412 protein-coding genes, 13 tRNA genes, 3 rRNA genes, 2 other RNA genes, 7 pseudogenes and 1 other annotated feature (1 of these 438 only partly in view) are annotated in these 457,734 nt (G+C 53.9%); of the genes and pseudogenes, 277 read left to right on the plus strand and 160 right to left on the minus strand.

Translation table 11 applies throughout. The features are described 5' to 3' along the window. Nucleotides 1–87: 87 nt before the first annotated feature. Genes Q3V30_RS04575 through Q3V30_RS04585 form a run of 3 tightly spaced genes read left to right on the plus strand, consistent with a single transcriptional unit; the run spans nt 88 to nt 1,664 of the window. Nucleotides 88–414, plus strand: coding sequence for a YqcC family protein (locus Q3V30_RS04575; protein ID WP_306210903.1), 327 nt, complete (start codon nt 88–90; stop codon nt 412–414). After that, on the plus strand, nt 414–1,193 hold the full coding sequence (gene truC / locus Q3V30_RS04580) for a tRNA pseudouridine(65) synthase TruC (protein ID WP_306210905.1): 780 nt from the start codon (nt 414–416) through the stop codon (nt 1,191–1,193). Before Q3V30_RS04575 ends, truC begins: the two co-directional genes overlap by 1 nt. A gap of 21 nt (nt 1,194–1,214) precedes the next feature. Next, nucleotides 1,215–1,664, plus strand: a complete 450-nt coding sequence (locus Q3V30_RS04585; RefSeq protein ID WP_306210907.1) for a flavodoxin — start codon at nt 1,215–1,217, stop codon at nt 1,662–1,664. Nucleotides 1,665–1,708: 44 nt separating this feature from the next. Here the strand turns inward: Q3V30_RS04585 and garD are convergent, their stop codons facing one another. After that, nucleotides 1,709–3,268, minus strand: a complete 1,560-nt coding sequence (gene garD, locus Q3V30_RS04590; protein ID WP_306210909.1) for a galactarate dehydratase — start codon at nt 3,266–3,268, stop codon at nt 1,709–1,711. Between the two features lie 523 nt (nt 3,269–3,791). On the opposite strand from garD, the gene Q3V30_RS04595 reads away from it, so the two are divergent. The 6 genes from Q3V30_RS04595 to Q3V30_RS04620 all read left to right on the plus strand — a co-directional run bounded on the left by Q3V30_RS04595 (nt 3,792) and on the right by Q3V30_RS04620 (nt 10,769). Then, complete coding sequence (locus Q3V30_RS04595) at nt 3,792–5,135, plus strand: MFS transporter (protein ID WP_306210911.1); 1,344 nt, start codon at nt 3,792–3,794, stop codon at nt 5,133–5,135. A gap of 9 nt (nt 5,136–5,144) precedes the next feature. Further along, entirely contained in the window at nt 5,145–6,482 is a 1,338-nt protein-coding gene (locus Q3V30_RS04600; protein WP_306210913.1) for an enolase C-terminal domain-like protein, read from the plus strand. 25 nt (nt 6,483–6,507) lie between these two features. Beyond that, nucleotides 6,508–7,848 carry a glucarate dehydratase gene (gudD, locus tag Q3V30_RS04605; RefSeq protein ID WP_306210916.1) on the plus strand — a complete coding sequence of 447 codons (1,341 nt, stop codon included), beginning with the start codon at nt 6,508–6,510 and terminating at the stop codon, nt 7,846–7,848. 21 nt (nt 7,849–7,869) lie between these two features. Next, entirely contained in the window at nt 7,870–8,640 is a 771-nt protein-coding gene (garL, locus tag Q3V30_RS04610) for a 2-dehydro-3-deoxyglucarate aldolase (protein ID WP_306210918.1), read from the plus strand. 22 nt (nt 8,641–8,662) lie between these two features. Then, the gene (garR, locus tag Q3V30_RS04615) at nt 8,663–9,547 is read left to right on the plus strand and encodes a 2-hydroxy-3-oxopropionate reductase (RefSeq protein WP_306210920.1); all 885 of its coding nucleotides are present in this window, start codon (nt 8,663–8,665) and stop codon (nt 9,545–9,547) included. Between the two features lie 76 nt (nt 9,548–9,623). Next, a complete protein-coding gene (locus Q3V30_RS04620) occupies nt 9,624–10,769 on the plus strand; it encodes a glycerate kinase (RefSeq protein WP_306210922.1) in 1,146 nt (381 codons plus the stop codon). Nucleotides 10,770–10,906: 137 nt separating this feature from the next. Here the strand turns inward: Q3V30_RS04620 and barA are convergent, their stop codons facing one another. Then, nucleotides 10,907–13,633 (minus strand): two-component sensor histidine kinase BarA, encoded by a 2,727-nt coding sequence (gene barA, locus Q3V30_RS04625; protein ID WP_306210924.1) that lies wholly within the window; start codon nt 13,631–13,633, stop codon nt 10,907–10,909. Between the two features lie 125 nt (nt 13,634–13,758). Between barA and rlmD the strand changes: the two genes are divergently transcribed. The 6 genes from rlmD (at nt 13,759) to Q3V30_RS04655 (ending at nt 23,607) form a co-directional block, all read left to right on the plus strand. Then, on the plus strand, nt 13,759–15,093 hold the full coding sequence (gene rlmD, locus Q3V30_RS04630) for a 23S rRNA (uracil(1939)-C(5))-methyltransferase RlmD (protein ID WP_306210926.1): 1,335 nt from the start codon (nt 13,759–13,761) through the stop codon (nt 15,091–15,093). 13 nt (nt 15,094–15,106) lie between these two features. Further along, nucleotides 15,107–17,332, plus strand: coding sequence for a GTP diphosphokinase (gene relA / locus Q3V30_RS04635; RefSeq protein WP_306210928.1), 2,226 nt, complete (start codon nt 15,107–15,109; stop codon nt 17,330–17,332). 33 nt (nt 17,333–17,365) lie between these two features. Continuing rightward, nucleotides 17,366–18,148, plus strand: coding sequence for a nucleoside triphosphate pyrophosphohydrolase (mazG, locus tag Q3V30_RS04640; protein WP_306210930.1), 783 nt, complete (start codon nt 17,366–17,368; stop codon nt 18,146–18,148). A 191-nt stretch (nt 18,149–18,339) separates the two neighbouring features. Beyond that, the gene (gene pyrG / locus Q3V30_RS04645; RefSeq protein WP_306210932.1) at nt 18,340–19,977 is read left to right on the plus strand and encodes a glutamine hydrolyzing CTP synthase; all 1,638 of its coding nucleotides are present in this window, start codon (nt 18,340–18,342) and stop codon (nt 19,975–19,977) included. A gap of 78 nt (nt 19,978–20,055) precedes the next feature. Further along, nucleotides 20,056–21,351 carry a phosphopyruvate hydratase gene (eno, locus tag Q3V30_RS04650; protein WP_306210934.1) on the plus strand — a complete coding sequence of 432 codons (1,296 nt, stop codon included), beginning with the start codon at nt 20,056–20,058 and terminating at the stop codon, nt 21,349–21,351. A 369-nt stretch (nt 21,352–21,720) separates the two neighbouring features. Continuing rightward, complete coding sequence (locus Q3V30_RS04655; RefSeq protein ID WP_306210936.1) at nt 21,721–23,607, plus strand: acyltransferase family protein; 1,887 nt, start codon at nt 21,721–21,723, stop codon at nt 23,605–23,607. 104 nt (nt 23,608–23,711) lie between these two features. Here Q3V30_RS04655 and Q3V30_RS04660 read toward each other — a convergent pair whose 3' ends face one another. After that, nucleotides 23,712–24,800 carry a glycoside hydrolase 64/thaumatin family protein gene (locus Q3V30_RS04660; RefSeq protein WP_306210938.1) on the minus strand — a complete coding sequence of 363 codons (1,089 nt, stop codon included), beginning with the start codon at nt 24,798–24,800 and terminating at the stop codon, nt 23,712–23,714. A gap of 136 nt (nt 24,801–24,936) precedes the next feature. On the opposite strand from Q3V30_RS04660, the gene queE reads away from it, so the two are divergent. Then, nucleotides 24,937–25,608 carry a 7-carboxy-7-deazaguanine synthase QueE gene (gene queE, locus Q3V30_RS04665; protein WP_306213072.1) on the plus strand — a complete coding sequence of 224 codons (672 nt, stop codon included), beginning with the start codon at nt 24,937–24,939 and terminating at the stop codon, nt 25,606–25,608. Between the two features lie 165 nt (nt 25,609–25,773). On the opposite strand, the gene Q3V30_RS04670 is transcribed toward queE, so the two are convergent. Together Q3V30_RS04670 and queD are read right to left on the minus strand one after the other, a co-directional pair. Further along, on the minus strand, nt 25,774–26,385 hold the full coding sequence (locus Q3V30_RS04670; RefSeq protein ID WP_306210941.1) for an inorganic diphosphatase: 612 nt from the start codon (nt 26,383–26,385) through the stop codon (nt 25,774–25,776). Nucleotides 26,386–26,494: 109 nt separating this feature from the next. After that, complete coding sequence (gene queD, locus Q3V30_RS04675) at nt 26,495–26,854, minus strand: 6-carboxytetrahydropterin synthase QueD (protein WP_306210944.1); 360 nt, start codon at nt 26,852–26,854, stop codon at nt 26,495–26,497. Nucleotides 26,855–27,156: 302 nt separating this feature from the next. On the opposite strand from queD, the gene cysJ reads away from it, so the two are divergent. The 3 genes from cysJ to Q3V30_RS04690 are packed head-to-tail and all read left to right on the plus strand — an operon-like array spanning nt 27,157 to nt 31,421. Further along, entirely contained in the window at nt 27,157–28,962 is a 1,806-nt protein-coding gene (cysJ, locus tag Q3V30_RS04680) for an NADPH-dependent assimilatory sulfite reductase flavoprotein subunit (protein WP_306210946.1), read from the plus strand. Continuing rightward, entirely contained in the window at nt 28,962–30,677 is a 1,716-nt protein-coding gene (gene cysI / locus Q3V30_RS04685; RefSeq protein WP_306210948.1) for an assimilatory sulfite reductase (NADPH) hemoprotein subunit, read from the plus strand. Before cysJ ends, cysI begins: the two co-directional genes overlap by 1 nt. Before the next feature lie 12 nt (nt 30,678–30,689). Continuing rightward, the gene (locus Q3V30_RS04690) at nt 30,690–31,421 is read left to right on the plus strand and encodes a phosphoadenylyl-sulfate reductase (RefSeq protein ID WP_306210949.1); all 732 of its coding nucleotides are present in this window, start codon (nt 30,690–30,692) and stop codon (nt 31,419–31,421) included. 371 nt (nt 31,422–31,792) lie between these two features. Here Q3V30_RS04690 and Q3V30_RS04695 read toward each other — a convergent pair whose 3' ends face one another. Together Q3V30_RS04695 and Q3V30_RS04700 are read right to left on the minus strand one after the other, a co-directional pair. Further along, nucleotides 31,793–32,077, minus strand: a complete 285-nt coding sequence (locus Q3V30_RS04695) for a YciI family protein (protein ID WP_306210951.1) — start codon at nt 32,075–32,077, stop codon at nt 31,793–31,795. 13 nt (nt 32,078–32,090) lie between these two features. Then, nucleotides 32,091–33,107 (minus strand): aminopeptidase, encoded by a 1,017-nt coding sequence (locus tag Q3V30_RS04700; protein ID WP_306210954.1) that lies wholly within the window; start codon nt 33,105–33,107, stop codon nt 32,091–32,093. 255 nt (nt 33,108–33,362) lie between these two features. On the opposite strand from Q3V30_RS04700, the gene cysG reads away from it, so the two are divergent. From cysG to rpoS, 13 genes are all read left to right on the plus strand, one after another. Then, the gene (gene cysG, locus Q3V30_RS04705) at nt 33,363–34,778 is read left to right on the plus strand and encodes a siroheme synthase CysG (RefSeq protein ID WP_306213074.1); all 1,416 of its coding nucleotides are present in this window, start codon (nt 33,363–33,365) and stop codon (nt 34,776–34,778) included. Between the two features lie 9 nt (nt 34,779–34,787). Continuing rightward, a complete protein-coding gene (gene cysD, locus Q3V30_RS04710) occupies nt 34,788–35,696 on the plus strand; it encodes a sulfate adenylyltransferase subunit CysD (protein WP_306210956.1) in 909 nt (302 codons plus the stop codon). Nucleotides 35,697–35,705: 9 nt separating this feature from the next. Beyond that, nucleotides 35,706–37,133 carry a sulfate adenylyltransferase subunit CysN gene (gene cysN / locus Q3V30_RS04715; RefSeq protein WP_306210958.1) on the plus strand — a complete coding sequence of 476 codons (1,428 nt, stop codon included), beginning with the start codon at nt 35,706–35,708 and terminating at the stop codon, nt 37,131–37,133. Then, nucleotides 37,133–37,741, plus strand: a complete 609-nt coding sequence (gene cysC / locus Q3V30_RS04720; protein WP_306210960.1) for an adenylyl-sulfate kinase — start codon at nt 37,133–37,135, stop codon at nt 37,739–37,741. Before cysN ends, cysC begins: the two co-directional genes overlap by 1 nt. Nucleotides 37,742–37,966: 225 nt before the next feature. After that, the gene (locus Q3V30_RS04725) at nt 37,967–38,287 is read left to right on the plus strand and encodes a DUF3561 family protein (protein WP_306210962.1); all 321 of its coding nucleotides are present in this window, start codon (nt 37,967–37,969) and stop codon (nt 38,285–38,287) included. Nucleotides 38,288–38,486: 199 nt separating this feature from the next. Continuing rightward, entirely contained in the window at nt 38,487–38,807 is a 321-nt protein-coding gene (gene ftsB, locus Q3V30_RS04730) for a cell division protein FtsB (protein ID WP_306210964.1), read from the plus strand. Nucleotides 38,808–38,810: 3 nt separating this feature from the next. Then, on the plus strand, nt 38,811–39,527 hold the full coding sequence (ispD, locus tag Q3V30_RS04735; protein ID WP_306210966.1) for a 2-C-methyl-D-erythritol 4-phosphate cytidylyltransferase: 717 nt from the start codon (nt 38,811–38,813) through the stop codon (nt 39,525–39,527). Further along, nucleotides 39,527–40,006, plus strand: coding sequence for a 2-C-methyl-D-erythritol 2,4-cyclodiphosphate synthase (gene ispF / locus Q3V30_RS04740; RefSeq protein ID WP_306213076.1), 480 nt, complete (start codon nt 39,527–39,529; stop codon nt 40,004–40,006). The genes ispD and ispF overlap by 1 nt, the downstream gene beginning before the upstream one ends. Then, nucleotides 40,006–41,052: a tRNA pseudouridine(13) synthase TruD gene (gene truD / locus Q3V30_RS04745; RefSeq protein ID WP_306210968.1), complete on the plus strand. Its 1,047-nt coding sequence runs from the start codon at nt 40,006–40,008 to the stop codon at nt 41,050–41,052. Before ispF ends, truD begins: the two co-directional genes overlap by 1 nt. Next, complete coding sequence (surE, locus tag Q3V30_RS04750; RefSeq protein WP_306210970.1) at nt 41,033–41,794, plus strand: 5'/3'-nucleotidase SurE; 762 nt, start codon at nt 41,033–41,035, stop codon at nt 41,792–41,794. The genes truD and surE overlap by 20 nt, the downstream gene beginning before the upstream one ends. Beyond that, the gene (locus tag Q3V30_RS04755) at nt 41,788–42,414 is read left to right on the plus strand and encodes a protein-L-isoaspartate(D-aspartate) O-methyltransferase (protein ID WP_306210972.1); all 627 of its coding nucleotides are present in this window, start codon (nt 41,788–41,790) and stop codon (nt 42,412–42,414) included. The genes surE and Q3V30_RS04755 overlap by 7 nt, the downstream gene beginning before the upstream one ends. Nucleotides 42,415–42,556: 142 nt before the next feature. Further along, entirely contained in the window at nt 42,557–43,699 is a 1,143-nt protein-coding gene (gene nlpD / locus Q3V30_RS04760; protein ID WP_306210974.1) for a murein hydrolase activator NlpD, read from the plus strand. A gap of 50 nt (nt 43,700–43,749) precedes the next feature. Continuing rightward, nucleotides 43,750–44,742: an RNA polymerase sigma factor RpoS gene (rpoS, locus tag Q3V30_RS04765; RefSeq protein WP_306210976.1), complete on the plus strand. Its 993-nt coding sequence runs from the start codon at nt 43,750–43,752 to the stop codon at nt 44,740–44,742. A 75-nt stretch (nt 44,743–44,817) separates the two neighbouring features. Here rpoS and Q3V30_RS04770 read toward each other — a convergent pair whose 3' ends face one another. The 5 genes from Q3V30_RS04770 to mutS form a co-directional block, all read right to left on the minus strand. After that, nucleotides 44,818–46,131 carry a hypothetical protein gene (locus Q3V30_RS04770; protein WP_306210978.1) on the minus strand — a complete coding sequence of 438 codons (1,314 nt, stop codon included), beginning with the start codon at nt 46,129–46,131 and terminating at the stop codon, nt 44,818–44,820. Nucleotides 46,132–46,299: 168 nt separating this feature from the next. Then, nucleotides 46,300–46,998, minus strand: a complete 699-nt coding sequence (gene biuH / locus Q3V30_RS04775) for a biuret amidohydrolase (protein WP_428979236.1) — start codon at nt 46,996–46,998, stop codon at nt 46,300–46,302. Beyond that, nucleotides 46,995–48,296 carry a purine-cytosine permease family protein gene (locus tag Q3V30_RS04780; RefSeq protein ID WP_306210980.1) on the minus strand — a complete coding sequence of 434 codons (1,302 nt, stop codon included), beginning with the start codon at nt 48,294–48,296 and terminating at the stop codon, nt 46,995–46,997. The genes biuH and Q3V30_RS04780 overlap by 4 nt, the downstream gene beginning before the upstream one ends. Nucleotides 48,297–48,326: 30 nt before the next feature. After that, nucleotides 48,327–49,769: an amidase gene (locus Q3V30_RS04785; RefSeq protein WP_306210982.1), complete on the minus strand. Its 1,443-nt coding sequence runs from the start codon at nt 49,767–49,769 to the stop codon at nt 48,327–48,329. A 318-nt stretch (nt 49,770–50,087) separates the two neighbouring features. Further along, nucleotides 50,088–52,649: a DNA mismatch repair protein MutS gene (gene mutS, locus Q3V30_RS04790; RefSeq protein ID WP_306210984.1), complete on the minus strand. Its 2,562-nt coding sequence runs from the start codon at nt 52,647–52,649 to the stop codon at nt 50,088–50,090. 156 nt (nt 52,650–52,805) lie between these two features. Here mutS and Q3V30_RS04795 point away from each other — a divergent pair. Then, nucleotides 52,806–54,289 (plus strand): annotated as a pseudogene (locus Q3V30_RS04795) (integrase). Between the two features lie 34 nt (nt 54,290–54,323). Here the strand turns inward: Q3V30_RS04795 and Q3V30_RS04800 are convergent. Further along, nucleotides 54,324–55,229 (minus strand): hypothetical protein, encoded by a 906-nt coding sequence (locus Q3V30_RS04800; protein ID WP_306210986.1) that lies wholly within the window; start codon nt 55,227–55,229, stop codon nt 54,324–54,326. 315 nt (nt 55,230–55,544) lie between these two features. On the opposite strand from Q3V30_RS04800, the gene hxsD reads away from it, so the two are divergent. The 5 genes from hxsD (at nt 55,545) to Q3V30_RS04825 (ending at nt 61,202) form a co-directional block, all read left to right on the plus strand. Continuing rightward, a complete protein-coding gene (hxsD, locus tag Q3V30_RS04805; RefSeq protein ID WP_306210988.1) occupies nt 55,545–55,817 on the plus strand; it encodes a His-Xaa-Ser system protein HxsD in 273 nt (90 codons plus the stop codon). Beyond that, nucleotides 55,814–57,208 carry a His-Xaa-Ser system radical SAM maturase HxsB gene (gene hxsB, locus Q3V30_RS04810; protein ID WP_306210990.1) on the plus strand — a complete coding sequence of 465 codons (1,395 nt, stop codon included), beginning with the start codon at nt 55,814–55,816 and terminating at the stop codon, nt 57,206–57,208. Before hxsD ends, hxsB begins: the two co-directional genes overlap by 4 nt. After that, a complete protein-coding gene (hxsC, locus tag Q3V30_RS04815; RefSeq protein WP_306210992.1) occupies nt 57,201–58,313 on the plus strand; it encodes a His-Xaa-Ser system radical SAM maturase HxsC in 1,113 nt (370 codons plus the stop codon). The genes hxsB and hxsC overlap by 8 nt, the downstream gene beginning before the upstream one ends. Beyond that, the gene (hxsA, locus tag Q3V30_RS04820; protein ID WP_306210994.1) at nt 58,310–58,942 is read left to right on the plus strand and encodes a His-Xaa-Ser repeat protein HxsA; all 633 of its coding nucleotides are present in this window, start codon (nt 58,310–58,312) and stop codon (nt 58,940–58,942) included. The genes hxsC and hxsA overlap by 4 nt, the downstream gene beginning before the upstream one ends. Before the next feature lie 64 nt (nt 58,943–59,006). Next, nucleotides 59,007–61,202 (plus strand): AAA family ATPase, encoded by a 2,196-nt coding sequence (locus Q3V30_RS04825; protein ID WP_306210996.1) that lies wholly within the window; start codon nt 59,007–59,009, stop codon nt 61,200–61,202. Nucleotides 61,203–61,516: 314 nt separating this feature from the next. On the opposite strand, the gene Q3V30_RS04830 is transcribed toward Q3V30_RS04825, so the two are convergent. From Q3V30_RS04830 to Q3V30_RS04840, 3 genes are read right to left on the minus strand one after another with little or no spacing between them, the layout of a single operon-like run. Then, nucleotides 61,517–62,389, minus strand: coding sequence for a plasmid partitioning protein RepB C-terminal domain-containing protein (locus Q3V30_RS04830; RefSeq protein ID WP_306210998.1), 873 nt, complete (start codon nt 62,387–62,389; stop codon nt 61,517–61,519). 8 nt (nt 62,390–62,397) lie between these two features. Beyond that, nucleotides 62,398–63,270 (minus strand): ParB/RepB/Spo0J family partition protein, encoded by an 873-nt coding sequence (locus Q3V30_RS04835; protein ID WP_306211000.1) that lies wholly within the window; start codon nt 63,268–63,270, stop codon nt 62,398–62,400. Continuing rightward, entirely contained in the window at nt 63,271–64,803 is a 1,533-nt protein-coding gene (locus tag Q3V30_RS04840; protein ID WP_306211002.1) for a recombinase family protein, read from the minus strand. It lies immediately after the preceding gene. A 656-nt stretch (nt 64,804–65,459) separates the two neighbouring features. Between Q3V30_RS04840 and Q3V30_RS04845 the strand changes: the two genes are divergently transcribed. Continuing rightward, nucleotides 65,460–65,726 carry a hypothetical protein gene (locus tag Q3V30_RS04845; protein ID WP_306211004.1) on the plus strand — a complete coding sequence of 89 codons (267 nt, stop codon included), beginning with the start codon at nt 65,460–65,462 and terminating at the stop codon, nt 65,724–65,726. A 71-nt stretch (nt 65,727–65,797) separates the two neighbouring features. On the opposite strand, the pseudogene Q3V30_RS04850 reads toward Q3V30_RS04845, so the two are convergent. Then, nucleotides 65,798–67,225: pseudogene (locus Q3V30_RS04850) on the minus strand (sugar porter family MFS transporter). 1,156 nt (nt 67,226–68,381) lie between these two features. On the opposite strand from Q3V30_RS04850, the gene Q3V30_RS04855 reads away from it, so the two are divergent. The 6 genes from Q3V30_RS04855 to Q3V30_RS04880 all read left to right on the plus strand — a co-directional run bounded on the left by Q3V30_RS04855 (nt 68,382) and on the right by Q3V30_RS04880 (nt 73,528). Further along, nucleotides 68,382–69,329, plus strand: a complete 948-nt coding sequence (locus Q3V30_RS04855; RefSeq protein ID WP_306211006.1) for a cysteine synthase family protein — start codon at nt 68,382–68,384, stop codon at nt 69,327–69,329. Then, complete coding sequence (locus Q3V30_RS04860; protein ID WP_306213080.1) at nt 69,329–69,895, plus strand: phosphoribosyltransferase family protein; 567 nt, start codon at nt 69,329–69,331, stop codon at nt 69,893–69,895. The genes Q3V30_RS04855 and Q3V30_RS04860 overlap by 1 nt, the downstream gene beginning before the upstream one ends. Next, entirely contained in the window at nt 69,892–70,554 is a 663-nt protein-coding gene (locus Q3V30_RS04865) for a YggS family pyridoxal phosphate-dependent enzyme (RefSeq protein ID WP_306211008.1), read from the plus strand. The genes Q3V30_RS04860 and Q3V30_RS04865 overlap by 4 nt, the downstream gene beginning before the upstream one ends. Beyond that, complete coding sequence (locus Q3V30_RS04870) at nt 70,554–71,486, plus strand: EamA family transporter (RefSeq protein WP_306211010.1); 933 nt, start codon at nt 70,554–70,556, stop codon at nt 71,484–71,486. Before Q3V30_RS04865 ends, Q3V30_RS04870 begins: the two co-directional genes overlap by 1 nt. A gap of 1 nt (nt 71,487) precedes the next feature. Further along, entirely contained in the window at nt 71,488–72,726 is a 1,239-nt protein-coding gene (locus Q3V30_RS04875; protein WP_306211012.1) for an ATP-grasp domain-containing protein, read from the plus strand. Between the two features lie 451 nt (nt 72,727–73,177). Then, entirely contained in the window at nt 73,178–73,528 is a 351-nt protein-coding gene (locus tag Q3V30_RS04880; RefSeq protein ID WP_306211014.1) for a hypothetical protein, read from the plus strand. 398 nt (nt 73,529–73,926) lie between these two features. On the opposite strand, the gene Q3V30_RS04885 is transcribed toward Q3V30_RS04880, so the two are convergent. Genes Q3V30_RS04885 through upp (Q3V30_RS04900) form a run of 4 tightly spaced genes read right to left on the minus strand, consistent with a single transcriptional unit; the run spans nt 73,927 to nt 76,512 of the window. Continuing rightward, a complete protein-coding gene (locus Q3V30_RS04885; RefSeq protein ID WP_306211016.1) occupies nt 73,927–74,268 on the minus strand; it encodes a hypothetical protein in 342 nt (113 codons plus the stop codon). Beyond that, complete coding sequence (locus Q3V30_RS04890; protein WP_306211017.1) at nt 74,265–74,915, minus strand: HAD family hydrolase; 651 nt, start codon at nt 74,913–74,915, stop codon at nt 74,265–74,267. The genes Q3V30_RS04885 and Q3V30_RS04890 overlap by 4 nt, the downstream gene beginning before the upstream one ends. Before the next feature lie 48 nt (nt 74,916–74,963). After that, nucleotides 74,964–75,869, minus strand: coding sequence for an EamA family transporter (locus Q3V30_RS04895; RefSeq protein ID WP_306211019.1), 906 nt, complete (start codon nt 75,867–75,869; stop codon nt 74,964–74,966). Further along, a complete protein-coding gene (upp, locus tag Q3V30_RS04900; RefSeq protein WP_306211021.1) occupies nt 75,862–76,512 on the minus strand; it encodes a uracil phosphoribosyltransferase in 651 nt (216 codons plus the stop codon). The genes Q3V30_RS04895 and upp (Q3V30_RS04900) overlap by 8 nt, the downstream gene beginning before the upstream one ends. A 222-nt stretch (nt 76,513–76,734) precedes the next feature. Here upp (Q3V30_RS04900) and Q3V30_RS04905 point away from each other — a divergent pair, with 222 nt between their 5' ends. Beyond that, nucleotides 76,735–77,148: a MarR family winged helix-turn-helix transcriptional regulator gene (locus Q3V30_RS04905; RefSeq protein ID WP_306211023.1), complete on the plus strand. Its 414-nt coding sequence runs from the start codon at nt 76,735–76,737 to the stop codon at nt 77,146–77,148. A 247-nt stretch (nt 77,149–77,395) separates the two neighbouring features. Continuing rightward, nucleotides 77,396–78,673, plus strand: a pseudogene (locus Q3V30_RS04910) (amino acid adenylation domain-containing protein); the annotation flags it as partial. Nucleotides 78,674–79,105: 432 nt separating this feature from the next. Here Q3V30_RS04910 and Q3V30_RS04915 read toward each other — a convergent pair. The 4 genes from Q3V30_RS04915 to narL form a co-directional block, all read right to left on the minus strand. Further along, nucleotides 79,106–80,524: a sugar porter family MFS transporter gene (locus Q3V30_RS04915; RefSeq protein ID WP_306213082.1), complete on the minus strand. Its 1,419-nt coding sequence runs from the start codon at nt 80,522–80,524 to the stop codon at nt 79,106–79,108. A 170-nt stretch (nt 80,525–80,694) separates the two neighbouring features. After that, a complete protein-coding gene (locus tag Q3V30_RS04920; RefSeq protein ID WP_306211025.1) occupies nt 80,695–81,381 on the minus strand; it encodes a hypothetical protein in 687 nt (228 codons plus the stop codon). A 380-nt stretch (nt 81,382–81,761) separates the two neighbouring features. Then, nucleotides 81,762–84,482, minus strand: coding sequence for a cation-transporting P-type ATPase (locus Q3V30_RS04925; protein ID WP_306211027.1), 2,721 nt, complete (start codon nt 84,480–84,482; stop codon nt 81,762–81,764). Between the two features lie 409 nt (nt 84,483–84,891). Further along, complete coding sequence (gene narL, locus Q3V30_RS04930) at nt 84,892–85,539, minus strand: two-component system response regulator NarL (RefSeq protein WP_306211030.1); 648 nt, start codon at nt 85,537–85,539, stop codon at nt 84,892–84,894. Nucleotides 85,540–85,866: 327 nt separating this feature from the next. Here narL and Q3V30_RS04935 point away from each other — a divergent pair, with 327 nt between their 5' ends. The 5 genes from Q3V30_RS04935 to narI are packed head-to-tail and all read left to right on the plus strand — an operon-like array spanning nt 85,867 to nt 94,015. After that, the gene (locus Q3V30_RS04935) at nt 85,867–87,258 is read left to right on the plus strand and encodes a NarK family nitrate/nitrite MFS transporter (protein ID WP_306211032.1); all 1,392 of its coding nucleotides are present in this window, start codon (nt 85,867–85,869) and stop codon (nt 87,256–87,258) included. A gap of 55 nt (nt 87,259–87,313) precedes the next feature. Beyond that, entirely contained in the window at nt 87,314–91,075 is a 3,762-nt protein-coding gene (locus Q3V30_RS04940) for a nitrate reductase subunit alpha (RefSeq protein ID WP_306211034.1), read from the plus strand. Next, entirely contained in the window at nt 91,072–92,616 is a 1,545-nt protein-coding gene (narH, locus tag Q3V30_RS04945; protein WP_306211036.1) for a nitrate reductase subunit beta, read from the plus strand. Before Q3V30_RS04940 ends, narH begins: the two co-directional genes overlap by 4 nt. Further along, the gene (gene narJ, locus Q3V30_RS04950) at nt 92,613–93,335 is read left to right on the plus strand and encodes a nitrate reductase molybdenum cofactor assembly chaperone (RefSeq protein ID WP_306211038.1); all 723 of its coding nucleotides are present in this window, start codon (nt 92,613–92,615) and stop codon (nt 93,333–93,335) included. Before narH ends, narJ begins: the two co-directional genes overlap by 4 nt. Before the next feature lie 2 nt (nt 93,336–93,337). After that, entirely contained in the window at nt 93,338–94,015 is a 678-nt protein-coding gene (gene narI / locus Q3V30_RS04955; protein ID WP_306211040.1) for a respiratory nitrate reductase subunit gamma, read from the plus strand. A 58-nt stretch (nt 94,016–94,073) separates the two neighbouring features. On the opposite strand, the gene Q3V30_RS04960 is transcribed toward narI, so the two are convergent. After that, the gene (locus Q3V30_RS04960) at nt 94,074–94,826 is read right to left on the minus strand and encodes a FadR/GntR family transcriptional regulator (protein ID WP_306211042.1); all 753 of its coding nucleotides are present in this window, start codon (nt 94,824–94,826) and stop codon (nt 94,074–94,076) included. Nucleotides 94,827–95,037: 211 nt separating this feature from the next. Here Q3V30_RS04960 and Q3V30_RS04965 point away from each other — a divergent pair, with 211 nt between their 5' ends. The 23 genes from Q3V30_RS04965 (at nt 95,038) to luxS (ending at nt 114,129) form a co-directional block, all read left to right on the plus strand. Further along, complete coding sequence (locus tag Q3V30_RS04965) at nt 95,038–95,778, plus strand: SDR family oxidoreductase (protein WP_306211044.1); 741 nt, start codon at nt 95,038–95,040, stop codon at nt 95,776–95,778. Between the two features lie 30 nt (nt 95,779–95,808). Continuing rightward, nucleotides 95,809–96,651, plus strand: coding sequence for a fumarylacetoacetate hydrolase family protein (locus tag Q3V30_RS04970; protein WP_306211046.1), 843 nt, complete (start codon nt 95,809–95,811; stop codon nt 96,649–96,651). A gap of 24 nt (nt 96,652–96,675) precedes the next feature. Further along, nucleotides 96,676–97,965, plus strand: coding sequence for an L-fuconate dehydratase (locus Q3V30_RS04975; RefSeq protein WP_306211048.1), 1,290 nt, complete (start codon nt 96,676–96,678; stop codon nt 97,963–97,965). Continuing rightward, nucleotides 97,965–98,810 (plus strand): amidohydrolase family protein, encoded by an 846-nt coding sequence (locus Q3V30_RS04980; RefSeq protein ID WP_306211050.1) that lies wholly within the window; start codon nt 97,965–97,967, stop codon nt 98,808–98,810. The genes Q3V30_RS04975 and Q3V30_RS04980 overlap by 1 nt, the downstream gene beginning before the upstream one ends. Continuing rightward, nucleotides 98,807–99,583, plus strand: coding sequence for an L-fucose dehydrogenase (locus tag Q3V30_RS04985; RefSeq protein ID WP_306211052.1), 777 nt, complete (start codon nt 98,807–98,809; stop codon nt 99,581–99,583). Before Q3V30_RS04980 ends, Q3V30_RS04985 begins: the two co-directional genes overlap by 4 nt. After that, a complete protein-coding gene (locus Q3V30_RS04990) occupies nt 99,580–99,930 on the plus strand; it encodes an L-rhamnose mutarotase (RefSeq protein WP_306211054.1) in 351 nt (116 codons plus the stop codon). The genes Q3V30_RS04985 and Q3V30_RS04990 overlap by 4 nt, the downstream gene beginning before the upstream one ends. A gap of 81 nt (nt 99,931–100,011) precedes the next feature. Continuing rightward, entirely contained in the window at nt 100,012–101,244 is a 1,233-nt protein-coding gene (gene fucP / locus Q3V30_RS04995; RefSeq protein ID WP_306211056.1) for an L-fucose:H+ symporter permease, read from the plus strand. A gap of 139 nt (nt 101,245–101,383) precedes the next feature. After that, nucleotides 101,384–102,451 carry a lytic murein transglycosylase B gene (gene mltB / locus Q3V30_RS05000; RefSeq protein WP_306211058.1) on the plus strand — a complete coding sequence of 356 codons (1,068 nt, stop codon included), beginning with the start codon at nt 101,384–101,386 and terminating at the stop codon, nt 102,449–102,451. Nucleotides 102,452–102,562: 111 nt separating this feature from the next. Further along, complete coding sequence (gene tam, locus Q3V30_RS05005) at nt 102,563–103,336, plus strand: trans-aconitate 2-methyltransferase (protein WP_306211060.1); 774 nt, start codon at nt 102,563–102,565, stop codon at nt 103,334–103,336. 101 nt (nt 103,337–103,437) lie between these two features. Next, nucleotides 103,438–103,932, plus strand: a complete 495-nt coding sequence (gene pncC, locus Q3V30_RS05010) for a nicotinamide-nucleotide amidase (protein ID WP_306211062.1) — start codon at nt 103,438–103,440, stop codon at nt 103,930–103,932. Nucleotides 103,933–104,029: 97 nt separating this feature from the next. Continuing rightward, nucleotides 104,030–105,097, plus strand: coding sequence for a recombinase RecA (recA, locus tag Q3V30_RS05015; RefSeq protein ID WP_306211064.1), 1,068 nt, complete (start codon nt 104,030–104,032; stop codon nt 105,095–105,097). 141 nt (nt 105,098–105,238) lie between these two features. After that, on the plus strand, nt 105,239–105,754 hold the full coding sequence (locus tag Q3V30_RS05020; RefSeq protein ID WP_306211066.1) for a regulatory protein RecX: 516 nt from the start codon (nt 105,239–105,241) through the stop codon (nt 105,752–105,754). A gap of 138 nt (nt 105,755–105,892) precedes the next feature. Continuing rightward, a complete protein-coding gene (gene alaS, locus Q3V30_RS05025; RefSeq protein WP_306211067.1) occupies nt 105,893–108,520 on the plus strand; it encodes an alanine--tRNA ligase in 2,628 nt (875 codons plus the stop codon). Nucleotides 108,521–108,766: 246 nt separating this feature from the next. After that, entirely contained in the window at nt 108,767–108,952 is a 186-nt protein-coding gene (gene csrA / locus Q3V30_RS05030; RefSeq protein WP_004155916.1) for a carbon storage regulator CsrA, read from the plus strand. A 316-nt stretch (nt 108,953–109,268) separates the two neighbouring features. Then, nucleotides 109,269–109,361: transfer RNA gene (locus tag Q3V30_RS05035), tRNA-Ser, on the plus strand. 3 nt (nt 109,362–109,364) lie between these two features. Then, nucleotides 109,365–109,441 (plus strand) — tRNA-Arg (locus Q3V30_RS05040). Nucleotides 109,442–109,857: 416 nt separating this feature from the next. Beyond that, a tRNA-Arg gene (locus Q3V30_RS05045) sits at nt 109,858–109,934 on the plus strand. Between the two features lie 228 nt (nt 109,935–110,162). After that, nucleotides 110,163–110,239, plus strand: a tRNA-Arg gene (locus tag Q3V30_RS05050). A 99-nt stretch (nt 110,240–110,338) separates the two neighbouring features. Then, a tRNA-Arg gene (locus Q3V30_RS05055) sits at nt 110,339–110,415 on the plus strand. A 421-nt stretch (nt 110,416–110,836) separates the two neighbouring features. Further along, nucleotides 110,837–111,403: a fructose-1-phosphate/6-phosphogluconate phosphatase gene (yqaB, locus tag Q3V30_RS05060; protein ID WP_306211113.1), complete on the plus strand. Its 567-nt coding sequence runs from the start codon at nt 110,837–110,839 to the stop codon at nt 111,401–111,403. Beyond that, nucleotides 111,400–111,828: a YqaA family protein gene (locus Q3V30_RS05065; RefSeq protein WP_306211115.1), complete on the plus strand. Its 429-nt coding sequence runs from the start codon at nt 111,400–111,402 to the stop codon at nt 111,826–111,828. The genes yqaB and Q3V30_RS05065 overlap by 4 nt, the downstream gene beginning before the upstream one ends. Before the next feature lie 31 nt (nt 111,829–111,859). After that, the gene (gshA, locus tag Q3V30_RS05070) at nt 111,860–113,461 is read left to right on the plus strand and encodes a glutamate--cysteine ligase (protein WP_306211117.1); all 1,602 of its coding nucleotides are present in this window, start codon (nt 111,860–111,862) and stop codon (nt 113,459–113,461) included. A gap of 152 nt (nt 113,462–113,613) precedes the next feature. Continuing rightward, entirely contained in the window at nt 113,614–114,129 is a 516-nt protein-coding gene (luxS, locus tag Q3V30_RS05075; protein WP_306211120.1) for an S-ribosylhomocysteine lyase, read from the plus strand. An 86-nt stretch (nt 114,130–114,215) separates the two neighbouring features. Here the strand turns inward: luxS and Q3V30_RS05080 are convergent, their stop codons facing one another. Both Q3V30_RS05080 and Q3V30_RS05085 read right to left on the minus strand, forming a co-directional pair. Further along, complete coding sequence (locus tag Q3V30_RS05080; RefSeq protein WP_306211122.1) at nt 114,216–115,502, minus strand: HlyC/CorC family transporter; 1,287 nt, start codon at nt 115,500–115,502, stop codon at nt 114,216–114,218. A gap of 25 nt (nt 115,503–115,527) precedes the next feature. Continuing rightward, the gene (locus Q3V30_RS05085; RefSeq protein WP_306211124.1) at nt 115,528–116,319 is read right to left on the minus strand and encodes a cytochrome C assembly family protein; all 792 of its coding nucleotides are present in this window, start codon (nt 116,317–116,319) and stop codon (nt 115,528–115,530) included. Between the two features lie 164 nt (nt 116,320–116,483). Between Q3V30_RS05085 and ffh the strand changes: the two genes are divergently transcribed. From ffh to rplS, 5 genes are all read left to right on the plus strand, one after another. Then, nucleotides 116,484–117,845 (plus strand): signal recognition particle protein, encoded by a 1,362-nt coding sequence (ffh, locus tag Q3V30_RS05090; protein ID WP_306211126.1) that lies wholly within the window; start codon nt 116,484–116,486, stop codon nt 117,843–117,845. Nucleotides 117,846–117,981: 136 nt separating this feature from the next. Beyond that, nucleotides 117,982–118,230, plus strand: a complete 249-nt coding sequence (gene rpsP / locus Q3V30_RS05095) for a 30S ribosomal protein S16 (protein WP_124234201.1) — start codon at nt 117,982–117,984, stop codon at nt 118,228–118,230. An 18-nt stretch (nt 118,231–118,248) separates the two neighbouring features. Next, the gene (rimM, locus tag Q3V30_RS05100) at nt 118,249–118,797 is read left to right on the plus strand and encodes a ribosome maturation factor RimM (RefSeq protein ID WP_306211130.1); all 549 of its coding nucleotides are present in this window, start codon (nt 118,249–118,251) and stop codon (nt 118,795–118,797) included. Between the two features lie 29 nt (nt 118,798–118,826). Next, nucleotides 118,827–119,597 (plus strand): tRNA (guanosine(37)-N1)-methyltransferase TrmD, encoded by a 771-nt coding sequence (trmD, locus tag Q3V30_RS05105; protein WP_428979249.1) that lies wholly within the window; start codon nt 118,827–118,829, stop codon nt 119,595–119,597. Nucleotides 119,598–119,641: 44 nt separating this feature from the next. Then, entirely contained in the window at nt 119,642–120,004 is a 363-nt protein-coding gene (gene rplS, locus Q3V30_RS05110) for a 50S ribosomal protein L19 (RefSeq protein ID WP_024965502.1), read from the plus strand. A gap of 78 nt (nt 120,005–120,082) precedes the next feature. Here the strand turns inward: rplS and Q3V30_RS05115 are convergent, their stop codons facing one another. Both Q3V30_RS05115 and Q3V30_RS05120 read right to left on the minus strand, forming a co-directional pair. Next, nucleotides 120,083–120,775: a CTP synthase C-terminal region-related (seleno)protein gene (locus Q3V30_RS05115; protein ID WP_306211134.1), complete on the minus strand. Its 693-nt coding sequence runs from the start codon at nt 120,773–120,775 to the stop codon at nt 120,083–120,085. Nucleotides 120,776–120,825: 50 nt separating this feature from the next. Continuing rightward, nucleotides 120,826–121,341, minus strand: a complete 516-nt coding sequence (locus Q3V30_RS05120) for a GNAT family N-acetyltransferase (RefSeq protein ID WP_306211136.1) — start codon at nt 121,339–121,341, stop codon at nt 120,826–120,828. A 386-nt stretch (nt 121,342–121,727) separates the two neighbouring features. Between Q3V30_RS05120 and Q3V30_RS05125 the strand changes: the two genes are divergently transcribed. Both Q3V30_RS05125 and tyrA read left to right on the plus strand, forming a co-directional pair. Then, nucleotides 121,728–122,798: a 3-deoxy-7-phosphoheptulonate synthase gene (locus Q3V30_RS05125; protein ID WP_306211138.1), complete on the plus strand. Its 1,071-nt coding sequence runs from the start codon at nt 121,728–121,730 to the stop codon at nt 122,796–122,798. A 10-nt stretch (nt 122,799–122,808) separates the two neighbouring features. Continuing rightward, nucleotides 122,809–123,930: a bifunctional chorismate mutase/prephenate dehydrogenase gene (gene tyrA / locus Q3V30_RS05130; protein ID WP_306211141.1), complete on the plus strand. Its 1,122-nt coding sequence runs from the start codon at nt 122,809–122,811 to the stop codon at nt 123,928–123,930. Nucleotides 123,931–123,955: 25 nt separating this feature from the next. On the opposite strand, the gene Q3V30_RS05135 is transcribed toward tyrA, so the two are convergent. The 6 genes from Q3V30_RS05135 to bamD all read right to left on the minus strand — a co-directional run bounded on the left by Q3V30_RS05135 (nt 123,956) and on the right by bamD (nt 128,605). Next, a complete protein-coding gene (locus Q3V30_RS05135) occupies nt 123,956–124,672 on the minus strand; it encodes a substrate-binding domain-containing protein (protein ID WP_306211143.1) in 717 nt (238 codons plus the stop codon). Then, nucleotides 124,672–125,724 carry an ABC transporter substrate-binding protein gene (locus Q3V30_RS05140; protein WP_306211145.1) on the minus strand — a complete coding sequence of 351 codons (1,053 nt, stop codon included), beginning with the start codon at nt 125,722–125,724 and terminating at the stop codon, nt 124,672–124,674. The genes Q3V30_RS05135 and Q3V30_RS05140 overlap by 1 nt, the downstream gene beginning before the upstream one ends. Before the next feature lie 127 nt (nt 125,725–125,851). Then, complete coding sequence (gene pheA, locus Q3V30_RS05145; RefSeq protein ID WP_306211147.1) at nt 125,852–127,012, minus strand: bifunctional chorismate mutase/prephenate dehydratase; 1,161 nt, start codon at nt 127,010–127,012, stop codon at nt 125,852–125,854. 23 nt (nt 127,013–127,035) lie between these two features. After that, nucleotides 127,036–127,160: a sequence feature (Phe leader region), on the minus strand. Further along, nucleotides 127,112–127,159: a hypothetical protein gene (locus Q3V30_RS22730; protein ID WP_428979250.1), complete on the minus strand. Its 48-nt coding sequence runs from the start codon at nt 127,157–127,159 to the stop codon at nt 127,112–127,114. It overlaps the preceding feature by 48 nt. 98 nt (nt 127,161–127,258) lie before the next feature. Then, entirely contained in the window at nt 127,259–127,603 is a 345-nt protein-coding gene (gene raiA / locus Q3V30_RS05150; protein ID WP_306211149.1) for a ribosome-associated translation inhibitor RaiA, read from the minus strand. Between the two features lie 270 nt (nt 127,604–127,873). After that, nucleotides 127,874–128,605 carry an outer membrane protein assembly factor BamD gene (gene bamD / locus Q3V30_RS05155; protein WP_306211151.1) on the minus strand — a complete coding sequence of 244 codons (732 nt, stop codon included), beginning with the start codon at nt 128,603–128,605 and terminating at the stop codon, nt 127,874–127,876. Nucleotides 128,606–128,735: 130 nt separating this feature from the next. Here bamD and rluD point away from each other — a divergent pair, with 130 nt between their 5' ends. The 8 genes from rluD to Q3V30_RS05195 all read left to right on the plus strand — a co-directional run bounded on the left by rluD (nt 128,736) and on the right by Q3V30_RS05195 (nt 140,283). Continuing rightward, a complete protein-coding gene (rluD, locus tag Q3V30_RS05160) occupies nt 128,736–129,713 on the plus strand; it encodes a 23S rRNA pseudouridine(1911/1915/1917) synthase RluD (RefSeq protein WP_306211153.1) in 978 nt (325 codons plus the stop codon). Continuing rightward, a complete protein-coding gene (yfiH, locus tag Q3V30_RS05165) occupies nt 129,713–130,441 on the plus strand; it encodes a purine nucleoside phosphorylase YfiH (RefSeq protein ID WP_306211155.1) in 729 nt (242 codons plus the stop codon). The genes rluD and yfiH overlap by 1 nt, the downstream gene beginning before the upstream one ends. A gap of 125 nt (nt 130,442–130,566) precedes the next feature. Beyond that, the gene (gene clpB / locus Q3V30_RS05170; RefSeq protein ID WP_306211158.1) at nt 130,567–133,140 is read left to right on the plus strand and encodes an ATP-dependent chaperone ClpB; all 2,574 of its coding nucleotides are present in this window, start codon (nt 130,567–130,569) and stop codon (nt 133,138–133,140) included. 474 nt (nt 133,141–133,614) lie between these two features. Next, nucleotides 133,615–135,157: ribosomal RNA gene (locus tag Q3V30_RS05175) — 16S ribosomal RNA — on the plus strand. 69 nt (nt 135,158–135,226) lie between these two features. Next, nucleotides 135,227–135,302: transfer RNA gene (locus Q3V30_RS05180), tRNA-Glu, on the plus strand. Nucleotides 135,303–135,528: 226 nt separating this feature from the next. Then, a 23S ribosomal RNA gene (locus Q3V30_RS05185) occupies nt 135,529–138,433 on the plus strand. Between the two features lie 108 nt (nt 138,434–138,541). Next, nucleotides 138,542–138,657, plus strand: a 5S ribosomal RNA gene (gene rrf / locus Q3V30_RS05190). The 16S, 23S and 5S rRNA genes sit together here with 1 tRNA gene alongside, the layout of an rRNA operon. Before the next feature lie 321 nt (nt 138,658–138,978). Then, the gene (locus Q3V30_RS05195; protein WP_306211160.1) at nt 138,979–140,283 is read left to right on the plus strand and encodes an MFS transporter; all 1,305 of its coding nucleotides are present in this window, start codon (nt 138,979–138,981) and stop codon (nt 140,281–140,283) included. Between the two features lie 35 nt (nt 140,284–140,318). Here the strand turns inward: Q3V30_RS05195 and Q3V30_RS05200 are convergent, their stop codons facing one another. The 5 genes from Q3V30_RS05200 to trxC all read right to left on the minus strand — a co-directional run bounded on the left by Q3V30_RS05200 (nt 140,319) and on the right by trxC (nt 146,111). Continuing rightward, a complete protein-coding gene (locus Q3V30_RS05200; RefSeq protein ID WP_306211162.1) occupies nt 140,319–140,639 on the minus strand; it encodes a YfiM family lipoprotein in 321 nt (106 codons plus the stop codon). A 52-nt stretch (nt 140,640–140,691) separates the two neighbouring features. Next, complete coding sequence (pssA, locus tag Q3V30_RS05205) at nt 140,692–142,050, minus strand: CDP-diacylglycerol--serine O-phosphatidyltransferase (RefSeq protein WP_306211163.1); 1,359 nt, start codon at nt 142,048–142,050, stop codon at nt 140,692–140,694. Between the two features lie 114 nt (nt 142,051–142,164). Beyond that, a complete protein-coding gene (locus Q3V30_RS05210) occupies nt 142,165–144,816 on the minus strand; it encodes a bifunctional acetate--CoA ligase family protein/GNAT family N-acetyltransferase (protein WP_306211165.1) in 2,652 nt (883 codons plus the stop codon). An 80-nt stretch (nt 144,817–144,896) separates the two neighbouring features. Continuing rightward, the gene (locus Q3V30_RS05215; RefSeq protein WP_306211167.1) at nt 144,897–145,604 is read right to left on the minus strand and encodes a tRNA-uridine aminocarboxypropyltransferase; all 708 of its coding nucleotides are present in this window, start codon (nt 145,602–145,604) and stop codon (nt 144,897–144,899) included. An 87-nt stretch (nt 145,605–145,691) separates the two neighbouring features. After that, on the minus strand, nt 145,692–146,111 hold the full coding sequence (gene trxC, locus Q3V30_RS05220) for a thioredoxin TrxC (RefSeq protein WP_306211169.1): 420 nt from the start codon (nt 146,109–146,111) through the stop codon (nt 145,692–145,694). 257 nt (nt 146,112–146,368) lie between these two features. Between trxC and Q3V30_RS05225 the strand changes: the two genes are divergently transcribed. Further along, a complete protein-coding gene (locus Q3V30_RS05225) occupies nt 146,369–147,400 on the plus strand; it encodes a tRNA/rRNA methyltransferase (protein ID WP_306211171.1) in 1,032 nt (343 codons plus the stop codon). A gap of 56 nt (nt 147,401–147,456) precedes the next feature. On the opposite strand, the gene emrB is transcribed toward Q3V30_RS05225, so the two are convergent. The 12 genes from emrB to Q3V30_RS05285 form a co-directional block, all read right to left on the minus strand. Further along, nucleotides 147,457–148,992: a multidrug efflux MFS transporter permease subunit EmrB gene (gene emrB, locus Q3V30_RS05230; RefSeq protein ID WP_428979237.1), complete on the minus strand. Its 1,536-nt coding sequence runs from the start codon at nt 148,990–148,992 to the stop codon at nt 147,457–147,459. 17 nt (nt 148,993–149,009) lie between these two features. Continuing rightward, on the minus strand, nt 149,010–150,182 hold the full coding sequence (gene emrA, locus Q3V30_RS05235) for a multidrug efflux MFS transporter periplasmic adaptor subunit EmrA (RefSeq protein ID WP_306211173.1): 1,173 nt from the start codon (nt 150,180–150,182) through the stop codon (nt 149,010–149,012). A 159-nt stretch (nt 150,183–150,341) separates the two neighbouring features. Beyond that, the gene (gene mprA / locus Q3V30_RS05240) at nt 150,342–150,872 is read right to left on the minus strand and encodes a transcriptional repressor MprA (protein ID WP_306211175.1); all 531 of its coding nucleotides are present in this window, start codon (nt 150,870–150,872) and stop codon (nt 150,342–150,344) included. A gap of 594 nt (nt 150,873–151,466) precedes the next feature. Then, entirely contained in the window at nt 151,467–152,651 is a 1,185-nt protein-coding gene (locus Q3V30_RS05245; protein ID WP_306211176.1) for an MFS transporter, read from the minus strand. 171 nt (nt 152,652–152,822) lie between these two features. Beyond that, nucleotides 152,823–153,815: a glycine betaine/L-proline ABC transporter substrate-binding protein ProX gene (proX, locus tag Q3V30_RS05250; RefSeq protein ID WP_306211177.1), complete on the minus strand. Its 993-nt coding sequence runs from the start codon at nt 153,813–153,815 to the stop codon at nt 152,823–152,825. 78 nt (nt 153,816–153,893) lie between these two features. After that, nucleotides 153,894–155,105: a glycine betaine/L-proline ABC transporter permease ProW gene (gene proW / locus Q3V30_RS05255; protein ID WP_306211179.1), complete on the minus strand. Its 1,212-nt coding sequence runs from the start codon at nt 155,103–155,105 to the stop codon at nt 153,894–153,896. Then, a complete protein-coding gene (proV, locus tag Q3V30_RS05260) occupies nt 155,102–156,298 on the minus strand; it encodes a glycine betaine/L-proline ABC transporter ATP-binding protein ProV (RefSeq protein ID WP_306211181.1) in 1,197 nt (398 codons plus the stop codon). Before proV ends, proW begins: the two co-directional genes overlap by 4 nt. Nucleotides 156,299–156,694: 396 nt before the next feature. Further along, nucleotides 156,695–157,654 (minus strand): class 1b ribonucleoside-diphosphate reductase subunit beta, encoded by a 960-nt coding sequence (gene nrdF, locus Q3V30_RS05265; RefSeq protein WP_306211183.1) that lies wholly within the window; start codon nt 157,652–157,654, stop codon nt 156,695–156,697. A 41-nt stretch (nt 157,655–157,695) separates the two neighbouring features. Next, a complete protein-coding gene (gene nrdE / locus Q3V30_RS05270; RefSeq protein WP_306213086.1) occupies nt 157,696–159,822 on the minus strand; it encodes a class 1b ribonucleoside-diphosphate reductase subunit alpha in 2,127 nt (708 codons plus the stop codon). After that, entirely contained in the window at nt 159,819–160,229 is a 411-nt protein-coding gene (nrdI, locus tag Q3V30_RS05275; protein ID WP_306211185.1) for a class Ib ribonucleoside-diphosphate reductase assembly flavoprotein NrdI, read from the minus strand. The genes nrdE and nrdI overlap by 4 nt, the downstream gene beginning before the upstream one ends. A gap of 4 nt (nt 160,230–160,233) precedes the next feature. Further along, on the minus strand, nt 160,234–160,476 hold the full coding sequence (gene nrdH, locus Q3V30_RS05280; protein WP_306211187.1) for a glutaredoxin-like protein NrdH: 243 nt from the start codon (nt 160,474–160,476) through the stop codon (nt 160,234–160,236). 277 nt (nt 160,477–160,753) lie between these two features. Further along, entirely contained in the window at nt 160,754–161,083 is a 330-nt protein-coding gene (locus tag Q3V30_RS05285; protein WP_306211189.1) for a DUF883 family protein, read from the minus strand. A 162-nt stretch (nt 161,084–161,245) separates the two neighbouring features. Between Q3V30_RS05285 and Q3V30_RS05290 the strand changes: the two genes are divergently transcribed. The 4 genes from Q3V30_RS05290 (at nt 161,246) to Q3V30_RS05305 (ending at nt 164,595) form a co-directional block, all read left to right on the plus strand. After that, a complete protein-coding gene (locus Q3V30_RS05290; RefSeq protein ID WP_306211190.1) occupies nt 161,246–161,581 on the plus strand; it encodes a DUF2002 family protein in 336 nt (111 codons plus the stop codon). A 145-nt stretch (nt 161,582–161,726) separates the two neighbouring features. After that, nucleotides 161,727–163,145, plus strand: coding sequence for an S-methylmethionine permease (mmuP, locus tag Q3V30_RS05295; RefSeq protein WP_306211192.1), 1,419 nt, complete (start codon nt 161,727–161,729; stop codon nt 163,143–163,145). Beyond that, nucleotides 163,132–164,067, plus strand: coding sequence for a homocysteine S-methyltransferase (gene mmuM, locus Q3V30_RS05300; protein ID WP_428979238.1), 936 nt, complete (start codon nt 163,132–163,134; stop codon nt 164,065–164,067). Before mmuP ends, mmuM begins: the two co-directional genes overlap by 14 nt. Before the next feature lie 108 nt (nt 164,068–164,175). Then, a complete protein-coding gene (locus Q3V30_RS05305; protein WP_306211194.1) occupies nt 164,176–164,595 on the plus strand; it encodes a hypothetical protein in 420 nt (139 codons plus the stop codon). A 13-nt stretch (nt 164,596–164,608) separates the two neighbouring features. Here the strand turns inward: Q3V30_RS05305 and speG are convergent, their stop codons facing one another. The 5 genes from speG to Q3V30_RS05330 form a co-directional block, all read right to left on the minus strand. Continuing rightward, nucleotides 164,609–165,166 carry a spermidine N1-acetyltransferase gene (gene speG / locus Q3V30_RS05310; RefSeq protein ID WP_306213090.1) on the minus strand — a complete coding sequence of 186 codons (558 nt, stop codon included), beginning with the start codon at nt 165,164–165,166 and terminating at the stop codon, nt 164,609–164,611. A 143-nt stretch (nt 165,167–165,309) separates the two neighbouring features. Beyond that, nucleotides 165,310–166,176 carry a nucleoside-specific channel-forming protein Tsx gene (locus tag Q3V30_RS05315; RefSeq protein WP_306211196.1) on the minus strand — a complete coding sequence of 289 codons (867 nt, stop codon included), beginning with the start codon at nt 166,174–166,176 and terminating at the stop codon, nt 165,310–165,312. 502 nt (nt 166,177–166,678) lie between these two features. Then, entirely contained in the window at nt 166,679–166,906 is a 228-nt protein-coding gene (locus Q3V30_RS05320) for a putative hemolysin (RefSeq protein ID WP_428979239.1), read from the minus strand. 127 nt (nt 166,907–167,033) lie between these two features. Continuing rightward, nucleotides 167,034–167,888 carry a PA4780 family RIO1-like protein kinase gene (locus tag Q3V30_RS05325; protein WP_306211197.1) on the minus strand — a complete coding sequence of 285 codons (855 nt, stop codon included), beginning with the start codon at nt 167,886–167,888 and terminating at the stop codon, nt 167,034–167,036. Nucleotides 167,889–168,064: 176 nt separating this feature from the next. Beyond that, entirely contained in the window at nt 168,065–168,811 is a 747-nt protein-coding gene (locus tag Q3V30_RS05330; RefSeq protein WP_306211198.1) for an SDR family oxidoreductase, read from the minus strand. 99 nt (nt 168,812–168,910) lie between these two features. Between Q3V30_RS05330 and Q3V30_RS05335 the strand changes: the two genes are divergently transcribed. Both Q3V30_RS05335 and Q3V30_RS05340 read left to right on the plus strand, forming a co-directional pair. Then, entirely contained in the window at nt 168,911–169,876 is a 966-nt protein-coding gene (locus Q3V30_RS05335; RefSeq protein WP_306211199.1) for an AraC family transcriptional regulator, read from the plus strand. Nucleotides 169,877–170,265: 389 nt separating this feature from the next. Next, a complete protein-coding gene (locus Q3V30_RS05340; RefSeq protein ID WP_306211200.1) occupies nt 170,266–171,525 on the plus strand; it encodes a sensor domain-containing diguanylate cyclase in 1,260 nt (419 codons plus the stop codon). 365 nt (nt 171,526–171,890) lie between these two features. Here Q3V30_RS05340 and Q3V30_RS05345 read toward each other — a convergent pair whose 3' ends face one another. The 3 genes from Q3V30_RS05345 to Q3V30_RS05355 all read right to left on the minus strand — a co-directional run bounded on the left by Q3V30_RS05345 (nt 171,891) and on the right by Q3V30_RS05355 (nt 176,323). Continuing rightward, nucleotides 171,891–172,436: a hypothetical protein gene (locus Q3V30_RS05345; RefSeq protein ID WP_306211201.1), complete on the minus strand. Its 546-nt coding sequence runs from the start codon at nt 172,434–172,436 to the stop codon at nt 171,891–171,893. Nucleotides 172,437–173,898: 1,462 nt separating this feature from the next. Further along, on the minus strand, nt 173,899–174,738 hold the full coding sequence (locus Q3V30_RS05350) for a hypothetical protein (RefSeq protein WP_306211202.1): 840 nt from the start codon (nt 174,736–174,738) through the stop codon (nt 173,899–173,901). After that, on the minus strand, nt 174,731–176,323 hold the full coding sequence (locus Q3V30_RS05355; protein WP_306211203.1) for an AAA family ATPase: 1,593 nt from the start codon (nt 176,321–176,323) through the stop codon (nt 174,731–174,733). Before Q3V30_RS05355 ends, Q3V30_RS05350 begins: the two co-directional genes overlap by 8 nt. A 205-nt stretch (nt 176,324–176,528) precedes the next feature. On the opposite strand from Q3V30_RS05355, the gene Q3V30_RS05360 reads away from it, so the two are divergent. Then, entirely contained in the window at nt 176,529–176,660 is a 132-nt protein-coding gene (locus tag Q3V30_RS05360; protein WP_306211204.1) for a hypothetical protein, read from the plus strand. A 283-nt stretch (nt 176,661–176,943) separates the two neighbouring features. On the opposite strand, the gene Q3V30_RS05365 is transcribed toward Q3V30_RS05360, so the two are convergent. The 4 genes and pseudogenes from Q3V30_RS05365 to smpB form a co-directional block, all read right to left on the minus strand. Next, nucleotides 176,944–177,333: a diaminohydroxyphosphoribosylaminopyrimidine deaminase gene (locus Q3V30_RS05365; RefSeq protein ID WP_306211205.1), complete on the minus strand. Its 390-nt coding sequence runs from the start codon at nt 177,331–177,333 to the stop codon at nt 176,944–176,946. A gap of 248 nt (nt 177,334–177,581) precedes the next feature. Then, a pseudogene (locus Q3V30_RS05370) lies at nt 177,582–178,182 on the minus strand (primase-like DNA-binding domain-containing protein); the annotation flags it as partial. A 296-nt stretch (nt 178,183–178,478) separates the two neighbouring features. Continuing rightward, nucleotides 178,479–178,842: a transfer-messenger RNA gene (gene ssrA / locus Q3V30_RS05375) on the minus strand. Between the two features lie 47 nt (nt 178,843–178,889). Continuing rightward, nucleotides 178,890–179,372 carry an SsrA-binding protein SmpB gene (gene smpB, locus Q3V30_RS05380; protein ID WP_306211206.1) on the minus strand — a complete coding sequence of 161 codons (483 nt, stop codon included), beginning with the start codon at nt 179,370–179,372 and terminating at the stop codon, nt 178,890–178,892. Nucleotides 179,373–179,530: 158 nt separating this feature from the next. Here smpB and Q3V30_RS05385 point away from each other — a divergent pair, with 158 nt between their 5' ends. Both Q3V30_RS05385 and Q3V30_RS05390 read left to right on the plus strand, forming a co-directional pair. Continuing rightward, nucleotides 179,531–179,965 carry a type II toxin-antitoxin system RatA family toxin gene (locus tag Q3V30_RS05385; protein WP_306211207.1) on the plus strand — a complete coding sequence of 145 codons (435 nt, stop codon included), beginning with the start codon at nt 179,531–179,533 and terminating at the stop codon, nt 179,963–179,965. Beyond that, complete coding sequence (locus Q3V30_RS05390) at nt 179,958–180,245, plus strand: RnfH family protein (protein ID WP_306211208.1); 288 nt, start codon at nt 179,958–179,960, stop codon at nt 180,243–180,245. Before Q3V30_RS05385 ends, Q3V30_RS05390 begins: the two co-directional genes overlap by 8 nt. A gap of 45 nt (nt 180,246–180,290) precedes the next feature. On the opposite strand, the gene bamE is transcribed toward Q3V30_RS05390, so the two are convergent. The 3 genes from bamE to nadK form a co-directional block, all read right to left on the minus strand. Continuing rightward, nucleotides 180,291–180,635, minus strand: coding sequence for an outer membrane protein assembly factor BamE (gene bamE / locus Q3V30_RS05395; protein WP_306211209.1), 345 nt, complete (start codon nt 180,633–180,635; stop codon nt 180,291–180,293). 153 nt (nt 180,636–180,788) lie between these two features. Beyond that, entirely contained in the window at nt 180,789–182,450 is a 1,662-nt protein-coding gene (gene recN / locus Q3V30_RS05400) for a DNA repair protein RecN (RefSeq protein WP_306211210.1), read from the minus strand. Nucleotides 182,451–182,538: 88 nt separating this feature from the next. After that, nucleotides 182,539–183,417: an NAD(+) kinase gene (gene nadK / locus Q3V30_RS05405; RefSeq protein WP_306211211.1), complete on the minus strand. Its 879-nt coding sequence runs from the start codon at nt 183,415–183,417 to the stop codon at nt 182,539–182,541. 124 nt (nt 183,418–183,541) lie between these two features. Here nadK and grpE point away from each other — a divergent pair, with 124 nt between their 5' ends. Further along, nucleotides 183,542–184,123: a nucleotide exchange factor GrpE gene (grpE, locus tag Q3V30_RS05410; RefSeq protein ID WP_306211212.1), complete on the plus strand. Its 582-nt coding sequence runs from the start codon at nt 183,542–183,544 to the stop codon at nt 184,121–184,123. A gap of 50 nt (nt 184,124–184,173) precedes the next feature. Here grpE and ung read toward each other — a convergent pair whose 3' ends face one another. Further along, nucleotides 184,174–184,854, minus strand: coding sequence for a uracil-DNA glycosylase (ung, locus tag Q3V30_RS05415; RefSeq protein WP_306211213.1), 681 nt, complete (start codon nt 184,852–184,854; stop codon nt 184,174–184,176). A gap of 279 nt (nt 184,855–185,133) precedes the next feature. Between ung and grcA the strand changes: the two genes are divergently transcribed. Then, nucleotides 185,134–185,517, plus strand: coding sequence for an autonomous glycyl radical cofactor GrcA (gene grcA / locus Q3V30_RS05420; RefSeq protein ID WP_306211214.1), 384 nt, complete (start codon nt 185,134–185,136; stop codon nt 185,515–185,517). A gap of 244 nt (nt 185,518–185,761) precedes the next feature. Here grcA and srmB read toward each other — a convergent pair whose 3' ends face one another. Next, on the minus strand, nt 185,762–187,090 hold the full coding sequence (srmB, locus tag Q3V30_RS05425; RefSeq protein ID WP_306211215.1) for an ATP-dependent RNA helicase SrmB: 1,329 nt from the start codon (nt 187,088–187,090) through the stop codon (nt 185,762–185,764). Nucleotides 187,091–187,222: 132 nt separating this feature from the next. Between srmB and trmN the strand changes: the two genes are divergently transcribed. Then, nucleotides 187,223–187,960, plus strand: a complete 738-nt coding sequence (gene trmN / locus Q3V30_RS05430) for a tRNA(1)(Val) (adenine(37)-N(6))-methyltransferase TrmN (RefSeq protein ID WP_306211217.1) — start codon at nt 187,223–187,225, stop codon at nt 187,958–187,960. Here trmN and nadB read toward each other — a convergent pair. Further along, nucleotides 187,957–189,561, minus strand: a complete 1,605-nt coding sequence (gene nadB, locus Q3V30_RS05435) for an L-aspartate oxidase (RefSeq protein ID WP_306211219.1) — start codon at nt 189,559–189,561, stop codon at nt 187,957–187,959. The two genes, trmN and nadB, sit on opposite strands and share 4 nt — an antisense overlap. Before the next feature lie 466 nt (nt 189,562–190,027). Between nadB and rpoE the strand changes: the two genes are divergently transcribed. From rpoE to acpS, 11 genes are all read left to right on the plus strand, one after another. Next, a complete protein-coding gene (gene rpoE, locus Q3V30_RS05440; protein ID WP_306211221.1) occupies nt 190,028–190,603 on the plus strand; it encodes an RNA polymerase sigma factor RpoE in 576 nt (191 codons plus the stop codon). Between the two features lie 30 nt (nt 190,604–190,633). Beyond that, on the plus strand, nt 190,634–191,287 hold the full coding sequence (rseA, locus tag Q3V30_RS05445; RefSeq protein ID WP_306211223.1) for an anti-sigma-E factor RseA: 654 nt from the start codon (nt 190,634–190,636) through the stop codon (nt 191,285–191,287). After that, complete coding sequence (rseB, locus tag Q3V30_RS05450; protein ID WP_306211225.1) at nt 191,287–192,243, plus strand: sigma-E factor regulatory protein RseB; 957 nt, start codon at nt 191,287–191,289, stop codon at nt 192,241–192,243. The genes rseA and rseB overlap by 1 nt, the downstream gene beginning before the upstream one ends. Further along, a complete protein-coding gene (gene rseC / locus Q3V30_RS05455) occupies nt 192,240–192,704 on the plus strand; it encodes a SoxR-reducing system protein RseC (protein ID WP_306211227.1) in 465 nt (154 codons plus the stop codon). Before rseB ends, rseC begins: the two co-directional genes overlap by 4 nt. A gap of 318 nt (nt 192,705–193,022) precedes the next feature. After that, on the plus strand, nt 193,023–194,822 hold the full coding sequence (lepA, locus tag Q3V30_RS05460) for a translation elongation factor 4 (protein WP_306211229.1): 1,800 nt from the start codon (nt 193,023–193,025) through the stop codon (nt 194,820–194,822). Nucleotides 194,823–194,848: 26 nt separating this feature from the next. Beyond that, nucleotides 194,849–195,811 (plus strand): signal peptidase I, encoded by a 963-nt coding sequence (lepB, locus tag Q3V30_RS05465; RefSeq protein WP_306211231.1) that lies wholly within the window; start codon nt 194,849–194,851, stop codon nt 195,809–195,811. Between the two features lie 136 nt (nt 195,812–195,947). Next, nucleotides 195,948–196,628, plus strand: a complete 681-nt coding sequence (gene rnc / locus Q3V30_RS05470; RefSeq protein ID WP_306211233.1) for a ribonuclease III — start codon at nt 195,948–195,950, stop codon at nt 196,626–196,628. After that, entirely contained in the window at nt 196,625–197,530 is a 906-nt protein-coding gene (gene era / locus Q3V30_RS05475; protein WP_306211235.1) for a GTPase Era, read from the plus strand. The genes rnc and era overlap by 4 nt, the downstream gene beginning before the upstream one ends. 5 nt (nt 197,531–197,535) lie before the next feature. After that, complete coding sequence (gene recO, locus Q3V30_RS05480) at nt 197,536–198,270, plus strand: DNA repair protein RecO (protein WP_306211237.1); 735 nt, start codon at nt 197,536–197,538, stop codon at nt 198,268–198,270. A gap of 85 nt (nt 198,271–198,355) precedes the next feature. Beyond that, complete coding sequence (gene pdxJ, locus Q3V30_RS05485; protein WP_306211239.1) at nt 198,356–199,087, plus strand: pyridoxine 5'-phosphate synthase; 732 nt, start codon at nt 198,356–198,358, stop codon at nt 199,085–199,087. Beyond that, the gene (gene acpS / locus Q3V30_RS05490; protein WP_306211241.1) at nt 199,087–199,467 is read left to right on the plus strand and encodes a holo-ACP synthase; all 381 of its coding nucleotides are present in this window, start codon (nt 199,087–199,089) and stop codon (nt 199,465–199,467) included. The genes pdxJ and acpS overlap by 1 nt, the downstream gene beginning before the upstream one ends. 125 nt (nt 199,468–199,592) lie before the next feature. Here the strand turns inward: acpS and Q3V30_RS05495 are convergent, their stop codons facing one another. Beyond that, on the minus strand, nt 199,593–199,847 hold the full coding sequence (locus Q3V30_RS05495) for a YfhL family 4Fe-4S dicluster ferredoxin (RefSeq protein WP_306211243.1): 255 nt from the start codon (nt 199,845–199,847) through the stop codon (nt 199,593–199,595). Between the two features lie 57 nt (nt 199,848–199,904). Further along, complete coding sequence (locus tag Q3V30_RS05500; protein WP_306211245.1) at nt 199,905–200,744, minus strand: MurR/RpiR family transcriptional regulator; 840 nt, start codon at nt 200,742–200,744, stop codon at nt 199,905–199,907. A gap of 306 nt (nt 200,745–201,050) precedes the next feature. Between Q3V30_RS05500 and yfhb the strand changes: the two genes are divergently transcribed. After that, nucleotides 201,051–201,689, plus strand: a complete 639-nt coding sequence (yfhb, locus tag Q3V30_RS05505) for a phosphatidylglycerophosphatase C (protein WP_306211247.1) — start codon at nt 201,051–201,053, stop codon at nt 201,687–201,689. Between the two features lie 39 nt (nt 201,690–201,728). Then, nucleotides 201,729–202,241, plus strand: a complete 513-nt coding sequence (gene tadA / locus Q3V30_RS05510) for a tRNA adenosine(34) deaminase TadA (RefSeq protein WP_306211249.1) — start codon at nt 201,729–201,731, stop codon at nt 202,239–202,241. A 73-nt stretch (nt 202,242–202,314) separates the two neighbouring features. On the opposite strand, the gene mltF is transcribed toward tadA, so the two are convergent. After that, on the minus strand, nt 202,315–203,772 hold the full coding sequence (gene mltF / locus Q3V30_RS05515) for a membrane-bound lytic murein transglycosylase MltF (RefSeq protein ID WP_306211251.1): 1,458 nt from the start codon (nt 203,770–203,772) through the stop codon (nt 202,315–202,317). Between the two features lie 265 nt (nt 203,773–204,037). Between mltF and purL the strand changes: the two genes are divergently transcribed. The 6 genes from purL (at nt 204,038) to glnB (ending at nt 213,230) form a co-directional block, all read left to right on the plus strand. Beyond that, nucleotides 204,038–207,928 (plus strand): phosphoribosylformylglycinamidine synthase, encoded by a 3,891-nt coding sequence (gene purL, locus Q3V30_RS05520; protein WP_306211253.1) that lies wholly within the window; start codon nt 204,038–204,040, stop codon nt 207,926–207,928. Nucleotides 207,929–208,583: 655 nt separating this feature from the next. Continuing rightward, nucleotides 208,584–209,249, plus strand: coding sequence for an epoxyqueuosine reductase QueH (locus Q3V30_RS05525; protein ID WP_306211255.1), 666 nt, complete (start codon nt 208,584–208,586; stop codon nt 209,247–209,249). 32 nt (nt 209,250–209,281) lie between these two features. Further along, entirely contained in the window at nt 209,282–210,712 is a 1,431-nt protein-coding gene (locus Q3V30_RS05530) for a sensor histidine kinase (protein ID WP_306211257.1), read from the plus strand. Next, nucleotides 210,712–211,419, plus strand: coding sequence for a two-component system QseEF-associated lipoprotein QseG (gene qseG, locus Q3V30_RS05535; protein WP_306211259.1), 708 nt, complete (start codon nt 210,712–210,714; stop codon nt 211,417–211,419). The genes Q3V30_RS05530 and qseG overlap by 1 nt, the downstream gene beginning before the upstream one ends. Next, on the plus strand, nt 211,416–212,750 hold the full coding sequence (gene glrR / locus Q3V30_RS05540; protein ID WP_306211261.1) for a two-component system response regulator GlrR: 1,335 nt from the start codon (nt 211,416–211,418) through the stop codon (nt 212,748–212,750). The genes qseG and glrR overlap by 4 nt, the downstream gene beginning before the upstream one ends. 141 nt (nt 212,751–212,891) lie before the next feature. Beyond that, the gene (glnB, locus tag Q3V30_RS05545; RefSeq protein WP_013203412.1) at nt 212,892–213,230 is read left to right on the plus strand and encodes a nitrogen regulatory protein P-II; all 339 of its coding nucleotides are present in this window, start codon (nt 212,892–212,894) and stop codon (nt 213,228–213,230) included. A gap of 68 nt (nt 213,231–213,298) precedes the next feature. On the opposite strand, the gene hmpA is transcribed toward glnB, so the two are convergent. Next, entirely contained in the window at nt 213,299–214,483 is a 1,185-nt protein-coding gene (hmpA, locus tag Q3V30_RS05550; protein WP_306211267.1) for an NO-inducible flavohemoprotein, read from the minus strand. Nucleotides 214,484–214,817: 334 nt separating this feature from the next. Here hmpA and glyA point away from each other — a divergent pair, with 334 nt between their 5' ends. Together glyA and Q3V30_RS05560 are read left to right on the plus strand one after the other, a co-directional pair. Next, nucleotides 214,818–216,071: a serine hydroxymethyltransferase gene (gene glyA / locus Q3V30_RS05555; RefSeq protein ID WP_306211269.1), complete on the plus strand. Its 1,254-nt coding sequence runs from the start codon at nt 214,818–214,820 to the stop codon at nt 216,069–216,071. Between the two features lie 111 nt (nt 216,072–216,182). Continuing rightward, entirely contained in the window at nt 216,183–217,319 is a 1,137-nt protein-coding gene (locus Q3V30_RS05560; protein ID WP_306211271.1) for a 3-phenylpropionate MFS transporter, read from the plus strand. A gap of 5 nt (nt 217,320–217,324) precedes the next feature. On the opposite strand, the gene csiE is transcribed toward Q3V30_RS05560, so the two are convergent. Beyond that, entirely contained in the window at nt 217,325–218,593 is a 1,269-nt protein-coding gene (csiE, locus tag Q3V30_RS05565) for a stationary phase inducible protein CsiE (RefSeq protein ID WP_428979251.1), read from the minus strand. Between the two features lie 136 nt (nt 218,594–218,729). Between csiE and Q3V30_RS05570 the strand changes: the two genes are divergently transcribed. Both Q3V30_RS05570 and Q3V30_RS05575 read left to right on the plus strand, forming a co-directional pair. Continuing rightward, nucleotides 218,730–219,377 (plus strand): DUF1007 family protein, encoded by a 648-nt coding sequence (locus Q3V30_RS05570; protein ID WP_428979240.1) that lies wholly within the window; start codon nt 218,730–218,732, stop codon nt 219,375–219,377. Further along, on the plus strand, nt 219,368–220,366 hold the full coding sequence (locus Q3V30_RS05575; RefSeq protein ID WP_306211275.1) for a nickel/cobalt transporter: 999 nt from the start codon (nt 219,368–219,370) through the stop codon (nt 220,364–220,366). Before Q3V30_RS05570 ends, Q3V30_RS05575 begins: the two co-directional genes overlap by 10 nt. 167 nt (nt 220,367–220,533) lie before the next feature. Here Q3V30_RS05575 and suhB read toward each other — a convergent pair whose 3' ends face one another. Then, the gene (suhB, locus tag Q3V30_RS05580) at nt 220,534–221,337 is read right to left on the minus strand and encodes an inositol-1-monophosphatase (RefSeq protein ID WP_306211277.1); all 804 of its coding nucleotides are present in this window, start codon (nt 221,335–221,337) and stop codon (nt 220,534–220,536) included. Between the two features lie 118 nt (nt 221,338–221,455). On the opposite strand from suhB, the gene trmJ reads away from it, so the two are divergent. The 5 genes from trmJ to sseB all read left to right on the plus strand — a co-directional run bounded on the left by trmJ (nt 221,456) and on the right by sseB (nt 226,547). Beyond that, complete coding sequence (trmJ, locus tag Q3V30_RS05585; protein ID WP_306211279.1) at nt 221,456–222,184, plus strand: tRNA (cytosine(32)/uridine(32)-2'-O)-methyltransferase TrmJ; 729 nt, start codon at nt 221,456–221,458, stop codon at nt 222,182–222,184. Nucleotides 222,185–222,351: 167 nt separating this feature from the next. After that, nucleotides 222,352–222,849, plus strand: coding sequence for a Fe-S cluster assembly transcriptional regulator IscR (gene iscR / locus Q3V30_RS05590; protein ID WP_306211281.1), 498 nt, complete (start codon nt 222,352–222,354; stop codon nt 222,847–222,849). A gap of 132 nt (nt 222,850–222,981) precedes the next feature. Further along, nucleotides 222,982–224,196: an IscS subfamily cysteine desulfurase gene (locus Q3V30_RS05595; RefSeq protein ID WP_306211282.1), complete on the plus strand. Its 1,215-nt coding sequence runs from the start codon at nt 222,982–222,984 to the stop codon at nt 224,194–224,196. A 163-nt stretch (nt 224,197–224,359) separates the two neighbouring features. Then, nucleotides 224,360–225,643, plus strand: a complete 1,284-nt coding sequence (gene pepB / locus Q3V30_RS05600) for an aminopeptidase PepB (protein WP_306211285.1) — start codon at nt 224,360–224,362, stop codon at nt 225,641–225,643. Nucleotides 225,644–225,767: 124 nt separating this feature from the next. Then, on the plus strand, nt 225,768–226,547 hold the full coding sequence (sseB, locus tag Q3V30_RS05605) for an enhanced serine sensitivity protein SseB (RefSeq protein WP_306211287.1): 780 nt from the start codon (nt 225,768–225,770) through the stop codon (nt 226,545–226,547). A gap of 49 nt (nt 226,548–226,596) precedes the next feature. Here the strand turns inward: sseB and sseA are convergent, their stop codons facing one another. Further along, nucleotides 226,597–227,442, minus strand: coding sequence for a 3-mercaptopyruvate sulfurtransferase (gene sseA / locus Q3V30_RS05610; RefSeq protein ID WP_306211289.1), 846 nt, complete (start codon nt 227,440–227,442; stop codon nt 226,597–226,599). A gap of 427 nt (nt 227,443–227,869) precedes the next feature. On the opposite strand from sseA, the gene ndk reads away from it, so the two are divergent. The 17 genes from ndk to Q3V30_RS05695 all read left to right on the plus strand — a co-directional run bounded on the left by ndk (nt 227,870) and on the right by Q3V30_RS05695 (nt 245,728). Further along, the gene (ndk, locus tag Q3V30_RS05615; RefSeq protein ID WP_013203396.1) at nt 227,870–228,301 is read left to right on the plus strand and encodes a nucleoside-diphosphate kinase; all 432 of its coding nucleotides are present in this window, start codon (nt 227,870–227,872) and stop codon (nt 228,299–228,301) included. Nucleotides 228,302–228,482: 181 nt separating this feature from the next. Continuing rightward, complete coding sequence (gene rlmN, locus Q3V30_RS05620; RefSeq protein ID WP_306211293.1) at nt 228,483–229,646, plus strand: dual-specificity RNA methyltransferase RlmN; 1,164 nt, start codon at nt 228,483–228,485, stop codon at nt 229,644–229,646. Nucleotides 229,647–229,729: 83 nt separating this feature from the next. Further along, complete coding sequence (pilW, locus tag Q3V30_RS05625; protein WP_306211295.1) at nt 229,730–230,461, plus strand: type IV pilus biogenesis/stability protein PilW; 732 nt, start codon at nt 229,730–229,732, stop codon at nt 230,459–230,461. Next, nucleotides 230,451–231,437 (plus strand): cytoskeleton protein RodZ, encoded by a 987-nt coding sequence (rodZ, locus tag Q3V30_RS05630; protein WP_306211297.1) that lies wholly within the window; start codon nt 230,451–230,453, stop codon nt 231,435–231,437. The genes pilW and rodZ overlap by 11 nt, the downstream gene beginning before the upstream one ends. Before the next feature lie 38 nt (nt 231,438–231,475). Continuing rightward, nucleotides 231,476–232,597, plus strand: a complete 1,122-nt coding sequence (gene ispG, locus Q3V30_RS05635) for a flavodoxin-dependent (E)-4-hydroxy-3-methylbut-2-enyl-diphosphate synthase (protein ID WP_306211299.1) — start codon at nt 231,476–231,478, stop codon at nt 232,595–232,597. Nucleotides 232,598–232,692: 95 nt separating this feature from the next. Continuing rightward, nucleotides 232,693–233,967: a histidine--tRNA ligase gene (gene hisS, locus Q3V30_RS05640; RefSeq protein WP_306211301.1), complete on the plus strand. Its 1,275-nt coding sequence runs from the start codon at nt 232,693–232,695 to the stop codon at nt 233,965–233,967. A 30-nt stretch (nt 233,968–233,997) separates the two neighbouring features. Continuing rightward, nucleotides 233,998–234,618: a YfgM family protein gene (locus Q3V30_RS05645; RefSeq protein ID WP_306211303.1), complete on the plus strand. Its 621-nt coding sequence runs from the start codon at nt 233,998–234,000 to the stop codon at nt 234,616–234,618. 47 nt (nt 234,619–234,665) lie between these two features. Further along, nucleotides 234,666–235,847, plus strand: coding sequence for an outer membrane protein assembly factor BamB (gene bamB, locus Q3V30_RS05650; RefSeq protein WP_306211305.1), 1,182 nt, complete (start codon nt 234,666–234,668; stop codon nt 235,845–235,847). 155 nt (nt 235,848–236,002) lie between these two features. After that, entirely contained in the window at nt 236,003–237,496 is a 1,494-nt protein-coding gene (gene der, locus Q3V30_RS05655; RefSeq protein ID WP_306211307.1) for a ribosome biogenesis GTPase Der, read from the plus strand. 57 nt (nt 237,497–237,553) lie between these two features. Next, the gene (locus Q3V30_RS05660; protein ID WP_306211309.1) at nt 237,554–237,781 is read left to right on the plus strand and encodes a zinc ribbon domain-containing protein; all 228 of its coding nucleotides are present in this window, start codon (nt 237,554–237,556) and stop codon (nt 237,779–237,781) included. 523 nt (nt 237,782–238,304) lie between these two features. Further along, nucleotides 238,305–240,737 carry a glucose/quinate/shikimate family membrane-bound PQQ-dependent dehydrogenase gene (locus Q3V30_RS05665; RefSeq protein WP_306211311.1) on the plus strand — a complete coding sequence of 811 codons (2,433 nt, stop codon included), beginning with the start codon at nt 238,305–238,307 and terminating at the stop codon, nt 240,735–240,737. Between the two features lie 354 nt (nt 240,738–241,091). Then, complete coding sequence (locus Q3V30_RS05670; protein WP_306211313.1) at nt 241,092–242,792, plus strand: ShlB/FhaC/HecB family hemolysin secretion/activation protein; 1,701 nt, start codon at nt 241,092–241,094, stop codon at nt 242,790–242,792. 2 nt (nt 242,793–242,794) lie between these two features. After that, a complete protein-coding gene (locus Q3V30_RS05675; RefSeq protein ID WP_306211315.1) occupies nt 242,795–243,322 on the plus strand; it encodes a toxin-activating lysine-acyltransferase in 528 nt (175 codons plus the stop codon). Then, the gene (locus Q3V30_RS05680; RefSeq protein WP_306211317.1) at nt 243,277–244,176 is read left to right on the plus strand and encodes a hypothetical protein; all 900 of its coding nucleotides are present in this window, start codon (nt 243,277–243,279) and stop codon (nt 244,174–244,176) included. The genes Q3V30_RS05675 and Q3V30_RS05680 overlap by 46 nt, the downstream gene beginning before the upstream one ends. Continuing rightward, entirely contained in the window at nt 244,173–244,679 is a 507-nt protein-coding gene (locus Q3V30_RS05685) for an immunity 42 family protein (RefSeq protein ID WP_306211318.1), read from the plus strand. The genes Q3V30_RS05680 and Q3V30_RS05685 overlap by 4 nt, the downstream gene beginning before the upstream one ends. A 139-nt stretch (nt 244,680–244,818) precedes the next feature. Continuing rightward, on the plus strand, nt 244,819–244,995 hold the full coding sequence (locus Q3V30_RS05690) for a hypothetical protein (protein ID WP_306211320.1): 177 nt from the start codon (nt 244,819–244,821) through the stop codon (nt 244,993–244,995). Nucleotides 244,996–245,146: 151 nt separating this feature from the next. Next, nucleotides 245,147–245,728 (plus strand): Ail/Lom family outer membrane beta-barrel protein, encoded by a 582-nt coding sequence (locus Q3V30_RS05695; RefSeq protein WP_306211322.1) that lies wholly within the window; start codon nt 245,147–245,149, stop codon nt 245,726–245,728. Between the two features lie 166 nt (nt 245,729–245,894). Here Q3V30_RS05695 and Q3V30_RS05700 read toward each other — a convergent pair whose 3' ends face one another. From Q3V30_RS05700 to xseA, 3 genes are all read right to left on the minus strand, one after another. Beyond that, nucleotides 245,895–246,227 (minus strand): protealysin inhibitor emfourin, encoded by a 333-nt coding sequence (locus Q3V30_RS05700; RefSeq protein WP_306211324.1) that lies wholly within the window; start codon nt 246,225–246,227, stop codon nt 245,895–245,897. Continuing rightward, nucleotides 246,224–247,240: a M4 family metallopeptidase gene (locus Q3V30_RS05705; protein WP_306211327.1), complete on the minus strand. Its 1,017-nt coding sequence runs from the start codon at nt 247,238–247,240 to the stop codon at nt 246,224–246,226. The genes Q3V30_RS05700 and Q3V30_RS05705 overlap by 4 nt, the downstream gene beginning before the upstream one ends. A gap of 210 nt (nt 247,241–247,450) precedes the next feature. Continuing rightward, nucleotides 247,451–248,830: an exodeoxyribonuclease VII large subunit gene (gene xseA / locus Q3V30_RS05710; RefSeq protein WP_306211328.1), complete on the minus strand. Its 1,380-nt coding sequence runs from the start codon at nt 248,828–248,830 to the stop codon at nt 247,451–247,453. Nucleotides 248,831–249,000: 170 nt separating this feature from the next. Between xseA and guaB the strand changes: the two genes are divergently transcribed. Next, complete coding sequence (gene guaB, locus Q3V30_RS05715) at nt 249,001–250,467, plus strand: IMP dehydrogenase (RefSeq protein WP_306211330.1); 1,467 nt, start codon at nt 249,001–249,003, stop codon at nt 250,465–250,467. An 80-nt stretch (nt 250,468–250,547) separates the two neighbouring features. Beyond that, nucleotides 250,548–252,128 carry a glutamine-hydrolyzing GMP synthase gene (gene guaA / locus Q3V30_RS05720; RefSeq protein WP_306211332.1) on the plus strand — a complete coding sequence of 527 codons (1,581 nt, stop codon included), beginning with the start codon at nt 250,548–250,550 and terminating at the stop codon, nt 252,126–252,128. A 130-nt stretch (nt 252,129–252,258) separates the two neighbouring features. On the opposite strand, the gene Q3V30_RS05725 is transcribed toward guaA, so the two are convergent. The 3 genes from Q3V30_RS05725 to Q3V30_RS05735 all read right to left on the minus strand — a co-directional run bounded on the left by Q3V30_RS05725 (nt 252,259) and on the right by Q3V30_RS05735 (nt 254,486). Beyond that, nucleotides 252,259–252,591 (minus strand): type II toxin-antitoxin system HicB family antitoxin, encoded by a 333-nt coding sequence (locus Q3V30_RS05725; protein ID WP_306211334.1) that lies wholly within the window; start codon nt 252,589–252,591, stop codon nt 252,259–252,261. Nucleotides 252,592–252,748: 157 nt separating this feature from the next. Beyond that, entirely contained in the window at nt 252,749–254,185 is a 1,437-nt protein-coding gene (gene mgtE, locus Q3V30_RS05730; RefSeq protein ID WP_306211336.1) for a magnesium transporter, read from the minus strand. Nucleotides 254,186–254,309: 124 nt separating this feature from the next. After that, a complete protein-coding gene (locus tag Q3V30_RS05735) occupies nt 254,310–254,486 on the minus strand; it encodes a YfgG family protein (RefSeq protein WP_306211339.1) in 177 nt (58 codons plus the stop codon). Between the two features lie 283 nt (nt 254,487–254,769). Here Q3V30_RS05735 and Q3V30_RS05740 point away from each other — a divergent pair, with 283 nt between their 5' ends. Further along, the gene (locus Q3V30_RS05740) at nt 254,770–256,986 is read left to right on the plus strand and encodes a sensor domain-containing phosphodiesterase (RefSeq protein WP_306211341.1); all 2,217 of its coding nucleotides are present in this window, start codon (nt 254,770–254,772) and stop codon (nt 256,984–256,986) included. Nucleotides 256,987–257,002: 16 nt separating this feature from the next. Here Q3V30_RS05740 and tehB read toward each other — a convergent pair whose 3' ends face one another. Genes tehB through ppk1 form a run of 3 tightly spaced genes read right to left on the minus strand, consistent with a single transcriptional unit; the run spans nt 257,003 to nt 261,204 of the window. Continuing rightward, on the minus strand, nt 257,003–257,608 hold the full coding sequence (tehB, locus tag Q3V30_RS05745; RefSeq protein WP_306211343.1) for a tellurite resistance methyltransferase TehB: 606 nt from the start codon (nt 257,606–257,608) through the stop codon (nt 257,003–257,005). Then, nucleotides 257,605–259,137: an exopolyphosphatase gene (gene ppx, locus Q3V30_RS05750; RefSeq protein WP_306211345.1), complete on the minus strand. Its 1,533-nt coding sequence runs from the start codon at nt 259,135–259,137 to the stop codon at nt 257,605–257,607. Before ppx ends, tehB begins: the two co-directional genes overlap by 4 nt. 6 nt (nt 259,138–259,143) lie before the next feature. Then, the gene (gene ppk1 / locus Q3V30_RS05755) at nt 259,144–261,204 is read right to left on the minus strand and encodes a polyphosphate kinase 1 (RefSeq protein WP_306211347.1); all 2,061 of its coding nucleotides are present in this window, start codon (nt 261,202–261,204) and stop codon (nt 259,144–259,146) included. A 156-nt stretch (nt 261,205–261,360) separates the two neighbouring features. Between ppk1 and Q3V30_RS05760 the strand changes: the two genes are divergently transcribed. From Q3V30_RS05760 to pstB, 3 genes are read left to right on the plus strand one after another with little or no spacing between them, the layout of a single operon-like run. After that, nucleotides 261,361–263,499, plus strand: coding sequence for an ABC transporter permease subunit (locus tag Q3V30_RS05760; RefSeq protein ID WP_306211349.1), 2,139 nt, complete (start codon nt 261,361–261,363; stop codon nt 263,497–263,499). Beyond that, entirely contained in the window at nt 263,496–265,142 is a 1,647-nt protein-coding gene (pstA, locus tag Q3V30_RS05765; protein ID WP_306211351.1) for a phosphate ABC transporter permease PstA, read from the plus strand. The genes Q3V30_RS05760 and pstA overlap by 4 nt, the downstream gene beginning before the upstream one ends. A gap of 9 nt (nt 265,143–265,151) precedes the next feature. Next, nucleotides 265,152–265,925, plus strand: a complete 774-nt coding sequence (gene pstB, locus Q3V30_RS05770) for a phosphate ABC transporter ATP-binding protein PstB (protein ID WP_306211353.1) — start codon at nt 265,152–265,154, stop codon at nt 265,923–265,925. A gap of 85 nt (nt 265,926–266,010) precedes the next feature. Here the strand turns inward: pstB and purN are convergent, their stop codons facing one another. Beyond that, the gene (gene purN / locus Q3V30_RS05775; RefSeq protein WP_306211355.1) at nt 266,011–266,649 is read right to left on the minus strand and encodes a phosphoribosylglycinamide formyltransferase; all 639 of its coding nucleotides are present in this window, start codon (nt 266,647–266,649) and stop codon (nt 266,011–266,013) included. Continuing rightward, nucleotides 266,646–267,686: a phosphoribosylformylglycinamidine cyclo-ligase gene (gene purM / locus Q3V30_RS05780; RefSeq protein WP_306211358.1), complete on the minus strand. Its 1,041-nt coding sequence runs from the start codon at nt 267,684–267,686 to the stop codon at nt 266,646–266,648. Before purM ends, purN begins: the two co-directional genes overlap by 4 nt. Before the next feature lie 244 nt (nt 267,687–267,930). Between purM and upp (Q3V30_RS05785) the strand changes: the two genes are divergently transcribed. The 3 genes from upp (Q3V30_RS05785) to hda all read left to right on the plus strand — a co-directional run bounded on the left by upp (Q3V30_RS05785) (nt 267,931) and on the right by hda (nt 270,692). After that, the gene (gene upp / locus Q3V30_RS05785; RefSeq protein ID WP_306211360.1) at nt 267,931–268,557 is read left to right on the plus strand and encodes a uracil phosphoribosyltransferase; all 627 of its coding nucleotides are present in this window, start codon (nt 267,931–267,933) and stop codon (nt 268,555–268,557) included. A gap of 63 nt (nt 268,558–268,620) precedes the next feature. Next, nucleotides 268,621–269,904, plus strand: coding sequence for a uracil permease (gene uraA / locus Q3V30_RS05790; protein WP_306211361.1), 1,284 nt, complete (start codon nt 268,621–268,623; stop codon nt 269,902–269,904). Nucleotides 269,905–269,990: 86 nt separating this feature from the next. Further along, nucleotides 269,991–270,692 carry a DnaA inactivator Hda gene (gene hda, locus Q3V30_RS05795; RefSeq protein ID WP_306213096.1) on the plus strand — a complete coding sequence of 234 codons (702 nt, stop codon included), beginning with the start codon at nt 269,991–269,993 and terminating at the stop codon, nt 270,690–270,692. 4 nt (nt 270,693–270,696) lie between these two features. Here the strand turns inward: hda and arsC are convergent, their stop codons facing one another. Both arsC and bepA read right to left on the minus strand, forming a co-directional pair. Continuing rightward, entirely contained in the window at nt 270,697–271,050 is a 354-nt protein-coding gene (arsC, locus tag Q3V30_RS05800) for an arsenate reductase (glutaredoxin) (protein WP_306211363.1), read from the minus strand. Between the two features lie 13 nt (nt 271,051–271,063). Further along, nucleotides 271,064–272,524, minus strand: coding sequence for a beta-barrel assembly-enhancing protease (gene bepA / locus Q3V30_RS05805; RefSeq protein WP_306213098.1), 1,461 nt, complete (start codon nt 272,522–272,524; stop codon nt 271,064–271,066). An 810-nt stretch (nt 272,525–273,334) separates the two neighbouring features. Between bepA and Q3V30_RS05810 the strand changes: the two genes are divergently transcribed. From Q3V30_RS05810 to Q3V30_RS05855, 10 genes are all read left to right on the plus strand, one after another. Further along, complete coding sequence (locus tag Q3V30_RS05810) at nt 273,335–273,940, plus strand: DsrE family protein (RefSeq protein WP_306211365.1); 606 nt, start codon at nt 273,335–273,337, stop codon at nt 273,938–273,940. 58 nt (nt 273,941–273,998) lie between these two features. Further along, nucleotides 273,999–274,604, plus strand: a complete 606-nt coding sequence (locus Q3V30_RS05815; protein ID WP_306211367.1) for a DsrE family protein — start codon at nt 273,999–274,001, stop codon at nt 274,602–274,604. A gap of 108 nt (nt 274,605–274,712) precedes the next feature. Then, nucleotides 274,713–275,726 (plus strand): LacI family DNA-binding transcriptional regulator, encoded by a 1,014-nt coding sequence (locus tag Q3V30_RS05820; protein WP_306211369.1) that lies wholly within the window; start codon nt 274,713–274,715, stop codon nt 275,724–275,726. Nucleotides 275,727–275,756: 30 nt separating this feature from the next. Then, nucleotides 275,757–276,776, plus strand: coding sequence for an ABC transporter substrate-binding protein (locus Q3V30_RS05825; RefSeq protein ID WP_306211371.1), 1,020 nt, complete (start codon nt 275,757–275,759; stop codon nt 276,774–276,776). Beyond that, nucleotides 276,776–277,648 carry an ABC transporter permease gene (locus tag Q3V30_RS05830; RefSeq protein ID WP_306211373.1) on the plus strand — a complete coding sequence of 291 codons (873 nt, stop codon included), beginning with the start codon at nt 276,776–276,778 and terminating at the stop codon, nt 277,646–277,648. Before Q3V30_RS05825 ends, Q3V30_RS05830 begins: the two co-directional genes overlap by 1 nt. 59 nt (nt 277,649–277,707) lie before the next feature. Further along, the gene (locus tag Q3V30_RS05835) at nt 277,708–278,469 is read left to right on the plus strand and encodes an ABC transporter permease (protein WP_306213100.1); all 762 of its coding nucleotides are present in this window, start codon (nt 277,708–277,710) and stop codon (nt 278,467–278,469) included. Beyond that, complete coding sequence (locus Q3V30_RS05840) at nt 278,469–279,452, plus strand: ABC transporter ATP-binding protein (RefSeq protein WP_306211374.1); 984 nt, start codon at nt 278,469–278,471, stop codon at nt 279,450–279,452. Before Q3V30_RS05835 ends, Q3V30_RS05840 begins: the two co-directional genes overlap by 1 nt. A 21-nt stretch (nt 279,453–279,473) precedes the next feature. Beyond that, nucleotides 279,474–280,307 (plus strand): phosphodiesterase, encoded by an 834-nt coding sequence (locus tag Q3V30_RS05845; RefSeq protein WP_306211375.1) that lies wholly within the window; start codon nt 279,474–279,476, stop codon nt 280,305–280,307. Nucleotides 280,308–280,470: 163 nt separating this feature from the next. After that, a complete protein-coding gene (locus tag Q3V30_RS05850) occupies nt 280,471–282,078 on the plus strand; it encodes a sensor domain-containing diguanylate cyclase (RefSeq protein WP_306211376.1) in 1,608 nt (535 codons plus the stop codon). Between the two features lie 201 nt (nt 282,079–282,279). Beyond that, on the plus strand, nt 282,280–283,353 hold the full coding sequence (locus Q3V30_RS05855; protein ID WP_306211377.1) for an AI-2E family transporter: 1,074 nt from the start codon (nt 282,280–282,282) through the stop codon (nt 283,351–283,353). A 54-nt stretch (nt 283,354–283,407) separates the two neighbouring features. On the opposite strand, the gene bcp is transcribed toward Q3V30_RS05855, so the two are convergent. Next, nucleotides 283,408–283,875, minus strand: a complete 468-nt coding sequence (gene bcp / locus Q3V30_RS05860) for a thioredoxin-dependent thiol peroxidase (RefSeq protein ID WP_306211378.1) — start codon at nt 283,873–283,875, stop codon at nt 283,408–283,410. Further along, on the minus strand, nt 283,853–284,446 hold the full coding sequence (locus Q3V30_RS05865) for a glycine cleavage system transcriptional repressor (RefSeq protein WP_306211379.1): 594 nt from the start codon (nt 284,444–284,446) through the stop codon (nt 283,853–283,855). The genes bcp and Q3V30_RS05865 overlap by 23 nt, the downstream gene beginning before the upstream one ends. Before the next feature lie 157 nt (nt 284,447–284,603). Between Q3V30_RS05865 and dapA the strand changes: the two genes are divergently transcribed. From dapA to Q3V30_RS05890, 5 genes are all read left to right on the plus strand, one after another. Next, nucleotides 284,604–285,482: a 4-hydroxy-tetrahydrodipicolinate synthase gene (gene dapA, locus Q3V30_RS05870; RefSeq protein WP_306211380.1), complete on the plus strand. Its 879-nt coding sequence runs from the start codon at nt 284,604–284,606 to the stop codon at nt 285,480–285,482. 15 nt (nt 285,483–285,497) lie between these two features. Then, nucleotides 285,498–286,532, plus strand: a complete 1,035-nt coding sequence (gene bamC, locus Q3V30_RS05875) for an outer membrane protein assembly factor BamC (RefSeq protein WP_306211381.1) — start codon at nt 285,498–285,500, stop codon at nt 286,530–286,532. A gap of 130 nt (nt 286,533–286,662) precedes the next feature. Beyond that, nucleotides 286,663–287,373, plus strand: a complete 711-nt coding sequence (gene purC / locus Q3V30_RS05880) for a phosphoribosylaminoimidazolesuccinocarboxamide synthase (RefSeq protein ID WP_306211382.1) — start codon at nt 286,663–286,665, stop codon at nt 287,371–287,373. 173 nt (nt 287,374–287,546) lie between these two features. Beyond that, nucleotides 287,547–288,407, plus strand: a complete 861-nt coding sequence (ypfJ, locus tag Q3V30_RS05885; protein WP_306211383.1) for a KPN_02809 family neutral zinc metallopeptidase — start codon at nt 287,547–287,549, stop codon at nt 288,405–288,407. A 2-nt stretch (nt 288,408–288,409) separates the two neighbouring features. Then, a complete protein-coding gene (locus tag Q3V30_RS05890) occupies nt 288,410–290,446 on the plus strand; it encodes a tRNA(Met) cytidine acetyltransferase TmcA (protein WP_306211384.1) in 2,037 nt (678 codons plus the stop codon). An 85-nt stretch (nt 290,447–290,531) separates the two neighbouring features. Here Q3V30_RS05890 and Q3V30_RS05895 read toward each other — a convergent pair whose 3' ends face one another. From Q3V30_RS05895 to Q3V30_RS05905, 3 genes are read right to left on the minus strand one after another with little or no spacing between them, the layout of a single operon-like run. Continuing rightward, nucleotides 290,532–290,720 carry a YpfN family protein gene (locus tag Q3V30_RS05895; protein ID WP_306213102.1) on the minus strand — a complete coding sequence of 63 codons (189 nt, stop codon included), beginning with the start codon at nt 290,718–290,720 and terminating at the stop codon, nt 290,532–290,534. 17 nt (nt 290,721–290,737) lie between these two features. After that, complete coding sequence (gene dapE, locus Q3V30_RS05900) at nt 290,738–291,865, minus strand: succinyl-diaminopimelate desuccinylase (protein ID WP_306211385.1); 1,128 nt, start codon at nt 291,863–291,865, stop codon at nt 290,738–290,740. A 2-nt stretch (nt 291,866–291,867) separates the two neighbouring features. Further along, nucleotides 291,868–292,227 carry an ArsC family reductase gene (locus Q3V30_RS05905; protein WP_306211386.1) on the minus strand — a complete coding sequence of 120 codons (360 nt, stop codon included), beginning with the start codon at nt 292,225–292,227 and terminating at the stop codon, nt 291,868–291,870. A gap of 144 nt (nt 292,228–292,371) precedes the next feature. Between Q3V30_RS05905 and Q3V30_RS05910 the strand changes: the two genes are divergently transcribed. After that, a complete protein-coding gene (locus tag Q3V30_RS05910; RefSeq protein WP_306211387.1) occupies nt 292,372–292,566 on the plus strand; it encodes a hypothetical protein in 195 nt (64 codons plus the stop codon). Between the two features lie 38 nt (nt 292,567–292,604). Here Q3V30_RS05910 and Q3V30_RS05915 read toward each other — a convergent pair whose 3' ends face one another. Then, nucleotides 292,605–293,039, minus strand: a complete 435-nt coding sequence (locus Q3V30_RS05915) for a GNAT family N-acetyltransferase (protein WP_428979252.1) — start codon at nt 293,037–293,039, stop codon at nt 292,605–292,607. A gap of 198 nt (nt 293,040–293,237) precedes the next feature. Here Q3V30_RS05915 and ypfM point away from each other — a divergent pair, with 198 nt between their 5' ends. Beyond that, nucleotides 293,238–293,300 carry a protein YpfM gene (ypfM, locus tag Q3V30_RS05920; protein WP_157032631.1) on the plus strand — a complete coding sequence of 21 codons (63 nt, stop codon included), beginning with the start codon at nt 293,238–293,240 and terminating at the stop codon, nt 293,298–293,300. An 82-nt stretch (nt 293,301–293,382) separates the two neighbouring features. On the opposite strand, the gene acrD is transcribed toward ypfM, so the two are convergent. Both acrD and narQ read right to left on the minus strand, forming a co-directional pair. Continuing rightward, nucleotides 293,383–296,499 carry a multidrug efflux RND transporter permease AcrD gene (gene acrD / locus Q3V30_RS05925; RefSeq protein ID WP_306211389.1) on the minus strand — a complete coding sequence of 1,039 codons (3,117 nt, stop codon included), beginning with the start codon at nt 296,497–296,499 and terminating at the stop codon, nt 293,383–293,385. 260 nt (nt 296,500–296,759) lie between these two features. Beyond that, a complete protein-coding gene (narQ, locus tag Q3V30_RS05930; protein WP_306211390.1) occupies nt 296,760–298,427 on the minus strand; it encodes a nitrate/nitrite two-component system sensor histidine kinase NarQ in 1,668 nt (555 codons plus the stop codon). Between the two features lie 363 nt (nt 298,428–298,790). Between narQ and Q3V30_RS05935 the strand changes: the two genes are divergently transcribed. From Q3V30_RS05935 to Q3V30_RS05950, 4 genes are all read left to right on the plus strand, one after another. Further along, complete coding sequence (locus Q3V30_RS05935) at nt 298,791–299,066, plus strand: YdgH/BhsA/McbA family protein (protein ID WP_306211391.1); 276 nt, start codon at nt 298,791–298,793, stop codon at nt 299,064–299,066. Nucleotides 299,067–299,384: 318 nt separating this feature from the next. Further along, the gene (gene ansP, locus Q3V30_RS05940) at nt 299,385–300,848 is read left to right on the plus strand and encodes an L-asparagine permease (RefSeq protein ID WP_306211392.1); all 1,464 of its coding nucleotides are present in this window, start codon (nt 299,385–299,387) and stop codon (nt 300,846–300,848) included. Between the two features lie 149 nt (nt 300,849–300,997). Further along, nucleotides 300,998–301,576 (plus strand): GDP-mannose pyrophosphatase NudK, encoded by a 579-nt coding sequence (gene nudK / locus Q3V30_RS05945; protein ID WP_306211393.1) that lies wholly within the window; start codon nt 300,998–301,000, stop codon nt 301,574–301,576. A gap of 631 nt (nt 301,577–302,207) precedes the next feature. Next, nucleotides 302,208–303,299 (plus strand): DUF1176 domain-containing protein, encoded by a 1,092-nt coding sequence (locus Q3V30_RS05950; RefSeq protein ID WP_306211394.1) that lies wholly within the window; start codon nt 302,208–302,210, stop codon nt 303,297–303,299. A 100-nt stretch (nt 303,300–303,399) separates the two neighbouring features. On the opposite strand, the gene tkt is transcribed toward Q3V30_RS05950, so the two are convergent. The 4 genes from tkt to amiA form a co-directional block, all read right to left on the minus strand. Continuing rightward, a complete protein-coding gene (gene tkt, locus Q3V30_RS05955) occupies nt 303,400–305,397 on the minus strand; it encodes a transketolase (RefSeq protein ID WP_306211395.1) in 1,998 nt (665 codons plus the stop codon). A gap of 116 nt (nt 305,398–305,513) precedes the next feature. After that, a complete protein-coding gene (gene tal / locus Q3V30_RS05960; RefSeq protein ID WP_306211396.1) occupies nt 305,514–306,464 on the minus strand; it encodes a transaldolase in 951 nt (316 codons plus the stop codon). Between the two features lie 457 nt (nt 306,465–306,921). After that, on the minus strand, nt 306,922–307,830 hold the full coding sequence (gene hemF / locus Q3V30_RS05965) for an oxygen-dependent coproporphyrinogen oxidase (RefSeq protein ID WP_306211397.1): 909 nt from the start codon (nt 307,828–307,830) through the stop codon (nt 306,922–306,924). Nucleotides 307,831–307,905: 75 nt separating this feature from the next. Then, nucleotides 307,906–308,778, minus strand: coding sequence for an N-acetylmuramoyl-L-alanine amidase AmiA (gene amiA / locus Q3V30_RS05970; RefSeq protein ID WP_306211398.1), 873 nt, complete (start codon nt 308,776–308,778; stop codon nt 307,906–307,908). A gap of 198 nt (nt 308,779–308,976) precedes the next feature. Here amiA and Q3V30_RS05975 point away from each other — a divergent pair, with 198 nt between their 5' ends. From Q3V30_RS05975 to Q3V30_RS06035, 13 genes and pseudogenes are all read left to right on the plus strand, one after another. Continuing rightward, nucleotides 308,977–309,402 carry a GNAT family acetyltransferase gene (locus Q3V30_RS05975; RefSeq protein ID WP_306213105.1) on the plus strand — a complete coding sequence of 142 codons (426 nt, stop codon included), beginning with the start codon at nt 308,977–308,979 and terminating at the stop codon, nt 309,400–309,402. Between the two features lie 39 nt (nt 309,403–309,441). Next, nucleotides 309,442–309,897, plus strand: a complete 456-nt coding sequence (locus Q3V30_RS05980) for a DUF2919 domain-containing protein (protein ID WP_306211399.1) — start codon at nt 309,442–309,444, stop codon at nt 309,895–309,897. Nucleotides 309,898–310,038: 141 nt separating this feature from the next. Continuing rightward, nucleotides 310,039–310,656, plus strand: a complete 618-nt coding sequence (locus Q3V30_RS05985; protein WP_306211400.1) for an RpoE-regulated lipoprotein — start codon at nt 310,039–310,041, stop codon at nt 310,654–310,656. A gap of 149 nt (nt 310,657–310,805) precedes the next feature. Then, nucleotides 310,806–311,702, plus strand: coding sequence for a Dyp-type peroxidase (locus tag Q3V30_RS05990; protein WP_306211401.1), 897 nt, complete (start codon nt 310,806–310,808; stop codon nt 311,700–311,702). A gap of 62 nt (nt 311,703–311,764) precedes the next feature. After that, nucleotides 311,765–311,896, plus strand: a pseudogene (locus Q3V30_RS05995) (AraC family transcriptional regulator); the annotation flags it as partial. Nucleotides 311,897–312,112: 216 nt separating this feature from the next. Next, a complete protein-coding gene (locus Q3V30_RS06000; protein ID WP_306211402.1) occupies nt 312,113–313,129 on the plus strand; it encodes a sulfate ABC transporter substrate-binding protein in 1,017 nt (338 codons plus the stop codon). Continuing rightward, complete coding sequence (gene cysT / locus Q3V30_RS06005) at nt 313,129–313,962, plus strand: sulfate/thiosulfate ABC transporter permease CysT (protein WP_306211403.1); 834 nt, start codon at nt 313,129–313,131, stop codon at nt 313,960–313,962. The genes Q3V30_RS06000 and cysT overlap by 1 nt, the downstream gene beginning before the upstream one ends. Continuing rightward, a complete protein-coding gene (gene cysW / locus Q3V30_RS06010; RefSeq protein WP_306211404.1) occupies nt 313,962–314,837 on the plus strand; it encodes a sulfate/thiosulfate ABC transporter permease CysW in 876 nt (291 codons plus the stop codon). Before cysT ends, cysW begins: the two co-directional genes overlap by 1 nt. Continuing rightward, complete coding sequence (gene cysA, locus Q3V30_RS06015; protein ID WP_306211405.1) at nt 314,827–315,915, plus strand: sulfate/thiosulfate ABC transporter ATP-binding protein CysA; 1,089 nt, start codon at nt 314,827–314,829, stop codon at nt 315,913–315,915. The genes cysW and cysA overlap by 11 nt, the downstream gene beginning before the upstream one ends. Before the next feature lie 79 nt (nt 315,916–315,994). Next, complete coding sequence (gene cysM / locus Q3V30_RS06020; RefSeq protein WP_306211406.1) at nt 315,995–316,873, plus strand: cysteine synthase CysM; 879 nt, start codon at nt 315,995–315,997, stop codon at nt 316,871–316,873. Nucleotides 316,874–317,057: 184 nt separating this feature from the next. Continuing rightward, nucleotides 317,058–317,738, plus strand: a complete 681-nt coding sequence (locus tag Q3V30_RS06025; protein ID WP_306211407.1) for a response regulator transcription factor — start codon at nt 317,058–317,060, stop codon at nt 317,736–317,738. After that, nucleotides 317,735–319,084, plus strand: coding sequence for an ATP-binding protein (locus tag Q3V30_RS06030; protein WP_306211408.1), 1,350 nt, complete (start codon nt 317,735–317,737; stop codon nt 319,082–319,084). Before Q3V30_RS06025 ends, Q3V30_RS06030 begins: the two co-directional genes overlap by 4 nt. Before the next feature lie 64 nt (nt 319,085–319,148). Next, on the plus strand, nt 319,149–319,844 hold the full coding sequence (locus tag Q3V30_RS06035) for a GntR family transcriptional regulator (protein WP_306211409.1): 696 nt from the start codon (nt 319,149–319,151) through the stop codon (nt 319,842–319,844). 94 nt (nt 319,845–319,938) lie between these two features. On the opposite strand, the gene crr is transcribed toward Q3V30_RS06035, so the two are convergent. From crr to cysZ, 5 genes are all read right to left on the minus strand, one after another. Further along, a complete protein-coding gene (gene crr / locus Q3V30_RS06040) occupies nt 319,939–320,442 on the minus strand; it encodes a PTS glucose transporter subunit IIA (protein ID WP_306211410.1) in 504 nt (167 codons plus the stop codon). 42 nt (nt 320,443–320,484) lie between these two features. Then, nucleotides 320,485–322,212 carry a phosphoenolpyruvate-protein phosphotransferase PtsI gene (gene ptsI, locus Q3V30_RS06045; RefSeq protein WP_306211411.1) on the minus strand — a complete coding sequence of 576 codons (1,728 nt, stop codon included), beginning with the start codon at nt 322,210–322,212 and terminating at the stop codon, nt 320,485–320,487. Nucleotides 322,213–322,430: 218 nt separating this feature from the next. Continuing rightward, nucleotides 322,431–322,688, minus strand: a complete 258-nt coding sequence (gene ptsH / locus Q3V30_RS06050; RefSeq protein ID WP_004158914.1) for a phosphocarrier protein Hpr — start codon at nt 322,686–322,688, stop codon at nt 322,431–322,433. A 392-nt stretch (nt 322,689–323,080) separates the two neighbouring features. Then, complete coding sequence (cysK, locus tag Q3V30_RS06055; protein WP_306211412.1) at nt 323,081–324,052, minus strand: cysteine synthase A; 972 nt, start codon at nt 324,050–324,052, stop codon at nt 323,081–323,083. A 129-nt stretch (nt 324,053–324,181) separates the two neighbouring features. Continuing rightward, nucleotides 324,182–324,943, minus strand: a complete 762-nt coding sequence (gene cysZ, locus Q3V30_RS06060) for a sulfate transporter CysZ (RefSeq protein ID WP_306211413.1) — start codon at nt 324,941–324,943, stop codon at nt 324,182–324,184. A gap of 209 nt (nt 324,944–325,152) precedes the next feature. On the opposite strand from cysZ, the gene zipA reads away from it, so the two are divergent. The 3 genes from zipA (at nt 325,153) to Q3V30_RS06075 (ending at nt 328,450) form a co-directional block, all read left to right on the plus strand. Then, the gene (gene zipA, locus Q3V30_RS06065; RefSeq protein ID WP_306211414.1) at nt 325,153–326,136 is read left to right on the plus strand and encodes a cell division protein ZipA; all 984 of its coding nucleotides are present in this window, start codon (nt 325,153–325,155) and stop codon (nt 326,134–326,136) included. Nucleotides 326,137–326,217: 81 nt separating this feature from the next. Continuing rightward, nucleotides 326,218–328,236, plus strand: a complete 2,019-nt coding sequence (gene ligA, locus Q3V30_RS06070) for an NAD-dependent DNA ligase LigA (RefSeq protein WP_306211415.1) — start codon at nt 326,218–326,220, stop codon at nt 328,234–328,236. Nucleotide 328,237: 1 nt separating this feature from the next. Then, nucleotides 328,238–328,450: a DUF3820 family protein gene (locus Q3V30_RS06075; RefSeq protein ID WP_306211416.1), complete on the plus strand. Its 213-nt coding sequence runs from the start codon at nt 328,238–328,240 to the stop codon at nt 328,448–328,450. A 101-nt stretch (nt 328,451–328,551) separates the two neighbouring features. On the opposite strand, the gene Q3V30_RS06080 is transcribed toward Q3V30_RS06075, so the two are convergent. Beyond that, a complete protein-coding gene (locus tag Q3V30_RS06080) occupies nt 328,552–329,568 on the minus strand; it encodes a bile acid:sodium symporter family protein (protein WP_306211417.1) in 1,017 nt (338 codons plus the stop codon). Nucleotides 329,569–329,663: 95 nt separating this feature from the next. On the opposite strand from Q3V30_RS06080, the gene Q3V30_RS06085 reads away from it, so the two are divergent. Next, nucleotides 329,664–330,584: a LysR family transcriptional regulator gene (locus Q3V30_RS06085; protein ID WP_306211418.1), complete on the plus strand. Its 921-nt coding sequence runs from the start codon at nt 329,664–329,666 to the stop codon at nt 330,582–330,584. On the opposite strand, the gene Q3V30_RS06090 is transcribed toward Q3V30_RS06085, so the two are convergent. From Q3V30_RS06090 to Q3V30_RS06115, 6 genes are all read right to left on the minus strand, one after another. Beyond that, nucleotides 330,581–330,940, minus strand: a complete 360-nt coding sequence (locus Q3V30_RS06090) for a FlxA-like family protein (RefSeq protein ID WP_306211419.1) — start codon at nt 330,938–330,940, stop codon at nt 330,581–330,583. The two genes, Q3V30_RS06085 and Q3V30_RS06090, sit on opposite strands and share 4 nt — an antisense overlap. A gap of 963 nt (nt 330,941–331,903) precedes the next feature. Beyond that, nucleotides 331,904–332,028, minus strand: a non-coding RNA gene (locus Q3V30_RS06095) — RtT sRNA. Nucleotides 332,029–332,059: 31 nt separating this feature from the next. After that, nucleotides 332,060–332,135 (minus strand) — tRNA-Lys (locus Q3V30_RS06100). A gap of 4 nt (nt 332,136–332,139) precedes the next feature. Beyond that, nucleotides 332,140–332,215: transfer RNA gene (locus tag Q3V30_RS06105), tRNA-Val, on the minus strand. 34 nt (nt 332,216–332,249) lie between these two features. Then, nucleotides 332,250–332,325 (minus strand) — tRNA-Val (locus tag Q3V30_RS06110). A 48-nt stretch (nt 332,326–332,373) separates the two neighbouring features. After that, nucleotides 332,374–332,449, minus strand: a tRNA-Val gene (locus tag Q3V30_RS06115). Nucleotides 332,450–332,721: 272 nt separating this feature from the next. On the opposite strand from Q3V30_RS06115, the gene gltX reads away from it, so the two are divergent. Next, entirely contained in the window at nt 332,722–334,137 is a 1,416-nt protein-coding gene (gene gltX, locus Q3V30_RS06120) for a glutamate--tRNA ligase (RefSeq protein ID WP_306211420.1), read from the plus strand. 45 nt (nt 334,138–334,182) lie between these two features. On the opposite strand, the gene Q3V30_RS06125 is transcribed toward gltX, so the two are convergent. Beyond that, nucleotides 334,183–334,542: a YfeC-like transcriptional regulator gene (locus Q3V30_RS06125; RefSeq protein WP_306211421.1), complete on the minus strand. Its 360-nt coding sequence runs from the start codon at nt 334,540–334,542 to the stop codon at nt 334,183–334,185. 157 nt (nt 334,543–334,699) lie between these two features. Next, nucleotides 334,700–335,488: a formate/nitrite transporter family protein gene (locus Q3V30_RS06130; protein ID WP_306211422.1), complete on the minus strand. Its 789-nt coding sequence runs from the start codon at nt 335,486–335,488 to the stop codon at nt 334,700–334,702. A gap of 429 nt (nt 335,489–335,917) precedes the next feature. On the opposite strand from Q3V30_RS06130, the gene Q3V30_RS06135 reads away from it, so the two are divergent. Both Q3V30_RS06135 and Q3V30_RS06140 read left to right on the plus strand, forming a co-directional pair. After that, nucleotides 335,918–335,993, plus strand: a tRNA-Ala gene (locus Q3V30_RS06135). Between the two features lie 46 nt (nt 335,994–336,039). After that, nucleotides 336,040–336,115, plus strand: a tRNA-Ala gene (locus tag Q3V30_RS06140). A 44-nt stretch (nt 336,116–336,159) separates the two neighbouring features. On the opposite strand, the gene Q3V30_RS06145 is transcribed toward Q3V30_RS06140, so the two are convergent. Genes Q3V30_RS06145 through Q3V30_RS06160 form a run of 4 tightly spaced genes read right to left on the minus strand, consistent with a single transcriptional unit; the run spans nt 336,160 to nt 340,399 of the window. Further along, nucleotides 336,160–337,764, minus strand: a complete 1,605-nt coding sequence (locus Q3V30_RS06145) for a rhodanese homology domain-containing protein (protein ID WP_306211423.1) — start codon at nt 337,762–337,764, stop codon at nt 336,160–336,162. Beyond that, nucleotides 337,757–338,347 carry a cysteine dioxygenase family protein gene (locus Q3V30_RS06150; RefSeq protein WP_306211424.1) on the minus strand — a complete coding sequence of 197 codons (591 nt, stop codon included), beginning with the start codon at nt 338,345–338,347 and terminating at the stop codon, nt 337,757–337,759. Before Q3V30_RS06150 ends, Q3V30_RS06145 begins: the two co-directional genes overlap by 8 nt. Next, the gene (locus tag Q3V30_RS06155; protein WP_306211425.1) at nt 338,340–339,317 is read right to left on the minus strand and encodes an ABC transporter substrate-binding protein; all 978 of its coding nucleotides are present in this window, start codon (nt 339,315–339,317) and stop codon (nt 338,340–338,342) included. Before Q3V30_RS06155 ends, Q3V30_RS06150 begins: the two co-directional genes overlap by 8 nt. Beyond that, nucleotides 339,317–340,399, minus strand: a complete 1,083-nt coding sequence (locus Q3V30_RS06160; protein ID WP_306211426.1) for an LLM class flavin-dependent oxidoreductase — start codon at nt 340,397–340,399, stop codon at nt 339,317–339,319. Before Q3V30_RS06160 ends, Q3V30_RS06155 begins: the two co-directional genes overlap by 1 nt. A gap of 226 nt (nt 340,400–340,625) precedes the next feature. On the opposite strand from Q3V30_RS06160, the gene Q3V30_RS06165 reads away from it, so the two are divergent. Next, nucleotides 340,626–341,555 carry an aliphatic sulfonate ABC transporter substrate-binding protein gene (locus Q3V30_RS06165; protein ID WP_306211427.1) on the plus strand — a complete coding sequence of 310 codons (930 nt, stop codon included), beginning with the start codon at nt 340,626–340,628 and terminating at the stop codon, nt 341,553–341,555. Nucleotides 341,556–341,738: 183 nt separating this feature from the next. Here the strand turns inward: Q3V30_RS06165 and Q3V30_RS06170 are convergent, their stop codons facing one another. Further along, complete coding sequence (locus tag Q3V30_RS06170) at nt 341,739–342,929, minus strand: NupC/NupG family nucleoside CNT transporter (protein ID WP_306211428.1); 1,191 nt, start codon at nt 342,927–342,929, stop codon at nt 341,739–341,741. A gap of 363 nt (nt 342,930–343,292) precedes the next feature. Between Q3V30_RS06170 and Q3V30_RS06175 the strand changes: the two genes are divergently transcribed. After that, a complete protein-coding gene (locus Q3V30_RS06175) occupies nt 343,293–344,531 on the plus strand; it encodes an Nramp family divalent metal transporter (RefSeq protein WP_306211429.1) in 1,239 nt (412 codons plus the stop codon). Between the two features lie 58 nt (nt 344,532–344,589). Here the strand turns inward: Q3V30_RS06175 and Q3V30_RS06180 are convergent, their stop codons facing one another. Together Q3V30_RS06180 and mgrA are read right to left on the minus strand one after the other, a co-directional pair. Further along, entirely contained in the window at nt 344,590–344,955 is a 366-nt protein-coding gene (locus tag Q3V30_RS06180; RefSeq protein WP_306211430.1) for a DUF2502 domain-containing protein, read from the minus strand. Nucleotides 344,956–345,109: 154 nt separating this feature from the next. Further along, entirely contained in the window at nt 345,110–346,099 is a 990-nt protein-coding gene (mgrA, locus tag Q3V30_RS06185; RefSeq protein WP_306211431.1) for an L-glyceraldehyde 3-phosphate reductase, read from the minus strand. Between the two features lie 202 nt (nt 346,100–346,301). On the opposite strand from mgrA, the gene Q3V30_RS06190 reads away from it, so the two are divergent. Together Q3V30_RS06190 and glk are read left to right on the plus strand one after the other, a co-directional pair. Further along, nucleotides 346,302–347,954 (plus strand): alpha-keto acid decarboxylase family protein, encoded by a 1,653-nt coding sequence (locus Q3V30_RS06190; RefSeq protein WP_306211432.1) that lies wholly within the window; start codon nt 346,302–346,304, stop codon nt 347,952–347,954. A gap of 157 nt (nt 347,955–348,111) precedes the next feature. Then, on the plus strand, nt 348,112–349,077 hold the full coding sequence (gene glk / locus Q3V30_RS06195; RefSeq protein WP_306211433.1) for a glucokinase: 966 nt from the start codon (nt 348,112–348,114) through the stop codon (nt 349,075–349,077). 43 nt (nt 349,078–349,120) lie between these two features. On the opposite strand, the gene Q3V30_RS06200 is transcribed toward glk, so the two are convergent. Continuing rightward, complete coding sequence (locus Q3V30_RS06200; RefSeq protein ID WP_306211434.1) at nt 349,121–349,852, minus strand: LytR/AlgR family response regulator transcription factor; 732 nt, start codon at nt 349,850–349,852, stop codon at nt 349,121–349,123. Between the two features lie 23 nt (nt 349,853–349,875). After that, on the minus strand, nt 349,876–351,558 hold the full coding sequence (locus Q3V30_RS06205) for a sensor histidine kinase (protein ID WP_306213107.1): 1,683 nt from the start codon (nt 351,556–351,558) through the stop codon (nt 349,876–349,878). 140 nt (nt 351,559–351,698) lie between these two features. Here Q3V30_RS06205 and Q3V30_RS06210 point away from each other — a divergent pair, with 140 nt between their 5' ends. Both Q3V30_RS06210 and alaC read left to right on the plus strand, forming a co-directional pair. Next, the gene (locus Q3V30_RS06210; protein ID WP_306211435.1) at nt 351,699–352,226 is read left to right on the plus strand and encodes a GNAT family N-acetyltransferase; all 528 of its coding nucleotides are present in this window, start codon (nt 351,699–351,701) and stop codon (nt 352,224–352,226) included. Between the two features lie 119 nt (nt 352,227–352,345). Next, complete coding sequence (gene alaC / locus Q3V30_RS06215; protein WP_306211436.1) at nt 352,346–353,581, plus strand: alanine transaminase; 1,236 nt, start codon at nt 352,346–352,348, stop codon at nt 353,579–353,581. 50 nt (nt 353,582–353,631) lie between these two features. Here alaC and ypdK read toward each other — a convergent pair whose 3' ends face one another. From ypdK to Q3V30_RS06225, 3 genes are all read right to left on the minus strand, one after another. Next, complete coding sequence (ypdK, locus tag Q3V30_RS22735) at nt 353,632–353,793, minus strand: membrane protein YpdK (protein WP_428979241.1); 162 nt, start codon at nt 353,791–353,793, stop codon at nt 353,632–353,634. Nucleotides 353,794–353,886: 93 nt separating this feature from the next. Continuing rightward, entirely contained in the window at nt 353,887–354,915 is a 1,029-nt protein-coding gene (locus tag Q3V30_RS06220; RefSeq protein ID WP_306211437.1) for an HlyD family secretion protein, read from the minus strand. A 16-nt stretch (nt 354,916–354,931) separates the two neighbouring features. Further along, entirely contained in the window at nt 354,932–356,521 is a 1,590-nt protein-coding gene (locus tag Q3V30_RS06225) for an MFS transporter (protein WP_306211438.1), read from the minus strand. Between the two features lie 167 nt (nt 356,522–356,688). On the opposite strand from Q3V30_RS06225, the gene Q3V30_RS06230 reads away from it, so the two are divergent. From Q3V30_RS06230 to Q3V30_RS06245, 4 genes are all read left to right on the plus strand, one after another. Further along, nucleotides 356,689–357,471: an IclR family transcriptional regulator gene (locus Q3V30_RS06230; RefSeq protein ID WP_306211439.1), complete on the plus strand. Its 783-nt coding sequence runs from the start codon at nt 356,689–356,691 to the stop codon at nt 357,469–357,471. Nucleotides 357,472–357,484: 13 nt separating this feature from the next. Continuing rightward, nucleotides 357,485–357,937, plus strand: a complete 453-nt coding sequence (locus tag Q3V30_RS06235) for a universal stress protein (protein WP_306211440.1) — start codon at nt 357,485–357,487, stop codon at nt 357,935–357,937. Nucleotides 357,938–357,989: 52 nt separating this feature from the next. Further along, the gene (locus Q3V30_RS06240) at nt 357,990–358,796 is read left to right on the plus strand and encodes a hypothetical protein (protein ID WP_306211441.1); all 807 of its coding nucleotides are present in this window, start codon (nt 357,990–357,992) and stop codon (nt 358,794–358,796) included. 250 nt (nt 358,797–359,046) lie between these two features. Further along, nucleotides 359,047–359,334, plus strand: a complete 288-nt coding sequence (locus tag Q3V30_RS06245) for a hypothetical protein (RefSeq protein ID WP_306211442.1) — start codon at nt 359,047–359,049, stop codon at nt 359,332–359,334. Nucleotides 359,335–359,452: 118 nt separating this feature from the next. Here the strand turns inward: Q3V30_RS06245 and Q3V30_RS06250 are convergent, their stop codons facing one another. Beyond that, a complete protein-coding gene (locus tag Q3V30_RS06250; RefSeq protein ID WP_306211443.1) occupies nt 359,453–359,605 on the minus strand; it encodes a hypothetical protein in 153 nt (50 codons plus the stop codon). 297 nt (nt 359,606–359,902) lie between these two features. On the opposite strand from Q3V30_RS06250, the gene Q3V30_RS06255 reads away from it, so the two are divergent. Then, a complete protein-coding gene (locus Q3V30_RS06255; RefSeq protein WP_306211444.1) occupies nt 359,903–360,784 on the plus strand; it encodes an SMP-30/gluconolactonase/LRE family protein in 882 nt (293 codons plus the stop codon). 52 nt (nt 360,785–360,836) lie between these two features. Here the strand turns inward: Q3V30_RS06255 and Q3V30_RS06260 are convergent, their stop codons facing one another. The 4 genes from Q3V30_RS06260 to Q3V30_RS06275 all read right to left on the minus strand — a co-directional run bounded on the left by Q3V30_RS06260 (nt 360,837) and on the right by Q3V30_RS06275 (nt 364,474). Next, complete coding sequence (locus Q3V30_RS06260; RefSeq protein ID WP_306211445.1) at nt 360,837–362,063, minus strand: L-lactate MFS transporter; 1,227 nt, start codon at nt 362,061–362,063, stop codon at nt 360,837–360,839. Nucleotides 362,064–362,254: 191 nt separating this feature from the next. Then, nucleotides 362,255–363,505, minus strand: coding sequence for a mechanosensitive ion channel family protein (locus Q3V30_RS06265; protein WP_306211446.1), 1,251 nt, complete (start codon nt 363,503–363,505; stop codon nt 362,255–362,257). 284 nt (nt 363,506–363,789) lie between these two features. Further along, nucleotides 363,790–364,002 carry a hypothetical protein gene (locus tag Q3V30_RS06270; RefSeq protein ID WP_306211447.1) on the minus strand — a complete coding sequence of 71 codons (213 nt, stop codon included), beginning with the start codon at nt 364,000–364,002 and terminating at the stop codon, nt 363,790–363,792. Between the two features lie 151 nt (nt 364,003–364,153). Next, nucleotides 364,154–364,474, minus strand: a complete 321-nt coding sequence (locus tag Q3V30_RS06275) for a hypothetical protein (RefSeq protein ID WP_306211448.1) — start codon at nt 364,472–364,474, stop codon at nt 364,154–364,156. Between the two features lie 407 nt (nt 364,475–364,881). Between Q3V30_RS06275 and Q3V30_RS06280 the strand changes: the two genes are divergently transcribed. The 8 genes from Q3V30_RS06280 (at nt 364,882) to Q3V30_RS06315 (ending at nt 369,767) form a co-directional block, all read left to right on the plus strand. Further along, nucleotides 364,882–365,223 (plus strand): hypothetical protein, encoded by a 342-nt coding sequence (locus Q3V30_RS06280; RefSeq protein WP_306211449.1) that lies wholly within the window; start codon nt 364,882–364,884, stop codon nt 365,221–365,223. Between the two features lie 17 nt (nt 365,224–365,240). Next, entirely contained in the window at nt 365,241–365,537 is a 297-nt protein-coding gene (locus Q3V30_RS06285; protein ID WP_306211450.1) for a hypothetical protein, read from the plus strand. 231 nt (nt 365,538–365,768) lie between these two features. After that, nucleotides 365,769–366,419, plus strand: a complete 651-nt coding sequence (gene zinT / locus Q3V30_RS06290) for a metal-binding protein ZinT (protein ID WP_306211451.1) — start codon at nt 365,769–365,771, stop codon at nt 366,417–366,419. 126 nt (nt 366,420–366,545) lie between these two features. After that, nucleotides 366,546–367,229 carry an SOS response-associated peptidase family protein gene (locus Q3V30_RS06295; RefSeq protein ID WP_306211452.1) on the plus strand — a complete coding sequence of 228 codons (684 nt, stop codon included), beginning with the start codon at nt 366,546–366,548 and terminating at the stop codon, nt 367,227–367,229. Between the two features lie 71 nt (nt 367,230–367,300). Then, a complete protein-coding gene (locus Q3V30_RS06300) occupies nt 367,301–367,468 on the plus strand; it encodes a hypothetical protein (protein ID WP_306211453.1) in 168 nt (55 codons plus the stop codon). A 44-nt stretch (nt 367,469–367,512) separates the two neighbouring features. Beyond that, nucleotides 367,513–367,656 carry a hypothetical protein gene (locus tag Q3V30_RS06305; RefSeq protein ID WP_306211454.1) on the plus strand — a complete coding sequence of 48 codons (144 nt, stop codon included), beginning with the start codon at nt 367,513–367,515 and terminating at the stop codon, nt 367,654–367,656. Between the two features lie 121 nt (nt 367,657–367,777). Further along, a complete protein-coding gene (locus tag Q3V30_RS06310) occupies nt 367,778–367,933 on the plus strand; it encodes a hypothetical protein (RefSeq protein ID WP_306211455.1) in 156 nt (51 codons plus the stop codon). Nucleotides 367,934–368,330: 397 nt separating this feature from the next. Further along, on the plus strand, nt 368,331–369,767 hold the full coding sequence (locus Q3V30_RS06315; RefSeq protein ID WP_306211456.1) for a VasL domain-containing protein: 1,437 nt from the start codon (nt 368,331–368,333) through the stop codon (nt 369,765–369,767). A gap of 158 nt (nt 369,768–369,925) precedes the next feature. Here the strand turns inward: Q3V30_RS06315 and Q3V30_RS06320 are convergent, their stop codons facing one another. Together Q3V30_RS06320 and Q3V30_RS06325 are read right to left on the minus strand one after the other, a co-directional pair. Beyond that, nucleotides 369,926–370,129, minus strand: a complete 204-nt coding sequence (locus Q3V30_RS06320) for a hypothetical protein (protein WP_306211457.1) — start codon at nt 370,127–370,129, stop codon at nt 369,926–369,928. A gap of 408 nt (nt 370,130–370,537) precedes the next feature. Beyond that, nucleotides 370,538–370,691: pseudogene (locus Q3V30_RS06325) on the minus strand (excisionase). A 587-nt stretch (nt 370,692–371,278) separates the two neighbouring features. On the opposite strand from Q3V30_RS06325, the gene Q3V30_RS06330 reads away from it, so the two are divergent. Continuing rightward, entirely contained in the window at nt 371,279–371,626 is a 348-nt protein-coding gene (locus Q3V30_RS06330; protein WP_306211458.1) for a hypothetical protein, read from the plus strand. Between the two features lie 144 nt (nt 371,627–371,770). Further along, entirely contained in the window at nt 371,771–372,067 is a 297-nt protein-coding gene (locus Q3V30_RS06335; RefSeq protein WP_306211459.1) for a hypothetical protein, read from the plus strand. Between the two features lie 325 nt (nt 372,068–372,392). Here the strand turns inward: Q3V30_RS06335 and Q3V30_RS06340 are convergent. The 3 genes and pseudogenes from Q3V30_RS06340 to Q3V30_RS06350 form a co-directional block, all read right to left on the minus strand. Next, nucleotides 372,393–372,837 (minus strand): annotated as a pseudogene (locus tag Q3V30_RS06340) (tyrosine-type recombinase/integrase); the annotation flags it as partial. Between the two features lie 159 nt (nt 372,838–372,996). Then, nucleotides 372,997–373,071, minus strand: a tRNA-Arg gene (locus Q3V30_RS06345). Between the two features lie 604 nt (nt 373,072–373,675). Then, the gene (locus tag Q3V30_RS06350; protein ID WP_306211460.1) at nt 373,676–374,599 is read right to left on the minus strand and encodes a formate/nitrite transporter family protein; all 924 of its coding nucleotides are present in this window, start codon (nt 374,597–374,599) and stop codon (nt 373,676–373,678) included. A 240-nt stretch (nt 374,600–374,839) separates the two neighbouring features. Here Q3V30_RS06350 and ccmA point away from each other — a divergent pair, with 240 nt between their 5' ends. The 10 genes from ccmA to mlaA are packed head-to-tail and all read left to right on the plus strand — an operon-like array spanning nt 374,840 to nt 382,591. Next, the gene (gene ccmA, locus Q3V30_RS06355; RefSeq protein WP_306211461.1) at nt 374,840–375,457 is read left to right on the plus strand and encodes a cytochrome c biogenesis heme-transporting ATPase CcmA; all 618 of its coding nucleotides are present in this window, start codon (nt 374,840–374,842) and stop codon (nt 375,455–375,457) included. Then, the gene (ccmB, locus tag Q3V30_RS06360) at nt 375,457–376,116 is read left to right on the plus strand and encodes a heme exporter protein CcmB (protein ID WP_306211462.1); all 660 of its coding nucleotides are present in this window, start codon (nt 375,457–375,459) and stop codon (nt 376,114–376,116) included. Before ccmA ends, ccmB begins: the two co-directional genes overlap by 1 nt. A 52-nt stretch (nt 376,117–376,168) precedes the next feature. Further along, nucleotides 376,169–376,912 (plus strand): heme ABC transporter permease, encoded by a 744-nt coding sequence (locus Q3V30_RS06365; protein ID WP_306211463.1) that lies wholly within the window; start codon nt 376,169–376,171, stop codon nt 376,910–376,912. Continuing rightward, nucleotides 376,909–377,142: a heme exporter protein CcmD gene (gene ccmD, locus Q3V30_RS06370; protein WP_306211464.1), complete on the plus strand. Its 234-nt coding sequence runs from the start codon at nt 376,909–376,911 to the stop codon at nt 377,140–377,142. Before Q3V30_RS06365 ends, ccmD begins: the two co-directional genes overlap by 4 nt. Continuing rightward, nucleotides 377,139–377,624 (plus strand): cytochrome c maturation protein CcmE, encoded by a 486-nt coding sequence (gene ccmE, locus Q3V30_RS06375; RefSeq protein WP_306211465.1) that lies wholly within the window; start codon nt 377,139–377,141, stop codon nt 377,622–377,624. The genes ccmD and ccmE overlap by 4 nt, the downstream gene beginning before the upstream one ends. Further along, nucleotides 377,621–379,576 carry a heme lyase CcmF/NrfE family subunit gene (locus tag Q3V30_RS06380; RefSeq protein ID WP_306211466.1) on the plus strand — a complete coding sequence of 652 codons (1,956 nt, stop codon included), beginning with the start codon at nt 377,621–377,623 and terminating at the stop codon, nt 379,574–379,576. Before ccmE ends, Q3V30_RS06380 begins: the two co-directional genes overlap by 4 nt. Further along, nucleotides 379,573–380,130, plus strand: a complete 558-nt coding sequence (locus Q3V30_RS06385) for a DsbE family thiol:disulfide interchange protein (protein ID WP_306211467.1) — start codon at nt 379,573–379,575, stop codon at nt 380,128–380,130. Before Q3V30_RS06380 ends, Q3V30_RS06385 begins: the two co-directional genes overlap by 4 nt. Further along, nucleotides 380,127–380,585, plus strand: coding sequence for a cytochrome c-type biogenesis protein (locus tag Q3V30_RS06390; RefSeq protein ID WP_306211468.1), 459 nt, complete (start codon nt 380,127–380,129; stop codon nt 380,583–380,585). Before Q3V30_RS06385 ends, Q3V30_RS06390 begins: the two co-directional genes overlap by 4 nt. After that, nucleotides 380,585–381,796, plus strand: coding sequence for a c-type cytochrome biogenesis protein CcmI (ccmI, locus tag Q3V30_RS06395; RefSeq protein WP_306211469.1), 1,212 nt, complete (start codon nt 380,585–380,587; stop codon nt 381,794–381,796). Before Q3V30_RS06390 ends, ccmI begins: the two co-directional genes overlap by 1 nt. 33 nt (nt 381,797–381,829) lie before the next feature. Next, nucleotides 381,830–382,591, plus strand: a complete 762-nt coding sequence (gene mlaA, locus Q3V30_RS06400; protein WP_306211470.1) for a phospholipid-binding lipoprotein MlaA — start codon at nt 381,830–381,832, stop codon at nt 382,589–382,591. Nucleotides 382,592–382,654: 63 nt separating this feature from the next. On the opposite strand, the gene fadL is transcribed toward mlaA, so the two are convergent. Next, complete coding sequence (gene fadL, locus Q3V30_RS06405; protein ID WP_306211472.1) at nt 382,655–383,938, minus strand: long-chain fatty acid transporter FadL; 1,284 nt, start codon at nt 383,936–383,938, stop codon at nt 382,655–382,657. 373 nt (nt 383,939–384,311) lie between these two features. On the opposite strand from fadL, the gene Q3V30_RS06410 reads away from it, so the two are divergent. The 4 genes from Q3V30_RS06410 (at nt 384,312) to sixA (ending at nt 388,888) form a co-directional block, all read left to right on the plus strand. Beyond that, nucleotides 384,312–384,608, plus strand: coding sequence for a YfcZ/YiiS family protein (locus tag Q3V30_RS06410; protein WP_306211473.1), 297 nt, complete (start codon nt 384,312–384,314; stop codon nt 384,606–384,608). 157 nt (nt 384,609–384,765) lie between these two features. Beyond that, nucleotides 384,766–386,076 (plus strand): acetyl-CoA C-acyltransferase FadI, encoded by a 1,311-nt coding sequence (gene fadI / locus Q3V30_RS06415; protein WP_306211475.1) that lies wholly within the window; start codon nt 384,766–384,768, stop codon nt 386,074–386,076. Next, entirely contained in the window at nt 386,076–388,235 is a 2,160-nt protein-coding gene (gene fadJ, locus Q3V30_RS06420) for a fatty acid oxidation complex subunit alpha FadJ (protein WP_306211477.1), read from the plus strand. The genes fadI and fadJ overlap by 1 nt, the downstream gene beginning before the upstream one ends. A gap of 170 nt (nt 388,236–388,405) precedes the next feature. Next, the gene (gene sixA, locus Q3V30_RS06425) at nt 388,406–388,888 is read left to right on the plus strand and encodes a phosphohistidine phosphatase SixA (protein WP_306211479.1); all 483 of its coding nucleotides are present in this window, start codon (nt 388,406–388,408) and stop codon (nt 388,886–388,888) included. 40 nt (nt 388,889–388,928) lie between these two features. On the opposite strand, the gene smrB is transcribed toward sixA, so the two are convergent. Further along, a complete protein-coding gene (gene smrB / locus Q3V30_RS06430; RefSeq protein WP_306211481.1) occupies nt 388,929–389,480 on the minus strand; it encodes an endonuclease SmrB in 552 nt (183 codons plus the stop codon). Nucleotides 389,481–389,665: 185 nt separating this feature from the next. Between smrB and prmB the strand changes: the two genes are divergently transcribed. The 6 genes from prmB to Q3V30_RS06460 all read left to right on the plus strand — a co-directional run bounded on the left by prmB (nt 389,666) and on the right by Q3V30_RS06460 (nt 394,275). Beyond that, the gene (prmB, locus tag Q3V30_RS06435) at nt 389,666–390,598 is read left to right on the plus strand and encodes a 50S ribosomal protein L3 N(5)-glutamine methyltransferase (RefSeq protein ID WP_306211484.1); all 933 of its coding nucleotides are present in this window, start codon (nt 389,666–389,668) and stop codon (nt 390,596–390,598) included. Between the two features lie 21 nt (nt 390,599–390,619). Further along, nucleotides 390,620–391,705 carry a chorismate synthase gene (gene aroC / locus Q3V30_RS06440; RefSeq protein WP_306211486.1) on the plus strand — a complete coding sequence of 362 codons (1,086 nt, stop codon included), beginning with the start codon at nt 390,620–390,622 and terminating at the stop codon, nt 391,703–391,705. Between the two features lie 4 nt (nt 391,706–391,709). Beyond that, nucleotides 391,710–392,534: a penicillin-insensitive murein endopeptidase gene (gene mepA, locus Q3V30_RS06445; RefSeq protein WP_306211488.1), complete on the plus strand. Its 825-nt coding sequence runs from the start codon at nt 391,710–391,712 to the stop codon at nt 392,532–392,534. Between the two features lie 9 nt (nt 392,535–392,543). After that, nucleotides 392,544–393,347 (plus strand): sulfite exporter TauE/SafE family protein, encoded by an 804-nt coding sequence (locus tag Q3V30_RS06450; protein WP_306211489.1) that lies wholly within the window; start codon nt 392,544–392,546, stop codon nt 393,345–393,347. A gap of 72 nt (nt 393,348–393,419) precedes the next feature. Continuing rightward, on the plus strand, nt 393,420–393,965 hold the full coding sequence (locus tag Q3V30_RS06455) for an elongation factor P hydroxylase (RefSeq protein WP_306211491.1): 546 nt from the start codon (nt 393,420–393,422) through the stop codon (nt 393,963–393,965). Between the two features lie 28 nt (nt 393,966–393,993). Continuing rightward, on the plus strand, nt 393,994–394,275 hold the full coding sequence (locus Q3V30_RS06460) for a YfcL family protein (protein WP_306211493.1): 282 nt from the start codon (nt 393,994–393,996) through the stop codon (nt 394,273–394,275). 46 nt (nt 394,276–394,321) lie between these two features. Here Q3V30_RS06460 and mnmC read toward each other — a convergent pair whose 3' ends face one another. Next, nucleotides 394,322–396,331, minus strand: coding sequence for a bifunctional tRNA (5-methylaminomethyl-2-thiouridine)(34)-methyltransferase MnmC2/FAD-dependent 5-carboxymethylaminomethyl-2-thiouridine(34) oxidoreductase MnmC1 (mnmC, locus tag Q3V30_RS06465; RefSeq protein WP_306211495.1), 2,010 nt, complete (start codon nt 396,329–396,331; stop codon nt 394,322–394,324). A 157-nt stretch (nt 396,332–396,488) separates the two neighbouring features. Between mnmC and fabB the strand changes: the two genes are divergently transcribed. Next, nucleotides 396,489–397,709: a beta-ketoacyl-ACP synthase I gene (fabB, locus tag Q3V30_RS06470; protein WP_306211496.1), complete on the plus strand. Its 1,221-nt coding sequence runs from the start codon at nt 396,489–396,491 to the stop codon at nt 397,707–397,709. Between the two features lie 95 nt (nt 397,710–397,804). On the opposite strand, the gene Q3V30_RS06475 is transcribed toward fabB, so the two are convergent. The 6 genes from Q3V30_RS06475 to Q3V30_RS06500 all read right to left on the minus strand — a co-directional run bounded on the left by Q3V30_RS06475 (nt 397,805) and on the right by Q3V30_RS06500 (nt 404,656). Continuing rightward, nucleotides 397,805–398,434 (minus strand): KpsF/GutQ family sugar-phosphate isomerase, encoded by a 630-nt coding sequence (locus tag Q3V30_RS06475; protein WP_306213109.1) that lies wholly within the window; start codon nt 398,432–398,434, stop codon nt 397,805–397,807. A 110-nt stretch (nt 398,435–398,544) separates the two neighbouring features. Beyond that, nucleotides 398,545–400,179 (minus strand): FGGY-family carbohydrate kinase, encoded by a 1,635-nt coding sequence (locus Q3V30_RS06480; RefSeq protein ID WP_306211498.1) that lies wholly within the window; start codon nt 400,177–400,179, stop codon nt 398,545–398,547. Between the two features lie 2 nt (nt 400,180–400,181). Further along, on the minus strand, nt 400,182–401,135 hold the full coding sequence (locus Q3V30_RS06485) for an ABC transporter permease (RefSeq protein WP_306211501.1): 954 nt from the start codon (nt 401,133–401,135) through the stop codon (nt 400,182–400,184). A 1-nt stretch (nt 401,136) separates the two neighbouring features. Beyond that, the gene (locus Q3V30_RS06490; RefSeq protein WP_306211503.1) at nt 401,137–402,123 is read right to left on the minus strand and encodes an ABC transporter permease; all 987 of its coding nucleotides are present in this window, start codon (nt 402,121–402,123) and stop codon (nt 401,137–401,139) included. Then, nucleotides 402,116–403,609 (minus strand): sugar ABC transporter ATP-binding protein, encoded by a 1,494-nt coding sequence (locus tag Q3V30_RS06495; protein WP_306211505.1) that lies wholly within the window; start codon nt 403,607–403,609, stop codon nt 402,116–402,118. Before Q3V30_RS06495 ends, Q3V30_RS06490 begins: the two co-directional genes overlap by 8 nt. 63 nt (nt 403,610–403,672) lie before the next feature. Then, nucleotides 403,673–404,656: an autoinducer 2 ABC transporter substrate-binding protein gene (locus tag Q3V30_RS06500; protein WP_306211507.1), complete on the minus strand. Its 984-nt coding sequence runs from the start codon at nt 404,654–404,656 to the stop codon at nt 403,673–403,675. 623 nt (nt 404,657–405,279) lie between these two features. Between Q3V30_RS06500 and Q3V30_RS06505 the strand changes: the two genes are divergently transcribed. Continuing rightward, nucleotides 405,280–406,455, plus strand: coding sequence for an MFS transporter (locus Q3V30_RS06505; RefSeq protein WP_306211509.1), 1,176 nt, complete (start codon nt 405,280–405,282; stop codon nt 406,453–406,455). Here the strand turns inward: Q3V30_RS06505 and pdxR are convergent. Beyond that, a complete protein-coding gene (gene pdxR, locus Q3V30_RS06510) occupies nt 406,449–407,879 on the minus strand; it encodes a MocR-like pyridoxine biosynthesis transcription factor PdxR (RefSeq protein WP_306211511.1) in 1,431 nt (476 codons plus the stop codon). The two genes, Q3V30_RS06505 and pdxR, sit on opposite strands and share 7 nt — an antisense overlap. Nucleotides 407,880–407,967: 88 nt before the next feature. On the opposite strand from pdxR, the gene Q3V30_RS06515 reads away from it, so the two are divergent. Further along, nucleotides 407,968–408,420 carry a rhodanese-like domain-containing protein gene (locus tag Q3V30_RS06515; protein WP_306211513.1) on the plus strand — a complete coding sequence of 151 codons (453 nt, stop codon included), beginning with the start codon at nt 407,968–407,970 and terminating at the stop codon, nt 408,418–408,420. A 4-nt stretch (nt 408,421–408,424) separates the two neighbouring features. Here Q3V30_RS06515 and flk read toward each other — a convergent pair whose 3' ends face one another. The 4 genes from flk to Q3V30_RS06535 form a co-directional block, all read right to left on the minus strand. After that, nucleotides 408,425–409,462, minus strand: coding sequence for a flagella biosynthesis regulator Flk (gene flk / locus Q3V30_RS06520; RefSeq protein ID WP_306211515.1), 1,038 nt, complete (start codon nt 409,460–409,462; stop codon nt 408,425–408,427). Between the two features lie 168 nt (nt 409,463–409,630). Continuing rightward, complete coding sequence (locus Q3V30_RS06525; protein ID WP_306211517.1) at nt 409,631–411,136, minus strand: tripartite tricarboxylate transporter permease; 1,506 nt, start codon at nt 411,134–411,136, stop codon at nt 409,631–409,633. An 11-nt stretch (nt 411,137–411,147) separates the two neighbouring features. Continuing rightward, complete coding sequence (locus Q3V30_RS06530) at nt 411,148–411,579, minus strand: tripartite tricarboxylate transporter TctB family protein (RefSeq protein ID WP_306211519.1); 432 nt, start codon at nt 411,577–411,579, stop codon at nt 411,148–411,150. A gap of 12 nt (nt 411,580–411,591) precedes the next feature. Next, a complete protein-coding gene (locus Q3V30_RS06535) occupies nt 411,592–412,572 on the minus strand; it encodes a Bug family tripartite tricarboxylate transporter substrate binding protein (RefSeq protein ID WP_306211521.1) in 981 nt (326 codons plus the stop codon). A 121-nt stretch (nt 412,573–412,693) separates the two neighbouring features. Here Q3V30_RS06535 and tctD point away from each other — a divergent pair, with 121 nt between their 5' ends. Both tctD and Q3V30_RS06545 read left to right on the plus strand, forming a co-directional pair. After that, the gene (tctD, locus tag Q3V30_RS06540) at nt 412,694–413,359 is read left to right on the plus strand and encodes a transcriptional regulator TctD (RefSeq protein ID WP_306211523.1); all 666 of its coding nucleotides are present in this window, start codon (nt 412,694–412,696) and stop codon (nt 413,357–413,359) included. Further along, complete coding sequence (locus tag Q3V30_RS06545) at nt 413,347–414,816, plus strand: sensor histidine kinase N-terminal domain-containing protein (RefSeq protein WP_306211525.1); 1,470 nt, start codon at nt 413,347–413,349, stop codon at nt 414,814–414,816. Before tctD ends, Q3V30_RS06545 begins: the two co-directional genes overlap by 13 nt. Here the strand turns inward: Q3V30_RS06545 and Q3V30_RS06550 are convergent. Further along, nucleotides 414,725–415,633: a DMT family transporter gene (locus tag Q3V30_RS06550; protein WP_306211527.1), complete on the minus strand. Its 909-nt coding sequence runs from the start codon at nt 415,631–415,633 to the stop codon at nt 414,725–414,727. The genes Q3V30_RS06545 and Q3V30_RS06550 overlap by 92 nt on opposite strands. A 143-nt stretch (nt 415,634–415,776) precedes the next feature. Between Q3V30_RS06550 and pdxB the strand changes: the two genes are divergently transcribed. The 14 genes from pdxB (at nt 415,777) to hisP (ending at nt 429,135) form a co-directional block, all read left to right on the plus strand. Next, on the plus strand, nt 415,777–416,916 hold the full coding sequence (pdxB, locus tag Q3V30_RS06555) for a 4-phosphoerythronate dehydrogenase PdxB (protein WP_306213111.1): 1,140 nt from the start codon (nt 415,777–415,779) through the stop codon (nt 416,914–416,916). A 78-nt stretch (nt 416,917–416,994) separates the two neighbouring features. Beyond that, a complete protein-coding gene (locus Q3V30_RS06560; protein WP_306211529.1) occupies nt 416,995–418,005 on the plus strand; it encodes an aspartate-semialdehyde dehydrogenase in 1,011 nt (336 codons plus the stop codon). Then, complete coding sequence (gene truA / locus Q3V30_RS06565; protein ID WP_306211531.1) at nt 418,005–418,820, plus strand: tRNA pseudouridine(38-40) synthase TruA; 816 nt, start codon at nt 418,005–418,007, stop codon at nt 418,818–418,820. Before Q3V30_RS06560 ends, truA begins: the two co-directional genes overlap by 1 nt. Nucleotides 418,821–418,849: 29 nt before the next feature. Beyond that, on the plus strand, nt 418,850–419,512 hold the full coding sequence (locus Q3V30_RS06570; protein ID WP_306211533.1) for a DedA family protein: 663 nt from the start codon (nt 418,850–418,852) through the stop codon (nt 419,510–419,512). Nucleotides 419,513–419,659: 147 nt separating this feature from the next. Next, on the plus strand, nt 419,660–420,571 hold the full coding sequence (gene accD, locus Q3V30_RS06575; protein WP_306211535.1) for an acetyl-CoA carboxylase, carboxyltransferase subunit beta: 912 nt from the start codon (nt 419,660–419,662) through the stop codon (nt 420,569–420,571). A 64-nt stretch (nt 420,572–420,635) separates the two neighbouring features. Continuing rightward, the gene (folC, locus tag Q3V30_RS06580) at nt 420,636–421,898 is read left to right on the plus strand and encodes a bifunctional tetrahydrofolate synthase/dihydrofolate synthase (RefSeq protein WP_306211537.1); all 1,263 of its coding nucleotides are present in this window, start codon (nt 420,636–420,638) and stop codon (nt 421,896–421,898) included. Then, a complete protein-coding gene (gene dedD, locus Q3V30_RS06585; protein WP_306211539.1) occupies nt 421,888–422,613 on the plus strand; it encodes a cell division protein DedD in 726 nt (241 codons plus the stop codon). The genes folC and dedD overlap by 11 nt, the downstream gene beginning before the upstream one ends. A 457-nt stretch (nt 422,614–423,070) precedes the next feature. Then, nucleotides 423,071–423,556, plus strand: coding sequence for a colicin V production protein (gene cvpA / locus Q3V30_RS06590; RefSeq protein WP_306211542.1), 486 nt, complete (start codon nt 423,071–423,073; stop codon nt 423,554–423,556). 36 nt (nt 423,557–423,592) lie between these two features. Next, on the plus strand, nt 423,593–425,110 hold the full coding sequence (purF, locus tag Q3V30_RS06595; protein ID WP_306211544.1) for an amidophosphoribosyltransferase: 1,518 nt from the start codon (nt 423,593–423,595) through the stop codon (nt 425,108–425,110). Between the two features lie 105 nt (nt 425,111–425,215). Next, nucleotides 425,216–425,785 (plus strand): UbiX family flavin prenyltransferase, encoded by a 570-nt coding sequence (locus Q3V30_RS06600; protein ID WP_306211546.1) that lies wholly within the window; start codon nt 425,216–425,218, stop codon nt 425,783–425,785. Nucleotides 425,786–426,068: 283 nt separating this feature from the next. Then, entirely contained in the window at nt 426,069–426,851 is a 783-nt protein-coding gene (argT, locus tag Q3V30_RS06605) for a lysine/arginine/ornithine ABC transporter substrate-binding protein ArgT (RefSeq protein ID WP_306211548.1), read from the plus strand. A 103-nt stretch (nt 426,852–426,954) separates the two neighbouring features. Continuing rightward, nucleotides 426,955–427,641, plus strand: a complete 687-nt coding sequence (locus Q3V30_RS06610; RefSeq protein ID WP_306211550.1) for a histidine ABC transporter permease HisQ — start codon at nt 426,955–426,957, stop codon at nt 427,639–427,641. Continuing rightward, complete coding sequence (locus Q3V30_RS06615; protein ID WP_306211552.1) at nt 427,638–428,354, plus strand: ABC transporter permease; 717 nt, start codon at nt 427,638–427,640, stop codon at nt 428,352–428,354. Before Q3V30_RS06610 ends, Q3V30_RS06615 begins: the two co-directional genes overlap by 4 nt. 7 nt (nt 428,355–428,361) lie before the next feature. Beyond that, nucleotides 428,362–429,135: a histidine ABC transporter ATP-binding protein HisP gene (gene hisP / locus Q3V30_RS06620; RefSeq protein ID WP_306211554.1), complete on the plus strand. Its 774-nt coding sequence runs from the start codon at nt 428,362–428,364 to the stop codon at nt 429,133–429,135. Between the two features lie 93 nt (nt 429,136–429,228). On the opposite strand, the gene Q3V30_RS06625 is transcribed toward hisP, so the two are convergent. Beyond that, complete coding sequence (locus Q3V30_RS06625) at nt 429,229–430,122, minus strand: TIGR01777 family oxidoreductase (RefSeq protein WP_306211556.1); 894 nt, start codon at nt 430,120–430,122, stop codon at nt 429,229–429,231. Nucleotides 430,123–430,253: 131 nt separating this feature from the next. On the opposite strand from Q3V30_RS06625, the gene yfcF reads away from it, so the two are divergent. After that, nucleotides 430,254–430,898, plus strand: coding sequence for a glutathione transferase (gene yfcF, locus Q3V30_RS06630; protein ID WP_306211558.1), 645 nt, complete (start codon nt 430,254–430,256; stop codon nt 430,896–430,898). Nucleotides 430,899–430,994: 96 nt separating this feature from the next. Further along, complete coding sequence (gene yfcD, locus Q3V30_RS06635) at nt 430,995–431,537, plus strand: NUDIX hydrolase YfcD (protein WP_306211559.1); 543 nt, start codon at nt 430,995–430,997, stop codon at nt 431,535–431,537. 119 nt (nt 431,538–431,656) lie between these two features. Here the strand turns inward: yfcD and Q3V30_RS06640 are convergent, their stop codons facing one another. The 3 genes from Q3V30_RS06640 to ackA form a co-directional block, all read right to left on the minus strand. Next, nucleotides 431,657–432,649, minus strand: a complete 993-nt coding sequence (locus tag Q3V30_RS06640; RefSeq protein WP_306211561.1) for a TIGR04086 family membrane protein — start codon at nt 432,647–432,649, stop codon at nt 431,657–431,659. A gap of 341 nt (nt 432,650–432,990) precedes the next feature. Beyond that, complete coding sequence (gene pta, locus Q3V30_RS06645; RefSeq protein WP_306211564.1) at nt 432,991–435,135, minus strand: phosphate acetyltransferase; 2,145 nt, start codon at nt 435,133–435,135, stop codon at nt 432,991–432,993. 102 nt (nt 435,136–435,237) lie between these two features. Further along, nucleotides 435,238–436,440: an acetate kinase gene (gene ackA, locus Q3V30_RS06650; protein ID WP_306211567.1), complete on the minus strand. Its 1,203-nt coding sequence runs from the start codon at nt 436,438–436,440 to the stop codon at nt 435,238–435,240. Nucleotides 436,441–436,772: 332 nt separating this feature from the next. Here ackA and yfbV point away from each other — a divergent pair, with 332 nt between their 5' ends. The 4 genes from yfbV to Q3V30_RS06670 all read left to right on the plus strand — a co-directional run bounded on the left by yfbV (nt 436,773) and on the right by Q3V30_RS06670 (nt 440,456). Further along, entirely contained in the window at nt 436,773–437,225 is a 453-nt protein-coding gene (yfbV, locus tag Q3V30_RS06655) for a terminus macrodomain insulation protein YfbV (RefSeq protein ID WP_306211570.1), read from the plus strand. Between the two features lie 152 nt (nt 437,226–437,377). Next, complete coding sequence (locus Q3V30_RS06660; protein WP_306213113.1) at nt 437,378–437,872, plus strand: YfbU family protein; 495 nt, start codon at nt 437,378–437,380, stop codon at nt 437,870–437,872. Nucleotides 437,873–437,886: 14 nt separating this feature from the next. Then, on the plus strand, nt 437,887–438,546 hold the full coding sequence (locus Q3V30_RS06665; protein WP_306211572.1) for a sugar phosphatase: 660 nt from the start codon (nt 437,887–437,889) through the stop codon (nt 438,544–438,546). A 77-nt stretch (nt 438,547–438,623) separates the two neighbouring features. After that, nucleotides 438,624–440,456: an SLC13 family permease gene (locus tag Q3V30_RS06670; RefSeq protein ID WP_306211574.1), complete on the plus strand. Its 1,833-nt coding sequence runs from the start codon at nt 438,624–438,626 to the stop codon at nt 440,454–440,456. 3 nt (nt 440,457–440,459) lie between these two features. Here the strand turns inward: Q3V30_RS06670 and yfbR are convergent, their stop codons facing one another. Both yfbR and Q3V30_RS06680 read right to left on the minus strand, forming a co-directional pair. Beyond that, entirely contained in the window at nt 440,460–441,056 is a 597-nt protein-coding gene (yfbR, locus tag Q3V30_RS06675; RefSeq protein WP_306211576.1) for a 5'-deoxynucleotidase, read from the minus strand. A gap of 116 nt (nt 441,057–441,172) precedes the next feature. Further along, on the minus strand, nt 441,173–442,387 hold the full coding sequence (locus Q3V30_RS06680) for a pyridoxal phosphate-dependent aminotransferase (protein ID WP_306211578.1): 1,215 nt from the start codon (nt 442,385–442,387) through the stop codon (nt 441,173–441,175). Between the two features lie 1,007 nt (nt 442,388–443,394). On the opposite strand from Q3V30_RS06680, the gene lrhA reads away from it, so the two are divergent. The 13 genes from lrhA to nuoM form a co-directional block, all read left to right on the plus strand. After that, nucleotides 443,395–444,321, plus strand: a complete 927-nt coding sequence (gene lrhA / locus Q3V30_RS06685; protein ID WP_306211580.1) for a transcriptional regulator LrhA — start codon at nt 443,395–443,397, stop codon at nt 444,319–444,321. A 667-nt stretch (nt 444,322–444,988) separates the two neighbouring features. After that, entirely contained in the window at nt 444,989–445,426 is a 438-nt protein-coding gene (locus tag Q3V30_RS06690; RefSeq protein WP_306211582.1) for an NADH-quinone oxidoreductase subunit A, read from the plus strand. A 15-nt stretch (nt 445,427–445,441) separates the two neighbouring features. Continuing rightward, on the plus strand, nt 445,442–446,116 hold the full coding sequence (locus tag Q3V30_RS06695; protein WP_306211584.1) for a NuoB/complex I 20 kDa subunit family protein: 675 nt from the start codon (nt 445,442–445,444) through the stop codon (nt 446,114–446,116). 179 nt (nt 446,117–446,295) lie between these two features. Beyond that, the gene (nuoC, locus tag Q3V30_RS06700) at nt 446,296–448,095 is read left to right on the plus strand and encodes an NADH-quinone oxidoreductase subunit C/D (RefSeq protein ID WP_306211586.1); all 1,800 of its coding nucleotides are present in this window, start codon (nt 446,296–446,298) and stop codon (nt 448,093–448,095) included. Between the two features lie 2 nt (nt 448,096–448,097). Further along, the gene (gene nuoE, locus Q3V30_RS06705) at nt 448,098–448,613 is read left to right on the plus strand and encodes an NADH-quinone oxidoreductase subunit NuoE (RefSeq protein WP_306211588.1); all 516 of its coding nucleotides are present in this window, start codon (nt 448,098–448,100) and stop codon (nt 448,611–448,613) included. Then, nucleotides 448,610–449,956: an NADH-quinone oxidoreductase subunit NuoF gene (gene nuoF / locus Q3V30_RS06710; RefSeq protein ID WP_306211589.1), complete on the plus strand. Its 1,347-nt coding sequence runs from the start codon at nt 448,610–448,612 to the stop codon at nt 449,954–449,956. The genes nuoE and nuoF overlap by 4 nt, the downstream gene beginning before the upstream one ends. Before the next feature lie 54 nt (nt 449,957–450,010). Continuing rightward, nucleotides 450,011–452,737 (plus strand): NADH-quinone oxidoreductase subunit NuoG, encoded by a 2,727-nt coding sequence (gene nuoG, locus Q3V30_RS06715; RefSeq protein ID WP_306211592.1) that lies wholly within the window; start codon nt 450,011–450,013, stop codon nt 452,735–452,737. Further along, nucleotides 452,734–453,711 (plus strand): NADH-quinone oxidoreductase subunit NuoH, encoded by a 978-nt coding sequence (gene nuoH / locus Q3V30_RS06720; protein ID WP_306211593.1) that lies wholly within the window; start codon nt 452,734–452,736, stop codon nt 453,709–453,711. Before nuoG ends, nuoH begins: the two co-directional genes overlap by 4 nt. Nucleotides 453,712–453,722: 11 nt before the next feature. Further along, nucleotides 453,723–454,265 carry an NADH-quinone oxidoreductase subunit NuoI gene (gene nuoI / locus Q3V30_RS06725; protein WP_306211595.1) on the plus strand — a complete coding sequence of 181 codons (543 nt, stop codon included), beginning with the start codon at nt 453,723–453,725 and terminating at the stop codon, nt 454,263–454,265. A gap of 10 nt (nt 454,266–454,275) precedes the next feature. Further along, entirely contained in the window at nt 454,276–454,830 is a 555-nt protein-coding gene (nuoJ, locus tag Q3V30_RS06730; RefSeq protein WP_306211597.1) for an NADH-quinone oxidoreductase subunit J, read from the plus strand. Next, complete coding sequence (nuoK, locus tag Q3V30_RS06735) at nt 454,827–455,129, plus strand: NADH-quinone oxidoreductase subunit NuoK (protein WP_306211598.1); 303 nt, start codon at nt 454,827–454,829, stop codon at nt 455,127–455,129. Before nuoJ ends, nuoK begins: the two co-directional genes overlap by 4 nt. Next, on the plus strand, nt 455,126–456,964 hold the full coding sequence (gene nuoL / locus Q3V30_RS06740) for an NADH-quinone oxidoreductase subunit L (protein ID WP_306211600.1): 1,839 nt from the start codon (nt 455,126–455,128) through the stop codon (nt 456,962–456,964). The genes nuoK and nuoL overlap by 4 nt, the downstream gene beginning before the upstream one ends. Before the next feature lie 205 nt (nt 456,965–457,169). After that, nucleotides 457,170–457,734, plus strand: the 5' end (the start) of a protein-coding gene (gene nuoM / locus Q3V30_RS06745; RefSeq protein ID WP_306211602.1) for an NADH-quinone oxidoreductase subunit M. The gene runs 956 nt beyond the window's last position; 565 of the gene's 1,521 nt are visible here — the first part of the coding sequence; its start codon is at nt 457,170–457,172; its stop codon lies off the right edge, out of view.

The raw sequence follows: 457,734 nt of genomic DNA on the forward strand, positions 1-457,734 counted from the left end.
TCCCTTTTTTTGTCCATACTTCTCCAGAGCCGACCGCTGAATGGTATGCTTGCTGCCTTTCGATCAACTGACCAAGGAGAACTGCCAATGAGCCGTGAAACCCAGGTTTTGCAACGCCTTGAGGCGATAGAGCACCTATTACAGGAAGCGGGTCTGTGGCAAGTCTGCGCACCCACCAGTGAAGCGTTTAACAGCGTGGAGCCCTTCTGCGTGGACACCATGATGCCGCTGCAGTGGCTGCAGTGGATCTTTCTGCCGCGCATGCGCGCGCTGCTGGATGCAGGTGCGCCGCTGCCGGAGAAACTGGCTATCGCTCCCTATTACGAAGTGGCGCTTGAGGGCGAAATTCCCGCACGCGCCACGCTTCTTCACGCCCTGAATCAGCTGGATCAGATGTTCGGGCAGGATGATTAATGCTGGAGATTCTCTATCAGGATCGCTGGCTGGTAGCGGTAAACAAACCCTCCGGCTGGCTGGTCCACCGCAGCTGGCTGGATCGCCACGAAACGGTTTTTGTGATGCAGACCCTGCGTGACCAGATTGGTCAGCACGTTTTTACCGTCCACAGGCTCGATCGTCCCACTTCCGGCGTGCTGCTGCTGGCTCTGTCGAGCGAGGTAGCGCGGCTCCTGTCGCAACAATTTGAACAGCACGCCTTACAAAAAACCTATCATGCGGTGGTCAGAGGCTGGCTGGAAGGGGAAGAGACCCTGGATTATGCGCTGACCGAAGAGCTGGACAAAATTGCCGACAAATTCAGCGTGGCGGATAAGGCGCCCCAGCCTGCCGTTACACACTGGAAAGCGTTAGCAAAAGCGGAGCTGCCGGTAGCGGTCAGCCGCTATGAGACCTCACGCTTCAGCCTGGTGGAGCTTAAGCCTGAAACCGGGCGTAAGCATCAGCTACGCCGTCATTTGCGTCATCTTCGCCACCCCATTATTGGGGACAGTGCCCATGGTGACCTCAAACAGAACCGCAGCGCCGTGCACCATTTCGGCATGAAGCGGCTGATGCTGCATGCCAGCGAACTGAGCCTGACCCATCCCGTAACGGGCGAACCGCTGCTGTTGCGGGCCGGGCTGGATCCCGTCTGGCAGGGCTGCATGGCTACTTTTGGCTGGGAAGCGTGCCTTCCCGAGCTTCCGAGGGTTGAGTTTGTAACGACTAACCTGCAGGATAGTCCCACTGAATAAGCGCCAGAAACGGAGAATCGCATGGCTCAGATAGGTATTTTTGTTGGCACCGTATATGGTAACGCGCTGATGGTGGCGGAAGAGGCTGAGCCTTTGCTGGCCGATCTGGGGCACCAGGTGAAAATTTTCGAGGATCCCTCGCTGGATGACTGGAAGCGCTACGCTGACCAGGTCGTGCTGGTGATCACCTCGACCACTGGTCAGGGCAATTTACCAGACAGTATTGCGCCGCTGTTCCATGCCATAAAGGATAAGATGGGCCACCAGCCCGCTCTGCGTTACGGTATGATCGCCTTGGGCGACAGCAGCTATGACGATTTCTGCGGCGGTGGAAAGTCGTTTGATGCACTGCTGCAGGAGCACAGCGCAACGCGACTGGGAGAGTTGCTGTTAGTGGATGCGACGGAATATCCGGAGCCGGAAGAGATTACCTCTCCCTGGGTGGAAGCCTGGGCAAAGCTGATTAGCTGAAGTCAGCCCTCACCGCGCCTGGCCTCAGGCGCGGTGAGGGAACCTCACGTTACCGGTGCCGGATTGAACACGGCCAGCGCATTATGAATTCCCCAGCGATCGGACCAGGTTTGTTTGCTGCCGCTGGCAATCTCCAGAATCAGTTCAAACAATCTCCAGCCTACCTGCTCAATGCTCTCTTCACCGGTGGCAATGGTGCCCGCGTTGATATCCATCAGATCATGCCAGCGGTCGGCCAGCGCCGTGCGGGTCGCCATTTTGATAACCGGAATGGCTGCCAGGCCATACGGCGTGCCGCGTCCGGTAGTAAAGACCTGCAGCGTGATGCCTGAAGCCATCTGCTGCGTGCCGCAGACAAAATCACTGGCTGGCGTGGCGGCATAGATCAGCCCGCGCTGAGTCGGACGCTGGCCGGGTGAAAGCACTTCCACAATAGCGCTCCGGCCCGACTTGGCGATAGATCCCAGCGCCTTTTCCACTACGTTAGCCAGCCCGCCTTTTTTATTGCCCGGAGAAGGGTTAGCGCTGCGATCGGTTTTACCCATATCAAGATAATTATCGTACCAGGCCATCTCCTCAAGCAGCCGTTTACCTACTTCAACGCTGGCAACGCGCGGCGTAAGCAGATGCACGGCATCACGGACTTCGGTGACCTCAGAAAACATTACCGTTGCACCGCAGCGAACCAGCAGATCGGAAGCAAAGCCCACGGCAGGATTAGCGGTTACGCCCGAGAAAGCGTCGCTGCCGCCACATTGCATGCCGACAACCAGTTCAGATGCCGGGACGGTTTCACGCTGGCGCTGGTTCAACCGCCGTAAATGGCGATCTGCCACCTGCAAAATGTCGGCGACCATCGATTCAAAGCCAATATGCTTTTCATCCTGCAACCGGACCACATCCTCTTCGCCCAGCGAAATTGTCTGCACATCGGGCGTGCCTTCCAGCAGGCGTTCTGGCTGCAGCTTTTCGCAGCCCAGCCCCACTACCATGACCTCTCCGCCAAAGTTGGCGTTCAGCGCCAGATTGTGGATGGTGCGAATAGGCACCACGGCCGCAGGCGCGTTGATCGCCACGCCGCAGCCATAGAGGTGATTCAGCGCGACCACGCCGTCGACGTTGGGATATTTCGGCAGCAGATCGCGTTCAATGATCTTCACCACATGGTCCACCACGCCAGCAACACAGTGCACGCTGGTGGTGATCGCCAGCAAATTGCGGGTGCCTACGCTGCCATCAGCATTGCGATAGCCCTGGAAGGTGTAGCCCTCAAGCTTTGGCAGGGCAGGAGGGATATTGGTGGCCAGCGGCAGAGCGGCCAGCTCCGGCGCTTCAGGAAGCACGACCAGCGATTCATCAATCCAGCCTCCACGCGAAATATTACGCACCGCGTAGCCGATAACTTCGCCATAGCGAATAATATCGCTGCCTTCAGAAATATCGCTCAGGGCAACTTTATGCCCCTGAGGAATATGCTCTTTTAATATCAGCCCACAGGGAAATTCAGTGCCTGCGGTCAGGCCATTATTATTAACCACAATGGCAACGTTATCGTTTTCATGCACTTTGATATAGAGCGGTGGATCGTTTCTGAGAATATTCATTGCTCGACAAGTCCTGAAATAAGTGAGGTAAGCGTTGTTTTTCTCTTCCTGAGGAACGATCTCATCTGTTACGGGTAATCATGACTCTGCTGGCGACCAGTATAAAAGCGCGTCAGGGCAAATACATTATGCATATGTCCGACTTCATGCCTCTCTGTCGCGCTCTTTTTATGGCAGACGTACAGATATCAGTGAGAACGCTCACAAAGGCAAGGGGGAAGCAGCGGGAGTGTGACCCCCGCCGCAGAACGGATCCGAACCGTGAGCCATCACGCAGCGCATTGGGCATTTGCCATAAGAATTAAGTTTTTTAAGCCTGTTTATAGGGCTTAATGCCGATGTGTTAGCTGTGCGCACTTCATATACTTTTTAGCCACTGGAACGAAAAGATATTTTTTCTGCTGGGCGTTAACGATTCTGCAAAATAATCGCTGTGTTCAACCCAACATCATTCTGATACCCAACGCGATGTGTATGCCGTCCAGAGTGAGTTTGCCTGACCGCACTATTTCAGGAGTGTCTCATGAATTCAATCAGCAGTGCTGCGAGCGCCGTGCAAAAAAAAACTAATGCTCGCTACTGGATAGTGGTGATGTTATTTATCGTTACCTCTTTCAACTACGGCGACCGCGCGACCATTGCCATTGCCGGTTCCGCCATGTCCAAAGATATCGGGCTGGATCCGGTTGGTCTGGGCTATATCTTCTCCGCGTTTTCCTGGGCTTACGTTATCGGCCAAATCCCTGGCGGCTGGCTGCTTGACCGCTTCGGCTCGAAAAAAGTCTATTTCTGGAGCATCTTCCTCTGGTCACTCTTCACCCTGCTACAGGGATTTGTTGACCTGTTCAACGGCTTCACGGTCATTGCCGCGCTGTTTATGCTGCGCTTCATGGTTGGGCTGGCAGAAGCGCCCTCCTTCCCGGGTAACAGCCGCATAGTAGCAGCCTGGTTCCCGGCACAAGAGCGCGGCACTGCCGTAGCGATTTTCAACTCAGCACAGTACTTCGCGACGGTTATCTTTGCGCCAATTATGGGCTGGCTGGTCTCGTCAGTAGGCTGGGCACACGTCTTCTGGTTCATGGGCGGGCTCGGCATCATAATCAGCTTTATCTGGCTGAAAGTGATCCACGATCCTAACGATCACCCTGGCGTGAATAAAGCTGAGCTGGAGTACATGGAGCAGGGCGGTGCGCTGATCAACATGGATCAGAAAAAGGTGGAGCGGAAGGTAAGCTGGGCTGAGAAGAAATATCAGATCAAGCAGCTGGTCACCTCACGCATGATGATCGGGGTCTATCTTGGGCAGTATTGCATTAACGCGCTGACCTACTTCTTTATCACCTGGTTCCCGGTCTATCTGGTTCAGGCCCGCGGCATGTCGATTCTGAAAGCGGGGATGATCGCCTCTATACCCGCTATCTGCGGCTTCCTTGGCGGCGTGCTGGGCGGGATCATCTCCGACTGGCTGATGCGTAAAACCGGCTCGCTGAACATTGCCCGTAAAACCCCTATCGTGCTCGGTATGCTGCTCTCTATTTCGATGGTGGTGTGTAACTACGTCGATACCGAATGGGTAGTGGTGTTCTTTATGGCGCTGGCGTTCTTCGGTAAAGGGATTGGCGCGCTGGGCTGGGCGGTGATGGCAGATACCGCGCCTAAAGAGATCAGCGGGCTGAGCGGTGGGCTGTTCAATATGTTCGGCAACATCTCCGGCATCATCACCCCGATTGCTATCGGTTACATCATTGCCACTACCGGCTCCTACAACGGCGCGCTGATCTACGTCGGCATTCACGCTTTTGTCGCCGTACTGAGCTACCTGGTGCTGGTGCAGGACATCAAGCGCATTGAACTGAAACATCTGTAAGGACAAGTTATGAGCACGCAAAGCACTCCTGTCATTACCGAGATGAAAGTTATCCCCGTTGCGGGACATGACAGCATGCTGCTGAATATTGGCGGCGCGCATGGCGCTTACTTCACCCGCAATATTGTGGTGCTGACGGACAGTGCGGGGCATACCGGCGTGGGCGAGGCGCCGGGTGGCGAAACCATCTACCAGACGCTGATCGAAGCGATACCGCAGGTAAAAGGGAAAGAAGTTGCCCGCATGAATCGTGTGGTGCAGGAGGTGCATAAGGGCAACCAGTCCGCTGACTTTGATACCTTTGGTCAGGGTGCCTGGACCTTTGAGCTGCGGGTCAATGCGGTGGCGGCACTGGAAGCCGCGCTGCTGGATTTATTAGGCCAGTGCCTGAACGTACCGGTGGCGGAGCTGCTTGGCCCCGGCAAGCAGCGTGATGAAGTCACCGTACTGGGTTATCTGTTTTATATCGGCGACCGTGAGAAAACCGACCTGCCTTACCTCGCCGGTGAGCAGTCGGGACATGAGTGGTATCACCTTCGCCATCAACAGGCGATGGACAGCGCCGCGATAGTGCGTCTTGCCGAAGCGGCGCAGGACAAATATGGCTTCAAAGACTTTAAGCTGAAGGGCGGCGTGCTGCCCGGCGAGCAGGAGATTGATGCGGCTAAAGAGCTGAAAAAGCGTTTCCCCGATGCCCGGATAACCGTCGATCCCAACGGTGCCTGGCTGCTGGATGAAGCTGTTGCCCTGTGCAAAGGCATGCAGGACGTTCTGACCTACGCCGAAGACCCTTGTGGCGCCGAGCAGGGCTACTCTGGCCGTGAGGTGATGGCTGAATTCCGGCGCGCTACCGGTCTGCCCGTGGCGACCAATATGATTGCCACCAACTGGCGCGAGATGAACCACGCAGTGATGCTTAATGCCGTGGATATCCCGCTGGCTGACCCCCATTTCTGGACGCTGAGCGGCGCGGTACGCGTGGCCCAGCTCTGTGATGAGTGGGGGCTGACATGGGGCTGCCACTCCAATAACCACTTCGATATTTCGCTGGCGATGTTTACTCACGTGGCTGCAGCAGCGCCCGGCAAACCCACCGCCATCGACACTCACTGGATTTGGCAGGAGGGCGATCAGCGCCTGACCAAAAATCCACTGCAAATTACCCGCGGAAAAATTGCCGTGCCGGAGGCGCCAGGTTTGGGTATTGAACTCGACTGGGCGCAGATTGAAAAAGCGCATGCGCTCTATAAAACGCTGCCTGGCGGCTCCCGCAATGACGCGGCCTCAATGCAGTATCTGGTTCCTGGCTGGACGTTCGATCGTAAACGTCCCGTCTTTGGACGCTGAATCTAACTTGTAGAAGGAAGAGGGTATGATCCCGATTACAGGCACCCCGTTAATCACGGAAATGCAGGTTATTCCTGTGGCTGGTCACGACAGCATGCTGCTGAACCTGAGCGGGGCACACGCACCGTTTTTCACGCGAAATATTGTCATCATTAAAGATAACTCCGGCCACACGGGCGTGGGCGAGATCCCCGGCGGAGAGAAAATCCGCAAAACGCTGGAAGAGGCTGCCGCGCTGATCACCGGACACGGGCTGGGTGAATATAAAAACCTGTTAAGCCAGGTCCGCCAGACTTTTGCTGACCGCGATGCGGCAGGCAGGGGAAACCAGACTTTCGATCTGCGTACCACTATTCACGTGGTGACCGGGATTGAAGCGGCACTGCTGGATCTGCTTGGACAGCATCTTGGCGTGAACGTGGCCTCCCTGCTGGGTGACGGGCAACAGCGTGATGAAGTAGAAATGTTGGGCTATCTGTTTTACATAGGCGACAGAAGCAAAACCAGCCTTCCTTACCAAAGCCAGCCTGACGACAGCTGTGACTGGTATCGCCTTCGTCATGAAGAGGCGCTGACCCCGGAAACGGTGGTCCGGCTGGCGGAAGCGGCTTATGAACAATATGGCTTCAACGACTTTAAACTCAAAGGCGGCGTGCTGGCCGGCAGCGAAGAGGCTGAAGCCGTCACTGCCCTGTCAAAACGCTTCCCGGATGCCCGCATTACCCTGGATCCAAACGGGGCCTGGTCGCTGAACGAAGCGATCAGCCTGGGCAAACAGCTCAAAGGCGTGCTCGCCTATGCTGAAGATCCCTGTGGTGCGGAACAGGGCTATTCAGGCCGTGAAGTGATGGCGGAATTCCGCCGTGCGACCGGCCTGCCTACCGCCACTAACATGATTGCCACAGACTGGCGTCAGATGGGCCATACTCTCTCTTTGCAGTCAGTCGATATTCCGCTGGCTGACCCACACTTCTGGACCATGCAGGGTTCGGTACGCGTGGCGCAGATGTGCCACGATTTTGGCCTCACCTGGGGTTCCCACTCTAATAATCATTTCGACATTTCGCTGGCGATGTTCACCCATGTGGCCGCCGCTGCGCCTGGCAAAATTACCGCCATTGATACCCACTGGATCTGGCAGGAAGGCAATCAGGGTCTGAGCCGTGAACCGCTGCAAATTAAAGGCGGCAAGGTGCAGGTGCCATCGGTTCCCGGGCTGGGCGTGGAGCTGGATATGGATAAAGTCATGCAGGCCCATCAGCTCTATCTTCAGCATGGGCTGGGCGCACGCGATGATGCGCAGGCCATGCAGTTCCTGGTGCCGAACTGGACCTTCGATAACAAACGCCCTTGTCTGGTGCGCTAATTCTTTTCACAGGAGTTACTGATGAGCTATGTAAGCAATCCCAACAGTTTCCGTCAGCGCCTGCTGGCTGGCGAAACGCTGATTGGCAGCTGGTGCGCGCTGGCCAACCCGCTGACCACGGAAGTGCTGGGCCTGGCCGGTTTTGACTGGCTGGTGCTCGACGGTGAGCACGCGCCGAATGACATTACTACCTTTGTGCCGCAGCTAATGGCCCTGAAGGGCAGCGTAAGTGCCCCGGTGGTGCGTCCGCCAACCAATGAGCCGGTGATCATCAAGCGTCTGCTCGATATCGGCTTCTCAAATTTCCTGATCCCGTTTGTTGAAACCGAAGAGGAAGCCGTGCGTGCCGTGGCGTCAACCCGCTATCCGCCAGCTGGCATCCGCGGCGTGTCGGTTTCGCACCGCAGCAACATGTACGGCACGGTGCCGGACTACAACAGCACGGTCAATGACAACGTGACGGTGCTGGTACAGATCGAAACGCAGCAGGGCGTCGACAATATTGATGCCATTGCCGCCGTAGAGGGCGTGGACGGTATTTTTGTGGGGCCCGGCGACCTGTCGGCCGCCCTGGGTTACCTCGGTCAGCCAGCGCACCCGGAAGTGCTGAAGGTGATCAAATATCTGTTTGAGCGGGCTAAAGCCGCAGGCAAACCCAGCGGCATCCTGGCTCCGGTAGAGGTTGATGCCCGCCGTTATCTGGAGTGGGGCGCCGGATTCGTTGCCGTAGGCAGTGATTTAGGCGTCTTCCGCGGTGCCACCCAGGCGCTCTGCGATCGCTTTAAAAAATAACCCCGTTTCTGGAGAAAATAAGATGAAAATTGGCTTTATTGGTCTCGGCATCATGGGCAAGCCCATGAGCAAAAACCTGGTAAAAGCAGGCTATTCACTGGTTGTTCGTGACCATAACCCGGAAAACGAAGCGGAGCTGGTGAGCGCTGGCGCAACCACTGCAGGCAGCGCCAGAGAGGTTGCTGAGCAGAGCGACATCATCATCACCATGCTGCCAAATTCTCCGCAGGTGAAAGAAGTATTACTCGGTGAAGAGAGCGTTATTCTGGGCGCGAAACCGGGAACCATCGTGATCGATATGAGTTCGATTGCGCCGCTGGCGAGCCGTGAAATTCATGATGAGCTGGCTAAGAAAAATATCGCCCTGCTGGATGCGCCGGTGAGCGGCGGCGAGCCTAAAGCGATTGAAGGCACCCTGTCGGTAATGGTAGGTGGTGACAAAGAGCTGTTTGATAAGTGTTACGACATCATGAAAGCGATGGCGGGATCGGTGGTGCATACCGGTGATATTGGCGCAGGCAACGTCACCAAGCTCGCTAACCAGGTGATTGTCGCGCTGAACATTGCGGCGATGTCTGAGGCGCTGACGCTGGCAACCAAAGCAGGCGTTAATCCTGAGCTGGTCTATCAGGCGATCCGCGGTGGTCTGGCGGGCAGCACGGTGCTGGATGCCAAAGCGCCGATGGTGATGGAGCGTAATTTTAAACCCGGCTTCCGTATTGATTTGCATATCAAGGATTTAGCCAACGCGCTGGATACGTCACACGGCGTAGGCGCTCAGCTGCCTCTCACGGCGGCAGTGATGGAGATGATGCAGGCGCTGCGAGCCGACGGGCTGGGCACTGCCGACCATAGCGCGCTGGCTTGCTATTATGAGAAGTTGGCGAAGGTAGAAATCAGCAAATAGTCCCGTGTTCCGGCCTTAACAGAGGCCGGTAACGGCACTGCCTGGTGAATGCCAGGTCAACGCGCCCGGATACCGTATGAAAATAGTAATCGCACCGGATTCATATAAAGAGAGCCTGTCGGCTCAGCAGGTCGCTACACAGATCGAGCTGGGGTTTCGCGAAATTTTCCCCGACGCGCACTACGTCAAACTGCCGGTGGCAGATGGCGGAGAGGGAACTGTCGAGGCGATGGTAGCGGCAACCGGCGGCAAAATTATCCGGCTTGATGTCACTGGCCCACTGGGCGAGCCCGTAAACGCCTTTTATGGCCTCTCCGGTGACGAAAGCTGTGCCTACATTGAAATGGCGGCTGCCAGCGGGCTTGAGCTGGTTCCTGCCGCAAAGCGTGACCCGCTGGTCACCACCTCCTGGGGCACGGGAGAACTGATCCGCAGCGCGCTTGATAAAGGCGTTAAGCATTTTATTATCGGCATCGGCGGCAGCGCCACCAATGATGGCGGGTCCGGTATGGTGCAGGCATTGGGCGCGCAGCTGCTGGATAAGCAGGGCAGGCAGATTGGCTACGGTGGTGGTCAGCTGCCCGAATTAGCCAGCATCGATATGAGCCAGTTTGATCCCCGCATTGCGCAGTGTCGGTTTGAAGTGGCCTGCGATGTGACCAACCCGCTGCTGGGCAAAGAGGGCGCGTCAGCCATATTTGGGCCGCAGAAAGGGGCAACCGCAGAGCGGGTCGAGCAGCTGGATCGGGCGCTGGCCCACTACGCGGAAGTGATCCACCGGGAACTGGATATTGATGTGTTGACCATTGCTGGCGGCGGCGCGGCCGGGGGCATGGGCGTGGCGCTGCATGCGTTCTGTCAGGCCGAGCTGCGACGGGGCATCGAAATTGTCACCGAAGCGTTAGGGCTGGATGAGCTGGTGCGTGACGCCTCGCTGGTGATCACTGGCGAAGGCAGGATCGACAGCCAGACCATTCACGGCAAGGTGCCGATAGGGGTGGCAAAGGTAGCGAAGCGTTATAACAAGCCGGTGATAGGCATTGCAGGCAGCCTGACCCGGGACGTCGGCGTGGTGCACCAGCATGGACTGGATGCGGTATTCAGCGTGATCTATACCATCTGTACGCTGGAAGAGGCGCTGGATAACGCTGCGGAAAATGTGCGCCTCAGCGCCAGAAACATCGCCGCGACGTTAGCGATTGGGCAGCAGCTGGCGCAGTAGCTAGCTTCACCGTGAAGCACGGGGCGAGGTTAATCGTCCCGCTTCGTTTGCGCTCCCAGGCAATGTTTCATTACTGGCTGTCAGAGCAGATTACCCGCTGCTTCCCTACTCTGGAGGCCGGACTCTTTCACTGATGGCTACAAATTCAGCCTCTTTTTCGCCAGCTTCGCCACATTCTCCATCTCATCCAGCAGTTCAAACAGCTCCGGCTCGACTTCATTAATACTGTTATGCGCACGCAGCCCCTGCTCAAGCTGCAGGCAAAGCTGCTTGAGTCTCGGCACGCCGCTGTAGCTGGCGCTGCCGTGCAGCTTATGAATTATATCCCTTAACGCAAGCGTGTCGCCCGCCGCCATGTGGCTTTCCACCAGCGTATGAACCTCCGGCAGAAAATCGACCAGCATCCGCAACAGATCGCGGGCCAGGTCAGGCTTGTTTGCCGCCTGGCGCAGCGCCAGCTGCCAGTCCAGCGAGGCGGGAACATCCTGAAGTTTCGCTGCCACCGCCTGTAAACCTGGCGTATAGCGGGCCAGCAGATTACTGAGTTTTGCCTCATCAATAGGCTTGGCGAGGTAATCCGTCATGCCAGCCTGAATCAGATGTTCGCGTTCACCATCCAGCGCATGGGCAGTCACTGCCACAATGGGCGTGGTGGCGTGTTGCGGATAGCTGCGGATCATCTCACCGGCGCGAATGCCGTCGATATTTGGCATCTGAATATCCATTAAAATAATATCCAGTGAGTGTTGGCTTGCCTGCTGAATGGCCGCTTCACCGCTGTCGCACAGCACGATGTTTTCCACCTGCTCCTCCAGCAGCGCACCGATCAGCTTGAGGTTGGCGGGGTTATCGTCCACCGCCATTACCGTCAGAGGCAGACGGTGACGGGCAGGGCGGTAGTCCGCTTCCCGCGTATGGTTCTCAATCAGTACCGGCAGCAATCGGGTCAGGCTCACCGGTTTGATCAGGCAGGCGCTGACGCCGCGGGCTTTAAGCTCCTCAGCGTAAATCTGCATCTGGCAGGGCAGCGCCATGATCAGGCTGTCGGCGCGTTTCAGCGCGGGCAGCAGCAGCTCTGGCGAGAGTTCGCGGTCGGCCTCTTTGGTGACCGGCAGCCCCATCAGCAGCGCATCAAAGTGGCTGTCCGGCAGGCCATCCAGCGTGGTGCTGTAGCTGACTTCCATTTGCGTGGCGCTCAGCATCTCCAGCGTCGCTTTCGCCGCCGCGCTGTTGGCTTCAACATAGGCCAGACGCTTGCCGGTCAGACAGGCGGTAGCGCGGGGATCGCTGGCCGCGTTGGGATTCAGCACCAGATTGACGTTAAACCAGAAGGTGGAACCGTGGTTAAGACGGCTGTGCAGCGAGATTTCGCCGCCCATTTCATTCACCAGCTTCTGCGTGATCACCAGCCCCAGGCCGGTGCCGCCATGCCGCCGGGAAATACTGGCATCCGCCTGGCGGAAAGCCTGGAAAAGCTGCGACTGCTGTTTCTCGCTGATCCCGATGCCGGTGTCGTGGATCTGCACTTCCAGATTGACGCGGTTAGTGCTCAGCGAGCGCATCTCAATGCGAATATCAATATTGCCGCGCTCGGTAAACTTAATGGCGTTGCCCAGCAGATTGATGATGATCTGCTGCAGGCGCAGCGGGTCACCGATGGTGTTGTCCGGCACATCTGGCTGAATATTCAGCGTCAGCTCAAGCCCCTTCTCGTGGGCTGACTGCGCCAGTAATACCACCACCTCATCCAGCGTGGCGCGCAGCGGGAAGGGAATGGTTTCCAGTACCAGCTTGCCCGCTTCCAGCTTGGAAAAATCGAGCACGTCATTGATGATGCTCAGCAGATTGTTGGCCGACCGCTCAATGGTATGCAGGTAGTCGCGCTGGGTGATGTTCAGCGGCGTTTTCAGCGTCTGGCGGGTAAAACCGATCACGCCGTTCAGCGGGGTACGCAGTTCATGGGACATATTCGCCAGAAACTCCGACTTGATCCTGGCCGCCTCCTGCGCGCGCTTTTTAGCCAGGTCCAGCTCGACGTTCTGGATCTCCATCTGCTCCAGCGTTTCGCGCAGGTCGGAGGTCGCCTGGTCGATGTTCTGCTGCATCTCTTCGTGATAGGCGGTGAGCGACATCGCCATTGAGTTGATGCCATTCTTCAGCATATCGAGTTCGCCAAGCATATAGCCGCTGACGCGGCTGTCGAGCTGGCCACGACGGATACGGTCAACGGTGCTGACCATATCCCGGATGGGGCCGGTCACATCGCGCATCAGTCGGTAAGCAAACAGCATCGCCAGGCAGAGGCAGAACAGCAGCAGCAGAGTAGAGACAAACACCTCTTTGTACTGCTGCAGGCGGACAGATTGCAGATCCAGCTCTATAGCGACGTAGCCCAGGGGATTGCCGTTGGGTTTGGCATCTTCTCCGGGCGACTCGTCGGGATAATAGCTTTCAGAGACGATGGGCGTTCGCAGAATGACCGAATTGCCCTGTCGCTCGTAGCTGAAGGAGTGAGGGGATTTCCCCTGCGCAGGCATCCTCAGCTTTTCCGTATTGAGATGATAATTCGAGGTGACGAAAAGCTGATTTTGCGCATCAAAAATAGAGATGGCCCGCACGATATCAGAGTGACGGCGATGCAGCAGGCTCACCAGCTGACGCACCGACTCTTTACTGTGAAACGTCATGCCATATTCGCTGGAGACCGCCAGCGGTTCAATGATGTTAGCGCCCGCATCAACCAGCTGCCGCTGCAGCTCGTTATAGCGATGCACAATGAAAAAGGTACTCAACAGCAGGCCAATCATCAGGGTGGGTGCCAGGATTAAAATCATCATCCGTGCCCGCAGGCTGTATTTGGTCATAATCTTCCTGTTACGAAAAGGCGCCCGTCGGGCTGCTCTGCGGGTCGAATAAATCCGGAGGCTGGTGTAGGCTACGCACGCTTTTGATGGCTGACACCGCTTACGACTTTCGGGATAAACGAATAATGGCGCAATTCTACTCTGCAAAACGGCGCGTGACGACCCGCCAAATCATCACCGTGACCGTCAGCGACCTCGACGGGGCAGGCCAGGGCGTTGCCAGGCATAACGGTAAAGCGCTGTTTATCAGCGGAGCTCTGCCTGGCGAGCAGGCAGAAGTGGAAATCGCTGAGGATAAACGCTCGTGGGCGCGCGGCAAGGCACGCAAAATCCTCAACGTCAGCCCGGATCGCGTGACTCCCCAATGTCCCCATTTCAGCCAGTGCGGCGGCTGCCAGCAGCAGCATGTGGCGCCAGCCCTGCAGCAGAGCAGTAAAGCGAAGGCACTCTCCCGTCTGATGAGCCAGGCAACCGGCGGGCAGGTTGAGGTTGGCAATATCCTTGCCGGTGAGCCTTATGGCTACCGCCGCCGCGCCCGTCTGGGGCTGAGCTACCATCCGCGCAGCAAAACGCTGCAGATGGGATTCCGTCAGGCGGGATCGAACGATCTGGTTTCTCTGACGCAATGCCCTATTTTGAAGCCCGAACTTAATGCGCTGATCCAGCCGCTGCATCAGCTATTGAGTACTCTGCAGGCAGTCAGCAAGCTGGGGCATGTTGAACTGGTGCTGGCGGATAACGGCCCGCTGCTGGTTCTGCGTCATCTTGAGCCATTAATTGCTGAGGATCGGCAAAAACTGGAACAGTTTTCGCATAAGCATCAGGTGGCGTTATACCTTGCCCCGGAGAGCGACGCGCTTGAGCAGGTTAATGGCGAGATGCCGTTCTACCGTATCCACGATTTGACGCTGACCTTCAGCCCACGCGACTTTATTCAGATTAACCCGGAGCTGAATGAAAAGATGGTCAGCGAGGCGTTAAGCTGGCTGGATTTGCAGCCGGACGATCGGGTGCTGGACCTCTTCTGCGGGATGGGAAACTTCACGCTTCCTTTAGGAAAGTGCGTAGAAAATGTCACGGGTGTGGAGGGCGTTGCAGCATTAACGGCAAAGGGTGCGTATAATGCGCTTCTGAATAATCTTAATAATGTGACCTTTTTTCAGCACAATCTTGAGGAAGAGGTTACCCGGCAGCCGTGGGCCGCACAGGGATTTAACAAGGTTTTACTCGATCCAGCCCGCGCCGGCGCGGCAGGTGTGATCCCTCACATCATTAAACTTGCGCCGGAACGCGTGGTCTATGTTTCCTGTAATCCGACTACACTTGCCCGGGATAGCCAGACGCTTCTGGCATCCGGCTACCAGTTGGAAAGGATTACCCTGCTTGATATGTTTCCGCATACCGGGCACGTGGAATCGATGGTGTTATTTAGCCGTAAACAGGCTCCCGGAGGGGGCTAAGTCAGGAGAGGTTATGGTTGCGGTAAGAAGTGCGCATATGAACACGGCTGGCGAGTTTGCGCTCGACCAATGGATCGCCAGTCTTGGGATCGCTAATGAGCTGTCATGTGAACGCCTGGCCGAGACCTGGCGTTACTGTGATGAGGCCACCCGTAGCCATCCTGACGCCGCCCTGCTGCTCTGGCGGGGCGTGGAGATGGTGGAAATTCTCTCTATGCTCAGCATGGACAGCGAGAGCCTGCGCGCGGCGCTGCTCTTCCCGCTGGCCAACAGCAATGTGGTCTCTGAAGAGGTGCTGGAAGAGCATTTTGGTAAAGCTATCGTCTCGCTGGTTCACGGCGTGCGTGATATGGATGCCATTCGTCAGCTGAAAGCGACCCACAATGACTCCATGGCCTCTGAACAGGTGGATAACGTCCGCCGCATGCTGCTGGCGATGGTCGAAGATTTCCGCTGCGTGGTGATCAAGCTGGCCGAACGAATTGCCCACCTGCGGGAAGTGAAAGACGCGCCGGAAGATGAGCGCGTGCTGGCGGCCAAAGAGTGTACAAATATCTACGCCCCGCTGGCGAACCGGCTGGGGATCGGGCAGCTGAAGTGGGAGCTGGAAGATTTCTGCTTCCGCTATCTGCACCCGGATGAATACAAGCGCATCGCTAAACTGCTGCACGAGCGGCGTATCGATCGCGAACAGTATATCGATACCTTTGTGCAGTCTCTGCGCACCGAAATCGTTAAAGAGGGCGTAAAGGCTGAAGTGTATGGCCGTCCCAAGCACATCTACAGCATCTGGCGTAAGATGCAGAAGAAGTCGCTGACCTTTGACGAGCTGTTTGACGTTCGCGCCGTGCGTATCGTCGCCGAACGTTTGCAGGACTGCTACGGCGCGCTGGGGATTGTGCATACCCTCTATCGCCACCTGCCCAGCGAGTTCGATGACTACGTGGCCAATCCTAAACCCAATGGCTATCAGTCCATCCACACCGTGGTGCTGGGACCAAAAGGCAAAACGGTTGAAATCCAGATCCGTACCCGTCAGATGCATGAAGATGCCGAGCTGGGCGTGGCCGCGCACTGGAAATATAAAGAGGGCGGCGGCGGCAGCGCACGCGGCGCTTCCGGCCATGAAGAGCGCATTGCCTGGCTGCGTAAGCTTATCGCCTGGCAGGAAGAGATGGCGGACTCTGGCGAAATGCTGGATGAGGTGCGCAGCCAGGTCTTTGATGACCGGGTCTACGTCTTTACCCCGAAAGGGGATGTGGTGGATCTTCCGGCAGGCTCCACGCCGCTCGACTTTGCCTACCATATTCACAGCGATATTGGTCACCGCTGCATCGGCGCCAAAATTGGCGGCCGCATCGTGCCCTTTACCTATCAGCTGCAGATGGGGGATCAGATCGATATCATCACCCAGAAGCAGCCGAACCCAAGCCGTGACTGGCTCAACCCCAATCTGGGTTATGTCACCACCAGCCGTGGCCGGTCAAAAATTCACGCCTGGTTCCGCAAGCAGGACCGCGACAAAAACATTGTCGCCGGCCGGCAGATCCTCGACAGCGAGCTGGACCACCTCGATATCAGCCTGAAAGAGGCGGAAAAGCTGCTGCTGCCGCGCTACAACGTTAACTCGCTGGAAGAGCTGCTGGCGGCGATTGGCGGCGGAGATATTCGCCTCAATCAGATGAGCAACTACCTGCAGTCGAAGCTGCACAAGCCCAGCGCCGAGGAAGAAGATCGCGAGGCGCTGCGTCAGCTGACGCAGAAATCCGCCGCGCCGCGCAGCAAAGAGAGCGGCCGGGTAGTGGTGGAGGGCGTGGGTAATCTGATGCACCATATTGCCCGCTGCTGCCAGCCGATCCCGGGCGATGATATCGTTGGCTTTATCACCCAGGGGCGGGGGATTTCGATTCACCGCGCTGATTGCGATCAGCTCACCGATCTGATGTCGCATGCGCCGGAGCGGATCGTGGATGCGGTATGGGGTGAAAGCTACTCCAGCGGTTATTCGCTGGTGGTCAGGGTTACCGCTAACGATCGCAGCGGCCTGCTGCGCGATATCACCACCATTCTGGCTAATGAAAAGGTTAACGTGCTTGGCGTCTCCAGCAGGAGCGACACCAAAAAGCAGCTGGCTACCATCGATATGGATATCGAAATCTATAATCAGCAGGTGCTGGGAAGAGTCATCGCGCGGTTAAACCAGGTGCCGGATATCATCGACGCCCGCAGACTGCATTAGTTTGTGAGGTGACTACTTGCCATGGAAAATGTTATGAACGCACTCGATCGCCTGCTGGGCATCATGAAAACCCTTCGCGATCCCGTCAACGGCTGCCCGTGGGATCGCGAGCAGAGTTACGCCACTATTGCGCCCTATACCCTTGAAGAAACTTATGAAGTGCTGGATGCCATCAGCCGGGAAGATTTTACCGATCTCCGGGGTGAGCTGGGCGATCTGCTGTTTCAGGTGGTGTTCTATGCGCAGATCGCTGATGAAGAAGGGCGGTTTAACTTTGAGGATATCTGCCAGACCATCTGCGACAAGCTGGAGCGGCGCCACCCCCATATCTTCGGCGAGGCAACGGTAAGCGGCAGCAGGGAAGTGCTGACGAACTGGGAGCAGATTAAAACCAGCGAACGGGCAGCCAGAGAGCAGCACTCCGCGCTGGATGACATTCCGCGCGCCCTGCCTGCCCTGATGCGTTCGCACAAAATCCAGAAGCGCTGCAGCAACGTCGGCTTTGACTGGAAGACGCTGGGGCCGGTGCTGGACAAGGTGTATGAAGAGATTGACGAAGTGATGCATGAAGCTAAGCAGGCGGTTATCGACCAGCAGAAGCTGGAAGAGGAGATTGGCGACCTGCTGTTTGCCACCGTTAACCTCTCCCGCCATCTTGGCAGCAAGGCGGAAACGGCCCTGCAGAAAGCCAACGATAAGTTTGAACGCCGCTTCCGTCAGGTAGAGCAGATTATCGCTTCTCAGGGGCTGAAAATGCAGGAAGCTACCCTGGAGCAGATGGAAGCTGCGTGGCAGCAGATCAAGGCAACGGAATAGCTGACTCGATTCAACAAAAGTGTGATACAAGTCAACCTCCCTCACCGCCAGATCGGATAAGATTTTGGCGGTCAATGCGATGGATGCCCGCGATCCAGAAACGATTAATTGTGGCACTGCAGGGATTCGGGTAGACTGTTTTCCCGTCCTGGTTATTCCATCGTCTTTAAACCTACTTTCTCAGGTTCAGCATGACAACGAACTATATTTTTGTGACCGGCGGGGTCGTATCCTCTCTGGGTAAAGGCATTGCCGCAGCCTCCCTGGCCGCCATTCTCGAAGCACGTGGTCTTAACGTGACCATCATGAAGCTGGACCCGTACATCAACGTGGATCCGGGTACCATGAGCCCCACTCAGCACGGCGAAGTGTTTGTCACCGACGACGGTGCTGAAACCGATCTGGATTTGGGTCACTACGAGCGCTTCATCCGCACTAAGATGAGCCGTCGTAACAACTTCACTACCGGCCGTATCTATTCAGAAGTCCTGCGCAAAGAGCGCCGTGGCGACTATCTGGGCGCGACCATTCAGGTTATCCCGCACATCACCAACGCCATCAAAGAGCGCATCATCGAAGGCGGTGAAGGCCACGATGTGGTGCTGGTGGAGATCGGCGGAACCGTAGGCGATATCGAATCCCTGCCGTTCCTGGAAGCGATTCGCCAGATGGCGGTCGACGTTGGCCGTGAACACACCATGTATATGCACCTGACGCTGGTGCCTTACATGGCGGCTGCGGGTGAAGTGAAAACCAAGCCTACTCAGCACTCCGTAAAAGAACTGCTCTCCATCGGCATCCAGCCAGATGTGCTGATCTGCCGTTCCGACCGTGCCGTACCGGCCAACGAACGCGCAAAAATCGCCCTGTTCTGTAACGTACCGGAAAAAGCGGTTATCTCCCTGAAAGATGTTGATTCCATTTATAAGATTCCTGGTATGTTAAAATCCCAGGGTCTGGATGATTATATCTGCAAGCGCTTCAGTCTGAACGCGCCGGAAGCGAACCTGGCCGAATGGGAACAGGTGATCTACGAAGAAGCGAATCCGGGTGGCGAAGTTACTATCGGTATGGTCGGCAAATATGTTGAGCTGCCGGATGCCTATAAGTCAGTGATTGAAGCCCTGAAGCACGGCGGCCTGAAAAACCGCGTGACGGTCAATATCAAGCTGATCGATTCGCAGGATGTGGAGTCACGCGGCGTCGAATTACTGAAAGATTTGGATGCTATCCTGATTCCAGGCGGCTTCGGCTACCGTGGTGTGGAAGGCAAGGTAATGACAGCCCGCTACGCGCGTGAGAACAACGTTCCTTATCTGGGCATCTGCCTGGGTATGCAGGTTGCGCTGATGGAGTTCGCCCGTAACGTGGCTGGCATGCAGGACGCAAACTCTACGGAATTTGTGCCAGACTGTAAGTATCCGGTAGTGGCGCTGATCACCGAATGGCGTGATGAAGAAGGCAACGTCGAGCAGCGTACCGAGCAGAGCGATCTGGGCGGCACCATGCGTCTGGGCAGCCAGCAGTGCCAGCTGACCCCAGACAGCCGCGTGCATCAGCTCTATGGCTCCGACACTATCGTTGAACGTCATCGCCACCGCTATGAAGTCAACAATATGCTGTTGAAGCAGATTGAAGCGGCTGGTTTACGTGTGGCAGGACGCTCCGGGGATGACCAGCTGGTAGAGATCATTGAGATCCCGAACCACCCGTGGTTTGTTGCGTGTCAGTTCCACCCGGAATTCACCTCAACACCGCGCGATGGTCACCCTCTGTTCGCAGGCTTTGTTAAAGCGGCCAGCGACTACCAGAAGCGTTTGGCAAAATAAGTATTTTCATAACAACGCCCGAACTTTTCGGGCGTTGTTTGTCTGAGTTTCTAGATAACTTGTACTGAGGAAAAACTAATGTCCAAAATCGTTAAAGTCATTGGTCGCGAAATCATCGACTCTCGCGGAAATCCGACCGTTGAAGCTGAAGTGCACCTTGAAGGCGGTTTCGTTGGTATGGCGGCTGCACCATCAGGCGCTTCTACCGGTTCCCGCGAAGCGCTGGAACTGCGTGACGGTGACAAATCTCGTTTCCTGGGTAAAGGCGTGACTAAAGCAGTTGCTGCGGTCAATGGTCCAATCGCGGATGCGGTGACCGGTAAAGACGCAAAAGATCAGGCAAACATCGATAAAGTGATGATCGATCTGGACGGCACCGAGAACAAATCCAAGTTTGGCGCTAACGCCATCCTGGCCGTTTCTCTGGCTGCGGCTAAAGCTGCCGCTGCAGCAAAAGGCATGCCGCTCTATGAGCACATCGCTGAGCTGAACGGTACCCCGGGCAAATTCTCTATGCCACTGCCAATGATGAACATCATCAACGGCGGCGAGCATGCCGACAACAACGTCGACATCCAGGAATTCATGATCCAGCCTGTGGGCGCAAAAACGCTGAAAGAAGCCATCCGTATGGGTTCTGAAGTGTTCCACACCCTGGCGAAAGTGCTGAAGTCTAAAGGCATGGGCACCGCAGTTGGTGACGAAGGCGGCTACGCGCCTAACCTGGGTTCCAACGCCGAAGCGCTGGCTGTTATCGCTGAAGCGGTAAAAGCAGCAGGCTACGAGCTGGGCAAAGATATCACTCTGGCGATGGACTGTGCAGCTTCTGAATTCTACAAAGACGGCAAATATGTGCTGGCGGGTGAAGGCAACAAAGCGTTCACTTCAGAAGAGTTCACGCACTTCCTGGAAGATCTGACCAAAGAGTACCCAATCGTCTCTATTGAAGATGGTCTGGACGAATCTGACTGGGCTGGCTTCGCATACCAGACCAAAGTGCTGGGCGACAAAATCCAGCTGGTGGGCGACGACCTGTTCGTCACCAACACCAAGATCCTGAAAGAAGGTATCGACAAAGGCATCGCTAACTCCATCCTGATCAAATTCAACCAGATCGGTTCTCTGACCGAAACTCTGGCTGCGATCAAAATGGCGAAAGATGCAGGTTATACCGCAGTGATCTCTCACCGTTCAGGTGAAACTGAAGATGCTACTATCGCTGACCTGGCGGTAGGTACTGCAGCGGGCCAGATCAAAACCGGTTCTATGAGCCGTTCTGACCGTGTTGCCAAGTACAACCAGCTGATCCGTATTGAAGAAGCGCTGGGAAGCCGTGCGCCTTTCAACGGTCTGAAAGAAGTTAAAGGTCAGTAATGATCTGACTTCCCGGCCCGCTAAGGGCTGAGGAATTTCAGCTGAAAGCGAGTCAGGCCCGGTTCTCCGGGCCTGACTTTTTTTATGCCTTTTCACTTTACCAGCCACCAGCCGACCCTGAGGTCAGACAGGGCGCTAAACGCATTCAGACTCCTTTCACTGGCATCATTTCAGTATGAGTTTTAGCCAGGGTTTATCTGAAAAAATAGGCAGCTCGTCAGGCGTAATGCAATTATTACCCTTTATAATCATCTGTTTGTGTAAAGCCTGGCAGGATACAGATTGGTCTGATTTGCGTTAAGAAGGGCGAAATGTCGGGTAAATATATGTAAATTTGCCGTAACTAATTGTCATCAGGGCCAGATTAAAATGAAATACAGGGCAGATGTGGATGGATTGCGTGCGCTGGCGGTGCTGCCGGTAATCGCCTATCACATGGGGATGGGCGGTATTCCGGGTGGGTTCACCGGCGTAGATATCTTCTTCGTGATCTCGGGCTACCTTATTTGCGGCATTATTTACAATGGTGCTATCAGTAACTCCTTCTCCTATCTGGAATTTTACAAACGCCGCTGTCTGCGCATTTTGCCACCGCTGTTTGTGGTACTGCTGAGCACGCTGGCCTTTGGCTACTATCACCTTCTTCCGGCGCAGTTCAGCGACCTGAGCGACAGTACGCTGGCTACCTTGCTCTTCTCATCCAATATCTTCTTCTGGAAAACCACCGGTTATTTTGCCGGACCGGCGGAGCTGAAGCCGCTGCTGCATACCTGGTCGCTGGCGGTTGAGGAGCAGTTCTATATTATCTTCCCGGTGATACTGCTTTTCGTGGTGCGCTTTTTCCGCCAGCGTGCCACTCAGGTGATGCTGCTGATTATCGCCGTTTCCCTGCTGTTAAGCATTTACGCCGTCACGCGTAAACCCACCTTCACTTTCTATATGCTGCCAACCCGGGCCTGGGAGCTGGCATTAGGCGGGGTTATCGCCGTCGCGGGGCTGGAAGCGAAGATGAGTAAAGTCCCGCAGGGGATCAAACACCTGATGAGCCTGGCGGGTCTGGCGCTGATCCTCTTTGGCTTTCTCTGGCTGGACACCAGTAAACCCTTCCCGGCCTGGAATGCGCTCTGGCCCTGCCTTGGCAGCTTTCTGATTATCCTGGCGGGCCAGCAGGCGGCGGTTTCGCGCGTGCTGGCATTAAAGCCGATCGTTTATATCGGCATGATCTCCTACTGCCTTTATCTGTGGCACTGGCCGATTATCGTTTACAGCCGGATGTTCTTTAATTTCGCTCCCGGTATCCGCGAAGCGGTGATTATCGGCCTGACCTTTGGCCTGGCGATCGCTTCCCGCTACCTGATTGAGATCCCGTTCCGCTATAAGCTGGCTGTTATCAACTCAGGCAGGATTGTCACCGCCTCAGTGGTGGGACTGGTAGTGCTGGCATCCGGTGCGCTCTACAAGGGACATGTTGCTAACAACGCCGGGCAGTTCTCTGCTGAAGCGCTGGCTCTGGCCAGCTATTCTCAGTACAAAGAGATGCCGGAATTTACCTATCAGTACCGGCTGGGGCGCTGCTTTGTCGACGGCAAGAGCCAGGAAGATAAGCCTTACGATCGCGATTACTGCCTGAAGACCTCCGCTTCCGCAAAAAATTATCTGCTGATAGGGGACAGCCATGCTGCCCATCTCTGGCGCGCGCTGAGCCTGGCGGCAGGGCAGGGGGTAAACGTGATTCAGGCAACCTCTGCCGGCTGTAAGCCTCTCTACCAGCAGGCGCTGCGTAATCCCTGCAGCGATCTGGTGGATTACCTCTACAGCTCATGGATCCCGCAGCATAAAATCGACGGCATCATTATCTCTGCCCGCTGGGCGCCGGAAGATATCGCTCCGCTTAAGGCGACGCTGAAGCATCTGAAAGGCGTGTCGGATAATGTGATTGTGATGGGGCCGACCATTGAGTATTCAGAAGCGCTGCCGGACCTGCTGGCTTATCAGACCGATGGCCGCAAAGATCTGGTCGCCGCCTCCATCGACCACAGCATCAAAGCCACGGACCGCGCGATGAAACAGGCGATGCAGGATGTCACAACCCGCTATATCTCGGTCTATTCGATTATCTGTCCGGGCGATGTCTGCCGCGGGCTGGCGTCCGACGGGCATCCCATCTCAAATGACTACGGGCACTTCACCTTAAGCGGCGCAAAGGATGTGGCGAACCAGGCCATAGTTGAAATGCATCAGGACAAGTTTATGTAAGGCGGGTACCGCTGCCTGCTGGACGCGCCCGGCAGCGGTATTCTTATCCAGTTCAGAGCGGTTACGCCGCCGATACCGGCAGCGGATTTTTACTGAACGGGCGCTCAGCCTTTAAGCTCAACCTTGAGGTTTTTCGAACTGCTGCCTAAGGTGCTGGCATCGTCAGAGGGGATCACATATCCCTTATCTGCCGCTACATGCTGGCGATAGTAATCAACCACGGCGGGATCCTGCTGATTGGCTGTGGTGCTTTTCTTCAGGCCGTAGACGTTGCCGTCTGCGTCTCTTGCCTTAATGCTCTCCGGCGCGTTGCTCACCAGGTCCTCCAGCGTGCCGGAAACGCGGCCATCCCCCTTCGCGGGTCCGATGGTCATCGCGGCATTATTTCCCTCAATGTAGCTGACATCGTAGAACGTCTGGCCGCTGCCGCCGTCAAACTTCACCTCGCCCAGCGTCACATTGGCGCCATCGCCCTGGCTGCTGCGGAAGTTACCAGACCAGTTAGGATCAAATTTCTGCGTTTTTGTTTCGCCCGGCTGCAGGGTGAGATCGTCCGGTTTGGCGCTGCCATCGGCATTTGGCGTGAAGGAAATCGTCATCGGCTTATCGCCTTTGTTCTCAAACGTCAGGCTGTTCTGGCTGGGGTCAATATCGGTATCACTACTGACCGCACTGGCGCTGCTGCTGGCGGCGGCCGACGCCACAGCAGGGGAGGAATGGGTTGTGCCGCTCTCCGGCATTGCCATTGGCGTCGCAGGTGATGAGGTGGCTGCCGCCGTTATCGCTGGCGCTGCTGAGGCCGAAGGGGGCTGTTCTGCCGCTAAATTGTTCCCGGCAGAAGGAGCCGCGCCCTGACCTGGTGCAGGGGAGGAGGCGTTACCGCTCTCGCCGCCGTGCGCTTTGTTGATTTGCTGGGCCAGCGTATCAATGGCAGAGAGCGCATTTTGCAACAGCTTGCCCAGCGTCTGCAAAAACTGCCTGAAAGAGGAGCTATCCGTGCTGCTGGCGGCCTGTTTTGAGCCGGAAAGCTCCGGCAGATCACTGGTAGCAGGGGAGCCAAAACTGATGCTGTGGCCGCCGCCGGTTTGCTGGCTGGAGAGGCTCTCTGGCTGAGTTTTCAGTAAGGAATTCAAGCCGCTGTCGCTTAAATCCTGGATAAGGCGATTCACTCCACTGCCGACCTGCATATTCATGGGCGTTCCCCGGGAAAAGGCGATGAACGTTGAGTGGCCTGAAAAGCTGCCTGGTTCCCGGCACAAAGCGATTTGGCTAACCCGCGCCGATCTGCCATACTCTGCGCCCTTAAATTCACTACCAGTCGAGATGGCAATGCAGTACCCGATTAATGAAATGTTCCAGACGTTGCAGGGCGAAGGGTTTTATACCGGCGTTCCGGCAATTTTTATCCGCCTGCAGGGATGCCCGGTGGGCTGCAGCTGGTGTGATACCAAACACACCTGGGATAAGCTGGCCGATCGGGAAACCTCGCTGGGCGATATCCTGCTGAAAACGGTGGAAACCGACGCCTGGGGTGCGGCAGATGCGGCTGCGCTGTTGGCGGTGATTGCTGACCATGGCTGGACGGCTCGTCACGTGGTGATCACCGGGGGAGAGCCTTGCATTCATGATTTGACGCCGCTCACCAGCACTCTGCAGAAGCACGGCTTCAGTTGCCAGATCGAAACCAGCGGCACCCATGAGGTGCAGTGCAGTGCGGAGACCTGGGTGACCGTCTCGCCAAAAGTGAATATGCGCGGCGGCTATGATGTACTGAATCAGGCGTTGGTGCGTGCCGATGAGGTCAAGCATCCGGTGGCGCGCCAGCGTGATGTGGAAGCGCTGCAGGCGCTGCTGGCTACGCTGAACGATGACAAACAGCGGATTATCGCCCTGCAGCCGATCAGCCAGAAAGAGGATGCCACTAAACTGTGCATCGAAACCTGTATCCGGCACAACTGGCGTCTCTCGATGCAGACCCATAAATATCTGAATATTGCCTGACGTTCAGCGGCTCTGGCGCAAAGGCCTTTGCGCTGCGGCCCGCTCGCTGCCGCGCTGAATATTGAACCCTGGCGAAGAGAGTTTCGCCCGGGCTGCTTCCCTGCTGGCTTTTACGCGCCTGACCACAATTGCTTGCGTTATTGATTCCCCGTACAGACTTTGCCGTTACTCTGGTTTTGGCGCTTTAGCCTTCCAGGCTTCATAAGCCGATTTGATCTCGGTTTTGGCGGCGGCTGCATCTTCAAAGCCGCTCAGCTCGACTTTTTTGCGGCCAGCAGGAAGCTGTTTATAGACGCGGAAGAAAGCCTCAAGCCGCTCTTTTTCCAGCTTCGGCAGATCGTTAATCGACTGGATTTCATCATAAGTCGGGTCGATTTTGCTGGCAGGAACCGCAACAATCTTGTCGTCGGACTCACCGCCATCAATCATCTTCAGCACGCCAATTGGGCGCAGCTTGATCAATGTACCCGGTGCCATGGGCGCGCGGGTGTAAAAAATAACGTCTAACGGATCGTTATCCCCACCCAGTGATTGCGTCAGCGAGCCATAGTTGGCCGGATAGGCAACAGGCATTGACTGAAAGCGGTCAGCGACAATAAAGCCAGTCTTAGCATCAGTTTCATATTTGATGATGCCGCCAGCGGGGATTTCGGTCAGGGCATAAAATTCATCAGGGTTATTATCAGGCTGAGGGAAATCCAGAATATTCATGGCGGTAGCCTGAGCAGAGGCGACGACAAGTACGGCAACGGCAGAAAATTTAGTCAACGAGTTCATTGTTGATTCTCTTGATCTTTAATGAAGGAGCCAACAACGTAGTGAAGGGGGATGACAGTAGGATGACAGTGGGGAAGGGCGAACCGGCCTGAGCCGATCCGCAGAGGTATTAACCTTTATAGACGCAGCCAGCGGTGCAGGTCTCTTTGATCATTACGGCGCTGAGATCGGCGAGCTTTGGCTTCATCTGATCCCAGATCCATTTCGCCAGCACTTCGCTGGTGGGATTTTCAAGGCCGGGGATATCGTTCAGATAGTAGTGATCCAGCCGATCGTAAACCGGCATAAAAGCCGCCTTCAGTTCGGCAAAATCGATGATCCAGCCGGTATGCGCATCCACTTCGCCAGTAATTTCGAGCCGCACCAGAAAGGAGTGCCCATGCAGGCGGCCACATTTGTGCCCTTCCGGCACGTTAGGCAGATGGTGAGCCGCCTCGAATTGGAAATCTTTAAACAGCGTGGTAGCCATAAACGTTCTCTGTTGCTGGGAAAAACCGGCGGATTTTACCTGAAAACGCCTTTTTTCGCACCCGTTTCCTGGCCGGTTGTTGATTTTAAGCAGTGCTTCAAATCCGCCAAAGATTAATAGTTTGTTTATCAACCGGTTAGCTAACCTGTTTTGCCACTATCTCTTACCCCTAAAACCGTTTAGTCGTTTTGGTTATTTATTATTACCAACCCTTATTTAAGGGTTATTATGCTTGTCGTTACCCTACTCCTATCTTGCTGTCTTTACGGCCCGGACCACCCGATACTGGAACCTTCAACGCAATGACGACTCAGGCACCTCCAAGCTCTCTGCTTCCGCTGAATCCGGAACAACTCGCCCGTTTGCAGGCGGCCACCGGGGATTTCTCGACCACGCAGCTGGCGTGGCTCTCTGGCTATTTCTGGGGCATGGTCAACCAGACGCCTGGTGCGGCAGCCCTCTCTGCGCCAGCCCCGGTGGAGGCTACTACTATTACCCTGCTTTCCGCCTCTCAGACCGGTAACGCCCGTCGCGTGGCAGAGCAGCTGCGTGACGATCTGCTGGCAGCGAAGCTGAGCGTTAACCTGGTTAACGCAGGTGATTACAAGTTCAAGCAGATAGCGCAGGAAAAACTGCTGGTGGTTGTCGCCTCTACCCAGGGTGAAGGCGATCCGCCGGAAGAGGCCGTCGCGCTGCACAAATTCCTGATGTCGAAGAAGGCGCCGAAGCTGGACGGTACCGCGTTTGCCGTGTTCGGCCTGGGCGATACCTCTTATGAATTCTTCAGCAAGGCGGGGAAAGATTTCGACGGCAAGCTGGCGGAGTTGGGCGGTGAGCGGCTGTTGGATCGTGTGGATGCTGACGTTGAGTATGCCGCTGACGCAGAGAAATGGCGTAAGCAGATTGTTGAAATCCTCAAGGCGCGAGCGCCAGGCCAGTCACCTGCGGCGGCTGCGGTTAGCGCCACCGGTACGGTGAACGAAGTCTTCAGCAGCCCCTACACTAAAGAGGAGCCGCTGACCGCCACTCTGGCCGTGAATCAGAAAATTACCGGACGTAACTCCGATAAAGACGTTCGCCATATTGAGATTGATCTCGGCGATTCAGGCCTGCGCTACCAGCCGGGTGATGCGCTGGGCGTCTGGTTTGAGAACGACCCCGCTCTGGTGCAGGAGCTGGTTGAGCTGTTGTGGCTGAAAGGCGATGAGAGCGTTACGGTTAACGGGCAGACGCTGCCACTGGCCGAGGCGCTGCAAAAGCATTTTGAGCTGACGGTGAATACGCCGCAGATCGTTGAGCAGTACGGCAAGCTGTGCCGGGATGAAACGCTGCTGGGGCTGATTAATGAAAAACCACGGCTTCAGCACTACGCGCAGAACACGCCAATTGTGGATATGGTCCGTCAGGCACCCGTCGAGCTGACGGCCGATCAGCTGACTGGCCTGCTGCGTCCGCTGACGCCACGCCTTTACTCTATCGCCTCGTCGCAGGCTGAGAGCGAGAGCGAAGTGCATATCACCGTGGGTGCTGTGCGTTATGAAATTGACGGGCGTGTTCGTGCAGGCGGCGCTTCCAGCTTCCTGGCCGATCGTCTGGAAGAGGATGGCGATCTGCGCATCTTTATCGAACATAACGACAACTTCCGTCTGCCGGCTGACCCGGAAGCGCCGGTCATTATGATCGGGCCAGGCACCGGTATTGCACCGTTCCGCGCCTTTATGCAGCAGCGTGATAATGAGGGCGCCGCAGGCAAAAACTGGCTCTTCTTTGGCAACCCGCACTTTACGGAAGATTTCCTCTATCAGGTAGAGTGGCAGCGCTACGTGAAGGATGGGCTGCTGACGAATATCGATCTCGCCTGGTCCCGCGACCAGCAGCAGAAAGTCTATGTACAGGATAAAATCCGCGCTAAGGGTGCCGAAGTGTGGCGCTGGATCGAGCAGGGCGCGCATATCTACGTCTGCGGTGACGCAAACCGGATGGCGAAGGATGTGGAGCAGGCGTTGCTGGAAGTGATAGCCGGGCACGGCGGCATGGATCTTGAGACCGCCGATGAATTTTTAAGTGAGCTGCGCATTGAGCGCCGTTATCAGCGAGACGTTTACTAATGACTAATGAAAAACATCCTGGCCCGCTGGTGGTTGAAGGCAAACTCACCGACGCAGAGCGCCTGAAGAAAGAGAGTAATTATCTGCGCGGTACCATCGCCGAAGATCTGCAAAACGGTCTGACCGGCGGCTTTACCGGCGACAACTTTTTGCTGATCCGCTTTCACGGCATGTATCAGCAGGATGACCGCGATATTCGTGCCGAGCGCGCCGAGCAGAAGCTGGAGCCGCGTCATGCCATGATGCTGCGCTGCCGTCTGCCGGGCGGTATCATCACGCCGAAACAGTGGCTGGGTATCGATAAGTTTGCTGAGAACAATACGATTTACGGCAGCATTCGTCTGACCAACCGCCAGACTTTCCAGTTTCACGGCATTCTGAAAGGCAACGTGAAGCCTGCGCACCAGATGCTGAGCGAAGTAGGGCTGGATGCGCTGGCAACCGCCAACGACGTAAACCGCAACGTGCTGTGCAGCTCGAATCCGGTTGAGTCTGAGCTGCATCAGGAAGCCTACGAGTGGGCGAAAAAGCTCTCTGAGCACCTGCTGCCGCAGACGCGTGCTTACGCCGAGATCTGGCTGGATCAGGAGAAAGTCGCCACCACGGATAAAGAGCCGATTCTGGGCGAAACCTATCTGCCGCGTAAATTTAAAACCACCGTGGTGGTGCCGCCGCATAACGACGTGGATCTGCACGCGAACGATCTTAACTTCGTCGCCATTGCTGAAAACGGCAAGCTGATTGGCTTTAACCTGCTGGTGGGCGGTGGCTTGTCTATCGACCACGGTAACAAAGCGACCTATGCGCGTACCGCCAGCGAGTTTGGCTTCCTGCCGCTGGAGAAAACGCTGGCGGTAGCGGAAGCGGTGGTGACCACCCAGCGCGACTGGGGCAACCGTACCGACCGTAAAAATGCCAAAACCAAATATACGCTTGAGCGTGTAGGCGTTGAGACGTTTAAGGCGGAAGTTGAGCGTCGTGCAGAGATCAAGTTTGAGCCGATCCGCCCTTATGAGTTTACCACCCGTGGCGATCGTATCGGCTGGGTGAAGGGGATTGATGATAAGTGGCACCTGACGCTGTTTATTGAAAATGGCCGCCTGCTGGACTATCCGGGTCGTCCGCTGAAAACCGGCATCGCAGAGATTGCGAAAATTCACCAGGGCGATTTCCGCCTCACCGCCAACCAGAATCTGATTGTGGCGGGCGTGCCGGAAGCGGAGAAGCCGAAAATTGAGGCGCTGGCCCGCAGCCACGGCTTGATGGAAAGCGTCACTGCCCAGCGTGAAAATTCTATGGCCTGCGTGTCGTTCCCAACCTGCCCGCTGGCAATGGCGGAAGCCGAACGTTTCCTGCCAGATTTTGTCACCCGCGTGGAGGAGCTGATGAGTTCGCACGGCGTGGGCAATGAGCACATTGTGCTGCGCGTGACCGGCTGTCCGAATGGCTGTGGTCGGGCGCTGCTGGCGGAGATAGGGCTGGTGGGCAAGGCGCCGGGGCGCTATAACCTGCATCTGGGCGGGAACCGCATCGGGACGCGCATCCCGCGTATGTACCGTGAAAACATCACCGAAGATGAAATTTTGTCTACCCTTGATGCATTACTGGGTCGCTGGTCAAAAGAGCGCGAAGCTGATGAAGGCTTTGGCGATTTCACTATTCGCGCAGGCGTGGTGAAACCGGTTGTCGATCCGGCCCGCGATTTTTGGGCATAACGGAGGCGTGATATGTCTGTACTCGATCTCTCGGCACTGAACGAATTACCTAAAGTTGAGCGCGTGATGGCGCTGGCGGAAGTGAACAGCAAACTGGATAAGCTCTCTGCTCAGGAGCGCGTGCTCTGGGCGCTGGAGAATCTGCCCGGCGAAGCGGTGCTCTCTTCCAGCTTCGGCATTCAGGCTGCGGTCAGTCTGCATCTGGTGAATCAGGTGAAGCCGGGCATTCCGGTGATCCTGACCGATACCGGTTATCTGTTCCCGGAAACCTATCAGTTTATCGATCGGTTGACGGAGAAGCTGGACCTCAACCTGAAGGTGTTCCGTGCAGAGCAAAGCGCGGCATGGCAGGAGGCGAGGTACGGCAAGCTGTGGGAGCAGGGCGTTGAAGGGATTGAACGCTACAACGAGATCAATAAAGTTGCGCCAATGAACCGGGCGCTGGCAGAGTTAAACGGGCAGACCTGGTTTGCCGGTCTGCGTCGCGATCAGTCCAGCAGTCGTGCACATCTGCCGGTGCTGGCTATCCAGCGTGGCGTCTTTAAGGTGCTGCCGATCATCGACTGGGATAACCGTCAGGTGCATCAGTATCTGCAAGAGAACGATTTGGGATATCACCCGCTGTGGGATCAGGGCTATCTTTCGGTGGGCGATACGCACACCACCCGTAAATGGGAGCCAGGAATGGCGGAAGAGGAAACCCGTTTCTTCGGCCTGAAGCGCGAGTGCGGGCTGCACGAGTAGCATGTAGCCGGACTGAAAGCGATAAAGCTCATGGGGTGACCCGTGGGCTTTTTTTTTGCTGGTAACGCCGGAGTCATATTCAGGCTTGAGAGGAGTTGTCTGTAAGGCTGGGGGCTGCGAAGGAAATGCGGTGGGGTGTATTCAGGCTCGCGGGGAATTGTCTGTGAGGCTGGGGGCTGCGAAGGAAATGCGGTGAGGTGTATTCGGGCTTGCGGGGAGTTGTCTGTGAGGCTGGTGTCTGCGAAGGGAACGCTGGCCGTTCATAAAGACGCAAAAAACGTCATCCCTGACAGCTCGGCTCGCGCCGTCCATGGCGCGAGACGCTTTATTCACGGCCAGCGTTCCCCTCGCTTTAACCTTTAGCGTTGTCTTTAACTGCCAATAAGCGCGTTAAACTCATTGGCGGCGCGGGTGATATTAACCTGTGTCACCTCATACTCCGCCACCGCCTGGAAGGCATCTTCCTGCAGGATGGTGTTCAGCCGTTCACGATCGATATCCCTGGCGATAATTACGCCGCCTGTTCGAGGCTCCTTCCTGCCGGCGGTGATGAAAACGCCGGCGGCGAAATACTTATCCAGCCACGCCATATGCGCATCCAGCACGGCATCCACTTCGTCCATCGGACGGGTATAACTCAGGCTAACGATATACATTGCAACTCCTGGATCAGGTTTTAGGATTTGCCAGCTCGGTAATCAGCGGCAGGAGAATTTTAACGGTAGCGCGTGTGCGCTGCGAAATCCGCCCAGGCAACCAGCGATCGAGATAGGCCAGGTTATCGAGCGATGCCTGATGCAGCGTGGTGCCCTGCGGGAAATGGCGGCTGGCGGTTCGCTGCTGCTTCCCGTCACGTTTGCCCAGATCCCAGTTGGTGGCGCGGATGCTAAGCAGAGGGAACCCCGCTTGATCAAACCGATCTTCTGCGGGACGTTTTTTCACCGCTTTGCCGTTTGTTGCTGCCGCCAGCCCATGCAGGCGGGCGATGGCCAGCGCACGGTCTCGCGTTTGGCGGGCAACCGCTTCCGGCGTGTTGCTGCCGCTGTCGAAATAGAGTTTATCGCCAACAATCAGGCTGTCCAGGCTTATCACCAGCAGCGTGTTCTTCTTCTCTTCCGGCTTCATACGGGCGAGGTAATCCTCTTCACCGCGCTGGCCCAGCTCTTCGGCACTGAGGGCGACGAAGCGCAGGCTGTAATGCAGCGGCACTTTTCTGAGCTTCTGCGCCAGTTCCAGCATCACGCCCAGCCCGGAGGCATTATCGTCCGCGCCCTGAAGGGTTAACCCACCCAGATTATGTTGCCGGTCGCTGTCGCTGGCTGGCAGGTAAGTATCCGCGTGAGTAACAATGATAATCTGCTGGGGAACGTCGCCCGCTTTGGCGGCAATCACCGAGGTAGCGGTCACGTTATGCGACGTGATATGTCCATCCTGCGAAGGATATTGATAGCGAGCGGTGAAGGTACGCTTGTTACTTTTATAGCCCATTTCAGTGAACTGGCGCTGCAGGTAGTCTGCTGTCAGCATCTCTGCCGGGCTGCCCGCCATACGGCCGGGGAAGTAGGTGGCGATATGGCGCAACTGTTGCTCAGCGAACTGGCCATCCTGCTGGGCAGCCGATAAGGGGAAAACAGCACCGCAACTGAGCAGCGCGGCCAGCGCACTCAGGCAGAGTCGGGAAAACATGTCAGATCCTTAGTCGTCATCCGGTGACGATCCTGCGAGTTTTTTTACCCGGATAGTATGAAAGTGTGACGCGCTTTGCACAATTTCATTCTCTCTTAAATGCCCTAAATATCATCCGTTAAGCACATTTTGTGCGTAGCTTTGCCACAACGTTATTCCATTCAGTAACTACTCATTCCAATTAGTAATTTCATAAGCCTGAAGCCTGGGCCGTATAGTCGCATGAACTTTATGTCATTAATGAAAAAGGCTGACGTGGACTATCTTCCGATTTTTGCAGACATCCGTAATAAACCGGTGCTGATTGTAGGCGGCGGTGACGTGGCTGCGCGCAAAATTGAGCTTCTGCGTCGCGCGGGCGCTCACGTCAACATTGCGGCACGCGAGCTGTGTGAAGAGCTGACTGCGCTGGAAAAGAGCGGTGCAGTCAGCTGGATCGCCAAAGCTTATCAGCCTTCTCAACTCGATAGCGCCTGGCTGGTGATTGCGGCCACCGATGACGGCGAGCTGAATGCCCGCGTCTTCACCGATGCCAGCGAGCGTCGCCTGCTGGCTAACGTGGTTGACGATCAGCCCAAGTGCGCCTTTATTTTCCCCTCAATTGTGGACCGCTCTCCGCTGGTGGTCGCCATCTCTTCCAGCGGCACCGCGCCAGTGCTGGCCCGACTGCTGCGTGAAAAGCTGGAAGCTTTGCTGCCTGCCAATCTGGGACAGATGGCGGAAATCGCCGGACAGTGGCGCAACAAAGTCAAAGAGCGCTTCAGCAAGATGTCGGATCGCCGCCGTTTCTGGGAGAGAGCCTTTAACGGGCTGTTTGCCAGCCAGGTCGCTTCCGGCAACATCGACGGCGCGAAGCGCACGCTGGATCAGCAGCTTGACGACCCGGAAGCCAGCGAAGGTGAAATCATCCTTGTGGGTGCCGGGCCGGGCGATGCGGGCCTGTTGACGCTGCGGGGTCTTCAGGTCATGCAGCAGGCTGACGTGGTGCTCTATGACCATCTGGTCAGCGATGAAATTCTGGACCTGGTGCGCCGCGATGCCGACCGCATCTGCGTAGGCAAGCGGGCAAATGCGCACAGCGTGCCGCAGGAAGAGACTAACCGTCTGCTGGTTGAGCTGGCGAAGAAAGGCAAACGCGTGGTGCGGCTGAAGGGGGGCGATCCCTTTATCTTTGGCCGGGGCGGTGAAGAGTTACAGGCTGCTGTGGAAGCGGGCATCCCCTTCCAGGTGGTACCGGGCGTAACGGCTGCCGCAGGCGCAACCGCCTACGCAGGGATCCCGCTGACCCACCGTGACCATGCGCAGAGCGCAACGTTTATTACCGGTCATTGCCGTGCCGACGGCGAGGGCATGGACTGGGCTTCACTGGCCCGCGCCCGGCAGACGCTGGCTATCTATATGGGCACCATGAAAGCGGCAGAGATCTCCGCACAGCTGATTGCTCACGGGCGCGACGCTCAGACGCCGGTGGCGGTGATTGGTCGCGGCACGCGACAGGATCAGCAGGTGCTGATCGGCACGCTACAAGAATTAGACGCATTAGCGCATCGCGCACCGACGCCGGCGCTGTTGGTAATAGGGGAAGTGGTTAACCTGCACCAACAGCTGGCATGGTTTCAACATTCAGCGCAGCAGGACGGACGCGAGTCCGCCGTTGTGAATTTGGCTTGAGGAAAAGTTATGGATCAAAAACGACTCACCCACCTGCGTCAACTGGAAGCGGAAAGTATCCATATCATCCGTGAAGTGGCGGCAGAGTTTGGCAACCCGGTGATGATGTACTCCATCGGCAAGGACTCCTCGGTGATGCTGCATCTGGCGCGCAAGGCGTTCTATCCTGGCACGCTGCCGTTCCCATTGCTGCACGTGGATACCGGTTGGAAATTCCGCGAAATGTACGAGTTCCGCGACCGCACGGTGAAAAACATCGGCGCTGAGCTGCTGGTGCATAAAAACCCGGAAGGCGTGGCGATGGGCATTAACCCGTTCGTCCACGGCAGCGCCAAGCATACCGACATCATGAAAACCGAAGGCCTGAAGCAGGCGCTGAACAAATATGGTTTTGATGCTGCCTTTGGCGGCGCCCGCCGTGACGAAGAGAAGTCGCGTGCGAAAGAGCGTATCTACTCCTTCCGCGACCGTTTCCATCGCTGGGACCCGAAAAATCAGCGTCCTGAGCTGTGGCATAACTACAACGGCCAGATCAACAAAGGCGAAAGCATTCGCGTCTTCCCGCTCTCCAACTGGACCGAGCTGGATATCTGGCAGTACATCTTCCTGGAAAATATTGAGATCGTCCCATTGTACCTGGCGGCTCCCCGTCCGGTTCTGGAGCGCGACGGCATGCTGATGATGATTGATGACGATCGCATCGACCTGCAACCTGGCGAAGTGATTGAGCAGCGTATGGTGCGTTTCCGTACCCTCGGCTGCTGGCCGCTGACCGGCGCAGTGGAGTCTGAAGCGCAGACGCTGCCGGGGATCATTGAAGAGATGCTGGTCTCCACCACCAGCGAACGTCAGGGCCGCGTTATTGACCGCGACCAGTCCGGCTCAATGGAGCTGAAGAAACGCCAGGGTTATTTCTGAGGAGCCGAGATGAACAACGTCATTGCACAACAAATTGCTGACCAGGGCGGCGTTGAAGCCTGGCTGCACGCGCAGCAACATAAAAGCCTGCTGCGCTTTCTGACCTGCGGCAGCGTCGACGACGGCAAGAGTACGCTGATTGGTCGCCTGCTTCACGACACGCGCCAGATTTATGAAGATCAGCTCTCTTCGCTGCATAACGACAGCAAACGTCACGGTACCCAGGGCGAAAAGCTCGACCTGGCGCTGCTGGTGGATGGCCTGCAGGCGGAGCGTGAGCAGGGCATTACCATTGATGTGGCTTACCGCTATTTCTCCACCGAGAAGCGTAAGTTCATTATTGCCGATACGCCGGGACACGAGCAGTACACCCGTAATATGGCGACCGGCGCCTCGACCTGCGACCTGGCGATCCTGCTGATTGATGCGCGCAAGGGGGTACTGGATCAGACTCGTCGTCACAGCTTTATCTCCACGCTGCTGGGCATCAAGCACCTGATCGTGGCGATCAACAAAATGGATCTGGTGGAGTACAGCGAAGCCACTTTTGAGCAGATCAAACAGGACTACCTGGACTTTGCCGGTCAGCTTCCTGCCGACCTGGATATCCGCTTTGTGCCGATGTCGGCGCTGGAAGGGGAAAACGTTGCCTCGCCAAGCGAAGCGATGAGCTGGTATACCGGCCCGACGCTGCTGGACGTGCTGGAAACCGTAGAGGTGAAGCGCGTGGTCGAGCAGCAGCCGATGCGCTTCCCGGTGCAGTACGTTAACCGTCCTAACCTGGATTTCCGTGGCTATGCCGGTACGCTGGCATCTGGCAGCGTGAAAGTGGGCCAGCGCGTTAAGGCGCTTCCTTCTGGCGTGGAATCTTCTATCGCCCGTATCGTGACCTTTGATGGCGATCTGCAGGAAGCGCAGGCGGGCGAGGCGATCACCCTGGTGCTGAAGGATGAGATTGATATCAGCCGTGGCGATCTGCTGGTAGCCGCAGAAGAGACGCTGAAACCGGTGCAGGCCGCTGCGGTAGACGTGGTCTGGATGGCCGAGCAGCCGCTGGTGCCGGGACAGAGCTTTGATATCAAAATTGCCGGTAAGAAAACCCGCGCCCGTATTGAAAAGATTAAGTATCAGGTTGAGATCAACAGCCTGGCGCAGCACGACGTCGAAAGCCTGCCGCTGAACGGCATCGGCCTGGTGGAGATGACCTTTGATGAACCGATGGTGCTCGACAATTATCAGGCTAACCCGGTAACTGGCGGCATGATCTTTATCGATCGCCTGAGCAACGTCACGGTGGGTGCCGGGATGATTCGCGAACCGTTACAGGATGTGGTGCAGGATCGGGGCAACTTCAGCGCGTTTGAGCTGGAGCTGAATGCGCTGGTTCGTCGTCACTTCCCGCACTGGAACGCACGCGATCTGCTGGGCGGCCAGTAATGGCCGCTGAACACGACGAAAACGTTATCTGGCATTCGCACGCGGTGACGCGTGCTGAGCGAGAGCAGCAGCATGGCCATCAGGGCGCGGTGCTCTGGTTCACCGGTCTTTCGGGATCGGGGAAATCGACCGTGGCTGGCGCGCTGGAACAGGCGCTGCATCAGCTTGGGGTCAGCACCTATCTGCTCGACGGCGACAATGTCCGTCACGGGCTGTGCCGCGATCTCGGTTTCAGCGATGATGACCGCAAAGAGAATATCCGTCGGGTGGGCGAAGTCGCCAGACTGATGGTTGATGCCGGGCTGGTGGTGCTCACCGCGTTTATCTCTCCGCATCGTGCTGAACGCCAGATGGTGCGGGATATGCTGGGTGAAGGGCGATTTATCGAAGTGTTTGTGGATACGCCGCTGGCGATCTGTGAAGCGCGTGACCCGAAAGGGTTATACAAGAAGGCGCGGGCCGGTGAGTTGCGTAATTTCACCGGTATCGATGCAGTCTACGAAGCGCCTGAGCAGGCGGAGATGCATCTTGATGGCGCACAGTCGGTGCCGGTGCTGGTTTCTCAGATTGTGGCGCTGCTTCGCCAGCAGCAGCACCTGCCAGCGTAATCGCCAGGTGAGTCACGAAAGTTGAAAAGGAGCCTGGCTTATTGTTAAGTCAGGCTCCCTGCTGGCCCCCCTTAAAGCTCTCAGCTGCGCCGTTGTACCAACAATTGGTAACAATATTGCGGGTTCAAGTGTAGATCTGCAGCGATGTCACGATATGATCCCTTCCTGAGATAGCCTCGGCAAAACGCCTCAGAGCGCGCCGATTTTCGCGTCCACAGGATACTTATGCATAACGTTACGCCCTTACTGGCCCGTAAAGAAGATCGCGATCGGGAAGAGCCCTCCTGGTCTTTTCCTGGTGGAGTAGTGGGCTTTGCCGCTTACTGGCTCGCTCTGGCGATCCCTTTCATGCTCTACGGCTCGTCCACGCTGTTTTTCTTTCTCTATACGTGGCCCTTCTTTCTGGCGCTGCTGCCCGTTTCCGTGCTGGTCGGCATCGCCGCCAGCGTGATCCTGCGCGGCCAGCTGATCTGGACCATATTACTCACCACGCTGATAGTTATTTTTCTTTTCTGGCTGCTGTTTACGCTACTGAGCGGATGGTAACCTGACCGCTCCACCGTATTGACTGCTGGCCCGGCCAGATTTACTGTCTGCATCCCCATTCGGGGAGAAAATATTGCCTGCAAGCCCGCGATTCGGGCGAAGAACGCTCACCGATTCACCAATACAGGGTTAAATCACCGGTAAAGTGGAGTCGGATGAAAAGTTATGGGATGATTGAGCCGTTTTTCAGGGGGCGGGGATGGGAAAACTTACGCTGCTGTTACTTGTGTTACTGGGCTGGCTGCAATATTCGCTCTGGCTGGGCAAGAACGGCATACATGACTATACGCGCGTTAAAGACGATGTTGCGGTGCAACAGGGCGGCAACGCGAAGCTAAAAGCGCGAAACGATCAGCTGTTTGCAGAAATCGACGACCTTAACGGCGGTTCTGAAGCAATTGAGGAGCGCGCACGTAACGAGCTGGGGATGATCAAACCCGGTGAGACTTTCTATCGCCTTGTGCCGGATCAAAATAAACGAAACGCGCAGCAGGGTGCTTCTACCAGTCAGCAACGATAACCCATGAATATCGCAGACTCCTTTCCGGCGCTTGTCGCTGTGGTCCCGGCTGCCGGTATCGGCAGCCGGATGCAGTCAGAATGTCCCAAACAATACCTGAAGCTCGGCGGTAAAACGCTGCTTGAGCATGCGCTGGAGAGTCTGCTGATTCATCCGGCGGTCAGCCGCATTATTGTCGCCATCAGCCCGGACGATCCCTATTTCTCCTCCCTGCCGATTGCCAGCGACGCCCGTATCTCGGTGGTGCAGGGCGGGAAAGAGCGTGCGGACTCCGTGCTAGCCGGTTTGAACGTTGCCTCTTCCGCGCACTGGGTGCTGGTGCATGACGCTGCGCGGCCTTGTCTGCATCCTGACGATCTCAACCGCCTGCTCGCCATCACGTCGACCAGTAAAGTCGGAGGGATCCTGGCGGCGCCGGTTCGCGATACCATGAAGCGGGCAGAGCCAGGCAAAGAGGCGATTGCCCACACCGTCGATCGCGAAGCGTTATGGCACGCTCTGACGCCGCAGCTTTTTCCGCTGACGCTGTTGCGGGAGTGTCTGACCCGTGCCTTGCAGGAAGGGGCGACGATCACTGACGAAGCGTCGGCGCTGGAGTATTGTGGTTATCATCCTGAACTGGTTATCGGACGCAGCGACAATATCAAAGTCACCAGGCCGGAAGATTTAGCGCTGGCCGCGTTTTACCTGACCCAATTAATTAATAAGGAGAGCGCATGATGCGTATCGGCCACGGTTTTGATGTTCACGCGTTTGGCGGCGAAGGCCCGCTGATTATTGGCGGCGTACGTATTCCTTATGAAAAGGGGCTGCTTGCCCACTCCGATGGCGACGTGGCGCTGCATGCGCTGACGGATGCGCTGCTGGGTGCGGCCGCGCTCGGAGATATCGGCAAACTCTTCCCGGATACCGATGCTGCCTATAAGGGCGCGGACAGCCGTGAACTGCTGCGCGAAGCCTGGCGTCAGGTGCAGAAAAAGGGCTATCGGCTGGGAAACGTTGATGTCACCCTGATCGCGCAGGCGCCAAAAATGCTGCCGCACATCCCGCAGATGCGTATCAATATTGCTGAGGATCTCGGCATCCATATGGATGATGTCAACGTGAAGGCGACCACTACCGAAAAGCTGGGATTTACCGGCCGGGGTGAAGGTATCGCCTGTGAAGCCGTGGCGCTGATCGTCAGGGCGGAAGCGTAATGGCCGTTGACGAGCTGAGCTGGCTGCACGGAAAACCCAGCGCTACAGGGGTGCTGAAAGCCAACCCGGAAGATTTCGTGGTCATTGAAGATCTGGGCTACCGCCCGGATGGAGAGGGCGAGCAGGTACTGGTACGCATTCGTAAAAACGGCTGCAATACCCGCTTTGTGGCGGAAGCGCTGGCGAAATTTGCCGGTATCCCTCCCCGGGACGTCAGCTTTGCCGGGATGAAAGACCGGCACGCGGTAACTGAACAGTGGTTTTGCCTGCGAATTCCCGGCAAAGAGACGCCAGATTTATCTGCATTTCAGCTGGAAGGGTGCGAGGTGCTGGAAAGTGCCCGCCATCGTCGTAAACTGCGTACGGGCGCGCTGCAGGGAAATGCCTTTACCCTGGTGTTACGGCAAATCTCAGACCGTGATGCGGTTGAGCAACGTCTGGGTCTGATTGCTAAGGCTGGCGTACCCAATTACTTCGGTGAACAACGGTTTGGCCACAACGGCAACAATTTGCTGATGGCTCGCCGCTGGGCTGCCAACGAGATCCGCGTTAAAGAGCGCAATAAACGCAGCTTCCTGCTTTCGGCGGCCCGCAGCGCAATGTTCAATCAGGTGGCGAGCGAGAGGCTGGCGCAGGGAACCTTCTCCAGCGTGATGGCGGGCGATGCGTTACAGCTCACCGGGCGTGGCAGCTGGTTTGTCGCGGAAGAAGCTGAGCTGGCAACGTTGCAGGCGCGGGCAGAGAACGACGAACTGCGTATCACCGCGCCGCTGCCCGGTAGCGGTGCCTGGGGAACGCTGCACAGCGCGCTCGCTTTTGAGCAACAAAGCCTGGCAGCCGAGACAGAATTGATTACACTGCTTGAGCGTGAACGCGTTGAGGCGGCTCGTCGCGCCCTGTTGGTGAAACCACGTGACCTGCGCTGGAGCTGGTGGGATGAGGCCACCGTCGAACTCAATTTCTGGCTACCGGCAGGCAGTTTTGCCACGGCGCTGGCGCGTGAAATTATCGAACAAGAAGGTGAAGATGCGAATATTGCTGAGTAACGATGACGGGATCCATGCGCCAGGCATTCAGACGCTGGCTGCCGCGCTGCGTGAATTTGCCGAGGTGCAGGTCGTCGCGCCCGATCGCAACCGCAGCGGTGCCTCTAATTCCCTGTCGCTGGAAACGCCGTTACGCACCTTTACCCATGCTAACGGCGACATTGCCGTGCAGATGGGCACGCCGACGGACTGCGTCTATCTCGGCGTCAATTCGCTGATGCAGCCCAAACCGGACATTGTGGTTTCTGGCATTAATGCGGGGCCGAATCTGGGCGATGACGTCATCTATTCAGGCACTGTAGCGGCCGCGATGGAAGGGCGTCACCTGGGATTACCCGCGCTGGCGGTCTCACTGGACGGCTATAAGCATTACGATACGGCAGCGGCGGTGACTTGTTCAATCTTGCGTGCGCTGCTGCGCGAGCCGCTGCGAACCGGCCGGATCCTGAACATTAACGTGCCGGATTTACCGCTTTCAGAGATAAAGGGAATCCGCGTGACCCGCTGTGGCAGTCGTCATCCCAGCGATCAGGTGATCCCGCAGCAGGATCCTCGTGGCAACATGATGTACTGGATCGGTCCGCCGGGGCAGAAGCTTGATGCCGGTCCCGATACGGACTTTGCGGCCGTGGATCAGGGGTATGTTTCCGTTACTGCGCTACACGTCGATCTCACTGCCCATGCCGCGCAGGAGAAAGTGGCGTCCTGGCTTGAAAGTGTCGAGGTCAGCAACGAATGGTGATCCGCCGGATTGATACGCTACTGGCACAGCTGCGCCAGCAGGGCATTGACGATGAACGGTTGCTGAAAGCGATAGAGGATGTCCCGCGCGAACGTTTTGTCGATGAGGCGTTCGAACACAAGGCCTGGGAAAATATGGCGCTGCCTATTGGTTCCGGGCAGACCATCTCTCAGCCCTATATGGTAGCGAAAATGACCTCGCTGCTGGAGCTGAGTCCCGGTTCACGCGTGCTGGAAATTGGCACTGGGTCCGGTTATCAGACCGCTATTCTGGCGCATCTGGTGGAACATGTTTACTCCGTTGAACGGATCAAAGGGTTACAGTGGCAGGCTAAGCGTCGTTTAAAACAGCTTGATCTGCATAACGTTTCCACGCGCCACGGCGACGGCTGGCAGGGCTGGCCCTCGCGTGGACCTTTTGATGCGATCATCGTTACCGCGGCACCGCCTGAAATCCCGGTTGAGCTGATGTCTCAGCTTGATGAAGGGGGGATTTTAGTGCTGCCCGTGGGAGAAGAGCATCAGGAATTAAAACGTATCCGACGCAAGGGCGGTGAGTTTATTGTTGATACCGTAGAGCCGGTGCGTTTTGTTCCGCTGGTAAGGGGCGATCTCGCCTGAGACGTTAGCAATTACACACATCTGTAAATGGCACCTGCTCAGCGATATTGTTAGTATCTTATTCATTTCACGATTTATTACTGCGGATGCGCGCCTACAGGCCGCCGCAGTGGTCACAGTTTTGCCGTCATGGGGGAGTTAAATGAGCACAGGAAGCCCAGTATTCAAGTTATGCCGAATTGCGGCTGTTTCACTTGTTGGTTTTTGGTTGGCTGGCTGTTCCAGCGATAACACACAGGCTCCTATCAGCTCCGTTGGCGGAGGCAACAGCGGCGGTATGCTAAGCGGCGCTTCTGCCAGTGCCAGCAACAGCGAAGCCGGCGGCAACGGCGGCTATACCGCCCCTCCTGCTTCTATCTCGGCAAACTCCAGCGGTGTGATCAGTGCGCCGCAGAACATTTCTGCCTCCTCAAACGCGGCTTCTGCGCCAGCAAATGAGAACGTGGTGACCCAGGATGGCCATATTGTCTATAACCGCTCGTATGGGAATATTCCTAAAGGTAGCTACAGCGGAGAGACATATACCGTTAAACGAGGCGATACGTTGTTCTATATTGCCTGGATTACCGGCAATGATTTCCGTGATTTAGCCCAGCGAAATAATGTCTCCGCGCCTTACAGTCTCAACGTGGGCCAGCAGTTGCAGGTTAGTAACAGCTCCGGTGGCACCCTGACCGGTGGCAATGCCATCACCGCTGCCGATGCCAATGCTGGCGGTGTAGCGGTTCAACCCTCTACGCCACAAATCAAAGGCGGAGCGGTTGCACAGCAGCCTGTTATTACGTATTCTGAGGATTCAGGTAAACCAAGTGAAGGCAAAATGTTACCTTCATCCGGTACAAATACTGTTGCAACGACAACAGCACCGGTTACTGCCCCGACCGTCAGCAGCACAACTAACAGCACTACCCCCGTGGGTAACTGGCGTTGGCCGACAGACGGTAAGATTATCGATAACTTCTCTGCTTCCGAAGGCGGCAATAAAGGGATCGATATCGCGGGATCGCGAGGACAGCCTGTTATCTCAACCGCCTCAGGGCGAGTGGTATATGCAGGGAATGCGCTTCGCGGTTACGGTAATTTGATTATCATCAAACATAATGATGACTACCTGAGTGCATACGCCCATAACGATACGATGCTGGTCCGCGAGCAGCAAGAAGTGAAAGCGGGTCAGAAGATTGCAACCATGGGTAGTACCGGCACAAGTTCGGTTAGATTGCATTTTGAAATTCGTTACAAGGGGAAATCCGTAAACCCGCTGCGTTATTTACCGCAGCGATAATCCGGCAGAACCTTGGTGTTCTGCCCTTGGATCACGGGTAGGAGCCGCTTATGAGCCAGAATACGCTGAAAGTTAATGAGTTACATGAAGATGCGGAATTCGACGAAAACGGAGCTGAAGTTTTTGATGAGAAGGCTCTTGTCGGAAATGAACCTGCTGATAACGAAATAGCTGAAGATGAGCTGTTGTCACAAGGCGCTACGCAACGAGTATTGGACGCGACGCAGCTCTACCTGGGAGAGATCGGTTATTCTCCTCTGTTGACGGCTGAAGAAGAAGTTTTCTTTGCTCGCCGGGCTCTGCGTGGTGATGTTCCCTCTCGTCGCCGCATGATTGAAAGTAACTTACGACTGGTAGTGAAGATTGCCCGCCGTTACAGCAATCGTGGTCTTGCTTTGCTGGACCTGATTGAAGAAGGTAACCTGGGGTTAATCCGCGCGGTAGAGAAGTTTGATCCTGAAAGAGGATTCCGCTTCTCTACTTACGCTACCTGGTGGATTCGTCAGACGATTGAACGGGCTATCATGAATCAAACCCGTACTATTCGCCTGCCAATCCATATCGTTAAAGAGCTGAACGTCTATCTGCGTACCGCTCGTGAACTGACCCACAAGTTAGATCACGAACCAAGCGCAGAAGAAATTGCCGAGCAGCTTGATAAACCTGTTGATGATGTCAGCCGCATGCTGCGCCTCAACGAACGCATTACATCAGTCGACACGCCACTAGGCGGTGATTCTGAAAAAGCGCTGCTGGACATCCTGGCCGATGAGAAAGAGAACGGTCCGGAAGATACCACCCAGGACGATGACATGAAGCAGAGCATCGTTAAATGGTTGTTCGAACTGAACGCCAAACAGCGCGAAGTGCTGGCACGTCGTTTCGGCCTGTTAGGCTATGAAGCGGCCACGTTGGAAGATGTGGGTCGCGAAATTGGTCTGACCCGTGAACGTGTTCGCCAGATTCAGGTTGAAGGTCTGCGTCGTCTGCGTGAAATTCTGCAGGCGCAGGGATTGAATATTGAAGCCTTGTTCCGCGAATAAGCACAGGCACTTTAAGATGTAAATGCGAAAAGCGGTGGTGAAAACCACCGCTTTTTTATTGCCTGACTCTTCTGCTCAGACGGTCTCTTTTACCTTATCCTTCACATCTGACTTTGCATCCTGCATCACGTAGGTGTTGCTTACCGCACCTTTGTAAGCGCTTAACAGCATCTGAATCGGGTTAAGCCGGCCTTTACCCAATCCTTCCACCACGCCTTTCAGCGCATCAAAGGCCGTTTTCGCCGCACCGACAACACCGCCTTTGAGCACTTCCCACGGATTAGTACTTTCCGATCTGCCCATGCCGGTCAGGAAATTACTCAGGCCCGGAATAAAGGCGAGCGCACGTCCCACCTTCAGACAAAGGCCCTGAAAACCGCTCTTGTTGGTGCCGTTCAGGTTTACCATCTCATCCTTGGTCTGCGTCAGTCTTCCGTCTTTAGGGAACATTTTGTCCAGACCCTGTTCCGCCACATCCTTGACGATAGCCGCTTCGGTACCGTGACGGGCGTCGCCGCTTTTGGTCAGCCCCTCTATTTTCCCGTTAGTACTGATATCACCGCGATCGCCGCCTTCACGGTTATCCAGCGCTTTGACGTTATTCAGGAAATAGGACATGTTCTTGGCCGCCAGCGCCCGGCTTTTCTCATCCGGGTTGTTGGCGGTCCAGTCACCAAACTGCTTCTTGAGATCTTCCTGCTTGATATCTTTCTGATTGCCCAGGTTCTTCAACACCGGGTTGTCATTGATGATTTCATCGGCTGAACGGTTGTCGCCATCCATGTTTTTAAACAGGGTGTCGGTGGAGGGCGGGACGCTGGTATCTTTTTCATCCGTGGGCATCGCCGGGCCGGTACTTTCACTGCCGGTCGTAGCCGCCCCGGTGGCAGAGGTTTCGCCAATAGTGGAGAGGAGATCTTTGAGCTGCGTCATCATCGCGGTCAGCTGGGCATCTGAAGAGGTGCTGTTAGCCGCAGGCTGCTGTCCCTGTTGACTCTGCTGGCTCTCTTTGAGGAACTTCATCAGGCTGTCGAGCAGCATCTGTAGCTGCGACATCTGATTGCTGCTCTCTGTGGTAGCGGGCGAGTTTTCTGCACCAGACTGAGACTGCTGTTGCGCCAGTTCATCCTTGAGCTTTTTAAGCTCGTCCTGACCTTGTTTGATCAGCGAATCGAGCAGGGTTTTATAATCGGAGAGCAGCGATGAGGCAGAAGATTTCTCACTGGTGGTACCGGAGGTGCCGCCATACTGCAAAGGGGTCGATTTTCCGGAAGCCGGACCAAAACCTGTTTCACCGTTTTTGCCCTCCTGTTTCAGGGTGAAGCGTGATGCCAGCATACCGTCTGGCGCTTGATTCATCATCCCACCGGGGTTTACTCTCATATTCATGACAATCTCCACTGGACCAGGTTAAAGAACATCAACGAAACATCTGGTTGCGAAGTGCTACCAAACGTTTCATCTCAGTCGTTACGTGGTTAAGGGGAGAGGATAGTTCCATCGGCCAGGACAAGGGAGAAAAGATCCCGGCGTATGCGTCGCACCCGCCAGGAGAAATTAAGCCGTTATAACGGCCAGCAGATCGGCAGAACTGGCCACTGCGCCAAACACGCCGCCCTGCATTTTCACCATCTCCAGCGCAGCGGCGTGGTTAGCGGGATCGGTGGCGGCGCAGCAGTCGGCGACCAGTAAACATTCAAACCCACGGTCGTTTGCTTCCCGCATTGTGGTGTGCACACAGACATCGGTGGTGATGCCGGTAAGCAGCAGATTCTGGATCCCCTGCGTGCGCAGGATCAGTTCAAGATCGGTGGCGTAAAACGATCCTTTGCCCGGCTTATCGATCACAATTTCTCCTTCTGTTGGCTGTAGCTCTGGAACGATCTCCCAGCCCGGCTCGCCACGGATCAGGATCTTCCCGCACGGCCCGGGGTCGCCAATGCCCGCCCCTTTTTGTCGCGAACGCCAGCGCTTATTGGCTGGCAGGTCGGCTAAGTCGGGCCGGTGGCCTTCCCTGGTGTGAATGATGGTATAGCCCTTTGAGCGCATGGCGTGCAGGAGTTCACGGAGCGGGGCGATGGGGGCACGCGTTAAGCTGATGTCATAGCCCATCGTCTCCACATATCCCCCTTTACCGCAAAAATCCGTCTGCATATCAATCACAATAAGCGCGGTATTCTCCGTGGAGAGTTGGCCATTCCAGGGCCAGCGATAGGGCGCGGCCGGGACAAAGCGTTCTTCCAGCAAGTTATTCATGCTGCCACCCATTTTTTAGCCGTCTGTGACTGAATAACGCCATAGGCGATGCCGCCCGCCAGCATGCCAATCAGCGCTTCTCCGGCATCCGGGAACCAGATATGCGCGATGCTGGCACACAGGGTGCCGAAGGCCCAGCTAATAAAAGCGCTGGTGCGATAAGCGCGTTCAGGCCGCGAGCTGACGATATGGCCCATTATCAGCAGGTCAACAATCATCACAGCCCCAATCGGCGGGACGGCGACGCCCAGCAGGCTGAGCCAGTTCAGGAAATAGCTCCAGACGCCAGCCACCGCTAACAGCCCGCCCGTCAGCCCCAGGATCACCGTCCATAAACGCATTTTGCTCTTAAACAGATGGCTGTAGCCAACCGCGCCGTTATAGAGACAGTGCGTACAAACGGATCCCAGATTGATAAAGACAAACAGCAGCGCCAGCAGATTAAGCAGCGCATTGTGTCCGGTCAGCAGATGCAGGAAATCGCCGCCGTTTTGCGCCGGATTGATGCCAGCACCGGCAGAGACGATCGCCACGCCGGAGAGCAGTGAAACGACGTTCGCGACCGGGAAGGCTGAGAAGGTGGCTACCACCGCAGATTTCCCCTGTCGGGACCAGCGCGTGAAATCCGCCGTCATGGTGCCAGAGTCAGCAAAACCAGCGATCACCATGGTCATGGCGATGCCGATGCTGATACCGCCGTGCGTGCCCTGATAAGCTGAAATCTGGCTGAGATCGCTCTGCTGCGCCACAAAATAGAGCGCCACCAGGCCGAGGATCACGAACATCGGGGCGGCAATCATGCCAATGATGGAGAGCGCACGCACACCGAGGAAGGTGATGCCGGTATAAAGCACCGTCGCCAGCACAATGACCCACGTGGTATTCCAGCCGAATGTGGCGTTAACAATGGTGCCGGTCAGGCCTGTCTGAAAGGCATACCAGCCGATCACCACGGTAGAGAGAAACGCAGAGGCAATGATATAGCCGCGGTTACCGAAAGTTTTCCGCGCCTGCATAGCAAAGTTCAGCCCGGTATTTCCGGCCAGATAGCTTAGTGCGCCGACGTAAGCAAACAGCACCAGATTGCCCGCCAGAATAGCCAGGATTGAGCGCCAGAATCCCAGGTTATAGGCGATGATGCCGCCGAAAACGGCGTTGGTCAGGATCATCGGGAAACCAAACCAGACGGCGGAGACCGAGCGGGTGGAATGACGATGCGAAAGCGGCACCGCCTCATTTTCAAACTCCTGCTCTAACCCCGGCGGGGTTTCCGAAAGCAGCGATCTTTTCTGGCTCATAATGTTTTTCCGGTAGCGGTGAGTAAAGGGTTAGCGGGAGAGGATTGGCGGCAACCGGTGCTGCCAGCCGCACACTTTTTCGAACGCAGCGCTGGCGCGCAGTACCAGAGCGTCATCCAGATGGCGGCCAACAATTTGCAGGCCCACAGGCAGGCCGTCTGCGGTAAATCCGGCAGGAATGGAAGCCGCAGGCTGGCCGGTCAGATTGATCGGGAACACAAACGCCAGCCATTCGGCGGGAGTAACTTTGCGTCCTTCGATAGTCTCCGGACCTTCGATATCAACAGGGAAGGGCGGCGTAGCGAGCGTTGGGGTCAGCAGCAGATCGTAGCGCTGCATAAAGCGCCACATCTTATTGGTGACCGCTTTGCGCTGCCTGTTGGCGTCAGTGAACATTTCGGCGGTCCACTCTTTTTTCAGCATCGCGACCAGATGGGGTGACATGCGCTCGCCGTAGCTTTCCATCAGCTTACGCATGCTGGTGAGATCGGTTTCCTGCGCCACCAGGGCTGCAAAGGTCTCCTGAGGATCGCTGAAGCCGGGATGCGCCTCTTCCACCACGCAGCCCAGCTCTTGTTCAAATACGCGTACCGCCTTGCCGACGATTTCGCGCACTTCAGGGTCAACTGCCGCATAACCCCAGTCTGCGCTGTAGGCAATACGCAGCCCCTTCAGGCTGCCTTTTGCGGCGTGGAGCCAGTCAATATCGCTGGTGGGAATCGAGTGGCGATCGCGCGGATCGGGGCCTGCAATCACTGACAGCATCAGCGCCGCATCCGCAACGGTGCGCGTCATCGGGCCGATATGTTCAAGGGATTCCCAGCTTGAAAGACCGGGATAGCGTTCATCGCGGCAACCCGGATAGAGCGGCACGCGCCCCATCGAGGCTTTCATGCCAAACAGGCCGCTGTGCGCGGCGGGGATGCGGACAGAGCCGCCGCCGTCGCTCCCCAGCGCCAGCGGGCAGATCCTGGCAGCCAGTGCAGCAGCAGAACCGGCACTGGAGCCGCCCGGCGTTAGCGCCGTATTCCACGGGTTGCGGGTAGTCGGGAAAACCGGGTTATGTCCGGTGCCGCTGTAGCCAAACTCCGGCGCGTTGGTCTTCCCAAGTACGATCGCCCCCGCCGCCTTCAGCCGCTCGACGGTGATGTCATCTTCGTCAGGAATGAAATTTTCATATATCCAGGAGCCTGAGACGGTTTTAATCCCTGCCGTTGCAATCAGATCTTTAATGGCGACCGGCACGCCAGCCAGCGGGCCGGCATCGTCGCCCTGCATGATCTTTCGCTCAATCTCCCGTGCCTGCTGCATCGCCAGGTCGGGCACCGGCGTACAAAAAGCGTGAAGCTCGGGTTCCAGTAGATCCATGCGCTGCAAAGACGCCCGGGTTACCTCTACCGGTGAAAGCGATTTATTGCGGATCAGAGCCGCCAGTGAAACGGCGTCAAGATCCAGGATCTCCTGATTATTCAAACCATTTTCCTCTCTGTAAGCGTGCCTGATGCGGGCTGACTATTGCTAGCTTTCAGATAGCAATGCATATTGCAGGCCAGAATTGAGACGGCAGGCTTAAAAAAACCGTCCAGCCACTAACAGGTTGTATACATGTTGGTATTCGTAACGTCAGAGTAAGAAGAGCAGGGTGGAGTGGGGGATAAGTTCAGGGATGATGCATGGAATTGACTCGCCATCACGCGGGAGATTCACCGTTAAAGTGCAGGTGCCTGGATATTGGTGCAAAAAAAACGGCGGCCCTCAGGGCCGCCGTTTTTTAGCTGTCTGGATTTCTCGCTACAGCATCGTTTTCAGGCGATAGATCCACTCAAGCGCCTGCCGTGGAGAGAGCGAATCGGCATCCAGCGCCTCAAGCGCCTCCACGGCGGGGGAGGTCTCCTCTACCAGCAGCGGCAGCTGTGGGCCATCGGCGGAAGTACTGGCCGCACTGCCTGACAGCGTCTCCAGCTCTTTAAGCTTCTGCCGCGCCCGTTTGATCACCTCTTTTGGGACGCCTGCCAGCGCCGCCACGGCCAGACCGTAACTTTTGCTCGCCGCGCCATCCTGTACGCTGTGCATAAAGGCGATGGTGTCGCCGTGCTCAATGGCATCCAGGTGAACGTTGACCACACCCTCCATCTTCTCCGGCAGCGTGGTCAGCTCAAAGTAGTGGGTAGCAAACAGCGTCATCGCTTTAATGCGGTTCGCCAGGCTCTCGGCACAGGCCCAGGCCAGCGACAGACCGTCATAGGTTGAGGTACCACGCCCGATTTCATCCATCAGCACCAGGCTCTGTTCGGTAGCGTTGTGCAGGATATTGGCCGTTTCGGTCATCTCTACCATAAACGTTGAGCGGCCCGAGGCGAGATCGTCCGCCGCACCCACGCGGGTGAAAATGCGGTCAATCGGCCCCAGCGTCGCCTGTTCAGCCGGCACATAGCTGCCGATGTAGGCCAGCAGCGTGATCAGCGCGGCCTGACGCATATAGGTGCTCTTGCCGCCCATGTTGGGCCCGGTGATCACCAGCATCCGGCGCTGCGGGGAAAGCGACAGCGGATTGGCGATAAACGGCTCTTTCAACACCTGCTCCACAACCGGATGGCGTCCGCCGACCAGTTTGATGCCGGGCTTATCGGTCAGCGTCGGGCAGGTGTAGTTCAGCGTCCAGGCGCGCTCGGCCAGGTTAACCAGCACGTCCAGCTCAGCCAGTGCGGCAGCGCTGAGCTGCAGCGCTTCCAGATGCGGCAGCAGCAGGTCAAACAGCTGCTCATAGAGCATTTTTTCCAGCGCCAGCGCTTTCCCTTTGGAGGTGAGAACTTTGTCTTCGTACTCTTTCAGTTCGGGAATGATATAGCGCTCGACGTTTTTCAGCGTCTGCCGACGGACGTAGTTGATGGGCACGCGGTGGCTCTGCCCGCGACTCACCTGAATATAGTAACCATGCACCGCATTGAAGCCGACTTTTAAGGTATCCAGCCCCAGCTTTTCACGCTCGCGGATCTCAAGCTGGTCAAGATAATCGGTAGCGCCGTCCGCTAATGCACGCCATTCGTCCAGCTCCTCGTGATAGCCAGGGGCGATGACGCCACCATCACGAACCAGTACCGGAGGCGCATCGATGATCGCTTTTTCAAGCAGCTCGCGCAGTTCGTCAAACTGTCCCATCTGCTTACGCAGCGTTTGCAGATGGGGCGTAGCGATATCAGCCAGCAGCGCATCCAGCGGCGGAAGCTGCTGGAACGCATGACGCATGCGGGCCAGATCGCGCGGACGGGCGGTTCTCAGCGCCAGACGGGCAAGAATACGTTCCAGATCGCCAACCTGACGAAGCAGCGGCGAGACCTCCGCAGTGAAATCCTGCAGCGCGCCAATACTCTGCTGACGGTTTTCCAGCGTTTTGATATCACGCACCGGCATATGCAGCCAGCGCTTCAGCATGCGGCTGCCCATTGGCGTGACGGTTTTATCCAGCACGGAGGCCAGCGTGTTTTCCATCCCGCCGGCCAGATTCTGGGTGATCTCCAGATTACGGCGGGTAGCCGCATCCATAATGATGCCATCCTGCTGGCGATCCATGGTCAGCGAACGGATATGGGGCAGGGAAGTGCGCTGCGTATCCTTGACATATTGCAGCAGACAGCCCGCCGCCCGCAGCGCATGATGCGCCTGCTCAACGCCAAAACCAGAGAGATCGCGGGTGCCAAACTGCATATTCAGCTGCTGGCGCGCGGTCTCCACCTCAAATTCCCACAGCGGGCGCCGACGCAGCCCACGCCGGTTTTCAATCAGCGACATCGCGGCGAAATCTTCGGAGTAGAGCAGTTCCGCCGGGTTGGAGCGGGTCAGCTCCGCCGCCATCGTCTCCAGATCGGTCGGTTCTGCCAGGCGAAAACGACCGGAACTGATATCCAGCGTGGCGAAGCCAAAGCCGCGCGGCCCCTGCCAGATAGCGGCCAGCAGGTTATCCTGACGCTCCTGCAGCAGCGCTTCATCGCTGATGGTGCCTGGCGTGACAATGCGCACCACTTTGCGCTCCACCGGCCCCTTGCTCAGCGCCGGGTCGCCAATCTGCTCACAGATAGCCACCGACTCACCCAGCTGAACCAGCTTCGCCAGGTAATTCTCCACGGCATGATAGGGCACGCCAGCCATCGGAATCGGCTCACCGGCCGATGCGCCACGTTTGGTCAGCGAGATATCCAGCAGCTGCGAGGCTCGTTTGGCATCGTCAAAGAACAGCTCGTAGAAATCCCCCATGCGGTAAAACAGCAGAATGTCCGGATGTTCCGCCTTCAGGCGAAGGTACTGCTGCATCATGGGGGTGTGAGTGGAAAAATCCTTGTCTATAGACTCTTTCATATTGAATTCACTCGTTTTTATGGTTTTATAAGTACTCAAGTGGCCCCATTTGAAACCCTGATAAACCTATCTAAATTCGAAAATTTGTAGGCCAAGAGTATCCTAGATACTATCCAAAATACTCCTTGGAACTTTGGTATACATGAGGCGAAAATCTTGAAGATGATTCTGAGTCAATCCATAGTAATCAACAAGTTGTTATAGAGACAAAACCGGAGTTTGATTCAGATGGACGAGTTATGTGTGTGCCTAATGTATCTGGTAAGCCGTATCTTATCATTGACAGCCATCGGGATTCACCAGTTGGCTTTAGTGTTAAGGTAAGTGCGACTAAAAAGACATACATCATTCAGAGAAGAGTTTCTGGTGGTGACAGAAGCCCTTCAGAGGGCAAGGCACCTTCCCAAGCCATCTGATCTACAAGAGGTAATGTTTCGGATTTAGCTTCAATTGATTAAACTCGTGAGTTCGCCAGAACCTGTGCCCAATCGATGAGGTCAACGAAAAGAAATCCAAATGTAGTTAAGCGAGAGGCTGATATCGCTGAGCTGACTCTCAGGGAGATTTTCGCTCAATACCGACAACATTTTCTTGGACGAAGCAAACCTGCAAAACCAAACTCAATCCTTGTGCTGAACAAAGCGAAACAAAAGCTCAAAGAATGGGAAAGTTATCGAGTTCGTGATCTGACAGAAAGCATCATTCTCAAAAAGTTCGATGAGATGGCCTCAAAGACCAGAAAGACGGCCGGACAAACTTTTCGGTGGGCAAGTGTCGCTGTACAACATGCTATCGATGTAAAGGCAATGAATGCTCAGAGTCAGCAACGACTACCCGTTCTCCCTAAAATCCATTTACAGTCCTCAGGGTACAAAAGAAATACCGAAGTCGCTCTTAATTGGAAGAAAGCTATAAGTCAAAGGGTGTGAGAAATCCTCTTTCACCTAAAGATATATTGGGGAAGTTTCTCGATGTATTGCACAACAAAAGAAACTTCAATCGCCTTGGTTGCGATTATCTCCTGCTAACGGTGTTGCCAGGGGCGAGAAAGGAAGAAACGGCCTCCCTCTGCTGGAGAGAAGAGCTATCAGTAGAAGAAGCAAAGACTGCGAGCTATGTCGATTTGGCTAACAGGAAAATTTTCTTCTTTGATACCAAGAGCAGGACGAACCATGAGCTTCCCATCTGTGATGTGGTCAAATGTTTGTTAGAGGACAGAAGAGATATCATTTTTGATAAGGAACAAAGGCTAGCTGTAGGAAATGGGTCTTTTCAACACGATCTTCACGAAGCCGAGCTGGACATTACAATGACAGCAAGAGTCTTAAGAATTATCTCTGTGCAGAGGCTGGAATCGTAAAGTTGGGGATTCATGACTTGAGAAGAACCTTTGGCAGGATCGCTAAAGAGCTTGTTTCATAAGCAGTAGTTAAGAAGCTTTTAAACCATTGCAATATGACTGATCCAACAGAGAGGAATGCGGAACCGGATAAAACCGTGTTTATGAAGCACTTCAGCGGATTGAACTACAAATACTGATGACTGCTCCAAAGTTATATAATAGTTTGTTTTCATCAGCTAAATATCCTCCAATAACTGACAATTCTTGGTGGTCTTCGGGATTGGCGGAATGGTCATAGGTATTGCTTTTCCCTTTAAAATTAAAATTTATAACTACTTATTCTTTTTCTTAAAGTAAATGTGAGCCATGTCACTCAAAAGGAAATTTATATAATTACCTTTATTGCTTTTAACAGGAGGGACTGTGCTAAAAATAAACATATTCAGTGGAATGGCTGGTTTGGATAAAGATAAATTATCTAAATTAATTCTCGACGTCCTTGTTAAGTTTGATTCATCATCAATTAAGCTGGCGGGAATGAAAAAAGTGGGTTTGCACTTTAATTCACCACAAACCATCTCGGAGTTAAATCTCACTTGATAAAAATCTTTTATTTTATTAAGCCAAGCCTTGCCATAATATATTTTAGGTTCGTCAGGGAGGAGGGAAATATCCTGCTTTGCTGATATAGGTATAAAAAGTTCCTTTATATGAATGCGTCCATCAACAGTTTCTACAAATCGCTCCTCTCCAGCCAAGAAAGCTTCTACCAAACCAGAGAGTCTCTTACGAGAATGTCTTTTGTGATCTGTATCCTCATCTAAGCTTTTTTGTTGGCTTCTTTTAGATGATGTGGAGTCCGATTTCTCATTCTCTTCATTATCATTTTTTAAAGTTTTTCGGCTAACTGACGAAATATCAAGTTCGATAATATCATCATTTATATACGAAAGAGCTTCGGGATCTTTCATTCCCTTTTTGCTTTTTCTTAGTTCTTGAACAATATTTTCCCCGATTGGGCATCCCTCACTATGTTCAGATACGAAAATAAAATAAGGGTCTCGTTTACGAAACGATTTAGGTTTATCTAAGTTTGCACATGTCACCTGAGCATCACACTTGGGATCTGGACATTTGAACATGTGCTTAGAGGTTATAATCTTGTTGAACGCACGATCAGCATCATCTGCACTAACTAATTTACGTAACTCAATACTAAATGCCTCTTCCAGTTTCATGCGGCTTCTCAATTCCAATTTATTCAATAAGTTAGTGGAATCAACAGACATCGACTCCATGTAATCCTGTCATTAAAAAACTTTTATATAGTAAATTATCTTATGGATAATGGTAAAATTAATTTACATTTTATTTCACAAGATCTACTATCTGGCTATAAGATTACTCTATAAGAAATTTTAAAAAATACCTTAAAAATCAGAAATTTAGTCTTAAATTTTTCTTTTTTTCTGTTTGTGTGATTTCAGTCGCTTTTTTTGAAGTTCAAGTTATGAGCTGAGTTGTATTTTTTCAATCCCATACGGGCTGTGTAAATGACAAAAATCATAAGTAAAAACGAATATTCAGAATGGGTATTGCGGAGCAGCCTTTACTGGATGAGTGCTGTTGCTCGCTGGAAGCTGGATGAAGACGAGCAGAGCTGGGGCGTTTCGTTCGAACCATTCAATGATCAGGTTGAGTTCGAGTTTGAACGGCTGTTGAATGACTACAAACTCAGGCAGAAGCTCCAGACACATACCGGGCAGGTCAGGACTTCGATCATCGACAATGTTCTCAGGAGCATCGATTCGAGACTTGCCGAATGAATACGATGCCATTCAACTTTGATCACCTGAGCAATGGCAAGGTCTTCATCAGCAACCTTGCTGGCTTTCACAGCTTCGTCGATAACGAAGAACTATATCTTCTTGCCGATAACAACTTTTCTTCAGAGCAAACCATCTCACGACTACTTGAAAGCAGATTGTTCATTGCAGACGATGCTACTCAAGCAGTTTCAAAAGCCTCCCTGAGTTCTGCCTTTGCCAAACGACTGATGAACGAACTGGCCGTCCGGCCTATCTTCATGATTGTGCCGACTCTCAGATGCGATCACACATGCAAGTATTGCCAGGTCAGCAGAGCATCGGTTACCGCTGATGGATATGACCTCAACCCAGAACTGATAACGCAAATCGTCAGCACGATTAAGAAGCTGGGCACTCCGCCATACAAGGTTGAAGTGCAGGGGGGTGAACCGCTTCTCAGGTTCGATCTCGTCCAGGCAATTTATGAAGAGTGTGTGAGTTCTTTAGGTAGTGATGCTTTCGAAATGGTTATTGCCACGAGTCTCTCAATACTCGATGAAAGCATCCTCTCTTGGGTTAAAGAACGGAATATCACCTTTTCTGTCTCTCTTGATGGTAATGAAGCCGTCCATAATAAAAACCGTATCCTCACCGACTCTCAGGCTCACAACAAAGCCGTCACGGGCATTAGAAAAATCACAGAAGAGCTTGGAACAAACCGGGTAGCTACGGTAACCACAGTTACTAAGGAGCTGACAAAAGAGCCAGCTTCCATAGTGGATGCTCATCTGTCTCTTGGCCTAACCGACATGTTTATCAGGCCAGTAAGTCCTTATGGGTTTGCTCAGAAGCAGAGTTTCACTTTTTCAATGCCTGAATATTTTGAGTTTTATAAAAAGTTAATGCAGGAAGTGTTGCTTCAGAACCAGAAGGGCATACCTGTTGTTGAGCATTCGGCTTCAATCCATCTAAAGCGAATTTTCAATCCGGGCTTCAGTGGTTATGCAGACTTGAAATCACCAAGCGGAGTAGTGCTGAACTGCATCCTGTTCAACTATGACGGCAAGGTCTACGGAAGCGACGAAAGCCGTATGCTCCAGAAAGTAAATCCCGAAGCAGATTTCAGTGCAGGAGAGTTTGCTTCACTGTCATTCAGTAGCAACGAATACTATCGTTCAGCTCTCTCATCATCATTCAACTTTGCCATGCCCGGTTGTGATACCTGTGCTTACCAACCTTTCTGTGGAGCAGATCCTTGCCAGAACATCAGTGTTCATGGCGAGCCTGTTGGTGACAAGAGTCGGTCAACCTTCTGCCAGTATCACAAAGGGATGTTCCGCTTCCTGCTGAATGAAATCTCTCAGGATGGACCAATGGCTGAGATGCTCAAAAGGTGGGCTTATGTCTGAGGTGCTGAGGAACGATATTTTCCGGTTTTCATCAGACTTACCAGTTCAGCAAGGCTTCTATTGTCTGTGTAAAACCAAACCCGAGAATCCTCAATTTTATCTGCCAAATTTGCTTGTAACTGCGACACAACTCAATTCCAGACTGCCTGCATATTTTGCAGACTCGATTGTGAGCCAGGAACTTTTCGATTCCATAGAAGATGGTGACATTGGGATCGTCAACAACGGCAACATGCTCCGGGTGATACTGTCCCGTAGAGCAAACCACAACACTGTCCTTGTCACCGAAAGGTGCAACAACAGTTGCCTGTTTTGTTCTCAGCCTCCCAAAACAGGCAACGATGACTGGCTTCTCAACCAGTCAGCTCTCGCTATCGCTTCCTTCTCTTTGAATGGAGTAGTGGGAGTGAGCGGGGGAGAGCCTTTGCTCTATGGCGAAGACTTCCTGCATTTTCTGGACTTCATAATCGAAAATTCCCCTGACACAGCACTGCATGTTCTTACCAACGGACGGAAGTTTGCGGATGTCAGCTTTACCAAGCAGATGAAAGAAAGAAGCGAGAAGATCAAAATCACGTTTGGGATACCGCTTTATTCCTCAAGAGCATCAGTGCACGACTACCTGGTCGGAAGCGAGGGAGCGTTTGATGAAACAGTCAGGGGAATGATTAATGCCGGTAACTCAGGGATCAACATAGAACTGAGAGTTATCCCTACTCAGGCGAACTACACAGAGCTTGATGACATTGTAGAGTTTGTTGGCCGTGTGTTCTCGAACATTAACCAAATTTCTCTGATGGGACTGGAGTCGATTGGATGGGCCCGTAAGAACTGGTCATCAATCTTCATAGAGCACGACAACTACAGCGAACAAATCCTTTCGGCTGTAGACACTGCACACAGGTCAGGTATCCCCCTTACCATCTTCAATTATCCACTATGCCACCTTCCTGAAAGGGCATGGAATTTTGCAACTCAGTCGATCTCTGACTGGAAAAATTACTATCCAAAAGAATGTGATGAATGCACTCAGAAGTCTTCCTGTGCTGGTTATTTCAGTTCATCAAAAGGCCGTTTTCATCAACCTCCGAGACCAATAATATGAAAAAGTTTAATTTCGCGGCTCTGCTTCCTGGTTTTTTGGCTCTTAATAACTCTGTCTGGGCAAGTGATTCATCTACTGGTGCCAGTGACTTACCTGGTATGACTTTGAACGAACAGGATTTGGTGATAGCTCCGCTCAACACCGAAGTGCCGTTCTACATTGCAGGACACAGAAGTCACAGTTCTCACCGTAGCCACAGCTCACACCGTTCCTCATCAGGCGGTGGCTACTATGGCGGAAGCACTCCTTACTACCCCAAGACATACAGCTCGCCAAGCACCTCAGACTCATCCAGTTCAGGAACTCGTTCGTCCTCGTCCTCCTCTGTCCGTTCACTTCGCTCTAATGACACAGATAGCACAACCACAACAAACTCAGCAGGAACCACAGGTGCCAATCGATCGAGTAGCGGGCTAACTTCGGATACTGAAAAACGTAAGCGGTTAATCATGCGAGTGCAGTTCGCCTTACTCGATAAAGGTTTCTACAACGGTAATATTGACGGAAGTATGGGACCTGCGACAAGGACAGCAATCAAGAATTATAGAGTTGCAAATGGACTACCTATACCGGTAAGGGAAACCTTGGATACACAGTTGTTAAATTCATTAAGTATTTTAGCTCGCTGAAAGAAGATAGTTACGTTTGACAGTTTTGATATCAATATCATTTTATACTAAAAGGAGTTTAATTATGAGTCAGTTAGAAATTAGAGGTGTAAGAAGCTATTGCAAAGATAGCAGTGTTTTCGTTGACCTCAGTAAAAAAATAAACCTTATATACGGACAGAATGGAAGTGGAAAGTCCACAATATCAGGATACTTTTATAAACCTACGGAAACTGCATATAACCATTGTCGCCTCATTGGACAGGATGATTACAGATATATTGTTTACAACAGTCAATTCATCGAGGATTCATTCTATAATGAATCTGAGCAACCTGGCATTTTTACTTTAAGCCAAGAAAACAAAGATATAATGGAGGCTATAAATGATAATGAAGCAAAGTTGATTAAATTAAAGAAATTCCTTGCTCAGAAAGATGTTGTTCTAGAAAAAAAAGATGAAATGATCCTGAAGGTAATTGAAAGTTGTCAGAATAATATATGGAATAAAGCTTCACACATTCGAAAGAAAGATGGGGGTTTAGGAGAGTTAATGGCTGGGTATTTACAAAAATCTAGCTTTTTTCATAAAATAAATGGTCAAATCGACATGGAAGAACTAAACACTGATGAGATTATAAATGAATATAACATCCTTAAAACCAACAGAAATACAAAATATTCACTTTTAGAAGTGCCGAGTCCTCCATTTATTTCAGAAGCTGACTTAGAATTACTTTCCGTATCACTTTTACCATCTGGTAATAGCTATCTGTCGTTGCTGATTGAAGAAATGGGAAATTCTGATTGGGTTCGAGCTGGACTAAACTACACACACGAAAAAAAATGCCCATTCTGTCAGGAAGACACAATTAATGAAAGTTTCAAAGATGAAATAAAAAATATTTTCGATGACACTTATAATGAAAAAAGCGCTGCCTTAAAAATCCTGCTATCTCGGTTTAATAAAGAATGTGACGATTTTGTTGATAATGTAAAATCAACAATCGCTTCTAATAATTTCATAATAGATAAAGTTGAAATAAATGAGCTATTAGACCAGGTTTGCCTATACTTTAATGCAAACTTAGGTCTCATTAAAGAAAAAGTCGAAAAACCTTCGCTAAGTATAAACGCTATAGTAGAAAGCTCTAGTATTAATTTGTTGCTTGAAAAAGTGGAAAGATATAATGGCGAAATTAAGCAGATTAATATGAAGGTAGATAGTTATGACACTAGTATTGCCGAGATCAAAGAACGCCTATGGAAGTCATTAAGATATCAATGTAATGATCTAATTTTGACGAAAGATGAACAGTTAACGGAGCTATACAGTGAAAAAGAAGCCGAGATAAATAATAAAAATAAAATCTATAAAGAAATAACATCATTAAATGAAAATATTAGCACACTTCGGAGGCAGGTTTCTAATATTGATGAAACAATTAAAAAAATAAATAGAACATTATCCTCTTTAGGTATCTCGCATTTCAAAATTAAGAAAAGCGAGGAGAAAAATTTCTTCCAGATATGTCGTGAGAGTGGTTCAATAGGTGATATTTACAAAACTCTTAGTGAGGGTGAAAAAACGCTTATAACATTTTTATATTTTTTAGAACTATGTAATGGCAGATTAGATAACGCAAATGAAAATAATAATGAAAAACTAATTGTAATTGATGATCCGATCTCAAGTTTGTCCCATGACTATATTTATGAAGTTGCATCTTTAATTCATCATAGAATTATTAAGAATAGCGATGCAGCAAAGCTCGTAGTTCTGACGCATAACCTTTTTTTCTTCCAAGAATTGATAAAATTGGCACCACTTAAAACAGATGCATTTATCAAAAAATATCAATTACATAGAGTTATAAAAGATAAATATAGTAATGTATTAAAAATTGAACGTGATGCTATAAAAAATGAATATGAAGCACTTTGGATGGTGTTAAAAGATGTCAAGAAAGGGCTGATAAGTTCAGTTATACTACCCAATGTAATGAGAAATATTTTAGAATATTATTTCTCATTTTCATGTAAAATGGAAAGGTTAAGTGAAGAGCTTGATAAGTTAGTTGATACTGAAATCGATATGAACTATAAAACTTTTTATCGTTATATAAATAGAGGATCTCATTCAGACTCGATCAACATCAGTAACTTAGGTCAAATATCATCAAAAAAATACTTAGAGATGTTTGAAGAAATATTCAAGAAAACTAATGATGACCAGCATTTCAATAAAATGTTAGGTGTTAACGAGGAGGAAGTGGTCTAAAATCTTAAGGTTACCACCGAGGCACCATCAATCATTAACGATTAGGTAGGGAACGGAGGTGCTGACACACCGTTTCCCACCGTCCAAACCGAAAACGTTGATACTGGCACACCAGCACACATTTATTGTTCATGGCTTTTACTCAATCTTATCTCAGTCAGCTACTGATAGCCTTTACACCCATGTGCAAAGCTAGCAACGATGGGATTTGGCAGGAAAGAGTGCCTCAGTGGTAATAAAGCATTTTAAGTAAAAATTGTATGAATGCAAGCATTTTATTCCAAAATTGAGGAAGTGTAGTCTCATAAAGCTCTTTAAGTAAGTTTATCTATATCAGAGATATTTGTTAGTTCGTTCAGGTAATCTTTTTTATTCCTCAAAAGCCAATGAAACACTTTTGGGTTCTCAAGCAGTTTCTTTATGTGGGAAATAATAATTGTGAGTTTTAAGCTGTTGGAACCGTATGTGTCTTTAATTTTTTGAGTATCAAAATGGACTTGAGCCATTTCCTTTTCCAGTCTTTCTATCGCTTTCCTATTGGCAAGTTTTGAGTCTGATTTCTTTTTAGGTTGTTCAATGAGAAACTCTGAAGAAGAGCTTTGATATAGAGACTCCGAAAATAGTATTGAGTAGTTTTCAAACTTTACCATCAAGTTCGCACACTCTATTTGTCTCAAAGGAACCATTTTCTTTAAGGTTCTAAACGTATTGATTGGGATATCTTTATCATTGAACAATTCTATCACTTCTGGGCAGATGCCTTTTAAAACTGATAGATTAGATTTCAGAGACTCAGCACTGATATTCAATGCGGTGCAAAGCATTTCAACAGGAACGCCTACTCTTACAGCTTCTTTTAGCATTCGTTGGATCTGTATAATTGTTATTCGGTTAACTTTTTTATTTGGTGTGTAAGTGTCGTATGTGGTCGAAATAAGGCAATTTACTTTATCCTCACCTAAGTCTTTAAGGGCCTCAACTCTAAGATGGCCATCGAGAATTTTCACAGAGTTATCTGTTTGATCAATGAAGACAAGTATTGGTTCTACTAATCCAATGGCTAATATGGTGCTTTTTATTTGTGTGTATTTTTTACTGATTTGAAAATTCGTAGGAAGTTTTTTTGTGTAAGTCAGATTAGTAAGTTTGAAACTAACTGATTTGTCATTGAAGCAATATTTGATCATTTTACACCTCAATTAGTAGTGTTTTTAACTATGACTTTAACAACATCTTGTAAACTTTCCTCAATTACTATTTTAGAAAAACTCTCATTGCTGGTAAGTTCTTTGAATATCTGATTTGCAACCAATAGTTTGATTTCTACATAGTCAGCTTTATTTTTTATTTTCTTATGTTGGGAAATATTGTCCTGATAAAGTTGTTGTAATTCATCAGTAGTCATTTTTTTCTTTTTCTTAGCAACTCCAAAGTTATTATTAATAAACCCCTTGAGTCCTTCATCCCGCGAGTCTAGTATTTCACGAATTTTACCAACATCCTTATGTTTAATTAGGCCTTCATCAAATGCTTTAATCAAAAGTTCCTGACCACCCTCGAAGTCAACTCTTGCAATTTCAACAGCAAATGAAATGGGTATACTTCCTGACTCGACAGCCGATAATAACTTGTTTTCTCCTTTGTTAATAAGCATGGTTAAACTTGTAATCCAATGCAAAGATAATCCGGTAGCATTGGATATTTCCTTATTAGTTAATCCTTGATCGGCCATTTCTTTTATTCGTTGGAATTGCTCACCCGCTCTTGGGATTACTCGGGCCATGTTTTCGACTAAACTCATTATGTAAGCTTGGTTTTCATCTATGTCTAATATAAATGCGGGAATCAATTCCTCTCCCAAGGCAGTCAATGATTCAAGTCTGCCTTGACCACAAATTAGAGCGAAATCGTATTTCTTATCAACGACTCTTCTAATCGTTATTGGCTTCCTTAACCCGCTAGCATCAATGCTTTCTGTTATTTCCGCATGTCGAAATTTGTTTCGTGAACGAGGAATTACTACCTTAATAGAAGATATTTTGACCATATGAATAATTTGTTCTTGCATTTATATTACATCCTTATTATCTGTTGAAAGCATATTAAAGAATGGCTTGATATCATCAAAACGATACATTTCGAAAAGAAGGTTATTGTTATCTTTAAGTTTTAATTGATTTTCAAAAAAATCTATTGATGGCAAGATATAATAATCAACAGGCTCAGTATTAAAACTATTCATTCTTGCAATGATACTAATTTCTGGATTTAGACTCCTGTCTAATCGCACTAACCATCTATGTTTGTTTAACCCTGTTTTTTTACATCGTGAAAGCACTATGGAAAAACTTAAAGCTTTATTAACTGTAATCAGCTTATTTTCTAAAATCTTTACTTCACTGCTTAGAATCTCATTTTGTATTTTGTTAACAATGGCATCGTGTTTCTTTCGCAGATAAGAGTTTATCTCTAAGTATTGATAATCTCGCTCAGGGGTGTAGTCGATTAATTTATAAGCATTGAGAAGACCTCCAAAGCGGTTTGCAATAACACTACTTGATGGACTACTATCCTCTTCATCTATAATAAATCCTGAAATTTTCCCATGTTTGGAAAGAATTTTTCTCAAACAATCAAGAATTTTTTCATTGCTCATTTTTATAGAACGATTATCAATTATTTCTTTAGCTAATTTAAATTTTTCTTCTGAAATAATGGGTTTGAAAAAAGAGCTATATTCAACCCATTCATCTTCAGGGTTTCTAACCTTTTTTGTCTTTAACTTTTGTGATGTCCGGTTGTATGTGTATTTCCCTGTATATCTACTATTGATAAGAACAGAGTGAATTCGACCTCGTGTCCATTCTGTTTTATCGCTGAATCTATACCCCTCCTGATTAAGTCGTGAAGCGATAAGATACTCATTTAACCCGTCAAAAATGAACATATTAAAAATCTTTTTTATCAGCTCAATTTCTTTTTTTGTTCCAGGAACGAGAACAATTCTGTCTGTTTGAAGGCTCTTTCTCTCCCCATGAGCGAGTATCATCTTTGATTTGTTATTATTATCAAGTAACTTTCTTTTAAGCCCATATCCCGGCTTACCGCCTTGGTAATACCCTCTCTTAACAAGATTCACATGTCCTGCAAAAACTTTTATTGAAAGGTTTTTACTGAATGCACCTGCTGCATACATTAATGATGAAAGTATGAATGTCTCAGTTTCACTGTTTTCTGGGAGATTCTCGGCACAATAGATGACATCTACGTTGTTCATTTTCAATAGGTATTTATAGTAAATACCCTCTTGAGGATCTTTGAATCGACCAAAACGACTTACATCGTATACAAGTATTGCATCAATATTAATTTCGTTTGTAATAACATCATTAACAAGTTTATTAAAATCATGCCTTCCAGTTGTAGATACCCCACTTTTACCTGCGTCGTCATAGGTATGTATGATCTCCATATTGTGCGTATCAGCATAATTTTTGATGAATTGGGCTTGATTATCCAGTGAAAATTCTTGGAGGTTTGTGGACATCCGTAGATACTGGGCAACCTTAAGTTTATGAATATATTCAACTTTATCAGCCATTTGAGTTCCTTTATGGAACAGTGGAAAAATATGAATGACTAAAAATTGATCAATTTTCAACCAGTTGCAACCCTTTTTTAATTCCTGTTTAGTTTTTTTGATCGGTCCAAGCCACAAGTTCTCTGCGAGATTAGGTGATTGAGAGGGACCAAGTAAGAGTTAGAGAATTATGCAAAATGAGAAATTTATATGACTCCAGCTCTTAGACATGAGTCATAAGTTGGCGATTTAAGGATGTGAAGAGCCACATTCTGAAAGAATTGGAATATTTATTTTTAGAAGCAAAGTCGCTTAATCCATATAAAGAATAAATTCGAGCAAAAAGCAAATGAACTATTACAAGTTGAGTGGAAATGATATGATCAACATTTAAATTGAGGAATTTTGTCTGTTAAATTATAAGAAATATAATTTTTGAATCCTCAAAATGTAAATGCTTACAGTGTATGAATTGATAAGGTGGGGTTGACTTTAATAAAAAATAAGATAAAAAATTATATGATATTCACTCAAAGAGGAGGTTTGGCATGGATAAGACAGAAATCACAGATGATGATATAAAAGAGGTAGTGGTCAGTCTTGGTGAGAATACATAAAAATTGTTAAGTGATAGGGGGATAAGTGACAACTTCTTAGACTTTCCAGGTGGAAATATAGTGATTGAGTTATTTTGGAACAATTTCGAAATTAGCTTTGCTGAAAAAGCACTTTTCATAATAAATAACTTCGATTTATCAAGTTATTATACCGAAAAAAATGGCGGGGTTGAGCATTGGATCATAGAAGAATTGCTTGATTCTAATTTTGATAATACCCTTGAGGATATGTTGGTTAGGAGAAGAGTTAAGGAAGAAAAGGATAAGGTAAGTAGTATATTGAATCCTGAAAATGGTGAGTGTGATGATTTTAGAAAAAGATTGTAAATTTTCAAAAAATTATATTTTGGAAAAAATAAAAGCCAGTCATTCATTCCTGGCTTTTATTAGGTTTAAACTTACTGGCCCAGATCGCGAAGCTTCTTACCAGACATCAGATTTTTTCAATATGCTCAAGAGTAACCCCTTTAGTTTCAGGGACGAGCAGAAAAGTTATCACGATGAAGACCAGATTGAATCCCGTATAGAGCCAGAATGTCCCAGCCTGACCTATGCTACCTAGAAGTGAAAGGAAGGTCGCACCGATAATCATGTTTGCAACCCAGTTCGTCGTGGTTGAACAGGTAATCCCAAAGTCCCGGCATTTTAGGGGCTGTATTTCAGAACACAATATCCACACCACAGGAGCAGCACTCATAGCATAACCACCGATGCATAACATCGTCATACCCACTGATACCCACTGACACCCATGACAGACCCGTGCTGATATCTCCCTGACCCGATTTCATCAGACAGTAGCCCAGAACCATTGTGGCGAAGGCCATTACACTGAATCCTATCTTCAGGATTGGCTTCCTTCCCGTCTTATCAACGGTGAAAACTGCAATAAAGGTAGCAAACATGAAGGTCAGACCCACGACAATGGTCGCAATCATCTGCTCCTGAGTGCTCTGGTAACCAGCCATTCTAAAAATCTGAGGAGCGTAATACATGATAATGTTCATACCAGTAAACTGTTGCATACCCTGTAGCAACATACCAAGATAGACGGCTCGTCTCACATTGCTGTTTTTCCTGAAAAGAGCAAACCCTCCCTGCTTCATACGAAGGCTTTCCCTTATCTCATTCAGCTCCTGTCGTGCTTTCTCAGATGTATCTCTGAGCATTCTGAGTACTTCTTCCGCCTCTACATGCAAACCTTTAGAAGCCAGCCAGCGGGGGCTGTTAGGCAGGAATATCACCATAACGAAAAGAATAATCGCTGGTATAGCGAGAACTCCAAGCATTGCCCGCCAGTTGCCACTGTAAATGAATGCTGTATCCGACAGAAAAGCTACAACAATTCCAAAAGTGATCATGAGCTGATAAAGGCTGATCATTTTTCCGCGCACATTCTCTGTCGCCATCTCTGACAGATAGAGTGGGGCTGTGTAGGAAGCAATACCAACGGCCAGCCCGAGCAGAACCCTGAATGTAAGAAAACCTTCGACACTGTTTGCGAAAGCAGAACCAAGTGAACCTGCGATGAAGAAGATGGCTCCAGCCATAAGGCTGTATTTTCTTCCCAGACGATGCGAAACCCAGCCATTGCAGATCGCTCCAATCGCGGCTCCCAGCATCATACTGCTGACAACCCATTCCTGTTCATGACTGGTTAACTGAAAATGTTTTGTGATGAAAGGCAGGACACCTGAGATTACCCCTATATCCAGTCCAAAAAGAAGCCCTGCGAGAGCAGCAGAAATGGATACAAAGAGATTCATTCTTCTAACTTTTGATTGATGGTCACTATCGTATGTGACTCTCTGATTTACATGAGACATCATTAAGCTCCGCTCATACAGCATGTAATAGTGCTCAAGCTTACTCAGGGGGTTCAGGCAGGATTAGGGCAACTGTCTCTCCAGATATGGACTTTATTGCTATAGCTGTAGTTTGTGTGATGAGGATCTCTCTACCGATCCTCATCATCATAATATTTTTTCAACTAAATAATATTTAATGGCTTGTCCCAGTCATATCGAGCCAGCACAAGTTTGATTTTACCTTCAATTACACCATGTTTTTTCTGAGTGTGAGAAGAAATATTCTCTAACGAGTGGTGGCAACTTCTTAGGCTTATAACTCAATATAATTGTATGCCAGAAGTTAGGGGCAGGGCATTACCAGGGTATCTATCCTGTAACTTTGACTGCCAGTCAGAACTCATAAGATCATCCCAAAATATTTTTCTCAGGTGGGCTGAGTTACTGTCAAGAATTTCAGCCAATAATAATTTATTAGGAGGTGCTATAAACTATAGATCTTTTACTTTAAGTACTCTATTTCTAATTAATAGTAATGATGTAAAAGTTATTTTGCTTCAGGTTGTCTTGTATTTAAAATTTAGCAATCAATTATGCCAATTCCATAAAATTTAGATGGCATATCATAAGATGTAATTCTATTAATCTAAATATCAATCAAATAATATTCTCAAAAAGATAGGGTTTAGACATCCAGTCAATAATCGTGCCGATATCGTCATAAGATAAGCAAGATATATCTTTAAACAAATCGAAGCCAAAATTTTTTCCGCTCCATATTGATAGGAAAAATCGAGCCATTATTTTCTCATTGATAGGCAGTTTAGTAAGAGCATTTATTAAAGAGAGTGTGTCACATGTACCTTCATGAAAGTTCCAATAAATACTGATGTTTTCGTACCCCGCGATCGATGATAAAAAGAATAAATAGTCCTCATTCATTAATGATTTTGTAATGTTCATGTAGTGACCGTCACATAGTTGTTTATATAAGTCATTGATTTAAAACGTTTTGTTTAATTTTCTTTGCAAAAAAACAAATTTTAACAATTTTTTTTGATGAAATTACATTAGTTTACCTTGCATCATTATGCTGTACATAGTATTTCTTCAAGTGAAATTTTTATGTTTTCACACAGAATGATAAGTTCGCTAATTAATATCAGAGGTAAAGATGGAACTGGATCAAGTAGGTAATACTAAACTTGTTCAACTCTCTGCACTTGAGGTTAACAGTAATAAGTTATTTGCAAAATGTGAGTTTCAAAACCCTACAGGTAGTCACAAAGATAGAACCTTTTTGCACATAATAAATTCGCTGGAAGAAGAGGGTAAAATCAAACCTGGCATGACACTGGTGGACTGTTCAACCGGAAATGGTGGGGCTGCCTTAGCGTGGATAGGGAGGGAAAAGGGTTATAAAATAAAAATCTTCATGCCTGAAGGAATGACTGAAGAAAGGATTGCACAGATCAAAAAATACGGTGCGGAACTTGTTGAGACATCCAAAGAAACTTTTTTGAATGGTTCGGTGCTTGCTGCAAAAGAATACACTGAACAAAATAAGAATGCTTTCTATTTAAACCAAGCTAGTAGTGTCCTCAATATGGAAGCTTGGTTTGAATGTGGTCATGAAATCGTAAGGGATTTAAATAGTAAAGAGTTAATACCTGATTATTTTGTATGTTCTATAGGCACTGGTGGAACGTTTTCAGGGATAGCAAAAGTATTAAAAGATAATTATCCAAACTTGAAAACAATTGGTATTGAAGTTAATAAGTCGGCTCCAGTTTTTTCAAAAAGAAATGGAATCGAATTTAAGCATGAACCTCATAACTTAATGGGGTTGGGTGCCGGTGTTTTATCTGATAATACAGATCTTTCTTTGATAGATGAAATAAAAGTTGTTGATGGTGATTTAGCTTGGGAAAGAATGAAAGCTTTCATTGAAACCGAAGGGTTGGGAATAGGCCCTACTTGCGGCTCTAACATAATGATTAGCGAGCAATTAATGTTAAAGGTCAAAGATAAAGTCATAGTGACTCTATTTTTTGATAGTGCTTGGAAATACGAGAGTCGGTGGAATGGAATTTATCCAGAATATAGCCTGAAGGGAAAGTAATTATGTTGCTAAAGCAAATCTATGAGAATGCGAAAGTTGTTAACTCTGGTAAGACATTAACTACGGTAAATGAATTTACAGATCAACTTCCAGCATTGAGGCCAGAAGTGCTGATTGAAGTTGCTTATAAAATAATGAATGAAATCGATTGCACATTTGACAAAATTGTTACGGAAGAGGATAAAGGTGCACCTCTTGCAACGGCACTTTCTCTTTTAACTGGTAAACCTTTGGCAATGGCTAGGTGGTATCCATACAGTCTTAAAGAATATAACACCAATGTTGTAAACATAAAGTCTGAGTATTTTGAAGGGAAGATGTACTTAAATGGGATCGACAAAGGAGATAAAATATTAATTATTGATGATACTCTCAGCACTGGAGGAGCCGTTATTTCATTAGTTAATGCTATAGAAAATGCAGGAGGAAAGATCTGTAAAATTATCTGCGCTGTTGAGAAAGTTCAGAACAATGGCAAAGAAAAAGTTAAGATTGAGACTGGGCACGATGTAACTACGATCATAAAAATAAATGTCACTGAAGATAAAGTCACAGTGGTGGAATGATGATATTAAGTACAGAGCAAGTTCTTAAAAACTATCTGACTATCAAAGAGAAAATATCGCAGATTACAAATCAAGCAAAACTTCTAGCAGTATCAAAATTCCATGGAATGGATAAAATTGCTCCATTGATCAAAAATGGTCATAGAATTTTCGGTGAGAGCAGGCTTGAGGAAGCAGTCGAGAAATGGTCTGAGGTTCGTAAACAGTTTTCAGATATTGAATTGCATTACATTGGTGGCATACAATCCAGAAAAATATCAAAAATTGTAGAGTTTTTTGATGTTATACAATCTGTAGATAAGTTATCAGTTGCTGAAAAAATCTCTGCTACTGCAAAAGAATTAGGTAAATGTCAACGGATATATATTCAAATTAATATTGGTAATGAACCACAAAAAAGTGGCGTCCCGCCAAGTGAGTTTGAGGATTTATATTTCAAAATAAAAAATATGGAAAATATACACATAGAAGGGATAATGTGTATTCCCCCTAATGAAAAAGATGTGAGCCTCTACTTCATTCAAATGAAGGAGCTTGCTTCGAAGGTTGGGAGTAAACAGTTGAGTATGGGAATGAGTCACGATTACGAACTTGCCTTGCATTATGGAGCAACCATCGTTAGAGTCGGTAGTTTTATATTTGGTGAAAGGTCTGGCTAATGAAAGCAAATCCTGTATCAGTCGGTGTAGTCTGCGGTATAGTCTTTTGCGGCATTAGTGCCGCATTTGACGTTTATGTTTCGAATATCACACAAACATTAGAACCTTCAGTCTTTATAGTATACTGTTTTATTATAGCTACTACGATATTCACTTCAATCAGCTTGTTTAGAAGCGGCACATCTTACTTTAAAAAAAGCTTTCATGACATTCGCTTATTAACTAAGGTTAATGTAGCAGTCATGTTAAATTGGGGTGGGTTAATACTTTCTCTCAAATATCTTGAGCCTGCTGTGGTTGGAATAGCATCGGTTGCCTGTGGTCCTGCTCTTACTATAGTGATTTCTCGTTACTTTATTCGCTCCAGTTCTCCGCCGAATAGAACAGAAGCATTTATTGCATGGATAATACTTTTCGGAGTTATTGTTATGCTTATAAATTCTTACTTCGGCAAAAGTGGAGTTGTTAACACCTCTCATATCGAAAGATTGATAGGCATTATAAGTGTTGTTTGTAGTGCAGTTGGCACTGTTTTATATACCTTTTTTTCTAAAGATTTAGGTAATAAAGGCTGGAAGTCCTATGAGATTTTAGGTCTTCGTAATTTATTAATGCTCTTAATCGCATTAGCATATTGCAGTTATAATAATATTAATTTGATTACAACTGAGAGTCTATTATTAACTATTATTCTGCTTTCAGTTTTAGGTCATGTTATTCCTATTTTTCTTATCCAAAAATCAATTAGTATTCTTGACCCCATTCATGTTTCTCTTCTACTTCTCTTGCTTCCTGTTTTCACATTGTTATTACAGTTCTTTGATAGCAGGATTTTTATATCATGGGAAAGTATACTCTCCGTTGTTATAATTACTTTTTTATTAATTTTCCTAGGCATCAATAAATTCAATGCAAAGAAGAGAGGATTGTGAGATGAAAAGAATTGCAATTGTTGACGGTTTTTCCTCTGGCAAATTTATAGCTAAAGGGCTTTATGAAAAAGGCTGTGAACTCATTCATATATCCTCAAGTGATGAACTTGACTCATACTATTACAATGGGTTTGAGTATCATATATATATTGATTCGATTGTTCATGAAGATATGGATAAAACAATCGAATTTATAAGTAAGTTTGGAGCTGAATGCGTTATTGCTGGGACGGAGAGTGGTGTTACTCTTGCAGATAATCTTAATAAAAGGCTACAGTTAACTTATACTAATAGTATAGAGAATATTTCTTCTCGCCGTAATAAATATGATATGATCGAAAAAGTACGTTCGGCAGGTCTTAATGCTGTTGACCAGATAAAAATTTCTAATTGGCAGGAATCCAAAACATGGTTAAAAGATAGAGCATACCCAATTGTCTTAAAACCTCTGGAGAGTGCTGGTTCAGATGGAGTATTTATTTGTAAGGATGAAAATGAAGTTCGCAAAGCATTTGAGCTGGTTTCTAAAAAGAAAAATAAACTTAATCTGATAAATGATGAGGTTTTGCTACAAGACTTTTTAGAGGGATGTGAATATGTAGTAAATTTTGTATCGCTGGATGGTAAGTTTGTAACAACAGAAGTTGTTAAATACCACAAAAGGAAACTTGAATCCGGCAATATTGTTTACGATATAGATGAAATAATTGACTCTGATAGTGAGGAATTTGAAGGTCTTGTTGAATACACAAGTAGAGTGTGTGCTGCTTTAGGTATAATTAATGGACCTAGCCATGCTGAGGTTATGATTACTAAAAAAGGTCCTTATTTAGTTGAAATTGCTGCACGTAGTGATGGCATCCTTCGACCAGATGTTGCCTCTGAAACCACCGGGCTTGGACAATTAGCAGCTACAGTATTATCGCTTACTGAGCCTGAAAAATTTCTAGATATTGCTCGTCAACCTCCTTATAAATTAAAGAAATTCTCATTTAATGTTTGTTTGATATGTCCTCGAACAGGCATATTTGACGATCATGAAATAAGAAAAAAAGCTAAAGATTTGGTGTCTTTTCAACGGATTGAACTTTATGTGAATTCTGGGTCTACAGCCAGTCAAACGAAAGACGTTTTCAGTCAACCTGGAACGATTTATTTAGTGAGTGAAAGTAAGAACCAATTGTGGGAAGATTATAAAAAAATTAGGACCCTCGAAGAATCCGGTTTTTACTTGAAGTGATTTCAATACCGCCTCATTAGAGGCGGTTTTTAAATTAAAATGTAATTTTAATTTTTCCATATGTCCTATTGTTAAAAACCATTCTACTTTTTTTATCATTTTTGTAAGTTTATCATAAAAAACATCCATCTGCTTTTGCCAAGTCGCTATTAAATTAAAAGTATTCTATATGTATACTTTTAATTTAATTCCACATTTTATTATATATATTCAATAAGATAAAAGGTTTATATAGGTACTGCTGCATCATGGGGGTGTGGGAATCTAAATTTTTGTTGTCAATCATAGACATGACTTACTTATTCCATTGAATTTAAAGTGAATTGTGATTTTAGTTATTATCGTTAAGTATCACGTGGTCTGATAAAAATCACCGAAACCTGCCTGCAGGCGTAGGTTAAGGTACTGCCTGGTATCTGGATAAAGGGATGTCTGCACCCGAGGCTTGCGTGTGGCTTGCGCTTCTGGGAGCCAGACCTTTTTCTACCGCTATACTAGCCCAGTGACCAATAAGCTGTCACAGGTAAAAACTGGAAGCTTCCCGCAAATCTCGCTTGCAACGGCATTCGAAGAAAGTCAAAAACCGAAAGCGGTGGGACTGATGATGGAAGGGCTGGTTGAGCTATATCTGACTGTACGGACAGAAGACCGTATAAGTGCTGACAGGATAATCATTCCAGGAGCGCCTACAAAGAAAGGGCAAAAGGAAAGACGGCGTACGTTGGATAATGACGCAGTTGCCAAACCAGGTACGCGCGTTGCAGCAGAAATCATCCGTAACGCTATCGTCGGCAGCTATTGAGCGCGGTGCCAAAGTTCAGCCAGGTAATGTGTTGCGTGAACTCTCCTGAGGCTTCAGTTTCTAATGAATTATTGAGTGAAAGCATCATCAGCACCACCCTGGCAGAAGTCCTTAAGCGTCCTGATTTTAACACACTCTTTTGCGGTCACGTTCTGTAAGCGAAAGCAACTAACTGGTTTCGTCACTATTGCCCGGATCACAAGGGTGGCCATGCCTTATGCATAAGAGTGTGGCGAATCACAGATATTGCTGCGGATTTAAAAAAGGTCAGCTTTAAAAAATCGCGCTATCCATTTCATTATGCATTATTTAGGCGCAAAAGAGTCGCAGATTACTATATTAGTACGCATTGTGCAGGGGGACGAACTCCAACGATCGCTTGTGCTGCCATTGAAGTATTATTCTCCTAAGCCATGTGAGTTATCGGGAGGACATTTGCAATGCAACATACCAATTTCACGTAAATAAAAAAAATATAAAATTGGCATAATTAACCCCATCGCCACAATATAGCCAAATTGATCTCTTTTTGAGGGCTTGTCTTTAACGCCATAGAATATATCCCGCCCGCTAATGAAAAACATTACAATGACATAGATTGTCACCATATATCCCACCAGAAGATAGGCTGAAATAAAATTTGAAAGTAAATTTTGCATGCTAACCTCAACGTTATCTACACCACTTAACAGAGCCTTACAAGGGGGGATCTTTTCTGGTGGTATTGCTGGCAGTATCACACCACTTCATTAAATCCATGGGCTAACGCGCCCGGCGACGCAGACCGTAGCGTGCTCTCATCGTGAATACCATAAGTGACGGCAATAGATTCGCATCCCAAATTAGTAGCCATGAGAATGTCATGAGTGGTATCACCTACCATCACTGCCTGTGATTTTTCGACCTCAAAATAATCGAGAATTTTTTGGCCCGACTCAGGATGTGGTTTCTTCTTTTGTACCTCATCCGCGCATACGACAATGTCGAAAAAATGGGCAATGCCGGCTGCTGCGAGCAGGGTATTAGCACTACGTGAGAATTTATTTGTTGTCACCGATAAGCGTAACCCTGACCGTTTCAACGTTTCAAGCCCGTTAACTACTTTGGGAAATAACAACGATTTTGCTGCCGGAAGAATGATAACTTTAAACTGACGCTGATACTCTTCAACCGCCAAACTTATCTGCTGGTCAGTTACGGGCAGTTTCATCAAAAGAGAAAATGCCTTTTCTAACGGCAAACCAATTGTTTCTTTGATAATATGCGGAGATAATTCTTTTACATTTAATGCGCGGAAAGCTGCATTGAATGTCATGGGAATTGCCTGAGCAGTATCGAAAAGCGTGCCGTCAAGGTCAAACATAATGATGGTTTGTTTTGCGTTCATTTGTTTCCTCTTAATAAACCAGGGTAACCGACTAAAAATGAAAATGGGTTAATGACCCAAACTTTTTTGCTGAGCCGCTAAATGTGATATTGGCTTTTCACGGGGCGGGCGGGCCAGATAAATGGCCGCTACAATCGCTAAACATCCCACCAGTTGTAAATGGGTAAAAGTCTGTCCGAGAATCAGATAGCCCAGTACACACGCCGATAATGAGCTCATGAAACCAAGGAATGAGGTAGTCACCGGTGGCAGTTTTTCTATGCCGCGGAACCAGACAAAATAGCCAAAAACACCGCCAGCGAGGCTTAACCAGCCGTAGCCGAGGATATTGGTCAACGTGAGATGAGAGGGGAGTTTTTCCAACCATAGCGCAGCAGGCAATAACATTAAACCACCGAGCGTGAGTTGCCAGCCGGTAAATGCAAGCAATGACATATTGGCAGGACGCCCCCAGTGCTTGGTCAGAAGAATACCCATCGCCATGCTGGTGGTGCCGGTTAACCCAATTACTATCCCCTGAATATTGAGTTGAACAGCGCTGCTCAACACCAGCAGGCTGATCCCCGCTACTCCAACCAGTGCGGAGACAAGATGCATCACGCTCAGCTTATGTCGGAACACCATTGCACCAATCACCATCACAATGATGGGCTGGCACGACATCACCAGTGATGCCAGACCCCCAGGCAGAAAGTAAGCGGCGGCAAATAGGCAGTAAAAAAAGAGGCCAATATTGAGAAATCCCAATATCGCCATTTTTAGCCACCAGATGCCATAAGGCCGCACGCGACAGATAAGTAATAAAATGAAGCCTGCCAACAACGCTCTGATTACCGAAGCCAGTAAAGGCATATCCGCTGGCAATGTCTGCGTGGTAACGATATAGGTACTACCCCAAATCACTGGCGCCAATGCAGTAATAGATATGTTCATCAACATCCCGAACTTATTCATGATAAACACCCGGATAAGTACCAAAGTAACGATCGCCAAAATCACCTATTCCTGGCCGCATAAAGGCTGATTCCGTCATCCCTGTCTCGATCGAAGAAGTCATGATAGTCAGACTGGGCCATGTTTCGGCTAAGCGCTGGATACCGAATGGCGAAGCCAGAACGTTAACCACAATGATATTTTCAATAGCAACGCCGCTCTCTTTCAGGACATCGATGGCTTTCAGCAGAGATCCACCGGTGGCCAGCATTGGTTCAAAGAGCATCACGCTCATGCCTGCAATACCCGGAGGAAAATGAGGGAGTTTGGACTCTTTATCGCGCTGGATAAGAATTTTGCCGATAGGTTGATTCGGAAACATAGAGCGGAACTCTGCTTCCATACTCTCGCCAGCTCTGATCACCGATACGCCACAGATGCTACGGGTTAATGCTTTGCCAGCAAAGAGATCGCCAATCGGTGTAGTAACTGCATCATTTGTGTAAGGTAAGAACTGCGCTGCGTTTTGGAGTAACAAGCGGATAACCTGATTAGCATGATGCGTAAATACCGCGAGATTGGCCATACGGTCACGCATCCTTAGATGCGAATAAGACAGCCAGTCTGAATGGGGCAGCACGTGAACATTGGGCAGTGTTGGCATAGGTCAGTCCTGTTGATCCTTGAGAAACAGCAATAGAGTGTTAAGATAAATATATCTCTTAAGATAGTATCTTTCATAAAAGATACTTAATCAAAAGATAATCACAACTATAATTTATTTCAAGTCTCTTTTTCTTTCATGAGGAACACCATGCAGTATGACCATGTAGATAGATTACTCGTCCAGTGGCTGCAACAACGTCCCGATTTGGACTGTTCGCCCATGGGCGTGCTGGGCCGCATAAGCCGGATGAGCAGGATTGTAGATAAAAAACTCGATAAGACCTTCAAAAACAACCAATTGACCGCGACAGAGTTTGATATTCTGGCCGCCCTCAGGCGTTTTAATTCGCTGACAACGCCCACCGAACTCTATCAAACTTTAATGTTGTCCTCAGGCGCAATGAGTACGCGGGTTGAACAGCTGGTTCAGCGTAATCTGGTTGAAAGAATTTACAGTGAGGAAGATCGTCGCAGCTGTAATTTGAAACTGACAAAAGATGGTAAATGTCTGATAGACAAAGCCATATCAGAACATATTGCCAATGAGGATGAGATTCTTAATCCGCTTAATCAGGAGCAGCGTGAGCAGTTGGCATCGCTGCTGCGCACCTGGTTACTCGCTAACGAAAAATAATCTTGATACCGGCCTGACTGCAGGCCGGAACCCTCCGCCACACGGTACATCTCCAGCATAATTCTTGTTAAATAAATATCTTTCCAGAAAGAAACTTGACTTTGTAATCCTTCGAAGTATCTTTTGTGTGAACTATAACTGCTGGGAATGTCACATCACCATGAATGTCAAAGCCCCACACTCATCCGCTGTCTCAGAGCAATTTTCAGAACGTAGTCAAAGCAGTAATTCACTTAATTTATTCACCATGCTTGAAACACATGCACGCCATTTTCCGGAACAGATTGCGGTCAAAGATGAGCAACACTCACTCACCTATCGCCATTTTTTGCAGCGGATTTGGAGCAATAGTAAGAAGCTCAATGCGTTGATTGATGAAGAATTGCCATTCATCGGCCTCTATTTCGACCCTTCGGTTGAGATGATCTGCGGTGCATGGAGCATCCTTGCTACAGAGCGAGCCTATCTCCCACTGGCACCGGATTACCCTGTCGATCGTCTGCGCTATATGATTCAGGATTCTGGCATTAAGATGGTGTTGACCCAGCCACACTTGAAAGCGCAACTTGCGGCGATGGTCAATGCCGAGGTCACAATACTTACGTTAGACGACCTTCACGCATCTACTGCGGCTATTCTTCCAGGCTGTTCGCACATGCGCCGGGAACGACTGGCCTATATGATCTACACCTCTGGCAGCACAGGTAAGCCGAAAGGTGTGATGGTCACGTATGCCAATATATCTAACCAGATAGCGTGGCTTAAAAATCAGTTTGGTTTTGACCAGAACGATCGCATTTTGCATAAAACACCAGCCAGTTTTGATGCCGCACAATGGGAAATATTGGCACCGGCATTGGGTTGTCAGGTGATTATTGGTGCAAAGGATTGTTACCGTGATCCCGATGCCTTAATTAACACCCTGATGAACGAGCGGGTAACCGTGTTGCAATGTGTACCAACATTGCTGCAGGCGCTGGCCGAGCACCCACTTTTCCCGGACTGCTGCGCATTACAGCAGGTATTTAGTGGCGGTGAGATTCTGACACGCAATCTCGCACAGGAGTTCTTCCAGCGTTTACCGCACGTCTCGCTGACTAATCTATATGGTCCAACCGAGTGCACCATCAACGCGTCGAGTTTTACGCTTGATCCTGCGTTGGTCTCTTCCTATCCTGATGCCATCGCTATCGGAAAGCCTGCGGCTAACACGCTATATCATGTCCTGAATCAGATGGGTGAGCCGGTTTTGCCCGGTGAAACTGGTGAACTCTATATTTCTGGTTTGCAGGTTGCCAATGGCTACTATAAGCGGCCTGAACTCACCTGCGAAAAATTCATGCCGAATCCCAGAAAAATGATGCCTGGCCATGAACGTTTGTATAAAACCGGTGATTTGGTTTGGCAAGATAAAACCGGAAATACGCACTTCGTTGCACGCGTAGATAATCAGATCAAACTTCGCGGCTATCGGGTAGAACTGGATGAGATTCGGCTTGCGATTGAAAATCATCAGTGGGTAAAAACAGCAGCGGTTGTGGTGCAGCAGGATCTGCGCTCTGGTTATCAAACGCTGGTTGCTTGCGTTGAGCTGGATAAGCGCCAGGCGGTGCTGATGGATCAGGGCAATCATAATCGCCATCATCTGTCTAAAACCAGCAAACTGCAGGTAAAAGCGCAGTTGTCTAACGCCGCTTGTCGGATGCTCTCTGCGGCCCAGTTATCCAGCAGCATCTCGCTGCCCTTTAAAGAGTCAGACAATCAACAGCGTACGGCTGCTTTTGGCCGTAAAACCTATCGCTTTTTTGACGGCGAATCGCCGGTGACTCGTCAGAATTTAATCGATCTCTTAAAACGTCAGCCAACCGAGTACCAAGTTAATGAAAATCTCGATGAGTCGGTTTATGGAAAAATAAAAGCCAGGGGTTATTTTCTGGCTTTTATTTTTTACAGAAGTTTATTGCCCCAGGTCCCGGAGTTTCTTACCAGACATCAGATTCTTTTCAATGTGTTCAAGGGTAACTCCCTTGGTTTCAGGGACAAGAAGAAACGTTATCACGATGAAGACCAGGTTGAACCCTGTATAGAGCCAGAATGTCCCGGCTGGTCCTATGCTACCCAGTAAAGAAAGGAAGGTTGCACCGATAATCATGTTTGCCACCCAGTTAGTCGTCGTTGAGCATGTGATGCCAAAGTCCCGGCATTTGAGAGGTTGTATCTCAGAGCAGAGTATCCAGACCACAGGCGCTGCGCTCATGGCATAGCCTCCTATGCATAGCATCGTCATGCCAACCGACACCCATGACAGGCCTGTGCTGATCTCTCCCTGACCCGCTTTCATCAGGCAGTAACCCAGAATCATGGTGGCAAATGCCATCACACTGAATCCAATTTTAAGGATTGGTTTTCTTCCGGTTCTGTCAACGGTGAAGACCGCAATGAAAGTCGCGAACATGAATGTCAGGCCAACCACTATGGTCGCAATCATTTGCTCCTGAGTGCTCTGGAAGCCAGCCATTTTGAAAATCTGAGGGGCGTAATACATGATGATGTTCATACCAGTAAACTGTTGCATACCCTGAAGCAACATACCGAGATAGACGGCCCGTCTCACGTTACTGTTTTGCCTGAAAAGAGCAAACCCTCCCTGCTTCATGCGCAGGCTTTCTCTTATCTCATTCAGTTCCTGTCGCGCCTTCTCTGATGTATCTCTCAGCATCCGCAGAACTTCTTCCGCCTCTACATGAAGACCTTTCGATGCCAGCCAGCGGGGGCTGTTTGGCAGGAAAATCACCATGACGAAAAGAACGACCGCGGGTATAGCGAGAACGCCCAGCATTGCCCGCCAGTTGCCACTGTAACTGAATGCCGTATCTGACAGGAAAGCCACAACAATACCAAAGGTGATCATCAGCTGATAAAGGCTGATCATTTGCCCACGGACATTCTCGGTTGCCATCTCCGAGAGATAGAGTGGGGCTGTGTAAGAGGCAATACCCACGGCCAGACCGAGCAGGACTCTGAATGTCAGAAGAACTTCGACACTGTTTGCAAAGGCCGAGCCCAGGGAACCTACTATGAAGAGGATAGCCCCAGCCATAAGGCTGTATTTCCTTCCCAGGCGATGTGAAACCCAACCGTTACAGATTGCCCCAATAGCGGCGCCCAGCATCATACTGCTGACTACCCATTCCTGTTCATGGCTGGTTAACTGGAAATGCTCTGTGATGAAAGGCAGGGCACCTGAGATAACACCTATATCCAGTCCAAACAGAAGCCCGGCAAGAGCAGCGGATATGGATACAAAAAGATTCATTCTTCTGACTTTTGACTGATGATCACCATCGTATGTAACGGCCTGGTTTACATGAGACATCATTAAGCTCCGCTCATTCAGCATGTAAGATTGCTCAAGTTTACTAAGCGGATGCCGGCAGAATTAGGGCGCCTGCCTCTTAAGATATGGACTTTCTGGCTAAAGCTGCTGTTTATGTGATGAGGATCTCACTATGCAACCTCATCATTTCAAATTCATTCCCATGAAAATTAAATAATATTTAAAGGGCTTTGCCAGTCATATTGAGTAAGCACAAGTTTGATTTTACCCTCAACTTCGCCATACCTCATGTCCGAATTCGACAGAAAATATTCTCTGATAAGCGGCGGCAGCTTTTTTGATTTATACCTTAATAAAGTTGTATGCCAGAACTCAGGGGGCAAAGCTTTGCCTGGGTATCTTTCCTGCAATTTTAACCGCCAGTCAGAATTCATTAGGTCATCCCAGAATCTTTGTCGCAGGCTGATTGACTCCTTGTCAGGAATGCCAGCCAGTAATAACTGATTAGGGAGTGCTACGAGCTGAAGCTCTTTGACCTTCAGCTCGCTATTCTTGATAATGTGACTAAATCGTTCTGCCAGGTCGGTAATGTCAGAGATCTCTTTATAACTCTCATAAATGGATTGAGTCACAGCAAGGAAGGTCAGGTGGAAGTTTTCTTCACGCATAACTTCGGCGAGGGGATCATTATCAGTCAGTGATTTAATATCGGATAACAGCGCTCTGATATGGGGATTTAGCTCGGGCTGAATGCCACTTGTCAACGCTAACAGTTTTTCAGGATAGAAAACCACATCCTTATCGTTGGGATCATTTCCCGGTTCCAGCAGCCACTCATGAATAGTCTCTTGTGAGCGATTAAAGTAAATTTTTTGAAGGTAATTATCGTTGTCCAAAATACCCCCTTAAAATAAATGCTTTTAAAATTTATGATTAATGTTATTTAACAGATTACAGGCATTACTAAGCATTGCGTTGTTCTAAGTTTAGACTAAATTTGTCTGTAAATAAAAAAATAAAATTTCAGGTTGTGAACCCTCTTCACAGGATCTGAAATCATTTATTTTAATACAATTCAGATGATCTGAAATGATTTATTTTAATGCAGCTTAGAATCTCTGAAAGCATTTATATTAATGCGGGCTTACCACCAGGTGTATGAAAATTTTTTTTATCACCGGTGTTGATAAATACCTTGCCGCTTACCCTTCCTCTGAAAGCTATTGCTATATAGCCTGTCACGCGGGCACAACCTCGTGACAGGCAGGTTTGAGCCTTACTGCCGGCGGAAACGGCGGGTGAGGGGTTTTTCCAGCTCAACAACCAGGAACAGCAGCGCCGCGACGGCGAAGGTTATTCCCCAGTAGCGCAGCGGGAGGGCTTCGGTGCCGAACAGCATCTGCATAAAGGGCAGGTAAATAATGGCCAGCTGGAGCAGCAGCAGCACGCCGCTGACCAGCCAGACACCTTTATTACGCAGCAGGCTTCTGCCCAGAGAGAAGCCGTCGCTGCGGCGGCAGTTCAGCATATAGACCCACTGCGCCGTTACCAGCATTTGCAGCAGAACGGTGCGGATAAACTCCGGGCTGTAACCACGCGGCTGCAGCCAGGCTTCCAGCACAAAGGCGCTGACCGCGATTAACAGGCCGACAAACCCCACGCGCCAGAGGGCGAAGCCATCCATTACCGACTGAGCCACGTTGCGGGGTGGTCGCTTCATAATGTTGTTTTCTGCCGGTTCAAACGCCAGACCAAAGGAGAGGGTGGCGGAAGTAGCCATGTTCATCCAGAGGATCAGCACTGGCGTCAGTGGAATAAGATTCCCCGCCAGCAGCGCAATAATAATCAGCAGACCCTGTGCCAGGTTGGTAGGCATCACAAACAGAATGGTTTTCTTCAGGTTGTCATAGACGCGGCGTCCCTCTTTCACCGCGCTGGCAAGGGTGGCGAAGTTGTCATCGGTCAGCACCATATCCGCCGCTTCTTTGGTCACTTCGGTGCCTTTGATGCCCATTGCGATGCCAACGTCGGCCTGCTTAAGGGCTGGCGCATCGTTGACCCCATCGCCGGTCATGCCCACAATTTCCCCTTGCTGCTGCAGGGCCTTCACCAGGCGCAGCTTATGTTCCGGGCTGGTACGGGCGAAAATATCAAACTTCACCGCCGCTTCCGTCAGCTCTGCATCGTCCATTTTTTCCAGCTCGGCACCGGTAATGGCCTGCTGGCCGTCGCCTATCCCCAGCATTTTTCCAATGCTCATCGCCGTCTGCTGGTGGTCGCCGGTGATCATCTTCACCCGGATACCGGCCTGTTGGCAGATTTTGATAGCGTTAATCGCTTCCGGGCGCGGAGGATCCATCATTCCGGCGATACCGAGAAAGATTAACCCCTCCTGCAGGTGAGCGTGCGTGAGAGGAGCGTTGTCTGACGGTGCGGGCTTCCAGGCGGCCGCTACCATCCGTAAGCCTTCACGGGCATGCGAGACAATGTGATTTTCCCAGTACTGACGGTCAAAGGGTTGCGGGCCCGCTTCGCTCTGCTGCTGCTGACACATTGTGAACAGCACGTCCGGCGCGCCGGTGATCAATATCTGCTGCTCGTGCCCGATTTCATGGCGGGTTGCCATATATTTGTATTGTGAATCAAAAGGAATTTTGTCGATCGGGCGCACCGCCACCGGCAGCAATTTTGCCCGGGCTGCCAGCACTTTCAGCGCACCTTCGGTGGGACCGCCGGTCAGCACCCATTGGTTCTCATCGTTACGGGTCAGCTGGCTGTCGTTGCACAAATCCAGCGTGCGCAGATAGCGTTCAAGGACGCTGCCTGGCTGAACAGCTATAGGGCTGTCGCTGCCCTGAAGGGTAATTTTGCCTTCCGGCTCATAGCTCTCTCCTTCCACGCGATAGCACGCTTCGGCAGTGATCACGGCTTTTACCGTCATCTCATTCAGCGTCAGCGTGCCGGTTTTATCGGAACAGACCACGGTCATGGCGCCCAGGGTTTCAACCGTTGGCAGCTTACGGATAATCGCCCCTTTACGCGCCAGCGCCTGCACCCCCAACGAGAGAATGATAGAAATAATGGCCGGCAAACCTTCCGGTACTGCCCCAACCGCCAGGCTTATCAGCGACAGCAGCAGCTCACCCATCGGCATATCGCGCATCAGCAGGCTGAAGATAAACAGCGCTATCATCATGACAAAGATAATGAGCGAGATGCCTTTGCCGAGTTTGTCCATCTGCAGCAGCAGCGGCGTGCGGTTTTTAGTGACCGAGGCGATCATCTGATTGATGTGACCCAGTTCAGTATCGCCGCCTGTGGCCGTGACTACGCCAGTGCCGCTGCCAGCGCTGATCAGCGTGCCGGAGAAGAGCATATTCTTACGGTCGGCAAGGGGAAGATCGCCCGTCAGCGCGGCCGTGCTTTTCTCAACAACTGTGGATTCGCCGGTGAGGATCGCCTCCTCAACCCGAAGATTATGGGCTTCAGTAAGGCGCAGATCGGCCGGTACGCGATCGCCAGCGCGCAATACTACGATATCGCCCGGCACAAGATCGGCAACAGGCAGCGTCTGATGGCTCCCCTCCCGGATCGCCACCGCTTCGCTGGAGAGCATGGTGGTGATGCTCTTCAGGGATTTTTCCGCGTTGCTTTCCTGAATGTGACCAATCAGCGCGTTAATTACCGCCACGCCGAGGATCACCAGCGTATCAATCCAGTGGCCCATCACCGCCGTCAGTAATGCCGCCACCAGCAGGACATAAATCAGCACGTCATGAAAATGGGCCAGAAAGCGCAGCCAGGCTGGCTTACCCTTGTGCTGTGGCAGCGTGTTGGGGCCATGTTCGGCAAGGCGTTCAGCCCCCTCTGCCTGGCTAAGCCCGGCTTGTCGGCTCCCGGTTTTTTCTACTGTTTCTTCAGTCGTCAGCTGATAAGGTTTTTTCTCTGAGCCAGAAGGGGAACTATATTTATTGATGTGATATGTACTGTTCGGCAAAATTTTTTCTCCGCAGAAGTCAATTAATAGTGCTGGTGAAATTGTGCGCAGAGTAATGGAGGTAATACCTGAGGGAATTGATCGGAAACAATAGGGGATAAAATTTCGCCTCGTCGGGTAAACAGAATTGACTCTGTTTAAGTTGTATTTAGAAAATTTGAGTATGTTTGACCTCAGATGAATAATTTACGGAGGTAAACATGGGTGTTTACAGTTTGAGGCGGATAGCGGCCTATGTCCTGTGCGCGCTGGCTTTAGTGGTGGTGATGGGGTGGGGGACTTTTATGGTCGTCAGCGCAATGGGATAAATTACGCCTTTACTCTTTTTTAAAATAGTATCAATAAAGTAAACAGCGATATTAATTTCCAGCGCCTGAATTAATTATGGCAGGGATTATCTCACAGGTTATTATTGATGCCCGCTCTGTAAAGCCCAGACGGCAGCTTCAACCCGCGATTTTAACTTCATTTTTTTCAGCAGATGCTTAACGTGCACCTTAACGGTGCTTTCGGTAATAGAGAGCTTGCGGGCGATCGCTTTATTGGTCATGCCCTGAGTAATAAGTTTCAGGATATCGCGTTCGCGGCGGGTGAGCTGTTCAATATCCCGCTCCTCCGTTGGGCGGTTCTCCCGCAGGCTGGCGACCAGCACGTTGGTTAACGTTTCGCTCAGCACCATCTGTCCCGCCGCGGCCTGATGCAGTGATTTCAGCAGCTCTTCCGGCTCCATATCCTTCAGCAGATAGCCATCAGCACCGCGCTTCAGGGCGTTGACCACATCATCCTCGTGATTGGAGACGCTGAACACCACGATGCGGCCGGAAAGCTCGATCGTCCGCAGCTGCACCAGCGTATCCAGCCCGTTCATGCCGGGCATGTTTAAATCCAGCAGGATCAGATCCGGATCGTGCTCGCCCGCCAGCGCAACCCCCTGGGTACCGTTGCCCGCTTCCGCCACCACCTGTAAACGGTCATCCAGCTCTATCAGCTGTTTTACCCCGTTGCGCAGCATCGGGTGATCGTCAATCAGTAATATCGTGGCGGCTTCTTCTTTCACGGCGTTAATCCTTCTGGCTGGTGCGAATGGCTTGCGGGTAGAAAAGGGTACCGGCGCTATTCTACGGATTGCCAGGACGATCCCTATACCACTTAAGAGGTAATCACTAATTTCCGCCGCACACAACCGGTTAAGTAAGGTTCAGCGAAATCATAAAAAAGATATTAATTAACAACCGGTTATTTTCACTCTTTCCTCTACCTCTTAAGGCTCCCGGCAGAGGGGAAGAGCGGGATTACCTGCCGTCTGGTTGATTTGCATCAACCTCAGACGAACCGGGGATCAGCAGGATGGCGGCAATATCCTTCTGTCGATGAGAACCCCAAGATGTCACAAACTTCTTCTATGCCCCTGAAAGGCGGGACGGTGATCCAGGAGTGGCAGCCTGAAAACGCCGAATTCTGGCAACAGCACGGCAAGCGGATCGCCAGCCGTAATCTGTGGATTTCCGTTTTCTGCCTGCTGCTCGCTTTTTGCGTCTGGATGCTGTTCAGCGCGGTTGCCGTTAACCTCAATAAAGTGGGTTTTGACTTTACCACGGAACAACTCTTCCTGTTGACCGCGTTGCCTTCCGTAGCCTGTGCGCTGCTGCGCGTACCGTACTCCTTTGTTATTCCTATCTTTGGTGGGCGTCGCTGGACGGCTTTCAGCACCGCTATTCTGCTGATCCCCTGCCTGTGGTTGGGCTTCGCCGTGCAGGATACCCGCACCCCGTTCTCCATCTTTATGATTATCGCCCTGCTGTGCGGCTGTGCCGGTGCGAATTTTGCCTCCAGCATGGGCAATATCAGCTTCTTTTTCCCACGCGCCAGGCAGGGCGGCGCGCTGGGTATCAACGGTGGCCTGGGGAATCTTGGCGTCAGCGTGATGCAGTTCCTGGCACCGCTGGCCATCTCCTTTGGCATCTTCAGTGCCTTCGGCGGCGGTGCGCAAACCGCCGCCAGTGGCGAGATCATCTGGCTGGAAAATGCGGCCTGGCTCTGGGTGCCGTTCCTGATCGTCGGGACGCTGCTGGCCTGGTTTGGCATGAACGATATCGCCTCGTCAAAATCCTCTCTGCGTGAGCAGCTGCCGGTACTGAAGCGGCCTCATCTGTGGATTATGGCAGTGCTCTATCTGGCGACGTTTGGCTCTTTCATCGGTTTCTCAGCCGGCTTTGCCATGCTCTCTAAAACGCAGTTTCCTGACATCGTGATCCTGAAATATGCCTTCTTTGGGCCATTTTTAGGGGCGCTGGCCCGTTCTGCAGGCGGCATGCTCTCCGACAAATTTGGCGGCGTACGCGTCACCCTGCTCAACTTCATTGTGATGACCTTCTTCAGCGGCCTGCTGTTTATGACGCTGCCGGGAGAGGGGCAGGCTGGCTCGTTTATCGCGTTTTACAGCGTCTTTATGGTGCTGTTTATCAATGCCGGGCTGGGCAGCGGATCGACCTTCCAGATGATTGCGGTGATTTTCCGCAAAAATACCCTGGGGCGCGTAAAGGCGCAGGGCGGAAGCGAGGCTGCCGCGCAGCACGAAGCCGTAACCGAAACCTCTGCTGCACTGGGCTTTATTTCCGCCATTGGTGCCGCTGGCGGCTTTTTTATTCCGCAAATGTTTGGCATGTCGCTGGCGATGACCGGCTCCCCGGCAGGCGCAATGAAAGTGTTCCTGGCGTTTTACCTGCTCTGCGTAGCGATCACCTGGCTGGTGTATGGCCGTAAAAAAGCAGCCTGATGTTGAGCCCGCGGCGGCGGGCTGAACGCCTTCTACCTCTTAAGGAGAATTTCGGATGAGCAAATTTCTCGACAGGTTTCGCTACTTCAAGCAGCTGGCGGAACCTTTCTCTGGCAATCATGGCCAGACTCTTAACAGCAATCGTGACTGGGAAGATGGCTACCGCAGCCGCTGGCAGCACGACAAAATTGTGCGTTCTACCCACGGGGTGAACTGCACCGGCTCCTGTAGCTGGAAAATTTATGTGAAAAATGGCCTGGTCACCTGGGAAACCCAGCAGACCGACTATCCCCGCACCCGTCCCGATTTGCCAAACCATGAGCCGCGCGGCTGCCCACGCGGTGCCAGCTACTCCTGGTATCTCTACAGCGCTAACCGGCTGAAATATCCGCTGATGCGCAAAAAGTTGATTAAGCTCTGGCGTGAAGCGAAAGCGGAACACAGCGATCCGGTGGTGGCCTGGGGATCTATCGTCAGCGATCCGCAGAAGGCGAAAAGCTACAAGGTGGCTCGTGGGCGCGGTGGCTTTGTTCGTTCAAGCTGGCAGGAAGTCAACGAGCTGATTGCCGCCTCTAATATCTACACCGCCAAAACCTTTGGGCCGGATCGCATTGTGGGCTTCTCACCGATCCCGGCTATGTCGATGGTTTCCTATGCCGCTGGCGCCCGCTATCTCTCGCTGATTGGCGGCGCCTGCCTGAGTTTTTATGACTGGTATTGTGACCTGCCGCCCGCTTCGCCAATGACCTGGGGCGAGCAGACCGACGTGCCGGAATCTGCCGACTGGTATAACTCGTCCTACATCATCGCCTGGGGCTCTAACGTGCCGCAGACCCGTACGCCAGATGCGCACTTCTTCACCGAAGTCCGGTACAAAGGCACAAAAACGGTGGCGATCACCCCGGATTATGCTGAAGTCGCCAAGCTCTGCGATCAGTGGCTGAATCCCAAACAGGGCACCGACAGCGCAATGGCGCTGGCGATGGGCCACGTGATGCTTAAAGAGTTCCACCTCGAGCGCGAAGTGCCTTATTTCCGCGATTACGTCCGCCGCTATACCGATATGCCGATGCTGGTGCTGCTGGAGCCGCGCGATGGTGGTTTCTACGCCGCCGGTCGCCAGCTCCGCGCCAGCGATCTGGTGGACGGTCTGGGCCAGGAAAATAATCCTGAATGGAAAACCGTGGCGATCAACCAGGCCGATGGCGAGCTGGTGGCGCCGCAGGGATCTATCGGTTTCCGCTGGGGCGAACAGGGCAAATGGAACCTGGAATCCCGCGAAGGCAAAACGCAGCGGGAAGTGGAGCTGCAGCTCAGCCTGCTGGGCAGCCACGACGAAGTGGTTGAGGTCGGCTTCCCCTATTTCGGCGGCATCGCCAGCGAAAACTTCAACAGCGTGGCGCTGGAAGAGATCCTGCTGCACAAGCTGCCGGTGAAACGCCTCAGGCTGGCCGATGGCAGCGAAGGGCTGGTGACCAGCGTTTATGACCTGACGCTGGCAAACTACGGGCTGGATCGCGGGCTGGAAGATGATAACTGCGCGAAAAATTACGATGAAGTGAAAGCTTACAGCCCCGCGTGGGCAGAGCAGATCACCGGCGTATCGCGGCAGAACATCATTCGTATTGCCCGCGAGTTTGCGCAAAATGCGGAAACCACCCATGGCCGTTCAATGATTATCGTCGGGGCCGGGATGAACCACTGGTACCACATGGATATGAACTACCGTGGCCTGATCAACATGCTGGTGTTCTGCGGCTGCGTCGGGCAGAGCGGCGGCGGCTGGGCGCACTATGTCGGCCAGGAGAAACTGCGGCCGCAAACCGGCTGGACCCCGCTGGCGTTCGCGCTCGACTGGCAGCGTCCTCCTCGCCATATGAACAGCACTTCGTTCTTCTATAACCACTCCAGCCAGTGGCGTTATGAGGCGGTTACCACCGAAGAGCTGCTCTCACCGCTGGCGGATAAAAGCCGCTACAGCGGCAGCCTGATTGACTTTAACGTGCGCTCTGAGCGCATGGGCTGGCTGCCTTCCGCGCCGCAGCTGGACAGCAATCCACTTCACCTGGCCGCCAAAGCGCGGGAGGCTGGCCTCTCGCCGGTGGAATACACCGTTGAAAGCCTGAAGAACGGCTCGCTGCGGTTTGCCGCCGAACAGCCGGACAATCCGCAGAACTTCCCGAGAAACCTCTTTGTCTGGCGCTCCAACCTGCTTGGCTCCTCCGGTAAAGGGCATGAGTACATGCTCAAATATCTGCTCGGCACCGAGAACGGTATCCAGGGCAAAGATCTGGGCGTGCAGGGCGGCGTCATGCCGGAAGAGGTTGAGTGGCAGGAGCAGGGCGGCGAAGGCAAGCTGGATCTGGTGGTGACGCTGGACTTCCGCATGTCCAGCACCTGCCTCTACTCCGATATCGTGCTGCCAACCGCGACCTGGTATGAAAAAGACGACATGAATACCTCGGATATGCATCCGTTTATTCATCCGCTCTCCGCCGCGGTCGATCCCGCCTGGGAGTCGAAAAGCGACTGGGAAATCTACAAAGGCATTGCTAAAACCTTCTCTGAACTCTGTGTCGGCCACCTGGGCCAGGAGACGGACGTGGTGACGCTGCCGGTGCAGCACGACTCCCCGGCTGAGCTGGCGCAGCCGTTCGACGTCAGGGACTGGAAAAAAGGGGAGTGCGAGCTGATCCCAGGTAAAACGGCGCCGCACATCATGGTGGTGGAGCGTGATTACCCGGCTACTTTCGAGCGTTTCACCTCGCTGGGACCGCTGCTGGACAAGCTTGGCAACGGCGGAAAAGGGATCAGCTGGAATACGCAGACTGAGGTCGATTTCCTCAAACAGCTTAACTACGTCAAGGCGGATGGCCCGGCAGCCGGCAGACCGAATATTGCTACGGCGATTGATGCGGCGGAAGTGATCCTCTCGCTGGCACCCGAAACCAACGGTCAGGTAGCGGTCAAGGCCTGGCAGGCGCTGAGCGCTATCACCGGACGGGATCATACCCATCTGGCGCTGAATAAAGAGGATGAGAAGATCCGCTTCCGCGATATTCAGGCGCAGCCGCGCAAAATTATCTCCAGCCCCACCTGGTCAGGTCTGGAAGATGAGCACGTCTCTTACAACGCCTGCTACACCAACGTGCATGAGCTGATCCCGTGGCGAACGCTCAGTGGTCGCCAGCAGCTCTATCAGGATCATGAGTGGATGCGTGCCTTCGGCGAAAGCCTGCTGGTCTACCGCCCGCCAATCGATACCCGCGCGGCAAAACCGTTGCTGAATCAGAAGCCTAACGGTAACCCGGAAAAGGCGCTGAATTTCCTGACGCCGCACCAGAAATGGGGCATCCACTCCACCTACAGCGACAACCTGCTGATGCTGACGCTGTCACGCGGCGGCCCGATTGTCTGGATGAGCGAAGAGGATGCGAAGGAGTTAGGCATTGCAGATAACGACTGGATTGAGGCGTTTAACGCCAACGGTGCATTGACCGCCCGTGCGGTGGTGAGCCAGCGTGTTCCGGCTGGCATGACCATGATGTACCACGCGCAGGAGCGCATCGTGAACATTCCGGGCTCAGAAATCACCAGCCAGCGCGGCGGTATTCATAACTCCGTCACCCGCGCCTGCCCGAAACCGACCCATATGATTGGCGGCTATGCGCAGCAGTCGTATGGCTTCAACTACTACGGCACCGTCGGCTCCAACCGCGACGAGTTCGTGATTGTCAGAAAAATGAACAACATTGACTGGTTAGACGGTGAAGGCACCGACGATTGCCAGGGCAGCCAGCAGGAGAGTCAGCCATGAAAATTCGTTCGCAAGTCGGCATGGTGCTGAACCTGGACAAATGCATCGGATGCCATACCTGTTCCGTGACCTGTAAAAACGTCTGGACCAGCCGGGAAGGGATGGAGTATGCCTGGTTCAACAACGTAGAGAGTAAACCGGGCGTGGGGTATCCCCATGCCTGGGAGGATCAGCAGAAATGGAAAGGGGGCTGGATCCGCAAAATCAACGGCAAGCTGGAGCCGCGCATGGGCAGCCGCGTTGGTTTGCTGTCGAAGATCTTTGCCAACCCGGACGTACCAGCGCTGGATGATTATTACGAACCCTTTGATTTCGACTATCAGAATCTGCACACCGCACCGGCGGGTAAGCATCAGCCGATTGCGCGTCCCCGCTCGCTGATCACCGGCCAGCGCATGAAGAAGATTGAAAACGGCCCGAACTGGGAAGAGATCCTGGGCGGCGAGTTCTCTAAACGCTCGGCGGACAAGAACTTCGACAACATTCAGAAAGAGATGTACGGGCAGTTTGAAAACACCTTCATGATGTATCTGCCGCGCCTGTGTGAACACTGCCTGAACCCGGCGTGCGTGGCGACCTGCCCAAGCGGCGCCATCTATAAGCGCGGTGAAGATGGCATCGTGCTGATCGATCAGGATAAATGCCGCGGCTGGCGCATGTGCCTGACCGGCTGCCCTTACAAAAAAATCTACTTTAACTGGAAGAGCGGCAAGTCAGAGAAATGCATCTTCTGCTATCCGCGTATTGAAGCGGGCCAGCCCACCGTCTGTTCAGAAACCTGCGTGGGGCGCATCCGTTATCTTGGCGTACTGCTGTATGACGCCGATCGCATTGAGCAGGCCGCCTCCGCGGAGAACGAGCAGGATCTCTATCAGCGTCAGCTGGAAATCTTCCTCGACCCGCATGACCCGGCGGTAATTGAGCAGGCGCTGGCAGAGGGTATTCCGCAAAGCGTGATTGACGCCGCGCAGCAGTCGCCGGTCTATAAAATGGCGATGGAGTGGAAGCTCGCCTTACCGCTGCACCCGGAATACCGCACGCTGCCGATGGTCTGGTATGTGCCGCCATTATCCCCGATCCAGTCCGTTGCCGATGCGGGCGAGCTGGGCCACAGCGGCGTGCTGCCGGATGTCGAAAGCCTGCGTATTCCGGTGCAGTATCTGGCAAACCTGCTGACCGCTGGCGATACCGCACCAGTGCTGCTGGCGCTGAAACGCATGCTGGCGATGCGCCACTACAAGCGTGCGGAGACGGTAGAAGGGCAGAGCGATACCCGCGCCCTTGAGCAGGTTGGCTTAACGGAAGCGCAGGCGCAGGAGATGTACCGCTATCTGGCGATCGCCAACTATGAGGATCGTTTTGTGGTGCCCTCCAGCCATCGCGAGCTGGCACGGGAAGCCTTCCCCGAAAGCAAAGGCTGCGGCTTCAGCTTCGGTGATGGCTGCCACGGCAGCGACAGCAAATTCAACCTGTTCAACAGCCGCCGGATTGATGCCATCGATATCGGCCGTAAAACGCCGCCGCAGGAGGATCGCTCATGATCGTTTTACGCGCTATTGGCCGCCTGCTGGATTACCCGGATCGGGATCTTTTTGATCATCATGCTGAGCTGGTTGAAGTGCTGCAAAGCGCGCCGGAGCTGGCAACGGAACAGGTCGCTCGTCTGACAGCGTTTATTGAAACCTTCTGCGCGCGTCCTCTGCTGGATGTGCAGGCGGAGTACTGTGAGCTGTTTGACCGTGGTCGCGCCACCTCGCTGCTGCTGTTTGAGCATGTGCATGGTGAATCACGCGATCGCGGTCAGGCGATGGTCGATCTGCTGGATCAGTACCGCGCCGACGGCCTGGAGCTGGATGCAAAAGAGCTGCCGGACTATCTGCCGCTCTACCTGGAATATCTTGGCAGCGGGTCCGCTGAGCGGGCGCGTGGCGGTTTGCAGGATATCGCCCCGATTCTGGCGTTGCTGGCCGCGCGCCTGCAGCAGCGCGGTACCCCTTATGCGCTGCTGTTTGAGGCGCTGATTGCGCTTTCCGCCAGCGGCGTGGAGGCGGAATCGCTCAGGCCGCAGATAGAGCAAGAGGCTCGTGACGATACGCCTGCTGCGCTGGACGCCGTCTGGGAAGAGGAGCAGGTGAAGTTTCTGGGTGAGCAGGGGTGCGCTTCTGCGCAACAGGCCGCGCATCAGCGCCGCTTCGCCGGGGCGGTAGCTCCGCAGTATCTGGATGTGGCTCAGGCCACGGCACGTTCCACAGGAGAGTAATCGTGCACTATTTATCTCTGTTCTTTTTCGATATCTATCCCTATCTGGCGGGCGCGGTTTTCCTGATCGGCAGCTGGCTTCGTTACGACTACGGCCAGTACAGCTGGCGGGCGGGCTCCAGCCAGATGCTGGACAAAAAAGGGATGCGTCTGGCCTCCAATCTGTTCCATATTGGCATTATTGGCATCTTCTTTGGCCATATTGTTGGCATGCTGACGCCACACTGGATGTATGAGGCCTTTCTGCCCATCGACGTGAAGCAGAAGCTGGCGATGATCGCCGGGGGGATCTGTGGCCTGCTGACGCTGGTGGGCGGGGCGCTGCTGCTTAAACGTCGCCTGACCAATCCCCGTGTGCGGGCAACCAGCAGCTTCGGCGATATTCTGATCCTGACGCTGCTGGTGGTGCAGGTTTGCCTGGGGCTGCTGACCATTCCGTTCTCCGCCCAGCATCTGGACGGCAGCGAAATGATGAAGCTGGTCGCCTGGGCGCAGGCGGTGGTGACGTTCCACGGCGGAGCCTCGCAGCATCTGGAAGGCGTGGCACCGATCTTCCGCCTGCATATGGTGCTGGGAATGACCCTGTTCCTGCTGTTCCCGTTCTGCCGCCTGGTGCATATCTGGAGCGCGCCGGTGGAGTACCTCACCCGGCGTTATCAACTGGTGCGTAACCGCCGCTAATTACGGCATCATCACGCCATCCTTAAGCTCTTGCCAGGGCCGGTTATACCGGCCTTGTTTATCCCCGTCCGAATATCTCGATCACCGCATCAAGATGATCTTTCATCGCTTTTTTGGCCGCACGCGGATCGCGTGACTTCAGAGCCTGCAGGATCGCCAGATGCTCTGTCTCAGAGCGATGCGGCATATCCTGCGGCGTATAGTGCTGTTGCAGGCTGCGAAACATCGTGCCGTAGCGATGCCCCAGCAGGTGGGCAATGATAAAGGCGTAAGCGGGGTTGCCGCTCGCCTGAGCGATACGAATATGAAACAGTCTGTCGCCAGGATGGGTCGCCGAACCCTGCCGGTTATCGCGGCAGTTCTGCGCATAAGCCTGCTCAATCAACTCAAGTTCAGCCTCTGAAGCATGACGCGCCGCCAGGGCCGCCGTCTCTGGCTCTATCAGGCGGCGGGTTTGCAACAGGGAGAAAGGCGGCAGCTCCGCGCTGAAATCGAGCTGGATGTTCAGCTCGTCATCCAGATCCGCCCACTGATCCCGCCCCGCCTGCTGCATCACCGGCTCTTCCGAGGGCGACGCTTGCGGCTGGCAGACAATCACGCCGTTCCCCACCCGCACATCCACCAGGCCAATAACCTCCAGCGCTATCAGCGCCTCCCGCACCGAAGCGCGACTGACCTGAAGCTGGCTGGCCAAATCCCGTTCGGCAGGCAGCTTGCTGCCAGGCGGAAATTCACCGCTGGCGATCAGCTGTTTCAGCTGATCGGCAATCTGACGGTAAATCCTTGGATTCTCTAATTTTTGTATCGGCATGGCTCACCAGACGGTTTTTTAGTTAAGCGATTCAGCCAGCACTTTGCAGAGATTCTGCTTGCTGCTTTGTTTTCAGTATGTAAAAAATTGGTTAATTAATTAGCGCGTTTTAAGCCTTAACTGCCCTGAATCATAGCAAAAGGGCGCCGCTTAAAACGTTTTTTTTCACCGTTAATGGCCTGACCATTAGTCCTTTGTGCAAGGAATTCGTATGGATTTGCAAGGTAAGAAGGTGCTGATCACTGCCGCCGGACAGGGAATCGGGCTGAATACCGCCCGCCTGTTTGCGCAAGCTGGCGCGGAAGTTATCGCCACGGACATCAATCTTTCGCAACTGCATGAGATACCTGGGGTGATCGGCCGGGAGCTGGATGTGACCCGTCCGCAGGCAATCCAGGCACTGGCAGAAGAGGTCGGCACGCTCGACGTGCTGTTCAACTGCGCTGGCGTGGTACACAGCGGCGATATCCTCAGTTGCAGCGAGCAGGAGTGGCAGTTCGCCCTCGACCTCAACGTCACCGCCATGTTCCATACCGTAAGAGCTTTTCTGCCAGCGATGCTGATGCAGAAAAAAGGGTCAATCATCAACATGTCTTCGGTGGCTTCCAGCGTTAAAGGGGTGCCGAACCGCTTCGCTTACAGCGCCTCGAAAGCTGCCGTGATCGGATTAACAAAATCAGTGGCTGCGGACTATGTCTCGCAGGGTATCCGCTGCAACGCCATTTGCCCGGGTACGGTGGAATCCCCTTCGCTTCATCAGCGTATTGCCGCTCAGGCAAAGGCGGAGGGGCGAAGCGAGGAGGAGGTTTATCAGGCATTTGTCTCCCGCCAACCGATAGGCCGCATCGGCAAAACGGAGGAGATTGCCCAGCTGGCGCTCTATCTGGCCTCTGATGCCAGTGCTTACACCACCGGCGCCGTCCACGTTATTGATGGTGGCTGGAGCAACTAAGCCACCCACAGTCTGTTGAAAGGAGTAAGGATGAAATTATTACGTTACGGCCAGCCAGGAGAAGAGCGTCCGGGCGCCATCGATGCAGCGGGAAAGCTACGCGACCTCTCCGGCGTGGTTGACGATATAGGTGGCAAGGTCCTGTTGCCCGAATCGCTGAATAAACTGCGTCAGCTTGACCTGGCTTCGCTGCCGCTGGTTGAGGGAAATCCGCGACTGGGCGCCTGCGTGGGAAGCGTCGGGAAATTCATCTGTATCGGCCTGAACTACGCCGACCATGCGACAGAAACCGGAGCCGAGATCCCCAAAGAGCCGGTGGTTTTCAGCAAATGGACCAGTGCTATCGTCGGCCCGAATGACGATGTAGAAATCCCCCGCGACTCGCAAAAAACCGACTGGGAAGTGGAGCTGGGCGTGGTGATTGGTAAGGGAGGTCGCTACATCAGCGAAGCTGAAGCGCTCTCGCACGTTGCCGGTTATTGCGTGATTAACGATGTCTCGGAACGTGAATTTCAAATTGAGCGGGGCGGAACCTGGGATAAAGGCAAAGGGTGCGACACCTTCGGTCCTCTTGGGCCGTGGCTGGTGACGGCAGAAGAGATCCCCGAGCCGAATAAACTGAATCTGTGGCTGGAGGTGGATGGCAAACGTTATCAGCAGGGCAACACCAGCACCATGATTTTCACCGTGCCAGAAATCATCAGCTACCTCAGCCGGTTTATGAGCCTGCAACCCGGAGATGTGATCTCCACCGGTACGCCGCCGGGCGTAGGGATGGGGCAGAAGCCGCCGGTCTACCTTCGCGCCGGGCAGGAGATCCGGCTGGGAATTGAGGGGCTGGGTGAACAGCGCCAGAAAACTATTCAGGCTTAAAGCCAGATCTTACAGGACGCTCTTATGACAACGATTACCGCCATGCGCGTGGAAGATATCCGTTTTCCGACCTCCCTCTCTCTGGATGGATCGGATGCGATGAATCCTGACCCCGATTATTCAGCAGCCTACGTGATTTTAGAAACCGATACCGTCGGGTTAAGCGGCCACGGGCTGACTTTTACTATTGGCCGGGGAAATGAGATCTGCTGTGCGGCTATTCACGCGCTCGAACATTTGGTTGTGGGGCAGAGTCTGGCGGCGATGACCGCCAATATGGGGGCGTTCTGGCGCTCGTTTACCAGCGACAGCCAGCTGCGCTGGATTGGGCCAGACAAAGGTGCCATCCATCTCGCTACGGGCGCGGTGGTTAACGCCGTCTGGGATTTGTGGAGCAAGGCGGAGGGCAAACCGCTGTGGCGACTGGTGGCTGACATGTCGCCTGAAGAGCTGGTGCGCTGCATCGATTTCCGCTATCTCACCGACTGCATTACGCCGGAGGAGGCGCTGACGCTGCTTCGTCAGCGGGCGGATAACAAAGAGCAGCGCCTGCAAACGCTGCTGGCTGAAGGCTATCCCTGCTATACCACCTCAGCGGGCTGGCTGGGCTATCCCGACGACAAGCTGCGCCGTCTCTGTCAGGAAGCTGTCGATGCCGGTTTCGACTACCTCAAGCTGAAAGTGGGCCGCGATCTGGAAGATGATATCCGCCGGGTGACCATTGCCCGCGAGGTGATCGGCCCCGATCGCAAGCTGATGATCGACGCAAATCAGGTGTGGGAGACCGACGAAGCGATCCCCTGGGTAAATAAACTCGCCTTTGCGGATCCGTGGTTTATTGAAGAACCCACCAGCCCCGATGATATTGAAGGCCACCGCCGCATTCGGGAAGCCATCGCGCCTGTGAAGGTGGCCACCGGCGAGATGTGTCAGAACCGCATTATGTTCAAGCAGTTCATCATGCGCGGCGCCATTGATGTGGTGCAGATCGATGCCTGCCGGATGGGGGGCGTCAACGAAATTCTGGCCGTTATGCTGATGGCGGCGAAATATAACCTGCCGGTCTGCCCGCACGCGGGCGGCGTGGGGCTGTGCGAATACGTGCAGCATCTGTCGATGATTGACTATTTGTGCATCGCCGGAACCCATGAGGGGCGGGTTATTGAGTATGTGGATCATCTTCACGAGCACTTTGTGCATCCCTGCGTGATCAAAGGGGCTGCGTATATGCCGCCGGAGCACGCCGGTTTCTCTATCGAGATGTTTCCCGCCTCGATTGAGCAATACCGCTTCCGCGCCCTGGAGCCAGCCTGATGACGCTGCGCATTGATGCGCATCAGCATTTCTGGCGTTACCAGCCGCAGGAGTATGGCTGGATTAGCGGGGAGATGGCGCGCCTGAAGCACGATTTTTTGCCGTCACAGCTGGCAGCAGAGCTGGCCGCACAGCAGATTCAGGGCAGCGTGGCGGTGCAGGCCCGGCAAACGCCGGAAGAGACGCGCTGGCTGCTCTCGCTGGCTGAACGTAGCCCGGAAATAAAAGCGGTAGTGGGCTGGATCGATTTACAGCAGCCGGACTTGTCGCCACAGCTGGAAGCCTTTAACGGGCAACCTTTACTGCGCGGCTTTCGCCACCTGATTCAGGATGAAGCTGATCCGGCAGAGTGGATGGCGCAGGCTGCGATTAAACCAGCCATGCAGGCACTGCAGCAGCAGGAGTATGTCTGGGATCTGCTGGTGACGCACCGGCATCTCGCCGAGGCTGCGCTTTTTGCTGCCCGGTTCGACCGCCACCAGATAGTGCTGGACCATCTGGGTAAACCTGACCTTGCGGCTGGCGCGCAACAGTGGGCAAAACAGATTGCGCCACTGGCGGCGCTGCCGCACGTCAGCTGCAAACTCTCCGGCCTGTTGACCGAACCCCGCCCGGCAGGTTACGGCGTGAATGATCTGTTGCCCTTTGTAGAGGCGGCGCTGGAAGCCTTTGGCAGTGAAAGAATAATGGTGGGATCGGACTGGCCGGTCTGTCTGCTGGCGGGGGAGTATCAGGATGCCTGGCAATCCGTTCAGCAGGCTCTCTCACCTTTAACACTAAGCGAGCAGGCAGCCATCACTGGAGGTAACGCCTGCCGAATCTACCGAATAGAGGATGGGATATGAACCTTCATTTGCAAAACAGAGTGGTGATCGTCACCGGCGGCGGTTCCGGCATTGGTGCCGCCATTTCGCTGACGCTGGCGGAAGAGGGCGCCATCCCGGTCATCATCAGCAACAGTGAACCGCCTGCTGAGTTGATGGAGAGGCTCAGACAGCATCAGCCGGAGGCGCTGTTTATGCTGGCTGAATTACAGGATGAGGCGAGCTGTATCAATGCCGTTCAGGGCGTGATCCAGCAGTTCGGCCGCATTGATGGGTTGGTCAATAACGCAGGCGTTAACGACAGCATCGGGCTGGAGGCTGGACGGGAAGCGTTTGTGCGTTCGCTGGAAAAGAATCTGATCCATTACTACCTGATGGCCCACCTTTGCCTGGACGCGCTGCGGGCCAGCAAAGGGGCGATCGTCAATATCAGCTCAAAGACGGCGCTTACCGGACAGGGCAATACCAGCGGTTATGCCTCTGCCAAGGGAGGCGTGCTGGCGCTGACCCGCGAATGGGCAGCCGCGCTGCTGGCTGATGGGATCCGCGTGAATGCGGTGATCCCTGCCGAAGTCATGACCCCACTGTATGAGCGCTGGATCAAGACGTTCGATCGGCCAGAGGAGAAGTTACAGCAGATCACCAGCCATATCCCGTTGGGGAAAAGAATGACCACGCCGCAGGAAATTGCGGATACCACCGTGTTTCTTCTCTCGGCACGCGCTTCACATACCACCGGCCAGTGGCTGTCGGTTGACGGCGGCTATTCCCACCTGGACAGGGCGCTGACATGAGCGGCGGCCAGCGTTATTGCCAGGCGCTGGATCTGGCGGACGATCCTGAACTTCAGCAGCAGTATCGCGAACTTCATCAGCACATCTGGCCGGAAATCACCCGCCATCTGCAACGTTATGGCATCACCCAGATGGAGATTTACCTGTTGGGCACGCGGCTGGTGATGATCATGGAAACCGCCCCTGATTTTGATGCGGCGCAGTTTGCTGCCAGTAGTGCACAGGATGCCAGAGTGCGTGAATGGGAGGCGCTGATGTGGAGATATCAGCGGCCCACCCCCTGGACCCCACCCGGAGAGAAATGGGTCGCGATGGAACGAATCTTCTCTTTGCAGTCGCAGATTTGAAAAAACAACGGGTCTTTGACCTCTACTCTTTTTATGCCGGTGTTATTCGCTGTACTGGCCACAGCTACCGAGGAACGAATTATGTTAGTCAATAAAACGACTGCGCCGGCTTATCAGAAGCAGAACGCGGTCTCACATTACCGGCTGGCTTTTATTCTTGTGACCGTGCTCTTCTTTATGTGGGGGCTCTCCTATGGCCTGCTGGACGTGCTGAACAAGCATTTTCAGGAGGTGCTGCACGTCAGTAAAGCGCAGTCGGGCCTGCTGCAGGCCGCCTATTTCGGCGCTTATTTTGTGGTTGCCCTCCCGGCTGGCTTCTTTATGGATCGCTATGGTTATAAAGCCGGGGTGCTGGTAGGACTCTGTCTTTATGCGCTGGGTGCACTGCTGTTCGTGCCTGCGGCGGCGGCGGGCAGCTTTACGCTGTTCCTGCTGGCGCTGTTTGTGATTGCGCTGGGGCTGGGATGCCTGGAGACGGCGGCCAACCCTTACGCCACGGTGCTGGGAGACCCTTCCGGCGCTGAGCGTCGTCTGAACCTATCGCAATCCTTTAATGGCCTGGGGCAGTTTATTGGCCCGGTGATCGGCGGCTCGTTATTCTTCTCCGCCACGCAGGGCACCACCACCGAAGGGCTGGAGTCGGTAAAAATCACCTATGTGGCAATTGCCGCCCTGGTTCTGGTGATTGCCTTTGTCTTTGGCCGTACCCGCATGCCGGATATTCGGGCGCAGGAAGAGGAGCAGAGCAGCGGTGACACGAAAAGCTTGTGGCAGCACGGACATTTTACTGGCGGCGTCATTGCTCAGTTCTTTTATGTTGCCGCTCAGGTGGGCGTCGGGGCGTTCTTTATTAATTACGTTACCGAACACTGGGCGAGTCTCTCTAATCAGAACGCCTCTTATCTGCTGTCGGTGGCGATGGTCAGCTTTATGATTGGCCGTTTCTTCAGCACCTGGCTGATGGGGCGCGTGCGCCCGGCAACCCTGCTGGTGGCTTACGCGGCGATCAACATTGTGCTCTGTGCCGTAGTGGTTTCAGGGATGGAAACGGTCTCTGTTATTGCGCTGGTGGCGGTCTTCTTCTTTATGTCGATCATGTTCCCGACGCTGTTTGCAATGGGCGTCAAGAATATGGGCAAGCAGACCAAGCGCGCCAGTTCGCTGATGATTATGGCTATTGTTGGCGGGGCGATCATGCCCTATCTGATGGGGGCCGTGGCTGACCATTACAGTACGGCTGCCGCCTATACCCTGCCTTTGCTCTGTTTTGCTGTGGTGCTGGCTTACGCGCTTCGCCAGCGCGCAAGGGCTTAACTTCTCTCTCTGCCCTGGCCGCTATCCGGGCGCCTGCAATCCTGCAAGTGCCCGTTCTTTACATAACAACCGCTTTTCTTCCCGTTGGCCAATGCTTTAACATGACCGATACTTCTTCGCATCGCACTATGGATATTCAATGCGTTATCTGGCCACACTTCTTCCCGCTCTGCTGTTACTCACTGCCTGCAGTAGCCACAAGCAGCCTCAGGCGGTTGAGCCGCAGGGAAACCCTTTCGGCGGCGGTTTCCAGCTCGAACCCTCCCATGACTACCATCCTTTAATGGGTGACTTTGCCAATAACTCCGCCACCGAGCGTTTTGTGGATAAAATGGTGCGCGAGCATGGTTTCCAGCGCCAGCAGCTGCATGACGTGCTGGCGCAGGCTAAAAACCTGGATTGGGTAGTCCGGCTGATGGATCGTCAGGCACCGATAGCGCAGGGTCCCACCGGACCCAACGGTGCCTGGATCCGCTATCGTAATAAATTTATTACCCCGTCAAACGTGCAAAACGGCGTGGCGTTCTGGAATCAGTATCAGGATGCCCTGCAGCGCGCTTACCAGACTTACGGGGTGCCGCCAGAAATCATTGTTGGCATTATTGGCGTGGAAACGCGCTGGGGCCGCGTCATGGGCAAAACCCGCATTATCGATGCGCTCTCCACGCTGGCCTTTAACTACCCTCGTCGGGCCGATTTCTTCAGCGCAGAGCTGGAAACCTTCCTGCTGATGGCGAGAGAAGAGGGCGATGATCCGCTGGACCTCCGTGGCTCCTATGCAGGCGCAATGGGCTATGGGCAGTTCATGCCCTCTTCGTTTAAAAGCTATGCGGTAGATTTTAATGGCGACGGACACATCAATCTTTGGGATCCGGTCGATGCTATCGGCAGCGTGGCTCACTACTTCAGCGCCCATGGCTGGGTGAAGAACGGCACGGTAGCCGTCCCGGCGACCGGTCCATCAACAACCTGGGAAACCGGCTTCAAAACGCGCTATACCGTCTCCTCTCTGGCGGCTGGCGGCTTCCAGCCTGAGCTGAAGCTCGACGGCAATCAGCAGGTCAGCCTGCTGCGGTTTGATATGGGTACCGGCTATCAGTACTGGTTCGGACTCCCTAACTTTTACGCCATCACCCGCTACAACCACAGCAATCACTACGCAATGGCGGTCTGGCAACTGGGGCTGGCCGTGCGGGACGCACGCTAAGGCGGGCAGGGAAGAGCGGCAAACTCGCTGCTCTTCCCCATGACGGGAGAGTAAACTCATCAATTATCCTCTACAGTAAAAGAGCAGTACGATCGTTATAAAGAGGAAAACATGAAAGAGTGGAATCCCGATCTTTATCGTCAGTTTGAGGCTGAACGGACTCGCCCTGCTACTGAACTGCTCTCCCGCATTCCCCGCCGCAATGTCAGCTATGCCACCGACCTGGGGTGTGGTCCCGGAAACAGTACCGAGCTGCTTTTTCAGACGTGGCCCGAGGCGCACATTACCGGGCTGGACAGCTCTCAGGCGATGCTTGAGCAGGCGTTGAGGCGGCTACCAGACTGTGATTTTATTCAGGCTGATATCCGTCACTGGCAGGCTCCGGTGCCGCAGGATCTGATCTATGCCAACGCCTCTTTACAGTGGCTGAACGATCACCAGCAGCTTTTCCCCCATCTTGTTACCCAGCTTGCTTCTGGCGGTGTTCTGGCCGTTCAGATGCCTGATAACCTTGACCAGCCTACGCACAGTCTGATGCGCAAAGTGGCCGGCAGCGTGGCCTGGTCAGCAAAAACGGGCACCAGCGCGGCAGAACGAACCCGGTTGCTTACAACGGAAGATTACTACGACCTGTTAACTCGGGCAGGCTGTAAGGTGGATATCTGGCGAACAACTTATTATCACGTGATGCCCTCACATCAGGCGATGGTGGAGTGGCTTCGGGCAACCGGCCTGCGCCCCTTCCTGACGCGGCTGGATGATCAGGAGCAGGAGGCATTTCTGTTGCAGTATCGCAATGAGCTAAGAAAAGCTTACCCTTTCCGTCAGGATGGCAACGTACTGATGCCTTTTCCCCGGCTGTTTATGGTGGCGCAGAAGCGCTGACCGGCAGATTTGTACTGGAATGCGTCTCGTAAATCTGCGCCATCCGGCACGGCGCTGCGGGAAAAATGCTATACTTTGCATCCATTATTCAGGAGGCCACGATGACGGACAGCGAGTTGATGCAGCTTAGCCAGCAGGTAGGGCAGTCGCTGCTGCAGCGCAAGGCGACGGTGACCACCGCTGAGTCCTGTACCGGCGGATGGATTGCGAAAGTGCTGACTGATATCGCCGGAAGTTCCCAGTGGTTCGAACGGGGCTTCGTCACCTACAGCAATGAGGCCAAGCAGGGCCTGGTTGGCGTTAACGAGGCGTCGCTGGCAAGCTATGGCGCGGTGAGTGAGCAGGTGGTACGTGAAATGGCTGAAGGTGCCTTAAAGCAGGCGAAAGCTGGTTACGCTCTCTCGGTCAGTGGTATCGCCGGGCCGGATGGTGGCTCGTCTGAAAAACCGGTCGGTACAGTCTGGTTTGGCTTTGCGGCAGAGGGTAAGAAAACGCTGGCGCAGCGCCAGGTTTTCGCGGGCGACAGAGAGGCTGTTCGCCGTCAGGCCACGGCCCATGCGCTGCTTATCCTACAGGATCATTTTCTCGAAAATTAAGCTTGATACTGTATGACTATACAGTATAATTAGCCCCAGATTGATTTATGCAGAGCCGCGTTAACGTGTGCTTTACCCCGCGTGATTAGGAGTAGAAATGGCTATTGACGAAAACAAACAAAAAGCACTGGCAGCAGCGCTCGGCCAGATTGAAAAACAGTTTGGTAAAGGCTCCATCATGCGCCTGGGTGAAGACCGCACGATGGACGTAGAGACTATCTCTACCGGTTCCCTGTCGCTGGATATCGCACTGGGTGCCGGCGGTTTGCCGATGGGCCGTATTGTTGAAATCTATGGACCAGAATCCTCAGGTAAAACCACGCTGACGCTGCAGGTCATCGCTTCTGCACAGCGTAAAGGTAAAACCTGTGCGTTTATCGATGCTGAACATGCGCTTGACCCGGTCTATGCCAAGAAGCTGGGCGTGGATATCGACAACCTGCTCTGCTCTCAGCCGGATACCGGTGAGCAGGCGCTGGAAATCTGTGATGCGCTGGCGCGTTCAGGTGCGGTAGACGTGATCATCGTGGACTCCGTAGCGGCGCTGACGCCGAAAGCAGAGATCGAGGGTGAAATCGGTGACTCACATATGGGCCTTGCGGCACGTATGATGAGCCAGGCGATGCGTAAGCTGGCCGGTAACCTGAAAAACTCCAATACCCTGCTGATCTTCATCAACCAGATCCGTATGAAAATTGGTGTGATGTTCGGTAACCCGGAAACCACCACCGGCGGTAACGCGCTGAAGTTCTACGCTTCGGTACGTCTTGATATTCGCCGTATCGGCGCTATCAAAGAGGGCGACGAAGTAGTAGGTAGCGAAACCCGCGTGAAAGTGGTCAAGAACAAAATTGCTGCGCCATTTAAGCAGGCTGAGTTCCAGATCATGTACGGTGAAGGCATCAACATCTACGGTGAGCTGGTTGACCTGGGCGTCAAGCACAAGCTGATTGAAAAAGCGGGTGCCTGGTACAGCTACAATGGCGACAAAATCGGTCAGGGTAAAGCCAATGCCGGTAACTTCCTGAAAGAGAATGCTGCCGTAGCTGCTGAGATTGAAGCCAAACTGCGCGCCACGCTGATGAGTAATCCAGATACCAAGCCTGACTTTGTTGCCACGGCTGAAGAGAAGGATGAAACCAGCGAAACCAACGAAAACTTCTGATTTCGTTGCTGACCACCGGTAAAACGGGTCAGATGGAAAAAAGGAACGGGTGAAAACCCGTTCCTTTTTTTGTTTCCTGCCTTAATCCTCGCTACCCTTATCTCTTCACCCTTACGTTAACCTGAAAACTCGTGGAGCAAGATGTCTGAATCCACCGAACGCAGCCAGTTCACACGCCTGCTGGACAGGGCAATGCGCATCCTGGCTATGCGCGATCACAGCGAAATGGAGTTTCGCCGCAAGCTGGCGCTGTCGGCCGAGCGGGCGGCGCTCTACGCTAAAAATAAATCGCAGGAACCTGAACAGATTACGCCCGAGCAGATAGACAGGGTAGTGGCCTGGTGCTACGAAAACCGCTACCTGGATGATGCGCATTTCGCCGAAAGGTTTGTTGCCAGCCGCAGCCGGAAAGGCTATGGCCCGCAGCGTATTCGTATGGAGCTGGGACAAAAGGGCATCGACAAGGCGCTGACGGATGAGGTGCTGGCCAGTTGCGAAATTGACTGGACGCGTCAGGCTTTTGAGGTGGCAGAACGCAAGTTTGGCCTGCCCCTGCCCAGCGACTGGAAGGAAAAAGCCAAAGTACAACGCTATCTGATGACGAAAGGCTTCTTTTCCGAAGATATTCGCGCCATTTTCTCAAATTTTGATGAATGACCGCCGATGGGATTTTACTTCCCACCGAAGAAAATTTATCTTATTCACCACTTTTTGTTCGTGAGTTGCCAGCACAGGGTGACCCTTCTGGCGTAGTAAGACCCACGAGACATTCGTTAGCGTGATTCCAGGACAATTATGAGCAAGAGCACTGCGGAGATTCGCCAGGCGTTTCTCGACTTTTTCCAGAGCAAGGGACATCAGGTTGTAGCCAGTAGCTCCCTCGTCCCGACTAATGATCCGACGTTACTGTTTACCAACGCCGGTATGAACCAGTTCAAAGATGTTTTCCTGGGCCAGGATAAGCGTAGCTATTCCCGCGCCACAACTTCCCAGCGCTGCGTACGTGCGGGCGGGAAGCATAACGATCTGGAAAACGTAGGGTATACCGCCCGTCACCATACCTTTTTTGAAATGCTGGGCAACTTCAGCTTTGGCGACTATTTCAAGCGTGAGGCGATTGGCTTTGCATGGGAACTGCTGACCGGTGAGCAGTGGTTTAACCTGCCGAAAGAGAAGCTGTGGGTGACCGTGTACGAAACGGATGACGAAGCCTTCGACATCTGGGAAAAAGAGGTTGGTGTCCCGCGCGAACGCATTATCCGCATCGGTGACAACAAGGGCAGCGCCTACGCGTCCGATAACTTCTGGCAGATGGGCGATACCGGCCCTTGCGGTCCCTGCTCCGAGATTTTCTTCGATCATGGCGACCATATCTGGGGCGGCCCTCCGGGCAGCGCAGAAGAGGATGGCGATCGCTATATCGAGATCTGGAACATCGTCTTTATGCAGTTCAACCGTCAGCCAGACGGTACCATGCTGCCGCTGCCTAAACCTTCCGTCGATACCGGAATGGGGCTGGAGCGCATCTCCGCTGTACTGCAACACGTTAATTCCAACTATGAAATCGACCTGTTTGAGAAGCTGATCAAATCGGTAGCGGAAGTGACCGGTGCAACAGATTTAACCAGCAAATCACTGCGCGTAATTGCGGATCATATTCGTTCCTGCGCGTTCCTGATTGCCGATGGCGTTATTCCTTCCAATGAAAACCGTGGCTACGTGCTGCGCCGTATCATTCGTCGCGCCATTCGACATGGCAACATGCTGGGCGCGCAGGGCACCTTCTTCTGGAAACTGGTTGGGCCGTTAATTGCGGTGATGGACGCTGCTGGCGAGGAGCTGAAAAATCAGCAGTCCCATGTCGAGCAGATCCTGAAGACGGAAGAGGAGCAGTTTGCGAAAACGCTTGAGCGCGGTCTGGCGCTGCTGGACGAAGAGCTGGAGAAACTGCAGGGCGATACGCTGGATGGCGAAACCGTTTTCCGCCTGTATGACACCTTCGGTTTCCCGGCTGACCTGACGGCGGACGTCTGCCGCGAGCGGAACCTGAAAATTGATGAAGCTGGCTTCGAAAAAGCGATGGAGCAGCAGCGCCAGCGTGCGCGTGAGGCGAGCGGTTTTGGCGCGGACTACAGCTCAGTGATCAGCATCGATGCGGCTTCCGCTTTCAAAGGCTACGACCAACTGGCGCTGAATGCCGCTGTAACCGCTATTTTTGTCGAGGGTAAACCTGCTACAGAAATTTCTGCGGGCCAGGAAGGGGTTATCGTACTGGATGAAACGCCATTCTATGGTGAATCTGGCGGCCAGGTGGGCGACACCGGCGAACTAAAGGGTAACAACGCCTTGTTCAGCGTCACGGATACCCAGAAATATGGTCAGGCCATTGGCCACACCGGCAAGCTGACTGCAGGCCAGCTGCGTGTAGGCGACCGCGTTGCCGCGCAGGTTGATGAGGCTCGCCGGGCGCGAATTCGTCTGAATCACTCTGCAACCCACCTGTTACATGCTGCACTGCGTCAGGTTCTGGGGCATCATGTAGGGCAGAAAGGCTCTCTGGTTAACGACAAATATCTGCGCTTTGACTTCTCGCATTTTGAAGCGATGAAGCCTCAGGAGATCCGTCAGGTCGAGGAGATCGTTAACGCTCAGATCCGTCGTAACCTGGCCATTGAAACCAATGTCATGGAGCTGGAAACCGCTAAAGCACAGGGTGCTATGGCGCTGTTCGGCGAGAAGTATGATGACCACGTGCGCGTATTGAGCATGGGGGATTTCTCCACCGAACTTTGTGGCGGCACCCATGCCAGCCGCACTGGCGATATTGGTTTGTTCCGCATTCTTTCTGAGTCAGGTACGGCTGCTGGTGTGCGTCGTATTGAAGCGGTGACCGGCGAACGTGCGCTGGGACAGATGTATGCGCAAAATGAACAGCTGCAGGAAATTGCTCATCTGATCAAAGCCAACAACAGTAACCTCAGCGAAAAGGTGCGTGGGATGATTGATCACGTACGCGGACTTGAGAGGGAACTGCAGCAGCTTAAAGATCAGCAGGCTGCGCAGGAGAGCGCCTCGCTGAGCAGCAAAGCTATCGAGGTCAAAGGAACGAAGTTGCTGGTCAGCGAACTGAGCAACGTCGAACCGAAGATGTTGCGCACCATGGTCGATGAGCTGAAGAATCAGTTAAAATCAGCCATCATCGTGCTGGCTACCGTGGCGGATGGGAAAGTTTCACTGATCGCTGGCGTCACCAAAGATTTAACCGATCGGGTTAAGGCAGGCGAACTGGTGGGCCAGCTGGCTCAGCAGGTTGGCGGAAAAGGCGGTGGACGTCCTGATATGGCCCAGGCGGGCGGCAGTGATGCTCAGGCTCTGCCTGCGGCTCTTGCTGGCGTTGAATCCTGGGTGGCGGCCAAACTGTAACACAATAAAAAATGCACGTTGAAGGGGCGGTGAGAGTGGCTCATCGCGCCTTCAGGTCAGGTGCGATCTTAAAAAACACAAAGTCAGGTTAGCAGTGTGTATTTCGGCTAAACTAAGTATCAGCAGAATGTATTGGTGTGTTGATGCACTTGTAGTGTATTTGTCATAGTCTACATTTAGCGTTATATGATGGATAATGCCGGGCGCCCGTTAACCCGACTCTTTTAATCTTTCAAGGAGCAAAGAATGCTTATTCTAACTCGTCGAGTTGGTGAAACCCTCATGATCGGAGATGAGGTGACTGTAACGGTGCTGGGAGTGAAAGGGAACCAGGTTCGCATTGGTGTGAACGCCCCTAAAGAAGTTTCGGTTCATCGCGAAGAGATCTATCAGCGCATCCAGGCCGAAAAAACTCAGCAAACAAGTTACTAACGGATCCAGCGCCTCGCTAACCATAGCGAGGCGCTACCGGTTTTCCCCCTTCTTTCTGCATTTCTTCTCTTTTCTCCCCCTGCAATGTTCTCTGCCGCGATTTTCTTCGTGGTATTTATTGCGTCCCAACGCAGACCTCATTGTTGATAAATCACTCTTTTTGTCGCCAAAATACCCGGATTGCGTGGGAAGTGTGCAATCAAACACGTAAGGGGAAAAATTGTTTGACTTATAAGTGCGGGAAAGTAATATGTGCGCCACGCAGTGCCGATGAGCAGTTATCAAGTTCAGCAGCACAACTCGCAAGAGTGCGTATGGTGAGGTGGCCGAGAGGCTGAAGGCGCTCCCCTGCTAAGGGAGTATGCGGTCAAAAGCTGCATCCGGGGTTCGAATCCCCGCCTCACCGCCATTTGCATCCATAGCTCAGCTGGATAGAGTACTCGGCTACGAACCGAGCGGTCGGAGGTTCGAATCCTCCTGGATGCACCATATTTAATAAATCTGGTCGCAACAGAGTTCTGGCAGAGTAGTAAGCAGTTGAAGCCAGCACGAAGGATGATAACGTTGCTTTAGCAACGGCCCGCAAGGGTGAGGCGAAGCCGAATAATCCTCCTGGATGCACCATGTTTAAGAAGTTAGCAGCACCACTGTACAGGCAAAAGCACTCTCGGCTTTTGGTTAGTACAAAGGAAATGACAGCGCATTGACACCATCCATTCAGGACAGGGCAACGCAAATTCATCTTCCTGGATGCGCTCTCTTCTGCAGGATGAGAAGCAAACATTACTGGCAGGCAACATCGACCGGTAGCGTTTTTCTTGTTTTGTAAGTAGTACCGATGCAGTGTTAGTAGCCTGTATCACGGTGAGTCGTTAGCACCCCTGCGTTATACCAAAATTTGAAATGCATCCATAGCTCAGCTGGATAGAGTACTCGGCTACGAACCGAGCGGTCGGAGGTTCGAATCCTCCTGGATGCACCATATTTTGAAAAGTTGGCAGCACCGCTGTACTGGCAAAGTAATAAATTCTTACCGCCAGCACAAAGGATGATAACGTTGCATCAGCAACGGCCCGAAAGGGTGAGGCGAAGCCGAATAATCCTCCTGGATGCACCATATTTTGAGAAGTGAAAGCGTTCTTAAGAACGACAATTAGTTTCTTCTGTATCTCCTCAGGTTTGTCGCGTTATCTCTCCACGTTTTACCCCTGCATCCATAGCTCAGCTGGATAGAGTACTCGGCTACGAACCGAGCGGTCGGAGGTTCGAATCCTCCTGGATGCACCATATTTTGAAAATTTGAGAAGTGAAAGCGTTCTTAAGAACGAGCATGAATTTCTGCTGTATTACCTCAGATTTATTGCGTTATCCCCATGTTTTATCCTTGCATCCATAGCTCAGCTGGATAGAGTACTCGGCTACGAACCGAGCGGTCGGAGGTTCGAATCCTCCTGGATGCACCATATTTAATAAATCTGGTCGCAACAGAGTTCTGGCAGAGTAGTAAGCAGTTGAAGCCAGCACTAAGGATGATAACGTTGCCTTAGCAACGGCCCGTCAGGGTGAGGCGAAGCCGAATAATCCTTCTGGATGCACCATATTTAAAGAATCTGGTCACAATCTTTTTTAATAAATTTTCTTCTGCCTCCTCTCAGTAAATCCCCTGAAAAGATCTCCTGCTTTTGTTATCCACAATAACCTTATGATATATAGTGTTTTTATAAAGGCGACCGCCGCTTATTCTCTCTGAGCTTTATCTCACGCCAAATTCTGATAATGAAAATCCCTATGTAATTCAAGGCATTTGTGGATCCATGCCAACAGCGACAAGTGAACCGCTTTACGCTAAAGTAATTGTTCGCTGGAGCAGGGAGGAAGATCGGGATGTATGACGGATATGAAGGCTTAATCTTCGATATGGATGGCACCATTCTGGACACGGAGCCTACCCACCGTAAAGCCTGGCATGAGGTTCTGGCTCGTCACGGTTTGCAGTTTGATGAGCGGGCAGTGATTGGGCTGAATGGTTCGCCAACCTGGCGGATTGCAGAAGTGATCATTGCCGGTCATCAGAGCAACCTGGATCCCCATACGCTGGCAGCGGAAAAAACGGCGGCATTGAAAGAGATGCTTTTCGATACCGTGCGTCCGCTCCCGCTGATAGAGGTGGTTAAAGCCTATAAGGGGCGTTTGCCTATGGCAGTAGGCACCGGTAGCGAGCATGCAATGGCAGAAGCGTTGTTGCAGCATCTGGGACTGCGATCATACTTTGATGTGATTGTGGGCGCAGATGACGTTACGCAGCATAAACCTGAACCTGAAACCTTTATACGCTGTGCAGAGTTGATGAACGTCACGCCAGCGCGCTGCGTGGTGTTTGAAGATGCTGATTTTGGTATCCAGGCGGCAAAAGCAGCGGGGATGGATTATGTGGATGTTCGCCTGCTGTGAGTGACTGGCTCGCCTATGGGTCCATGTTCGCCAGCAGTTTTCTCAGTGCGACTTTATTGCCGGGCAGTTCAGAACTGCTGCTGGTCAGCCTGCTGATGGCAGGAAAAGTCTCAATGAGTGGCATTATTATCATTGCCGCACTCGGTAACACGCTGGGCGGTTTGACAAATATTATCATTGGCCGCTGGCTGCCGGTAAAGCAGCAGGGGCGATGGCATGACACAGCAACGGCGTGGCTGCACCGATGGGGGCCTGCTGCGCTGCTACTTAGCTGGTTGCCAGTGATTGGCGATCTGCTATGCGTTCTCGCTGGCTGGCTTCGTTTTGCCTGGCTTCCCACGGTGATTTTTCTTGCTGTGGGTAAGACCCTGCGCTACGTAGCGCTGGCATACGCAACACTTCAGGGCATGGAATGGTGGCATTGATTCGTGAATAATCGGCGCTACGGTTAACATTATGCTAAACAATAATAAATTTTTCTCCGAGCGGGAGGTCAATTTGATCCCGGACGTATCACAGGCGCTTTCCTGGCTGGAAGCTCATCCTGACGCATTAAAAGGTATTGGTCGCGGTATTGAACGCGAAACGCTGCGCGTCAGACCAGATGGTCATCTGGCGACCACCGGGCACCCGAAATCTCTTGGCTCAGCTTTAACGCACAAGTGGATAACCACCGATTTTGCGGAAACGCTGCTCGAATTTATCACGCCGGTTGATAAAGATATCGACCATCTGCTGGCATTTCTGCGTGATATCCATCGTCACGTCTCCCGTGACTTGGGCGAGGAGCGCATGTGGCCAATGAGCATGCCGTGCCTGATTGAAGAGAGTGACAGTATTGAGCTGGCGCAGTACGGCAGTTCAAATATCGGCAAAATGAAAACGCTTTACCGTGAAGGCTTAAAAAACCGTTACGGCGCACTGATGCAGGTCATCTCTGGCGTGCACTATAACTTCTCCCTGCCCATCTCCTTCTGGCAAGCCTGGGCGGATGTGAAAGATGAGAAGAGCGGTCAGGAGGCGATCTCTGAAGGCTATCTGCGTCTGATCCGTAACTACTATCGTTTTGGTTGGGTCATTCCCTACCTGTTTGGCGCCTCTCCGGCAATCTGCTCCTCTTTCCTGCAGGGCAAGGAGACGAAGCTGCCGTTTGAGAAAACGGATAAAGGCATGCTTTATCTGCCTTACGCCACCTCTCTGCGCCTGAGTGATTTGGGCTACACCAATAAATCGCAGAGCGGGCTTGGCATTACCTTCAATAATCTGCCTGATTATGTGAAGGCGCTGAAGGCAGCGATCAAAACGCCTTCAGAAGCCTATGCTGAGATGGGAGTGAAGGATGAGCAGGGTAACTGGCTGCAGCTTAATACCAACGTCCTGCAGATTGAGAATGAGCTCTATGCGCCAATTCGTCCTAAACGCGTAACCCGCTCCGGTGAAAATCCCTCGGATGCCTTACTGCGTGGCGGCATTGAGTACATTGAAGTTCGTTCACTGGACATCAACCCCTTCTCGCCAATTGGCGTGGATGAGAATCAGGTACGCTTCCTGGATCTCTTCCTGGTGTGGTGCGCGCTGGCCGATGCGCCAGAGATGAGCAGCGATGAACTGCTCTGTACGCGGGCAAACTGGAACAGGGTGATACTGGAAGGACGTAAACCGGGGCTGCTGCTGGGCATTGGCTGCGACGAAGCGCAACATCCGCTTGCTGAAGTTGGTAAAGAGCTGTTTGCAGATTTGCGTCGCGTAGCGGAGACGCTGGATGGTCAGCAGGGCGCTCATCACTATCAGGAAGTGTGTGACCGTCTGGTTGCCTCTTTTGACGATCCCGATTTAACCTATTCAGCGCGTTTCCTGACGGCATTAAAAGAGAACGGCATTGGCGGCACGGGCCTGGCGCTGTCGGAACAGTACCGACATCAGTTAGCGGAAGAGCAGCTTGAGATTTTGACCGAGACGGATTTCGAACAGGAAGCCGTACGTTCAAACGTTAATCAGCAGGAAATTGAAGAAAGTGATACGCTTAGCTTTGAAGACTTTTTAAAGAGTCGCAGTTAAGAAAAGAAAATGGCCACATTGCTGTGGCCAAAATAACATCTCTGTTGTCAGGGATGATGATAACAAAATGCGCGTCTTTCATAGATTCAGACCGGGCACGACAGAGAAAGTTTCACTTTTTTCAAAATAAATTTATTAGTTGAGGTAACCACATGCCATTGCTGGATAGCTTTACCGTCGATCACACTATCATGGCGGCTCCTGCGGTTCGTGTTGCTAAGACCATGAACACTCCTCATGGCGATACCATTACCGTTTTCGATCTGCGTTTCTGCAAGCCAAACAAAGAGGTAATGCCAGAGCGTGGTATCCATACGCTGGAACACCTGTTTGCTGGCTTTATGCGTAACCATCTGAATGGTGATGGCGTGGAGATCATCGACATCTCCCCTATGGGTTGCCGTACCGGCTTCTATATGAGCCTGATCGGTACGCCAGATGAGCAGCGTGTGGCCAAAGCCTGGAAAGAGGCGATGCAGGACGTGCTGAAAGTAAGCGATCAGCGCAAGATCCCTGAACTGAATGAATATCAGTGCGGCACGTTTGAGATGCACTCTTTAGATGAGGCGCAGGATATTGCGCGTCATATCATCGACAACGACATTCGCGTTAACCACAACGATGAACTGGCGCTGCCGAAAGATAAGCTGCAGGAACTGCACATCTAGTTTTGATGGGGCGGAACGCTCGCCCCTGGCAGAAGCGGGGAAACTGGCTGATGCTCTGGTGAGGGCGGTACTCCCGCCCTCAACGTTTAAGAACCTACCGACTCTTTCAACGGTTGCTTTGGCGTAATCCGCACCTGCTTAATCATATTCTCCTGTACATCCAGAATATCAATCGCGTAGTGGCCAATGGTTACGGTGGTGTCCGGTAACGGAATATCCTGGATCGCTTCCAGAATCATGCCGTTCACGGTTCGCGCTTCATCTTCTGGCAGCAGCCAGTTAAAGGCCTTATTCAGTTCCCGAATATTCGCGCTCCCTTCGATCAGTACGGAGCCATCGTTCTGCGGCACAACCTCTTCCGCAAGCGTTGGTGACATGGAGGTGGTGAAGTCGCCCACGATCTCCTCAAGAATATCTTCGATAGTCACCAGCCCCTTGATGTCGCCATACTCATCAACAACCAGCCCGACTTTTTTCTTATTGCGCTGGAATTTAACCAGCTGCACATTAAGCGGTGTGCCTTGCGGTACGTAGTAAATCTCATCCGCCGCCCGCAGCATCACCTCTTTGGTAAACTCTTTTTTCTCGGTCATCAACCGGTAGGCTTCGCGCACGCGCAGCATGCTGATGGTATCGTCCAGCGAGTCGCGATAGAGCACGATACGCCCATGCGGAGAGTGGGTAAGCTGACGAACGATCGATTTCCAGTCATCATTGATATTGATACCCACAATCTCATTGCGCGGCACCATGATGTCATCGACGTTGACTTTTTCGAGGTCGAGTACCGACAGAAGCATATCCTGATTGCGGCGGGACATCAGCGAACGTGACTCATAAACCAGCGTGCGCAGCTCATCTTTGTTCAGCGCGCCGCTGATGGCACCATCGCTTCTAATCCCTACCATCTTCATCAGCATGCGGGTAATGGTGTTCAGCAGCCAGACCAGCGGCATCATCACAATCTGTAACGGCCCCAGCAGCACGCTGCTTGGGAAAGCCACTTTCTCCGGGTAAAGCGCGGCGATGGTTTTTGGCAGCACTTCGGCAAAGACCAGCACGGCAAAGGTCAGAATGCCGGTCGCGATGGCCACGCCCGCATCGCCATACAGGCGCATTCCTACAATGGTCGCCAGCGCGGAAGCGAGAATGTTGACCAGGTTGTTGCCAATCAGCACCAGGCTGATTAAACGGTCTGGCCGGCGCAGCAGTTTCTCAACCCGACGGGCGGCGCGATCTCCGTTTTTAGCCTGATGACGAAGCTTATAGCGGTTAAGAGTCATCATGCCGGTTTCGGAACCTGAGAAGTAGGCCGAAACCAGAACCATAATGACCAGCGTGATGATCAGTGTGGTGGTTGAAACATGTTCCAACAGGGGAGTTCCTTGTAGTGAAGGGTCAGGAGGTCAGGAAGTGCTGCAGCATCCGGCTACCAAAATAGGCCATCGTCAGCAGAAAAGCGCCGCCGCAGTTGAACCAGGCAACACGACGGCCGCGCCAGCCTTCATGATAGTGGCCCCAAAGCAAAACGATATAAACAAACCAGGCAAGAATCGACAACACTGCTTTATCCACATTCTCGCGGCTGAAAAGATCGTGCATATAGAACAGACCGGTGCATAACACCAGCGTCAGCAGCACCACACCTACCTGAGTGATGTGGAACATCTTGCGCTCGATGGTCATCAGCGGAGGAATGTCGTTATTGAACGCCAGCCTTTTATTCTTAAGCAGATAGTCAATCCACGCCAGCTGCAGGGCATAAAGCGCCGCAATAATCAGCGTCGCATAAGCAAAAAGCGCCAGGCCAATATGCACCATCATGCCCGGAGTCGTTTCCAGATGGGTGATAAAAGCATTAGGCACAAAAGTGGCAAACGCCAGATTGATCAGCGCAAAGCTGTAAACAATCGGCAGCAGCATCCATCCCCGGTTGCGCGAGGCAACAATAGTCATAATGGCGCAAATCAGCAGGCTGACCAGCGAGCCAATGTTCAGCAGGCTCAGGTTCTGACCACTGTCGAAGGCAAAAATACGCTGTTGCAGCGCCACAGCGTGGCAAATCAGCGCAATAATCGCGGAGATCACCGCCAGACGACGCCATGCACTCTGCTTGCGCAGCAGGCTGGGGATAATCAAAGCGAGGCTGAAGGAGTAGGCGAGTAGCGCCAGAATCGCGAAAACGGACATAAATGTTGTCAGGTACCAGCCAAAGAAGAAAAAAATCAGTATAGCGCCAGCGGCTGCAGGCTCCAAACGATCTCATCGCAGATGGCTGAGATCGCAGCGGCTTCATGTTATAATCCGTCCCATTGTGTCGCCTGGCGACCTCTCATTACGTTGAGCGAGAGACGATGTTTGATAATTTAACCGACAGATTGTCGCAATCCCTGCGCAATATCAGTGGCCGTGGACGGCTGACCGAAGACAACATTAAGGATACGCTGCGCGAAGTGCGCATGGCGTTACTTGAGGCGGACGTTGCGCTGCCGGTCGTGCGTGACTTTATCAACCGCGTAAAAGAGCGGGCGGTAGGTCAGGATGTGAATAAAAGCCTGACGCCGGGTCAGGAGTTCGTGAAGATTGTCCAGAACGAACTGGTTGTGGCAATGGGCGCGGAGAACAACACGCTCAACCTGGCCGCTCAGCCGCCTGCCGTCGTTCTGATGGCCGGTTTGCAGGGTGCGGGTAAAACCACCAGCGTCGGTAAACTGGGTAAATTCCTGCGCGAAAAGCACAAAAAGAAAGTGCTGGTCGTCTCTGCCGACGTTTATCGCCCGGCGGCGATCAAACAGCTGGAAACGCTGGCCGAACAGGTTGGCGTCGATTTCTGTCCCTCCGATCTCAGCCAGAAGCCGGTTGATATCGTCAAGGGCGCACTGCAGCAGGCTAAGCTTAAGTTCTACGACGTGCTGCTGGTGGATACCGCTGGTCGTCTGCACGTAGACGAAGCGATGATGGATGAAATCAAACAGGTTCACGCTGCGATCAATCCGGTAGAAACGCTGTTTGTAGTCGATGCCATGACCGGTCAGGATGCGGCAAATACCGCTAAAGCGTTTAACGAAGCGCTGCCGTTGACCGGGGTGATCCTGACGAAAGTGGATGGTGACGCCCGTGGCGGTGCTGCGCTGTCGATTCGTCAGATAACCGGCAAGCCGATTAAATTCATGGGTGTGGGTGAAAAAACCGAAGCCCTGGAGCCGTTTTACCCGGAGCGTATTGCCTCGCGTATTCTCGGCATGGGCGACGTCCTGTCGCTGATCGAAGATATCGAGAGCAAGGTTGACCGTGCGCAGGCGGAAAAACTCGCCAGCAAGCTTAAAAAGGGCGACGGTTTCGACCTGAACGACTTCCTTGACCAGCTCAAGCAGATGCGCAACATGGGCGGCATGGCCAGCCTGATGGGCAAACTGCCGGGCATGGGGCAGCTGCCGGATAACGTGAAGTCACAGATGGATGACAAAGTGCTGGTGCGGATGGAAGCGATGATTAACTCCATGACGCGCAAAGAGCGTGAAAAGCCGGAGATCATTAAAGGCTCCCGCAAGCGCCGCATTGCAACAGGTTCAGGTATGCAGGTGCAGGACGTTAACCGCTTACTCAAGCAGTTTGACGACATGCAGCGCATGATGAAGAAGATGAAGAAGGGCGGTATGGCGAAGATGATGCGCGGCATGAAAGGTATGATGCCGCCAGGCTTCCCGGGCCGTTAATGCAGCCGGAAAAGCACTTTGGCGAATTAGATTGCTTTTTGCGCCAAAATGAGTAAAATTTTCGGGCTTTTTATATTGCATCCGGGCCCCGTTCCCTCAATGGGGCCCGGGTGTTTTATTAACTCAAGAGGATGTTATGGTAACAATTCGTTTGGCACGTCACGGCGCTAAAAAGCGTCCATTCTACCAGGTAGTCGTCACTGACAGCCGTAATGCTCGCAACGGTCGCTTTATCGAGCGCGTTGGTTTCTTCAACCCGATCGCATCTGGTCAGGCTGAAGCACTGCGTCTGGATCTGGACCGCATTGAGCACTGGGTTGGCCAGGGCGCTACTCTCTCTGATCGCGTTGGTGCGCTGATCAAAGAAGCTAAGAAAGCAGCTTAATCTGTCACGGTGGTCAACATGAGCAAGCAACTCGCCGCGCAGTCTCCTGCCAGCCCTTTAATTTTAGGGAAGATGGGATCTGCCTACGGTATCCGTGGTTGGCTCAAAGTGTTTTCCTCCACCGAAGATGCCGAAAGCATTTTTGACTATCAGCCGTGGTTTATCCAACGTGCGGGTCAATGGCAGCTTGTCGAGCTGGAAGGCTGGAAGCGCCACAATCAGGACATGATCATCAAAGTCAAAGGCATTGACGATCGTGATACTGCCGGTCTGCTGACTAATTGCGAAATTGTCGTGGATTCTGAGCAGCTGCCAGCGCTGGAGAGCGGAGACTACTACTGGAAAGACCTTATCGGTTGCCAGGTTGTCACCACTGAAGGCTATGAACTGGGTAAAGTCACAGAGTTGATGGAAACCGGTTCAAACGACGTTCTCGTCGTGCAGGCTAACCTGAAGGATGCATTCGGTGCGAAGGAGCGGCTTATTCCGTTCCTTGATGGACAGGTTATCAAGAATGTCGATCTCACTACCGGCACCATTGAAGTAGATTGGGATCCTGGTTTTTGAGCTCCGGTAAAAACGGTATGGCGCCATCAATGTGGATTGGCATTATCAGCCTGTTTCCTGAGATGTTCAGTGCGATTACCGATTACGGAGTAACCGGCCGGGCAGTAAAAAATGGCCTGCTCAGCATTCAGAGTTGGAGTCCTCGTGATTTCGCTCATGACCGGCACCGTACCGTGGATGAACGTCCATACGGCGGCGGACCGGGAATGCTTATGATGGTTCAACCTTTACGGGATGCCATCCACGCAGCAAAAGCGGCGGCAGGAGAAGGTGCAAAGGTGATTTATCTTTCACCTCAGGGGCGCAAACTCGATCAAAACGGCGTTTGCGAACTGGCGACTAACCAGAAAATTATTCTGGTATGTGGTCGCTATGAAGGGATTGATGAGCGCGTAATCAAAACCGAAATCGATGAAGAGTGGTCGATTGGGGATTACGTACTCAGCGGTGGAGAGCTGCCAGCGATGACGCTGATTGACTCGGTCGCCCGGTTTATACCCGGCGTATTGGGCAAGCAGGCGTCAGCCGAGGAAGATTCATTTTCTGATGGCTTGCTGGATTGCCCACACTACACCCGACCTGAAGTGTTAGAAGGTATGGAGGTACCGCCAGTTCTGCTGTCGGGAAATCATGCTGAAATCCGCCGGTGGCGCCTGAAACAGTCGCTGGGCCGTACCTGGCTAAGAAGACCTGAACTTCTGGAAAACCTGGCTCTGACTGAAGAGCAAGCAAGGTTGCTGAAAGAGTTCCAGCGGGAATTCAGCAGGCAACATAACGATGATGGGCATGCGCGACGATAGTCGGGCGCCTGAATATCAGTTTACCCAGGATAAGAGATTTAATTATGAGCAACATTATCAAGCAAATTGAACAAGAGCAGATGAAACAGGACGTACCTTCATTCCGTCCGGGTGATTCCGTGGAAGTGAAAGTATGGGTCGTTGAAGGTTCTAAGAAACGTCTGCAGGCATTCGAGGGCGTGGTTATCGCTATTCGTAACCGCGGTCTGCACTCTGCATTCACTGTTCGTAAGATTTCTAACGGCGAAGGTGTTGAGCGTGTATTCCAGACTCACTCACCGGTTATCGACAGCATTGCTGTGAAACGCCGTGGCGCCGTACGTAAGGCCAAACTGTACTACCTGCGTGAGCGTACTGGTAAGTCTGCACGTATCAAAGAACGTCTGGGCGCTAAAGCAGCTTCTTAAGTTAATAGCGAACAAGGGGGCAGCCGGAAGGTTGGCCCCTTTTTTTATGCCTGCCATCAGCCAGAAGTGGTCAAAAAATCACTCTGCAGCCGCTTTCAACAGAGCAACGACCAGCGGCGAGAGTTCATTCTTTAAAGCTGCGCGTTCAGACTGGAACAGCGTGGCGACGAAAAACTTATGGTCCGGAAGTTCAATTCCGCGCACGTCTCCTTCAAGATCCCAGGCGGTAATGCGTAACGGATAATCTGCCAGTTGAGTAGCAAATTCCGGGTTTACGCCAAAATTACAGTGATAGCCTTCTTGCGTAGTGAGCTTGTTGTAAGCACGGGCGATCAGCGAATCGGGCTTGATACGTATATCCCCGGATTTCTCAACCAGTGAACAACTGAGAGGGGAGATAACGATACGGCCTTCACTCTGGGTTTCGGCATATGCTGCATCTGCCCAGCCCATAACGTTACGGGCATATTCTACCAGCGCGTATTGAAACCCTCCGCACGACCCCAGAAAAGGAATGTTGTTCTCGCGCGCATAAGTAATTGCGAGGAAAGCGCCGGTATCATTTTCATACGGGCTACCGGGCACGACCCAAACTGCATCAAAATCCTTCAGTGCGGCAATATCGTTTACAGACTTTGTTGCCAGCCAGTCGGCAGAAACTGTCAGGCCTGTAGCCTCAGCCGCAATCTGGATTGCCGAAGGGATCGCCTGATGAGCAACTGCCGTAGCGCGGTAATCGCCTACAAGAGCAATACGAAGGGGGACGGTCATTATCATTTCCTGTTCAGGTTAAGCAAAAAGATGTTGGTTCGGGTGGAGCGCTATTCCTGGCGATGAAAATGGTAAATCGCGGTATTGACCGGTCCGCTCTCCAGCACAATCAGGCCATATTTGATCCCTTTGAAGTCAGCACCACAACGTATTGCGACCTGACGGCTGGCCATATTCTCCTCTACGGCCAAAATTTCCACCACCTTCCTCTCCGGGCTTTGCCACGCCAGCTCCACCAGATGGCGGACAGCATAGCTCGCTATCCCCTGACGCTGTTCGCTGCTACGCACCCAGTAACCAATGGAGCAATGATCGGGCTGCTCTCTGGAGTAGCGCAAACCCGCTCCACCCAGCAGACGTCCATCCTCAGCAAACAGCCCCAGCTCATTGGCTTCACCTTTGTTTCTCAGCAGATGCGTAATGCTGAACCACTGGCGAGCTTCTGCGGGCGTGAACCCGGCATGCGCCCACAGAAGCCAGGGACGAAGCGTATCCAGTGAGGCATTAACTGCGCAGGCGAACGCTTCTGCATCCTCATCCTGATAAGGTCGTAAAATGATCTGCATCTCTTACACTCCCTCGTAAATAGCTCTTATTTATCTCTAGCATAGGTTTATTACTCAACCATGAGGAAGCAATTTTCTGCTTAATTTCACTTCATAAAAGAATTTCCTGATCACAAAAAACTGCGGTTAAGGTTTTAAGTGAGTGGAGACAGCACTGAAAGCATTGCGTGTGTAAAATTATATTTACATTTATCGCAAGTGTTATAAAGCTGATGTTTTTTTAAATTATTGTTTATATTTGATTTTATCTGAAATTTTGGCTTGATGTTTATTCTTGGTAAGAAAGGTGTACATATGACCGTTGAGTTATGTACCTTTTCTGGTACAGTAACTCTCACCCCACCGAGGGATGACTTACGCATATTGAGAGAAACAGGATGACCATCATGCAAAAAGACGCGCTGAACAATGTTCATATCGCTGGCGAGCAGATTTTAATTACGCCAGAAGAGTTAAAAAAACAGTTTCCGTTGAATCCGGCTCTGGAAGCGCAGATTGCGGCCTCACGCCAGACCATCGCCGATATTACCAGCGGTAAAGATCACCGTTTGCTGGTGGTATGTGGTCCCTGTTCCATTCACGATACTGAAGCCGCGCTCGACTATGCCCGTCATCTGAAAACTCTCTCTGAACAGCTGAAGGATCAGCTCTATATCGTTATGCGCGTCTACTTTGAAAAACCTCGCACTACGGTGGGCTGGAAAGGGTTAATCAACGATCCCTACATGGATAACTCCTTTGATATGGAAGCGGGGCTGCATATTGCCCGCCGTCTGTTGCTGGACCTGGTCGAAATGGGGCTGCCATTAGCCACAGAAGCGCTTGATCCTAACAGCCCGCAGTACCTGGGCGATCTCTTCAGCTGGTCAGCCATTGGTGCGCGTACCACGGAGTCGCAAACTCACCGCGAAATGGCCTCTGGCCTCTCCATGCCGGTTGGCTTTAAAAACGGCACCGATGGCAGCCTTGGTACCGCAATCAATGCAATGCGTGCCGCTGCAATGCCGCACCGTTTTGTGGGGATTAACCAGAGCGGTCAGGTGTGCCTGTTGCAGACCCAGGGGAATCCTGATGGGCACGTTATTCTGCGCGGCGGCAAAACCCCTAATTACGGGCCGGAAGATGTAGCGCAGTGTGAAAAAGAGATGCGCCAGGCGGGACTCCGTCCCTCCTTGATGATAGATTGCAGCCATGGCAATTCTAATAAAGATTTCCGTCGTCAGTCCGGTGTGGCTGAATCTGCCGTAGCGCAGATCAAAGATGGCAACCGTTCAATTATGGGTCTGATGCTGGAAAGCCATCTCCATGAAGGCAACCAGTCTTCCGAGCAGCCTAAAGCAGAGATGCGCTACGGTGTTTCCGTAACGGACGCCTGTATCAACTGGGAAACCACGGAAACCCTGCTGCGGGAAATCCATCAGGATCTGAACGGCGTACTGGCGGCGCGTCTGTCGTAAAGGAGTAGTTATGGTGGCTGAACTGACCGCGCTACGCGATCAAATTGATGAAGTTGATAAAGCGCTGCTCGATCTGCTGGCCAAACGGCTGAACCTCGTCGCTGAAGTCGGCGAAGTGAAAAGCCGTTATGGACTACCGATTTATGTACCTGAACGTGAAGCCTCAATGCTCGCTTCACGGCGCAAAGAGGCGGAGCTGCTTGGCGTACCGCCTGATTTAATCGAAGATGTTTTACGCCGGGTGATGCGTGAATCCTACTCGAGCGAGAATGACAAAGGCTTCAAAACGCTGAATCCCGAACTTCGTCCGGTGGTGATTGTCGGCGGTAAAGGACAGATGGGGCGACTGTTTGAAAAGATGCTCACCCTCTCTGGCTATCAGGTCAGGATCCTCGACCAGGAAGAGTGGGCACAGGCGGAGAGCATGCTGGCGGATGCCGGAATGGTGATCATCAGCGTGCCAATTCATCTCACAGAACAGGTCATTGGCAGCCTGCCACCGTTGCCAGAGGACTGTATTCTGGTCGATCTGGCTTCGGTGAAAAATGGTCCGCTTCAGGCCATGCTGGCTGCCCACAGCGGGCCGGTGTTGGGTCTGCATCCGATGTTTGGTCCGGACAGCGGCAGCCTGGCCAAGCAGGTGGTCGTCTGGTGTGATGGCCGTCAGCCGGAGGCGTACCAGTGGCTGCTGGAGCAGATTCAGGTCTGGGGCGCGCGTTTACATCGCATCAGTGCGGTGGAGCACGATCAAAACATGGCCTTTATTCAGGCGCTGCGCCACTTTGCCACCTTTGCTTACGGGTTACATCTGGCTGAAGAGAATGTACAGCTTGATCAGCTGCTGGCGCTCTCATCCCCGATCTACCGTCTGGAGCTGGCGATGGTCGGCCGGCTCTTTGCACAGGATCCTCAGCTCTACGCAGACATCATTATGTCTTCGGAAAGCAACCTTGCCCTGATCAAGCGTTACTATCAGCGGTTTGGCGAGGCGATTAAGCTGCTGGAGCAGGGCGATAAGCAGGCATTTATCGACAGCTTCCGCAAAGTCGAGCACTGGTTTGGCGATCACGCCCAGCGCTTTATGCTGGAAAGCCGTACGCTGCTGCGGCAGGCGAACGATAATCGTCAGTAGCTTTGGCCGGAAACGGCCTTTTGCTTTAGCGGCTGAAACCGGCTCTGTAAAAGATAGTCTGCGCCGCCTTCGTCAGTAAAAATTCCCCCAGCGCTTCAGCCTCTTTTGAACAGACGGCAAACGCATAGTCGGCCTGAATCTGCCACGGCGCAGGAAGGGTCAGCGTGACCACTTTGCCTTCTGCCTTCAGCAGCGGGCTGTAACTCTGATAGCCAATAAACAAATCGGCCTGGCCGCTCTCCAGAAGCCAGCTTGCCGCCATGCTTCCCGCAGGAACTGCCGGACTTTCCGGTCCGCCAACCAGCGGCATCGCCCGCCGTTTCAGCTCTTCTCCTTTTGTCGGGGAAGCTGCTTCAATAAGCCCGAAAAGCTGCCACGCGTAATCGCCAGAAGGATCGCTCAGCGGGGTAGAGGTTGCCACGCGCAGGGTGGGATCAAGCAGCATATCCAGCCACTCTCTTTTCTCTGCGGCAAGCGTAGGGTTAATACTCAGGCAAAGGCTGTTATGCGTAAAAACGCTGGTTGCCAGCGCACGTCCTGTGTCGAGTAGCTTTTGCGGATGGGCGCTGTTCGCTGAAGCAAAAAGATGGCAGGGTTCACCTTGCTCAATGCGCTGTAAAAGCAGACCGGCAGGGCCATAATCAGTAGTAACGGTATGACCGCTCTGCTGCATGAACAGACTCATTAATTCAGGCCAGACAATACGCAGGCTACCGGCAGCGAAAACGCTGAGGTTACGCATCAATTGTTGCCAACATAGTGAGTACGGTAGAAGCGTTGATACCAGCTGTCAGCCCGGTTCTGCATATTGATATCGCTGAATCTTTCCGGATAGAGCTTTTTCGCCATCCACAGCTCGCCCAGCGCCAGCGCTTCCGGCATCGGATATCCCCAGGCTTTGGCATATTCCGGCATCAGATAAACACGGTGATTTTTTACCGCATCTACAGCCTGCCAGGCGGGCTGCTGATTGATCTCATCCATCACCTGGGGATAACGATGCTGTATAAAGATCACCTGCGGGTTCCAGGCAACGATCTGCTCCATAGATACCTGTTTATAACCTTTGACCGTGGCCGCAACGACGTTGAGGGCGCCAGCATGCGCCATCATCAGGCCGGTATATTTCCCGGAACCGTAGGTGGTTAAATCTGGATTTGCCATATAGGCGCGAATCCGCTGAGCGGGTGGGATAGCTTTCAGGCGATCGGCCGTCTGCTGACGCTCATCAAAGGTAGCTTTAATTAAAGCATCGGCCTGCTTTTGATGGTTAACAACTTCGCCGATCAGTTTGATCCCCTCTTTCAGGCCCTGATTATAAGCCCGATCTTCATCCTGCAGCTCGGGGTTGAGCTTGTCCTGCTGTTTCGCATCGCCGCTGCGCAGCGAGATGGCAATCACCGCGATCCCCAGATCCTGGATCTGGTCGATCATCTCTTCAGGAGCATAGTTGGTCACAAAAACAACCTGCGGATGCAGGGCAACCAGCTTTTCGACATCCACATGAGTAAGATCGCCCAGCGTCGGAATTGAATTAAGCTGGGGCACCAGGCGCTGATAGCCCTCGCCCAGCTGCTGTTTCCAGTTACCCAGAATGCCAACCATTGTGCTGGTAGCATCCAGTTGGACGAGCAAATTGAGCGTCTGATGTTGCAGTACCACAACGCGATCGACACGATCCGGGATCGTCACCTGACGACCGAGCTGATCGACCACCTGACGCGCGGCCTGGGAGCACAAGGGAATAAAGCAGAGTAAAGCGGTGAGGGCGGACGCCCTGACAGAACGAAGCATGTGACATTCCTGATTAACGTTATATACATCATGATATAACGTTAATCAGGCAGGGGAAATTGATTCTACGCAATAAAGCAAAACGAGCGTCAGCCGCACACCCGACGGCTGACGGTAAGCGGGGAAGCTATTCTGGCTCTACCGGAATAACGTTTTCGCTTGGATAGCAGCCCAGCACTTTCAGGGAGCGGGTAATGGGCGTTAACTCCTTCAGCGCCTGCTGAACCGCGTCGGAGCGCAAATTACCCTGGAAATCGATGTAGAACATCTCTTCCCACGGATTGCCATTGATAGGGCGCGACTCCAGTTTACTCATTACCAGGTTGTGCTGACGCAGTACCAGTAACGCCTCTACCAGCGCGCCCGCCTGCTGGCCTGTCGCCATAATCAGCGTGGTTTTGGCTGGCACCTGCAGGGTCACTTCAACCGGTTTTCTGGCGAGAATAATAAAGCGGGTAATATTCTGCTTCTGGTTAGCAAGGTTACGTTCCAGCACCTGCAGCCCATAGAGTTCACCGCCAGCCTCGCTGCCAATGGCGGCGACTTTTGGCGAGTTCATCGCCGCGACTTTTTCCATCGCTGCAGCGGTGCTTTCGGTGTACTCAATTTTCCAGTGCGGGTAGCGGTTAATGAACTGGCTGCACTGCTGGAAAGGTTGAGGATGGCTGTATACCGTTTCAATTTGCTGCAGATCGGTATTGCCATTGATCAGCACACAGTGATCGATCGGCAGCGTCATCTCGCCAACAATAGAGAGACTGGTCTGCTGCAACAGATCGTAAACGTCGTTGATCGAACCAGAACTGGTATTCTCAACCGGCAGCACGGCATAGTCAGCCTGGCCGGTTTCGACCTGACTGAAAATATCCTGAAACTTCAGGCAGCCGCTTTCAATGAAGTTATCAAAATGGCGGGCAGCATAGTGGCGTGCGGCAAGGTGCGAATAGGAGCCTTTCGGACCCAAAAAGGCGATTCTCGCCGAGTGCGAAGCGGTTTTATTGAGATGCTTCTGCAGCAGCGCCTGCTGAGTCAGTACCGAGTCTTCAATAATAAGCTGGAAGAGACGCGTGATGTAGTGAGCATCCAGCTTATGCTCTTTGCCCAGCGTAATGAGATGCTCAAGCAGGTCCCGCTCGCGGTCGATGTCGCGGATAGGGCGATGGGTAGCCATCTTTGCCGTCGCAACCTCAACCGCCAGCGCCCGACGTTGGGCCAGCAAGTTCAGCAGTTGTTCATCCAGCGCGCTGATTTTATCGCGCAGGCCCAGCAGGGGATTTTCGGGTGTCATAGTGCTACCTGTCAGAAGTTCATAAAAAAAAAGCCTCCCGCTTGGGAGGCTTTGTTGTTCGTCTTCGCATTGTTTCTTACACGACGAATGGCCTCCCGGTCAGCGGAAGGTAAAAAAGAAGGCGAAGAAGAACGACAGTGTTTTCATTAGGGTGTCCGGAATCAGCAAGCGTTTAAAGTAACCGCTGCAAATTATTGCTGTCAATAAAAAACGCGCCCTGAGGCGCGTTATCTTCATGCTGCTTTTTTATTCCTGATCGACAGCGCTTAAGTCAACGCTCAGGTCTTTGACGCTGGCGTTAGCCCGGCGCGCTTCACCTTTGTGCTGAACCTTGTTCAGCTGGCGCTCAAGTTTAGCGATGAGGTCATTGATGGCGGTGTACATATCAGCATGTTTCGCGCTGGCTACCAGCGGGCCATTTGGCGTATTGATGGTGGCGTCAGCGACAAATTCCTTCGGCTCCTTTGAAAGAACGATATGGGGTTTTATCAGGTCTGTTTGCCATTTTTCGAGCTTGGCGAGACGGTCTTCGACATGTTGGCGGATAGCCGGAGTGATTTCCATGTGCTTGCTGGTAATGTTCAGAACCATAGTGCTTACCTCTCTGTCATTTCCGTCGAATGTAGGATCAGCATACCCTGAAAAATGGGTTAATGCGTGATTCTCATCACGTTTTTTTGTCACTTTTTGTCAAGTCTGGAAAATCTGTGAGGTAGGGTGGTAATTGCTTAAAAGGGGGTTGTCTGCAGGGACTTAAGCGGGCATGATTGATGGGATGACTCAGGACACAAGGCGGTAACGCATTCTTTTTCTGAGCATAAAAAATGGCAGCCTCAGGCTGCCATTTTTCGTTTACAACGCTTAAGCCTGATTCGCCGCAATCAGCTTCGCGACTTTATCTGCTTCAGCCGTCAATTGCAGATGACGGTAAGCATTTTCCATCAGCGGCAGCGCCGTGCGGGTAGCCTGGGTGTCCGGATAATCTTTCATCATTTGCTCAACGCGGTTAACTACTGCAACATAAGCCTCGCGCTTAGTGTAGAATTGAGCAACGGATAATTCATATTTCGCCAGACGATCTTTCAGATAGACCAGACGCTTTCTGGCGTCGGTCGCGTACTGGCTGTTCGGGTAACCGCGCAGCAGCTGAGAGAAGTCATGGAAGGCGTCACGCGCATGCGTGGGATCGCGGTCAGAGCGGTCGATGCCGAAAAAGCCCTGCAGTGCGCTGTCATCCAGCGCCATATCCGTCAGACCACGCATATAAATCACGTAATCAATATTCGGGTGGGTTGGATTAAGACGCATGAAGCGGTCAATCGCGGCCTGCGCCAGCGGCAAATCGGCATTTTTGTAGTAAGCGTAGATCAAGTCTAGCTGAACTTGCTGGGAGTAAGGCCCGAACGGATAGCGGTTATCAAGCGCTTCCAGTTGCGTTATTGCTCCTTTAAAGTTACCGTCCTGCAGTTTTTGCTGGGCTGTGGCATAGATCTCAGAAGGCGGATTGTCGGGCACCGTTTCCTTCGAGCCGGAACAACCCGCCAATGCCAGGCTCAACGTGGCTGCAGCCACCAGATATTTCATACGCGTCATGACGATTTGATTATCCTCAGAGTGTTATTCAGGAAGCTGTCCATGTAGCTCCCGATAGTGACCAGGTACAATAGCACATTATATTAAACGGCATCGCCGTGAAAACCCAACGTTAACGAAGAAGCTGTTTATGGCACAACAAGTAAAATTCAACGCAACGGTATCCGAATCGCAACTCGGACAACGCTTAGATCAGGCTTTGGCCGAATTGTTCCCTGATTATTCCCGATCTCGCATAAAAGAGTGGATTCTCGACCGTCGCGTCACCGTCAATGGCGTAATCATCGACAAACCAAAAGAAAAAGTGCTTGGCAGCGAACAAATCGCTATTGATGCAGAAATTGAAGAGGAAGCGCGCTGGGAAGCGCAGGATATCCCTTTAGACATCGTCTACGAAGATGAAGACATTCTGGTGATCAACAAGCCTCGCGGCCTGGTGGTGCACCCCGGCGCCGGGAATCCCGATGGCACGGTGCTGAATGCACTGTTACATCACTTCCCGGCAATCTCTGATGTTCCACGTGCGGGTATCGTTCACCGCCTGGACAAAGACACAACTGGCCTGATGGTTGTGGCGAAAACCGTGCCTGCGCAGACGCACCTGGTGGAATCTCTGCAATTAAGAGAGATCACCCGTGAATATGAAGCGGTAGCGATTGGCAGAATGACGGCAGGGGGCACAGTGGATGAGCCTATCAGCCGTCACTCCACCAAACGCACGCATATGGCGGTGCACCCGATGGGTAAACCAGCTACCACACATTACCGCATTATGGAGCACTTCCGTGCGCATACCCGTTTGCGTTTGCGTCTTGAGACCGGCCGTACTCACCAGATCCGTGTTCATATGTCGCATATCAGCCATCCGCTGGTGGGCGATCCGTTATACGGTGGCCGTCCCCGCCCGCCTAAAGGCGCATCCGAAGCGTTTATCGGCACGCTGCGTTCGTTCGACCGCCAGGCGCTGCATGCCACCATGCTGCGTCTTTACCATCCAATCAGCGGTATCGAAATGGAATGGCACGCGCCGTTACCGCAGGATATGGTCGATCTTATCGCTGCCCTGAAAGCGGATACCGAAGAGTTTAAGCATCAGCTGGATTGGTAATGAGCCTGATCAAACCTGAGTGGGCACTGCCCTCAACGGTGCGAGCCATAAGCTCGACCAGGGTGGGCGGCGTAAGCGGCGCTCCCTGGGATTCACTGAATCTTGGTGCCCATGTAGGGGATGATCCCCTGCATGTGGCAGCCAATCGTCAGCGACTGGTTGAGTTGGGTGCAATGCCCACTCAACCACTCTGGCTGGAGCAGATTCACGGCACCGATGTCCTTCATCTTACCCGAAACACTCCTCAAACCCTTCGTGCTGATGCCGTTTACACCCGTGAACAGGGGTTACCCTGCGCGGTGATGACGGCGGACTGCCTGCCGGTGCTTTTTTGCTCGGTGGATGGTAAAGAAGTGGCAGCGGCTCATGCCGGTTGGCGTGGACTGTGTGCAGGCGTACTGGAAGCGACGCTGGCAACGTTTCTGGCGCCGCCCGAAGAGGTCACGGTCTGGCTTGGTCCCGCTATCGGCCCCGACGCTTTTGAGGTAGGTGCAGAGGTAAGGGAAGCCTTTTTAGCACAAAATTTGCACGATGCTGCGGCTTTTCGTGCAGTGGGTGAAAAATATTATGCTGATATTTGGCAGCTTGCCAGGGCGCGTCTGAAGCGCAGCGGAGTACGCCACATCACGGGTGGCGGCCTTTGTACCGTTTCCGATCCCGCTAAGTTCTTCTCTTTCCGACGCAATGGCGTCACGGGCCGTATGGCAAGTTTGATCTGGCTGATATAATCTAGCGCCATAAGACGGTCCAGAATGATGTATTTTTCACCAATATATTTAGGTCATTAAACTTGAAAATTTGAGGGTTGACCTCATTTAATCTCCAGTAGCAATTTGACCTGAATGGGGGAATTATGCGTCTGGATCGTCTTACTAATAAATTTCAGCTCGCTCTCGCCGATGCCCAGTCTTTAGCCCTGGGGCGCGACAATCAATTTATCGAACCTCTCCACCTGATGAGTGCTTTACTGACTCAGGAAGGGGGATCCGTTCGTCCTTTACTCACTACAGCTGGCGTTGATGTGGCTGCCTTACGAAACGGCGTCGATCAGGCTATCGGCCGTCTGCCGCAGGTTGAAGGCACGGATGGCGACGTTCAGCCCTCTGCTGACCTGGTTCGCGTCCTTAATCTCTGCGACAAGCTGGCCCAAAAACGCGCTGACAATTTCATCTCATCCGAACTGTTTGTGCTGGCCGCTCTGGAATCGCGTGGCTCACTGGCGGACCTTTTAAAATCTGCCGGTGCAACCAGCGACAAACTGAGCAAAGCAATCGACCAACTGCGTGGAGGCGAAAACGTGAACGACCAGGGAGCTGAAGATCAGCGCCAGGCTTTAAAAAAATACACCATCGATCTGACCGAACGGGCGGAGTCGGGCAAATTAGATCCGGTAATTGGTCGTGACGAAGAGATCCGCCGCACTATCCAGGTTCTGCAACGCCGGACTAAAAATAACCCGGTACTGATCGGTGAACCTGGCGTCGGTAAAACGGCGATCGTGGAAGGCCTTGCTCAGCGCATCATCAATGGCGAAGTGCCGGAAGGGCTGAAAGGCCGTCGGGTGCTTGCGCTGGATATGGGTGCGCTGGTGGCCGGTGCTAAATACCGTGGTGAGTTTGAAGAACGTCTGAAAGGCGTGCTCAACGATCTCTCGAAGCAGGAAGGCAACGTCATTCTGTTTATCGATGAGCTGCACACCATGGTTGGCGCGGGCAAAGCCGATGGCGCAATGGATGCCGGCAACATGCTGAAGCCTGCGCTGGCTCGTGGGGAGCTGCACTGCGTTGGCGCGACTACGCTCGACGAATATCGCCAGTACATTGAAAAAGATGCCGCGCTGGAACGTCGTTTCCAGAAGGTGTTTGTGGCTGAGCCAAGTGTGGAAGATACCATTGCTATTCTGCGCGGGCTGAAAGAGCGTTATGAACTGCATCACCATGTACAGATTACTGACCCGGCGATCGTGGCAGCGGCGACCTTATCGCATCGCTACATTGCTGACCGCCAGCTTCCGGACAAGGCTATCGACCTTATCGATGAGGCTGCTTCCAGCATTCGTATGCAGATCGATTCCAAACCTGAAGCGCTGGACCGGCTGGAGCGCCGCATTATCCAGCTGAAACTGGAGCAGCAGGCGCTGAAGAAAGAGTCAGACGATGCCAGCATCAAGCGTCTGGAAATGCTGGAAACCGAGCTGACTCAGAAAGAGCGTGACTACTCTGAGCTGGAAGAGGAGTGGAAAGCAGAAAAAGCCTCTCTTTCAGGAACGCAGACAATTAAAGCTGAACTGGAGCAGGCGAAGCTTTCTATGGAGCAGGCCCGCCGTATGGGTGACCTTGCGCAGATGTCTGAGCTGCAGTACGGGAAGATCCCTGAACTGGAGAAACAGCTGGCGCTGGCGACCCAATCTGAAGGCAAAACGATGCGTCTGCTGCGCAACCGCGTTACCGAAGTTGAAATCGCTGACGTGCTGGCGCGCTGGACCGGTATCCCCGTGGACCGGATGATGGAAGGGGAGCGGGAGAAACTGCTGCGCATGGAGCAGGACCTGCATCAGCGCGTTATCGGACAGAACGAAGCCGTTGAAGCTGTCTCTAATGCGATCCGCCGGAGTCGGGCAGGGCTGGCCGATCCGAACCGGCCGATTGGTTCGTTCCTGTTCCTGGGGCCAACCGGGGTGGGTAAAACTGAACTTTGTAAGGCACTGGCTAACTTTATGTTCGACAGTGACGATGCGATGGTGCGCCTCGATATGTCCGAATTTATGGAGAAGCATTCTGTCTCCCGTCTGGTGGGGGCACCTCCGGGTTACGTCGGATATGAAGAGGGCGGTTACCTGACCGAGGCGGTCCGGCGTCGTCCTTATTCCGTCATCCTGCTGGATGAAGTTGAAAAAGCGCATCCGGATGTGTTCAACATTCTGTTGCAGGTGCTGGACGATGGCCGCCTGACCGATGGGCAGGGCAGAACGGTCGACTTCCGTAACAGCGTGGTGATCATGACCTCTAACCTGGGGTCCGATTTGATTCAGGAACGCTTCGGTGCACTCAGCTATCCGGAAATGAAAGAGGTAGTGATGACCGTAGTCGGCCAGCACTTCCGTCCGGAGTTCATTAACCGTATAGATGAGCTGGTGGTGTTCCATCCATTAGGTGAGAAGCATATTGCTTCTATAGCGAAGATTCAGCTGCAACGTCTTTATGACCGACTGGCTGACCGTGGATTCGAACTGACTATCTCTGAGAGTGCGCTGCAACTGTTGGGTGAAAATGGTTATGACCCGGTTTACGGTGCAAGGCCGCTGAAGCGCGCTATTCAACAGCAGATTGAAAACCCGCTGGCGCAACAGATACTTTCTGGTGCTCTGGTTCCCGGAAAACCGATTGAAATGGACGTTAAGGATGGCGTTATTGTGGCAACACAGTAATTATGCCGCTAAAAAATGGGCCTTCGGGCCCATTTTTGTTTATTAACCAGGCTAAAAACTGCCGTTTTATCTGATTTTGGTTAAAAGGTGAGCGCTTGAATAATTTTTTGCATTCAGGGCTTGCGACCTGCCAGAAACTCCCTATAATGCGCCTCCACTGACACGGAACAACGGCTTACCGGCCGCCGGGTTGAGAGGGTCAGGAAGCTGAACCGCCGGAGAAAAACTTCTGAAAATGTTGTTGACTCCGAAGGAGGAAAGCGTAATATACGCCACCTCGCAGTAACGCCTCAGGGCGCTTACCGCAACGCTCTTTAACAATTTATCAGACAATCTGTGTGGGCACTCGCAGGATTGATATCAGCGCCGCAGGGCGCAGAAAATATCAAGTCTTAAGAGTGAACACATAATGAAATTCATTATGAGTGTTTTACACTTGAGCACCGCTTAACTTGTTTAAGCAAATCGAACTTTTAATTGAAGAGTTTGATCATGGCTCAGATTGAACGCTGGCGGCAGGCCTAACACATGCAAGTCGGACGGTAGCACAGAGGAGCTTGCTCTTTGGGTGACGAGTGGCGGACGGGTGAGTAATGTCTGGGAAACTGCCTGATGGAGGGGGATAACTACTGGAAACGGTAGCTAATACCGCATAACCTCGCAAGAGCAAAGTGGGGGACCTTCGGGCCTCACGCCATCGGATGTGCCCAGATGGGATTAGCTAGTAGGTGGGGTAACGGCTCACCTAGGCGACGATCCCTAGCTGGTCTGAGAGGATGACCAGCCACACTGGAACTGAGACACGGTCCAGACTCCTACGGGAGGCAGCAGTGGGGAATATTGCACAATGGGCGCAAGCCTGATGCAGCCATGCCGCGTGTATGAAGAAGGCCTTCGGGTTGTAAAGTACTTTCAGCGGGGAGGAAGGCGGTAAGGTTAATAACCTTACCGATTGACGTTACCCGCAGAAGAAGCACCGGCTAACTCCGTGCCAGCAGCCGCGGTAATACGGAGGGTGCAAGCGTTAATCGGAATTACTGGGCGTAAAGCGCACGCAGGCGGTCTGTCAAGTCAGATGTGAAATCCCCGGGCTTAACCTGGGAACTGCATTTGAAACTGGCAGGCTAGAGTCTTGTAGAGGGGGGTAGAATTCCAGGTGTAGCGGTGAAATGCGTAGAGATCTGGAGGAATACCGGTGGCGAAGGCGGCCCCCTGGACAAAGACTGACGCTCAGGTGCGAAAGCGTGGGGAGCAAACAGGATTAGATACCCTGGTAGTCCACGCCGTAAACGATGTCGACTTGGAGGTTGTGCCCTTGAGGCGTGGCTTCCGGAGCTAACGCGTTAAGTCGACCGCCTGGGGAGTACGGCCGCAAGGTTAAAACTCAAATGAATTGACGGGGGCCCGCACAAGCGGTGGAGCATGTGGTTTAATTCGATGCAACGCGAAGAACCTTACCTGGCCTTGACATCCACGGAATTCGGCAGAGATGCCTTAGTGCCTTCGGGAACCGTGAGACAGGTGCTGCATGGCTGTCGTCAGCTCGTGTTGTGAAATGTTGGGTTAAGTCCCGCAACGAGCGCAACCCTTATCCTTTGTTGCCAGCGCGTAATGGCGGGAACTCAAAGGAGACTGCCGGTGACAAACCGGAGGAAGGTGGGGATGACGTCAAGTCATCATGGCCCTTACGGCCAGGGCTACACACGTGCTACAATGGCGCATACAAAGAGAAGCGACCTCGCGAGAGCAAGCGGACCTCATAAAGTGCGTCGTAGTCCGGATCGGAGTCTGCAACTCGACTCCGTGAAGTCGGAATCGCTAGTAATCGTAGATCAGAACGCTACGGTGAATACGTTCCCGGGCCTTGTACACACCGCCCGTCACACCATGGGAGTGGGTTGCAAAAGAAGTAGGTAGCTTAACCTTCGGGAGGGCGCTTACCACTTTGTGATTCATGACTGGGGTGAAGTCGTAACAAGGTAACCGTAGGGGAACCTGCGGTTGGATCACCTCCTTACCTGAAGATACCTTCCCGCGTAGTGCTCACACAGATTGTCTGATAGAAGTAATGAGCAACAGTAACAGAGTCCCCATCGTCTAGAGGCCCAGGACACTGCCCTTTCACGGCTGTAACAGGGGTTCGAATCCCCTTGGGGACGCCATCCTGATAATGAGTGAAAGACATTATCAACCAGTATCTCAAAACTGATTCTCTCCGCAAGGATGAGTCACGTTTGAGATATTTGCTCTTTAACAACCCGGAACAAGCTGAAAATTGAAACGACGCGTCGTGTTTACCCTCCGTAATAAGGGTGAACAGAACGATGCGTTCGAGTCTCTCAAATGCCTGCAACAGACAGTGTTCTTCGGGACGCTTGTGGGTTGTGAGGTTAAGTGACTAAGCGTACACGGTGGATGCCTAGGCAGTCAGAGGCGATGAAGGGCGTGCTAATCTGCGATAAGCGTCGGTAAGGTGATATGAACCGTTATACCCGACGATACCCGAATGGGGAAACCCGGTGCACTCGTGCATCATTGCAGCATGAATACATAGTGCTGCAAGGCGAACCTGGGGAACTGAAACATCTAAGTACCCAGAGGAAAAGAAATCAACCGAGATTCCCCCAGTAGCGGCGAGCGAACGGGGAACAGCCCAGAACCTGAATCAGTTTGTGCAGCAGTGGAAGCGTCTGGAAAGTCGCAGGGTACAGGGTGATACTCCCGTACACGAAGCTGCACTTGCTGTGAGTTCGATGAGTAGGGCGGGACACGTGACATCCTGTCTGAATATGGGGGGACCATCCTCCAAGGCTAAATACTCCTGACTGACCGATAGTGAACCAGTACCGTGAGGGAAAGGCGAAAAGAACCCCGGCGAGGGGAGTGAAACAGAACCTGAAACCGTGTACGTACAAGCAGTGGGAGCACCTTCGTGGTGTGACTGCGTACCTTTTGTATAATGGGTCAGCGACTTATATTCTGTAGCAAGGTTAACCGTATAGGGGAGCCGCAGGGAAACCGAGTCTTAACTGGGCGTTAAGTTGCAGGGTATAGACCCGAAACCCGGTGATCTAGCCATGGGCAGGTTGAAGGTTGGGTAACACTAACTGGAGGACCGAACCGACTAATGTTGAAAAATTAGCGGATGACCTGTGGCTGGGGGTGAAAGGCCAATCAAACCGGGAGATAGCTGGTTCTCCCCGAAAGCTATTTAGGTAGCGCCTCGTGAACTCATCTCCGGGGGTAGAGCACTGTTTCGGCTAGGGGGCCATCCCGGCTTACCAACCCGATGCAAACTGCGAATACCGGAGAATGTTATCACGGGAGACACACGGCGGGTGCTAACGTCCGTCGTGAAGAGGGAAACAACCCAGACCGCCAGCTAAGGTCCCAAAGTCATGGTTAAGTGGGAAACGATGTGGGAAGGCACAGACAGCCAGGATGTTGGCTTAGAAGCAGCCATCATTTAAAGAAAGCGTAATAGCTCACTGGTCGAGTCGGCCTGCGCGGAAGATGTAACGGGGCTAAACCATGCACCGAAGCTGCGGCAGCGACACTTATGTGTTGTTGGGTAGGGGAGCGTTCTGTAAGCCGTTGAAGGTGGTCTGTGAGGACTGCTGGAGGTATCAGAAGTGCGAATGCTGACATAAGTAACGATAAAGCGGGTGAAAAGCCCGCTCGCCGGAAGACCAAGGGTTCCTGTCCAACGTTAATCGGGGCAGGGTGAGTCGACCCCTAAGGCGAGGCCGAAAGGCGTAGTCGATGGGAAACAGGTTAATATTCCTGTACTCGGTGTTACTGCGAAGGGGGGACGGAGAAGGCTATGTTGGCCGGGCGACGGTTGTCCCGGTTTAAGCGTGTAGGCTTGCGTTCCAGGCAAATCCGGAACGCTTTAAGGCTGAGGCGTGATGACGAGTCACCACGGTGATGAAGCAACAAATGCCCTGCTTCCAGGAAAAGCCTCTAAGCATCAGGTAACACAGAATCGTACCCCAAACCGACACAGGTGGTCAGGTAGAGAATACCAAGGCGCTTGAGAGAACTCGGGTGAAGGAACTAGGCAAAATGGTGCCGTAACTTCGGGAGAAGGCACGCTGGCGCGTAGGTGGAGGGACTTGCTCCCCGAGCCGAAGCCAGTCGAAGATACCAGCTGGCTGCAACTGTTTATTAAAAACACAGCACTGTGCAAACACGAAAGTGGACGTATACGGTGTGACGCCTGCCCGGTGCCGGAAGGTTAATTGATGGGGTTATCCGCAAGGAGAAGCTCTTGATCGAAGCCCCGGTAAACGGCGGCCGTAACTATAACGGTCCTAAGGTAGCGAAATTCCTTGTCGGGTAAGTTCCGACCTGCACGAATGGCGTAATGATGGCCAGGCTGTCTCCACCCGAGACTCAGTGAAATTGAACTCGCTGTGAAGATGCAGTGTACCCGCGGCAAGACGGAAAGACCCCGTGAACCTTTACTACAGCTTGACACTGAACATTGAGCCTTGATGTGTAGGATAGGTGGGAGGCTTTGAAGCGCGGACGCCAGTCTGCGTGGAGCCAACCTTGAAATACCACCCTTTAACGTTTGATGTTCTAACCTGGCGCCGTGATCCGGCGTGGGGACAGTGTCTGGTGGGTAGTTTGACTGGGGCGGTCTCCTCCCAAAGAGTAACGGAGGAGCACGAAGGTTAGCTAATCACGGTCGGACATCGTGAGGTTAGTGCAAAGGCATAAGCTAGCTTGACTGCGAGAGTGACGGCTCGAGCAGGTGCGAAAGCAGGTCTTAGTGATCCGGTGGTTCTGTATGGAAGGGCCATCGCTCAACGGATAAAAGGTACTCCGGGGATAACAGGCTGATACCGCCCAAGAGTTCATATCGACGGCGGTGTTTGGCACCTCGATGTCGGCTCATCACATCCTGGGGCTGAAGTAGGTCCCAAGGGTACGGCTGTTCGCCGTTTAAAGTGGTACGCGAGCTGGGTTTAGAACGTCGTGAGACAGTTCGGTCCCTATCTGCCGTGGGCGCTGGAAGATTGAGAGGGGTTGCTCCTAGTACGAGAGGACCGGAGTGAACGCACCACTGGTGTTCGGGTTGTCATGCCAATGGCACTGCCCGGTAGCTAAGTGCGGAAAAGATAAGCGCTGAAAGCATCTAAGCGCGAAACTTGCCTCGAGATGAATCTTCCCTGGGCCTTTAAGGCCCCTGAAGGGACGTTGAAGACTACGACGTTGATAGGCCGGGTGTGTAAGCGCAGCGATGCGTTGAGCTAACCGGTACTAATGACCCGTGAGGCTTAACCTTACAACACCAGAAGCGTTCTGGTGGCGTCTGAGAGACGCAACAGAGATTTTCAGCTTGTGACGGATTGATTTACGCGGCCTGCGAGGGCGGCGTGAATGACAGAATCTGCCTGGCGGCTTTAGCGCGGTGGTCCCACCTGACCCCATGCCGAACTCAGAAGTGAAACGCCGTAGCGCCGATGGTAGTGTGGGGTCTCCCCATGCGAGAGTAGGGAACTGCCAGGCATTAAATAAAGCAATAACCCCGACCGCAAGGTTGGGGTTTTTTGCGTCTGCGCGCCGTGAAAATGCGCAGGGCGGGAAAGGGTCCGCAGGTCAGGCACACTGCCTCACCGGCGCAGAAGAATAACGAAAGGGCCCCGCGCTGACGCACGGGGCCTTTTTTTGTCTCTGTAAATTCTTGCTCTATAATCCAATCTACTTCACAGTTCTGTAACAACAACACTAAAAACAAGTCGTTAACCGCCAGCCAGTAAGGTTTACTGCAGGTTGTTGTTTCACTTCTGTCGCTAATTATTAGCAAGGAATAAAAAAGAGGTTAATTATATGGCAGATGCCACATCACAACGGCAGCCTGAAGCAGTGAAAGATGCTCTCAGTACGCGTCAAAGGATCTGGGCAATTGTTGGCGCTTCATCCGGGAACCTGGTGGAATGGTTTGATTTTTATGTCTATTCTTTCTGCTCCCTCTATTTTGCCCACGTCTTTTTCCCCAGCGGAAACCCTACTACGCAACTGCTGCAAACGGCGGGCGTCTTTGCTGCAGGCTTTCTGATGCGTCCCATTGGCGGCTGGCTGTTTGGTTACATTGGCGATAAGCACGGCCGTAAGAAATCGATGTTGATATCAGTTTGCATGATGTGCTTTGGATCGCTGGTCATTGCCTGCCTGCCGGGATACGGAACGATTGGGGTCTGGGCACCCGCGCTTTTACTGCTGGCCCGCCTGTTCCAGGGACTCTCTGTAGGCGGGGAGTATGGCACCAGCGCCACCTATATGAGTGAAGTCGCAGTTGAGGGGAAAAAAGGATTTTACGCTTCCTTCCAGTACGTTACGTTGATCGGAGGGCAGCTGCTGGCTCTGCTCACTGTTGTCGTATTGCAGCAAATTCTCAGTGACGAGGAGCTTCGTGCCTGGGGCTGGCGCATCCCGTTTGCGCTGGGTGCCGTGCTGGCTGTTGTTGCACTTTACCTGCGCCGTTCACTGAATGAAACTTCAGACAGCAAAACGCGTGAACATAAAGATGCCGGTTCTCTGAGAGGGCTGTGGAAAAATCGTCGTGCTTTTATCATGGTTCTGGGATTCACCGCGGGCGGTTCGCTGAGTTTCTACACCTTTACGACCTATATGCAGAAATATCTGGTGAATACCTCGGGCATGGATACCAGAACGGCTAGCGCCATAATGACCGCTGCGCTGTTCATCTTTATGCTGGTACAGCCCCTGATTGGGGCGCTCTCCGATAAAATTGGTCGTCGAAGCTCAATGCTGATCTTTGGCGGACTGGCAGCGATCTGTACTGTTCCGGTGCTGACGATGCTACAAAGCGTTAACAGTCCGTGGCTTGCCTTTACGCTGGTGATGATTTCTCTGCTGATCACCAGTTTCTATACCTCAATCAGTGGGATCCTGAAGGCGGAAATGTTCCCGGCTGAAGTGCGCGCGCTGGGGGTGGGATTATCTTATGCGGTGGCTAATGCGGTGTTTGGCGGGTCGGCGGAGTACGTGGCGCTGTCGCTGAAGGCGGCGGGCAATGAAACCAGTTTCTTCTGGTATGTCTCTGCTATGGGCGCGGTTGCTTTCCTGGTCTCACTGCTGCTGCACCGGAGAGGAAACGGCATCAGGTTATAAGCAGAAGCTGTAGATGAAAGAAAAGGGCATCACTCTCAGCGGGTGATGTTCCATAACGTATAGCCGGTGGCTGCACCGGCTATATCCCAGCTAAAATCCTTCCAGCTCCATCCCGTTCCGCCCTGACGGCTGTCATAAAGTTCCTTCGCTGCGCCCAGGCTGATGGCAAACATCAGGCCAAAACTGGCGCTCCGGCCTTCGCTCCAGTGCTGCTTTTCACCATACGCGTTTCCGGCTGCGGTAAGAAAAGCGGAGGAGAAGAAGTGCTGAGATTTATCTTTGCCAGTCCAGCTGTCCTGAGCCATGTGCGTGCAGCCGGTACAGCAGAGAACTATCAGCAACAGCAGTTTGCGCATAAAGCTTCCTGTAAAAAGGCCCCGTCACTGACAGGGCCTGAAAGAGGCGAACTTACAGGATCCGACTGATCAGTCTGTCAATGCGGATCCTACGCAGACGGCGGATCAGCTTGCGCACTTTCAGCGGATAATCAGCAATGCTTTCCAGATCGCGGTAATGCTGCACGATCGTCGTATTCTCGCGGATCAGACCCAGCTCGTGGCTGCTTTGTGCAGTGAGCTGCTGCAGGGGATCGTGGATTAAAACGGCATTTTCCAGATCCAGCCGCCAGGCGCGTGGATTGAGATTATTTCCGGTAATCAGCATCCATTCATCGTCAACCCACATACCTTTGAGGTGATAACTGTTTTCACCCTCTTTCCACAGGCGCACGGTCAGCTGCCCGTTGGTAACGTAGTATTGCAGGCGGCTCAGGAAACGGCGAAGATTAATTTCATACAGATAAGGCAGCGCGCCGATAATTTTAAACGGCTGATCTTCCGGAATATAAAAATCATTAGCGGTCTTATCACCAACGATAATCTCAACTTCTCTTCCCTGCCGCAGCAGCCAGATGATGTTACGCACCAGAATGGCCGGCATATTGAAATAGGGCGTGCAGAGCGTCAGCTTCTGCTCGGCACAGGGCATCAGATGAAAGATAGTCTTATTCAGCAGGCTGCGTTTACCCAATCCAACCAGCGGCGTGACCGCCAACTGCTCATTACTGGCGTTGCCCTTAAACTGATAATCAAACCCGCGCAGATCCTGACGGAACTGGCGCGTTTCATTTTTGATTTCCGGGCTTTTGGGACGTTCATGCTGATCGAGCCGGTGAACGGCTTCAGCCTGGATCAGATTGGTTTCTATCCAGTTGAACATGGTGTCAGCAAGCGCCGGGTTGGTAATAAGCTGATAGCGATCGTAGCGGTACTTATCGTGCTGATGCAGATAAACATCGTTCAGGCTGGCACCGGTGTAAAAGAGCAGATCGTCAATGATCGAGCCTTTAAGGTGAAGAACGCCAAGCGCTTCACGCGTGTTGACCGGCACGCCATAAACAGAAATTTTGATGTCGGGGTGGTTATCGGCCAGCTCGCAATACCAGTCTGCATTGGTCGCGGTACGTGCGGCGCCGATGCGGCCACGCTGTGCACGATGCCAGTCAACCAGCACGCGAACATCCAGCTCAGGCCGCAGACGCTTCGCTTCATACAGCGCTTCAAGAATGCTGCGCCCACCATCGTCGTTCTCAAGGTAAAGCGCCACAATACAGATGCGCCTGGTGGCACCGGCGATTTTTTCCAGCAGAGTCTGGCGAAAGTCAGCCGCTGAATACAACGTGCTGAAATCAGCCGCCGACTGCGCCAGTTTTGGCAGGTCCGCAAGGTGCTGTTGGTGTTTATTACGTTTGAATTTAGACAACATCACAGTGCGTATCTTCTCTGTTCATGGAATGGCCTTTTGCCATAAAATCATCACTCTAACCGCGAATATTACCATTAGTTGGCTGCGATGGTTTTAGTTTTACGTTTCCAGACATTATCAGGATGTGCAAAGTGTGAGCGAAAGACCCACAATACCGTCTTCAATCTGCACATCTACGGCAAACCCAAGCTTACGCGCCAGGGCTATCATTCCCTGATTTCCCGGCATGGTAATGCCATTTAACTGCTGCAAACCATGCTGGCGGGTGTAAACAATCATTTTCTCTAATAACCGCCGGCCAAGGCCCAGACCTTTAAGATCCGATCGTACCAGTACCGAAAACTCGGCATCAATGTTATCAGCATCGGAAATTGCTCGCGTCACGCCGATGATTTCGTCGCTGCCGTGATGTTTACGTACTGCAACAATTGCCATCTCCCGATCGTAGTCGATTTGCGTCATGTTAGCCAAATCGTCATGAGTGAACTCGTTGATCTCGCTGAAGTAGCGATAATAGAGATCTTCCTTGGTTACCCGATCGATAAACTCTCTGAGCAGCGGTTCATCTTCCGGCAGGATAGGGCGAAACAGGCAAGCGTCGCCATTCTTTAAGGTAACCTGCTCTTCCAGCGCATGCGGATAGGGGCGAATAGCCAGCCGCGCTTCCGGGTCACCCTCAAAATCAGCCAGCTGCATGGTGACATCGAGCAGTGAAAATTCACTGCCTGCGGCAAGCAGCGGGTGAATATCGAGCCGGACAATTTCAGGGCAGTCCACAATAAGGTTAGAAACCTGCACCAGCACCTGACTGATCCCGGTGATATCAAGCGGCTGAAGCGCGCTACGGCTGCGGATTTTGCCGCTTTTAATCGCCTGAATCACCAGATAGCGGGCCAGCGTCATATTAAGAGGAGGCAGGGCTACGACGGCCTGCTGATCTGCCTGCCACTCTATCCCGCCTTCGCCTAACATGATCATGGGGCCGAAAACCGGGTCCTGCTCGACAACAATCCGTAACTCCTGAGCGCCAGCGCGATTAGCCATGCTCTGAACCAGCAGCCCGTGGATCCTGGCTTGCGGCCAGGCGAGCTTTACCCTGTCGATAATGGCTTCCGCTGCCTGCTGCACTTCGCTGGCAGTGCGCAGGTAGAGCATCACACCCTGAACCTCTGACTTATGGGGAATATCGGGTGAGCGCAGTTTCAGCGCCACCGGGTAGCCAATCTGACCGGCAATATGCACCGCCTCCACACTGTCGCTCGCTATCCATGTCGGCAGCGTACTCAGGCCATAGGCCTGCAAAATGGCCTGAACTTCATGCGTATCCAGCGTGGTTGCCCCTTCGTCCAGCGCGGCGCGGATCAACTGATGCGCCTCTGTAGTATTGGCAGTGAGATTAGCGGGCAAAGCGGGGGTTTCGCGAAGCTGCTTCTGGTTACGGCGATACTCCACCATATGCATAAAGGCGGTAACTGTGCCTTCGGGCGTTCGGTAGGTTGGAATACCGGCATCGCTGAACAATCTGCGTGCCTCCGGGGAGGAGAACTCCCCGCACCAGTTAGTCAGCAGCGTAAGCTGCTTTGCGCGGGGATGCCGGAGAATCGTTTCAATCAGCCGCTGCGCCGTTAACGTGGCGGGCGCCACGGCGCTTGGCGCGTGGATAATCATCAGCGCATCAATATCGGTGCTCTCCAGCAGTCGCGAGACAACCTGGATGTAGCGCTCAGGCGTGGCATCATCTTTTAAATCGAGCGGATTCCCTGCGTTTATCTCATCGGATAACAGACTTTGCAGATCGGTCAGCAGGTCCTCACTTAATTTCGCCAGCCTGCCGTTTCTCGCCTCTAAGGCGTCAAGGGCGAGTGCGGCAGGGGCCGCGCCGTTACTGATAATCATCAGCCGTTCACCGCGCAAGGGACGCATATGGCTCAACGTCTCTACGGCGGAAAAGAGCTCGTGGGTATCCTGCACACGCAGCAAACCGGCGCGCTGGATTGCTGCATCCCAGGCGGCATCAAGACCTGCATGCGTTTTCAGTAACTGCTGTGCCTGCTGGCTGCGGCCGCTTTTGATCACCAGAATAGGCTTATTGCGCGAAGCGCTGCGGGCGGCAGAGACAAACCGACGGGCATCGCTCAGATGCTCAAGGTAGAGCAAAATAGCGCTGGTTTTGCCATCTCTCGCCAGGAAGTCCAGCAGATCGTCCGCATCAATATCCAGGCTGTCGCCCAGCGCAATAAACCAGGAGAAGCCGAGCTGCCGCTGTTGCGCCCAGTCCAGAATGGTATTAGAGACGGCGGCAGACTGGGAGATAAACGCCAGCTTGCCCTTCTGGATCGGCACGGGTGAAAAACTGGCGTTAAGTCCCTGCCAGGGCGCCAGCAGGCCAAGACTGTTGGGGCCAAGCAGACGGATTTGCCATTCGCTGGCGCACCGCTTCAGCGCCTCCAGCTGGCTTGCCGGGGCAGAAAGAATAATGCACGCTTTGCAGCCCCGTACGCCCAGCTGGCGGAGCAGTTCAAGATTGCGGCTGGCATGCGTACAGAGGATCGCCAGATCGGGGGAGAGCGGCAGGCTGGCAATGTCTGGCCAGGTAAGCACGCCGCAAACGGCTTTATACCTCGGATTGACGGGCAGCACAGGGCCATTAAATCCTCCCGCCAGCAGATTACGCATCATCAGATATCCCGCCCGCTCCGGGCGGGAGGAGGCGCCAATCACCGCTATCGATTTAGGTCGTAACAGGGCTTCTAATCCACGCTGGCTCATTCTTGACTCCCTTAAGAAGATTCCCTGATTCTAACCTGTTCTGTTCACTCTGCCCGTTATCGCCAGTCAGAATAGAACGATCAGGGGAAGGTTTCCTGGTGCTGAGCCGCATTTTGGTGAACCGGATGATGCGGTTTACCGGCCAGATAGCGCTGGCGGAACAGATCGAAATGGCTGAACAGCGCCTCCCCGGCGGCGGTATCACCAGCCTGAAGCAGTAATTCAGCGGCAACTTCAGCAGTACAGTGCTGGCCTTCCGCATGCACCTCGCGAAGCTGGTAATTTGAGGGGCGGTTAAGCGTCAGTGACATCACCGGAAAACTATCCAGCCACGGACTTTTGCGGAACATCTTGCGCGCCTCGGTCCAGGTGCCATCCAGCATAATGAAAAGAGGCGGCTTGCCGCTCATCGGCGGTTGATTGATAACCGCTCGTCCGGCATCCGCATATGACTCAGGAAAAACCACCAGCGGCTGCACGTCCGGATCCTCTACCGCTGCCAGCAGCGCAGGATCGGGCTCGGTTCGTGACCAGCTAAAAGCCTGCGTATCAGGAAGAATATCCGCAATCAGCCGTCCCGTATTACTGGGCTTCATCGGCTCGGTATCAAACATCACCAGGCAGAAACGGCTGCGGGCCTGTTGAGGCTGCAGCGTGGCGCAGAGGCAATTTTTTTGCGGAAGCAGGCAGCGCTGGCAGCGAAGGGTGCGGTTGCCGCGGGCAAGAAAGGGACGGGTGGCACGGGCAAGACGTTCAGCGCGCAGGCGCAGGACAGCGTTATCAGTCATGGGAGCGAATTCAGGGAAAACGCTATTCTAGCGGAAACGGGGCGGGAGCAGTAGTGGTCAGGCAGGCCTGACCACAGGAGAAATAGATCAAATGTTTTCGTCAAGCCACGACTCAAACGGGGCTTTCGGCATGGCGCCATTAAGCATATCCACCATCTGGCCCTGTTTAAAGACCATAATGGTAGGGATACTGCGAATGCGAAAACGGGCGCTGAGTTCCGGCTCCGCTTCGGTGTTCACTTTTAAAAAGCGGACCTTACCGCTGCGCTCTTCCGCCACATTCTTAAAAACTGGCGCGAAGTTAACGCAGGGACCGCACCAGGGCGCCCAGAAGTCGACGACGACTGGCAGGTCGTCCTGCAGATATTTATCCAGCGTTGCCGTGGTGGCATTGATCACTTCGCCAACAAAGAGAGGGTCGCCGCAGCGACCGCATTTTGCGCCTTCAGCCATGCGCTCTGGCGGAACGCGATTCGTCGCCTGGCATGAACTACAAACCGTATTCATTGATTCACCTCGGTGATGATTAAGGGTAAGCATTCACTTACCGCATTCCTGAGTCATAGCTGATAATTATGCGTGTCCGGCTTGCTGGCAACAAAGAGATTTGTTCAATGGGTATAATAGGCTGTGACTGACAGCCTCTCCGATCCGGGGCAGGCTGCCCGGATCCGGCACAACAGACGCTTTTAGTGGAAGTTAATAGCTAAGCGCCGTCACATCAGGTACTCTGCGCGCTTCGCGCTCAGCCAGGTGGAGGGAAAATGAACGACGAATTTAAAGGTAAAAGCGGTAAAGTCAAAGTGATGTATGTCCGCGGTGAAGACGAGAGTAACAAAGGCGGGGCAAATCCCCGTACCGGTAAAGGTGGACCTCGTCAGGATGGCAGTCGTCGTCCTTCACGTAATACAGAAAGCAAGCCGCGTGGCGGGCGCGATCGCGACGTAGCACCGGGTGAATCGCCATGGCGCACGGTTTCACGCGCGCCGTCAGCACCCGATGATAATAAACCGGATCACGGTGGCATCAGCGGGAAAAGCTATATCGACCCGGAGCAGATCCGTCGTCAGCGACTGGAAGAGACGCGCGTGTATGGCGAAAACGCCTGCCAGGCGCTGTTCCAGAGCCGCCCGGACTGCATCGTGCGTGCCTGGTTTGTCCAGGAAGTGACCCCGCGTTTCCGTGAGGCGCTGAAATGGATGGCGGCCAACCGTAAGGCGTATCATGTGGTGGATGAGGCCGAACTGGCTAAAGCGTCCGGCACTGAGCACCACGGTGGCGTCTGCTTCCTGATCAAGAAGCGCTCCGGTATGCCAGTGAGTGAGTGGCTGGCTAACGCGGGTGAGAAAGATTGCGTGCTGGCACTGGAGCAGATTGGCAACCCGCACAACCTGGGCGGCATGATGCGCAGCTGTGCGCACTTCGGCGCGAAAGGTGTGCTGGTGGATGATGCTTCCTTACTGGAGTCGGGTGCAGCAGTGCGCACGGCAGAAGGCGGGGCCGAGCATGTTCAGGCGATCAGTGGCGAAAGCTTTGTGGCGGGTCTGAACGCTTTCCGTAAAGCGGGCTACACCATTGTTACCACCTCCAGTCACAAAGGCACGCCGTTAGCGCAGGCTGAACTGCCCGCTAAAATGGTGCTGGTGCTGGGTCAGGAGAGCGATGGTCTGTCAGACAGCACCTGGCAACAGGGCGATCTGAGCGTCTCCATCAGTGGAACCGGCAACGTGGAAAGTCTGAACGTTTCGGTGGCGACCGGCATTCTGCTTGCAGAATGGTGGCGTCAGAACGCTTAAGCTGTTGCTAAAATGAAAAACGGGCCCCGCAAGGGCCCGTTTTTTTTAGCTGAATATCAGTGCGCTCCGCCGCCGCCGCCGCCAGAACTGAACGGTGGACGGGCAAACCAGATCACCACCAACAGCACCAGGAATATGCCCGCAGAGACCCAGAAAATCTCGTTTGCAGAGATAATCAGCCCCTGATTGGTGATCTGCTGCGCTATCCAGGAGGAAGCCTGATCGTGCGTCATGCCGAGCTGTTCCAGCTTGCTGTACATCTCCTGCGAGTTAACGTTGTAAGGGTTTACAGACTCGCTGAGATAGCTGTGGTGCATCGACTCCCTGTTTGTCCACAACGTGGTGGTTATCGATGTCCCGATAGAACCCGCCAGCGTTCGCGTAAAGTTTGACAGGCTGGATGCCGCCGCCATCCGTTCAGGCGGCAGCCCGGACAGGGTGATGGTGGTCAGCGGCATAAAGAAGCAGGCCACGGCGAATCCCTGAATAAACTGCGGCCATGCAGAGGCACCAAAGTTCATCCCCGGCTCAAACGTATAGGCTCGCCAGTAGAAGCAGACGGCATACATGATGAAGCTGAAAGTGACCAGCTTTCGCATATCCAGCTTATGCGCGAACCGGCCAATAATGGGCGACAGGATCACCGGTATTATTCCCACCGGGGCCGATGCCAGACCCGCCCAGGTTGCCGTGTAGCCATAGACCTCCTGCAGCAGCTGCGGCAGCAGCACTATTGAACCGAAGTAGAGCATATAGGCCAGGCTTATCGACACGCAGCCAATAGTGAAGTTTCGCGATTTAAACAGCGAGAGATCCACTATCGGATGATCGTCCGTCAGCTCCCAGACCAGTAAAACAAGGAGCGCGATGACCGCCACCACCGTCAATACCACTATTTCTGGCGAGCTGAACCAGTCCAGCTCTTTACCCCGGTCCAGCATGATCTGCAGACAGCCAATACCCACCACCAGCAACACCAGCCCCACAGTATCAATAGGCCGGACCACCGTTGCCGTTTCCCGGTTTCGCAGGGTTTGCAGCGTCAGCATCACCACCACTACGCCTATCGGCACGTTGATAAAGAAGATCCAGCCCCAGTGATAGTTATCGCTGATCCAGCCGCCCAGAATCGGACCGCAGATAGGCGCAACGATCACCGTCATCGCCCATAACGACAGGGCGATACTTCGCTTGGCGGGGGGATAATTGTTGAGCAGTAAACTCTGTGAAAGCGGGATCAGCGGACCCGCCACCACGCCCTGCACCACACGGAAGAAGATCAGCATCGTCAGGCTGTCGGACATGCCGCACAGCCAGGAGGCCACGGCAAAGGCCGCCGTGGACCAGAGGAACAGCTTTACTTCACCTACACGTTTCGCCAGCCAGCCGGTAATCGGGATCGAAATGGCGTTAGCCACCCCAAACGAAGTGATGACCCAGGTCCCCTGCGAGTTAGATGCCCCCAGGTTCCCGGCGATAGTCGGAATAGCCACGTTAGCGATGGTGGAGTCCAGCACCTGCATAAACGTGGCCAGCGACAGCGCGATGGTCATCAGAACAAGCTGAGTTCCCTCAAGCGGTTTTTGTGCCACAACAGCCTCCCGCTTTTTCAGCCTGCATTGGCGCGGATGATATCGGCAATCATCTGGTTAGCTGGCGCTAAATCCAGTGCCAGCGCGTTGGTTTCATAGGCCGGCGTTGAACGAACGCTGGTGGCGAGGACGCCGCCGTCGGTATTGGCGGTATCAATGTTCACCAGCGTCGACAGTCCGATACGCAACGGATGTTTAGCCACTTCTTCAGCATCCAGCTCAATACGGACCGGCAGGCGCTGAACGACTTTAATCCAGTTGCCCGTAGCGTTCTGCGCCGGCAGCAGTGAGAAGGCGCTGCCTGTCCCCATATCCAGACCCACCACTTTGCCGTGGTAGACCACATCGTCGCCATAAATATCACTGACTACCGTGGCTGGCTGCCCGATGCGGACGCCCGCCAGCTGGGTTTCTTTGAAGTTGGCGTCCACCCAAAGATTGTGTGCCGGGACAACCGCCAGCAGTGGCGTGGTAGAGGTAATCTGAGAGCCAACCTGCACGCTGCGGCGGGAAACATAACCATCAATCGGGCTGACCACGTCGGTGCGCTGTAATGCCAGCCAGGCATCACGTAACTCTGCCGCACTCTGTTTTACCGCAGGCTGATTTTCCAGCGAAGTGTTAAGGATCATCGCCTGGTTAGCATTGAACTGCTGCATAGCAACATCAAGCTGCGCTTTGGCGGTAGCCACGGCATCACGCGCATGCTGCAGGTCTTCACGACCAATCAGATTGGCGGCACCTAACGGCTCACGCCGCTTAAGATCTGACTGCGCCTGCTCAAGCGCGGTTTTTTGCAGATCGATGCTGGCCTGATACTGGCGGCCATTGATGATCAGCTGATGCGTCTGGCGAACGGTAGTGGCCAGCGCCGTCTGCGCTTTTTCAAACGCCTGCTCTGCATCCGTTTTATCCAGGGAAACCAGTACATCCCCTTTTTTGACGTAATCGGTGTTATCGAACCACACCTTATTGACGCTACCAGCCACCTGCGCCATCACCTGCGCCTGGTTACCCGCGACATAAGCATCATCGGTTTCCTGATAATGGCGCAGCACCATAAACCAGTACACCAGATACGCAACCCCGATCAGAATGAACAGCACAGCCAGAAAAATTAACGCTGTTTTACGTTTTTTCTTTTTATTGGCTGGCGGTTGCGGGCTGACGTTCTCCGCATTTGCACTCATTTTTGTTCTCCACTTATCCATGCCATCGGGTAACAACCTTGGTCATTCCCGGATTCTAAAATGCCAGCGTGTTAGCGCTGGCATAAGTCAAAAATTCGCGGTTTAAAATAGCGGTTACTGGCAGGCGGGTCGTCGCACAATATGCTATTGCCGAAAAGGTTACCGGGAAAGGGAGGTCACCACTTCCTCTTCATCCATCTGGTCAAGACGGTTCAGTAATTTGCGAGTGATGCCTTCCAGCTGTGATTTCTCTGAGGCATTCAGAGAAGACCACAATAACTGCAGACATTTGTGCTGAGGAGGCAGCAGCTGACGCAGGAACTCATGGCCTTTTTCCGTCAGGTGCAGGTGCAGACAACGGCGGTCGTTGTCGCTTTCGCGGCGCTCAATCCAGCCACGTTTTTCCAGCTCATCCGCGATACGGGTGGCGTTAGTACGGGATGAACCCAGCGCTGCGCTGAGTTCGGAGGGCTGAATGCTGTGATCTTCCTGGGCATCCAGGGTGATCAGAGCCATAAACAACGTCTCGTTAATCCCCTGAGCCTTGAGCATTTTATTGCGGTTTTCCAGCAATTTGCTCTGCATATGCATACAGAGGCGGGTCAGCATAATTTCCTGTAAAGGAAAATCTTTCTGACGGTTAGCACGGAAATTTAGCATCTGTTCAATGGGGGTAAACGAACTTTCCATCTGGGAACCTCATAAGTTGCAACTGGTATCGTAACGATGGTGAATGGCCACTAACACATTTCTGCCGGCAGGGCTTACTCGCAAGCCGGTGGGCACCATCAGTAATTTCCAGGTCACTCCATAACCCAGGGCGCTCAGCAGCCGCCAATATGAGGCTGCGGGTGTGATAAATGGTCATACCGGAGTGGCCAAAATCCCTGCGGGGAGGCCAAAAACGCACTCTGCTGACGAAGCGGCAGACCGGGAAAACGGGGCAGAGCCGGTGAGAGTCGTGACAAACGGCGGACAGGAGCAGAAGAAGTGCTAAGATAACTCAAGCCCAGCGAAGTGAAGCCAGAGGTGGTCTTAATCAGGTGGCAAACATGGTTGACAGGCTGAAAACCTGTCTGGCTTTTCCCCACAAAGATCTGACCTTCATCACTGCTGTCCCGTTCATCAATGTACTCAGCCATTCTGAACGTCTTCCTGCCTGTGACTTAATAGTTTCATCCGAAAAAATAACCGATCTGAATAAGTGCAAACTAACCATACCAGAGTGTGTAACCGCTTAACAGGGCAGCAGGCCGGAAATATACGCTATTTACTATTTGCAGGCTAAGGAGTAGCCAGCTCATTATGTGAGCCACGCCACCAGCTCAACAGATTAAGTATTGTTAAGAGAGCCCCGGCTGCGCAAACGCCCAGCCAGCCTGCATGTTGATAAGCCGTGGCTGAAACCAGCGAGCCTGCTGCGCCGCCAATAAAGTAGCTGGTCATATAACCTGCGGTAAGACGATTACGCGCTTCCGGCATCTGGCGATAGATAACACTCTGATTTGTAATATGAACCCCCTGGACAGCCAGATCCAGCAGGATAATACCAATGATTAATGCGACCAGCGAGTGATTACCCAATGCGGTAACAGCCCATGAGACGAGCATAATCAGTAAGCCCGCAGTAGTGGTGAGGCGGGCCTTCCCTTTATCGGCCAGCGATCCTGCCTGACGTGCCGCCAGCGCCCCGGCGGCACCCACCAGACCCAGTAAGCCAATCATCCCTTCCGAATAGCCATAAGGCGGAGAGGCGAGCAAAAACGCCATTGAGGTCCAGAGTACGCTGAAGTTGGCAAAGGCAAGAGAGCCGATAATGGCGCGGGTGCGTAAAAGGGGCGTTGTGGCGTAGAGGCTGAAGATCGACTTCAGCAGTTGACCATAACTGAGGGAGACGGATTGCTGGTAGCGCGGCAGAACGCGCCACAGCACCAGCGCCATCAGGAGCATCAGTCCGCTGGCTACCCAGTAGACGGTGCGCCAGCCCCCGATTTGCGCCAGCCCGCCTGCGACAGTCCGCGCCAGCAGGATCCCCAACAGCAGGCCGCTCATCACCGTGCCGACAACCTTACCTCGCTTCTCCGGCGCTGCCAGCGTGGCGGCTAAGGGCACCAGGATTTGCGCCACCACCGAAAAGAGCCCGGTGAGAACCGTGCCCAGCAGCATAATGGGAAGCGTAGGGGAGAGGGCGGTTATCACCATCCCTCCGGCAGCCAGCAGGCTCATGCCGACAATCAGTCCGCGCCGTTCCAGCATATCGCCCAGCGGTACCAGTAGCAGTAGCCCGGCGGCATAGCCCAGCTGTGCGGTAGTGACAATAAAGCCGGCCTGATTAACGGAGAGATGAAAAGTGCGGGCAACCGTTTCCAGCAAAGGCTGCACGTAATAGTTGCAGGCCACAGATAAGCCCGTTGCCACGGACATCAGAAGAACCAGGGAAGGAGTAAGGGTGGCTTGCGGGGATTTCATGGCGCTCAGTAAATTAGCAATAATATTAACGTAATAGTAACCGAAATGACTATTTTGCTCACAGGTTAATTGCAGACAGTGAGCAGAATAAAAAAAGGGGCGACGCCAGCGTCCCCCTTATTCATTGACCCTCACCGCTTAAACCGCGGTGAGCATTAACGCTGCTCAGGCTTACTTAGCAGCAGCCATGGCATCTTTAACCCAGCCGTCGAACTGCGCCTGGTGTGCTTTGATCCAGCCATCAACATGGGCGTTGATATCAGCTTCGGAAGACTGCCCCTGATGCATGCGTGAATTTTGCGCATTGATATCAGCAATAGGCAGCTTCATTTCGGAGAAGAGTTTTGCCGCAGCCGGGTTTTTCTCAGCCCAGGCTTTGTTCGCCACGATATGCATGGTGTTCACCGGGAAACCATAGTTCGCGCCGTTAGGCAGCTTGGTATCGATATCTTTCTGTTCGCCAGGCATAGAGGAGAATGGCACCTGCAGCCAGACGGTATCACGACCGGGCACTAACACATCGCTGACCCAGTAAGGTGTCCAGGTGTAATAGAGGATCGGCTTACCCTGTTTAAAGCGGGTGATGGTGTCGGCAATCAGGGCGGCGTAGTTACCCTGGTTATGCTCAACGGTGTTGCTCAGATCAAAAGCTTTGATCTGGTGGTTGATCACCGCCTCGCAGCCCCAGCCAGGCGTACAGCCGGTCAGATCGGCCTTGCCGTCATTATTGGTGTCAAACAGCTTGGCGATCTTGGGATCTTTCAGCTGATCGATGCGGGTAATATGATATTTTTCAGCGGTTTTCTTGTCGATCAGATAACCCTGGGCTGCGCCCTCAACGTAGGTGCCTTTACGGTAGAACTTCTCGTCGCCACCGGCGGCTTTATACATATCATCGTGCAGCGGTTGCCAGTTGGTGGCGATGAAGGTGGCGTCACCGGAAGCAATCGAAGTATAGGCAACGTTGTAATCCACTTCACCCGGCTCTTCAACGGTGTAACCCAACTTCTCGAGGCCACGGCTGACCAGCAGAGTCTGGAAGGTCTCTTCTGAAATGGTGCTTTGCAGTGGCTTAACGGTAATGCCTTTACCGGGCAGGTCAGCGGCGGAAACCTGAGTGGCAACCAGAGTCGTCAATGCGGCGGCTAATAATGCTTTACGCATGGGGTATCCTTATTTTAAGTGATTTTTAGCGTGGGCAGCGAACAGCCTGCACGGCAGGCTATCCGCTACAAAAAGGTCTTACTTAATAAACGGACGGGTAAACAGACCCAGCGGTCCTGTAGCGTACCAGCGGCGTGGTCCACGGCTACGGCTGTCGCGGCCAACGGATTGCGTCAGGCGGTCGAGAATAATCGCCAGGATAACGATGCCGACTCCGCCTACGGTAGCCAGCCCCATATCGAGACGGCCAATCCCGCGCAGCACCATCTGACCGAGCCCGCCTACGGCGATCATCGAAGCAATCACCACCATGGAGAGCGCCAGCATCAGCGTCTGATTCACGCCAGCCATGATGGTTGGCATCGCCAGCGGCAGCTGAACCTTGAACAGCATCTGACGCGGACTGGCACCAAAGGATTCGCTGGCCTCAATCAAATCGGCCGGTACCTGCTTGATGCCCAGAATGGTCAGACGAACAATCGGCGGCAGGGCAAAGATGATGGTGACCACCACGCCCGGCACGTTACCGATGCCGAACAGCATGACAATCGGCACCAGATAGACAAAGGCAGGGGTAGTCTGCATCGCATCCAGCAGCGGGCGGATGATCTTCGCTGCTCGCTCAGACCTCGCCAGCCAGATCCCCAGCGGCAGGCCGATAATAATGCAGAACAGCAGCGCGGTCAGAACCAGCGCCAGCGTCACCATCGCCTGCGACCAGGCACCTATCGCGCCAATAACAATCAGCGACACCAGCGTGGCGATGCCCATGCCGAGGCTGGACATCTGCCAGGCGATCAGCGCAAAAACGATAATCGCTACCGGCGCAGGCATGCCTAACAGCAGCTGCTGGAAAGCGCTGAGAATGTAGTCGACCGGAACACGGATGCCCTGAAACAGCGGACGAAAATGGGTAACGATCCAGTCGATGCCCGTCGTCACCCAGCTGTCCAGCGGGATCAGGGTTTTATGGAACGGGTCAAGGAGACTGAAGTGTTCAACTTTCGGTACCGGCGCGCTGTTTAACCAGTCGCTGCCGCTGGCAGCGACCGCATCATGGCCCCCTGAAGCTCCACCCCAGGCATCTCCGCCAGATGGCGCTGCATCAGCTGGTGCGGAAGAAGCGCCGCCATCGGCAGGTGCAGCTGTTGACCACGGATCGCTGCTGCCTGCTGCAGGCTGAGTGTTCTCAGTGGCTGATGCAGCAGCCTGAGCAGCATCGGTAGCTGGTGCGGCAGAAGGCTGGCTGGCTGCCGCCCACGGATCGGTTGCGGTGGTTGGTTCACTCATTGCTGGCCTCCTTCGCGGTCTAATGCCTGTAGTAATGTGCCTTTGGAAATAATCCCGATGTACTGGTTCTCTTCACCGACGATGGGAACGGCACAAGGCGCCTGTGCCACGTGAGAGAGCAGATCGTTCAGCGAGGTATCGCCGGGCATCGCTACGGGCGCAGGAAGGATAGCGCCATCAAGTCCTTCACCTGAAAGCAGCGCGGCTTTCAGTGAATCAGTGGAAACGATGCCGACAAAACGCTGCTTCTCCAGGATATAGCCATACTCCCGGTCATCATCCTGCAGCAGTTTCAGGGCTGAACGCGGGCCAAAACCTGGCGTTTTGCGCATCAGCGAGGCAGCACCACGACGGGCAATATCTTTCGCGCTGAAGACGTGGCTGATATCCACGCCGCGGAAGAAGGTGCGCACATAGTCATTGGCCGGGTTATTCAGGATTTCATCAGGCGTACCCACCTGCACCACTTCACCGCCCTGCATAATGGCAATGCGATCGCCAATCCGCATCGCCTCATCCAGATCGTGGGAAATAAAGACGATGGTGCGCTGGTGGCGAGACTGCAGCTTAACCAGTTCATCCTGCATTTCGGTACGGATTAAAGGATCAAGTGCTGAGAAAGCTTCATCCATCAATAATATGTCCGGATTTATCGCCAACGCACGGGCTAATCCAACGCGCTGACGCATCCCGCCAGATAATTCATCGGGATAAGCATGGGCATAATTATCCAGGCCAACCTGACGCAGGGCATCCAGCGCTTTTTCCTGACGCTCCTGCAGCGGAATGCCGGCTAATTCCATCCCGAAGGCGGCATTATTTAATACGGTCATATGCGGCATTAAGGCAAAGGACTGGAATACCATGCTGATCTTATTTCTGCGCACTTCACGAAGCTCGCTGTCAGATATTTTTGCAATATCGACGCCGTCAATAATGACCTGGCCTCTGGTAGGTTCTATCAGACGATTGAGAAGGCGAACCATGGTGGATTTCCCTGAGCCGGACAGCCCCATGATCACAAATATCTCGCCTTCTTCAATGGCCAGACTGGCATCTTTCACGCCAAGAGAAAGCCCTGTTTTCGCAAGTAATGCCTCTTTACTTATCCCTTTTTCAATGTACTTAAAAGCGCGGTCGGGATTTTCCCCAAATACCTTATATAAATTTTTAACTTCAAGTTTAATTGGCATGCAATATTTAAATTCCTTGTTCGCGGTTAATTTATTATATTTATTATTTGCCCTGGTCGAATATTAGCGGCCTATACCCTCGCACATTTGGCACCCTGAGACAACCCTGAGTGGCCGCGATGGGAAATAACAAGTAGACCATCATCTCTAAAAATTCCAGTAAGGGTAAGGGATTGCAGGGAATTGAGGCCGGTGAAAAAAAGTGAATATTTCGCCCTCTGTACGCGGGTCAGATGGTGAATATTGCTCTGAAAGAGGGTGCTTTAGTACAAAATAAAGTGCCGTTAACCCTGATAAATCGGCCGCTGGTTTTTTGTTGAAAGGCTGATTAATAATAAATTAATCGCGGCCGACAGGAGAAAAGGTGGCTGTGCTCAGCAGCCACTCAACAGAGGATTAAAAGTTCCAGTCTTCATCTTCGGTTTCGACCGCTTTTCCCATCACATAGGAAGAGCCTGAACCCGAGAAGAAATCGTGGTTCTCATCCGCATTCGGCGAAAGGGCAGCAAGGATGGCGGGATTAACGTCGATCATCTCCGCCGGGAACAGCGCCTCATAGCCGAGGTTCATTAACGCTTTGTTGGCATTGTAATGAAGGAATTTTTTCACCTCTTCACTCCAGCCTACGCCGTCATACAACGCCTCGGTGTAGGCCAGTTCGTTCTCGTAAAGTTCGAGCAGGAGATCAACCGCAAACTGCTGGAGTTCTTCTTTACGCGCCGCGCTCTGTTTCTCCAGCGATTTCTGGAACTTATAGCCGATATAGTAGCCATGAACCGCTTCATCTTTAATAATCAGGCGGATCAGGTCAGCCGTGTTGGTGAGCTTGCCGCGGCTGGACCAGTACATCGGCAGGTAAAAGCCGGAATAGAACAGGAATGATTCCAGAAACACGCTGGCGATTTTTTTCTTCAGCGGATCGTCGTGATGATAGTGCCTGAGGACGATCTCCGCTTTACGCTGCAGCGGCTGGTTCTCCTCGCTCCAGAGATAGGCGGCATCCACATCGCTGGTGTGGCACAGCGTGGAAAAAATCGAGCTGTAGGAGCGGGCGTGAACGGCTTCCATAAAGCTGATATTGGACATCACGGCCTCTTCGTGGGGCGTAACCGCATCGGCCATCAGCGCGGGCGCACCCACGCTATTCTGAATCGTGTCCAGCAGCGTCAGACCGGTGAATACCCGGATAGTGAGCTGCTGCTCTTCAGCACTCATGCCGTTCCAGGCAGGAATGTCATTAGAGAGCGGGACCTTTTCCGGCAGCCAGAAATTAGCGGTAAGGCGGTTCCAGACTTCCAGATCTTTATCATCCTCGATCTGGTTCCAGTTAATGGCGTGCACACGTTTTAATTTCATATCTTCTCTTTCGGGGGGCAGCTCGCCCCCAGGTAGTGAGCTTACAGCGAACAGGAGACGCAGCCTTCCACTTCGGTCCCCATCAGCGCCATCTGACGCAGGCGAATGTAGTAAAGCGTTTTGATGCCTTTCTTCCAGGCGTAGATCTGCGCCTTGTTGATATCCCGCGTGGTGGCGGTATCGCGGAAGAACAGCGTGAGCGACAACCCCTGATCGACATGGCGGGTGGCTTCAGCATAGGTGTCGATAATCGCCTCCGGCCCGATATCATAGGCATCCCGGTAGAACGCCTGGTTGTCGTTGGTCATAAACGGCGCAGGGTAATAGACGCGCCCCGTTTTGCCCTCTTTACGGATCTCAATACGCGAGACGATAGGGTGGATGCTGGAAGTGGCGTGATTGATGTAGGAGATAGAGCCCGTTGGCGGAATGGCCTGCAGATTCTGGTTATAGATGCCGTGCTTCATTACCGCGTCACGCAGTTGCAGCCACGCCTGCTGGTCCGGCAGCGTAATTCCGGCGCGGGCAAACAGCGCAGCGGCTTCTGGCGTACGGGGTTCCCAGCGCTGCTCAACATATTGCGTAAAATAGTCACCGCTGGCATAGCGCGAGTTTTCAAATCCGGCAAAGCTTTCGCCACGCTCCTGAGCAATCAGATTTGAGGTGCGCAGCGCATGATAAGTGATGGTGTAGAAGTAGAGATTAGTGAAATCCAGCGCCACCTCAGAGCCATACTGAATTCCCTCACGCGCCAGATAGCCATGCAGGTTCATCTGCCCCAGGCCAATCGCATGTGACTGCGCATTTCCCTGCTCGATGGAGGGGACCGAATGGATATGGCTCTGATCGGAAACCGCAGTCAGGCCACGTACCGCCACTTCCACCGTGCGGGAGAAATCGGGCGAGTCCATAGTGTGCGCAATATTCAGCGAGCCAAGATTGCAGGAGATATCCTTGCCGATGCGGCGGTAGCTCAGGTCATCATTATATTCGGTAGGGGAATTAACCTGCAGGATCTCCGAGCAGAGGTTACTCATATTGATCCGGCCCTGAATCGGGTTTGCACGATTTACCGTGTCTTCAAACATGATGTAGGGATAACCGGATTCAAACTGGATCTCCGCCAGCGTCTGGAAAAACTCGCGTGGATTGATAAAGGTGCGGGCGATGCGTTCATCTGCCAGCATCTCCTCATATTTTTCGCTGATGCTGATATCGGCAAAAGGCAGACCATAGAGACGTTCAACGTCATAGGGCGAAAACAGCGCCATGGGTTGATTGTGTTTGGCCAGCTCGAAGGTCACGTCCGGGATTACCACGCCCAGCGAGAGCGTTTTAATACGGATCTTTTCGTCGGCGTTTTCACGTTTAGTATCCAGAAAACGCAGAATATCGGGGTGATGCGCGTGCAGATAGACCGCTCCGGCACCCTGGCGCGCGCCCAGCTGATTGGCATAGGAGAACGCATCCTCCAGCATTTTCATTACCGGGATCACGCCCGATGACTGATTTTCGATACGCTTGATGGGCGCGCCCGCTTCACGCAGGTTGGAGAGCAGAAAAGCCACGCCGCCGCCGCGTTTGGAGAGCTGGAGAGCTGAGTTTACCGAACGGCCAATTGATTCCATGTTGTCTTCAATTCTCAGCAGGAAGCAGGAGACCAGCTCGCCGCGCTGCTGTTTACCGCAGTTCAGGAAGGTAGGCGTTGCAGGCTGGAAACGGCCCGCCAGCATCTCCTCCATCAGGGAAAGCGCAAGCGACTGGTCGCCTTTAGCCAGCGTCAGCGCCACCATGCAGACCCGTTCGGTGAAGCCTTCCAGATAGCGTTTGCCATCAAAGGTCTTCAGGGTATAGCTGGTATAAAACTTCCATGCACCCAGAAATGTTTGAAAGCGAAAGCGGCGTTGGTAAGCCTGCTCAAAGAGCGAGTTCACAAATTCAAACGGCCAGGCGTTAAGCACCTCTGCTTCGTAGTAGCCTTCAGATACCAGGTATTGTAAGCGCTCACTAACTGAGTCGAACTGCACGGTATTAGGCAGCACATGCTGCAGAAAATAGTGACGTATCGCCTCTTTATCTTTCTCAAACTGAATGTTGCCGTCGGCATCGTACAAATTGAGCATCGCATTCAGCGAGTGATAATCGAGCGCGGCGGGATTGGGGGTTATAAGCGTGCTGTCTGTTGCTGCCAAAATTGGGTTACTCCCTGGTAGACGTTATTGATGTCATCGGCGGTGCCCAGCAGCTCAAAGCGGTAGAGGCAGGGCACCTGGCATTTCTGGGCGATGATGCTGCCAGCCAGACAGTAAGCCTCGCCAAAATTGCGGTTTCCGGCGGCAATAACGCCGCGGATAAGCTGGCGATTACTGACATCATTTAAAAACTGAATGACCTGCCTGGGCACCGCGCCACGACTGCCGCCGCCGCCATAGCTTGGCACCACCAGGATATAAGGCTCAGCCAGCTGCAAACGCTGGCCGCTATCAAGGGGAATGCGACGAGCGGGCAGGCCGGTACGGCTGACAAAGCGATGCGTGTTTTCAGACTGGCTGGAAAAATAGACCAGTGTGGACATCGGCTCAGCTCTGTAATGTGGCGAGCTGACGAAGCGCAGAGATCTTATCCGGGCGGAAGCCGCTCCAGTGATCTCCTGCCGCCATCACCACCGGAACCTGGCGATAGCCCAGAGATTTCAGCGTCTCGATTTCACCAGGCTGCTGGTCCAGGTTAATCAACTGGTATTCAAGCCCCTGCTTATCCATCGCGTTTTTTGTCGCATTGCACTGGACACAGTTGTTCTTGGTGTAAATAATAATGCGCATGATTCGTATTCCTCTTTGTGGCCGCTTTAACCTGCAATTGGCATGCTTTTTGCTGAGGTTTCGTACCGTCTGAAAACTATATGTAGTGGCGTACTTGATAGTGTAAATACTAGATATAGTGGTTTTAGAATGCAACCACACAAGAAAGAGGTTTTTTCGTTTCAGGATGGCGATTTTCGGCGGAAGCCTTGTCAGGCGGGGAAGAGCAGGGATTCAGGTGGGCAAAAAAAAATCCCCACGCCTTGAGGCATGGGGATCGATCTTACGACTGGGAAAATCAGTAGCGGGAAGCGGTGGTCGTGGCGATTAACGCACCAATAACAATCCCCACGGCGGCACCAATACCTACGCCATGCCATGGGTTATCCCGTACAAAGGTATCTACCTGGTCGCCAGCATCTTTAGCAACCTGGGTTACCCGGCTCTGACCACCATTCAGTTTTGCGCGCGTTTCTTTAAGCATGGCCTCAGCACGGGAGCGTGCGCCATCCACTTCGTCTTTGGTTTTGCTACCATAAGATTTCAGCAGATCGTCTAAGGTATCGGCCAGCTGTGAGACATCCTGGTTAATGTCGATATCGTCATTATTCTTGGTTCTGTTAAACATTTTTCTCTCCCTAAGAAATGAAACGTACTATTAACTATAGACTATCTGAGAGTTTTTAAGTGACCCGGACCGAAAAGCGGGGCGTTTATGGATTAATCCGAAAGCGCTCTGCGTTCACGCTGTTGTAAGGTTGCAGGGTTGTCACGTTTTAGAGGAATTAGCATGTATTTACGCCCTGATGAGGTCGCTCGCGTACTGGAGAGAGCGGGATTTGAGATGGATGCGGTTACGCCAAAGGCCTATGGCTACCGCCGCGGCGAGAACTACGTTTACGTTAACCGCGAAGCGCGAATGGGACGCACAGCGTTAATTATCCATCCCACGCTGAAAGAGAAAAGCAACAGTTACGCGCATCCAGCGTCTGATATGAAAACCTGCGAGCATTACGTACAGTTTCCTATGTACCTGGCAGGGGAGAGTCAGGATCACTATGGCATTCCCCACGGCTTCAGTTCCCGCGTCGCGCTGGAGCGTTATATTGAGCATATGTTTGACTGATCCCGCCTGTTTTGTGAATTTTCAGCGCAGGCCGCGCTGAAAAAACGCATTCCCCCCACACAGAGTACCGTTGCTTTCGTCCTGCAGAATCGGTATAACGCTGACCCCATGTGGAAGTTTAGACGTCTATACGGATAAATCAGCGATGCAGCAAGAGACCCCCGATACAACGCAACAGTTTAAGCGCAGCATGAAAGCCCGCCATCTGGTGATGCTCTCATTAGGCGGCGTGATTGGCACCGGCCTGTTTTTTAATACCGGCTACATCATCTCCACTACCGGTGCGGCGGGGACGCTGCTGGCTTATCTGATTGGCGCGCTGGTGGTTTATCTGGTGATGCTCAGCCTGGGCGAGCTGTCGGTAGCCATGCCTGAAACGGGCGCCTTCCATGTTTATGCCGCACGTTATCTCAGTCCCGCTACCGGCTATACCGTGGCCTGGCTCTACTGGCTGACCTGGACCGTGGCGCTCGGCTCCAGCCTGACGGCGGCAGGATTTTGTATGCAGTACTGGTTCCCGCACTCGCCCGTCTGGCTCTGGTGTCTGCTGTTCTGCGCGCTGATCTTTCTGCTGAACGTGGTTTCATCACGCTTCTTTGCGGAGGGGGAGTTCTGGTTTTCGGTGATCAAAGTGGTCACTATCCTGGCCTTTATTATCCTCGGCGGCGGCGCGGTCTTCGGGTTTATTCCGCTGAAAGATGGCAGCAGCGCGCCGTTCTTTCATAATCTGACCGCATCGGGCTGGTTGCCGCACGGTGGATTGCCAATCCTGATGACCATGGTTGCGGTCAACTTCGCCTTTTCTGGCACTGAGCTGATTGGCATCGCAGCGGGTGAAACAGAAAATCCCCATAAAGTTCTGCCGCTGGCGATCCGCACCACCGTTGCCCGGCTGATCATCTTCTTTATTGGCACCGTGCTGATCCTGGCCTGTCTGATCCCGATGGATCAGGCGGGGATCGTCAAAAGCCCGTTCGTGCTGGTGTTTGAAAAGATCGGCATTCCTTACGCTGCGGACATTTTCAATTTTGTGATCCTTACGGCGATCCTTTCAGCAGCCAATTCCGGCCTGTATGCATCGGGAAGAATGCTCTGGTCGCTCTCCAATCAGCAGACGCTGCCCGCATGCTTTGCCAGACTGACGCGGCGGGGCATCCCGTTAACGGCGATTTCAGTGAGTATGCTGGGCGGCCTGCTGGCGCTCTTTTCCAGCGTGATCGCGCCTGATACCGTTTTTGTGGCGCTCTCTGCCATCTCCGGTTTTGCCGTGGTGGCGGTCTGGCTGAGCATCTGTGCTTCCCACTTCTTTTTCCGCCGTGCTCATCTTAAGGCGGGAAAACCGCTGTCCGACCTGAAGTATCGCGCTCCCTGGTATCCGGTAACGCCAGTGCTGGGCTTCCTGCTCTGTCTGTTGGCCTGCGTTGGCTTAGCTTTCGATGCAGAGCAGCGCATCGCGTTGTATTGCGGCCTGCCTTTTGTCGCCTTGTGCTACGTGGCCTATTATCTGACTCAGAGCGTAAAAAAACGTGAACTGGCAAAGGAGAGTCTACATGCCGCTGAATAATCACACCGTGAAACAGCTGGTGGCTGCGGGGCTGGTTCTGGATGGCGCGATGGCGACCGAACTGGAAGCGCGCGGCTGCGATCTGACCGATTCACTCTGGTCGGCAAAAGTGCTGATTGAAAATCCTGAGCTTATTTATCAGGTGCACTACGACTATTACCTCGCCGGGGCGCAGGTAGCCATCACGGCCAGCTATCAGGCCACGCCGCAGGGCTTTGCAAAACGTGGGCTGACGGCAGCAGAGTCGCTGGCGCTGATTACCAGAAGCGTCGAGCTGGCAAGCCGCGCAAGGCGTGATTATCTCTCCGTGGCGCCGGAAGCAGGCAAGCTGCTGGTTGCGGGCTCGGTGGGACCTTATGGCGCCTTCCTTGCCGACGGTTCTGAATACCGCGGCGACTACTCGTTACCGCAGGCGGAGATGATGGATTTCCACCGGCCGCGCGTTCGTGCGCTGGTTAAAGCCGGGGCGGATATCCTTGCCTGTGAAACGCTGCCTTCTTTCCGGGAGATTCAGGCGCTGGTGGCCCTGCTGGCAGAGTTCCCTGAAACGCCAGCCTGGTTCTCCTTTACCCTGCGTGACAGTGAGCACCTCAGCGACGGCACGCCTTTAACAGAGGTTGTTGCCCTGCTGGAAAACTGCCCGCAGGCAGTGGCGCTGGGGCTGAACTGCATCGCGCTGGAGCAGGTCACTGCTGCTCTGCAAACGCTCTCGCGGCTGACGGCTAAACCGCTGGTGGTTTATCCTAATTCCGGCGAGCAGTATGATGCGGTCAGCAAAAGCTGGCATAGTGATGCCTCTGGCTGCACGCTGAGTGATAATCTCGCTGCCTGGCAGGCTGCCGGCGCAAAACTGATTGGCGGCTGCTGCCGGACAACGCCTGCGGATATTGCGGTCATCGCGCAACGCTGCCATTCACGATAACCTGCTGACAATTTGTCTTATTACGCCCGTATTTTTCGGGCGTAACAGATGAAAACCGGTCACACTCCGCTTAGACTATTCTGAATATTTGAATGAGCAGGAAGGCTAATGAAAAAGCTGTTACTGGCGCTGGCTTCAGCGTGGTTATTAAGCGGTTGCGCGACAATTGTGGGCGATCAGTCGCAGGATATCTCGATCCAGACCTGGCCTCAGGGGGTCAGATTTGTGGTTCAGGACGAAACGGGACGAGCCGTGGCGGAAGGTTTCACACCAAAAACGGTTTCGCTGCTGAAGTCTGACGGCACTTATCTGGGCAAAAAGAAGTATACGTTGCAGCTGGAGCGCGCCGGTTATGTGCCTCAGACCATCCCTCTGGAAGAGAGAGCCAACCTCTGGTATATCCTGGGCAATATTCCGCTTGGCGGCATTCCCGGCTGGCTGATTGTCGATCCGTTTAACGGCGGCATGTACAACATCCATCCGGAAAAAGTGCAGACTATTATGAATCCGGTCGGCGCGCGCGGTTAATCACGAAAACTGGCTATTGAGCGGTAGGCTTCACCATCGTGTGGGGCGGTTTGTTCATAGCCAGATATTGATGCTGGAAAATACACATGCGGATGGTGTTGCGGTATTCGCCATTGATAAAGAACTCGTGGATCAGCTCCCCTTCAATCTCAAATCCCAGCTTGGTGTAGATGTGGATCGCCTTCGCATTTTCTTTGTCGACAATCAGATAGAGCTTGTAGAGATTAAGCACCGAAAAGCCATATTCCATCGCCAGCTTCGCCGCCTTGCTTGCCAGCCCTTTGCCCTGATGGTTGGGAGCGATGATAATCTGAAATTCCGCACGCCGGTGAATATGGTTGATCTCAACCAGCTCCACCAGACCCGCATTAGCGCCGTCATGTTCAACTACAAACCGGCGTTCGCTCTGATCGTGAATATGCTTGTCATAGAGGTCAGAAAGCTCCACAAAGGCTTCGTACGGCTCTTCAAACCAGTAGCGCATCACGCTGGCATTATTATCAAGCTGGTGAACAAAACGTAAATCTTCGCGTTCAAGCGGACGAAGCTTCAGGCCGTCTCCGGCGGGCATGGCAGACATAAAAATTCCTTTTAGCAGGGCAAAATTGCCACGGGAAGTATACGTCTCGGGAGAGGGAATGGCACGATGGAAAAGGAGTAAAGCGCAACGCCAGCGCGGTAATAGCCGCTGGCGTTGATGAGGCGTTTAACCTGTCAGAAGTTGTATCCCACCACCAGGTAGTAACCCCAGCCGGTAGATTTTACTTCAAACGGACCCTTGCCGAAGTTCAGCTCCTGGCCATCAGCCCACTGTCCGCCGTTATGGAAGTAACGTGCCACCACCGAGTAGTGCCAGTGGTCGTAACCCAGCGAGAGGATGTGGCTGGAAGCGATAGAGTTGCTGGTACGGGAAGAGCCGCCCTCATCGCGCAGATCGGAACCCCAGTCGAAGTTGGTGAAACCAACGTAGCCCAGGTTACCGCCCCAGAGCTGGGTGATTGGAACGAAGTATTTCACCTTAAAGCGGTAGCCGTCCCAGCTGTTCTCGTTCGCCGCACCGTAGTTTTCCCACTGGTACTTGGCATAAACGTTCAGTGACAGGCCGATATCTGAATGGGTATCGATATCCGTACCCAGACCCATATACCAGGTATTCTGGCGGTTATCGCTGTTACGGCCCATATCGTAGATATAGTTGTTGGCGAAGTACCACTCTTTGAACGGCCCGAAGCTCAGATCGGTATTCGTCAGCTTATCAATGGAGAAGCGCGGTTCAATCTCCATAAACAGCGGCGAGCCGTGGTCAAAAATACCGTTAGCATTGGAGTTGCCCACGCCGAAAAAGTTGGTGGCATCCAGGTAGCCGTAGAAATCGAACCAGTCCTTTTTGGCAAAGGCTTCATATTCCAGGTAGACGTCATTATTGAACTGCGGTCCGAAACGGGTGTGATAGCTTCCCACCACGTTGACGCTCTGATGCCACCAGTCGGAAACGTATTCCGGCGATGCGGTCGCAGCAGTTGAAGAGGCACTATAAGAAAGCGCAGCCAGGGCGCCAGCCATCAGAATTTTATATTTCATTATATTACCACATGCTTAATGACCATTTTCTGCAGCCACTGCGATGGTCTTGTTAAGTCGTCAACAGGAGAGAGAAGGGTGACTGTTTACACAGCATAAAACACCCACGCCGAATGCTGCGGCAGTGTGCCGCTATCCGCGCTTAAGGAAATAGAGTTAGCTCACACTTGTCAAACCTTGTTTCATTTCACTTTAATTAAAGTGTGATATGAATCACAAAATCCCTGAACAGAGAGCTGCACAGCCTGGAAGGGCAACAGAAGTGCTTTTCAGCAACAGGAAATCGTTTGCCTGGCATAAATCGGTGCGGCCGGAACCGGAGCGATGAAATTATGTGCACAGAGAGAATGATTTGGGGGGATTTTAAAATAAGGAAAACTTATGGATTAACGGCTGAAAACGCCATTCAGAGGGGTTAACAGGTGCGCTCTGAGCAGAAAGGGAAAGCGTTACAGGAAGAGTGAAAACTATTTTCCCGGCAGAAGAGTGCTGCCGGGACAGGTTACTTAACCGCCTTGCGGTACAACGCCCATTCCTCCATCCGTTCGCCACTCGGCAAGGTGCAGTAACTGCTGGTCCCGACTTCGGTCTGAACGCTGTCCAGTTTGCCACCTTGCTTCTGACAGTAGACGGAAGCGGGATTGGCCATGCCAGTTTCAGGCTTAGCAGGTTGCCTGGAGGCGCAGGCGGTAACGGCCATCGTAACGATAAGTAGTGGGAAAATTTTCATACAGGCTCCTTCAGCTGAAAAAAACAATTTTAGCAGCTTGTTGCCAGAACACTTTTAGCCTGCATCAAACCAGAAGAGCGACTGCCCGCTTTACCACAGAGAAGCAACTGCGGAAGAGGCGCCAGCCTTACTCCTCATCACGTTCTCTGTTTGCCCGCTGACGTTCATAATACTCATCTTCCGCCGTGATGATTTCATCCATCAGGGAGTCCATATCCACTTCGTGCTCTTCTTCAACAAAGAGCCCTGTGAGTGGGCTTTCTGGCGTAAGTTTGCCGTCTTCATACAGCAGCCAGATTTCTTTCGCATAACGCGTTTTCAGTAACTGCGGGGCAAACTGCCCGTAGTAAGCGGTGATATTATTCACATCACGCTCAAACATCGATTCGGCATGATTGTTTGCGGCGGCATCTACGGCCTGGGGAAGGTCGATGATCACCGGCCCTTCTGCATCCAGCAACACGTTAAACTCCGACAAATCGCCATGAACAATGCCGGCGCAGAGCATGCGCACGATGTTGCGGATCATGGTGTTGAAGTCAGTCAGCGCTTCTTCTTCCGACAGGCTCACATCGCTGAGGCGTGGGGCAACCGCACCCTCTGCATCGGTGACCAGCTCCATCAGCAATACGCCATCTATGCAGATGTAAGGTTGCGGCACGCGCACACCGGCGTTCGCCAGGCGGAACAAAGCGTCCACCTCAGCATTCTGCCAAGACTCTTCCTGCTGCTTGCGACCGAATTTTGACCCTTTCTGCATAGCACGGGTATTACGGGAATTACGGACTTTGCGGCCTTCCTGATACTGCACGGCCTGCTTAAAGCTGCGTTGGGAAGCTTCTTTGTACACTTTGGCACACTGGATCTTGTCACCGCATAACACGGTGTAAACGTCTGCTTCTTTACCGCTTTTCAGGCGTTGAAGCACATCGTCGACTAAGCCATCATCAACCAGAGGTTGGATTCTGTTTGGGATTTTCATACGGCTTTATACCTTATTTCATCCTTTTTTCGTATCAATAACATAGCCGGAGGGGATGAGAAAGAGGATACCAGAGACAAAAAAGCCCACAAGGCTTTCACCGTGTGGGCTTGCAGAACTTTATCTGGTGGGGCTGGTACCACCAGTGCCGCCTGGGGAGCCGCCGGGCTACAGAGTTAATGGACTTCGTTCGCTAACGCCACTGCATCTTCTCCTGCAGGAATGCGCATCGGCGCATTAGGATCGGTGGCGGCACGCCACACTGCTTCCGCCACATCGATGGCTTTGGTGGTGGGTTGCGGTTGCTGCATAGTTGTAAACACGTTATCCAGCAGCGGCTGATAAGGCTCAAGCCGGGTATTTTCCATGCGCGGCAGGGCGTTTTTGCCGAAATCAGTAGTCGGTGCCAGTCCCGGCAGAACTAATCGCACGTTGATGTTGAACGGCTCCAGCTCCAGCGCCAGCGATTCCGTAAAAGCATTCACCGCCGCCTTACTTGCCGTGTAGACAGCCAGCAACGGCAGAGATTTCAGCGTCACCGTAGAGGTAACATTGATCACCGTGCCGCTTTGTTTTGCGCGGAACTGTGGCAGTATCGCCTGCGTCAGTGCGATAGTGCCCAGCGTGTTAGTTTCAAACACGTCTCGCACCGTCGACATAAGCGTACCTTCCAGCGATGCCAGCACACCAATTCCGGCGTTATTCACCAGCACATCAATCTCACCTGCTTCAGCGACAGCCTGCCTGATGCTGGCGGGATCAGTGACATCCAGCGGCAGCAGACGCAGATTTTCTGAATCCGGAAACAGTCCGGGAAGGGGATGACGCATGGTAGCGATGACTTTCCAGCCGCGCTCAAGAAAGTACAGCGCGGTTTCATGACCAAAGCCTGAAGAACAGCCGGTAATCAGAATCGTTTTCATATTTCGCTCCTGCCTTGTAGAGAAGTAAGCGAACACTATATAGTCATCCTTCTGGACTGACTGCCATGCACAGTCCAGCATCCATTCGCAGGAGTCCAAATGATCGATCCCCTGGCTGAAATAATGTCGTTGCTGCAACCGCAAGCGGCCTACATAAAGCGCGTATGTGCCAATGGTCGCTGGCGCGTAGATCGCCGTGAAACCGGGCAGCCGTTCTACTGCCTGATACTGGAAGGGCGTAGTCAGCTGAAGATGAAAGGGCACCCACTGATTACGCTGGAGCAGGGCGACTTTGTATTAATCCCGGCAGCGTGGGAGTTTTATATGGCCAGCATCGAGCCGCTGGCAGCCGATATGCCGGAAACGATACCGCAAATGCTCGCGCCCAGTGAATTCTGGATAGGCGATCCTGAGCAACCCGCTGGAGTGCAAGCTTTAATTGGCTATTGCCAGTTCGGCGCGCCGGATGCCGGATTAATAGTCTCGTTACTGCCGCAGTTTATTCATGTACGAGGTGAATTGCGTCTGACCATGTTAGTGCAACTGGTGATGGACGAATGTCGTGCCCAGCGTCCGGCGCGCCACGTAGTAATAGAGCGATTGCTGGAGCTGTTATTAATCGAAGCGCTCCGCTCGATACCGATCAGCAATGCATGTCCGGGTGTGATGAGCGGACTGGCCGATGAACGGCTGACGGCGGCGATCCGTGCCATCCACGCCAGGCCAGCACATAACTGGACGGTGGCTGAACTGGCGAAAGCCGCTGCTCTTTCACGTTCCGCATTCTTTGTGCGCTTTCGGGAAGCGGTTGGCGTAGCGCCGATGGTTTACCTGCTAACCTGGCGGATGGCAATGGCCAAAAATCTCTTACGCAGCAAAAGTATGGCGGTGGCCGAAGTGGCTGAGCGCGTTGGCTATCGCTCTGCCAGCGCCTTCAGCGTTGCATTTACCCGCTATGCCGGAATTTCGCCTGTAAAATATGAGAGAGATCAGTCAGAGGAAAATGAGCGTCCTGAGGTTCAGGAGCTTGTACAGAGTGTGGAGAGTGGTACCAGCTTTGGATAGAAAGCCATAAAGAAAACTTTCCAGAATAAGCGAATCTCCCGGGATATCAGCAGGGGGGAATCACGCGAAAAATAGAGATTTCACAGCCACTCTGTTTGCCGGTTTCATTAAAGATTGTGGCCTAATCCGCCGATAAAATCAGGCAAATACTGCTAATCTTGAATTCCGGCATTGCTCACATTCCGCGCATTTTGCGGGCAAAATGGCACCGTAGTAATGGCGGCTGAACAGGCCACAATGTCAGCCACGGCTCATGACTGACATTCGCATAACTGAGAACCTTTTACCGCTCCCCGGGTTTGGGGATGGCAATGACGGCGGTCATGGGGTTTGTAACGCCCCGCATCGAGCATGTTCAGTAGCGTCAGCAAACAACGGATCCGACCACCATGAACATTGTAACTGAATCAACCCTTTCCGCCGTTTGGTTTACTGACGCCCAGGGTATCTGCATTGCCAGCCAGGAAAGCCCTGCTGGTCTGATACCTGCACTGAAAGGTGTCACGCTAAGTGCATGGCTAAAGCTTGCACAGGCCGATGACGATGCGAAGATCGCGCTGCAGCTTACTGCGGCACTGGAATGTGTGACTCCTTTTCACCTTGAAGTGCCGATCCATTGTCTGGACGGAACGACGCGGCGTGTGCTTGTTTCAGGTCTGCCGGATTACCCACCTGGTCCTTCTTGTTTGCAGTACAGCGGCTTCATTCTTGATATCAGCGGGCAGCGTAAAGCTCTTGAGGACGCGCTGCGCACCGCGGCGGAATACCGTCTTTTAATTGAAAACAGTACTGACCTGATCGCTCATTGCGACGCAGACGGCAGGTATGTTTCGGTCTCGCCTTCTTACTGCAAAATGACAGGCTGGGCAGCCGATGAGATGATAGGCCAGCGTGTGGTGGACTTCCTGCATCCCGATGATCGCGCATCGGCCACGGATGCACTATTAACCCTCTTTAATGGTGGCGAACAGCCAGAGGTTGTCGAGGTGCGCAAGATGCATCGCGATGGCCGTTATATGATGCTTGGCACCAAGGCGTGCGGGGTCAGCGATCCTTCCACGGGCAACAACATCGGGGCAGTATTGATTTCGCGGGACATTACCCGTGACAAGGAGAAGATTCGGCAGCTTGAAAAACTGGCCACCCACGACACGTTGACCGGGTTGCCTAATCGGGCATGGATTAACGAACAGGTTGGCTGCATGCTCGCGCAGGACGAAGATCTTGCCTACACGACCGTCCTGTTTATCGATCTGAATGGATTCAAGGCGATCAATGATTCAATGGGACACGCGGCAGGGGACCTCTTGCTACAGCAGGTAAGCAAACGCCTGCAACGCTGCATGCGTCCGGGCGACTCGGTAGCACGCCTGGGCGGAGACGAGTTTGTGGTGGCAGCAAAGTGCAGCAATCGCGAGGCGGCATCTGCAATCGCCCAGCGCCTTATTGATAGCCTGAGGGAGCCTTTTACTATTAATAGCGTGGAATTAAGGATCAGGGCATCCATTGGCATCAGCCTCTCACGATTCGGTAAGACATCGGCCAAAATGTTATTTGAAAATGCCGATAAAGCGATGTACCAGGCGAAAGCACGAGGTGATGGCTCATATCAATTTTTCGATCCCGCAACGCGACCGCTACGCGATTAAGATCGCCTGATTTACTTTCTGCGCACGTGAATGGTTCATTAAGGTGCCGTTTACCCTCATAACCGTTTGCCGCCCGCGTAGAGATCCCTTCAGGGTAGTCCGTTTCTATCATCGTACAGCAAATCATTATTAATGGTTTCAGGGGAAATGTCAGGGCGGGGAACGGCGGATCGTAATGCTATGGGCTTTACAGAGAAGATTGGTTTGCGCTTCAAGGGGCGTATTGTTGTTCCCATGTAATCGCCTGCCTAAGCAGTAACACTTCTGAAGATAACAGACACAAAAAAGCCACAAGGCTTTCACCGTGTGGGCTTTCGGGACTTCATCGAGTGGCTGTGGTTACCATCGCCCAAGAAAATACTCAATCAAGGTATGGGCTTAACAACATGCGTGCAGTGGGGGTGATCTGGAATTTTAGGAGTTATTTCCCACTTGCCTTCCTCATAAGAAGTGACTAGAAGCTTCAGTAAATGGCTAATGTCGTGAGAACGCCCAGCAAGAGTTTGCGAGCATTGAGATATAGTATCCTCCTGTGAGGATGGGGGGACATAGCATTCGCTCCTACCTTTGTCTAGCTGGTCTTCGAGTACGGCTTGATTGTAAAAACGACTAAATTGCGTTCTAACTAGTCGTTCAGCCCAGTTACTAGCGAACACTTGATTACTTCCTGAATGCATTGACGTGTGTCGAGGGAGTTGGTGTTCAACTTCTCTTATTGCTTCATTAAGTGAAAATTGATCATTTGTTAGTAGAGACAGGATCTGTCTCAACTTCACTAAGCGGTCATCACCTTCGGTAACTTTGCCTGAAATTTTATTAGCGGAAATGAGCGCCAACATACGTTCTTTAACAGATGGATTATTACGTAGTGCCTGAGGTATTTCAGAAAATTCAGAAGCATAAACAATCATTTAAAAATCCTTAGCAACTAATAATTGGAGTGTTTTGGAACCAGCTTCGTTTTAACCTCGTGGGTTTTGGTTGTAATACTCATTCAATCCATCAGTAAAACCTTGGTAATAAGCAACTCTTGGGCTTCTATGACGGACTTCAGCTGCTTGGCTCTTTAGGATCGAAGCAATTGCAGCGGGCTCGTTTGGTAATTGGTTGCTCACGCCAGCGCTAAATCCTAGCTCGTATGCACAACCTGCACATTTATGGCGGAAAGGGTTGCTTTGGTCTTCTGGGAGGGCATTAAAAAGAGAATTATAGCGGTGTGCGTCTTGGCAAGTAGCCATAAGGAACCTCATGATTAGTAATTAATGCTTATGAGTGATCGGAGTGTTTTTCTACTTTAAATGATTTGAATAGAGGATTTTTCTGTATTGTTGGAAATTGTGATCTTTGTCTCTTTATGGCTGCTGTTGCTTAGCGAATTCAACTCCCACATTGGAAGCTGAATTCGTATGTGAGGTATAGGCTAGTTTTTCTCTTCGATTCCGCACATATTAAGAGGTTGTAATATCTCTCAATGCGTTAAGCTGTATTCTCTTTTAGGAAATAGCAACTTTAATGGGGAGCAGGAAGTGACAGGACTTCCAGAAACTCAAGGACTGAGCGATCACGCTGCTGAAAATATTCTGGTAACCTGTTTGGGCTACAGAATAAGTTTTATTTCCCAGATGTAATGACCTGCATAAGCAGTAACATCTCTGAAGTTCACAGACACAAAAAAAACCGCAGGGCTGACGCTTTGCGAGCTTTCAGGACTTCATCGAGTGGCTCTGGTAACCATTGACCAAGAATTTTAGGGCTGGCGGAATCTGAATTTTTTCGGCAATCATTTTTTTTAATGATTTTTATGAATTCAACTTTGATTGGTATACCTAAGCGTATACCAATGCCGTGTCGTCTGTGGTTTTACGACAGCTGATAAGTTAAGAATTTATGAAACTAAATGCACAGGTTATCTTCAGAAAAAAAAGATTTTACGAAAAAGTGTTCACCCTGTTCACCTTTGATTTTTATGATTAATAATCATAAGGTTATCTGGTGATCACTTAGACGGGTATTCTTCACCACTCTTCACCCGAGATGAACACAATCACCTTCAGGCATAAAAGTATGATGACAAGTTTAGATTTTCGTCGCACTGCGGAAGATGGCTGGTTTCACTGCTTGGGTGAATGGAAACCACAGCCTACGTTGTAAGTCGGTTTTGAGCGAACAGCGGAAGTTCACAGTTGATCTCGCAGCCAAATAGTCGCATTACTAACACTGCTGCGTGTTAATCAACGGGGAGCAGGTCACCTGACCGGGTGTCAGATGACGCTAGCTAGAAGTATTGCGTTACTTTAATAGTTAAATCACTTAAAGCGATTATTTTTTATTCACTCTGATCGTATATCAAAGTGATATAAATGGATAATCATATTAAATATTTGAAAATCCACCTTCTATATACCATCTTTCGTTAATTAACTTGCTAAATAATGCATACTCCCAAGAGTCAGGTCGACGACTAACCATACTTTGTTGATCAATAAGTTCCTCATAAACCGAATCCCAATCATTTATTTCCAGAAGCGGCTGGAAGTTATTTTTCATGTCCTCTAATCTGACTATGGCATTTGAAGAATAAAGCTCATCTAATTTTAAACGACTGAAATGGCTTTTAAGTTTTTCGTTTGCACCGTTTCCTAAGTGAAGATTATCTTTACATACGTAAGTCAACTCAATAGGGTTCAAGTTTGTGAATCTAACTTCAAACCATTGTTCTTGTGAAAAGTCATCATAATAAGGATGAATGAATTGTTTATTCAGTTGGTTTGGCATTGTATGTTTTTTTGCTTCGTTACATCTGGAGCAGATAGGCACGAGGTTTTTTGGAAAAACAGAATAAAGAAAATAAGTTGATTTAGGTACGTGATGGTCTAAGGCTGTTACTATACTTTCCGAACACATAGGACATTTTTTTCTTGGTGCCGAAGCCAAAATTCTATCATAGTCATCTCGGCAGCTGCCTGTTTTTCCTACAAGTTGTTTGGTATAGAGTGTTTTCATAAAATCAGCGTTTAGATTTCCATTTGCCTGCGATCGTGGGATCGTATAGCCCGTACTGGCAGTCATCAAACGATCATAGTCATGATAAATCTGTGTGAAATATGGAATTGCGCCCATCAATTCCTGTGCTAATGAAGCATCAGTGTAAGCTATAGCACAGTTTCTAAGTATTTTTATATCATTAATTGTTGGTTTGTTTATATTAATCATCGCTATCCCTTTTTTTCTTATTTATCAGGGACCGGGCTAGGGCTCGTGCTTCTGCACCTAACTTATTACTAAAGTAATTATTTACTTCATCAAATGTAGAAAAGGTTTTACTGGCATCTGCTATCATTTTATAAAAGCCAGTATTCACGACTTCATGGCTGAATACTTCACGTGTCAGAGTTCCGACATTTTCCCCAAACGTCTCAATTTGCGGCCGGTCGGCACTGACGTACTTACCTGTCCTGTTTAATATCCATACACAGTCAGAGCGTACCTCCTGAAGAACTACCGGAGAGTGCGTAGCGACAATCGCTACGCCGTTTCTTTCACTCATAAGATGTGATACAGCCCGGATATAAGCAGAAATCAATGGAGGGTGCAGGTGAGCCTCTGGTTCGTCAATGAGAGTTAAGGATCTGTCTTCTGTTACCTCAACTAATTTAGTGATACTAAGTAGCGTAACCAGATGACCTGAGCTCAACTTGTTTAAAAATGTTTTTACAATCTCTCTCCAGTCCTTGGGATAGTCTTTATCCTCGAATTGCGCGAGTTTCGAAACACCTGCTTCAGAAAAAAGAGGGTCATTCTCTAAAATATTTAGACATTCCTCCCATCTTTTCCTTCGTACTCCTACTAAACATTCCTGCATACTACTGCAAAACTCTGCATGCAGTTCATCTGAACTTTTTGGTCTTAGTTTTTGTTCTTTATCATTCCCTCTCAGGTCTAGTACCATCAAGCCTATATACTGATATTTAACGCCAGAGGGTAGTATATTCGATCCTACAGGACCAAATCTGTCAAATGGGCTATATGAACATAAGTTGAGGGAGTTAAAATAAGTACTGTTATCTCCCCACTCGATACCTTCCTTTACTTGAAGTGAGCCAACAGGGTTTTCATTGTCTGTATTAAGTTTTATTACACCTTTAATAAATCCTGAAAATAAGGTGGTTTTCCCTACTCCGTTTCTGCCAATTACAGCCTGGATATTGCTCTGTGGCATGTCTTTATTATTGACGCTAAATTCCAATCTGATTTCCTTCTCATTGGCATCTCTGTTTGGGAAAAGATATGAGAAGTTGAAAGGCTTATTGTGATCTTCTTCATAAGCTATTGCGTGCAAAGATTCTTTAATATTTCTTTCACTGACGTCCCTTAAAAGCGACTCCTTCATGGCAGGGTGAGATTTGTAATTTTCATAAATTTTCAAATCATAAGCACAATCCCTAATGCCCTTTAATATTTCAATTCTTATATTTATTGAGATCTGATTGAGAGTTTCATAAAAGTTCTCGCTCTGCCCTAGAGAGAAAAAATTTTCATCTAATGAAGGGAATGCCTCAGGTAAATCAGGTGTATAAAAAGGCTGTCCCTTTTCATCCTCTGAAAGTGCAGATAATTCCTTCATACCTTTGCTAGCTATTTTTGTGTTACCAATTTTGTATAATTCACCTGTATCATTACTATAAAACATAGTAAAAAGAGTTTCCCAGTAAAACCAGTCATTCCAGGCGTCTTTAACTAGGTAAACCGTGTTTTTTTCTGACTTATCTGGTATGTTTTTTACTTTTTTAAATTTCATAACCCCCCCGCTATAATGAGATATATTTCGAAGCTATTATTTAAAGTGCTACATCTTTACAAATTTAATCCAATAGATTAAAACTAATAAATTAGATTGTTAGGAGTCGCGGGATAGCTTTCTGACTTTATACAGGCCAGAAAGCTCGTCCTGATCAAAGCTCGTCGAAAGTATCAAGCTTGCAGAAGCTCACCAAGATATTATCATGTTTTCTCTTGAAATCTTCGCTTACGGCAGCCTGTGGCTCAGCAAACAGAAGTACAAAGTGATCATCACCCCATCGCTTAAGCCGGCCAAAGGTAAGCCCTCCGTCAAAGCTAAGCTCGGTTTCATCTGAGAGCCCTGACAGCTCATGTCGCAAATCACCCACAGTAAATTTCATGCCCATCTATATTGCTCACTTTAGTTAAGTTGAGAGTTTATTGTAACGGCATATATAAAATATGCATTCTTCTATCAACTGTGACCTGCTCCCTAGTAATTAACACATAATGTTGCGAGGAACAATGTCCGCCGTTGGCACTCAGCGACCAGCCTTGCCAGCTACTGAGCCCGCTAAGAGCGAGGAGCTGACCCAAATTTTCCTGCCCTAATCAGTTTTGGATTATATAGGCGGCCTACTATGACCTTATCAAATAAGATAAGAGAAAATCCTCTACCTCTTTTTTACCGATACCAAGCGTATAGCTAATACCTGCATTTTTTAGAATCCTGAGTCCTTCCCCTCTATTCCTAGGATGCGGATCTTCTAAAGCAACATAGATATGTTGTGGCTTAAGCTCAGCGAGCGTCAAAGCACAGGAGGGGGTTCTGCCTTGAAAGGAGCAGGGTTCAAGGGTGACAAATATTTCACATTCACCAATTGGCAAGGTTAGTTTTGAAATAGCGTCTATCTCGGCGTGATAGTGGCCCGGAGATTTAGTGAAACCTTTGGAAACCACTTTACCTTTATGGGCAATCACGCATCCAAATGGGCAATCACGCATCCAACAGGTGGATTTGGTCTGCATACTGGTAACGCCCGACGGGAGGATTCAAGCGCCAACAACATGAATTCCAGCTTTTCGCTCATATACTTTTTCTGCCTGAGTATGTAAGTCATAGATTTACGATTTTTAAGGTATCAGGCATGAATGTCCATAATTCAGATTAATTAAATAATGGCTATGGCCGCACCACGTCGATTTACAAGGATTGATGTCATGTATGTCCGCTCCTGGCACAAACCGGCCTAAGCCGGTTTGATATTGCAATTTTACTAGCCATCACAGCGCGGCAGCCAGTCAGCCTCGCAGTCTTCACTCAGCTCCAGGCTGGTCTGGATACCGTTCTTTGTTTTGCGCTTCAGCAGCTCAATCTCATACTTCTTCAGCGTCTGTGGCACCGCCTGGCCGAAGGCTGTAAGGCTTAGCGGGTGCTGATGCCTGCGCGATTCCATAAATGACAGATACGCATGATAGAGATAGCGCTTCGGGTTTATCGGGTGAATGTTGGCATTACCAATAAACAGCCCGTTCGGTGTGCTCAACGGCATCAGATAGCCGCAGAAATCGATCAGCGGATCGGCCTGTCGCTTGATCTCCAGCGCTTCACCGGACGATTGCTGCGCCTGCAACAGCTCGCGCGCTTCATCGGGTGACGCGAAGCGCTTTATTAAATGACGAACAATAACGTCCAGATCGGTGCTGATTTTATCCAGCAACTGCGGGTCGCGCTCGTTCGCCGGTATCACGTCCGAACGGCAGGATTACCCGCCGACGGGAGACGCCGCAGCTGTGGTCGCTGAAGCGCATCGGGTTGTTGTTCACCGCCAGGATATGGGGTGAACAGGCGTCGCGGTACTTCGAGTCATTCGCCACAACATTTTTCCGATGATTTTCCCTACAGGGTAAGCCGTCTCCATAATCTGACATCAAATCATTATTAATGGTTTCTGGCATGAAATGTCACGCTGCGCGAAAGGCGTAACGTAATGGCATGGGATTTACAGATAAGATTGGTTTGTGCTCAAGGATACGTTTATTGTCCAGCTGTAATCGCCTGCCTAAGCAGTAACACTTCTGAAGATAACAGACACAAAAAAGCCCACAAGGCTTTCACCGTGTGGGCTTTCAGGACTTCATCGAGTGGCTCTGGTAACCATCGACCAAGAATTTGGTGGAGCTGGCGGGAGTTGAACCCGCGTCCAGAATTACTACACCGTCGGCACTACATGCTTAGTCCAGTCTTTGCATTCGCCGGTCAGCTGCGAACGGACACGCCACTGACAAACTAGCCTGATTGGATTTAATGCTTCAGCCCCAGGCAGGACATCCACACGATCTCTTTTGTGTTTGACCTCTCTTGATCCCCGTCCTAAGAGCGGAGGCTAGGGAGAGAGGGCTCTGAGCAGGTTATTAAGCTGCTAGTGCGTAGTTTTCGTCGTTTGCAACTATTTTTTTGCGGCTTTTAACGAGGCAAACCGCCCCTCGGCATGCTCCTTGGGCTTCGCAAATCCTGTCGAATCCAGAATCAGCCCCAAGTACTGTGAAGCAGTATAACAGAAAATGTCGTCTACGCCAAAGGGTTAGCGATTGGCATGTTTCATAATACGTGCTTTGTCTGTCTGCCACTCACGATCTTTGATGTTGTCGCGCTTGTCGTGCTCTTTCTTACCTTTCGCCACGCCGATTTTCAGCTTGGCCCAGGCATTTTTCCAGTACATCGACAGGGGAATGATGGTGTAACCGTCACGGTTAGCTTTACCAAACAGCGAGGCCAGCTCACGCTCCTTCAGCAACAGCTTGCGGGTGCGGGTAGGGTCGCAGACCACATGGGAAGAGGCACCAATCAGCGGCTGGAAGGTAGCGCCGAACAGGAAAGCTTCGCCATCACGCAGCATAATGTAGCTTTCGCTGATGTTGGCCTTGCCGGCGCGGAGTGATTTGACTTCCCATCCCTGGAGCGACAGTCCCGCTTCGAACTCTTCTTCAACGAAGTATTCATGGCGGGCCCGTTTGTTCATGGCAATGGTAGCGGAACCGGGTTTATGTGCTTTTTTCTTAGTCATAATGCCACTTAGTTTACATGAAGCAGTGATTGAAGGCATCCCCTGTAACAAACGAGACGGGGAAAAGCGCTATTTTAGCAGAACGCTGGCGGCTGAGGATTTTTGTTTACCTGGCGCCGATGGTATTATTGGTAAATTGAAGATTAACAGGAAACGTTATGTCTCAGATTAGTCGTTCTGCGCTGGTGCCCTATAGCGCTGAGCAAATGTTCCGGTTGGTAAACGATGTGGATGCCTATCCGGAGTTTCTCCCAGGGTGTACCGGTAGCCGTGTTCTGGATGCAACAGAGCAACAGATGACGGCATCGGTTGATGTTTCAAAAGCCGGAATCAGCAAAACTTTTGTCACGCGCAACACGCTGACCGACAACCAGAGCATTCATATGCAGCTGGTCGATGGTCCGTTTCGTAAGCTGACGGGGGGCTGGCAGTTCACGCCCTTAAGCGAAGATGCCTGCAAAGTAGAGCTGAACCTGGAGTTCGAGTTTACCAATATGCTGGTTGAGATGGCGTTCGGACGCATCTTTAAAGAGCTGGCAAGCAGCATGGTGCAGGCGTTTACCAAACGCGCGAAAGAGGTCTACAGTGCCTGATATCGCTGTTGAAGTGGTTTATGCACTGCCTGAAAAACAGTACCTCTATACGGTGAATGTTGAGGAAGGGGCTACCGTTGAAGCGGCGATTAAGGCTTCCGGTATACTCGAACTCCGCAGCGATATCGATCTCGCTAAAAACAAAGTTGGGGTATTCAGTCGCCCGGTAAAGCTGGGGGATGAAGTGCAGAGCGGTGACCGGATTGAGATCTACCGGCCGCTGCTGGCTGACCCAAAAGAGCTTCGTCGCCTGCGCGCCGAACGCGCAGCAAAAAAATAAGGCGCCTCAGCGCCTTACGATTTCACCATCAGCCTGTTTATACCGTTATTTTTTGCCGGTCAGGGTTGGCTTGTTATCAATGTTGGTCAGCGTACCGTTGCCGTCAAAGGTCAGCGTCAGCGTCTGCTGGGTCACCGGCTCATGGCCTGGCTCCTGACGGAAGACGTAATACCAGACGTTGCTACCAAACGGATCGCGCATCATCGGCGTGCCCAGGGTGTATGCCACCTGCTGTTGCGTCATGCCGGTATGAATTTTAGAAACATCATTCGCAACCAGGTAGTTGCCCTGGTTGATGTCTGGCCGGTAAACCACTCGCTCCAGAGTGGAACATCCAGCGGTCATCATCAGAAGAACCACCGCCGCAGCAGTCAGCGTTTTACAGCGCATAAGTATCTTTATTCCTTTTCGGGCCAACAATCTGGCTGCATCGAACACTCGCTACGATGACAGCGTAAGAAGACGATGATAATAAACCTTTCCGCAGTTTGAAACCTCTACGAAGCAAGGATATGACCACAACAGGCCAAAAAAGTGCGGCAATCAGGCTGCTAAAAGCTCCTTTGCGTTGGCCAGCGTGTTGCGGGTAACTTCGCTACCGCCCAGCAGACGGGCAAGTTCCTGCAGACGGGCACGCTTGTCCAGCGGCTGCATATGCGTTTCCGTCATCTCGCCATCGGTCTCTTTGCTGACATAAAAATGCTGATGGCCGCAACCGGCTACCTGCGGCAGATGGGTGACGCACATCACCTGCGTGGACTCACCTAACTGACGCAGCATCTTGCCCACAACTGCCGCTGTTGGTCCGCTGATCCCTACATCCACCTCATCGAAGATCAGCGCCGGCGTATCCATCTTACGGGCGGTAATCACCTGAATGGCCAGAGCGATACGCGAAAGCTCACCACCAGAAGCCACTTTAGAGAGCGGTTGCAGCGGCTGACCCGGGTTAGTGGTAACACGGAAATCAATACGGTCCGCGCCTTCAGCGGTAAGATGATCGGCATTGAACTGGACTTCAATGCCCAGTCGCCCGTGCGGCATGGAGAGCGTATGCATACTCTCCCCAATTAAGCGGCTCAGCTCTTCGGCAAAATGAACCCGGCATTGATGCAGCTGCTCTGCACAGATCATGGCGGCGCGATGATGGCGCGCAACGGTCTGAGAAAGCTCATCCTGATCGCTCTCCTGCTGATCCAGCAGGCTTTGCTCTTCCAGCAGTTGCTGGTGGAAGACCGGCAGCTCTTCCGGTGAGATATGGTGCTTGCGGGCGAGAGCAATCTGACGCGAAAGGCGCTGCTCAAGCTCGTACAACCGGTTCGGGTCCAGATCCAGACGTTCACAGTAGTGACGCAGTTCGTCACTGGCTTCACTGATCTGAATCGAGGCTTCATCAAGCATGGTAGAGACGCCGCTCAGCTTGTCATCCATAGAGAGCAGTTCGTTCAGCAACTGCTGCGCGGTATAAAGCTGATTCAGCAGCGTCTTGCCTTCACCATCGGCCAGCAGCATCAGTGCCTGCTGGCTGGTGGAGAGCAGCTGTCCGCTGTTAGCCAGACGTTTGTACTCTTCGTCTATGGCTTCATATTCGCCTGCCACCGGAGCAAATTCATTGAGCTCTTTCAGCTGATATTGCAGCAGCTCACGACGCGCCTCACGCTCCTGAGACGCCTGCTGATGCTGAGCCAGTACCCGGCAGCTTTGATGCCACTGACGGTAGCTCTCTGCCATCTGCTGCATCAACCCTGTTTCGCCAGCATAGCCGTCGAGCAGCGTTTTCTGGTGCTCAGGCTTAAGCAGAAGCTGGTGTGCATGCTGACCATGGATCTGGATAAGACGTTGGCCGAGATCGCGCAGTTGCGAAAGGGGAACAGCAGTGCCGTTAATAAAACCACGGGAGCGTCCGTCGCTGCTGATGACGCGGCGCAGCAGACATTCACTCCCTTCGTCCAGTTGATTCTCTACCAGCCACTCGAAGGCTGAAGGAGTATCTTTCAGCGAAAAACGGGCGCAAATATCCGCGCGGGCGGCGCCCTGCCGCACCATATCTGCTTCTGCACGACCGCCAAGGCACAAGCCGAGCGCATCAATAGCAATGGATTTCCCGGCACCGGTTTCGCCGGTGATCGCGGTCATGCCACGTTGAAAATCGATTTCAAGTTCCCGAACAATCGCAAAGTTACTGATGGTCAGTTGTGCGAGCATAATTGGCGTTCCTGTATGAAAACACAGATATGGTTTTTCATACAGTATATACTGGAATTATAACCAGTAAAGTAGCTGGCATCGGTTTTTAAAACAATTTTTTCGACCAGGCAAGTTTTGAGCTTAACGTATTAAAGTAATTGTAATTTTGCGGGTGGATTAAATTGAGATGATCGTCATTACGCCGTATCAATACATCTTCACCTTCCTGAATAGGCAGGGCGATCTGGCTGTCACAGCTCACTTCCAGGTCGCTGCGCATATGTGAAAAGCGCAGACGAATAGTGCTGCTGCTGTTGATCACTAACGGGCGCGCTGAGAGCGTATGCGGGAACATGGGAACGATAGCGATGGCATCCAGCGAAGGTGTTAAAATAGGGCCGCCAGCGGAGAGGGAATAGGCGGTTGAACCGGTTGGCGTCGAGATAATCAGGCCATCAGAGCGCTGCGAGAATGCGAAAGTCTCATCAATGTAGACCTCAAACTCAATCATATGGGCAACTTTTCCGGGATGCAGAACCACTTCGTTAATGGCAGTGCCAATACGCGGTTCGCGCCCCTGGCGGCAAACTTGCGCCTCCAGTAAAAAGCGGCTTTCTGTAATATATTTGCCTTCCAGCACATCCGCTAACTGCTGCTGGGCATTATCCGGGTCCAGATCGGTCAGGAAGCCAAGATTACCGCGGTTTATCCCGATCACTTTGATGTCGTAGCGGGCCAGCACGCGCGCCGCGCCCAGCATATTGCCATCACCGCCAACAACCACCGCAAGATCGGCCCGCTGGCCAATTTCCGCCAGCGTACCGGTTTCCACATCGCTCAGATTCAGCTCACGGGCGATCTGCTCTTCAATGATCACCTCATAGTCTTTTGTCGTCAGCCAGCGGTAAAGCATCTCGTGCGTTGTCAGCGCGGTCGGATGACGCGGATGCCCCACAATCCCGATGCAATTGAAATGTTTGTTCATGATGCTGGCGTTCCTCATGAGGTAAACTACCTCAGACAATGTGACCGGTTCCCTTGAAACCGCAGTTCTGATCCCCATAATAAGCGAACCAGCGAGATGAATGTGCAAAAACGCGGAGAAATTCATGAGTAGTAAAGAACAGAACACCCCAAACGAGCAAGTCTCAGACGATATTGAGATGGAGCAGGCGCAAACCCAGGACGCAGAGGCAGCTGAAGCGGTGGATCCTCGTGATGACCGCATTGCCGAGCTGGAAGTCCAGCTGGCGCAGTCTCAGGGTGGCGTGCGTGAAGCGCAAATCCGTGCTCAGGCTGAGATTGAAAATATCCGTCGTCGGGCTGAACTCGACGTGGAAAAAGCGCATAAATTTGCCCTGGAAAAATTCGCCAATGAGCTGCTTCCAGTGATCGACAGCCTGGAGCGTGCGCTGGAAGTGGCTGATAAAGCCAACCCGGAGCTGACCTCAATGGTGGAAGGGATCGAGTTAACCCTGAAATCTTTGCTGGGCGCGGTGCGTAAATTCGGTGTGGAAGTGATTGGCGACGTTAACGTGCCTTTCAACCCGGAACTGCATCAGGCGATGTCTATGATGGAATCTGAGGATGTGGCGCCAAACCACGTTCTGATGATTATGCAGCGTGGCTACATGCTCAACGGTCGTCTGCTTCGTCCGGCGATGGTTGCCGTAGCGAAAGCCAAAGCCTGATCGGCTGCAGTGATAAAAAAAAGCACCCTCGGGTGCTTTTTTTTATGGCGTTATTCAGGCAGGACCGGCTGCCAGTCAATAGGATTGTCTCCCTGCTTCACCAGCAATTCATTGGTCTGCGAGAAGGGCGCGCTGCCAAAAAATCCCCGATGAGCGGAGAGAGGCGAAGGGTGAGGCGCCTGCAGCACATGATGGCGCTGGCGGTCAATAATGCTGCCTTTCTTCTGCGCGTGAGAACCCCACAGCAAAAACACCACGCCTTCGCGATGTTCATTAATTGCGGAGATCACCGTGTCCGTAAAAGTTTCCCAGCCCAATTTGGCATGAGAATGCGCTTTGCCCGCTTCCACTGTTAATACCGTATTCAGCAGCATCACTCCCTGACGGGCCCAGCTCTCCAGAAAACCATGCGTTGGACGCTGAAAACCGGGGATATCCGTTACCAGCTCTTTGTACATATTGACCAGCGAAGGCGGCACCGCTACGCCAGGTAACACAGAGAAGGCCAGCCCATGCGCCTGATTAGGGCCGTGGTAAGGGTCCTGCCCCAGAATCACCACTTTGACATCTCCCAGTTCCGTCAGGCGAAATGCATTGAACACATCCTTCTGAGGTGGATACACCGTTTTCCCTGATGCGCGTGCCTGCGCCACTTTAGCCAGCGTTTCAATGAAATAGGGTTTCTCTTTTTCCTCTGCCAGCACATCGTGCCAGGTCAGCGTATTGGCCATCGTCGCCTCCTTAATAGGTTGCTGATTAGCTTAACGTGGATCCGCAGCAGGGCAAACTTAAAATATTGTTGAAGATTTACAAATAAATATGAAAGTGGGACACAGGTAAAATTGAGTTAAATCATTTAGTTGATTTTGTCACCCGGCTGAGCGGCAGTGAAATATTGATTTTGGTCAAAGAAGCCGCATAACGGGACTGATATACAGATCGGATAGGTTTGGCGCATCTCCTTTATCACCCGCTGGCTTTGTCAGCCGTTACTGCCTGGAGGCATAATTATGATTACCGGAATTCAGATTACCCAAGCATCCAATCACGCATTGCTGAACTCATTCTGGCTGTTAGATGATGAGAAAGCTGAAGCTCGCTGCGTCTGCGCAAAAGCAGGATACAGCGAAGATCAGATCGTGCCAGTCAGCGAGCTGGGCAAGATCGAATATCGTGAAATTCCGCTGGAAGTGAAACCAGAAGTCCGTGTGGAAGGCGGCCAGCATCTCAACGTTAACGTACTGCGTCGTGAAACGTTACAGGATGCCGTAGAGCACCCGGAAAAGTATCCGCAGCTGACTATTCGCGTTTCCGGTTATGCCGTGCGTTTCAACTCATTGACGCCAGAACAGCAGCGCGACGTGATTGCCCGCACGTTTACTGAAAGCCTTTAATAAAAGCTGCAAAAAGGCGCTTCAGAGTTGAATAAGGGGAGTAGGTGATGAAAACAGCATCAGCTTAACATCCCCTTTAATTCAATGAAAATAAAGGTAAAATTCTCAGATGTTTACGGCGTTTAATTTTCGAAGTCTGCTAAAAGCGCGTTTCAACTGGCGCTGAAGACAAACCGGGCTTTTTACCCGATTTTACCCATAAAAAAACCGCCTCACAGAGGCGGTTTTTTGTAGCGCGGTGCGTTTATTCAGCACTGTCCGTTTTCGCAGCGGTCGGCTTGCGGCGCTTACCGATATTTTTGCTATCGCGATGACGCTCCTTCGCGCGCGGCTTGTTCTCTTTCTGCTCGCTCTCTTTCTTCTCCTGACGCTTCGCCAGCACCTTTTTAGAGGGCTTGCCGTTCAGCTTTTCGCTTGGCGGACGCGTGGTAGGGCGCAGCTCATCAATGGTGCGTGATTTCAGCGGCTCTTTGATATAGCGGGTAACTTTACCCAGCAATACGTTGTCATGCGCTTCCACCAGAGAAATGGCGATACCTTTTTTACCGGCGCGGCCGGTACGGCCAATACGGTGCAGGTAGGTGTCTGAAGTACGCGGCATATCAAAGTTAAATACGTGGCTGACATCATCAATATCGATACCACGGGCGGCCACATCGGTTGCAACCAGCACGTTCACACGGCCATCGACAACGCGTTTGATCGCTTCGTTGCGCTTGAACTGCTCCAGTTCGCCTTCCAGATAGCTGGTGTTGATGCCCGCTTCACGCAGCCAGCCGCACAGCTCGTGCACACGCTCACGTTTACGCACAAACACCACGGAACGGGTTACTTCAGGCTGCTTCAGCAGATGAATAAGTAGCGCCGTTTTATGCTTGATGTCATCAGCACGGTAATACCACTGCTGAATTTTTTTACGTTCACGACGGGCCGGATCCGCTTCAATCTCTTCTGGCTCGTTCAGCAGACGCTCGGAGAAGTCTTTAATCGCATCCCCTTCCAGCGTGGCAGAGAACAGCAACGTCTGGTTACGCCAGCGCGTTTCGGCTGCAATGGTTTCGATATCCTGCGCGAAACCCATGTCCAGCATGCGGTCCGCTTCATCCAGGATTAACGTTTCTACCGCACGGCAGTCAAAGTTCTCTTCTTTGATGTACTGCAGCAGGCGGCCCGTGGTCGCAACCACGATATCCTGATTCTCGCTGAACACTTCCGCGTGGTTCATGTACGCCACACCACCGGTTATCGTCGCGATATCCAGATGGGTATATTTCGCCAGCTCACGCGCCTGGTCAGCAACCTGCATCGCCAGTTCACGGGTTGGGGTGACAATCAGAATGCGGGGCGGGCCCGATTTCTTACGTGGGAAATCGAGCAGATGCTGAAGCACCGGCAGCAGATAGGCCGCCGTTTTGCCTGTACCGGTTGGTGCCGAACCCAGAACGTCACGACCCTCCAGTGCAGGCGGGATCGCAGCGGCCTGGATAGCCGTAGGGCGCGTATAGCCCTTCTCCTGCAGAGCTTTCAGCAGGCTTTCATCAAGTTCGAGTTCGGAAAAAGTGGTTACAGTCATGGTCTACCTCAGTTTGGGGCGCTGATTATAGACAGATTGAACGCGATCTTCATCTGTTTGTGTGGTCTTAATGACTTTTCCTTACCTGTTTATTGTCCTATGCTAGCGCCGTTTCCATTTCAGGTCAGTCAAATGTCTCAACAGAAAGCGGTTCTGCGCGCCAACGGATTTACCTTCAAGCAATTTTTTGTTGCCCACGATCGCTGTGCGATGAAGGTGGGAACGGATGGCGTTCTGCTGGGTGCCTGGGCACCGGTTGCGGGTGCGCAGCGGGTGCTGGATATCGGCACAGGTAGCGGTCTGATAGCGCTGATGCTGGCGCAGCGCACCGGACCGGAGGTGCAGGTTGATGCCGTTGAGCTGGATGAGCAGGCTGCTGACCAGGCGCGCGAAAATGCGGCCGCTTCACCCTGGGCGGAACGCATTCATATCTGGCAGGATGATATTCTGCACTGGTCGAAAACCACCGGGCAGCGCTACTCCCTGATTGTCAGTAATCCGCCCTATTTTACGCCCGGCGTCGACTGTGCCAGCCCTGAACGCGCTTCCGCCCGTTATACCACGGATTTAACACATGAAGTATTGCTGACCTGTGCCGAAGCGTTGATTACTGAAGCGGGATTTTTCTGCGTGGTGCTGCCAGCCTCAGCGGGAGATAAGCTGGTGGAAGTGGCAGAGCAGCGGGGGTGGCATCTTCACTGCCGCACCGATATCTCCGATACCGAGAAGCGCCCGCCCAACCGCGTGTTACTGGCGCTTTCGCCTGCGCCAGGGGAGCTGTTTACCGATCGCATGACGATTCGCGGGCCTGATCACAACTACTCTGAAGCGCATTGCAGCCTGACCCGGGATTTTTATCTGTTCCGTTAATCAGGGGAGAGCAGGGTGGGTTTCGCTTCCGGCAGCATGTCGGGGTAATCAAGGGTGAAATGCAACCCGCGGCTCTCTTTTCTCGCCATCGCGCAGCGGACAATCAGCTCGGCAACCTGTACCAGATTGCGTAATTCCAGCAAATTATTGGAAATGCGGAAGTTGGCGTAATAGTCATCAATCTCCTGCTGCAGCATAGTGATGCGCCGCAACGCCCGCTCCAGACGTTTGGTAGTACGGACAATTCCCACGTAGTCCCACATCAGCAGGCGCAGCTCGTGCCAGTTGTGCTGGATCACTACTCGCTCATCTGAATCATCTACGCGGCTCTCATCCCATTCAGGCAACTGCTCCGGCATGATCGCCTCTTGCAGATGCCGATCGATATCTTCTGCGGCTGACCAGCCATACACCAGACACTCCAGCAGAGAGTTGGAAGCCAGACGGTTTGCGCCATGCAGACCGGTATAGCTGACCTCCCCGATAGCATAAAGCCCCGCGATGTCGGTACGGCCCTGCTGGTCAACCACCACGCCGCCGCAGGTATAGTGGGCGGCAGGAACAATCGGGATCGGCTCTTTAGTCAGGTCGAAGCCCAGCGTCCGTAATTTTTCATCAATCATCGGGAAGTGAGCCTGAATAAATTCAGCCGGCTTGTGGCTGATATCCAGATACATGCAGTCAGCACCCAGGCGCTTCATCTCATGGTCGATGGCGCGGGCGACAATATCACGCGGGGCCAGTTCTGCCCGTGGATCGAAATCGGGCATAAACCGGCTGCCGTCTGGCCGCCGGAGAAGGGCGCCTTCGCCACGCAGCGCTTCCGTTAGCAGGAAGTTCCTCGCTTCAGGATGGAACAGGCAGGTGGGGTGGAACTGATTAAACTCCAGATTGGCTACCCGGCATCCTGCGCGCCATGCCATGGCTATGCCATCGCCTGAAGCGACATCCGGATTGGTGGTGTATTGATAAACCTTAGCCGCGCCGCCTGTCGCCAGCACCACAGAGCGGGCGCGACAGGTTTCAACTTTCTCGCGCTTACGGTTCCAGATATAAGCACCAACCACGCGACGTTCGCCAGGCAGACCGATTTTGTCGGAAACGATCAAATCAACCGCATTGCTGCGCTCAATAATCTGAATGTTGGGATGGCTTAATGCCTGGCTTACCAGCGTGGTTTCAACCGCACGGCCTGTGGCATCGGCGCTGTGCAGGATCCGTCGGTGACTGTGCCCCCCTTCGCGGGTGAGATGATAGCGCCCATCGATCGCCCCGGGGTTTTCCTTATCAAACAACATGCCGTTATCAATCAGCCACTGCACGCAATGACGCGCATTGCTGGCGATAAAGGACACCGCCTCCCGATCGCACAGGCCGCCGCCCGCAATCAGGGTATCTTCAACGTGCGACTCAATGCTGTCTGTTTCATCAAAAACGGCCGCAATCCCGCCCTGAGCATAGAGGGTAGAGCCTTCGCTTACCGGTCCTTTACTCAGAACCGTCACCTGATGTTTCTCAGCCAGCCGCAGGGCGAGGGTCAATCCGGCGGCACCGCTACCTATGATAAGGACGTCACAGCTGTAATCGGAAGAAAGGGTCATAATGTTTAATTTACTAAACAGGTTGTTTGCTGAGCATACCACTCAGTGGCAAAAGAGATGAAGCCTTTTCCGCTGTCACCACACAGAGTGTGACCCGATGCCGCATTTTACCCTGGCATTATCTGAGGCAAATCTGATTGATCCATGCAGCCCGGGTTAAATATTGCGAACAGGATTGAATTACCGTGATTTAAAGGTGAAAAAACGGCCTTCTTGCGTTACTCTGCGGCGTAAACGGGACTCTTGTGCCGACAGGCTGAAGAGCAAAGGAAGCAGTGGCTGCTTTAACCAGTCAGAAATCATAAAAATGATCGCTGGTTGTCCGTCCCGGTAAAACATCACAAATATAACGGCGCAACGGAACTTTACTCATGATGACCACTCAAAGCGCATGCTTGCTCGAATTGAAGTTATTGCGGGTAGTTCATAAACGCGTGGAAAAAGCTTTGGGGAGACATTACCTCGGATGAGCGAGCAGCTAACGGACCAGGTTCTCGTTGAGCGAGTACAGAAAGGGGATCAGAAGTCATTTAACCTGCTGGTGGTGCGCTATCAGCATAAAGTGGCGAGTCTGGTTTCCCGCTATGTGCCCTCAGGAGATGTGCCTGATGTAGTGCAGGAATCATTTATAAAAGCCTATCGTGCGCTGGAATCTTTCCGCGGCGACAGCGCCTTTTATACCTGGCTCTACAGGATAGCCGTCAACACGGCTAAAAATTATCTGGTTGCTCAGGGGCGCCGTCCACCGGCCAGCGATGTGGATGCGATCGATGCTGAAAACTTTGAAAGTGCCGGTGCACTGAAAGAAATTTCGAACCCTGAGAACTTAATGTTGTCTGAAGAATTGAAACAAATAGTTTTTCGCACCATTGAAACGCTGCCTGAAGATCTCCGTATGGCGATCACCCTCAGGGAGTTGGATGGCCTGAGCTATGAAGAGATAGCGGTCATTATGGATTGCCCGGTAGGAACAGTACGTTCCCGTATTTTCCGTGCACGAGAAGCTATTGAGAATAAAATTCAACCGCTTATCCAACGCTAGTCGTAGCGTAAACAGGAAGGGTACTGAGGCATGCAGAAAGAACAACTTTCCGCTTTGATGGATGGCGAGACTTTAGATAATGAAGTTTTATCCGCATTGTCTAAAGACGCGATGCTGCAGAAAAACTGGGAAAGCTATCACCTGATCCGCGATACCCTGCGTGGCGATGTTGGTCAGGTTATGCATCTCGATATTGCTGCACGCGTTGCTGCCGCCATTGAACTTGAGCCGGTCAACAAAACCACCACGCTGATCCCTGAAGCGCAACCGAAACCCGAGCGCTATGCGTCTATGCCGTTCTGGCATAAAGTCCGTCCGTGGGCTGCGCAGCTTACTCAGGTCGGTGTTGCCGCCTGCGTATCACTGGCGGTCATTGTTGGCGTCCAGCACTATAACCAGCCACAACCAGGCCAGACTGAGTCCGATTCGCCGGTGTTTAATACGCTGCCGATGATGGGCCAGGCTTCGCCGGTCAGCCTTGGCGTGCCTTCTGAGGGCGCCAACAGCAACAGCAGCGCTTCGCAGCAGGTGCAGGATTCGCGCCGTCGCGTTAACGCTATGCTGCAGGATTATGAACTGCAGCGCCGCCTGCACTCTAACCAGCTCCAGTTTGAACAGGCGCCCGCTCAGCAGGCTGCCGTTCAGGTACCGGGTAACCAGTCGTTAGGAATTCAGCAGCAGTAATGAAGCAACTTTGGTGTGCCGTCAGCCTTATGGCTGGCAGCCTGATGTACTCCAGTGTCGCCCCGGCGGAATCAACCACCCCCGGGGCGCTCTTGCAACAGATGGAGCAGGCCAGCCAGTCTCTCAGTTATGAATTCGCCTATATCAATGTCTCCAGGCTGGGAATCGAATCCCTGCGCTATCGTCATGCCGTTCTGGACAACAAAGTATTTGCTCAGCTGCTGCAGATGGATGGTCCGCGCCGTGAGATCATCCAGCGTGGCGGCGAAATCAGCTATTTCGAACCTGGTCTTGAGCCTTTTACGCTGGCTGGCGACCATATTGTCGACTCGCTTCCTTCGCTGGTGTATGCCGATTTCCGCAAGCTGGCGGAGAACTACGATTTTGTGCCGGTAGGCCGTGCCCGCATAGCAGACCAGATGTGCGAAGTGATCCGTATCGTGGCGCGGGACGGAACGCGATACAGCTATATTGTCTGGCTGGATAACGAAACTAAACTGCCTCTGCGCGTAGACCTGCTGGATCGTGACGGTGAAACGCTTGAGCAGTATCGGGTTATCAGTTTTGCCGTGGACGAAGGCGTGCGCGGCATGATGCAGGGGCTGGAAAAGGCGACGCTTCCTCCCTCGCTTTCCGTGCCTGCCAGTGAGAAAGTTGCTCTTACCTGGAAAGCTGGCTGGGTGCCAATGGGGATGAAAGAGGTGACGCAGAGCCGCCGTCAGATCCCTTCGCTGAACAAACCTGTTGAGTCACGACTCTATTCTGATGGCCTGTTCAGTTTCTCAATCAATGTCAGCGCGGCAGATAAAAACAGTACCTCGCAGCTAGTGCGCACAGGGCGTCGTACGGTGCAGAGTGAAATACGTAATAATGCGGAAATTACGGTGGTAGGCGAACTGCCTCCCTCTACCGCTAAACGTATCGCAGAGGCGGTCACTTTAGGATCGACACCATGATGAGAGAATGGGCCACGGTTGTCTCGTGGCAGAACGGCGTGGCTACGCTGCATTCGGAAATGAAAACTTCCTGCAGCAGCTGTTCAGCCCGCAAGGGATGTGGCAGCCATATGCTCAACAAGCTCGGCCCCAAAAATGCGCACGTGATGAAAGTCGCCAGCGCGGAGCCGCTTGCCGCTGGTCAGCGTATTGAGCTGGGGATAGCGGAAAAAAGCCTGCTCAGTTCGGCGCTGCTGGTTTACATGACGCCGCTGGTGGGGCTGTTCCTGGTGGCAGGTCTGTTTCAGGCGCTGTTCCACAGTGACCTTGCTTCCGTTGCTGGCGCCTTGCTGGGTGGCGTTGGTGGTTTTATCGTGGCGAAAGGTGTCTCCTCTTATCTTGGGAAGTCTGCCTCTTTCCAGCCTGTCATTCTGAGCGTTGCTTTGCCTCCAGACGCGCTGCGTGTTGAAACAGAACGCTGAATTCCTCTTACTGCCGTCTCAGCGGCAGTTATCTCCCCCTGAATCCATTAAATAAGCATGCCTGCGCGCGCCTGGTTATCGTTGAGCGCCGCAAATCTCTTGCATCGTGGAAGCGGGCAGAACCCGGAAACAATCTCCGGGCAAATTAAGAGGCACAGTTACGAATTTGATGCGCTGCTATGTATGTGAATTCTTTCGTGCAGGGGGCTAACAGTGTAAGATGCGTGCTCATTGATGGCGGGTACATTGCACTCTGTGTTGATAGCTGTGTCCACCGCGAGAATTAAACCGAACGTTTAAGCGAAAATATTCATATAAATGAAGCATATAAGAAACTTTTCTGTCATCGCGCATATCGACCACGGTAAATCTACGCTCTCAGACCGTTTGATTCAAATTTGCGGTGGCCTGACCGAACGTGAAATGGCTGCACAGGTTCTGGATTCAATGGATCTGGAGCGCGAGCGTGGCATTACCATTAAGGCGCAGAGCGTCACCCTCGCTTACCACGCGCCGGACGGTGAAACTTACCAGCTCAATTTTATCGATACCCCAGGCCATGTTGACTTCTCCTATGAAGTCTCCCGCTCGCTGGCGGCTTGTGAAGGTGCGTTGCTGGTTGTGGATGCCGGGCAGGGTGTTGAAGCCCAGACGCTGGCAAACTGCTATACCGCGATGGAAATGGATCTGGAAGTTGTACCGGTACTGAACAAGATCGATCTGCCTGCGGCCGATCCGGATCGTGTAGCTCAGGAAATTGAAGATATCGTCGGGATCGATGCCACGGATGCCGTGCGCTGCTCTGCCAAAACGGGCGTGGGCGTGCCGGACGTGCTTGAACGCCTGGTTCGTGATATTCCGCCGCCGGAAGGCGACCCGGAAGGCCCGCTGCAGGCACTGATTATCGACTCTTGGTTTGATAACTACCTGGGCGTCGTCTCGCTGATCCGCGTCAAGAACGGCACGCTGCGCAAAGGCGATAAAGTCAAAGTCATGAGTACCGGCCAGGTGTACAACGCCGACCGTCTGGGCATCTTTACGCCGAAGCGCGTCGATCGCGATGCGCTGAACTGCGGTGAAGTAGGCTGGCTGGTCTGCGCGATTAAAGACATTCTGGGCGCGCCGGTAGGGGATACCCTGACGCTGTCACGTAATCCTGCCTCTAAAGCGCTGCCAGGCTTCAAGAAAGTGAAGCCACAGGTTTATGCCGGTTTGTTCCCCATCAGCTCGGATGACTATGAAGCCTTCCGCGATGCGCTGGGCAAGCTGAGCCTGAACGACGCCTCCCTGTTCTATGAGCCAGAGAGCTCCACGGCGCTGGGCTTCGGCTTCCGTTGTGGCTTCCTTGGCCTGCTGCACATGGAGATCATTCAGGAGCGTCTGGAGCGTGAATACGATCTGGATCTGATTACCACTGCACCGACAGTTGTCTATGAAGTGGCGACGACCGACGGTGAAACCGTCTATGTAGACAGCCCGGGTAAGCTTCCGCCGCTGAATAATATTGAAGAGCTGCGTGAGCCGATTGCCGAGTGTCATATGCTGATGCCGCAGGAGTTCCTGGGCAACGTCATTACCTTGTGTATCGAGAAGCGTGGCGTGCAGACCAACATGGTCTATCACGGGAATCAGGTTGCTCTGACCTACGAAATTCCAATGGCCGAAGTGGTGCTGGACTTCTTTGACCGGTTGAAGTCAACCTCGCGTGGTTACGCCTCGCTGGATTACAACTTCAAACGCTTCCAGGCTTCCAACATGGTGCGTGTGGATGTGTTAATCAACGGCGAGCGCGTTGATGCGCTGGCGCTGATCACCCACCATGACAACGCGCAGTATCGTGGTCGTGACCTGGTAGAGAAGATGAAAGATCTGATCCCTCGTCAGCAGTTTGACATTGCGATTCAGGCCGCCATTGGTAACCACATCATTGCCCGTTCTACCGTGAAACAACTGCGTAAAAACGTGCTGGCGAAATGCTACGGCGGTGACGTCAGCCGTAAGAAAAAGCTGTTGCAGAAGCAGAAAGACGGTAAGAAACGTATGAAGCAGGTGGGTAACGTTGAGCTCCCGCAGGAAGCGTTCCTTGCCATTCTCCATGTCGGTAAAGACAGTAAATAAAGCCCCAAGGCTACGAGGGAACTGGAATGGCTAATATGTTCGCCCTGATTTTGGCGATAGCGACCCTGATCACCGGCATTATCTGGTGCTTTGATAAATTTAAGTGGGCACCGGCCCGCAAGGCTAAGCAGGCCGCCGCCGCAGCAGCGGCGGGGAGCGCCGGAGAGCAGGATAAAGCGGCAAAACAGCCAGGCTGGGTAGAGACGGCAGCTTCTGTTTTCCCGGTTCTGCTGCTGGTCTTTGTGGTGCGTTCATTTATCTATGAGCCTTTCCAGATCCCTTCCGGCTCGATGATGCCGACGCTGCTGATTGGAGATTTCATTCTGGTAGAGAAATTTGCCTATGGCATCAAAGATCCCATTACTCAGACGACGCTGATCCCAACCGGGCACCCTAAACGTGGCGATATTGCCGTTTTCAAATATCCTAAAGATCCGAGCCTGGACTACATCAAACGTGTGGTCGGCCTGCCGGGTGACCACGTTAGTTACGATCCGCAAAGCAAAACCGTGACCATCAATCCGGCCTGTGCAGAGCAGAACTGTGATAAAGCGGTGCCGGTCACCTATTCAGACGTGCAGCCAAGCGACTTCATACAGACCTTCAGCGGTTTTGATGGCAACGAAGTGGGCAACGGTTTCTATGAGATGCCGCAGGGCGATTCAATGCGCGGTGGGCTGCGTCTGGCTACCCGTAACGAAACGCTGGGCGAGGTGACTCACCGTATTCTGCTGGTGACGCAGGCGCAAAGTCAGGCAAGCTCTTATTACCAGCAGCCGGGTCAGCCTCAGTCAAGCTGGGTAGTACCGGAAGGCATGTACTTCATGATGGGCGACAACCGCGACAACAGCGCGGACAGTCGTTACTGGGGCTTTGTGCCGGAGAGAAATCTGGTCGGTAAAGCCACAGCCATCTGGATGAGCTTTGAGAAGCAGGAAGGCCAGTGGCCAACCGGCGTTCGTCTCAGCCGCATTGGTGGTATTCACTAACGGTCCCTTCGGGTACCGGCAGTAAAATGGGTGGTTGTCCTGCGGGGCAGCCACTGCACACGAAACAGTTTCGTGTTGGCCTGGCCAGCCCTGTTCCGTGTGCAGAACAATTGACGCATTCAGATATTGGTAACACATGAACCCCATCGTAATAAACAGGCTTCAGCGAAAGTTGGGCTACACTTTTACCCATCAGGAACTGTTGCAGCAGGCGCTCACTCACCGTAGTGCCAGCAGTAAACACAACGAAAGACTGGAATTTCTGGGCGACTCGATCCTCAGCTACGTCATTGCTAACGCGCTCTATCACCGTTTTCCTCGTGTTGATGAAGGGGATATGAGCCGCATGCGTGCCACGCTGGTGCGCGGGAATACGCTGGCTGAGATGGCCCGTGAATTTGACCTGGGCGAATGCCTGCGTCTTGGGCCTGGCGAGCTGAAAAGCGGCGGATTCCGTCGTGAATCTATTCTCGCCGATACCGTTGAAGCGCTGATTGGCGGCGTCTTCCTGGATAGCGATATTCAGACGGTAGAAAAACTGATCCTGGACTGGTACGCCAGCCGACTGGAACAGATTAGCCCGGGCGACAAACAGAAAGATCCAAAAACGCGTCTGCAGGAGTATCTGCAGGGTCGCCATCTGCCGCTGCCCTCCTATCTGGTGGTGCAGGTGCGTGGCGAAGCGCATGACCAGGAATTTACTATTCACTGCCAGGTAAGCGGCATGGCGGACCCGGTTGTAGGAACCGGCTCCAGCCGTCGTAAAGCTGAGCAGGCAGCCGCCGAACAGGCGCTGATTAAGCTAGGACTTGAATGAGCGAACAAACCCCCCATTGCGGCTTCATTGCTATTGTAGGCCGCCCAAACGTCGGGAAATCGACCTTACTGAACCAGCTACTGGGTCAGAAGATCTCTATTACCTCACGTAAACCACAAACCACGCGTCACCGTATTATGGGCATCCACACCGAAGGGCCTTATCAGGCCATTTACGTGGATACCCCCGGTCTGCATATGGAAGAAAAAAGGGCGATTAACCGCCTGATGAACCGTGCGGCCAGCAGCTCTATCGGTGATGTTGAGCTGGTGATTTTCGTGGTTGAAGGTACCCGCTGGACCGCCGATGACGAAATGGTGGTCAACAAGCTGAAAGATAATAAAGTGCCTGTTCTGCTGGCGATCAACAAGGTCGACAACATTACTGATAAAAGCATTCTGCTGCCGCACATGCAGTTCCTCAGCCAGCAGATGGACTTTATGGACGTGGTGCCGATCTCCGCCGAAAGCGGCAAGAATGTCGATACTATTGCCAGCATCGTGCGTAAGCGTCTGCCTGAAGCGGTGCATCACTTCCCGGAAGATCACATTACCGATCGTTCACAACGCTTTATGGCCTCAGAGATCATCCGCGAAAAGCTGATGCGCTTCCTGGGCGCGGAACTGCCATACTCCGTCACGGTTGAGATTGAACAGTTTGTGACTAACGCCCGCGGCGGTTATGACATTCATGGCCTGATTCTGGTTGAGCGTGAAGGCCAGAAGAAGATGGTCATTGGCAACAAAGGCGCCAAGATTAAAACTATCGGTATTGAAGCCCGCAAAGACATGGAAGAGATGTTCGAGATGAAAGTGCATCTTGAACTGTGGGTTAAAGTGAAGTCTGGCTGGGCAGATGATGAGCGTGCTCTGCGAAGCCTGGGCTATACCGACGACCTCTGAACCTGATGGAAGGCTGGCAGCGCGCATTCGTCCTGCATGGACGCCCTTACAGCGAATCCAGCCTGCTGCTCGATCTTTTTTCTGAGAATTATGGTCGTATCCGGGTGCTGGCCAAAGGCGCCCGGGGTAAACGCTCCAGCCTGAAAGGTGCGCTGCAGCCCTTTACGCCGCTGCTGGTGCGCTGGGGCGGGCGGGGTGAAGTCAAAACGCTCCGTGGCGCTGAACCGATCTCTCTGGCTCTTCCTCTCACCGGCATGACCCTCTACTGCGGCCTCTACGTGAACGAACTGCTGTCGCGCGTGCTGGAGCAGGAAACCGCCTTCACCGAACTCTTCTTCGATTATCTCTACTGTCTGCAGGAGCTGGCTGCCGTCACCGCTTCGCCGGAACCGGCGCTCAGACGCTTTGAGCTGGCTATGCTGGGCCATCTCGGTTACGGCGTGGATTTTCTGCATTGTGCAGGCAGCGGAGAAGAGGTCTCTGATGAGATGACCTATACCTATCGGGAAGAGAAAGGGTTTATCGCCAGCCTGGTGAAAAACAACAATACCTTTACCGGCCGCCATATGCGGGCGTTAGAGGAGCGAAGCTTCCCCGACAGCGATACGCTGCGCGCGGCGAAGCGCTTTACCCGCATCGCCCTCAAGCCCTATCTCGGCGGAAAGCCGCTCAAGAGCCAGGAGCTGTTCCGGCAGTTCGTGCCGAAAAAACGCGCAGACGTTCAGCCTGAGGAAGAGTAAGGCGCGTCGGGCATTCCGGTCAGCGCCCGAGACGTTGTACACTGTTTTCACTGTTTTCACTGTTTGCAAATTTTCGAGGATTGTCATGGCTGAACTGTTGTTAGGCGTCAATATCGATCACGTGGCGACCGTGCGTAATGCGCGTGGTACCAACTATCCCGACCCGGTACAGGCGGCCTTTGTTTCGGAGCAGGCGGGTGCCGACGGGATTACCGTGCATCTGCGCGAGGACCGTCGCCATATCACCGACCGTGATGTGCGCATTCTGCGCCAGACTATCCAGACCCGTATGAATCTTGAAATGGCCGTGACCGACGAAATGGTGGATATTGCCTGCGAGATCAAGCCGCACTTCTGCTGTCTGGTTCCCGAGAAACGTGAAGAGGTGACCACCGAAGGCGGGCTGGATGTTGCCGGTCAGCTGGAGAAAGTGACCTATGCGGTTACGCGTCTGGCTGAGGCGGGCATTCAGGTCTCGCTGTTTATCGATGCTGACCATCGTCAGATTGATGCGGCAATGGCTTCCGGCGCGCCTTATATTGAAATTCATACCGGCGCCTATGCTGAAGCGGAAGAAGGGCGGGAGCGTCAGGCTGAGTTCGCGCGCATCAGGGATGCGGCTGCCTATGCCGCTGGCAAAGGGCTGAAGGTCAATGCCGGACATGGCTTGACCTACCATAACGTGCAGCCGATTGCGGCGCTGCCACAGATGCACGAGCTGAACATCGGCCATGCCATCATTGGCCGGGCGGTAATGAGTGGTCTGGCGGAGGCGGTCAAAGAGATGAAGGCGCTGATGCGGGAAGCGCGCCGCTAATGGCTATTCTGGGGCTGGGCACGGATATTGTGGAAATTTCCCGCATCGAAGGGGTCATTTCCCGCTCCGGAGACCGGCTGGCAAAACGTGTTCTCAGCGAAAATGAGTGGGCGCAGTATCAGGCTCATCAGCAGCCGGTGCGTTTTCTCGCCAAGCGTTTCGCAGTGAAGGAAGCCGCGGCCAAGGCTTTTGGCACCGGCATCCGCGGCGGGCTGGCCTTCAATCAGTTTGAAGTCTACAACGATGCGCTGGGCAAACCCGGACTACGGTTTTTCCTGCAGGCAGAGGAAGTGGCGAAAAAACTGGGCGTGGTTCACGTTCACGTTACGCTGGCGGATGAGCGTCATTACGCCTGCGCCACGGTAATTATTGAAAGCTGAGCCGGACCGGATTACCGTCCTGGTCATGAGTCATTGCGGGACGTCGATGTCCCTTTCAGCGTAAGCAGCCTGCTTGTTCAGGCCCGCATCACACCGGGTGGCCCGCGCCGCCCGGCTGCTCCCCGTCATGCCCCATGATGCAAAACTACGAACTTCTCCCACAGCGCGTCGCTGCTTTCACGGTGAGCCGGATCGGTCACAATCGTATTCACAATAGGGCAAACCTGCTGGCAGGTGGGCGTATCGTAATGACCGACGCATTCAGTACACCGGCTGGCATCAATCTCATAAATAGCGTCACCCATCGAGATAGCCTGATTGGGACACTCAGGCTCGCACATATCGCAATTGATGCATTTCTTCGTGATAAGCAGCGCCATAAGTCTCTCAATCAGTAACAGGATAAAGTGCGCGGGTATTATACGCGCCTCATCCCGTCAAACCAGCTTTTTAACCAGCGCTTCGCTGTGCCGGATATGGCTGGAAGCGCGTTCGGGATCGCGTTGGATCAGCGCCATAAACAGCAGGTCGGTCAGCGTCAGCTGCGCGGTAGTGGAGGAGATTGCGGCGCTGCGGGTCATCTGCTCTTCTGCCACCGTGTAGAGGCAATGGGTAGCACACTGCTGCAGGGTATTGGGGGTAAAGCCGGTGAAGGCCAACACGTTGGCCCCGGCGCGCTGCGCTTCCTGCGCTGCCAGGTTTATCTCCCGGCGTTCGCCAGTATAGGAGATAGCCAGCAACAGGTCGCCCGGGTTCAGCGCCTGCACGCTGGCCAGCAGGGCATGCATATCCTGCTCGGCCACCGCATTGATGCCTATCTTCATCAGCTTCCAGGAGAAATCTTTCGCCACCAGCCCGGAAGCGCCGATGCCCACCAGCACGATACGGTTTGCCGAACGGAGCAGGCGCAGCGTCTCCACCAGCATCTCTTCACTGTTGATATCCAGCGTGGCGCGGATGGCGGACTGTTTCTCGGTCAGCAGCTTTTCACCCACCGTCTTGAGCGGATCGTCGCTCAGGATCAGGTTATGAACGGTAATGGCATCTTTCTCTGCCAGCGATTCACTCAGCGCCAGCTTCAGGGCCGGAAAGCCTTTATAACCGAGCTTTTGGGCAAATTTCACTACGCTTGACTGGCTGACACCAGACTCCTCAGCCAGCTTTTGTGAACTGAGGTGGCGGGCGTGATCCGGCTGTGAAAGAAGATAATCGGCCAGTCGGCGTTCATTCATCGCCAGTCCCGGATAGAGCTGGCGGATGCGCAGCAGTGAACTCATCGTTATTCCTCTGATTTATCAGCCTGAGTGATCGGGTCTGATCATAGCTTGCTGGAGACCTGACCGTCAGTTTATCGTCGGTTTTATCGCATGCCATGATTAAAATTAGCTTAACTCTCTGTTTAGCGCAGCGGATCCTTATCCCGCTTATGTCTACACTTATCCAGTCAGGCAGGCGAACTGGGCAGGTGACCGCTGCTGCTCACGCATATCTCTGCTAAGGTAATCATCTTCCGGGCCGAGAGTAGTTCGCCTGTAGTTTTTAAAAGCCCGATAGAGGGGATTAACCACCCTGAGGAGTCATGTTTGATAACCGGTCAGGAACGACGAGTCGTATTTTTTGATTTAGACGGCACACTGCATCAGCAGGATATGTTTGGCACCTTTATGCGCTATCTGCTCTGGCGCCAGCCGCTCAACCTGTTGCTGGTGGTGCCGCTGCTGCCCATTATTGGTGCCGGACTGCTGATTAAAGGACGCGCGGCACGCTGGCCGATGAGCCTGCTGCTCTGGTCAATCACTTTTGGTCACAGCGAAAAAAGCCTGAAGGCGCGTGAGAATGCCTTTGCGCTCTGGTTCCGTCAACGGGTTACGGCATTTCCGGTGGTGCAACAGCGTCTGACTGAATATCTCAACAGTTCCGATGCTGACGTCTGGCTGATTACCGGCTCACCGCAGCCGCTGGTGCAGCAGGTCTACTTCGACTCGGCCTTTTTACCCAAGGTCAAACTGATCGCCAGCCAGATGCGCCGCGGCTTTGGCGGGCGTGTTCTGTCAGTGCGCTGCCTGGGGCATGAGAAAGTGGCAAGGCTGGAAGAGCAGCTCGGCACCCCGTTACAGCTCTACAGCGGCTACAGCGACAGCAAGCAGGACAACCCGCTGCTGTTTTTCTGTCAGCATCGCTGGCGCGTCACGCCGCAGGGCGAACTGCAACAGCTTGAGTAACAGGGTATACTGTGCCGCGATTTTTGGCAGGAGACTCAGGTGAGCGAAAGAGTAAGTGATGAAGTCTGGATGCGTCATGCGTTGCAGCTTGCGCGTCGTGCCTGGGAAGAGGGTGAGGTTCCTGTGGGGGCAGTGCTGGTTCAGGGCAATACGGTGATAGGCGAGGGCTGGAACCGGCCCATTGGTCATCACGATCCTACCGCTCATGCGGAAATCATGGCGTTACGGCAGGGGGGGAAAGTACTGCAGAACTACCGTCTGCTGGATACGACCCTCTACGTGACGCTGGAGCCGTGTGTGATGTGTGCCGGGGCGATGATCCATGGACGGATAGAGCGGCTGGTTTTTGGCGCACGTGATGAAAAGACCGGGGCGGCCGGGTCGCTGATGGATGTGCTGGGACATCCGGGCATGAATCATCAGATAAAAATCGAACAGGGCGTGCTGGCACAAGAGTGTGCCGGCATGCTGAGCGATTTCTTCCGCCATCGTCGTGCAGAAAAAAAGGCGCTGCGGCAACAGCTGCAGGCGCCGGTGGATGGTGAGCTGTAGCGGACACTACTGATCAGCCATGACCGGCCATTTACGGCCCTGCTGTTTAATACCGGTGCTACTCGCCCTCCCGTTAATTGAGGGCTATCTTCGGCTTCACTGCGGGGTAGCCATCGCCCATTTCCGCTTCATAAGCCGCCCGTTGCGCCAGCTTACGCTCCTGATCCTGCAGATAGCCGACCAGGCTTATCTGATAGAGACGAATATTTTCCACATAATTGTAGGCCTCCTGGCCTCGCGCATAGCCGTAATTGGTCTGGCTGTAATAGCGCTTCTGGCTCAGCATCGGTAGCCGCAGCTTCACATCAGCCCAGCTGTCCGGGTTGCCTTTCTGCTTTTCCGTCAGCTTTCGCGCATCGAGCATATGGGCGTAACCCATATTGTAAGCGGCGAGGGCGAACCAGATCCGCTCATCTTCCGGGATGGTTTGCGGCACTTTTTCCATCATGCGCACCAGGTATTCGCTGCCGCCCCGAATACTCTGTTCCGGGTCGGTTCTGTCGCTGACATCCAGACTTTCAGCCGTGTTGCGGGTCAGCATCATCATGCCGCGTACGCCGGTAGGAGAAGTAGCCTGCGGATTCCAGTGTGACTCCTGATAGGAGATAGCAGCCAGTAAACGCCAGTCGATCCCGGTCGCATATTTTTCAAACAGCGGACGAATATCGGGCAGCGTGCCATCAATCGCGCGCAGGAAAGTCCGGGTATCCACATAATCGAACGTGCCCACGTGGCCCAGATACTTCTCATCCAGCCGGGCCATCGCCCCTTCTTCACCCATCTGGTTAAAGTAGTCCAGCAGGGCGGCATTCAGGCTGTCATCCCGATCGCGCTGCATATACCAGGTAATCGGCTCTTCATCGGTGATATCAAAAGCCACAGCCAGCTGGGGATGAATGCGCTGCAACAGAGCAATCGAAACAGAGTCGCCAACGGTGTAATCCAGCTTGCCATCCGCTACCGCTTCCAGCAGGGCGCTGGGACTCTGATCGGTAGAGATAGCCCAGTCGAGGTCGGGATACTGGTTCTGCTTGATGCCGCGCAGCGTGGAGAGATAGGCAGAGTCAGAAGCAACCGTCAGGCGGCCATGGATATCACCAAGATTTTTTGGACGAGGCTTGCCCATCCGGTAAACCAGCTGCTGGGAAACAGAATAGTAAGTCGGACCGGTGCGGAAGTGGGACAAGCGGTCATTGTTGTAAATCAGTCCTGCCGCCAGAATGTCCGCTTTATCATCTTCAAGATCGTCAAACAGATCGCTGAGGTTCTGCCGCACGGTGATTTGCAGCTTTACACCCAGATAATCGGCGAAGCGTTTCGCCAGCTCATAATCCATTCCGGCCGGAGCGTTATTGATGGTGTAGTAAGTCAGCGGGGAATTTAAGGTGCTGACGCGCAGCACTCCCCGTGATTTTATCTGTTCTGTCTGGTCCTGTTGCCCCCCATACCAGGGGATTGATGGCCATAATGCCAGCGCAAGCAACAGGGTGACCAGCCCGATAAACAGATAATTAAATTTTAGGCGTTTCAAATAGTTATCTCTCGGTCGCTCTCAGGTTCTGTCTGTAACGGCAGTATTTGATCTCTATAATGGATCCTGAGCGTGGGGCATTTTGCGCAACTCGGTGGACCTCTGCAACTGAATTCATCCGATATTGTGTGAATTTCAGCCAATTCCCTGGTGCGAGAAATTCCACGCAAACGGTTTCGTAACGGGTGCGGATTCTCTATAATAGCGCCCGCTTTCCCTGTTGCGCCCAAAGAAGCGTCGCCCGACGCTCTGACGAGAGATTTTGATGATGGAAATTCTGCGTGGTTCGCCCGCTCTGTCGGCATTTCGTATTACTAAACTGCTGGCCCGCTTTCAGGATGCTCACCTGCCGGTGAGTGACATTTACGCCGAGTACGTCCATTTTGCCGATGTCAGCGCGCCGCTGTCCGCTGATGAAAAAGCCCGTTTACAGCGCCTGCTGAAATATGGCCCCTCTCTCGCCGAACATACGCCAGAAGGCCGACTGATTCTGGTTACGCCGCGTCCGGGCACCATTTCTCCGTGGTCTTCCAAAGCTACTGATATCGCCCATAACTGCGATCTGCCTCAGGTGCTACGCCTGGAGCGCGGTCTGGCGTTCTATGTGCAGGCGCCTCAGTTAACTGAAGCGCAGTGGGGGCAGCTTGCCTCTCTGCTGCACGATCGGATGATGGAAGTGGTTCTCAGTGAGCTGAGCCAGGCTGAGCAGCTGTTTGCTCATCACCAGCCTTCGCCGCTGCAAAGCGTCGATATATTGGGTGAAGGGCGCGAGGCGCTTGATAAGGCCAACCGTAAACTGGGCCTGGCGCTGGCCGATGATGAAATCGACTATCTGCTGGCAGCTTTTGAGAAGCTCGGGCGCAACCCGAACGATATTGAGCTTTACATGTTTGCCCAGGCAAACTCCGAGCACTGCCGTCACAAGATTTTCAACGCCGACTGGATTATTGATGGCGAGCAACAGCCAAAATCGCTGTTCAAAATGATCAAAAACACCTTCGAGAAAACCCCCGATCACGTGCTCTCTGCCTATAAAGACAACGCAGCGGTGATGGAGGGATCGCAGGTGGGCCGCTTCTATGCAGATGCAGAGCGGGGCCAGTACGATTTCCATCAGGAGGAGACGCATATCCTGATGAAGGTGGAGACCCATAACCACCCGACAGCCATTTCACCCTGGCCGGGCGCCGCTACCGGTTCCGGTGGGGAGATCCGTGATGAAGGCGCAACCGGCCGTGGCGCTAAGCCTAAAGCTGGCCTGGTAGGCTTCTCGGTCTCTAACCTGCGCATTCCGGGCTTTGAACAGCCGTGGGAAGAGGATTTCGGTAAACCAGACCGCATCGTTACCGCGCTGGATATCATGACCGAAGGCCCGCTGGGCGGCGCGGCGTTCAACAATGAGTTTGGTCGTCCGGCCCTGAACGGCTATTTCCGTACCTATGAAGAGCAGGTTAACAGCCACAACGGCGTTGAGCTGCGCGGCTACCACAAGCCCATTATGCTGGCGGGCGGCATCGGCAATATCCGTGCTGACCACGTGCAGAAAGGCGAAATCACCGTGGGTGCCAAACTGATCGTGCTGGGCGGCCCGGCGATGAATATCGGCCTGGGCGGCGGGGCGGCCTCTTCGATGGCCTCTGGCCAGTCTGATGCCGATCTCGATTTTGCTTCCGTACAGCGCGACAACCCGGAAATGGAACGCCGCTGCCAGGAAGTGATTGACCGCTGCTGGGAGCTGGGTCAGGACAACCCGATCCTCTTTATCCATGACGTTGGCGCAGGCGGGCTTTCCAATGCCATGCCGGAGCTGGTGAGCGATGGCGAACGCGGTGGCCGCTTCAATCTGCGCGACATCCTGAATGATGAGCCAGGCATGAGCCCGCTGGAAGTCTGGTGTAACGAATCCCAGGAACGTTACGTAATGGCAGTGGCGCCTGAAAAGCTTCCGCTGTTTGATGCCCTCTGCAAGCGTGAGCGCGCACCTTATGCGGTGATCGGCGAAGCCACGGAAGAGATGCATCTGTCGCTCTCCGACAGCCATTTCGATAATAAACCTATTGATATGCCGCTGGACGTTCTGCTGGGGAAAACCCCGAAAATGACTCGCGACGTCAGCACGCTGAAAGTGCAGGGCCAGCCGCTGACACGCGAAGGTATTACGGTTGCTGATGCGGTGAACCGCGTGCTGCACCTGCCTGCGGTGGCCGAGAAAACCTTCCTCATCACCATTGGCGACCGTTCCGTTACCGGCATGGTTGCCCGTGACCAGATGGTGGGACCCTGGCAGATCCCGGTAGCCAACTGCGCGGTGACCACCGCCAGCCTGGACAGCTACCACGGTGAAGCGATGGCGCTGGGCGAGCGTGCCCCTGTGGCGCTGCTGGACTTTGCTGCCTCAGGTCGTCTGGCCGTGGGTGAGGCGTTGACTAATATCGCCGCCACGCAGATTGGTTCGCTTAAGCGCATCAAGCTCTCGGCAAACTGGATGGCGGCAGCTGGCCACCCTGGCGAGGATGCCGGACTGTATGAAGCAGTTAAGGCCGTGGGTGAAGAACTTTGTCCGGCGCTGGGCATCACTATTCCGGTGGGCAAAGACTCCATGTCGATGAAAACCCGCTGGCAGCACGGCACTGAACAGCGCGAGATGACCTCTCCCTTGTCGCTGGTGATCACCGCCTTCGCCCGTGTGGAAGACGTTCGCCGTACCGTAACGCCTCAGCTTCAGCCGCAGCAGGAGAATGCCCTGCTGCTGATCGACCTGGGACAGGGCGTAAATGCGCTGGGCGCAACCGCGCTCTCTCAGGTTTATCGTCAGCTGGGTGATAAACCCGCCGACGTCCGTGATGCAGAGCAGCTGGCTGGCTTCTTTAACGCCATGCAGGCGCTGGTGGCTGAAGGCAAGCTGCTGGCCTATCACGACCGTTCCGACGGCGGCCTGCTGGTAACGCTGGCAGAGATGGCCTTTACCGGCCACTGCGGCATCGAGGCGGATATCGCTTCGCTGGGCAGCGATGCGCTGGCCGCGCTGTTTAACGAAGAGCTGGGTGCCGTGATCCAGGTTGCTGCGGCGGAGCGTGCTCAGGTTGAGCAGGTGTTTGCTGAACATGGCCTGGGCGGCTGCGTACACTTCCTCGGCAAGGCGTTGCCTGGCGACCGCTTCGTGATTACTTCTGGTGACTCTGCTGTCTACAGCGAAAGCCGCACCACGCTGCGTACCTGGTGGGCCGAAACGACCTGGCAGATGCAGCGCCTGCGCGATAACCCGGCGTGTGCCGATCAGGAACATGAAGCCAAAAAGAACGATCTGGATCCGGGTCTGAACGTTGCGCTGACCTTCAGGCCGGAAGAGGATATCGCCGCGCCTTATATCGCTACCGGCGTGCGTCCGAAAGTGGCCGTTCTGCGCGAGCAGGGCGTCAATTCCCACATCGAAATGGCCGCCGCTTTCCACCGCGCGGGCTACGATGCGGTGGATGTACATATGAGCGATCTGCTGGCGGGACGCCGTGGTCTGGAAGAGTTCCAGACGCTGGTAGCGTGCGGCGGCTTCTCCTACGGGGACGTACTGGGCGCAGGCGAAGGCTGGGCGAAGTCTATTCTCTTCAACTCCCGCGTGCGTGATGAGTTCGAAACTTTCTTCCATCGTCCGCAAACGCTGGCGCTGGGCGTCTGTAACGGCTGTCAGATGATGTCCAACCTGCGCGAGCTGATCCCGGGCAGCGAAGCCTGGCCGCGCTTTGTGCGCAACCAGTCCGAGCGCTTTGAAGCACGTTTCAGCCTGGTCGAAGTGGCCGCCAGCCCCTCACTGATGCTGGATGGCATGGTAGGGTCGCGTATGCCAATCGCCGTCTCTCATGGTGAAGGTTTTGTGGAAGTGCGTGATGAGTCGCACCTGGCTTCCCTGGAGCACAAAGGCCTGGTGGCGTTGCGCTTCGTGGATAACCTCGGCAAGGTGACTCAACAGTACCCGGCAAACCCTAACGGTTCACCTAACGGGATCACGGCGGTTACTAACGAAAGCGGGCGTGTCACCATTATGATGCCGCACCCGGAGCGCGTATTCCGTACCGTGAGCAACTCATGGCACCCGGAAGAGTGGGGCGAGGACAGCCCGTGGATGCGCATCTTCCGCAATGCGCGTAAGCAACTCGGCTAAACCCCATCAGGGGCAACCATCTGGTTGCCCCTGTTCTTTATGCAGCTGGTGTTGCTTTATTGCGACAGAGCGGTCAGAGACCTGTCTCTAAAAGGTGACATATAACCTCTTGTTTTTACTGTGTGTCTGCGAATAATCTTAGGCCTGTTACCTATTGGCGACAGTTTCTTTTGACCAACAGGTCCGGCTTCTCATCCCCGCCAAATCATGAAAATAATTTCTTCTTATTTATTAGTAGATTAAAAATAAAATTCTAAGTTGGCACGGTTGTTGCTATTATCTCTGCAGTGGCTCATTCACCTGGTTACGACAGCCCTGCGAAAGCGGCCAAGCGCTTCATAACATCCAGAATGACGCACAATACGGTGCCTGCCGTCCACCAGACCGATAATCGTTCACTTTGTGACGTTATCAAGCTTCGGACGCAACGTTGAGTTAGGCACCACCTATTTCCTGTGATGATCGCTATCCTCACAGTCCAAACGGCAGATTCTCTGAATCTGCCGTTTTTGTTTCCGGCACCAGCATCCCCCTTTGATGCGGGCTGGTTCAGCTCTGGCTCCTTCCCGCAGAGTCAACTCTGTAACCTTCGCTTTAGGTGCGCTAATCAATCAGTGCTACACTAAAAAACTTCGTTCTGAACAAACGTATTTCTATGACAATTCCAGCATTTAAACGCGCAAAGCTTGAACTACCACAGGGGGCTGATAAGCTTCTGCTCCACTCCTGCTGTGCCCCCTGTTCCGGTGAAGTCATGGAGGCGATCCAGGCTTCAGGTATCGATTACACCATTTTTTTCTACAATCCCAATATTCACCCTCACAAGGAATATCTCATCCGCAAGGAGGAGAACATCCGCTTTGCTGACAAGCAGGGGATCCCTTTTATTGATGCGGATTATGACACTGACAACTGGTTCGCCAGGGCGAAAGGGATGGAGTGGGAACCGGAGCGCGGAGTACGCTGCACCATGTGTTTCGATATGCGCTTTGAGCGCACCGCTCTCTATGCCGCTGAGCATGGCTTCAGCGTGATCAGCAGTTCTCTTGGGATCTCCCGCTGGAAAGATATGCAGCAGATTAACGATTGTGGCGCGCGGGCCGCCAGCCACTATCCCGGCATGGTTTACTGGGATTACAACTGGCGCAAGCAGGGCGGCGCATCACGCATGATTGAGATCAGTAAGCGTGAGCAATTTTATCAGCAGGAGTATTGCGGATGCGTTTATTCACTGCGTGACAGCAATAAACATCGTAAATCCCAGGGCAGGCCGCTGATAAAATTGGGCAAGGTATTCTACGGAAAAGAGAATACAGAGTAACATCGCCTTAGCGTGCTAACTGAGAGACTCCTGTGAAAAAATGGCGTTTGTTCCCCCGTTCCCTGCGTCAGCTGGTATTGATGGCGTTCCTGCTGGTTTTGCTGCCCCTGCTGGTGCTGGCCTGGCAGGCCTGGGAAAGTCTTTCGGCGCTGAGTGAAAGGGCGGCAGATACAAACCGCACCACCCTGACCGACGTCCGCCGCAGCGAGGCGATGGCGAGAACAGCGCTGGAGCTGGAGCGCAGCTACCGGCAATATTGCGTGCTGGACGATCCGATGCTCGCCAACCTCTATCAAACCCAACGCACAAAGTATGCTCAGATGCTGGATGCGCAGGCACCTGTTCTCCCCGACAGCCGGATTTCCGATACCCTGCATCGCTCGCTGAACCTGCTGGATAAAATTAGCTGTGATAACAGCAATCCGGTTAAAGCTTCTGCTGCGGCTCTGGAAACGTTCTCCGCAGCTAATGCTCAACTGGTTAAGTCAACGCGTGAAGTGGTGTTCTCTCGTGGTTTGCAGCTGCAGCGGGAAATTGCAGAACGCGGTCAATATTTTGGCTGGCAGGCACTGATCCTGTTTCTGCTCAGCCTGGGGTTGGTACTGCTTTTCACCCGCATGATCATTGGCCCGGTCAAAGCCGTAGAGCGGATGATCAACCGTCTGGGTGAGGGGAGGCCGCTCAGTCATAACCTCGCCTCCAAAGGCCCGCGCGAACTGCGCTCGCTGGGGCAGCGGATCCTCTGGCTCAGCGAACGGCTGGCCTGGCTGGAGTCGCAGCGGCATGAATTTTTGCGGCACATCTCTCATGAACTGAAAACGCCGCTCGCCAGCATGCGTGAAGGGACAGCTCTGCTGGCGGATGAAGTGGTCGGCGCCCTGACGCCCGATCAGCAGGAGGTGGTGAGCATTCTGGATCAGAGCAGCCGCCACCTGCAGCGGCTGATTGAACAGCTGCTGGACTATAACCGCAAACTCTCTGAAGCGCCCGTGGCGATGGGCGAGGTACAGCTTGAGCCGCTAATCAGCAGCATCGTCAGCTCACACAGCCTGACGGCCAGGGCCAAAATGATGCACACCGAGGTCACGCTGCCGGTAACAGCCTGCCGGGCTGACGCCACGCTGCTGGCCCGCGCCATCGATAATCTTTATTCGAATGCGATACACTACGGCGGGGATTCCGGTACTATCTGGATCCGCACTCAGCAGCAGGGCCGGAAGGTGCTGATTGAGGTCGCGAACACCGGCAGCCCGATCCCGGAAAGTGAAAAGAAAATGATTTTTGAGCCCTTCTTCCAGGGGAATCAGCAGCGCAAAGGGGCGGTGAAGGGCAGCGGCCTTGGCCTCAGTATCGCCAGAGATTGTATTCATCGTCTGCAGGGCGATTTACAGCTGATTACCACTGACCAGGCTGATGTCTGTTTTCGTATTGAACTCAACGCCATTGTCGGGAATGCACAATAATGAGAAAACGCGCTTTTTCCGTAGCCGTTACCTTGCTGGCACTGTTGCTGGCAGCCTGTAGCTCCAAACCTCCCGAATCGGTCCTGAACGGCAACGGGAAGCCGCTGGCGGAACCCGAAATCAAAATTGTCGATTTCCAGCTGGTTGATTGTGACCGCATCTGGGAGATCGACACCAGCAGAGCGATCTCCAACTCGCTTTACTGGCTGCGGAGCATGGACTGCGCGGTGCGTCTCTCACCTACCCAGGCGCGTGCAGAAGCGCGCCGCTGGCCTGCCGATAACTGGCAAAGCGCCTTTAAGCAGGGGGTATTATTAGCCAATGGCAACGTGACGCCCGTTGAAAGAAGGCAATTTATGCTGCGTCTGGATACTTTTAGTGCCAGCTTTCCCTCTTCCGTCAGACCGCTGATCCAGCTCTGGCGTGAAGATCAGATGGGGCTGCTGCAACTTTCCGAAGAGCGAACCCGCTATCATCATCTGCAACAAACCAGCGATGCGGAGCTGGACGCTCTGCGGCAGCATCAGCTCAAACTGAATGCTGAACTCAACGTAACCCGACGTAAACTGGAATCCTTAACCGATATCGAACGACAGCTCTCTTCCAGACGGTCACCCGATAGCTCCGATAACAGCCATAGCGAGAAAAGCGACGGGACAGAGACCGCGACCCCGGCAACAACCTCAGAGGATGCGGCCCAGCCATGATCAAAAAGTCAGCCAATTTACTGCTGGTGGATGACGATCCCAGCCTGCTGAAGCTGCTGGGTATGCGTCTCACCAGTGAAGGCTTTACGGTACAGACTGCAGCCAGTGGTCCTGAAGCGCTGCGTCTGTTACAGCGGGAAAAGATCGATCTGGTGATCAGCGATCTGCGCATGGATGAAATGAACGGCCTGGCCCTGTTCAGTGAAGTGCAGAAGCAGCAGCCCGGTATGCCGGTGATCATTCTCACCGCACACGGCTCCATTCCGGAAGCAGTATCCGCTACCCAGCAGGGCGTCTTCAGCTTTCTGACCAAACCGGTTGATCGTGATGCGCTCTACAGCGCCATCGATCAGGCGCTGGCGCACCGCGCTCCGGCCAGTGATGATGCCTGGCGGGAGAATATCGTAACCCGCAGTCCGGTGATGCTGCGTTTGCTGGAGCAGGCAAGAATGGTGGCGCAGTCCGATGTCAGCGTCCTGATCAACGGTCAGAGCGGCACCGGGAAGGAGATCCTGGCGCAGGCTATTCATGCCGCCAGTCCACGCGCCGGCCACGCCTTTATCGCCATTAACTGCGGGGCGTTGCCTGAGCAGCTGCTTGAGTCAGAACTCTTTGGCCATGCAAAAGGAGCCTTCACCGGCGCCGTGAGCAGCCGTGAAGGATTGTTTCAGGCGGCGGAAGGGGGCACCCTGTTTCTTGACGAAATTGGCGATATGCCTCAGGCGCTGCAGGTAAAACTGTTGCGGGTGCTTCAGGAGCGCAAAGTGCGTCCGCTGGGCAGCAACCACGATCAGGATATCAACGTGCGTATCCTCTCAGCCACGCATCGCGACTTACCAAAAGCGATGGAGAAGAAAGAGTTCCGCGAAGATCTCTTTTATCGCCTCAATGTGGTGAATCTGAAAATCCCGGCGTTGCATGAGCGGGCAGAGGATATTCCCCTGCTGGCAAACCATCTGCTGAAGCAGGCGGCAGAACGGCATAAACCTTTTGTGCGCAGTTTTTCCACCGACGCGATGAAGCGGCTGGTGGCCGCCAGCTGGCCGGGTAACGTTCGTCAGCTGGTCAACGTGATTGAGCAGTGCGTCGCGCTGACCTCAGCGCCGGTGATTAGCGAGGCGCTGGTAGAGCAGGCGCTGGTCGGAGAAAATACCGCGTTGCCGACCTTTGTCGAGGCAAGAAATCAGTTTGAACTCAATTATTTAAGAAAGCTGCTGCAGATGACCAGAGGCAACGTCACTCATGCCGCACGCCTTGCCGGGCGTAACCGCACGGAATTCTATAAGCTGCTGTCGCGACACGAGCTGGATGCCTCTGATTTCAAAGAGTAGTTTTTTTCTGTGCCGCATCACTGCTGAGATATGTTAGCTTAACACGCTGAAAAAGAGACAGACCGCGCAGCGGTAGCTGTCCGCTGAACGTATACTGATTAGATTACTCTCCGGCCGCGGAGGGAATGAAAAGGGTCTGCCATGAAAAAAATTGATGCGATTATCAAACCATTCAAACTCGACGACGTGCGCGAAGCGCTGGCTGAAGTCGGGATCACCGGAATGACCGTGACCGAAGTAAAAGGTTTTGGCCGTCAGAAAGGCCATACCGAACTCTATCGCGGCGCTGAGTATATGGTCGATTTTCTGCCGAAGGTGAAGATTGAGCTGGTGATTGCTGACGATATCGTGGACACCTGCGTGGAAGCTATTATGAGAACCGCGCAGACCGGTAAAATCGGCGATGGTAAAATCTTTGTCTTTGACGTGGCGCGCGTGGTGCGTATTCGTACCGGCGAGGAAGACGAAGAGGCAATCTGATCTCCGACTCTTGCGCTTAATGCCAGCCATCGCCGTCCTCTTCAGGGCGGCGATGTCGTCTCTGAGCCTTACAGAACTTTGTGCGGGCCAAAAACTTCGTAGTGGATACGTGACGAGTCAATGCCCAGCGTCACCAGCTGCTGCGCAATATGCTGCATAAAGGCCACTGGCCCGCAGAGATAGTAGTGACAGATCGGATCGCTCAGCTGGCTCTCCATCGGCAGTAAATCCATTATGCCTTCACTCTCATACCTGCCGCTATCCTGCTCAAGGGGCGCGCGATACCAGATATGCTGCGAAAAGTGCGGCAGCCGTTGTGCCATGGTGGCCACTTCATCCCGGAACGCGTGCCGCCTGCCGTTATCAGCGGCATGGAACCACTGCACAAGAGAAGGGTGCTGGCGGGAAGCCAGCACGTCCAGCATTGCCAGCATCGGGGTCTGCCCCACGCCAGCAGAAATCAGCGTCACCGGCGTTTGTGGCGTGATATCCATAAAGAAATCTCCCGCAGGCACCGCCAGCTGAAGCTCATCACCCGGCTGCGCATGCTGATGCAGCCAGCCGGAGACGGTGCCTCCCGGCTCATGACGTACGGCAATACGATAGTCACGGCCATTGGGCGCGCGGGTCAGGGAATACTGGCGGATCTCCTGATTGGCAAACGTTTTATTGCGCAGCCATACGCCGAGATACTGGCCTGGCTGATAATCCGCTACCGGCTGGCCATCTGCCGGAGTGAGGATAAAGCTTTTGATGACTTCACTTTCCACGGTAATTTCGCTGATGCGAAACGTGCGGGGTGTCCGCCAGCCGCCTGTTTTGTTCTCCGCCTGCTGATAAAGCTGCGCCTCGCGCTGGATAAAGACGTTTGCCAGCACGCCATACGCCTCACCCCACGCATTCAGCACTTCGTCTCCCGGGCTTAACATCTCATCCAGCGTCGCCAGCAGATGCCTGCCCACTATCTGATACTGGTCGGGCTGAATGGCAAAGCTGGTGTGCTTTTGCGCTATTTTCTCTACCGCCGGTAAAAGAGCCGCAAGATTTTCAATATTGCTGGCATAGGCGCAGATGGCGTTAAACAGCGCTTCACGCTGATTGCCGTTACGCTGGTTGCTCATATTAAAAATATCTTTCAGCTCCGGATTATGGCTGAACATGCGATCGTAAAAGTGTGCGGTAAGGCTGGGGCCTGTTGCCAGCAGCGCGGGAATAGTGGATTTAACGATGGCGATAGTTTTCGCGTCTAACATAGGTGACTCCCTGCGGGTTGTCTAAAGTTGCATTTTAAATGCATCTTATAACTCTTTAACATGCATTGTAAATGCACCTTTAATCTGCAGGGGCATTTCGCACTGCGAGCGGGGCCGCAAAGATGAAAAATTTACAGGTTGAAGATGATGAAAATTCCCGCTGTAAAGGGTGGCAAAAACCGTATAAAACCCTTGCCAGACGCCATGCCAATCGTTTGCGTATAAAACACGCTTTGTGGCTACCCTTCAGCAGGTAAAACAGTTTACACTGTTGGCCTTCGCCCACACGGGCCGTTCAATACAGAATATTTTGTTAGCCAGTCAGGAGATGCGGATGCTAAAGCGTGATATGAATATTGCCGACTATGATGCCGAGTTATGGCAGGCAATGGAGCAGGAAAAAGTGCGTCAGGAAGAGCACATTGAACTGATTGCTTCTGAAAACTACACCAGTCCGCGTGTCATGCAGGCGCAGGGTTCTCAGCTGACCAACAAATATGCCGAAGGCTACCCGGGCAAGCGCTACTACGGCGGCTGTGAATATGTTGATATCGTTGAGCAGCTGGCGATTGACCGTGCAAAAGAGCTGTTTGGCGCGGATTACGCCAACGTCCAGCCGCACTCCGGCTCTCAGGCTAACTTCGCTGTTTACACCGCGCTGCTGCAGCCGGGCGACACCATTCTGGGGATGAACCTGGCACACGGTGGGCACCTGACTCACGGCTCTCCGGTCAACCTCTCCGGTAAGCTCTATAACGTGGTCCCCTACGGCATCGATGAGACCGGCAAAATCGATTACGAAGATCTCGCCGCCCAGGCTCAGAAACACAAGCCTAAGATGATTATCGGTGGTTTCTCCGCCTACTCTGGCATCTGTGACTGGGCTAAAATGCGTGAAATCGCAGACAGCATCGGAGCCTGGCTGTTTGTGGATATGGCGCACGTGGCGGGTCTTATCGCCGCTGACGTCTATCCAAACCCGGTTCCTCATGCCCATATCGTGACCACCACTACTCATAAAACCCTGGCGGGTCCGCGTGGCGGCCTGATCCTGGCAAAAGGTGGTGATGAAGATCTCTACAAGAAGCTGAACTCTGCCGTGTTCCCGGGCGGCCAGGGCGGCCCGCTGATGCACGTGATTGCCGGTAAAGCGGTAGCGCTGAAAGAAGCGATGGAGCCTGAGTTCAAGGTTTATCAGCAGCAGGTGGCAAAAAACGCCAAAGCGATGGTGGAAGTGTTCCTGGAGCGCGGTTATAACGTAGTTTCTGGCGGCACGCATAACCACCTGTTCCTGCTGGACCTGGTGGAAAAAAATCTGACCGGTAAAGAGGCGGATGCCGCTCTGGGCCGCGCCAACATTACCGTGAACAAGAACAGTGTGCCAAACGATCCCAAAAGCCCGTTTGTGACTTCAGGTATCCGTATCGGTTCGCCTGCCGTGACCCGTCGCGGCTTCAAAGAAGCTGAAGTTCGTGAATTAGCTGGCTGGATCAGCGACATTCTCGACAACATCGGTGATGAAGGTACTCAGGAGCGTGTTAAGAAGCAGGTGCTTGAACTCTGTGCGCGCTTCCCGGTATACGCATAACAACGCGTAACGCCCTTGCAGTTTGAAAGCAAAATTAACGGGACCCCAGGGTCCCGTTAATTGATCTTAAGCCTGACCTCTGAGAAAGTAGCGCTCAAAACCGGAGGGAACATGGCGATTCGTTCAGCATACTGGCTCGGTCTGGGCTACTTTACCTACTTTTTTGCCTACGGCGTCTGGCTGCCTTTCTGGGGAGTCTGGCTGAAAGGCAGCGGCCTTGAGCCGGAAAAAATCGGCCTGCTTTTGGGCTGTGGCATGATTGCCCGTTTCCTTGGCAGCCTGTTGATTGCCTCCCGCGTCACTCATCCTTCCCAACTGATCACCGCGCTGCGTCTGCTGGCGATGCTGGCGCTGCTATTTGCGCTCAGCTTCTGGATAAGCGCCTTCTGGGTCTGGCTGCTGCTGGTGATGGTTGGCTTTAACCTCTTCTTCTCTCCTCTGGTTCCCCTGAGCGATGCGCTGGCGGCAACCTGGCAAAAACAGATAGGAATGCCCTACGGACCGGTGCGGCTGTGGGGTTCGCTGGCCTTTGTGATCAGCTCGGCGTTAACGGGCGTACTGGTTAGCGCTTTCTCCACCCAGGCCATTCTGGTAATGCTCTGTGCAGGGATTGTTGCCATGACGGGCGGCATGCTGCTACGGCCTTCGGTGATGCCGCTGGGGAGTGTGAAACAGAGCGGGCGGGCAGGCTGGGCCGAATGGAAACGGATGCTGAAAGAGAGTGCGGTCTGGCGGTTCCTGCTCTGCGTAACGCTGATGCAGGGCGCGCATGCGGCCTACTATGCCTTCAGCGCAATCTACTGGCAGGAAGCGGGCTACTCTGCCAGCGTGGTCGGTTATCTCTGGTCACTGGGCGTGGTGGCGGAGATCGTGGTATTTGCCTCCAGCAACCGGCTTTTCCGCCGCTGGGGAGCACGGGATCTGCTGCTGCTTTCAGGCGTGTGCGCCCTGGTACGCTGGAGCCTGATGGCTTCTACCACCGCCTTACCCTGGCTGATTGTGGCGCAGATCCTCCACTGCGGCAGCTTCACCGTTTGCCATCTGGCAGCGATGCGTTTTATCGCTGCCCGAGAAGGAGATGAGGTGATCCGCCTGCAGGCTGTCTATTCCGCACTGGCAATGGGTGGCGGAATAGCCGTAATGACCATGGTAGTCGGTGTGCTGTTCCAGCATCTGCAGGGTGACGTATTCTGGGTGATGGCACTGATAGTGGTACCAGCCTTGTTTATGCGGCCAAAAGCGGCCTGAGGGGATCACGACTCCAGCAGCAGCCGGATGCGCTGCTGCTGATGTGCCTGTAGCGGAAGTTCCGCATGGATCAACGGCGGGGAATAGAGTGGCAGGGGCGTGGCATAAGGGGTGATCACCAGCGCAGTCCCTTTGGGGGCGCTGTTGCGCTGAAATTCCTTCACGTCCAGATATTTGATGTTCAGCGGCAGCAAGGTCAGCTCTCTGAGCTGCTGTTCAACTTCCCGCTCCAGCTCAGGGTCCTTGCCGGTTAACAGCAGCACCTGCTTCTCCTGCAGGGCGCTCTCCTGCATCAGCCAGGCACCGAATATAATGGCAATGAGTCCCATCTCTTCCTGAGAGAAAGCGAGGGCATACTGCTGTTCAAACTCTGCCACCGCGGCCTGAGTAGTTCGCAGCAGCTTAGGATAGAGGCGGGTAACTTCTTCCGTCAGGCTTTGATCGATACCCACACCAAACAGCGCCCGTTCAAGCGCCTGAGAAAGATGGGTATAGAGCTGATCGCTCAGTCCCCGATCGTTGCTGAAGCGCATGCCGGAGAGCGCCTGGAAACGGTCAATCAACTGGCGGACAGCTTCCAGAAGCTGATGCTCATATTCATGGCGCACATTGCTGGCGCTGGGTACATGCATCTGGCTGAACAGCAGGGCTAAAAGACCAGTTTCGCTGCTGTGCGGGGCGGTTTTACCGCGTTTTTGCCAGTGGCGCACCACTTCCCGGGCAACCTGATGTTCAATGCGCGCTGAGAGCCACGCAAGCTGAGCCTCACTGAATGTGGCGCTGGCCTGACGACAGAGAGAGTGCTGCATAAAAAGCTGCAGGAAATAGCAATCCCGTTCGGTAAACTTGCGTGAAAGCCGCTGCGAACAGTGTTGCACCAGCGCCAGCAGGTTATGCTCGTCATAAAGCACTTTCTCTATTTGCTTCTTTCTGAGCTGCAGCTTTACCTGCGGGGCAAAATGGTCCTGCACAAAATCAGGGGCGAGCCGCAGCGCCCGGCGCAGCCAGTGAAACAGACACAGCCGCTGATCCAGTTCCGCACCGCTTATCCGGTAACCTCCTCCAGCTTCCTGTTGCAGGGCAAGCCGGTGATAGCGCTGGATTTCTGCTTCCACCTCCGCTATATCTTGCCGGGTGACCGACCCATCTACCCGATTAATCTCAGAGATTGTTTCCAGGGTTACGGTGAGATCAGGGAGATAAAGCAGTAAAAGCAAATGGCAATGACGTTGCGGACTGGAGAGGGCAGAAGGCTCGGGTGAGGGTAAGCTCATCATCTGCAATCCCGGTAAAAAGTGACATCGCTTAGCATAGCCTGCCTGACCAGCTGTCAGAGAAAAGCAGCCAGTTTTTTTTATAGCTTTCCAGCCAGATCACAGAATTTTGCCTTATCAGGAGCAGGAACTTAAATTGTTACGTTATAACCTTTCCACTAAGCTGGCGCCGACGCTATTGTTGCTGGGGCTGACACCTTTTGCCTGGGGCCATCCGCACAGCTTTATCGATATGCAAGTGACGCTGGTGCATAAAGAAGATCGTCTCACCGGCCTGAAGATGCACTGGGTGATGGATGAGATCACCTCTGCCGATCTGCTATATGATGCCGGTCAGGCAAAGCCGGATTCCGAAGTATGGAAAAAGCTGGCTGCAGAAGTGATGGCTAACGTGCTGGGCCAGCATTACTTCAGCGAGTTCTGGCACCAGGGAAAGGCGGTGAAATTTGATAACCTGCCGCCGGAATATCACCTTTCACGCCAGGGGCATCAGGCGGTGCTGGACTTTATCCTGCCGCTGGGCGAACCGCAGCCGCTTGCAGGCCAGCGCTACACCTTTTCAACTTTTGACCCAACCTACTTTGTTGATATGTATTACGACTCTGAAAAATCTTTGCACATTCCGCCTGAGCTGGCTGACCGCTGTCAGTTCGCTTTAAAAACGCCGAAACCTGACTCCTCAATGCAGGCATACGCGCTCTCACTCGATAAGGCTGACGCGCCGCCAGAGGGTATGGATCTGGGACGGCAGTTCGCGCAGACGGTAACCCTGACATGTCGGTAAACTCCTATCCCTTCCACGCCAGGCGAGGCTGGCTGCAGACCTGGCCGCTGTTTGTGATGGCGCTGGCCTTTAGTGCGGCGGGTTTTGCCGTCTGGCAGCACTGGCCGCAGATCCTGCTGCAAAGCATTCTGTGGCAAAAAACGCTGCATCAGCAAATGACCACTCTGCTTCAGCAGGTCGTCAGCCATCCACAGCAGGCGGGTCTGACGCTGATGGGCTTCAGCCTGATCTATGGCATTTTGCATGCGCTGGGGCCAGGGCATGGGAAAGTGGTGATAGCGACGTTTCTGGCCACGCATCCGACAAAAGTGAAAACCAGCCTGCAACTGACGCTGGCGGCCGCGCTGGTTCAGGGGCTGGTGGCAATTCTGCTGGTCACCGTGATGCTGGTTGTGCTGGGACTCAGCTCCCGTCAGCTGCATCTCAGCAGTTTCTGGCTGGAAAAAGCGAGCTATTTGCTGGTGGTGGGGCTGGGGCTCTGGCTTTGCTGGCGCGCCTTACGCACTATCTGGCAGGCTCTGCGTCCCTCACCGGCAATGCGGATCCGGCGCATCGTACCCAAACATCAACACAGCGAAAGCTGTGGCTGTGGGCATCAGCACGTGCCGGATAGCCAGATGCTGGATAAAGCGGTTACGGCAAAAACCAAAGCCATTGTGGTGCTGTCGATGGGGCTTCGCCCCTGTTCAGGCGCGATCATGATGCTGCTGTTTTCTAAGGTGATTGGCGTTTATGGCTGGGGAATTCTGTCGGCGCTGGCGATGGCAACCGGCACGGCGCTGACCGTATCGGCTATGGCCCTGCTGGTGCAGGTTTCCAGGGTGCTGGCGCTGAAGCTGAGCCGGGGGAGGGCGCCTGCTGGCTGGCAAAAGGTGGGCTGGTCAGGATTATCTCTGGCTGGCGGCGTGATGCTGGTCGCGACTGGCGTAATGCTGTGGCTGAGCGCGCAACCGGCAATATCCGGCGGCATCAGACCTCTGTTCTTATAACGGATTGGATGAAAACAGAAGTTACAGGCAGGAAAAGCTGGTGGTTGGGGAGATTAACCGGAGCGAAGAAAGCCGCTCCTGGTAACGTCGCCCTGTTGAGGAGACCGCCAGATAACAGCCTGTATTGCCGGCTTGAAATCTGACGTGTGCTTCCTGCCGGCAGCGGCTTAGCGCTTCAGCGCTTCGCTCAACTCTTCACGCATGGTGGCCAGCATCGCTTTTACTACGCGTGGGTTACCGGCAACGATGTTGCCAGAAGTCAGGTAACCGTGGGCACCTACAAAGTCCGTTACCAGACCGCCAGCTTCACGTACCAGCAGTTCGCCAGCCGCAAAATCCCACGGCTTCAGGCCAATTTCAAAATAGCCATCAACGCGGCCCGCTGCGACGTAGGCCAGATCCAGCGCGGCTGAACCGGTACGGCGGAAATCTGCACACTGAGTAAACAGCTTGCCTACGATGTTGATGTAAGGCGTGGCGTGCTGCTTGAGTTTGAACGGGAAGCCGGTCGCAAGAATGGTGCCGTCCAGATCGCGTGCGGTGCTGCCGCGCAGGCGATAACCGTTAAGCTGCGTGCCCTGACCACGAACCGCGCTGAACAGCTCATTGCGCATTGGATCGTAAACCACGGCGACTTCAGTGCGGCCTTTAATGCGCACGGCGATAGAGACGGAGAAGTGAGGAAGACGTTTGATGAAGTTGGTGGTGCCATCCAGTGGATCGATAACCCATTGCACATCCGGGTCTTCACCGGCTAACTCACCACTCTCTTCAGTAATAATGGTGTGTTTCGGATAGGACTTGCGAATCACCTCAATAATCTGGCGCTCGGCGTCGCGGTCAACATTGGTAACGAAGTCGTTGGTGCCTTTCTGGCTCGCTTCGACAGCGTCCGGGGTTTCATAATTCTTGGTAATTAAATTTCCGGCCTTGCGCGCAGCGCGCACGGCAATGTTGAGCATTGGATGCATCGTTATCTCTCACTGGATGTTAAAGAACGGGAAAACGGCGCGGATTATAGCAGGGAGATCGTAAAATGTCCTGAAAATATGATAGCATCCTCAAATTATCTCACAGACATGAATTCCTATGCTGCAGAACATTCGTATTGTGCTGGTGGAAACTTCTCACACCGGCAATATGGGCTCCGTCGCTCGCGCGATGAAGACCATGGGCCTGACCAACCTTTATCTGGTTAACCCTCTTGTGAAGCCTGACTCTCAGGCAATAGCGCTGGCTGCTGGTGCCAGCGATGTGATTGGCGAAGCGCATATCGTGGACACCCTCGACGAAGCGCTGACCGGCTGTAGTCTGGTGGTGGGGACCAGCGCCCGCTCCCGTTCACTGCCCTGGCCGATGCTCGATCCGCGTGAATGCGGCATCAAGAGCGTAGAGGAAGGGCAGCAGGCGCCGGTTGCGCTGGTATTTGGTCGCGAGCGTGTTGGCCTGACTAACGAAGAGCTGCAGAAGTGCCATTATCATGTGGCGATTGCCGCAAACCCGGAGTACAGCTCGCTGAACCTGGCTATGGCCGTGCAGATCATCGCTTATGAGGTGCGGATGGCGTATCTGCAGTCGCAGGAAACCGCGCAGCCAGAGTACCAGGAGTCGCCTTATCCACTGGTGGACGATCTTGAGCGCTTCTATCAGCACATGGAAAAGATGATGATTGGCAGCGGCTTTATTCGTGAAGGAAGCCCGGGCCAGGTGATGAGCAAAATGCGCCGTCTTTATACCCGGGCGCGCCCGGAACGGGATGAACTGAACATCCTGCGGGGCATGCTTTCTTCGCTGGAAAAGCCTAAAAGCGATAAGTAATGGCCTTACCGGCCGGCTAAAAATGAGTGAATAGTTGAGTAAAACACTTGGTTAAATAGTTGACTGTTTTACCAGGGTAAATACTTGACCAAATTACTCGGGAATGTCAGACTTGCCTCCATATTTTGTTAACACCCCACCAGGGTACAACCGAGGTCGTTTACGCCATGAGACTGACATCCAAAGGCCGTTATGCCGTTACTGCTATGCTTGATGTTGCACTTCACTCTCACCAGGGGCCGGTGCCATTAGCTGATATTTCAGAGCGTCAGGGCATCTCCCTCTCTTATCTGGAGCAGCTCTTCTCTCGTTTGCGTAAAAACGGCCTGGTGGCCAGCGTTCGTGGTCCGGGCGGTGGTTATCTGTTGGGTAAAGGAGCGGACGCCATTGCTGTTGGCGCGGTGATCACTGCCGTTGATGAATCGGTTGATGCGACCAAATGTCAGGGTAAAGAGGGATGTCAGGGTGGCGAACGTTGCCTGACTCACGTGCTCTGGCGCGATCTGAGCGAGCGCATCAGCGACTTCCTCAACAACATCACCCTTGCCGAGCTGGTCAACAACCAGGAGATTCTGGATGTGGCCGATCGTCAGAACAACACTGAAAAAGCGCGCGTCTCCACCGGCCGCGTGCACGAAACTATTAACGTCAATCTGCGTGCCTGATTGTCGCCTGCGGCGAACCTGCCACCTGTAGCCTGCGGGCTCAGGCGGCAGTCCCCGCCCGTGGCGGCGGAATAACGTTATAATTGGTACGCAGCGAATGACTTACATTTTGACGTATGGAGTTCAAGCGCAATGAAAGTACCGATTTACCTCGATTATGCCGCCACAACCCCTGTCGATCCTCGCGTTGCCGCCAAAATGATGGCGTGCCTGACCCTGGATGGCACCTTCGGCAATCCCGCTTCCCGTTCTCACCGTTTTGGCTGGCAGGCTGAAGAAGCGGTGGATGTTGCCCGTAACCAGGTCGCCGATCTGATCGGGGCCGATCCACGCGAAATCGTCTTTACCTCCGGCGCAACCGAATCGGATAACCTCGCTATCAAAGGGGCCGCGCACAGCCTGCGGGAGAAGGGCAACCACATCATCACCAGCCAGACCGAGCATAAAGCGGTGCTGGACACCTGCATTCAGCTTGAGCGCGAAGGGTTTGAAGTGACTTACCTTGCACCACAGAGCAACGGCGTCATTGATCTGCAACAGCTACAAGCCGCGATGCGTGAAGAGACCATTCTGGTCTCTATTATGCAGGTGAATAATGAAACCGGCGTGGTGCAGGATGTGGCCAGCATCGCTGAGCTTTGCCAGTCGCGCGGGATCGTTTTTCATATTGATGCTACCCAAAGCGTCGGCAAATTGCCGGTAGATGTCAGCACGATCCCGGTCGATCTTCTCTCTTTCTCCGCGCATAAGCTCTATGGCCCAAAAGGGATCGGCGGATTATACGTGCGCCGTAAGCCACGTATCCGGCTTGAAGCGCAGATCCACGGTGGCGGGCACGAGCGCGGAATGCGATCGGGTACGCTGCCTGTGCATCAGATTGTGGGCATGGGCGAAGCTTTTCGTATTGCGAAAGAGGAGATGCAGGGCGAAATGGCCCGGCTGGGTGAACTTCGCCTCAAACTCTGGCAGGGTCTCTCAGCTATTGAGGAAGTCTATCTCAACGGCGATCTCGCTGCCGGTGCGCCAAATATCCTCAACGTCAGCTTTAATTTTGTGGATGGCGAATCGCTGATCATGACTCTTAAGGATCTCGCTCTCTCTTCAGGATCCGCCTGTACTTCAGCCAGCCTGGAGCCTTCTTACGTGCTGCGTGCGTTGGGTATTAACGATGAGCTGGCACACAGCTCGCTGCGTTTCTCCCTGGGGCGATTCACCACGGAAGAGGAGATCGATTATGCCATTCAGCTGGTGCAGAAATCGATTAGCCGCCTGCGGGCGCTCTCCCCCGAATGGCTGGCGTTCAAATCCTCCGGGCGGGACAGCCAGGATCTTGCTGCTCACGCCTGAGCCTACTCCTTTGTAAACGAAACCTCCTGCGGGCTGAATGTTGATTCAGCCCGTTTTTCCATGATTTTTCAAAGTCTGATTAGACGAAAGCGAATAAAGGTTTATTGTAGTGACCGACCGTTTTAAGGACGGATAATCATTGAACCCTGTAAGGAGCCATGCGATGACAACCACACCGATGAAAATAACACTGTCAACGGCAGCGGCAGACGCACGCTGGGGCGAAAAAGCGACCCTGACCAGCAATGACAGCGGAATGACCATTCATCTCACCGGCAGCGATCCCCTGATTACCATTCAGCGCGCAGCACGCAAAATTGATGCCCAGGGCATTCGCCACGTTGCCCTCGATGGCGAGTGGGATTTAGAAAAAAGCTGGGCCTTCTGGCAGGGCTATCGCAGCCCGAAAGGGGAGCGTACCGTTGAGTGGGCGGCGCTGAACGAGAGCGATCGCGCAGAATTTGACCGCCGGATGAAAGTCATCAACTGGGTGCGCGATACCATCAACCTGCCAGCGGAAGACCTCAGCCCTTCGCAGCTGGCGCAGCGGGCCGTGGATTTGCTGAATGAGGCGGGTGGTGAGGCGGTGAGCTATCGCATCACCAAAGGAGATGACCTGCGTCAGCAAGGCTATATGGGACTGCACACCGTAGGCCGGGGATCAACCCGCAGCCCGGCGCTGCTGGCGCTTGATTACAACCCTACAGGGGATGAAAACGCGCCCGTCTTCGCCTGCCTGGTCGGCAAGGGGATTACTTTTGATACCGGCGGTTACAGCCTGAAGCCCAGTGGCTCAATGGATTCCATGAAATCGGACATGGGTGGCGCAGCTACACTGGCAGGCTCGCTGGCGTTAGCCATCAACCGTGGTTTAACCAAACGCGTTAAGTTATACCTCTGCTGTGCCGACAACATGGTGAGCGGCAATGCGTTCCGCCTGGGCGATATCATCAGCTATCGCAATGGCAAAACCGTTGAAGTGATGAACACCGATGCAGAAGGGCGACTGGTGCTGGCCGACGGCCTGATTGATGCCAGTGAACAAAATCCTGAACTGCTGATCGACGCTGCGACCCTGACCGGCGCGGCTAAAACTGCGCTGGGTAATGACTATCACGCGCTGTTCAGCTTTGATGATGAGCTTGCGCAGTCGTTGCTGAGCAGTGCCGGGCGTGAAAATGAGCCATTCTGGCGCCTGCCGCTGGCTGAGTTCCATCGCAGCTACCTGCCTTCAAACTTTGCCGATCTGAATAATATTGCTGCACCATCCCATACGGCTGGCGCCAGCTCAGCGGCAGCATTTCTGTCGCATTTTGTGAAAAATTATCAGAAGGGCTGGCTGCACATCGACTGCTCCGCTACCTACCGTAAAGGCGCCGTTGACCAGTGGTCAGCTGGCGCAACGGGGCTGGGCGTACGTACCGTTGCGGATATGCTGCTGAAATAAGGTCAGGCCCGGATGGCTGACAGGATCGGCTGAACAGAGTCAGGGCAGCAAACAATTTGAGGCAGCGATAAGCTGCCTGCTGAGGCGGGATCGCTCCCGCCCGCGTGATGAGCGAACTGAATAAATGAACGAATCCAACCAGCGCCTTGAAGAGGTGCTTAAACTGGCGGCAACTGAACCCGCCCACCGGCCTGAGTTTTTCACTCTGCTAATGGAGGCCAGCGTCTGGGTGCCGGGTGAAAGCCCGGAACAGGCGCAGGTGACAGCAGAGAGTGCGGTTGATCTGCAGCACTGGGAAAAAGATGACGGCACCAGCATCATTCCTTTTTTCACCTCGGTAGAGGCTCTGGAACAGGCCGTGACGGAGGAGCAGCCGTTTCTGGTGATGCCGGTGCGCACGCTGTTTGAAATGACGATGGGAGAAACACTGTTTCTTAACCCAAAACTGCCCGCCGGCAAAGAGTTCTCTCCGCGGGAAATCACCAGTCTGTTAGGGGAGGGCGCTAATGCCCTGAGCCAGCAGACCGTACTGGAAGGCGGCACCTCACTGCTGTTGTCGGAAATTGCGGAACCGCCAGCCCAGATGATCGACTCCCTGACCCAGCTGTTTGCCAAATACAAGCAGGTACGCAGAGCCTATGTTGCCCATATCAAAGAGTCTTCTGAAGAGAAGCCGAACCTGCTGATAGGCATTGAAGCCGAGAGCGATATAGAGGCGATTATTCAGGCGGCAGGCAGCGTGGCAACGGATACGGTGTTAGAGGATGAGCCGGTCGATATTTGCGAAGTAGTGGAGAATGAGAAAGGCATCAGCCACTTTTTTACCGCACACATTACGCCGTTTTATGAGCGTAAATGGGGCAGTTTCCTGCGGGAATTCAAGGTAAAAAACATCCCTTCCTGACTGAGTAAGGCGTCTCCTGCAGGGAGACGCCTTTTTCTTTGCTGTTTGCTCAGCCCGTGGCGATGGGCAGGTCATCGCGGCTTCCCCATTCACTCCAGGAGCCGTCATACAGCCTGACGTTTTCCACACCCAGTGAGGTCAGTGCCAGGATCACCACCACAGCCGTCACGCCTGAGCCGCAGCTGGTCACAATCGGCTGCGTCAGGTCAACGCCTTGCTGGCTGAAAATCTCTCTCAGGGCGGAGGCAGGCTTGAGCTCTCCGTTTTCTACCAGCATATTCCAGGGAACGTTAAGGCTCTCAGGGATGCGGCCACGATGCAGACCCGGACGAGGCTCATCCACTTCTCCCCGGAAACGGTTCGCCGCTCTGGCATCCACAATCTGCGCACCGCCCTCATGGCTGATCAACAGGACATCCGTCAGACGCTTCACCACCGTCTGGTCAAAGCGAGCTTCAAACTCTCCTTCCGGAAGCTCAACCGCGCCGCTTTCCAGCGTGAGTCCCGCTTCTTCCCAGCCTTTAAGGCCGCCCGCCAGAATCGACACCTTAGCCACGCCAAACTCGCGCAGCATCCACCAGGCACGGGGAGCCGAGAACAGATTCCCCTCATCGTAAACCACAAGATGTTTGTCGCTGTTTACGCCAAGCTCCCGCATCGCTACGGCAAAGGTTTCAGCTCTGGGTAACATATGAGGATAAGGGCTGGTGTGGTCCGACAGCGCTTCAATATCAAAGAATGGCGCGCCGGGCAGATGCTTAGCCAGATACTCAGACTGAATATTTCTCACGTTTTCCTGTCCCGGTGGCAGCATGCGCGCATCTAAAATTTGCAGATCCGGGTCTGAAAGGTGTTCAGCAAGCCACCCGACGGTGACAAAGAAGGAGGATGACATAACGGCCTCGCTTTAAGGAATGAAAAGAGATTAGGCAGTGTTAACCATCTTCTGCGCCTTCACAAGGTGTTCCTGAGCGGGCAATTGAGATTCCAGAAGAAGTTGAAGACATTCCGCAAATCTCAGCGCTTATCCGCGGCTAAACAGAATATTAATGCGGCACAGTTCTGAAAGATCGGCTGAGGGGCTATCCGTCCGTCACCGGGCCAGGTAATCTTTCGGCTGACATCCATCTACTGGCCAGAGTTGAAGTAACAGGCAAGAATTTTAATAAACCACTGCAATATTGTGGATTTTAAGATCGCGTTTTTTATCAAATTGTTGAATATCCGGTAGGCAAGGGCAGCGATGCCCCCTATAATCGGCGCCATTTTCCAGGCCGGAGAGCCTTTTCACCGGTCAAACTCGACATCAAACAGGGGTCCATATGACTATCGAACGTACTTTTTCTATCGTAAAACCGAACGCGGTGGCAAAAAACGTTATTGGTGCCATCTTCAACCGTTTTGAAAGCGCTGGCTTCAAAATCGTCGGCAGCAAAATGCTGCACCTGAGCAAAGAGCAGGCTGAAGGTTTCTACGCTGAGCACCAGGGCAAGCCGTTCTTCGACGGTCTGGTAGAGTTCATGACTTCTGGCCCGGTTGTGGTCTCTGTTCTGGAAGGCGAAAACGCCGTTCAGCGTCACCGTGACCTGATGGGAGCCACTAACCCAGCCAACGCTCTGGCAGGCACTCTGCGTGCAGATTACGCAGACAGCTTCACTGAGAACGCTACCCACGGTTCTGACTCTGCTGAGTCTGCTGCGCGCGAAATCGCCTATTTCTTCGGCGAAGGCGAAGTGTGCCCACGCACTCGCTAAGAGAATAATTGCCTGACGTGAAGCGCAGGGCGTTTACAATTTATTTCCGTGACGCACTTTAACCTGTAGCCACACGCTTGTATGATAATGCGCCCCTGACCTGAGCTTGCTCAGCAGGGGCGTTTTATCTACTTCCCATTCCCCAGAGCCATAACGTGTAATAACGAGGCCAGAGAAAATTATGTCTGAATCTATTGTGAGTCCGTCGTCCGTTGCTGTTGCCACGCCAAAAAAAGAAAAAATCAACCTGCTCGATCTTAACCGCCAGCAAATGCGCGAATTTTTCGCCAGCCTGGGCGAGAAGCCGTTCCGTGCCGATCAGGTGATGAAGTGGATCTATCACTACTGCTGTGATGATTTTGATGAAATGACGGACATCAACAAAGTTTTCCGCGGCAAGCTGAAAGAGCTGGCCGAAATCCGTGCGCCTGAAGTTGCAGAAGAGCAGCGTTCTACTGATGGCACCATTAAATGGGCGATCACCGTAGGCGGGCAGCAGGTTGAAACGGTGTACATTCCCGAAAAAGATCGTGCCACGCTCTGCGTCTCCTCCCAGGTAGGATGCGCGCTGGAGTGCAAATTCTGTTCCACTGCCCAGCAGGGCTTTAACCGCAACCTGCGCGTTTCTGAAATTATCGGCCAGGTCTGGCGTGCGGCTAAAATCATTGGCGCCTCTAAAATTACCGGCCAGCGTCCCATTACCAATGTGGTCATGATGGGCATGGGTGAGCCGCTGCTCAACCTGAATAACGTGGTGCCGGCGATGGAAATCATGCTGGATGATTTCGGCTTTGGCCTCTCCAAACGCCGCGTGACGCTCTCCACTTCAGGCGTGGTGCCTGCGCTGGACAAGCTCGGTGATATGATTGACGTCGCGTTGGCTATCTCACTGCATGCGCCAAATGACGCCATCCGTGACGAAATCGTGCCGATCAATAAGAAATACAATATTGAAACCTTTTTAGGGGCAGTGAGTCGTTATATTGCCAAATCTAACGCTAATCAGGGCCGCGTAACCATTGAGTATGTCATGCTCGATCACGTTAACGACAGCACGGATAACGCCCATGAGCTGGCCGCGCTGCTGAAAAACACGCCCTGTAAAATCAACCTGATCCCCTGGAACCCCTTCCCGGGCGCACCTTATGGCCGCAGCTCTAACAGCCGCATCGATCGCTTTTCTAAAGTGTTGATGGATTACGGTTTTACCACTATTGTGCGTAAGACGCGTGGTGATGACATTGATGCGGCCTGCGGACAGCTTGCCGGTGAAGTTATCGATCGTACCAAGCGTACGCTGCGCAAAAAAATGGCGGGTGAAGCCATTTCTGTGAAAGCGCTCTGAAACCTGAGCTTCTGCTATCACTGGCGCTGTCAGCCCTGATATGAAAGGCGTACCATAACGCTGACGACTTATCAGGAGGTAATATGGGTAAAGGATTCCCATGCTGGCTGGCCGTTATCATGCTGGCAGGCTGCGTGACAGCGCCGCAGCATAATGAACGGGTTCAGACCCGGCTTCAGTTGGGGCTTGATTATCTGTTGCTTGATAACCTGCCCGCCGCCCGACGCAATTTGCAGCAGGCGGAGGAGCTGGCGCCAAAAGATTATCGGGTACAGCTGGCGATGGCACGTTATTACCAGCGTTCGGGGGAGTGGACTGAAGCGGGCGGCCGTTATCAAAAAGCACTGCGGCTGGCGGGACAAAACCGTGATGTATTCAATAATTACGGTGCGTTTCTCTGTCGTTTAGGGCAGTATGATGCGGCTCAGCAGCAGTTCAGCAAAGCGGCTGAATTGCCTGAAATCGGCGCTCGCGCTGACGCAAGGGAGAATGCCGGATACTGTTATCTGCTGGCCGGAGAACAGGATAAGGCACGGGCCGCACTGGTCGAAGCGACAGAACACGCTGAGGACAAGGGCAGAGCACTGCTGGCAGAAGCCGAAAGGCGATTTGGAAAGCATGAGCAGGAGATAGCGCGTCTTCTGCTAGATACTTATCAACGCAACTTTGCTGCTTCGGCAGAAAGTTTGTGGTTAGAGATTCGCTTCGCCGCGCTGGCGCAGCATTCCGAAGGCGTAAAGCTTGCGGGAGAGCAGCTGGCGCGAAATTTTCCACAATCGATACAGCACCTGCATTATTTAGCTAATGAATATTGAAGCCACTCAAGATAAATCAGCAGTAAATTCAACAGGCGAGCGCCTGCGCGGTGCCCGTGAGCAAATGGGACTGACTCAGCAGAACGTTGCTGAACGCCTCTGCCTGAAACTTTCCACCGTTCGCGATATTGAAGAGGACAAGTCGCCCGCCGATCTGGCCTCGACTTTCCTGCGGGGTTATATCCGTTCTTATGCCCGTCTGGTCCATGTTCCTGAAGAGGAACTGCTGCCAATGATGGAGAAGCAGGCCCCTGTACGTGCTGCGAAAGTGGCGCCAATGCAGAGCTTTTCACTGGGCAAACGTCGTAAAAAGCGCGATGGCTGGCTGATGATTTTCACCTGGCTGGTCCTGTTTGTAGTGGTTGGGTTGACCGGCGCCTGGTGGTGGCAGAATCACAAGGCCGCGCAGGACGATCTGGTCTCAATGGCCGATCAAAACTCGGCAAGCAGTGGCGATAACAGCCAGTCGATCCCGCTGGGTGATAACAGCAGCAGTGACCCAATGTCGGCCGATAACCCGGCCGCACAAAGCGCACCTGCGGATAGCTCAGCCCAGACGCCTGTTGAAACTGCGGCTCCTTCTGCATCAGCTTCGTCGCAGGCGCCAGCCAGCAATGCTGCAACCAACAATCAGCCCGTTGCCGTTTCGCCTTCTCAGGCTCCGGTAGAGAATACGGCTAACAGCCAGATGCCAACCGGATCAGCAGGCGTAAGTGCGCCAGCTGCCGATGCTAATGCGCTGGTGATGAACTTTGATAAAGATTGCTGGCTGGAAGTCAGCGATGCCACCGGCAAAAAACTGTTCAGCGGGATGCAGCGGAGTGGTGGTAAACTCAGCCTGGCTGGTACCGCCCCCTATCGCCTGAAAATTGGTGCACCGGGTGCCGTCCATATCCAGTATCAGGGACAGCCGGTTGATCTGAGTCGTTTCATCCGGACTAATCAGGTAGCTCGCCTGTCAGTCGGTGCGCAATAACGCCTCTTTCTGGTCGCGAAGAATTGTGGAGAGAGAATATGCATAACCAGGCCCCCATTACCCGTCGCAAATCTACCCGTATTTACGTCGGCAAGGTGCCGGTAGGCGACGGAGCCCCGATCGCCGTTCAGTCAATGACCAATACGCGCACCACCGACGTGGCTGCGACGGTCAATCAAATCAAAGCGCTTGAGCGTGTCGGTGTCGATATCGTTCGCGTCTCCGTTCCTACTATGGACGCCGCAGAGGCTTTTCGTCTCATTAAACAGCAGGTGAATGTCCCGCTGGTGGCCGATATCCATTTTGACTACCGCATTGCCCTGAAAGTGGCCGAGTATGGCGTTGACTGCCTGCGCATCAACCCCGGCAACATCGGCAATGAAGAGCGTATCCGCCAGGTGGTGGATTGCGCCAGGCATTACAACATTCCTATCCGTATCGGCGTGAACGCCGGATCGCTGGAAAAAGATCTGCAGGAGAAGTTTGGCGAACCTACGCCTCAGGCTCTGCTGGAATCCGCGATGCGTCACGTCGATCATCTCGATCGTCTTAACTTCGATCAGTTTAAGGTCAGCGTTAAAGCCTCCGACGTTTTCCTTGCCGTCGAGTCTTATCGTCTGCTGGCTAAAGAGATCGATCAGCCTTTGCACCTCGGCATCACCGAAGCGGGCGGCGCCCGTGCGGGATCGGTAAAATCGGCGATCGGCCTGGGGCTGTTGCTTGCAGAAGGGATCGGCGACACGCTGCGCATCTCGCTGGCGGCAGATCCGGTGGAAGAAGTTAAGGTCGGTTTCGATATTCTGAAATCGCTGCGTATCCGTTCACGCGGGATCAACTTTATTGCCTGCCCAACCTGTTCGCGCCAGGAGTTTGACGTCATCGGCACGGTGAATGCGCTTGAGCAGCGGCTGGAAGATATTGTTACCCCAATGGATATCTCTATCATTGGCTGCGTGGTGAACGGACCGGGCGAAGCGCTGGTCTCCACGCTGGGCGTTACCGGCAGCAACAAGAAAAGCGGATTCTATGAAGATGGCGTTCGTCTGCGTGAACGTCTGGATAATGACGACATGATTGACCAGCTGGAAGCCCGTATCCGCGCGAAAGCCGCGATGATGGACGAAAGCCGCCGCATTGAAATCCAGCATTTAGAAAAATAAATCGATATTTTGGGCGGGTGTAGCGAGCAGGGATGACGAAGTATATGTTGCCCGCCTCCTCACTTATCCCGCCCCTGAGTTAAGAAGAGAAAAAAGTGGCTAAAAATATCCAGGCTATCCGCGGCATGAATGATTACCTTCCTGCGGAAACCGTTGTGTGGCAACGCATTGAGCAGATCCTCAAGCAGGTGCTGGCTGGCTACGGTTACAGCGAAATCCGCCTGCCGATTGTAGAGCAGACCCCGTTATTCAAGCGCGCTATCGGTGAAGTTACCGACGTGGTTGAGAAAGAGATGTATACCTTTGAGGACCGCAACGGTGAAAGCCTGACGCTGCGTCCGGAAGGTACCGCGGGCTGTGTGCGTGCGGGTATCGAACACGGTCTGCTGTACAATCAGGAACAGCGTCTCTGGTATGTCGGCCCGATGTTCCGCTATGAGCGTCCACAGAAAGGGCGCTATCGCCAGTTCCACCAGATGGGCGTGGAGGTCTTTGGCCTGCAGGGGCCGGACGTGGATGCGGAGCTGATCATGATGACAGCTCGCTGGTGGAAAGCGTTGGGCATTGCAGAGCACGTTAATCTGGAACTGAACTCTATCGGATCGCTGGAAGCGCGTGCAGCGTACCGCGAGGCGCTGATCGCCTTCCTGGAGCAGCATCAGGATGTGCTGGATGATGATTGCAAACGCCGCATGTACACCAACCCACTGCGTGTACTCGACAGTAAAAACCCCGATATTCAGGCTCTGCTTAACTCAGCGCCTGAACTGAGCGATTACCTGGATGAGGAGTCGCGTGAGCACTTTGCTGGCCTTTGCCAGCTGCTGGATGCGGCAGGCATTGCCTACACCGTCAACCAGCGTCTGGTGCGCGGCCTGGATTACTATAACCGCACCGTCTTTGAATGGGTCACCTCCAGCCTGGGTTCACAGGGAACCGTGTGTGGCGGTGGACGTTATGACGGTCTGGTAGAGCAGCTTGGCGGGCGTGCCACGCCAGCGGTAGGTTTTGCGATGGGGCTTGAGCGCCTGGTGCTGCTGGTGCAGGCCGTTAACCCGGAATTTGAACCGACTCGCATTGTCGATGTCTATGTTATCGCTTCAGGGCAGGGCGTGCAGTCCGCCGCCATGCTGCTGGCTGAGCAAATTCGTGATGCGGATCCCTCACTGAAGCTGATGACCAACTTTGGCGGCGGCAACTTCAAGAAGCAGTTTGCCCGGGCAGATAAATGGGGCGCCCGTGTGGCCCTGATGCTGGGTGAAGATGAAGTGGCTAAAGGCGAAGTGACGATCAAAGATTTACGTAATGGCGAGCAACAAACGCTGGCACAGCGTGAGGCTGCAGCAACGCTTGCAGCAATGTTGAAGTAGGCCAGTCGCGTTTTAAAGGAGAAGGTTTGCGTGGAAGTTTATAGCAATGAAAACGAACAGGTAGATGCGTTACGCGGCTTTTTTGCCCAAAACGGTAAGGCATTGGTTATCGGCGTGATTATCGGCATCGGTGCCCTGGCCGGCTGGCGCTACTGGAGCAGCCATGAAGATGGCAGCAGTCGTCAGGCCTCTGCAACCTATCAGCAGATCTCCAGTGCACTTGATACCAGCAAGCCTGAAACGCTGGATGCCGCCGCCAAATTTGCCAGCGAAAACAGCAATACCTACGGTGCGCTCGCCTCTCTGGATCTGGCTAAACGCTATGTTGACGGCAACCAGCTGGACAAAGCCGCAAGCCAGCTGCAAAGCGGCCTGAAAGATACCCAGGACGCAAATCTGCAGGCGGTATTAAATCTGCGTCTGGCGCGTATTCAGCTTGAGCAGAAAAAACCGGATGACGCGGTAAAAACGCTCGACCAGATCAAAGGTGACGGCTGGACGGCGATCGTTGCCGACGTACGCGGTGAAGCCCTGCTCAGCAAGGGTGATGCGAAAGGCGCGCGTGATGCCTGGAGTAAAGGCATTGCCTCTGACGCGTCTCCGGCGCTGAAAGAGATGCTGCAGATGAAAATGAATAATTTACCCGGTTAAGCACACCCGCGGTATAAATTTGCCTCAACAGGCTCAAGAGGGATTTCATGGAATTGCGTAAGATACTTCTGCCGGGACTGATTTCAGTCACACTACTCAGCGGATGTTCATGGTTCAGCGGCGAAGAAGACGTGGTCAAAATGTCGCCGTTACCTAAAGTTGAAAATCAGTTTAACCCGGAAAAAGTCTGGAGCACCTCAGTAGGGGATGGCGTAGGTGATTACTACTCCAACCTGCATCCGGCCTGGGCAGAGAGTACCGTCTATGCGGCCGATCGCCATGGCATCGTGAAAGCACTGAATGCGGGCGACGGTAAAGAGCAGTGGAAAGTGGACCTGTCGGAAAAAACCGGTTTCTTCTCCAGCAACCGTCCGGCGCTGATCTCCGGCGGCGTAACCGTTGATGGCGGACATCTCTATCTGGGCAGCGAACGTGCGCAGGTTTATGCGCTGAACACCAGCGACGGTTCCGTAGCCTGGCAGACCAAAGCGGCCGGAGAAGTGCTCTCCCGTCCGGTTGTCAGCGACGGCCTGGTGCTGGTTCATACCAGCAACGGCATGCTGCAGGGGCTGGATCAGACCAGCGGTGTGGTGAAGTGGTCCGTTAACCTGGACGTGCCGGCACTCTCTCTGCGCGGTGAATCTGCTCCAACCGCTGCTTTCGGCGCGGCTATTGTGGGTGGTGATAACGGACGCGTAAGCGCCGTAATGATGAACCAGGGTCAGATTATCTGGCAGCAGCGTATTTCTCAGCCGAGCGGCGCAACCGAAATCGATCGCCTCTCTGATGTGGATACCACGCCAGTTGTGGTCAACGGCGTGGTCTACGCGCTGGCCTATAACGGCAACCTGACGGCGATGGATCTGCGTTCAGGCCAGATCATGTGGAAGCGTGAAATCGGCTCCGTACATGACATGATCGTTGACGGTGGCCGCATCTACCTGATCGATCAGGATGACCGTGTGATCGCGCTGAGCACCGAAGGCGGTGTAACCGTGTGGCGTCAGAGCGATCTGCTGCACCGCAATCTGACTTCACCAGTGCTCTATAATGGCTATCTGGTAGTGGGTGATGGCGAAGGTTATCTGCACTGGCTCAACACCGATGACGGACGTTTTGTTGCCCAGCAGGAAGTGGACAGCTCCGGCTTCCAGACTGAACCTGTTGTGGCCAGTGATAAGTTGTTAATTCAGGCAAAAGGCGGCGAAGTTTACGCGTTCACGCGCTAACTCTCTCCACCCTGAACTTGTCTGCAACGGCTCCTGATTCGTCAGGGGCCGTTTCGTTTTTCTCCGGGCGTGGTATTCTTACGCCTTCAGCCAGTGTGTGCATCGCGGTTTTGCTTGTGCACATCCGGCACTTAATTTTGTAATGAGGCTTCAATATGGTACCTGTGGTCGCGCTGGTCGGGCGTCCCAATGTGGGAAAATCCACCCTGTTTAACCGTTTAACGCGCACGCGAGATGCGCTGGTGGCGGATTTTCCTGGGCTAACGCGTGACCGCAAGTATGGTCGTGCTGAAGTGGAAGGGCAGGAGTTTATCTGCATCGATACCGGCGGTATTGATGGCAACGAAGAGGGCGTGGAAACACGCATGGCCGAGCAGTCACTGTTGGCGATTGAAGAAGCTGACGTGGTGCTGTTTATGGTTGATGCCCGTGCGGGCCTGATGCCAGCCGATAAGGCCATTGCCCAGCACCTGCGTTCGCGTCAGAAACCCACTTTCATTGTCGCCAACAAAACCGACGGAATGGATCCTGATGCTGCCGTTGTCGATTTCTATTCGCTGGGATTAGGCGATATCCACGCTATCGCCGCTTCTCACGGACGTGGCGTAACCAGCCTGCTGGAAACGGTACTGCTCCCCTATATGGATGAGGTTGTTGAAGCCGCGCCGCTGACGGAAGAAGAGGAGAACGCCGCTTACTGGGCCGATCTGGAAGCCGCAGAGAAGGATGAGCAGGAAGCCGCCGAAGCGGAAGAAGATTTTAACCCGCTGGATCTGCCGATCAAGCTGGCGATTGTAGGTCGACCAAACGTCGGTAAATCAACGCTGACTAACCGCATTCTTGGTGAAGATCGTGTGGTGGTGTATGACATGCCCGGCACCACGCGCGACAGTATCTATATTCCGATGGAGCGCGATGGTCGCGAATATATCCTGATTGATACGGCTGGCGTGCGTAAGCGCGGCAAAATCACTGAAACTGTAGAGAAATTCTCGGTTATCAAGACGCTGCAGGCGATTGAAGACGCTAACGTCGTAATGCTGGTTATCGATGCCCATGAAGGGATTTCCGATCAGGATCTCTCCCTGCTTGGGTTTATCCTTAACAGCGGACGTTCGCTGGTGATCGTGGTCAATAAATGGGATGGCCTGTCACAGGAAGTGCGTGACGAAGTGAAAGAGACGCTGGACTTCCGTCTGGGCTTTATCGACTTTGCCCGCATTCACTTTATCTCTGCCCTGCATGGCAGCGGCGTGGGTAACCTGTTTGAGTCAGTCACAGAAGCTTATGACTGTTCAACGCGCCGCGTCAGCACCTCTCTGCTGACCCGTATCATGAATATGGCAGCCGACGATCACCAGCCGCCGCTGGTACGTGGCCGCCGCGTGAAGTTGAAATATGCTCATGCGGGTGGCTATAACCCACCGATAGTGGTTATTCATGGTAACCAGGTGAAAGACCTGGCGGATTCCTACAAGCGCTACCTGATGAACTACTTCCGCCGCTCGCTGGAAGTGATGGGAACGCCAATCCGCATCCAGTTCAAAGAAGGGGATAACCCTTATGAAGGGAAGCGTAACCTGCTGACACCAAACCAGCAGCGCAAACGTAAACGTTTGATGAGTCATTTAAAGAAAAACAAACGTTAATCCGCAAGGGGGCCTGATGGTCCCCTTTGTTTTATGTCAGCTATCCGGGAGAGTAACATGAGCCAACCCTGTCCTTTGTGCCACCAGCCCCTGACGTCACTGGCAACGCACTTTCATTGTGCGGAATGTAGCCACGATTTTGCGAAGCAGGCCATTTGTCCCGACTGCAGGCAACCTGTTCAGATCCTGAAAGCCTGCGGCGCCGTGGACTATTTTTGCCCTGCAGGACATGGCCTGATTTCAAAAAAGCGAATAGAGTTTGTGCCATTATCAGAAACTTTATGAGTGTTGATATTTCCACGCCTGCGATTAATCTTTCATCACTGCTTTTTTTTTAGCCGCCCGGCACTACTCTTATTAAGTTACCTGCTGTTTAGTTATCTTATTTCCACTGGAAAGTCAGCTCTCTCTCTATAAATAAAACCCTACGGTATTTGCCGCTATTGGTTTCTCACTATTAATAAAGATAAACAATTCTTTTAAGTAATGATTTCTGATGGTTTTTATCGCGCGGAATGGCGTTTGCAAAAAACGGCGAAAGAATGAGGTTTGTTAACTTTCTGTTTATTTATTTATGAACCACGTGGTACAATTTTTTGGTTAACCTGGGTTGCCACACCGCCGCATGGCGCGGCAGCCGTGGCTTTGGTTGACAGTGGACGGGATAAGCCCGTAGCGAATTGTTAATGAATTTAGTGTCTAAAGATAATTTTCCTCTCCCTCCGTTACCCGCCAACCCTGGCAAAAGTGGTAGAGAACCAGAGCGAAGATTGTGCTGAAGCCCTAGTCAGTCAGGAGTATTTTTACCATGTCTCAAATGAATGCCCGGCCCTCGAAAGGGCTGAGCCTGTGGTGCGTCGTGCTGGGGTTAGTCTTACTGGCAACCGGCCTTTTCTTTGTGATTGCTGGTGGAAAACTGGTTTCACTGGGCGGGAGCTGGTATTTCGTCATTGCCGGTCTCTTCACCGTGCTTTCTGCTATTCAGTTCTTCCGCCGTAAATCCTCAGCCGTACTGATTTTTGCCCTGGTGTTTATTGGTTCGGCAATCTGGGCGCTACAGGAAGTCGGGATTGATTTCTGGCCGCTGGTATCCCGTCTGATGACCCTTGCCGGGCTGCTGCTGCTGGCGCTGATCACGCTGCCTGCGCTGCGTAAGCGTGAAGGCAAACCCTCTGCGGCTAAACCGGTCTGGGCAATTTCTGCCCTGTTAGCTGTGGGCATGGTGGCTACCCTGGTGGGCATGTTCCAGCCGCATCCTGTAGTGGCTAACGGCGAGGAACTGCCGCTGAAGCCGGTTGATAAAGCCTCCGAGCAGAAAAACTGGGACAACTACGGTAATACGCCTGGCGGCAGCCGTTTTGTTGCGCTGGACCAGATCACCCGCGATAACGTGAAAGATCTGAAAGTAGCCTGGACTTTCCATACGGGCGATATACCAGAAAGCCCTACCGGGAATGGTGCTGAAGATCAGCAGACGCCGTTGCAAATCGGCGATGTGCTTTATCTCTGTACGCCACATAACAATGTCATAGCGGTTAATGCCGATACCGGTAAAGAGATCTGGAAGCGTGAAGTTAATGCCCAGGCAGAAGTCTGGAACCGCTGCCGCGGACTGGCTTATTTCGACGCGACGAAACCGCTGACTCAGCCCACTGCGCCTGATTCAACGCCGGTGACCGCGGTTTCACTGCCTGCGGGTGATACCTGCCAGCGTCGCCTGCTGATGAACACCATTGATGCGCGCCTGATCGCCGTTAACGCCGACAATGGCGAACTCTGTCAGAGCTTTGGCAACAAAGGCGTGGTCGATCTGAAAGCGGGTCTGGGTGATGCTCAGGATCCTAAATATCAGCTGACCTCTGCGCCAACCCTGGCGGGAACTACCGTAGTGGTAGGGGGCCGTGTTGCCGATAATGTTCAGACTGATATGCCAGGCGGTGTACTGCGTGGTTTCGATGTGATCACCGGTGAGGTGCGCTGGGCATTCGATGCCGGTAACGAAGATCCGAACTACAAGTTGAAAGCAGGTGAGCATTACACCCGCAGTACGCCAAACTCCTGGGCTCCAATGTCCTATGACCCGGCGATGAATACGGTATTCCTGCCAATGGGAAGCTCATCAGTAGACCTGTGGGGCGCTAACCGTACGCCGTTAGATCATAAATATGGGGCTTCTATTCTGGCTCTTGATGCCACCACCGGTAAAGAAAAGTGGGTTTACCAGACCGTTCATAACGACCTGTGGGACTTTGATATCCCTATGCAGCCGAGCCTGATCGATTTCCCACAAAAAGCGGGCGGTACTAAACCTGCCGTGGTATTTGGTACCAAAGCGGGTCAGGTCTATGTACTGGATCGTATGACCGGTAAGCCGCTGACGGAAGTTAAAGAATTTCCTGTTAAAAAAGGGAATATTCCGGGCGAAGGCTATCCTGATACTCAGCCTAAATCAGTGGGCATGCCGCAGATTGGCGCGGAAACGCTGAAAGAGTCTGATATGTGGGGCGCCACGCCATTCGATCAGCTTGTGTGCCGCATTGCTTTCAAATCAATGCGTTATGATGGACTGTATACCGTTCCGGGCACCGATAAATCGCTGAGCTTCCCGGGTTCACTGGGTGGCATGAACTGGGGCAGCCTCTCTACTGACCCTAACAACGATCTGATCTTTGTAAACGATATGCGTCTGGGCCTCTGGGTACAGATGATCCCGGCTAACACGGGCGCTATCGCTCGTGGCAGCAATGGCGGCGAAGCAATCAACACCGGTATGGGTGCTGTGCCGTTGAAAGGGACGCCTTATGCGGTGAATAAGAACCGCTTTATGTCGCCGCTGGGCATTCCTTGCCAGAAACCGCCATTTGGCACGCTTTCAGCTATTAACCTGAAAACGCAGAAGCTGGTGTGGCAGGTTCCGCTGGGCACCGTGCAGGATACCGGTCCGTTTGGTATTAAGATGCACGCGCAGATGCCAATTGGTATGCCGTCACTGGGTGGTTCACTGGCCACGCAGGGTGGGCTGGTGTTTATCGCCGGTACGCAGGACTACTATCTGCGTGCATTCGATACCGCAACCGGTAAAGAGGTGTGGAAAGCCCGTCTGCCAGTCGGTAGCCAGGGCGGCCCTATCAGCTATAAGTCGCCGAAAACAGGTAAGCAGTACATCCTGATCTCTGCGGGCGGTGCGCGTCAGTCACCAGATCGCGGTGATTATGTGATCGCCTACGCACTGGACAAGTAAGCGCGTAAAAGCATAACGCTGAACAAAGTCTCTTCATGAGCGCAACTGCACCCCAAAAGTTGGATACCCAACTGAGTAAGGTGCAGTTTTTTATGGCCAGCTAAAAGGTTCCAGCTATGAAGCCACCTGTCAGGACTTCATACGGCTCTGCGGTTTAATATGCAGATAAGGTCGATATTAATCTTAATTTTTAAATTAGTGTGTCGGCGGCGGAAGGGTTATTACGTAATACTGGTTTCTAAATGTTTTAGGTTTTTTCTACTTGTTTTACAGGGATGTATATCAATAATTGCCTGGTATTTACAGGGTTTGCTTTTTTAGATCTGTTAATGTCTGTCACGGATGACGTCGAGCATGGAATGCAACTTAATATCCCATAGCAATAAATATTTTCTGCTGTCTGTTTTTTCAGTTCTGGCGTTTTCTGCCAACGTCCCCTCTCTCTGTGCCGCCCCGGGCGATGAGCAATTTATTCTTCAGCAGCAGCGTCAGCAGGCGCTGCAAGAGCAACTGACTCCCCCCGTTCCCGATGTACGCTTATCCGCACCCACGACGGCTTCCGGAAAAATTACTTTCCCCCTCGAAACGCCCTGTTTCAGAATTAATCATGTGACGCTGAGAGGCCAGGCGGCGCTGCCGCACTGGTTGCCGCTGCAAAAGCTGGCGGATCGGGCGGTGGGAAAATGCCTCGGTAGTCGGGGGATTAACCTGCTGATGAGTTCGCTGCAGAACCGGATTATTTATCACGGCTGGACAACTACCCGCGTACTCGCTCCCGCGCAGGATTTGAAAAGCGGAGATCTGCAACTGGCGATACTGCCCGGTAAAATTCGCCACGTGGTCATGACGCCGCAGAGCAGCCGCTGGTTCTGGCCCTACAGCGCTTTTCCCGCCCATGACGGCAATCTGCTTGATTTGCGTGATATTGAACAGGGGCTGGAGAACCTGCAGCGCCTGCCAACCGTTCAGGCAGAGATGGAAATTGTTCCGGCGGAACAGCCGGGCGAGAGCGATATTGTGATTTCCCGCCAGCAGAGCAAGTTCTGGCGCCTTGGTCTGTCGCTGGATGATTCCGGCACCGTTGCCACCGGACGCTACCAGGGCGGGGTGACGCTCTCCCTTGATAATCCGTTGGCGCTCAGCGATCTCTTCTGGTTTTCGCTAACCCACGACTTACAGCCCGGCGGGGAGAAGAGCAACCAGAACCTCAGCGCCTGGTGGTCTGTACCGGTGGGGTGGTGGTCGCTCTCACTGACCGGCAGCGACTATCACTATCATCAGACGGTTGCTGGCCTGACGGAAGATTACCGTTATGCGGGCAAAAGCCAGAGCCTGGGTGCCCAGCTCAGCCGGGTGCTGCACCGTAGCAGCGCGCAAAAAACCACCCTGACGTATGACGTGCAAACCCGCACCACCCGCAACTATATCAACGATACCGAAGTGGAAGTGCAGCGTCGCCACGTCTCCTCGTGGAAGGCGGGGCTTCAGCACCGGCACTTTATTGGCCCGGCGACGCTGGATGCGGGGCTCAGCTATCAGCGCGGCACCCGATGGTTTGGCGCGCAACCTGCGCCGGAAGAGTTGTTTGATGAAGGCACGGCGCTCGGCCGCATTCTGCGTACCGATGCCCGCCTGAGCCTGCCGTTTGCGCTGGCCGGAGAAAACTTCCGCTATGACGTGGCCTGGCAGCGCCAGACCAGTACTACGCCGTTAACCACCCAGGATCAGTTTTCAATTGGTGGCCGCTGGACGGTACGGGGTTTTGACGGTGAGCGAACCCTCAACGCCGATCGTGGCTGGACAGTGCGCAACGATTTATCCTGGCGGCTACCGCTGCCGGGAAGCGAGTTTTACCTGGCCGCCGATTACGGCGAAGTGGCCGGTAAGGGTACGGAATATCTGGTGGGTAATCATCTGGCTGGCGGTGCGGCAGGGCTGCGCGGCAACATCTGGAAGGTCAGCTATGACCTCTTTGCTGGCGTACCCTTTTCCAGACCGGAAGGGTTCAAAACCAGCCCGGCCACTTTTGGCTTCAGTCTGAATATGGATATCTGACCATGCGTTATAAGGGATTTACGGTACATGCACCGCTGATGCTGGGTGGAGAAGATGGTGAGGCCGAAATACTGGGCGCCGCCGTCTGGCTGTGGATGCATTCAGATATGCACCGGGATGCACCGCTGCATGTGCTGCCGGTGGTGTTGCTGCCGGTGATTAAGCGTCGTCAGTATGTCCTGGTACAGGAAGGCGACCGCCCGGTTTTTTTTCTGAGCTGGGCGTGGATGGATGAAAGCGCGGAGCAGCGTTACCTGAACGGGCGGGTAGTCACTCTGCCGGAAGAGGAGTGGTGTTGTGGCGAACGGATGTGGTTTCGGGACTTTATCGCCCCGTTCGGCCATGCACCGCAGATGTTCCGCCTGCTGCGTGAAGAGATCTTTCCTCATCATATTGCCCGTTCACTCTGGCACCGGGGCGGAGACAAAGGCAGGCGTATTCAAACGTTTTATGGCAGCCGTGTTACCGGCGATGAGCTGCGGCAATGGAAACAGGCGCATCCGCTGACCCTTGCCTTAACGCAGAACTGACCACTCACCCGTTGCTGAAGATAGCCGGAGCGCAGGCGGGCCAGAACGAACTCAGCAATAATATGTTTGGCGTAACTGGCATGTTGTCACGGATGCTGGCGCAGGAGACGCTGAACTCGGCGGCCATGGCGGAAGCGGGCAAAGGCGGCGCAAACGAGCAGGCGGCGCTGGCGCTGACCAAAAAGGTAAAAGAAGGACTTGATGCAGTATGCGCGGCAAACCCCAGCTGCCTGCTTATGGCGATAGTGTCGGCACAGAGTCAGCAGCATGCGGACGGAGCCGGAAGCAAAACGGAAACCGTACCGGTTAACGATGATCTGACGGGTGGCAGGCTGGTTAATCCGGCGCAGGATGAAAATAAAGGAACGTCGCTGGTTACGCCGGATCAATCAGGTGATCGGGGAGCAGGCCATACCGGGAATACTGAAGGCGCGCCGGATACGGGCGGGAACAGTACGGTAACGCCGATCCCTGAACAGAATAAAGATGATCTGGCTTATCTGGCAGAGGGTAGAGACAACAGACTGCCTATCCCTGAACCGACCGTAGCAAGCAATGGATTAAAAATTGAATCAAACAGCAAGCATACGCCGGGCGCGCAAGGATTTAGGCTAAATGCAGGTATTGAACCAAAAAACTCTTTAGAGCTTTTTGAAAATTCTATCTCGACAAAAGATCCAAAAATAAGGTTATCTATTGATGGTGAGGGGAATATACATAGATTCTTTAATACCAGCAAAGATGGTACAGGCACATTCCATTGGAGTGGTAGTACCGGAGATGGAAAAAATGCATTAGGTAACAGAGAACTTGGGTCTTTTAATAAAGAAGTTAAAGAACTGAGGGGGAAATGATGATTTTTGGTCAACCATATGAATTTGCTGTTTTTTATGAGTTATTGGAAAAAACAGATGATAACTATTGGAAGTTTGGCATTTTTATTTTCTTTATTGATGATGATATATATCCAACGAAAGGTTCTAACTATACGTTGTCTATGGCTATGGATTATCTTAAAGATAGTTATCAGGATGTAATTGATTGCAAAGTATGCTTATTAAATGCTTCGGTGGAAGACAATGTGTTGTTTAAAATGCTTGCTCATTCACATGGTATGTTGCTTAATAGTGACCCTAATGAGCTCGAAATTTCTAATACTGAAAAACTAGGCGTATTCTTAAGTCCTTTAGAAATTACTGATAATGGATTTTATCTTTTTTATTATCCAGGTGACCAAGATGAAGAGTATTTAATTTATAGTTCAGATTATGGTAGTACAGCTAAACGGACTGTATTAAAAAAAGGTACGGTTAGTAATGTTCTAGCACAACTCCCAAATAAAGATGCGATAAAGTAACCTTTATAAACCCCAGCTGATAGTGGAGATAGGGATCCAGGCCGCCAACATCACGAGGACGGAAGGTCAAATCCGAGCTACAAATGCCGGTAAAGCCGAGCTGGAAAGGAACGGGATTAAAGAGCCGCAGAAAGGCGCGTTGAAGGGAGCTTGGGCGGAGTACAACGGGAAGCTGACAGCGACGGACAGCTACAAGACCGCGCAGCAAAAATGGGGAACGGGCGGCGCCAACCAGCAGGCAATCCAGGCGGCCACGGTGGCGATGCAGGCTCTTGCGGGCGGTAGCATGGCGCAAGCCTCCTCAGATCCTGAGTAAAATTCTGAGCAAGATAGATCCCGGCGTTGGCCGTGATCTTTTACCTGTAGACCGGCCCAGCTTGGATCTGCTGACTGCGAATGCAGGTATATAACGATTCTATCCACAAACAGGGAATGACCTGTCACAACAAATGAGTAAGGAATACACCATGAAGAAGATGATTGTAGGGATTGTTTTGGCTGGTAGCGTAATGACGAGTCCTCTGGCAACGGCGGACAGGCAGACGGTCAGCCTGGGGTACGCCCATAGCAAGATTCAGGATATGGGTAATCTCAACGGCGTGAATCTGCAGTATCGCTATGAATGGAACTCTCCGCTGAGCATTATCGGCTCTTTCAGCTATATGAAAGGTGATGACAGCGATGTATATCATGATGCCGCAAATGATTCCTATAAAACGCGCTTCAAGACGAAATACTATTCGCTGCTGGCTGGGCCAGCTTACCGCATTAATGATTATGTCAGTGTCTATGGCTTGCTGGGTGCGGCTTTTACGAAAACAGACGGTCGCTATGAATGGCGTAACAGCGTGGGTGCCGATGCTGCGGTCGGGCATCTGACTATAGAAGGTTCTGCCCATTCAACGAATCTGGCCTGGGCTGCGGGTGTGGCAATCAACCCCATTGATAATTTGTCAGTCAATATTGGTTATGAAGGCTCCCGTACCGAGCTTAACGGAAGTGATAAATCCATCAATGGCTTCAACGTTGGTATCGGCTGGCGGTTCTGATTTGCATCATTACGCGCCTGAGGGCGCGTATTTCTTCACCAGACGATCTGGTGAAGCAGGTGTAAGCGCGGATGAGGGTGACGCAGTGGCACCCAGTCCGACTGAAGTCATTCCCAACATGTCCATCAGAATCTTAAAAACGGGTGCCACAGATATTTTTTACCGGTTATTGCCCCTCCTTCCAGAGCTCAACCAGCGCTGGCGGGGCCTGATCTTCCGGGATCAGCAGCACAATATTCCCCACCCGATGCGGCGTTGCGTAGCTGACCTCAATGCGAAAATAGCGTTGATCGCCCCGTCCGGCACGGCTCTGTTCCCCTGGCGGTTCTCCCAGCGGCATGACCTGACGCAGCACGTTGCAGACGTGCTCACGCTGCGGCTGGCTGAGCTGCCCCAGCGCGATTCGTCTGGGGCCGGCAAGCTTGGGGATATAAGCGAATCCGCCTTCACGCGCTACATCAATGACGGCATCATCACTCAGTTCCGGCAGGTTGTTCATGCCAGTACACCCACCTCTTTCCAGGCATTTTCAATTGCCTGACCCACTGCCTGGTTAAACCGTTTCTCGCCGTGGCGAACGGTAAAATCAGCAAACGTTTTAAAGTCGGCATTTTGCGGCAGCGTCTTGTCGCAAACGGTGTCATACCAGGCATAACCTGCCTGCTCCCAGGCATAGCCACCCAGTGCTGTAGCGGCAAGGTAGAAAGCGCGATTAGGGATGCCGGAGTTCAGATGCACGCCGCCGTTGTCATCGCGGGTCTGGATATAGCCCTGCATATCGGCAGGTTGAGGATCTTTGCCCAAAAGCGGATCGTCGTAGGCCGTGCCGGGAGCGGACATTGAACGCAGCCCTTTGCCGTTGATCCCTTCAGCCAGCAGCCCCTCGCCAATGAGCCAGTCTGCCTGGTCAGCCGTTTGCTTGAGGTGAAACTGCTTCACCAGCGAGCCGAAAACGTCAGACAATGACTCGTTGAGTGCGCCCGCCTGTTCAAAATAGATCAGGCCCGCTTCCGTCTCCGTCACGCCATGCGCCAGCTCATGACCCACCACATCAAGTGCGATGGTAAAGCGGTTAAAAATCTCGCCGTCCCCGTCGCCGAACACCATTTGCTGTCCGTTCCAGAAAGCGTTCTGATAATCCTTACCGTAATGTACGGTGCCTTTTAGTGTCAGCCCCTGGTTGTCCAGCGAGTTGCGTTTATAAGCCTGCCAGAAAAAATCGTAGGTGACGCCCAGATAGTCATAGGCTTCATTGCTGGCGACGTCGCTACCTCCGGGCTGACCCTCTGCACGCACCAGTTTACCGGGCAAGTTCTGGGTCTGTTCTGAATCATAAATTTCCCGCTGGACCTGTCCAGGCTCGGCGGTACTGGCACCTTCGGGTTTGATCCAGGTTTCCGCCATCAGCGTCTGGACATGCGCCAGCGTGTTGCGTGCGCAGCTTTGCTGCACGCCGGAACCGTTATCAATGATTTTACGCAGGATATAAGGGGGAATAACGCCATAGTGCATACCATGCTCCCTGGTCGACGGTGAGTGTCAGGAAAGTATAGTCACGATTGGCGAATTTTGCGGCAAAGAGCAGTAGACAAAAAGTGCCAATGATTTGCAGAGAATGAGCCATAACAGGCAACGTCTGGTTTCCCGGGAAATCAGGCAGCAGGCGACATCTGCTTTGACACAAAATTAGCAAACCTTGTCGCCTGGCAAAGCACAGTCACTCTATTCAGCCTTTTTTTTACTGTTGCGTACAGGCTTAATCGGGGTGATGGCGGTCACCTCGCTCTCTACCCAGCCGTCGTCCAGCCGGGTTTTAAGCGTGTCACCGGGCGCTAACTGCCGGCTCTTTTTCACTACCTGGCCATCAGCGGCGGTGGTGACGCTGAAACCGCGTGCCAGCGTTGCCAGCGGACTGACGCCTTCAAGCTGGGCGGTCAGCGTTGAGAAGCGCTGTTTGCCGTCGTTCAGCTTAAGCTGCATCGCCTGTTGCAGGCGGTACTGCCACTGCTGAAGCTGCTGTTGACCCCGGTGAATACGTCCCTGCGGCTGAAACGCGCTCAGACGCTGCTCAGCGCGTTCCTGCAAACGGATGGCCTGTCGCACTCTCAGTTGCATTGCGTCGTCCAGACGGCGCTGCAGGCGCATCAGTGAGGTCTGCTGACGAGCCAGGCGTAACTGAGGATGCTGCTGCTGAAGACGATGCTGTAAGCGGGTATAGGTACGGTTCTTCTGAGCGAGGAAGTAATCCATCGCCATTTCCAGCCGCGTTTGCTGAGACTGTAGCTGTCGCAGCAGCTCAATCTGATTGCGGCTGACCAACTCTGCCGCGGCGGAAGGGGTAGGGGCGCGAAGGTCAGCAACGAAGTCCGCAATCGTCACATCAGTCTCATGACCAACGGCGCTGACTATCGGAATGCGGCTGGCAAAGATAGCTCGCGCCACGCGCTCATCGTTAAAGCTCCAGAGATCTTCCAGCGAACCGCCGCCGCGGCCCACAATCAGCACATCACACTCTGCACGCGCATTAGCCAGCTCAATGGCGCGGACAATGCTGGCTGGCGCGTCAACGCCCTGAACAGGAGTGGGGTAGATGACTATCGGCAGGGAAGGATCCCGGCGGTGCAACACGCGCAGCACATCGTGCAACGCCGCGCCGGTGGAGGAGGTGATGACCCCAACCTGACGGGCCGGGTCGGGCAGCGCCTGTTTATGGGCCTGTTCAAAAAGCCCCTCGTTGAGCAGCTTTTGCTTCAGCTGTTCAAACTGCTGCTGCAGCAGACCTTCACCCGCAGGCTGCATGCTTTCCGCAATCAGCTGATAATCACCACGCGGTTCGTACAGGGTAATGGTCGCCCTGACCAAAATCTGCTGGCCGTTTTGCGGCCGGAAGGTGACCCGCCGGTTGCTGTTGCGGAACATCGCACAGCGAACCTGCGCCCCATCGTCTTTCAGGGTGAAGTACCAGTGGCCGGAAGAGGGCTGAGAGAAGTTGGAGATTTCAGCACTCAGCCAGACCTGGCCCATTTCCTTTTCCAGCAGCGTTCTCACCGTGGTATTGAGACGGCTGACGGTAAATATATTGGCAGATGGCGGTAGCGACATGTGATGAAGATCAAACTTTAAATCAGAGGGTTAATTAACCGATACTACAGGCCTCGTCAGCGGGATCAAGAACTTTTCATAAATAATGCTGGAGGCAATCGATTACGCCCTGTATAATGCCGCGGCAATATTTTACAAGTTCTCATTCACCCTGAGGTTGAGATATTGCCATGCTAAGAATCGCTAAAGAAGCCCTGACATTTGACGACGTTCTGCTCGTTCCCGCTCATTCGACTGTCTTACCCAACACGGCTGACCTCAGCACCCAGCTTACCAAAACCATCCGCCTGAACATCCCTATGCTTTCCGCTGCAATGGATACCGTGACCGAAGCTGGTCTGGCTATCGCACTGGCGCAGGAAGGCGGACTGGGCTTTATCCATAAGAACATGCCGATCGATCGCCAGGCGGAAGAAGTTCGCAAGGTGAAGAAACATGAAAGCGGCGTGGTCACTGACCCGCAAACCGTCCTGCCAACCACCGCGCTGAGCGATGTCAAAGCGTTGACCGAGCGTAACGGCTTTGCCGGTTACCCGGTAGTGAACGGCGACAACGAGCTGGTGGGGATCATTACCGGCCGTGACGTGCGCTTCGTGACCGATCTGAGCCTGCCGGTTTCTGCTGTCATGACCCCGAAAGAGCGTCTGGTAACCGTCCGTGAAGGTGAAGCCCGCGAAGTCGTGCTGCATAAAATGCACGAAAAGCGTGTGGAAAAAGCGCTGGTGGTGGATGACAGCTTCCATCTGCTTGGCATGATCACCGTGAAAGATTTCCAGAAAGCGGAGCGTAAACCCAACGCCTGTAAAGATGAGCATGGTCGTCTGCGCGTAGGGGCTGCGGTTGGCGCTGGCGCCGGTAACGAAGAGCGTGTTGATGCGCTGGTCGCCGCCGGTGTTGACGTGCTGCTGATCGATTCCTCACACGGCCACTCCGAAGGCGTTCTGCAACGCATCCGTGAAACCCGCGCAAAATATCCCGATCTGCAGATCGTTGGCGGCAACGTCGCGACTGGTGCGGGCGCACTGGCGCTGGTTGAAGCTGGCGTGAGCGCAGTGAAAGTAGGTATCGGCCCGGGTTCTATCTGTACTACCCGTATTGTTACCGGCGTGGGCGTACCGCAAATCACCGCTGTTTCTGACGCGGTTGAAGCGCTGGAAGGCACCGGCATCCCGGTTATCGCCGATGGCGGTATCCGTTTCTCCGGCGACATCGCTAAAGCTATCGCTGCTGGCGCCTCTGCTGTAATGGTGGGTTCCATGCTGGCCGGTACTGAAGAGTCTCCGGGTGAAATTGAACTCTATCAGGGCCGCTCTTTCAAATCCTACCGCGGTATGGGTTCTCTGGGCGCGATGTCCAAAGGTTCCTCAGACCGTTACTTCCAGACCGACAATGCCGCCGACAAACTGGTTCCGGAAGGCATTGAAGGCCGCGTGGCTTACAAAGGCCGCCTGAAAGAGATCGTACACCAGCAAATGGGCGGCCTGCGCTCCTGTATGGGCCTGACCGGCTGTGGTACTATCGACGACCTGCGCACCAAAGCGGAATTTGTCCGCATCAGCGGCGCCGGTATTTCGGAAAGTCACGTTCACGATGTGACCATCACCAAAGAGTCCCCGAACTACCGCATGGGTTCATAAAACCCTGACTTCACGCCCGGCTTAAGCCGGGCGCTTTAATCCTAATCCCTGAATTTGTTATATCGCCCTGGAATAGCCCAATGACGACGGAAAATATTCATAAACATCGCATTCTGATCCTTGATTTCGGCTCGCAGTATACGCAGCTGGTTGCACGCCGGGTGCGTGAACTGGGCGTCTACTGTGAACTGTGGGCGTGGGATGTCACCGAAGAGCAGATCCGCGGGTTTAACCCGAACGGCATCATCCTGTCCGGTGGCCCGGAAAGTACCACGGAACACGCCAGCCCGCGCGCGCCAGAGTATGTCTTTAACGCTGGCGTACCGGTGCTGGGCGTTTGCTACGGCATGCAGACCATGGCGCTGCAGTTAGGTGGTGAAGTGAAAGGCTCTAACGAGCGTGAATTTGGCTATGCGCAGGTTGAAGTTGCGGTGCAGAGCGCGCTGACTCGCGATATCGAAGACTCCCTGAGCGCTGAAGGCAAGCCGCTGCTGGATGTCTGGATGAGCCATGGCGATAAAGTCTCCGCTATCCCGGCTGATTTCGTGACCGTTGCCAGCACTGAGACCTGCCCGTTTGCGATTATCGCCAACGAAGAAAAACGTCTCTACGGCGTGCAGTTCCACCCGGAAGTGACCCACACGCGCCAGGGCCTGCGTCTGCTGGAGCGGTTTGTACGCGACATCTGCGAGTGCGAAGCGCTCTGGACGCCAGCGAAAATTATTGAAGATACCGTTGAGCGCCTGCGCGAGCAGTGCGGTAACGACAAAGTGATTCTGGGACTGTCGGGCGGTGTTGACTCATCTGTAACGGCTATGCTGCTGCACCGCGCGATAGGCGACCGTCTCACCTGCGTCTTCGTGGATAATGGCCTGCTGCGCCTGCATGAAGCTGAGCAGGTAATGGATATGTTTGGCGACCATTTCGGTCTGAACATCATTCATGTGCCAGCTGAAGCGCGTTTCCTTGATGCCCTGGCCGGTATTGATGAGCCAGAAGCCAAGCGTAAGACCATTGGTCGCGTGTTTGTGGAACTGTTCGACGAGCAGGCTACCACGCTGCAGGATGTGAAGTGGCTGGCTCAGGGCACCATCTATCCTGATGTGATTGAGTCTGCTGCTTCTGCCACCGGTAAAGCGCACGTGATCAAGTCGCACCATAACGTGGGCGGCCTGCCAAAAGAGATGAAGCTGGGCCTGGTTGAGCCGCTGAAAGAGCTGTTCAAAGATGAGGTGCGTAAGATTGGTCTGGAGTTAGGCCTGCCTTACAACATGCTTTACCGTCATCCGTTCCCGGGGCCGGGTCTGGGCGTTCGCGTACTGGGCGAAGTGAAGAAAGAGTATTGCGATCTGCTGCGTCGCGCCGATGCTATCTTCATCGAAGAGCTGCATAAAGCTGACCTGTACAACAAGGTAAGCCAGGCGTTCACCGTGTTCCTGCCGGTTCGTTCAGTGGGCGTGATGGGCGATGGCCGTAAATATGACTGGGTTGTCTCCCTGCGCGCCGTAGAGACCATCGACTTTATGACCGCTCACTGGGCGCATCTGCCTTATGAGTTCCTGGGCCGCGTCTCTAACCGCATCATCAACGAAATCGACGGCATCTCCCGCGTGGTTTACGATATTTCCGGTAAGCCGCCAGCGACGATTGAGTGGGAATAATTTAGCGCACAGCTAATTTCATGCCTGGCAGCTTCAGATAGCCAAAAGCCCGCGTAATTGCGGGCTTTTTAATTTCAGGGATTATTTTCAGCAACTCTGGCTAAAAAACGTTATTAACAACAGCGCAGTTTCAGCTCTGAGCAGCTTTACTCAGCGTATCGCTAATCCACTGATTAACACTTTTTCCTGCGACTTCCGCTGCTGAATTGATGGCCGCATGCGTTTCAGGTGGAATACGTAAACTGATTTTTCCACTGGCAGGACGCTGGGCTTTAAGCCCGTTTTCCCTGCAGTAAGTCAAATAATCATCCACCGCTGCTTCAAATGCTAAACGTAAATCGGTGACGTTATCAGCATGAAAACCAATCACATCACGAATGCCGGCCACATGCCCTGTCAGACAGCGATCTTCATCGCTGTACTCAATTTTGGCTGAATATCCTTCGTAGTTCATAGTACCCATGGGGTTACTCCAATCGTTTCAAGGAATTTCCTGCCATCGCGTATCTGATAGGCCAAGATATTATGATATCATTTAGTGATATCACTTCAAGGGTTTTGAATTTTCTTTGGGACATAAAAAAGGGCGAAGAGCTCGCCCTGTTTTTATCGCTCCAGCCCTAATGCAGTAAAAACAGAGTAGCCAGCCCGAGGAAAATAAAGAAGCCGCCGGTATCGGTCAGGGCAGTGATCAGCACGCTGGAGCCCACCGCCGGATCGCGCTTGAGTTTCGTCATACATAGAGGGATCAGCACGCCCATCAACGCCGCCAGCAGCAGGTTCAGCACCATCGCCAGCATCATTACGCCGCCGAGCGCGGGATTGCCATACATCGCCCAGGTGACGCCGCCCATAATGCCGCCCCAGCAGATGCCGTTAATCAGCGCCACGCCAAGCTCGCGGCCAATCAGGAAAGAGAAGTTGCCCGGCTCTACCTGATGTAAGGCTAATGCGCGGACAATCATCGTAATGGTCTGATTTCCCGTATTGCCGCCAATACCGGCGACAATCGGCATCAGCGCAGCCAGCGCGACAATCTGCGAAATAGTGCCTTCAAAGAGGCCAATAACCCTGGAGGCGACAAAAGCGGTACAGAGGTTGACCGCCAGCCACGTCCAGCGGGTACGCACGGCTTTTCTGACCGGGGCGAAGACATCTTCATCCGGGTTAACGCCACCCATTTTACGAATATGACTGTCGTTGGATTCGTTAACCAGATCGATAACGTCTTCAACGGTTACGCGGCCCATTAACTTGCCTTTAGCATCGATAACGGCGGCTGAAATCAGGTTATAACGTTCAAACGCACCCGCCGCATCTTCCGCTTTATCGTCAATCCGGAAGGTTGTGGGCTTGTCGTTCATCACCTCAAAAACCATTCGCTTGGGCTTGTTCAGTAAAATATCGGTCAGCGAAAGCTCGCCCAGCAGGGTGTTATTTTCATCGGTGATAAACAGTTTATCGGTGCCTTCAGGGATCGATTTTTTGCGGCGAAGATAGCGTTGAACCGTGGCGAGCGTCACGTCGGCGGGCATGGTGATCAGTTTAAAATCGGTGATCCTTCCCACGCGGTCGCGGTCAAAATCCATCACCTCCAGCACGCGGGAGCGCTGTGCCGGATCCAGAGAGGTCAGCAGCCGTCCGGTTAAATCGCGTGAAAGGTATTTTGCCAGATAGACCTGTTCATCAATATCCAGCGGTTCGATAGCGCGCAGTAAATCGCGGTCGCTCATCTCTTCAATCAGACTTTCCCACACGCTCTCGGAAGCTTCCACCAGCACCATCCCGCGGCGCTCGGTATCAATCAGACGCCACAGCGCCTGACGTTCATCTTCCGGCAGGGCTTCAAGCAGATCGGCAAGGTCAGCGGCGTGCAGCAGAGGAATATAGCTTCTGATCTCTTCCGCTTCTTCCCGATGGGATTCGGCTTCAGCGGGTGTTTCCTTCAGGGGACGTTCAAGAAGCGTATCGACCAGATCGTTATCGTTGAGCAGTAGAGTTAAAATGCGGCCGCGGATTTCAGCAAGTTGCTGGCTGTGGGATAAAGCTACAGACATAAAAATTCCCTTGAGTCTGGCAAAAGAGGAGCGAAAAGCTAAGTATTGCCTAAATCAGGCAAAAGAGTGAGAGAAGTCGCTTATTTTCAGGCAGCTTCGTCAGGCAGGGCGCAGCAGGCGCGGCTTATTTCGTCACCGCAGTGGGTACTGCAACTTCCTGTTTTTTCTGCTGATGGTGCTCAAAAGCGGCCGGGACGAGGTAAATTAATCGTCCTGTAAGGATGATAAAACTCACCAGCAGGACAATACGGGTCATACGGCTGGTTTTTTGACGTTTCCTGAATGATATGGCGCTGTTCACGCGGCGTTTCCTGTCGGGCCCGAAGGCGATGGTATAATTTAGGCACAGCTACAGTATCAGGTCAACGTAATGCAGCCTCGCCCTGGTGAAATTTCCAACAAAATTTTACCTGCTGCTTTCTGAAGAGAAGCTAAACGGCAATGTTATTGGCAGAGTAAAAAGGTCTGGTTTGATGCAGATCAAAATCGTTCCCTCCCGTGATCCTACTATGACCAGCTCCCTCCTTTTGCATCAGGAATTATCTGTTTAAGTCATCGGCAAAATAACAGACTTATTGAGCGTCATGAGAATCAACTATTGGATCGCCCGCTTTAGCCGGAGTCCGGCAGGATTACCGTTAATTTTACCGCTGCTCCTGATGCCTCTTTCCACCCAACTTTCTGTCCGGCTGGGGATAGAAAGCGGCTATGTCTATCTGATCTACCTTCCGCTGGCGATGTATATTGCCTGTCTGCTGGTATTCGACTGGCGGGCGATGCCGGGAATATTTTTGGTGCTCTGCCTTTACTATTTTCAGCGTTACAGCCTGGTGCCCGCAGCCCTGATCGTTCTGGCAACTGTGGCCTCGCTGGCGCTGGGCTGGAAAGGCTATAAGCTACATGCCGGTCGGCGATGGAACGCGAATTATGGCGGTATCACTCTGATGAAGGTTCGCCTTCTGTGGCTCGCTTTTCTGACGCCGTTATTGTTTATCCTCTGTATGCAGGTAGTAGCTTATTCAGGCTTCGTCCCTCATAAAGGGACAGTCTTCAGTCCCACCCTGTTTACGCTGCATATTTTATTAAACTTCCAGTCTCTGTTGCTCTCCTGCCTGACGATGATTCAGGTCTATTACTTTGCTATCCGTTGCCTGCGTAAGCCCAGGCTGACGAAAGTTATTTTCCTGCGGACAGGTAAGCAGGCTGCCCCCACCGTAAGCAGGGCAGAGGTACTCTGCTGGTCAGTGCTGGTTGCTTTCCTGCTGGTGATGCTTTTTATGGCGCACAAAAATCAGCAAAATTTACTGGCCAGCGACTACGGGCTGCCGTTAATACTGCCATTAATGCTCTGGTCAGCGATGCGTTTTGGCTATCTTTTTACCTCGCTAAGCTGGGCGGTATTACTGGTACTGCTTTATCAGCTCAGGGATCGTTTCCTCTCTTACGGCACTGAGCCGTACCACCTTGCGGTGATGTCCGCTAATTTGCTGGTTTTCAGCCTCACTATTCTGTTAATGGCTTCTATCAGCACCCGTCAGCGGCAGATGCTGGCTCAGGCCAAGCAGACGGCGCTGCGGGATCCGGTCTTTAACCTTCCCAATTTGCGCGCGCTTAGCGCGGATCTGGCGGAAAGCCCGCTGAATATTCTCTGCTTTCTTAGCGTCCCGGATCTTGATCGTCTCAGCCGGATCTATGGGCTGCGTCTGCGGATTAACTACAAGCGTGGCCTGGCCGCGCACCTGGGGTCGGCGTTGCAGCCAGGTGAGGAAGTCTACCAGCTGCCGGGCTTCGACCTGGTTATCAGGCTCAATTACAGCGGGCATCACGCCCGGATCGAGACGATCACCGCCAGCATGAAGGCTTACCACCTTCAGTGGGAGGGGCTGCCCATACATCCTGAAATTGGCTTCAGCTACTGCAGCGTCCGGCGCCCGGTCACGCATCTCTATGAACTACTGGGGGAGATGAGTGCAATGGCGGAACAGTCGCTGAAAACCGGTATAGCTGAGAATCTTCAGCAGAATAACAGCCTGCCGGTACAGCGCCGCGTGGCCGAAAAAGTGGCTTTGCTGAATGAGATCAAAGCCACGCTAAGCCAGCAGGGCTACCCGCTGTGGGTGCAGCGCGTAAAGGGGATCAGAGGCGATGATTTCTACGCTATCACCGTGCGGATGAGTGACAGAGCGGGGCAGCCCATATTGCCCGCTCAGCTGGAAGAGTTTGGATTAACCTGGGATCTGGACCGCTGGATGATTGAGCAGTCGCTCGCGTTTATCCATCGTTACCGCCAGGCGCTGCCGGGCAGCCGCTTCGCCATTACGCTCTTCGTCTCCACGCTTTGTCGGCCCCGGCTGGCAAAGGAGATTGCGCACTATCTGGATACATACCGGCTGGAACCCTGGCAACTGATTGTTCAGGTGCCGGACTCCCCGGCGCTCAGCCAGACCAACTGGGGATGCAACGCCATTGCGCAGCTTCGCCAGTTGGGCTGTGCGGTGGCGATTACAGAATTTGGCAGCAAATTTGCCAGCTATACCAGCTTACCCGGGCTGGAGGGCGATCTGCTGAAGATTGATGCCCGTTTTGTAGGGAACATGCTGCAAAGCAGTCAGGATTATCAGGTGATCAAAGCCCTCTGCGTGTTAGCAAGATCCAGAAGAATGCAGGTGATAGCGGGGGGCGTAGATTCACAGGAGGTGGCGGAAGAGCTGCGTCGGCTCGGCGCGGACTATCTGCAGGGAGAGGGTATCGGCGAGGAACGGCCTTTAAAAGAATTGATTGGGGTAACACGGGCGATCTGATCTCGCCCGTGTCGCTTTAGTCTTTAGTCATCTCTTTTTGCGCCAGCAGCGTGGCAAACCGCAGCGGAATACGGTTGCCGTGCTCATCGGTGCGGTGAAGCTGACCCACGTTCTCGTTGTATTTAACGATGTGCCACTTACGGTAGTAGTCGCTCAGCTCGCCAGATTTAAACGCAAACGGGAAGCCCTGGTCACAGGGATAATCTTCAGTATCCATCGCGGCCACGATCAGGTTATAGCCGCCCTTAACCGTGCTGGCCTGCATATCCGCAATCAGCTGAGGGATCGTCTCAGGCTGCAGGAACATCATTACCACGGTAGAGAAGACAAAATCCCAGGCACCGTTGAAGCGCCAGCTATTCAGGTCTTTCTGCGCGGTGACAATCCCCTGCAGGTTCTCCTCGGCAATAATCTGATTCAGACGCGCCAGGCTGGCCGGATTGTTATCCCAGCCGGTTACCTCAAAGCCTTTCAGGTTAAGCCAGAGGGCATTCCTGCCGTTGCCACATCCCACATCTAAAGCGCGGCCTGGCGGAATACGTTCCAGCGCTTCCACCACCTCAGAATGGGTAGGGGAGAGCTGATACTTCTCGGTGTAGTAGTTATCGGGACGAAGGATCATGATGCGGCCTCCTCCTGAATCATCAGCTGCCAGCCGGTAACGTCTTTCCAGTAGCTCTGCTCGCGCTCCAGATCGAGCTGTACCAGGTTGTTCTGGCTGAAGTAATCCGCCGGGAAGGTTAACGTCCAGTGGCCGTCATCGGTCTCCAGCTTCAGCGACTCTGGGGTCGAGGTAGCCTGGCGCTGATTGTTAAGCAGGGCGCCCAGGCGCAGCAAAAAGACCAGCGGCAGGAACTGTTTTTTCTTGAACAGCGTCAGCCGCGGCATCTCATCCACTTTCACCGCTTTGCGGTGGAAGCGCACCAGCGTCGCCAGCAAGGTTTGCTGATCCTGATTGAAGCCCGGCATGTTGGTGTTTTGCAGAATATAGGAGGAGTGCCGCTGCATGCCGCTGTGGTTGATGGTCAGCCCCACCTCGTGCAGCATCGCCGCCCATTTAAGCAGCGCCGAAAGCTGCGGGTTAGCCAGCTTTGAATTCTGATCGCGCCACTGCAGATAGAGCTTCTCGGTGGTTTCCAGCACCCGCTTTGCCTGATCGCTGTCAATGGCGTAGTGGTTTGCCAGACTCTGCGCCGTTCTGCTGCGGATATCCTGATGGCGAAAACGCCCTTCCATCTCATACAGCACCCCTTCCCGCAGCGCGCCATCAGAGAGCCGCAGTTCGCGGATAGCCAGCGCGTCAAAAACGCCGCAAAGAATGGCAAGGCCCGGAACAAAGACCGCTTTACGTTCTTCAGACAGGCCCGGCAGACTCAGCGCTTCAAACGATTTATGTTTGATCACCTCGTCATAGAGCATCTCCAGTCGCTCCGGGGTGATCACCTTCTCTTTTTCACCCATCGCCAGCAGGACTTCACAAGCTGCTTTGATGCTGCCAGAAGCGCCTAGCGCGTACTGCCAGCCTGTCAGGCGGTACTGCCAGGCCATCGTTTCCAGCTTCTGCGCGGCGGCAAGACGGGCGCGGCGGAAGTTCTCTTTGCTGATCACTCCGCCCGGGAAATAGAGGTTGGCAAAACTGACGCAGCCCATACGGCGGCTCTCAACCAGCTTTGGCTCGAAATCTTCGCCGATGACCATCTCTGTAGAGCCGCCACCGATATCGATAACCAGCTTGCGGCCTTTCTCCGGCTGCGTGTGCTCAACGCCCATAAAAATCAGCCGGGCTTCTTCATTGCCGGAGATCACTTCAATCGGATAGGGGATCACATCCGCTGCCCGGCGCAAAAAGTCTTCCGCATTGACCGCTTCACGCAGCGTATGCGTCCCCACAATAGTCACGTTAGCAGGGCTGAAGCCCTGCAGGCGTTCGGCAAACAGAGCAAGGCAGGTCAACCCGCGCTGGATGGCTTCTTCACCCAGCACGTTGTTGTGATCCAGCCCGTCGGCGAGATGGACACGCTGCTTCAACCTGCCGAGCACCTGCATGGCGCCGTCTACCACGCGGGCAATCACCATATGAAAACTGTTTGAGCCCAGGTCGATGGCGGCAAATTCCTGCGGTTTGGGCGTATTTTTCTGGGATATTGGCATAGTGAGTTAGTCAGGTTGTTCCAGAGTTTTAATGTAATCGTAGATAGCGAGCTGGGCGCGGACCTTACGGCGATTGCCGCGCGGCACATACCGGTTACTGAGCTCTTTATCTACGAAGCGCGCCTTAAGCGTATCACTCAACAGTATGCCAATAATATCCAGCACACGCTGTTTCAGAATAGGGTCAAGAATGGCGACGGCGACCTCAATACGGTAATCAATATTGCGGGTCATCCAGTCTGCGGAGGAGAGATAGACTTTTTTATCCCCGCCATTATCAAAAATGTAGACGCGATCGTGCTCCAGATAGCGATCCACAATACTGATCACGCGTATGTTTTCGCTGATGCCTTCAAGATTAGGGATCAGCGAGCACATGCCGCGGATCAGCAGGTTGACCTTCACCCCCACGCTGGAAGCGGTATAGAGCCGGTCCACAAGGCCTTTATCCACCAGGTTATTGACCTTGAGCGTGATGCCCGCCGGCGTCCCTTTCTGGGCATTGGCAATTTCGTTGTCAATCAGCTGATAGAGCATCTTCCGGGAGTTCTGCGGCGAAACCATCAGATGCTCAAACGTCACCGGACGATAGGGGTTTTCAATAAAGTTAAATACCCGGCGCACTTCGTTGGTGATACGGGCATCAGCGGTTAACAGCGAATAATCGGTATAGATGCGGGCCGTTTTTTCATTGAAATTGCCGGTACCGATATGCGCATAACGGGCTATCTCACCGTTTTCACGGCGGGAGATCAAAAACAGCTTGGCGTGAATTTTCAGGCCAGGGGCGGAGAAAATCACATGTACGCCAGCTTCGGTCAGTCGTTTCGCCCAGTGAATATTGGCTTCTTCATCAAAGCGAGCCTGCAGCTCCACCACCACGGTAACCTTTTTCCCGTTGTAAGCGGCGTGGATCATCGCATCAATAATGCGCGAGTTCTTGGCTACACGGTAAATATTGATTTTGATAGCCAGCACGGCAGGGTCAAAGGAGGCCTGGCGCAGCAGCTCAAGCACATGCTCGAAAGTGTGGTAGGGATAGTAGAGCAGCACATCGCGATTACGGATTGCATCGAAGCCGTTACGGAAGCGGTCAAACCAGATGTGCCGCAGCTGAGGCAGCGGCTTATTTACCAGGTTCGCCTTGCCGACGTTGGGGAAGCCGATAAAATCTTTGAAGTTATGATAACGGCCACCCGGCACGATAGAGTCGTAGTTGGTGATGTTCAGCTTTTTGCTCAGCATCTCCACCATGGTGTCCGGCATATCGCGTTGATAAACGAAACGCACCGGCTCCGCCGTTAAACGCTGCTTCAGGCTGGAGGACATCAATTCCAGCAGGCTGGACTCCATCTCGGTGACCAGGTCATATTCCGCATCGCGCGTCATCTTCATCGAATAGGCATTGAGCGCATCGTAATCGAAGAAGCCACGGAATATATCGCCAAGACAGTAGCGCAGGATATTATCCAAAAGAATCATTGGCTTGCGGCGGCGAGGCGTCTCTGGCGGCAGATTCACAAAGCGGGGCACCTTGTCGGAGGGGATCTCCAGCAGGGCATAGCTGATCTCCTCGCCACGGATAATCTCTACCGCCAGATAGGTGTAATCATCCTTGAGGAATTCGATCAGATCGGTGTCGTGATTAACCAGGATGGGCGTAATATGCTGACGCAGATGGTGTTTAAAGTAGTGGCGCAGCCAGCTTTGCTGATTGGGCGAGAGCTGGCGTTCATTGATCAGGAAGATCTGGTTGCGCGCCATTTCCAGCAACAGATCGTTATAAAGGCTGTCAAATTCCTGATCCGCTTTCAGCACGCGGGCCTGAATTTTTTTTAGCAGATGGCGCGGGGTAGAGGGAGAACCTTGCTCTTCGCCAATCAAAATGCGGCGCTTCAGGTCAGCAAAGCGAACCTTATAGAACTCTTCAAGGTTATTGGAATAGATACCCAGAAAACGCATACGCTCAATGAGGGGATTGGTCTTATCCGCCGCTTCCTGAAGCACGCGCTCGTTAAACGATAACCAACTCAACTCTTTTTCTATATACAGCTTTTCCTGACCCATTTTTACTCCGTCTGCAGATCCTGTTTTGATCGGCCATTGTCTTCTTTCATTATGGCGAGAGTATGGCAGCAAAGTCCAACGGACATTGTTGATTGTCTTATTAATCTTATACGGGCAACATAGCGACTTCTACGCGCACTGGAAAGCCCTTAACGCATGAGTTCGACCCCTATCCCTGCCCAGTTCAACGGCCGCCGCCGTCGGTTTATCGACCGGCTGACTCGTCGCGTCGTCAGGATCTGTGGGCTGGCTATTCTGCTGGTGATGTTTTTACTCTTCGTCTGGCTGCTGTGGGTGGTTGTGCCGCTGTTTGCCACGCCCTCACTCAGCAACGAACAGCAGATCGTGCTGCCTCCTTCCCAGCCTTCTGTGGCGATGGGCATGGATGCGGGGCAGCAGTGGGGCTGGCGTATCGATAAGCAAGGGCAAGGCTTTTTTATTCCTCTGAGCAGTCAGGCCGCTTCCGCACCCTATCCGCTGAGCCGGGGCACCGTTGCTGCCGTCTCCACGCCTGACGACCGCTCCATTTTATTACGGAGTGAAAGCGGGCTGGTGCTGGTGCAGCCGCAGTTCAGCACGGTGACCAACGAACCGCTCTGGCGCTTCCCCTTAGGCGACAAACCGCTGGCGGGCAGCGATCCCGATGCCAGCCTTATAACCCTGGCCCAGCTGGACGAGCAGCGCTGGCTGGTGGCTCAGGCCAGCGCGCAGCAGATCACCCTGATCAAATACCAGCTTAATACCGCCGCTGAGATCTTTACGGTCAACACGCCTGGCGTGACACAGCTGCTGCTTTCACCCGATGGGCAACGCTTATTCACCGTTTCTGGCACCATTTTACGCGTCTGGAAAATAACGCCGCAGGGGCCGGTACTGCGTGATACCCACACGCTAAATAGCGTGCCGGCGCGCATTGCCCTGATGAGCGGAGGAAGCTCACTGCTGATAGCGGACAGCCGTGGCATCTCACAGTGGTTCGATATCGCCAGCGAGTCGGGACCGCAGTTGCACTACATCCGCCAGTTTGCCGGGGCGGAAGAGGGGGGCGTGCTCATAACCGAAGCGCATCGCCGCGTCTTTGCCACGCTAAACCCGGAGGGTGCACTCAGGCTCTATGCCAGCAAACAGCAGGGGGCAATCTTATCCAGCCAGCTACACAGCGGGGCCGGACTCGCTACGTTCGCCCCGCGCGGCGATGGCTTGCTGCTGGAGCATGACGGCATCTGGAGACACTACCGGCTCACCAATCCCTGGCCCGATATCAGCTGGCGGAACCTGTGGCAGAAAGTCTGGTATGAGCACTATCCCGCCGCGGATTACGTCTGGCAATCCACCTCTGCTAATGATGAGTATCAGGGCAAATACAGCCTGGTGCCGATGGTGGCAGGCACCCTTAAAGCCGCCGGTCTGGCCATGCTGTTTGCCACGCCGCTGGCGCTGGCGGCGGCGATGTACACCGCGTGGTTTATGGCGCCTGGCCTCCGGCGCTGGGTCAAACCGGCGATAGAGATGATGGGCGCGTTACCCAGCGTGGTGATCGGTCTGATTGCCGGGCTGTGGCTGGCGCCTCAGCTCGCTGACAGATTGCTGGGCGTGCTGCTGTTACCGCTGCTGCTGGCTGGCGTGCTGCTGCTCTGCAGCTGGGGTTCACAGCAATTATCGCCCGTCTGGCGTCACCGTCTCTGCAGGGAGGGCCGGGAAATCTGGATCCTGATGCCGCTGATGCTGCTGACGGCGGCACTCTCCCTGTGGCTGATCCCTTTGCTAGAGCATCAGCTGTTTGACAATGGCCTGGCGGGACGCTTCAGCCAGAACTACCAGCAGCGCAATTTACTGATTGCAGGCGTCGCTATGGGCTTCGCGCTGGTGCCGTTAATCTTCACGCTGGCGGAAGATGCCATCTTCAGCGTTCCTGCTTCTCTGGGGCAGGGGTCGCTGGCGCTGGGCGCCACGCCGTGGCAAACCCTGATCCGCGTGGTAGTGCCGGGCGCCTCATCCGGCATCTTTGCCGCGCTGATGATCGGTTTTGGCCGGGCGCTGGGAGAAACGATGATCATGCTGATGGCGACAGGAAATACGCCGGTAACGGAAGGCGGCCTGTTGCAGGGCGTACGCACTCTGGCTGCCAACGTAGCCATCGAAATGCCGGAAGCGGCCGCAGGCAGCGCCCATTACCGCATCCTGTTCTTAAGCGCTCTGGTGCTGCTGATCTTCACGCTGATTGTGAATACGCTGGCAGAGCTTATTCGTCAGCGGCTTCGTCGGCAATATGGGCAACAGGAGGGGCAGCCATGAGCGCCGTGAAAAATAATCACCGCTGGCGCTGGTTAACGGGCGGCGCGGTGGCGGTCAGCTTGCTGGCTTTTGTTCTGCTGATTGCGCTGCTCGCCTGGCAGGGCTTTCGCTATTTCTGGCCGCAGGCAGTGACGCTCTATACTGTTCAGCAAACCGTCGGCACTTCACAGATGCTGGGTGAAATTGTTCAGAAACAGAGCGTAACCCGCCAACAGCTTGAGGCGAGTGGCCGGGTGCTGCCGGCAGGTTTGCCGCCAGAAATGACGCGCTACCTGATCAAAACCGGGAATCGCGATTTTGCCGCCACCGATTTCCAGAGTCTGCTGAGTTATCAGATTGTGGCGCAGGAACAGCCAACCGGGGTGATTGCGCTCCAGCGGCGATCGGGCGGTATGGCGTATGGCTGGTTTGACGGGCTGCTGGAGAATGGGCAGCCGCTGGTGGCCCGCAATATGATGCGCGCCCTGCAGCTGCGCATTAAACAGTCTCAGCAGCATCTGTCGCAGGCGGAGAAGATACGTCGTGTCAGCATGGCCAGGCTTAACAGCGAGCTGAACCAGCTGGCGCAGCGTCAGCACCGGCTCCAGCAGGAGAATCAGTACACTGCCCAGGCGCAGTCGATCCATCAGGCTGACAGCAGCGAGCTGCAGCGTCAGTTCGCGCTGAAAGCGCGGCAGCTTAATGATCTTAACAGCGAAAGCAGCAGTACAGTGCTGATCCTGCGTGATGCGCAGGGCCAGCAGCACTTTATCCCGCTCAATCAGATTTTATCGGCCTGGTACCCCAACGCGATGAGCTATGGCGAGAAGGCGCTGCACTTTGCCTGGCAGATCTGGCACTTTGTCAGCGGCACGCCGGGCGAAAGCGTGGGCGAGGGCGGCGTTTTCCCGGCTATATTTGGCACAGTGCTGATGGTGCTGCTGATGTCCGTGGTGGTGATGCCGCTCGGCGTCGTCGCGGCAATCTGGCTGCATGAATACGCCGGAAACGGGCTGATGACGCGGCTGGTGCGGATTGCCGTGGTGAACCTGGCTGGCGTGCCCTCTATCGTCTATGGCGTCTTTGGCCTGGGCTTTTTTGTCTGGCTGGCAGGCGGAAGCCTGGATCGACTCTTTTTCGCAGATGCTTTGCCCAACCCGACGTTCGGCACCCCGGGCCTGCTGTGGGCCTCCCTGACGTTAGCATTACTGACGCTGCCGGTGGTGATTGTGGCGACTGAGGAGGGGTTATCACGCATTCCCAACTCGTTACGTCAGGGGTCGCTGGCGCTGGGCGCCACGCAGGCGGAAACGTTGTGGCACGTCACGCTGCCGCTGGCGGTGCCGGCGATGCTGACCGGGCTTATCCTGGCGGTGGCGCGTGCCGCCGGGGAAACGGCGCCGCTGATGCTGGTGGGCGTAGTGAAGATGGTGCCCGAGCTGCCTGTGGATGCAGTCTTCCCCTATCTGCACCTTGACCGCAAATTTATGCATCTGGGCTTTCAGATTTATGACCTGGCGTTTCAGAGCCCTAACGCGCAGGCAGACAGGCCGTTGGTATTTGCTACCGCGCTGCTGCTGGTGACAATTATTCTGGCGCTGAATGTGCTGGCGATGGCGTTGCGTCATCGTCTGCGTGAACGTTATCGCGCATTAATGAACTGAGTGAGAAATATGGCGATCCCTGAAGAGCTGACCAGCACGCTGGAGCTGGAGAATTTTTCCCTGTGGTATGGCGACAAGCAGGCGTTAAAAACCATCTCGCAGCGCTTCCCTGAAAACCGGATTACCGCACTGATTGGCCCTTCAGGCTGCGGTAAATCGACATTATTACGCAGCCTGAACCGGATGAATGAGCTGATTGATGGCTGCCGGACGGAAGGGGATATTCGACTTCATCAGCAGTCGATTATGTCAGCCACTCAGGACCTGGCCGCGCTACGCAGAAGGGTGGGGATGGTGTTTCAGCGCCCGAATCCGTTTCCGAAAACTATTTACGAAAACGTGGTCTACGGCCTGCGATTACAGGGGGTGCGCGACCGACGCGTGCTGGATGAGGCGGTAGAGCGCGCCTTACGCGCGGCGGCGTTATGGGCCGAGGTGAAAGATAACCTCTGGCAAAACGCCCTGACGCTCTCCAGCGGGCAGCAGCAGCGGCTGGTGATTGCGCGAGCCATTGCGATCGAACCCGAAATTTTGCTGCTGGATGAACCGACATCGGCGCTGGACCCTATCTCCACGCTGGTGATTGAGGAGCTGATGAGCACGCTCAAGCAGCATTTCACGCTGATCCTGGTCACCCACAATATGCAGCAGGCGGCGCGGGTATCCGATTTCACCGCCTTTATGCATCAGGGCAGCGTGGTGGAGTTTGGCGAGACGGACGAACTGTTTACCACGCCGCGCCAGCGCCGTACCGAAGATTACATTACCGGGCGCTACGGCTGAGAAAACGCCAGCCGCATAAAACAAAACACCCGATGAAGTTCACCGGGTGTGGGTATGGAGAATATCTGGCGGGTGGCCCTGGCGGTCAGTCGAAGGCGTGCCCTTCTTCAGGCAGCTTTTCGCCATCCAGCCAGGCCGCGTTGTCCCGCATCTCCAGCCTGCCATCCACAAACCAGCTCACCACCAGCGGGTAGATAGCGTGCTCCTGATGCTGCACACGCGCGGTAACATCCTCTTCGCCATCTTCAGCAAATACCGGAACTTTCGCCTGAAGGATCACCGGGCCGCCATCCAGCTGCTCGGTCACAAAATGCACCGAGGTGCCGTGCTCTTCATCGCCATTTTCAATCGCCTGGCGATGCGTATGCAGGCCGGGATATTTCGGCAGCAGGGAAGGGTGAATGTTCAGCATGCGTCCGGCATAGTGCTGCACGAAGGCTGGGCTGAGAATGCGCATATAGCCAGCCAGCACCACCAGGTCGGGCGCATAAGCATCGATCTCCAGCATCAGCTGGTTATCGAACGCCTCGCGGTCCGCAAACTGGGAAGCGGCCAGCGCATGGGCGGGCACGCCCGCTTCACGCGCTCGCGTCAGACCATACGCCTGTGATTTATTGCTGAACACGGCAGCGACGCTGCCGCGGATCTGGCCCTGCTCACACGCATCCAGAATTGCCTGAAGGTTGCTTCCCTGCCCGGAAATCAACACTACCAGCCGTTTCATGCGTTAATGACCACACGCTCATCGGAATCAGATGCTTTGATTACGCCAATTTTCCAGGCTTTTTCGCCTGCGTCGCTCATCAGCTGCACCGCTTTGTCCGCTTCCTCTGCGCTGAGGGCGATCAGCATGCCCACGCCACAGTTAAAGGTGCGGTACATCTCGTGACGACTGACGTTGCCCGCTTCCTGCATCCAGCCAAATACCGCAGGCCACTGCCAGCTTGACTCTTCAATCACCGCCTGGGTGTTGTCAGGCAGCACGCGAGGGATGTTTTCCCAGAAGCCGCCGCCGGTGAGGTGGCAGATGGCATGCACCTCTACCTGTTCAATCAGGCTCAGCAGGTTTTTGACATAAATACGGGTTGGCTCCAGCAGGTGGTCAGCCAGCGGCTTGCCTTCCAGCTGAGTCGCTTCCGGGTCGGTTTTGCTGACTTCCAGAATTTTGCGCACCAGCGAATAACCGTTGGAGTGCGGGCCGCTTGAACCCAGCGCAATCAGCACGTCGCCATCCTGCACCTTGCTGCCGTCGATGATTTCTGACTTTTCCACTACGCCAACGCAGAAGCCTGCGACGTCATAATCTTCGCCATGATACATGCCCGGCATTTCAGCCGTTTCGCCACCCACCAGCGCACAGCCGGACTGGGAACAGCCTTCAGCGATGCCGGTGATCACGCTGGCTGCGGTCTCCACATCCAGTTTGCCGGTGGCATAATAATCCAGGAAGAACAGCGGCTCGGCGCCCTGTACCACCAAATCGTTCACGCACATCGCGACCAGGTCGATACCGATGGTATCGTGGCGTTTAAGGTCCATCGCCAGACGCAGCTTGGTGCCGACGCCGTCAGTGCCGGAAACCAGAACCGGCTCGCGGTATTTTTGCGGCAGCGCACAAAGGGCACCGAAACCGCCCAGTCCACCCATCACTTCCGGGCGACGAGTCTTTTTCACTACGCCTTTAATACGGTCGACTAAAGCATTACCCGCGTCGATGTCTACGCCGGCGTCTTTATAGCTGAGAGAGGTTTTGTCGGTCACTGCGGATCCCCACGCGGTTTGCGGTTGGTGGTATGGAAAATAAAGCGCGGCAATTCTAACAGCGCAGGCAAACGTTTGCGAGTGCCATCTGATGACGCGTTGCGGATAACTGAATTTTAGCCAATTCTTTAAGGGGCAGAGGAGGAATTAACAGAAGTTGCACTAAGTCATATGGCGTCGGGCGTAAATGGCGCTATAATCTCGCGATTTTTTTTTTGCAGCTTAACACTCCGGGAGTACAACAATGAAGATCGTGGAAGTCAAACACCCGCTGGTCAAACATAAACTGGGCCTGATGCGTGAACATGACGTAAGCACCAAGCGTTTTCGTGAACTCGCCTCAGAAGTGGGAAGTCTGCTGACTTATGAAGCCACCTCCGACCTGGAAACCGAAACGGTGACCATTGAAGGCTGGAACGGTCCGGTAGAGATTGAGCAGATCAAAGGCAAGAAAATTACCGTGGTGCCGATCCTGCGTGCCGGGCTTGGCATGATGGAGGGCGTGCTGGAGCATGTTCCCAGCGCGCGCATCAGCGTAGTGGGCGTTTACCGTGATGAAGAGACGCTGGAGCCGGTGCCCTACTTCCAGAAGCTGGTGTCGAACATTGAAGAGCGTATGGCGCTGGTGGTTGACCCGATGCTGGCAACCGGCGGCTCGATGATCGCCACTATCGACCTGCTGAAAAAGGCGGGCTGCACCAGCATCAAAGTGCTGGTGCTGGTTGCCGCACCGGAAGGGATTGCCGCGCTGGAAAAAGCGCACCCGGATGTTGAGCTCTACACCGCGTCAGTTGATCAGGGACTGAACGAGAAGGGGTATATTATCCCCGGCTTGGGCGACGCAGGCGATAAGATCTTCGGTACGAAATAGGAATGATGCAGACAAGCCGACCGCAGAGTCGGCTTTTTATTGGGGTAAACTAAGGGTAATACTATGACTCGTCGTGCAATTGGCGTCAGCGAGCGTCCGCCGCTGCTGCAAACTATTCCGCTCAGCTTCCAGCATCTGTTCGCCATGTTTGGCGCCACGGTACTGGTACCGATCCTGTTCCATATCAATCCGGCCACGGTGCTGCTGTTTAACGGGCTGGGCACGCTGCTCTATCTCTTTATCTGTAAGGGAAAAATCCCCGCCTATCTGGGTTCCAGCTTCGCCTTTATCTCCCCTGTATTACTTCTTCTGCCGCTGGGTTATGAAGTGGCGCTGGGCGGATTTATCCTTTGTGGCGTGCTCTTCTGTCTGGTGGCACTGATCGTTAAAAAGGCCGGAACCGGCTGGCTGGACGTGATGTTCCCCCCTGCGGCGATGGGCGCAATCGTGGCGGTAATCGGCCTGGAGCTGGCGGGCGTGGCGGCGAATATGGCGGGGCTGCTGCCTGCTAACGGCGCTGCCGTCGAGAGCAAAACCATTATTATTTCGATGGTCACCCTCGCCGTGACGGTATTTGGCTCCGTACTGTTCCGCGGCTTTATGGCGATTATCCCGATTCTGATCGGCGTGCTGGTGGGCTATGCGCTCTCCTCGGCAATGGGGATTGTGAACTGGTCTGCGGTAGAGGCTGCGCCCTGGTTTGCGCTGCCCACGTTCTATAAGCCCCGTTTCGAATGGGTGGCGATGCTGACTATTCTGCCTGCAGCGCTGGTGGTGATTGCGGAGCACATAGGGCATCTGGTGGTCACCGCCAATATCGTGAAAAAAGATCTGCTGAAAGATCCTGGCCTTCACCGGTCGATGTTTGCTAACGGGATCTCAACCGTGTTCTCCGGCTTCTTCGGCTCCACGCCTAACACCACCTACGGCGAAAACATTGGGGTGATGGCAATTACCCGCGTTTACAGCACCTGGGTGATTGGCGGTGCGGCTATCCTCGCCATCCTGCTCTCCTGCGTGGGTAAGCTGGCGGCAGCAATTCAGGCTATTCCGGTGCCGGTAATGGGTGGCGTTTCGCTGCTGCTGTACGGCGTGATTGGCGCTTCCGGTATCCGCGTGCTGATCGAGTCAAAGGTTGACTATAACAAGGCGCAGAACCTGATCCTCACCTCGGTGATCCTGATTATCGGCGTCAGCGGCGCTACCGTACATATTGGTGCCGCCGAGCTGAAAGGGATGGCGCTGGCGACCATCGTGGGCGTTCTGCTGAGCCTGATCTTTAAGCTCATCAGCCTGGTGCGCCCGGAAGAAGTGGTGCTTGATCCTGAAGATCGGGATCGTCCATAAAGCGGCAGATCCGGCCCGCGTTTATTAACGGAAGAAACTTGTGATAAACTCCAGCCGGATTTTGCCCGATCACTACTGAGGTGCTTCTGAACACACCGGCACAGCTCTCTTTGCCACTCTATCTGCCCGATGATGAAACCTTCGCCAGTTTCTGGCCGGGGGAGAACCCCTCGCTGATCGCCGCACTGCAAAGCGCGTTGCAGCAGGAGCATGGCAGCTACTTCTATTTCTGGTCGCGTGAAGGGGGCGGTCGCAGCCATTTACTGCATGCCGCCTGTGCAGAACTCTCCGCCCGCGGCGAAGCTGTGGGCTATGTTCCGCTGGATAAGCGTACCTGGTTCGTGCCGGAAGTGCTGGACGGAATGGAGCAGCTGCCGCTGATCTGCATCGACAATATCGAATGCATCGCCGGGGATGAGCCCTGGGAAATGGCAATTTTCGATCTCTATAACCGCATTCTCGAAACCGGCAGAACCCGCTTACTGATCACTGCAGATCGTCCTCCCCGGCAGCTGAACCTGAAGTTAGCCGATCTCGCTTCCCGTCTCGACTGGGGGCAGATTTACCGGCTTCAGCCGCTGTCCGATGAAGACAAGCTTCAGGCGCTGCAGCTGCGGGCCAGATTACGCGGGTTTGAGCTACCGGAAGATGTGGGCCGTTTCCTGCTGAAACGGTTGGATCGCGAGATGCGTACGCTGTTTGTGACGCTGGATAAACTGGATCGCGCTTCCATCAGTGCCCAGCGTAAGCTGACCATTCCGTTCGTGAAGGAAGCGCTGGGTCTCTGACTCCTTACAGGATGGTCAGCACCTGCTCGGGCGGGCGGCCCAGGCGCGCTATACCTTTATTGATGACAATTGGCCGCTCAATCAGTTTTGGATTTTCTGCCATCGCCTGCAGCAGCTGCGCCTCGCTCAACGTTTTATCTTCAAGCGCCAGCGTTTTATAAATCTCTTCTTTCTTCCTCATCAGATCCCGTGCCGAGCTGAAGCCGAGCATAGCTAACAGCGCCTGCAGCGTTGCCACGTCCGGAGGCGATGCCAGATAAAGAATTACTTCTGGCTCAACCCCTTTTTCCTGGAGCAGCGTCAGCGTTTCCCGGCTTTTGGTACAGCGTGGATTGTGATAAATCTGCACTTCCGACATGTTTTCTACCTGATTATGATTTCTGATATTTGCGGAACCGTTCCTGTAGCTGGCGGAACTGGTCGATGCGGGCATCGTAGCGGGCCTGCTTCAGGCTGCCTAACGGCACGGCGGAGCTGGCGCTGCTCAGGCTTCTGATCGCCTGATCAAGTTGACCGTTGAGGGCCAGACTCTCGGCACGCGCCGCCTGCTCTTCATCGTTCAGCCCCTGATCGGCACTGGCCTGGGCCAGCAGATCCCAGCCGTTAGGATCCTCTTTATGCGCCCAGGTGTAACGATAGAGAATTTTGCTGGCGCTGGCGGGCTGCTTCGCTTCCACATAGGCATTAGCAAGGTTCAGCTGCACCACCGGGCTGGCACTGGCGCCTTTTGCCGCCAGCAGCATGGCGATAGCCTGCTGCGGCTGCTTAAGCCCGATGTCGATGTCGGTCATGATATCCAGATACCAGGCGTTGGCGGGCTCCTTAGCCAGCATCGGCGCCACAATCTTTTTCGCATTAGCGAAGCTTTTTGCCTGAAGAAACTGTACCGCTTTGCCATACTGCGCGGCCGCCTGCTCGCGGGTATTGCCTTTGCTCAGCGTAGCCAGAATGTCATCGGTGAGCTGATTCTGCCCGGTGGCATACATACCCAGTGCACGAACCTTCGCCATGTAATAATCCTGAGATGACTGCACCACCACCGGCTTCATCTGATTGGCGCGGTTGCGCGCATCTGAAAGGCGGCTGTCTGGCAACGGGTGCGTCAGCAGGATTTCGGGCGGTTTTGAAGAGAAGCGCGACTGATCGGCCAGCTTTTGCAGAAAGTTGGGCATCGCCTCAGGATCGAAGCCGGCGCGCTGAAGCACCTGAATGCCGATGCGATCTGCTTCCTGCTCATTCTGCTGGGTAAAGCTGATGATCCCCTGTTGAGTGCCCGCCAGCGTACCGCTCAATGCCGCCATCCCTGCCTGAGGGTTAGCCATCGCCAGTAAGATAGAGCCGAGCGCGCCCACCCATGTCAGGGGCGCGTTACGCTGCTGCTCTTCCATAGCGCGCGCGAGGTGGCGTTGAGTGACGTGTGAGATTTCATGCGCCATAACCGAGGCGAGCTGGCTCTCATTATCGGTATAGCGAAACAGGGCCGAGTGGAGGACCACGTTGCCGCCAAAAAAGGCGAAGGCGTTGATCTCATCATTGCTGATCAGATAGAAGTGGAAGGGGGTTTTCACCGACCAGGCATGCGCCACCAGCCGCTCTCCAAGCTGATTGATGTAATCATTCAGCAAAGGGTCATTGATCAGCGGCGCGCTGGCCCGCAGCTGGCGGACATAGAAGTCGCCCATTGCCAGCTCCTGATTAATAGAAAGCGTGTTACCGGCGGTGGTGCCAATATCGGGCAGGTTATCGCTGAGGTCCGCCCTGACTGGCAGGGAAGCGGTAGTCAGCGTAATAATGAGCGAGGCCAGCGCACATTTCTTCAGGCGGTTAATCATGCTGAATCCCATTCTGATGACGTCCTCTTTTGACCCGGGGGCAAACAAAATGTTCTGTCTGCACCTGCTGAACAGCTCTTTTCGCAGGGTATCTTAATCACAAGTTACAGGGAAGGAAACGCTGATCGGGGGAAACAGGGAGCCAGATTCAGCAAAAATGGGAAATATGCCGCAAAAAATTGAATGTCCTTTGCCAGCCGCAAAATTAGCAGGCTTTTCTTAACGACAGAAAGAACGTTAATGAGGCGCTGAAAAAGGGCGTTTCCCGCGCGATCCCATTCTTTTTGCCTGTTGCCTTGCGCTCTTACGCCGCCTGCATAATTAAAGTTAGGTAAATTTATTCAATTAAATTGATGGTGGCATGTATTTTGATTAGGTTTACTCTGAAAAACAGGCCGATCCAGGCGCGGTGCGCCAACCCTGCTTATTAATATTATTGCTATAAACCTGTGGCTATACATTTCACAATAGTGCCGTAATATAATATAAATTCATTTGCTCATCCCAGATATCAGAATCCTGTTCATTAATATATTAAGAGGTTATCAGATTAATCAATGCTGGTTAAATTTATTACCTTAATATTAACTGGATCTGAATTTTATCCCTTTCTGATGCTTATATTTAAATAATGCTGCATATTATAAAAGTGCAATGATTTCATCACTAAAGCATTTAAGGGAGTCTTCCTTTTCGCAGGGGCAACATCGCCTCCGAGCTATGGTATAGATCCTCCTGTCGCCGAAGTCCGCGACAGTTTGTAACCCATTTGAGCCATCTGACTCGTTGCCCTGTTGCGGAGAGCATTCTATGCGTCCAGTAGTATCCTATTTATTAATTGCCGTCGTAGCCGGTTTTGTCGGCGCCAGTTTTTCTAAAGCTCCCGATATTGTCGATAAACTGAGCGAGCGTTTTGGTAATAAAGCCAGCGACCCGGAAGGTTTCTGGACCACGCCAGCTATCGACGGCTATGGCAAAATTCATTACGAATCAGACGTCGCTTATAAACCGGCAGCGGGCGAGAGCAATAAAATCGTTTTTCAGATCACCAAAGCAGAAAATGGACCGAACGATCCTAATCTCGGTCTGGAGCGGGTTGCCCGGGTGGTAAACCTCTATGTGGCTTCCGGCATTCCTGCCGACCAGCTGAAATTTGTGGTCTCCGTTACTGGCGACGGCACGCCGGCAATGCTGAATAATGAACAGTATAAAAAGTTGTTCGGTATGGACAATCCTAACCTGAAGCTGATTAGTGAGCTGCGGGCGAAAGGGGTTGATGTCTCGGTCTGCGATCAGTCGGTAGCCTTCCACCATTTCCAGCACGACTGGATTGATAAGTCTGTGACGCACGCGCTCTCCAGCCCGACCACGGTTTCAACCCTGGAGAACCAGGGCTACGCCTTCCTCGCGATGTAATTCTGTTGTCCCTGTTATTTCGCGGGCCTCTGGCCCGCCAGAACCGGAGAATGCGCTGATGCGTCAGACCCTCAACGTTGCCGCCGTCGCGATTATCGCCTCGCTGGCTACCGTGGCGGCCCTTAAGGCGCCCACCATCATTGAAAAAGTGTCCAGCCTGACCGCAGGCAATGCCACCCAGCCTGAAGGATTCTGGCAGACGCCAGCGATCAAAGGATATGGCAAAATCCATAACCGGCCTGAGAGCGCGTTTCGCCCGCAAAGCAGCGAGCAGTACAACGTGGTTTTCCAGGTTCAGGATGGGCACGAGCCGAAAAAAGCGGTGAATGCCGAACTGGAGAAAGTAGCCCGCACGGTCAATCTTTATGTGGCTTCCGGCGTTCCGCTGGAGAGTCTGAAATTTGTCGTCGCCATCGCCGGGTCCGCCACGCCGGTGGTGCTGAACAATGAACGATATCGCGAAGAATTTGGGGTCGATAATCCCAATCTGCCGCTGATTGCCAGACTTCGTGAGGCGGGCGTCGTGGTTTCCGTTTGCGATCAGGCAGTCGCCGGGCATCGCTATGGCTTTGACTGGGTGGACAAAAATGTCACCCACGCGCTCTCTAACCTGACCACTATTACTACGCTGGAGAAAAAAGGCTATATGCTGATGCCGATGTAAGCGGCATCGCTTTTCTGCCTCTCTGCGGGTTATCAACAATCATTTTACTGTCATAAATCGCTGCTAACTTGCCTGCCATGAGATCGATCTCAGAGTGAGGGTAAGCGAGTGACAGATTTATTACGCGTGGCCAAACTGGCTGGTGTTTCCCGCGCAACGGCGGCCCGGGCATTTTCCTCGCCTGAGCTGGTGCGGGAAGAGACCCGGCATAACGTATTTGCGGCCGCCGAGCAGCTGGGCTTCCGTCCCAACCATATTGCCCGTCAGCTGCGCACGCAATCCTCGCGCACGCTGGGGGTGCTGCTTCCCTCCCTGAGAAATCCCGTCTTTGCCGAACAGCTGCAGGCCATGGAAATCGCTGCGCAGAAAAAGGGCTATGCGCTGCTGATCGCTACCAGTGATTATCAGCCCCAGCGGGAAGCTGAGATCGTCGAGAATATGCTGCGCCAGCGCGTTGACGGCCTGGTGCTGACCGTGGCAGATGCTGACAACAGCGCGGTACTCTCTGATCTCCAGCAGGAGGCTGTTCCCGTGGTGCTGGTGCATAATGCACCGCAAAAAATCGCGCTGCCTTCAGTCTGCGTGAATAACCGCCAGGCGATGCGGCAGGCCACAGAACATCTGCTGGCGCTGGGGCACCGGCATATCGGCATGATCGCCGGGCCGATCCTGCAGTCAGACCGTGCGCTGCAACGCTACCAGGGCTATTGCGACGCGATGAGCTCAGCCGGCCTGCAGCCCGCTTCCGTGCTGGAAATGCCCAGCCATACCCGCTCCGACTTACAGACCCTGCTGCCCGCTTTGCGTGGCGGCCAGGCAATGACCGCATTGCTTTGTACCAATGACCTTCTGGCCATCAGCGTGATGGGCGAGCTGCTGCGTGCGGGCTACCGCGTGCCGCAGCAAATTTCCATTATCGGCTTCGACGGCATTGACCTCGGGCGGCTGGTTTATCCGTCGCTGACCTCAGTAGTGCAACCTTTACGGAACATGGGAACCCAGGCGATTACGCATCTGCTGACGTTGATCGCCGGACAGCACGCTGACTCCCTCCTGCCGCTGCCCGCGCAGTTAAGGCTGGGGGAAAGCATCGCGCCGCCTCCTGTTCCGATTTTTCTATAACCTTTATGACACCAACATCCGGGAAAACTTATGTTACAGCGTAAACAGTTCAGCAAGATTGCCGCCGCCGCGCTGCTGGCGGGAAGTGCTCTGTTCAGTCAGATGGCGTCAGCCGCTGATGCCATTTGTTATAACTGCCCGCCAGAGTGGGCCGACTGGGGCACGCAGCTGAAAGCGATTGCCAGAGATACCGGGATCAACGTCCCGCAGGACAACAAAAACTCCGGCCAGGCGCTGGCACAGCTGGTGGCTGAAAAGGCCAATCCGGTAGCAGACGTGGCCTACCTGGGGGTGACCTTCGGCATCCAGGCAGCCAAATCTGATGTGGTTCAGCCCTATAAACCCGCAGAGTGGGATGCGATCCCGGCCGGAATGAAAGATCCTGACGGCAACTGGGTAGCGCTGCACTCCGGCACGATGGGCTTTATGGTGAACGTGGATGCGCTGGGCGGCCTGCCGGTACCGCAGTCCTGGAACGATCTGTTAAAGCCTGAATACAAAGGCATGATTGGCTTTCTCGATCCTTCAAGCGCCTTCGTTGGCTATGTTGGCGCTGTTGCGGCAAATCTGGCGATGGGCGGCACGCTGAATGATTTCGGTCCGGGCCTGGCTTACTTTAAAAAGCTCTCTGCCAATAAACCGATTGTGCCGAAGCAGACGGCTTATGCCCGGCTGCTCTCTGGCGAGATCCCGATTATGCTGGACTACGATTTCAACGCCTATCGTGCAAAGTATACCGACAAGGCCAACGTCGCCTTCGTGATCCCGAAAGAGGGGACTATCACCGTGCCTTACGTCATCAGCCTGGTGAAGAACGCGCCGCACGGCGACAACGGCAAAAAAGTGATCGACTATGTGCTTTCCGACAAGGGACAGGCTATCTGGGCCAACGCTTATCTGCGTCCGGTTCGTCCGGAAGCGATGTCGGCGGAAGCGAAAAAACGTTTCCTGCCGGAAAGCGACTATGCCCGTGCTAAAACGGTCAATTATCAGCAGATGGCTGATGTGCAGAAAGCTTTCTCTGCCCGTTATCTGAGCGAGATCCAGTAATGTCCGTGCCGTTGCTCAGCACCCCTACGCACGCCCAGCCGGGCGGACGTAGGGGGTCGCTTCTCCGCAAAGTGCAATGGATGCTGGTGCCAGCGCTGCTCTTTTTCGCCGCGTTCTGGCTGTTACCCTTCGCCAGACTGGTGATGATGGGGATGCAGCCCGATAACAGCACCGGCGTAAATGCTTACTGGACTATTCTCACCCAGCCGCAGTATCTCCGCAGCCTGGGCGTTACCGTGCTTCTCTCGCTGCTGGTCTCCCTGCTGGCGGTGGCTCTCTGTGCCATCACTGGCTGTTTCCTCGCCCGCCATCACTTTACCGGTCGCTCCGTTTTACTGGCCATGCTGACCTTCCCGCTCGCCTTTCCCGGCGTGGTGGTGGGATTTTTAGTGGTGATGCTGGCGGGGCGGCAGGGGCTGCTGGCGCAAATCAGCCTCGCGCTGTTTGGTGAGCGCTGGGTATTTGCCTACTCGCTGGCTGGCCTGTTTGTCGCCTACCTCTACTTTTCTGTTCCCCGCGTGGTGATGACGCTGGTGGCTGCCTGCGAAAAACTCGACCCGTCTTTGGAAGAGGCCGCGCGTTCTCTGGGCGCAAGCCAGTGGCGGGTGGTCTGGGATGTGATTGTTCCGGGCATCTCGCCCGCGCTCTTCTCCAGCGGTGCCATCTGTTTTGCCACCAGCATGGGCGCATTTGGTACGGCGTTTACGTTAGGGACCGATCTGAAGGTGCTGCCGCTGACCATCTACGGAGAGTTTACCAATTATGCCAATTTCGCCACTGCGGCCGCGCTGTCGGTAGCCATGGGCGGCGTGGCCTGGCTGGCACTCATTCTGGCGCGCTGGCTGGCCGGTGACCATAAGGGGATCGCGTGAAGAAACGCTCAAAACTGTTCTGGCTGCAGCTGACTTTTACCCTCAGCCTCTGCCTGTTTATGGTGGTGCCCATCCTGCTTTCCCTGCTGGCGGGCGTGACCACCAATGCTTTTGTTGGCCTGAAAAGTGGACTGACGCTTCGCTGGGTTGAACAGGTCTGGGAGATGTATGCGGGCACGTTGTGGCTCTCGGTGCTGATTGCGCTGAGCTGCGTGGCGTGCGTACTGCTGGTCGGCGTCCCCGCCGCATGGGGATTGCTGAAAACACCTTCCCGCTGGGCGGGCCGCATTGAGGAGTTTCTGTTGCTGCCGGTGGCGTTACCGGGGCTGGCGACAGCATTGGGGCTGATTGTGGTCTATGGCGGATTTCACGATCTGCGCAGCAGCTGGCTCTTTATTCTGATCGGTCACGTGCTCTTCACGCTGCCATTTATGGTGCGTCCGGTGCTGTCGGTCATGCGCACCAGCCAGCTGCTGCAGCTTGAAGAGGCGGCTGCCAGCCTGGGCGCCAGCTTCTGGCGGCGCTTCTTTACCGTTATCGTGCCGAACTGCCGCAACGGCATTCTGGCCGGCGCTTTTATGGTGCTGACGCTCTCAATGGGTGAGTTCAATATCACCTGGATGCTGCATACGCCGCTGACTAAAACTTTGCCGGTTGGGCTGGCGGACAGCTATGCCTCAATGCGACTGGAAGTGGGTTCAGCTTACACACTGATTTTTCTGGCGATCGTCCTGCCGCTGCTGATGGCAATGAGCTGGCTGACCCGGCTTACGCAGCGCCGGACGGACGCCGGAACGCTATCTGTTAAGGAGACAGTCTGATGGCAGACTCCCTGAGTATTCATTTACGTCGTTGTTCACGCACGTTTGCCGGCAATGCCGTTGCTCTGCACCCCTCTGATTTAGATATCGTGGCGGGTGAAACGCTGGTGCTGCTGGGGCCTTCTGGCTGCGGCAAAACCACCACGCTGCGTATTATCAGCGGTCTGGAGTCTTCGGACGAGGGGGGAGAAGTCTGGTTTGGCGATCGTAACGTCACCGCGCTGCCGATCGAAAAACGCAATGTCGGCATGGTGTTCCAGAACTATGCGCTGTTTCCCAATATGAACGTGGCCGACAACGTGGGTTACGGCCTGCGCATTCAGGGTATCAACAAAACCGAGCGCCGGGCACGAGTGGACGAGATGCTGGCGATGGTGGATCTGCTGCCTTTTGCGCATCGTCCCGTTCAGGCGCTCTCGGGGGGGCAGAAGCAGCGCGTCTCGCTGGCTCGCGCGCTGGCGGCCCGGCCCAAAGTGCTGCTGTTTGACGAGCCGCTGGCAGCACTGGACGTGAAGCTTCGCGAGCGCCTGCGGGAAGAGATTGGGCATCTGCTGCGCAAGCTGGGTATGACGGCCGTCTATGTCACGCACGATCAGCAGGAAGCGATGGCGCTGGGCGATCGCATCGCCGTGCTTGAGCGGGGCCGCGTTGTGCAAATCGGCACTCCGCGGGAGATCTATCAACATCCCGCAACCCGTTTTGTGGCGGATTTTGTGGGTGCCATTAACTGCATTCAGCCCGCAACAAGCGGGAGGCCTGCACGCTATTGCCGTCCTGAAGATATTCAGCTGAGCCAGACAGCCACCGGGCACCGCAGCGGACGGATAGTTGAGCAGCTGTTCCTGGGAGCCAGCCAGCGTCTGTTTATTGATATTGGCGGCGAAAAGCCTGTTCAGGTGGAGCGTGCTGCCCGCGAGCAGTGGCACACTGGCCAGCAGGTTGGGGTAATTATCGCCGACGAACTGATGATGAATTTTGATTAAGGTGAACAAAGGAAATCTATTGTGACTCAGCAAGCTGTTCTAATCGCGCAAATCAGTGATTTACATATTAAAGCTGGCGGAAAACTCTCTTATCGCCAGGTCGACACGCTGGGGGCGCTGCGAAAAGCAATCAGCCGACTGAACTCGCTCTCTCCGCGCCCTGATGCTGTGGTCATTACCGGAGACCTTGTCGACTTCGGCAATCAGGAAGAGTATCAGACTTTGCAAGTGGCGCTGGGGGCGCTGGAAATTCCCTACTGGCTGATGGTGGGAAATCATGACGATCGGCAGGCGGTGCGCAAAGTCTTCGCCGGACAAACTGAGCTTTTTCAGCACCACGAATTTATCCAGTGGGAAGCAGAGTGCGGGCCGTTACGCCTGCTGGCGCTGGACTCCACCGTGCCCGGCGAGCCGCAGGGCGAACTCTGTGCCGGGCGGCTGAACTGGCTGGAGGAGAAGCTGGAGGAGCAACCTTCACGCGCAACGCTGGTGATGCTTCATCATCCGCCCTTTATCAGCGGCATTGAGCATATGGATCGTCAGCGTTTACAAAACCCTCAGCAGCTGGCTACCGTGCTGGAGAAGCATTCACAGGTAGAACGCGTGCTCTGCGGGCATCTCCACCGTAGCATGCACGTTGCCTTTGCGGGAACGGTTGCCTGTAGCGCGCCTGGCGTTTCCCACCAGGTAGCGCTGGATCTGCGCCCGGATGGCCCGGCGCACTTTTGCCTGGAACCTGCCGGATTTTTACTGCATCGCTGGACGCCAGAGCAGGGTGTTATCACCCATCAGTGCGTCATTGAGCAGTCTGACGGCCCCTATCCTTTCTATGACGAGAACGGATTGATCGATTAAATCAAATTTTTATTGGCACAAAAGGGGTCGAATTATTCCCAAAATGAACGAGAGGTGTACAATTGGCGTGTGCTTTACCAGGGCATAACACGCAGTTACTAAACGAAACGCGCACAAAAAATAATAAGGCGCTACATATGAATCGCTTCATCGAGGTGAGTCCATGTTGAGGCTTAGTCGCCCCAAGACGGACTTGCGTACGCTTATTACATTATTAGCCGTGGCCAGCATTGTGATTACGCTGGCCAACTCGCTCTACGCCACCTGGCGCGTACAGCGCGAAGTGCTGATTACCAATACGCTGGAAACAAACCGCGTCTACGCCACCAAACTCGCTTCCACCACCGAAATGTTCTTTCAGCTGGCTCAGTCCCAGCTGGCCTACAGCGCGAAAGTGCTGGGTGAGGGAATGGATGATGAAGCGGCGCTGCAGAGTGAAGTCGATCGCCTGCGCGAACAGACTAACAGCTTCAACTCGGTGGTCATTGTGGATGCTAAGGGCTGGGTAAAAGCGATCTCTCCGGAGTCGCTGATGCTGAAAGGCATGCATCTCACCACCAGTTCCACCACTCAGGCGCTGACAGAGCGTAAGCCGCTGATTAGCAAACCGACCATTTCGGCTGCCAATAATTTAATGGTGTTCGTCTCTTATCCGGTCTGGTCAAAGACCGGTAGCTATCTGGGCTTTGTCGGCGGCACGATTTACCTGAAGAAAAAAAGCATTCTGAATGAGCTGCTGGGCGAGCAGTTCTATCGCGACGGCTCTTCGCTCTATGTGGTGGATGGCGATAACCGCGTGCTCTATCACCAGAATGGCAGGCTGGTGGGGCAGAAAATAGCGCCGCTTATCAGCCGCTCTCTGCTGCAGAAGAACGGTAACGGCTATCAGGAGATCCCGAAACAGAGCGGTGAGCCGATGCTGGCTGGCTATGCCAGCGTCCCGACGCCGGGCTGGATGATTGTGGCGCTGAAGCCGACCCAGACCACGCTCGAACCGCTTAACAGCCTGCTGTTCAAGGTACTGCAACACTCCGTGCCCTTTGCCCTGCTGACGCTGATTTGCGCGTGGATCCTCGCCCGCCTGATTGCGTTACCGCTCTGGCAGCTGGCGCGTAAGGCGAGCCAGATGGATGCTCCCGGCGTCTCTAAAGAGATTAACGGTATCCACTCCTGGTATTATGAAGCGTCGCAAATCAAGCGCGCCATGTTGGCGGGTATCGGTCTGTTGCAGGACAAAATTGGCCGCCTGAAGTTTGAGGTACAAACTGACCCGATGACGGCGCTGCTTAACCGTCGCGGCCTGAATGCGGTGCTGGAGTATTTTCTGGCGACCCGTCAGCCTTTTGCCGTACTGGTGCTGGATATCGACCACTTCAAACGGGTTAACGATACCTGGGGACACGATGTGGGCGACAGCGTTATCAAAAGCGTGGCGGAGCAGCTGGGGAAAAGTTCACGGCAGACCGATGTGGTGTGCCGTAACGGCGGCGAAGAGTTCCTGATGATCCTGCCGGGTGCCGACCGTGACATCGCCATAGTGATTGCCGAACGCGTACGTAAGAAGATTGAAGCGCTGGAGCTGCCGGTAGTGGGGCATATCTCTATCTCCATTGGCGTGGCGTTCTGGACTGCCGATGAGCGTCCGATGGAGCTGGTGTTCAAGCAGGCCGATGATGCGCTTTATCAGGCAAAAAATGGTGGCCGCAACCGGGTGGTGACCAGCCAGCCCGAGCTGGTTGAAGCCGGTGAACTTCAGCGCCGTAACGGATAGCCTTTAAGCCTGAATCAAACGGCCTGAGCCGATCCTCTGGTGAGCCTGCGTTGCTGACACATTCTGATTAACCTTTTGCGCCGGAATTTAGCTAACGTTCCGGCTGCATGCTGGCCAGGCTCGGGGCCAGCGCGTCACGCGACAGCGCCCGATCCTTTCAGGTAGACTGGTTCCCCCCTTAAGTACGCAAGGACGTTTTTCATGCTGGACCTCTTAATACAGTGGTATCGCCGCCGTTTCAGCGACCCGCAGGCAATTGCGCTGCTGGCTATTCTGATCGCCGCCTTCTGTATTCTCTTTTTCTTTAACGGCCTGCTGGCACCGCTGCTGGTGGCGTTAGTGGTGGCGTATCTGCTGGAGTGGCCCACCGTCCGGCTCGAACGTCTGGGCTGCTCGCGCACCTGGGCGACCACCATTGTACTGATTATTTTCGCCTCTCTGCTGCTGGTGCTGGTGCTGGTTGTAGCACCAGTCGCCTGGCAGCAGGGGATCAATCTGGCGCATGAAATGCCCACCATGCTCAACAAACTTTACCAGTTTGCTACCCGCCTGCCGGAGCGCTTCCCCACGCTGATGGATGTCGGCATCGTGGATATCGTGATAGAAAACCTGCGCAGCCGCCTCAGCGGCATGGGCGACCAGCTGGTAAAATATTCGCTCGCCTCGCTGGTGGGGATCATGACGCTGGCTATCTATCTGGTGCTGGTGCCGCTGATGGTCTTCTTCCTGCTGAAAGATAAAGAGCAGATGCTGGCAGCCATCCGTCGCGTATTGCCGCGCAACCGGGGTCTGGCCGGGCAGGTCTGGCTGGAGATGAATCAGCAGGTTTCCAACTACATTCGTGGCAAAGTGCTGGAGATGGTGGTGGTGGGCATCGCCACCTGGATCGGCTTTTTGGCGATCGGCATGAACTATGCGCTGCTGCTGGCGGTGCTGGTCGGCTTTTCGGTGCTCATTCCTTATGTCGGCGCGCTGGCGGTAACCATCCCGGTGATAGGCGTTGGGCTGGCGCAGTGGGGGCTGGGGGGCGATTTCTGGACGATGATTATTGTTTATCTGATCATTCAGGGGCTGGATGGCAATATTCTGGTGCCGGTGCTCTTTTCGGAAGCGGTCAACCTGCATCCGCTGGTGATTATTCTCTCGGTGGTGATATTTGGCGGGCTGTGGGGCTTCTGGGGCGTGTTCTTTGCCATTCCGCTGGCAACGCTGATTAAGGCGGTGGTGCATGCCTGGCCGGACGAGCTCTATATGGAGAATAAAAAGCTGAAGTAGCGGCAGGGCAGGGGCGAAAACAAAAAGGGCGGAGATCCTCCGCCCTTACGATCGTCAGGCAGACTTCAGATGATCCATCACGATATCGTGGTGATTAGCCGTTTTGAACTCATCAAACACCTTCTCGACCTTGCCATCTGTGCCAATCAGGAAGCTGATGCGATGGATACCATCATAGGTTTTCCCCATAAATGTTTTCTCGCCCCAGATGCCAAATTGCTCACAAACCTGATGGTCCTCATCGGAAAGCAGCGTGAAGTTCAGCAGCTCTTTCTCGACAAAGCGCGACAGTTTTTCAGGCTTATCGGTGCTGATGCCTAACACTTCAACGCCAGCTTCTTTCAGCTCGTCCATGCTGTCACGCAGTCCACACGCCTGTACGGTGCAGCCTGGCGTCATCGCCTTCGGGTAAAAATAGACCAGAACGCGCTGTCCCTGGAAGTCGGTTAAATTTACTTGTTCGCCATCCTGATCGGGCAAGCTAAATTTCGGTGCGGTATCACCGGCTTTCAGTGGATTCATCACTACTCTCCGTTTTCTCATCTTGCTGTGGATACTGAACGACGTTAATAGTGCCTTGCGCCTGCAATTCTGTACAGAGTCGGTTAAAAGCCTGCTCAATAAATGACGCATCCTGGCTGGCCGGGCTGTGGGCGGTTATTTGAATATAGAGTAAAGGCGGCTGGTTTTCTTGCGCAGGCTGCGTTCGGGAGACCAGTTCAGCGATATTCATCTGATGCGAATCAAACAGATCGGTGAAGCGCTCAATAATGTGTGGAGAGTCGGTAACCTCGACCTGCACCCAAACCGAGGCGGGCATCGCCGGGCGTTCGCGGAACGAGGTGCGTTTCATCACGATCAACAGCTCCAGCTCTGCGCCCTTCAGCGGCAGCGTAGACTCAATCAGCGTGATCGCATTCCAACTGCCGGAAAGCAGCATAATAAAACTGAATTCCTCACCCAGCATGGCCAGACGGCTATCTTCAATGTTGCAACCGCAGCTGCTGACGTGGCGGGTGATGGTATTAACAATCCCCGGACGGTCGACTCCCAGTGCGGTAATAACCAGATGATGAAGCTGTGACTGCGGCAAAATGATGCTTCCTGTACGTCTCAGTGATTAGCAATTGTGATAACGCTAAGGTAAACATAAAAAATACCCTGTGCCAAGTGACCTGGCGGGTTGTCTGCTTGCTTTTAGAGTGCCGTAAACCGTACCATGAGGCACTTGTTTGTGGAGGGGATGGCAAATGTTCACGGGAAGTATTGTTGCGCTCGTTACGCCGATGGATGACAAAGGGTATGTCTGCCGTGCGAGTTTAAAAAAACTGATTGATTATCATGTTGCCAGCGGAACGGCGGCAATTGTCTCTGTAGGGACCACCGGTGAATCTGCCACGTTAAGCCATGAAGAGCATGCTGAAGTGGTGATGCTGACGCTGGAGCTGGCCGACGACCGTATTCCGGTGATCGCCGGAACCGGTGCTAACGCAACCTCGGAAGGTATTGCGCTGACTAAACGCTTTGAGAACAGTGGCGTGGTTGGCTGTCTGACCGTGACCCCGTACTACAATCGTCCAACTCAGGAAGGTCTTTTCCAGCACTTTAAAGCGATTGCGGAAAGCACCGAACTGCCTCAGATGCTCTATAACGTTCCTTCCCGTACCGGCTGCGATATGCTGCCCGAGACGGTGGGGCGCCTGGCGAAAATAAAAAATATTATCGGAATCAAAGAGGCAACCGGGAACTTATCGCGGGTTAGTCAGATCCAAGAGCTGGTTGATGAAGATTTCATTCTGGTCAGTGGTGATGACGCCACTTCCCTCGACTTTATGCAACTGGGCGGACAGGGTGTAATCTCTGTGACGGCAAATATTGCCGCGCGCGAAATGGCAGAATTGTGCAAACTGGCGAAACAGGGCAACTTTTCTGAAGCGCGACGCCTTAATCAGCGCCTGATGCATCTGCATCAGAAGCTATTTATTGAGCCTAATCCTGTCCCGGTAAAATGGGCTGCTAAGCAGTTAGGATTAATTGCAACCGACACGCTGCGTCTGCCGATGACGCCGATGACTGATGCCGGTCGTCCGGTTGTTGAGCAGGCACTGAAAAGCGCAGGTCTGCTGTAAATTTAGGGAGTATTAATGGCTTATTCAGGTCAAAAGTCCACGGTAGCAACGGTGGTGGGGCTTTCTTTGGTGATGCTGCTGGCAGCATGTTCCAGCGATCAGCGTTACAAGCGCCAGGTGAGCGGCGATGAATCTTATCTGAAAGCGGATGATGTCAGCGATCTGCATGCCCCGGCAGGGATGGTGATGCCGCTGCAGAACGGTGATTATGATATTCCTTCCGCCAGCACCTCGGGCGCCATCGGCAAGCAGCTGGATATCCGTCCACCGGCTCAGCCTCTGGCTCTGATGAACGGTACCCGCACGCAGTTTGCCGGTAATTCTGGCGTACTGCTGCTGGATAACGGCAAAACTGGCTCGCTGTGGCCGCAGGTTGTTGATGTGGTGCAGGCGAAAAACTTCACCATCGCCAGCCGTACCGATGCCAGCCAGACGCTCTCTACCGACTGGGTGCAGTGGAACCGTGCCGATGAAGATCATCAGTATCGTGGCCGCTACCAGATCAGCGTGCAGCAGCAGGGCTATCAGCAGGCGCTCACCGTTAAACTGCTGGAACTGCAGCAGGAAAACAAAGATGTGAACTCGCCGGTTCAGCTGCAGCGTTACACTGCGCAGATGCTGAACGAGCTGAGCAGCGGGCTGGATAAAATCGAAACCACCCGTGAGAACACCGCCGCCCAGCGCAGCGCGACGCAAATCGACGTGCAGAGCGGCGCTGATGATACCGGCCTGCCTGACCTGATCGTCCGTGCGCCGTTCAATACCGTCTGGGAGCGTCTGCCAGCGGCAATGGAACGCATCGGCATGACCGTAACGGATAAAAACCGTTCTCAGGGCAGCATGAGCGTGACCTATAAGACGCCGGACAGCGATGTCTGGGATCAGGTTGGCGCAAAAGATCCGGGTCTGACCAACGGCGACTATAAGCTTCAGGTCGGCGATCTGGATAACCGCAGCAGCCTGCAGTTCCTGGATCCGAAAGGCCATACGCTGACCCAGTCGCAAAACGACGCGCTGGTTGCCGTATTCCAGGCAGCTTTCAGCAAGTAATATCCTCAGGCCGGACCCCTCCGGCCTTTTTTATTCCCTGCTACGTAAACGATTGCTTCGGTTTTTACGCCGCAGAGAATAAACTAGAGAGAGCACAATTTTTTCCGTTCTATTTTTGGAGTTTAACAAGATGCAAAAGCAAGCTGAGTTGTATCGCGGCAAAGCGAAAACCGTTTACAGCACCGAAAACCCGGATCTGTTGGTACTCGAATTCCGCAATGATACGTCAGCACTGGACGGTGAGCGTATCGAACAGTTTGATCGTAAAGGGATGATTAACAACAAGTTCAATCATTTCATCATGACCAAACTGCAGGAAGCCGGTATCCCTACCCAGATGGAAGCGCTGCTCTCCGATAACGAAGCGCTGGTGAAAAAGCTGGATATGGTGCCGGTGGAGTGCGTGATCCGCAACCGTGCTGCTGGCTCGCTGGTGAAGCGTCTGGGCGTGGAAGAGGGGATGATCCTCAATCCGCCGCTGTTTGACCTGTTCCTGAAAGATGACGCCAAACACGACCCGATGGTGAATGAGTCCTATTGCGAAACCTTCGGCTGGGTGAATAAAGAGAACCTGGCCCGCATGCGTGAGCTGACTTACCAGGCCAATGATGTGCTGAGCAAACTTTTCTCCGACGCTGGACTGATTCTGGTGGACTTCAAGCTGGAGTTTGGCCTGTTTAAGGGCGAAGTGGTGCTGGGTGATGAATTCTCTCCGGACGGTGCCCGTCTGTGGGACAAAGAGACCCTGGATAAGATGGACAAAGATCGCTACCGCCAGAGTCTGGGTGGCCTGATCGAAGCTTACGAAGAAGTGGCCAATCGCCTCGGCGTGAAGCTGTAACCTGTTTTCAGGCTGCGGCGCTCTGTCGCAGCTTTCTCCTCTTCCGTTATTCTCATTTTTCCTGCACGCCGACTACTGACTCGCCGCTTAACCTCCTCAAGGCTGGTGTTACGAGTGACACCCGACTAAAATCAATGCAACAGCCGTGAAGTGACAATAACGAGAGGTAGTTTATGCGTTGGCAAGGGCGCCGTGATAGCGACAATGTGGAAGATCGCCGTAGTGAGTCTGGCTCTATGGGCAGCGGACGAATGCGCATACCTCGTGGCAAAGGGGGGATCATCCTGCTGATTGTGGTGGTGATCGCCAGTTATTATGGATATGACCTCAGCCCCCTGCTGACTGGTGAGTCCACATCCGTGACCCAGCCAGCGTCTCAACGCCAGGGCAGCAATCCACAGCAGGATGAAGCTGCGAAATTCACCTCGGTGATGCTCGCCACCACGGAAGATACCTGGCAACAACTTTTCCAGAAAATGGATAAAACTTACACGCCGCCCAAGTTGGTGATGTACCGTGGCGCAACGCGCACCGGTTGCGGGACGGGGCAGTCGGTCATGGGGCCGTTTTATTGTCCCGCTGACAGCACGGTTTATATCGATCTCTCTTTTTATGATGAGATGAGAAACAAGCTGGGTGCCGAAGGTGATTTTGCGCAGGGCTATGTGATTGCGCATGAGGTGGGCCACCACGTGCAAAAACTGCTGGGGATTGAACCTAAAATCCGGCAGATGCAGCAGGGCGCAAGCCAGAAGCAGGTTAACCAGCTATCAGTAAAAATGGAGCTTCAGGCAGACTGCTTCGCAGGCGTCTGGGGCTACTACATGCAGAAAGAGAACGTGCTGGAAACTGGCGATCTGCAGGAAGCGCTGAATGCCGCAGAAGCTATAGGCGACGACCGGCTGCAACAGCGCGGGCAGGGACGGGTAGTCCCGGACAGCTTCACCCACGGCACCTCCGAACAGCGTTATACCTGGTTTAAAACAGGCTTCGACAGCGGCAATCCCGGCCAGTGCGACACCTTTAGTCGCTGATTATGGCGGATATTCAGGCCACCCTTCGCTACACTGAACGACTAAAACAGCAGGGCCTGCGACAGGTTCTGTTTGTCAGCGGCGAAGCTGAATGGGGCCAGAGGCAGGCGCAGGAGTGGATGGCCTGGCTGCCGGGAGACTGGCTGTGGCTCGGCGATGCGCCGCTAAGCCCGCTGCATTGCGCGCCCGCTGCGGCCAAGACGCTGCTGGGCCGCGAGTTTCTCCATGCAGTATTTGATGCGCGCACCGGTTTTCATGCTGAAGCGCTGGCAGCGCTCGCCGGGACGCTAAAAGCGGGGAGCTGGCTGCTGATTCTGGTGCCCGACTGGCAAGAGTGGGCTTCCCTGCCGGATACAGATTCGCTGCGCTGGAGCGAACAACCTTCTGCTATCGCTTCCCCTCACTTCATCACTCATCTGCAGCGGCGGGTCAGGCAGGATAAGGCAATCGCTCTGCTCCTGCAGCATCAACCTTTTACGCTGCCCTCTTTACCCGCTTACCCCGCATGGCAGCCCGATGAGACCTCTGAACAGCAAGCTCTGCTGGAAACCTTACTGATAAGCGAACCGGGGATCTCGGTATTGATTGCGCCGCGTGGAAGAGGGAAGTCCGCTCTTGCCGGATTACTGGCTGCGCGCTGGCCGGGACGCTGCCTGATTACCGCGCCAGCGAAGGTTGCCACCGATGTGCTGGCCGAATTCGCCGGGCAGGCCTTTGAATTTATCGCCCCTGACAGGCTCCTCGCTGCCGGCCCGGAATTGCAGCCAGAGTCTGTAGAGTGGCTGCTGGTGGATGAAGCGGCAGCGATCCCCGCTCCTCTTCTGCACCAGCTGGTGAAGCGATTTCCCCGCGTATTGTTAACCTCTACGCTTCAGGGCTATGAGGGGACAGGCCGGGGTTTTATGCTGAAATTCTGCGCCACGCTACCTCAGGTGACGCTGTTAAAGCTGAACCGGCCCCTGCGCTGGGCTGAGCACGATCCGCTGGAGCGCTTTATCAACGATCTGCTGCTGTTTGCCGAAGCGGATCCGCAACCGGAGGCGCAACCGGTACGCTTCACTTTCCCTGAACAGAGTGACTGGCTGACTGAACCAGAGCAACTCTCAGCGATGTATCAGCTTCTGACAAGCGCCCACTATCGCACCTCTCCGCTGGATCTTCGGCGGATGATGGATGCGCCGGGCATGCACTTTGTCTCGGCACTGCAGAAAGAGACGGTTCAGGGCGCGCTGTGGCAGGTGGATGAAGGCGGCCTTTCAGCAGCGCTGGCAGAGGCTGTCTGGGCAGGGCTTCGGCGGCCGCGGGGTAATCTGGTAGCGCAGTCGCTGGCGGCGCATGGCGGCTGGCCAGCCGCCGCACAGCTTCGCTCCAGACGTATCAGCCGTATCGCTATCGCGCCTTCCTGTCGCCGCCAGGGTATCGGCCGTGAGATGGTTCTGCAAAGCAGGGCGCAGGCACAAGGACTCGATTTTCTCTCGGTAAGCTTTGGCTATACCGATGAATTATGGCGGTTCTGGCAGGCCTGCGGCTTCCGGCTGGTTCGTATTGGCAGCAAGCCGGAAGCCAGCAGCGGCTGCTATACGGCGATGGCGCTGCTACCGCTAAGCGAGGCGGCGGAACAGCTGGCGCAACAGGCGACAACGCGTTTACAGCGTGACTGGCCGTGGTTACAGCGGCTGACGGACGTTAGTCTTGAGATCCCTGCCGAAACCGACCTTGCTCTGGATGAGGATGACTGGCGCGAGCTGGCTGGTTTCGCCTGGGGATATCGTCCCTACGAAGCCAGTATCGGCGCATTAGGGCGGCTTGTCGGCCTGCAAACCGTGCCGCTGCCTTTGCTGCAGGGTGCGCTGCTGGCAGAGTTATCTGCTGCGCAACTGAGCCAGGCGTTTGGCCTTTCGGGCCGCAAAGCGTTGGTGGCGGGCTGGCGACAGGAAGTCCGGCGGGCACTGGCCGCGCTTAACAGAGAAGAGTGCGAACGCTGGCAGGCGTATATGCAGACTTTGCATGAGAGCCACGGAAAGGAGAGTGAACGGTAGGGCGTGGTGAGTAAATGCTGCCCTGCAAACTTCGTTAGCGGACAGCCCGGAAAACAGAGCAGGGGCGGCTGCCCCTGCGGCAAGCTTATTTCTTTTTTGGAAAGTCGTCTTCGTCATCCCACTTGTCGTTAAAATCACGATGTGGCGGTAACTCCGGTTTGTTATCCAGAAACTTCTTGTGATCGATGCGCTTTAAATCTTTGTAGACGTTCATCAGCACGCCCACCATCAGCACAATCACCAACAGCCACCAATACTCTTTCAGGAATTCCATCATCGATCCTTATTCGCTTATGCGATCAGCTGTTCCATAATCCGCTGGTACATGCGGCTCAGCAGCTGCAGATCCGCGGCTTTAACGCACTCATTGATTTTATGAATGGTGGCATTAACCGGACCCAGTTCAACCACCTGCGCCCCCATTCGGGCGATAAAACGTCCGTCTGAGGTGCCGCCCGTGGTCAGCAACTGCGGTTTAATTTCATTATAGTGCTCAACGGCATTCACGACCGCATCCACCAGTTTACCGCGGGAAGTCAGGAACGGCTGGCCGGAGACTTTCCATTCCAGCGTGTAGCGCAGCTGATGACGATCCAGCAACGCTTTCACCTGCAGTTTAATCATCTCGTCAGTCAGCTCGGTGCTGAAGCGGAAGTTAAACTGCACACAGAACTCACCAGGGATCACGTTATTACTGCCGGTTCCGGCCTGCACATTGGCAATCTGCATGCTGGTCGGCGGGAAGAACTCGTTGCCCTGGTCCCACTCGGTCGCTACCAGTTCATTGAGAGCGGGCAGGGCACGATGCACAGGGTTATCAGCCAGATGCGGATAGGCAACATGCCCCTGCACGCCATGCACGGTCAGATCAGCGGTCATTGAGCCGCGGCGGCCGTTTTTTACCACGTCTCCGACGATTTCGGTACTGGAAGGTTCGCCCACCAGACAGTAATCCAGGCGTTCGTTGCGCGCCATCAGCGCTTCCACCACTTTCACCGTGCCGTGCGTGGCGCTGGCTTCCTCATCGGAAGTGATCAGAAACGCCAGGCGTCCTTTATGGCCAGGATGGCTGCTGACAAAGCGCTCTGCGGCCACAATCATCGCCGCTAATGAGCCTTTCATATCTGCAGCGCCGCGGCCATACAGCATCCCGTCGCGGATGGTGGGTTCGAAAGGTGGATTGATCCAGCGGCTGGCATCACCGGTAGGCACAACGTCGGTATGTCCCGCAAAAGCCAGCGTTTCACCCTGACCGCGCCAGGCCCAGAAGTTCAGCGTATCGCCAATGGGCATCGGCTCAATGGTAAAGCCGAGCGCCTTCAGGCGTTCGATCATAATAGCCTGACAACCGGCATCATCCGGGCTGAGGGAAGGGCGACGAATAAGCTGCTGCGTCAGCTCAATGACCGGACAAAACATAATCAGGATTTCTCCGAAATAAAGGGCTGATAAGTGGTTTCACTGAAACCCAGCAGCATAGAGCCGTCTGCGCTGCAGAGCAACGGGCGTTTGATCATTGCTGGCTGTTCCAGCATCAGATCAAGCGCGGTTGCAGCACTATTCACCGCATTACGCTGCTCTTCGCTGAGCTTGCGCCAGGTGGTGCCGCGCGTGTTCAGCAGGGCTTCCCAGCCCAGCGTGTCGATAAAGTGTTGCAGCCTTGCACGATCCAACCCGTCCGCCCGGTAGTCATGAAACTGGTACGCCACGCCGTTCGCTTCCAGATACTTTCGCGCTTTCTTAATGGTGTCGCAATTTTTAATGCCGTACATCGTTAGCATGACCCGTTCCCTTCTTTTTTCTGGGGGTTTCAACTATATTCGATATGGTTCAGGCGGTTAGTCTACAACGGATGCGCCTTTAAGGCAGCAGGGAAGGCCGGAATATCATTATCCAGACAGAGACTTAGCAAAAGGAGGGACAACATGAACTATTTAAAAGCGTCTTCCGCCCATACGGTTGAAGAGACTCAATCGATGATCGTGATCGCCAGGACGAAAACAAGCCGCTGCGATGAGTTTAATCATATTGTGGAAGCGGTGCTGGCGGAACACCCCGATGCCAAAACGCATATCGACAGTGAGAGCGGCGGATACGATAAAGTGATTGTACTGAAGTAACAGTGGATCTCTCCGGGGGGCGCTTTGCCCCCCAAGGCTTATCGGGTCACAAACCCTTTTTCCTGCAATCTCAGTAGCGCCTTCCCTTCAGCGTAAATCATTCCTGTGGTCAGCGAAGCGTAACCGAGCTTTTGATAAAAGCCGATTTTATCCGGCATGGAATAGATAAACACCTTGCCGCAGGGGGCCAACGTTTTCATGATCGCCTCCATAAGCTGGCCGCCATAGCCTTGCCCCTGCCAGGCGGCATCGACAATCACGTCAGAGAGATAAGAAGCATAAGTCAGATCGCTGATGGCGTGAGCGGTCGCCATCAATTTGCCCCTGACGTAACCAAACCAGACAAACTGCGAATGTTGATAGGCTCGCTTCAGCACTTCCGGGTCACGCTGGCTTAAGCCAGCACGTTCAATTAAATCAGCCAGCGCCTGCCAGTCTACTGCTGGTTCACAGGCGTTGGTGCTCAGTACCATCTGATGCATGCGGATCCCTTACGTTATCGAATGATAATCAGGCTAGTGATTACTCTGGGTATCATCACGCCTGAACTGTGGCCTGCCACGCAAATTACGATTTTGATCGAAACTCTTGCTTTTTTGCGGATCGAAAACTGTTCACTTTTCCTTAGGATTAATCCTATAATGGAGACACAATAAAAAGCGAGGTGATTTATGATTGACTTAGAATTGGGGAACTGGAAGGATTTTATCGAAGCAATGTTATCTCGTAAATAACACCTTCTTTAAGTCGCGCACCGCAGCGTAACCGACAGAACCCAGAACAGTAGAAGGCAGCCCAAAAAGGCTGCCTTTTTTATTATTTTACCGGCTTCTCCTGCAGCGGAAAGCGTTGCCTGACCAGTACAAAGAAGAGCGGGACAAAGAAAATAGCCAGAACGGTGGCGGAGATCATGCCACCCATCACCCCGGTCCCCACCGCATGCTGACTGCCCGATCCCGCGCCGTTACTGATAACCATCGGCAGCACGCCAAAGATAAAGGCCAGCGAGGTCATCAGAATCGGACGAAGACGCTGCCGTGAAGCCTCCAGCGTGGCTTCCAGCAGATCCCGGCCTTTGGTGTTCATCTCGTTAGCGAACTCCACAATCAGAATGGCATTCTTCGCCGAAAGCCCAATCACCGTGAGCAGACCAACCTGGAAATAGACATCATTTTCCAGGCCGCGCGCCCAGGTAGCGATCAGCGCGCCAACCACGCCCAGCGGCACCACCAGCATCACCGAGAAGGGAACAGACCAGCTCTCATAAAGCGCCGCCAGACAGAGGAACACCACCAGCAGCGAAATGGCGTAAAGCGCGGGCGCTTGCGAGCCGCTCAGCCGTTCCTGATAAGAAGCCCCTGTCCACTGCAGGCCAAAGCCGGTGGGCAATTTGCTGACCAGGTTTTCCATTACGTCCATCGCCGTGCCGGTACTGACGCCCGCCGCCGACTCTCCAACAATTTCTACGGCAGAATAACCGTTGTAGCGCTCCAGCCGCGGCGAGCCGGTCTCCCAGCTGGTGGTGGCGAAAGCGGTAAATGGCACCATGCTGCCGCTGCTGTTGCGCACGTACCATTTACTGATGTCATCCGGCAGCATGCGGTATTTGGCCGCCGCCTGAACGTAAACCTTCTTCACGCGCCCCCGATCGAGGAAATCATTGACGTAGGTCGACCCCCAGCCGGTCTGTAACGTATTGTTGATATCGTCAATGGAGACGCCCAGCGCCTGCGCTTTATGCTGATCGACATTAATCCTCAACTGCGGCGTATCATCCAGGCCGTTATGACGCACGCGCGTCAGGGAGCCATTCTCCTCTGCGGCTGAGATCAGCAGATCCCGCGCCCTCATCAATGCATCGTGGCCCAGGCCAGCGTGGTCCTGCAGCTCCATATCAAAGCCGGCTGAGTTCCCCATACCGGTGATGGCTGGCGGACTGCTGGCAATCACGCGGCCTTCTCTGATCTTGCGGAAGGCTTTGGTCGCCCGTTCGATGATGGCGAATGAGGTGTTATCCGTGCCGGGGCGATCCTGCCAATCCTTTAGTCTCACGAACATGCGCGCCACGTTCTGGCCGTTACCGCCCGGACCTGCGCCTATGGTGGAGAATACCGACAGTACGTTATCTTTCTCCTGCGTCAGATAGTACTGCTCAACCTTGTTGACCACTTTGTTGGTTTCCTGCAGCGTCGAGCCGGGCGGCAGCTGGATCTGGGTGGTAAAGACACCACGGTCTTCCAGCGGCAGGAAAGAGGTTGGCAACCGCAGGAAAAGGAACGCCATCCCCGCAATCAGCAGCACATAGAGCGCCAGCCAGCGTCCTGCTTTGGCCAGAATCTTACCCACGCCGCGTTCATAACGCTCAGCGTTGCGGTTAAACATGCGGTTGAACCAGCCGAAAAAGCCCCGGCGGCCATGATGCCCTCCCTGAGGAATGGGTTTCAGCAGTGTGGCGCAGAGGGCAGGGGTGAGGATCATCGCTACCAGTACCGACAGCACCATCGCGGAGACAATAGTGATGGAAAACTGGCGATAGATAGCGCCCGTGGTGCCGCCAAAGAAGGCCATCGGGATAAACACGGCGGAGAGCACCAGCGCAATACCCACCAAAGCGCCCTGAATTTGCCCCATCGATTTGCGCGTCGCGTCGCGCGGGGAGAGCCCTTCCTCGCTCATTATTCGCTCGACGTTTTCCACCACGACAATGGCATCATCCACCAGCAGCCCGATGGCTAATACCATCGCGAACATGGTCAGCGTATTGATACTGAAGCCGCAGGCTGAAAGTACGGTAAAAGTACCGAGCAGAACCACCGGAACGGCGATGGTAGGAATGAGCGTGGCGCGGAAGTTCTGCATAAACAGATACATCACCACGAATACCAGCAGCACGGCTTCTATCAGCGTCTTAACCACATCCTCGATCGACGCTTTGACGAACGGCGTGGTCTCATAGGCTATTTCTGCTTTCAGGCCATGCGGGAAATAGTGGGAAAGCTCTTCAATGCGCGCGCGAACCAGCTTATCGGTTTGCAGCTCATTGGCCCCCGAAGCCAGCTTAACCCCCAGACCTGAAGCGGGCTGACCGTTGTACTGACTCAGGAAATCATACTTCTCGGCACCGAGTGCGACGTCTGCCACGTCGCCCAGCCGCACTTCTGAACCATTCTGGTTGACCCGCAGGGTGATGTTGCGGAACTGCTCAGGCGTGTTGAGCAGCGACTGCGAATTGATGGTCGCGTTTAGCGCCTGACGATCCACTGAGGGCAATCCGCCCAGCTGCCCCACCGCCACCTGACTGTTTTGCGACTCAATGGCGGTGACGACATCTGAGGTGGTCAGGGCATAATTAATCATCTTGTTGGGATCGAGCCAGATGCGCATCGCATACTGCGAGCCATAGGCATCAACCTGGCCCACCCCGTCAATACGGCTTAGCGGATCCTGCACGTTACTGGCAACGTAGTCGGAGATATCCTGCTTATCCATGCTGCCGTCGGTGGAGACAAACGCCACCATCAGGATATTGGTGTCACCGGTTTTGGTCACCGTGACGCCCTGAGACTGTACATCCTGCGGCAGTTTACGCAGCGCGCTTTGCAGCTGATTCTGCACCTGCTGGCGTGCCTCGTCCGGGTTAGTTCCGGCGACGAAAGTCAGGGTAATCGTGGCCTGCCCGGTGTTACTGCTTTGCGAAGACATATACATCAGGTTATCGATGCCGGTCATGTTCTGTTCGATAACCTGGGTGACGGTATTCTCCAGCGTCTCGGCAGACGCGCCCGGATAGTTGGCCGTGATGCGGACGTTAGGGGGAGCAAGTTCGGGATATTGCTCAACAGGAAGCGAAAAAATAGCCAGCGTGCCGGTCAGGCAAAGCAAAATCGCTATCACCCAGGCAAAGATCGGGCGATCGATGAAAAAATTTGCCATTAAAGCGCGCTCCAGGCCAGTCATCAGGAAGGGTCATGCGCCTGCCTTATCCCTGGCGCGCGAAAGTTGTCATCCGGGCCGCGGCAAATTTTTATAAGTTATTCAACATGCTCTGGCGCCTCTTCACTTTACCCTTCACCTTGTGAAGAATCGTGGAGAAATTGAGGAGAAAGTGTAAATTATCGTGCTAATTCGTCCACGGCACTGCGCCGGAAAGCCCAATGCTGCCGCTTCTTCTCACCGCCTCTTTGCCACCTCACTCAGGCAGGAAACTGCAACGAGATAACCGTTCCTGTTTCGGCTCCCGCTGCTATAGTCAGCCTGCCCTGAAGCGAGCTGGCCCGCTCCCGCATAATTGAAAGGCCATAATGCCCCGGCGGAGGATCCCCCTTATCTATGCCGGTGCCATTATCCTCAATTTCAATCAGGATCTCCCTGGAGGGAAGAGGGCGACAGCGGAGAGTGATCCTTGACGCTTTAGCATGACGAACTGCATTCAGTAGGGCTTCGCGGACAATCTGTAAGACGTGTACCTGCTTTTGCGCTTCCAGCCGGGGCATCTCAGCCGGGCTTTGCAGCACGATCTCCGCTTCGGTTTGCCCCTGAAGCGTGGCGATAACCTGTTGCAGGGCGGTGCTCAGGTCTGCCGGCTCAATGGATAACCGGAAGGTAGTCAGGAGTTCGCGAAGCTGAACGTTAGCTTCTGTCAGTGCCCGATCGATCTCACTGACAATCTCATGCGCTGGCGCGGCAGAAGCCTCAACCACTCGCTTCAGGCGTGCCAGCTGAATGCGCAGATACGCCAGGGACTGGGCAAGAGAGTCGTGCAGCTCGCGCGCGATGGTGGCCCGTTCCTCCATTACCAACAGATGACGAACTTTCTGCTGGGCGCGGTCCAGTTGCAATGACCGGGCCAGCATGGTCGCCACGCCCTGCATAAGCTGAGGTTCACTGGCCGCCGCTTGCCAGCGCAGTTCGGCCGCTGGCTGTTCCGTACCCGGTTCCAGCGGCAGGGTTAGCCAGGGAAGCGAAGCGTCAGCCTCGCCGCAGCTAATCTTTCCGTGCGGCGGTGCGATAAGCTCAATGGCGGCAAAGTTTTCATGCTGCGTCACTTTTTCCAGCACCGCAGGCCAGGCTTTTAAGGGTTCAAGGTGGTGATTGAGCGTTTCGGAGCACTGGTAAAGCAGGGCAAGGCGACGATTTGCCTGGCGCAGATCGCCGGTCTTCTCTCTTACGGCCTGTTCAAGGCGGGCGTACTGCTTTTCAAGCTCTACAGACATTCGGGTAAAGGCTCTGCCGAGCACGCCAAGTTCATTGGGCAAACCGGTATCCAGCGGAGCGTGATGAAAATGGCCATGCTCAATGTCATTACTCGCCTCCACCAGCTTATTCAGCGGGATCACGACCTGGCGTTTTACCTGGCGCAGCGTCCAGAACACCAGAACAGCAATGGCGATAAATCCCAGCAGGCTGACGCCAGCCACCAGCTTCATTTTCAGTTCAGCCCAGTGCTGAAGCGCCAGCACGAACAGATCGATCTGGGCGACATAAGAGGAGACGTTTTGCTGGTAATGATGCGTGTTGCCTGCCAGCAGTTCAGGTTGTAAAGCATGCCAGGCCAGCGTCAGCGCCTGATATCGCGCCCTGACGCTCTCCGGGACATAGGCCCGGTCCAGCGCCGTTAAGGCGGGTGCTTCCACCGACTGCTGGTAGGCGAGGATATCTTTCGGCAGAGCGGAAGAGAGGCTGGCAGCATCCAGAGCCAGACGGTAGCTCTGCATGCGCAGCGAGCCGGCGATATTCACCGCTTCGGCATCGCGCAGGCTGGTGGAAAGGGTTAACAGCGCCAGCCCGGAAGAGAGCACAGAGAGCAACACAATAGCGAACAGGGTACGGGCGAGAGTGTCGGTAACGGAACGGGTAAACATCCAGCGCTTCCTCTTAAAGTGTGGCGGAGAGTATAACCTCAACCTTCCGGCAAGAAACTGACCTGGAGGTGGTGAAAAGAAGAATGTTCAAAACGTGCGGTATATCGCTTGAAGCGCTATGACAACCTCGTTACAGTAACTTACCGCGTTAAGAAACCTCTGCGACTCCTCAGCTTTGACATATCCCCTTACAGCCTGCGTAAAATGTAACTTTCACTGACGCTTCTTTGGACAGTTCTGCATTCCTTCAACAATGCTTAACCACCTTTACCTCAGGCTCACTCTGGTTTTCATTAGTCTGTTCATAATTAACTCCGTAACGAAATCTTCTAACGAATGATAACTTTCGACGAGGAAATGATAATGAAAATGAAATTACCTGCACTGCTAGCCGCCACCCTTTTTGCTGCGACCTCATTTTCTGCACTGGCCGCCACGCCGGTCGATGAAGCGCAGAGCCAGAACATGCAGGCGATGGGCACCGTTTCCATCTCCGGCGTTAACGGATCCTTAGATGATGCCACCCGCCAGCTTTCCCAGAAAGCACAGGAAATGGGCGCATCGCACTATCGCGTTATTCGTGCTGATACCCCGGGCGATTCAAGCCTGTGGAGCGGGAACGCAGAGATTTACCGTTAAGTTTTACCGCTTATTACCCCACCCCTGTGTAGCCTTAGTGACCTCACTGAACCGACCGCCCTTTGCGGTCGGTTTTTTTATGCGCCATCCGGCAAAAATTACAAAAGCTCACGATTTGATGAGGGTAACTTTTGCGTCAGCTTTCGAGAACGGTTAGGATGCATCGCCGCAATTTTCCCGCTTCCGCTAAGAACAAAATTACAGGAAGCCGGGTTTTGCGCAGACGTTTGTGCTGTTGACGCAATCGTTTGGATGGCGGAGATCGGGATGCCCGGGACAGGCATCCGTAAAACTGTGGACAGGATAATAGGAAAGAAAATGAAAGCTGATAAAACAGCGGTTGCAGACAAGCGCGCCGCAAGAAGACGTTGGTTAAATTCTCATGACTCCGGCTATCACAAAGCCATGGATAATCGTCACGTACAGATGATTGCGATTGGCGGAGCGATAGGAACGGGACTGTTTCTTGGGGCAGGTGCTCGTCTGCAGATTGCAGGCCCGGCACTGGCTATTGTCTATTTAGTGTGTGGTATCTTCTCCTTCTTTATCCTGCGTGCGCTGGGCGAACTGGTTCTTCACCGTCCCTCCAGCGGCAGTTTTGTCTCTTACGCGCGGGAATTCCTCGGTGAAAAAGCCTCCTATGTGGCGGGGTGGATGTACTTCGTCAACTGGGCGATGACCGGCATCGTGGATATCACGGCGGTGGCGCTCTATATGCACTACTGGGGAGCATTTGGTGACGTTCCTCAGTGGGTATTTGCGATGGGTGCGCTGGCGATAGTCGGCACCATGAACATGATCGGCGTAAAGTGGTTTGCCGAAATGGAGTTCTGGTTTGCGCTGGTCAAAGTGCTGGCGATCGCCATTTTCCTGATTGTGGGGGTGGTATTCCTGGGAACCGGCAAGCCGCTGGATGGCAATGCAACCGGCTTCCACCTGATCAGCGATAACGGCGGCTTCTTCCCGCACGGCCTGTTACCGGCTCTGGTACTGGTACAGGGTGTGGTCTTCGCCTTCGCCTCTATTGAACTGGTAGGAACAGCGGCTGGGGAGTGTAAAGACCCGAAAACCATGCTGCCTAAAGCGATCAACAGCGTGATCTGGCGTATTGGCCTGTTCTATGTCGGCTCCGTAGTGCTGCTGGTGCTGCTGTTACCCTGGAACGCTTACCAGGCAGGGCAGAGTCCGTTTGTGACCTTCTTCTCTAAACTGGGCGTGCCTTATGTGGGCAGCATCATGAATATCGTGGTATTGAGTGCGGCGCTCTCCAGCCTGAACTCGGGCCTCTATTCTACAGGCCGCATTCTGCGTTCGATGTCGATGGGCGGATCGGCACCGAAGTTTATGTCTAAAATGAGCCGTCAGCAGGTGCCTTATATGGGCATTCTGGTCACCGTGGGCGTCTATATCATCGGCGTTTACCTCAACTACATTGTGCCTTCGCGCGTGTTTGAGATCGTGCTGAACGTGGCGTCGCTGGGGATTATCTCCTCCTGGGGCTTTATTGTGGTCTGCCAGATGCGTCTGCGTAAGGCGATTAAAGAAGGCAAAGCGGAAGAGGTAGGTTTTAAAATGCCCTGGGCGCCGTTTACCTCATGGCTGACGCTGCTGTTTCTGGCCAGCGTGTTGGTGCTGATGGCCTTTGATTACCCTAACGGCACTTACACCATTGCGGCAGTGCCTTTGATAGCCGTGGTTCTGGTACTGGGCTGGTTTGGCGTGCGTAAGCGCGTGAACACTGTCGCGCAGACCGAGCACACTGCGGTAAAAGAAGAGGCCTGAACGCGGGCTGAATAAAAAAAGGCCCTGCGGGGCCTTTTTTTGCGGTGATTCTCCGCAAAAGCTGGGCATTACTCCGCCAGATTTAGGATAGTTTTCTTACCTGTAGCGCCTTATGATGACAGGCTCCCGAAAAACGCACCGGAGCCTGTATGTCAGCCAAAATTGAAGTGATTAAGAATAAAGTCCTGTCAGAAAACTGGTTCGTCCTGCGTAACTTTACCTACGATTTAACCGCCAAAGATGGCACCACAATCCGCCACAAACGCGAGGTCTATGACCGCGGCAACGGCGCAACCATTCTGCTCTATAACCGTGAAAAAAATAGCGTGATCCTGACCCGCCAGTTCCGTATCGCGACCTGGGTAAACGGCAACGAAAGTGGGATGCTGATTGAAGCCTGTGCCGGACTGCTGGATGACGACTCTCCGGAAGATTGCATTCGCAAGGAAGCCGTTGAGGAGACAGGTTACGCGGTGGGGCAGGTGGAAAAATTGTACGAGATGTACATGTCTCCTGGCGGCGTTACCGAGCTGATCCACTTTTTTGCAGCGGAATATGACGACGCCCTGCGTGCCAATGCTGGCGGCGGCGTAGAAGATGAAGATATCGACGTTATGGAGATCCCTTTTCCCCAGGCGTGGGCAATGATCAAAGAGGGCCGCATCAAAGATGGCAAGACGGTGATGCTGCTTCAGCATGCGCTGATTGAAGGCTGGCTGAAGCTTTAACCTCTGCCGGTAACGCTATCACTATCCTGAGTCCTGCTCTTCCGGGAGAAACGTTGCTCCCGGGCTTCGCTCGTTGCCTCTGGTGAAAAGAGCAATTTAACTACTCAGTACGCCTTTCAACACCATTTTTTAAAACAAAAAAGCATTCTTAATAAGACTCTTTTTTAACTCAAATATCCTGAATTTCTTCACGCTATTTAATTTGTTCAGGCGACCCGCGTTTCTTTTTTTGCATTTCTATCAAAAGGATTCGCTGGCTGCAGAAGAATATTAAAATTAAAAGCGGTTAATGAACCTGCCCGTACGCTGTTGATCGCTCATAGCTGCACAAAATAAGCGATCTCTGTCGACTCTCCCATTTTCTGCAGCATTACTTTTCATTATTAACTTTGAAGTACGTCACATTATTTCAGATCGAACCCGAAGAGTGCCACGTTGGCAGACCCTTCTTAAAATCAATGAATTAGAATAGTATCTCCATCAAGGAACCGTGCGAAGTCATGGATGAGTCATCATCATAGCCTTGTCCGACTAATCCGATTGAGCTGAATAAGGGCAGGCGGCATGATGGTGATTGCTTCTATTCGCACTTTGCGGCAGCCTTTTCGTTACCCTGGGATACCCATTATCAATGTTTTACTGGATGAAATTCCCTTTTGCCTTGCTGCTGCTGTTCGCTGCTTCGCTTCAGGCTGAACCGCTGCAGAAAGTTTTTTATAACTGGCAGATAACCTGCAATAACCTTAATAGTTGTGTGGTACGTAATTTCCCTGGCGATAATGGCTTGGTGATGACGCTTACCCGTAATGCGGGCATTAACGATCGGCCTTTACTGCGTATTGATTACGGTAACCGCTATACCGGAGAGCTTAAAGGCGCACCGCTGAAAGACAATTTATTACTGGACGGCCAGCGGCTGAAACCCGATTTGAAACACTGGCAAGTAGAGCCCCATCATCTTGCCACGGCACATGTTATCTCCATTGATGAATTTCTGGCGCAGATCATGGACGCAGGGAATATTCAGTTGCTCTACCGACCTGAGGCCACTATCTCGCTGCATGGTTTGAAAGCGGCGCTGTTGCTAATGGATGAGATTCAGGGCCGGGTGAATGGCATGAGCGCCTGGGTGAAGCGGGGCGACCGCGCGGCGATGGATGTCCCGCCGCAGCCCGCTACTCCGCAGATTATGCCACCGCGCCGGCCGCCTTTACCTCTGACGCGGGACGAAACCACCGGCCTGATCGATTTTGGTACCTGGCGGATAAATACCGATGAGTGTTCATTGGATCCACAGCGACGCGAGGTTAGCGTGGCACCGCTGTCAGATGAGAAAGCGCTGCTGCTGGTTACCTGTGAAATGGGGGCCTATAACGTCATCGATCTGGCCTTTGAAGTCAGCCGTACCGAGCCTTTTGTGGCGAAAGGGGTTTCCCTTAGCCTGCCGTTTGTCCCCCCTGGCCGCAGCGACAAGCAGCTGGAGCTGATCAATGCCGAGTATGATGCCAACACCGGCGAGTTGTTGACCTTCGGCAAAGGCCGCGGATTAGGCGATTGTGGTACGGCATCGCGCTGGCAATACACCGGGCGGGAGTTTGTACTGGCTGAATTTGCTCAGGAAACAACCTGTGATGCCTGGCATGGCAGTGACGACTGGCCAACGCTGTGGGCCAGTGAGAAAGTAGAGCCGCCAGCTGCTGAAGTAGAGATGTCGACACCCTGAAGCCCGGAACAGCTTCCCGATGGTCAGCCATAAAAAAAGCCCGGCACCAGTGCCGGGCTTGCTGATCAAAGCAGATGCCAGAAGCGGCTGCTTAGTAGCCTCAGTGAGGCTTCAGCAGCGATTCAGCATGGCTGACGATGTTTTCAACCGTGAAGCCAAACTCGTTGAACAGCTTATCAGCGGGTGCAGACTCACCAAAGGTGGTCATACCTACGATAGCGCCATTCAGACCAACGTATTTGAACCAGTAATCTGCAATACCTGCTTCAACAGCTACGCGCGCCGCAACGCCAGATGGCAGCACGGATTCGCGATACGCCACGTCCTGTTTGTCGAACATGTCGGTAGAAGGCATGGAAACCACCCGTACCTTGTGGCCGCTGCGGGTCAGCTTCTCAGCCGCGCCCAGCGTGATTTCTACCTCGGAACCGGTAGCAATCAGGATCACCTCAGGCGTTCCTTCGCAATCTGACAGCACATAAGCACCGCGGGAGATATTCTCCAGCTGCTCTTTAGTACGCTCAGGCTGCAACAGGTTCTGACGGGAGAGGATCAGTGCGGTCGGCCCGTGATGGCGCTCAATCGCATGCTTCCACGCCACGGCGGTTTCTACCTGGTCGCACGGACGCCAGACGCTCATATTCGGCGTGACGCGCAGGCTGGCAAGCTGTTCAACCGGCTGGTGCGTCGGGCCATCTTCGCCCAGACCGATGGAGTCGTGGGTATAGACCATGATCTGACGGGCTTTCATCAGCGCCGCCATACGGACAGCATTACGCGCATATTCCACAAACATCAGGAAGGTAGCGGTATAAGGCACAAAGCCGCCGTGGTGTGCGATGCCGTTAGCAATGGCAGTCATACCAAATTCACGCACGCCATAGTGAATATAGTTACCGGCAAGATCCTCTTTGATCGACTTGGAGCCTGACCAGATGGTGAGGTTACTTGGTGCCAGATCAGCCGATCCACCTAAGAATTCAGGCAGCAGCTTACCCCAGGCTTCCAGGGTGTTTTGTGAAGCTTTGCGGCTGGCGATTTTCTGTGGATTAGCCTGCAGATGCTCAATAAACTTCTGCGTTTCCTGCTCCCAGTTCTCCGGCATGCCACCATCCATACGACGGCTGTACTCTTTCGCCAGTTCCGGGAAGGCGGCTTGATAAGCGGAGAACTTCTCGTTCCACTCTTTCTCATACTTGCTGCCCGCCTCTTTGGCATCCCACTGAGCATAAATATCCTCAGGGATTTCAAAGGCAGGATAGTTCCAGCCAAGCTGCTTACGGGTCAGCTCAACTTCATCCACGCCCAACGCTGCGCCGTGAGATTCTTCTTTACCCGCTTTGTTCGGTGAACCAAAACCAATAATCGTTTTGCAGATGATCAGTGATGGCTTGTCGGTAACGCTCTGCGCTTCTTTAATAGCGCCAGCAACAGCCTCTGAGTCGTGACCATCAATATTGATCACATGCCAGTTATAGGCTTCAAAGCGCTTGGCGGTGTCATCGCTGAACCAGCCTTCCACTTCACCATCAATCGAGATGCCGTTGTGGTCATAAAAACCGATCAGTTTGCCCAGGCCCAGCGTACCCGCCAGCGAGCAGACTTCGTGAGAAATCCCTTCCATCAGACAGCCGTCACCCATAAATACATAGGTGTGGTGGTCGACGATATCGTGGCCCGGACGGTTAAACTGAGCGCCCAGCGTGCGTTCTGCAATCGCCAGACCTACCGCATTCGCCAGACCCTGACCCAGCGGGCCGGTGGTGGTTTCCACGCCCGGCGTATAACCAATTTCCGGGTGGCCCGGCGTTTTAGAGTGCAGCTGACGGAAGTTTTTCAGCTCTTCAATCGGCAAATCGTAGCCGGAGAGGTGCAGCAGGCTGTACAGCAGCATGGAACCATGACCGTTGGACAGAATGAAACGGTCACGATCGGCCCAGGCCGGGTTCGTCGGGTTGTGATGCAAAAAGTCGCGCCACAACACTTCAGCGATATCTGCCATGCCCATTGGGGCGCCTGGATGACCGGAATTGGCTTTCTGTACGGCATCCATACTGAGGGCACGGATGGCGTTAGCCAGTTCTCTACGTGAAGACATGTTTTTCTCCCTGATTGTTTTGTGGGATAAAATGGGCGGATTAAACGCTAAAGGGCGAAGGCCCTGCATCGCCGACAGGATCGGTTAACAGGACGTTCCACCCATTTTGATTTCGGTTACAGCTTAGCGGCAAGCACGTCTTCCAGGTTCTGCTGGTCAACGGCGAACTGACGGATGCCTTCAGACAGTTTTTCAACCGCCATCGGATCCTGATTGTGCTCCCAGCGGAACTGCGCTTCTGACAGCGGGGTAGGCTGATGGAAGGCTTCTGTAGGAGGCGTGAGTTTACGCTCAACCGGTGCATCGCTTGCCTGCAACTGCTTCAGCAGATCGGCAGAAATGGTCAGGCGGTCACAGCCAGCCAGCGCCACAATCTGCTCGGTTTTACGGAAGCTGGCACCCATGATCACTGTGTTATAGCGGTGCTGTTTGTAGTATTCGTAGATGTTACGTACGGAAACAACGCCCGGATCTTCATCCACCACATACGGATCCATTGGCTTACGGGTGTTGTACCAGTCGTAGATACGGCCCACAAACGGAGAGATCAGGAAGACACCGGCTTCAGCACAGGCGCGTGCCTGAGCAAAGGAGAAGAGCAGGGTCAGGTTACAGTTGATGCCGTTTTTCTCCAGCTCTTCTGCTGCACGAATGCCTTCCCAGGTTGAAGCGAGTTTGATCAGAATACGTGAACGGTCAATACCGTTGTCTTCGTACATTCTTACCAGCTTCTCCGCTTTGGTCACGCACATGCCGCGATCGAAAGAGAGACGTGCGTCTACTTCAGTAGAGACGCGGCCGGGAACGCTTTTCAGGATTTCCATCCCGAGATTGACCGCAACTTTGTCACTGGCGTTGATAATCTGGGTTTCTTTGCTGCCGCCCTGTTTTTTGGCGTAGTCGATGGCATCGGTAATCAGGTGCTTGTAGGAATCGAGGGCGGAGGCTTTAAGGATCAGAGAGGGGTTGGTGGTTGCATCTTCCGGATGGTAATCACGAATGGATTCAATATCGCCACTGTCCGCCACCACGGTGGTGAATTGTTTCAGTGCTTCTAGCTGGTTCATCTCTTGGCTCCTTGATGTGCAATCTGCATTACGATTTGACCATGACGGGCAACGGGGCTTAAGGCCAACGAGGCAGCCTTGAATCTTCTCTGTGGGGAATTTTCAGGGGCTAACATCGGATCTACCCGACACGGAAGTCTGTTCTCAGGCCAAACATTGCATCAGACGTTCTGTAATAGAAATGCGTTTTCTCTGATTGTTGCAATGGGTTGACCCAATGAGTCCGTTGCGCACATTGAAAAAATGCCGCACCCTCCAGTGTAGCACTTCTGTAAAATTTCGTGATGGCGCGCACGCTGGCGCGCGCCGGCATCGCCTGTTTTCCGCAAACACCCGTGCGCACCTCGTTGAATATCACTGAATAAATCGCGCGCTGATGACGGGAGAGGCGTGGCCGAAAAGGGGGATACGCAGCCAGCGATAACGCGGCAAGCCGACTGGCCTGCCGCAACTTTCATCAAATCCACGCTTTCACCGGCAGGAAATCGGTGTAGAGCGCCGCTTCCGGCGTGCCCGGTTCGGGAGCGTAATTATACTCCCAGCGCACCAGCGGCGGCATCGACATCAAAATAGATTCAGTACGTCCGCCGGTTTGCAGACCAAACAGCGTCCCGCGATCCCACACCAGGTTGAACTCCACATAGCGCCCACGACGATAGAGCTGGAAGTCGCGCTCGCGCTCGCCCCAGGGAAGCGCTTTGCGACGCTCAATAATGGGCAGATAGGCTTCAAGAAAACCTTCTCCTACCGCCTGAGTGAAGCGGAAGCAATAGTCAAAGTCTGGCGTGTTCAGGTCGTCAAAGAACAGACCGCCAATGCCGCGCTGCTCGTTACGGTGTTTGATAAAGAAGTAGTCATCACACCACTTTTTATAGCGCGGATAAACTTCCTCCCCAAAGGGCTGACACAGGTCAGACGCCGTCTGGTGCCAGTGCACCGCATCCTCCGTGAAGCCGTAATAGGGCGTCATGTCGAACCCGCCGCCGAACCACCAGACCGGATCGGCGCCCGGTTTTTCCGCGATAAAGAAACGAACGTTGGCATGACTGGTGGGCAGATAAGGGTTTTCCGGGTGGATCACCAGCGACACGCCCATCGCTTCAAAACTGCGGCCCGCCAGCTCCGGGCGGTGCGCGGTAGCGGAGGCTGGCATCATATCGCCATGAACATGGGAGAAATTTACGCCAGCCTGTTCGAAAATTGCGCCGCCTCGCAGCACGCGGCTGCGACCGCCGCCGCCGCCTTCGCGATCCCAGCTCTCTTCTTCAAAGTTCGCTTTGCCGTCAGCCTGGGCTAACTGCTGGCAAATAGTCTCCTGTAGGGTGAGCAAAAACTGCTTCACCAGGGCAAGGTTGGGTGCGTTCATGGCTTACCTTTGTCGTCAAATCACGCGCGCAGTATACGACAAAATGCCTCCGCCGGGGCAGAGTGATGCTGAAGCTTAAGCGGGGCGCCTGTTACTGGCATCATACTCCGCAAAATAGCTGACGATGCCGCCGACAATTGCCGTCGCAATCTTCTTGCGAAAGGCGGTGGTGCCTAACAGGCGCTCTTCGGAAGGATTGGTTATAAAAGAGGTCTCAACCAGTACGGAAGGAATGGAGGGGGATTTCAGCACGGCAAAGGCGGCCTGCTCCGTGTGCTGGCTGTGCAGATGATGCACCGGACGGATCTGGTTCAGCACATGCTTGCCCAGCGTCAGGCTGTTTTTAATGGTATCGGTCTGGACTAAATCGAATAAAACCTGCTGAAGATAATGATCTTTTTGTGCCGCCTTCACGCCGCCAACATCATCCGCCGCGTTTTCACGCTTGGACAAATAGCGCGCCATACTGCTGCTGGCACCACGATTGGAGAGCGCGAACACGGAGGCGCCGTTCGCCTCCGGACTGGTGAAGCCATCCGCATGAATGGACATAAACAGGTTAGCGCCATGCTGATGGGCAATCTCCACCCGTTCACCCAGCGGGATAAAGTGGTCCGACTCTCGCGTCAGCCGGGCTTCAATATGCGGATGCCCGTTCAGCATGTCGCGGATATGGTTAGCGATCTCCAGCACTACATGCTTCTCTTCTGAACCCTCTTCGCCAACCGCACCCGAATCGATCCCGCCGTGCCCCGGGTCGATCATCACTATCTTCTTTGCGCTGGTTGCAGGACGTGGAGGCGTATGAGGATGGTTACGGCTCGCCTTAAGGGTAGCTACTTCTTCTTTTGCCAGCGCCGGTCTGTTGGCCAGTAAAGCCAGCGCCATGCCTGAAAGCAGCAGCTGGCGGCGGGTTGTTAACGGGGTCATCTGGCCAAACTTTTTCATTATTCCATCCTCTGAGCAAAACGTGCTTAATGTTATATCGTAACATTAGGGCCAACGCGAGAAGGGAACTATTTCAAGCTTTTACTTTCTATTTCAGCAAACTAACGGCCTTTTTTACGGTTTGCACCGCTTGAGGCTTGCGCCGCTGAAAGAAAGCGTGATAATCAGCAAATTATGGTTAACATCTGGGGCAACGGTATGGAAATCCGCGTATTCAGCCAGGACGATTTTGAAGAAGTAATCACGCTCTGGGAGCGTTGCGATTTGTTACGTCCGTGGAACGATCCGGAAATGGATATTGAGCGTAAGCTTAATCATGATCCGGATCTGTTTCTGGTCGCCGTGGTCAGCGGCGTCATTGTTGGTACCTTGATGGGCGGCTATGACGGACATCGCGGCTCGGCCTACTATCTGGGCGTTCACCCTGATTACCAGGGGCGTGGGTTCGCCAATGCGCTGATTAATCGCCTTGAGAAAAAGCTCATTGCTCGCGGCTGTCCGAAAATTAACGTGATGGTGCGGGAAGAAAATGATGCGGTGCTGGGTTTTTATGAAAAGCTTGATTACGACACGCAGGACAGCCTGCTGCTCGGCAAGCGTTTAATTGAAGATCGCGAATATTAATCAGTTGGGTGGCGCAGTGCTGCCCCCGCCAGTGATGTGATGAACCTGATATTTTCTCCCGACGATTATGATGCAAAAGGTCAGCTGAGGTTACCGCTCGCCTTCTGGGCCATTTTGCTTTTACAGGCGCGCACCTGGGTTCTGTTTGTGATGGCTGGTGCCTCCCGCCAGCAGGGGACCTCGCTGCTGGAGCTGTTTTATCCTGATACGCATGCCTTCTGGCTGGGGCTGGCCCTGGGCGTACCGGCCGCACTGGGGCTGTTGTTGACCGGCTATCGACAGCGTTTCCCCCGCCTCTGGCAGGCGTGGCGTTGGGTTCTGATGCTGACGCTGGTGGCGATGCTGACGCTGCAAGGTTTTACCCTGTATCAGGGCGAGGAGAGCGTTTCTCCCTTAGTGATCCTGTTTACCGGATTCGACCTGCTGGCGCTGGCCTGGCTCAGCTTCAACCGCCACCTCCGGGCCTGTTTTGATCCCGCCCACAACGCCGGATAAAACTCCCGACAAAAACAGCGGATAAAACGCTCGCCTCCAGGGGAAAGGTTTTTATCCGACAAAAAACGTCGGATAAAACTTTTTCCCGGATTAACACTCCAATCAGTTCAGAAGTTTTTGGTTATCAAGACAGGAGTTGCAATGAAATCTGTTCGCCCGGCACTGATTGCCGTCGCTTTGCTGCTGGCTGGCTGTGCCAGTTCCGGCTCCTCAACAGAGTCCGGCAGCGGCGCCACCTGGTGGAACCCGCTGACCTATTCATGGTCCAGCCTGGCGCCCTGGAACTGGTTTGGTTCTTCTCTGACGGTTAATGAGCAGGGAGTAGGTGAACTCACCGGCAGCACCGCAATGAACGAAACCGCCATCGGCGAGGGATTAGGCGGCAACTATCAGATCCGCAAAGGGATGCGTAGCGAAAACGGCGGCGTAGTCACTTTTTTCCAGGCGGTGAGCGACAAGCAGGTGAAAGTTGAAGTGACCGGGCAGTCCACTGTGGATCGCATTGACGTGACGGATCGCGCCATCATCTCCGCCGACGGCAACAAGATTGGTACGCCGTTCAGGGATATTTTCAAAAAAGCCTTTGGTGCTTGTGACAAAGGTAGCGGCGCGGACAGCGAGGGCGTCGAGTGTTCAGCACCGGGCAGCCAGCACATCAGCTATCTCTTCACCGGTGAATGGCACGGTCCTGAAGGGTTGATGCCCCCGGATGAAACGCTGCAGAACTGGACTATCAGCAAAATTATCTGGCGCAAATAACCTCCGCGGGCTGCCTTCAGGCGGCCCGTTTTAATTAGCAAAGACAAAGTTCCTCTTCCTTGCTGTCAGACAAGATGCCCCTGAAAACATCAGGTATGATAAGCCGAAAAATTCCACTACGGATATCCGCCTTTTCAGGAGAACGCCCGATGTCTCAGCCTCAGAGCGGCATTTTGTCAGAACACCGCCGTTTTGCTATTTATCTTGAAGCTATGGTGCAGGGCGACTTAACGCTCCTTCGCCAGGCCACTCCTCTGTTTCTTCAGCAGCTTGAGCGGTTGCAGCACGCCTGGCCTGACGCCGGGCTGGAAGCGGTTATCGCCTTCGGTCCGGCCGTGTGGAATGACCTTAATGCTGGTCAAAGCCCCGCCGGACTGAAGGATTTCCAGCCGCTGGGCAAAGGGATGGCGCCCGCCACGCAGCGCGACCTGCTGATCCATATTCACTCTTTTCGCCACGATGTGAATTTTACCCTGGCACAGGCCGCCGTTGCCGCTTTTGGCCCGGCTATCCAGGTGGTGGAAGAGACACACGGCTTCCGCTGGGTGGAAGAGCGGGATTTAAGTGGATTTGTTGACGGTACGGAAAACCCGCAGGGTGAACAGCGGCCGCTGGTGGCGCTGATAGGCGAGGGTGAAAACGCCGGCGGAAGCTATGTGTTCAGCCAGCGCTGGGAACATAATCTGAAGATGTTTAACCGCCTGGCGGTGAACAAGCAGGAGCAGATTATCGGCCGTACTAAAGAGAGTAATGAAGAACTGGAGGGGGAAGCGCGTCCCGTTACCTCGCATGTCAGCCGCGTCGACCTGAAAGAGAATGGCAAGGGCCTGAAAATTCTTCGTCAGAGCCTGCCCTATGGCACCGCAAGCGGCACCAATGGGCTTTTCTTCCTCGCCTACTGCGCCACGCTCTATAACATTGAGCAACAGTTGCTGAGTATGTTTGGCGAAAAAGATAATAAGTTTGATGCCATGCTGCGCTTTACTAAGCCCGTCAGCGGCAGCTACTTTTATGCCCCCTCTCTGCAGCAGCTTGCTGCGCTCTGAGCGTTAACCACAGCCACAGAGTAGAGCCGCCTGCGGGCGGCTGCTGGCCTGAAAGGAGAGCATCTCTCTCTATCAATGAGATTTCGCAAATGTGCGGCTATCCATCTTTGCCGTACTTCTGTTCCGTGTTTCGCAAGGATTACGATATGACGCCTAAAGAGCACCGGGCGAAATATGGTGAGATACACTATTAAGAGGAGGCTGGCCCGACATCAGCGGCCCTTCCTGAAGCCAGCGCCTGCTGATACGCATCGCCTTTCCCGCCGTTTGCATAAGCAATTCTGTCCGCTTATAGCGTTTTAAACTTCCAAATCACCAAACGGTATATAAAGCCGTTACTGGTTTTCATCGGGTTATAGATAAACTGAGGGCTCTTCAGGGCGCAAGCCGGAACGCTTTCAGGGTGCAACATGACGTTACCGACAGTGAAAAAAATCTTCAGCAGTGCCGCGTTTTCGCTGCTGCTGGCCGGGTCAGCTCAGGCTACCGAGCTGCTGAACAGCTCTTATGATGTCTCTCGCGAGCTGTTTGTCGCCCTGAATGCGCCTTTTGAGAAACAGTGGGCGGAGCAGAATAATGGCGACAAGCTGACTATCAAACAGTCCCATGCAGGCTCCTCCAAGCAGGCGCTGGCGATTTTACAGGGCCTGAAAGCTGACGTGGTGACCTATAACCAGGTGACTGACGTAGAGATCCTGCACGCTCGCGGCAACCTCATCCCGGCTGACTGGCAGAAACGTCTGCCGAATAACAGCTCCCCGTTTTATTCGACCATGGCTTTCCTGGTGCGTAAGGGCAACCCAAAAAACATCCATGACTGGAGCGATCTGGTGAAAAGTGATGTGAAGCTGGTGTTCCCGAACCCTAAAACTTCCGGCAATGGCCGCTATACCTATCTTGCCGCCTGGGGAGCCGCCGATAAAGCGGATGGTAAAAACCAGGCAAAGACCGAACGATTTATGACCCAGTTTCTGAAAAACGTCGAAGTGTTTGATACCGGCGGTCGGGGCGCCACCACCACCTTTGTGGAGCGTGGGCAGGGCGACGTGCTGATCAGTTTTGAGTCAGAAGTGAATAACATCCGTAATCAGTACGCCAAAGAGGGCTACGAAGTCGTAGTGCCCAAAACCAATATTCTGGCGGAATTCCCGGTGGCCTGGGTGGATAAAAACATCAAGGCTAACGACACCGAAAAAGCGGCCAAAGCTTACCTGAACTATCTCTATACGCCGGAAGCGCAAAAAATCATTACGCAGTACTACTACCGCGTAAACAACCCGGAGCTGATGGCGCAGCAGAAAGATCGTTTCCCGCCGGTCGATCTGTTCCGCGTTGAAGAGGCGTTTGGCGGCTGGGAGCAGGTTATGAAAACGCAGTTTGCCAGCGGTGGCGAGCTGGATAAATTGTTAGCCGCGGGACATCAGTAATGTTTGCCACCAGAAGTAAGCGTGTTCTTCCCGGATTTGGGATCAGCCTGGGTAGCAGCCTGTTTTTCACCTGCCTGATCCTGCTGCTGCCGATCAGCGCGCTGCTGATGCAGCTGTCGCAGATGACGCTCTCCCAGTACTGGGAAGTGATCACCAACCCGCAGGTGATGGCGGCCTATAAAGTGACGCTGCTTTCCGCCGGTGTCGCTTCGCTGTTTAACGCCTTTTTCGGCATGCTGATGGCGTGGATCCTGACCCGTTACCGTTTTCCGGGGCGTACGCTGCTGGATGGCCTGATGGATTTGCCTTTTGCCTTGCCGACAGCCGTGGCGGGCCTGACGCTGGCGGGGCTGTTTTCCGTTAACGGCTGGTACGGTCAGTGGCTGGCGCAGTTTGATATCAAGGTCTCCTACACCTGGCTGGGCATTGCGGTAGCGATGGCGTTCACCAGCATTCCGTTTGTGGTCCGTACCGTACAGCCCGTGCTTGAAGAGCTGGGGCCAGAATATGAAGAAGCGGCAGAAACGCTGGGCGCTACGCCGTGGCAGAGCTTCCGCCGCGTTGTGCTGCCAGAGGTAGCGCCTGCGTTGCTGGCAGGCACGGCGCTCTCTTTTACTCGTAGCCTGGGCGAGTTTGGCGCGGTCATTTTTATCGCCGGTAATATCGCGTGGAAAACTGAAGTGACCTCACTGATGATTTTTGTCCGCTTGCAGGAGTTCGATTATCCGGCGGCAAGCGCGATCGCTTCCGTGATCCTGGCGGCTTCGCTGCTGCTGCTGTTTGCGATTAACACCTTACAGAGCCGCTTTGGCCGTCGTATTGGAGGTCATTAATGGCTGACGTAACAGAGTTGAACGGCGTGAGCCGCAGCCGCCCCAACTGGGGCAAATGGGTTCTGATTGCGCTGGGCATGGTGATTTCACTGGGACTGCTGGTGGTGCCAATGGCCGCCATCTTCGCCAGCGCCTTCTCGGAAGGCATCGGCGCGATGTTCAGTAACCTGAACAATGGCGACATGCTGCACTCCATCTGGCTCACTATCCTGATGGCGCTGATTACCGTGCCGGTTAACCTGGTGTTCGGTACGCTGCTCGCCTGGCTGGTTACGCGCTTTGATTTTCCGGGACGTCAGCTGCTGCTGACGCTGTTCGATATTCCTTTTGCCGTGTCGCCGGTGGTGGCGGGGCTGATGTATCTGCTGTTCTGGGGCGTGAACGGTCCCGCTGGCGGCTGGCTGGACGCCCATAACGTTGCGCTGATGTTCTCCTGGCCAGGCATGGCGATGGTCACCATTTTCGTGACCTGTCCGTTTGTGGTGCGTGAACTGGTGCCGGTGATGCTCAGCCAGGGCAGCAATGAAGATGAAGCGGCGGTGCTGTTAGGGGCATCTGGCTGGAAAATGTTCTGGCGGGTGACCCTGCCAAACATTCGTTGGGCGCTGCTTTACGGTCTGGTATTAACCAATGCCCGTGCTATTGGTGAGTTTGGTGCGGTCTCGGTAGTTTCGGGATCGATTCGCGGCGAGACCTACACGTTGCCATTACAAGTTGAATTACTGCATCAGGATTACAACACCGTGGGCGCCTTTACGGCGGCGGGCCTGTTGACCCTGATGGCTATTCTTACGCTGTTTCTGAAAAGCGCGCTGCAGTGGCGGTTAGAGCAACAGCAGAAGCGCCTGCAACAGGAGGGGAACCATGAGCATTGATATCAGCAAAATTAACAAATCCTTCGGCCGTACCAAGGTCCTGAACGATATTTCACTGGATATCCCTTCCGGTCAGATGGTGGCGCTGCTTGGGCCTTCCGGCTCAGGGAAAACCACCTTACTGCGCATCATCGCCGGACTGGAGAGCCAGAGCAGCGGTCGCCTGAGCTTCCAGGGTAAAGATGTCACGCAGCTGCACGCACGCGACCGTCATGTAGGATTTGTATTCCAGCATTATGCGCTGTTCCGCCACATGACGGTGTTTGACAACATCGCTTTTGGACTGACCGTGCTGCCCCGTCGTGAACGTCCTTCTGCCGCGGCTATCAGACAAAAAGTCTCTAAGCTGCTGGAGATGGTGCAGCTCAGCCATCTGGCAGCACGCTTCCCGGCCCAGCTCTCTGGCGGCCAGAAGCAGCGCGTAGCGCTGGCCCGTGCGCTGGCAGTTGAACCGGAAATCCTGCTGCTTGATGAACCCTTTGGCGCACTGGATGCGCAGGTGCGTAAAGAGCTTCGTCGCTGGCTGCGTCAGCTGCATGAAGAGCTGAAATTCACCAGCGTCTTTGTGACGCACGACCAGGAAGAGGCGATGGAAGTGGCCGATCGTGTGGTGGTGATGAGCCAGGGCAATATCGAACAGGTCGGCACGCCGGATGAAGTCTGGCGCGATCCCGCCACCCGCTTTGTACTGGAGTTCCTGGGCGAAGTGAACCGCTTTGATGCTGAAGTGCATGGCTCGCAGTTCCACGTAGGGGCGCATCACTGGCCGCTGGGTTATGCGCCTGCCCATCAGGGCGCGGTAGAGCTGTTCCTGCGGCCGTGGGAAGTTGACGTCAGCCGCCAGAGCAGTCTTGAAACGCCGCTGCCGGTTCAGGTGCTGGAAGTCAGCCCTCGCGGCCACTACTGGCAGGTCACCGCGATGCCTGCTGGCTGGGCACGGGAGCCGGTTACGCTGGTCGTAGAGGGGATACAAGCCGCGCCGATCCGTGGCGAGCAGCTCTTTGTGGGCCTGCAGCAGGCGCGTCTCTATAAAGGCGAAACGCCGCTGCGACAGGTTGCCTTTGCCCAAAGCGCCTGATATTTTCTTTAAGGGTCAGGCCAACCAGCCTGGCCCTTTTTTATTGCCAGCTTTTCTGGCCCATCCTGGGAACCGCACAGTGACAACCTTAGAAAATACCATCGGCAATACGCCGCTGATTGGGCTTCAGCGCCTGGGGCCTCATAACGGCAGTGAAATCTGGCTTAAGCTGGAAGGCAATAACCCGGCCGGATCGGTAAAAGATCGCGCCGCTTATTCGATGATCCATCAGGCAGAGCTGCGCGGTGAGATTAAGCCCGGCGACCAGCTAATCGAAGCGACCAGCGGCAATACCGGCATTGCGCTGGCGATGATTGCCGCCATGAAAGGCTATGCCCTGAAGCTGCTGATGCCGGAAAATATGAGCGTTGAACGCCAGGCCGCGATGCGGGCCTATGGCGCAGAGCTGATATTAATCAGCCGCGAGCTGGGCATGGAAGGCGCACGCGATCTGGCGCTGGAGATGCAGGCCAGGGGCGAAGGTAAGGTTCTCGACCAGTTTAATAATCCTGATAACCCGCTTGCCCATTACGCCACCACCGGACCGGAAATCTGGCAGCAGTCCGCCGGGCGTCTGACCCATTTCGTCTCCAGCATGGGTACCACCGGCACCATCACTGGCGTAGGGCGCTATCTGAAAGAGCAGAGCGGCCACGTTCAGATTGTAGGATTGCAGCCGGAAGAGGGCAGCAGTATCCCGGGTATCCGGCGCTGGCCTGCCGCCTACCTGCCGGGCATCTATCAGCCTGAACTGGTAGACCGCGTTATGGATATGTCCCAGCAGGAAGCGGAACAGACCATGCGGCTACTGGCGCGTCGGGAAGGCATTTTCTGCGGCGTAAGCTCCGGCGGCGCGGTTGCCGGAGCGTTGCGGATTGCGCAAGAGCAGCCGGGCAGCATCGTAGTGGCAATTATCTGCGATCGCGGCGATCGCTATCTCTCCACCGGCGTCTATTAATCCTCTTCAACTTCTCTCTTCCCGCAGGTTGCCCGTTGCGCGGCCTGCGCTTTCAACAGCTTATCTTTCAACCCCCGGCTGTCGCCCCTCTTTCCTGCTGATACACTGTAAGGATTGGGTAAAACCTGCTGCTATTGTTTCAGCAACAGGTGAAAATAGCGGCTGGATCACTGAGAGAGACTGCATGAAAATTTTACTGGTTGATGACGATCTCGAGCTGGGCAGCATGCTCAGTCAGTACCTGATTGCTGAAGGATTTGATGCTTCGCTGGTCCTGACCGGCAAAGCGGGCGTGGAAGGGGCGATGTCAGGTGAGTATAACGCGATGATCCTGGACATTATGCTGCCCGATATGAGCGGTATCGACGTGCTGCGTCAGGTTCGCCAGAACTGCCGCCTGCCGGTGATCATGCTGACCGCTAAAGGCGACAACATCGACCGGGTTATCGGGCTGGAGATGGGCGCCGACGATTATGTGCCCAAACCTTGTTATCCACGGGAGCTGGTGGCCAGGCTGCGTGCCGTACTGCGTCGCGTGGAAGAGCAGCCGGTGATCGTTGAGAGTAAAGAGCTGGCCTGCTGGGGTGACCTGGCGCTGAACCCGGCAACGCGCATCAGCGAGTGGAAAAAGCAGCCCTTTGACCTGACGGCTTCAGAATTTAATCTGCTGGATCTGCTGCTTCGTTCCCCCGATCGTGTGGTATCGAAAGATGAACTGTCAGAAAAAGGGCTGGGGCGCCCTCGTGAAGCTTATGACCGCAGCGTGGATGTGCATATCAGCAACATTCGCCAGAAGCTGGCGGCGCTGACCAATGACACCATCACTATCGAAACCGTGCGCAGCATAGGCTACCGTATCCGATGAGAGCCGGTTTTAGCGGGCTGTTATTCTGGAAGATCCTGCTGGGGTTCTGGCTGACGTTTCTGATCATGAGCCAGCTGCTGTGGCTGGGCTTCACGCTGTACGGCAAGCACCACGAACCGCCGGAAAATCTGGCCGCGCGGCGCATCGTCAATCTGCAAATGACCTCTGCGGTTTCCGTATTGCAACGTGGCGGCATGGATGCGCTGAACGACATGATGGCCGACTGGTCCGATAGCGACCGACGGTTTTTCTCTGTTCAGCTGATGCCAAAGCCGCCGCAGGAGATCCCACGAGACGATCTGAGCCGTAATTTACGGCCGGGAGATTTCCCTAAAGAGGTGATCGAGTGGGTGACCGGGGCTGACGGGCAGCAATACCAGCTCCGGTATGATGTGCAGGGGCTGCGTGAAGACAGCAATATGGGCGGTCATCCTCATAATTTCCTTAACATACCGGAGCCGATGCTGTTTATTGCCGGCGGCGGCGGTCTGCTGTTCAGCCTGCTGCTGGCGTGGAACCTGACGCGGCCAATGCGCCAGCTTCGTGAAGGATTTACCCGCGTCTCGAAAGGCGATCTTTCCGTACGGCTCTTCCCAACCATGCGCAGGCGCCATGATGAACTCTCGGTAGTGGCTCAGGATTTTGATGCGATGGTTGAGCGGCTCTCGGTGCTGGTTGAGGCTCGCGAGGCGTTGCTGCATGATGTCTCGCATGAGTTACGCTCGCCGCTGGCGCGTCTGCAGCTGGCGACGGGTCTGGCAAGACAGACGCCGGAATCGGTGGGCCAGTCGCTGGACAGGATTGATGAAGAGGCCAGACGGCTGGATAAAATGATCGGCGAACTGCTGACGCTCTCCCGCGCGGAGCATGAGACGCTGCCCGATGAACAATATTTCGACCTGCTTGGCCTGCTTGAGGCAGTCACCAATGACGCACGCTATGAAGCGCAGGTGCCTGGCGTGGAGATCCTGCTCTACGCCGATGAGGCGGGAGATTACACGGTCAAAGGCGATGCCAATCTGATCAGGTCTGCGGTTGAGAACGTCGTGCGTAATGCGTTGCGCTTCTCGCTTCAGGGAGAGCAGGTCACCATCTCGCTGAAGCAGGAGCAGGGCTGGCTGACCATCACCGTCATTGACCAGGGGCCGGGCGTGGACGCGGATAAGCTCTCCAGCATTTTCGATCCTTTCGTGCGGGTCAACTCCCCGCTTTCCGGCAAAGGCTATGGCCTGGGGCTCTCTATAGTCCGTAAAGTGCTGCTGGCGCATCAGGGTGACGTCAGTGCGGTTAACGGTAAGCATGGCGGGCTGGAGCTGACGCTCCGGCTGCCTCACTGGGTGGTTTAATAAGTGATGCAGAGTGCTATGATTGATGGCTAAGATCGTCAGCAGGCAAGCGCGAGAGGTAAGGGTGAGCAAATCAGTAACCACTAAGCAACAGGAAGTGCAGCGCATTGTTGAAGCGTTGTCCCTTGCCATCGCACAGCATCGTTTAAAACCGGGAACGCGGCTGGTTGAGGCGCAAATTGTTGAGGTGCTGGAGGCGAACCGCAATCACGTTCAGTCTGCTTTGCAACGGATGGCGTTACAGCATATCGTCACCATTGAACCAAACCGTGGCGCAATGGTAGCTAAGCCGGAAGCCCGTGAGGCGCGCGAGATTTTCACGGCCCGCCGGGCCATTGAGAGCGCAATTATTGCCTGTATCACCCCGGAGCTGATGGCGGCTCATCTCGGCGAGCTTGAAGCGCAGCAGAGAACTGAAAAAGAGGCCATTGCCCGTCAGGATCGCCGCGATATCGTTCGTGAATTTAGCCGGTTCCACCTGTTGCTGGGTGAAATCAGCGGTAATAAAGTGCTGAGTGAAATTCTGGCTAACCTGATGGTTCGTAGTTCGCTGATTGTTGCTCTTTATCAGCGTAATGACGTGCCTGCGTGTCAGTGTGATGAGCATGGCGCCATTGTTGACGCGCTGAAAGAGGGCAATTTGGTCCGGGCGCAGTCGGTAATGAATGACCATCTTAACGAGCTGGAACAGCAGCTTGATCTCAATGACTTTTCATCGGATCCCTTAAGCCTGCGTCAGGCGCTGACCCTTACCTCCTGAGCCGGCTCTGTTCTGGCTGCCTGTACTGAGCCGGTTAAGCCAAAAAAAAGCCCCCTGATTGCTCAGAGGGCTTTTTTACGAACGCAGCAGCCAGTTACTTTTTGATACGGATCACAGGCGTTTCGCCCACAACCACAGAACCCGTCAGTTTAACCAGCTCTTTGATCTCATCCATGTTAGAGATGACAACCGGCGTCAGCGTGGATTTCGCTTTTTCTTCCAGAAGCGGCAGGTCGAATTCAATAACCACATCGCCTTTCTTCACTTTCTGGCCTTCTTCCGCGATGCGCTTGAAGCCTTCACCCTTCAGTTCAACCGTATCAATTCCGAAGTGGACAAACAGCTCGATGCCGTTGTCGGATTCAATGGAAAAAGCATGATTGGTTTCGAATATTTTCCCGATGGTGCCATCAACCGGCGCTACCATTTTATTGCCAGTAGGTTTGATAGCGATACCGTCGCCAACAATTTTCTCTGCAAACACCACGTCCGGTACGTCTTCGATATTGACGATTTCACCAGACAGCGGTGCTACGATCTCGATGGCTCCAGATGCGGTATCTGACTTATCGCCAAAAAGTTTTGAAAACAAACCCATGATCTTCTCCTAAGCAGTATTATTGGGCCAGCGTTCCAGGTCTCAGCAGAGTGTTTTTTCTTCAATGAATTTGTTAACCAGATTCATCAACTCATCCGCTGTGGGTTGAGCCATAGCCTGCTCTGCTAATGCCTTCGCATCTTCAAAATTCGTATTACGAATGATTTTCTTGATGCGCGGGATAGAAATGGCACTCATGCTGAATTCATCCAGCCCCATTCCCAATAACAACAGTGTAGCACGTTCATCGCCAGCCAGCTCACCACACATCCCTGTCCATTTGCCTTCAGCATGAGACGCATCAATAACTTGCTTGATAAGTGTCAGCACGGAAGGGGTCATCGGATTGTAGAGATGAGAGATCAAATCGTTGCCACGGTCTACCGCCAGCGTGTACTGGGTCAGGTCGTTGGTACCGATACTAAAGAAATCGACCTCTTTAGCCAGATGATGCGCGATTGCCGCTGAAGCAGGCGTTTCCACCATAATGCCGGTCTCAATCGTTTCATCAAAGGCTTTGCCTTCTTCACGCAGCTGCGCTTTCAGCGTCTCCAGCTCCGCTTTCAACGTACGCACTTCCTCAACGGAGATAATCATCGGGAACATGATGCGCAGTTTACCGAAGGCAGAAGCACGCAGGATAGCGCGCAGCTGGGCATGCAGGATTTCCGGGCGATCCATTGCGATACGGATCGCTCGCCAGCCGAGGAACGGGTTATCTTCTTTCGGCAAGTTCATATAGGGCAGATCTTTATCACCGCCGATGTCCATGGTACGAACGATAACGGCCTGAGAGCCCATCGCTTCCGCCACCGCTTTATAAGCCTGGAACTGCTCTTCTTCAGTAGGCAGTGACTCGCGGTCCATAAACAGGAACTCGGTACGGTAGAGGCCCACGCCTTCAGCCCCGTTACGCTCGGCACCGGCAACATCACGCACGGTACCAATGTTGGCGCAAACTTCAACCTGGTGGCCGTCCAGCGTGATGGCTGGCAGATCTTTCAGCTTCGCGAGATCGTTTTTCTCGGTCACATACTGATTGTGAATAGCCTTCAGCTCTTCAATCTGCTCCGGGGTCGGGTTAACGTAAACCTGGTTGTTTACGCCGTCCAGGATCAGGTAATCGTCATTTTTCACCTGGCTGGTTACGCTGCCGGTGCCAACGATGGCGGGCAGCTCCAGCGAGCGGGCCATGATCGAGGTGTGCGAGGTGCGGCCACCCAAATCAGTAATAAAGCCCAGCACCTTGTTGAGGTTCAGCTGTGCGGTCTCTGAAGGCGTTAAATCCTTCGCCACCAGCAGCACTTCGTCAGCGATAGCGCTGAGATCAACAATATGCAGGCCCAGAATATTTTGCAGCAGACGCTTACCGATATCACGAACATCAGCGGCGCGCTCTTTCAGGTATTCATCATCCAGCTCTTCCAGAGCTTTAGCCTGACCTTCAATCACCGAGAAGGCAGCCGCATCGGCAGAAGCCAGCTCATCTTTAATCAGGGCTATGATTTCCTGTTCCAGCTCTTCATCTTCCAGCAACATAATGTGGCCTTCGAAGATCGCTTCTTTCTCTTCACCGAATGTCTCACCGGCTTTGATTTTGATCGCTTCAAGCTGCGCTGCAGCTTTGGTGCGGCCATCAAGAAAACGCTGAACTTCCTGCTCAACCTGGTCGGCAGCAATTTTTTTCCGGTTGATGACTATTTCATCTTCTTTCAGCAAAAGCGCTTTGCCAAAAGCGATACCCGGTGATGCTAAAATACCTGAAATCATAACCCTACCTTTTTAATGACTAGTAATCACCCGAGGCGATCAACCCAGAAACTGTTGGCTAATCCACTCAGCGAGCCAGCGTTATCAGCTGCCATCGTCTTGCGCTGGCTGCCCTCACTCTGTACTGAAAGGTACTCTACGAAAGCAACAACGCGGACGTGCTGTCCGCGATCAATATGTTTGCATTCAGTTGGCTGGCTCAGCCTGAGAAGAGATGCTTATTCGAGCTCTGCCATCAGCTTAACCAGATGTTCTACTGCTTTCTGCTCATCTTCGCCTTCAGCAGAGAGGGTGACAACAGTTCCCTGAGTCAGACCCAGCGTTTGCAGTTTGAATAGGCTTTTGGCGCTGGCTGATTTGCCGTTAGAGGTCACGGTGATATCTGATGCAAAGGCTTTCGCTTCTTTCACGAACTGTGCAGCAGGGCGAGTGTGGAGGCCATTAGGTGCGGTGATAGTAACTTCTTGCTGGAACATTCTTTTTCCCCAACTTGATTTGGTTAGATGTTATCGACCTAAAGTCTAGCCTGGTGACAGGACTTTAGCCTGGATGAGTCGCGCTGGCATGCGTACTAAGACGCGCCAAAAAATGCGCTTTTTAAGGGCAGGAAGGAGGCCGCGCCACTTTGCCGCTTTCATCTCACTTTCCTTTGCCCATTATGCCGCGATTTAGGCCGCTGCGCCAAATGAGTAAATCGATTCAGCTTGATCCATCGCACAGAGCGATTAATTTTGTGGATCGAAATAATGGTGGCTTTGATACCAGACACCTACGGGTAAAAGCAATCTGTAGCGTGGTAAAACTTTGACATGCTCCACAAAAAAGCACCCCTTCGGGTGCTTTTTTAGACAAATCTGGCTCATTGAGCTTACTGCTGTAACTCTTTCTCAGTAAAGAGATCGGCAAACAGAGCGGTACTCAGATAACGCTCGCCGGAAGAGGGCAGGATCACCACAATCGTTTTGTTGGCGAATGCCTCTTCTTCCTGCAGCTTCAGCGCAGCAGCAACGGCAGCACCGGAGGAGATGCCGGCAAGGATACCTTCCTCTTCCATCAGACGACGGGCGGTAGAGATCGATTCTTCGTTGGTAATAGCCACGACGCGATCGATCAGATTCAGTTCAAGGTTGCCCGGAATGAAGCCAGCGCCAATGCCCTGAATTTTATGCGGGCCCGGCTTGATCTCTTCACCGGCCAGCGCCTGCGCGATAACGGGCGAGTCGGTAGGTTCTACCGCAACGGTGATCAGATCCTTCATACCTTTAGTATTTTTCAGATAACGGCTAACGCCAGTCAGCGTTCCGCCCGTGCCCACACCGGCGATAAAGACATCAACGTTGCCATCGGTATCTTCCCAGATTTCCGGGCCGGTGGTTTTCTCGTGGATCTCCGGGTTTGCCGGGTTGCTGAATTGCTGAAGCAGAACGAATTTGTCCGGATTAGCCGCCACAACTTCTTCAGCTTTGGCGATCGCGCCTTTCATCCCTTTCGCGCCTTCGGTCAGGATCAGGTTGGCGCCCAGCGCTTTCAGCAGCTTGCGGCGCTCCACGCTCATGGTTTCTGGCATGGTCAGGGTCAGTTTATAACCGCGTGCTGCCGCCACGTAGGCCAGAGCAATCCCGGTATTTCCGCTGGTTGGTTCAACCAGCTCAACGCCCGGCTTCAGAATGCCGCGCTTCTCTGCGTCCCAAATCATATTGGCACCGATACGGCATTTCACGCTGAAACTTGGGTTACGGGATTCCACTTTAGCCAGAATGCGCCCGTTACCGATGCGGTTCAGTCGAACCAGCGGCGTATGGCCGATTGTTAACGAGTTGTCTTCATAGATCTTACTCATAGCCCGTCCTTAACTGTATGAAATTTGGGGAACGCTAAAAGCATACCCGCTTCAGTTTTTCAAGGAAGTGATGAAATCGTATATATATATGTTAAGCAGCAATAAGGGCAAATGAAAAGGCATAAGGCCTTACTGCACTCGTCCGAGCGTTGCGCGATAACGGTCAACCCACATTGCCGTCGCGCCGCAAACGGCTACCGGCATGATCGCCAGGTTCAGTATGGGGATCATGGTAAACAGGCTGACCAGCGCCCCAAACTGCATATTGTCAGTTTTGTTGCGACGCAGGGCAGCCCGCATCTGCTGGAAGCTCACTTTATGGTTATCGAACGGATAATCGCAGTACTGAATAGAGAGCATCCAGGCGCTGAACAGGAACCAGAGCACCGGGGCTACCGTCTGCCCAAAGCCGGGCACAAAGTAGAGTATCAGTAAGAGCAGCGCACGGGGCAGGTAGTAAGCGAGCTTTTGCCACTCACGCTTCATGATGCGCGGCAGGTCCCTGACCAGTGCAGACCAGCCGCTGTCTGGCAGCGGTTTTCCCGTCAGTCGCGCTTCAAGCTGCTCTGCCAGCAGGCCGCAAAACGGGGCGGCAATCCAGTTAGCAAGGGTAGAGAAGAAGTAGCTGAAGACCAGCACAATGGAAATCACCGTCAGCGGCCAGAGCAGATAGCTTAACCATTGCAGCCAGTCGGGGACTTTAGCCATCAGCGCCGGAAGCCATTCTCCCAGTTGCCAGAACAGCCAGATAAACGCGCCCCCCATCAGCAGAAAATTCAGCAGCAGCGGCACGATAACAAAACGGCGGATGCCCGGCAGCCGGATCAGTTTCCAGCCCTGAGCAAAATAGTGTATGCCGTTGCCAGATTTAGGGTTGAGATTAGAGCTCATGGTCTGATTTTCTCCTTACAGACGCTTCGGTAACGCAGCTATTTACGCGTACCAGTGTGCTTTTGAACGAAAAAACAGCAAAAAACCGTGTTGATACACGCTTATTTGTCAGAAAATACTGCACGGACTTGCACTTGTTATCCAGGGCAAATACAGTTAGAGGATAAAGTTTGCCGCGGTGGCAAGGTATTGGAACAACAGAGAATACAATGATGCAGGATTTGCGTCTGATATTAATCGTTGTTGGCGCGATCGCCATAATAGCGCTTTTACTTCACGGCCTGTGGACCAGCCGTAAAGAGCGCTCATCCGTTTTTCGCGATCGCCCTCACAAGCGTTTAAAACAGGATAGAGAAGAGGCATTTGACGACGCCGATGATGGCGTGGGTGAAGTGCGTGTGAAACGTTCGCGTGCAGAAGAGCCGGTTTCTCCGCCCGCTTTTGGGGCTGATGAAGCGCCGCCGCGCCCAACCAAACCTCGTGCTCAGCCTGAGCCGGTACGTCATCAGCAGCCGGTTGATCAACAGCCCGAGCTTGATCCGCTGTTTGGCGGCGAGCTGCCGCATGCGCCTGAACCGGAATATGATTTCGATGAGGAACCGGAACCGGTTCGTCAGCCGCAGCCAGAAGCACCGCGTCAGCCGCAGCCTGAAACATTACGTCAGCCTGTACAACCTCCGGCCAGCGTAAAGCCAGAGGTTGCGCCAACGCCTGAATTCAAGCCAGAGCCTGCGCCTGAAGAGGCGCCCGCAGCGCCCAAGCCTGAAAGGGCAAAAGAGACCGTGCTGGTGCTGCACGTGGGCGCACATGCAGGTGGCGTATTGAACGGTGAAGCGCTGCTGCAGGGCGTGCTTCAGGCCGGATTCCAGTTTGGTGAGATGAATATTTTCCACCGCCACCTGAGTCCTGCCGGCAGCGGTCCTGTGCTGTTCAGCCTGGCAAATATGGTAAAACCTGGCTCATTCAACCCGGACGAGATGTCTGATTTCTCCACGCCTGGCGTCTCTATCTTTATGATGGTGCCTTCTTATGGCGATGCGAATCAGAACTTCAAGCTGATGCTGCAGTCCGCGCAGCGTATCGCGGATGATGTCGGCGGCGTGGTGCTGGATGATGAGCGTCGGATGATGACGCCGCAGAAGCTGGAAACCTATAAAAACCGTATTCGTGACGTCATTGAGGCCAACGCCTGACGCGCTGAGCCTTCAGGCCGTAAGCTTCCCCCTCTCCAATACCCCCGCCAGTCGGGGGTTTTTTATCTCTATGGTGCCGCTATGGAATCCCTACAAGACAAAATTACTGCGCTGCAGACCACGCTTCGTCATCATGAATATCAATACCATGTGATGGACAGCCCTGAGGTGCCGGACGCTGAATACGATCGGCTGATGCGTGAACTGCGCGACCTGGAAGCGGCCCACCCTGAGCTGATTACGCCCGATTCGCCTACCCAACGGGTGGGCGCCGCGCCGCTCGGCGCGTTTGAACAGGTAAGGCATGAAATGCCGATGCTGTCGCTGGATAATACTTTTGATGAAGAGGGCTACCTTGCCTTCTACAAGCGTGTGCAGGATCGCCTGAAAAACAGGGATGACATTACCTTCTGCTGCGAACTGAAGTTAGATGGTCTGGCCGTCAGCCTGCTGTATGAAAATGGCTTGCTGGTACGAGCGGCGACGCGGGGCGATGGCACCACCGGCGAGAACATCACGGTTAACGTGCGCACCATCCGCGCCATTCCTCTTCGTCTGCATGGCGACAATATTCCTGCACGCGTGGAAGTGCGTGGCGAAGTCTTTATGCCTCAGGCTGGCTTTGAAGCCCTGAACGAGGAAGCGCGCCGCAAGGGCAGTAAGGTTTTTGCTAATCCCCGCAATGCGGCCGCAGGTTCGCTTCGCCAGCTCGATCCCCGCATTACCGCTAAACGCCCGCTGACCTTCTTCTGCTACGGCCTGGGGCTGCTTGAAGGCGGCGAGATGCCGCGCAGCCACATGGCGCGTTTGCAGCAGTTCAAAGCGTGGGGACTGCCGGTCAGCGACCGCATTCGCCTCTGCCACAGCAGTGATGAGGTGCTGGCTTTCTACCGGCAGATTGAACAGGATCGCGCCACGCTGGGCTTTGATATTGATGGCGTGGTGATCAAGGTCGACTCGCAGGATTTACAGGAGCAGCTCGGCTATGTGGCACGAGCGCCACGCTGGGCGATTGCCTTCAAGTTCCCGGCGCAGGAGCAGATGACCACAGTACGTGATGTCGAGTTTCAGGTGGGGCGCACAGGCGCTATCACGCCTGTCGCGAGGCTGGAGCCGGTTCAGGTTGCGGGTGTGATAGTAAGTAATGCCACTTTGCATAACGCCGATGAGATAGATCGTCTTGGCTTACGCATTGGCGATAAGGTCGTTATCCGTCGTGCTGGCGACGTTATCCCTCAGGTAGTAGGTGTGGTTGCCTCTGAACGCCCGCAGGATGCCAGGGAAGTCGTTTTCCCGACGCACTGTCCGGTTTGTGGTTCCGACGTTGAGCGCGTGGAAGGCGAAGTGGTGGCTCGCTGTACGGGCGGGTTGATCTGTGGCGCGCAACGAAAAGGGGCGCTGAAGCATTTCGTTTCCAGAAGGGCGATGGATGTGGATGGTATGGGCGATAAAATTATCGACCAACTGGTGGAGAAAGAGTACGTCAAAACGCCGGCAGACCTTTTCACCCTGACCGCGGGCAAGCTTACCGGCCTGGATCGCATGGGGCCGAAATCGGCGCAGAATGTGGTCAACGCGCTGACCAAAGCCAAAGAGACCACGCTGGCCCGTTTCCTCTACTCACTGGGTATCACTGAGGTAGGCGAAGCGACCGCTGCAAACCTGGCGGCGCATTTCGGCTCGCTGGAAAAAATTATTGCTGCCGATCTGGATGCGCTGATCGCCGTTCAGGATGTGGGGAAGGTGGTTGCCAGCCACGTACGAAACTTTATGGATGAAGAGAGCAACCGCGAGGTTATTCGTCAGCTGGTGGAAGAGGCGGGCATTAGCTGGCCAGCGGTGGAAGTGGTCAATGCGCAAGAGATAGACAGCCCGTTTGCCGGTAAAACGGTGGTACTGACCGGTTCGCTGACGATTCTCTCACGCGATGAAGCCAAAGATCGCCTGACGGCGCTGGGTGCCAAAGTCAGCGGCAGCGTTTCGAAGAAGACCGATCTGGTGATTGCGGGTGAGGCGGCGGGTTCCAAGCTGGCTAAGGCGCAGGAGCTGGGTATTGAGGTCATTGACGAAGCGGAGATGATCCGCCTGCTGGGCGAGTAAAATGGAAAAAGAGAATCTGCTCGAAATTGCCAATACCATTATGCCGTTTGGCAAATACAAGGGCAGAGCGCTGATCGATCTGCCTGAAGAGTATCTGCTCTGGTTCGCCCGCAAGGGCGAATTCCCGGCGGGCCATTTAGGGGAGCTGTTACAGCTTACCCTGGCGATAAAGGTCGAAGGTCTGGAAGGCCTGGTTAAGCCGTTAAAGCGTTGATTAAACCTGACTGCCGCTCTGGAAAATAGAAAACCAGCTAAGGCGATATCCTTGCTGGTTTTCTGTTAGCTGGTAACCGTAAATCTGTGCAATCAGTAAAGTTATTTCTGCGACTCAACCACCGGGCCTTTGCCCTCCTGCTGTTTTACCGCCAGCTTCTCGCCCGCTTTTTTATAACGCTGTGCCAGCATGGAACAGATCATCAGCTGTACCTGATGGAAAATCATCAGCGGCAGCACAATAATCCCGACGGAAGCGGAGGGGAAAAGGATATTCGCCATTGGCACACCGTTCGCCAGGCTCTTTTTCGATCCGCAAAACAGAATGGTGATCTCATCCGGGCGGTTAAATTTAAACAGACGCGCCACCAGCAGGTTGATAGCCAGAACCACAAACAGGATCCCCAGACTGCCCACCACGATATAGAGCAGGGTAGCCGCGCCCACGCGATGCCAGATGCCGTTCACCACAGCCTCGCTGAAGGCTGAATAAACCACCAGCAGGATCGAAGCTTGGTCAGTCTTACCGATCAGTCCGCGATTTTTCTCTACCCAGCCAGCGATCCAGCGGCGGGAAAGATGGCCCAGCACGAACGGCACCAGCAGCTGCAGCATGATTTTGCCAATCTGCTCCAGGTTTCCGCTGGCCGCATCGTTGTGCACGTTCATCACCAGACCCACCAGCAGAGGGGAAATAAAGACGCCCAGCAGGCTGGAGGCGGATGCGCTGCAGACGGCAGCGGCAACGTTTCCGCCCGCCAGGGAAGTCAGTGCAATAGCGGACTGAACGGTAGCGGGCAAAATACAGAGGTAGAGGAAGCCGGTATAAATTTCCGCGCTAACGGGCAGGGGATGCCACCATACAAACAGCAGGCCGAGGATCGGGAACAATACAAACGTACTGCACATCACCCAGAGGTGCAGGCGCCAGTGGCCGCCACCGGCAATAATCTTTTCGCGTGAAAGCTTTGCGCCATGCATAAAAAACAGCAGTGCAATGGCAGCGGTTGTCAGCCATTCAAAGAAATCCACAAAGTGTCCACGCGCTGGCAGAAAGGTTGCCAGCAGCACGGTGATAATCAGTTTCAACATCAGTGGATCAATACGAAAAATGCCCATTGTTAATGCCTGGTAAATAAATAATGAGCGCTATTGTGCGCCGGGCAGGTTTAGAAATAAAATTGATTTATTGAATACATATATGAATAAATCAGATGAATTATACGCTCAGGCAGCTTCGGGTTTTTGTCGCCGTCGCCCATCAGGGCAGCTTCAGTCAGGCGGGGCAGCTGATCGGGCTGAGCCAGTCGGCAGTCAGCCACAGTATTAAAGAGCTGGAAGGGGAGATGGGCATCCGTCTGCTGGACAGGACCACGCGCGAAGTGCTGCTGACGGAAGCGGGCGAGCAGCTCGCCAGTCGGCTTGAAAGGCTGCTGGAAGAGCTTAACACCACCTTACTGGACGTACGCAGCTATGGGCAGCAGAGAAGTGGCACCGTGCGTGTTGCGGCGAGCCAGACCATCTCAGCCCATCTGATGCCGCAGTGTCTGGCCGCAAGCCAGGTGCACTTCCCGGAAATCAAAGTGATGTTGCGGGATCGCCCGCAACAGTGGGTGCTGCAAAGCATCCGCAATGCGGAGGTCGATTTCGGTATCGTTATCGGACCGCTGCCGGTCGAAGATTTTGCATGCGAAGCCATTCTGGATGAACCCTTTTTGCTGCTCTGCCGACAGGATGATCCGCTGGCGGCACAGCAAACCATTCACTGGAATATGCTCAATCAGCGCCAGCTGGTTTTACAGGATTACGCTTCCGGCAGTCGTGTACTGATTGATGAAGCGCTGCGGGTGCAGCAGGTTCAGGCGGAGATTGTGCAGGAAATTGGTCATCCCGCTACGCTCTATCCGATGGTGGAAGCTGGGATTGGCATCAGTATTTTACCGGCGCTTGCACTTCCTCTGCCACAGGGCAGGCCGCTGCTGGTCAGGCGTATGGTGCCGGAAATCAACAGGACTATCATGCTGGTACGGCGGAAAAACCGTTCGCTGACGCCAGCCGCAGAGGCTATCTGGCAGGAGGTGCGCCAGCAGGCTGCCCTGCTGACGCAGCAACGGGAAATTACGCCAGCGTTTTAGATATAGACATTCAACGCATTAGTTGCCGTTGGACGGTTAACGCCGTCGCCCGATTTACTGCTGGCAGCAGTAACGGCCGTTTCAGCTTTGTTGTTACTCTGCTGCTCCTGCGCTTTCTCAGCCTGCTGTTGCTCAATCTGAGCAATCTGCGCCTCAATCAGCTGGATCTGGCTTTCAATCAGCTGTTGCTGTTCAGATTTTTGCTCCGTGGTCAGCGTGTCATCTGTTCCCAGCGACTTCAGCTGGTTTTGTAGCTGAGTGATCTGTTTGTTAAGGCTGGCAATCTGAGAAGTTGGGCCGCCGCCTGAGCTTCCCGAGCCAATGGTAGTGGTAGAGTTGGTATTGATTGTCGTCATCGCTATCTCCTTTGTAATGAACCAGTACGGTTATCGGTTTGTGGGGCAGGCGACTTGATAAGAGAAATCGTAAAAGTAGTGCTAAGAAAGTGAAAAGGAACTGAGGAAAACCGGCTGCGGTGCCACCCCTCAGGTTCAGCTATGCTAGTAAGTATGGTGGTCATACAATTCAAAACCGGCTGCGGTGAAAAGGCGTCACCATAGAGCACATTATCCGGGACGCCATGGTGCAAGATATTAAACCAGCTATCGGGGCCGCATTAGCGCAAGCCTGGCTGCCGCATCCCTGCGGCATACACTCGGCTAACGTGCCCTATGGTGCCACCCAAAAATCCGGCTTTGTCGGTAAGTTCAGTGCTCGCACAGGTCAAAACCGGTTCCGGTGGAAAGGCGTCGCCATAGAGCACGTTATCCGAGACGCCGTGGTGCAAGATATTAAACCAGCTATCGGGGCAGCATTAGCGCAAGCCTGGCTGCCGCATCCCTGCGGCATACACTCGGCTAACGTGCTCTATGGTGCCGCCCAGAACATACGGTGTTGTCCTTGATTTCAATGTTCACACGGGGCAAAACCCGGTTTGCTGCTGGATTTGGGTTTTCTCCAACAGGCAACACCAGCGCTGAGGGGAAGGGAGAGGGGGCTGATAAGCAAAAGCTAAGCGGCATGGACGCCGCTTCGCAGCCCCCACGGAAGGGTTCACGGCGTTTTTGTGTTCAGCCCCCTCTCCCTGACCAGGCTACCGCCCTTTCAGGCGACATACTTTTTTGAAATCAGCACTCTGTTCTGCCTGACCAGGCTACCGGCCCTTCAGGCGACATACTTTTTTGAAATCAGAATTCTGTTCTGTCTGACCAGGTTACGGCCCTTCAGGCGACATGCCTTTAATCCATGCAACAGCTGTAGGCAAAGAAAACCATAAATCGCAGACAGCAAAAAGGCGCCTTTAGGGCGCCTTTCTACACTGGTGGGTCGTGCAGGATGACTCGGCTTTGCCTCGCCCTGCCGGGTCGTTGCTAATGGCAACGCTGTCTCTCTTCGTTCGACTCAACCTGCCGCAGGTTCAAATCCTTCACGAATAACGCACAGCAAAAAGGCGCCTTTAGGGCGCCTTTCTACATTGGTGGGTCGTGCAGGATTCGAACCTGCGACCAATTGATTAAAAGTCAACTGCTCTACCAACTGAGCTAACGACCCGAAGTGGTGGGTGATGACGGGCTCGAACCGCCGACCCCCTCCGTGTAAAGGAGATGCTCTACCAACTGAGCTAATCACCCACTTCGGTACTTCTTCACAAAACTCACTGCGAGATGGTGGGTGATGACGGGCTCGAACCGCCGACCCCCTCCGTGTAAAGGAGATGCTCTACCAACTGAGCTAATCACCCATCTCTGGAATTCTGGTCTTACTCTACACTGCGAGCCACTCTTTAGAGTGGTGGGTGATGACGGGCTCGAACCGCCGACCCCCTCCGTGTAAAGGAGATGCTCTACCAACTGAGCTAATCACCCCCGCTGTGTGGAGTCGCATTATAGGGATCGCGGCAAATGAGTCAACGGTTTTTAAAAGGAAAATATTCGTTCGTCTTAAAATTAATCAAGATGTTGGGGTTTTATGCAAAAAACGGTGGGTGAAGCTGGCTTTCCAGGCAAAGGCTGCCAACAACAGGGGGAATGCCGTTGAGGAATCATCTTCAGGTGGTAGAATGTTGCCCACTTTAGTTGATATTAATCAGACCTCACCGGCATGAGCCGAAACTGATAGCGTAATAAGGCAGCTGTTAATGAAAATCAAAACCCGCTTCGCCCCCAGCCCAACCGGCTATCTGCACGTTGGCGGCGCACGTACTGCGCTCTACTCCTGGCTGTTTGCCCGTCATCAGGGCGGTGAGTTTGTACTGCGTATCGAAGATACCGATCTGGAGCGCTCCACGCAGCAGGCTATCGACGCGATTATGGATGGCATGAACTGGCTCAACCTCAACTGGGATGAAGGCCCGTACTACCAGACCAAACGTTTCGATCGCTATAACGCGGTGATCGACCAGATGCTGGAAGCGGGAACAGCCTACAAATGCTATTGCTCAAGAGAGCGTCTGGACGAACTGCGCGAAACGCAGATGGCGAACCATGAAAAGCCACGTTATGACGGCCACTGCCGCGACAGCCATGAACATCATGCTGATGATGAGCCTTGCGTGGTGCGATTCCGTAACCCGCTGGAGGGATCGGTGATCTTTGATGATCAGATCCGTGGCCCGATCGAGTTCAGCAATCAGGAGCTGGACGATCTGATCATCCGTCGTACTGACGGCGCGCCAACCTATAACTTCTGCGTGGTTATTGATGACTGGGATATGGAAATTACCCACGTAATTCGTGGTGAAGACCACATCAACAACACGCCGCGCCAGATCAACATCCTGAAAGCCATCGGCGCTCACGTGCCGGTTTACGCGCACGTCTCTATGATCCTGGGCGATGATGGCAAGAAACTCTCCAAACGCCACGGAGCGGTAGGCGTGATGCAGTATCGTGATGATGGCTATCTGCCGGAAGCGCTGTTGAACTATCTGGTGCGTTTGGGCTGGTCACATGGCGATCAGGAAATTTTCTCTGTAGAAGAGATGAAAAACCTGTTCGACCTGGAAGCCGTCAGCAAATCTGCCAGCGCATTCAATACTGAGAAGCTGCAGTGGCTGAATCATCATTACATCAATACGCTGGCGCCTGAATATGTGGCGACACACCTGCAATGGCATATTGAGCAGGAAAAGATTGATACCCGCACCGGGCCGGAACTGGCTCAGTTGGTGAAGCTGTTAGGCGAGCGCTGTAAAACTCTGAAAGAGATGGCGGCTTCCTGCCGTTACTTCTACGAGGATTTTGCAGAGTTTGATGCCGATGCGGCGAAAAAACACCTGCGTCCGGTTGCCCGTCAGCCGCTTGAGGTGGTGCGCGACAAACTGGCAGCTACCACTGAGTGGAGTGCTGAAAACGTGCACCAGGCTATTCAGGCTGCGGCAGACCAGCTGGAAGTGGGCATGGGTAAAGTCGGCATGCCGCTGCGCGTAGCCGTCACCGGTGCGGGGCAGTCTCCCGCACTTGATGTCACCGTACATGCAATTGGCAGAACGCGTTCTGTAGCGCGCATCGGGCAGGCGCTGGAATACATTGCCGGGCGTGAAGCTCAGCAGTAACGTCCCGCAACGCTTCCATAATAACCGGCCTTCAGGCCGGTTTTTTTATGGCTGAGTGTCGCTGATATCCAGACGACGGAGCAGGCCCTGAATTCCTTCACGTAACAGTAATGCGTAAAGTTTTTCCTGCTCGACGGCATTCATCTGCTGGATAGAGGTCATCAATAACGAAGAGAGGGGATCCGGCGGGACGCGATAGGTGGTCCGGGGTTCGGCAGCATGGCGGGTCGACTTAAGAAAGCTTCGGACACGTTCATCAATGTAGATCATCCTCGCTTTACCGCCCTGAACACCGGGTTTAGGCTTGGTGGTCCACTGCTCTTTCTTGACCCATTTATTGATTGTCTGACGGCTGAAACCTGTCTCTCTGGCCAGCTCTTCTGGCGTTAACCATTCCTTTTTCATAATGCAATTCCTGTTTGCGTCGTGAGGTAACCTCAACATATTACAGGATTTCGTAATACGAACAACTAACAGGAATGGCTACTAACAGCCGGGATCGGCGAGAGAAAGGGGGATACAGAATTCCCTCTGCCCGCAACAGGCAGAGGGAGGGCAGGGATTAATTTGACGTTTTTACCGCATCTGCTTTTGGACGGTAGGCCATGAAATAGGCCAGGCCGACGAAGACAGCGCCACCAACGGTGTTGCCGAGGAATACCGCCACAAAGTTAGGCAGATATTCTACCCAGCTCAGCTGACCGGCGAAAATGGCTGCCGGTACGATAAACATGTTGGCGACCACGTGCTGGAAACCGATGGCGACAAAAGCCATTACCGGGAACCACATACCAAAAATTTTACCGACCACATCTTTACTGGCGAAAGCCAGCCAGGTAGCCAGGCACACCAGCCAGTTACAGCCAATACCGGAGATAAAGGAATGGGTGAAATCCGCATTCACTTTAGCGGTAGCGATAGCGACGGTTTTTTTCAGGTAATCGCCTTCGGTCATGCCCAGCATATGGCCAAAGAACCAGGCCACCGCGATGCTGCCGATAAAGTTAGCAAGGGTTACCCAGAACCAGTTACGCAGCACGCTGTAACCGCTAATCTGACGCGCGAACCAGGCAATAGGCATGGTCATCATATTACCGGTCAGCAGTTCACCACCGGCCAGAACGGTCAGGATGATCCCTACCGGAAATACGGCCGCGCCAAGCAGGCCGCCAAATGAGCCCCAGTCTGCCGGCAGGGAGTTAATAACATGGATATCTAACAGGAAGCCGAGCGCAATAAAGGCACCGGCTAAAAACCCGAGGATAAGCAAAGTGGAAACAGATGACTGGCTTTTAGCCACGCCGGATTGAATAGCAACCGCTGCGATTTCTTTAGGTGAATGCAAGGACATAGTAGCTCTGATTCTGGTGTAGTGAAGGAAGAAATGGCCGGATCCATCGCGTTGAACAACGCGCGCATCCAGCGCTGAGAGGGCTCCGGCCTTCGAAAGCGCGGGCAGTTTTGCACGAGAAATTAACAAAAACAAGATCAATTAGGAGGCTAATTAACGCTCTGTTTACAAGATTGCCCAGCGAAAAAAGCTATCCTCAGAAAATTCTTAGTAAAATTGCGCTCCCGACCCTATTTTATCAGCCGGCAGATTAACAAAAAGGTTGTTTCTGCTGCCTGACTACGATGTAAATAAACGGTGATTTGTGCTTATTGACGGCTTTTTCAGCGATTAACTTCAGTTTGGTAATTTGCCGTTGACACCATCATCGCTGTTTCATATTATCCCCGCCGTCGGGACAACTCAGGTTTCGGCGCGGTTATTCGGTTCGGGGGTATAGCTCAGCTGGGAGAGCGCTTGCATGGCATGCAAGAGGTCAGCGGTTCGATCCCGCTTATCTCCACCAAATCTTCACCAGCAGATTTGGCACCGGACAACAGATTGAATGTAGTGGGGGTATAGCTCAGCTGGGAGAGCGCTTGCATGGCATGCAAGAGGTCAGCGGTTCGATCCCGCTTATCTCCACCAATCACTTTTTACTCTCCTTGTTACAGACGCTTCCCCACCCATTATTAATCTTCGTTTCTGAAATTCAGCACCCTGAAACCATGCGTGCCGTCGCGTTCAAGCTGCGCAATTAAGCCATACTCCCATTCTAAATAAGCCTGCATCGCTGCATGAGAGTTGTCCGTGCCCTCATAAGGACGACGATAACGATCCGTTCGTGGCTGTAACAGTAAACTCTCGCCCTGTTCCAGCGGCAAACCAGCCGCACGCCAGGCGGCGTTACCCCCTTTCAGAACGCTCACCGGTTTTCCGGTAAGTTGCGATAGCTCCTCAACCGCATAGCGTGCCAACAGGCTGCTGCCGCAGGTCACCACGTAACGATCGGCAGGGGGCAGGGGCTGATGACCTTTCAGCGTCAGCAGGCTGCGCTGAAGCCAGGCCGCCCCGGGAATATGGCTGGCGACGTAATTGGCGCTGGTAGTAAAATCCAGCACCTGCGTTCCGCCGGTATCCAGCCAGTCTGCAAGCTGAGCCGGGGCAATCTCATCCAGCTCTGGTGGCGGCGGGACGTTAGCCATCCAACTCCCTTTCTCGCTGAATGCTTCTCTGCCCACATCGTCCAGCACATACGCCTGCCAGCCCATCTGCGCAAGCCAGGAGGCGCTCATATTGGCCCGCACGCCATCATCATCTGTCAGCACAATCCGCGCACCGCGCACGCTGGCATAGTGATCGGTCTCCTGAATTAACTGCCCGCCAGGCACATGCCGGGAGGTGGGCAGATGGCCTGCAATATATTCATCCTCATCGCGAACATCGAACAGATAGGCCGTATGTGTGGCGGCCTGTTGCCACTGCTGAAGCCGATCCAGGCTAAGACGTTTCACGCCAGCCCGATCGGCAACATGGCGGGCGCTGCTGGCTGCCTCAACTCTTGCCGCTTCGCTGCTTGTGCCATAGCGTCGGGCTTGTCCCCGCTCCAGCGCCAGACCAGCCAGCGTCCAGCCGATAGTGCCATTTCTCAGGGCATAGACGGGGTTGGTTATTCCAGCGTTGAGCAGCGACTGCGTACCGATAATGCTGCGGGTGCGGCCTGCGCAGTTGACGATCACTTTTGTGCCGGGAGAGGAAACCAGATCGCGCACGCGCAGCACCAGCTCCGCGCCAGGCACGCTGATGCCGCCGGGAATGCTCATCGTCTGATATTCATCAAAACGACGGCTGTCGAGTACGACCACTGGCTCGCCGCTGCTAAGCAGCGCCTGCACCTCTTGTGCCGGAAGAGAAGGCGTATGCGCCAGACTCTCGACCAGCTCGCCGAACGCTTTGCTGGGAGAATTAACATCAATAAAGAGTTCCCCGCCCGCCTGCTGCCAGCCCTGTAAGCCCCCTTCAAGCAGAGCGACATTGCTGTAACCCAGCGCCTGCATGCGCTCTGCGGCAACAGGAGCCAGCCCTTCACCCGCGTCGTAAAGCGTTACCGGCGTAGTTAACAGGGGCACCCGGTTAAGAATATCGATCTCAAGTTTTGAAAGTGGAATATTTACCGCAAACAGCGGATGCCCCTGCGCGTAATGCGCCTCTTCGCGTACATCAATCAGCGCCAGCTCCTGCTGCTGCAACAGCGCCTGACGGAGTTCACCGTAACGGCGTACCAGTTGATCAACCATGTGAAAGATCCCAAATATTCGGTAAAAAGGCGTTGTTATAGCCGGAGATAAATGGCTTCTCCTCGCCTGTTTCGGTGTATACGGCACGTTTGACCGCCCCAATATTGCCGCCATAAACGTGGATGCTGATCGAGGTCCGGTCGCTGTAGGCATTGCTGACGCGATGAATATCACCCACCTGAGGCGACACGGCTTCAACGGTGCCGGGGTCCAGCCGTACTGGTTCGCCTTCCGGCTGCAAACTCTGCGCTTCACGCCGGAAGCTTTGTGAAACTTCCGCTCCCCGGAGCATGCCGATTAAGCCCCAGACACGGTGATCGTGAACCGGGGTGGACTGGCCCGGCCCCCAGACAAAACTCACTACCGTGAAATGCTGGTTCGAGTCGGCATGCAGCAAATATTGCTGATAACGGCTGGCGGCTGGTCGGGCAAACTCATCGGGAAGCCAGTCATCATGCTGGATAAGCGTTTTTAAAAGATCGCTGCCGCGGACGAGGATCTCAGCTTCGGGCGGCTCTGTTGCTAACAGTGTGGCCAGGCTGCCGATAAATTCCCGCAGACGATGAGGCTGCAATTCACTCATGTTTCGCCTCCTGATCCTCTGCCAGCTGATTAGCCTGTGCGGCCAGACTGTAATCAAATGCCTGATGCACATCGACGGATCTGGGCAGGACGTGGTTTTTGAAGAAGAAGTCAGCCGACTGCTGCAGTGTCGCCGCCAGCTTTGGCGTGAACTCGATCGGACGGATCTGCGCCCGTGCGATCCAGGGTTGGGTAATGCTTTCCGGCATCCCTAATGAGGCTGAGAGCGCTTTAGCGAACGCTGCCGGATGCTGCTCAGCCCAGATTTGCGCCTTCGCGAGTCTGGCCTGCAGATCCGCGATGGCTGCGCGTTTATCTGGATCCTGCAACGAAGACTCCCTCGCAAGGGCGTAAGAGTAACCAGAGAGGATCCCTTTACCTCCGCCCTGCGGTACCAGCACATCCTTATCGATCACCATGGCCGAAGAGACATAAGGTTCCCAGGTAGCCCAGGCATCTACTGCATGGCTGGCCAGCGCGGCGCGACCATCAACCGGCCCCAGGAAACGCAGAGTCACGTCAGAGGGCTTTAAACCTGCGCGATCCAGTAATCCCAGAATCAGGTAGTGGCCCCAGCCGCCGCGATTCACCGCTATCTGTTTGCCTTTCAGATCTTTCAGGCTGTGGATACCTGAATCGTTGCGGGTGAGCAGGGCAATGCTGTCAGGATTATTCTGCCAGGCGCCCACCGCTTTCACCGGGGCGCCAGCGGCATAGACAAACAGAAAGGGCAGATCGCCGGTGAAGCCGACGTCGAGGGCACCTGCATTGAGCGCTTCCTGAACCGGCGCGCCGGAGTCAAATGAGGTCAGTTTCAGGTCGTAGGGCAAATCTTTTAACTGCCCGGACTCACGCAGGGAGATAAAACGGTCGCCTTTCACGTCACCTAAACGCAGCGTAACTTTGTCAGCCGCCCAGCCGGAAGTGGCAACGGCGGATATCACTACCGCCAGAAAAAAAGAGAGCCGCATCAGGCACTCCTTGCGACACGACGAGCGGCCACTTTTTCGCGCGTTAACGGGATAAGCTCTTTACCATACTCCAGCGCATCGTTAAGCGGGTCGAAGCCGCGGATCAGCACGCTCTCTATGCCTGAGTCATAATATTTCAGCAGGGCATCCGACACCTGATCCGGCGTACCTACCAGCGAGGTGGAGTTATAGCCGCCGCCAACCAGTTTAGCGATGCCGGTCCATAACACGCTGTCCAGCCTGTCGCCCTCGTTGGCGGCGGCCATCAGGCGAGCAGCCCCCACACTTTGCGGCTTGGGCAGACCAAAATCGTGGCCCGCTTCCAGCAGCTTTTTGCGGGCCACCTCGCGAATATGTTCCGCTTTCTCCCAGGCCTCTTTCTCCGTGGCGGCAATAATCGGTCGGAAGGAGATGTTAAAGCCGATTTCGCGACCCTGCCGCGCCGCCTCCGCCCTTACCGCGCGCACCGTTTCCGCTGCGCCAGCCAGCGGCTCTCCCCAGAGTGCGAAAACATCCGCATGGCGGGCTGCGACGCTAATAGCTTCCGGGGAGGAGCCGCCAAAATAGATGGGCAGATGAGGCTGAAGCGGTTTAACGGCAGAAAACGCCTGTTCGGCCTGATAATAATTCCCCTGATGATCATAGGGCGTGTCGGAGGAGAGGCTTTGCCTCAGCACGCTGAGGAAATCATCAGTGCGCTCGTAGCGCTGGGTTTTATTCAGATAGTCACCATCACGCCGCTGCTCCGCATCGTTGCCACCGCTGATGATATGCACCGCCAGGCGGCCATCGGTAAGCTGATCCAGCGTGGCGAGCTTGCGCGCAGCCAGCGTAGGAGAAACAAAGCCAGGGCGATGTGCCAGTAAAAACTTCAGCGTGGAAGTGTTCGCCGCAGCATGAGCCGTCACCAGAAAGCCGTCAGGTTGATCGGACCAGTAACCTACCAGTACGCGATCAAAACCAGCCTGCTCATGGGCACGGGCAAAATCAGCGATGTACTGTTTATCAAAAATGGGGCCGCTGGCCGGGATAATTTCAGAGGCAAGGCGGTGGCCAATCATGCCGAGGAACTGGATGCTCATGAGGGTTTCTCCTGGTGAAAGCCGGTGAAAAACCGGCAGAGAGAAAACCGTATAGTTGAAAGCCACCGCTGTGAAATTCAAAAATCAGCAAAGCTATGCGCAATTTTGGCTATTACGGGGCAGCGTGCCTCTGGCTCCTGTTGTTATGACTTAACCGCATAATTATTGCTCAATAATCGCATTTAGCGTCTGAAAAACAGGATGGTAGTCTCGGGTTTTCACCTTGATGAGTGACCGGATCATGCGCCGTTTTACGCCTGTTGTTCTGCTGCTTGCGACCTTTTCTTCTTCTCTGTGGGCTGCCGATACGCTCTCCGTCGGCGACCAGCGTGGTAATGCGCGAGCTATTCTTGAGGCGGCGGGAGAACTGAACAATACGCCCTATACCCTGCAGTGGCATGAATTTGCTAATGCGGCTCCGCTACTGGAAGCGATGCGCGCGGGGTCGATCGATGCGGGTGCAGTAGGCGATGCGCCGCTGACGTTTGCGGTTGCCGCCGGACTGGATGCAAAGGGTATTCTCGCAACCCGTTATGCGGGTAATGCCATCATTGTGAAAAAGGGCAGCTCTCTTCACAGCGTGAAGGATCTGGCGGGTAAACGCATCGCTACCGTGAAAGGATCGTCCGGGCACAATCTGGCGCTGCAGGCGTTGCAAAAGGCCGGGCTTGGTGCTGAACAGGTGAATTTTGTCTTCACCACGCCAGCGGAGGCGACGCTGGTTCTGGATCAGGGCGGAGTGAATGCCGTCGCCACCTGGGAGCCCTATGTCTCTTTTGCCACGCATCAGTCCGGTGCGCAGATTCTGGCGGATGGCAAAGATTATCCGGCGCTGGGCTATCTGGTGGCCAGCAACAGCGCCCTGGCCAGTAAAAAAGCGGAGCTGGCGGACTTCGTCAGCCGGCTGACGCGGGCCAGAGCATGGGGAGAAAAGCATCCGGAAGCTTACGCCACCGCTATCAGCAAATTACTCCGCATCCCACAGGAGGTGGCGCTGGCAAAAGTGAAGCGTGAAGGTAATACCGTCGATACTGATACGCAGGAGGTGTTAGCCGTGCAGCAAAATACCGCGGATTTTTACCTCAGAAACAGATTGATTCCCCGACCATTGAAAGCAGAGTCGTTTATCGATCTCAGCCTCTCTGAAGAGAAATAAGCTGCATCAGGCTTTTCCTCTGAGCGATAACGGCACGCAGGAGAGAGCAAATTGCCGAACAGCCGATCGCAAATATGGCGGTGTTAGCAGTGAATCATGGGCCGATCGGCAAAGCCTGGTTCTGTAGACGCGCATAAAAAAAGGCGAACCTGTAAGGGTTCGCCTTTTTATCCTTCTGACTGTTTACCAGCCCAGAACCAGGCCAGCAATCGAGGCAGAGAGTACGCTTACCAGCGTGGAGCCGTAGAGCAGCTTCAGGCCGAAGCGGGAAACTACGTTACCCTGTTCTTCATGCAGCCCTTTGATCGCCCCTGCCACAATCCCGATAGAGGAGAAGTTAGCAAAAGAGACCAGGAACACGGAGAGGATACCCACGCCGCGCGGAGAGAGTTCAGCCGCCACTTTCTGCAGATCCATCATCGCCACAAACTCGTTTGAAACCAGTTTGGTTGCCATGATGCTGCCAACCTGCAACGCTTCGTTAGCCGGTACGCCCATCACCCAGGCAAACGGGTAGAAGACGTAGCCCAGTACACCCTGGAAGCTGATGCCGAAGATAAAATCAAACAGCGCATTGATAGCGGAGATCAGCGCGATAAAACCGATCAACATCGCAGCAACAATCACCGCCACTTTGAAACCGGCCAGGATATATTCACCCAGCATTTCAAAGAAGCTCTGCCCTTTGTGCAGATCGTTCAGCGTTAACTCTTCTTCGCTGTCGACGCTGTAGGGGTTGATGATCGACAGCACGATAAAGGTACTGAACATATTCAGTACCAGCGCGGCAACCACATATTTCGGGTCAATCATGGTCATATATGCGCCAACAATCGACATTGATACGGTAGACATCGCCGTCGCCGCCATGGTGTACATGCGACGCTGGGACATTTTACCGAGGATATCTTTGTAGGCGATAAAGTTTTCCGACTGGCCCAAAATCAGCGAGCTGACGGCGTTAAAGGACTCCAGTTTACCCATGCCGTTGATTTTCGACAGCACGGTTCCGATGGCGCGAATAATAATCGGCAGAATACGGAAGTGCTGCAAAATACCAATCAGCGCGGAGATAAATACGATAGGGCAGAGAACGTTCAGCCAGAAGAACGCCAGGCCTTTATCGCTCATATTACCAAAGACAAAGTTAGTTCCCTGTGCGGCATAGCTCAACAGCTTGTCAAACAGTCCCGCAAATCCTTTCACGAAGCCCAGGCCGACTTCTGAGTTCAGGAAGAACCACGCAAGCAGCACTTCAATGACCAGAAGCTGTATAATATAACGTACGCGGATGTTTTTCCGATTCGTGCTGACCAGCAGGGCCAGCACGGCTACCATCACCAGCGCCAAAGCAAAGTGAAAAATGCCTGACATGTGTGCTCCATTTTTGAAGGATGTTGTATTTCGCTGCACATTCTATGTAACAAGAAACCTAAAAACGAGATCTGGAACACAATATAACAATTACCTATCACGCATCCTGACAGATCCACCCGTTTGATCACATCCTGATACTGTTTAAAAAAACACCCCATTCACATCAAGGTTATCCTTTTAACAAGTCGCACAAAAAGAATTGCTCATTTTTTGGCTATGGAGTAGCTTGGATCGGAGTATAGCCTTTGCTATATTTCTTAGTAACGGCTATCACAGCGATAACGAATACCTATTCAAATGCGCTTGATAATCATTATCATCTAAAAGAGAATGATCGCATCTGGGTTTAAGGGGATACCAATGTTTGAAGGCCGCACAGCAGAGCAGACCGTCCGGGGAGCACGCAAAATTAAGTTTGCGTTGATGGGCCCTGCCTTTATCGCGGCTATCGGCTATATCGATCCCGGCAATTTTGCCACCAACATTCAGGCGGGCGCTTCTTACGGCTACACGCTGCTCTGGGTAGTGGTCTGGGCTAACATCATGGCGATGGTTATCCAGCTGATGTCCGCCAAGCTTGGCATCGCCACCGGCAAAAACCTTGCGGAACATATCCGCGATCGTTTTCCTCGTCCTGCCGTCTGGTTCTACTGGGTGCAGGCTGAAATCATCGCCATGGCGACCGATCTGGCTGAATTTATCGGAGCCGCCATTGGCTTTAAGCTGATTTTCGGCGTCAGTCTGCTGCAGGGCGCAGTGCTTACCGGTGTCGTTACCTTCCTGATCCTGATGCTGCAGAGCCGCGGACAAAAACCGCTGGAGCTGGTGATTGGCGGGCTGCTGCTGTTTGTGGCGGCGGCCTATGTTATTGAACTGTTTTTCTCCCAGCCCAAAATTGCCGATCTGGTGCATGGGGTCGCGATGCCTTCGCTGCCAACGGCGGATGCGGTGCTTCTGGCCGCTGGCGTGTTGGGTGCCACTATCATGCCCCACGTTATCTATCTCCACTCCTCGTTAACGCAAAGTTCTGATGGCGGCTCGCGTGAGCAGCGTTACTCTTCCACTAAGCTGGATGTGGCGATCGCTATGACCATTGCCGGTTTCGTTAATCTGGCGATGATGGCGACGGCGGCGGCGGCTTTCCACTTCAGCGGCCATACGGGGGTTGCCGATCTGGACCAGGCTTACCTGACCCTTGACCCGCTGCTGGGCCGCGCCGCCTCGCTGGTGTTTGGGCTCAGCCTGCTGGCCGCCGGACTCTCCTCAACCGTAGTAGGTACGATGGCCGGACAGGTGGTGATGCAGGGCTTTATCCACGTGCGCATCCCGCTGCTGGTTCGTCGGGTGATCACTATGCTGCCGTCGTTTATCGTGATTATGGCGGGGTGGGAACCTACGCGCATTCTGGTGATGAGCCAGGTACTGCTGAGCTTTGGTATCGCGCTGGCGCTTATTCCGCTGCTGACCTTTACCGGTAATCGGGAGTTGATGGGCGATATGGTTAACTCCCGTCCCATGCAGTGGATAGGTAAACTGATTGTGCTGGTAGTAGTGGCGCTGAATCTGTACCTGTTGGTGGCGATGGCGCTGGGGATCTGAATCTCTGCTCAGCAGCAGCGTCCTGTAAAAAAGCCGACCACCAAGTCGGCTTTTTTGATCAATGGCGATGGCCACGATCCCAGTCGTGATGGCGCTCACGCTCATGATGACGCCATTCCCGCTGACGTTCACGGTCGTGCCATCTGCGCTCACGCTCCCACTCGTGCCGGCGGCGCATCTCTTCATGACGACGCCACTGCTCATGGCGCCACCAGCGGCCTTCATCGTAGCGATAGTTGCTGCGCCAGTAACGGCCATCGCGCCAGCGTCCGCCATCCCAGTAATTACCACGCGGGTCGCGGTCACCAATTTGCAACGAAACGCCAGGCGCTAACGTGATTCTGGCGCTGTCGGCTTGCGCTGTGTGCATCGCCAACGGGGATAAACTTGCCAGCAAAGCGGCAACAAATAGTAAACGTTTCATTGGATCTCCTTATCAACGGCTCAACTGCTCCGTTGTGTTGCAAAGATTATAAAGAGTTAACAGGTGTTACGCCTGGGAGATTCTGAAAAAGTACGTAAAGAAGGGATTTGGGAATTATCCGGAGAAACCCGCCGCAGGGCGCGGCGGGAGAGGGTTAGCCCAGGATCGCGTTGATTTGATCCAGTTCAGCTGGCGTGAAGTCACGCTGTTTCAGCATGCCTACCGCATCGTCAATCTGGCTGGTTTTACTGGCGCCAATCAGCACCGAAGTGACGCGACCTTCGCGCAGTACCCAGGCCAGCGCCATCTGGGAGAGCTTTTGCCCGCGCTGCTGCGCCAGCGCATTAAGCTGACGCACTTTATCCATTTTTTCCGGGGTCAGCTGGTCGCCGCTCAGGAACTGGCTGCCGCTGGCGGCACGGGAATCTTCCGGAATGCCGTTGAGGTAGCGGTCAGTGAGCACGCCACCAGCAAGCGGAGAAAACGCGATGCTGCCTACGCCCTCTTTGATCAGCAGATCCAGCAGCCCATTATCCGGCGTCCGCTCAAACAGGGAATATTTCGGCTGATGGATAAGGCAGGGCGTACCCAACTGCTTCAGGATGGCGATCGCTTCTGCTGCCAGCTCTGCCGGATAGTTAGAGAGCGCGATATATAATGCTTTGCCCTGGCGCACAATGTGGTCCAGCGCGGTCATGGTCTCTTCCAGCGGCGTCTCTGGATCCGGGCGGTGGTGATAGAAAATATCCACATAATCCAGGCCCATACGTTTCAGGCTCTGGTTCAGGCTGGCGATCAGATATTTACGTGAACCCCAGTCGCCATAGGGACCGTCCCACATGGTGTAACCCGCCTTTGAGGAGATAATCAGCTCATCGCGGTAAGGCGCAAAGTCTTCACGCAGAATGCGGCCAAAATTCTCTTCGGCGGACCCCGGAGGCGGGCCATAGTTGTTTGCCAGATCGAAATGGGTGATACCGTTATCAAAAGCGTGCTGGAGCAGCTTGCGGCTGTTATCCACGCGCGTGCTGTCGCCAAAGTTATGCCAGAGGCCCAGCGAAATAGCCGGTAACTTCAGGCCGCTTTTGCCGCAGCGGTGATAGGTCATTTTCTGATAGCGCTCTGCATCTGCCTGATAAACCATGAATAATTCCTGTTCAAAGTGGGCGGGGTTCCCTGAAAGCCTATCAGTGTATACGGTTACATTGAATGGTTAAGCGTGGCAGATCGCAACTTGAGGAAAAATCTCAGGCGTAACGCAGAGTTGCCACCAGCAGAGGGGCAGCTTGCTGGTCGCTGCAAATTTATCGGCAATACTCAGTTAACAGCCATTGAGGAGAAACCCTATGCCACGTCTTACCGTTGGGGAATATTTGTTGTCTCGACTACAGGAAGCCGGTATCGGCCATCTGTTTGGCGTTCCGGGCGACTACAATCTGCAGTTTCTGGATAAGGTCATTAACAGCGCTGAAATTGGCTGGGTAGGCTGTGCTAATGAGCTGAATGCGGCTTATGCCGCTGACGGTTACGCGCGCTGTCGGGGCGCGGCAGCCCTGTTGACCACCTTCGGCGTAGGTGAACTCAGCGCCCTCAATGGCGTGGCGGGCAGCTATGCAGAATATCTGCCGGTGATCCATATTGTGGGCGCGCCCTCCAGCGCAGCTGCGCTGGAGGGATTGCTGCTGCATCACACCCTGGGCGATGGCGACTACCAACACTTTCTGCGCATGTCGCGTGAAGTGACCGTAGCGCAGTCTGTGCTGACGCCGGAAAATGCGGCTGAGGAGATAGACCGCTTGTTGCTGACCGCGCTGAAAACGCGTCGTCCCGTTTATCTCTATCTGGCGACAGATGTTGCCATGGCAGAAGTCGCCGCGCCAAAAGAGAAGCTGATTGTCGAACGCTCCAGCGATCCAGCGCAAATTGCCGCGTTTACCGCGGCGGCAGAGCAGTTGCTGGCTCATGCCGGCAGCGTGGTGTTGCTGGCCGATTTCCTGGCTGACCGCGCAGGCCAGAAGCAGGCTCTTGAGCAATTTCTGGCTGATGTGCCGATGCCGTTTGCCACCTTACTGATGGGCAAAGGGGTACTGCCAGAACAGCGTAACGGCTTTGTGGGAACCTATGCAGGCGCGGCCAGCGCGGGCGATACGCAACATATTATCGAACAGAGCGAAGTCATTATTACGGTGGGGGTGCTCTATACCGATACGATCACCGCCGGCTTTACGCAAAATATCGACCCCGGCAAAACCATCGCGATCGGCCTGAATTCGAGCCGGGCAGGCGATAAGACTTTTACTCATCTGCCGATGGCGGAGGCGATTAAAGCGTTACGGTCGGTGGCCATTCGTTATGGTGCTTCGTGGCCTGCGCCCGTCGTTGCACCGCCGCCCTTACAGGAAAAGCCCTCTGATACGCTTACGCAAAATAGTTTCTGGCAGGCGATGCAGGATTTTCTCAGGCCTGGCGACATTATCCTCGCGGATCAGGGAACGGCAGCCTTTGGCGCGGCAGCATTGCGTCTGCCACAGGATGCTACGTTTATCAGCCAGCCGTTGTGGGGATCGATAGGCTATACGCTGCCGGCCGCTTACGGTGCGCAAATAGCCTGCCCGGATCGGCGTGTGGTGCTGCTCAGCGGCGATGGCTCTGCCCAGCTGACGATTCAGGAGCTGGGCTCGATGCTGCGGGATGGGCTGAAGCCTGTGATCTTCATTCTTAACAATGCGGGTTATACTGTTGAGCGTGCCATTCACGGAGAGCATCAGCGCTACAATGATATCGCTGCCTGGAACTGGACGCAGCTGCCTCAGGCGATGAGTACGGAATGCAGCGCACAAAGCTGGCGGATTCATGAAACGGCGCAGCTGACTGAAGTGATGAAAGTCATTCAGCGAACGCAACGCCTGTCGCTGGTGGAGGTCATACTGCCGCCGCTGGACGTCCCGCCGCTGTTAAAAGCGGTCACGGCGGCACTAAATCAGCGAAATTCGGCATAATCTGCAGAATTCAGATTGATGCCCGTGGGCAAGGACGCCGCAGGCAGGTAAGGTAGGCGATTAGCCTGATTCGTGCGCCCTGACACGGGCGGGCATTGTTGTTTTAGTGGGGGAAATTTATAGTGTGTATCAACGACGTAAGCGGAGCAAAACAATAATGACTAAGTATGCTTTGGTAGGTGATGTCGGCGGCACTAATGCCCGCCTGGCACTGTGTGAAACAGAGACCGGTGCCATTTCCCAAGCCAAAACGTTCTCCACAGCAGACTACGCCAGCCTTGAAGCCGTGATCCGTTTTTACCTGGATGAGCAGAAGCAGGAGATCGTCGACGGTTGTATCGCCATCGCCTGTCCGATCACTGACGACTGGGTTGAGATGACCAACCACGACTGGGCATTTTCAACCAGCAAAATGAAGGCCAATCTTGGCTTTGCACACCTTGAGATCATCAACGACTTCACCGCTGTTTCAATGGCCATCCCGATGCTCTCTGAGCAGGATGTCATGCAGTTTGGCGGCACCGCGGCGGTAAAAGATAAACCTGTTGCCGTTTACGGTGCCGGAACCGGGCTGGGCGTGGCGCATCTGGTACACGTCGATAAGCGCTGGGTCAGCCTGCCGGGCGAAGGGGGCCATGTCGATTTCGCCGCTAACAGCGAAGAAGAAGATATGATCCTCGAAGTCTTGCGTGAAGAGCTGGGCCACGTCTCTGCCGAGCGGATCCTCTCTGGCGCCGGTCTGGTTAACCTCTACCGGGCGATGGTGAAAGCCGATGGCCGGGTTCCGGAAAACCTCAAGCCAAAAGACGTTTCGCAACGCGCGCTGGATGACAGCTGTACAGACTGCCGCCGTGCGCTGGCGATGTTCTGTGTGGTGATGGGCCGCTTTGGTGGTAACCTGGCGCTGAACCTGGGAACGTTTGGCGGCGTCTATATTGCGGGCGGCATTGTGCCTCGCTTCCTGGAGTTCTTTAAAGCATCCGGCTTCCGTGCCGCGTTTGAAGATAAAGGCCGCTTCAAAGATTATGTGCAGAATATTCCTGTCTTCCTGATCACCCACGATCAACCCGGCCTGCTGGGTGCTGGTGCCCACCTGCGCCAGACGCTGGGAAGCGTTCTGTAATTGCCTCTTCACAGGGTCGGGATACCGGCCCTCTCTCTCTCTGCTACAGCCTCATCAACTGGCGAAACTCTTTTACTTTGCTGCGGCTCACCGGCACCTGAAACTCCAGATCCCGCAACTTCAGCATATAAGTGTTATTGAACCAGGGCTCAATTTCACGGATTTTATTGAGGTTAACGCAGTAAGAGCGATGGCAGCGGAAAAACTGCTCTTCCGGCAGGCGGCCACAGAATTCAGTGATGTTAACTGACATCACGTACTCTTCGCGCCGGGTGTAGACAAACGTCATCTTCTCGTGCGCTTCTACGTAGTAAATATCATTGATATCGGTGACGATGATCCGTTCATCTTTCACCAGATTTACGCTGTGCACGCCGTGACGGACGGCCTCCTGATTTCCTTGCTGAGAAGCCTGTTGTAAGGTGTTTTCCACCTTACGCAGCATGGTGATGATGCGCATCTCGTGGTAGGGCTTCAGGATGTAGTCAAATGCCTCCAGCTCAAAGGCATCCACGGCATGCTCCTTGTAGGCGGTGATAAACACGATAAGCGGTTTTTGCGCAAACTTACTGATGTTTTGCGCCAGCAGCATGCCGTCCAGCGAGGGAATATTGATATCAAGAAATATCACATCCACCTGATGCGTTTGCAGGTATTTCAGCACATCCAGACCATCATCAAAGGTGGCCTCGATGGTCAGCTGGCTGTGTTGCCGAATCAGCCAGCTAAGCTCCTGCTGCGCCAGAAATTCATCTTCAACAATTATCGCTTTCACATCATTTTCCCGAAGTTAACAGACTACCAGGCCCTTACGCCTTCGTTGGCGGGCAGTACCGTACCATTTTTGCTGATATAAAAAGCGATTTCCGTACCGGGATTACGGCGGTGAATATGCAGCCCTTCGCCATAGAGCAGCTTTACGCGGTGATGTACGTTAAGCAGGCCAATTTTGTTGCCCGGCATCTCATTACGCTCAACCCGCGCCACTACCTCTTCGCTGATACCGTTGCCGGTATCACGCACCGAAATTCTGATCCTGTCGCCCTGATCTTTCAGGCTGAGCGTGACCACCCCTTTTCCGCGGCAGGGATGGATACCGTGCACAATGGCATTCTCTACCAGCGGCTGGATCAGCAGGCTGGGCAGCGAGCAGTTCACCTCTTCATCAATGTCATAAATCACCGTCAGCTTGTCACCAAAGCGGGCCTGCTCAATGGCGATATAATCCTTGATTTGATAGAGCTCTTTCTTGATATCGATAATCTCATCATCATTCAGCTCCAGGTTGTAACGCAGATAACGCGACAGGTTGGTGATGAGCTGCCGGGCGGTGTCCGGATTGATGCGGATTGAGGAGGAGATTGCGTTCAGCGCATTAAACAGGAAGTGGGGATTGATCTTGCTCTGCAAGGCGCGCAGTTCCGCTTTGTTCGCCATCTCCCGCAGCTGTTCCGCCCGCGAGACTTCAAGCTGGGTGGAGATAATCTGCGACAGACCCACCGCCATCTCTTTCAGCGACCAGGTGATGCGGTGCGCATGGCGGTAATAAATTTTAAGCGTGCCGGTGACTTCCCCTTTTTCCCACAGCGGGATCACAATCATCGAGTGAATCTCTGGCGTCCGGTGCGCCTCATCGTTATTTTTAATGATGATTTCGCCGTTGGCGATAGCGCTGGCGGTAGTAGGGCTTATCTCATCATCGCCGTCGTGGTAATTCGCTTCGCCCACGCCCACATAGGCCAGGATTTGATGCTTGTTGGTAATGGCAACGGCATCAGCATTAATATCGCTGCGAATGATGTCACACACCTGGCGCAGGGAGTGGCTGTTTACCTGCCTGAAGAGCGGCAGCGTTTTGTTGGCGATTTCCAGCGCCAGTTTCGCCTGCCGGGCGGCAATGGCCTCTTTTTCACCCTCAACGCTCTGGATAAGCAGCACAATTAAGCCGATGCTGACCGCGCCCAGGATCATCGGTACGGCTATCTCAGAGACAATCTCTATGCCAAGCGTGGTCGGGCTGGCCCAGAGAACAATCAGGATCATGGTCAGCGATTCACACAGCATCCCGCCAATAATCCCCATGCTCCAGCGCTTCTCTTTTATCACCTTAAGGTTGATATAGCCGGAGACGACGCCGGCAATAATGCTGGTGATCAGACAGGGGACGGAGGTGACGCCGTGAATATCGATCAGGAAGCGATGCAGACCCGCGATGACGCCGGTAATAATGCCGACCCAGGGGCCAAACAGGATGCCGCCAGACATAATGGCAATGGTACGCACGTTAACCAGCGAACCGTCAACGTTGATGCCGCTCCAGGTGCCGAACAGGGCGAACAGGGAAAAGATCGCCGTGACCGCAATCAGCTCCTGCCGGGAGTGTTCATCTTTTTGCAGCAACTGACGAAAATGGCGGGTGCGCGTCATAAAGAACAGACAGATAAGCATTAGCGCGGCGCGGTCCAGCACGGCAAGCAGCATGTCAAACATTGAGTGCACGGGCGCCTCAGCAAAAGGAAAGAGAGAAGGTTATGATAAGGAAAGCGGGCAGGATGTGCCAGGCATCGACATAACGATTTGCCGTGGCTTTAGCTCAGATCAACTCTTTTATGGAGAACGTTATGCAACTCATCACTGAGCGGCTGCAGTTAAAGAACCTGCAGGCGGAGGACTGGCAACTTTTTTACCGGGTTCATACCGACAAGAGCAGCATGGAGTACATCAGCGCTGTGCCGCAGATGGCTGATATACGCCAGCGCTTCAATGACCGCCTGGCACCCTGGCAGGTCACCAGTTTCCATATGCTCTGCCTGGTGGTGAGGCTGAAAAGCAGCGGTGAGGCGGTGGGGCTGATTGGCACCAATGCCGAGTGGGCGCCCTACCGGCAGGCGGAAGTGGGCTACTCATTTCTCAGCGAGCATTGCGGCAAAGGATACGGCAGCGAGGCACTGGGTGCGCTGACAGATTACCTGTTTGATCACTGCGAGTTTCACAAAATCAAAGCGCAGGTGGTGGAGGGCAACTGGCCGTCGCGCCGCGTGCTGGAAAAGAACGGCTTTCAGCTTGAGGGGACGCTTCGGGATAATTATCTGCTGAGAGGTGAATGGGTGAATGATTGGGTCTTTGGGCGACTGAAAAACGACGTTTAAAACTATTTTATCTCGCCCTATCGACAGGGCCGCAGCCTCTACGCTATGTTCAATGTTCGACCAGTTTCTGGTCAGCGTCGCTCGGACGGTCCGGGCGCTAACGTAAATCAGAGGATCCTATGGCTGACAACAGCTCTGCACGCCGTTTTTCCCGCATTGAACGTCTTCCCCCTTACGTATTTAATATTACGGCCGAACTGAAGATGGCCGCACGCCGCCGTGGTGAAGACATTATCGACTTCAGCATGGGTAACCCGGATGGCCCAACGCCGCCGCACATTGTGGAAAAACTCTGTGCCGTAGCGCAGCGGGATGATACGCACGGCTACTCCACATCACGCGGTATTCCTCGTCTGCGTCGGGCAATTTCACGCTGGTATGCCGACCGCTATCAGGTCGAGATCGATCCCGAATCTGAAGCTATTGTCACTATCGGTTCGAAAGAGGGTCTGGCGCACCTGATGCTGGCCACGCTTGATCATGGCGATACGGTGCTGGTGCCCAATCCCAGCTACCCGATCCATATCTATGGCGCGGTAATTGCCGGCGCGCAGGTTCGCTCTGTGCCGCTGGTGGCGGGAGTGGATTTCTTCAACGAGCTGGAGCGCGCCATCCGGGAAAGCTATCCAAAGCCCAAAATGATGATCCTGGGCTTCCCCTCAAACCCAACCGCGCAGTGCGTGGAGCTCGATTTCTTTGAACGCGTGATTGCGCTGGCCAAACAGTACAATGTGCTGGTGATCCACGATTTAGCCTATGCGGATATCGTTTACGACGGCTGGAAAGCGCCGTCGATTATGGAAGTACCGGGCGCGCGTGATGTGGCCGTAGAGTTCTTTACCCTGTCGAAAAGCTACAATATGGCGGGCTGGCGCATCGGCTTTATGGTCGGTAACAAGGATCTGGTGGCCGCGCTCGCACGTATCAAAAGCTATCACGATTACGGCACCTTCACGCCATTGCAGGTAGCAGCCATTGCTGCCCTGGAAGGGGATCAGCAGTGCGTGAAAGAGATTGCAGAGCAGTACAAGCGCCGCCGCGACGTGCTGGTGAAAGGGCTGCATGAAGCGGGATGGATGGTGGAAATCCCGAAAGCCTCTATGTACGTCTGGGCGAAAATTCCCGACCATTATGCCCATATGGGATCGCTGGAGTTCGCCAAGCACATGCTGCAGGAAGCGAAAGTATGCGTCTCGCCAGGCATCGGTTTTGGCGATTATGGCGACACGCATGTCCGCTTCGCCCTGATTGAAAACAGCGACCGCATCCGTCAGGCGGTAAGGGGTATTAAGTCGATGTTCCGTGCGGATGGGATTTTACCGGGGACGGTGAAACTCAACGAAGAAGAGGTTTAAAGAGTGGGGGCAGGCCGGAAGGCCTGACCCGCTGAAGGCGTCCTGAAGGGTTACAGCATCAGATAGAAGGTGCCAATCCAGATGACCATAATAAAAGATATTCCCATCAAAGCATATTTCACCAGGCAACTCCTCTGAACGCCTGAGACTGGGTCAACCCCAGGCTTTTTCGCGAACTTTTCGATGCAGCACTCGCTAACGGCAGGCCGCATCGGGTAACCATGAACCGCTCATGGCAGGATCGTCAGCTAATCTACCTGCTCTCTGGCGCAAAATAAAGTCGATTATGCTGAGCATCGTCCGGCTTATGGCGTCTCGATCTCGGGCACCACGGACATGCCGACCCTTAAGCGCGCGCTCTCTGGCTGACCAGGTTCCAGCACAATTTTGACCGGTAAACGCTGCACCACTTTGGTGTAATTTCCCGTTGCGTTGTCGGCGGTAATGGCGGCGAAAGTAGAACCTGTCGCTGGCGCAATACTGTCAACATGGCCGCGAAGCGTCACGCCGGGTAAAGCATCGACTTTGACAGAGACGCCCTGGCCTGGCTGCACGTGCGCCAGCTGCGTTTCAAGAAAATTAGCGACCACATAGGTTTGCTGCAAAGGAACTACCGCCAGCAGGCGCGTGCCGGCGGCCACCCATGCGCCCTGGCGAACGGAACGCTGTCCCACTGAACCCGCAATCGGCGCGGTAATAGTGGTGTAGGAGAGATTAAGACGGGCCTGATCGACGTTGGCTGTTGAAGCGGCGATATCTGCCTTAGCCTGTTTGAGGCTCGCCTGCAGGATCCCTGTCTCTTTACGCGCCGCGAGCGCCGCGGCCTGGCTCTGGCGGAGCTGAGCGGCGGCTTCACGCATAGAGGCGTTGGTCTTTTGCTGCTCATCGGCTGTAGCGGTGCCGGTTTTCAACAGGCGGCGATAGCGTTCAGCATTCTGTCCGGCATAGCTCAGCGTCGCTTCGCTGGCGCTGACGGCAGCATCGGTTTGCGCAATAGTAGCCTGCTGCTGCTCCAGCTGCGCTTCAATGCTGCTGAGTTTTGCCTGGCTCACCTGAAGGTTAGCCTCGGCCGTTTCCAGCGCTACCCGGTAATCACGGTCATCAATAGTAGCCAGCGTTTCGCCTGCCTTTACCGACTGGTTGTCACTGACGTTGACCGTGCGGATATAGCCGGAAACTTTTGGGGCGACCAGCGTATAGTCCGCGGTGACCACGGCATCATCAGTGCGGGCGTGATGGCGGCTCATGGCCGACCAGACGAAAAAGGCCATCCCCAGCAGGATGAGTAACAGGAGAAGTAACAACAACGTTCTTTTTGCAGGTGTGAAGCTCATATTATTATCTCGTAGATTAGGCCTGGCGTTGAACAAGGGTTTGCGGTGGCCAGACGCGTTTTGGCAGCCACGCCGTTAACAGGATCATCAGCAGGGCAAAACCGATAATAAGCAAATAGGCATCGCTGATGCTTAGGATCACCGCCTGGTGCTTTAGCAGCGTGGCGAAGTGGCCGAGGTTTTCCGTTGAGCTGGCGCTGCCATCCGGCAGCAGGGGCGTCAGGCTGCTGGCACTGGCCGCGCTATCCGCTGTCATCAGCCAGGGGCGATTACCCAGGTTATCTGTCAGCGTATGCGAATGAAACTTTTCACGATGAGTGAGAAAGTTTTCCACCAGACAGCTGGCGGCCACGCTGGAAAAACCCCTTACGGTATTGAACATGGCGGAAGCAAAAGGCCCCTCCGGCGGCTGAACAACGCTGGTGGCGCTCATCAGTACCGGCAAGATCATCATCGGCTGCGCAAAAGCCTGTAATAACTGGATCAGCCAGAAATTTTGCCTGGCCCACTCACCGGTCAGCTGCATGCCCAGCAGGCACGACAGAGAGAGCAGGCCGGCACCGGCCGTCAGCATCCAGCGGCAGTCAACCCAACGCATATTCAGGATCGCAGCCATCAGCGGAGCGATAATCAGCTGAGGCAGGCCAATCGTCAGCGCCAGCGGCGCAAACTGCACGGTACGAAAGCCTTCCACCTGGCCAAAATAGGCGGAGGGCAGGGCAGAGCCGGAGAGGCCTACTATCAGCACCCCCGCCAGCACCAGCAGACCGTGAGTCAGGTTTCTGCGCGCCAGCATCTGTAATTTGAACAGCGGCAGCGGGTGAAACCACTCATTGATCAGGAACACAATCAGCAGCGCAAAGGAGCTCAGCAGCATGCCGGTAATCAGCGGTGAAGCCAGCCAGTCCAGACGTTCGCCCTGGCTCAGCGCCAGGATCAGTAGCGCAATACCGCTGCAGCCGGTCAGCATGCCAAACAGGTCAATCTGTTTAAAACGTTCAAAACGCGTCGGATCCTGCGGAATGCCCAAGCCGATCAGCAGGTTGGCGATCATGATCAGCGGCACCACCTGCCAGAAAACAAACTGCCAGCCAACGGAATCGGTCCAGAAAGCGGCCAGCGAAGCGGCAACGTTCGGCCCAAACGTCGCGGTGAGTGCGTAAGCCGCCAGACCGTAGAGCTTGATGCCCGGCGGCAGAAAACGCAGGGCGACGGTCATCAGCATCGGCGGCAGCGCGCCGCCGAAAATGCCCTGCACAACCCGGAGCGCAATAAAGAGCGAGGGCGTGGGTGCCATAGGTTGCAGTACGCCCACTATGGCAAATCCGGAGGCCATCACCAGCGTGAAACGACGAAGCGAAAACGTCACTGCAAACCAGGGCGCTATCATCATGGCCGCCACTTCAGCAGCCTGGTAAACCGAGGTGATCCAGCTCGCGCTGTCAAAGTCGAACCCCATAGCGGCTCTGACATCAGCAAGAGCCAGGTCCGTTACCCGATCATTCAGTCCCGAGGTCAGCGCGGCGATCAGCACACCCACCAGCCCCAGCGCGAGGCGCAGGGTAAACGGGTGGGGAGCGGGGGGCGCTGCCGGTTGAGCTGTCATAGCGGAAACTCCGTTGGCAAAAATAAAAATTATCGGTGCACTGTATTGCATTGTGATATATTCGCCCGCGATATTACATGGCGATTAGCTGTATTGCAATGTGATACAGCCTGCCCGCAGCCTGAAAGAGTGCTAAAGTATTCGCATCAAGCAAGGAGCTGAACCCTATGTCTGACCCTACTGTACTGCGTGAAGATGAACGAACTGGTGGAATCCAGGTGATCTCACGCGCGGCTAAAATATTAAATGCACTGGGCGACAGCCCAAACGGCATGAGCCTGGGTGAAATAGCACTGGCTGTTGATCTCCCCCGATCCACCGTACAGCGCATCGTGGCGGCACTGGACTCCGTACAGTTAGTCCGCAGTCCCGGCGCGGGAGGCGTACGGCTTGGCCCCGCTTTGCTGCGTCTGATCGCTACGGTGCATACAGATGTCGTGGCTATCGCTCAGCCCTGGCTGCAGGCGCTGTGCGATGCAACCGGAGAGACGGTATCGCTGGCCCGCGCCAGCGGCCTGCAACTGGCCATCGTGCACTACGTCGTGGCGGACCGTGAACTCAGGGTGGTGCCTCGTATCGGGTTAAACCTCCCGCTCTACAGCACCTCAGGCGGCAAGGCTTTGCTGGCGCTGGACAGTGATGAAGAGGCACGCGCACTGGTTGGGGATGCTTACGAAGCAATGACCGATCTGACTGTTAAGGCATTTCCTGAACTTCTTGAGCGGCTGAAGGAGATCCGCCGCACCGGGCTTTCCTACGATCGGGGTGAAACGCTGGAAGGAATCTCCACGATGGCGGTGGCGATTGATACCATTCTCGGACGCTTTTCTATCAGCCTGCTGGTTCCCTCTACCCGTTTTCAAAAGCATGAGGCGCTTTTCCGTGAAGAGATCCTGAAATGCAAAGAGGCGCTGGTAGACGAGATAGGCAAAGCGGCCTTACGTGATTAACTGAGAGGGACAGATGAAAACACTTTTAGTCGCTGTTGATAACTCTGCCATTGCGCGCAAAGTAGTAGCGTTGGCATCAGAGCAGGCGCTTGCGCTGGACGCCAGCGTTGTGGTGCTGTGCTGTGTTGACGCCAGCTATGCCGCTACCGCCGGAACTTACACCATTGAAGCTGGAGAGGATCCGGGTGATTTCGGCTACGCGCTGGATGAGCAAAATACGGCAGAAGGTGCCGTACGCCAGGCGCTGGCCGAGCTTCAGCGGGCCGGTATTCGCGCGACCGGGCGGGTAGTGGCTGGCGAATCAGCGGAAACCATTGTGAAACAGGCTAACGACCTTAACGCCACGATGATTATTATGGGACGGCGCCATCTCTCCTCTTTTAACCGGTTGCTGAAAGGATCGGTCAGTGCGGCGGTGATTGAACGAGCCAGCTGTCCGGTGCTGGTTGATGTTCGGGTTGATTAACGCTGAACGGCGGGCCGTTTAAGACGGCCCTGTAAATAAAGGTTTGCTTTTCATGTCCTACGCTACGCTTATCTCCCTCACAGGCGGCCTTGCGGTCGTGCTGCTTTTTACCTGGTTGCATAAAAGCGGCAAAATCAGCAAAACGCTGGCTATCTTGCTGAGCTTTTTACTGCTCTTCATCGGCAACTTTTATTACTTCGGCATGGTGTTACCACAGCAGCAGCGTGACGAGCGCCTGGCGGCGGCGGAACAGCGCCTGGCCTCTTTACCGGTCTATCGCACCATCAGGACGCAGCAGCCGGGACTCTATCAGAAGCTGGATCGTGAGTTCATTCACGCCCTGCAGGAGGGCAACAGCGAAAAGCAGGCGCTGGAGCGACTGCGCCCCTGGCTTGCCGATCTGCTGAATCAGCGCATCAGCTATGCCAGCAACGCGCAGCTTTATGACTATATGAGCGTGGCGCTGGAAGAGATGAAGATCATCAGGCAGAAAAATGCTGAGCTCTGCTTTAAATATCTTTTCCCACAGGTGGAGGGGGGCGTTAATACGGCAGACATTTTGCCCCAGCCACTGATCGATAAAGAGATGGCCGTGCTGGATAGCTTTTTGTTGAACAGCCACGGCGCAGAGCAGCCGGTAGATGCGGCCAGCGGCCGGGCCGAACTGCAGGTTATTGTACGATCGCTGTATGCCAAATGGGGAACCGCCCTGCAGACGCTGAATGCCCCGGCAGAGGCGGGCGTGGATAAAGCGAAGCTTTGTGATATGACCATCGACCTTTATCAATCTGTGCTGGCACTTCCGGTCAATCACTCTGGCGAAGTGTTACGTATAATTCTTGACGGTAACGCGAAATAAGCGCAAAAAAAAGCCCGCTCGCCGCGGGCATAACACATTGTTATTATAAGTCATTCATGGTGTTAACAGACATGAATTATGTCTGAGTGGATAATCGCATTCCTCTCCCGAGAGTGCCAGACGGCTTCCTGAATCGAATCAATCGGTAAAATAATGCAACGGCACGGTAAAAAATGTGCAAATGCAGGGTTTTCTGATGGCGGAGCGGGGGCACGCTGGTATTATGCCGCACCAAAATTAAGGAGCTGACATGAACAAGTTTGTACCGGGCGCGGTTGCGCTGGCAATATTTATGCTGGCCGGTTGCACATCAGGCAAGCCAGGAGCATTTGAAAAAATTGATGAGGATCCTGCGGTAAATACTGTGCAGTATCGTTTTAATCCCTCCACCGTAAATAAAACGGCGCTGGATGAGGATGTGGAACGCTACTGTTCGGAACGTGGGTTTGATAAAGTTGAGCCAATTAAGCCGCAGGAAAGCCGGGTTCCGGGATTAATGAAGGCCTGGTATCAGTGCAATTACAGCATTAAAAGCTAACTCGAAAAAAGGGCGGGAAAAATTTCCCGCCTAATATTTTTCTACTCTTTCTTTTTATATTGCCGTGTGCAGGCTTTGCCCGCTTGAGGGTGAATGCTCACCCTCTTATAATGCCTTTCTACCAGCCGCGATGGCGGCCGTTGTCGTGATGGTAACTGCCATGGTGGCCGCCGCCATGGTGATAGCCGCCGCGATAGCCATCATGAACAATACATCCGCTCAGCATAAAAATCACGCCTGATACCGCGGCAATCTTAATGAGTGCTTTCATTATGATTTCTCCTTCACTTTTTCAATGACTACAACTTTACGAGATAAAAGTGGAGGAATAATGCCGCTTATGTAGAGTTATTTAGACAGATATTTCAAAATAATACAATGGGGAAAGTATCGCGGCGAAGTGAATAATCATAAATAAGATAAGGCCGAAAAAAAAGGCTTTTGAGCCAGAATGCTCTTAATTTAATGTTTGCGGCAAAATAGCCTCTTTAAAAATGACAATAATCCCGCCCGCACAATTCCCTCATTTTGCAGTAAACTTAGTGCTTAACTCAAATAAGGAGAGAGTATGCGTTATCAGGTGGAAAACGTATTGCAGGCTCAGGCCGAACTTGGCGAGTGCCCCGTATGGTCAGCCCGTGAGCAGGTGCTCTATTTTGTCGATATTCTGGCACCCGCCCTGCATCGCTTCGACCCACAAACGGGCGACCATCAGGTCTTCCCGGTAGCGGAACATATTGGCTGCTTTGGCCTGAATGCGCAGGGCGGCTTTGTCGCCGCGCTTCGTAGCGGCGTCTGTATGCTGGATGCGCAGGGAAACATTGTTAAGCGCGTGGCGCCAAATCCTGGTGAGGCAGAGCGCAGCCGCTTTAACGATGGCCGGGTTGACCGGCATGGCCGGTTCTGGTGCGGCAGCCTGTGGGAGCCGCAGGATCGTCATGGCGCGCTGCTCTGTCGGCTGGATGAGCACCTCAATCTGACGGTACAGGCTGACAACATCAAGATCTCTAACGGACTGGCCTTTTCGCCTGACAGCCGCTGGATGTATCAGACTGACACGCCTGAGGGCATCCTCTGGCGCTATCCTATGGATGAGCAGGGCGAAATTGGCCCGCGTGAAGTGCTGAAACGCTTTGAGCAGGAGCAGGGTGGATTGCCGGACGGTGCGGCGGTCGACAGCGAAGGTTTTTACTGGGCCGCCATGTTTGACGGTTCGCGCGTAATACGTCTTAACCCTGCCAATGGTGAAATAGTTGATGAGATCCCACTGCCGGTGCGCTGGCCGACAATGGTGGCATTTGGTGGCGAAGATTTGAAAACGCTCTATATCACCAGCTCCCGGGAAGATCGCAGTGCTGAGGAGCTGGCACAATATCCGCAGTCAGGCGACCTTTTTGCGGTGCGGGTTGGCGTGGCAGGCATTGCGGAGCCGCTATTTCAGGCGAAATAGCGGCACGGATCGATCGGCAGAAACGGTATGCCGGGCAGCCGGTTAATCAGCCTTAAGCATGCTGCAGCGTTTTCTTGCTCTCTGCTACGCGGTGCGGCAGCCGGATGGTGGCGGACATAATCAGGGAAATCACCAGCAGTGCCATAATCAGGCTGAAAGTGATGGTGAAGCCGCCAAACAGTGAGGCAATCAGCGAGCCCAGTACGCTGCCGATACCGAAACCCAGATAGATAAGACCGTAATTTTTGGTCAGATTATTCAGGCCGAAGAAGTCGCTGACCAGTGAAGGATAAACGGTAATAGTGCCGCCAAAACTAAAGGCGATACAGGCAATAGAGATAAAGAAGGTGATTTCGCTCATCTGGGTAAAGAGCAGGATGCTCATGCCGATCAGCGAGATCGCCTGAGCGAGCGTGATCACCCGGATGCGGGCCATTTTATCGGACATCACTCCAAGGATCAGTCTGCCGCTCAGGTTAGCAATGGCAATGATTGTCACGGCGCTGGCCGCCGTCTGCGTTGAGAGATGCACCAGGCCCTCACCGATATCCTTAGCCACGCCAATCACATAGAGACCGCTCATGCAGGCTGTCAGGAACATCAGCGCCAGCATCCAGTACTGCGGCAGACGCACTGCCTCAGCCAGCGAGAAATCACGCGCGCGGCTGGTGCTGTTCTGGGCAGAGGTTTGCTGTCTGGGCGCATCCTTCATAAACAGCGCACCAAGCATGATCATCGCCATCGCCAGACCTCCCCAGATCATAAAGGTGTTTTCAAGGCTGTAGACGCTCAGCAGATAACCACAGATAAATTTGAAACCCAGGCTGCCTAAGCCATAGGCACCAATAGCGCAGGCAGAGATCAGGCCCTTGCGTTCAGGGAACCACTTCACGCAGTTCGACAGCGTCATCAGATAGCCTGCACCATCCGCCAGGCCTACCAGTACACCCGCGCTCAGGTACAGCATAAACAGGTTATCGGCGTGTGCGGTAAGCGTAAATCCCAGAGCCATCAGCAAACCGGCACCGAGAGTGACGTTACGTACGCCAAAACGCTCCTGCAGTTTACCCGCCAGCGAAGAGGCGATGGCCAGCCCCAGACTCAGCAAGCCAAACGAAAAGGCCACCTGACTGACGGATGCATCCAGCTTATGAGAGAGCTGGCCGTTGAACAGGCTCCAGGTATAGACAGAGCCCAGTGCAAACTGGGTGATGATGGTGCCAAACAGGGTGAGCCAACGGGTACGGTTGACGCTGGTGCTGACGGGCTGTGTGCTCATGGAAAGCTCCCGGGGGAAAGTTTAAGAAATTAAGCACATCTTATGGCGGCTCTTTCGCGGGCGGGGAGACAAAGGCATGAACTGCCTTCAGGAAGGAATGAAATGCCGCTCAAGGGGTATGAATGGCGGCATATGAGGCGGAAAATAGGGTTAGCGGGCACTGTTACAAAAGTTGCCCGACTGGTTAACGCTTATTCAGCGGAGGATAAACGCATATTCCGCATGTCGTTGCCGGTTGGTGTTTGATGCACACGCAGCCCGAACTCTGGCAGTACGGCAAAGATAAGGTCGAAAATATCGGACTGGATCTTTTCATATTCCAGCCATGCCGTGGTGTTGGTAAAGGCGTAGATCTCTACAGGCAGGCCATCGGAGCCGGGCGCCAGCTGACGCACCATCAGCGTCATCTCTTTATGGATCTGCGGATGCGCCGTTAACCAGGCTTCCAGCCACGCACGGAACGTGCCGATATTGGTCATGTGACGGCCGTTAAGCGGTGTTGAGAGATCGCACTGCAGGCGGGCATTGTAGCTCGCCACTTCCTGGCTTTTCCCTTCCAGATAAGGCGTCAGCAACTGCGCCCGCTTCAGATCGGCAATATCCTGCTCAGAGAGAAAATGGATGCTGGTGGTATCGATGTTGATGCTGCGCTTGATCCTGCGACCACCTGACTCAGACATTCCACGCCAGTTTTTAAACGAGTCTGAGATCAGCGCATAGGTAGGGATGGTGGTAATGGTTTTATCCCAGTTACGGACTTTTACGGTGGTCAGACCGATATCCACCACGTCGCCATCTGCGCCATATTTTGGCATATCCAGCCAGTCACCCATCTTCAGCATATTGTTTGCAGAGAGCTGGATCCCGGCCACCAGACCCAGGATTGGATCTTTAAAGACCAGCATCAGTACCGCGGTCATCGCGCCCAGCCCGGTGAGCAGCACCAGCGGCGATTTGCCTATCAACACCGAAATCACCATCAGCGCTATCAGCAGCGCGGCAATCAGCTTCAGGCTCTGAAAAATACCGCGAAGAGGTAACTGGTGCGCCAGTACGCTGTTTTCTGAAAGCTCCAGGCAAACATCCAGCAGCGAAAAGAACATCAGCAGGCTGAAGATCATCATCCAGACCTGGCTTGCCACCATCAGCACGCTGAAAACAGGCTCGTTGCCCTGCAGGAACAGCTCAAGCTGAATTTGCAGCAGCACGCCCTGCATCAGCAGGAGGAAACGGCTGAACAACTTCTTATCAATGATCGATTTCGGCCACTGTCGCGATGAGCTCTCGGCAAAACGTTTCAGAAACGGCAGGGCAATGCTGTGTAGCAGGCCGTGTACAATCAGGGAGATAAGCAGAATGATGCCGATAACGGCGAGCAGGGCGATCTGAGGAGCGTAAGGCAGACTGAAGGTTTCAAACCAGCTAATAAGGTAGGCATGCATGGCATTTTTCCCTGTAAGTGAAGCGTCCAAAGTGTGCCGGTTAATAAGCTAAATCGCGGCACATTAGCGGGTATCGCCGCAGGTTACCCCTAACCAGGCGATAAAAGAAGCGCAGGGTAGCGCTAAATTTAGCTGATGACAATCATGAAATTAACAGGTTTAAGAGGGGCAGCAGGCGGTGGTATTTGGCCAGTTCTGAAAAGGAGACAACGACTGTTCTCCCCTTGTTTCTTTCACTCACGAGGCTTAAATCCGGGATCCCCCGGTTTGTGACGCGTTACAGATTATTTTTGCACATAGCTGCGAATGGCGTCGGCAATGGCTTTACTGGCATGGCGATCGTTCCGGTGCTCGGCATCATCCGCAACCTTAAGCAGGTATTTATTTAATTTACCGCCGGTAGGCACATTGCCGTAGGCAATCAGCATCTGGACGATGTGCCTGAGAGCAAGCACTTCCACGGAAAGGCGTTCAATAATGGGATCTTTGTCTGACATCAGGTACTCCAGCTAAGTCGGTATTTACTTGCTGGTAGCTTAAGGGATCGGAACATTTTTCAATCAGGGGAATACAACAGCAGAAGGGGCGCAAATCAGCGCGCTCGCCCAAACGGAGAAAGTATGTATCACTCTTTCAATCCCCGATCGTTCATGAGAGATATAAGGCTGCGCCCGGCATTTTAAGCAGGGAGAAAAGTTCGCCTGCGGTACACTTGGTCAGCTCTTTGTGACAGGAAGCGTTGCTGTAACTTAGCGTGGTAATTCTTTTTAACTGATGCCAGACCATGATGGCGGAAACGGCCAGCGAGCAACTTTCATCACTCTGCTGGCAAAGTAGCGTGTAGTGCCACTCCTCCCCCAGTTCGTTGGAGAAAAACTGCATCGCTTCTGGCGCAATGAGCGCCTTCAAATCGGGGAGTAAAGCTTTACTCACGTGACGGGACATATGCAGGGTAAATGTTGCTGGCATCAGGCATCTCCTTGTTCTTAACGGTGCAGTTCTGACTGATAAACTCCCTCGCCAACAAAGTGACATCTTTTCAGCAGGTAAGCCAGAGCCATTTTTATCTTCTGCCTGATAAATAAGAGGGGTACAGCAGTTTTAAAAAAATAAATGAGTTAAATAATCCAACTCTGGAAAGAAATTATTTTAAGAAGCAAGGGATGAGTTAATTATCTGCCGTCCAATTATCGATCTTTGTGAGCTGTTTAATAATTATTCAGGAAAGGAGGTAACTTACATTTCTGGTGCTCTACGATTAAAGATCGAAAGTTTTTAATCCGCTTGCATTATCATTACGTTATGCTTTATTAAAGTGAACATCGCAGGACTGAGTTTTGTCCATCCTTTAACTGTTACCGCAGGGGTCGTAATTAATGATAAGAAAAATCGTGGCATTTGCATTGATGGCGACAACACTTTCTCCCGCGCTGGCTGCCCTGCAGTGTGGCCCCTTTAAGCTGGAGCCGCGGCAGGATGGGACGATTTTTGTCAACGGCATTAAACCCGAAAAACAGACGATGACTTACAGCGGTAAAAAGGGCGACAGTAAAAATGTTGCTTATCATCTGCTGGTTAAAAACAGTAAAGCGCCCGGTATGCTTAGCCTCGATCACATTTATCATAACGGCACGGCCACGCTGAAAGCTGAAATTGTCAGAACCAGCAGCAGCCAGATTAAATTAACGGGTTATTATGATTGTGAGAAAGTGGATTAAGCGATAAGGAAAAATGAATGAAAACAAGATGTTTGGCTCTGCTGCTGCTTTTTGCCGTAGCGGGCTGCACCTCCTCTTCGGGCAAGGATTTCGATGATACCAAACTGGCCAAAATTCATTATGGACAGACGTCGCGCCAGCAATTGATCGATCTCTTCGGCGAGCCCACCAGCGAGACGCCCTATCCGGAAGGCCATTTGCTGATGATGTGGAGCTACAGCCAGGCCAAAGCGATGAGCACCACGGAAGGGAAAACGCTGACCGTCCAGCTGGATGATGGCAAGGTGAAAAGCTATACGGTGAGCAAAACCTAGCACACCTGTAACCTGTTGCTGATGCGTAACAGCAGAGCCAGGAGCATTGTTCAGAAGCGCCCCACTTATTCCTGCGCTTACCCTCCAACGTTTGATTAACCGGAAGGGTACTCTTGCCCGCCCGACCCTGACCCGCCACTGGCGGGTTTTTTATGGTCAGAAGAAAACTTGATACAGGATATGTTATAACGTAACATTTATCGCTTCCGGACAGACAACAAGGACACAGGAATGGCAGGCAAATTTGAAAAATCTCTCCTGGCGCTGGGTGCATTGCTCATCAGCCAACACGCAGTTGCTCACGCCCATCACGCGCACGGGAAACCGCTGACGGAAATGGAACAAAAAGCTGCGGAGGGCATTTTTAACGATAGGGAGGTGAGGGAGAGAAGCCTGGCGGACTGGGATGGCGTATGGCAGTCCGTTTATCCCTATCTGCTTAATGGCGACCTCGATCCTGTTTTCAAAAAGAGAGCGGAGCAGGATAAAGACCAAAGCGCAGAGGCCATCAAGGCCTATTACCGTAAGGGTTACGCTACCGACGTTGAGTCAATCGGCATCGAAAATAATATCATGGAGTTTCATGTGGGCAATAAGGTGAGCGTCTGTAAATATGACTACGCCGGATATAAAATTCTGACCTACGCCTCAGGCAGGAAAGGGGTACGTTATTTATTCGAATGTAAGGATGCCGGCAGCCAGGCTCCAAAATATGTCCAGTTCAGCGATCACGGCATTATCCCGCGCCAGTCAGCGCACTATCATATTTTTATGGGCAATACCTCACAGGAAGCGCTACTGAAAGAGATGGATAACTGGCCCACTTATTATCCTTTCCAGCTCACCTCGGCGCAGGTGGTGGATGAGATGTTGCATCACTAAATTTTAGCCGCAGAGAGTCCAGCCGTTCCGCTTTTGGCCGCGCCTTGACTGGTTTTCAGATAAAAGAAGTAACCGGGAGTGAACAGCGAGGCGTTCTCCTGGCTATCCTTGTTGCAGGAGGTGCCTGTGTGCGGACGATTTACTCAGTACAGAACACGCGAAGAGTATCTGAAAGCGTTTGCCGGTAAGGCAGAACGTCAGATTGCTTACGATCATCAACCGCTGGGGCGCTATAACATCGCGCCCGGCACTAACGTGCTGCTGCTTAATCAGCGCGACGACGCCCTTCATCTTGATCCGGTGCACTGGGGCTATAAGCCGCCCTGGTGGAATAAACATCCTCTGATAAACGCCCGGGTGGAAACAGCTGCCACCGGACGGATGTTCAAACCGCTCTGGCAGCATGGCCGCGCTATTGTGATGGCTGATGGCTGGTATGAGTGGAAAAAGGAAGGGAGTAAGAAGCAGCCCTATTATCTCTACCCTGAATCCGGTGAGCCGCTCTTTTTCGCTGCTATTGGCAAAGCGCCCTATGGCAAGCAGGAAGAGAACGAAGGCTTTGTCATCATCACCGCTGCCAGCGATAAAGGCCTGGTGGATATTCACGACCGCAGGCCGCTGGTTTTGCAGGCCGACGCTATTATGGAGTGGCTTGACCCAGAGACGAGTAGTCAGCGAGCCAGTGAAATCGTCAGTGAAAGCGTGCTTCCGGCTGAAGCGTTCACCTGGCATCCCGTTTCGAAAGCGGTCGGCAACGTGAAGAACCAGAGAGCCGAATTGATTGACGAAATCGACGATCCGGCCGTGTGATGCAGCATCTTTCACTCAACTTTGGCCATCATCGACTAGACTTAACGTTCTGAACCCGAAAGGAGAGCGTCATGACAAAGCTTGATTCGAACGAGCACCGCCGTAAAGAGGGTGAAGTCAGCAAAGGGCTGCCGGAAGCGGCGCCAAATATGCAGAACCCCTACGAGGAAGACGATATGCCGGTGAACCCTGAGCGGCACTCTGAAAACAAATCGTCTCACCCTAATGATGAGAAGTAAGCCCAGCGGGCTTGCTTTCCGGAATAACCTGTCAGGAGGAACCTATGACTAACCCTAACGCCATCGGCAGTTCAGATAATGAGCAGCACACTTCTCAAAATCCGACCGATCCGAAAGAGAAGGAGGGGATGCAGCAGAATGACGATCCCGGTTCTGCACCGGAGTCCGGCGATAAAGAGCCAGAGTGATGAAAAGATTAAGCCGCCCACAGGGCGGTTTTTTTTATTGATGATTCTGTGACGCAGGGCCGCAATTTATGAGGCTGACCCTCTATATTTAACAGACCCATTTGGGTTAACGGAGGTGACTATGTCTGAACGCCCTGATTACCAGGAACCCCTTCCCGACGATGCAGAGTACCCTGCTGATGAAGATGAAATAGAGGGTGGGGAAGATATGCCTCTGGGCTCCGACGATGAAGATGAGGACGAGCCTCTCGAAGATGATGATGACAGACCGCTGTAACGGAGTATCACCCGATCTTCTGCATAACCGCCTGCGGGCGGTTTTTTTATTTTTTTGGCGTTGACTGAAATCAAAATTTAATTATTTTGTTAATAATAAACCAGTGTTTTTTACTTTCTCGCTATAAATTATCGGCTGTTGAATTAAATGCAGTCGCTTTTTCTGGTTTGTCAGAATGGTTTGCTGTTAACAGGCAAGCGTAAATTATAAATAAACTTATTTGCAAAGGTTAAATGACGGCAAGTTTGATCTTGGAGCGACCGTTATTCTATTATCGCTGGTCAGGAACCCTGGCTTAAAAGCATGACACTCTCTGCAGAATTCCGACTATGCAGAAAATAAAGCAGCATAAATAATACTCTCCAGTGCTGTATGCAGGATATAAGGATATATGGTCATGAATGACACCTCCCCCCGTAAAATTAAAACCGGTAACGATCCGCGTAAGCTCCCCGATTATGCCGCTCTGCGCGATGAACTGACTAAACTCTCCCATCCCGCCCGGCCCGATGTGAACTGGCGTTTTGCTGAAACACTCTGCCTCTCTTTGTTTGAGCAAAATGGCGTGGAGCTGCAGAGTGCGGCCTGGTATACGCTTGCCCGTATGCAACTGGCCGGATGGTCCGGCCTCAATGAAGGGCTGGCAGTTCTGGAGGCGCTGATAAGCCATCACTGGAGCACTCTCTGGCCGCAGCCGCTACAGGTGCGGATGCGGATCCTCGCCACTCTGAGCCAACGTATCCAGCAGGTGATGCGTACTCTCCCCCTGAACAAAGGTGACCTCAGCCAGCTTTACCTTGCGCAACAGCATTTTACCCGGCTGGAGAGGGCGCTACAGCGCCTGGAACTGAAACATCTGAGTCAGTTTGATACATTGCTTGGTCTGGCAGATAGCAAGATAGCCAGGCTGGAAAACGGTGACGGGGTATCCGGTTCTGATGCTGCCCTTCAGTCCGCTAGCGTGACGCCTGCCGGGGCCAGGAATGACAGGGAAACAACTGCTGATAGCCTCTCTGCTATGCCGGTTCCGCAGAAAATCGAGCCAGCCAGTACGGTAAAATCTCTACACAGAGCAGAGCCGGAACATCAGACGTTTAAGGAAGGGTTAACGTCGATACCGGCTTCGGTAAAGACCTGGAGATCTTTTGCCGCCGGGGTCTGTACCATGCTGCTGCTAAGCGTGGCAACGGTAGGGGGCTGGTATCTGTTACACCGGCCTGATCCGTTACAGAGTCAGCTTGCTGCCTCTCTGGCACCCTTACCCGCAGTGCTCACTCCCGCACAGCTGGCGATGCTGCGTCAGCAATCTTCTCCACCACAAACCTTTATCACTGCTACCCAGCAGCGTCTTGCGTACTTAGAACAGCTGCCACCAGACTGGCATATTGACTACGGTCGGCAACTGGCAGAGCAGGCTCAGGCGCTGTGGCCGGAACAGGCCCATCCCCTGATAGTGGCATGGCAGCAACAGCTCATCGCTGCTGCTTTGCCGGTTGAAGCAATGAACGGCTGGCATCAGGGAATGGCGAAGCTCCGGCAGCTGAGTGAGCGACTGAACGGGCTGGATGAACAGAAGGGAAAATATATAACGGTCAGCGAGCTGAAATCAGTAGTGTTCTCCACGATGGCGTCCTTTGACCATGCTATACCGGCGGAAGAACAACTTCGGGCACTGTCACTAACGCCAGCGGGACAGGCTCTGCCTGTAGCCACAAAGACGCAGGTTGAGATGCATCTGCAGCAACTTATCGCCCGTTATGTCCTTCTCAAGCAGGCTGGAGTGCAGCATCCTCAGACGCAGCAGAAAACCGCTGATGAGGGAGAAAGGAACTGAGCTACTGTCAGAAATTTATCCTGTCTGCATTCTGTTGAGCAATAGCTGGCGTCGGGCTGTGAAGGTTCGCCGCAATGCCACAGACGATTAACTCGTGAAATCTGGCAATAAAAAACCCCGCCTGAGCGAGGTTGATTAAAGCTAAATTTTATTGCTCACTAGGCTGGCCGGACCGTGGCCGTTGTTGGGAAGCCACCACGGCCATTGTCATGGGTATGGTCAGGATCAGGCTCAGTTATAACGATATAATCGGCACCTTTACCCTCGCGCACTAACGTCACTAACTCTCCGGCGCGAGGTTTAGCATCAAAATCATGCTCCTCTTCAATGCCAGTATCCTCAAAAGTCACAGTAATTTTCATTTTCCGTCCTCTTTCTGATAAACCGCGTCATTACCCCGAAGGGCTGACTCTTCCCTGTAGAATTCTAGCCTATCCTGAAAATTCCCTCAGCCCAGCGGGTTGCTGCATCTCAACCTCATACGCGTTCTGGCTGATAAAGGTGACCGGTATGAATCGAAGGTAAGCTGGTTAAACCTGCGCGATAGGGCGACGATTTTCGTGCCGCCAGAGAAAGTATGGGAAACCAGTTTGATGAATGAAATGGCTGGCAGGCAGTAACCTGAAATGGGCATGAAGCAATGGCTGATGGTCAGGGTCGGTAGAGAGGGGAAACTGGAAGATGGTGTCCCCTGCATACATCGAATACGGCATGCAGTGGTTTGTATCGAAAGGATAAAGTTGTCATGGGAAAACATTTTACCCGTGGATTTACCCATTGGGCTGGTTCAGGAGTTTGTTTTTGAATTCGCAGTAGTCACTATATAGCGCATCTTGCGCGGCCGTGGATGATTTTGCTTTTTGGGAGGTAGCCGTCTTTGATGCGGTCATAAATGAAGGTCTTGCCGAAACCAGTATCAGCCATGATAAATTTCAAATCAACAAGCGAGTCTGGTTGAAACTGATCTGATGCATAGTCTTTACCTTGTTCAGATTTTGAATATCGCCCATACAGCGATGACGAATGCTATTGCGATGAGAAGATGGGGAAGGGAGATCACAGGGTTCTGAAGCCGAATTTCCATGCTTCGCAAGAGCTATCATTACAACCTTCAAAATCGTAAGGGTTCAGTTGCCAGTGAATGCGGCCGCACGCCGGGCAGTTAAAGCGTGTTTTTCCGCTTGATGCTTTGCGCCGTCTTGCGCGCTGGATATGCTCTGGGACACGCAATCCGGCCCCTTGCACCATGCGGCGGCGGTCAAGTATAGCGATCTGGAAGGTGCAGCGCTTTACTGCGGCAGCTGTCCGGAACGGTAGCCAAACCAATTCTGTCTGCTCCCCCGGTTCAGTAAATATTGCTGCCTGATTAAAATCAGTGGTAGGCAGGCCACCGTTGCGTAGCCAGTTGGTTAAAAAGGCGCGGAGACTGGTTAAAGCGGCTCAATTTTGCACCTTGTTACGGCCACTCCATGCTAGGATCTATCCCATCATTTACTGGTGGAGATAGGGATATGAAATTAGTTTTAGCCATTATGGGCTTGATAGTGTGCTCCGTGGCACATGCTAATTTAGAAGGTTCTGCTGAAAATCTAAGCGGCTGCGTAACCAAATATGCTGAAAGCCAAGTCAGAACACCTAAATCAGCCAGCAACATTACAGCTGAAGCTTTTGAAAAATGTGGCGCTGAACTCTCTGAGTATCATGACTCAATTGGACCTGATAAAGCGCAATGGTCTGGTTTAAATGCTCAACAAAAAGAAGCTATTTCAAAAATTAGGGACCAGACAACTTTAAAGGTTCGTGAGAGTTTATCCTCACAGATCGTTACCTTCATCACAGAATCGCGCAAGAACACTTAACCTGCTTAACCGCGGATTTTTTGCGTCCTGACTCCAAGCTAATAATCATTGTGGTTAGTAAGTGACCTTTTTTGTCCTTTTTTTGAGCGATTGTTTTTTTCACTGATAGATAAAATTTAACCTTCTAAAAAAGAGGGTCTTATTATGTCATTCCGGAGAATAGGCATTATTCTGGCTGTATCGCTCAGTTTTTTATCAACGGATATAGCGTTAGCAAAAACATCACGCCTCACTGACGATCAGGTGAAGCAGCAAATCATTGACGAGTCGATTGAGTCATACCCGGGCACATGCGCCTGCCCTTACAATTCTGCCCGAAATGGTAGTAATTGTGGGGGGAGGAGTGCCTGGAGTAGAGAAGGAGGGTATTCACCAACCTGCTACAAAAAAGAAGTTACTAAAGCGATGATCGCTGAATGGCGCGAAACACATAATTCATAATCACCCGCTTCGGCGGGTTTTTTTATGCCCGAAGAAAGGTGAATAGCAAGCGAACAGCAAGTTGGCAACATCGTTTATGAAGTAGAAATGAACGTAGCGAAGTTGCTGAATGCACAACGGCAAGTTGATGCCAGATTAGCGAAACTCGAAGACAGTTTGAGAAAACCAGTAAATCTGTTGCTGGTACAGAGAAATCATTTTCTTCGCTTTCAAAAGTAGCCAGCGCCTTATTTGCTGCGCTTTCGATTAAAGCCGTAGCTGACTATGCAGATTCATGGACAACGCTCAATAACAAGCTGTCTAATTCAGTTCGTGCCAGCGAAAGTCTTGTCGAAACAGAGAGTATCTGCATTGGCTCAATCTCATTAATATCCCTCTCGCCAATCATCGGCAGGATATCCTCTTCGAACTTCCCTCCAGGCTCATTCGCATATTATAACGACCACAACTGGCGCTTATGCGCATACCACTCCCTGTAAATTGCACCGAAGCTGTTATCGGTAAGCGCCTTCTTCCTGGCTTTTACCGGGTCAATACCACCTGATAAATCTTTGCGTGCAAGCCAGGCCTTATCCCGGGCGTCCTGCAGAGACATTAGCGGGTATTTACCCACGGTCAGGACTTTCTCTTTACCTTCGATTTTGTAGCGAAGCTGCCAGACCTTTTTTCGCGTTACCGGCAGGCACATACAGATACAGGCCATTACTGTCCAGAAGACGATAGGGCTTATCTTTTGGCTTTGCGGCGTCAATCTGTTTAACAGTTAGCATGGGTAAAATGCCGGTGGGTAAAATTATTTACTCGTTTTTATCTGCCAAAGCATGCGGCTGTCAACGAACTAATGCGGACTGGTGCGAACCAAGATTTTGAGGGAGTACTGTAATTGCTGGGGTTTTGCAAACTGAAATGGAGGATGACGAACGGTGAGATGGTGTCCCCTGCAGGAATCGAACCTGCAACTAGCCCTTAGGAGGGGCTCGTTATATCCATTTAACTAAGGAGACAGCGGCGTGGAGTATAGCGCGATTTCAGGCGTAAATTAACCGCTTAGCGGCTGACTGCTGTTTTTGTCGCCAGTTCGCAGTCTGTTTACCCTGCTGCCCTTTATCAAAAGACCTTATGATGGCTTGCTAACGACGCTGCTACGCAATTTTGCTTCCTCAAGGCTCACTTCTTTTTAAACTTGATCCCTCTATAACAACGCCCGATGAACAGTCCAGGCCAGATTTGATCATTTCAGGCTATCTCTGAACGGGCCACATTCCTTAAATTAGCTATTTTTGCGCTGGATCAATATCCGCAGCAAAGCACAGGCCTAGTGTAAGCACAGTCAATCTGCGGCCACGCGCTAACGTCCTTAAGGGGTATTATCATGTCTTTGAAACTGTCGCTTGCGGTTCTCTCTGTGATTTGGCTGGCTTACGTCCTCTTTGCTGGCTCTTTCTATGCCAACACATGGGCGCTGTTTAATTAAAATTAATCAGCGGCAGGCTTTATTGCCCGCCGCTGATGCGCTTCCAGCCCGCTATCAAGAAAGTTACAGGTTATCTGTAGAGAAAGGATGAGATGTAGCGGACCTGCTTCCATCTCACGCTCTTTCTCCCCCCGTTATTCGCCTCCCTGTTCTGCTGTTTTGCCTTCCTTTTTCTCTTTTGCTTTGGCATCGGCTTTTGCCTTCGCCTTCGCTTCAGTGCTCATATCGTTACGGATTTGAGCATGGCTGATCACCGCGAAAATAAAGGTACCACCGATGATGTTGCCGGCGAGGGTAGGCAGGGCGAAAGGCCAGAGGAACTCATGCCAGCTGATATCGCCGTTGAAGACCAGATAGAGAACCTCTACGGAACCGACCACGATATGCGCCAGATCGCCCAGGGCAACCAGCCAGGTCATCAGCACAATGACCCAGATTTTTGCCGCGCCAGCGGAAGGGAACATCCAGACCATGGTGGCAATAATCCAACCTGAAACTACAGCGTTAGCAAACATTTCACCCGGCGTGTTTTCCATCACTTTATGGCTGATGGTGACAAAAGCGTGCTGTGTGGCCTCGTCAAAAATCGGCATATAGTTAAAAGCCAACGCTGCCAGCGCCGTGCCGGCCAGGTTACCTCCCAACACAATGCCCCACAGGCGAAGCAGCAGTAATATATTGCTGCCCGTGGGCTTATGCATAATCGGCAGAACAGCGGTAACGGTGTTCTCAGTGAACAGCTGTTGTCGCGCCATAATGACGATAATAAAGCCGAAGGTATAACCAAGGTTCTCCAGCAGGAAAGCGCCCGGCACCCCTTCCAGATTGGCCTGAAAGATGCCTTTGGCCATCAGCGATGCGCCCATGGAAAGGCCAGCCGCTATGGCGGAAAACAGCAGCGCCATACCGTCGCGTTCCAGCTCCTTTTCTCCCTCCTGACGGATCTGTTCATGCACGGCCGCCGCTCGGGAGGGGAGAACTTCTTCATCCACTTCTATCTCTTCATCCTGCTCGCTCTCCTGACTATCTACTTCGCCATCTTCATGTTTCTTATTCATTATTCTGTTTCCCAGCGGTTAATTTCCTCTTAAGCGTAGCGTGTTTCTGGCAGGATGGTTTGTTACGAATTTTCAGGGAAAGCGTAACAAACCTTTAACCGCAAGGGTTTTTTATGAGATCTGTGACGCGTAACAGGCATAATGCTGCCAGCCCATGAGGGCGCAGGCAGAGAGCAGGCTGCGATGACCTGAAAGCCTGTGGTACTATTCCGACCCACTCTATTAAGCGCGATTTTTTTGATGCTGGAAGCCAACAATCTGACCTGCGTACGCGACGAACGTACGCTGTTCCACGATCTCAGTTTCACCGTTTCAGCGGGCGATATTGTCCAGATTGAAGGGGCGAACGGGGCGGGAAAAACCTCGCTACTGCGAATTCTTGCCGGGCTTAGCCGGGCAGAGCAGGGCGATGTCTTATGGCATCACCAACCTATCCGCCAGCAGCGTGATAACTGGCATGCGGCGCTGCTCTATCTTGGGCATCAGCCAGGCGTGAAAGCGGTGCTGACGGCGCGCGAGAATCTGCACTTCTATCATGCCAGCCAGTCGGAAGCCTCTCTGATGGCGGCTCTGGAGGAAGTGGATTTAGTCGGGTTCGAAGATGTTGCCGTGGCGCAGCTCTCGGCGGGCCAGCAGCGCCGAGTCGCGCTGGCCCGGTTGTGGTTAAGCCGTTCGCCTTTATGGATCCTTGATGAGCCATTAACGGCTATTGATAAGTCCGGTGTGGCTAAGCTGATGGCGCTTTTTAATATGCATGCAGAAAATGGCGGCACGGTCATTTTAACCACTCACCAGGAATTACCGACCGCACACCGCACGGTTCGCAAAATTCGGCTGACCTCTTCGGAGGTAGTCTGATGTTCTGGCGCGTTCTCAGGCGTGAATTGCGCATTGCCTTCCGTAGCGGCTCAGAGATTATCAACCCGCTCTGGTTTTTCCTGATTGTGATCACCCTGTTCCCGTTGGGGATCGGGCCAGAACCTGCATTACTGGCGCGCATTGCGCCGGGAATTGTCTGGGTTGCCGCGCTGCTCTCTTCGCTACTGGCGCTTGAGCGTCTGTTTCGTGATGATTTTCTTGATGGGTCGCTTGAACAACTGCTGTTGTTGCCCGGACCGCTGCCGATAACAGTGCTGGGAAAAGTGGCCGCTCACTGGGTAGTGACCGGTCTGCCGCTGCTGTTGCTCTCTCCACTGGCTGCGTTGCTGCTTTCGCTGGACTTCGCCAGCTGGCGCGCTATAGCGCTGACGCTGCTGCTGGGCACGCCCACCCTGAGCTTTCTGGGGGCGATAGGGGTTGGTTTAACGGTTGGGCTGCGCCGCGGTGGCGTATTACTGAGTTTACTGGTGCTGCCGCTGGCGGTACCGGTACTGATTTTTGCCAGCGCAGCCATAGACGCTGCCGGCATGGGGCTTCCGATTGACGGCTACCTGGCTATTTTAGGTGCTCTGTTGGTGGGCAGCGCCACGTTAGCGCCGTTCGCCACTGCCGCAGCATTGCGGGTCAGCGTGCATTAAGCATTTTACTGAACACCAGAACGCTTTTTCTTTTTATGTGAGCAAAATAATAATGTGGAAATGGTTACATCAACTCGGTAAGCCCGACCGGTTGTATCGGTTATGCGGTCGTTTGGTGCCCTGGTTTGCGGTGCCGGGCCTGTTAACGCTGTTACTGGGCTGGATATGGGGCTTTGGTTTTGCCCCGGCAGATTATCAGCAGGGCAACAGTTACCGCATCATGTATATCCATGTCCCGGCCGCGATGTGGTCTATGGGCATCTATGCATCGATGGCGATTGCCGCTTTTATCGGTCTGGTCTGGCAATGGAAAACGGCCGATTTAGCGGCGGCAGCGATGGCGCCCATCGGTGCCGTGTTCACCTTTATTGCGCTGATAACCGGGTCCGCCTGGGGCAAGCCCATGTGGGGAACCTGGTGGATCTGGGATGCCCGCCTGACTTCGGAGCTGGTATTGCTGTTCCTCTATATGGGCGTGATCGCCCTCTACAGCGCCTTTGACGACCGCCGCATGGCAGGACGTGCCGCCGGGATCCTGATCCTGGTGGGGGTGGTAAACCTGCCGATTATTCACTACTCGGTGCAGTGGTGGAATACGCTGCATCAGGGCTCATCCGGTATGCTCCAGCAGGCCATTGACCCCAGCATGCGCAGCCCGTTGCGCTGGTCAATCCTTGGTTATCTCCTGATATTTATCTCATTAACGCTGATGCGCCTGCGCAATCTGATCCTGTTTACGGAACGTCACCGTCCCTGGGTAGCGGACGTGGCGGCAAAAGGAGGGCGCAAAGCATGACGCCAGCATTCTCATCATGGCAGGCTTTCTTTCAGATGGGCGGCTACGCCTTCTACGTCTGGCTGGCCGTGGCCTCAACCCTGATCGCCCTTGGCCTGCTGGTGCTGCACACGGTGTTGCAGCGCCGCAGGCTGCTGAATGATATTCGTCAGCGGCAGAGCAGAGATCGCCGAATTCAGGCGGCCAAAAACCGTAAAGTTGCCAGTGAAGCCGCAGGAGAGCAAGCGTGAACCCTCGTCGTAAAAGCCGCCTGATTATGGTGGTCGCCATCCTTGTCGGGCTTGGGGTGGCAACATCATTAGTGATGTATGCCCTGCGTTCCAATATCGATCTTTTTTATACGCCCAGTGAAATTCTTGAAGGCAAAGGCGAAGCCCGCGTTATGCCGGAACCGGGCCAGCGTCTGCGGGTGGGCGGCATGGTTATGCCGGGCAGCGTCAAGCGCGATCCCAACACGCTGGCGGTCTCTTTCAAACTCTATGATGCGCGCGGCGTGATTGACGTCAGCTATCTCGGCATCTTGCCGGACCTGTTCCGGGAAGGGCAGGGCGTAGTGGCGCAGGGCGTGCTGGAGGATGGCCACCTGGTGAAGGCAAAAGAAGTGCTGGCGAAGCATGATGAAAAGTATACGCCGCCAGAAATTGAGGATGCGATGAAAACCAACCATAAAGGGCCACAGACGGCTTACCAGCAACAGGGTGGCCAGTCATGATGCCTGAAATCGGCAGCTTTCTGCTCTGCCTGGCGCTTGCGCTCTCTCTGTTATTAAGTATTTATCCGCTATGGGGCGCAGCCCGCCAGGATCCCCGTTTGATGGGCCTGGCTCGTCCGCTGAGTTATGCGCTGTTTGCCTGCATTGCTGGCGCTTTTGCGGTACTGGTTCATGCTTTCGTGGTGAACGATTTTAGCGTGGCGTATGTGGCGACCAACTCCAACACGCTCCTGCCGGTATACTACCGGGTAGCCGCCACCTGGGGCGCCCATGAAGGTTCTCTGCTGCTCTGGCTGCTGCTGCTGAGCACCTGGACGCTCGCCGTGGCGCTGTTCAGCCGCGGGATGCCGCTCGACTCCATCGCCAGAGTGCTGGCGGTAATGGGAATGATCAACCTCGGCTTCCTGCTGTTCCTTACCCTGACCTCGAATCCCTTTACCCGCACGCTGCCGGACCTCCCGATAGATGGCAGCGATCTTAACCCGATGCTGCAGGATATTGGCCTGATCTTCCACCCGCCGCTGCTCTATATGGGATATGTGGGCTTCTCCGTGGCATTCGCTTTCGCTATCGCCTCGTTGATGGCCGGGCGTCTGGATACCGCCTGGGCGCGCTGGTCACGCCCGTGGACCACGGCGGCCTGGGTTTTCCTCACCATCGGCATCGTGCTGGGTTCAGCCTGGGCCTATTATGAACTGGGCTGGGGCGGCTGGTGGTTCTGGGATCCGGTAGAGAACGCCTCCTTTATGCCGTGGCTGGCAGGAACAGCGCTGATCCACTCGCTGGCCGTCACTGAAAAACGCGGCACCTTTAAAGCCTGGACCGTGCTGCTGGCCATTACCGCTTTCTCCCTGAGTTTGCTGGGGACCTTCCTGGTTCGCTCTGGCGTGCTGGTTTCCGTCCACTCGTTCGCCTCCGATCCGGCCCGCGGCATGTTTATTCTGGCTTTTCTGGTCATCGTTATCGGCAGTTCGCTGCTGCTGTATGCCATTAAAGGCAGCAAAGTGCGTAGCCGGGTACAGAATGAAGTCTGGTCCCGCGAATCCTTCCTGCTGGGAAACAACGTATTGCTGATAGCGGCGATGCTGGTGGTGCTGCTTGGTACGCTGTTGCCGCTGGTGCACAAGCAGCTGGGGCTGGGCAGTATCTCTATCGGCGAACCTTTCTTTAATACGCTGTTTACCTGGCTGATGGCGCCGATGGCGCTGATGCTGGGGATCGGCCCACTGGTGCGCTGGCGTCGTGATGAGCCGCAGAAACTCTGGAAGCGGCTGGCTGTGGCGGTGGTGGGCACGCTGGTGCTCTCTGTCGTGTTGCCGTGGCTGATGCAGGACCGCATTGAAGCGATGGCGGTGGTGGGGTTGCTGATGTCCATCTGGGTCATCTTCCTTACGCTGATAGAGCTGCATGAACGCGCCACCCATCGCCACAGCTTCCTTAAAGGTCTGACGCATCTGTCGCGCAGCCACTGGGGAATGGTACTTGGCCATCTGGGCGTGGCCGTGACGGTGATTGGCATTGCTTTCAGCCAGAACTACAGCGTGGAGCGGGATGTGCGGATGCGCGCAGGCGACACGGTGGATATTCACGACTACCACTTTACCTTCCGCGATGTGCATAACCTGCAGGGGCCAAACTACACCGGGGCCGTAGGCGTCATTGACGTTACGCGCAATGGCAGGCATGAAGCGACGCTGCAGGCAGAAAAACGCTACTACAGCGTGGCTCATACCATGATGACGGAAGCCGCGATCAACGGCGGCTTCACCCGGGATCTCTATGCCGCGCTGGGTGAAGAGCTGGAAGATAACTCCTGGGCGGTGCGCATCTACTACAAACCTTTTGTGCGCTGGATCTGGTTCGGTGGGGTATTTATGGCTGTTGGCGGGATCTTCTGCCTGTGCGATCCGCGCTATCGCTCGCGTAAAAAAGCGCAGCAGGAGCTGGCATGAACAAGAAAATTCTCTATATCCCCTTAGTGCTGTTTCTGCTGCTGGCGGCGGCACTGATGTGGCAACTTACCCGTAATGCTAACGGTGACGATCCTACGCTGCTGGAATCGGCCCTGGTGGGCAAACCGGTGCCGGTATTTAAGCTGGAGTCGCTGGATCAGCCGGGAAAAACTTACGATCAGTCGGTACTGACCAATGGCAAACCGATCCTGCTGAACGTCTGGGCTACCTGGTGCCCCACCTGTCGGGCTGAACATCAGTATCTGAACTCGCTGGCCTCCACTGGCGTGCGTGTCGTTGGGCTGAATTACAAAGACGATCGTCATAAAGCGATCAACTGGCTGAATTCGCTGGGCAACCCCTATGCGCTGAGTCTCTATGACGGTGACGGCATGCTGGGGTTAGATCTTGGTGTCTATGGTGCGCCGGAAACCTTCCTGATCGATGGTAAAGGCATCATCCGCTATCGCCATGCGGGGGATCTTAATGACGAGGTGTGGAACCGTGAAGTGAAGCCGCTTTGGGACAAATACAGCAGGGAGGCCGGCGCGTGAAAGTTGCCCTGAGCCTGCTGGTGGCGCTGTTAATCAGCTTTGCTGCCGTAGCTGACAATATTGATACCTATAAATTTAATTCGGTGGAGCAGGAGCAGCAGTATCGCCATCTGACCGAATCGCTCCGCTGCCCGAAGTGCCAGAACAATAGCATTGCGGACTCCAATGCGATGATCGCCAGCGATATGCGGCTGAAAGTCTATGAGCTGCTGCAAAACGGGCAGACGCCGGATCAGGTAAAGCAGTATATGGTGGCGCGTTACGGCAACTTCGTCACCTATGAACCGCCGGTGATGCCTTCCACAATCATTCTGTGGGCAGGCCCTGCGCTCTTTGTGATCATCGGTGCGCTGGTGATTATTTTGCGCAGCCGGAAACGGTCGCTGAACGATGAGATCGATGCGGAACAGCAACAGCGCCTGAACGCGCTTCTGAAGAATAACGGGAAGCAATAATGAGTGGATTCTGGTTAACCATTCTGGCGCTGCTGGTAGCGTCATGCGCACTGCTGCTGATTGCCGGGGGACGTAAACAGCGTCCCTCTGCGGTCGATCGCGATACGCTGAATAAAACTTTTTATCATCAGCGGCTGAAAGAGCTGGAAGAGGATGAAGAGCAGGGCGTGGTGGGCGAGCGGCCGGAAATGGTGCGCGAGCTGCAGCAAACCCTGCTGCTGGATATTCCTCAGGATGAGGAGGGCAGAGAGCGCAGCGTCGGCCGCTGGGTGCTGGTGCCGGGCGTGCTGGTGCTGATCCTGGTCAGCCTGGGTTTTTACTTTAAAACGGGCGGTTTCGCGCAGGTTTTATCCTGGCAGCAGGTGCAAAACGATCTGCCTGCTCTGCGCGCGCAGGTGATGGATCCGGCAGCTAAGCCGCTGACGATGCAGGAGCTGGCAAGGCTTGGCCTGGGCGTGCGCACCTCATTGCAGAACGATCCGCAGAACGTCAATGACTGGCTGATGCTGGGACGAATCGGCATGGTGCTGAACAATGCGGCTACGGCAACGCAGGCTTTCCAGCACGCGATGCAGCTGGCGCCAAACGATCCTGAAGTCAAGCTCAGCTATGCCGATGTGCTGACCCGATCGCCAGACCCGCAGGATAATCGTCAGGCTGCGGTTATGCTGAATGAAATGGTGAAGAGTGATGGCAGCAATCTGCGGGTGCTGAGCCTGTTGGCATTTAATGCTTTTAGTCAGCAGCACTACCCTGAGGCCATTGCAGTCTGGCAAAAGATGTTACAATTGTTACCTGCTGACGATAAGCGTGTGGTGATGATCCAACGCAGCATCGAGCAGGCAAAAACTGAATCTGGCAAGCAAAACAGCCATCTGGCGCTTTCTGTCTCCCTGTCGCCAGAGGCAGAAAAAATGTTACCTGCGGATGGAGTGTTGTATATTTCTGTTGCTGATGGTGTTTCTCCCGTCCCGGTGGCGGTGAAAAAATTACCTGTAGGCCATTTTCCTTTATCGCTGACGCTGGATGACAGCAACGCCATGATGCCGCAGCGTCTGCTCTCAGCGCAGCAGCAGATTCAGGTACGCGTTCGCCTCTCGCGCGACGGCAGCGCGAATCCGCAGCCGGGCGACTGGTTTGGACTCAGCGCCGTTACGCCTTTTGACGGTCACCAGCAGATGGCTGTTGAGATTAATCAGCAGCAGCCGTGACGGCGGTATTACATTGATCACAGGGAGAAAGATATGAGCTACCGCATAACGGGCGTAGCGCTGGCCAGCGTATTGCTGATTGGGTGTGCCAGTTCGAACACGGCGGATGCGCCGCAGGGGCGATCGGATCCGTTTGAAGGATTTAACCGTTCAATGTTCAACTTTAACTACAACGTGCTGGATCCGTATGTGGTACGCCCTGTGGCGGTGGCCTGGCGTGACTATCTTCCAGTACCGGCCCGCACCGGCTTGAGTAATTTTCTCAGCAACCTGGATGAGCCTTCCACCATGGTGAACTACTTTATTGAGGGCAAGCCTTATAAAGCGATGATCCACTTTAACCGTTTCTTCCTGAATACCATTCTGGGCATGGGCGGCTTTATCGACGTGGCGAGCATGGCGAACCCCAAGCTGGCGAAAGAAGAGGCGCGCGGGTTCGGCAGTACGCTGGGCAACTACGGCGTTGGCTATGGTCCCTATGTTGAAGTGCCGGGCTATGGCGGCTTTACTCCGCGTGAAGATGTGGGTGGGGTGGTCGATGACCTCTATGCTCCACTGAGCTGGCTGACCTGGTGGATGACAGCAGGCAAGTGGGCGTTAGAAGGCGTGGAGACCCGTGCTCAGTTGCTCGATTCCGACGCGATCCTGCGTAATTCGCAGGACCCTTACGCCTTTGTCCGCGCGGCTTACTTCCAGCGTCATGACTTCCTGGCGAGCGATGGTAAGTTAATTCCGCAGGAAAACCCGAACGCGGCGGCCATTCAGGGCGATTTGGACGATATCGATTCCAACTAGCCCGTTGCGATGCCATAAAATAAGGCCTCTCTTATGAGAGGCCTTTTGCTTTTGCAGAGGTAATCAGAACTTGTAGTTGAAGCTCGCACCATACAGCCAGGCTTTACCGGTAGAGTTGAAGGTATAGCCGCCTTCTTCAACCGTGACGTGCTGGCCATGCATCCAGGAGAGGCCCACATCCACTGACGCATCCTGGTTAAAGGCATAAGAGGCGCCGGCGCTCAGCCAGAGACGATCCTGATCCGGAATGGAAATGGAGCGATTCTCGGCAGGAACCGGGCTGTCGTCAAAGGCGATACCGGTGCGGAAAGTCCAGTTTTCATCATAGAAATAGGAGGTTCCGAGGGCGATACGGTAGGCATCTTTATACTCTTCGGTTTTCTGGAACAGCGTCTGTCCCTGGGTTCCGGTCGCTTTCAGCTCCTGGAACTGGCTCCAGCTGGTGTAAGCCAGACTGTAGTGAACCGCCCACTGCGGTGCCACTTTATGGTAGCCTGACAGCTCCCACATTTCCGGCAGGTTCAGGGTTAACGAGCCTGGAATAGTGCTGCCGCTGGTGCCGTAAGGCAGGCCAAAATTGCCTGCCTGATTAATTGGGTTAAACGCGGCAGGAATACTGCTTTTATAATCGCCATCAAAGTCGATTTTTACTTCGGAACGGTAGGTAAAACCGAAGCGGTTATTATCATCAACTTCATACAGAATACCGGCGTTCCAGCCGTAGCCCCATTCTTCACCCTTGAGGTGTGCAATCTGCGTATCTGCTGGCAAGCCCAGAGCCGGACCTGTTTCTCCGGCATAACGTTCGATCTTCGCCCGGGCATAAACCGCGTCAAACCCCACGCCAAAACTAAAATGTTGATTCAGGCGATAAGCCGTACTCAAATTAAAGTTAACGGTCTGCAGATCGGTTTTACCGGCATAAGGACCGGCTGCGTAATCATTATTAAATTCCGTCGCCAGACCATAATTAGAGGTTGCGGAAGCCCCAAGCCACCATTGATCGTTAATTGGCTGAACATAATGAATATTCGGTACCCATTGCGTTGGCGCAATATTATTGGCATTCAGGCTTTGGCCAGACTGACTTTCGCCGTCGATACTCACGTCAGGATCAATAAACACCGCGCCGATGGAGAACATCGGGCGATCCATCAGGGCCATGGTTGCCGGGTTGCGGCTGGCAGAGGCTGCGGTATCACCCATTGCGCCTTCGCCGGAATAGGCGCGGCCCAAACCTATGGCAGAGAATTCATTCAGTTGAAAGCCGGCTGCATAAACGTTTGACGTAACAATTGCCACTGCAGCTGCGAGCGCAGATTTCGCAAACAGGTTTTTATGGTTCATGACCACAACCTCATTTATTTGATTTTTATTAAACTCTGTTACATGAAGTAACAGGGAATTGTAAAGTCCAGGGGCTGACAGACGGCGAACAAATCAGACCAGTGGCCCCAGTATAGGTCTGACCTGTGCTCATGTTGCAATATTGTTTTATAAATATTTCTAAAATGATCCAAAAAAAGCGATCTGCTTAACAAAAAGGTGTGGACCCAAATCGAGCGTTCCTAGTCTAACTTGTTTCAGATCAATTTTAACTGTGATTTTCGTCACTTAATGGCGTTATCCCTGGCCCTGACCAGACAACTTTTTCCGGCAGGCGTAAAATAGACCCCAATATTTTACTTCTGCCGTTGTAGCGGCTAACCGGAGATCACTTATGACTCACGCTCTGAATAAATGCAGTGCAAATGAAACGGCCGCCTGCTGCTGTGTGGATGTAGGCACCATCATGGACAACACCGACTGCACCGCCAGCTGGAGCAAGCTGTATGAAACCCGCCAGCAGGCGGAAGAGGCGCTGGCGACGCTGACTGAAAAAGCGCGTCAGGTAGAATCCGATCCCTGCGTCATTGAGGCTCGCTTCAGCGAACAGGCCGCTGGCGTGCTGCTTGAGGCTGACTTCATCTTCAGCTGCCAGGCAGAAACGATGATTTTCCAGCTCGGCCTGCGTTAATCCCCGCCATGAGCGGGCATTGCCCGCTCATTATTCCCGAAGCGTGTTTCCTCTCGCAATTTTCTCTTAATTACCGTGCAGAACGCAGAAATCTGGTTAACCTTAGAGGTCAGACCTCTTTGGCAATGATGCCGTTTGGATTTCAAGGGTGACCAGAATGAGCAAGGCACTTCCTTTGCTGACGCGTCAGGGCGAACGCATCGCCATTACACACGGACTCCGTACCCCTTTTGCCCGTCAGGCCACAGCCTTACATGGCGTCCCCGCTATTGAGCTGGGCAGAATGGTGGTCAGTGAACTGATGGCGCGGAGCGAACTGCCGCCGGAGGTGATTGAGCAGCTGGTCTTCGGCCAGGTGGTGCAGATGCCGGAAGCACCGAATATCGCCCGTGAGATTGTGCTGGGAAGCGGGCTTAACGTGCGCACCGATGCCTACAGCGTCAGCCGGGCCTGCGCGACCAGTTTTCAGGCGGTTGCTAACGTAGCGGAAAGCCTGCTGGCTGGCACTATCCAGGCCGGCATCGCCGGAGGCGCAGACTCCTCTTCCGTGTTGCCAATTGGCGTCAGCAAAAAGCTGGGCCGCACTCTTGTTGACCTTAATAAGGCCAAAACATTCTCGCAAAAAATAAAACTGTTCAGCCAGTTACGCCCACGGGACCTGCTGCCTGTACCGCCTGCCGTGGCGGAATACTCCACCGGTTTACGCATGGGCGACACCGCTGAGCAGATGGCGAAAAGCCACGGTATCAGCCGCGAGCAGCAGGATGCTCTGGCGCACCGGTCACATCAGCTCGCCGCCAGGGCCTGGGAAGAGGGGCGGCTGGAGGGGGAGGTGATGACCGCTTTTGTGCCGCCCTGGCTTAAACCCTTTGCAAAGGATAATAACGTCCGCCTTAACTCCTCTCTGGAAGATTATTCCCGCCTTCGTCCCGCTTTTGACCGCCAGCACGGTACGGTCACCGCTGCCAACAGTACGCCGCTGACAGATGGTGCCGCCGCCGTGGTGCTGATGACGGAAGCGCGCGCGCGTGAGCTGGGGCTGGTGCCGCTTGGCTATCTGCGCAGCTACGCCTTTACCGCCACTGACGTCTGGCAGGATATGCTGCTTGGCCCTTCCTACGCTTCGCCAATAGCGCTCGACAGGGCAGGGATCACTCTCGGGGATCTGACGCTGATTGATATGCATGAGGCCTTTGCCGCCCAGACGCTGGCAAATCTTAATCTGTTTGCTGATGAACGTTTCGCCCGTGAAGTGTTAAACCGTCCCCATGCGCTGGGTGAGGTCGACCAGGAGAAATTCAACGTGCTGGGTGGCTCTATCGCCTACGGGCATCCTTTTGCCGCCACCGGGGCCAGAATGATCACGCAGACGCTGAACGAGTTGCGACGTCGCGGTGGCGGACTGGGGCTGGTCACCGCCTGCGCGGCCGGCGGTTTAGGGGCAGCAATGGTACTGGAGGCGGAATAATGGAAAACGGCAAAGCCTTTGGGCTGACCATGCGGCTGGATAACGTCGGCGTCATCACTGTTGATGTGCCAGGCGAGAAGATGAACACGCTGAAAGCGGAATTTGCTGCGCAGATCCGGGAAGTGATTAGCGAAGCGCGCAGCAACCCCCACCTTGTCGGACTGGTGCTGATATCCGGCAAACCGGATTCATTTATAGCCGGGGCGGATATCGCCATGATTGACCGCTGCACAACGGCTAAAGAAGCGGAAGCGCTGGCGCTGGAAGGGCAGCAGGTGATGTCTGAGATAGCCTCACTGGCGGTGCCGGTGGTGGCCGCCATCCATGGAGCCTGCCTCGGCGGTGGGCTGGAGCTGGCGCTGGCCTGTAATCAGCGCGTTTGCACGCTGGATGACAAAACGCGGCTGGGGCTGCCGGAAGTTCAGCTGGGTCTGCTGCCGGGATCGGGAGGTACACAGCGTCTGCCGCAGCTGATTGGTGTCTCGCAGGCGCTGGAGATGATCCTCACCGGTAAAACGTTGCGGGCTAAGCAGGCGTTGAAATTGGGGCTGGTGGATGACGCCGTACCGCAAACCATCCTGCTGGAAACAGCCGTAAAAATGGTGTTGAAGGGACGTAAAACGCATAAAGCTCTGCCCCTGCGCGAGCGCCTGTTCAGTGCGCCAGCAGGCAGAGCCATTCTCTTCTCGCTGGCAGGTAAAAAGACCGAAGCCAAAACCCGGGGCAACTATCCGGCAACGCGGAAAATTCTTTCTGTGGTGCGGACAGGCCTGCAGAAGGGGCATCTGATTGGCTATTGCGAAGAGGCAAAAGCCTTTGGGCAACTGGCGATGACGCCAGAATCGGCCGCGCTGCGTAGCCTCTTTTTTGCCACCACTGAAATGAAAAAAGAGTGGGGGGCAGAGGTTAAACCCCGCGAGGTGAAGTCAGTCGGCGTGCTGGGCGGCGGGCTGATGGGCGGAGGGATTGCGTATGTCACCGCCACGCGTGGCAAACTTCCGGTGCGCATTAAAGATATCACCCCCGACGGCATTAACCATGCGATGAAATACAGCTGGGATCTGCTGAGCAAAAGCGTGCAGCGTCGGCATATCCGTCCTGCCGAACGGCAGAGGCAGATAGCGCTGATTGGCGGCGGCACCGATTTTCAGGGCTTCCATCACCGGGATATCATTATTGAAGCGGTCTTCGAAGATCTGGCGCTGAAGCAGAAGATGGTGGCTGAAGTGGAAGCCAATACCTCAGCGCAGACGCTTTTTGCTTCCAATACCTCTTCGTTACCCATTGCAGATATTGCAGCAAATGCTGAGCGGCCTGAAAATGTGATCGGGCTGCACTACTTCAGTCCGGTAGACAAGATGCCGCTGGTAGAGGTGATCCCGCACGCAGGGACCTCATCTGAAACTGTCGCCACCACGGTAGCACTGGCGAAGAAGCAGGGAAAAACGCCCATTGTGGTGGCCGACCGTGCGGGTTTTTATGTCAATCGCATTCTGGCTCCTTATATCAATGAAGCGATGCGCTGTCTGCTGGAGGGTGAGCCGATAGAGGTGATTGACCGTGCGCTGGAAAAATTCGGTTTTCCTGTAGGGCCGATACAGTTGCTGGATGAAGTGGGTATCGATATCGGCACCCATATTCTTCCCGTGCTGGAAAGCGCCTGGGGCGAGCGTTTCAGGGCGCCTGACCAGTTGGATGCGGTACTAAAAGATGGCCGTAAAGGGCGCAAAAACGGCCGGGGGTTTTATCAGTACGGGCGTAAAACCTTTGGCAAAAGAAAAGCGGTGGATGCGGAGATTTATACTTTGTTAAACCTGACGCCCAAAACGCATCTCAGCGCCCAGACCATTGCCGAACGTTGCGTAATGATGATGCTGAATGAGGCGGCAAGAACGCTTGATGAAGGCGTTATTCGCTCTGCAAGGGATGGCGACGTTGGTGCCGTATTTGGCATCGGTTTTCCTCCTTTCCTCGGTGGCCCTTTCCACTATATGGACAGAACAGGTGCCGCTGCGATCGTCAACACATTAGAGCGGCTGAAGGAGTCTTATGGCGAACGCTTTACCCCGTGCGAGGCGTTGTTAAAACGGGCCAGTTCAGAAGAAACCTTTTACAAAACGGAGAGTAAGCTGAATAGCCATGCGGATTCAGCGGGTTAGATTTACCGGATGAAAATGGGCGCTTTGGCACTGTTCCGTAAAGCGCTCATTTTGTAAACAATCGGTTGACTTAACTTCCGGCATTAGGGTACAACACAGCGTTCATTCACTGAATGAAGAGTCGGGAAGCTCTGTTTTCCGGCGTTTATGTTTAACAACAGCGGTGCATTATGCAAGTTTTCATTATGCGTCACGGCGATGCTGCTTTAGATGCGGCTAGTGATTCTGTAAGACCTCTGACTCATTGCGGATGTAATGAATCACGCCAGATGGCGAACTGGCTCAACGGCCAGGCAGTGAATATTGAACGTGTGCTGGTCAGCCCCTATCTGCGTGCTGAACAGACGCTCTCTACGGTGCGTGAAGGACTGACGTTGCCGGATGGGCAGGATATTCTGTCCGAACTGACGCCCGGTGGTGATCCTGCCTTAGTTGCCAGCTATCTGCAGGTATTAGCGAAGGAAGGCGTAGGGTCGGTGCTGGTGATCTCTCACCTGCCTCTGGTGGGCTATCTGGTCTCCGAACTCTGCCCACAGGAATCACCGCCGATGTTTGCCACTTCGGCCATTGCCAGCATCGATTTCAATGCTGACAGCAGCAGCGGCAAGCTGGAATGGCAGGTGAGCCCGTCAAAACTGGCTAAAGCCATGTAACTCTCCAGGGCCGGTTCCCTCCGGCCCTGAGTCGTCTGCTTCAGGGCAGCTCAGGCGGCAACCACTCCTCTATCTCAATCAATACCAGCAGGGCCGCATCGCCGCCAAACAATTTTGGCGCCTGATGGAATGCCATCACCAGAGGATGCTGGGCCAGCCATAAAGGCGTCTGCTGTTTGAGAACATGTTTGCCGTGACCATGCATTACGCTGGCACAAAATATGTGCTCGCGGCGACAGGCTGCAATCAGCGCACCCAGTTCCGCCTTCGCCTGCCTTTGCGTTAATCCGTGCAAGTCGAGAAAAATCTCCGGGCTGTAATCCCCACGTCGCAGCTTCTTGAGTTCGTAATGACTGACGTCACTTCGCACGTAACGCATGGGGCCTTCTTCAGCCAGCAGCGGCTGAAACTCATCAGAAAAATAGTGGCTGGCATCCATCTGCTCGGAAAGCAGCTTTTTTTGCGGCACCTCAGAAATTTTCTTGCGCGGCGGTTTATGGACGATGGTGTCCTGCGCCAGCTTGCGGGTGCCGGTCATTAATCCACGAAACAAGGCCTGATCTTCGGCGCTGAGGGGCTGTTTTTTACTCATTGAATTCTCATCATCCGGGTTTTCGGGCGCAAAATCTCCCGCAGCGTCGTCTTTTCTGACCACAGTCTACCTTGAGTTGTGAAGGCACAAAACAAAAGTCAGCTTTTTCACGCCGCCGCGCTGAATTATGGTCCGCTTCATGGCAAACTAGCTGCCGAGTTGAGTTTGGCCTGTTGGAGGGCACATTGGACAAAATTTTCGTTGATGAGGCAGTCAGTGAGCTGCACACCATCCAGGATATGCTGCGCTGGTCGGTCAGCCGCTTTTCCGCAGCCGATCTCTGGTATGGTCACGGCACCGATAATCCCTGGGATGAAGCCGTGCAGCTGGTGTTGCCCACCCTCTATCTGCCGCTGGATATCCCGGAAGATATGCGCACCGCAAGGCTGACCTCCAGCGAGCGTCACCGCATTGTCGAACGTGTTATTCGCCGCATCAATGAACGCATTCCGGTCTCTTATCTCACTAACAAAGCCTGGTTCTGTGGTCACGAGTTTTACGTTGACGAGCGCGTGCTGGTACCCCGTTCGCCGATTGGTGAGCTGATCAATGACCGCTTCGCCGGGCTAATCTCCTTTGAGCCTACCCATATTCTGGATATGTGTACCGGCAGCGGCTGCATCGCTATCGCCTGCGCTTACGCCTTCCCGGAGGCGGAAGTGGATGCGGTGGATATCTCTACCGATGCGCTGGCGGTGACGGAGCAAAACATTGAAGCTCATGGTCTTACGCATCAGGTGACGCCAATCCGCGCCGACCTGTTCCGCGAGTTGCCAAAAACCCCTTATGACCTGATTATCACCAATCCGCCTTATGTGGATCAGGAAGATATGGGTGATTTGCCGAATGAATTCCGCCATGAACCGGAGCTGGGCCTGGCGGCCGGAAGCGATGGTCTGAAACTGGCTCGCCGTATTCTGGCTAATGCGCCGGACTACCTGACCGAGCAGGGTGTGTTGATTTGTGAAGTGGGCAACAGCATGGTGCACATGATGGATCAGTATCCTGACGTACCCTTTACCTGGCTGGAATTTGAAAACGGCGGCGACGGCGTCTTTATGTTGACCCGTCAGCAGATTATTGACGCCCGGCACCACTTCAGCATCTATAAAGATTAATAAAAATATTAAGAGGACATCATGGCCGGTAACACGATTGGACAACTCTTCCGCGTCACCACCTTCGGGGAGTCTCACGGACTGGCGCTTGGCTGTATTGTTGATGGCGTGCCGCCCGGCATTCCGCTGACGGAAGCTGATTTGCAGCACGATCTGGACCGCCGCCGTCCGGGCACGTCCCGCTATACCACTCAGCGCCGTGAACCGGATCAGGTGAAAATTTTATCGGGCGTGTTTGAAGGGGTCACCACCGGCACCAGCATTGGCCTGCTGATTGAAAATACCGACCAGCGTTCGCAGGATTACAGTGAAATCAAGGATGTATTCCGTCCCGGACATGCTGATTACACCTACGAGCAGAAATATGGCCTGCGCGACTACCGCGGCGGCGGGCGTTCTTCAGCCCGTGAAACAGCGATGCGCGTTGCGGCGGGCGCCATTGCAAAAAAATATCTGGCGCTGAAACATGGCATCAAAGTGCGCGGCTATCTGGCGCAGATTGGCGATGTAGCCTGTGAGCTGAAAGATTGGGAGCAGGTTGAGCAAAACCCATTCTTCTGCCCCGATCCGGACAAAATTGAGGCGCTGGATGAGCTGATGCGCGCGCTCAAAAAAGAGGGTGACTCCATCGGTGCCAAAGTCTCTGTTATGGCAGAAAACGTGCCCACAGGGCTGGGTGAACCGGTGTTCGACCGTCTGGATGCGGATCTGGCCCATGCGCTGATGAGCATTAATGCGGTGAAAGGGGTGGAAATCGGTGACGGGTTCGCGGTGGTCAGCCAGCGTGGCAGCCAGCATCGTGATGAAATCCGTGCGGATGGCTTTCAGAGCAATCATGCGGGCGGCATTTTAGGCGGCATCAGCAGCGGACAGCCGATTCTGGCGACCCTGGCGATGAAGCCCACCTCCAGCATCACCGTGCCGGGCAAAACCATTAACCGCTTCGGGGAAGAAGTGGAGATGATCACCAAAGGCCGCCACGATCCCTGCGTAGGGATCCGCGCGGTGCCGATCGCCGAGGCGATGATGGCGATCGTTCTGATGGATCATTTACTGCGTCAGCGTGCTCAGAATGCTGATGTGCACACGGCTATTCCTCGCTGGTAACCGAATGAAAAAGACGCTGTTTGCGCTTTCTGCTCTGCTGTTCAGTGCCGCCACCCTGGCGGCCACGCCGTGGCAATCCATTCGCCAGCCGATTAGCGGTTCGCCGCAGTCGATTGGCCAGTTTGCCAACGGCTGTATCGTCGGCGCGCAGGCGCTGCCGCTTAACTCGCCGGATTACCAGGTGATGCGGCAGGATCAGCGCCGCTATTATGGGCATCCCGATCTGATCCTGTTTATTCAGCGCCTCAGCACACAGGTGCATAACCTGCAGCTGGGTGAAGTGCTGATTGGCGATATGGGTATGGCGGCGGGCGGGCGCTTCAGCAGCGGTCATGCCAGCCATCAGTCGGGGCTTGATGTGGATATCTGGCTCCAGCTGCCGAAAACGCGCTGGACCCCGCAGATGTTACTCAAGCCGCAGCCGCTCGATTTAGTGGCGGCAGATGGTAAAAATGTGGTGGCGCGTCACTGGCAGCCAGAGATCGACAGCCTGATTAAACTTGCAGCGAAAGATGAGGAAGTCACGCGCATCTTCGTTAATCCTGCAATTAAAAAGCAGCTTTGTGCCGATGCAGGCGCCGATCGCGACTGGCTGCGTAAAGTGCGTCCCTGGTTTGGACATCGGGCGCATATGCACGTCCGCCTGCGCTGTCCTGTTGGCAGCCTGGAGTGCCAGGATCAGCCAGTACCGCCTGCCGGAGATGGCTGTGGTGCCGAGCTGCAAAGCTGGTTCCTGCCACCGAAACCAGGCACGGGTAAGCCGGTGAAGCGTGAGCCGCCGCCGTTGCCGCCTTCCTGTCAGGCATTACTGGATAAACATCTGCTTTAGGAACCGAAGATGGATTGGTTTGTCATCAGCCCGCTGCTGGTTGGGCTGCTTTTCTTTGTGGCTATGCTGGCCGGATTTATTGATTCCATCGCCGGAGGCGGCGGATTACTCACCGTTCCTGCGCTGATGTCTGTGGGGCTCTCTCCGGCGCAGGCTATTGCCACCAACAAATTGCAGTCTGTGGGCGGCTCGTTCTCGGCGAGCCTCTATTTTGTGCGCAGGAAAGCGGTCAATCTGAGCGAGCAGAAGCTCAATATTGCGATGACGTTTATTGGCGCGATAACCGGCGCTATCCTGATCCAGCATATTCAGGCGGAGCTGCTGCGCCAGATCCTGCCGGTGCTGCTGATTGCGATAGGGCTCTATTTCCTGCTGATGCCTAAAATTGGCGAGGAAGATCGCCAGCGCCGTCTGCACGGGCTGCCGTTTGCGCTGGTTGCGGGCGGCTGCGTGGGCTTTTACGACGGTTTCTTTGGCCCCGGCGCGGGTTCGTTCTATGCGCTCGCTTTCGTTACCCTGTGCGGTTTTAACCTGGCGAAATCGACCGCGCATGCCAAAGTGCTTAATTTCACCTCCAACTTTGGCGGTCTGCTCTTCTTTATGTTTGGCGGCAAAGTGGTGTGGGGCACCGGGCTGGTAATGCTGGTAGGTGCTATTTGCGGTGCACGGTTGGGCGCCCGTATGGTGCTGAGCCGTGGTCAGACGCTGATCCGTCCGATGGTGGTGATTGTCTCTGCGGTGATGAGCGCCAAATTGCTCTATGACAGCCACGGCGCGGCCATCGCCGCATGGTTCCATCAGCTGTTTAGCTGAAGGCGAACGGCAGAGGGAACTGCCCGGATTGGTGCAGCATGTTAATTCAATTCAGAGTTTCAGAAGAAAAAAATGAACGAGAACCATCACTATTCGCAGCTGATTGAGATTTTTGACCGCTGCTTTTTTCACGATTTTCAGACACGCCTGATTAAAGGCGACGACGAACCGATCTATCTTCCTGCTGATGAGCAGGTTGACTATCACCGCGTAGTCTTTGCTCATGGCTACTATGCCAGCGCGCTGCACGAAATTTCGCACTGGTGTATTGCAGGCGCTGAACGGCGTAAGCAGGTCGATTTTGGCTACTGGTACTGCCCGGACGGCCGGGATGCCATGACCCAGAATCAGTTTGAAGCGGTGGAAGTGAAACCGCAGTCGCTGGAGTGGATGTTTTGTGTTGCGGCAGGGTTTCCCTTCAATGTAAGTTGTGACAATCTCAATGGAGATTGTGAACCGGATCGCATCGCGTTTCAGCGGAAAGTCCATGCTCAGGTAATGATGCATCTGGAGAAGGGCCTTCCAGCCCGTCCAGCCCGTTTTGTTACCGAACTCTGCTCGTATTACTCAACACCCCCGCTAACGGCGGCACAGTTTCCCTGGCCGGAAGATCTGTGACCGCGGGGAAGAATGGATAAGGAATGGTATGATCGATGAATTTGAGGCGCGTATTCTGGCTCTGATCGACGAGATGGTGGAAAGCGCCAGCGACGATGAACTCTTTGCCAGCGGCTATCTGCGCGGGCATCTGACGCTGGCGGTGGCCGAAATTGAACAGAAGGGTGAACATACGCCGGAAGCACTGCAGATTCAGGTGCAACAGAGCCTGCAAAACGCTATCCACGCCGGTGAACTGTCGCCGCGCGATCAGGCGCTGGTGATCGGCATGTGGGATAATCTCTTCCTGCAGGCCCGTAAGCCAGTCTGAGAACCGGGCGGCCGCCGTGCCGCCTGGCTTCTTCAGCCGCGCCCTTTCAGAGCGCGCTTTTCACCGCTTTTCCCTTCAACAGCTTTCTTACCCAGTAACGATTAGGATGCATTGCGCCCAGCGTATCGGCATCCAGCGGGATCGGCTCACCACACATCTCTGCGGCCAGCACCTCTGCCGCCAGCGGGCCACTACAGAGTCCGCGGGATCCCAACGCGCCCAGCACAAAAAGTCCCGGCCAGACGGGGGCCGCAGGCGCCTGCTCCCTTTTCTGCGCTAAATCAGCGTAGGTTTCCAGCGTGCGTTGATAATCGGGCAGCGGGCCAAACATCGGCAGGTGATCGCGGCTGGCGCAGCGGACACCGCTGCGAGCATCGCCTGCGCTGACGTCTACCTCCTTCGGCCACTCCGCCTCAGGCAGGCAGCGGATCAGGCGCTCGCGATTCTCCTGCTGATCCTCTTCCCGGTAGGCCGTTGAGCTGTCGGAGCGGTGATAGCTGGCACCCATGCAGTGATGCTGATTATCGGGGTTGGCTGGCGTCAGATAGCCGTCGTAACAGAGCACCTGTTTGAGTCTGCTAAGCGCGCCTGTGGTGGGAATATGGGAGACCTGCCCACTCACCGCATAGGCGGGCAGGTTTTCACTCTGCTCAAATGACGCCAGCGTGTGTCCGGTTGCCAGCACCACGTTACTGTGTCGCTGCGCTGGCTGCTGGCTGAACTGGAGCTGCCAGCCTTCCTCAGCGGACTGAAGAGAAGTGAGCTGATGTTCCCAGTGAATGCTCAGCCCTTGCAGGCCAGCCAGCTCAAACAGTGCGGGGGTCAACTGTCCGGGGGAAAGCCAGCCGCCCAGTGGATAAGTGATGCCGCCGCAGCCGGTTTCAACGCCGCACAACGCTTCAGTCTGTTCGGTTGAAACCTCCTGAGCAATCACTTCGGGCAGCCCCATAGTTAAAAGCTTAGCGATTTTCTCACGGCTTTTCTCATCCCACCCCAGCTGCGTGACGCCGCACCAGTCGTGGTCAAAAGCCACGGGAAGCGTGTCGTATAACCTGCGGGCAAAAGTGAAGGCGCTGGGGAAAAAGCGAGCCAGCGCCGGATCGTGCTGATTGAGCAGCGGGTAGAGTGCGCCCTGCCGGTTGCCGGAAGCGCCCTGAGCGGGAAGGGGATCGGCACAATAGAGCGTGACTTTTTTGTTCCGGCGCAACAGCGCCAGCGAGAGAAGGGCGCTGGCAATGCCGCCGCCGATCACGGCGATATCATCATCTTTGGCGGCGGGACGCGAGTACCACGGCAGACGATCGTCAAGGGGAAGCGCCTCATCCAGCGTGCCGCAGAGCATTTCACGCTTGGGGCCAAATCCTTTACTGCGCACCACGTTAAATCCTGCTGCCTGCAGACCCCGACGCACAAAGCCTGCTGCGGTGAAGGTGGCAAAGGTGGCCCCCTTACGGGCAAGGCGGGCCATGCAGCTAAACAGCTCCGGTGTCCACATATCGGGGTTTTTCGACGGCGCAAAGCCGTCCAGGAACCAGGCATCCACCTGCTGCTGCAGGCTGTCATCAAAACCAGGGATTAGCTGGTTAATATCGCCAAACCAGAGGTCAAGCGTGATGCGTCCTCCTTCCAGCAACAGGCGATGGCAGCCAGGCAGGGCAACCGGCCACTGCTCGCGCAATCTGGCCGCATAGTCAGCCAGTTCAGGCCAGCTGGCATGGGCGCTGGCTAAATCGGTTACGCTTAAAGGATATTTCTCACAGCTGATAAAGTGTAAACGCTGTAACTTAGCATCTGGCTGAGTTTTCAGGTGGCGATCGAACGCCTGCCACAGGGTTAAAAAATTAAGACCTGTCCCAAAACCCGTCTCGGCGGCAATAAACAGATCGCGCGAATGATGAGCGAAACGATCGGGTAGCTGGTTACCGCCCAGGAACACATGACGCGTCTCTTCCAGCCCGCTCTCGTTTGAGAAATAGACGTCGCCAAACGCTCGGGATACAGGTGTACCCTGATCGTTCCAGCTTAATTCAGCATGCTCGATTGGAGTCGTTTTCAAGGTAAAAGCTCAGTTATCAGGCGGTGCCGCGATTGTAACGGTGTGAGCTGGCCCACGCAAATTTACAAAAGTTAAGCGCTGATCGGACTTGTTCGGCGTACAACTGTAAGCTAAAGTGCGTGTCGAATCCTAATATAAGCAGTGAATGAGGTATTGAATGAAACGTGCAGTGATTACTGGCTTGGGTATCGTTTCCAGCATTGGTAATAACCAGGAGGAAGTCCTCGCATCTCTGCGTGAGGGTCGCTCAGGCATCACCTTCGCTCAGGAGCTGAAAGATTCCGGCATGCGTAGTCACGTCTGGGGTAACGTCAAACTCTCTAAAGACGAAATTTCCAGCCTCATCGACCGCAAAGTTCTGCGTTTTATGAGTGATGCGTCCATTTATGCTTACATTTCTATGCTGGAAGCGGTAAAAGACTCCGGCCTGACCGAAGAGCAGTACCAGAGCAACCCACGTGTGGGTCTGGTTGCCGGCTCCGGCGGCGGCTCGCCTTTCTATCAGGCAGCCAGCGTTGACGGCATGCGTGCGAAAGGCCTGCGCGGCGTGGGTCCTTACATGGTGACCAAAGCGATGGCGTCTGGCGTATCAGCCTGCCTGGCTACCCCGTTTAAAATTCACGGTGTGAACTACTCCATCAGTTCAGCCTGCGCCACCTCTGCTCACTGCATCGGTAACGCGGTTGAGCAGATTCAGCTGGGCAAACAGGATGTGGTGTTTGCTGGCGGCGGCGAAGAGCTGTGCTGGGAAATGTCCTGTGAGTTTGACGCCATGGGCGCGCTCTCTACCAAGTACAACGAAACCCCGGAAAAAGCGTCCCGTACTTACGATACCAACCGTGACGGTTTTGTTATCGCAGGCGGCGGCGGCATGGTAGTGGTTGAAGAGCTGGAACACGCGCTGGCGCGCGGTGCGCACATCTATGCAGAAGTAGTGGGCTACGGCGCAACTTCTGACGGTGCGGATATGGTTGCCCCTTCAGGCGAAGGCGCCATGCGCTGCATGCGTCTGGCTATGGCTGACGTTGATACCCCAATCGATTACCTGAACACCCACGGCACCTCTACGCCAGTGGGCGATGTGAAGGAACTGGGTGCCATCCGTGAAGTGTTCAGCGACAGTATGCCAGCGATGTCCGCTACCAAAGCGATGACTGGCCACTCGCTGGGTGCGGCAGGCGTGCAGGAAGCTATCTACTCGCTGCTGATGCTGGAGCACGGTTTCATCGCACCAAGCATCAATATCGATGAGCTGGACCCGGCGGCAGAGGGCCTGAACATCGTAACCAAACCGACCGAGCAGAAGCTGAAGACCGTGATGTCCAACAGCTTTGGTTTTGGCGGCACCAACGCCACGCTGGTAATGCGCAAGCTGTAATCGCTCTCTCTGAGTTGTGACGTTAAAACGCCCGCTGTGCTTCAGCGGGCGTTTTTGTTTGTTTCGGCGCTTCACATATAAATCGCTGCTACAAATTAATCCCCCCGCAGGACTTTCCCTACGTTTCCCCCCGGATGCACAGCCAGCAGCTGCTCTTTACCAAAGCCACTATCACTCATCAGGCCCGCGATCATGCCGTCAAACAGCGCCAGCACCACCATAATTGATGTGGTCGCCAGCATCTTCAGCGGATCGATCTCCTCAACGCGTGGGGTCAGCAAAAGCTGGTCTGCGCTTCTGGCCAGCGCAGAGTCCGGATTTTCGGTAACACAAACCAGTGTTGTCCCTTTGGCCTTAACCGTGGGAAGCAGCCGCGTCAGCTCGTCAGAGTTGCCGCCGCGGGAAAGCATAATCAGCACATCCTCCGGTCGAAGAAAACCGCTGTCGCCATGTGCCGCATCGGCTGCACTGAGCCAGATTGCGGGTTGCTCGATGCAGGCCAGCATATGGGCAATTTTCCGCGCCGCGATCCCGGAGGTGCCAACGCCGGTTACCGCAATTTTTCCCCGGCATCCGGCGATAAGCGCCAGCACCGCCTGCCACTGCTGGCGATCTACCTGCTTGTCCAGCACCGCCAGCGTCTGGCTCCAGACCTGCCAGCCTTGCTGCGCCTGTTGCCAGGCGTCTTCTTGCTGCCGCGTCAGGCTTCCGGGATTGTCTGGCATAATTTCGTGTTCCTTTGCCTGCAAGCTTCCGGCATTGTCTGGCGTAATTTCGTGCTCATTTGCCTGCAAACTTCCCGCCTTGTCTGTCGTGACTCCCTCTTCCTTCTTCATCACGCCTCCTGCATCATCTGGCGATACTTCATATGGTCGTGATACATCTCACGGAACACCTGATATTTCCGGTCATAGAACCGTTTTATCTCATTAGTTTGCGGCGTAACGGTTTTACCAATGCGGCTCATGGCATTCATCGCTTCGGGCAATGACTCGTAGACGCCTGCGGCCACGGTGCCCATCATGGCGCTGCCAAGCAGCATCGCCTCACTCTCTTCCGGCAGCAGCATGGCGCAGCCGGTGGCATTGGCATGCTCCTGCACGAAGACAGGGTTTTTCGTGCCGCCGCCGCTGGCCATAATGGTATCGATGCTGTAACCCGTCTGATTCATGGTTTCGATAATGTGCCGCGCCCCCAGCGCGATAGCCTGAACGGTCGCCAGATAGTGCAACGCCATATCTTCCGGCGTGCGTGAGAGCTTAAGACCAGTCAGGATCCCGGTAAGGTTTGGATTAGCGCGGGGCGATCGGTTGCCGTGAAAGTAGGGAAGCATATGAATATCACGCGTCAGAAAGGCGATCTTTTCCGGCTCACCCGCCATTTTCCGCAGCAGATCGTTTAACACTTCATAGATCGTTTTCCCCTGGGTTTTGCCCTGATCGCGCAGCGTGGCATAACAGGGGTGCGACTGGATCATATGGTCAATCAGCGCGCCGGTGGCTGACTGCCCACCCTCATTAAGCCAGAGATCGGGCAGAATGGCGGAAAAGTAGGGACCCCAGACGCCTTTGATAAAGCGCGGCTCTTTGGAAATAGCCATGTGGCCTGTGGAGGTGCCGCCGATTAACGCGATCCGGCGGTCAAAGTCCGCATGCTCACCGGATGCCCCAGCGGCGCCAAGCGTGCCCAGGCTGCCTGCATGGGCATCAATGATTGAGACGCTAACCGCGGTGCCGGGCAATAACCCCATTTCGCTGGCAGCGCGCTGCGTCAGCCCGTGCCCCAGAGGTTCGCCCATCGTTTTGACTTCGCGCCCGATTTTAGCGGCGTCGTGCTCAAGCAAATCTTCCAGCCCAATCTGGCGGAAATAGCTCTCATCCCAGCGATTTTCATGACCCATATAGGTCCATTTGCACACCAGTGAGCAGAGCGAACGGGTCTCGTCCTGGGTTGCGCGCCAGGTCAGGAAGTCGGGCAGGTCGAACAGATGGCCGATATTCTGCCAGCTGTTGGGCATATGCTGCTTCAGCCACAGCAGCTTTGGCGTCTGCATCTCTGGCGAGATCACGCCGCCGACGTAGTCCAGCACCCGGTGTCTGGTCGCATTAATGCGTTCTGCCTGAGAAATGGCACGGTGATCCATCCAGACAATAATATTCTGCTCGCTGCGGCCGGAAGGGCTGACCGTCAGCGGTTTGCCCTCTTTATCCAGCACCACCAAAGAGCAGGTGGCATCAAAGCCGATACCTTTAATCTGCACGGGATTGATGTTGCTCTGATTAACCGCATCGCGCACGGCCTGGCATACCGCCTGCCAGATATTGTCGGAAGATTGCTCAACAAAATCAGCCTGCGGGCGAAACAGCGCGATTTCGCGGCTGGCCTGACCCATCATTCGCCCCTTAAGGTCGAAAATACCTGCTCTCGCGCTGCCGGTTCCTACATCCACACCCAGATAATAACTTGTCATTGTCAGCCTCTGCGATTCTGTAACGCGATAAACAGGATAAGCACACCGCCCCAAAGTGCCATCGTCAGATAGCTGCTCACCCCCAGCAAATTCAGCCCACTCTCCAGCATTTGCAGCACGATAAGCGCCAGCACCATGCCAATGACCCGGCCAAATCCTCCCTCCGGGTTTATGCCGCCCAGCACCGAGGCCAGAATGGTCACCAGCAGCCAGGATTCGCCGTAGCCCGCCTTGGCGGAGTTGAACATGGACATCATCAGCAGCGCTGCGCCCCAGCTCAGCAGAGCCGAGAAGATATAAACCGTGATCTGAACCCTGGCGGTGTTAACGCCGCTGAAGCGGGTAGCCTGCTCGTTCGACCCCAACAGATAGATGCTGCGTCCCAGCGTGGTCTGCTCCAGCAGGACCCACAGGGCAAACGCCACCAGCAGAAACAGCAGCAGGGCAAAGGGGACGCCAAAGAGCTCGCCATTGCCCAGAAACTGAATCAGCGGAGGGAAGCCTGAAATCACCGCGCCGTTGGAAAGCAGGATGTTGAGTCCGGCGATCAGCGTCATGGTGCCGAGCGTGGCAAGAATGGGCGAGACGCCAATAATCGCAATCAGCAGGCCGTTCAGCGTACCGATCAGTACAGCCAGCAGCGCGCCAGCTATCAGGGCCAGCAGCAGGAACAGCGGCTGACCGGGATGCGCAACAATAATCGCCCCCATCAGCAGCGAGCAGGCGTTGGCGCTGGCAATAATCGACAGGTTAATCCCGCCGGTCAGCATGGTCAGCCCCATGCCCAGCGCCAGCAGGCCCAGTACGGGAAGCTGGGTAGCTATCGACTGAAAATTACCCGAGCTGAAGAAGCGGCCGCCCAGCGTAAGCGAGAACAGCGCCAGCACAATAACGATCATCAGCAGCTGCAGGCGTATGTTCCGGTCGCCGGGTAAGAGAGTGCTCAAGGTGTTCATGCTATATCCCCTTCGCCAGTTTGCGTTTTTCATTCCAGGCGGTGGCGCTGACGCTGACCAGAATAATCAGCCCGCTGAACACCATATGCCAGTAGGAGGAGACCGCCAGCAGCGTCAGCCCGTTTTGCAGGAAAGCGAGCAGCAGCACGCCCAGCAGCGTGCCCACCAGCGACCCGCGGCCACCGGTCATGCTGGTGCCGCCCAGAACCACCGCCGCCAGCACCGTCAGTTCATACCCGACCAGCGAATTGGGCGCCACCGACTGAGTTGTCTGCGCCTGCACCACCGCCGCAACGCCTGCCAGCAGCCCCATATAGCCATAAACGTAGAAGTGCAGCGTCAGCAGGTTCATTCCCAGCCTTGATGCCGATTCGCGGCTGCCGCCCATGGCGTAAATCTGTCTGCCCAGACGGGTGTAACGCATCAGGATGCCGGTCAGCACGAATACCGACAGCAGGCAGAGCAGGGGAAGCGTCAGGCCATACTCGTAGCCGTCGGCGGCGGTAAAAGAGAACCAGTTAATGCCGTTCATAAACCAGTCGGGGAACCCATAAAGCCAGGTGCCGTTAGTGAACCAGACCAGCAGACCATAGAAGAGGTTTAACGTGGCTATGGTGATAATGATTGCCGGTACACGAAGAAAATAGACCAGCGCGCCGTTGATCAGGCCAAGGATTAATCCGCAGGCCATGGCAATAGCGAAGACCAGCAGGAAATTGCCACCGTGAGCCAGCATCGTGCTGGCCATCACATACTGGGCGATAGCGGTCATTGCCGGAAAAGAGATATCTATCCCTCCGGCAATCAGCACCACAAACAGCCCGCAGGCCAGAATGCCCAAAATGGCATAGCTGGTGGCAACATCCGTCAGATTTCCCAGGGTCAGAAACTCGCTGGTACGCAGGCTGAGGCCTGCCGCGAGCAGCAGAATCAACATGCCCAGCCAGAACTCGTGATGGGTAATAAGATGACGTAATTTGTTATTCATTCACCACTCCGGCAATCTCTTCCTGCTGACACTGGTGAGGGGCAAAGCTCGCCACCAGCTCCCCTTTGCGCATCACCAGCACGCGATGGCTGTTGTAGTACGCCTCCGGGATTTCATCGCATATCATCAAAACCGCCATGCCGGACTCGGCGAGATCGCGGGCAATCCGGTAGATCCCCTCTTTGTTAGCGATATCAACCCCGACGGTGGGGGAGTCCAGGATCAGGACTTTAGGCTGAGCGGGAACCCATTTGGCAATGGCGACGCGCTGGGCGTTGCCGCCGGAAAGCGTCTGCACAGGCAGCTGGCTGTCCGACACCTTGATATTGAGATCGTGGATCAGCGTCGCCACCTGATGGCGGGCTTTGCGTCTGTCCAGTAAGCCTGTCCGGCTGCGAAGACGGTTAAAAACCGGCACCAGCAAATTGTCGAAAATGGACTGCTGCATCACCAGTCCCTGGGTCTGACGATCCTCAGAGACATAGGCAATCCCGTGACGAATGGCGTCACGATTGCTCTTCAGGCGCACCTCTCTGCCTTCAATGCTGATCCCGCCGCTGTCCGGCTGAGTCATGCCAAACAGCGACAGACAAAGTTCAGTACGCCCTGCACCCAGCAGACCAACAACAGAAGTGATCTCACCCCGCCTCAGGCTGAGGTTGACTGAGTGATACTCCCCTTTACGGGAGAGGTTGCGTACCTCTAACAGCGGCGTTTCACTTTTGTCCGCGCGTTCAGGTAGATGGCTGAAGGTAAAACGCTGTCCGGTCATCAGGAATGCCAGCTCATCGCTGTCGAGCTCGCTGGCCGGAAAGGTGCCCACCAGCTTGCCGTCGCGCATCACGCTTATCCGGTCTGCAACCTCCATCACTTCATCCAGCTTGTGGCTGACAAAGACCACGCAGATCCCCGCAGCCTTCAGCTCATTGACCACCCGCAGCAACCCGTTCACTTCATGGCGGGTCAGCGAGGCGGTGGGTTCATCCATAATCACCAGGCTGGCATCCGCCGCCAGCGCCCGACAAATCGCCACCAGCTGACGATCGGCAATGGAGAGCTTTTCCACTTTCCTGTCGGGATCGAGCGTTACGCCGATGCGCTGAAGCGTGTCGAGCGCCAGTTTGCGCATGGCGCTGCGTTTAACCCAGAAACCTCCGCCGGGCAGATAGCGGTGCACGGCGATATTCTCCGCCACGGTGAGATTCGGAAACAGCGACAGATCCTGATAAATCACCTGGATGCCGTAAAACGCGGAGAGTGAAGGGGAGAGATGGCTGAACAGCTTGCCATCGATGCCAATGTGCGACCCCTTATCAGGCTGATAAACACCGGAAATCACTTTGATCAGCGTGCTTTTTCCGCAGCCGTTCTGCCCGGCGAGGCAATGGACTTCCCCTTTTTTCAGGGTCAGACTGACATTATCCAGCGCCCTGACACCGGGAAAGGATTTGCTGATTTTTTCAAGAGAGAGAAAAGTTTGCGACATAGAATAGCTACCCCTGGGAGCGACCTGAATGCCGGTCAGCCGTTGACCGGCAGGATCCAGCCACTAAAAGCCGAGCGTTTTGGCGTTATCTTTGGTGACTTCCAGAATGCGGTTAAAGCGGATCACATGCGTCTGCATATCCACATCCGCCTTGCCCAATCCATCGATGGTCAGATCGCTGTTAACCTGTTTGCCCTGAAGCAGGCGATCGGCCAGGCTCACCAGCGCAAAACCGGCGTCTTTGGGATCCCACAGCAACGCTTTTTTGATGTCGCCTGAGGCGAGATAAGGCGCAGCCTGAGCTGGCATCGCAATGCCTACGACGGCAATTTTGTTTTTGGCGCGTTTACTTTTCACCGCCTGACCGGCACCAATCGGGCCGAGTGAACCAAAACCGATAATCCCTTTCAGGTCCGGATAGGTCCGCATCAGATCCAGCGTGGTGGCATAGGATTTATCAATGCTTTCAGCTACCGGCAGACGTGAGGTCACTTCCTTCATCTGCGGATATTTCTCTTTCTGATATTTGATGGCCGCATCGGCCCAGGCGTTGTGCAGCGGTACGGTCAGCGAGCCGACATAAATGGCATAGCCCCCTTTACCACCCATTGCGCTGGCCAGCTCATCCATGTTCTTTTCGGCGTACTTCTGGCTGTCGATGGTTTCGACATCCCACTGGCCAATCTGCTGGTCAGGCGATTCATGCGACAGAACTACGATGCCCTGATCGCGGGCTTTCTTCAGTACCGGCTCAAGCACTTTGGCATCGTTTGGCACCACAATAATGGCGTCCACTTTTTTAGCGATCAGATCTTCAATTACTTTGACCTGCTGAGCCGGATCGGGCGTGGAGCCGCCAACCTGATAGGCATTAACGTCAAGCTTTGTGGCGGCTTCTTTTACTCCTACTTCCATCCGCGTAAACCACGGGATACCTGTGACTTTCGCCACCACGGCGATATCATATTTTTCAGCTGAATAAGAGGGTGTTGTGAACAGCATGCAGGCAGAAACCAAACCTGCACATAATGCGACGTTGAATTTCATAGCAATACCTTTCTGTAGGGGCGGAGTATTCGTTTTATTGCCCGCAGGGTGCGGGCTTATAGTGACCCAAGGTGATTTTCACTACGCAAGCAAGATAACAAGCGCTTTTGTCAGGACAGGCGGGTTTACGGCGGAATTGTGATGGCTGACCAGTCTTGTTAAAAGTGTTAATAAATTACGTTAATAAATAGTTAAATAAGTAAACTATGTAGGATGTTTACTCCACTTATGTGTTTTATTTTTGTTAAAAAATAGGTCTGTTCAGATGTGCCGTTAACATTTTCCTCAGGCTCTGTTGTTACAGTGCACAAAAAGTCCTGGCAAAGCGTACATCTGAAAAATCTGATGATGAAACTGCGAGCAAGATCGCAGATAAGTTTGGTAACTCTTCGCGCAGAAAGACTTTCTGGGTTGCTTTGCCCCGTAAATGGGTTACAAAACGCTTATTTTATGGCGATTGACGGGAAAGATCCTTTGTTCCACACTTTTGCGGAAATTTTCTTTCTTCAACATCGTCACAATGGTGCATAAGCGTTTAAGGTTTATCAGCGTGCTTCTGACAGTGCTGCGACAATAGCGGGTGTGCGGGAGTAGCGCACTATGACGTAATAACAAGGATACCCATGTCGACAACCCTCACCAGCCGTCCGGCCAGCCCCGAAACCTCGCTGGCCAGCATCTCCTTTGCCGTTTTCCTTACTTATCTCACCGCTGGGCTTGCCTTGCCGGTGATCCCGCTCTTTGTGCATCAGGAGTTAGGGCTCAACAACGTGATGGTGGGGATTGCCGTCGGCATCCAGTTCTTCGCGACGCTACTGACCAGGGGTTATGCCGGCAGGCTGGCCGACCAGCGCGGCGCCAAACGTTCGGTGATGCAGGGCATGCTCGCCTGTACGCTGGTGGGGCTGGCCTATGTGCTGGCCGCCCTCCTTCCGCTGCCGGTGATGGGTAAATTTGCGCTATTAGTGGTGGGAAGGCTGCTGCTCGGTTTTGGCGAAAGCCAGCTGCTGACCGGAAATCTCACCTGGGGCCTGGGGCTGGTGGGGCCAAAGCGTTCCGGCAAGGTGATGTCCTGGAACGGCATGGCGATTTATGGCGCGCTGGCGGCTGGTGCACCGCTTGGCCTGATGTTGCACAGCCAGGGCGGATTTATGATGATGGGTATCGCCACCATGATCCTTCCGGCAATCGCTTTACTGTTTAACATCTGGGTTAAACCGGTGCCCACCCACGGCGGCGAACGCCCCTCATTATGGTCGGTAGTGGGGCAGATCCTCTCCCCTGGATTTGGCCTGGCATTGCAGGGCGTGGGCTTCGCCGTGATTGGCACCTTCACTACACTCTATTTCGCCAGCCAGCAGTGGGGTAATGCGGGTTTTGCCTTAACGGCGTTTGGCCTCGCTTTTGTGCTGGTGCGCATTCTGTTTGGCTGGATGCCGGACCGGCTGGGCGGCGTCCGGGTTGCCCTGATTTCGCTCGGCATTGAAGCGGCAGGGCTGCTAGTAGTGGGGTTTTCTGCCACAGCCTGGATGGCGCTGGCCGGGGCCGCGCTGACCGGTGCCGGTTGTTCACTGGTATTCCCTGCTCTGGGGGTGGAAGTGGTAAAGCGTGTCGCTCCGCAGGTACGCGGCACGGCGCTGGGAGGATTCTCCGCCTTTCAGGATATTGCTTACGGCGCCAGCGGACCGCTAACCGGTATTCTCGCCACTTCCTTTGGTTATGGTTCGGTCTATCTGGCGGGCGCCGCCTGCGCAGTCGCAGGGATTGCGGTGGTCTTAAATTTCGCCCGCCATCAGTAATCAAGCTGCGCCAGCTTGTTAACGGCCTGAATAATCTCTGCCCGCGCCAGGGCAGAGAAGCCCAGCATCCAGCCTTGATGGCGCGGCGGGCCTGCATAGAGTGGCGAAAGCCTGGGCAGCTTTAATCCCGCTCTGCTGCCTGCCTGAGACAACTTCTCCTCACCGCCTCCGGGAAGCGCCACCGTCAGCTGCAACCCGCTGCTGTGACCCAGCAATTGCAGCCTGTCACCAAGCTTGTTATTTAGCTCCTCCAGCAACAGATCACGTCGGCTGCCATAGAGCTTTCGCATTAACCTCAGGTGCGCCTGGAAATGGCCGTTATCGATAAAATCAGCCGTTACTGCCTGCATTAACTGGCTGCTGTGACCATCCATCACGCTACGAAGCGTTCTCAGGGCCTCCACTAATGACGGCGGCACCACCAGGTAGGCCAGCCTCAGAGAGGGAAACAGTGATTTGGAGAACGTACCCAGATAGAGCACCCGAGTGTTGTCGAGGCCTTGCAGGGCGGGCATGGGCTGTTCGCCATAGTAAAACTCGCTGTCGTAATCGTCTTCCAGCAGCCAGCACTCTGCGCGACGAGCATAGGCCAGCCACTGCAAACGCCTTTGCAGACTCATGGTGACGCCGGTGGGATATTGATGCGAGGGAGTAATATAAGCCAGCCTGGCCCCGGTATAGTCTGGCGTTATCGCACCTTCACTATCCAGCGACATGGCCCTGACTGAAGCACCAGCGCTGATAAAGGCGTTACGGGCACCGCTATACCCCGGCTCCTCAAGCAGCACTTCATCGCCCGGATTGCACAGCAGCAGGGCGATCATGTGCAGCGCCTGTTGAGAGCTGGTCAGGATCACCACCTGCTCCGGCGTACAGCGTACTCCGCGGGACTGTCCAAGATAACGGGCTACGGCATCACGCAGGCTGGGCAGGCCTTGCGGATCGCCGTAACCCATAACGCTCTCGGGTTGATGACGAAGACGTTGAGCCATCAGGCGACGCCAGATAGTCTGCGGGAAAGCGCGTAAATCGGGCGAGCCCGCCGCAAAAGCATGCGGATAGAGCGGATCCTGGCAGCCGCCTGTGGCAATAATGAGTCTGCCACGGGCGGAAAGCGGTACGGAGAGGGAGGCGGGCTCAGGCTTCTGAGGCTGGCTTCTGCTCATGGTCACTGCGACAAACGTGCCTTTGCCCATCTGTCGCTGGAGGTAACCTTCACTTTCCAGCTGCGCATACGCGGCTTCTACGGTGACGCGGGAAAGGGATAACTCACTGGCTAACAAACGGGAAGAAGGCAGCCTTTCAGCGGTTCTTAATGTTCCTGCAGCGATCAGCCGACGCAACGTCGCGCAGAGTTTTTCCCTTTTGGTCAGCGCCTCCTCCGCATTAAAAAGTTGAATAAAGGGCACCGCATTGAATGGCATAGTGGTCTTATCCGGAAAGGGGAATGGGTATTAGCGCTAAGGCCAATTGAACGTATCATCAGGATCACTAACAAGCAAAGGAGTTCTTATGACTACCCCATCCGCCGTTTTACACTTTCCTCCCGCTACTGCCGGGCAGAGCGAAATCTGGCTGCGGGCAAAGCTGGCCTGTTACGCAGATGCCTGGGATCTGGCACAGGATCTGGCCGCTGGCGTGGAAGAGATTGTGGTACTGGACGTCAGATCCGTTGAGCAATATCAGAAAGGGCATATCTGCGGAGCAGTGAGTTTCCCGCACCGTATGATGACGGCGGATACCCTGGCCGCGCTGGATCGTGAAAAAGTCTATATCACCTACTGTGATGGTATTGGTTGCAATGGCTCAACCAAAGGCGCGTGGAAGCTGACAGCGGCAGGGTATCAGGTAAAGGAGTTAATTGGCGGCCTCGATTTCTGGCTGCGTGACCAGCATCCGGTCACGCAGGGAGAGGCGGCAGGGGAGTGGCCTGCAGAGTCAACGTTAAACGATTGTGGTTGTTAAAGACTCAGAGGAAAACCCACAGCAGGAACAGAATCAGCACCAGCACCGCGAACGCAGTAAATGCCGGACGGTTTACCAGCGGCTGAAGGACTGGCGGCACATAGCCAAACAGCGGTGCAACAATCGGCTGCGGCTGGATATCGATGTCAGCTACCAGCTGTTCGCGCAGGCGTTCGGCGCGGCGGGCAAACAGCAGATTCATCAGATCCTGGGCCTGGGCCGGGGTAAGGATCGCCAGCGGCGGCTGCTGAAAGCGTTGCTGGCTGGCATCCTCAAGCATGCGCTGTTCGGCATGATCCGGCGGCACTTTCAGCGAAGAGAGCAGCATCGGCAGCGTTGGGGCCGCATGCTGGCTCAGCGTCTGGCTGACCTGAAGGTACTGTGTCAGCAGCGGGAACAGGCGCGAAGGAATAGGATCGCCGCTATGCAGATTCACCACTTTCATCACTGAAGCCCACAGCTTCACTGGCTGTTCGCCCGTGGCGGCAGCCAGGCGGGCGATCTGCTGATTCAGCGTATGATGTTCAGCAGGCAGCAGCGTACGGTCGCTGATACGGTTTTGCTGCGGCTGTGGGATCGCCATCTGACCATTCTGCAACATGGTTAATACCTGACGCAGCTGGTCCGGGTTCAGCGAGCTGAGCACCGTATGACCAAACTGTTGCCGGATAAAGTCGCTGACCGCCTGACGATTGTTCCCCTGTGGCAGCAGATCCGTCAGCTGCTGGAAAAGCTGGCGGTTAGCATGGGTATTCTGTACCTGAGAGAGGCGGGTATTAAGAAACTGCTCCGCCGCAGGGAAATGGCGCGACAACAGACCCGCATCGTTTTTCACCCCCACTTCATGACGCAGTCCGGCCCACAGCTCAGGCGACTTCAGCGAGCTCAGCGACATAATTTTAACAATCAGTCTTTCCAGCGTGGTGCGCTGGACCGGCGTCAGCGGCTGATCTCCGGGGCCTGGGCGGGAAGTGCCAGCTTTGGCATCGACCGCTGTACGATCGCCAGGGATCGGCGCACCGGGGCCGCTAAGAGGTTGCATGAAAAAATCCTTAACTCAAAGGTCAACATCCGGGGCAGGCCGGAGAAAGGGTGATTGGCTATGATAACAATCCCGCCCTGTGATAGGTAGTAGCGTGGGCCTGGCTGGGGGAAATATTTTCTGTCTGGCGGATAAAGAAAAGGCCGGGTTGCCCCGGCCGCTTTTTATTTACTCAGTAATCGCCTGTAAACGCCTGCGCCGCCAGCGTTTCCAGATAAACGGCACCACCAGCACGGCCACGGCCAGCACCAGCAACACTTTACAGATCAGGCTTTCCCACAGGATAGGGAGACTGCCGTTGCTGATTGACAAGGCGCGGCGCAGGTTCTGCTCCAGCATTTCGCCCAGCACGAAGCCCAGAATCAGCGGTGACATCGGGAAATCCATCTTACGCAGGATATAGCCGAATATCCCCAGGCCCACCATCAGCAGCAGGTCAAACGTATTGCTGTGCACGGCGTAGACGCCAACCGTTGAGATGGCCGCAATAGCCGGTACCAGGAACCAGAGCGGGATTGTCAGCATCCGGGCGAAAATATTGATCATCGGGATGTTCATGATCAGCAGCATCACGTTACCAATCAGCAGGGCAGCAATCAGTCCCCAGACAATATCGGGCTGCTCGGTAAACATCGCAGGACCCGGCGTGATGTTATAGAGCGTCAGGGCGCCAACCATCACCGCCGTGGTGCCGGAACCGGGGATGCCCAGCGTCAGCATCGGGATAAACGACCCGCAGGCCGAGGCGTTGTTCGCCGCTTCCGGTGCCGCCACGCCGCGAATGTCGCCTTTACCAAAGGTTTCGCCGCCGCGAATTTTCTTCTCGGTCATATAGGCAATAGCGCTGGCGATGGTCGCCCCTGCGCCTGGCAACACACCCACAAAAAAGCCCACAAATGATGAACGCAGGGTTGCGCCCGTACAGTCAGCCGCCTCCTTGAGATTGAACATCATGCGGCCGCTGGCGCGCACAACTTTCTGCCCGCCGCTGGTGGACTCCAGCATCAGCAGAATTTCGCTTACCGAGAACAAGCCAATCACCACCACCACAAACTGAATGCCGTCAGAGAGATGCACGCTGCCGAAGGTGAAGCGATAAACGCCGGTGTTAGCATCCACCCCCACGGTAGCCATGCCAAGGCCAATCAGGGCAGCGAGGAACGACTTCAGCGGGTTCTGGCTCATCATGCTGCCGAGACAGGCAATGGCAAACACCATCAGCGCGAAGTATTCCGCCGGACCAAAGGCCAGCGACCAGTTCGCCAGGATTGGCGCAAACAGAATAATGCCCAGAATGGCGATGGTAGAGCCAATGAAAGAGCTGACCGCAGAGACAGAGAGTGCCACACCCGCCTTTCCCTGCTGCGCCATCGGGTAGCCATCCAGCGCGGTCATAATGGCCCCCGCATCCCCCGGCACATTCAGCAAAATAGAGGAGATGCGCCCACCATATTCGCAGCCGATATAGACAGTAGCCAGCAGGATCAGCGCCGACTCCGCAGGCAGGTGCAGAGCAAAAGCCAGCGGCATCAGGATCGCCACGCCGTTAATCGGGCCAAGTCCCGGCAGCAGTCCGACAATGGTACCGATAAAGCAGCCAATTAAGGCAATCAGCAGGTTGGTGGGCGTCATCGCGACCGCAAACCCCTGCATAAGAAAAGACCAGGTTTCCATGCGGTTCTCCGTTAGCTCAGCCAACTGCCGAGCGGTAAAGTCACTTCCAGCAGGCGGTCAAACGCGTAAAACAGCGCCACGCCCATGATCACGCCAGAGAGCGCGGCGGCCCACCAGCGTGCGCCAAACAGCATGCCGATGCCAAAGGTGAGCAGCGCGGTCATAAGCGGGAAGCCCAGGCTCTCAAAAAACCAGCCGTAGAGCGCCAGGATCACCATCAGTGCCAGTAGCCTCAGCAGCGTACCGCGTTTTGGCCAGTGAATAGTGTCGGGCTTGCGCAGCAGCATGCAGATGGCGCAGAACGCCATCAGCCCGAGGATAATCATCGGAAAGGGGCGAGGCCCCACAGGTTCATAGCTGTACTCGCTGTGAAGCCCCCAGCCGATATAAAGACCGCCCAGACAGAGCAGCAGCCAGATGCTGGCAAAGATACGATCGCTCATTGGGCGCTCCTGTTATTTCGCCAGACCAAAGGATTTGGCTTTTTCACGGTAGTCGTTGACCTGTTTCTTCACGTAGCTGTCCAGCTCCTGACCGAACATGTTGAATTCAAACAGGCCGCGCATATCGCGCTGCTTTTTGAACTCATCCGTTGCGACCATTTTTTTGAATGCTTCAGACCACCAGTTGTATTCCGCATCGGTGACTTTCGGACCCAGATAGAACCCACGGATCACCGGCCATTCAATGTTGAAGCCCTGCTCTTTGGCCGTAGGAATATCAGCAAGCTGGCCCGGCAGTCGGTTCGGTGCCATCACGGCCAGTACGCGTAGCTTGCCCGCTTTCAGATGCGGCACCATCTCACTAAGGTCGCCGGAAACGACCTGAATGTGGTTGCCCAGCAGCGCCGTAACGGGTTCGCCGCCGCCTTCAAACGCCACATAGCGCATTTTGCGGGGATCGATGCCAACTTCGCGGGCGAGCAGGGCGGTTTTCATCCAGTCCTGGCTACCAATCGAGGCGCCGGCGCCTACCACCACTTTGTTCGGGTCAGCCTTCATTGCGGCCATCAGCTCTTTCAAATCTTTGTACGGCGAGTCTGCACGCACCGCTACCATGCCGTAATCCGTCCCCACGGCGGCCAGCCACCTCACATCATCGACCGTATAGCGGCCAAATTTCCCCTGAGAAAGATTGAGTAACGAACCGCCTGAGAACGCTACCACGGTGCCTGCTTCAGCCGGACGCTGCGCAACGATGGCGTTGTAAGCCACGGCACCCACGCCGCCAGGCATATAGGTGACGCGCATGGGGGACTCAATCTGTTTGGTTTCCTGTAGCGATACCTGAAGCAGTTTGCAGGTCAGGTCAAAGCCGCCACCGGGTTTTGCCGGGGCAATGCATTCGGTACGATTAGGGGCCTCAGCGGCAAAACTGGCCTGTGAGGCCAGGGCCAGGAAAGCAGCGGCAAGCGCCGTGCGGGTCATCTTTTTCATCAATTGCTCCGTTCTTTTCTTCCAGAGTGTGAGCTTTCCCGAACTTCCGGGGTTGTAGAATTGTTAAAACATTAACCTTTCATTTACCTTTCAGTGGGCAGGAAAACTGACAGGATGTGATATGCGTCTCTTACTGGTAGAAGATACGGCCGGTCTGGCTTGCTGGCTGCAAAAGGCGTTAACCCAGGCAGGGTTTGCCGTTGACTGGCTGGCGGATGGGTTGGCTGCGGATCAGGTGTTGCAAACGGAACAGTACTCGCTGGTGGTGCTGGATATTTCGCTGCCCAGGCTCGATGGCCTGTCGTTACTGGGGCGAATGCGTAAAAGAGGACAAAATGTGCCGGTGCTGCTGCTGACGGCAAGAGCTGGCGTGGCGGATCGCGTACGCGGACTGAACCAGGGAGCAGATGACTATCTCAGCAAGCCTTTCGAGCTGGAAGAGCTGGAGGCGCGCATCCGCGCATTACTGCGGCGCAGCCAGGGCCAGAGTCAGGAAGCGCAGACCTTTGGCGAGCTGATTTTCCATGATGAAGGCTATTTCGAACTTCAGCACAAACCGCTGGCGTTAACCCCGCGTGAATCCAGCGTGCTTACCACTCTGATGCAAAGGCGCGGACGTCCGGTCTCGCGTCAGCAGCTTTATGAGCAAACCTTTACCCTGGCGGATGAGGCGAGCCCGGAAAGCATCGAACTCTATGTGCACCGCGTCAGAAAGAAACTCTCCGGCAGTAATGTCTCCATCGTTACGCTGCGTGGATTGGGCTACAGCCTCGAATGCCAGCCATAAAGCCCGTTTCCCTGCGTCGGCAGCTGCTGTTATGGCTGGGACTGCCGCTGATCCTGCTGTGGGGGCTCTCCGTTTACACCCACTATGCAAGCGCCCTGCAGGCCGCCACCCAGGCTTACGATCGCTCGCTGCTGGCTTCCGCCCGCACCGTGGCGGAACGGCTTCGCGTAAAGAACAATCGTCTGGAAGTGGATGTCCCCTGGGTGGTGCTGGACAGCTTCGAGCGGAACATGAACGATCAGCTGTTTTACCAGGTCATCTCGCCGGAAGGCAAAACGCTTTCCGGTTATGACGATATCCCTCCGCTGCCTGCGAATGTGCCGCGCTCAGTGAATTATCCCGCGCTGGTACACTTCTACGATGCAACTTACCGTCAGCAGCCTATCCGGGTAGCGGCGCTCTGGCAGCCGGTGAGCGAAGAAAACCTTCACGGCATGGCGCTGATTCTGGTTGCAGAAACGCTGACTTCCCGCGAAGAGTTTGCGGGAAAACTGCTGAAAACGGTGCTGCTCAGTCAGGGGGCGCTGGTGCTGATGACGCTGCTACTGGCAGCCGGGATGCTGAAAAAAGTGCTGCGACCGTTACGCCGTTTGTCTGGCCTGATGGCGCGGCGTGACCCGGGCGATCTCACCCCTTTACCAGCGGTGCTGCCGTGGGCCGAAATGCAGCCGCTGATGCTCTCGGTGAATCGCTATATAGAGCGGCTGAGGCAAATGATGGCGCGTCAGCAACGATTCAGCGCCGATGCTTCGCATCAGTTGCGTACGCCGCTCACCATTCTGAAAACGCAGGTGGCGGTAGCGCTGAAAAGCGACCGGCCCGAAAGCTGGAAAGAGAGCTTACAAGCCATGCGCGTCACGCTGGATGAAACCATCGCGCTTACCAACCGCCTGCTGCAGCTCTCCCGCCTGCGGGCGCACCAGACCACGGATATGCCGCTGCAGGCGGTCGATCTGGCCGCTCTGGCTAAAGAGGCCTGTTTCTCACATTTCGCCCAGGCCAGAGCAAAACAGATCGATTTGGGTTATGAGGGGGAAGAGGGGTTTCTGGTGCGCGGCGATGCGCTGCTGATCGGTGAGCTTTGCGCCAATCTGATCGATAACGCTATCAAGTACACGCCGCCCGAAGGGACGGTAACCGTCAGCGTGCGCGACGGTACGCTGACGGTTGAAGACAGCGGCAAAGGGATCGCCGCCGCACAGCGCCAGCAGGCGATGCTACCCTTCAATCGCTTATCAGAGATGGGTGCCGCGGGCGGTGCCGGGCTTGGGCTGGCGCTGGTGAAAGACATTGCCGACTGGCATGGCACGCACGCCGAACTGCATACCAGTCCGGCGCTGGGAGGGTTGCTGGTCCGGCTGGCGTTTACGCAGTGGGATCGGAGTCCGCCTCCGCTGCCCGCTTCAGCCGCAGAGGAGTTCGCAGGCGCTGCGCCAGAAAAACGCCCAGCAGAGTGATGCCGCCGCCGATAAAGTGATAGCTGTGCAGCGTCTCATGCAGAAACAGCACGGCGATAATTGCCGTAAAAATCGGCGCCAGATTCATAAAAATGGTCGCAGTATTGGCTCCCATCCGCATCACTCCCTGGATCCACAGGAAAGGGGCGATAATCGACGCCGGGATCCCGGCAAACAGCACCAGCGGAATATTATGCAGATTGAGCGAAACGTCCTGCGCCAGCAAAAAGTTGGGTAGCAGCAGCAATACGCCAAACACAATCTGCACATAGAGGCTTTGCCAGTTGGGTAATGGAATAGCCCAGCGTTTGGTCAGTACGCCGTAGAGCGCATAAGAAGTGGAGGCGGCAAACATCATCACTTCTCCTCTCCCTAAGCCGTGCGACAGCAGTTGCTGAGGATTGCCCTGGCTCACCAGCCACACCAGCCCGCTAAACGAGAGCAGGCTGCCCAGCACTATCCCCAGCGTCGGTGCCAGCCGCAGGACAACCAGACTGATCAACACCGTTAATAACGGGATCAGCGCGTTCAGGATCCCCATAAACAGCGCGGTCACGCTGTGCGCCGCGTAATAGGCGAGACTCTGATAAAGCACCATGCCTAACAGCCCCAGGATCAGCAGTTTCCACCACACCTCTTTGATTTGCTGACGATTGCGCCAGACGGCAGGCAGCACGAAAGGGGTCAGGGTCACTAAAGCTAACAGCCAGCGATAGAATGAAATGGCCGCCGGATCGATTGCGCCAGCCGACACTTTGCTGACAATGGCATTGATCGACCAGATCAGCACCGCCAGCAGGGGAAACAGAAAATTCATAGTAAGAGCCGCCAGGTGGAAAAAGGGAGGCAGTGTACGCTCTCCTCTCTGAAAGGGTAAACTCTTAATCAGCGCACCTGAGGGTTATCCGCTCCACAGGTTTATGGCAGAATATTGGCCCACTCCTCTCCAGGCAGGAACCGATTGTGAAAATCCTTGTTGATGAAAATATGCCGTACGCCCTTGAGCTCTTCAGCCGCACCGGCAACGTGCTGGCTGTGCCGGGTCGTCCGGTACCGCAGGCGGAACTGGATGATGCGGATGGCCTGATGGTGCGTTCGGTCACCAAAGTGAATGCGGAACTGCTGAGCGGCAAGCCGGTGAAGTTTGTCGGCACGGCTACCGCCGGAACCGATCACATTGACGAGGCCTGGTTAGAGGCGCAGGGTATCGCTTTCTCTGCCGCGCCGGGCTGCAATGCCATTGCGGTGGTGGAATATGTCTTCTCTTCGCTGCTGCTGCTGGCAGAGCGTGACGGTTTTCTGCTGAAGGATCGCACGGTCGGTATCGTCGGCGTAGGTAACGTGGGCGGTCGTTTGCAGGCGCGCCTTGAAGCGCTGGGCATCAGAACACTGCTGTGCGACCCGCCGCGTGCCGATCGCGGTGATAAAGAGGCGTTCCTGCCGCTCTCCGCGCTGGTGGAAGAGGCCGATATCCTGACCTTCCACACGCCGCTCTTTAAGCAGGGCGAATACAAAACCCAGCACCTTGCGGATGAGGCGCTGCTGATGGCGCTGAAGCCAGGGGCAATCTTAATCAACGCCTGCCGTGGGCCGGTGGTGGATAACGCTGCGCTGCTGAAGGTGCTGCAACAGCGAGACGATCTCAGCGTGGTACTTGATGTCTGGGAGCCGGAGCCGGAGCTTTCGCTGCCGTTGCTGGCGAAGGTTGATATCGCTACCGCCCACATCGCTGGTTACACGCTGGAAGGCAAAGCGCGCGGCACCACGCAGGTGTTTGAAGCCTGGACCGCCTTCCTCGGCGAGCCTCAGCAGGTGCCGCTGGAAACGTTATTGCCCGCTCCCGAATTTGGCCGTATCACCCTTCACGGTGAGCTGGACCAGCCAACGCTGAAAAGACTGGTACATCTGGTGTATGATGTGCGCCGCGATGATGCGCCGCTGCGCGCGGTGGCGGCTGTTCCCGGCGAATTTGACCGCCTGCGCAAGAATTACCTTGAACGTCGCGAGTGGTCCTCTTTGCAGGTCGCTTGTGATTCTGAGCAGGCTGCTTCTCTGCTGGCGCAGCTCGGCTTTAATGCCGTTTTTGAGCCAGCTTCCTGAAGGCCCTGGCTTATCTGACTCTGCGGGCGGCGTAAAAACCGCCTTCTCTTTATGTCCTATTTTCTGGAGTAAACCAACATGTCTGACGGCTGGAACATTGCGCTACTGGGCGCGACAGGCGCAGTAGGGGGAGCTGTACTGGAACTGCTGGCTGAACGCCAGTTCCCGGTTGGTGAGTTGTATCTGCTGGCAAGCGAACGCAGCGCGGGTGAAACGCTGCGCTATGAAGGAAAATCGATTTTAGTCACCGACGCCAGCAATTTTGACTGGTCTCAGGTGCAGCTCGCCTTTTTTGCTGCGGGCCGTGAAGCCTCGGCACGTTATGCGGATGAGGCGGCCAACTCAGGCTGCCTGGTAATCGACAGCAGCGATCTCTTCTCAATGGAGCCGGACGTGCCGCTGGTGGTGCCAGACGTCAATCCGCAGGTGCTGGGTGATTACCGCAACCGCAACATTATCAGCGTGGCCGACAGCGTCACCAGTCAGCTGCTGTGCGCCATCAAGCCGCTGATGGACCAGGCTGGTTTAAGCCGCCTGCAGGTAACCAGCCTGATTGCCGCTTCTGCCCACGGCAAAGCCGCCGTGGATTCGCTGGCTGGCGAGAGCGCTCGCCTGCTGAATGGTCTGCCAGCGGAAGAGGGCTTCTTTAACCGTCAGCTCGCCTTCAACATGCTGCCTCTGCTGAACGATGCGGAAGGCAGCGTGCTGCAGGAGCGTCGTCTGGTGGATCAGGTGCGTAAGGTGCTGCAGGATGAAGGGCTGCCGATTACGGTTTCAACCGTGCAGGCCCCGGTGTTCTACGGCAATGCGCAGATTGTGCATATTGAAAACCTGCGCCCCATCTCGTCTGATGAAGCGCGGGAAGTCCTGCTGCAGGCAGAAGATATTGCCCTGTCGGACGAAGATAATTACCCGACTCAGGTTGGCGACGCTTCCGGCAGCCACCATCTGAGCCTGGGCTGCGTGCGTAACGACTACGGCATTCCGGAAATGCTGCAGTTCTGGTCCGTGGCGGATAACGTTCGCTTTGGCGGCGCGCTGATGGCGGTGAAAACGGCTGAGAAGCTGGTGCAGGAGTATATGTACTGATGTCAGAAGCAGGCTTGCCTGAGCAGAAGCATAAGCTGGCGCTCGGCATTGAATATGATGGCAGCCGCTACTATGGCTGGCAGCGGCAGCAGGAGGTCAGGAGCGTACAGGAAAAGCTGGAAAAAGCGCTTTCCAAAGTCGCTAATCATCCGGTCAGCGTGTTTTGCGCAGGCAGAACGGATGCGGGCGTTCACGGCACCGGCCAGGTCGTGCATTTCGAAACGACCTCCGTGCGCAAGGACGCAGCCTGGACGCTGGGCGTTAACGCCAATCTGCCGGATGATATCGCTGTGCGCTGGGTCAAACCGGTTGCGGATGATTTTCATGCCCGCTTCAGCGCCACCGCCAGGCGCTACCGTTACGTTATCTATAATCGCCGTCTGCGCCCGGCGATTTTGCACGGCGGCGTGACCCATTTTTACCATCCGCTGGACGTGGAAAAAATGCAGCGGGCAGGGCAGTGCCTGCTGGGCGAGAACGACTTCACTTCGTTCCGCGCGGTGCAGTGCCAGTCCCGGACGCCGTGGCGCTATATGATGCATCTGAACGTCAGCCGTTTTGGCGCCTATGTGATTGTGGATATCAAAGCTAACGCGTTTGTGCACCATATGGTGCGTAATATTGTCGGCAGTCTGATGGAGATCGGCTGCGGTAATCAGCCCGAAAGCTGGATGGCTGAGCTGCTGGCGGCGAAAGATCGTACGCTGGCTGCGGCCACTGCCCGTGCAGAAGGGTTATACCTGGTGGCAGTCGATTATCCGGAACAGTATCAACTACCTCGTCCGCCGATGGGACCGCTGTTCCTCGAGGATTAAATAATGCCTTGGCAATTAAGGAAACGTGTATGGAACTGATTCATTTTGTTGTCGATTTCATCCTGCATATCGATGTTCATCTGGCGGAACTGGTGGCGCAGTATGGTATGTGGGTGTATGCCATTCTGTTCCTGATCCTGTTTTGTGAAACAGGTCTGGTGGTCACGCCTTTCCTGCCAGGGGACTCTCTGCTTTTCGTCGCTGGCGCGCTGGCAGCGTTACCCACTAACGATCTCAACATCCATATGATGGTGGCCCTGATGTCGGTAGCCGCGATTGTGGGCGATGCGGTGAACTACACGATTGGTCGGCTGTTTGGCGACAAATTGTTCAGCAACCCGAACTCAAAGATCTTCCGTCGCAGCCACCTGGAGAAAACCCATCAATTTTACGAGCGTCACGGCGGGAAAATGATTATTCTTGCGCGCTTCGTGCCGATCGTCCGGACCTTTGCGCCGTTTGTCGCCGGTATGGGAAAAATGTCCTACCGCCACTTTGCCCTTTACAACATCTCGGGCGGGTTGCTGTGGGTGCTGCTGTTCTCCTACGCAGGCTATTTCTTTGGCAATATGCCAGCCGTGCAGGAGAATCTGAAGCTGCTGATCGTGGCCATCATCGTGCTGTCGGTACTGCCGGGCGTGATTGAGGTCTGGCGCCATCGTCGCGCTGCACGTCAGCAAAAATCGCAGTAATACATCGCTAAACTGCCGTCCGGTGACCAGATTTTTATCCACAGCATCGGGCGGTTATGGTTTAATGAGCGACATTATGGTCTGCGCTGCCGCGCGGCGTGGAAAAAAGAAAACTGGTTTCACCAGGTTCAAACAGAAAGGTCATCAATGAGCTGGATTGAACGAATTCTCAATAAGAGCACCATCACCCCCTCGCGCAAAGCCAGTATTCCGGAAGGGGTCTGGACCAAGTGCGACAGTTGCGGCCAGGTTCTGTACCGCGCCGAGCTGGAACGTAATCTTGAAGTTTGCCCGAAATGCGACCACCACATGCGTATGCATGGTCGCGACCGTCTGCACAGCGTGCTGGACGAAGGGTCGATGGTGGAACTGGGCAGCGAGCTGGAACCAAAAGATCTGCTCAAGTTCAAGGATTCCAAGAAGTATAAAGATCGTCTGGTCGCCGCTCAGAAAGAGACCGACGAAAAAGACGCGCTGATCGTGATGAAGGGAACCCTGCACGGCATGCCTGTTGTGGCCGCCGCCTTCGAGTTCGCCTTTATGGGTGGATCAATGGGGTCTGTGGTTGGCGCACGCTTTGTGCGTGCCGTTGAGCAGGCGCTGGAAGATAACTGCCCCATGATCTGCTTCTCCGCCTCGGGCGGCGCCCGTATGCAGGAAGCGCTAATGTCGCTGATGCAGATGGCGAAAACCAGCGCTGCGCTGGCAAAAATGCAGGAGCGCGGACTGCCTTATATCTCCGTGCTGACTGACCCTACCATGGGCGGCGTCTCTGCCAGCTTCGCCATGCTGGGCGATCTGAACATTGCGGAACCCAAAGCGCTGATCGGCTTTGCCGGCCCACGCGTTATTGAACAGACGGTGCGTGAAAAACTGCCGCCGGGCTTCCAGCGCAGTGAGTTTTTGATTGAGAAAGGCGCAATCGATATGATTATTCGCCGTCCGGTGATGCGCTTTAAGCTGGCAAGCATTCTGGCTAAAATGATGAATCTGCCCGCACCGCAGGAAGACCTTGTGAAAGAGGTTGTTGAGGATGCGCCGCAGAGCCCAGAGGCCTGACTGCCGATGGAAAGGGGCGCTGAGCCCCTTTTACCAATGAACCGTACGACATTGAACGGGACACATGGATAAACTTCCTCAAGCCACGTCGCCTCTGGTCACGTGGCTTCATTATCTTGAGAATCTCCATACTCAAGCTATCGAACTCGGGCTGGCACGCGTCCAACGCGTGGCTGCTTCGCTCGACCTGTTAACCCCAGCCCCCGTTGTATTTACTGTTGCAGGTACCAACGGCAAAGGCACCACCTGCCGGACGCTGGAAACGCTGCTGATTGCCGCAGGCTATCGCGTGGGCGTCTTCAGCTCACCACATCTGCTGCGGTACACCGAGCGGGTCCGCATTCAGGGAGAGGAGCTGCCGGAAGCGGATCACACCGCCTCGTTTGCGGATATCAACGCCGGACGTGGCGAAACCTCGCTGACCTATTTTGAATTTGGCACCCTCTCTGCGCTGTGGCTGTTCAAACGCGCCAGGCTCGATGTGGTTATCCTGGAAGTTGGCCTGGGCGGGCGTCTGGATGCCACTAACATTGTTGATGCCGACGTGGCCGTGGTAACCAGCATTGCGCTGGATCATACCGACTGGCTGGGCCCCGATCGCGAAAGCATTGGCCGTGAAAAAGCGGGCGTGTTCCGTGCCGGAAAACCGGCCGTAGTTGGCGAGCCGGATATGCCGCAAAGTATTGCGGAGGTAGCCGATGCGCTGGGCGCACAGCTGCTTAAGCGCGACAGGGAGTGGTCTTATGCGGTGGCTGACGGTAGCTGGTCATTTACCGATGCGCATGGCTCGCTGAAAGCGTTGCCGCTGCCGCAGGTACCGCTGCCCAATGCTGCTACTGCGCTGGCTGCTTTGCGCGCATCACCTCTCAGCGTCGATAAAGAAATCATTTACCAGTGGCTGGATAAGGCCATTTTGCCCGGCCGTTTCCAGACGGTAGCGGACTCACCCCGTGTGATTCTGGATGTGGCACACAACCCTCATGCGGCCGCTTATCTGGCCGGACGCCTGAGCGAACTGTCGAAAACCGGCAAAGTTCACGCCGTGGTCGGCATGCTGCACGATAAAGATATTGCCGGTACGCTGGCCTCGCTGGCACCGGAAGTGGATGAATGGTATTGCGCGCCGCTGGAAGGGCCGCGCGGTGCCAGCGCTGAGCAGCTTAAGGCCTGTTTGCCGCAGGCTCAGACCTTTGCCAGCGTGGCTGAGGCGTATCATTACGCGCTTCAGCAGGCGGCAGAGCAGGATATTGTGCTGGTGTGTGGCTCTTTCCACACCGTAGCGCACGTAATGGAAACGAGGGAAGCGGAGAACGGCAGTGGCCAGTAAGTTTCAAAACCGTTTAGTCGGGACCGTCATTATCGTAGCACTTGGCGTGATCGTTTTGCCGGGCCTGCTCGACGGCAAGAAAAAGCATTACAAAGAAGAATTCGCGGCCATTCCACTGGTGCCGAAACCAGGTGACCAGCAGGAAAACGATCTGGTGCCGCCGGTAACGCAGCCTTTACCGACGCAGCCGCCGGAAGGCGCGGGAACCGCGGTTGTGGGTCAAAACAGCGGCAACAGTTCTCAGGCTGAAAGTGGCTCCACGGCACCGCAGTCCCACAATCAACCCAGCGTGGTCGCGCCGCCGCCGGTGGTCGAGTCTAAGCCTGTGCCTAAGCCGGTTGAGAAGCCTAAACCGAAACCGGTTGAAAAACCCAAGCCCCAGCCGAAGCCAGAACCTAAACCAGAGCCGAAGCCTGAACCTGCTCCGGCACCTCAGCCTGCAGAGCCTGCTCCGCAGTCAGAAGCACCGGGCGGTCAGGCCTGGGTTGTGCAGCTTGGTGCACTGAAAAATGCCAGCAAGGTAAATGAAGTGGTGGCGCAGCTGCGTCTCTCTGGCTATCGCGCCTTTACCGTGCCTTCCACGCCGGTTCAGGGACAGATAACCCGCATTTACGTCGGGCCGGATGCGTCGAAAGCGAAGATGCAGGCGGCGGTAGGTGAGCTTAAGAGCATTTCTGGCTTAGGTGGAGTCGTGAAGCCTTACAGCGCGCGTTAGCAGCTGAACAGGGCCGGATCGTTTACCCTGCAGAGAGGGAGCGATCCGGCGCGGCGCATCACCGTAACGTCCTGCTCAGGTTTCGCTACAGCGGGTGACTTTTCCACCCGCAAAACGTAAGCCTGTGGCTATTAGTGTAAGAGTCTCTGCCTTATTTATAACCTTAAAGGGTAGGTTTCCGCCCCAGAGCATCCTGTTGCGGGCGGGCGTTACCTGAAGCAAATCAAAATATTGCACCGTCCGCTCTTCCGCCAGGCGAGGAAGGCCGCCAGCAGGCATTCTTGCTGGTTTTTTTAACGCCCGTCTTTAAATAAACTGGTAAAGGAAAACGCTACGCAAACGTTTTCTTTTTCTGTTAGAATTCGCCCCGAACTATAGGTCGCATCCCTCTGTTGCGCGGCGGCACCACGTGCAACAGAGGGATGCGACCTTAGGGGCACAGTCGCTGGAAGAGTTCATGGTCTGGATAGATTACGTCATTATTGCGGTTATTGGTTTTTCGGCTCTTGTCAGCCTGATCCGGGGGTTCGTTCGGGAAGCATTATCCCTCGTTACCTGGGGTTGCGCATTTTTTGTCGCCAGTCATTACTACTCTTACTTAGCCGTCTGGTTCACAGGGTTTGAAGACGAACTGGTTCGAAATGGAATCGCCATTGGGGTGTTGTTCGTGGCCACGCTGTTAGTCGGGGCAATCGTCAATTACGTCATTGGTTCGCTGGTTGAAAAAACCGGCCTGTCAGGTACTGACAGAGTGTTGGGCGTCTGTTTCGGGGCTTTACGTGGCGTGCTGATTGTTTCAGCCATTCTGTTTTTCCTCGATACATTCACCGGCTTTTCCAAAAGCCCGGACTGGCAACAGTCCCAGCTGGTTCCCCAGTTCAGTTACGTCATCAGGTGGTTTTTTGACTACCTGAAAAGTACGTCGAGTTTTTTGCCCCGGTAATAGAACCGGGGTTGCGGCTTATGAGGAAATAACCACATGTGCGGTATTGTCGGGATCGCCGGATTCATGCCGGTCAACCAGTCGATTTATGACGCGTTAACGGTGCTCCAGCACCGTGGGCAGGATGCCGCAGGCATCGTTACCATTGATGCATTGAATTGCTTCCGCCTGCGTAAAGCAAACGGTCTGGTTAGCGATGTATTTGAAGCCCGCCATATGCAGCGTCTGCAGGGCAATATGGGGATCGGCCACGTCCGTTACCCAACGGCCGGAAGCTCCAGCGCTTCTGAAGCGCAGCCCTTCTACGTGAACTCGCCTTATGGCATTACGCTCGCGCATAACGGTAATCTGACCAACGCGCACGAGCTGCGTAAGCAGCTGTTTGAAAGCGGTCGTCGTCACGTCAACACCACGTCAGATTCTGAAATCCTGCTGAATATCTTCGCGGTTGAGCTGGATCGTTTTCAGCATTACCCGCTTGAAGCGGATAACATTTTTGCTGCAGTGGCTGCCGTTCATCAACATGTCCGCGGTGCCTATGCCTGCGTGGCGATGATTATCGGCCATGGTCTGGTGGCGTTCCGCGATCCTAACGGCATCCGTCCGTTGGTGATTGGCAAGCGCGGCATGAAAGATGGCCGCAGCGAATATATGGTGGCGTCTGAGAGCGTGGCGCTGGATACGCTGGGCTTTGAATTCTTGCGCGACGTTGCGCCAGGCGAAGCGGTCTACGTCACTGAAAAAGGGCAGCTGTTTACCCGTCAGTGCGCTGAGAACCCTAAATTCAACCCATGCCTGTTCGAGTATGTCTACTTTGCCCGCCCGGACTCTTTCCTGGACAAAATTTCCGTCTACAGCGCCCGCGTTCGCATGGGTACCAAGCTGGGCGAGAAAATTGCCCGCGAGTGGGAAGACCTGGATATTGATGTGGTCATTCCTATTCCGGAAACCTCCTGCGATATCGCGCTGGAGATGGCACGCATCCTGGACAAGCCTTATCGTCAGGGGTTTGTGAAAAACCGTTACGTAGGCCGTACCTTTATCATGCCGGGCCAGCACCAGCGCCGCAGCGCGGTTCGCCGCAAGCTTAACGCTAACCGTGCCGAGTTCCGTGGTAAAAACGTGCTGCTGGTGGATGATTCTATCGTGCGCGGCACCACCTGCGAACAGATCATCGAGATGGCACGTGAAGCCGGAGCGAAGAAAGTCTATCTGGCTTCCGCAGCACCGGAAATCCGTTTCCCTAACGTTTACGGCATCGATATGCCAAGCGCCACGGAGCTGATTGCTCATGGTCGCGAAGTGGAAGAGATCCGTCAGCTGATCGGCGCCGATGGCCTGATCTTCCAGGATCTGAACGATCTGATTGAAGCGGTGAAAGAGGAGAACCCCGATATCGTGCAGTTCGAATGCTCGGTGTTCAACGGTATCTACGTCACCAAAGATGTCGATCAGCAATATCTGGAGTACCTCCAGTCGCTGCGTAATGATGATGCCAAAGCGATGGCGCGTCAGAACGAAGTAGAAAACCTGGAAATGCACAACGAAGGCTAATACCCTGAGTTCTGCAGGCAGGTCAGATGGGCCGGAAGCGATTCCGGCCCATTTCTTTTTTGGCCCGCCATGTCATACTCAGCTCTCTAACTTCGCAGGATTATTATGAAACGACTCATTATTGGCATCTCCGGTGCCAGCGGCGTCATCTATGGCGTACGTGCGCTGCAGATTTTGCAGCAGGTAAACGAGGTGGAAACCCATCTGGTGATGAGTCAGGCTGCCCGTCAGACACTGGCGCTGGAGAGCGATTACTCCGTGCGGGATGTCCAGGCGATGGCCGATGTGGTGCACGACGTGCGGGATATTGCCGCCAGCATCTCTTCCGGCTCCTTCAAAACGGACGGGATGATTATCCTGCCCTGTTCGATGAAAACCCTCTCCGGTATTGTGCACAGTTATACCGATGGTCTGCTGACGCGCGCTGCCGACGTGGTGCTGAAAGAGCGCCGCCGTCTGGTGCTCTGCGTACGTGAAACGCCGCTCCATCTCGGCCATCTGCGTATGATGACCACCGCCGCTGAACTGGGCGCGATTATCATGCCGCCGGTGCCGGCGTTTTACCACCGGCCCGAAAGCATCATGGATATCGTTGATCAGACGGTAAACCGTGTCCTCGATCAGTTTGATATCGCCCTCGATAAAGATCTTTTTACGCGCTGGCAGGGTGCATAATCCGCAAATAAACGCACTGAAACAGTGCGTTTGTTGGTGCTGAATCGCTTTTTGGGCATTCAGTGCACCAAAATGCATCATTGCATTCCCCGAAAGGTTACAAACCTGTTATAAATTTCCCTGGATTCCCCTTATTTGCCTCGTCACAAGGCGTAATGCGGGGATTGCGCAGCGATGGGGCAAAGCCCGGCAAAATTGGCATGAAATCTGCAAAAGACAATTGCTTTTACTGCGCTAACAACATCACGACTGAGATAATAAAAACCATACTCGAGGGTAATTTATGAAAAAGCAGGTCCTGGCTCTTTCTCTGCTGCTGGCTCTCTCTTCAGCAGGTAGCGCCTTTGCTGCCGTGCCGAAAACGCTGCGTATCGGCACCGATCCAACTTATGCGCCTTTTGAATCTAAAAATGCTCAGGGGCAACTGGTTGGCTTCGATATCGATCTGGCGAATGAGATCTGTAAACGTATCGAGACCAAATGTACCTATGTGGAAAGTGATTTCGATGCTTTGATCCCCTCACTGAAAGCGAAAAAAATTGATGCCATCATCTCTTCGCTCTCTATCACTGAAAAGCGTCAGCAGGAGATCGCCTTCTCGGAAAAACTCTATGCAGCTAACGCCCGTCTGATCGCGCCGAAAGGCTCTAAAATCATGCCGACGCTGGATTCGCTGAAAGGCAAAACCATCGGCCTGCTGCAGGGCACCACCCAGGAAACCTATGCCAACCAAAACTGGCGTCCAAAAGGCATCACCATTACCCCTTACGCTAACCAGGATCTGGTTTATCAGGATCTGACGGCTGGCCGTATCGATGCTGCCTTCCAGGATGAGGTCGCCGCCAGCGAAGGCTTCCTGAAGCAGCCTGCCGGTAAAGAGTATGCGTTTGCTGGCCCGGCGGTGAAAGATGAAAAAATCTTCGGTGTGGGTACCGGTATGGGCATGCGTAAAGATGATGCTGACCTGAAAGCGGCCATTGATAAAGCGTTTGATTCAATGCGCAAAGATGGCACCTACGACAAATTAGCTAAAAAGTATTTCGACTTTGACGTGTACGGCGGTTAAGTAAAACCTGTCATGGGGGTCAGCCTGTCTGCAGACGGCGACCCCCGTTTTGTACGCCACGGGCGGATAAAACACGAAGTTAATCCAAAGACAGGACATCATTATGCTGTATGGCTATTCGGAAGTAATTTTAAAAGGGGCGTTGGTCACGCTGGAACTGGCTCTGAGTTCCGTGCTGCTCTCCGTTATCCTTGGACTGATTGGCGCAGGGGCCAAACTCTCCCACAACCGTCCGTTACGGATGATTTTCGAAGGTTACACCACCCTTATTCGTGGCGTACCCGACCTGGTGCTGATGCTGCTGATTTTCTATGGCCTGCAGATAGCCCTGAATCAGCTCACCGATCTGCTGGGCGTCGATCAGTTCGATATTGATCCGATGGTTGCCGGCATCATCACTCTCGGCTTTATCTATGGCGCTTACTTCACTGAAACTTTCCGCGGTGCCTATATGGCCGTGCCGAAAGGGCAAATTGAAGCTGCAACCGCCTTCGGCTTCACCTCCTCCCAGATCTTCCGCCGCATACTTTTCCCGGGCATGATGCGCTTTGCGCTGCCGGGCATCGGCAACAACTGGCAGGTGATCCTCAAGGCGACCGCGCTGGTCTCTTTACTGGGGCTGGAAGATGTGGTTAAGGCGACGCAGCTGGCGGGGAAAAGTACCTGGCAGCCGTTCTACTTTGCTATTGTGGCCGGGATAATTTACCTGGTCTTTACCACGCTCTCCAACGGCGTCCTGTTGTGGCTTGAACGCCGTTATTCGGTGGGTGTGAGAAGGGCTGACTTATGATCGATATTATTCAGGAATACTGGAAAGCCCTGCTGTGGAGCGACGGCTACCGTTTCTCCGGCGTGGCCATTACGCTCTGGCTGCTGATTATCTCGGTGGTGCTGGGCGGCTGCCTGGCGGTACTGCTCTCTATAGCTCGCGTCTCCTCCATCACCGCCGTGCGTTTTCCAGTGTGGCTGTTCACCTACGTTTTTCGCGGTACGCCGCTCTATGTGCAGCTGCTGATCTTCTACTCCGGCATGTACACGCTGGAAGTGGTCAAAGGCAACGATCTGCTGAATGCTTTCTTCCGAAGCGGCCTGAACTGTACATTGCTGGCGCTGACCTTAAACACCTGTGCCTACACCACGGAAATCTTTGCCGGGGCTATCCGCGCCGTTCCGCATGGGGAAATTGAGGCGGCACGCGCTTACGGCTTCTCCACATTTAAGCTCTACCGCTGCATCATCATGCCTTCAGCTCTGCGGACGGCACTCCCGGCCTACAGCAATGAAGTGATCCTGATGCTGCACTCTACGGCGCTCGCTTTTACCGCCACGGTGCCCGACCTGCTCAAGGTCGCCCGCGACATAAACTCGGCAACCTATCAGCCGTTTATCGCCTTCGGTATCGCTGCGCTGCTCTATCTGATTATCTCCTATGTGTTGATTAGTCTGTTCCGCAAGGCGGAGCAACGCTGGCTGAAGCACGTTAAACCCTCATCGACCCATTGAGTGAACTATGGCCGACAACAAATTAAACGTAACTGAACTGCATAAACGTTATGGCGAGCATGAGGTGCTGAAGGGCGTATCACTGCAGGCAAATGCCGGTGATGTCATCAGTATTATCGGCTCATCCGGCTCCGGGAAAAGTACTTTTCTGCGCTGCATTAACTTTCTGGAGAAGCCAAGCGAAGGCACTATTTCCGTCAATAATCACATGATCAATCTGGTACGGGACACCGACGGTCAGCTGAAAGTCTCTGACAAAGAGCAGCTGCGCGAATTGCGTACCAGCCTGACGATGGTGTTTCAGCACTTTAATCTCTGGAGCCATATGACGGTGCTGCAGAACGTGATGGAAGCACCGATTCAGGTTCTGGGGTTAAGCAAAGCGGAAGCGCAGTCGCGAGCCATCAGATACCTTGATAAAGTGGGGATCGATGAGCGCGCCAGGGGGAAATACCCGGTTAACCTCTCCGGCGGTCAGCAGCAGCGCGTTTCCATTGCCCGGGCGCTGGCGATGGAGCCGGAGGTGCTGCTGTTTGATGAGCCTACCTCGGCGCTTGACCCTGAACTGGTGGGCGAAGTGCTGAAAATCATGCAGAAGCTGGCGGAAGAGGGCAAAACCATGGTGGTGGTAACGCACGAAATGGAGTTTGCCCGCCACGTTTCCAGCCATGTGATCTTTCTGCATCAGGGCAAGATTGAGGAAGAGGGGCCGCCGCAAGAGGTGTTTAATAATCCCAAAAGCACCCGTCTGCAGCAGTTCCTCTCTGGCGCGTTGAAGTAGTCACAGCGACATAAGGCGTGCTGAGGGAAAACCCGGCACGCCTTATAGCAGCAACCTTCTGTAACCGGCTCGGCAGCAGCTGTTTTACAGGTGCTACACTACTTCTTTTAACGCCTCATCCAGCTGATACCAGCGGAACTTAAATCCTGACTCCTCCAGCCGCTTAGGCAGCACGTGTTGACCACCCAGAACCAGTACGGCGGATTCCCCCATCATCACTTTAATGGCGGCGGCAGGGGTGCGCATAAAGGCCGGGCGGTGCATAGCCTGTCCCAGCATGGCGGCAAACTGTTCATTGCGCACCGCATAAGGCGCAACCATATTAAATGGCCCCTGCAACGTTGGGTTATCCAGCAGCCACAGGATGGCGTTCAGCATGTCATCCAGATGGATCCAGGGCATATACTGCTTGCCGCTGCCAATCGGCCCGCCAATGCCCATTTTAAAGGGCAGTTTCATCTTGCTCAGCGCGCCTCCCTCCCTGGCTAACACCACGCCGGTACGCAGCAGGCAAACCCGCGTCTGTTCGCTTTGCGCCGCCAGGGCCAGTTTCTCCCAGTGTGCACAAAGCTGGTGGGTAAACTCCTCATGTCCCGGATCCTCTTCTGTGAGGATCACATCGCCCGCGTCCCCGTAAAATCCGGTGGCTGAACCGGAAATCAGCACCGAGGGTGGCGTGGAACTGGCATTGATTAACGTCGCCAGACGCTCGGTCATTTGCCAGCGGCTCTCGCACAGCAGACTTTTCTGCTTTTCCGTCCAGCGTTTGTCAGCAATGGGTTCCCCTGCCAGGTTGATAACGGCGTCGATCTCATTCAGATTGCGTTGCTGATTCAGCCCTGACCAGAGGTTAACCCTGTCGCCAAATTTGCTGCGCGCCGCCGCCACATCGCGGGTAACGACGCTGACCTGGTCGCCCCGTTCCAGTAGGCGTGGGATAAGCTGGCTGCCAATCAGGCCTGTGCCGCCTGTGAGTAAAATATGCATGCTGTCTGTCCTTAATCAGAGAAGTAAAAATACCAACAGCCTGCTTTCAGCTTAGGTGAAGTTTGGGGGATTGCCTTTCTGCTGAAAAATCGGTAAACAAGAGGCAGACAACGCCTTGTAAGGATATCAGGATGAACTACCCAAACGTGATGCTGTGGTCCGATGCCTGTTTTTTTAGCCCCTATGTGATGTCCGTCTTTGTGGCGTTGAGCGAGAAAGGAGTGCCTTTTTCACTACAGCGTGTCGATCTTGCCAGCCAGCAGCATCTGCAACAGGCTTACGGTGAAATTTCGCTGACCCGCCGGGTGCCAACCCTGCAGGTTGACGATTTCCTGCTCTCTGAATCTTCCGCCATTGCCGAATATCTGGAAGAGCGCTTTCCTGCGCCCGAATATGAGCGGCTCTATCCCCGTGACAGGGAAAAGCGGGCCAAAGCGCGTGAAATTCAGGCCTGGTTACGCAGTGACTTTATGCCGCTGCGCCAGGAGCGTCCGACGGAGGTGCTGTTTGCCGGCGAAAAGTACGCGCCATTAAGTGAAGCGGGAGAGGCGGCTGCCAGAAAACTGTTTGACGGCGTGGGACAGTTACTGAAAGAGGGGCAGCAGAACCTCTTTGGCGAGTGGTCGATTGCCGATACTGACCTGGCGGTGATGATCAACCGGCTGGCCTTACATGGTGACGAGGTACCTGAACAAATCGCGGATTATGCCCATTTTCAGTGGCAGCGCGCCTCTGTGCAACTCTGGCTGTCGGAATCCTCCAAGACCGCCTGTTAATGACACATGTGGATTATAATTTACCGGCTGTCCGTGGCAAACTGTGCGGGCAAGAGTCAACGAGCGCTGAAGCGCCAGAACAAATAAGGGTTACGGATGGTGGAGCAAGAGAGCGGCACGGAATGGGTGGATATCGTTAACGAAGATAACGAGGTCGTTGCACAGTCCAGCCGCGCGCAAATGCGGGCACAATGTTTGCGCCATCGCGCGACCTACATCGTGGTTCACGATGGGATGGGTAAAATTCTGGTTCAGCGCCGCACCGAAAGCAAAGATTTCATGCCCGGCATGCTGGATGCCACCGCCGGTGGCGTGGTGCAGAGCGGGGAGGAGATGCTGGAGTCGGCTCGTCGTGAAGCGGAAGAGGAGCTTGGCATCGCTGCCGTGCCGTTTGCCGAACATGGCCTGTTCTATTTTGAAGATCAGCACTGCCGTGTCTGGGGCGGATTGTTCAGCTGCGTCTCCCACGGTCCCTTTGCCATGCAGGAAGCGGAAGTGGATGAGATATTCTGGATGACGCCGGAAGAGATCACCGCTCGCTGTGATGAATTTACGGATGATTCGCTGAAGGCGCTTTCACTGTGGCTCAGCCGCAACAATGAGTCCAGGCGCGCCAGCGCGGATACCTCCTCTGCCTGACCGGAGGCGGCAAAAAAAGAGAATGGGACGAATCGCTTCGTCCCATTTTTTTGCTGATTTGTAATGACTCTGTTCAGCAGGAGCCTCACCTGACTCTGTCAGGTGAGTGCCCGGATAAGTTAACGAACCGCAACCTGATGTGGCTGCGTTTTACGGCCCATTTTACCCAGTACCCCAGCGAGAACAGCCTCAATCAGCAGGACAACCAGCGCCATCCAGCTCGCCTTAGCCGTTGCTGCTGCAGCCTGTTCCGCCGCTTCACGTGCTTTTTTCTCAGCATCAGCTTTCAGCTGCTCATATTTCTGACGTGCCTGCTCATAGCTTTTTTGCGTCTGGGCAACAATCTGATCGACTTCCTGATCGCTCTTACCGGTACGCGCTTTAATGATATTTTTCAGGGCATCCAGATCGGCTGCCTGAAGAGTATCCTGGTTACGCTGAATAACACCGCTGAACCAGCTGGCTAAATCAGTGTCGGCAGTTTGCGGATGATTAGCGGTATTTTGCGCCTGATTCTGAGCATTATCCGCTTCTTTATTTGCGTCGTTCTGCAGGTTTTGCGGCTGCAGCTCAGGTTTACCCGTTTGTTGCAGCGTTTTTTCAAGCTCGCTCTGCATATTGCCCAGGTCGATATTATTCTCCTGCAGCTTCTGTTTCGCGGTATTAGCAAGCGTTGGTGCCGCTGCTGATATACCGTTGCCCAGCATGCTGAAGCCCGAACCAATTACGCTGGCCGTTCCGCTCACGGCACTGCTTATTACCATCACCGCAATCCACAGACAAAGCAGCGTATTTACGGCCCACATCAATATGCCATGTAATGCCCCTTCACGCTGCGCCAGTCGGCCGGTGATGAAAGCGCCTGCGCCAACGGAGATCAACATGCTTAATCCGGTCCAGACTGCAGCGCCCGTCCCTAAACCATCAAGTGGATTCTGCTCTTTCAATGGGTCAATGGTGGTCGCGCCGATTGCCGTACCCAAAATGGATAGCAGCAGATAAATAACGGTTGAAAGTATTACGCCAGCAAAGACAGCGCTCCATGAAATACGCTTCAGTGGAACGCCATTATTAACTTCGCTGTAAACCGGATGAATAGTGTTGTCGCTCATTTGAATCTCTCCCTTGGCCTGATTATTAGCGGCTACCTTCAGGCATTATGATTATCGAAAACATTTTATGATAAATGAACCTTGCCTGTGTAAGACTAGTCTTGGCACGCCATTTAAGCCAAAAAAAATAATCAATTCTATTACCTTCTCTTAATTTTCAGCAGATTAACTCTGAAAATCTGCCTGATTTTCAGCACAATCATTGCGGCTATTTATTCATTCGGCAGGCAAACTGAGGGGGAAAGTAAAAATTATGGCGAAGAGAGACTTTTTTAACCGCTGAGGGCATAAAAAAAGCGAATCTCGCGATTCGCTTTTATCAGATCCAGCGGAAACTGCGGTTAGCCTTCAGCCTGCTTGGACTGAATGGCGGTAAGAGCGATGGTGTAGACAATATCATCCACCAGAGCACCGCGAGAGAGGTCGTTTACCGGCTTACGCATTCCCTGCAGCATCGGCCCGATAGAGATCAGGTCTGCAGAACGCTGTACGGCTTTGTAAGTCGTGTTGCCGGTGTTCAGGTCTGGGAAGATGAACACGGTGGCACGGCCCGCTACAGGGGAATTTGGCGCTTTCGATTTGGCCACGTCTGCCATAATCGCAGCGTCATACTGCAGAGGTCCATCGATAACCAGATCCGGACGTTTTTCCTGGGCGATGCGGGTCGCCTCGCGCACTTTTTCCACATCGCTACCCGCGCCGGAGTTGCCGGTGGAGTAGGAGATCATCGCCACGCGAGGTTCAATACCAAAGGCGAGCGCAGAGTCGGCAGACTGAATGGCAATTTCCGCCAGTTGCTCAGGGTTAGGATCCGGGTTAATGGCGCAGTCGCCATAGACCAGCACCTGCTCTGGCAGCAGCATGAAGAATACGGAGGAAACCAGAGAGCTGTTTGGTGCCGTTTTAATCAACTGTAACGGAGGACGAATAGTGTTCGCCGTGGTGTGAACCGCGCCGGAGACAAGTCCGTCGACTTCGCCACGCTCCAGCATCATGGTGCCCAGCATAACGTTATCTTCCAGCTGTTCCTGCGCCACCACTTCGGTCATGCCTTTGCTTTTACGCAGTTCAACCAGACGGGCAACGTAATTTTCGCGCACCACTTCCGGGTCCACAATTTCAATCCCTTTACCCAGCTCCACGCCCTGTACCGCGGCAACACGTTGGATCTCTTCCGGGTTCCCCAGCAGGATACAAGTTGCGATACCGCGCTCGGCACAGATAGCGGCGGCTTTAACGGTACGCGGTTCGTCACCTTCCGGCAGCACAATGCGTTTGCCCGCTTTACGCGCCAGCTCGGTGAGCTGGTAACGGAACGCTGGCGGAGAGAGGCGACGGCTACGGTCTGAAGCGGCGGTCAACGATTCAATCCACTCCGGATCGATATGGCTGGCGACATACTCCTGCACACGCTCAACGCGTTGCGTATCGTCGCTTGGCACTTCCAGATTGAAGCTCTGCAGGCTCAGCGAGGTCTGCCAGGTGTTGGTGTTCACCATAAAGATAGGCAGACCTGTGGCAAACGCACGCTCACACAGTTTGCGAATAGGGGCATCAATCTGGTAACCACCGGTCAGCAGTACGGCACCAATTTCCACGCCGTTCATCGCAGCCAGACAGGCGGCCACCAGCACGTCCGGGCGATCGGCAGAGGTCACCAGCAAAGAGCCAGGACGGAAGTGTTCCAGCATATGAGGGATGCTGCGTGCGCAGAAGGTTACAGACTTCACGCGGCGAGTAGCAATATCGCCCTCATTGATAATCTCCGCATTCAGATGGCGGCACATATCAATAGCGCGGGTCGCAATCAGGTCAAAGCTCCAGGGGACGCAACCCAGCACCGGCAGCGGGCTGTTGGCGAAGAGCTGTTTAGGGTCGATATTCGCGACGCTGGCCTTGTTAGAGTCATCAAATATCTCTGACAGATCCGGACGCGTACGTCCCTGATCGTCAACCGGCGCGTTGAGTTTGTTGATGATCACGCCAGTGATATTTTTGTTTTTGCTGCCGCCAAAGCTGCTTTGCGTCAGCTCAATCCGCTCTTTCAACTGGGCAGGCGAGTCATTGCCCAGCGACATCACAAAGACGATCTCCGCATTCAGCGTTTTGGCAATCTCATAGTTCAGCGCAGAGGCAAACTGATGTTTGCGGGTCGGCACCAGGCCCTCTACCAGCACCACTTCAGCATCTTTGGTGTTCTCGTGGTAGCGCGCAATAATCTCTTCCATCAGCACGTCCTGCTGATTTGAACCCAGCAGCGACTCCACACGGCTCATCTGCAGCGGCTCGGCGGCAGGAATGGAGGAGTTTTTACGAATGATGGTGGTGGTCTGGTCAGGGGCGTTTTCGCCGCTGCGCGGCTGGGCGATAGGTTTGAAGACGCTGAGGCGCACGCCTTTGCGTTCCATCGCGCGGATCACACCGAGGCTGACACTGGTTAAACCGACGCTGGTGCCGGTAGGAATTAGCATAATGGTACGAGACACAATAAACCTCTCGAATAGACTCTTTCAGGCTGAAGCGTGTTGAGTCCAGGTTGGTGATGTCAAAACAACTCCGCCAGCCTGAGCTGACGGAGAGGGAAGGGCTTAAGCAGTGAGACGGCTGGCGTCCTGGGCAATAACCAGCTCTTCATTGGTTGGGATAACCAGAGCCGGGCGAGTGCCTTCTTTATTGATAAAGCCCGATTTACCGAAGCGGGCCGCCAGGTTGCGCTCGTGATCCACTTCAAAGCCCAGCAGCGCCAGTCTGCCCAGGGAGAGTTCGCGAACCATCGCCGCATTTTCCCCGATGCCGCCGGTGAAGATCACCGCATCCAGCCGGCCGTCCATCAGCGCGGTGTAAGAACCGATATATTTTGCCAGGCGGTGGCAGTAAACGTCCATCGCGCGTTTGGCATCTTCTTTTGTGGTGTAGTTATCTTCCACATAGCGACAGTCACTGGTGACGCCGGTCAGACCCAACAGGCCAGACTCTTTAGTCAGCAGCTTGTTGATGGCATCCACGCTCATGCCCAGGGTGTCATGCAGGAAGAAGACCACCGCCGGGTCGATATCGCCTGAACGGGTGCCCATGACCAGACCTTCCAGCGGGGTCAGACCCATGGAGGTATCCACACAGACGCCGTTGCGGATAGCCGCTACGGAGCCGCCGTTGCCCAGGTGGCAGGTAATGATATTCAGCTCTTCCACCGGCTTGTTCAGTACTTTTGCCGCTTCGTGGGTTACATAGAAGTGGCTGGTACCGTGTGCGCCATAACGGCGCACGCCATGCTCGCGGTACAACGCGTAGGGCAGGGCGTAAAGGTAGGACTCTTCCGGCATTGTCTGATGGAAAGCAGTGTCGAAAACCGCCACATTCTTATCAGAAAGATGCGGGAAGTTTTTCATCGCTTCCTCAATCCCGATCAGGTGCGCAGGGTTGTGCAGCGGGGCAAAAGAGGAGGCGTCTTTGATGCCCTGAATGACATCCTGATCGATAACCACAGACTGGGTCAGCTTTTCACCGCCATGAACGATGCGATGACCAATTGCAGTGATTAATGCAGACAGCTCTGGTTTTTGTGCCAGAATAGTTTTAACGATGAAATTGAGGGCTTCGCTGTGCGCAGCGCCGGCACCTAATGCCTCTTCGTGTTTAGCCCCTTTCATTTTCCACTTGATACGCGCTTCAGGCAGGTGGAAACATTCGGCTAAACCGGAGAGGTATTCTTCGCCATTTGCCGGATCGATGATGGCGAACTTCAGGGAAGAACTGCCGCAGTTCAGAACCAAGACTAACTTACTCGACATGGAAGGTCCTATTGGTTAAAGGTGGCGAAATAAAACTCAACAGACTATCAGCGTAGCGCATGAAAGCTGGTACATTAATGATGAACGTCATGCTCAAGGCAAATTTTGTCTGAAAGCAAAAAAACTTGATAAATCTTACGTGATTTTTTGAATTGTTATCGGATGCTGAGGGTTCTGCATGCAGAGTGATAGCAACCCTGTAACAGCCCTTCAACAAACGCGCACAGGATAACCAGTGCGCCGCGTAAAGACAAAATATTTTGAAAGACATCATGTAAAGTTGTTGAGTTGTACGTTTTGTTTATTTTTTATCTCCGAAGTTGAGGTCAGCCATGGCTAATGAATCCGGCTCTGTCGGTTGGTTTAAACTGTTCCAGCGGGGACAGCATTATATGAAGACATGGCCTGTCGATAAGCGTCTGGCACCCATGTTCCCGGAGAATCGGGTCGCACGCGCTACGCGTTTTGCCATCCGGTTTATGCCGCCGCTGGCGGTGTTCGCCATGACCTGGCAAATTGCGCTGGGCGGGCAATTAGGCCCGGCGGTGGCTACGGCTCTGTTCGCCTGCAGCCTGCCAATGCAGGGGTTATGGTGGTTGGGCAAGCGTTCCATAACGCCACTGCCGCCCACGCTGCTGAACTGGTTCCATGAAGTGCGCGAAAAACTCCAGGCCGCTGGCCAGGCGATAGCGCCAGTGGAAGGAAAGCCGACCTATCAGTCCCTGGCCGACGTGCTTAAACGTGCCTTTAAGCAGCTGGACAAAACCTTCCTCGACGATCTTTAACTGCCCGGACCAGCTTTTCTCTGCTTTTACAGGGGAAAAACCCGGTCTGGATCAAAGAAGCCTCCGCTTGCCGTACCGCCCTTTAGCGGGTTATGCGATCCTCAGTCATCCCCTTCCCATTTGTTTTGCCCGGCGTGGCACAGGAGTGAATGATGGAAATGACCAATGCGCAGCGTTTGATCCTCTCTAATCAATACAAAATGATGACAATGCTCGATCCCGATAATGCGGAGCGCTATCGTCGTCAGCAAACCATTATTGAGCGCGGTTACGGCTTGCAAATGCGGGAGCTCGACCGCGAGTTCGGCGAACTGAACGAGGCGGTATGCCGCACAATTATCGACATCATGGAAATGCACCATGCGCTGCACGTGTCCTGGACAAATCTGAAAGATATCTCCTCGCTGGAGGAGCGTCGGCTGGCCTTTCTGGGCTTTGATGCGGCAACGGAAGCGCGTTACCTTGGCTACGTGCGGTTTATGGTGAATGTGGAAGGGCGCTATACCCATTTTGATTCCGGCACCCACGGGTTTAATGCGCAAACCCCGATGTGGGAAAAGTATCAACGCATGCTCACTGTGTGGCACACTTGTCCAAGGCAGTACCATTTGAGTGCGAATGAGATCGCGCAAATCATCAACGCCTGATAAGGAAAAGCGTAGTGAAGTGTAAAGGTTTTCTGTTTGATCTGGACGGCACGCTGGTGGATTCATTACCGGTGGTCGAACGCGCCTGGGTGAACTGGGCATCGCGGCACGGCATTGCGGCAGATGAAGTGCTGAACTTCATTCATGGCAAGCAGGCTATTACCTCACTGCGTCATTTTATGGCTGGAGCGTCGGAAGAGGCGATTCAGCAGGAGTTCTTTGCCCTCGAAAAAATCGAGGCTGAAGATACTGACGGCATCACCGCTCTGCCGGGCGCTCAGCAGCTTCTTGCTACGCTGACGGAGCTGGAGATCCCCTGGGCTATCGTGACTTCCGGTTCGATGCCGGTTGCTTCCGCCCGTCGCAAAGCGGCCGGGCTGCCTGAACCTGAAGAGTTTGTCACCGCAGAGCGTGTGCAGAATGGCAAACCGGAACCTGATGCTTACCTGCTTGGCGCGCAGCTGCTTGAGCTTGAGCCGGAAGAGTGCGTGGTGGTGGAGGATGCTGCCGCCGGTATTCTTTCTGGTCTTGCTGCAGGCTGCCATGTCATTGCCGTCAATGCACCTGCTGGTGCGACGAGGCTGGAAGATGTGGATATGCTGCTGACGTCGCTGGATGAGCTGATCATACACAAAAATCCAGACGGCACGATCGATGTGCACCGAAAACACTAAGAGATGATGTAACCCCGCTATAGCGGGGTTTTTTTTATGTGATGATCTCCTGGTGTTCCCTGTACAGAGACTCCGTCGTGAACAAAGAACTGATCTGGGTAGTTTCCCTTCTGCTGATCGCCATCGCGCTATTTATCTCCGGCAAGCTGCGTATGGATGTCGTTGCGCTGCTGGTGATTATTGCCTTTGTGCTCAGCGGCACGCTGACGCTGCAGGAGGCCACGCTCGGCTTCAGCGATCCCAACGTCATCCTGATAGCGGCACTTTTCATTATTGGAGAAGGGCTGGTAAGAACGGGCGTGGCGCTGAATATGGGCGACTGGCTGATCAAAATGGCGGGCAACAGCGAAAGCAGAATGCTGGTGCTGCTGATGCTTACCGTTGCCGGACTGGGAGCCGTGATGAGCTCAACCGGCGTGGTGGCCATTTTTATTCCTGTAGTGCTCAGCGTGGCGGCGAAGATGGGCAGCTCGCCGGGCAGGCTGATGATGCCGCTAAGCTTTGCCGGACTGATCAGCGGCATGATGACGCTGGTCGCCACGCCGCCCAATCTGATCATTAACAGCGAGCTGCAGCGGGAAGGGCTGAAAGGGTTTGGCTTTTTTGACGTGACGCCACTGGGCATTGTGGCGCTGCTGCTGGGCATTGGTTACATGCTGGTAGCCCGCTTCTGGCTGGTGACGCCGGGGCGGGAAGAGAGCAGTAAGCAGCAGTTGCGGCGAACCTTTCGAGATCTGATCCGGGACTACAAACTGAGTGGCAGAGCCAGGCGGCTTGGCCTGCGGGTGGGGTCACCTCTTATCGGGCAACGCCTGGACGATCTGCAACTACGCGAACGCTATGGCATCAACGTGGTAGGGCTGGAGCGCTGGCGTAAATTTCGCAGGGTAATGGTGCCGGTAACTGCTGAGACTACCTTCCGTGCGCGCGACGTTTTGCTGATCGATATGTCAGATTCTGGCATAGACCTGCGTGAATTTTGCAGCGAATGGCTGCTTGAGCCGATGATTTTACGCGGCGACTACTTCTCCGAGCGCGCCAGGGACGTCGGCATGGCAGAAGCCATTATTATTCCCGATTCAGCGCTGCTGGGGAAAACGCTGAGCGATATTGCCTTTCGCTCACGCCATGATGTCAGCGTAGTCGGCATCCGGCGGCGGGGCGAAGTGCTGGAGGGTAAGCTGACCGGGCAGCCGCTGGAGCTGGGCGATACGCTACTGGTGATCGGCGACTGGAAAAAGATACGGGCCATTCAGCAGCAAAAACGCGATCTTATCCTGTTGAGTTTACCGGCGGAAGTTGACGACGTCGCGCCAGCGGCCAGCCAGGCTCCTCATGCCATTTTTTGCCTGGCGTTGATGGTCGCTATGATGATGACAGAGGCTATTCCCAATCCCGTTGCCGCGCTGATCGCCTGCCTGCTGATGGGTAAATTCCGCTGTATAGATATGGAGAGCGCCTACCGTTCTGTTCACTGGCCTGGGTTGATACTGATCGTTGGGATGATGCCGTTTGCTCTCGCTTTGCAAAAAACGGGCGGCGTGGCGCTGATCGTAGCGGGTCTGATGGATGTGGCGGGCGGAAAAAGCCCGCACGTTATGCTGCTCTGCCTATTTATACTCTGTGCGACTATCGGCCTGTTCATCTCCAATACCGCTACGGCAGTGTTGATGGCGCCTGTGGGCGTGGCCGCTGCACAACAGATGGGGCTTTCGCCCTATCCGTTCACCATGATAGTGGCGGTGGCAGCTTCTGCTGCCTTTATGACGCCGGTATCCTCACCGGTGAACACCCTGGTGCTGGGACCTGGCGGATATCGGTTTGGCGATTTTATGAAAATCGGCGTGCCCTTTACCCTGATTATCATGGCGGTCAGCGTATTACTGGTACCGCTGCTTTTCCCGTTTTAAGGGTTAAAGCGACTCCTGGCTGATCTCATCCAGTGAGAGGCTGAAGCTGGGGACAAATACCTCAACAAAGTAATCCATCTCCGGGCTGTGGCGTTCGATCAGGGTTTTTTCCAGCCGCGCTTTTGCCAGCTGGAACTCATGGTTGCCTGCGGAAAGCTCTTCAAGGCATTTCAGATAGGCACAAAGCGCATCGGCCTGTTTGACGATCGCCTTTTCAACTTCGCTGTGCTGCTGCTCATCCAGCAGCGGCCGGTAGGCGTTACGCAACTCTTCCGGCAGCATCTCAATCAGCTTCTGCTGGGCAATTTTTTCAATTTTTTTATATTCATGCGCAATCTGCGCGTTGTAATACTTCACCGGCGTGGGTAGATCGCCGGTCAGCACTTCACTGGCATCGTGATACATCGCCATCAGCGCGATGCGTTCAGCATTCAGATTACCGTTAAACTTTTGATTTTTAATAACGGCAAGCGCGTGAGCGACCATCGCCACCTGTAAGCTGTGTTCGGAGACATTCTCGGTGCGGACATTGCGCATCAGCGGCCAGCGATTGATGAGCTTAAGACGGGAGAGATGGGCGAAAAAATGGCTCTGATTCATGGGATGCGGTTTCCTGTGGCAAGACTGCGGGGAACCAACAGAACGTTCCCCTTCGGCCAGTATAGCGCCATCCTTACCGCAGCGGCAGTGCAATAAGAGGGCGCCTTTGCTACCGCTTACTGACGATAACCTTCAAGGAAGCGGCCAAATTTGCCAATAGCCATCTCCAGCTCGTGCACGTGAGGCAGGGTGACAATACGGACATGATCCGGCTCAGGCCAGTTAAATGCCGTTCCCTGAACCAGCAGCACTTTTTCCTGTAACAGGAAGTCCAGCACCATTTTCTGGTCATCCTTCAGGTTGAATTTCTTCGCATCGATGCGGGGAAACATATAGAGCGCCCCGGCGGGCTTCACGCAGCTGACGCCCGGAATATCGTTGATCAGTTCCCACGCCCTGTTGCGTTGCTCATAGAGCCTGCCGCCCGGCACGATAAACTCGCTGATGCTCTGATAGCCGCCGAGCGCGGTCTGAATAGCATGCTGTGCAGGTACGTTGGCACACAGGCGCATAGAGGCCAGCATCTCCAGCCCCTCAATATAACCTTTAGCGTGCTTTTTCGGGCCGTTCAACACCATCCAACCCTGACGGAAACCCGCCACGCGATAGGTTTTTGATAAACCGTTGAAGGTAATGGTCAACAGATCGGGCGCAAGCGTAGCGATGGAGTGATGCTGAGCGGCGTCATACAAAATTTTGTCGTAAATTTCATCAGCAAAAATGATCAGATTATGCTGACGCGCCAGCTCTACAACTTCCAGCAGAAGTTCTTTACTGTAGACCGCACCCGTTGGGTTATTGGGGTTGATAATCACAATCCCCCGCGTGCGCGGCGTAATTTTACTGCGGATATCGTCCAGGTCGGGGAACCAGCCAGCCGACTCATCACAGAGATAGTGCACCGCATTGCCGCCGGAAAGCGAGACCGCTGCGGTCCACAGCGGATAATCGGGGGCAGGCACCAGCATTTCATCGCCGGTATTCAGCAGTGCCTGCATGGACTGCACGATCAGTTCGGATACGCCGTTGCCGATATAGACATCTTCAACCGTCATATCCCGCATGCCGCGAGCCTGATAGTGCTGCACAATCGCTTTACGGGCAGAATAGAGGCCTTTTGAATCGCAATAGCCCTGGGCACCCGGTAAATTACGGATCACATCGACCAGGATCTCATCAGGGGCTTCAAAACCAAACGGGGCTGGATTCCCTATATTCAGCTTGAGAACTTTATTCCCTTCTTCCTCAAGACGCTTTGCTTCTTTTAATACCGGGCCACGGATGTCATAACACACGTTATCCAGCTTGCCTGATTTTTCTATTGGATTCATTTCTCTCGCCTTAAACATACACAACTGCCTTCCTGCCATGGAAAACGACCTCGCACAATGTACTCTTCTCTTTGGCGCTTTTGAAGGGCATCTCAGGGCTTTGGAACGTTCCCGGAGGAAAACATGCCGGCCTGGCAGGAGAAAACGCAACGGCGCATCAGGCTGGAATAATATTCTTATATATGAATTAAAATCGATACATATAACTGTTAAGTGGGGTGATTCATCAACTCAACAGGCGCGGCTCAGGAGCGAAAAGGCTCTTTTCTGTAAGTATTTGGTAAAATTAGATGAATTGATGAACTTCGTAACTGTCAAAAATGTCTTAATTGAGTGATGATAAAGTGAGCTATTTGCGTTAGGGGCTGTTTGGGTGTGTACAGAGACCTGGTTTAACCGATTCAGGCCCAGACTGTACTGGAGCATGGGCCAGTGAAAAATTTTCACCGGCAAAGGCTTACTGGAGAGGCTTTAGCCAATAAAATGTTACTTTATTGATAAGAATAATAGGATTGGGGCTTAAAAAATAATCGACAGTATGTCAGGATAACATTCAGAGGAGCTTGCACCAGGCGTGCAGGTTTTTCAGGTGATATTAAGCTCGATTCTGTCACCGGTAAGCTTAAGTAGTGCTTATCATTATTCCGCTGCCCGTGCAGCGTTCTGGACGTTCATTTTTAGATGGTTGTTTTACATTAATAGCGCCGTTGCCTGAGTCTCTGTCAGGCTGGCGGAGTCAATTGACCATTTAAGCACCGCTTTCCGCTTCTTATGGGTTGGTGCTGTATTCATTGATGATGTATCAGACGGAACAAACTGTCTTCAGCTTCACCTGCGGCCTTGTGCCGGGGATATTCAGGCTGTTGAGGTTTCCATGTCTGCGAAGCAAAGTAATGCTGGACGCATTTCGTCAGGCATTATGCATTGATTACTACCATATCCCTTTGATATGAAAGGTAATAACACCAGGGTAGCTGTTCGTAAAAAACTTATAAAGTGAAGAAAACATGACTAGTGCAAATCGTCCGATCCTTAATCTTGACCTCGATCTGCTGAGAACATTTGTTGCTGTTGCCGATCTGAATACCTTTGCTGCTGCGGCAGCCGCGGTCTGCAGAACGCAGTCAGCTGTGAGCCAGCAGATGCAGCGTCTGGAACAATTGGTGGGCAAAGAGCTGTTTGCCAGACATGGACGTAACAAATTATTGACGGAGCATGGTATCCAGCTTCTGGGCTACGCCAGAAAAATACTGCGTTTTAATGATGAAGCCTGTACCTCTCTGATGTACAGCAACATTCAGGGTGTACTCACTATTGGTGCCTCTGACGATACGTCCGATACTATTCTGCCTTTCCTGCTGAACCGCGTTACGTCCGTTTATCCCAAGCTGGCTATTGACGTCAGAGTGAAGCGTAATCCGTTTATGATGGAGATGTTGAATCAGGGCGAAGTGGATCTTGTTGTTACCACCTCCAGTCCGATGAACTTCACCTGGCAGGTACTACGCACCTCACCAACGCTTTGGTATTGCGCCGCCGACTACATTTTCCAGCGCGGGGAAGCGATTCCTCTGGTGCTGCTGGATGAGCCGAGCCCTTATCGCGATATGGCCATTGACCACCTCAATGAGGCGGGTATTCCGTGGCGCATCTCTTATGTCGCTTCTACTCTTGCGGCGGTACGCGCAGCGGTGAAAGCGGGTCTGGGCGTTACTGCCCGACCAGTAGAGATGATGAGCCCTGAACTTCGTGTGATGGGTGCTGCAGAAGGCTTGCCTGTGCTGCCGGATACGGAATATCTGCTGTGCCGTAATCCTGAAAGCGACAACGAGCTGGCGCTGGCTATCTTTAATGCGATGGAATCGAGTAACGATCCTTATAATCTGATTACGGCCGGTCAGGACAGCGCTTCATTTAGTGATGAAGACGAATAGAAAAAATGGCTGCAGATATCTTTACCTGTTAATTTCTATTGATTAATCAGCAAAGTGTCTCTCAATAAAGCCTCTCAGTGCTTTTTCTCGCTGGGAGGCTTTTTTATAAGCTTTATCTCTGCTCTATGTCTCCTTTTTTATCCCCCGAAGTTTCTACCCCGTTTTAAAAGTAATCGTTAGTATTATTGGCGCTGCCTGCTCATCCAGCCTCGTTGATAAGCCATCATTGAATTGATTTTGCGCAGGTTAAACCGCTGAATTTTGCATCATAAAAGATAAAACTGTGTGCTGGATCAAAAAAATAGCCCCATTAAGGGGAAGGAAAAACGGCTGAATCCTGCGAAAATAGAGTTTGTTAAAACCGCGATCCATGCAGGGAAATACCCGCTACACTTTACCACGCAGCCCTGACTGACTCGATTTAGCTGAATAATTGCGCAATTAATGTTAAATAAATGCTGCGGGTGTAAATTAATGTGTGGATACTTTTGTCAAAGTTGACAGAAGGTTATAGAAAGGAGTAAAAAACCACATAAAATCGCTGCCTAATCAAAAAAGTCAGCAAAGTTTATAAGGTTTTTTATTTTTTCCCTTGAATCGATGGGGTGGGTTAACTGCCGGAACAGAGCAGAACACCTTTTACCCCTTGTTGAGTTAAGCAGAGCGTATGTCAACTACTTCCGACGTTATGGCCCATAACTGGGCTTTTGCTGTATTCCTGATCGTCGCTATCGGCCTTTGTTGTGCAATGCTGGCTGGAGCATGGTTTTTAGGCGGTAAAGCCCGTGGCAGGTATACCAACACGCCTTTTGAGTCCGGTGCGCCCTCAGTAGGCACTACCCACCTTCGCATGTCTGCCAAGTTCTACCTGGTGGCCATGTTCTTCGTCATCTTCGACGTTGAAGCCCTCTATTTATACGCGTGGTCGACAGCAATCCGTGAAAGCGGCTGGGTCGGTTTCGTGGAAGCCGCAATTTTCATTTTGGTACTGCTTGCTGGTTTGGTTTACCTGGTGCGTATTCGCGCGCTGGACTGGGCGCCTGCACCTCGTCGTGTGGTCGTCAAGCCAACTACTATCTCGCATTCCAACCGTCATACGCAGTAAAAGCGAGGCTTAAAGATGGACTACACGCTCACCCGCGCGGACCCGAACGGCGAGAATGACCGTTACCCATTACAGAAACAGGAGATCGTGACCGATCCCCTGGAAAAGCACGTTCACCAGAGCGTCTATATGGGCAAGCTGGAACACGCCCTGCATGACATGGTGAACTGGGGACGTAAAAACTCATTGTGGCCGTTTAACTTCGGCCTTTCATGCTGTTACGTTGAGATGACCACCTCATTCACCTCGGTGCATGACGTAGCACGATTTGGTTCGGAAGTTATCCGTGCCTCGCCGCGTCAGGCTGATTTCATGGTGGTTGCCGGTACGCCTTTCACCAAGATGGCTCCGGTTATTCAGCGTCTGTATGACCAGATGCTGGAGCCGAAGTGGGTGATCTCAATGGGTGCCTGCGCCAACTCTGGTGGCATGTATGACATCTACTCTGTGGTTCAGGGCGTGGATAAATTCCTGCCTGTCGACGTCTATATTCCGGGCTGCCCCCCGCGCCCTGAAGCCTATATGCAGGCACTGCTGCTGCTGCAGGAGTCGATCGGTAAAGAACGTCGCCCCCTCTCCTGGGTAGTAGGCGATCAGGGTGTTTACCGCGCCAACATGCAGTCAGAGCGTGAAAGAAAGCAGGGTGAACGCATTGCCGTCACTAATCTGCGTTCGCCTGACGAAATTTAACCGCTACCCCCCGCTGACGCTGCCTGTCGCCTCTGACTTAAGGGCCGCGTCATAAGAACCAGGTAGAGCAGTTTATGGATGTGGCCTGACTTGCAGCGCATAAAAATCACAACACGCGCACGGCCCATCCTGACGCCAATACTGAGTGCCTGTCAGCAGGCCCACAGGGTGAACAACTTATGACAGATTTAACCACGCAAGATCTCGCTCAGCCTGAATGGCAAACCCACGATCACCTGGACGACCCGGTGATCGGCGAGCTGCGTAACCGTTTTGGGCCTGATGCCTTTACCGTGCAACCAACCCGTACCGGCGTGCCGGTAGTGTGGGTTAAGCGTGAGCAGCTGTTGGAAATCACTGAGTTCCTGCGCAAGCTGCCGAAACCTTACGTGATGCTGTATGACCTTCACGGGATGGATGAGCGTTTGCGTACTCACCGCGCCGGTTTGCCGGCGGCGGATTTTTCCGTTTTCTATCATTTCCTCTCTATTGAACGTAACCGCGACATCATGCTCAAGGTGGCGCTGTCTGAAAAAGACCTGCATCTGCCGACCCTCACCAAAATTTTCGCTAATGCCAACTGGTATGAGCGCGAAACCTGGGAAATGTTTGGCATCACCTTTGATGGGCACCCGCACCTGACGCGCATCATGATGCCGCAGGACTGGGAAGGGCACCCGCTGCGTAAGGATTATCCTGCGCGCGCCACGGAGTTCGATCCGTTTCAGCTGACGAAGCAGACGGAAGACCTGGCGATGGAGCAGATGACCTTTAAGCCGGAAGAGTGGGGTATGAAGCGTGGCACCGCCAATGAGGACTTTATGTTCCTCAACCTCGGTCCTAACCACCCTTCGGCGCACGGGGCTTTCCGTATCATCCTGCAGCTGGATGGCGAAGAGATTGTCGACTGCGTGCCGGATATCGGTTATCACCATCGTGGCGCAGAGAAGATGGGCGAGCGCCAGTCCTGGCACAGCTACATTCCTTACACCGATCGCGTCGAATACCTCGGCGGTTGCGTCAATGAGATGCCCTATGTGCTGGCTGTTGAAAAGCTGGCCGGGATCAAAGTGCCGGAGCGCGTTGACGTCATCCGCGTGATGCTTTCAGAGCTGTTCCGCATAAACAGCCACTTGCTCTATATTTCTACCTTTATTCAGGACGTTGGGGCGATGTCTCCGGTGTTCTTTGCCTTTACCGATCGCCAGAAAATTTACGACGTGGTGGAAGCTATCACCGGGTTCCGTATGCATCCGGCCTGGTTCCGCATCGGCGGCGTGGCGCATGATTTGCCGAAAGGTTGGGATGGCCTGCTGCGTGACTTCCTCAACTGGATGCCAAAACGTCTTAAATCCTACGAACAAACTGCTCTGAAAAACTCGGTGCTGATTGGCCGTGCGAAAGGCGTCTCGGCTTACAACCTGGAAGAGGCGCTGGCCTGGGGAACCACCGGCGCAGGTCTGCGTGCTACGGGTCTGGACTTTGACGTGCGTAAATGGCGTCCTTACTCCGGCTACGAGAATTTCGATTTTGAAGTGCCAATCGGCGATGGCGTCAGCTGTGCCTACACCCGTGTGATGCTGAAGATGGAAGAGATGCGCCAGAGCCTGCGTATTCTTGAACAGTGCCTCAACAACATGCCGGAAGGGCCGTTTAAAGCGGATCACCCGCTGACCACGCCGCCGCCGAAAGAGCGCACGCTGCAGCATATCGAAACCCTGATTACGCACTTCCTGCAGGTTTCGTGGGGCCCGGTAATGCCGGCGAACGAATCCTTCCAGATGATTGAAGCGACTAAAGGGATCAACAGCTACTACCTGACCAGTGACGGCAGCACCATGAGCTACCGCACCCGCGTGCGTACGCCAAGCTTCCCGCACCTGCAGCAGATCCCGTCAGTGATCAACGGCAGCCTGGTATCCGATCTGATCGTATACCTCGGTAGTATCGATTTTGTTATGTCAGACGTGGACCGCTAATTATGCACGATCAAAGAATTGCGATCGAAACGATCGAAGATAACGAGGCCTTTGTTCTGAGTGCTTTTGAGCACGATGCCATTGAACATGAAAAGCACCATTACGAAGATGCCCGGGCCGCCTCTATTGAAGCACTGAAAATCGTGCAGAAGCAGCGTGGCTGGGTGCCGGATGGAGCGATCAATGCCATTGCTGAGGTGCTGGGCATCCCCGCCAGCGACGTGGAAGGCGTGGCAACGTTTTACAGCCAGATCTTCCGTCAGCCGGTTGGCCGTCATGTGATCCGCTACTGTGACAGCGTGGTTTGTCATATTACCGGCTTCCAGGGCATTCAGGCTGCGCTTGAAGATAACCTGAACATCAAGCCAGGCCAGACTACCGCAGATGGCCGCTTCACGCTGCTGCCGACCTGCTGCCTGGGCAACTGTGACAAAGGGCCGACAATGATGGTGGATGAAGATACCCACGTCCACCTGACGCCGGAAAATATCGCCAATCTGCTGGAGCAGTATCAATGACATTCAAACAGATCATTCGTACTGCGGAGATGCATCCGCTGACATGGCGTATGCGCGATGACAAGCAGCCGGTATTTTTCGACGAATATCGCAGTACAAACGGCTACGCCGGTGCAGAAAAAGCGCTGAAAACGATGTCACAGGATGAGATCGTGGCGGCGGTGAAGGACTCAGGACTGAAAGGGCGCGGCGGCGCAGGCTTCTCCACGGGACTGAAGTGGAGCCTGATGCCGAAAGATGAGTCGATGAACATCCGTTATCTGCTGTGTAACGCTGATGAGATGGAGCCGGGCACCTATAAAGACCGCCTGCTGATGGAGCAGATGCCGCATCAGCTGGTGGAAGGAATGCTGATCAGCGCCTTTGCGCTGAAAGCCTACCGCGGCTACATCTTCCTGCGTGGTGAGTACATTGAAGCCGCTGTGAATCTTCGTCGGGCGATTGCGGAGGCAACTGAAGCGGGTTATCTCGGGAAAAATATTCTCGGCACCGGTTTTGACTTTGAACTGATCGTTCACACCGGCGCGGGTCGCTACATTTGCGGTGAAGAGACGGCGCTGATCAACTCGCTGGAAGGGCGTCGTGCTAACCCACGCTCCAAGCCGCCATTCCCTGCTTCAGCAGGCGCATGGGGCAAGCCCACCTGCGTGAATAATGTGGAAACCCTCTCTAACGTGCCCGCTATCCTCGCCAATGGCGTGGAGTGGTACAAGGGGATTTCCGGCAGCGACGATACCGGCACCAAAATGATGGGCTTCTCTGGCCGGGTGAAAAACCCAGGCGTCTGGGAGCTGCCGTTTGGTACCACCGCGCGTGAAATCCTTGAAGATTATGCGGGCGGCATGCGCGATGGCCTGAAATTTAAAGCCTGGCAGCCGGGCGGCGCGGGAACGGATTTCCTGACCGATGCCCATCTCGACCTGCCGATGGAGTTTGCCAGCATAGGCAAAGCGGGCAGCCGTCTGGGCACGGCGCTGGCGATGGCAGTTGACCATGAAATCAACATGGTGTCGCTGGTACGTAACCTGGAAGAGTTTTTTGCCCGTGAATCCTGCGGCTGGTGTACGCCATGCCGCGACGGCCTGCCGTGGAGCGTAAAAATCCTCCGCGCGCTGGAGCGCAAAGAGGGCCAGCCGGGGGATATCGAAACCCTGCTGCAACTCTGCCGCCAGCTCGGCCCGGGCAAAACCTTCTGTGCGCATGCGCCAGGTGCAGTAGAGCCACTGCAAAGCGCAATTAAATATTTCCGCGAAGAGTTTGAGGCAGGTATTGCGACTCAGGTCTTCAGCAATGCGCACGCCATTGCCGGTATCCAGTCAAACCTGTTAAAGGCTCGCTGGTAAACGCTGAATTGATTAACGCCCGTCTCTGACGGGCCTTACGGAAGCATGTTCACTATGGCTACAATTCATGTAGACGGTAAAGAATATGATGTTGATGGCGCGGACAACCTGCTGCAGGCTTGCCTCTCCCTCGGCTTAGATATTCCTTATTTTTGCTGGCACCCGGCGCTCGGTAGCGTCGGTGCCTGCCGCCAGTGTGCGGTGAAGCAATTCCAGAATGCCGAAGATACCCGTGGTCGCCTGGTGATGTCCTGTATGACACCAGCGTCTGACGGCACCTTTATCTCTATTGATGATGGTGAAGCGAAAGAGTTTCGCGAAAGCGTTGTGGAGTGGCTGATGACCAACCACCCGCACGATTGTCCGGTCTGCGAAGAGGGCGGTAACTGCCACCTTCAGGATATGACCGTGATGACCGGCCACAGCTTCCGCCGCTACCGCTTTACCAAGCGTACGCACCGCAATCAGGATCTCGGCCCGTTCATCTCTCACGAAATGAACCGCTGTATCGCCTGCTATCGCTGCGTGCGTTACTACAAAGATTATGCTGATGGCACCGATCTTGGCGTGTATGGCGCCCATGACAACGTCTACTTTGGTCGCCCGGAAGATGGCACGCTGGAAAGCGAGTTCTCCGGTAATCTGGTGGAAGTTTGTCCGACTGGCGTGTTTACCGATAAAACGCACTCAGAGCGCTATAACCGTAAGTGGGATATGCAGTATGCCCCGAGCATCTGCCAGCAGTGCAGCGTCGGCTGCAATATCAGCCCGGGTGAGCGCTATGGCGAGCTTCGTCGTATCGAAAACCGCTATAACGGCAGCATCAACCACTATTTCCTGTGCGACCGTGGCCGCTTCGGCTATGGCTACGTAAACCTGAAAGATCGTCCCCGCCAGCCGATGCAGCGTCGCGGCAATGACTGGATCGCGCTGAATGCCGACCAGGCAATGCAGGGTGCGGCAGATGTGTTGCGCCAGGCGAAGAAAGTGATCGGCATTGGTTCACCGCGCGCCAGCGTCGAGAGCAACTTTGCGCTGCGCGATCTGGTGGGCGCAGAGAATTTCTCCACCGGTATTCCGGCGGCCGAGCAGGCGCGTCTGGAGCTGATGCTGAAAGTGCTGCGCGACGGCGGCGTACATACGCCTGCGCTGCGTGAAATTGAAAGTTACGATGCGGTGCTGGTGCTGGGTGAAGATTTGACTCAGGTTGGCGCACGCGTGGCACTCTCCGTTCGTCAGGCGGTGAAAGGCAAATCGCGCGAAATGGCAGCGGCCCAGAAAGTGGCAGACTGGCAGATCGCCGCCATTCTTAATATCGGCCAGAACGCCAAACACCCGCTGTTTGTGACCAATGTCGATAAAACCCGTCTTGATGATATCGCCGCGTGGACCTACTGTGCGCCGGTGGAAGATCAGGCGCGTTTAGGCTTTGCGATTGCCAATGCCCTGGATGAGACCGCGCCAGCGGTTAGCGGCATTGACCGCGCGCTGGCAGGCAAAATTGATGTCATCGTACAGGCGTTAGCGGGGGCCAAAAAACCGCTGATTATTTCCGGGGTTCACGCCGGCAGCGAAGCGATGATTCAGGCGGCGGCGAACGTGGCCAAAGCATTGAAGGGACGCGGCTCTGACGTGGGGATCACTTTGCTGGCAGGCGCAGCCAACAGCGTTGGCCTGGGCATGATCGGCGGACATCCGCTTGAGACGGCGCTGGACGAGCTGGAAAGCGGTACAGCAGATGCGGTGATCGTGTTAGAAAACGATCTCTACCGTCATGCGCCAAAAGCCAAAGTGGATGCTGCGTTAAGCAACGCCGCTAACGTGATCGTTATCGATCACCAGCGTACCGCCACCACGGATAAAGCCGGGCTGATCCTCTCTACCGCGAGCTTCGCGGAAAGTGATGGCACCCTGGTGAACCAGGAAGGTCGCGCACAGCGCTTCTTCCAGGTTTACGATCCTTCCTATTACGACGACAGAATAGAAATGCTGGAAAGCTGGCGCTGGCTGCACTCGCTCTCCAGCACCATTACCAGCCGTCAGCCGGACTGGACCCAGCTCGATCACGTTATTGATGCCTGTATTGCGGCGCTGCCGCAGCTGGCTGGCATCAAGGATGCGGCACCGGATGCGAGCTTCCGTATTCGCGGACAGAAGCTGGCACGTTCTCCTATTCGCTCCAGCGGTCGTACCGCCATACGCGCCAATATCAGCGTGCATGAGCCGCGTCAGCCGCAGGATAAGGACACCATGTTCGCCTTCTCTATGGAAGGGAACAACCAGCCGTCGGCCGCCCGTTCACAAATTCCTTTTGCCTGGGCACCAGGCTGGAACTCCCCACAGGCGTGGAATAAGTTCCAGGATGAAGTGGGCGGTAAACTGCGTAACGGCGACCCTGGCGTGCGCCTGTTTGAAGCGGGTGATGCGCAGCTGGGTTGGTTTGACGTGGTGCCAGCAGCCTTTGCTGGTGAGAGCAACAGCTGGCGCGTGGCGCCTTACTTCCACCTCTTCGGTAGCGAAGAGATGTCTCAGCGTTCTGCGGTGATCCAGCAGCGTATGCCTGAGCCTTATGTGATGGTAAACCCGGCTGACGCGGCAAAACTTGGCGTGAACGCAGGTTCGTCAGTGGAGTTCAGCTGCGCAGGTGAGACCCTTCGTCTGCCGGTGCGCTTCTCCGGAACGCTGCAGGCAGGGCAGGTTGGTCTGCCGCTCGGCATGCCGGGCATCCCGCCATTCCTGCTGGGTGCCAACATTGACAAGATGCAGGAGGCGGCACAATGAACTGGCTGACACCGGAAGTTATCGATGTTCTGATTGCCGTAGGTAAAGCATTAGTCATTCTGTTGGTGGTGGTAGGCTGCGGCGCCTTTATGAGCTTTGGCGAACGTCGTCTGCTCGGCCTGTTCCAGAACCGCTACGGGCCAAACCGCGTAGGCTGGGGCGGCTCGCTGCAGCTGGTGGCGGACATGATCAAAATGTTCTTCAAAGAGGACTGGACGCCACCGTTTACCGACCGGGTGATTTTTACCCTGGCGCCGATGATCGCCTTCACCTCGCTGCTGCTGGCGATGGCTATCGTGCCGGTTACCTCTACCTGGATGGGCGCAGATCTCAATATCGGTCTGCTGTTCTTCCTGATGATGGCTGGTCTGGCAGTCTATGCCGTGCTGTTCGCTGGCTGGTCCAGTAACAACAAATACTCGTTGCTTGGCGCTATGCGCGCCTCGGCGCAGACGCTGAGCTACGAAGTGTTCCTCGGCCTCTCGCTGATGGGCGTTGTGGCACAGGCCGGTTCGTTCAACATGGTCGATATCGTCAACAGCCAGCAGCATCTGTGGAACGTTATTCCGCAGTTCCTCGGCTTCCTGACCTTCGCCATCGCGGGCGTTGCGGTTTGTCACCGTCATCCTTTTGACCAGCCGGAAGCGGAGCAGGAGCTGGCCGACGGTTACCACATTGAATATGCCGGTATGAAGTTCGGCCTGTTCTTTGTGGGGGAATATGTCGGCATTGTGACCGTTTCTTCGCTGATCGTGACGCTGTTCTTCGGCGGCTGGAACGGCCCGTGGCTGCCGCCCATTATCTGGTTTGCCCTTAAAACGGCCTTCTTCATGATGATGTTCATTCTGATTCGTGCTGCGTTACCGCGCCCACGCTATGACCAGGTGATGTCGTTCGGCTGGAAAGTTTGTCTGCCGTTGACGCTGTTGAACCTGCTGGCGACTGCCGCAGTGATTCTGTACAACGCGCAGTAAGAGGTAACATTATGAATTTAAAAGACATAGCGGTTGGGTTTGGCACCACGGTACGCAGTATCTTCCTGATTGGCATGAATGCGTTCGCCAAGCGTGAAACCATGATGTACCCGGAAGAGCCGGTTTATCTGCCGCCGCGCTACCGTGGCCGCATCGTGCTGACGCGTGACCCGGACGGCCAGGAGCGCTGCGTGGCCTGTAACCTGTGCGCCGTGGCCTGCCCGGTGGGCTGTATTTCGCTGCAAAAAGCGGAAATGCAGGATGGCCGTTGGTATCCCGAGTTCTTCCGTATCAACTTCTCGCGCTGCATTTTCTGTGGCCTGTGCGAAGAGGCTTGCCCGACCACTGCGATTCAGCTTACCCCCGATTTTGAACTGGGTGAGTTTAAGCGTCAGGATCTGGTTTACGAGAAAGAAGATCTGCTGATCTCCGGTCCCGGCAAGTACCCGGAATATAACTTTTACCGGATGGCGGGCATGGCGATCGACGGGAAAGACAAGGGCGACGCCGAAAGCGAAGCTAAACCTATCGACGTCAAGGGCTTGTTACCTTAAGGAGCCAGGCATGGAATTTGCTTTTTATCTTTGCGGACTGGTAGCGGTGCTGACAACGTTGCGTGTTATCACCCATACCAACCCGGTCCACGCGCTACTGTATCTGATCATCTCCCTGCTGGCGGTTGCCGGGGTCTTTTTCTCGTTGGGCGCCTATTTCGCTGGAGCGCTGGAGATCATCGTGTATGCCGGGGCGATCATGGTGCTGTTCGTGTTTGTGGTGATGATGCTGAACCTGGGTGAGAGCATTCAGGCGCAGGAGCGCGAATGGCTGAAGCCTGGCGTCTGGCTGGGGCCTGGCCTGCTCTCTCTGGTGCTGCTGGTGGTGATGGTTTACGCCATCCTCTCCATCAACGATCAGGGTATTGACGGCAAGATGATCGACGCGAAAGCGGTGGGCATCAGCCTGTTTGGTCCTTACGTTCTGGCTGTTGAGCTGGCTTCGATGCTGCTGCTGGCGGGTCTGGTGGTGGCTTACCATATCGGACGTGAACAGCGTCAGGGCGAAGTGTTAAGCAATCGTCCGGGTGACGCTCCGAAAAGCAACAAGGAGGAACGCGCATGATCCCTCTGCAACACGGCCTGATTCTGGCGGCCATTCTGTTTGTCCTCGGACTGACCGGCGTAGTGATCCGCCGCAACCTGCTGTTTATGTTGGTAAGCCTTGAAATCATGATTAACGCCGCTGCACTGGCGTTCGTGGTGGCGGGGAGCTACTGGGGGCAGGCGGACGGACAGGTGATGTATATCCTGGCGATCAGCCTTGCCGCTGCTGAGGCCAGTATCGGCCTGGCGCTGCTGCTTCAGCTTCATCGTCGCAGCCAGAACCTCAACATTGATAAAGTGAGCGAGATGCGCGGATGAATCTTCTCTATTTAACAGTACTGTTTCCGCTGATTGGCTTTTTACTGCTGGCCTTTTCCCGCGGCCGCTGGTCGGAAAATCTCTCTGCTACCGTTGGCATGGGCTCTGTAGGCCTGGCGGCGCTGACCACGGTTTTCGTGGGCATGGACTTTTTCAGTCAGGGGCAGGCGCCTTACACTCAGGCGCTCTGGACCTGGATGCAGGTGGGCAACTTTAAGATTGACGTCAACTTCACGCTGGATGGTCTCTCGCTGACTATGCTCTCGGTGGTGACTGGCGTCGGCTTCTTTATCCACATGTTCGCCTCCTGGTATATGCGTGGGGAAGAGGGCTACTCCCGGTTCTTCGCCTACACCAACCTGTTTATCGCCAGCATGGTGGTTCTGGTGCTGGCCGATAACCTGATGCTGATGTATCTGGGTTGGGAAGGAGTGGGGCTCTGCTCCTATCTGCTGATCGGCTTCTATTACACCAACCCGAATAACGGCGCGGCGGCGATGAAAGCGTTCATCATCACCCGCGTGGGTGACGTGTTCCTGGCTTTTGCCCTGTTTATCCTCTACAACGAGCTGGGTACGCTGAACTTCCGTGAGATGGTCGAGCTGGCGCCAGCGCACTTTGCAGCAGATAACCACATGCTGCAGTGGGCCACGTTGATGCTGCTGGGTGGCGCGGTCGGTAAATCTGCCCAGCTGCCGCTGCAAACCTGGCTGGCGGATGCGATGGCTGGTCCGACACCTGTTTCCGCGTTGATCCATGCGGCGACGATGGTTACGGCTGGCGTCTATCTGATTGCCCGTAGTCATGGCCTGTTCCTGCTGACGCCTGAAGTGCTGCATCTGGTGGGCATTGTCGGGGCGGTTACGCTGGTGCTGGCGGGCTTCGCTGCGCTGGTGCAGACCGACATCAAACGCGTGCTGGCTTACTCTACCATGAGCCAGATTGGCTATATGTTCCTGGCGCTGGGGGTACAGGCCTGGGATGCGGCGATCTTCCACCTGATGACGCATGCGTTCTTTAAAGCGCTGCTGTTCCTCTCGTCCGGTTCGGTGATCCTGGCCTGTCATCACGAGCAAAATATCTTCAAAATGGGCGGCCTGCGTAAAAGCATTCCGCTGGTTTATGTCTGCTTCCTGGTAGGGGGCGCGGCGCTCTCTGCGCTGCCGCTAATTACGGCGGGCTTCTTCAGTAAGGATGAAATCCTTGCCGGGGCGCTGGCTAATGGACATCTGAACCTGATGGTAGCGGGTCTGGCAGGGGCGTTTATGACTTCGCTCTATACCTTCCGCATGATCTTTATCACTTTCCACGGCGAAGAGAAAATTCACGCGCATGCCGGCAAAGGGATCACCCATCACCTGCCGCTTATTGTGCTGCTTATCCTCTCAACCTTTATTGGCGCGATGATCGTTCCACCGCTGAAAGGCGTTCTGCCGGAGACCGCTGAGCTGGCGCATGGTAGCGTTCTGACCCTGGAGATCGCCTCTGGGGTGGTCGCTGTCGTCGGGATCCTGCTGGCGGCCGTGCTGTGGCTGGGCAAACGCACGCTGGTGAGCAATATCGCTAACAGCGCCCCAGGCCGCTTCTTCAGCACTTGGTGGTTCGCCGCATGGGGCTTCGACTGGCTGTATGACAAAGTTTTCGTGAAACCTTATCTGTTTGTTGCCTGGGCGCTGCAACGCGATCCGCTGAATGGTCTGATGAACATTCCGGCGCTGTTCTCTCGCCTGGCTAACAAAGGATTGGTGGTGAGCGAAAACGGCTATCTGCGCTGGTACGTTGCCTCAATGAGCGTGGGGGCCGTGGTGGTCCTGGCGCTGCTGATGACGATCTAAAGTTGAGTTGGTGGGACGGGTAAATTCTCGTCCCTCGGCAAGAGAATGTTGAAAATTACCTGAAAACTGGGCGTTATCGGCGCAGTCAGTTTTGTCCGGGGCCGCAAGCAGTCGCAGCATACGTGGGTATGTGAGGCGTGCAGGCGGGGGCAAAAATGGCCAGCGAGACACGCCATTCAGGTTCAGAAAAGGGAAACAAATCGCCATGTTACTACCTTGGCTTATCCTCATCCCGTTCATCGGTGGCCTGCTCTGCTGGCAGCTTGAACGCTTCGGCGCGAAAGTGCCGCGCTGGATTGCGCTGATTTCGATGGGACTGACGCTGGCGCTCTCTTTGCAGCTCTGGTTGCAGGGCGGCTATTCGCTGACTCAGGCCGCGGGTCTTCCGCAATGGCAGTCTGAATTCCTGGTGTCGTGGATCCCTCGTTTCGGGATTAACGTGCATCTGGCGCTGGATGGCCTCTCGCTGCTGATGGTGGTGCTGACCGGCCTGCTGGGCGTCATGGCTATTCTCTGCTCGTGGAATGAGATTGAGAAATGGCAGGGCTTTTTCCACCTGAATCTGCTCTGGATCCTGGGTGGCGTAATTGGCGTGTTCCTGGCCATCGATATGTTCCTGTTCTTCTTCTTCTGGGAGATGATGCTGGTACCGATGTACTTCCTGATTGCGCTGTGGGGACACAAGGCATCGGACGGGAAAACGCGTATTACTGCGGCCACCAAATTCTTCATCTACACCCAGGCGAGCGGTCTGGTGATGCTGATTGCGA

Source organism: Erwinia pyri, from assembly GCF_030758455.1.
Taxonomy (GTDB): domain Bacteria; phylum Pseudomonadota; class Gammaproteobacteria; order Enterobacterales; family Enterobacteriaceae; genus Erwinia; species Erwinia pyri.

What these genes read in the sequence shown, in the direction of transcription:
- Q3V30_RS04575 (WP_306210903.1), top strand. Translation starts at nt 88, where the DNA reads ATGAGCCGTGAAACCCAGGTTTTGCAACGCCTTGAGGCGATAGAGCAC.
- truC (WP_306210905.1), top strand. Translation starts at nt 414, where the DNA reads ATGCTGGAGATTCTCTATCAGGATCGCTGGCTGGTAGCGGTAAACAAA.
- Q3V30_RS04585 (WP_306210907.1), top strand. Translation starts at nt 1,215, where the DNA reads ATGGCTCAGATAGGTATTTTTGTTGGCACCGTATATGGTAACGCGCTG.
- garD (WP_306210909.1), bottom strand. Translation starts at nt 3,268, where the DNA reads ATGAATATTCTCAGAAACGATCCACCGCTCTATATCAAAGTGCATGAA.
- Q3V30_RS04595 (WP_306210911.1), top strand. Translation starts at nt 3,792, where the DNA reads ATGAATTCAATCAGCAGTGCTGCGAGCGCCGTGCAAAAAAAAACTAAT.
- Q3V30_RS04600 (WP_306210913.1), top strand. Translation starts at nt 5,145, where the DNA reads ATGAGCACGCAAAGCACTCCTGTCATTACCGAGATGAAAGTTATCCCC.
- gudD (WP_306210916.1), top strand. Translation starts at nt 6,508, where the DNA reads ATGATCCCGATTACAGGCACCCCGTTAATCACGGAAATGCAGGTTATT.
- garL (WP_306210918.1), top strand. Translation starts at nt 7,870, where the DNA reads ATGAGCTATGTAAGCAATCCCAACAGTTTCCGTCAGCGCCTGCTGGCT.
- garR (WP_306210920.1), top strand. Translation starts at nt 8,663, where the DNA reads ATGAAAATTGGCTTTATTGGTCTCGGCATCATGGGCAAGCCCATGAGC.
- Q3V30_RS04620 (WP_306210922.1), top strand. Translation starts at nt 9,624, where the DNA reads ATGAAAATAGTAATCGCACCGGATTCATATAAAGAGAGCCTGTCGGCT.
- barA (WP_306210924.1), bottom strand. Translation starts at nt 13,633, where the DNA reads ATGACCAAATACAGCCTGCGGGCACGGATGATGATTTTAATCCTGGCA.
- rlmD (WP_306210926.1), top strand. Translation starts at nt 13,759, where the DNA reads ATGGCGCAATTCTACTCTGCAAAACGGCGCGTGACGACCCGCCAAATC.
- relA (WP_306210928.1), top strand. Translation starts at nt 15,107, where the DNA reads ATGGTTGCGGTAAGAAGTGCGCATATGAACACGGCTGGCGAGTTTGCG.
- mazG (WP_306210930.1), top strand. Translation starts at nt 17,366, where the DNA reads ATGAACGCACTCGATCGCCTGCTGGGCATCATGAAAACCCTTCGCGAT.
- pyrG (WP_306210932.1), top strand. Translation starts at nt 18,340, where the DNA reads ATGACAACGAACTATATTTTTGTGACCGGCGGGGTCGTATCCTCTCTG.
- eno (WP_306210934.1), top strand. Translation starts at nt 20,056, where the DNA reads ATGTCCAAAATCGTTAAAGTCATTGGTCGCGAAATCATCGACTCTCGC.
- Q3V30_RS04655 (WP_306210936.1), top strand. Translation starts at nt 21,721, where the DNA reads ATGAAATACAGGGCAGATGTGGATGGATTGCGTGCGCTGGCGGTGCTG.
- Q3V30_RS04660 (WP_306210938.1), bottom strand. Translation starts at nt 24,800, where the DNA reads ATGAATATGCAGGTCGGCAGTGGAGTGAATCGCCTTATCCAGGATTTA.
- queE (WP_306213072.1), top strand. Translation starts at nt 24,937, where the DNA reads ATGCAGTACCCGATTAATGAAATGTTCCAGACGTTGCAGGGCGAAGGG.
- Q3V30_RS04670 (WP_306210941.1), bottom strand. Translation starts at nt 26,385, where the DNA reads ATGAACTCGTTGACTAAATTTTCTGCCGTTGCCGTACTTGTCGTCGCC.
- queD (WP_306210944.1), bottom strand. Translation starts at nt 26,854, where the DNA reads ATGGCTACCACGCTGTTTAAAGATTTCCAATTCGAGGCGGCTCACCAT.
- cysJ (WP_306210946.1), top strand. Translation starts at nt 27,157, where the DNA reads ATGACGACTCAGGCACCTCCAAGCTCTCTGCTTCCGCTGAATCCGGAA.
- cysI (WP_306210948.1), top strand. Translation starts at nt 28,962, where the DNA reads ATGACTAATGAAAAACATCCTGGCCCGCTGGTGGTTGAAGGCAAACTC.
- Q3V30_RS04690 (WP_306210949.1), top strand. Translation starts at nt 30,690, where the DNA reads ATGTCTGTACTCGATCTCTCGGCACTGAACGAATTACCTAAAGTTGAG.
- Q3V30_RS04695 (WP_306210951.1), bottom strand. Translation starts at nt 32,077, where the DNA reads ATGTATATCGTTAGCCTGAGTTATACCCGTCCGATGGACGAAGTGGAT.
- Q3V30_RS04700 (WP_306210954.1), bottom strand. Translation starts at nt 33,107, where the DNA reads ATGTTTTCCCGACTCTGCCTGAGTGCGCTGGCCGCGCTGCTCAGTTGC.
- cysD (WP_306210956.1), top strand. Translation starts at nt 34,788, where the DNA reads ATGGATCAAAAACGACTCACCCACCTGCGTCAACTGGAAGCGGAAAGT.
- cysN (WP_306210958.1), top strand. Translation starts at nt 35,706, where the DNA reads ATGAACAACGTCATTGCACAACAAATTGCTGACCAGGGCGGCGTTGAA.
- cysC (WP_306210960.1), top strand. Translation starts at nt 37,133, where the DNA reads ATGGCCGCTGAACACGACGAAAACGTTATCTGGCATTCGCACGCGGTG.
- Q3V30_RS04725 (WP_306210962.1), top strand. Translation starts at nt 37,967, where the DNA reads ATGCATAACGTTACGCCCTTACTGGCCCGTAAAGAAGATCGCGATCGG.
- ftsB (WP_306210964.1), top strand. Translation starts at nt 38,487, where the DNA reads ATGGGAAAACTTACGCTGCTGTTACTTGTGTTACTGGGCTGGCTGCAA.
- ispD (WP_306210966.1), top strand. Translation starts at nt 38,811, where the DNA reads ATGAATATCGCAGACTCCTTTCCGGCGCTTGTCGCTGTGGTCCCGGCT.
- ispF (WP_306213076.1), top strand. Translation starts at nt 39,527, where the DNA reads ATGCGTATCGGCCACGGTTTTGATGTTCACGCGTTTGGCGGCGAAGGC.
- truD (WP_306210968.1), top strand. Translation starts at nt 40,006, where the DNA reads ATGGCCGTTGACGAGCTGAGCTGGCTGCACGGAAAACCCAGCGCTACA.
- surE (WP_306210970.1), top strand. Translation starts at nt 41,033, where the DNA reads ATGCGAATATTGCTGAGTAACGATGACGGGATCCATGCGCCAGGCATT.
- Q3V30_RS04755 (WP_306210972.1), top strand. Translation starts at nt 41,788, where the DNA reads ATGGTGATCCGCCGGATTGATACGCTACTGGCACAGCTGCGCCAGCAG.
- nlpD (WP_306210974.1), top strand. Translation starts at nt 42,557, where the DNA reads ATGAGCACAGGAAGCCCAGTATTCAAGTTATGCCGAATTGCGGCTGTT.
- rpoS (WP_306210976.1), top strand. Translation starts at nt 43,750, where the DNA reads ATGAGCCAGAATACGCTGAAAGTTAATGAGTTACATGAAGATGCGGAA.
- Q3V30_RS04770 (WP_306210978.1), bottom strand. Translation starts at nt 46,131, where the DNA reads ATGAATATGAGAGTAAACCCCGGTGGGATGATGAATCAAGCGCCAGAC.
- biuH (WP_428979236.1), bottom strand. Translation starts at nt 46,998, where the DNA reads ATGAATAACTTGCTGGAAGAACGCTTTGTCCCGGCCGCGCCCTATCGC.
- Q3V30_RS04780 (WP_306210980.1), bottom strand. Translation starts at nt 48,296, where the DNA reads ATGAGCCAGAAAAGATCGCTGCTTTCGGAAACCCCGCCGGGGTTAGAG.
- mutS (WP_306210984.1), bottom strand. Translation starts at nt 52,649, where the DNA reads ATGAAAGAGTCTATAGACAAGGATTTTTCCACTCACACCCCCATGATG.
- Q3V30_RS04800 (WP_306210986.1), bottom strand. Translation starts at nt 55,229, where the DNA reads ATGAAACTGGAAGAGGCATTTAGTATTGAGTTACGTAAATTAGTTAGT.
- hxsD (WP_306210988.1), top strand. Translation starts at nt 55,545, where the DNA reads ATGACAAAAATCATAAGTAAAAACGAATATTCAGAATGGGTATTGCGG.
- hxsB (WP_306210990.1), top strand. Translation starts at nt 55,814, where the DNA reads ATGAATACGATGCCATTCAACTTTGATCACCTGAGCAATGGCAAGGTC.
- hxsC (WP_306210992.1), top strand. Translation starts at nt 57,201, where the DNA reads ATGTCTGAGGTGCTGAGGAACGATATTTTCCGGTTTTCATCAGACTTA.
- hxsA (WP_306210994.1), top strand. Translation starts at nt 58,310, where the DNA reads ATGAAAAAGTTTAATTTCGCGGCTCTGCTTCCTGGTTTTTTGGCTCTT.
- Q3V30_RS04825 (WP_306210996.1), top strand. Translation starts at nt 59,007, where the DNA reads ATGAGTCAGTTAGAAATTAGAGGTGTAAGAAGCTATTGCAAAGATAGC.
- Q3V30_RS04830 (WP_306210998.1), bottom strand. Translation starts at nt 62,389, where the DNA reads ATGATCAAATATTGCTTCAATGACAAATCAGTTAGTTTCAAACTTACT.
- Q3V30_RS04835 (WP_306211000.1), bottom strand. Translation starts at nt 63,270, where the DNA reads ATGCAAGAACAAATTATTCATATGGTCAAAATATCTTCTATTAAGGTA.
- Q3V30_RS04840 (WP_306211002.1), bottom strand. Translation starts at nt 64,803, where the DNA reads ATGGCTGATAAAGTTGAATATATTCATAAACTTAAGGTTGCCCAGTAT.
- Q3V30_RS04855 (WP_306211006.1), top strand. Translation starts at nt 68,382, where the DNA reads ATGGAACTGGATCAAGTAGGTAATACTAAACTTGTTCAACTCTCTGCA.
- Q3V30_RS04865 (WP_306211008.1), top strand. Translation starts at nt 69,892, where the DNA reads ATGATGATATTAAGTACAGAGCAAGTTCTTAAAAACTATCTGACTATC.
- Q3V30_RS04870 (WP_306211010.1), top strand. Translation starts at nt 70,554, where the DNA reads ATGAAAGCAAATCCTGTATCAGTCGGTGTAGTCTGCGGTATAGTCTTT.
- Q3V30_RS04875 (WP_306211012.1), top strand. Translation starts at nt 71,488, where the DNA reads ATGAAAAGAATTGCAATTGTTGACGGTTTTTCCTCTGGCAAATTTATA.
- Q3V30_RS04890 (WP_306211017.1), bottom strand. Translation starts at nt 74,915, where the DNA reads ATGAACGCAAAACAAACCATCATTATGTTTGACCTTGACGGCACGCTT.
- Q3V30_RS04895 (WP_306211019.1), bottom strand. Translation starts at nt 75,869, where the DNA reads ATGAATAAGTTCGGGATGTTGATGAACATATCTATTACTGCATTGGCG.
- upp (WP_306211021.1), bottom strand. Translation starts at nt 76,512, where the DNA reads ATGCCAACACTGCCCAATGTTCACGTGCTGCCCCATTCAGACTGGCTG.
- Q3V30_RS04905 (WP_306211023.1), top strand. Translation starts at nt 76,735, where the DNA reads ATGGGCGTGCTGGGCCGCATAAGCCGGATGAGCAGGATTGTAGATAAA.
- Q3V30_RS04915 (WP_306213082.1), bottom strand. Translation starts at nt 80,524, where the DNA reads ATGTCTCATGTAAACCAGGCCGTTACATACGATGGTGATCATCAGTCA.
- Q3V30_RS04935 (WP_306211032.1), top strand. Translation starts at nt 85,867, where the DNA reads ATGTCACAAACTTCTTCTATGCCCCTGAAAGGCGGGACGGTGATCCAG.
- Q3V30_RS04940 (WP_306211034.1), top strand. Translation starts at nt 87,314, where the DNA reads ATGAGCAAATTTCTCGACAGGTTTCGCTACTTCAAGCAGCTGGCGGAA.
- narH (WP_306211036.1), top strand. Translation starts at nt 91,072, where the DNA reads ATGAAAATTCGTTCGCAAGTCGGCATGGTGCTGAACCTGGACAAATGC.
- narJ (WP_306211038.1), top strand. Translation starts at nt 92,613, where the DNA reads ATGATCGTTTTACGCGCTATTGGCCGCCTGCTGGATTACCCGGATCGG.
- Q3V30_RS04960 (WP_306211042.1), bottom strand. Translation starts at nt 94,826, where the DNA reads ATGCCGATACAAAAATTAGAGAATCCAAGGATTTACCGTCAGATTGCC.
- Q3V30_RS04965 (WP_306211044.1), top strand. Translation starts at nt 95,038, where the DNA reads ATGGATTTGCAAGGTAAGAAGGTGCTGATCACTGCCGCCGGACAGGGA.
- Q3V30_RS04970 (WP_306211046.1), top strand. Translation starts at nt 95,809, where the DNA reads ATGAAATTATTACGTTACGGCCAGCCAGGAGAAGAGCGTCCGGGCGCC.
- Q3V30_RS04975 (WP_306211048.1), top strand. Translation starts at nt 96,676, where the DNA reads ATGACAACGATTACCGCCATGCGCGTGGAAGATATCCGTTTTCCGACC.
- Q3V30_RS04980 (WP_306211050.1), top strand. Translation starts at nt 97,965, where the DNA reads ATGACGCTGCGCATTGATGCGCATCAGCATTTCTGGCGTTACCAGCCG.
- Q3V30_RS04985 (WP_306211052.1), top strand. Translation starts at nt 98,807, where the DNA reads ATGAACCTTCATTTGCAAAACAGAGTGGTGATCGTCACCGGCGGCGGT.
- Q3V30_RS04990 (WP_306211054.1), top strand. Translation starts at nt 99,580, where the DNA reads ATGAGCGGCGGCCAGCGTTATTGCCAGGCGCTGGATCTGGCGGACGAT.
- fucP (WP_306211056.1), top strand. Translation starts at nt 100,012, where the DNA reads ATGTTAGTCAATAAAACGACTGCGCCGGCTTATCAGAAGCAGAACGCG.
- mltB (WP_306211058.1), top strand. Translation starts at nt 101,384, where the DNA reads ATGCGTTATCTGGCCACACTTCTTCCCGCTCTGCTGTTACTCACTGCC.
- tam (WP_306211060.1), top strand. Translation starts at nt 102,563, where the DNA reads ATGAAAGAGTGGAATCCCGATCTTTATCGTCAGTTTGAGGCTGAACGG.
- pncC (WP_306211062.1), top strand. Translation starts at nt 103,438, where the DNA reads ATGACGGACAGCGAGTTGATGCAGCTTAGCCAGCAGGTAGGGCAGTCG.
- recA (WP_306211064.1), top strand. Translation starts at nt 104,030, where the DNA reads ATGGCTATTGACGAAAACAAACAAAAAGCACTGGCAGCAGCGCTCGGC.
- Q3V30_RS05020 (WP_306211066.1), top strand. Translation starts at nt 105,239, where the DNA reads ATGTCTGAATCCACCGAACGCAGCCAGTTCACACGCCTGCTGGACAGG.
- alaS (WP_306211067.1), top strand. Translation starts at nt 105,893, where the DNA reads ATGAGCAAGAGCACTGCGGAGATTCGCCAGGCGTTTCTCGACTTTTTC.
- csrA (WP_004155916.1), top strand. Translation starts at nt 108,767, where the DNA reads ATGCTTATTCTAACTCGTCGAGTTGGTGAAACCCTCATGATCGGAGAT.
- yqaB (WP_306211113.1), top strand. Translation starts at nt 110,837, where the DNA reads ATGTATGACGGATATGAAGGCTTAATCTTCGATATGGATGGCACCATT.
- gshA (WP_306211117.1), top strand. Translation starts at nt 111,860, where the DNA reads ATGCTAAACAATAATAAATTTTTCTCCGAGCGGGAGGTCAATTTGATC.
- luxS (WP_306211120.1), top strand. Translation starts at nt 113,614, where the DNA reads ATGCCATTGCTGGATAGCTTTACCGTCGATCACACTATCATGGCGGCT.
- Q3V30_RS05085 (WP_306211124.1), bottom strand. Translation starts at nt 116,319, where the DNA reads ATGTCCGTTTTCGCGATTCTGGCGCTACTCGCCTACTCCTTCAGCCTC.
- ffh (WP_306211126.1), top strand. Translation starts at nt 116,484, where the DNA reads ATGTTTGATAATTTAACCGACAGATTGTCGCAATCCCTGCGCAATATC.
- rpsP (WP_124234201.1), top strand. Translation starts at nt 117,982, where the DNA reads ATGGTAACAATTCGTTTGGCACGTCACGGCGCTAAAAAGCGTCCATTC.
- rimM (WP_306211130.1), top strand. Translation starts at nt 118,249, where the DNA reads ATGAGCAAGCAACTCGCCGCGCAGTCTCCTGCCAGCCCTTTAATTTTA.
- trmD (WP_428979249.1), top strand. Translation starts at nt 118,827, where the DNA reads ATGTGGATTGGCATTATCAGCCTGTTTCCTGAGATGTTCAGTGCGATT.
- rplS (WP_024965502.1), top strand. Translation starts at nt 119,642, where the DNA reads ATGAGCAACATTATCAAGCAAATTGAACAAGAGCAGATGAAACAGGAC.
- Q3V30_RS05115 (WP_306211134.1), bottom strand. Translation starts at nt 120,775, where the DNA reads ATGACCGTCCCCCTTCGTATTGCTCTTGTAGGCGATTACCGCGCTACG.
- Q3V30_RS05120 (WP_306211136.1), bottom strand. Translation starts at nt 121,341, where the DNA reads ATGCAGATCATTTTACGACCTTATCAGGATGAGGATGCAGAAGCGTTC.
- Q3V30_RS05125 (WP_306211138.1), top strand. Translation starts at nt 121,728, where the DNA reads ATGCAAAAAGACGCGCTGAACAATGTTCATATCGCTGGCGAGCAGATT.
- tyrA (WP_306211141.1), top strand. Translation starts at nt 122,809, where the DNA reads ATGGTGGCTGAACTGACCGCGCTACGCGATCAAATTGATGAAGTTGAT.
- Q3V30_RS05135 (WP_306211143.1), bottom strand. Translation starts at nt 124,672, where the DNA reads ATGCGTAACCTCAGCGTTTTCGCTGCCGGTAGCCTGCGTATTGTCTGG.
- Q3V30_RS05140 (WP_306211145.1), bottom strand. Translation starts at nt 125,724, where the DNA reads ATGCTTCGTTCTGTCAGGGCGTCCGCCCTCACCGCTTTACTCTGCTTT.
- pheA (WP_306211147.1), bottom strand. Translation starts at nt 127,012, where the DNA reads ATGACACCCGAAAATCCCCTGCTGGGCCTGCGCGATAAAATCAGCGCG.
- raiA (WP_306211149.1), bottom strand. Translation starts at nt 127,603, where the DNA reads ATGGTTCTGAACATTACCAGCAAGCACATGGAAATCACTCCGGCTATC.
- bamD (WP_306211151.1), bottom strand. Translation starts at nt 128,605, where the DNA reads ATGACGCGTATGAAATATCTGGTGGCTGCAGCCACGTTGAGCCTGGCA.
- rluD (WP_306211153.1), top strand. Translation starts at nt 128,736, where the DNA reads ATGGCACAACAAGTAAAATTCAACGCAACGGTATCCGAATCGCAACTC.
- yfiH (WP_306211155.1), top strand. Translation starts at nt 129,713, where the DNA reads ATGAGCCTGATCAAACCTGAGTGGGCACTGCCCTCAACGGTGCGAGCC.
- clpB (WP_306211158.1), top strand. Translation starts at nt 130,567, where the DNA reads ATGCGTCTGGATCGTCTTACTAATAAATTTCAGCTCGCTCTCGCCGAT.
- Q3V30_RS05195 (WP_306211160.1), top strand. Translation starts at nt 138,979, where the DNA reads ATGGCAGATGCCACATCACAACGGCAGCCTGAAGCAGTGAAAGATGCT.
- Q3V30_RS05200 (WP_306211162.1), bottom strand. Translation starts at nt 140,639, where the DNA reads ATGCGCAAACTGCTGTTGCTGATAGTTCTCTGCTGTACCGGCTGCACG.
- Q3V30_RS05210 (WP_306211165.1), bottom strand. Translation starts at nt 144,816, where the DNA reads ATGAGCCAGCGTGGATTAGAAGCCCTGTTACGACCTAAATCGATAGCG.
- Q3V30_RS05215 (WP_306211167.1), bottom strand. Translation starts at nt 145,604, where the DNA reads ATGACTGATAACGCTGTCCTGCGCCTGCGCGCTGAACGTCTTGCCCGT.
- trxC (WP_306211169.1), bottom strand. Translation starts at nt 146,111, where the DNA reads ATGAATACGGTTTGTAGTTCATGCCAGGCGACGAATCGCGTTCCGCCA.
- Q3V30_RS05225 (WP_306211171.1), top strand. Translation starts at nt 146,369, where the DNA reads ATGAACGACGAATTTAAAGGTAAAAGCGGTAAAGTCAAAGTGATGTAT.
- emrA (WP_306211173.1), bottom strand. Translation starts at nt 150,182, where the DNA reads ATGAGTGCAAATGCGGAGAACGTCAGCCCGCAACCGCCAGCCAATAAA.
- mprA (WP_306211175.1), bottom strand. Translation starts at nt 150,872, where the DNA reads ATGGAAAGTTCGTTTACCCCCATTGAACAGATGCTAAATTTCCGTGCT.
- Q3V30_RS05245 (WP_306211176.1), bottom strand. Translation starts at nt 152,651, where the DNA reads ATGAAATCCCCGCAAGCCACCCTTACTCCTTCCCTGGTTCTTCTGATG.
- proX (WP_306211177.1), bottom strand. Translation starts at nt 153,815, where the DNA reads ATGCGTAAAGCATTATTAGCCGCCGCATTGACGACTCTGGTTGCCACT.
- proW (WP_306211179.1), bottom strand. Translation starts at nt 155,105, where the DNA reads ATGAGTGAACCAACCACCGCAACCGATCCGTGGGCGGCAGCCAGCCAG.
- proV (WP_306211181.1), bottom strand. Translation starts at nt 156,298, where the DNA reads ATGCCAATTAAACTTGAAGTTAAAAATTTATATAAGGTATTTGGGGAA.
- nrdF (WP_306211183.1), bottom strand. Translation starts at nt 157,654, where the DNA reads ATGAAATTAAAACGTGTGCACGCCATTAACTGGAACCAGATCGAGGAT.
- nrdI (WP_306211185.1), bottom strand. Translation starts at nt 160,229, where the DNA reads ATGTCCACACTGGTCTATTTTTCCAGCCAGTCTGAAAACACGCATCGC.
- nrdH (WP_306211187.1), bottom strand. Translation starts at nt 160,476, where the DNA reads ATGCGCATTATTATTTACACCAAGAACAACTGTGTCCAGTGCAATGCG.
- Q3V30_RS05285 (WP_306211189.1), bottom strand. Translation starts at nt 161,083, where the DNA reads ATGTTTAACAGAACCAAGAATAATGACGATATCGACATTAACCAGGAT.
- Q3V30_RS05290 (WP_306211190.1), top strand. Translation starts at nt 161,246, where the DNA reads ATGTATTTACGCCCTGATGAGGTCGCTCGCGTACTGGAGAGAGCGGGA.
- mmuP (WP_306211192.1), top strand. Translation starts at nt 161,727, where the DNA reads ATGCAGCAAGAGACCCCCGATACAACGCAACAGTTTAAGCGCAGCATG.
- mmuM (WP_428979238.1), top strand. Translation starts at nt 163,132, where the DNA reads ATGCCGCTGAATAATCACACCGTGAAACAGCTGGTGGCTGCGGGGCTG.
- Q3V30_RS05305 (WP_306211194.1), top strand. Translation starts at nt 164,176, where the DNA reads ATGAAAAAGCTGTTACTGGCGCTGGCTTCAGCGTGGTTATTAAGCGGT.
- speG (WP_306213090.1), bottom strand. Translation starts at nt 165,166, where the DNA reads ATGCCCGCCGGAGACGGCCTGAAGCTTCGTCCGCTTGAACGCGAAGAT.
- Q3V30_RS05315 (WP_306211196.1), bottom strand. Translation starts at nt 166,176, where the DNA reads ATGAAATATAAAATTCTGATGGCTGGCGCCCTGGCTGCGCTTTCTTAT.
- Q3V30_RS05320 (WP_428979239.1), bottom strand. Translation starts at nt 166,906, where the DNA reads ATGAAAATTTTCCCACTACTTATCGTTACGATGGCCGTTACCGCCTGC.
- Q3V30_RS05325 (WP_306211197.1), bottom strand. Translation starts at nt 167,888, where the DNA reads ATGAAAATCCCAAACAGAATCCAACCTCTGGTTGATGATGGCTTAGTC.
- Q3V30_RS05330 (WP_306211198.1), bottom strand. Translation starts at nt 168,811, where the DNA reads ATGAAAACGATTCTGATTACCGGCTGTTCTTCAGGCTTTGGTCATGAA.
- Q3V30_RS05335 (WP_306211199.1), top strand. Translation starts at nt 168,911, where the DNA reads ATGATCGATCCCCTGGCTGAAATAATGTCGTTGCTGCAACCGCAAGCG.
- Q3V30_RS05340 (WP_306211200.1), top strand. Translation starts at nt 170,266, where the DNA reads ATGAACATTGTAACTGAATCAACCCTTTCCGCCGTTTGGTTTACTGAC.
- Q3V30_RS05345 (WP_306211201.1), bottom strand. Translation starts at nt 172,436, where the DNA reads ATGATTGTTTATGCTTCTGAATTTTCTGAAATACCTCAGGCACTACGT.
- Q3V30_RS05350 (WP_306211202.1), bottom strand. Translation starts at nt 174,738, where the DNA reads ATGATTAATATAAACAAACCAACAATTAATGATATAAAAATACTTAGA.
- Q3V30_RS05355 (WP_306211203.1), bottom strand. Translation starts at nt 176,323, where the DNA reads ATGAAATTTAAAAAAGTAAAAAACATACCAGATAAGTCAGAAAAAAAC.
- Q3V30_RS05360 (WP_306211204.1), top strand. Translation starts at nt 176,529, where the DNA reads ATGTTTTCTCTTGAAATCTTCGCTTACGGCAGCCTGTGGCTCAGCAAA.
- Q3V30_RS05365 (WP_306211205.1), bottom strand. Translation starts at nt 177,333, where the DNA reads ATGCAGACCAAATCCACCTGTTGGATGCGTGATTGCCCATTTGGATGC.
- smpB (WP_306211206.1), bottom strand. Translation starts at nt 179,372, where the DNA reads ATGACTAAGAAAAAAGCACATAAACCCGGTTCCGCTACCATTGCCATG.
- Q3V30_RS05385 (WP_306211207.1), top strand. Translation starts at nt 179,531, where the DNA reads ATGTCTCAGATTAGTCGTTCTGCGCTGGTGCCCTATAGCGCTGAGCAA.
- bamE (WP_306211209.1), bottom strand. Translation starts at nt 180,635, where the DNA reads ATGCGCTGTAAAACGCTGACTGCTGCGGCGGTGGTTCTTCTGATGATG.
- recN (WP_306211210.1), bottom strand. Translation starts at nt 182,450, where the DNA reads ATGCTCGCACAACTGACCATCAGTAACTTTGCGATTGTTCGGGAACTT.
- nadK (WP_306211211.1), bottom strand. Translation starts at nt 183,417, where the DNA reads ATGAACAAACATTTCAATTGCATCGGGATTGTGGGGCATCCGCGTCAT.
- grpE (WP_306211212.1), top strand. Translation starts at nt 183,542, where the DNA reads ATGAGTAGTAAAGAACAGAACACCCCAAACGAGCAAGTCTCAGACGAT.
- ung (WP_306211213.1), bottom strand. Translation starts at nt 184,854, where the DNA reads ATGGCCAATACGCTGACCTGGCACGATGTGCTGGCAGAGGAAAAAGAG.
- grcA (WP_306211214.1), top strand. Translation starts at nt 185,134, where the DNA reads ATGATTACCGGAATTCAGATTACCCAAGCATCCAATCACGCATTGCTG.
- srmB (WP_306211215.1), bottom strand. Translation starts at nt 187,090, where the DNA reads ATGACTGTAACCACTTTTTCCGAACTCGAACTTGATGAAAGCCTGCTG.
- trmN (WP_306211217.1), top strand. Translation starts at nt 187,223, where the DNA reads ATGTCTCAACAGAAAGCGGTTCTGCGCGCCAACGGATTTACCTTCAAG.
- nadB (WP_306211219.1), bottom strand. Translation starts at nt 189,561, where the DNA reads ATGACCCTTTCTTCCGATTACAGCTGTGACGTCCTTATCATAGGTAGC.
- rpoE (WP_306211221.1), top strand. Translation starts at nt 190,028, where the DNA reads ATGAGCGAGCAGCTAACGGACCAGGTTCTCGTTGAGCGAGTACAGAAA.
- rseA (WP_306211223.1), top strand. Translation starts at nt 190,634, where the DNA reads ATGCAGAAAGAACAACTTTCCGCTTTGATGGATGGCGAGACTTTAGAT.
- rseB (WP_306211225.1), top strand. Translation starts at nt 191,287, where the DNA reads ATGAAGCAACTTTGGTGTGCCGTCAGCCTTATGGCTGGCAGCCTGATG.
- rseC (WP_306211227.1), top strand. Translation starts at nt 192,240, where the DNA reads ATGATGAGAGAATGGGCCACGGTTGTCTCGTGGCAGAACGGCGTGGCT.
- lepA (WP_306211229.1), top strand. Translation starts at nt 193,023, where the DNA reads ATGAAGCATATAAGAAACTTTTCTGTCATCGCGCATATCGACCACGGT.
- lepB (WP_306211231.1), top strand. Translation starts at nt 194,849, where the DNA reads ATGGCTAATATGTTCGCCCTGATTTTGGCGATAGCGACCCTGATCACC.
- rnc (WP_306211233.1), top strand. Translation starts at nt 195,948, where the DNA reads ATGAACCCCATCGTAATAAACAGGCTTCAGCGAAAGTTGGGCTACACT.
- era (WP_306211235.1), top strand. Translation starts at nt 196,625, where the DNA reads ATGAGCGAACAAACCCCCCATTGCGGCTTCATTGCTATTGTAGGCCGC.
- recO (WP_306211237.1), top strand. Translation starts at nt 197,536, where the DNA reads ATGGAAGGCTGGCAGCGCGCATTCGTCCTGCATGGACGCCCTTACAGC.
- pdxJ (WP_306211239.1), top strand. Translation starts at nt 198,356, where the DNA reads ATGGCTGAACTGTTGTTAGGCGTCAATATCGATCACGTGGCGACCGTG.
- acpS (WP_306211241.1), top strand. Translation starts at nt 199,087, where the DNA reads ATGGCTATTCTGGGGCTGGGCACGGATATTGTGGAAATTTCCCGCATC.
- Q3V30_RS05495 (WP_306211243.1), bottom strand. Translation starts at nt 199,847, where the DNA reads ATGGCGCTGCTTATCACGAAGAAATGCATCAATTGCGATATGTGCGAG.
- Q3V30_RS05500 (WP_306211245.1), bottom strand. Translation starts at nt 200,744, where the DNA reads ATGAGTTCACTGCTGCGCATCCGCCAGCTCTATCCGGGACTGGCGATG.
- purL (WP_306211253.1), top strand. Translation starts at nt 204,038, where the DNA reads ATGATGGAAATTCTGCGTGGTTCGCCCGCTCTGTCGGCATTTCGTATT.
- Q3V30_RS05525 (WP_306211255.1), top strand. Translation starts at nt 208,584, where the DNA reads ATGACAATTCCAGCATTTAAACGCGCAAAGCTTGAACTACCACAGGGG.
- qseG (WP_306211259.1), top strand. Translation starts at nt 210,712, where the DNA reads ATGAGAAAACGCGCTTTTTCCGTAGCCGTTACCTTGCTGGCACTGTTG.
- glrR (WP_306211261.1), top strand. Translation starts at nt 211,416, where the DNA reads ATGATCAAAAAGTCAGCCAATTTACTGCTGGTGGATGACGATCCCAGC.
- glnB (WP_013203412.1), top strand. Translation starts at nt 212,892, where the DNA reads ATGAAAAAAATTGATGCGATTATCAAACCATTCAAACTCGACGACGTG.
- hmpA (WP_306211267.1), bottom strand. Translation starts at nt 214,483, where the DNA reads ATGTTAGACGCGAAAACTATCGCCATCGTTAAATCCACTATTCCCGCG.
- glyA (WP_306211269.1), top strand. Translation starts at nt 214,818, where the DNA reads ATGCTAAAGCGTGATATGAATATTGCCGACTATGATGCCGAGTTATGG.
- Q3V30_RS05560 (WP_306211271.1), top strand. Translation starts at nt 216,183, where the DNA reads ATGGCGATTCGTTCAGCATACTGGCTCGGTCTGGGCTACTTTACCTAC.
- csiE (WP_428979251.1), bottom strand. Translation starts at nt 218,593, where the DNA reads ATGAGCTTACCCTCACCCGAGCCTTCTGCCCTCTCCAGTCCGCAACGT.
- Q3V30_RS05575 (WP_306211275.1), top strand. Translation starts at nt 219,368, where the DNA reads ATGTCGGTAAACTCCTATCCCTTCCACGCCAGGCGAGGCTGGCTGCAG.
- suhB (WP_306211277.1), bottom strand. Translation starts at nt 221,337, where the DNA reads ATGCATCCAATGCTCAACATTGCCGTGCGCGCTGCGCGCAAGGCCGGA.
- trmJ (WP_306211279.1), top strand. Translation starts at nt 221,456, where the DNA reads ATGCTGCAGAACATTCGTATTGTGCTGGTGGAAACTTCTCACACCGGC.
- iscR (WP_306211281.1), top strand. Translation starts at nt 222,352, where the DNA reads ATGAGACTGACATCCAAAGGCCGTTATGCCGTTACTGCTATGCTTGAT.
- Q3V30_RS05595 (WP_306211282.1), top strand. Translation starts at nt 222,982, where the DNA reads ATGAAAGTACCGATTTACCTCGATTATGCCGCCACAACCCCTGTCGAT.
- pepB (WP_306211285.1), top strand. Translation starts at nt 224,360, where the DNA reads ATGACAACCACACCGATGAAAATAACACTGTCAACGGCAGCGGCAGAC.
- sseB (WP_306211287.1), top strand. Translation starts at nt 225,768, where the DNA reads ATGAACGAATCCAACCAGCGCCTTGAAGAGGTGCTTAAACTGGCGGCA.
- sseA (WP_306211289.1), bottom strand. Translation starts at nt 227,442, where the DNA reads ATGTCATCCTCCTTCTTTGTCACCGTCGGGTGGCTTGCTGAACACCTT.
- ndk (WP_013203396.1), top strand. Translation starts at nt 227,870, where the DNA reads ATGACTATCGAACGTACTTTTTCTATCGTAAAACCGAACGCGGTGGCA.
- rlmN (WP_306211293.1), top strand. Translation starts at nt 228,483, where the DNA reads ATGTCTGAATCTATTGTGAGTCCGTCGTCCGTTGCTGTTGCCACGCCA.
- pilW (WP_306211295.1), top strand. Translation starts at nt 229,730, where the DNA reads ATGGGTAAAGGATTCCCATGCTGGCTGGCCGTTATCATGCTGGCAGGC.
- rodZ (WP_306211297.1), top strand. Translation starts at nt 230,451, where the DNA reads ATGAATATTGAAGCCACTCAAGATAAATCAGCAGTAAATTCAACAGGC.
- ispG (WP_306211299.1), top strand. Translation starts at nt 231,476, where the DNA reads ATGCATAACCAGGCCCCCATTACCCGTCGCAAATCTACCCGTATTTAC.
- bamB (WP_306211305.1), top strand. Translation starts at nt 234,666, where the DNA reads ATGGAATTGCGTAAGATACTTCTGCCGGGACTGATTTCAGTCACACTA.
- der (WP_306211307.1), top strand. Translation starts at nt 236,003, where the DNA reads ATGGTACCTGTGGTCGCGCTGGTCGGGCGTCCCAATGTGGGAAAATCC.
- Q3V30_RS05660 (WP_306211309.1), top strand. Translation starts at nt 237,554, where the DNA reads ATGAGCCAACCCTGTCCTTTGTGCCACCAGCCCCTGACGTCACTGGCA.
- Q3V30_RS05665 (WP_306211311.1), top strand. Translation starts at nt 238,305, where the DNA reads ATGTCTCAAATGAATGCCCGGCCCTCGAAAGGGCTGAGCCTGTGGTGC.
- Q3V30_RS05670 (WP_306211313.1), top strand. Translation starts at nt 241,092, where the DNA reads ATGGAATGCAACTTAATATCCCATAGCAATAAATATTTTCTGCTGTCT.
- Q3V30_RS05675 (WP_306211315.1), top strand. Translation starts at nt 242,795, where the DNA reads ATGCGTTATAAGGGATTTACGGTACATGCACCGCTGATGCTGGGTGGA.
- Q3V30_RS05680 (WP_306211317.1), top strand. Translation starts at nt 243,277, where the DNA reads ATGGAAACAGGCGCATCCGCTGACCCTTGCCTTAACGCAGAACTGACC.
- Q3V30_RS05685 (WP_306211318.1), top strand. Translation starts at nt 244,173, where the DNA reads ATGATGATTTTTGGTCAACCATATGAATTTGCTGTTTTTTATGAGTTA.
- Q3V30_RS05695 (WP_306211322.1), top strand. Translation starts at nt 245,147, where the DNA reads ATGAAGAAGATGATTGTAGGGATTGTTTTGGCTGGTAGCGTAATGACG.
- Q3V30_RS05700 (WP_306211324.1), bottom strand. Translation starts at nt 246,227, where the DNA reads ATGAACAACCTGCCGGAACTGAGTGATGATGCCGTCATTGATGTAGCG.
- Q3V30_RS05705 (WP_306211327.1), bottom strand. Translation starts at nt 247,240, where the DNA reads ATGCACTATGGCGTTATTCCCCCTTATATCCTGCGTAAAATCATTGAT.
- xseA (WP_306211328.1), bottom strand. Translation starts at nt 248,830, where the DNA reads ATGTCGCTACCGCCATCTGCCAATATATTTACCGTCAGCCGTCTCAAT.
- guaB (WP_306211330.1), top strand. Translation starts at nt 249,001, where the DNA reads ATGCTAAGAATCGCTAAAGAAGCCCTGACATTTGACGACGTTCTGCTC.
- guaA (WP_306211332.1), top strand. Translation starts at nt 250,548, where the DNA reads ATGACGACGGAAAATATTCATAAACATCGCATTCTGATCCTTGATTTC.
- Q3V30_RS05725 (WP_306211334.1), bottom strand. Translation starts at nt 252,591, where the DNA reads ATGGGTACTATGAACTACGAAGGATATTCAGCCAAAATTGAGTACAGC.
- mgtE (WP_306211336.1), bottom strand. Translation starts at nt 254,185, where the DNA reads ATGTCTGTAGCTTTATCCCACAGCCAGCAACTTGCTGAAATCCGCGGC.
- Q3V30_RS05740 (WP_306211341.1), top strand. Translation starts at nt 254,770, where the DNA reads ATGAGAATCAACTATTGGATCGCCCGCTTTAGCCGGAGTCCGGCAGGA.
- tehB (WP_306211343.1), bottom strand. Translation starts at nt 257,608, where the DNA reads ATGATCCTTCGTCCCGATAACTACTACACCGAGAAGTATCAGCTCTCC.
- ppx (WP_306211345.1), bottom strand. Translation starts at nt 259,137, where the DNA reads ATGCCAATATCCCAGAAAAATACGCCCAAACCGCAGGAATTTGCCGCC.
- ppk1 (WP_306211347.1), bottom strand. Translation starts at nt 261,204, where the DNA reads ATGGGTCAGGAAAAGCTGTATATAGAAAAAGAGTTGAGTTGGTTATCG.
- Q3V30_RS05760 (WP_306211349.1), top strand. Translation starts at nt 261,361, where the DNA reads ATGAGTTCGACCCCTATCCCTGCCCAGTTCAACGGCCGCCGCCGTCGG.
- pstA (WP_306211351.1), top strand. Translation starts at nt 263,496, where the DNA reads ATGAGCGCCGTGAAAAATAATCACCGCTGGCGCTGGTTAACGGGCGGC.
- pstB (WP_306211353.1), top strand. Translation starts at nt 265,152, where the DNA reads ATGGCGATCCCTGAAGAGCTGACCAGCACGCTGGAGCTGGAGAATTTT.
- purN (WP_306211355.1), bottom strand. Translation starts at nt 266,649, where the DNA reads ATGAAACGGCTGGTAGTGTTGATTTCCGGGCAGGGAAGCAACCTTCAG.
- upp (WP_306211360.1), top strand. Translation starts at nt 267,931, where the DNA reads ATGAAGATCGTGGAAGTCAAACACCCGCTGGTCAAACATAAACTGGGC.
- uraA (WP_306211361.1), top strand. Translation starts at nt 268,621, where the DNA reads ATGACTCGTCGTGCAATTGGCGTCAGCGAGCGTCCGCCGCTGCTGCAA.
- arsC (WP_306211363.1), bottom strand. Translation starts at nt 271,050, where the DNA reads ATGTCGGAAGTGCAGATTTATCACAATCCACGCTGTACCAAAAGCCGG.
- bepA (WP_306213098.1), bottom strand. Translation starts at nt 272,524, where the DNA reads ATGATTAACCGCCTGAAGAAATGTGCGCTGGCCTCGCTCATTATTACG.
- Q3V30_RS05810 (WP_306211365.1), top strand. Translation starts at nt 273,335, where the DNA reads ATGCGTCCAGTAGTATCCTATTTATTAATTGCCGTCGTAGCCGGTTTT.
- Q3V30_RS05815 (WP_306211367.1), top strand. Translation starts at nt 273,999, where the DNA reads ATGCGTCAGACCCTCAACGTTGCCGCCGTCGCGATTATCGCCTCGCTG.
- Q3V30_RS05825 (WP_306211371.1), top strand. Translation starts at nt 275,757, where the DNA reads ATGTTACAGCGTAAACAGTTCAGCAAGATTGCCGCCGCCGCGCTGCTG.
- Q3V30_RS05830 (WP_306211373.1), top strand. Translation starts at nt 276,776, where the DNA reads ATGTCCGTGCCGTTGCTCAGCACCCCTACGCACGCCCAGCCGGGCGGA.
- Q3V30_RS05835 (WP_306213100.1), top strand. Translation starts at nt 277,708, where the DNA reads ATGGTGGTGCCCATCCTGCTTTCCCTGCTGGCGGGCGTGACCACCAAT.
- Q3V30_RS05840 (WP_306211374.1), top strand. Translation starts at nt 278,469, where the DNA reads ATGGCAGACTCCCTGAGTATTCATTTACGTCGTTGTTCACGCACGTTT.
- Q3V30_RS05850 (WP_306211376.1), top strand. Translation starts at nt 280,471, where the DNA reads ATGTTGAGGCTTAGTCGCCCCAAGACGGACTTGCGTACGCTTATTACA.
- Q3V30_RS05855 (WP_306211377.1), top strand. Translation starts at nt 282,280, where the DNA reads ATGCTGGACCTCTTAATACAGTGGTATCGCCGCCGTTTCAGCGACCCG.
- bcp (WP_306211378.1), bottom strand. Translation starts at nt 283,875, where the DNA reads ATGAATCCACTGAAAGCCGGTGATACCGCACCGAAATTTAGCTTGCCC.
- dapA (WP_306211380.1), top strand. Translation starts at nt 284,604, where the DNA reads ATGTTCACGGGAAGTATTGTTGCGCTCGTTACGCCGATGGATGACAAA.
- bamC (WP_306211381.1), top strand. Translation starts at nt 285,498, where the DNA reads ATGGCTTATTCAGGTCAAAAGTCCACGGTAGCAACGGTGGTGGGGCTT.
- purC (WP_306211382.1), top strand. Translation starts at nt 286,663, where the DNA reads ATGCAAAAGCAAGCTGAGTTGTATCGCGGCAAAGCGAAAACCGTTTAC.
- ypfJ (WP_306211383.1), top strand. Translation starts at nt 287,547, where the DNA reads ATGCGTTGGCAAGGGCGCCGTGATAGCGACAATGTGGAAGATCGCCGT.
- Q3V30_RS05890 (WP_306211384.1), top strand. Translation starts at nt 288,410, where the DNA reads ATGGCGGATATTCAGGCCACCCTTCGCTACACTGAACGACTAAAACAG.
- Q3V30_RS05895 (WP_306213102.1), bottom strand. Translation starts at nt 290,720, where the DNA reads ATGGAATTCCTGAAAGAGTATTGGTGGCTGTTGGTGATTGTGCTGATG.
- dapE (WP_306211385.1), bottom strand. Translation starts at nt 291,865, where the DNA reads ATGTTTTGTCCGGTCATTGAGCTGACGCAGCAGCTTATTCGTCGCCCT.
- Q3V30_RS05905 (WP_306211386.1), bottom strand. Translation starts at nt 292,227, where the DNA reads ATGCTAACGATGTACGGCATTAAAAATTGCGACACCATTAAGAAAGCG.
- Q3V30_RS05910 (WP_306211387.1), top strand. Translation starts at nt 292,372, where the DNA reads ATGAACTATTTAAAAGCGTCTTCCGCCCATACGGTTGAAGAGACTCAA.
- Q3V30_RS05915 (WP_428979252.1), bottom strand. Translation starts at nt 293,039, where the DNA reads ATGGTACTGAGCACCAACGCCTGTGAACCAGCAGTAGACTGGCAGGCG.
- acrD (WP_306211389.1), bottom strand. Translation starts at nt 296,499, where the DNA reads ATGGCAAATTTTTTCATCGATCGCCCGATCTTTGCCTGGGTGATAGCG.
- narQ (WP_306211390.1), bottom strand. Translation starts at nt 298,427, where the DNA reads ATGTTTACCCGTTCCGTTACCGACACTCTCGCCCGTACCCTGTTCGCT.
- Q3V30_RS05935 (WP_306211391.1), top strand. Translation starts at nt 298,791, where the DNA reads ATGAAAATGAAATTACCTGCACTGCTAGCCGCCACCCTTTTTGCTGCG.
- ansP (WP_306211392.1), top strand. Translation starts at nt 299,385, where the DNA reads ATGAAAGCTGATAAAACAGCGGTTGCAGACAAGCGCGCCGCAAGAAGA.
- nudK (WP_306211393.1), top strand. Translation starts at nt 300,998, where the DNA reads ATGTCAGCCAAAATTGAAGTGATTAAGAATAAAGTCCTGTCAGAAAAC.
- Q3V30_RS05950 (WP_306211394.1), top strand. Translation starts at nt 302,208, where the DNA reads ATGTTTTACTGGATGAAATTCCCTTTTGCCTTGCTGCTGCTGTTCGCT.
- tkt (WP_306211395.1), bottom strand. Translation starts at nt 305,397, where the DNA reads ATGTCTTCACGTAGAGAACTGGCTAACGCCATCCGTGCCCTCAGTATG.
- tal (WP_306211396.1), bottom strand. Translation starts at nt 306,464, where the DNA reads ATGAACCAGCTAGAAGCACTGAAACAATTCACCACCGTGGTGGCGGAC.
- hemF (WP_306211397.1), bottom strand. Translation starts at nt 307,830, where the DNA reads ATGAACGCACCCAACCTTGCCCTGGTGAAGCAGTTTTTGCTCACCCTA.
- amiA (WP_306211398.1), bottom strand. Translation starts at nt 308,778, where the DNA reads ATGAAAAAGTTTGGCCAGATGACCCCGTTAACAACCCGCCGCCAGCTG.
- Q3V30_RS05975 (WP_306213105.1), top strand. Translation starts at nt 308,977, where the DNA reads ATGGAAATCCGCGTATTCAGCCAGGACGATTTTGAAGAAGTAATCACG.
- Q3V30_RS05980 (WP_306211399.1), top strand. Translation starts at nt 309,442, where the DNA reads ATGAACCTGATATTTTCTCCCGACGATTATGATGCAAAAGGTCAGCTG.
- Q3V30_RS05985 (WP_306211400.1), top strand. Translation starts at nt 310,039, where the DNA reads ATGAAATCTGTTCGCCCGGCACTGATTGCCGTCGCTTTGCTGCTGGCT.
- Q3V30_RS05990 (WP_306211401.1), top strand. Translation starts at nt 310,806, where the DNA reads ATGTCTCAGCCTCAGAGCGGCATTTTGTCAGAACACCGCCGTTTTGCT.
- Q3V30_RS06000 (WP_306211402.1), top strand. Translation starts at nt 312,113, where the DNA reads ATGACGTTACCGACAGTGAAAAAAATCTTCAGCAGTGCCGCGTTTTCG.
- cysT (WP_306211403.1), top strand. Translation starts at nt 313,129, where the DNA reads ATGTTTGCCACCAGAAGTAAGCGTGTTCTTCCCGGATTTGGGATCAGC.
- cysW (WP_306211404.1), top strand. Translation starts at nt 313,962, where the DNA reads ATGGCTGACGTAACAGAGTTGAACGGCGTGAGCCGCAGCCGCCCCAAC.
- cysA (WP_306211405.1), top strand. Translation starts at nt 314,827, where the DNA reads ATGAGCATTGATATCAGCAAAATTAACAAATCCTTCGGCCGTACCAAG.
- Q3V30_RS06025 (WP_306211407.1), top strand. Translation starts at nt 317,058, where the DNA reads ATGAAAATTTTACTGGTTGATGACGATCTCGAGCTGGGCAGCATGCTC.
- Q3V30_RS06030 (WP_306211408.1), top strand. Translation starts at nt 317,735, where the DNA reads ATGAGAGCCGGTTTTAGCGGGCTGTTATTCTGGAAGATCCTGCTGGGG.
- crr (WP_306211410.1), bottom strand. Translation starts at nt 320,442, where the DNA reads ATGGGTTTGTTTTCAAAACTTTTTGGCGATAAGTCAGATACCGCATCT.
- ptsI (WP_306211411.1), bottom strand. Translation starts at nt 322,212, where the DNA reads ATGATTTCAGGTATTTTAGCATCACCGGGTATCGCTTTTGGCAAAGCG.
- ptsH (WP_004158914.1), bottom strand. Translation starts at nt 322,688, where the DNA reads ATGTTCCAGCAAGAAGTTACTATCACCGCACCTAATGGCCTCCACACT.
- cysK (WP_306211412.1), bottom strand. Translation starts at nt 324,052, where the DNA reads ATGAGTAAGATCTATGAAGACAACTCGTTAACAATCGGCCATACGCCG.
- cysZ (WP_306211413.1), bottom strand. Translation starts at nt 324,943, where the DNA reads ATGAGCTCTAATCTCAACCCTAAATCTGGCAACGGCATACACTATTTT.
- zipA (WP_306211414.1), top strand. Translation starts at nt 325,153, where the DNA reads ATGATGCAGGATTTGCGTCTGATATTAATCGTTGTTGGCGCGATCGCC.
- ligA (WP_306211415.1), top strand. Translation starts at nt 326,218, where the DNA reads ATGGAATCCCTACAAGACAAAATTACTGCGCTGCAGACCACGCTTCGT.
- Q3V30_RS06075 (WP_306211416.1), top strand. Translation starts at nt 328,238, where the DNA reads ATGGAAAAAGAGAATCTGCTCGAAATTGCCAATACCATTATGCCGTTT.
- Q3V30_RS06080 (WP_306211417.1), bottom strand. Translation starts at nt 329,568, where the DNA reads ATGGGCATTTTTCGTATTGATCCACTGATGTTGAAACTGATTATCACC.
- Q3V30_RS06085 (WP_306211418.1), top strand. Translation starts at nt 329,664, where the DNA reads ATGAATTATACGCTCAGGCAGCTTCGGGTTTTTGTCGCCGTCGCCCAT.
- Q3V30_RS06090 (WP_306211419.1), bottom strand. Translation starts at nt 330,940, where the DNA reads ATGACGACAATCAATACCAACTCTACCACTACCATTGGCTCGGGAAGC.
- gltX (WP_306211420.1), top strand. Translation starts at nt 332,722, where the DNA reads ATGAAAATCAAAACCCGCTTCGCCCCCAGCCCAACCGGCTATCTGCAC.
- Q3V30_RS06125 (WP_306211421.1), bottom strand. Translation starts at nt 334,542, where the DNA reads ATGAAAAAGGAATGGTTAACGCCAGAAGAGCTGGCCAGAGAGACAGGT.
- Q3V30_RS06130 (WP_306211422.1), bottom strand. Translation starts at nt 335,488, where the DNA reads ATGTCCTTGCATTCACCTAAAGAAATCGCAGCGGTTGCTATTCAATCC.
- Q3V30_RS06145 (WP_306211423.1), bottom strand. Translation starts at nt 337,764, where the DNA reads ATGGTTGATCAACTGGTACGCCGTTACGGTGAACTCCGTCAGGCGCTG.
- Q3V30_RS06150 (WP_306211424.1), bottom strand. Translation starts at nt 338,347, where the DNA reads ATGAGTGAATTGCAGCCTCATCGTCTGCGGGAATTTATCGGCAGCCTG.
- Q3V30_RS06155 (WP_306211425.1), bottom strand. Translation starts at nt 339,317, where the DNA reads ATGCGGCTCTCTTTTTTTCTGGCGGTAGTGATATCCGCCGTTGCCACT.
- Q3V30_RS06160 (WP_306211426.1), bottom strand. Translation starts at nt 340,399, where the DNA reads ATGAGCATCCAGTTCCTCGGCATGATTGGCCACCGCCTTGCCTCTGAA.
- Q3V30_RS06165 (WP_306211427.1), top strand. Translation starts at nt 340,626, where the DNA reads ATGAGTGACCGGATCATGCGCCGTTTTACGCCTGTTGTTCTGCTGCTT.
- Q3V30_RS06170 (WP_306211428.1), bottom strand. Translation starts at nt 342,929, where the DNA reads ATGTCAGGCATTTTTCACTTTGCTTTGGCGCTGGTGATGGTAGCCGTG.
- Q3V30_RS06175 (WP_306211429.1), top strand. Translation starts at nt 343,293, where the DNA reads ATGTTTGAAGGCCGCACAGCAGAGCAGACCGTCCGGGGAGCACGCAAA.
- Q3V30_RS06180 (WP_306211430.1), bottom strand. Translation starts at nt 344,955, where the DNA reads ATGAAACGTTTACTATTTGTTGCCGCTTTGCTGGCAAGTTTATCCCCG.
- mgrA (WP_306211431.1), bottom strand. Translation starts at nt 346,099, where the DNA reads ATGGTTTATCAGGCAGATGCAGAGCGCTATCAGAAAATGACCTATCAC.
- Q3V30_RS06190 (WP_306211432.1), top strand. Translation starts at nt 346,302, where the DNA reads ATGCCACGTCTTACCGTTGGGGAATATTTGTTGTCTCGACTACAGGAA.
- glk (WP_306211433.1), top strand. Translation starts at nt 348,112, where the DNA reads ATGACTAAGTATGCTTTGGTAGGTGATGTCGGCGGCACTAATGCCCGC.
- Q3V30_RS06205 (WP_306213107.1), bottom strand. Translation starts at nt 351,558, where the DNA reads ATGCTGCTTGCCGTGCTGGACCGCGCCGCGCTAATGCTTATCTGTCTG.
- Q3V30_RS06210 (WP_306211435.1), top strand. Translation starts at nt 351,699, where the DNA reads ATGCAACTCATCACTGAGCGGCTGCAGTTAAAGAACCTGCAGGCGGAG.
- alaC (WP_306211436.1), top strand. Translation starts at nt 352,346, where the DNA reads ATGGCTGACAACAGCTCTGCACGCCGTTTTTCCCGCATTGAACGTCTT.
- ypdK (WP_428979241.1), bottom strand. Translation starts at nt 353,793, where the DNA reads ATGCGGCCTGCCGTTAGCGAGTGCTGCATCGAAAAGTTCGCGAAAAAG.
- Q3V30_RS06220 (WP_306211437.1), bottom strand. Translation starts at nt 354,915, where the DNA reads ATGAGCTTCACACCTGCAAAAAGAACGTTGTTGTTACTTCTCCTGTTA.
- Q3V30_RS06225 (WP_306211438.1), bottom strand. Translation starts at nt 356,521, where the DNA reads ATGACAGCTCAACCGGCAGCGCCCCCCGCTCCCCACCCGTTTACCCTG.
- Q3V30_RS06230 (WP_306211439.1), top strand. Translation starts at nt 356,689, where the DNA reads ATGTCTGACCCTACTGTACTGCGTGAAGATGAACGAACTGGTGGAATC.
- Q3V30_RS06235 (WP_306211440.1), top strand. Translation starts at nt 357,485, where the DNA reads ATGAAAACACTTTTAGTCGCTGTTGATAACTCTGCCATTGCGCGCAAA.
- Q3V30_RS06240 (WP_306211441.1), top strand. Translation starts at nt 357,990, where the DNA reads ATGTCCTACGCTACGCTTATCTCCCTCACAGGCGGCCTTGCGGTCGTG.
- Q3V30_RS06245 (WP_306211442.1), top strand. Translation starts at nt 359,047, where the DNA reads ATGAACAAGTTTGTACCGGGCGCGGTTGCGCTGGCAATATTTATGCTG.
- Q3V30_RS06250 (WP_306211443.1), bottom strand. Translation starts at nt 359,605, where the DNA reads ATGAAAGCACTCATTAAGATTGCCGCGGTATCAGGCGTGATTTTTATG.
- Q3V30_RS06255 (WP_306211444.1), top strand. Translation starts at nt 359,903, where the DNA reads ATGCGTTATCAGGTGGAAAACGTATTGCAGGCTCAGGCCGAACTTGGC.
- Q3V30_RS06260 (WP_306211445.1), bottom strand. Translation starts at nt 362,063, where the DNA reads ATGAGCACACAGCCCGTCAGCACCAGCGTCAACCGTACCCGTTGGCTC.
- Q3V30_RS06265 (WP_306211446.1), bottom strand. Translation starts at nt 363,505, where the DNA reads ATGCATGCCTACCTTATTAGCTGGTTTGAAACCTTCAGTCTGCCTTAC.
- Q3V30_RS06270 (WP_306211447.1), bottom strand. Translation starts at nt 364,002, where the DNA reads ATGTCAGACAAAGATCCCATTATTGAACGCCTTTCCGTGGAAGTGCTT.
- Q3V30_RS06275 (WP_306211448.1), bottom strand. Translation starts at nt 364,474, where the DNA reads ATGCCAGCAACATTTACCCTGCATATGTCCCGTCACGTGAGTAAAGCT.
- Q3V30_RS06280 (WP_306211449.1), top strand. Translation starts at nt 364,882, where the DNA reads ATGATAAGAAAAATCGTGGCATTTGCATTGATGGCGACAACACTTTCT.
- Q3V30_RS06285 (WP_306211450.1), top strand. Translation starts at nt 365,241, where the DNA reads ATGAAAACAAGATGTTTGGCTCTGCTGCTGCTTTTTGCCGTAGCGGGC.
- zinT (WP_306211451.1), top strand. Translation starts at nt 365,769, where the DNA reads ATGGCAGGCAAATTTGAAAAATCTCTCCTGGCGCTGGGTGCATTGCTC.
- Q3V30_RS06300 (WP_306211453.1), top strand. Translation starts at nt 367,301, where the DNA reads ATGACAAAGCTTGATTCGAACGAGCACCGCCGTAAAGAGGGTGAAGTC.
- Q3V30_RS06305 (WP_306211454.1), top strand. Translation starts at nt 367,513, where the DNA reads ATGACTAACCCTAACGCCATCGGCAGTTCAGATAATGAGCAGCACACT.
- Q3V30_RS06310 (WP_306211455.1), top strand. Translation starts at nt 367,778, where the DNA reads ATGTCTGAACGCCCTGATTACCAGGAACCCCTTCCCGACGATGCAGAG.
- Q3V30_RS06315 (WP_306211456.1), top strand. Translation starts at nt 368,331, where the DNA reads ATGAATGACACCTCCCCCCGTAAAATTAAAACCGGTAACGATCCGCGT.
- Q3V30_RS06320 (WP_306211457.1), bottom strand. Translation starts at nt 370,129, where the DNA reads ATGAAAATTACTGTGACTTTTGAGGATACTGGCATTGAAGAGGAGCAT.
- Q3V30_RS06330 (WP_306211458.1), top strand. Translation starts at nt 371,279, where the DNA reads ATGAAATTAGTTTTAGCCATTATGGGCTTGATAGTGTGCTCCGTGGCA.
- Q3V30_RS06335 (WP_306211459.1), top strand. Translation starts at nt 371,771, where the DNA reads ATGTCATTCCGGAGAATAGGCATTATTCTGGCTGTATCGCTCAGTTTT.
- Q3V30_RS06350 (WP_306211460.1), bottom strand. Translation starts at nt 374,599, where the DNA reads ATGAATAAGAAACATGAAGATGGCGAAGTAGATAGTCAGGAGAGCGAG.
- ccmA (WP_306211461.1), top strand. Translation starts at nt 374,840, where the DNA reads ATGCTGGAAGCCAACAATCTGACCTGCGTACGCGACGAACGTACGCTG.
- ccmB (WP_306211462.1), top strand. Translation starts at nt 375,457, where the DNA reads ATGTTCTGGCGCGTTCTCAGGCGTGAATTGCGCATTGCCTTCCGTAGC.
- Q3V30_RS06365 (WP_306211463.1), top strand. Translation starts at nt 376,169, where the DNA reads ATGTGGAAATGGTTACATCAACTCGGTAAGCCCGACCGGTTGTATCGG.
- ccmD (WP_306211464.1), top strand. Translation starts at nt 376,909, where the DNA reads ATGACGCCAGCATTCTCATCATGGCAGGCTTTCTTTCAGATGGGCGGC.
- Q3V30_RS06380 (WP_306211466.1), top strand. Translation starts at nt 377,621, where the DNA reads ATGATGCCTGAAATCGGCAGCTTTCTGCTCTGCCTGGCGCTTGCGCTC.
- Q3V30_RS06385 (WP_306211467.1), top strand. Translation starts at nt 379,573, where the DNA reads ATGAACAAGAAAATTCTCTATATCCCCTTAGTGCTGTTTCTGCTGCTG.
- ccmI (WP_306211469.1), top strand. Translation starts at nt 380,585, where the DNA reads ATGAGTGGATTCTGGTTAACCATTCTGGCGCTGCTGGTAGCGTCATGC.
- mlaA (WP_306211470.1), top strand. Translation starts at nt 381,830, where the DNA reads ATGAGCTACCGCATAACGGGCGTAGCGCTGGCCAGCGTATTGCTGATT.
- fadL (WP_306211472.1), bottom strand. Translation starts at nt 383,938, where the DNA reads ATGAACCATAAAAACCTGTTTGCGAAATCTGCGCTCGCAGCTGCAGTG.
- Q3V30_RS06410 (WP_306211473.1), top strand. Translation starts at nt 384,312, where the DNA reads ATGACTCACGCTCTGAATAAATGCAGTGCAAATGAAACGGCCGCCTGC.
- fadI (WP_306211475.1), top strand. Translation starts at nt 384,766, where the DNA reads ATGAGCAAGGCACTTCCTTTGCTGACGCGTCAGGGCGAACGCATCGCC.
- fadJ (WP_306211477.1), top strand. Translation starts at nt 386,076, where the DNA reads ATGGAAAACGGCAAAGCCTTTGGGCTGACCATGCGGCTGGATAACGTC.
- sixA (WP_306211479.1), top strand. Translation starts at nt 388,406, where the DNA reads ATGCAAGTTTTCATTATGCGTCACGGCGATGCTGCTTTAGATGCGGCT.
- smrB (WP_306211481.1), bottom strand. Translation starts at nt 389,480, where the DNA reads ATGAGTAAAAAACAGCCCCTCAGCGCCGAAGATCAGGCCTTGTTTCGT.
- aroC (WP_306211486.1), top strand. Translation starts at nt 390,620, where the DNA reads ATGGCCGGTAACACGATTGGACAACTCTTCCGCGTCACCACCTTCGGG.
- mepA (WP_306211488.1), top strand. Translation starts at nt 391,710, where the DNA reads ATGAAAAAGACGCTGTTTGCGCTTTCTGCTCTGCTGTTCAGTGCCGCC.
- Q3V30_RS06450 (WP_306211489.1), top strand. Translation starts at nt 392,544, where the DNA reads ATGGATTGGTTTGTCATCAGCCCGCTGCTGGTTGGGCTGCTTTTCTTT.
- Q3V30_RS06455 (WP_306211491.1), top strand. Translation starts at nt 393,420, where the DNA reads ATGAACGAGAACCATCACTATTCGCAGCTGATTGAGATTTTTGACCGC.
- Q3V30_RS06460 (WP_306211493.1), top strand. Translation starts at nt 393,994, where the DNA reads ATGATCGATGAATTTGAGGCGCGTATTCTGGCTCTGATCGACGAGATG.
- fabB (WP_306211496.1), top strand. Translation starts at nt 396,489, where the DNA reads ATGAAACGTGCAGTGATTACTGGCTTGGGTATCGTTTCCAGCATTGGT.
- Q3V30_RS06475 (WP_306213109.1), bottom strand. Translation starts at nt 398,434, where the DNA reads ATGCCAGACAATCCCGGAAGCCTGACGCGGCAGCAAGAAGACGCCTGG.
- Q3V30_RS06480 (WP_306211498.1), bottom strand. Translation starts at nt 400,179, where the DNA reads ATGACAAGTTATTATCTGGGTGTGGATGTAGGAACCGGCAGCGCGAGA.
- Q3V30_RS06485 (WP_306211501.1), bottom strand. Translation starts at nt 401,135, where the DNA reads ATGAACACCTTGAGCACTCTCTTACCCGGCGACCGGAACATACGCCTG.
- Q3V30_RS06490 (WP_306211503.1), bottom strand. Translation starts at nt 402,123, where the DNA reads ATGAATAACAAATTACGTCATCTTATTACCCATCACGAGTTCTGGCTG.
- Q3V30_RS06495 (WP_306211505.1), bottom strand. Translation starts at nt 403,609, where the DNA reads ATGTCGCAAACTTTTCTCTCTCTTGAAAAAATCAGCAAATCCTTTCCC.
- Q3V30_RS06500 (WP_306211507.1), bottom strand. Translation starts at nt 404,656, where the DNA reads ATGAAATTCAACGTCGCATTATGTGCAGGTTTGGTTTCTGCCTGCATG.
- Q3V30_RS06505 (WP_306211509.1), top strand. Translation starts at nt 405,280, where the DNA reads ATGTCGACAACCCTCACCAGCCGTCCGGCCAGCCCCGAAACCTCGCTG.
- pdxR (WP_306211511.1), bottom strand. Translation starts at nt 407,879, where the DNA reads ATGCCATTCAATGCGGTGCCCTTTATTCAACTTTTTAATGCGGAGGAG.
- Q3V30_RS06515 (WP_306211513.1), top strand. Translation starts at nt 407,968, where the DNA reads ATGACTACCCCATCCGCCGTTTTACACTTTCCTCCCGCTACTGCCGGG.
- flk (WP_306211515.1), bottom strand. Translation starts at nt 409,462, where the DNA reads ATGCAACCTCTTAGCGGCCCCGGTGCGCCGATCCCTGGCGATCGTACA.
- Q3V30_RS06525 (WP_306211517.1), bottom strand. Translation starts at nt 411,136, where the DNA reads ATGGAAACCTGGTCTTTTCTTATGCAGGGGTTTGCGGTCGCGATGACG.
- Q3V30_RS06530 (WP_306211519.1), bottom strand. Translation starts at nt 411,579, where the DNA reads ATGAGCGATCGTATCTTTGCCAGCATCTGGCTGCTGCTCTGTCTGGGC.
- Q3V30_RS06535 (WP_306211521.1), bottom strand. Translation starts at nt 412,572, where the DNA reads ATGAAAAAGATGACCCGCACGGCGCTTGCCGCTGCTTTCCTGGCCCTG.
- tctD (WP_306211523.1), top strand. Translation starts at nt 412,694, where the DNA reads ATGCGTCTCTTACTGGTAGAAGATACGGCCGGTCTGGCTTGCTGGCTG.
- Q3V30_RS06545 (WP_306211525.1), top strand. Translation starts at nt 413,347, where the DNA reads ATGCCAGCCATAAAGCCCGTTTCCCTGCGTCGGCAGCTGCTGTTATGG.
- Q3V30_RS06550 (WP_306211527.1), bottom strand. Translation starts at nt 415,633, where the DNA reads ATGAATTTTCTGTTTCCCCTGCTGGCGGTGCTGATCTGGTCGATCAAT.
- Q3V30_RS06560 (WP_306211529.1), top strand. Translation starts at nt 416,995, where the DNA reads ATGTCTGACGGCTGGAACATTGCGCTACTGGGCGCGACAGGCGCAGTA.
- truA (WP_306211531.1), top strand. Translation starts at nt 418,005, where the DNA reads ATGTCAGAAGCAGGCTTGCCTGAGCAGAAGCATAAGCTGGCGCTCGGC.
- Q3V30_RS06570 (WP_306211533.1), top strand. Translation starts at nt 418,850, where the DNA reads ATGGAACTGATTCATTTTGTTGTCGATTTCATCCTGCATATCGATGTT.
- accD (WP_306211535.1), top strand. Translation starts at nt 419,660, where the DNA reads ATGAGCTGGATTGAACGAATTCTCAATAAGAGCACCATCACCCCCTCG.
- folC (WP_306211537.1), top strand. Translation starts at nt 420,636, where the DNA reads ATGGATAAACTTCCTCAAGCCACGTCGCCTCTGGTCACGTGGCTTCAT.
- cvpA (WP_306211542.1), top strand. Translation starts at nt 423,071, where the DNA reads ATGGTCTGGATAGATTACGTCATTATTGCGGTTATTGGTTTTTCGGCT.
- purF (WP_306211544.1), top strand. Translation starts at nt 423,593, where the DNA reads ATGTGCGGTATTGTCGGGATCGCCGGATTCATGCCGGTCAACCAGTCG.
- Q3V30_RS06600 (WP_306211546.1), top strand. Translation starts at nt 425,216, where the DNA reads ATGAAACGACTCATTATTGGCATCTCCGGTGCCAGCGGCGTCATCTAT.
- argT (WP_306211548.1), top strand. Translation starts at nt 426,069, where the DNA reads ATGAAAAAGCAGGTCCTGGCTCTTTCTCTGCTGCTGGCTCTCTCTTCA.
- Q3V30_RS06610 (WP_306211550.1), top strand. Translation starts at nt 426,955, where the DNA reads ATGCTGTATGGCTATTCGGAAGTAATTTTAAAAGGGGCGTTGGTCACG.
- Q3V30_RS06615 (WP_306211552.1), top strand. Translation starts at nt 427,638, where the DNA reads ATGATCGATATTATTCAGGAATACTGGAAAGCCCTGCTGTGGAGCGAC.
- hisP (WP_306211554.1), top strand. Translation starts at nt 428,362, where the DNA reads ATGGCCGACAACAAATTAAACGTAACTGAACTGCATAAACGTTATGGC.
- Q3V30_RS06625 (WP_306211556.1), bottom strand. Translation starts at nt 430,122, where the DNA reads ATGCATATTTTACTCACAGGCGGCACAGGCCTGATTGGCAGCCAGCTT.
- yfcF (WP_306211558.1), top strand. Translation starts at nt 430,254, where the DNA reads ATGAACTACCCAAACGTGATGCTGTGGTCCGATGCCTGTTTTTTTAGC.
- yfcD (WP_306211559.1), top strand. Translation starts at nt 430,995, where the DNA reads ATGGTGGAGCAAGAGAGCGGCACGGAATGGGTGGATATCGTTAACGAA.
- Q3V30_RS06640 (WP_306211561.1), bottom strand. Translation starts at nt 432,649, where the DNA reads ATGAGCGACAACACTATTCATCCGGTTTACAGCGAAGTTAATAATGGC.
- ackA (WP_306211567.1), bottom strand. Translation starts at nt 436,440, where the DNA reads ATGTCGAGTAAGTTAGTCTTGGTTCTGAACTGCGGCAGTTCTTCCCTG.
- yfbV (WP_306211570.1), top strand. Translation starts at nt 436,773, where the DNA reads ATGGCTAATGAATCCGGCTCTGTCGGTTGGTTTAAACTGTTCCAGCGG.
- Q3V30_RS06660 (WP_306213113.1), top strand. Translation starts at nt 437,378, where the DNA reads ATGGAAATGACCAATGCGCAGCGTTTGATCCTCTCTAATCAATACAAA.
- yfbR (WP_306211576.1), bottom strand. Translation starts at nt 441,056, where the DNA reads ATGAATCAGAGCCATTTTTTCGCCCATCTCTCCCGTCTTAAGCTCATC.
- Q3V30_RS06680 (WP_306211578.1), bottom strand. Translation starts at nt 442,387, where the DNA reads ATGAATCCAATAGAAAAATCAGGCAAGCTGGATAACGTGTGTTATGAC.
- lrhA (WP_306211580.1), top strand. Translation starts at nt 443,395, where the DNA reads ATGACTAGTGCAAATCGTCCGATCCTTAATCTTGACCTCGATCTGCTG.
- Q3V30_RS06690 (WP_306211582.1), top strand. Translation starts at nt 444,989, where the DNA reads ATGTCAACTACTTCCGACGTTATGGCCCATAACTGGGCTTTTGCTGTA.
- Q3V30_RS06695 (WP_306211584.1), top strand. Translation starts at nt 445,442, where the DNA reads ATGGACTACACGCTCACCCGCGCGGACCCGAACGGCGAGAATGACCGT.
- nuoC (WP_306211586.1), top strand. Translation starts at nt 446,296, where the DNA reads ATGACAGATTTAACCACGCAAGATCTCGCTCAGCCTGAATGGCAAACC.
- nuoE (WP_306211588.1), top strand. Translation starts at nt 448,098, where the DNA reads ATGCACGATCAAAGAATTGCGATCGAAACGATCGAAGATAACGAGGCC.
- nuoF (WP_306211589.1), top strand. Translation starts at nt 448,610, where the DNA reads ATGACATTCAAACAGATCATTCGTACTGCGGAGATGCATCCGCTGACA.
- nuoG (WP_306211592.1), top strand. Translation starts at nt 450,011, where the DNA reads ATGGCTACAATTCATGTAGACGGTAAAGAATATGATGTTGATGGCGCG.
- nuoH (WP_306211593.1), top strand. Translation starts at nt 452,734, where the DNA reads ATGAACTGGCTGACACCGGAAGTTATCGATGTTCTGATTGCCGTAGGT.
- nuoI (WP_306211595.1), top strand. Translation starts at nt 453,723, where the DNA reads ATGAATTTAAAAGACATAGCGGTTGGGTTTGGCACCACGGTACGCAGT.
- nuoJ (WP_306211597.1), top strand. Translation starts at nt 454,276, where the DNA reads ATGGAATTTGCTTTTTATCTTTGCGGACTGGTAGCGGTGCTGACAACG.
- nuoK (WP_306211598.1), top strand. Translation starts at nt 454,827, where the DNA reads ATGATCCCTCTGCAACACGGCCTGATTCTGGCGGCCATTCTGTTTGTC.
- nuoL (WP_306211600.1), top strand. Translation starts at nt 455,126, where the DNA reads ATGAATCTTCTCTATTTAACAGTACTGTTTCCGCTGATTGGCTTTTTA.